Below are 461,373 nucleotides of genomic sequence, written 5' to 3'. Positions count from 1 at the left end.
AGCGGCTGCAGGCATTGTCCTTATGGTTATGATAAGAAGACTGATTCTTTCCGAAACTAAATGTCAATCCTTATAATTTCAACAATTTGAAGTTATTACCGGGTTCTGCTTTAAGCTCAAATCCGCGAGGATCCAGGGGCACCAAATAGTTCTCCCCCACTTTAAGCAAAGGCATATTGGGTTCCTGTACCAGTTCAATAGTGCTGCCCTGTTCATTCCATGTGAAATTTCCTGTACTCTCCTCTTTAGGGCCATCTTCTTCCCGGGTCGTGCGCCTTTGAATTAACCGGTAAGTTTGATCTTCCTTGATCTCAATTAGGGTCTCAATACCCCTGCAATCCTCACAGGGCAATAATCCGCTGTAAGTTCCGGCCCAGTCTAATGAGTTCCGGGAATTATGAAGTTGCAGGCTCTTATTGAGCTCTGTGATATCGTCACCCTGTATATCTCCCTGTTCCTCTATGTTGCTTTTACAGGAAATGATACCCAGGAATAATAAAAATAAAAGTAAAGTGTGTTTCATAGCAGTTCTTTTTAAAATGTCTTAGCATACAGCGGGCATTAGCTTCCTTACGGTCTTGTCCTCCTGATGCTTTGTATAGATTTAGATATAAGAATGAGTGGCAGGTTAAGTCCCAACCTTTCAAAGATAGCCGTAAAAAAAGCAGGTAAGTATTATAAAAATTATAATTTTTTTGTGCTACTTTGAGGCGTAATCGCTTAAACAAATTCCAATGAGTTTTAAAGATCTGGTTTTGCAGGGAATTCCACACGAGCTACCTGCTCCATATAAATATGACCCTAATGTTAATCACGCTCCCAGGCGCAAGGATATCCTCAATAAGAAGGAGAAAGAACTGGCGCTTAGAAATGCCCTGCGGTATTTTAGCCAGCAGCAACACGCGGCTCTCCTGCCCGAATTCAAGGAAGAGCTGGAGAAGTACGGCAGGATCTATATGTACCGTTATAAACCCACTTATAAATTGTATGGCCGCCCTGTAGAGGAGTACCCGGGAAAGAGCAGCCAGGCAAAAGCTATCATGCTTATGATACAGAACAACCTGGACCCTGCGGTTGCCCAGCACCCCGAGGAGCTTATTACCTATGGCGGGAACGGGGCCGTTTTTCAAAATTGGGCCCAATACCTGCTGGCAATGAAATACCTCGCAGAAATGGAGGATGACCAAACCCTGGTGATCTACTCGGGGCATCCTATGGGCTTGTTCCCTTCTCACAAGAATGCGCCACGGGTGGTGGTAACCAACGGGATGATGATCCCCAATTACTCGGCGCCAGATGACTGGGAAAAATTTAACGCCCTTGGGGTGACCCAATATGGTCAAATGACCGCGGGTAGCTATATGTATATAGGGCCTCAGGGAATAGTTCACGGCACCACAATTACGGTTCTTAACGCCTTGAGGAAAATTGGGAAATCGCAAGGGGAAGTAGCTTTATTCCTTACTTCCGGACTTGGGGGGATGAGCGGGGCACAACCCAAAGCGGGAAATATTGCCGGTTGTATCACAGTTTGTGCCGAGGTAAATCCTAAAGCCGTTGAAACGCGTCACTCCCAGGGATGGGTAGATGAGGTGATCAAAGATATTGTAGAACTTGGAACCCGTGTGAAGGAAGCCAGGGAAAACAAAGAAACCGTATCCATTGCTTTTCTGGGAAATATAGTAGAGGTATGGGAATATTTTGCAGATAATGAAATTTACGTAGACCTGGGCAGTGACCAAACTTCCCTACACAACCCCTGGGCAGGAGGATACTATCCTGCAGGTATAGGATTTGAAGAGGCAAAAGAAATGATGTCCCGGGAACCGGAGAAATTCAGGGAGGCGGTAAAGGAAAGCCTTCGAAGGCAAACCGAAGCTATAAACACTCATACCACCCGGGGAACCTATTTCTTTGATTATGGAAATGCCTTTCTATTGGAAGCATCCCGGGCGGGCGCGAAGATCCACCGGGACGGGCAGGGAAACTTTATCAGCTCCCAGGCAAAACAGGGAGAGGAACTAACTTTTGCCTACCCTTCCTATGTGCAGGACATTATGGGCCCTATGTGCTTTGATTACGGGTTTGGTCCGTTCCGCTGGGTTTGCGCTTCGGGGAAAGATGAAGACCTGGATAAAACCGATGCTATCGCCACCAGGGTCCTGGAGAATATTCTACAGGAGGCTCCCAGAGAGATCCACTCCCAGTTAAAGGATAATATTCACTGGATCAAAAATGCCAAAAAAAATAAACTTGTAGTGGGATCAAAAGCCCGTATCCTGTATGCCGATGCTTCCGGAAGGATTGAGATCGCCGCCGCTTTTAATAAGGCGATTGTTCAGGGTGAAATTGGTCCCGTGGTCCTGGGGAGGGACCATCATGATGTCTCAGGCACAGATTCTCCCTATCGCGAAACCTCCAATATTTATGATGGCTCAAGGTATACGGCAGATATGGCCATACAGAATGTGATAGGAGACAGCTTTAGGGGAGCAACCTGGGTAAGCATTCACAACGGCGGAGGTGTTGGATGGGGAGAGGTTATAAACGGCGGATTTGGAATGGTTCTTGATGGAACTAAAGAGTCTGATGACAGGTTACGATCCATGTTATTTTGGGATGTAAATAATGGTTTAGCCAGGCGCTCCTGGGCCCGCAATGAAGAGGCTGTATTTTCTGTAAAGAGAGCAATGCAACAGGAACCAAAGCTTAAGATCACAATCCCGAATATGGTGAAAGATTCCTTGTTCTTAGATTCTTAACCAGTAATCTAAAACGTTTTCATTATGAGATTTCTAAAAATTACTATCGTTGTGCTGCTCTTCGCAGTTACATTTGTTTCTTGTAACTCGGTAAGGGTGGCATCAGATTATGATCAACAGGTTGATTTTAATCAATATCAAACTTATGCCTTTTTTAAACCCGGTATTGACAAGGCTGAAATATCAGACCTTGACAAGAAAAGGATCCTAAGGGCTATAGAGACAGAAATGGCCGCCAAAGGCTTCACAAAATCTGAAGACCCGGATATGCTTGTGAGCATCTTCACCAAGACCAGAGAGAATATCAATGTCTACAACCATCACATGATGGGCTGGGGAGGCCTGGGCTGGGGATACGGCTGGGGCTGGAACCCGTGGTTCTGGGGTCCGCAAACATCCGTCAACACCAATAGCGAAGGTACTCTCTATATTGATTTTGTAGATGCTGAAAGAAAGGAATTAGTTTGGCAGGGTATGGGATCTGCAGTCCTGGCAAAAAAAGTTGACAGGAAGCAGGAACGAATCAACGAGATCGTGAAAAAAATGCTTGAAACCTACCCGCCCGGAACCAGAAGATAATTTCTTTTAATATTTTCGGTACAACGAGTTAGATTCAATAAATGCCTTCCCCCTACGAAGGCATTTTTTTATAGGCGGTACTCAACGTTTTTTCAACATTAATATTAATAAGGTATTTGTATATTTATACTTCAGGAAATTTTGCAATTAGTATGTTAGAAAAGATTGAATCCAACGAAATATTAGACCGGCTGCCTGCTCATCTTCAGCAATTCATAAAACCTCAGAATTACGAGGAATACAATGCTATCAACCAGGCAGTGTGGCGGTATGTAATGCGAAAGAATGTGGAATACCTAAGTAAGGTAGCCCATCACTCCTATCTCGATGGTTTAAAACAAACAGGGATCTCCATAGACAGCATTCCAAATATGTATGGAATGAATCGCATTCTTAAGGAGATAGGCTGGGCTGCGGTCGCGGTAGACGGCTTTATACCCCCGGCGGCCTTTATGGAGTTCCAGGCTTATAATGTCCTGGTCATTGCCAGCGACATACGCCAGCTTGAACATATTGAATACACTCCCGCACCAGATATAATTCATGAAGGCGCGGGCCATGCCCCTATAATAGCAAATCCTGAGTATGCCGAATATTTAAGGCGCTTTGGGGAAATTGGCTGTAAAGCTATTTCCAGCGGAAAGGATTATGAAATGTATGAGGCTATAAGGCACTTATCTATAATCAAGGAAGCAGAGGACACCCCTGAAGAGGAAATAAAAAAAGCTGAAGAACGGGTGGATTACCTTCAAAATAATATGGGTGAAGCCAGTGAAATGGCCCAAATTAGAAATTTGCACTGGTGGACGGTGGAGTATGGCCTCATAGGCACACCTGAAGATCCAAAGATCTACGGCGCCGGCCTTTTATCTTCCATAGGGGAAAGCGCATGGTGTATGACAGATAAGGTGAAGAAATTGCCATATACCATAGAAGCAGCCAGGCAGGAATTTGATATTACCAAGCCGCAGCCTCAACTATATGTAACGCCAGATTTTGCTCATTTAAGCCTGGTGCTTGAAGAATTTGCCAATACTATGGCTCTTAGAAGGGGTGGCCTTGAAGGTCTAAAGAAACTTATTAACTCAAAAAACACCGGGACCATAGAATTAAGCACGGGAATACAGATCTCGGGTGACTTCACCAGGGTGGTAGAACATAACGGCCAGCCTGTATATTTCCAAACTACCGGTAAAACTGCCCTCTCTTACAGGGAAAAAGAACTTGTAGGTCATGGAACCCATAATCATCCCGATGGGTTTGGCTCACCTGTAGGTAAATTAAAAGGAATTAACCTAGCCATTGAAGATATGAGCCCCCGGGATCTAAGAGCTTATGATATTTATGAAGGAGAACGCATCACTTTTGAATTTGAAGGAGGTGTAGTGGTAAAAGGCGAGATCATTACAGGAACCAGGAACCTGCAGGGTAAGATCATCCTAATAAGCTTAAAGAACTGCACCGTCACCTGTAACGGGGAGTCACTTTTTGGACCGGAGTGGGGTAACTATGATATGGCGGTAGGAAAAGAAGTAGTATCAGCCTTTGCAGGGCCGGCAGATCCATATTCATTTGACCTTATCACCCATAAGATCTCCAGCACTACTATTAAAAGCAGGAAAACCCCTGAAAGGGAAGAACTTGAAAGCCTGTACCAGGCAGTAAGAAATATTCGCAATGGGGAGAACACTAAATTCTCTCTAACTGCCGCTTTTGATATACTTAAAAAGCATCATAGCCGGGACTGGTTACTGGCAGTGGAAATTTATGAACTTGCAGTAGAGAGCGACCAACAGCTGGCTAAAGAAGTTCGGGAACATCTTCAAAAGGTAAAAGAAGCAAGGCCGGGGGTGGCTCATCTTATTGATGGCGGGATAGACCTGGTGGAATCGACTTTGGTTGTTTAACCGGGTTGTTACCTGCAAGCCAAAAAATAGAAATTGCGACTAGAGGAATGAAACCAAATCCACAGTTAAAAAAATTCATGGAGCCATATGACGAGCGAATTCAAGCTTTGACTATGGAATTACGAAATTTCATAACTGATTTGGTGCCGCAAGCAAACGAATTAATTTGGGATAATTATAATGCAGTCGCATTGGCCTACTCGAAATCGGAAAAATTAAAAGATGCTTTTTGCCATATTGCTGTTTATTCTGACCACGTCAATTTCGGATTTAATCGTGGAGTGGAATTGAAACAAACTGTAAAATTAAATGGTAAAGGAAAGTTGATAAGGCATATCTCCTTAAAGGATTTCCAGTCTTTTCCAAAAAAAGAAATACAAAGCATGATTTGGGAAGCAGTTGGAATTTCTGAAAATTTGAACAATGAGTTATCCGATAAGAATCTTCAACCAAAAAGTATAGTAATGTCAGTCTCGGAAAAGAAAAAAAGACCGAAGGTAAAACGAGCAGGTAACACTGTCTAAAAACAATGCTCAAAACTATCTCAACTCAAAACTCCGTGCTCGCTTGCAACACCTGACTGTCCTGCACACAAATCTAGTGAGAAGACATATCCACTTCAACCAGGGGTGATTTTGGACCTGAAATAGTTCAGGGAAATTAGTCTAAATTCTAGATTCCAGCAGCGAAGTGGTCCAGACTCTTTTACCGGACAGTAGTAATTCTTGATTCATTGGTGTTCGATTAAAATATTCAATATTTTCCTTAAGCCTTATTATATCCAGGTAGAAGACATATACACACTACAACCAGGGGTGGTTTTGGACCTGAAATAGTTCAGGAAAATTCAAGCTTTTCAGAAATTTGTATACGATTATTTGCCAAAAAACCTACATTTTAGTCTAAATTCTAGATTCCAGCAGCGCAGCGGTCCAGACTCTTTTACCAGACAGTAGTGTTCTTAAATATGGAATTTCCCTATTAAAGCTTAATTCCTTCCATGGCCTCTGTACTCGGGATGATATTACCTTTATACTCCAGGGACCAACCCATGGAGCTTGTAAGTATATATATCTTTTGAAGCTCGCTAATAAGCCTGTTCTGGGCATTTGATTTAATAGATGAGTTCTCTATCTTGGCCATAAGCGATTTCTTGATTCGTTCCTGTATTTTATTGTAATCCTTGGCTTCAAATTGATTGAGGTAGTCCTGCGTAACATCGTAATATCGAATATTAGGATTGATGGAGATCTCTTCCTCCGGGATATAAAGGATCCTCACGGTACGGGTATCGGGATCAATTTCTGTTCGAAGCTTACTAAGGTCATAAGCCACGGTAACATCTGCATTTACTATAATGAGAGCCTTCTTCCTGGCAGATAGGATATCGAGATAGAATTTTCTGGAATCATTATATGAATAGACCTGTGCAAAATTACCCTCTGTAACCACCAGCTTCCCAACATTCTTGATCTGTTTCTCGATCAAATCGGTACTTTCTACCAGTTGATCCCGTTGGTCATTGCGGCTTTCAAAATACTTCCATCCAAAGGATACAGCCAGGACAAGAAGGATAATAGGGATGATCTTCCTCATTAATTTTTTTGTTTAAAGGTACAAAATCAATTAGAGTGCCAGAAAGATCTAGAAAATGGAAAGTATATGAAATGCGAATGGACGGCCCCACCCGTCCATTTGCTTTAATTCTAAAATCTACCCCAACAAATTTTAGAAACATCATTAAAAACTTTATCCAAAAACATTAAAAATGTCCTTCAAAAAAGTTTCAATGACAGTATAAAAATACGAAAATATCTGACTCGTGCAAGAAATTGAACTATTATTATATATTTAATTTTCTGTTAACCAGATAAATAAGGAAGTTTTCTTATTCTTAATGAAATCTTAAATTTAATATGTGGCCAGTAAAAACGGGGGATGTAAAAACGTAAAAATAACATTCAAACCTGCTTATTTAGACCTGGAAAAAATTTGAAATTATAATAAATTAGAGTCAAATAAAAAAGGATGGCCCCCACCATCCTTTTTACCTTTTTCAAAATTCTACCCCAAGAATTTTAAAGTTAAGTTGACTCAAAAAACTCTTGTTTTTCATTTCAACAGTCCAAAAATATAAGATATCTTGAAAGCACTATAACGTTTTTGAAGATAAGCATGTCACTTTAAGAGAGAAATAACTTTTAGGCCGCGGAGCTTTTAAAATTACCTTAAAATTTTATTTGAGGAAATGATTTTTTAAGAATTTCGATACGCTCATTTAGTTGTTCCTTAAACTTTTTATGCGCAGTAGATTCCGGATTAAAAGGCCTGTGATCCAGCCCCTGTTGCAGGGAGGTTATTTCCTTCATAACCTCTACAGCATCTTTGGAAAGCCACACCTCAATGAATTTGTTCCATATATAATCTATTGCAATAGCATTAGGATGCAGCATATCCTTTTCATAAAACCGGTAATCCCTTAGGTCATCCATCATGATCTCATAAGAAGGGAAATAAGACGTATCCTTTTTATCATTAACAATGTTGCCTGTTGCGGCAAGAAGATGCGATTTACTTCTTTGATTCTCTATCACACCATCCTTTATATGCCTCACGGGTGATATGGTAAAAAGAATGGCAGTAGAGGGATTTACAGTTTTTAAAAGTCCAAGACAATTATGGAGCCGTTCCTGTACCTCCCCCACCGGCATAAGCTCCTTCTCAAACTGTACCTGCGGCACTTTATGACAATTGGCAACAAAATTACCGGTTTCCCTGGCTCTGTAACCAAAAGCTGTTCCCAGGGTAATGATCACATGAGTTGCATTTTCAAGAAATCTACGTGTAACCCGCAGGTTTTCATTAAGATCTTCCAGCAGTTTCTCCCTGTTAGGATTGCTTAGAACTGAATGTGCTTCAAAGCAATGCCATCTTTCATTGTGATGAAATACTTCCTCCTTGGTATATGGTTTTAGGGACACCACTCTCGAAAGGAAATTTTCAATTGCCGCGGGGTGGTAAAATATCCCAAAAGGGTTCCGGAGGCTTTTTAATTTAGCCTGCTCCAGCTTCCTGCCAATATTATCTACAAAACAGGAACCTATGAGAAAGATCGACGAGGAGTAATCGATCTTAGGTTCTTCCGGTCCTATTTTAAAATGAGTTCGAAACTCCATATGTATTCATATTAACTACCCCGGCAAGCTTTGATCCTGCTTATTCAGATAAAAAATTCCTGGCCTCTTCCAGCGCTTTTTCTATCCCCTGGGGATTCCTTCCTCCCGCAGTCGCGAAGAAAGGCTGGCCACCACCGCCTCCCTGTATATGTTTCCCGAGTTCTTTGACCACTTTCCCGGCGTGCAGGCCTTTTGACTCTGCCAGCTCTTTGGAAATATAGCAGGTAAGAAGGGCCTTGCCATCCTGCTCAGACGCCAGCAGGAGAAAAAGATTATCATTATTATCTCCCAGCTGGTAAGCCAGATCTTTTATTCCCCCGGCATCAAGGTCTACTTTTTTCGCCAGGAAATTTATTCCGTTTACTGAGGTGATCTCCTGCTGAAGCTCGATCTTGAGGTTTTTCGCTTTATCCCTAAGCAATACCTCGATCTGTTTTTTCAGGTTTGCATTTTCCTCCTGAAGGTTCTGTATAGCTTTTACCGGGTCCTTGGCATTCTTAAGCTGTGCAGAGATCTCTTTCAGGCTTTCTTCTTCCTCCTGAAAATATGCCTTAACAGCCCTGCCCGTAATAGCCTCAATACGACGTATCCCGGCTGCAACAGCTCCTTCAGAAATTATTTTGAAATACCAGATATCGGCAGTGTTTTGCACATGTGTTCCCCCGCATAATTCCATAGATTCCCCGAATCTTACTGCTCTTACAGAATCCCCGTATTTTTCCCCGAAAAGGGCTATTGCCCCCTGCTCGATCGCCTCATTGTAAGAAATGTTACGCTGCTCCTGTAACCGGTGGTGTTCGGCAATTCTTTGGTTTACATATTCCTCTACCTCCTTGAGCTCCTCTGGACTAAGTTTACTGAAATGGGAAAAATCGAACCTCAGGTTTTTATGGTTCACCATCGAGCCCTTTTGCTCCACGTGAGTTCCAAGGATCTCCCGCAGTGCCTGGTGCAATAAGTGAGTAGCGGTGTGATTTGCCTGGGTTTGTGCCCTTTTTGATTCATCTACTGTTACAATGACCTCCTGCGAAGGATCTTCAGGCAGGCTTTTGGTGAAATGAATGATAAGGTTATTCTCCTTTTTGGTATCAAGGATCTTAATTTCTTCTCCTGTTTGTGTGATCAATAGCCCCTTATCGCCTACCTGACCCCCACCTTCAGGATAAAAAGGGGTTTTATTGAAAACAAGCTGGTAAAGAGCTCCTTCTTTTTTACCCTCAACCTTTCTATACCGGGTTATTTTTACTTCGGCCTCAAGATTTTCATAACCAATAAAAGTTTCCTCTTCTTCCTGGCCCAGGATCTCCCAGTCCCCCGCCGTCATGGCAGAAGCTGCCCTGGAGCGGTCTTTTTGTTGTTTAAGTTCTGCATTGAATTCGGCCTCATCCAGCTCATAGCCGCGTTCCCTAAGGATGAGGGCGGTAAGATCTATGGGGAATCCAAAAGTATCATAAAGTTCAAATGCCTTTTTACCCGAAACTGTATTGCCGGTGGTGCCTTCTATAATATTTTCCAGGAGGATAAGCCCCTGGTCCAGGGTTCTAAGAAAGGACTGCTCCTCTTCCCTAATCACATTTTCTATAAGGGTTTTTTGCGATCTCAATTCAGGGAACGCCTCGCCCATTTGATCGCTTAATGTGGCCGCAAGTTTATAGATGAATGGTTCCTTAGTTGCTAAAAATGTGAACCCATAGCGAATTGCCCTTCTTAAGATCCTGCGTATCACATAGCCGGCGCCGGTGTTGCCCGGCAGTTGACCATCTGCAATAGAGAATGCCACGGCCCGCACATGGTCTGCAATTACCCTTATGGCTATATCGACCTTCTCGTCCTGCCCGTAGGTAGAATTTGTTATCTTTTCAATAGAAGCTATGATTGGAGTAAAAACATCTGTATCATAATTGGATTTTTTATCCTGCAATACCATACAAAGCCTTTCAAATCCCATTCCCGTATCCACGTGCTGTGCAGGTAATTTTTCAAGGGAACCGTTCGCCTTGCGGTTAAATTCCATAAATACCAGGTTCCATATCTCCACTACCTGGGGATGATCTGCATTTACAAGGCCCCTGCCCGGGATCTTTGCTTTCTCTTCAGCAGTACGAATATCCACATGGATCTCTGAACTTGGACCACATGGCCCCTGGTCACCCATTTCCCAGAAATTATCTTTTTTATTGCCAAGGATGATCCTTTCCTCGGGAACTATATCTTTCCACAGGTCATAAGCCTCCCGGTCCATTTCTAGACCGTCTTCCTCACTGCCTTCAAAGACAGATACATATAGGATATCCCTGTCTATTTTATAGACTTCAGTTAAAAGTTCCCAGGCCCAGTGGATGGCTTCTTTTTTAAAATAATCCCCAAAGCTCCAGTTTCCAAGCATCTCAAACATGGTATGGTGGTAGGTGTCCATCCCAACCTCTTCCAGGTCATTGTGCTTCCCGCTTACCCTCAGGCATTTTTGAGTATCGGTCACCCGTGTATTTTTTGGCACGGTATTTCCTAAAAAATATTCCTTAAATTGGTTCATCCCTGCATTGGTGAACATAAGGGTAGGATCATCCTTGATCACCATAGGTGCAGAAGGGACAATTATATGGGATTTGGATTTAAAATAATTGAGGTATGTGGAACGTATCTCTTTAGATTTCATAAATGGTAATTAACAGTTTATGGGAACACTTTGGATGGTTTATCCTGCCATTATTGGTGCACCAAAAAAGCTCTAATGCGTTTTAAATTATGAGGGTGAGAAAACAATTTTTATCTTTGTGCGTTTCTCTTAAGCTATTGCAAGGTTTTTGCAATACTTATACCCGCAAAAATAGTATATTTTAATTTATGGCGAAGGTTAAATATTATTACGACAGCGAGACGCTTTCTTACAAGAAGATAGAGCGTAAGAAAGGCCGTAGACTGGGTATCGCATTCCTGAGTATCCTGGGTGTATTCCTTGCCGCCTTTGTGCTGGTAGTGATCTACCTCAACCTCCCGCAAATTGAAACCCCAAAGGAAAAAGCCCTCAAAAGGGAACTTGAGAATATGCAGCTTCAATACGGGATCCTTAACCGTAAAATGGACCAGATACAGGATGTACTGGGAAATATTGAAGATCGTGATAACAACATTTACAGGTTATATTTTGAATCCAATCCTATTCCCGAAGAACAACGCCGGGCAGGTTTTGGTGGTATAAACCGCTACAGGAACCTGGAAGGCTATGATAATTCAAAAATTATAGTAGAGACCACCCAGAGGATGGATATTCTTACAAAACAGCTGGTGGTACAATCAAAATCACTTGATGAGATCACAGATCTGGCAAAGGAAAAAGAACAACTCCTGGCAGCTATCCCTGCTATACAGCCTGTGAAGAACGAGGAGTTGAAAAGAATTGCTTCCGGTTACGGCTGGAGGACAGATCCCTTTACCAAGGTTAAAAAGTATCACTACGGGATGGATTTCTCTGCTCCCCGGGGAACGCCGGTGTATGCTACCGGTGACGGGAGGATCGAGCGGGCAGATAATCGTTCTACAGGTTACGGAAACCACATTAGAATAGACCATGGTTATGGCTATGTGAGCCTCTATGCCCATCTTTATAAGTACAATGTACGGGTTGGACAGCGGGTTAAAAGAGGTGATGTCATTGGATTTGTAGGAAGTACCGGCCGTAGCGAAGCCCCTCACCTGCACTATGAGATCTATAAGGATGAAGAGAGGATCAACCCTATTAATTTCTATTACGGAAACCTTTCTCCTGCAGAATATGACCAGGTACTGGCAAAGGCACAACAGGAAAACCAATCTATGGATTAATGCAACTAAACCTACCAGAAAAGCGATATTATGCCATAGGCGAGGTTGCAGAAGCCTTTGGGGTAAACACCTCGTTAATTCGCTTTTGGGAGAAGGAGTTTGATGCTTTAAAGCCAAAAAAGAATGCTAAAGGCAACCGCCTCTTCACCCCGCAGGACATCAAGAACCTGGAGCTTATTTACCATCTTGTAAAGGAACGGGGCTTCACCCTTGAAGGGGCCAAGATCCACCTAAAGGAAGAAAAGAAGAAGATCCTGAGTAACTTTGAGATCATACGAAAATTACAAAACGTAAAAGCAGAACTAACCAATATCAAAAATCATTTATAACATGAAAAAATGGCTCATTCCCGTTGCAGTTATTGCAGTTCTTGGAATCATTATTTACAGTCTAACAATAGGATTTAATAACACTGCAGTAGCTAAACAGGAGGAGGCGCGCCTCGCCTGGTCCAATGTTGAAAGCTCCTACCAACGCCGTAATGACCTCATTACAAACCTTGTAAAAACGGTACAGGGTGCGGCCGACTTTGAAAGAGGAACGTTAACAGATGTTATTGAGGCACGCTCACGGGCAACCTCGGTAAGTATAGACCCGGCAAATATGACCCCGCAGCAAATGGAGCAGTTCCAGCAGGCACAGGGAGAAGTATCTGGTGCCTTATCCCGTTTACTGGTAACAGTGGAAAGATACCCCGAGCTCCGTGCTACACAAAACTTCCAGCAACTGCAGTCGCAGCTGGAGGGCACAGAGAACAGGATCAATGTGACCCGCGACAGGTACAATGCTGCGGTGACCGACTATAATACATACATAAGAACCTTCCCCAATAAAGTCTTTGCAGGCTGGTTTGGGTTTGACCCAATGGTGCGCTATGAAGCCGATGCAGGATCTGAAAGGGCGCCAGATGTAGATTTTAATTTCTAAAACCGTTGCGATGAGCAAACTGGAAGATTTTTTATCGGCAAAGGAAGAGGAGGAGATCATTGAAGCCATAAGAACTGCTGAAGGTTCCACCTCGGGAGAGATTCGTGTTCATATAGAAAAAACCCACGCAGAGAAGGGTATTTTCGAAAGGGCCATGGAGGTTTTCCATGCCCTTAAGATGGATAATACCAAACATGAAAACGGGGTATTGATCTATGTAGCGGTAGAGGACCGGGATTTCGTGATCTACGGCGACCGCGGTATCAATAAAGTAGTTCCTGCCGATTTTTGGGAAAGCACCAAGGATATCATAGTGGCCCATTTCAAGGCGGGTAATTTCAAGCAGGGGCTAATAGATGGGATCCTTAAAGCGGGAGAACAGCTAAAAGCTCATTTCCCGTGGAGTGCAGATGCGATAGACGAGCTGCCAAATACAATATCAAGAGGAAATGCTACAAAAGAATAAATTACCCTTCTTATTACTATTCTTAATTTTTCTTACCGTATCCCACGTGGCTTTTGCCCAAAGGGATATACCACCACGCCCATCCAGTCAAACCAGTGTCTATGATGCTGCAAATGTGCTTACTACAGAAGAAGCCCAGCGGCTGGAAAGAAAGCTTATCAATTATTCCGATACCACCTCGACCCAAATAGTCATAGCCACAATAAAATCCCTTGAGGGGGAATATGAAGGTATCTATGCTGCCAACTGGGCTCATGAATGGGGAATTGGACAGGAAAAGGAAGACAACGGGCTTCTCATCCTGCTCTCTGAAGGTGACAGGAAAATATTTATCACCACCGGCTATGGGCTGGAGGAATATCTTACAGATGCTACCTCAAAGGATATCATCGATAATATTATCCTTCCCGAATTTAGGAATAATAACTATTATGCCGGCCTGGATAAAGGTACAACGGCCATATTCCAGGTCCTTGAAGGGACTTTCCAGGGTTCCCGACCAAGGCAACAGGGACCGCAGGGCATCCCGGTTTCCTACCTTATCCTGGGGATCTTCTTTTTAATATTCCTGGTATCTCTTAGCAGTAAAAACAAAAAAGGCGGCGGGCCGGGCAGCAGGAGTGGCCGGGCACCTTCTCTTCTCGATATGATCGTTCTTAGCAGTCTTGGCCGTGGAGGCTTTGGAGGCGGCAGGGGTGGCTTTGGCGGCGGCGGTGGCTTTGGAGGCGGTGGCGGCTTTGGAGGCGGCTTCGGCGGCGGTGGCTTTGGTGGTGGCGGTGCCGGTGGGAGCTGGTAAAAAGAAAACCCCAATTCTCTGCTACAGGAATTGAGGTTTTGCAATCACAAACTAACTAACCAATTAATTATTCTCCAACATTACATTCTCATCATCCTGCGACCACTTTGGTTGGGGTCTTTACCTCCAAATTTGCTTAATTTATAGGTAAAGCTAAGCATCGCATATCTTCTTAAAATAAGGTTTTGAGTATCCTGTATAAAGTCATCACCTACAATACGCTGGGTGGAAACATTCTCATTGAGCATATCATATACTTTTATCTTGAGAGTGGCATCATCATTAAGGAACTTGTATCCTAAACTTATATTCCACAGGAATGCTGTATTATCAAACCCTGGTGATACATTCCCAAAATAAGTATAGGAAATATCGTTACCGAATACAAAGTTCTTTGGCCAAAAGGTGGTGGCCTCCAGGGAAACCGTGTGGTTGGTAAAATTCTCATTCCTGTTGGCGATTATATCATATTGAGTTTCAGTAAAGGCTAACTGATACCCGGGATTTATCGAAAAATAATCCTCTATGCCGTAAGTCAAATTGATGGATGGCCTCACCGTATAACGGTCGGCACGAAATTGCACTCCGTTGGTAAATCCTATATTCCGGTCATAATTTCCATTTAGACCAAGGCGGTAACTAAATTCCCTGCCGTCCTTTTTGTTCTGTTTGGAGTAGGAAGCCCCCGCATTGGAATTAATGGCTCCGTCTACGTTGGCATAGGTAGTGGTCCTTACAAGATCTGCCCCGGTGGTGGTCACGGGTACGATGCTATTATCTGTAAAAGTTACAGAGGCATAACTAAAGAAACCGCTTCTCTTGGAAAAATCATAGTTCCTGTATCCCCCTCGAATGGTTTGGGTAAAAGTGGGCCTAAGATCTGGATTACCTACGAAGATATTTAACGGATTGGTGCGGTTTACCACCGGCTGTAACTGGCGAATGGATGGTATCCCGGCATCGCTGTTGTAATTTAAATAGACACTTTTTGACCTTGCAATCTCATAACGCACATTGGCGCGCAGGAACAGGTTGTTGTAGGTATTATCAAAGGGTACATCCTGCAAGAAATTGGTGTTTTCAAGGGTAGTGTTCAATAAACCAATTTCAGAACCAACCCTCCACTTCTGGCCCTCATAGTTCACACCCACATTTGGTATATTCTTAAAACTTTTAGATTCAAAATCACTGCTAAGTAGATCATTGAAAATTGAATAGGAGTTGGTTTCCTGGTCCAGGTCATAAACATACCTGGTGTTATTGGAATTGGTAGAGGAGAAATTATAGGAAGCATCCAGGAACAATTTCTCTGCCATCACAAACCGCTGGGTTGCCCCTATGGAATATTCATTCTCCTTTTGATCCTCATCGATGAACTGGTCCTGGATCTCAACTGTTTCTTCTCCTGCAAAGAACCTGCTTTCAGAAAAGAAGTAGTTATCATTTTCCTGCCTCTGGTGGCTATTTGTAAAATTAAGCTGGGAATAGGCTCCTCTGCTCCCATAACGCCGTATCACATCCAGCCTGTTACTAAAGCTCTGGCTGTTTAAATATTCATCGTCAATAGTTTCAGTAGAGTTTACCAGCTCCCGGTTCTCATTTGATGAAGCTGCACTATTGCTTCGGTTCGAATAACCGGTATTGGAGCTAAATCTTGGAGCAAATGAGATGCGGGTAAGGGTATCTGGTTTATATTCAAATCTGGCATTTGCCCTGTGGCTGTCATTAACCAGGTTGCTGGAACTTGTAGAATTGTAAAAGAAGCGGGAATCTGGCAGCAGGTTTTCACGTTCTACCACGGTCATGGTTTCAGTATCATTCCTTCCGAAGAAATAATCGGCATTTAGTTCTGCTGTCTTACCCCATTCATTTACGAGGTTCAATCCGGCTGTTTCTGCCTTGGTAATACCTGCACCGCCACCAAAGTTCATCCCATTAATCCCAAAACTTCCACCTCCACCACTATTGAAGGAAAAGCTGCGGGCGTTACGACCCATCATATCAAACACCTCATCAAAACTAAAGCCGGAGCTGTTTATGTTGTTTGAACTGGCAAGGACGCTAACCCTGAATTTATCTTTGAAATAATTCCCAATCCCGCTCATTTCATAACGGTCATTGGTACCTCCTCCCACTGTAGCACGGGCAAAGTATCCTTTATTCTTATCCTTTTGAAGGGTGATGTTGATAGTCTTATCATCGGGATTTCCTGCTTTCCCGGTAAACTCCTCGGCTCTTGTCTTGGTATCTGTTACCTGGATCTTGTCAATGATCTCCTTGGGCAGGTTCCTGGTGGCGATCTTGGGGTCATTTCCAAAAAATTCTTTCCCGTCTACCAGGATCCTGGAAACCGGTTTCCCATTCACGGTGATATTTCCCTGTATATCTACCTCGACCCCGGGTAATTTTTTCATAAGTTCCTCCAGGTTCGCATCGGGCCGGGTGGCAAAAGATCCCGCATTGAATTCCAGGGTATCCCTTTTTATAGTGATAGGCGCACGGGAGCCAACCAGTTGTACCTCATCCAGGGTATTGTCTGCTTCCTGCAGTCGAATCGTCCCCAGGCTATGAACCATTTTTTCGCTTAGGTTAATAGATTGCCTGTGTAGCTGAAAGCCTGTGAAGGATATAAAAAGATTCAGATTGGGAGCTGTGGTATTGCCGGTAAGGATAAAATCCCCGTCTTTTTCTGAAATTGTATAGCTTACAAGGGTACTGTCTGCAGAGTTCTCAGCATAAACAGTTGCAGCCTCAAGTGCAAGGTTAGTTTCAGTATCAGTAATTCTTCCGGAAATTTCAAAGGTTTGGGCTGTTAGCTGTAAACCTGCTAAACAAAGAACAGCGAAGAAAATTTTTTTCATTAAAGGGGGTGCGAAAAAATGTGATTAAACAAAAATGGTCTTAAACATTAGTTGTTAAGACCATTTTATTGTTACAAGGTTTAATGCCCTGTTATTTTTTTCTGAAATAAACTGAAATTGGTACCCCGGTAAAGTCGAATTCTTCCCTAAGTTTATTTTCCAGGTATCGTTTATATGGTTCCCTAACATATTGCGGCAGGTTACAGAAGAAGGCAAACTGTGGCTGTGGTGTTGGCAACTGCATACAATATTTGATCTTCACGTACTTTCCTTTCCAGGCCGGTGGTGGATAATGCTCTATAATAGGCAGCATCCTGTCATTAAGCTCACTGGTCTTGATCTTCTTGCTGCGGTTGTTATATACCTCTACCGCTGTCTCTATGGCTTTATAGATCCTTTGCTTTTCTAACACAGAGATAAAAACGATTGGAACATCTGTAAAAGGCTCGATCTCCTTTCGTATGTTTTGCTCATAATCTTTCATGGTGTTGGTCTCCTTTTCGAGAAGGTCCCATTTATTCACCAGGATCACGATCCCTTTGCGGTTACGCTGTGCAAGCCAGAAGATGTTTTGTACCTGCCCGTCAAATCCACGGGTGGCATCAAGGACAATAAGGCACACATCGCAATTCTCGATTGCTCTTACAGATCGCATGACCGAGTAAAACTCAAGGTCTTCCTTTACCTTGGATTTTCTTCGTATCCCTGCCGTATCAACCAGGTTGAACTCAAACCCAAACCTGTTATATTTTGTATCAATAGAATCGCGGGTAGTCCCGGCAATATCTGTGACTATATATCTATCCTCACCAATAAGGGCGTTGATGAAGGACGATTTCCCGGCATTGGGGCGTCCCACCACCGCAAATCTTGGTAGTTCTGTTTCTTCATCATCTTCCTGCTCGGGCAGGGCTTCAATGATCGCATCCAGAAGTTCTCCCGTACCACTCCCGTTTGTACTGGCAATGGGAAAATAATCACCCAGCCCCAGGGAATAGAATTCCACGGCATTCTCCAGCCTCTTTGAATTATCAACTTTATTCACAGCAAGAAAAACAGGCTTCTCTACCTTTCTCAATAAATTGGCAACATCCTCATCCATCCCTGTAATCCCTGTCTCTACATCTACCATAAAGATAATGGCATCTGCCTCCTCAATGGCCAACTCTACCTGCTTATCTATCTCTTCCTCAAAAATATCATCACTTCCCTTGACGTATCCACCGGTATCAATTAAAGAAAACGACTTTCCATTCCAGTCACTTTTACCATAATGCCTGTCGCGGGTAACACCGCTCACGGCATCCACGATGGCCTCCCGGCGCTGGATGAGTCGGTTAAAAAAAGTGGATTTCCCAACATTAGGTCTTCCTACAATGGCTACAATATTGCCCATACTAACTTATTCTTTAATTAATGTGCAAAAATAGCGCTTTTTAGCTGAATATTATTGAGGTACAGCGGCGAATTTATTCAGGGATAAAATACAGGCCGATAATGGATTCATTTAAAGCTCCAATTTTGAAATTTAATTTTTGCTGAAGGAAATAATGGTAGCTCCCAATCCCCTTCACGACTTTAAGTTTTATAATAATTTTAAAACAAAAGGCTGAAAGAACCTTTATCTTGAAGTGCATTAACGTGCACAGATACAAATATTTATAAAAAATTGACTTATGGAAAATTTGAAAGTAGCAGTTATCTATTATAGTGCGACAGGAACAAATCATCAACTAGCCCGCTGGGCAGAAAAAGCGGCAAAGAATTTAGGGGCAGGGGAAGTGAGGTTCAGGAAGTTTGAGGAAACTGCGCCAAAGGAAGCGATGGCTGAAAATAAGGACTGGAAAGAACATTATGAGGCTACCAAAGATGTACAAAAAGTATCGCTGGATGACCTGGAGTGGGCAGATGCCATTATCTTCAGCATTCCGACCAGGTATGGGAATTTACCCTCACAGGTAGCCGCTTTTTTTGATACCACCGGCGGACTCTGGTTCAACGGCAAACTCGCTAATAAAGTGGTTACGGGAATGACCAGTGCCCAAAACCTCCACGGCGGGCAGGAAACTACTTTGCTATCCCTGTACAAATCCATGTTCCACTGGGGTGCTATTGTAGCCACACCTTCATATACAGATCAAACCATCTTTGAATCTGGAGGAAATCCTTACGGCTTAAGTGTAAGTGCAGGAAAAGACAATCTTACAGATAAAGTGGAAAAAGCCGTTGCCCACCAAGTGAAAAGAGCACTTACCATTGCAGGATGGGTGGTGAAGGGGAAGAGTTAGTTATGAGTTAGGAGTTAGGAGTTGGTTTGAAGGACGTTAATTTAAGAGATGGTACTTCGTGGTTCGAAGAAAGAAACAAGAACCAAGAAACAAGATACAAGAACAAGAATTAAGATATAAGAACAGAGAGAAGAGAGAAGAGAGAAGAGAGAAGAGAGAAGAGAGAAGAAAGAAGAGTTATGAGTTATGAGTTAGGTAAATTTATACACATAGAGGATAATATAAAAACATTCGTGCATTCGTGGCTATTTTTTTTGGGAAAAAGGTATTCGGAGAGAAGAGAGTAAAGAAAAAACTCCGTGAAACTCCTTTTAAAACTCCAGTAACTCTGTGGTTAATTAACATTCAGACTCGAAAAAAGTAAAGGTAATCTGAATAGACCAAACGGTAAACAGAAAACGAAAAACGGTAAACGGAAAACAGAAAACAGAAAACGGTAAACGGTAAACAGAAAACAGAAAACGGTAAACGGTAAACAGAAAACAGAGAACAACATGAAAAAGAAACCCACCCAAACCCCGAACAACAAACCCGCCCGCAGCGCCGTGGGCAGGAGGAAATTCATCAAACGCTCCGGGTTGTTCCTTGCCGCTACTACCCTGCCCTCTTACGGACTCTGGGTTTCCGGGAAAAACCGAAAATTGGGAGTGGCACTGGTGGGGCTGGGAAATTATAGTACCAATCAACTTGCGCCGGCATTGCAGGAGACCAGCCATTGTGAACTTAGGGGAATAGTGACCGGTAGTCCTGAAAAGATCCCGAGGTGGAAAGAAAAATACGGGATCAAGGATAAGAATGTTTACAATTATGAGAATATGCATACCGTGGCTAACAATGATGATATTGATGTTATTTATATAGTTCTGCCGGTAAGTATGCATGCCGAGTACTCCATAATTGCTGCCAATGCAGGAAAACATGTTTGGTGTGAAAAGCCCATGGCAAAAAACGCTGCAGAATGCCGGGAGATCATCGAAGCCTGTAACAAAAACAATGTGAAACTTTCCATTGGCTACAGGATGCAGCACGAGAAGAACACTCAAACCATTATGAAATGGGTAGAGACCAAACCTTACGGACAAATACAGGATCTTAAGGCAGAAGCCGGTTTTCACAGTAACAATATAATCCCCTGGAAGCTTAAGAAAGATATGGGTGGGGGAGCTATGTATGATATGGGAGTGTATCCACTTAATGCCGCCAGATACAGCACAGGAATGGAACCGGTGGCGGTCTCTGCAACCCACACCACTACCAGGCCGCAAATGTTTGATGAAGTGGATGAGACAACAATATTTGATCTTGAATTTCCAGAAGGCATTACAGCATCCTGCCGCACCAGTTTTGGGGAAAGTATGAACACACTGGAAATAAATTGCAGCGACGGGTGGTATCGTCTTAGCCCCTTCCAGTCATATACCGGGGTGAAAGGAAAAACCAGCGATGGAAAAGTTCTGGAACCCTTTGGAAAAAACCAGCAGGCAGTGCAAATGGATGATGATGCCCTGGCCATTATCAATAATGAGCCTGTTATGGTTCCGGGAGAAGATGGCTTAAGGGATATCGAGATCGTGGAAAAGATATTTGAATCTGCAGACAAGGATGGGGAAAGGATCTCCCTGTAAACCTTCCTGAATTCTTTTATTCAAAAACAAGCCTTGTGAGGAGTCAGCTTGTACTTTGACTATGCATAGAAATAGCTAAGGGAAGTAGAATATATTTCAACAGAGACAATACTGATTTTGAGTTCATTGTTGTCCGATTAATATAATCTGAATTTCCGTTTAGCCTTGCTATGTATAGTCTGAGGTCATTTCAACCTCAACATGGGGGTGGTTTTGAATCTAAAAAAGTTTAGAAGATATTCAAGAATTGCAGTAGAGTTTAAGTGGCTCTTTTTCAGTCATTAGAATTTTAGTCTAGGCTCTAGATTCTAGAAGCAGAGCGATCTAGACCCTTTACCCGGACAACAATGTTTTAAGTTTCAGAAATTGGCACAATGCATTCCCAAAAGTTAGGCTTTGAACAATTTTTCACCAACCTAATTGAGATGAAGAAGTATCCAATGCGCTCCTTTTTCCAGAATGATATCGTTTACCCTGAAAATTTAGCCTCCATTGGTTTTACCACTTATTGGTAAATTTTTATTAAATATTTTATGCTGTAGATCTTTGTATGTAAATTAGGTTCTCAATTTGGATATTTCCAAGCTCCCCCGCCCTTATAAGATAATATGACCTCTTTAAGAGAGGCTGTTTGGCTTTGGTTAGCACTTAAGCCCGCACATAATTTTGTGTACCCCAACTTTAGAGGGAGCCGGGGTCTTACCCCGGTATCCTTTTAAAAAACCTCAGCATTTTTTATTTCTCTTCCAGCACAGTAAATCGGGATTTTCCCTGTTGTGGTTCTTTTTATTGATTAAATTTGTCATCATTCAGAAGAAAAAATGAGTCAGCACGAATTGAGGACGGTTACTGTCACAAGATATATCACGCCGTTAAGGGAAGGCGGCTCCCTCCCTGCCCTTGCCGAGGCCGATGATGATTTCAAGTATGTATTGAAATTTCGCGGTGCCGGCCATGGGGTAAAAGCTTTAATAGCTGAATTAATTGGCGGGGAGATCGCCAGGGTACTGGGCCTTAAAGTGCCAGAGCTGGTATTTGCCAACCTGGATGAGGCCTTTGGGCGAACTGAAGGGGATGAGGAGATCCAGGACCTATTACAAGGCAGCCAGGGCCTTAACCTTGCGCTGCACTTCCTTTCAGGAGCTATTACCTTTGATCCCGTTGTAACCCTTGTTGATCCCGCACTTGCTTCCAAAATTGTGTGGCTGGATGCCTTTATCACCAATGTAGACCGCACCTTTAGGAATACCAATATGCTTATCTGGAATAAGGAGCTGTGGCTTATCGACCACGGGGCAGCCCTCTATTTTCACCATTCCTGGACCAACCACGAGAAACAGGCAAAAAGCCCCTTTGCTCTCATCAAGGACCATGTGCTGTTACCGCAGGCAACGCAGCTGGAAGAGGCAGATAAGGAAGCAAAGACCCTACTCACAGAAGATAGGATAAGGGAGATCATCAATTTGATCCCTGATACCTGGCTGGAATGGGAAGGTTATGATGAGAGTGCACAGGAATTAAGGGAAGCTTACACAAGGTTTTTACTAACCCGCCTCGCCCACACAGAAAATTTTATAAAAGAAGCACAGGATGCAGGAAAAGCACTTATATGAGTACGCCGTAATTCGTGTACTCCCCAGAGTGGAGCGCGAGGAATTCTTGAATGTGGGGATCATCATCTTCTGCAAAAAGGAAAAGTTCCTCAGGGTGAGGTATCATTTGGACCCATCACGCCTTCGATGCCTGGCAGAGGAGTTTGACCTGGACCAGATCGAGAAGAACCTGGAATCGTTTGTAAAGATATGTAAAGGAGAAAAGGACGGCGGGCCAATTGCGATGATGGATGTGCCTTCCCGTTTTCGATGGCTTACCGCAGTAAGAAGTTCTGTTATCCAAACCTCGAGGCCGCATCCCGGTTTGTGCAGCGACCTTGACGGGACCCTTGAAAGGTTGTTTGGGGAACTGGTGCTCTAATTTTTAACCTTCAAAAAATAATATGGGGATCTATTAAATTTAACACCAATGGTTTCTTAATTCTTATGATATTTAGTGATTCTTATAACTATAGTCATTTTGATGAAAAACCTATCCCCTCTTTTGATATTATGGCTATTTTTTAGTTGCAGCCAGGAAGAATCACAAATTCCTATTCCAACCCCTGCTAATAGCAGTGCAAATATTGAAACCGTTACTCCCCACCGATTAAAGATTGGGGATACCCTCTCTATCAAAGGTGAAAACCTTAAAAAAATCAATAAGGTAAAATTTGAATACGACCAGCGTATCTATGACAGCTATGACGTCGAAATTTTTTCCCGGAATTTTGTTACCTATGAGGATGAGCTCATTGAAGTCATCATCCCCACAGCTGTTCATGAGAATTTAAACCTTATGATTGGTGAGGAAGCCTATCCTATTGAGCTAGTGGGTTTCATCCCTCTTTCCAAATACTTCCCGAGTATTCAACAATTCCAGACTACAGACGAAAAAACAGGTTTTGTACTGGCAGATAAAAAGCTTTATAGATCAACAGACGGTTTTTATACCTGGACCACGGTAATTGAATATAATCAGGGCTTTCCTGATACTTTCTTCTTTTTAAATGAAGATATAGGCTGGTTGGTCTACCACGATCCCTACGGGGGACCGGGTTTGTATTTTACAAACAATGGGAGGGATTTTGAACTAATGTTCCGTATAGAGCAGGAATCCCATGGCAATGTTAGAAAAGTTTATTTTCTAAATGAAAACATGGGATACCTTATCAATGATGACGGGACTGTTCTTGTAATTGAGAACGGAATACCAGTTGACCTTTATGAGTATTATCCTCAACTTAAAAATCCCGATATCAGCCGAATTGATGTATACGATCTAACGGCTGTAAGTAAGGACCTTTTGTTCCTCGCTCCCAATGACCGTGAATTCCTGGTCAAAATTGAGAACGGAAATGTCTCCTATTCCCCCTTTAATATTTGGCCGCTGGCACCTCAATTATTTGGAAATGTGGGTTACCTGCAGGCAAACAGCGATATTTATAAAACAGAGGACCAGGGTAGCACCTGGAATAAGATTAAGACTTATGAAAATTATTATCCGCAAATCTGGTTTTATGATCAACATCACGGGATGGCTTTTGTGAATTATAATGAACCGCAAATCTTTGAAACCAGGGATGGCGGGGAAACCTGGCACAGTTATCCTGTTCCTGCCACAGTTAATCTACGAACCCCGACAAGTGGGACCAGCAATTTTTTTACAGGCTATCTGGGAAAATTTGGAAGCGGACTAACGAAGTATATTAAAGAATAAAAGGACGTTACGGTAACCGGAATCGGAAAATTTATTTCTGGTGTCCGATTAAATATAGGCGAATGTACCTTAAGCCTTGCTATATAGTCTAAGGCCATATCAATCTCAACCTGGGAGTGGTTTTGGATCCAAAACTTTAGGAAAATTCACGCTTTTGAAAATTGTGTAAAGTGCTGTTTTCCATATACCTGGATTTTAGTCCGGGATCTATATACCAGCAGCGGTAGCGGTCCAGGCTCTTTTACCGGACAGTAATGAATTTATATTTGTAATTGAATAGATTTAAAACAAAAATTCCCGGGAAAGCCGGGAATTTTTGTTTTAGGTATTTTTATAGAAATTATTGATTACAGGTTAAGGCAACCTGGTTGTCATTGCACCCATCGCCGTTATATCGAAAATCTACAGCACCACCACCCCTTATGAACCGGCAAATGGATTCTATTGAACAGGACGATAGCCGTACATTCATACCTATATTTATATAACCGGACACTTCTGAAATATTGCTAAGGGCAGAAATATTTATTAATTCAGCGTTATCTGTCAAATGTATGATCTCTATACCGGACACGACATTTTCCAGCCCTTCCAAAGTTTTCAAGCCATTTTCATTGGAAATGTATAGACTTTCCCCAATTTTAGTAAGGCTGTGAAAATTCTTTAAATCCTTTAAGCCATTTACCCCAATACTAAGCATGGTCCCAATGCTTTCAAGGGATTGAAAGGCATTCATTTGACCTAGAAAAGCATTCCCGGCTATGACCAGCTCCCTTGTGATAGATCTAAGGCCAGCGAAACTGTTAAAGGAAGTCATATTCGTGTTCTCGCTTATATACAGGTATTCAATGGATGGCAGATTGTTAAAAGCACTCATCTCCTTCAGCTTATGATTTGATCTTATAAGCATATGTTCCCCTACCGTTGTCACCCCATTAAAACCCTCAATTTTTAAGAGGGAAGGATTTTCAGAAATGACTATTTCCTTCCCTATAGAATTTAACTGCTCCCCTGCATTAATAGTTTCCAGGACACCATTATTTGTCATGCGAAATTCCCCTCCAATGCGTTCTATGGAATTTAGGACAGCAGTGGCATCCTTTAGATTTTTATTATAATAGAACTGCAGGTTTCCCTCTACAATCTTAAGATTTTTGAAAGCTGTTATATTCTTTACTCCTTCACTTGAAAATACTTCCAGCCTTCCATTCAAAGATGTCAATTTTTCAAATCCCGTAAGTTCCTCAAAAACTCCACCCTGGAAAGCTATTGTCTCTGCTGTTGCCAGTTTATCCGGGCCGTGGAAGGAAGAAAACTCATTATAGCTTACCGTGAAATACTGTCCTCCAAAGTTTTCCAGGGACCTAAAGCTGTGAAACTTCCCGGGATGTATATTGTTGATAATGTACAGCTCCTGCCCCAGTGAAACAACAGCCGGAAAGGAATTCTCAAAATTTACCCTATTACCGGAAATATTGGTTACTCCCCCTATGTTTTTAAGTTTATCAAAAGCGCTAATCCCTTCCAGCAGGGAATTGGATTCCATGTTCAGGTTTTGGGCGATAATATTTAAAGCAGAAAATTCCTCAATGCTTCGTAATTTTTTGTTTTCCAGGATACTCATTTCCTTTACTTCGGTTAAAGCCGTAAAGCCCTTTATCACTTCAAGCATTGGATTTTTGAAAACATAGAGAAAATTGAAGCGGGTTAATTTGCCAAACCCATTAATACTCTGGATCCCGGAATTGTTTATAAAGGAAATATTACCAATAGATTCCAGGGAGTTTAAACCATTAAAATCCATAGTGGTGGAATTATCCCTATATTCGAATTTCCCTCCAATACTCTTAAGAACTGGAAAATCGATATTGGCCAGGTTGGAATTTCCATATATTATAAGATCTCCACCAATCTTTTTGAGGTTTTTAAGATTTAAGGTAGTGACCTCCTCCAAATTCCCGATCGTGAGATTACCGCCAATTTCCTCCAGCTTATCAAAAGCTTCCCAATGAGTTATATTTTTACCCTTGATCTCCAGGTCTCCGGATATAGATTTCAGGTCTTTGAGATCGCGCAGGATCACTCCCTGGGAATATTCTGTGTCTATATAAATAGATCCTGTGACAGAGGAACAATTCCTTAGATCCTCTGTATCCAGGGTTTTCCTGATTATAAAATTTCCTTCACAGGCCAGAAGTTGAGGGGTAATAACTGTAGGCTCCGGATTATTGCTTTCAGGTTCACAGGAAACTAAGAGTAAAAGGAACAGGAGCAGGGGAGGAAAAAGGTGTCTTTTCATGAAGGTTTTAGGTGAATTGATAAAATTGGATCCTCTGTTAGAATCCTGTTTATTTTAGTGTTAAAAATATGATAAAAATTGACATATTTTAAGCTTCCTGTATTTATTTTAATTGCTGAATATTTTTTCCTTTTGCCCCTCCCCTTCTTCCATTTACGTCAATAAATCATATCTTTAGATTTTTCAACTATCCATTTCATGAACCTTCCTCTTATTGCAGATAAAATCTATCAAACAGAATCTTTTCCTGAAAATTTCAGGGAGGCAGAGTATGATTCCTGTTCCTTTAAAACCTGCAATTTTACTTCTATGAGCTTCGCGGGAGCCGTCTTCAGCGAATGTGAATTCATAGAATGTGACCTTAGCAATATAAACCTGAGAGGAACCACCTTCCGGGACGTCACTTTTACCAATTGTAAATTAATGGGATTGAGGTTTGAGGAGTGTGATCCCTTTCTCCTTAGCTTCAGCTATACAAATTGCAACCTTAGTTTTTCCTCTTTTTATAAGCTGAAAATTAAAAATACCAGGTTCATAAATTGTGTTCTCACGCAGGTGGATTATTCAGAAGCAAATTTGGAACAAACGGTATTTAAGGATTGTGATCTCGATGGCGCGATCTTTCAGAATACAAATTTAAAAAAGGCCGATCTTAGGCTGGCCCGCAACTTCTCTATCAACCCCCAAAAAAACAGCTTAACCCGCGCCAGGTTTTCTTCTCAAAATATTGCGGGATTGTTGGATAGCTATCAAATTATTATTGACTAAGGAGGTAAATTATTACAGGTTTTTTTCCGATCTTTCTGTGATTATAACCTGACAATTGTCATATTTTCTCCCCGGGTATTAAGATAAATTTGTAGGACATACTGTAGCAAAACAGGTGAAAAAGTCCTTTCCAAAATAGTCGATATGAAAAAATCTACACTCGATATCTATCTGTTACTCCCCATTAAGAATTTTATAGAAAGGCAAACCTCGGTAGGTTTGCTTCTTATTTTTTCTGCCCTTCTGGCTATGATCGTCGCGAATTCACCCCTGGCAGAAGGGTATCATAGTATCTGGAAGCAGTATATTCATATTGGGTTCAATGATTTTTATATAAGAAAAAACATACTACACTGGATCAATGACGGGTTGATGTCTATGTTCTTTTTCCTGGTAGGCCTGGAACTCAAAAGGGAGATCATGCACGGGCAGCTTTCCAAAGTACGGGGAGCCATCCTGCCTATTTCAGCAGCAATTGGAGGAATGGTTTTCCCTGCCCTTATTTATTATTTCTTTACCGCCGGAAGCCCTGCAGTAAGCGGCTGGGGTATTCCAATGGCTACAGATATTGCCTTTGCACTCGGGATCCTTTATTTGCTTGGGGACAAAGTACCTCTATCCCTCAAGGTCTTTTTAACTGCCCTGGCAATAGTAGATGACCTTGGGGCGGTACTGGTGATCGCATTCTTCTATACTTCTGAAGTTTCCATCGAGAGCCTTGCAATGGGCGCATTCTTCCTGTTCATACTTATAGCTGCCAACCAAATTGGTATACGCAATACCTTATTTTATGCCGTGATGGGAATTGGCGGTTTATGGCTGGCAATCCTGCTCTCTGGCGTACATGCCACTATAGCGGCAGTTCTTGCAGCTTTTGCAATTCCTACCAGCAAAAGGATAGACACCCCGGTTTTTCTGCGAAAAGTGAAATGGCTTACCAATGAAATTAAAAAAATAAAACAAAGCAGGAAAAAGAGTGAACCCGAGATAGAGCAGGAAATTTCCCATACTATTGAAAAATTCTCTTCCCTGGCAGAGGATGCAACCCCTCCCCTGCAACGTCTTGAGCACGCCTTACATCCCTTTGTAAGTTTCGTGGTTCTCCCAATTTTTGCCTTTGCAAACGCCGGGGTAACCATTACTGCAGAGTCTCTTCAATTCTTCCATAGTCCTGTAGCCCTGGGCGTGATCCTTGGCCTTATTATCGGTAAATTTCTGGGGGTTATCATATTTACCAGGCTAATGGTTTTTCTAAAACTGGGAGACCTCCCCAAAGGAGTGAACTGGCATCATATTTCGGGGATAGGATTACTGGCCGCGATTGGGTTTACCATGTCCCTTTTTATAACAGATCTTGCATTCGTTGATGAAACCTATAGGGTACAGGCCAAGATTGGGATACTAACAGCTTCCATGCTTGCCGGTATCATAGGCTATTTCTACCTGCGAATAATAAGCAGCAGGATGAGGAAGAAAAGGTTGAAAGAAAGTGAGGCCGAAACTCCTGCGGCTGTAAAGCCCAAAAGCCCCGGACTGGTAAGGTCTGACTCCTGAAAAATTCACCTAAGTCCCAATAGTTATGAGCAAATTATTCAAACCCCGAAAATTAAAGAAAGTCCATAAACAAAAGAGTATAAAATGCAACCTTGAAAAACCGGTATCAAAACGGGCCTCGGGTTCCAGTAGAATTTATTCCCCGGGATTTGGTATAGGATATTTTTCTTTTGAAGCCTGTGGCTAACTTTCAAAACCTCCTGCTAAGAAGCTGAACATTAGGCAGGTCGAAAAATGTAAACTGGCAGAGAAAAAAATCTAAAAAAAACTGCAAAAAAATTCGGCTGAAAAGAAAAAAGCTTTCTATATTTGCAGCCGCAATCAGGGAATACCTGATGAGGCACTCAAAGGAGAAATGGCAGAGTGGTCGAATGCGGCAGTCTTGAAAACTGTTGAGGGTCACACCTCCGGGGGTTCGAATCCCTCTTTCTCCGCTTGACTAAACCGTAACACGCTGATAATACAGAAGTTACGGTTTTAATTCTTTATAGTTTGTACGATTAATGTACGGTTGATTTGCTTCAGGCTATATTTCATCTTCTTTTGTTCAAAATTTATTGGGAAAATCTATAAATTGAAAACCTTTTACATGCCCTTATTCCACCTCGATAAATAATCTATCTACAGCGACATAGTTCAATTATTAAGGTTAATTATCTAATGTGAATTATTCTTTCCAATAGGAAAAGGACAACTCAGAAAGCCAAGGTATTTACTGCCCTGATCTAAAAAAAGGACAGGGGTCCGAGGCTTAGAAAACGAAAGTAAAAAGTCGCTTTAAAATATGGTGTGACAAGTTTATTGGGTATGCGTAGATGCCAGTGATTCATACATTTTTTTTATAAAATAGCCTATTATGTGGTTTTCCGTAACAGCCTAAATTTTTAAAAGAATAACTTGTAGTAAATAATTTTAATCTAAAGAAATATGAAAGGTTGTCTACAAGTTGTTGGTATATTAATCATAGGGATATTTATAATAGGTTTAATTGGCTCTTCTGTTGATGGAGAACCAGAAGATCAAAGAACTGATTCCTATGCTCTTATTTATGCGGAGAAAGCGATTAAATCGAAATTAAAAGCACCATCTACAGCCGATTTCCCAGGCATTCGGGGAGCTGAAATAAACCGGGAAGGAGATACGTTTTATGTAATATCTTATGTGGACTCACAAAATGGTTTTGGGGCTATGATTAGGAGTTATTGGGAGGTAAGAGTGGAGTTTATAGAAGATAAAGTAAGGACGAGAATTTTAAGTTTTGAGTAGATTTTAAAAATGTAAAATAAAGAAGCCATTAAGTGTATTTGCTTAATGGCTTTTCTATTAAAAAAATGAGAGGTGTTTTTTATGCACTTCTCAACCTCCTTTCAGCTTTATCAATTGTGGTTTCCCAGTCTATAAAAATATGATTCGCCAGGTCTATGGCTGTTTTCCTTTGGTCATAGGGTTTAGCTAGATCCTCTCTGAAGTATTTAAAAAAGATATCTGAAAGTTCATCCTTTAAAGCCTCCTCAACCTCATCCGGTAGTTCATAAGCTACTAAGAAGATCCAGGCGTTTGCAAAGCCATTGTAAAAATGTACCGGGTCAAAATCTTCACAGGTTGGATTTGCAGCCTTTGTTACCTCCTGCATTCCTGTATAGATCCTTTCAAAGATTATGTGATCTGTCAAAATTTGTACAATAGTTTCTTTTTGTTGGTTCACGCAAAAATCTGTTGGTATTCTCATAATTGTAAGATTTAGTTAATAGTTTATTGTTATGTGAGAGGAATTAACCTCTGTCTCTTTTGATACTCTGTTTATAAGGTCTAGGTTGTTTTCAACCCTGCTTTGAATAGCTGCCTTTACCCGTGCTTTTTCTTCAGTGGAGGATTCAGGGTCGAATAGTGTGGAAAACCCTGTAAAAAGGTGGTTTAATTGGTTCATATCTCAAAGGGTTTGTTATCTAATTCGTATAGTCTTTCTTGAAAGTCATTTAAAAGGATTCTTTTCTCTTTACAGGTGTAACTTTTCCAGCTCCTTTTAAACTCCCTGTAGTCTGCTAACCACTTTGTAAACTCCGGACTCATATCTTTACGTTTTAATAAGGAATACCTTCAATTATTATATTTCCTATTGTCCAAATTACCATTCCCACACTAATCACAAGTGCCACCGGGTGTATGTTTATTCTTTTCATTTTTGAGTTTTTTAGATGGGGGCTTTTACACCCCCGGGTTAATTAATAAGCAGCTATAAAGTTTTCCACCTTGAAGGATCTAAAACCGTTGGCCTCTGTATCAAAATAGGTAAGGGTTTTATAGTTTGGTGTTCCTGTACCTTTGATCTTATCCGCTACATTTTTAAGAGTAGCATAGGCAATTCTGAGGCTGCCATCCGCTTTCTCAAATGCGATTTTAACCGTGTCTGTTGCCATTCTTTTACGCAAACGATACAAGGCCCAGGCCTTAGCTAAACAAACTGCAAAGCTTTTACCTGTACTTCTTACAAGCTCATGTGCCCAGTTAAATACTTTTGATCTGAAGGTGGTTTTTGTAGTTTTCATATTTCTATCTTTAATTGGTTATTATTATTTTACTGTTGTAGCTAGGAAAGTAATTTCATTCCATACTCCTCTGGTTAATACGGTTTGAAACTCTGAAGGCTTATAAATACCTCTTTGAACAAACTGATTCCCTGCTTTTACGAATCCAAAACCAGCTCCTAATTTTTCCAGTGCTAAAATTGCATTCCCGAACCCTTTAAGAGTGGAGAAACTTAGTTTTTGGATCTTCCCACCATTCACAAACTTTATGATAAGGGTCTTACCTTTTAAAACTTCTTTTGCTTCAGAGATTGCGGTTTTAAATTCTTTTGATGTCATTATTAAAGTATTGCCTTAATTATTATAGCGCTAATTTATGCATAACTTTAATATTAAACAAGTTTTACTTTAATTATTTTTAATTTTATTTATGCTACACTTTAATTTATTATATTTGAATTAAACTATAACTGTAAAAAATGGATATACTGAGGATTAAAGAGCTTCTTAAAGAAAAGAATGTAACCGGGAAAGATCTTGCTGAGAAAGTAGGTGTAAGTACTGTATCAATGTCTAATATTGTTAGTGGTAATTCCTTTCCCAAACCTGAGCTTTTAAAGAATATCGCTGAGGTTCTGGATGTGGATATAAGAGAATTATTTATTCCTACTAAAGAAGATAACAAAGAGGCTATTTATATTAAAAAAGATGGAAAAATGGTTAATATTGGTAGCTTAGAGGTAAACTTGTAAATCTATGGATCCTTATAAACAAATCACCAGGGAACACGTTCCTACAGATGACTTGTTAATTATTATTTCCGAAAGGGAAAATATAGATGTAAACGAGCTTAGAACGCTTGTATCTAGCCTGAAGAAAAAAACTCAGCCTAAGAAAATGACTAAGGAGCAGGAGTTTGAATATACCATTGAACAACGCTTAAGGAAATTAATCTAAATTATCCATTCTATGAAGGTTGAAAGCTGTTATGACATAATATTAAATTTAGATGAGGACCAAAGAAAGAAACTGTTTCAGATGTTCAATCAAAAAAATAATAGTTCCCCAGCTTCATCAGTGAATTATAGAGATATAGTTAAAGCTAATCTTGAAGCATTAAGACTATACGATGCTAATAACACCTGTATGACAGTAGAAGAGGCAGCAGAATACTTTAAAGTTCACAAAAACACTATCCTTCATAAGATACACAAAGGGGAGATTAAAAGTGAATTTTTCGGCAGAACCCACAGAATACCAAAGATGCAATTTATAGAAAAGATCATTAATGAGGGCTGAAGATATATTCTGGTATAATGAATCCCATTTGGAGCGAATCGGAGAAGAGGGCAGAAAGAAGCTTGTTAAGCTAATCCAGGGATTGGATAAAGAGCCTAAGCCGAAGAGAATGACTAAAAAACAACTACAGGAAGAGGAAACGAGAAGGAAAATTATTCAACTTTTCGAAAGGAGTGCAAAACGCTACCAAGAGAAAAAGAAAGGAAATAATCCTCAATAAAGATGGCGGGGCCGATTAAGGTTACTTTTTTTATTAAATTAGTTCCTTAAATTCTCTGAGCAAAATTACCCTACCAAATTGCTTATTAAATCAAATACTATGAAGAAATTATTCATGCTATTATTAATATGTTGTTCCCTGGTAGGTTGTTCTACAGAGGACAGTATTCCTGAAAGTGTTCAAGATCCAATTATAGGAACTTGGAAAATAGTTGAAATGACAGAATATCCCTCTAATTCGAATCCCATTGTGACAACCTATGACGAGTGCTACCAAAGAAGCCGTATTACCTTTAAAGCTGACGGAAACTATGAAAGTAAATCCTATCAATTAAACTCAGATGGTAGCTGTGAAGAATTAGTATTTGAAGGACAAACAACTGTAAGTAGTACTTGGCAAAAAATAAGTGCTAATAAATATCGCTTTACTGAAGAAATCATTAATGATGGTAATACCATGTTTAATACTTCCACTCCTGAGAGTATTACTTTCCCTTTTTCAAATACAATGGAAATGCTATACATGTGGCTATTTCGGTTCGAATTGTGCCAGTGATTTCGGTCGGTTAGTGCCAGGCATTTCGGTTTGATTTGTGCCACTTTTTGGCAGCAATGAAAATCATAACGGTTCAAATTGTGCCAGTCATTTCGGTTTGATTTGTGCCACTTCCGGAATTCAAGGAACCATAACGGTTCGTTTTGTGCCAGTCGTATCGGTTCAATTTGTGCCACTTTGGAAGATCAAGTAATATCTTGTTGCAAAAAATGTAATAAGATATGGCCAACACCCTTGATCCGATGGACTTAAAACAAATTATTACCTTAAAACTGGATGGTTTTAGTAACCGTAAAATCGGTGCTACTCTGGGCATCTCCCGAAACACTGTCAACAGCTACATGAAGCTTTTTAAGGCCAGTGACTATTCTTTTAAAGAACTACTATCCTTTGATAATGTACGCCTGGATGCGCTTTTTCCTTCACTTACCACTATTGATAATGAGCGGCATGATGAACTGATGCTCTACTTTGAAGGGGTCAATAAGGCCCGGAATCATCCTGGTTTTACGTTTTTATACCATTATCAGGAATATGCACAACATGCTTCCCAGCCTTATAGCTACACGCAGTTTATGGAGCATTACCGGCGTAAATATGCTAAGGTCAAAGGTTCTATGAAACTTGAGCACGAAGCAGGTAATGAGATGTACATTGATTATACGGGCAAAAAACTGCATATCGTTGATAAAGACACTGGAGAACTTATTCCCGTAGAAGTATTTATTGCTATCCTTCCTAACAGCCAGTATACTTACGTAGAGGCTAGTCAAAGCCAGAAACGGGAGGATCTTATCACTTCTTGCGGTAATGCATTACATTTTTATGGAGGTGTGCCTAAAGCCATTGTATCAGATAACTTAAAATCTGCAGTGACCAGGGCAAGTAAATATGAGCCGGAGATCAACCGAAGCTTTAAAGACTTTGCCCGCCATTATAACTGTGTGATCAATCCCACCCGCAGCTATGCTCCACAGGATAAAGCTCTGGTGGAGAATGCAGTCCACCTGGTCTATCAACGGATTTATTATCCCTTGCGGGAGATGACCTTCTTCTCCTTAAAAGATCTAAACCGGGAGATAAAACGCCTGCTTGTTACCTATAATAATTTACTGTTCCAGCGAAAGGAAGCCAGCCGCAGGGAACTCTTTCAATCCATAGAGCGGGAATACCTAAAACCCTTGCCTACATCTGCCTATGAGATCAAGGATTATAAACGTGCAAAGGTTCAGAAGATGGGATATGTATACTTCTCTCCAGATAAAAGTTATTATAGCGTTCCTTACCGATACATCGGCAAAAAGACTCTGATCCATTATACAAAAAGTGTGGTAGAGGTTTATTATAACCACGTTCGAATTGCCCTGCATCAGCGAAATCCTGTTAAGGGAACCTACACCACAAATACAGAACACTTAAGTAGCACCCATAAAGGATATACCTCCTGGAGTCCTGAATACTTTAAAAACAAAGCCGCTGCGCATGGGGCTAACGTAGTGAGCTGTGTAGAAAAGATCCTTGCTGACAGTGACTATCCTGAAACAGGTTACAAACGGGTGATGGGGCTTATCATGCTTCACAAGTCCTACAGTTCCCAGAGGCTTGACAATGCGTGTAAAAGAGCTTTGCAGGCAGATGCGGCTTCATACAAGCGGATCAAAAAGATATTAGAAAACAACCTCGACCAAAGCTCCCTCTTTTACCAGGACCTTGAAGAAGATAAGACCCATATTCCATCCCATCAAAACATTAGGGGTGCTGCTGCTTACAAGTAAAACTCATTTAAATCAGAAATATGAATAACAATCAAACTATTGAAAAATTAAAACAAATGCGATTGGGTGCTATGGCCCAGCTACATCATCAGTACGTGAACAACAATCAACTAAACGATATTACTGCCGATGAATACCTGGCACTACTGGCAGACCACGAATGGGAGGATCGCGAGAACCGAAAGATTGACCGTCTTTTTAAACAAGCAAACTTTAGGCAGAAAGCAAGTCTTGCTGAAGTGAACTACACCTCCAGTCGTAATCTGGATAAGAATATGTTTGTACGCCTGGGATCCTTGGACTTTATAAGCAGAAGAGAAAATGTTATTCTCACCGGTGCCTCCGGTGTTGGTAAAAGCTATTTAGCCCAGGCATTAGGGCATCAGGCTTGCCTTATGGGATATAAAACTGTATACTCCAATACAGCTCGCCTCTTTAAGAAATTTAAACTTAGTAAAGTTGATGGAACCTATCTTAAAGAACTCAACAAACTACTTAAAGCAGATCTACTCATCCTTGATGACTTTGGACTTCAGGCCTTCGATAATCACGCAAGAGAGACCTTAATGGATATTATAGATGACCGCTACAATAAAACATCTACTATACTATCCTCTCAAATACCGGTATCTGCATGGTATGATATTATCGGGGAAGGAACTATTGCCGATGCGATCCTGGACAGAATTGTAAATTCCTCTCACAGGATAGATCTCAAAGGAGAATCATTAAGAAAAGGAGTTTTAAAAAACGAGTAACATTAATTTTTTATATAATTGCAGTATCTTTCAAAGTGGCACTGTTTGAACCGAAATCAGTGGCACGGTCACTCCGAAATAGCCAACTTGGGAACAAACAGACAAGATCCAGAAATTAATGTGGAATATTATGTAAATAAATTGGTGAGATTTTAACCTGATTCTTTACCCTTTTTTTTTGGTTTCACCACACCGCTAATCTTTCGACCCCCCCTAAGTTATGCACTTCTCTGAAGTGTTTTGTAGATATCATACCCCCATAGGCAAATAGGGTTTCTACCTCATCAACTACCTTGTATAATCTCAATTCTGAATACCCCAAAGGCCCTATTTCCTTTATTTTGTTATTCCAGTGCTCTATAGCTGGTGCCCAGGCTTCTTGGTTTTTTAAATTATTCCACATCGGGTTAAGTGTGTTATCTATACCCGAGTAAACAGGGCTTGTATAATTGTGTACATCTATTCCCTGATCCGTTTTTATTATAAACTTAAATTTATAGCCTGTCATAAGTTTTGAACTTTATTTATTAAGGTCTTTCTCTATCCTGTATCTCTCTAAACCTTTGCTTTATATTTTCAATGTAATTAGAATTACCATCATAGTGAACAGCAAACCATAATGTATTGTAATTAGAAAAGGAGTAATGGTTATTTGTTTCAGTCCCAATATATCTTACCATGAAACGTGCAACATACGCCGGAGAAAGTGTAACCAGTGCATTACTTTTAATAAGGGAAGCTTGTCTACATTCCTCTAAACTTGTAAAAGGATCACTAATAAACTCCAGGTTATCAATTAAGGTGTAATTGCTGCCGTCTGTTGCAATTTGATATTCTTTTCTTACTATTTTAAATACGTGTGCCATACTACAATTCCTGGTTATTTAATAGCTTCTTTTTTAATTGCTCAATTCGTTGATCTTTCTCCTCAGGGGTTAATTTATCCTGCTCTACTTTTAGCTCTTGTCGTGATAGTTTCGGTATAACAAAGTCGCTCATTTTTATGAGTACATCGAAGGCTTTTTCTGGGTTATCTTCTCCTATTTTCTGTAACCATGCACTCATATTTTCCAAGTTATTCTCTACTAGAAGTTGGTAAGCTTCTTTAATTTCCTGTGTAGTCTTGTTGGGCATTCCTTTCCTCGTGGAGCTACTACCGGCTTCTCTTGCGCTTTCTGAAGTAAATGGCATTCGTTAGATTATGTTAGTTTAACATTGGGTTTAATAAAGATACACAATTAATCTTATTTATAATCATTCTAAATGGTGATAAAGAATTTTTTTCTACAATTCGTTAGTTATACGTTTGTTTTTTTAGGCTTGTCTAAAAATTTACTCCTGGTCTTGTTTCCTTCTTCTCTCGCACATGTGTAGTGACTTTAGAAAAATCTTTATTTATAATTAGGTTCTCGCGTGTGCGCGTATTGGTTCGATTTTGATTCGTTAGCCTCCTATGACCGTTACAAAACCTTTATACAACTTAAACAAGGCCTTTACTATGTAAGAAAACACTTGAAAAACTTGATTACTTAAAAGATCCTGGCGTTATTTGATTTTGTATGAATAACCAAATGCCTCGCGTGTGCGCGTACTGGTCGGAAAAGATCTCAGGTTAACAAAGGGCCGTTTGCTCTTATCTGCATTTATGTAGGAGGTGTATGTTTTTTCTAAATACTTCTCTTATAAAATATTTAACCTTTTTCATACGCATTATTATTGAAATACATACACTTCATACATTAGACTAGTAAATACGGGGTTTTCTCCTACATTTCTCCTACATTGCTCCTACACCTCATACATAGGATTAAGTGAAAAGGAAGGTGCTACCATCTCCATTCCGGCTCTTTTGGATAGTATAGCCTTTGTGATTAGCATATCTTTCCACCCATTCGACGATCTTCTTTTTGTTTTTCTCCAGGAAGTAATATTTTTCCCCGTAAATACTCAGAAGCTTTTCTCTTATGGATATGTAAGTAAAAAGGATGTTCTTTATATTATAATCCTCTTCCATAAGCTCAAAGAAATCCGCTGAAGTTTCATTTTTAAGCATCTTTAACCGAAGTCCTTCATCTTCATAAGGTGTTAACCCTAATGCTAAGAAAGAGCGTAAACAGGCCATCATAAAGAGGTCAAATGATTGCCATTCCTTCTCATCCCAACTATGGAAAAATTCATCTCCAAAATCATCCGCAGGAGTATGCCCGGAGGAATAGGTATTATTAAGAAAAATATCAAACCTTCTCCTCTTAAAACTTGAACTATCGCCTTTTATGGTGTAGTTAGTTGTAATTACGAATTTGGGGCTTCTTTCATACGGGATAACCTTAACCGCCCTATGCTTCTTTTCTATGGGTAAATCATCTGTAAGTACACTAAATAAAGCTTCAAAATCAAAGTTTCTAGGAGCGTCATCAATTAAGATAATTGCTGAAGTATCTTCTACATTCTGAAAAGCAAATTTGTTATTACTGAAATCAGCATTTTTACCGTTGTAAGAGGCTTTCTCCACAATTTGTGCTATAGCCTTAACTATTAATCCTTTTCCGGTTCCTCCCTCTGGTTTCCCTTCATCTATTAAGTTCTCATCGTTAATAATTATAGCTATAGGTTTCCTTTGGTCTTTATAGGTGTGAATCAAATAGCCTATAGCAGTACATAAGGAATTAAAGTGATCTTCATTATTAGTTACATTCCTAATAAACCTGGCAAAAACTGCCTTTTCTATTTCCTCATCTCCCAGGATCTCAAAATTCCTTTTCTTTATAGTGTCCTCCCAAATAAAACCTTTGGCTTTTTCATAGGGAATAAGTTGAAAATCTTTTTCAGCCTCTACTACTACAATACCATTCTTATAATATTTGAAGCTCTTGGTTTTTGTGTCCTGCAGTGGTTCAACTTCGCATTCCGGTAAAGAAATTACTATTGCTTTATTCTTTAAGAGCAAGGTTTCTCCTTTCTTAATAAACATAGCCTCCAGGCCAGCCTCCTCAAAACTCTCTACATATTTCAAAGTGTGCTTAAAGATATCTTCAGACGTTACCTTTCTGGCAATATTCCCGGTTATCTTTACAGGATCGCCTTCAAAATTTCTAAAACCCTCTCTTTTCAGGTATAATCTTAGTTCCGGTTCTTTTAAGTGGTATTCTTTATACCCTTTGCTTGAGTTGTAGTTTTCATACCAAAAAACCTCAGCTTTGCCATATTTCAACTCAAATACTTTATCATTTACTTTTTCTAGTGCTGCATTCATTGGGGGAAGCTTTGAGAGTTAAAATCCGCTTTCTTATAAGCTGAATCTATAATTTGTTTTATTTCATTGTACGGGAAATCTTTATCTTCAAATGAGTAGAATAGATCCTCTGTAGTGGCTTTACTAATTCCAAAGTTTGAAAGAGCACAAGCCAGGACAAATAGACTGTTATTCCGGTTCCCTTGTGCAAAGGGAAATTTCTTTACCCACCAGCTAATTATTCTGTCAATTACTTTTCCTTCTGGAAGATTAGAGGCAGGCTCTAATACAGTTTTTTCTTTAGGCTTTACTTTTAGTTTCTCCTTAAAAACTATAGCCTCCTCCTGCACATACAAATAAGGGTCGTAACTCTCGAAACAAAGGCGATTAATATCTTTTGTTGCTATATCCGGTTGCAGGTCCTTAAAATGCTTTAAAATAGCCCGGTAATATTCCTGGTATTCCTCTTTATCTTTTACTACAGGAATTTTTACCAATGCCTTAATGCCATTTCCGGAGGGAGAAATCCAAAAGGAGTAAATGTATTCAGAAGCTTTTAAACGCTCTGAAAGTTCGTTTAGGTTCTCTACTTTATCGAAATCTAAGCAAGCTAATCCTGAAGCCTCTAGTAAGCCGCTCCTATCTTCAAATAAACCTCCAAAGGTAACGGCTGGAAGATCTTGTTTAAATAGATCTTTTGTTTGCTGGTCATTAGCTTCTCTTATTTTCTCAATTGCATCTTTGGAAGATCCTGTTTTGATCCAATGTAAAGCAGCCTCAATGGTTACTATTTCAGGAGTTTTAGCCCTGCAGTTCTTGAAATATGATATTCTTCTTTCTTCCATAGCCTAAAACATTTTAAGTTGGTTAGACTTTGGAAAGAGTGAAGGGTCCCCGGTGTACTCATTTACATAAGGATAGCCTGTAATACTACACTTTCTCTTTTTTCTTATTGCAATACGCTCCTGGTCTAAAAGCATATCTACATATCTACAGATATTTTCCCGCATTACACCGGTGTAAACGTCTGCTTCTTTCATTGTCATAGGCTTCTCTTTAAAAGCCTGGTAAACTTTCTTTAGTTGTGCCTTAAATTTATTATCTTTAGCCTCGTGAAACTTATTAAGGCTTTGGGTATTGGTAGTACTCATAGCCTTTTATTTTTGCAGTTGGGTTAAACAATTAATTAACTCGCTTCTTTTATAATATCTTCTATTACCGATACCATAAGCTGTAACTTTTTTACTGTTTGTCCAATGCCATAAGGTCGAGCTGTTTATTTTTAAAAAATTACAAGTTTCCTCCCGGGTTAACAGCTCCTCATCTGCTTCCTGGCGGTTAAATTCTTTTTTAAAATTCTGAAGTTGAATTTTTACCCGGTCATTAATTAATTCTACTAATTCTTCGGGTGAAGTTTGGATAAATTGAAGTGTGCTCATCTGACTTATATTTTTTGTTATAGGTCAAATTTGCGTCTATTGGTTTGGTACTCTTTGCCGTACCAGTACCGTTTCAGTACCGTTTATTGATAGGCTTTTATTTAGATGATAACTGAGATAAAAAATCAGAACATACTGTAATATTTCTGACTTGACAGTAGGTGTATATTTTTTCTAGTTTGTCAGGATCTGAGTATAGGTTCTTATTATCTACGGTACTGTTATGTATAGTCTGAGAAAAATATGGACGATCAGTTGATTTAAATCCTAATTTAGTAGCAACCTTAGTAAAATGGCCTCTCTTGTCTTTATATTCTTCATAGAGGCGCTGAGCTTGTCCAGTGGCAAAGGTTAACCCAATTTTAAACCAGGTCTCATCAATAAATTTCCCCTTTAGATCTATCTCCGGTTGTGGTAATGGCTTAGTGTTCCCTAACAGGATACTAAAAAGTTTTTTCTGTAAAAACTGTCTATAGAAATCTACCCTCTTTTTTCCGTCAAAGTCCAAAAGGTGCTCCGGGATCAGGTTTAATCTAGTTATCTCATAATGTATAAAATCATTTTCTGTAATCTCAATGCCGTCTTTGGTAACTCCGGAAAAATACAGCTTACCGTCTTTTAAGTGATCGTCCTTAGTGCTTTTCTCGTGACTGTAATTATACAGGTAACTTTCAAGTCTCTTTTTGTAAAACTCCTCTACATAATTAGCGTCTTTCCACAATATAAAATAAGCGTTATACATAATGCCATTAGGAATATTAAACTTAGAACTCATAGTTGTACAAATTTTTTACGGTTGCAACCGCCTGTTGCGATACTTTTGTTTTACGGTTGCGGCAGCCGTTGATTAGCCGTTGCAGTACCTTAAACTTTAGGGAATGGCAGCAGATAAAGCCCTGGTAATCAACAATGAGAATATTTCGATAGCCGTTGCGCAACTGTTGCCAGGATTTGGAGGAAAAACGATAATTATTTCATCTCATTGGGTAATCTTTTTACGAAATCAGGATCTAGAGGAATGTTGTTTTCTTTACAGTGCTTCAGAAGCAAATCAAGCTTTACCGGTTGAGCAAAGATGTTTTTAGAATCTGTACTGTAAGCGCTGAAGGATTCAGAAAAATAAGGTCTATCTGTATCTTTAAATCCAAGCTCTGAAGCTAAACGAGTATAATTTTGGTGGTTATTATAACCTTTTTGCGCTTCGCCTGTGGCAAAAGTCAATCCTACTTTAAACCAGGTAAAGGTTTTATACTCCTCACTCTTTTTTAATTCGAGTTTTTCAGGAGTAACATTACTGTCCCCGGTTGACTCTAATTCCTTTAACAATCCGATTTTTTTTGCAGAAGTGCTTTTCTTTAATTGCTTTTGGACCGTTGCAAAATCTTCGGCTAAAGTGCTTTTTCCAATTTTAATACTTATCTTTTTTTCTAATACCTTAAGACTTCGTTTGTAGCTATCATAACAGAAATGTTTCATTTTTAAGGCTAATAAATATTCCCCTTGTCTTTCGTAGTATTTAATAATACTGCCAAATTCCATAAGTGAATCTAATATCTCTTTTAATTTCAGCTTAGCAATATTAAAATTATTTTCAAGTGGTTTATTTTCCCGCCTTTGACGGTATGAGTAGTTAAAAAGAACAGTTGTTGTTTCCATCATATTGGATAACTGGCGCACAAAAATCTTGAGATCCTTTACCTCTTCTTCCAAATAATCGCTTTCTTCTAGTTCATATTTTAAATCTGAGGAGAACCGTTTTATTATTTTTCTATAATGGTAATTACTCTCTCCTCCTACTTCTGTTTTTTCCTTCATTACATACTCGAAATTTCCCAGGGAGGTTATAACAGATAAGTTCTCGTTAATTTCTTTTTCTTCCATAATCTGAGTTAAAAATATTTTGATATTTCCATTGCTAAATCTTTGTTGCTTTTACCTATGTAATTTAGAAACATCGTTTCAGTACTATGACCGGTAATATAAATCAAGTACGTTGTAGGTATTTTACCATAAAAGTTAGTAGCAAAGGATCTTCTACCAATATGAGAGGTAACTAACTGCCACTTTTTAAACGTTCCATTCTCTTTGCGATACTTACCACTTTCTGGTTCTGTTTCTGCCTGTATGCTTCCTTTAGTGAGTTTATTTAGCTTTGCCTCTTTACATACCATCTTTATGTAATCATTATACCGTTGATCAGATATAGGCCGGGGAAACTTACCCTCCCTTTTTCCTAGAATTTCCAGCACTTTATCATGAAGAGGAACAGTCATTATTTTCCCTGTCTTTTTTTGGGTAAACTCAATTAAGTATTTATAATCCTCTTTTCTTACCATTGTTTCATTAAACCGCAAAAAATCAGATATTCTTTGACCTGTATAACAAGAAATGATAAGCCAGTCTCTTGCGTTATCAAGGTGCTCAGATAAACCTTTTACATCTTCTATTTTCTGAAGTTCATCAAAGGATAAATAAACCTTCTCTACATTCTCTTTCTCAAGCTTTAGGTTGTCCAAATGGGGGTGCGTTTCTAAGTCTAAGGATCTGGCGTGTTTACAAAAGGTTTTTATAAAACCTAATTCCCTTTGAGTGGTATTTATGGAATATTGTTCAGATTTATAATATTCCACCATTTCCCTTTTAAAACTCTCATTTACTTCCTTTATTAAAACGGGCTTTTTCCTCCTCTCCTCCATCCTTTGGAGTTTATGTTTTATCACATTGTATTTTGTAATAGAGGTAGGTTTTAGTTCGTGTTTCCGGTAATCAATATAAAAATCAATATAGTCCACAAGGTTAGTGGGAATATCATTTTTCTTTTCAGGAGGGTTATAATAATTTTCAATTTGCAATTGCAGCCATTCCTTTGAGACAGATAAAGGGTCTGTATCTTTAAAAGCTTTAAGGATATGATTCTCAATTTTACTTAAAGCCTGCTTAACCTCATTTTGCTGGTTACTTACCTCAATATCTTTCGGTCTCTTTAAATTATGTTGCTTAGTCCAATAAAGCCGGGAAACTTCATATTTAATTCTGCCTCCAATAACAAAATCCTTTTCATTATACCGGAATAATAACCGTACATTTAAAGGAGCAATGTCCTTTTTGGATCTATAGAGGAAATTAACTGTGGCCATTGGAAGATTGATTGCAATACAAATATAAAATAAATGTACGGCACTTGTACGATTAAATACAAATACTTGCAAACAGGATAAAAGTACTGCAAAGAGTAAAAACAGGCTATATTATTGACAGTTTCGGGTTTAAGAGTAACTTTGCAGGGATAATAGGATATAAAGAAATATCGAGTTTTGCACGTTAGCGTTCCCTCTTTCTCCGCAACCTTTAAATGCTTCCCTGCAAGGGGAAGCATTTTTTATTTAAGGAAGGTTTAAACGAAGTTTGAGGATCCGGATTAAGAATGTTATCTGTTTTTTTTTACAAATAGTACCGGCTTAAAAAACTTTCATTCCTGTTATCTGCCGGATAATAAAAAATCCCTACCAGTAATTTACTGTTATCCGGGACTTCACCGTGTATACTGTAATGATTACCTGACCATTCGGAGTTTTTCAAAATCGAAACCAACTCCTTATCTACTTTGTTATTAAAACTGCTAATTTTCCTCACTTCCTTAATTGTTAGATCTGGCGCAAAGGTGATCTCATAGATAGCAAAAGATTTTTCCAATTCTATCCCCTTAAATTTTCTCAGCTCGTCGTAGAGTTTTCCCGTTTCCCTGTAAGAAATTGTTGAAGTCCAGGTGTTTTCATTGTCATTTTCTTTTAAGACACCTAAAATTTCATCCTCTTTTAGTTGTTTTCTTTTATTACTGTTGTCAAAATAAAGATTTCCAAAGCACATCCCGGTACCGTAATTACCATCTTTGTTCATATGTGCATAATGTACCATATAAAAAGTGCAAACTGCGGTACGTGATTGTCCGTTATCCATAGATTCACCTTAGGGAAAACTCTCCACCACAGGGAACAGCGGCAGCAAAGCCATTCGCTACAAGTGAACTCTCTCGATTGCCATCGGGGTTGGATGCAGGAACAATTTAAAAATTGTTATTATTTACTGTTGTTTTGCTTAGTTTTTTTAGATGAATAAGCTGTAACTTCAAATGGTTCCCCGGGAAAACCAAAAAGAATTGCTTTTTCTCTCGTTATTTCCTTAATTCCTATAAGAGTTTCCCTTCTACCGTCATTAAATATTGAAGCGAAATATGTCCCTTGCAGATCTTCCAATAAAATCTTTCGTCCTTCTCTGTTTAATCGTTTCTTAATTTCTTTTAAGGGCAGGCTGTCCAAATCTCTGTTAAAAATAATTGGAAATTTTTCGCGGTTCCACTCAGCTTTGAATTCCATTTTTAAAATTTCTTCTTTACTAAAAGAAGTTATTGTAGGCTTAATTTTTACATAATCAGTTGAGATTTCTACTTCTTCGGTTGTAGAATCTGTTTCACTAACCACGGTATGGATTTTCCCTAAACCAAAGATCCGGATACGATCTTCATTGAGTATTTTGAGTTTAGTCTCTGAAAGATTTTCTTTCCGAAATTGAATTTTTTCTAACATCCCGTCTTCATTTTTTGACGTGATATGAAAATGTAGAATCTGGTTATCACAAAACTCTATGAATTCAGGTTCCCCGTAATCATTTCCTGTTTTGATCATCAACCAGGTACCGTTACAATTTTCCATTGACTACCGACATATTTTAGTTTTTCACATTAAGCACAACGTCCCGTATAAAAACAGTGCGAGCTGGCAAGCGTGATTGTCCGCAGAGCAATCAGCGGAACAAACGGGCGGGGAGTTGGAAATTAAAACTCATTTAAGCATTGTTTTTTATGTTATTACCCTTTGTTTATTTCGGGGTAAGTTGATAATTATTGACCAAAACAGAAGCTGAAATCTGAAGTATTCGTTCCAATTCTCTAATCATATCAACAGTCAATCTTTTCTTACGGTTTAAGATTTCCGACACTCGGCTTTTACCCCCGATTATCCCAACCAAGTCCTTTTGTCTCATATTCAATTCTTCCATCCTGATTTTAATTGCCTCAATAGGGTCTGGTGCCTCAATAGGATAGTGCTCATTTTCGTAATTCTCAATAAGTAATGAAAGAATTTCCGCTTCGTCCCCTTCCTGTGTGTCAATTGGTGCATCGAAAATAACTTCCAACCGCTCAAGTGCGTTTCTATAATCTTTGTCAGATTTTATAGGTTTCAAATTCATAATATTATTTTTTAAATCGTGTCCGCATTTATTTTGTCATATTCAGCGTGTGTGCCAATAAAACGAATAAAGGCCCATTGCTTTTCATAATTGAACTTTACAATAAGCCGGTATGAGTTTCCTTTAATATTGAAAACTACCCGGTTATCTTTTAGAATACTCGCGTTAATGTAAGATTGTTTCACATCGTTCGGCGAATACCATTTTGCGCTTTTGGCTGTATCGTACCAGGTTTTTAGATACTGTTCGGAATCAGTGTGTTTTTCCCAATATTCCCGAAGCGTACTTTTTGCAATTATTCTTTTCATTCATTCCCTTAAAATACAAATATACAAAAAGTTCTCTATTATAGAACAAATTTAGAGTGTTCTAATAAAGGATAACGTATCGTATATGAAAAGTAGCGGGTTTTCGTAATAATTTCAAGGTTATAAATGATCTTGATTTATACTTTGCCTTTCGTTTAAGTAATATCTCCGCTATTTTTTATAGACGTTGTGCCTGTTGAACAAGTTACCCAAATTAGGTAATTTCATGTGATGCAAGGCAAAAAGGACTATCAGAATTATCTGTGCAACATCGCCGTTGATACCAGGACAAATGTGATAACAGATGTACAAGCCTACCAGGCAGATAAAAAGGACACTAAATACCTTCAGGACACCGCCAGGAGATTAAACAGACGCCTGCGTAGAGAAGGCCTGATCTGGGAAAATGTACTGGCAGATGCCGGTTACAGCAGCGGTGAAAATTATGCATATTTCGAAAACAAAGGTCTTACTACTTACATTCCCCCACACGGAACTTACAAGGGCGGGCCTGAAGGTTTCCAATACTTCAAAGAAGGTAATTACTGGCTATGTCCCCAGGGGAAAAAGGTAACTCACCGTATGCAGTCGGCTAAATACGCCGCGGTAAATAGAGTATAATTTTGTAAGTAGTTTTTGCTTATTTACCCAGCTGTAATTTTTTGTAATTCTGGGGGTAGAGATTCTTAATATCCTTGTATTTGATGGTCATGATATTTTCCAAGGTATATTTTAACCACTCATAGGGATTCACCTGGTGCTTTTTACAAATAGCAAAGAAGGAATAGATTGCCGCAGCTCTCTGAGCAGCTTTATGAGATCCTGCAAATAAGTAATTTTTTCTTCCCACAGCAACCGGACGAATTTTTCCTTCAATTTGATTATTATCTATAAATAAATTTCCGTCATACAGGTAAGCACACAGCGCATCCCACCTAGATACACTATAGGCAAGTGCTTTTCCTATCAGACTTTTGGGCAAGGTAAACTTAAGCTGCTGAGTCATCCATTTCCCCAGTTCATTAATTACTGGTAATGCTTCTTTAAGGCGCACCTCTTTAATTTGCTCTGGACTAAGATTTGCCTCTTTGATTTTTCTTTCAATAGCGTATATTTTTTGGATCTCCTTTAAGGCACGGGTTGCCCTTTCCGGGTCATTATCCAGCGATTTTTCATAATAACGACGGGCATGGGCCCAGCATCCTAAATGGGTGACCTCTTCTTTTTTAGCATAATGATCATAGACCGCATAGCCGTCTGTCTGAAGGTAGCCTTTAAAATCTTTAAGCATGGCTTCGGGTGCCTTTTGCCCACGGCCAGGCTGGTAGTCAAAGACTACATTTCCATCGATGGGACTGTGATATACCCAATAATATCCCAGATGAGTTTTTCCTTTTTTCCCCTCATCCTGCACCTTTATTGTTGTTTCATCAACCTGCAAGTAGCCTTGAGATTTTACATCGGCTATGAGTTCTTCAAAGAGCGGAACAATCCGATCGATCCCTCTGGCACACCAGCCATTCATAGTAGAGGGAGGGATGGGGACCTTTTCTCTTTTAAAACGTTCGAGCTGACGGTGAAGCGGCATATGGTCACAGTATTTATCAACTAATAGAGAAGTTACCAGTCCGGATCCTGGAATACCCTTATCGATCACCCGCTCAGGAAGTTCTCCGATGATCACCCCTTCTCCGGATTTGTGAGCGTATTTATACCGGATATATCTGCGAATAAAAAATCGTGCAGGCTCGTATTCCAATTCATCGGTCTCTTCCTGACCGATACACTTCATCTGAGAGATATCTCCCTTAGGATAGATCTTCACTTCCTCTACCGGAAGATGATCCGGAAGCGGCTGACGCCCTTTATGAGTGGCATTTTTCTTCTTACGCTGGTAGGTAATCTTTTCTGTAAAGGCTTCTTCTCGTTTTTCAAGCTCCTGGGCAGTAACCTCAAAAGGCAAAGCCAACTGTTCCTTATCTTCAAAACGCTCGCGTTTCTGACCGAACTGCATCCTTCGGAACATCTCCAGCTGGCTCTCCAGGTAGGCCACTTTTTCCTCTAGAACTCCGGACTTACTCAAATAGCTGCGAAGATGCTCATCAGCCCGGGCAAGTTCCTTGTCTTTTTGCTTTAATTCCTTAGTCTTTTGTTTTAATTCTTGCTGAGATTTTTGAAGCTCTTTTTTATGGAATGTCGCCTGCGCTGATTGCTCTTCTAAAAGGGCCAACAACTGTTGTTTTGAAAGGGTTTCCAGGGATTTTTCCATAGCATAAAAGTACAGATTTCCCTGCTTTTTTACAACAATTATTTTGTGTTTTTATCAGTAAAATCAGGGGGTTCAGGAGGATTGTACCGGTTAAGGTGACGCAGCTTTTCTGCCTTGATCCCCTCGATCATCAGCACCAGCTGACTCCAACTAACACTTCCTGACTGGAGCACTTTGGGAAGCGAGAACGTTCCTTTCTCAAGACGTTTATAATAAATCACAAAGCCCCCGAATTCCCAGTGCAGGAGTTTGATATGGGTAGCCCTGCGGTTGATGAATATAAAAACATCGCCACTGATGGGATTCTTTCCCATCTTGGCGGTGACCAGTCCCGATAGGCCCTGAAAACCCTTTCTCATATCGCAAGGCTGGCTAAAGAGGTAGTACCGATTGGAGGAACTTAAACTAAACATGGATTACAGGTTTACAAGAGCCGCTAATTGGTTTAAACCAATCCCGGAGACTTCTAGCTGTACTCCATTAGGATATTTCAGTCGATATTGAGCGTGGAAGGAATCCGTTTTACCTGGAGTGATCTCTAAAAATCCTTCCGGAGCTTCCGATTTGCTGTTCTTCCATTTTTTGATCCAGTAATAAAAATTACTCCGAATGATCCCATGCTTTTGACAAAAATCCTTTTTACTTAAACCACTAACTTCCCATTCCTGAATTAACTCAAACATATAGGCTTGCTGTATCCACCCCACAAAGTGCATATTGCTAAAAACCTAGCCTGAATATAGCTTTGCTCAAAAACAAATAAAATGAGTAAAGAACAAGAAATGTTTGCCTTGATCGATGAATTTGAAAGTGGTTCTCTAAACGGGAGAGAATTTTGTGAAACTAAAGGGTTGGTACTCTCCACATTTTATTACTGGAAAAAAAAGAAAGCCCGCAATGAATCACCCGGGAGTGGAGGATTTATAGTTATCAGTCCTAACACTGTTAAGGATGGAAACCTGGAACTTATTTATCCTAATGGGATCCGGCTAATACTTGAGGTCTCACAACTTCCACTGATCAGTAAACTTCTCAGGCTTTATTAATGTTTGCCCTAAGCTCGTTCCATAAATATCACTTTTATCCCAAAGCCTGTGATATGCGAAAATCTTTTAATGGCCTGAGCGGACTGGTAAAAAATGAACTTGGCAGGGAACCAACCAGTGGCGATGTGTTTATTTTTTTGAACCGTAACCGCACGCACCTTAAACTCCTGCACTGGGAAGCCGGGGGTTTTGTATTGTACTACAAACGCTTGGAACAGGGCAGTTTTACCCCGCCGGTTTTTAAAGGAAATAACCATGGTATGACCTGGTCAGAACTGGTGCTTATGGTGGAAGGCCTGCAGGTAAAAAAAGCCCATCAGAAACTGAGGTATCCCAGATAAAAAAGTAACAAAAACCCAGTAAAAACAAGGGTTGACAATAGGTTTAAAAGTGTGGTTTTCGTATCTTTAACCCATGCAAAAACCCATAGAAAATCTTACTAAAGATGAGCTTTTGGCACTCCTTGATAAGGAGACTGAGAGAAGGGCGAAAGCAGAAAAAGAAAATATCGATCTTAAATTCCAATTAGCTTATTATAAGCGCCTGGCTTTTGGTCAAAAAAGGGAACGCTTCGAAGGGGATAAAAACCAGATGAGTCTTCCCTTTGAGATGGAGCCGGAAAAAGCGGAAAAACAAGAAGCCGAGTTAAAAGAGAAGCTCAGCTATGAGCGTCGCAAAAGAACTTCCGTCCATAAAGGGCGAATGGCCCTGCCTGAGCATCTTCCGGTAGAAGAAATTGAAATCTATCCCCAGGAAGATATCACCGATATGATCTGTATCGGCAAGGAAGTGACCAATGAGCTGGAATACGAGCCAGCTAAATACTACATCAAACGTTACATCCGCTATAAGTATGCTCCTAAAAATAAAGAAGGAGTAATCATTGGAGAATTGCCCGAGCGGGTGATTGAAAAAGGCATTCCGGGAGCCGGACTCCTGGCTTCCATTCTGGTCGATAAGTATGAGGATCATCTCCCGCTTTACCGGCAACTGCAACGCTTTAAAAGAGCAGATATCCCCATTGCCTCTTCCACTTTAGAAGGCTGGACCAGGCAAAGTCTTAAAATATTAGATATCCTTTATCAACATCTATTGGAGGACACCAGGTCAATGGGGTACCTCCAGGCGGATGAGTCCCCGATAAAAGTAATCGACAAGAATAAAAAAGGCACCACCCACCAGGGCTACTATTGGGTGTACCATAACCCTATGGATGGAAGCGTACTCTTTGATTATCACCGGGGACGAAGCCGAGAGGCTGCCGACCATGTACTGGCTGATTTTAAAGGCTACCTCCAAAGTGATGGCTATGCTGCCTATGACAAGATTGGCAAGCGGGAGGGGGTTACCCACCTGAACTGCTGGGCCCATGCCAGAAGAGAATTTGATAAAGCAAAGGATAATGACAGGGAACGTGCCGAAATAGCCCTGAGCTTCATCCAAAAACTCTACGCGGTGGAAGCTCAAGCGCGAGAACACAACTTAAGCCCGGAACAGCGTAAATCCCTGCGCCTGGAAAATGCATTACCCATTATTAATGAATTTGCCAAATGGATGTTCCAACAGATGAAGCATCAGTTGATTCTTCCCAAGAGTCCTATCGGAAAAGCCTTCCGATATTCCATGGATCGCTGGGATCAGCTCAGCGCTTACCTCTATGATGGAATCCTGGAAATAGATAACAACCTTATTGAAAATGCCATTAGAAAACTGGCACTAGGCCGAAAAAACTACCTGTTTGCAGGTTCTGATGATGCAGCTCAACGTGGTGCAATAATGTACTCCTTCTTTGCGATCTGCAAAAAACACGAGGTAAACCCATATGAATGGCTCAAGTACACCCTGGAGAATATTATGTCCATCAACCATAAAGACATCCGGAATCTGTACCCGCAGAATTACAAGAAATTACAGCAAGGATAAATCAAATTTACCAAAAAGAGCATCCTGTAAATAAAATCATGCTAAGTTAAAAGATGCAGTTGGTGGGCCGGATACGGCTTGCTTATCCATCTCTTTTTTGGAGGCAAGCTAGAATTTATCTTAAGTTTACACCAGATGTACTTGGCCAACCGGATACAACTCACCGTAATCAGAAAATGGAAAACGGAAACCTAAAGGATAATTATTTTACTACAAGAGCAGATTGTAAAGGCTGTCCCATAAAAACGGCCTGCATTGGTAAAAGCCACGAAAAACGAATCAATATCACAGCTTATCGCGAGGAATATGACAGGAATATAGAACGAGTAAATAGCAGGCGTGGTCGTTATATGAAAGGCAAACGCCAAAGCACGGTGGAGCCTGTCTTCGGAACTCTCAAGGAATTTATGGGCCTACGGAAAATAAACAGGCAAACAAATGTATGCACCTGGCCACCATTGCATATAACCTGAAAAAATACCTAAAATTCACCACAAAACGGGTAAAATCGGGAGCAGGACAGCTTGCTTCGCTTTCGCCTTTTAAAAACCTCCTCCAGGAGCTTATAAACTTACCTGTAAGACAACTTCATTTGAGTTATTAAGATTCTGAATTGAAGCCTAAAGTTCCTGAAAATGGCTTATTTCAAATTGATTTTGCAGAATTAGAGGCTTGTGCAACGGTTACCAGTGTTGCAAACAGTGCTTTTCTACGTTGGTTGGAGTCGGTTTCCCTTAATTGTTTTGCAAGCATTCTTGTATTCTTGAAATATTTGAATAAATTTTTCTTTATCTTTTAATTGGGCAAAAATTATTGGCGATTTTTCCTGGGTAAAGTAAACAAATGCGAGCGTCGATGTTTCCATTATTTCGAGTTCACTGAATTCCAATTTGTTTTTTCTGTCACCCAAAAAATCCACTTCATACAGAAATTTATTTTTTAAAATCAGCTTTTTGGGAACAAAGAATATCGAAGCTAAAACGATTATGACTGTTAGAAAGGCAAATAAAATTAATACTCCAGTAAGCTTTGTTGCAAATTCAAAATATACAAAGATTGAAATTGCTATTAAAAGCGCAGGAAGGACGTAAAGTGCTAATTTAAAATTCTTTTTATACTCTTGTTTTACGTCTTGAAAGAAATTTTCATTAAGAAAATAATATCTTTTGCCTGTTGTCTTTTTTGATATGAAGGTAAAGGTTGTAACCTCTTTAGAATCAAATTTATTTTTTAATAGAACTTCTGTGATTAAGTCTATTGGTTCTAATTTGGTTTTATTATTTACATTTTTTAAAAGCTCTTTTTTGTGTATTAGAGAAATTTCCATTGGTTATCTTTTTATTTACTGTTTTTACTTCTCGTCGTATTTATTGAGATAATCCTGTATCAATTTGGGCTTTAATACAATTTCACCTTTATTATTTAAATAAGCTAAATATACCTCTCCTTTGTAATCTGTGAATAATCCTATTCCCTTACCTTGAGAACTGTTGATCTCACCACGCCTTTTTGCGGTTATAGGAGTAAAAGGTTTCATTTTATCTGGACACTCAAGAGTTACAATTTCTTTCTCTTTTTCTTCTTGATTTAACAACGCTAAAAGTTCTTTTAGTTTTTTGCTTATATTTTTAACTCTAAAGTTTGAGATTGATTATTTACTGACCAAGAGGAGAATTTATCGAGAAAACTTTTACCTAATAGAAGTGGTGCCTCTCCGTAACCAACAGATGCTTGTACATTTTTGACAATAAAGGAGCCTACTTTTATTTCAGGTATAATTAATCTCCTGCATTGCACAATACTCCCATCTGCAATTCGGTATAAGCCGGGTTGTATGTAATCTTCTTTGGTAATAATATTTTCTGCTATTAACTTTCTTTCTATACTTTCGTTAATCAACATATCGCTTGCTCCTGTATCTAAAATAAATTCCTCTTTTAAGATCCCAAACGAGACATCAACAAAGAATACACCGTTGGATTTTCTAAGGCTCGTATTTTTTTCATTATTCAAGTTTTTAATTTCTGAACTCGAAATATTGAAATTTCCAGGAGCGAAAGGATCATTGTCATTACGTTTATATTTTTCGCTTGCCGAGGCAATTGCAATTAGATAAGAAAAGGCATTAAACAACTTATCTTTGTTGTACTGACTCGTATGCAATAAGATCGGCATTGCATATGTAGGATCTTGTCGCGGACCGGTAGAAACTCTTAATTCTATACAATTAGCTCCATATTCCTTGCATACTATATCATAATTACCTTTTTTATAGCTTTTTCTGGTTTTGACTTCATTAATATTCATATGGTAAGACCAATGGTCCGAATCCTTATTTCCAACTCTTAATGTCCCATCCATTTTCAATGAAACCATTTTATTGGATTTGTTCTCTTCATATAAATTATTAATGTAATTAATGGTTTCATTTACCCCAAGAGTCTGTGAGTATAGATTTGTAAATAAACCATTCAATAGTAAGAAAAGTAAAAATTTTTTCATAGAATCTGTTGTTTGTTTGCATTGTTTGCAACGTCTCGTATAAAAACTGTGCGGCGATTACCAGCGATGATTTTCCGCAGGAAAATCAGACGCAGCAAGTACACACAGACTTTCGATTCAAGAACAAATTAAGCATTGTTTTTATATGTTGTGCCTGTTGCACAAGTTACTGAAATTAGGTAATTTCATGGAATGCAAGGCAAAAAAGACTATCAGGAAAAACTCTTCACTTCTTTTAGGTTGAGTGATCGAATTCCAAAAGAAAATTTTTATCGCAGATTAAAGGAAGCCCTTAACCTGGATTTCCTCTATCCTCTTACTCAAAAATTCTACGGCGGGAGCGGACAAAAAAGTATCGATCCCGTGGTGTATTTCAAGATCTGCCTGGTGGGATATCTTGAGAATATCACTACCGATCGTGGCGTGATGGACCATTGTGCGATGCGCTTGGACATCCTTTATTTTTTAGGATATGATGTAGATGAGGAACTACCTTGGCACAGCACCATAAGCCGTACCCGTAAACTTTTTCCCGATGATATTTTTAAAGAGGTCTTCACCCGGGTATTGAAATTATGCATTGAAGCAGGACTGGTTAGCGGCCACACACAGGCAATAGATTCAGCTCCCGTAAAAGCCAATGCTTCTATGGACAGCCTGGAGCTTAAAGTCCCGGCAGAAGATCTCGAGGAGCATCTCTCAAAGCTGCGTGTTCAAAGCAGCAGTGACCGAAAGGCCAAAGGAAACAAAGCTCCTAAAGAACAACAAAGTATAACGGCCAGTAAATCTGAACTACAGGAAATCAAGAGCCGAAACAAGAAATGGAGCAAGGACCAGGATATGAAACCCGGCGCAAAAAACAAAGGCAGTAAATACACCAGCAACAAAACCCATTACAGCCCAACCGATCCCGATGCGTGGATTAGTGTCAAACCCGGTAAGGCCAGAAAACTAAATTATCTGTGCAACATCGCCGTTGATACCAGGACAAATGTGATAACAGATGTACAAGCCTACCACGCAGATAAAAAAGACACTAAATACCTTCAGGACACCGCCAGGAGATTAAACAGACGTCTTCGCCGGGAAGGCCTCATCTGGGAAAATGTACTGGCAGATGCCGGTTACAGCAGTGGTGAAAATTATGCTTATTTCGAAAACAAAGGTCTCACCACTTACATTCCTCCACATGGAACTTACAAAGGTGGACCGGAGGGTTTCCAATATTTCAAAGAAGGGAATTACTGGCTATGTCCCCAGGGGAAAAAGGTAATTCACCGTAATCAGAAAATGGAAAACGGAAACCTAAAGGATAATTATTTTACTACAAGAGCCGATTGTAAAGGCTGTCCCATAAAAACGGCCTGCATTGGTAAAAGCCACGAAAAACGAATCAATATCACAGCTTATCGCGAGGAATATAACAGAAATATTGAGCGAGTAAATAGCAGGCGTGGTCGTTATATGAAAGGGAAACGCCAAAGCACGGTGGAGCCTGTCTTCGGAACTCTCAAGGAATTTATGGGCCTCCGGAAAATAAACACCATCGGAATTCGCCAGGCGAATAAATGTATGCACCTGGCCGCCATTGCATATAACCTCAAAAAATATCTGAAATTCACCACAAAACGGGTAAAATCAGGAGCAGGACAGCTTCCTTCGCTTTCGCCTTTTAAAAACCTCCTCCAGGAGCTTATAAACTTACCTGTAAGACAACTTCATTTGAGTTATTAAGATTTCTAATTGAAGCCTAAAGTTCCTGAAAAAGGTTTATTTCAATTTGATTTTGCAGAATTAGAGGGTTGTGCAACGGTTACCATTGTTAGCCAATGGCTTTTTACTCATCCACGCGGTCAGATATCTGTTCTCTTACCCACTCAACATTTCTTTCTTGTCGGAAGTCAAACCATTCCTGTCTGAAATCCGATTCGTGGATCAGATAATTAAAATTCCTGAAAGGTTTTGGTCGGCTTAAAGCAGCAAATAACTTTTTGCGAAATCCGTCCGCTTCCAATTGGTCCGCAAAAGATTCCATTACAGCAAAAGATTGGCTGGAATTCATTGGCTCGATCCGAATATAATCATCCCAATTATTTTCGAGTTTATCTATAACTTCTTGCCAGGGATTTTCCTCGTCGGGAAAAAAGTCCATTTCTGCCGGATGATATTCAAAATCACCGGTTACAGTATTTAAAAAACAAATATTACCACACAGAAGGTGTTCTGCCATTTCCCGAATATTTGCTTCCTTAACTTTCATTTTTTTTAGCTATTGGCTAACGTTCCGAATAACGCAAGTTGCGGCTTGGAGACTTGAATTTGTCCGTTAAACTCTATTTTAAAAGGTAGTCAAAAATGACCTTTTTGACAGGTATTCCGCAATTTGTGTTATTCATTGTTGTGCATAGTTTCATTTGCAGGATTAACCTTTTTTGTCCTTTATAAAAATCCGTTCTTCTAAGTACATAATTCTCTCTTTTTCAACCAACTCACCCCCAATTCTAGCAGTATCAATTTCTTTAAGAACAGCTTTAATGGTTTTTTCTCCAGAAGATAAAAACTTGACGTGATGGATCAGCATTAGGTTACTTGGAGCTCCTTTGAGTTGAGTTTTAAGTTCCTCATCTGTAGATTCTGCAACATTAAATATTGTATCGGCTTGCTCGTTCGGAAAGAGTAGCAATCTTGATGTATAGCCAAAATAGGGTCTTTCGAGGAAAACTTTTATACCAATTATTTGTATCCACCCCACAAAGTGCATATTGCTAAAAACCTAGCCTGAATATAGCTTTGCTCAAAAACAAATAAAATGAGTAAAGAACAAGAAATGTTTGCCTTGATCGATGAATTTGAAAGTGGTTCTCTAAACGGGAGAGAATTTTGTGAAACTAAAGGGTTGGTACTCTCCACATTTTATTACTGGAAAAAAAAGAAAGCCCGCAATGAATCACCCGGGAGTGGAGGATTTATAGTTATCAGTCCTAACACTGTTAAGGATGGAAACCTGGAACTTATTTATCCTAATGGGATCCGGCTAATACTTGAGGTCTCACAACTTCCACTGATCAGTAAACTTCTCAGGCTTTATTAATGTTTGCCCTAAGCTCGTTCCATAAATATCACTTTTATCCCAAAGCCTGTGATATGCGAAAATCTTTTAATGGCCTGAGCGGACTGGTAAAAAATGAACTTGGCAGGGAACCAACCAGTGGCGATGTGTTTATTTTTTTGAACCGTAACCGCACGCACCTTAAACTCCTGCACTGGGAAGCCGGGGGTTTTGTATTGTACTACAAACGCTTGGAACAGGGCAGTTTTACCCCGCCGGTTTTTAAAGGAAATAACCATGGTATGACCTGGTCAGAACTGGTGCTTATGGTGGAAGGCCTGCAGGTAAAAAAAGCCCATCAGAAACTGAGGTATCCCAGATAAAAAAGTAACAAAAACCCAGTAAAAACAAGGGTTGACAATAGGTTTAAAAGTGTGGTTTTCGTATCTTTAACCCATGCAAAAACCCATAGAAAATCTTACTAAAGATGAGCTTTTGGCACTCCTTGATAAGGAGACTGAGAGAAGGGCGAAAGCAGAAAAAGAAAATATCGATCTTAAATTCCAATTAGCTTATTATAAGCGCCTGGCTTTTGGTCAAAAAAGGGAACGCTTCGAAGGGGATAAAAACCAGATGAGTCTTCCCTTTGAGATGGAGCCGGAAAAAGCGGAAAAACAAGAAGCCGAGTTAAAAGAGAAGCTCAGCTATGAGCGTCGCAAAAGAACTTCCGTCCATAAAGGGCGAATGGCCCTGCCTGAGCATCTTCCGGTAGAAGAAATTGAAATCTATCCCCAGGAAGATATCACCGATATGATCTGTATCGGCAAGGAAGTGACCAATGAGCTGGAATACGAGCCAGCTAAATACTACATCAAACGTTACATCCGCTATAAGTATGCTCCTAAAAATAAAGAAGGAGTAATCATTGGAGAATTGCCCGAGCGGGTGATTGAAAAAGGCATTCCGGGAGCCGGACTCCTGGCTTCCATTCTGGTCGATAAGTATGAGGATCATCTCCCGCTTTACCGGCAACTGCAACGCTTTAAAAGAGCAGATATCCCCATTGCCTCTTCCACTTTAGAAGGCTGGACCAGGCAAAGTCTTAAAATATTAGATATCCTTTATCAACATCTATTGGAGGACACCAGGTCAATGGGGTACCTCCAGGCGGATGAGTCCCCGATAAAAGTAATCGACAAGAATAAAAAAGGCACCACCCACCAGGGCTACTATTGGGTGTACCATAACCCTATGGATGGAAGCGTACTCTTTGATTATCACCGGGGACGAAGCCGAGAGGCTGCCGACCATGTACTGGCTGATTTTAAAGGCTACCTCCAAAGTGATGGCTATGCTGCCTATGACAAGATTGGCAAGCGGGAGGGGGTTACCCACCTGAACTGCTGGGCCCATGCCAGAAGAGAATTTGATAAAGCAAAGGATAATGACAGGGAACGTGCCGAAATAGCCCTGAGCTTCATCCAAAAACTCTACGCGGTGGAAGCTCAAGCGCGAGAACACAACTTAAGCCCGGAACAGCGTAAATCCCTGCGCCTGGAAAATGCATTACCCATTATTAATGAATTTGCCAAATGGATGTTCCAACAGATGAAGCATCAGTTGATTCTTCCCAAGAGTCCTATCGGAAAAGCCTTCCGATATTCCATGGATCGCTGGGATCAGCTCAGCGCTTACCTCTATGATGGAATCCTGGAAATAGATAACAACCTTATTGAAAATGCCATTAGAAAACTGGCACTAGGCCGAAAAAACTACCTGTTTGCAGGTTCTGATGATGCAGCTCAACGTGGTGCAATAATGTACTCCTTCTTTGCGATCTGCAAAAAACACGAGGTAAACCCATATGAATGGCTCAAGTACACCCTGGAGAATATTATGTCCATCAACCATAAAGACATCCGGAATCTGTACCCGCAGAATTACAAGAAATTACAGCAAGGATAAATCAAATTTACCAAAAAGAGCATCCTGTAAATAAAATCATGCTAAGTTAAAAGATGCAGTTGGTGGGCCGGATACAATTATTTCATTTACTGTGGCGGTGTCGGGTAATTGGACTGTATAAAAATTTCCTTTATCATATAAAGTATCGCCCTTTTTGTCTACATACCAGATCCGGTTTACATATTCTTCTCCATTGACTACTTTGAATTCTTCATTTACTTCGTAATCATCATAAGAGGTTTTGTATAATCCACTTTTGAGAGAGTCCGTTCCGAGTTCTGGAGAAGTTGAGGCAGAAGAATCAGAATCTTTTTTGCAACTTAAAGATAGAAGAATCAGAAGTGCCGATAAGAACATTGCAACTTTAAGAATCCCGTTTTTCAGTAATTCAGTTTTTTTCATTTCATTTTCTTGAAATTATGCACAACGTGTTTGTGTATGATTTCGTTGCGTGTTTCAGCAACTAAATTAGTAAACTAAAACGAACCAGAGGAAATTCCGCAGGAATTTCCAAGTAGGCTAGAACTAGCAATGAATTATACACGTTGTTATGTGCATACTGGATTCAATAGTAATGCTTTTCAGAAAATCGTCCATGCCATAGTAATAAATATCCATTCCACAGTCCTTTGTTTCACCCCAAATTTGCATTGTAACAAAAAAACAAGAAAAAATGAAAACTACAGTTCCATTAAAATTAGTGCTCATAGTTTTTTACTAGGATTTACAACTCAAACATTTTCAAAAACTAAAAACACAAACATTATGAACAGTACAAAAAATGAAACAATCGGATTATTAGTAATTATGAAAGCAAAGCCAGGAAAAGAGCAAGACGTTAAAAACTTTTTGCTTGGTGGATTAGCACTAGTCAATCAAGAACCCCAAACAGTATCTTGGTTTGCCTTTCAGATAGACAGTAAAACTTTTGGTATCTATGATACCTTTGAAGTAGAAGAAGGTAGGCAAGCTCATTTAACAGGCGAAGTTGCAAAGGCATTATTAGCAAATGCAGGTGATTTGTTAGAAGATTTTGATCCTAGTACAGATATTCAACCAACAGATGTATTGGTATCTAATCATAAGTCCGGATTGCAAAACAATGGCTTACTTGTTATTATGAAATCTAAAGAAGCAAAGACAGCAGATGTCGAAAATTTTCTTAATGTTGGAAAACAATTAGTAAGTGATGAGCCAAAGACTTTATCTTGGTATGCTATAAAAATAGATGCAACTACTTATGCAATCTTTGATACCTTTGCAGATGATTCAGGTAGAGATGCTCATTTAACAGGTAAAGTTGCTGCAGCACTTATGGAAAATGCTCCTGTTCTTTTAGAAGGTTTCCAAGCAACTGCAATTCAAAAAATAGATATTATAGCTTCCAAATAATTTATATCTTTAGAAAGGAGTGTAAAACACTCCTTTCTTTTCATATGTAATATTAAATAAAGAAATATATTCTTATGGCTCAAATTATTATAGATAAACAAAATGGTGAATTAGCCTTTAGACTAGAAAGGTTTGAAAATCTTAATCAATTTGATCATTTACAAAGAAAAAATTATTATTCTATTATTTTACTTAACGCAAGCAACTATAAGTTAAGTGTAGACCTTTCTAATTATGAACTGCAAGGTTATCAAATGATTTGCTTGTCGCCTTATCAACCATTTATGATTTCTTCTGAAGAACGTTGTCAAGGCTGGTTATTAAATTTTCACCCTGACTTTTTTTGTACATATCGTCATCAAAATGAAATTGAAACAGAAGGCGTTCTTTTTAACAACTTTCATGGATTACCACATTTTCAAATTTCTGAAGAAGGGCTGTTTTTTAATCTCATAGACCAAATTTCTAAAGAGATGGATAGAGATTCTATTGCTCAACATGAAGTTCTTGTGGCTTTTTTAAAGGTATTTTTGATAGAAGCAGTGAGACAGAAAAAACAATTCGATAAAGAGATAGTTCCAAAATTTTCTGATGGTCAATCAGAAATCCTACAAAATTTAGTAGATTCTATTGAGAAAAATTATTGTGAATTACATTCTCCGAAAGATTATGCAGATGTTTTGTGTGTTAGTACAAAAACATTGGCAGGGATTGTAAAAAAATATTTACAGCAAACACCTAGCGATTTAATTTCTAATAGAATTGTTATAGCGGCTAAACGAGAGCTATATTTAACATCAAAACCTTTGAAACAGATTGCAGCTAGACTTGGTTATTATGATGAATTTTATTTTAGTCGATTTTTTAAGAAAAAAGTAGGTGTTTCTCCAGATAATTACAGAAAGACAGTAGGTTTCGCCAAACTAGAAAGGCTATAATTATCAGGTGGTCTTAAGTTGCACATAACGTCTCGTATAAAAACTGTGCGAGCTGGCGTGCGTGATTGTCCGCAGGACAATCCGCTAAGCAAGCGAGCGCAAAGTTTCGATTCGAGACCAAATTAAGCATTGTTTTTATATGTTGTGCCTGTTGCACAAGTTACTGAAATTAGGTAATTTCATGGAATGCAAGGCAAAAAAGACTATCAGGAAAAACTCTTCACTTCGTTTAGGTTGAGTGACCGAATTCCCAAAGAAAATTTTTATCGCAGATTAAAGGAAGCCCTTAACCTGGATTTCCTCTATCCGCTTACTCAAAAATTCTACGGCGGGAGCGGACAAAAAAGTATCGACCCCGTGGTGTATTTCAAGATCTGCCTGGTGGGATATCTTGAGAATATCACTACAGATCGTGGCGTGATGGACCACTGCGCCATGCGACTGGACATCCTTTATTTTTTGGGATATGATGTCGATGAGGAACTTCCCTGGCACAGCACCATAAGCCGTACCCGTAAACTTTTTCCCGATGATATTTTTGAAGAGGTCTTTACCCGGGTATTGAAATTATGCATTGAAGCAGGACTTGTAAGCGGCCATACACAGGCTATAGATTCAGCTCCCGTAAAAGCCAATGCTTCTATGGATAGCCTGGAGCTTAAAGTCCCGGCAGAAGATCTCGAGGAGCATCTCTCAAAGCTGCGTGTGCAAAGCAGCAGTGACCGAAAGGCCAAAGGGAACAAAGCTCCTAAAGAACAACAAAGTATAACGGCCAGTAAATCTGAACTACAGGAAATCAAGAGCCGAAACAAAAGATGGAGCGAAGACCAGGATATGAAACCCGGCGCAAAAAACAAAGGCAGTAAATACACCAGTAACAAAACCCATTACAGCCCTACAGATCCCGATGCGCGGATTAGTGTCAAACCCGGTAAGGCCAGGAAACTGAATTATCTGTGCAACATCGCCGTTGATACCAGGACAAATGTGATAACAGATGTACAAGCCTACCACGCAGATAAAAAAGACACTAAATACCTTCAGGACACCGCCGGGAGATTAAACAGACGTCTTCGCCGGGAAGGCCTCATCTGGGAAAATGTACTGGCAGATGCCGGTTACAGCAGCGGTGAAAATTATGCATATTTCGAAAACAAAGGTCTCACCACTTACATTCCTCCACACGGAACCTACAAGGGCGGGCCTGAAGGATTCCAATATTTCAAAGAAGGGAATTACTGGCTATGTCCCCATGGGAAAAAGGTAACTCACCGTAATCAGAAAATGGAAAACGGAAACCTAAAGGATAATTATTTTACTACAAGAGCAGATTGTAAAGGCTGTCCCATAAAAACCGCCTGCATCGGGAAAAGCCACGAAAAAAGGATCAACATTACCGCATATCGCGAGGAGTATGACAGGAATATTGAACGAATAAAAAGCAGGCGCGGCCGTTATATGAAAGGCAAACGCCAAAGCACGGTGGAGCCTGTCTTCGGAACTCTCAAGGAATTTATGGGCCTACGGAAAATAAACACCATCGGAATTCGCCAGGCAAATAAATGTATGCACCTGGCCGCCATTGCATATAACCTCAAAAAATATCTGAAATTCACCACAAAACGGGTAAAATCGGGAGCAGGACAGCTTGCTTCGCCTTCTCCTTTTAAAAACCTCCTCCAGGAGCTAAGAAACTTACCTACAAGGCAACTTCATTTGAGCTATTGAGATTCTGAATTGAAGCCTAAAGTTCCTGAAAAAGGCTTATTTCAAATTGATTTTGCAGAATTAGAGGGTTGTGCAACGGTTACTGTTGTTAGCAAACGTTTATTTCCAGCCAACGTTGAGTTTTGTTAATTCCGCATTTAGAACAGCAAGAGAGTCCGGATCTATTAACTGAGTATTAATGGTAAAATCAATTTTGTCCGTTTTAAGAATATAATCACCAGCGAATTTTTTAACCCCTTTAATCTCAGCTTTTTTAGATTTAGTGCTAAACGGACTGTAATAGTTTATAAATCCGTTCTCAATAATAAGATACTGGAATTGTTTTAGGTATAAATAAGAACCTAAAAACATTATTGCAAATAGAATCCAAACATAATCTGTCCAATGTAAATCTTCTTTGAAAACGAATAAAATAAGAGACCAAATGGACCATAGGAGGCCTACTATTAGATAAATTTTTAATGGAGGGTTTTTATATTTGATTTTCATTTTTTCCATTGTTTGCTAACGTCTCGTATAAAAACTGTGCGAGCGGGCGTGCGTGATTGTCCGCAGGACAATCCGCTAAGCAAGCGAGCGCGGAGTTTCGATTCAAGAACAACTTAAGCATTGTTTTTATATGTTGTTACATACTTTGCCGACACGCCCGAGTAAACACGTTTTTTGAGCCGTTTTCTTTTCCGCGAGCCAGTAAAGTCCGCTGCGTTTTAATAATCACGTCATAATCCGCAGGAGTAAGCAAGTCCGATTTTCTCCGTTCTGTTTATCAGTCCGCATTGCATTTTCCTGTTCCCTCGAATTAGTAAGTAAATCTGGAAATTATCCGTACAGATTAACGGTCCGAAAGTTTACCAGTTAAAAATAAATTTTAGGGCTAACAAACTGATAAGTATGACTGCTAAAGCCAGCCCCGTAATTCTCTTATTTTCTCTATTAAAAAATGTTCCCATATCGCAGGCATTTTAAATTATTATTCCGTTTCGGAGGCATTGTATGTAACGTCTCGTATAAAAACTGTGCGAGCTGGCGTGCGTGATTGTCCGCAGGACAATCCGCTGAGCAAGCGAACACAGACTTTCGATTCAAGAACAAATTAAGCATTGTTTTTATACGTTGTTGTAAAACGTTTTATCTACTCGTTTCGTAAAGGTTTGCAATATTGGTTAAAGGTCTATTGATGATAAGTTCAGCTTGATTTATTGCCTCTGCAATTTGTCCAGGGGTCAATTTTTCTTCTAATTCCTTTATTTCATTAATTACAGATTGTTGCTGTAAAATAGAAAAGTCTCTCTTGAACTCATTGTAAATAAGGAACCAGGAGTAGCTTTTTAATAAATCCGTTTCCACGTTTAATCCGTCTCTGTACATATAAGCCAGATTTAAACGAGCAGAAGTTATTTTCCCACTTTTCATTAAATCTTCCGGGTTTTCCAGTTTCCCAATTTTTATTGCCCATTGTAACATTTTATCAAGATTTTTCTCTGTGCCTAAACCGTCTTGATAAGCACCAACAATATTGAACATACAGGTTATGTCATTGTTCCCTGCACATTGAAGAGCATATTCGAACGCTTTCTGATTACTTTGTAATACACCAACCCCGTTAGCGTAAGCCATCATCATTTTGTAAAGAGCATCATTCCAGCCTTGTTCGGCAGCTTTTTGGTACCATCCAATAGCAGAGTCTATATCTTTTTCAATTCCATACCCAAACTCAAGTGAAACACCATAATTGTATTGTGCCTCCGCAACGCCTAAGTCCGCTGCTTCTTTTAGTAAAGGAATGGCTTTAGCAAATTGTTGAGATTCAATGAAATCTTTCGATTGTTCATTTAATTCCTTCGCATTTTGTCCGAATAGGTTAATGCTTATGAAAGTCAGAATTAGAAAGGTTATTTGTTTAGTCATTTGTTTTTTCTAATGTTTTACAACGTCTCGTATAAAAACTGTGCGAGCTGGCGAGAGTGATTGTCCGCAGGACAATCCGCTGAGCAAGCGAGCACGGAACTTCGATTCGAGACCAAATTAAGCATTGTTTTTATATAATGTGCCTGTTGCACAAGTTACTGAAATTAGGTAATTTCATGGAATGCAAGGCAAAAAAGACTATCAGGAAAAACTCTTCACTTCGTTTAGGTTGAGTGACCGAATTCCCAAAGAAAATTTTTATCGCAGATTAAAGGAAGCCCTTAACCTGGATTTCCTCTATCCGCTTACTCAAAAATTCTACGGCGGGAGCGGACAAAAAAGTATCGACCCCGTGGTGTATTTCAAGATCTGCCTGGTGGGATATCTTGAGAATATCACTACAGATCGTGGCGTGATGGACCACTGCGCCATGCGACTGGACATCCTTTATTTTTTGGGATATGATGTCGATGAGGAACTTCCCTGGCACAGCACCATAAGCCGTACCCGTAAACTTTTTCCCGATGATATTTTTGAAGAGGTCTTTACCCGGGTATTGAAATTATGCATTGAAGCAGGACTTGTAAGCGGCCATACACAGGCTATAGATTCAGCTCCCGTAAAAGCCAATGCTTCTATGGATAGCCTGGAGCTTAAAGTCCCGGCAGAAGATCTCGAGGAGCATCTCTCAAAGCTGCGTGTGCAAAGCAGCAGTGACCGAAAGGCCAAAGGGAACAAAGCTCCTAAAGAACAACAAAGTATAACGGCCAGTAAATCTGAACTACAGGAAATCAAGAGCCGAAACAAAAGATGGAGCGAAGACCAGGATATGAAACCCGGCGCAAAAAACAAAGGCAGTAAATACACCAGTAACAAAACCCATTACAGCCCTACAGATCCCGATGCGCGGATTAGTGTCAAACCCGGTAAGGCCAGGAAACTGAATTATCTGTGCAACATCGCCGTTGATACCAGGACAAATGTGATAACAGATGTACAAGCCTACCACGCAGATAAAAAAGACACTAAATACCTTCAGGACACCGCCGGGAGATTAAACAGACGTCTTCGCCGGGAAGGCCTCATCTGGGAAAATGTACTGGCAGATGCCGGTTACAGCAGCGGTGAAAATTATGCATATTTCGAAAACAAAGGTCTCACCACTTACATTCCTCCACACGGAACCTACAAGGGCGGGCCTGAAGGATTCCAATATTTCAAAGAAGGGAATTACTGGCTATGTCCCCATGGGAAAAAGGTAACTCACCGTAATCAGAAAATGGAAAACGGAAACCTAAAGGATAATTATTTTACTACAAGAGCAGATTGTAAAGGCTGTCCCATAAAAACCGCCTGCATCGGGAAAAGCCACGAAAAAAGGATCAACATTACCGCATATCGCGAGGAGTATGACAGGAATATTGAACGAATAAAAAGCAGGCGCGGCCGTTATATGAAAGGCAAACGCCAAAGCACGGTGGAGCCTGTCTTCGGAACTCTCAAGGAATTTATGGGCCTACGGAAAATAAACACCATCGGAATTCGCCAGGCAAACAAATGTATGCACCTGGCCGCCATTGCATATAACCTCAAAAAATATCTGAAATTCACAACAAAACGGGTAAAATCGGGAGCAGGACAGCTTGCTTCGCTTTCGCCTTTTAAAAACCTCCTCCAGGAGCTTATAAACTTACCTGTAAGACAACTTCATTTGAGTTATTAAGATTCTGAATTGAAGCCTAAAGTTCCTGAAAAAGGCTTATTTCAAATTGATTTTGCAGAATTAGAGGCTTGTGCAACGGTTACTAATGTTGTGAGCTGTTTTTAATTTTGAAAAATGACAGGTGGGTTAGTCAAATCAAGGATTTTTGTATTCAGGATAATTGTATTTGTAAAGGGTGCGAATAACCATCTGGTTATTACCTGGATATTCCACTATTTTTTCCATTAAACGTCCTTTTAGATCATAAATATACCGGGTCTGTTCTTTTATAATTTTATGGCCTTTGTAGTACTTGATCTCCTTTGTAATCTCTTTTTCACCGTATTGATATTCTATATCTTCAAACGTATTAGTTTCAAATACTAAGCGATTTTTCTTATCATAAATGAAAGTTTCTCCTTTTAAACCTGATTGAGTATTTGGCAATGTATCTGAATTTGTATTGTTAAATACTTTCCTTATTTTTTTCTCATCTACGTAAGATATTATACTATCCAGCTGATCTTCTTTACTATAAAAATAAGTGCTGTAGACACTATTGAGAGCTTGTATATGAAAAATTTTATTGCCTAAACTATCTTTCTCATAAAAACTATAAAATCCATATTTTGATTCTTCTTCTGGTGTTGGAAATTCTTGTTTAATAATCCCACTTTGGTATTCAGTAAGTATTTCAGTCAAGGTGCTGTCCGAGCTATTTTCGTTAATACGCCATTCTTCTCTAACATTATTCACTGACGAAGTATCTATATACTTTTGAGAATACGAATTAAAAGAGATCATTATTAAGGAAAATATTTTTATCGTATTTGCAATGAAAACCCTTTTATATAAATAAAACAATTGATCGAGCTTGGTTGTCTGCAGGATTAAAAAGAATTTCATATTGTCTTCATTTATTAAATTCCGGGAGTAATTGCTCACAACGTACGTATAAATGTAATTTTACATTTACAATGTAAAATAATAAAGTTTATTTTTCAATAAATGCAGTATTACATTTAAATATGTTATGTGATTACGAATCTAGGGGATTTTTTATGTTAAAAAAAACATTTGTGGCCACGTGAGTGTAAATTTCTGTGGTTTTTGTGCTTTTATGTCCCAGCAGAACCTGTATGTATCTTATATCTGTTCCGCTCTCAAGGAGGTGCGTGGCAAATGAATGCCGTAACATATGTGGTGTAACGTTCTTTTTGATCTTTGCTTTTTTAGCTGCGTTCTTTACGATACAGGCCACGCTCTCTGGCGAGTACCTGCTGCGTAGGGGCCCTTCAAAAAGAAAAACAGATGGCCGCCATTTTAAATAATATTCCCTGAGTTCCTTCAGTAAGGTTTCCGAAAGTAAGGTATAACGGTCCTTATTACCTTTTCCAGATTTTACACGAATCAGCATCCTTTTCCCATCAATATCCGTCGGTTTCAAATTCAGCACCTCGTTCCTTCTTAAACCTGCAGAATATAGCAGGCTTACGATACATTTATGTTTAAGATTGTTGGTATTTGCAATAATTGCATGTACCTCCTCCTTGGCCAGCACCTGGGGCAACTTCTCCTCTACCCTTGGCCGCTCAATGGCATAGAACCTGTTGGGCATCTCCAGGACCACCTCGTAATAGAATTTGATGGAATTGATAGCCTGGTTCACATGAGAATGGGACGCCTTATTCCTTATTAGCTTTTGAAGATACATGCGTATGTCATTCTCATCCAGGTCTGCCAGCTCCCTGTCCTTATAATGATTTATAAATGCCTCGAAACAGGAAATATAAGTCCTCACCGTACTGTTGGCATAACACTTTAATTCCAGCTTGGACAAATAACTTTCTGGACAGGATCTCACTCCTTCCACCGGCTTCCTGTTGCGAAACCAATGAACATCAAATTCCTCATTCTGCCTCCCAAAAGCACTTTTCGGAAAAAAATAATTGGAATTCACCCAGGCCACTCCTCTAAAATGGCTGTAGATCAACTTTAAATTCCCCGGAGTGTTGGGTATAAAGTTCATATTGAATTCCTGGCTCCATTGTACCCCCGGCAAATCCTTCACCAGCGCATCCAGGACCTTGTCTGTATAGAACTGCAGGCCTATGCATTTTTGCTTTCCTATTAATAAATGCTTTAGGGTAATATATTTTTTTTCCATGGCAAAGTTTTATGGAATAAAATTAACTGAAGATCATCCCATAAAAGTAAATTATGCGTATATTATTCGTATAAGATACTGTTATGAAAGAGAATAGGCTTTGTTTAAATTGTAATGAGGTCCTGCTAGGAAGAAAAGACCAAAAATTTTGTGATGCTCATTGTAAAAGCGCTTACCACTATGAACAACTTCAAAACAACCCTAGCAGCTTTTACAAAAAAGTAGACCGGCAGTTAAAAAAGAACAGACAATTATTAAAATCCTATAACAAACCCGGGAAAGCAACTGTAAGAGCCGCAATTCTACTGGAACAAGGTTTCAATCCAAGATACTTCACCCATTTCTGGAAAAACAAAAAGGGCCATATCTATTTTTTCGTCTACGAATTCGGGTTCCATTCAGTTATGGAAAATGGCAAAAAGAAATATTTACTGGTTACCTGGCAGCCATATATGGAAAAAATAGACACTTAAGCCAACTTTCACGGCTCCGCCCCTCTAAGCCCCACTTGTAAAATGGAAAGAGTTGCTATTCTTCTCTTCCTCCACTTCTACATCATATCCCAGTTCATTGGAGAGGATTTTGCTAAAATATTATAAATTATATTATTTACCGGGGGGATAATTTAGTTTTCTAATAAATTTTCAAAAAAATCCTTATAATTAAATTTGAAATGATCTTTTTACCGGTCTCGTTTTGCAATAAGTTCAACAATGTACTTACTCTACATCTTAACATTTAGCCTTATGTGTACTCTTTACTAATGAATTCTAAAGTAGATCTTATTATTTTTCTAAGGACTTCCTCATTAATATGAGATAACTTATTGATGTAAATACACGCCTTCCCCATTTTATATTTTCCCAGGTCCTTAAGAAGATCCTTTTGATCCTCCCCCCGCTATATACATACAGGGAAATAGCAGCTTTTCTGGGAGAGAAGCCTACCTGGAACCAATCACCTTTTTGACTACTCCTTGTAGATTCATAATGATAGGTCCCAAATCCAATCATGGTAGGGCCACACATTTTAGGCTCCCACCCTGTTTCCTCCCGCATAATTTTTATTAATTCAAAACTATCTGCGCGTTTTTGTTCAGTATTTGCAAAATCCTGAATGAAGTCATTCACATTCGCATCAGTTACTTTGGTCTTAATTTCAGCCATAACTGGGATAGGTTAATATTAATAAATAGGAATCTCTCTTAATCTCTAAAATAGGAAATTCAAGGGCTCGAATTAAATTTTTATCTGAAATTTTGTACCCATTAAACCAAGGATATTTTCTTATTTCATCAAAATCAGAAAAGGGGGAGATGCATAAAAATTAAAAATGTTTCCGGATTAAATCTTACAGATCCTGCTGTCTTTCAGTTTTTAAGTGGGGTATCATTGGTTTCCGCTTAAAATAATTAAAATTCACCTTAAGCCTTAATGTATATTGTCTGAATACTTATCAACCTTAACAAGGGGGTGGTTTTGGATCTAAAATGATTTAGGAAAAATCACGCTTTTTAAAATTGGATAAAGCGCTGTTTCTATAGACATAGATTTTAGTCCAGGTTCTATATTCTAGCAGCGGAAGCGGTCCAGACTCTTTCACCGGACAGTAGTGAGCCGGGTGTTTAAACTTTCGAGGTAAGACCTTCTATCCATCAGGGAGGAAAGTTCTGCTTCAAAAGTAACCACCCTGCCAAGGTTGGGAAAAGTGAGTTTTGCTTTGGCAAGTGAGAGAGAAAGAGTAAGGTTAAAGTAATTCCAGATGAGGATCACATATTGTAAAACATCTGTTTTTACTATAGTGAACCCGGCCTTCTCCAGTGTTCGCTCATTCAGAATATAACTGGTTCCTTTTACTCTTATTCCGGCGTCCTTCGAATGATAGGAAGATGTGAGATGCAGAAGCCCTTCTATAAACTTCTGCAGGATGAGATTTGTGCGCTGTTGCCCATTAAGATCTCTGTCAATAACAAAAAAATAATCAAACAGGGTCCCCCCATGTATAACTATTGCAGCTTTCCTTTCGGTTTCTGCCAGGAAAAGGGAAGAGAAATAGGTGAGTTTGCCATTCTTCACCATCTGGGGTGTATCAAAGAAAGGTGCTATAATAGAAAGGGATATGGCAAAAGTAAATAGCACTAAAAGATACCAGCCCGTAAAAATGGAAATTAAAAGCATGAGAAGATTAAACCCGAGAGCGCCAAGGCCTATAAGGAGCAGGATCTTATTTTGCTTCTTTCTTGATCTTTTGTAAAAAGTATGATCCGCGGGAATTTTCTGCATATAATTTTTTCTATTCCGAATTTTGATGTTTGCCGCCTGGTTTAAAAACCAGCATCCTCCTTGTTCCTTAAAAAACGCGTGATACCGGAATTTTCTTTAAAGTTAGAAAATTCCGGAACAATCAGAGTTTAAATTGAAGGCTTACCCTGTATTAAGGAATATACAAATACGAAAGGAAAAATTAAATTTATCATTCCATCTCCAGGGAAAAGGTATTCTGCGTACCATACTTCTCCTCTTTGCCAATCGAGATCATATACCTGTCATAAGCTGCCCTGGCGAGCCATTGGGCTTGGTAGTGATCTTTTAATGCAGGATCCTGTGCAGCGGCTGCAGCGAGTTGGGAAGCAATTCTATAATCCTTGCTGTTATCGCTGTGGTGATAAATAAAGGCCGCATAAAACTTATCCATCGGCTTAATGATTTGATCCTGTTGATGAAGGCTCATTACCTGCGCTAACCTTTCCTCATCCCTCTGCTCAAGCTTACCAAGGAGCCTTGAATACGATCTCAATTGTTGCCGGTCACCTTGATCTGTAGCATAAGCATATGCTAACTTTTCTTTCACTGTACCACTTTCCAATACCGCTTTTTCATAGGGCCGGAAGAGTGAAACAAAGATACCGGCCAGGGAAATGCATATAATTATCACCGGAATTTTAAAATATGCCCGGTTCATCCTCTTAAAAGCATGAATAATACCGGCAAGGATCAAAAATATTAGGGATAATAGAATAACTGCGAGCAAAACAAATTCAAAGGAGCGTATCTGGTAGGAAAGGATGGCAATGAGACCAATGATGATAAGGAAGATGATCTTTTTTTTCATTCTTTAAGTTTTGGGTTTACAATATAAGGACTGGATTGAAATTTAGTTGTTGCAGGGTAGTGTGAAGGTATTTAAATATAATATTATGATAATAAAGTGCACTTACTAAACCATAACCTGAAGCTGTTATTAAAAATTTTCTCTAAAATGCAACCGGGCAAAAAACGACACCCCTGAAATAATTATTCTAGTTAATTCTTAGACCTGCTCAATAAACTAAAAGAAATGTCCAAACATCTCCAGGTAAAATTTAAATTCTGCCGCTTTGTAAGTAAAGTGCATTTTTTCCTTCTCCACTAACTCCTCTTGCCTCCTCCTTCTATTTATTGCAGGGGATTATATAATCCTGCATTTTACACCAATAAAAAATATTTTCCCACCACCAATCAATCATCTGCTGCCATTTCATATTCTTCCAGGCAGGTGTCCAGTGGCTGGCCCTGGTTATGGACGCAATCACAAAAAGCAGCACCGGCGGCAGAGCGATTTGTGCCTTCAAATTGTTCGTTACAATAGGAGGTAGTATTCCGGGGCATCACCAAAAAACTGTTGGTAGTAAAAACCAAAGCTATCACCAGCACAAAAGAAACAGCACTTATAAAAAAGAATTTCAACGGGAACCTATTTGTATAGATAATTGGTTTGGGAAGGTTCACAGGTTGGGGGTCCCTAATGGGAAGGATAAACTTTAGCCTGTCATAATTCCAGAAAAGAAGAAAGATACAGGATAGGGTCATCAAAGGGGATGTAAGCAAGGAGCCGTCAAACCTTACAGCGTAGGACAAAATGAAAATATTCAGGATTATTGGAAAATAAAGCAAGGTGCCAAGAGTTACGGTCCTGGGGATGAGCAGCAGAATAGCAGCGACTACCTGCGCTACCCCAACAAAAGTATAGTAATACCCGGTATTCCAAAAGGCCGTTAAATAGGTCCCCATTGGATGGATCATCGATAAACCACTGGCAAAGCGCTCATCAAAGATCTTCACAAACCCGGCGGGGATAAACCCTGCAGCTAAGGCCACCCTGTTAAAATAGGAAAACCACAGGACCCACCTGTTCTGTTTTACCTCAATATAAAATCTTTCAAATTTGGATAACCAGCTCATTAATTTGGTATACACAAGAATAAACACTTATCCCTGAACTTTAAGACGATACCTCATAGGTTTTGTTACAAACCCCGGGTTGATCTTATTTCATAAATTGTGATAAAAGTCTCTTAGTATAAAAACCCGGGAACTGTGGAGAGTTTTAAAAGTTGTCGGTTGTCGGTTTAAAAAAAGTTGTAGGTTGTAGGTTGTAGGATAAAAAGTTGTCGGTTATCGGTTATCTGTTGTCGGTTGAAAAAAGTGGAGAGTGGAAAGTGGAGAGGTCCTATGTTTGTATAAAAAAGCACAAGTTTCAGAAAAGTAGAGTAATTTAAAGGTGATAACTAACTCTAAAACTGAAACTTATGCAAAAGCAAGTTACAAAATTAGACTATACGGGCAAAGATATTTTTGTGGGCATTGACACTCATAAAAAGAGCTGGAATATTACGACAATGATGGGGCTATTTTCCAAAACCTTTAATGCACCTGCAAGTCCAGAGACTCTCCGGCATTATTTGGACAAGAAATTTCCCGGAGGAAACTATTTTAGTGCCTATGAAGCTGGATTTGCTGGATTTTGGCCTCATTATCAACTTCTTAAATTAGGGATTAATTCTATTGTGGTCAATGCAGCTGATATCCCTACGACCATTAAAGAGAAGGTTCAGAAGACAGATGTAAGGGACAGTAGAAAAATTGCAAAATCCTTGCAGAATAGAGATCTTACTCCCATCTATGTTCCCTCCCAGGAGTGTTTAGATGACAGAAGTCTCTGCAGGTATAGAAATACTGTTGTAAAGGAATTATCCAGAACAAAAAACAGAATAAGATCGTTTATCAATTTAAATGGCCTCAAAGTACCAGAAGATATCCCAGAAGGGAGGTGGCCGAAAAGATTGATAAATTGGTTAAAAGAAATTGACTTGAGTTTGTCTCTACGGCTAACTTTAAATGGATTGCTGGAGGATTATGAGCGACTAGCTGAGAAAAAAAAATGCATTACAAAACAAATAACTGAACTCTCCAGAACCAGCAGATATGAACAAGATGTGAAACTGCTTCGGAGTGTACCAGGAATCGGACTGGTAATAGCTATGGCCTTTTTAACTGAATTAGAGAATATGAATCGGTTTAAAACTTTTGATCAACTTTGCAGTTTTATAGGCTTTGTTCCTTCCACAAAATCCTCTGGAGAAAAAGAAAGTGTTGGCGAAATTACCTCAAGAGCTCAGGTTATTTTAAGACCACTTTTAATAGAGGCTTCCTGGATAGCGGTTCAAAAGGATCCTGCATTAGCTTGCAGATATGCCGAATTATGTCACAAAGGTCTAATGCCAAATAAAGCAATCATTAGAATTGCAAAAAAGCTATTAAGAAGAATACGATTTGTTCTAAAGAACAAAGAACTATATAAATTAGAAGTTGTATAATCTCTATAAAATTTCAATCCAATGAGACCGTTCACTTTCCACTGCAGCGATTTTGCGACTGTTATCGGAGAGACTACGGCTCATTATTCTTTAATGCTGAACAAGACACTGCAGCGATAAATCGACTGCTCATAGAAGGCTGTTTTATAGAATTACAACATCCGGGCACCCCAGGTAAGCTATGAAGACCGTGAGTTTTCTTAGCCATACCCGACATTGAATAATTGTAAAACCCCTTAACAAGAAGGGGCTCTACTTTTTTCATCGTCATAAACCCTATTGCTGTTGAGTTGCTCTCCAGCAGAGCTCAATTTCTCTTCGGATTTATGACTTAAATTTATGAAATTTTTAGCTTCTGGAACTTGGTTTACAACATAGAAGTGGAAAGTTGGAACGGTTAAAAAGTTGTAGGTTGTAGGTTGTAGGTTGAAAAAAGTTGTCGGTTGTAGGTTGTAGGTTGTAGGTTAAAAAAAAGTGGAAAGTGGTGAGTGGAAGTCTTCGCGTGTTAAAGGTTGTTTTTTGTCAGTTTTTGGTTGTAGGTGGTAAGGTTAATCTTTTCTTCTTCGAGGTTAATTATTGCTTAAACACAGAGTTAAAGGGAGTTCTAAAAAGGAGTTGCTCGGAGTTAAGCTTAGACGATTCCCCTCCTGCGGAGGGGTGCCTGAAAGGCGGGGTGGGCACTGCGGGAGATTGAATTATGTGAAAACAAAAAGCTAACAAAGCGAGCAAAGTAGTGTAATACTTTCACCTTTTTCTGTTTTACCCTTTCTGATTGCTTTCTGGAATTTGGAATCATTGTTGTCCGATTAAAATATGTAAAATTTCAATTAACCCTTTCTATATATAGTCAAAGGATATATCAACCTCGACCAGGGGGGGTTGGATTTAAAACAGTTTAGGGAATTTCAAGTTATGTAGCAGAATGTAAGTAACTATTTTCCAGGCACTCAGATTTTAGTCTAGGTTCTATATTCTAGCAGCGGAGCGGTCCAGACTCTTTTACCGGACAACAATGATTTGAAATTTGGAATTTGGTGCTTGGTGCCTGGTGCTTGGAATTTGGTTCCTGACATTTGGTGGAATTTGAAATTTTGAACGTGTTGCCTACAGCGGTATCCTCACCACCGTCTCCACCCCTGCCCCGGCTTCGGCTTTATTTCTTATTGCAAAAAAATAGCTCGTTCCATAGAGGTTTTTTAATCGATCATTTAAGTTGGCAAGACCAAGCCCTTTCAGCATAAGATCTGAAGAACCGGCAGTGAGACTTGCGCCGTTGTTCTCTACTTTGATCACAAGTTCCTTACGTTCAGCCTTAACAGTAATTACCACCTCCAGCTCCGGGTGGTCATAATTATAGCCGTGTTTTATGGAATTCTCTATTAGCGGTTGTAAAACCAGGGCAGGAACTTTTTTATGCAGCAGGCTTTCATCTATTTCTTTTCGAATCCTGAGATCTCCTGAAAACCTCACGTTAAGAATATTTAGATAATACTCAAGGGTCCTTAGCTCCTTCTCCAGGGTGATCTCATTCTCATCACTGCTATACAGGATCTCGCGCAGGAAGTCGCTAAGGTCTGCAATGGTATCCCTGGCCTTTGCAGGATCCAGGTCTGCCAGGACAGAAATGCTGTTAAGGGTGTTGAACAAGAAATGCGGCTGCAACTGCGAGGAGAGCATTTTCATACGGGTGTTGACCAGCTTTGTTTCCAGCAAATTTCGCTGCTTCTCATTCTCCTTGACTTCCTTGAGGTAATAGTAGGTGTAAATGATAAAAACCATCGCAAAATAGATGAGGAAATTAACGTCAATAACAGACATGAACCTGTGCAGGCTTTCCTGCACCTCATATTCTGCCGGGTCAATATAGCCTGAAAGTATCCCAAAAAGGTCGAATGCTACCCTTATAAAGAAACCTATTAATATAGATAGGACGGTGTGGATGATAATGATCTTTTCCCAGGGGTAGTTCCTGTTGAGCAGGCGCTTTGTACTTATCGCGATAAGGCTCATATAAATGACCACCACCAGCCAGTCTATGAGGATAGTATATAGCAGGATATCCCTCCAGGACTCTTCATTCCCACGGGAAAAATGATGGCGAAAATAGGCGATCTTCCCAATGTATATGATCCCGAAGAGGGTATAAAACCCCGCAAGGAGCAGGATGAGCTTAAGGTCTATGTATTTTTTTATCCTGGGCATTTTCTTTACATCCCTATTTTTTCAAGGAATTGTTTTTTATTGGATTTACTTATATGCAGCAGTTTATCATCGCTCATTCTCACGTCTACTTCTGAAAATTCTGAATGCACCAGCTCCTTTATATGATTAATATTGATGATGGTAGACCTGTGGATCCTGCAAAAGCTTGCCGGGTCCAGCATATCTGCCAGGTTATTGAGAGATTCGCGCAGGACGAACTTCTTGTTTTCTGTATAAATTTCAGCATAATAGCCGGAAGCAATAATGTAATAAATTTGGGAAGCATCCAGAAGAACGGTCTTATTCCCCTGTTTTACCGGAATTCTTACCGGCGCCGTGGCAAATTTTGATTCTTCAGAATATAAGCGGAAAAGCTCCCTTACCCGCTTCTCGAAGTTTTGTTCGGCTTCAGGAGTGGTAAGGTTAAGCACTTTATTTATGGTGCGGTAAAAGCGCTCATCTTTGAACGGTTTCAGCAGGAAATCAAATGCATCAACATCAAATGCCCGGCTGGCGTAGTTATCGTGGGCAGTCACAAAAATCACGACCGGTTTGGGTGAGATGCTAATTTTTTGCAACACCTCAAAGCCATTCATATCCTTCATATTGATATCGAGAAAAATAAGGTTAGGCTTTAACTCGTTAATTTGTCTAATAGCCATTTTCCCGTTGGAACATTCGCCAAGGATCTTCATTTGAGGCACCTCCTCCAGCAGGTTCAGGATGCGTTTGCGTGCCAGTTCCTCGTCATCAATTACCAGGACCTTCATACATTTCAGGTTTTATCCCTCCAATTTAATTATTTAATCAGCCAGATCAACAAGCTGTTTAAAATAATGATTATCAAAAGGTCATATGTTTAATTTCTTCTGAAGATAATAAAAAAACGGCTGCTGCGCCTGTATGTGCTGCGAATGACTGCTTAGCTGAAATGAACGACCCTTTTTATGATATTAAGGCTTTATGCTGAAGGCTGTTTGCTGAATAAAAGATCACCCGTGGCCTCCTGCTTTCCCTGCCTGTCATGTAAGCGGAAGCATTTGGCAACTGGTGATCCCTCTCCTTTTTCATAGTATAATCAATTCCCGGCCAGGGCAAGACGGTCCAAGGCTGGTGCATCGATCTTTACCTTTTTCACCTGTCTCCCATTCTTAAGGGTTACCTTGTAGTAAGACCTGTCAATTTTCCCATTCTTCCCGTAAGCTATGTGTGAGTTCTTGACAACACTCCAGCCTTCATTATCCCTGAAAACCTGCTGTATCAAAGAGTAAGGCATAGCGACATTTTTAAACCGGTGGGAGATGGATTCCAGATTTCCATCCATGTCATATTCTGCATTGAGATTTCCTTTATTGCTTCTAAAGGTTACAATGTAGGAGTCATAATTGCTTTCATCTATAAGCGAGATAAATTGGCGGATGTTAAAATTGTTATTTAAAAAAGTTAGAGGATCCTTTTCAAACTCCCTGCTGTGGTCCTCCCTTACTTTCATAATATAAGAATTGCCATGCCGGGTCATTTCTGAGAACATTGGGTTGTAATCAACCCTTGTTTCATTAAGTTCAATAATACCCTGTGCCTGCGAGACCGCAGCTGCCAGGAACAATACCAGTGAAATTGCCAGAGTTTTCATAAGATTTGATTTTAAAGTGTTACTTTTTTTGATGTGATGAATAATTATTCTACACAGTAAAAATACCTCCTAACATCTTGATATTTAGAGCAAAAGATGCAGATATAACAATTGTAGTAACAAGAGAACAGGAATTTGATTTAAAAGGACTTTACCTTGAACAAGGTTCATATATCACAGGAAAATTTGTTTACATCAAAGTTTGGTTAGTTGGCCGGGGGTATGGGGTGTGTTGTGGGTTGAAAAGTTGTAGGTTGGAAAGTTGTAGGTTGAAAAGTTGTAGGTTGTAAGTTGTTAAAAGTTGTCGGTTGTCGGTAGTCGGTTGTCGGTTGATCAAAAAGTGGAGAGTGGAAAGTGGAGAGTGGAAAGTCAATGCGTATTATAAGATGTAGGGGTAGGGCTTGCCCCTACCCGGAGGTTGTCGGTTGAAAAAAGTGGAGAGTGGATAGTTGGAACGTGTTAAAAAGTTATAGAGAGAAAGTTGTCGGTTGTCTGTTATCTGTTGTCGGTTGAAAAGTTGTAGGTTGAGAAGTTGTAAGTTGTAGGTTGTAGGTTGTAGGTTGTAGTAAAAAGTTGTCGGTTATTGGTTGTCTGTTGTCGGTTGACAATTACCGGTTGTAGCTTGTAGGTTGACCTCCTGTGGCGAGCTTAATTTTTCTTTCTTCGAGGTTAATTGCTGCTTAACTACAGAGTAAAAGGAGTTCTAAAAAGGAGTCGCACGGAGTTAAGCTTTGACGATTCCCCTCCTGCGGAGGGGTGCCTGAAAGGCGGGGTGGGCACTTCGTGACCTTTAATAATCTGAAAACAAAAGAGAACAAAGCGAAAAAAGCATTGTAATACTTTCACCATTTTCTGTCTTTCCCTTTCTGATTGCTTTTTGGAATTTGGACTTTGGCGCCTGGAATTTGTAGTTTGGAATTTGGTGCTGGGAATTTGGAATTTCATTTATAATTCGGAATTTATTAAAAAATTCACAGTATTACGGAAACCCGTAAAAACCTTAGTCTTCTGTGTCCTACCTTTGATTTATGAGGGAAGATTTACATAAATATTACATTCCGAAATCTTTTATCAGGCAGGAGCTGCGGTACAATTTCCTGATTGGTTTTTTGATTGGTGTTACCCTCTCTCTGGTAGTAGGGGTAGTTTTATGGGTAATCTTTTTTATTTGATCAGGGTCTTAGCTGGCCCCAGGCAATTCCATCTTCTATCTCATAATACAAGTGCCCGGACTCCAGGTTCCAGATTCCAATTTCTCTTATTGTTTCGTGATTCTTATTTCGTGTATCTCTTTCTGCCACGAATACACGAATGTTTTTTTATTTTCTGCTATTCTCGCACCGTCACCCTGAACTTGTTTCAGGATCTAATGGGCTTGGGTGTTACCCCACTCACCTACCCGGAACATATATCACGTCTCTCTTCTCTCTTCTCTCTTCTCTCTTCTCTCTTCTCTTGTTTCTTGTTTCTTGTTTCTTGTTTCTTGTTTCTTGTTTCTTTTTTTGTGACGAATACAACCCAACTCCTAACTCCCAACTCCTAACTCATAACTCATAACGTGTTTCTTGTCTCCTGGTTCTTTTTTTCATTAACTTCGGAAGGTTATATCTTAAAAATGAATTTATATGCGCAAATATCTGCTTCTTCTTCTCCCGTTTATGCTCCTGTCCTGTGAAATAGCTACTAAAGCTGAAGCAAAGGTCCAGGATCCTGAAATCTCCTTTGAGGAAAACCTATGGCCGGAAATCAGGAAGAAACGTATTAAGGAACTTTTACCCGATGCTTTGAAAGAAGCGGGTGTAGATGCCTGGATGATCGTGTGTAGGGAGAACAACAACGATCCCCTTGCAGATCATATTGGAGGGGAAAACGCAGGAGGGACAGCCGCCTTCCTGTTCTATAGAGAAAATGAGGAAATGAAGTCGGTAGTTTTTTCTCCGGAAGGAGAGGCAATGGCCCTGGCAGAACTCGGGATCCACGACCGGGTAGAACCTGTGGAGCGGGGCAAATCTGCCCTTGAGGAGGCTGTAGCCTTCCTCAAAGAAAACAATTTGAATACCCTGGCAGTAAACTCTTCCGATAATAATAGCCTGGCAGACGGGCTTTCATATACCCAGCGATCTTCTCTTGAGGAATTTACAAAGGGGACAGCTATAAACCTGGTCTCTGCAGATGAGGTGGTTTACCACTGGCTTTCCCTAAAATTACCCGAAGAGGTGGAAATAATGAGAAAGGCAGCAACCCTTACCGCCGCCTGGCAGGAAGAAGCGTACAATATGGTAGTGCCCGGAGAAACTACAGATGCTGATGTGGCCCGGTTCTTAAAACAAAAAATGAAGGAGCACGGGGTAAAGGATGCCTGGCACCCCGACCAAAACCCCAATGTAAACTCGGGCGTGGACAGGGGGCATTCTCATGCCACCAATAAAGTCATTCAACAAGGGGATGTGATCCAGACAGATTTCGGAATAAAAGTACATGACCGTTGGGTAACCGATATTCAACGGTTTGCATATGTGCTCAAAGAAGGGGAAACCACCGCGCCAGAGGATATTCAGCATTACTGGGAGAGCGCCAAAAGAGGTAACCGCGTAGCCAAAGAGGCTATGAAACCCGGCGTAAAAGGAGTAGATGTAGACGGGGCGCAACGCGAGGTTATGGAGGAAGCAGGATCATCCTACGTGATGTGGAGTACAGGGCATCCCGTAGGTTATGTGGCACATGACGTGGGGCCAAATCTTGGTGGAAGTCAGTCAACCCACGTGCGACCAGACTCCAATAAAACCCTGAAGGAAGGAATGACCTTCGCCTTCGACGGATTCCACTCTTGGGAACTCCCCACCGGCGGAATGAAAACAATTTCTGTCGAGGAAATGGTGGTAATAACCAAAGACGGGGCAGAGTACCTTACTGCACCGCAGGAGGAGTTGGTGTTGATTGAGTAGGGGGGTCGGTTTTTAGTTGTCGGTTGTGGGTTGTCGGTTGTGGGTTGAAAAAAGTTGTAGGTTGTAGGTTGTAGGTTGTAGGTTGTAGGTTAAATTAAAAAAGTGGAGGGTGGAAAGTCAACGTGTGTTGTAGGGGTCGGGCTTGCCCCTACCCGGAAGAAGGCGGTTGTCAGTTATCGGTTGTCGGTTGTCGGTTGTAGGTTGTCGGTTGTAGGTTGTCGGTTGTAGGTTTAAAAAAGTTGTAGGTTGTAGGTTGTAGGTTAAAAAAAGTGGAAAGTGGAAAGTGGAAAGTGGAAGGTCAACGTGTGTTGTAGGGGTTGGGCTTGCCCCTACCCTGAAATTGGCGGTTGTCAGTTGAAAAAAAAGTTATAGGGTTTAATTTTCATTCCACGTATTCATCAAAAAACATTCGTGCATTCGTGGCTATTTAATGTTCTAAAAAATAAAAAAGGAACAGAAAACATAGATCTAAAATCTTAAAACCATTCTGTGATGAGCAGTGTACATTATACTCTATAATAATATACAGCGAAAACAATGTCAATAATCCAGTCCCCTTCCCTATTCCTCCTTTTCCAGCGCTATCTCAAAAAAGCACACCTCGGCATCTACATAATGTGCCGGTAAACCTTTGGGATCTTTCAGCTTTTTGATGCCCAGGAAATCAAAACCGGCTTTGCCATAATGAGAGATCAATTTCCTGTTATGACCACAGGTATCACACCTTATGAAATCCTTATTATGTTGCCTCGCGAATTCCCTTGCCCAGCCAACAATTATTGCCACAAAATTTTGCCCTCTAAAATGCGGATTGGTTGCAATGCGATGTAAATAGATTGCAGGATCACTGTTCTTTTCCTCCCAAATTTCAGCATCACTAAAAGTTACCGCCCACACACATGCGAGTTGATCATCGATCACTATCTTGAATTGCCTGTTCTCCTCCAGTTCTTTTACCACAAGATTTCGGCTGAATTCGGGCCACTGATTTTCAGGGAATTTTATCTTTTGATATTTTGTTGCCTCCTTGTAAAGTCGAAAGATTTCTTCCAGGTCATTACGTGTGCTACTTTCTATCTTCATAAAGGCTTCTTTCGATTTCCCCTTCAGAAAAACCAAAGAGTTTCCGCAAGTTACGTGAATTTCAAAAAAATAAGTCTGGAAAATTCCGATCTGGATAAGGACTCCGGGGATTTAGCTTGAAATGTTATACAGGTAAAATAATCTTAACAAACCCGGCTTACTCCTCCTCCTCTGCCTCTTCATAACGTTTCCAGCCGTGGAAAATAAGGCAGGCACTTCTGTGATTATATACCAGTTTCCCGGGCTTTCGTTCTGCACCGGCAGGCCTGGTCTCCATCATCTGCTTCATCTTTGTTTCTCCTTTCATACCAGGAATTTTAGGAATCCAATTTAAGCGATGTTTTAAAAATCAAATGAAAAAGCCGGCTTAAAAATTTCCTAATTGGCATATTTTAACCAAACTCAGAGAGCTTCTGCCCTGGTTTAAAAATTGCAAAAAACAATTACAAGTTATAATGTGAACCAGGGATAATTTGGTTATCTTTAAAGGTCTCCGCAGCCAATTTTAATCGTTTCACAACGATAAATAATTCAAAGAAAGCCCTTCTTTTCTTTTTATAATATTGCAAAATATCTCCATTTAAAAACGGGACACTCGAAAAAGAATCAAAATGTATGGCCTTGTCTGCTCCATTCCACTTTTAATTATATAATGAAAAGGAGTATGAAAGGTAAAACCAGCCGTAAAACCGGTTCCTCCTTTATATATCAATTTTAAAATGACAGTTATGAAAACTTTTAAATATTTTCTATTTATAGCTGCGGTAGCGATGTTAACCTCTTGCGCCTCTACCGCAAAATTTCCCGTTTCCCGGGATGTGCCTGCTGCCAATATAGTGGCAAAGAAGAAGCAGGATAAGAACAACAATTACGTGATCAAATTAACCGCTGAGAATCTGGCCGCACCAGGAAGGCTTAGCCCTCCCAAAAACAATTATAGCGTATGGATAGTAACTAAAAATGGCGATGTAAAAAATTTAGGACAGCTTTCATTTAGAAATGCGAAGAAGGTGGTCCTGGAAGCTGTAACTCCCTTTGATGCAAAAGAGATCCTTATAACTGCTGAAAACGAGGGAGATTTGGCTTACCCTGAAGGTATACGCATTTCGAGGGCAAAGTTCTAAAGATCATCACCACCTGCTTGTTTGAAGAGAATTTTCAAGAACCAATTTTTTGAAGATTTGTGAACAGTCATAGACCTGCGGAATTTCCGGGCTACACAACTTCAGAATTGTCAATAAAATTTTTTATACATTTAACATAATTTAAGAAATTAACCAATCATTACTAAATTATGAAAAAACCGGCAAAATGCGTTAGCGTGGAAGAAGCGCGTGAACAACAAAAAGAATGGGTAAACACCAGGGGGAAAGTAATAGGAAGTAAATTTAAAGATGTTCGTGATTTTTGGTACAGCCTGGATGAGCTGCAGGAATATCTTGATTACGTACGTGAAAAATCAAAAGAACAAGGTGTGGAAAATCCAGGGATAAGGTTCTTTCTTGGAGCGTATTCACCCGGGCGCAAGGATGGGAATGCAACAATGTTTCTGGCACCAACAAGAGAGAAAGATCCAAATAAGGACAGTGAGGAGGTCGAAGATCCTAATAATTATGAGATCGAACCCTATAATACTATTGGAATGGGCTGGCCCCCAAGTGATTATTAATGCAGGATCTTAGGTTTCTTGTTTTTTTGCTCGAAGGCATTGCAGCATTTGCTGGCATATATTTTTACAGGAATAATCCCGGCAATAAAGCTGCCGGGATGTTTGCCTATTTTCTATTGATCACGTATGTGGTAGAGGCAATTGGTTTTTTTCCAGCAATGATCTATTGGAATGAATCCATTCATTTTTTAAAAGATGGTTTCTTCTATAAAAACTTCTGGCTCTATAATCCCTATATTATTTTAAGTTTTGTCGTTTATCTCACTTTCTTTAGAAAGAATATACGCAATAAAAAAACTTCAGATTTTCTTAAGAAACTCATTATTATCTATGCTTTTGCCTGTATACTCTTCCTTGTGTTTACAGATGTTTTTTTTAGGACCACCTCCACCTTTACTTATTTGACGGGGAGCGTCCTCCTGCTGGCAGTTATATTTTATTATTATTTTGAAATCCTCCTAAGCAACCGTATTCTGAATATAAAAAGGGATATTAGTTTCTATATCTCTCTTGGGGCAGTGGTACATTTCTTAACGACCACCCCCATTTTTATCTATTTTAATTATTTTACCAATAAAAGTCCGGAGTTTATTCAATTAAGCAGTGCTGTAATGATTGCTATGAACATTTTCATGTACAGCACCTATTCTTTTGGATTCTTTTTTCTTTCACATAAAGCTATAGGGAAGAAAAAATTAGCTAAGGATACTAATACCGGGCAATAAAAAACCCTGCCGGTGGAGCAGGGTTTTTCATTTTCATGAAATGGTTAAGGCGTTATTGCTTCCTGCTTTTTCACCTTTTCGTTGCGGGAAACATTGATTTTCAAAGCATCGTAATTTCCGGCTTTTACTCCCACAAGCCCATAGACGGTTTTGCCTGCGGGAATTGTTTTTCCCCTCATGTCATAAACCAAAAGGTCTTCTTTAAATTTTTTATTTGCACTGGAAGCGGTAATTAGATTTGCCCCTGCCAGGCCGGGCCCTACAATAAGCCCTGCAGGAAATGCGCTGCTGGTTTGAGTGATCCCCTGCGAATTGGTAGTGGTAGTACTAAAGGTAAGGGGAGTTAATAAAAGATAGAATAAATGAGTTGCAGGTTTTTGTTTCAGGGAACTAAAGATCTTATCCCGCTCCATCAAACTTATTGCATTATCATTTGCGTAGGTAAGCCGCAGATCATCCCCAAAAATCATATCCCGGTTACTGCGATTGGTGATTTTCACTGCCACAAGCCTCACATCTTTCTTTTGTTCCTTTTTAGAATATTTCTTTCGTAAGACATCATACTTGTATTCCAGGGAGACATCTCCCTCCATATTTATGGAATTATACATAAGTTGTTCAGGTTCAATAGCCTTATAGCGGGTTGCACAGCTGGTCATTAAAATGACAATTGAAAATAGAGAAAAGAGTTTTAGAAATTTCATAAATGATTTTAGATTAATTAATTGATGAATTTATTGATTCTTGCCTGCGGAAAGAATTTGCTTTCTTCTGATTTAAGGCAAGGAAACAAATCAAAATTAAGAAAAAATTTAGATTTCTTTAACTTAATTTTAATGTTATGTTAATCCCCTTACTGCTGAAAAATTTGATTAAATCGGTCATTATTGCGAGGCATATTTAAAAATTTTACCTGAAGTGTTTCCGTAATTTGAGGAGAAATCAACTTTACCTGGATTGGCCTGGTATCTTAAAATTTTATGTTTTTCTTAATTTACCCGGAGGTAGTTTAAATGCCTAATTTCCAGGCTTGCCCATAAAGGGCCGGGTCCTGGATTCCGGCAGGGAAAGGATTCCGGGATCTTTACCCTACAAGAATGTTTACCGGTATTAAATTTAAACCCTAAATTTGGCCAAAAGTTATGACTTCATGATTTGGTTGAGATTAAACAGGCTGGAGAAAAAACTGGCAAAAAGGGAATTAAGTGAGCATCATGCATACCGGTATTTGTTATTTTATCTGGTACTGTTTATTACTGTTGCCACCCTGCCCGAGATCACTCCTTACTCTACCTGGTCGTGGGATATTAGCAGGTATATCCTCAAACTCTTTATTACCCTTGGCGCCACGTATATGGTTTTCAGGACCAATGAAAAGGGGGATAATCGTGATTTCTTAAAACGCTATATCTCCCTGGCTTTTGTGATTGGTATATGGGTCCTGCTCGGCGTTCTTTTGGTCCGGTTACTTTACAAGATCATTCTTTTTGTGATCCCGCTTGATATGTTTAATTTGATCAATAACCTGATAAGTGCCGACCTGTTCCAATGGCTTTCCTCTATGGCCGGGATTATCATATTTTATTTGCTGCTGTTGCGCTCCTTTAAACGTATTCAAAAAATTGCAGGGCAAAGAAGAGACGAGATCAAAAGCAAGTCCCGGGTAAATTGATGACCGGCAGGGTTTCCTGGCATACATTTTAAGTCACCTACCTTAGATTTTCATATCTTCACTACAGTGAATGCAAGATGGTTATTAAAGGCATCCCAGGCATTCTGCACAATTAAGCGAACCAATTATGGAGCAAACAATTGTTTTCATAACCCTGGCAGTTGCCCTGCTTTTCTTTATCTGGGATAAGTTAAGGTATGACGTGGTCGCTTTCCTGGCATTATTTGTTCTGGTAGTTACAGGGATAATTCCTTCTGAAGAAGCTTTTACCGGGCTTAGCCATCCTGCGGTGATCACAGTGGCAGCTGTCCTCATTATAAGTAAAGCCCTACAGCATTCTGGCGTTGTAGACTTGCTGGTTGAATGGATAAGTAGGGTCTCAGATAAGTTCTGGATCCAAATAATCCTGTTATGCTCTATAGTTGCATTTGCCTCTGGCTTCATAAATAATATTGGTGCCCTGGCCATCATCATGCCGGTTGCCATTCACCTTTCCAGAAAAAACCGGTTTTCCCCCTCGCTCCTTCTCATGCCACTGGCATTTGCTTCTATCCTTGGAGGGATGATGACACTTATTGGTACTCCTCCAAATATTATCATTTCCACCTTCAGGGAACAAAGCCTGGGAGAACGATATGGGATGTTCGATTTTGCTCCTGTTGGACTGGTACTTACCGTTGCAGGCCTTGCATTTATCACCCTGCTGGGCTGGAGGTTATTACCCAAAAGAGAATTAGCAGAGAGTAATGATATGTTCGAGATCGAAAATTATATTACTGAAGTCATTATTCCGCAGAGATCGGATCTTATAGGTATTGCCATTAATAAACTCAATAAATTACTGAAGACCGAAGTGCTAATCCTTGGGATCATTAGGAAAAATGTGAGAATGCATGCACCTTCTCCCTGGGAGGAATTACAGGAAGAAGATATTCTAATCCTGGAAGCCGATACCGGGGACCTGAAAAAATTTACAGAAGGTAAAAGGGCGATATTGGCAGAGGGAGAGCACTTAAGGGATAGCGCAAAAGGCAGTGAGTCCATCCAAACTGCGGAGGCAATTGTAATGGCAAATTCCCTTATCGTAGGCAGCAGTGTTACAGAGATGAGAATACGTTCCCAATACAATGTCAATGTTCTTGCTATTGCCCGGGAGAATAAAAAGATCAAAAAGCGTATAGCCCGTACCAGGATAAAACAGGGGGATGTACTCTTGTTGCAGGGAGAGACAGAGAACCTGCAGGAGGCTATAAGATCGCTTAACTTCCTTCCCCTGGCCAAACGGGAGATAAACCTGGGAAGGCCTTCCCGGGTACTGGGTGCCGTTAGTATCTTTGCGGCAGCGATCATCCTGGTGATCACCGGGCTGTTAAGGGTGGAAATAGCTTTTTCCCTGGCCGCGGTTATTTTGGTAATTACCAGGATCCTTCCCATCAAGGAAGTTTATCTAAGCGTTGACTGGCCGGTAATTATCCTGCTGGCTGCGATGATCCCGGTTGGGGAAGCATTTGAATCCAGTGGTGGGGCAGAGACCGTGACCAACCTCATCCTCGCCCTGAGCAACAATTTTCCAGTTTGGGTGCTCATAGGCCTGCTTATGGGAATAACTTTACTCTTATCCAACATAATCAATAATGCAGCAACTGTAGTCTTAATGGCGCCCATTGCCATTAAGGTAGCACAAAGCCTTGAAGTCGCCGTAGATCCATTTTTGATGACTATTGCAATAGGGGCTTCCTGTGCTTTTTTAACCCCTATAGGACATCAATCCAACACCCTGGTAATGGGGCCGGGAGGATACCAATTTACCGATTACTGGAAGATAGGCCTGCCGGTTACCCTCTTGATCCTTATCCTGGGTGTTCCTTTAATTCTCCTGGTGTGGCCGTTGTAAATTAGGTTTGAAAAATCACTACTGATCAAATATATAATTATCCAGTTTTCACTACTTTCCGGTAAAAGAGTCTGGACCGCTTCGCTGCTGGAATCTAGAATCTAGACTAAAACATAAGTTTTTGTAAAAGAGCCGTTTACTAACTTCTAAAAAGCTTATATTTTCTGAACTATTTCGAATCCAAAACCACCCCTGATGGAGGTGGGTACGTCTTCTGAATGGGTATAATAAGGCTTAAAGAAACTATTGAATATTTCATGCGGACACCAATGATCCAGTGTTAAAAATTTCACATCATCTACCTGATTTTAGGTGGAGCAGCCATAATTTTATACTTTCATATTGGTTATTGATTTAACCAATAGTGGAAATGTTTAAACCTCCGGGATCTACCTAACCTACAGGAATGCCGGAGGTTTTTTATTCTATTAATTTGAAATTAATTACCTCTTTTCTCCCTCCCCTTAAATATTATTTTAGAATTTTACTCTTCATTCCTCCAAAAAATTCAAAACCGCCTTTATCCCGCCGGTCCCTTAAAATCAACATTCGGCTACTTACAGGTGGTTCTTCTCAGTTTTCATAGAATATCCAATACCCATCATCAATTCAAGCAATAACTGCAGCCCATAACTAAACACTTTCCGCAGTATTTTTGGTTAAAATATTAGATTAGAGATGACAAAATTATTTACTCCAATAGAAATAAAAGATATAAAGCTTAGGAACAGGATCACGGTTTCTCCCATGTGCCAGTACAGCAGTGTGGATGGTTTCTCCAATAACTGGCACCTGGTGCACCTTGGGACCCGGGCTGTGGGTGGTGCAGGCCTTATCATTACCGAAGCTGCAGCAGTTTCACCTGAAGGTCGTATTACACCCGATGATCTTGGATTATGGAAAGATGAACACATTCCAGGTCTAAAAGAGATAGTTGAATTTGCTGAAGCACAGGGTGCGGTTATGGGAATACAGCTGGCCCACGCCGGGAGAAAAGCAAGTACCACCAGCCCCTGGAAAGGAGGAAACTTTCTTTCTGAGGATGACGGCGGCTGGCAAACGGTCGCCCCATCTGCAATACCCTTTTTCAATGATAATCTGGCGCCTGCAGCCCTGGATGAGCAGGGATTATTAAAAGTCGTAGAGGATTTTAAGACTGCTGCTGCAAGATCACGGCAGGCAGGGTTCAAGGTGATCGAAATACATGCGGCCCATGGCTATCTCCTGCACCAGTTCCTTTCACCTTTAAGCAATCAAAGAAATGATGGGTACGGCGGCAGTTTTGAGAACAGGACCAGGTTACTGCTTGAGGTAATAACCGCCGTCAAACAGGAATGGCCTTCAAACCTGCCTCTTTTTGTTAGAATATCGGCGACAGATTGGGCTGAGGGTGGTTGGGACCTGGAAAGTTCCATTAAGCTTGCTGCGATCCTTAAGGAGAAAGGAGTAGATCTTATAGATTGTTCCTCTGGCGGCCTTGTCCATTATGCAGAAATTCCTGTCGCAAAAGGCTATCAAACCAGGTTTGCTGCTGATATTAAAGCTGAAACAGGGATTCTCACCGGGGCTGTAGGTTTGATAACCACAGCAGCAGAAGCTGAGGAGATCCTTGAAAATGGGGCAGCAGATCTTATTTTCGTGGGAAGGGAATTATTGCGTAACCCTTATTTTCCGCTCGAGGCAGCCCGGGAGTTAGGGGTAGAAACTCAATGGCCTAACCAATATCTTAGGTCCAAAAGGAAGAAATGATCTGGGGAAAAATCAGGTTTATAATGGCCCCGATTAAAATCAATAATTATTGGTGTCCGGTTAATATGATGTGAATTTCCGCTTAGCCTTTCTATATATAGTCTGAGGTCCTATCAACCTCACCATTTGGGTGGTTTTGGATCTAAAATAGTTTAGGAAAAATCCACGCTTTCTGGAATTGGGTAAAGCACTGCTTTCCATTGAAGTAGATCTTAGTCCAGGTTCTATACTCTGGCAGCGGAAGCGGTCCAGACTCTTTCACCGGATAACAGTGAATAATTAATTGTAATTCGCAGGTTAAATGCTTCAGCAAATATAGAAGGAAGGTTTTTTCCTGTTATTTCAGGTTTTACAATAGGCTTAAATAACTTATCTTGGCAACTTAATTAAATACTGTACATATAAATTCTATGAAAAAATTAATTTTATGCGCCGTTTCCATTGCTTTTGTAAGTTGTGGCGCACAGCAAACCAAAAAGGTAGAGAATGCCAACGTTATGGATTATGCAAACACCATAACTGCCCAGGAATTAAAAGACCACCTTTACACCTTTGCAAGTGATGAATTTGAAGGCCGTGACACCGGGGAGCCGGGACAAAAACTGGCAGCGGAATATTTAGTAAATGAATACAAAAAACTCAACATACCTTCTCCTGCAGGGGTAGCCAATTATTTTCAACCCGTTCCTTCCAGCGCGTTTAGAAGAGGAAATGTAAAAGATTCTGAAAATGTGCTTGCATTCATCGAAGGAAGTGAAAAACCTGAAGAGATTTTGGTTATCTCCTCTCATTACGACCACGTAGGAATGGATAAGGATGGAAACGTATATAACGGTGCCGATGATGATGGCTCCGGAACTGTTGCAATCCTTGAGATCGCCGAAGCTTTTATGCAGGCAAAAGCAGACGGATACCACCCAAAAAGATCTATTCTTCTCCTTAACGTAACCGGGGAGGAAAAAGGTTTGATTGGATCAAAATGGTATACAGATAATCCAGTTTTTCCATTGGCTAATACTGTAGCTAACCTAAACATAGATATGATTGGTCGTATAGGTCACGGCAAGGAAGATGCAGGAGATTATGTGTATCTTATAGGAAGTGATAAACTAAGTACAGAATTACATGAATTAAGTGAAGAGGCTAACAGGAAGTACATCAATATGGAGCTGGATTACACTTATAATGATGAAAATGATCCAAACCGCTTTTATTACCGAAGTGACCACTACAACTTTGCGAAAAACAACATTCCAATCATCTTTTACTTTAACGGTGTACATGATGATTACCACAAGATAACCGATACTCCAGATAAGATAGAATATGACCTGTTGGCCAAACGTGCACAATTGGTATTCTTAACAGCATGGGAAATTGCCAACAGAGAAGGACGCCCGGTAGTAGACAAAACCCCGGAAGCCCCACAGGCAGGGAGATAATTTTAAAAGCTCATTTAGCAAAAATAGGTTGCAGGGATTCTGCAGCCTATTTTTTTTTGTCTTTGTCTGTATGGGAGTCGAGAAAAGAGAGTCGAGAAAAGAGAGTCGAAAATATAGGGTCTAAATCTGAGGGTCTAAGACATCCTTTTTAGGCACCACCAACTCCGTGAAACTCCTTATAAAACTCCTGCAACTCTGTGGTTAAATCATATCTAAGATCGAAAAAATGAGAATCCTCCAAACCAGTACAAACGAAAGACAATCGTGAGCCGTGGAACGACAGTCGAGGGATGTTAACCTCTCTAACAAAAACCGGAAAACAGAAAACAGAAAACAGAAAACTAAATCCCCATGTCCAAAGATCAAACAACGAACACCAACCACCAAACACCAAACAACAAACAACAAACAAATTCCATGCACCAAATCCCAAATCCCAAACAGAAAACGGCAAACGGTAAACAGAAAACCCTCTAACTACTAAAAACTAACAACTAACGACTAACGACTATAAACTAATCCATAGTATCCAAAATAAGATCAATATCAGCCTCCGTAGTATCGGGATTGATAAAACAGAATCTAGAGATCGTCTCATACTCCCCATTTTGTTTCCATTTGGTAGGAGTTACCAGGGCGATACCCTCACGGTGATTTCTATAGGTCCAGTCCCTGTATTGCTCCGGCGTCCAGCCTTTTCTTCTGAACAGTACTACAGATAAACTTGCGGGCCTTACCAATTCCACGTTTTCCCGCTCCTCAATTTTCCTGGCAGCAATTTGGGCCAGTTCGATGCCGCGCTCTATTGCGCTGCGATATTTTTATGTACCGTGCATGGCCAGAGAAAACCATAGGGGCATACCCCTGAGGCGTCTGGTGAGCTGTATCTGGTAATCGGCTGGGTTAAAGCCTTCAGCTCCCTCATCTTTAAAGATCTCAAGATAAGAGCCTTTTTGGGAATGTGCATTTTTCGCATATTCCATATTCTTATAGATAACCGCCCCGCAATCGTAAGGTGAGAACAGCCATTTATGAGGATCTATAGTGATACTGTCGGCCTTTTCGATCCCGTTGAAAAGGTGCCTTACACTTTTAGCCGCCAGGGCACCTCCCCCATAAGCACAATCTACGTGAAACCAAATTTTTTCCTCTGTGCACACGCTGGCAATCCCTTCAAGGTCGTCAATGATCCCGGCATTGGTGGTACCGCCTGTAGCCACAACTGCAAACAGGCGTTTGCGGTCTTTTTCCTCCAGTTCCTCTATAGCCTGCTCCAGCTCCTTTCCTGTAAGGAAATTCCCCTCACAGTCTATCATAATAAGATCCGCATCCATCACCCGGGCCATGGCCTGGACAGAGCTATGGGCGCCGCTGGAAGTAAGCAGTAATCCTTTATGGCCAATGTTTTCAATGCTCCTGCTGCGCCACTCTTCGCGTGCCGCTACCATGGCCGAGAGGTTTGCTGCCGTACCGCCACTGGTGAAGACCCCAAAGGAGCCTTCCGGCAATCCTGTTAAGGAAACCAGCCACTTCATCGCCTGGTTCTCACAGAAGATCCCTCCTGCACCTTCCATCCAGTATGCGCCGTGTATACTGGACGCCGAGGTCACAAGGTCAAACATAATCGCTGCCCTGGTGGGTGCTGCCGGCACAAATGCCAGGTGCCGTGGGTGGTCAATAGGTACAGTGGCCTTGACCAGCACATCCCGAAAAAGCTTAAAGGCATTCTCCCCTCCTATCCCGGTGGGGGTAATGGTCTCTCCTACTATTTTTAAAAGGTCTTCTTCTTTTTTCGGGGAACCCAGCTCTGGGGTCACATTGGAAATACGATCGATGGTATATTTCATGACATCCAGGGTCATCTCCACCAGGTCCATATCTATGGTATGCATTTTATTTTTCTCCAAGAGTCAAAATTTTAAATTGAAAGTCTAACGGATTTAAATGTTCTATTAATTGCGGGATAAGGTCTTCCCCGTATTGCAGGTAAACTTCAGAAAAATTTGTTTGCCGCTCCTGTAAACCCTTATTGGGAAAAAGTTCGTTCTGGAGAAGGGTAATGCGGGTAACCTCATCTGAGAGTTTTCTTTTTTGTGCTTTGAGCAATCGTTTTTCCAAATTTTCAAGGCCTTTAAGCTGCTTTACTTCCTGTGCCTTTACTGCATTGAGAAAAGATTTATCTGTCTTCTCTGCCAGCTCATACATCCCGCGGAACTGCTGCACCAAATGCTCTTTTTGCGGACTAAAATCTACATCAATATTAGAGATCTTGCGTACCTTACGATTTATAAGTTCGTGTTGTTTTAAGAATAGCTCTGCCTGGGAGATATCCAGTTTTCTTCTTTTTTCATTTTGCTTTGCAGTCTCTATTAAAGCTGAATTGCGCAGCAGCAAGATTGGAAAGGGCACCTTCACCCTCTCAAAATATTCCTTTAATTCAAACCAATACGCCAGCTCCCCGCCCCCGCCTATATAACACAGGTTAGGAAGTATGACTTCTTCATAGAGCGGCCGGGTCATCACATTGGGGCTAAACCTTTCAGGATGCTCCTGTACGTGTTCTCGTAATTCTTCTTTGCTCCAGGAGATCTGGGTTTCATTCACAAAATACCTGCCCTCCTGTTGAATGATCCTTTCCCTAAGCCCGGCGTGCAAATAAAAAAGGTTGATCTCCCTTGGGTTCACCTGTACCCCATAACCAAGCTCACTGAGTTTTTTGGCAACGGGTTCTGTTGCCTTATGAGAGACCTGCTCAAATAATTCCTGTTCCAGATAAGGAATGAATTGGGTTTTCAACTTTTTATGATCCCCGTCTATGATTACCAGCCCATATTCCCCAAAGAGTTCGTTGGCAAGATAACGGGTAGCCTCGGTAAGGTTGCTATGCTGCAAGTAGGCTTTACTAAAAAGTTCCTTTAACTTTTGAGCAGTCTTTCCCCCACCAATCTCTGCTGAAAAGAGCTCATACACTTCCTCAAGCCCGGTTGTGCCAAGATTTCCTACTGCATCTTTACCCGCTCCCGCATGGCTGCTGTTCCATTTGAATTTCTTGCCGTTAAGATTAAAGAAATTGATCTCTTCGAAATCGTGATCCTCTGTCGCCATCCAGTACACAGGAACAAAATGATGCCGGGGATATTCTTTTTTTAATGCTGAAGCAAGGTTAATGGCAGAGACTATCTTGTATAGAAAATATAATGGCCCTGTAAACAGGTTGAGCTGATGGCCGGTGGTAATGCTGAAGGTGTTTTCTTCCTTAAAAGCTTTTATGTTCCCCAAGACTGCCGGCGAAACCTCCAGCCCCTTATATTGCTCCTGCAGTACTTCCTCCAGCAGCTTTCTTTTTTCTGCTGAAAAAGAAGCTCCCTTTTCCTTCATTTGCTCTCCAAAATTCTCAATGGTGGGAAAGCGATGATAGAATTCTTTTATGTCATCTTTCTGTTCAAGATAATCTGTAATAAGACGGGAATAATAATTGGTTTCTTTATAGGAAAGACAGTCTGCAGGCATAGATTTACTTTAAAATGTAAAGATACCCAAGATAAACTTTTTACGTGGTATTTTTTAGTAATTTCCGGTGGGTATGCTATCTTTACTCACCTTAATCCATTTTTCAGAAACATACATGAGAAGATCCTCCTTAGTAATCGCATTTTTATTCCTCAATTTTCAGTTTTTACTTGGCCAGAGCCTCCAATCACCTTCAGATTTCCTGGGATATGAAATAGGAACCCGTTTCACCAGGCATGCAGATGTTGTACGCTATTTTGAACACGTGTCCCAAAACTCTCCGCTGGTTAATTACAGCACTTATGGGCATACATATGAAAAGAGGCCTTTAACCTATGCCGTGGTATCTTCAGAAGTGAACCTTCAGAATTCAGAAGCAATAAGGAACAACCACCTGCGCAACACCGGGCTGGAAAGTGGCAATTTTGAAACCAGTGATCAAAAAGCCATAGTATGGCTAAGTTATAACGTACATGGAAATGAAGCCTCAAGTACAGAGGCCTCTATGCAAACCCTTTATGAATTGGTTTCCGGCAGGAATGACCTCCTGGAAAATACCATTGTGATCATTGATCCCTGTGTAAATCCAGATGGGCGCGACCGCTATGCAAACTGGTACAACCAGGTAAAAGCCACGCCTTATAACCCGCAGCCAATGGCAATAGAGCATAATGAGCCCTGGCCGGGAGGACGCCCTAACCACTACCTGTTTGATCTTAACCGGGACTGGGCCTGGGCTACACAAATAGAAACAAGGCAACGATTAAAGGTGTATAACCAATGGTTGCCACACATTCATGTGGATTTTCACGAGCAGGGCATCAATGAACCCTATTATTTTGCCCCGGCTGCAGAGCCTTTTCACGAAATAATTACACAATTTCAAAGAGATTTCCAAACTGAAATAGGAAAGAACCATGCGAAATATTTTGATGAAGAAGGATGGTTATATTTTACAAGGGAACGTTTTGACCTGCTGTATCCCAGTTATGGTGACACTTACCCTACTTATATGGGCGCTATAGGAATGACCTACGAGCAGGCAGGCCACGGGATGGCTGGCCTTGGAATCGATACCCGCGAAGGCTATGAACTTACCCTGGTAGACAGGGTAGCCCACCACCATACCACAGGCATATCAACTATAGAGGTTGCTGCCAGGAATGTTGAAAGACTTAATAACGAATTCAGCCGGTTCTTTAATGAACAGGAACAGCAGTATAAAAGTTTTGTGGTAAACGGGGAACCAGATAAGATTAAAGCTTTGCGCGAACTATTGGACAGGCACGAGATTATCTATGGCAATGCCACCCCTGGGAATGTGCGTGGTTATAATTATAACACCAATTCCAACAGCAGGCTTACCACAACAGAGAACTCCCTGGTTATCAATACAGATCAGCCTAAAGGAAAAATGGTGAAAGTACTTTTTGAGCCAAGCGCTAAATTAAGCGATTCCCTTACTTATGACATTACCGCCTGGAGTGTTCCTCACGCTTATGGCCTGGAAGCCGTAGCCAGTTCAGCCAGGGTAAATTCCTCCTCCTCTCCGGCTATTCTACAAGCGAAAAACACAGCAACCCCCGCAGGCGCAGGATATATCGCAAAATGGAATAGCATGCAGGATGCAAAATTCCTTGCCGCATTGCTTAAGGAGGGAATAAGAGTGAGATTTAGTGAGGTCGCATTTGAGAACAATAATGAAAAATTTGAACGCGGCAGCATTATTATCACCAAAAGTGATAACAGAATTACAGAGAATTTTGATAACAGACTTATTGAGATAGCCAATGCACATAACCGGCAGTTAACCCCTGCCGCAAGCGGCTTTGCCACCACCGGGCCAGACTTTGGTTCGCCAGATGTAAAGATCATAAACATACGAAGGATTGGTGTTTTAAGAGGAGAAGGTACCTCCTCGCTTAATTACGGCGAGATATGGTATTTCTTTGAGCAGCAACTGCAGTATCCTATTACTTCCATAGGTACCGAATATTTTAACAGGGTTGACCTTAACAAACTGGATGTCCTGGTATTACCTTCCGGATCCTATTCGAGCATCCTTAATAATGGGGACCTGGAAAAGCTGAAATCATGGGTTCGCAGCGGCGGAAAGGTTATCGCTATTGGAGCAGCAGTAGAGCATTTTGCAGGAAAAGATGGTTTTGACCTGAAGGAAAACAAACCGGAAGAAGATAAAGACGCCGAGCCTAAAGGCAACCTTACCCCTTATAACCAAAGGGAGCGGGAGAGCGTAAAGAACCTCATCACCGGTAGCATTGTGAAAACAAAGATCGATAACACCCATCCCCTTGCTTTTGGATATGGAGATACCTATTACAGCCTGAAGCTTAGCAACAACAGCTTTAGCTTCCTCAATGATGGCTTCAATGTAGGCTACCTTCAGGATTCTCCAGAGATCGTATCTGGTTTTGCCGGTAGTAATGCCAGGACAGGTATAAAAAACTCGATGACCTTTGGAGTGGAACCAATGGGGAGGGGAAGTTTTATTTACCTGGTGGACAACCCCCTGTTTCGCTCTTTCTGGGAGAACGGGAAATTGTTCTTTGTAAATGCCCTTTTCTTTGTAGATAACGATGACCTCAACAGATAATATCTATTTTACTTAAAATTATAGTTTGTATTTTATCGAAAGAGGAAATAAACTCAATAAAATAACAGGGCTCCGCCCATTTATCGCAATTATATGAAAATCAAGTTTTCTTTTTTTATCATCGCCTTCGTGGTATCACTTGGCTCGCAGGCACAGGACAGAGTCCGGGATCTAAATATAGATTTTGAGACCTTTACCCTTGAAAATGGCCTTAGGGTAATTTTTCACATAGACAGGTCAGATCCTGTTGTAGCTGTGGCCCTTACAAGCCATGTGGGAAGTGCAAGGGAGATTGAAGGCCGTACCGGTTTTGCACATTTATTCGAGCATTTACTGTTCCTGGAATCGGAAAACCTTGGAAAAGGGGGCTGGATAAATTAAGTGCAAGAATAGGAGGCTCGGGCGCAAATGGCTCCACCAGCCGTGACAGGACCAATTATTTCCAAACGGTACCAAACGATGCCCTGGAAAAAATGATATGGGCAGAGGCAGATAAGCTAGGTTTCTTCATTAATACCGTTACAGAACCCGTACTGGCTAAGGAGAAACAGGTTGTGAAAAATGAAAAAAGACAGGGAGTAGACAATCGTCCCTATGGTCATACCCAGTATGTCATAGATAAAAACCTTTATCCCGAAGGTCATCCCTACAGCTGGCAGGTGATTGGCTCGTTGGAAGATCTTCAAAATGCCACCCTGGAGGATGTAAAGGATTTTTTCAACAAATGGTATGTTCCAAATAATGTGGTGCTCACCATCGCTGGAGATTTTGATAAGCAGCAGGCAAAAGACTGGGTTCATAAATATTTTGATGAAATAGAAGCAGGACCACAAATTGATCGCAGGAAAAAACAACCTGCCAATTTGAAGGAGACCAAAAAACTTTATTACGAAGATAATTTTGCAAACCTGCCTGAACTTACTATGGCCTGGCCTTCTGTATATTCTTACCACGAAGATTCCTATGCACTGGAGGTATTAGCGAGATATCTTGCCGATGGGAAGAATGCCCCTTTTTACAAAATTTTGGTGGAGGATAAGAAGCTTACAGATAATGTAAGAATGTATAATTACACCTCAGAACTTGCAGGACAACTTATGCTGCAGGTAAGAGCGTATGATCAAACCGACCTGGATGAAGTTAAGACGGCCATTGAACAAACATTTGCTCAATTTGAAAAAGAAGGGATCCCTGAAAAAGACCTGCGAAGAATAAAAGCAGGACAGGAAACCGAATTTTATAACGGTATATCCAGCGTATTGGGGAAAGGATTCCAGCTGGCGCAATACCAGATATTTGCTGGAGATCCCAATGAGATCAATAAAAATGTGGACAGGATCCTCAATGTAACGCAGGCAGATGTGAAGGGGGTGTATGAAAAATATATTAAGAATAAACCTTATGTGGCAACCAGCTTCGTGCCTAAAGGACAGGTACAACTTGCACTGGAAAACTCAAAAGAGGCCGATGTGGTAGAAGAAGAGATCGTGGAGGGTGCAGAAGAGGAAGTAGATGCATTGGGTGAGGTGGACTATGAAAGAACCCCATCCAGCTTTGACAGAAGTGTGGAACCTCCTTATTGGGGAACTCCTGAATTGAAAGTAGCAGAGGTATGGGAATCCCAAATGCCATCTGGCCTTAAGATCTATGGAATAACCTCTGATGAGGTACCCCTTGTAAGATTCAGCCTGGAAATGGAAGGTGGACTTCTATTGGAGGATAATTCCAGGGTTGGGGTTTCAAACCTTCTGGCTAGTCTTATGACCAAGGGAACCGCAAATAAGACCCCGCAGGAGCTGGAAGAAGCTATAGAATTGCTGGGATCCTCGATCAATATGTATGCAGGGGATGAAAAGATCACGCTTAGCGGCAGTAGCCTTGCCCGCAATTTTGATAAGACTATGGAACTGGTAAGGGAAATATTGCTGGAACCCCGTTGGGATGAGAATGAGTTTGAACTTGCAAAACAACAGGTACTAAGCCGCATCAAACAACAGCAAGCCAACCCTAACAGCATAGCCGATAACCAATTTAGGAAACTTATTTACGGGGAGAATAATATCCTTTCCAACAACAATCTGGGAACAGAGGAATCTATAGAGAGAATAACGATCAAAGACCTTAAGGATTACTATAATTCCAATCTTTCACCAAGGCGGGCAGCCTTTATGGCTGTAGGCGACATTGACAGGGAAAAGGCTGTAAATGCCTTAAAAGGACTCTCTGCCGGCTGGCCCGGGAAAAATGTAAGGATGCCCGAACTACCAACGCCCAGGGCACCTCAAAATGCCGGGATATATTTTTATGACGTTCCCGGTGCCAAACAATCTATTGTACGAATTGGGAATCCTGCCCTGGCTGCTACCAGTGAGTATTATTATCCGGCTGAAGTGATGAACTACAGGCTGGGCGGCGGCGGATTTGCCTCTAAACTTACCCAGGAATTAAGAGAAGGCAAAGGTTATACCTATGGTATACGCTCTGGTTTTGATGGCGGAAAGAATGTGGGTCCCTTTGCTATAACCAGTGGCGTTAGGACAAATATTACCTTTGATGCCCTCGCGCTTATCAAAGAGATCCTGGAAGAGTATCCTGAAGGCTTTGGCCCTGAAGATCTCGAAGTGACCAAAAGCTTTATGATCAAAAGCAACGCCCGCAAATTTGAGACTTTGAATGCCAAACTTGGAATTTTAAGCGACATCCATAATTATGGGCTGGAAAAAGACTTTATTAAACAACGGGAACAATATGTTTATGACCTCACAGTAGAGGATGTGCAGGAACTTGCAAGACAATACATAGATGCTAATAAAATGTTCTTCCTGGTCGTGGGAGATGCAGCTACACAGCTGGAAAAGCTTAAGGACCTTGGTTATGGAGAACCAATCCTTCTAAATGAAAGATAGAACAAAAAGTTACAGGGGGGATTTTTATCCCTCCCTTTTGTTTACTCCTATTTACTGTTGCGGGTCAGGAAACAAAAACGATTTATAACTTCCCACCTGGAAAAGGAGATCTACCCCTTCAGGATTTCAAATGACGGCAGCCTTGGTGAAAAAGAGTTTAAAAAGCTTACCGCATACTACGCCCTTGGTGTTCCGGGAGTGCTGGGGGAAGCCCTGGCAACCTTAAGAGGAACCCCACTTTCATTAAGAGAACGCCTGTGCCTTACTTACCTGGGAGGTATTTCCGGTCTTCTCGATGATCTTTTTGATGATCCGGTTAAAGAGGCTTCCCATTTACGGGATTTCGTTTTGCATCCTGAAGAGATGGAATCTCAAAACAGCCACGAGGAACTACTGCTCAATTTCTATCAAAAAGGCCTTGCATTTTCTTCATATCCTGAAAAAATAAAACAGCAGGCGGAAAAGGTATTTGAGGCCCAGGAGAAAAGCTTGTATCAACAGGAGCTTTCCATTACGCCAGGAGCAATAGATGAGATCATATGCTCCAAGGGAGGCGAGTCCTTCATTTTTTACCGGCTTTGTATGGAACATCCTCTTGAAGAAGCTGAAGCTAACCTTCTCTTTAAACTGGGGGCCCTAATGCAATTGGGCAATGATATTTTTGATATTTGGAAAGACCTACAGGAAGGATTGACAACAGCTGCGACAAGATGCCGCAAAATTGAAGAGTTAAGAACATCGTTTGACCAAAAGTTGAAGGAGATTTACAAGCTTTCAGAGAAAACCTCTTATACCCAAAAAAATATTCAAAAATTCCTGAGGATCATCACCCTTGGCCTCGCGAGAGTATATGTATGCCTGGACCAGTTCCTGGAACTTCAGGAATCTACCCCAGAAAAGTTTTTTGATGCCAATAACTACAGTCGCAAACAATTGATATGCGATATGCAGAAGCCGGGAAAACAGCTTACAGCCATTAAATATTACCTGAGGTTGCTTTAAAGAATTTTTTGTACTTTTTAATTTTAATCTCTTTTTAATCTACTTTAGCAGGTAAAATTACATATGTTAATATCATCCTTATTGTTGGTTGCCGGGCTCGCAATACTTATCGTTGGGGCAAATTTTATGGTAGAAGGGGCATCTGCCCTGGCAAAAAAATTCAATATTTCCAATCTGGCAATTGGCCTCACCGTGGTGGCTTTTGGTACCTCTGCACCTGAACTGGTTGTAAACACCTTTGCTGCGGTACAGGGCCATGAGGATATAGTCTTTGGAAATGTACTTGGAAGTAATAACTTCAACCTTTTTATAATATTAGGGATCACGGGGCTTATAACACCCCTGGCTGTGCAATCCAGTACCGCCTGGAAAGAGATCCCAATCTCCTTTCTGGCGATTATAATCCTGTTCTTTTTAGTAAATGACGTTATGTTATGGGGCTCTGAAAATTCCTCTCTTAGTTCCATAGATGGCATTATCCTCCTGGTTTTCTTTGCCCTTTTCCTATATTATGTCTATATGCAATTAAAAACAGACAGCTCCCAGGCAGAGGAAGTGGTAAAAGTACCTGCTTACAGCAACCTTAAAATGGGGATCTTTATCGCAGGGGGCCTTGGAGGCCTGGTACTGGGGGGAAACCTGGTGGTAAACAATGCCATCGAGATAGCAGAATCCCTTGGAATTAGCCAAAAGATCATAGGGCTTACAGTTGTGGCTGCAGGGACTTCCCTGCCCGAATTGGCAACAAGTGTGGTTGCAGCGCTTAAAAAGAATGCCGATATCGCGGTGGGGAATATTGTTGGCTCCAACATCTTCAATATTTTCCTTATCCTTGGGGCATCTTCAGTTCTTGCTCCTATTGGATTTTCCCCGGGTTTTAATATGGATATCTATATCCTTGCCGGCGGGACTTTATTCCTGTTCCTTGCCATGTTTACCGGCGGTCGCAAAAAGCTGGACAGGTGGGAAGCTGCACTGCTTTTAATTTTCTATCTTGCTTATACCACCTATCTTGTGATGCAGGAATTATAACCGGTATGAGAAAATTATATATTATTTGCTGTGTAGCAGCTTTTCTTGCCTGCGGAAGGTCACCTGAAGAGGACAAATATGTATCAATTATTGATTCCCTCAAAGTTGAGAATAAAGACCTGCAACAGGCCAATGATACTTTAAGCGAGCATCTATTGAAAAAAGCCTATATAGCCCGAAACTATCCCAAATATTTTGATACCATCCCAGAACCGGAGGAATTTATTCTGAAAGAAATAAGCCAAGAACCCGGTCTTATTCCAAAAGAGGCTGTTCTTGGGGGAACGATGAGATTTACAGAGGTTAGTTTTATAAATGATAAGCTTATTACCGCGTCGTACGAGGAGGGCCACGTCATGGGAGAAGCTGTTTATTCCTACTCCATGAATAAAAGAGGGCAACTGCAATTTTCACTTGTGGGGATCGTAAAGGAATAACAATACCTGTTATTATCAATCCCTAAAATTCTTCAGCCTTTTTCAATTATTGATTACCCGTTCCGGACCATAAAGGTGAAAGAACCAGGGCGCTAATAAAGTCCTGAACCTTTTGCGGATAAGATATAATTCTTCAGCATTTTAATGTAAAACCGTACCTTTTGACAATGAGGGGATTAAAATTGTTTTTTAAGCTGCTGTTGGGGATAATTTTCATTCCTCCCTTGGTCTAAATGATCCTGGTCCTTGTTGGAGCTGCTATCCCCGTAAACCATGATAGGGATAGCAAAGATCCCGATCTCAAAATATATCTTGTAAGCAACGGCATGCACACAGATATTGTTGTTCCCTTAAGGACACCAATGGAGGACTGGACCAAGACCGTCAAGCCCGAACATACGCTTTCAAATTCTTCCAAATACAAATATGTAGGTTTTGGATGGGGAGACCTGGGATTCTATGCCAATACCCCCCGATGGGAAGATCTTACGCTGGACACGGGATTTAAAGCTCTATTCTTAAAAACTCCCGCGGCCATGCACGTCACCTTTCACCATACCCTAATTGTGGATGAGGATACAAAGGTGCTATTTATTACTACTGAAGAATACAGCAAGCTATCACATTATATAAAGAACACCTTTGAACCAGATGCTGAAACCGGACAGAGCCAGCCGGTTGCAGGCCTTCATTATTCCCACGATGATGTCTTTTACAAAGCACGGGGATCCCTGCATCTCTTCAATACCTGCAACACCTGGGTAAATAACGGTCTTAAGCAAGCAGGACTTGAAGCCTGCCTATGGACTCCTTTTGTAGAAGGTATTTTTTACAGGTATCCATAGATATTTATCAATCTCTTAAAACAACAGCTATCTGTAAATCATTGAATTAATAGAAAAAGAGTTTGAGTTCAATTTTTTCCTCAAAATATCTCTCCTTCTATGCATCTGGCCTGGTAATTATCTTACTGGTGCTGGCTTATTTTGGCATTGGTGAATTCAGAAATTTCATTGATGATACCTGGAGAGTCCTTAAAAATGGAAACGATGAACTCACCCGGGAATATTTTAAACAATTTGGCATATGGGGACCTCTGGCGATCATTATTTTCATTATCCTGCAAATGTTCCTAATTATTTTCCCTTCCTGGCTGCCCATCATTATCGCGGTAATGGCCTATGGTTTTTGGCTTGGTGTTCTTATTTCGCTAATTGGAGTAACGCTTGCCTCGACTATTGGCTATTATATTGGCGTTAAATTAAAGGGGGCTTTCCTTGAAAAAGTTATTGGAAAAAAGAATCTTGAAAAGATGCATTTCTGGATCTATAATTACGCCTTTGGATCTGTAGTGCTTTTCAGGATCTCTCCTTTTCTCTCCAATGATGCCATTAGCTTTTTGGCAGGAATGTTTGAAATGAAATATAAAAGGTTTATTACGGCCACCCTTGCCGGTATGGTCCCGCTTACCCTGGCTGTAGGATATTTTTCTGAAGATACCCAAAAATTAAAAGATGGCCTCTACTGGATTGGTGGTGCAGGCCTGGTAGCTTATGCCATCTATATTTACATTGATCAAAAAAAGCGCAAAAGGAAGTGACTAGCCTTAACTGAAGAACCCCCTAAGATTTATCAATTTTTTATAATTTCAGGTTCGCCACCTCTAACTTAAAACCCTTATATTCAGTAAACAAACAACCTAATTATGTTTTCTTCAGAAAAGAGAATAAAAGATACTTTTTATAAAAGGCTGGAGACAGATAATGACCTTGACCCTTTGATGGATACTATAGGGGATGCCAGCTATGTATTGCTGGGAGAGGCGAGTCATGGAACCCATGAATACTACACCTGGAGGGCAAAGATCACAAAGCGCCTCATTTTGGAAAAAGGTTTTTCTTTCATAGCAGTTGAGGGCGACTGGCCAGATTGTTACAGGATCAATAAATGGCTCAAGGATCCTAACGATACCACTGCAGTAAAAGATGTATTATCACAATTTAACCGGTGGCCTACCTGGATGTGGGCCAATTGGGAAATAGCCGCCCTTGCCGGCTGGCTTAAAGATCATAACTCCTCGCTCCCCGAAGAGAAAAAAATAGGGTTCTATGGGCTGGATGTTTACAGCCTTTGGGATTCGATGGAGATAATGGTTAATTACCTGGAAAAGGAGGACCCTAAAACTGCCAAACTCGCGAAGAATGCCTTTAAATGTTTCGAACCTTTTAAGGAAAGGGATTCGTATGCCTCGGTATTTTCAGGGGCCCGGCCGGGATGCAGAGATGAAGTTATCAGGTTGCTGCAGGAAGTACGTGAGAACACCCATAAATATTCAGGTGAAAAGGAAGCCGACCTCAATGCAGAGATAAACAGCCTGGTAATGGCTAATGCTGAAAAATATTACCGGGCTATGGCAGGGTTTGGAGAAGATTCCTGGAACGTACGCGACCGGCACATGGTGGAAACCCTGAACAGCCTTATGAAGTATCATGGACCCCATGCAAAAGTGATCATATGGGAGCATAACACTCACGTTGGAGATGCCAGGGCAACAAATATGGCAGAGGATGGCCTGGTGAATGTTGGACAGCTTGTTAGGGAACAACATCCAGGAGAGGAAGTCTTTATTGCCGGCTTTGGTTCTTATGAAGGTAGTGTGATCGCAGGTGATTACTGGGGAAGCCCTATGAAAATAATGAAAGTACCGCCGGCCATCAAAAGTAGTGTGGAGTATAAGCTACACAAAGAATATGGGGAAAATGCCCTGATCATATTTAGGGAAAATGAGGACCTGCAGCAGCATTTTGCTGAAACAACAGGCCATCGTGCCATTGGGGTGGTCTACCACCCGGAAAGGGAACGGGGAAACTATGTTCCCAGCAGGATGCCACAGCGGTATGATGCCTTTTTATATCTTGAGGAAACCACTGCATTACATCCTTTAAAGATAGAACCCGGCGGTATTGGGATACCAGACACCTACCCCTTTGGAATATAGCAACTAACCATTTAAATATATATTATGAAGACTATAGATGAAATACGTGAAAAGCTTGGAGAAAATGCTTCTTATTACCTGGACCATGTAAGTAAAAAGATTTCAAAAGAACGCCTGGAGATCCCCGGGCCACGTACTGTGGATAATTTCATTAATAGTGACAGGAATCCGCAGGTGTTAAAAAGCTTGCAAAGTCTATACAACCACGGAAATCTTGCAGGTACCGGTTATTTGAATATTTTACCAATTGACCAGGGGATAGAACATTCTGCCGCATTTTCATTTTATAAGAACCAGGACTATTTTGATCCTGAAAATATTCTCAAACTGGCGATAGAAGCAGGATGTAATGGGGTAGCCACCACTTTTGGAGCCCTGGCCCTTCACGCCCGAAAATATGCTCATAAGATCCCATTTGTAGTAAAGATAAATCACAATGAGCTACTCACCTATCCTACCACCTATGACCAAATCCCGTTTGGTAGTGTAAGGGAGGCCTGGGATATGGGCGCTACCGCTATTGGTGCCACAATTTACTTTGGATCTGAAGAAAGCAGCAGGCAAATCCAGGAGATTGCTGCCGCCTTTGAAGAGGCCCATCAACTTGGACTGGCAACCATCCTATGGTGCTATACCAGGAACAGTGAGTTCAAGACCAAAAAAGAAGATTTCCATACCGCTGCAGATCTTACCGGGCAGGCAAATCATATTGGGGTTACCATAAAAGCCGATATCATTAAGCAGAAGTTACCCGAAACTAACTTTGGCTACAGGGAGATCAATTTTGGTAAACAGGATGAGGACATGTATGAGAGCCTTACCACAGATCATCCAATTGACCTTTGCCGTTACCAGGTGGCCAATTGCTATATGGGCAAGATTGGCCTAATAAATTCCGGTGGAGGTTCCAAGGGAGAATCTGATATCCAGGAGGCAGTACGCACAGCAGTGATAAACAAACGCGCCGGCGGTAGCGGACTCATTATGGGCCGTAAGGCTTTCCAGCGGCCATTGCAGCAGGGAATAGATATTTTAAGGAGTGTACAGGAAGTTTACCTGGAGCCTGGAATTACGGTGGCTTAGTTCAAAGACCATATTCAGGAAGATGTAAGAACAGGCCCGGCAGCGAACCGGGCCTGTAATTTTTTAATATCTTCTTCAGTAAAACCTTTAAGGTCAAGCATTATGCCCTTAGCCTTACCAGATTTCAACAAAAAATTATTAGGGGTAACAGTGATTTGGTCAACATCTTCAATATCGTAAATCTTAGGCTTTTGAAATAGTTCCTGAACAATGATCACTTCCTCATTCCAAAAGATAGACTCCTCTGCCCTGCCTTTCTTTAAATAAAAAAACTGAAGACTTATTTCCCCTATTCCTACTATAAAGTAGAGAAAACTCATCACATTCAAGGGTTTGTCATTTACCAGTATGTAAATAAGCCCAACCCCCAGCCATAGAGTGGCCATTACCCAATGTTGATATTTCCTGAAAGTATGCTGTCGCTTTATTACCTTCATGCCGGTAGTGTCTTACCTGCGCTTATAAATTGATTAAGGTCGTCCTGTAAAAATTGGATATCTTCCTCCTTATATCCCTTTAGATCGACCATAGTCCCATTGGCCGCACCAGATTTTATAGTGAGATTTTGGCCAGATACGATGATGGCATCAATGGAAGACAGCGAGTACTCTACAGGGCTTTGAAACCAGTCATTAAAGACAAGTTTTTCATCGTTCCATTCAATATAAGCCTTCTTTTGGTGACGCTTAAAGTATCCCACACCAAAGTATACCACCGCTATTATGAGATAAAGGTACCCCAGTATCATCCCGGTATCAATTAGAACTACTGCACCTCCAATAAACAACCAGACAGCACCGAATACAGTAAAATAATTCTCCCTGAAGAAATTTGGCTCCTTAATTATTGAAGGCATATTTGATCAATTACCCTCTAAAGATAAGAATTTTTGAAGAGGAAGTGCAAATGAGAAATTTAAACGGCTCTTACCTTGATCTCCTTTCGGGTTGGTTTTCCTGTATTTTTATCCACCGGCTCACCGTACAGATCAAAATCTGCAGCTTCGGTTATTTTTATAGTGTAGAATTCCCCGGTTTTCAAATAAGTAGATGTAGCATCTATTAACACCTCATTATCAACATCTGGCGAATCAAATTCAGTACGGCCCACAAAGTAATTGCCTTCCTTACGGTCTATCACAACTTTAAAGTTTTGTCCTATTTTTTGCTGATTCAGTTCCCAGGAAATTTGAGATTGGATTTCCATAATTTCATTAGCACGCTGTTGCTTTATTTCCTGTGGCACATCGTCCTCGAGATTATAGGCATGTGTGTTTTCCTCGTGAGAATAGGTAAAACAGCCAAGTCTTTCAAAACGCATCTCCTTTACCCAATCCTTGAGTTCCTGAAAATGTTCTTTGGTTTCCCCGGGATAACCAACAATAAGGGTTGTACGTATCGTCATTTCCGGTACAAATTTCCTGAAATCCTTAAGTAAATTGGTTGTCTTCTCGTGGGTGGTTCCCCTTCGCATCGATTTCAACAGATCATCGGAAATATGCTGAAGCGGGATATCTATATAATTACAAACCTTCTGCTCCCTTTTCATTACCTCCAGGACATCCAGTGGAAATCCAGTTGGGAAGGCGTAGTGTAGACGAATCCACTCAATTCCCTCTACCTTTACCAGGTTCTCCAGCAACTCTGCCAGGTTTCTCTTTTTATAAAGATCCAGCCCGTAATACGTAAGGTCCTGGGCGATAAGGATCAATTCCTTCACCCCTTGTGCGGCAAGGTTCTTAGCTTCAGTCACCAGGTCTTCTATGGGAGTAGACCGGTGCTTTCCTCTCATTAAAGGAATGGCACAAAAAGAACAGGGACGGTCACATCCTTCAGCTATTTTTAGATAAGCGTAGTTTTTAGGTGTGGTAGTAAGTCGTTCCCCTACCAGTTCGTGCTTATAATCGGCTTCAAGGGCCTTCAGCAATGCGGGAAGTTCTGTTGTGCCAAAATACTGGTCAACATCTGGGATCTCTTTTATAAGGTCCGGCTTGTATCGCTCGCTTAAGCAACCGGTCACGAATACCTGGTCCACTTCCCCATCCTGCTTCTTCTGGACAAATTCAAGAATAGTATTTACAGATTCCTCCTTGGCGTTATCAATGAACCCGCAGGTATTGATCACCACGATGTTACCTTCCTCCTCATGAACAACATCCTTGTCATTGGCGCGCAGCTGCCCCATCAACACCTCGCTGTCATACACATTCTTACTGCAGCCAAGGGTTACTACATTGATCTTGTTCTTCTTTAACGACTTTGTCCTCATACTATTAATAACTATTTGATACCTAACAGTTTTGGCAGACCCCCCAGGTTTTAAAAACCTGGGAGGCCTTTTATTCAAAAAGGTATACTTTAAAACGGGTGCAAAGATACGATCTATAAATCAAAATAAAGGTATCTAAGATTTTATGCTTCAATAAGGAGGTATAGTCGGAAGAAAAAATATAAATTTCAGCAGCTAACGAAAAATATCAATAATGATGAGAATTCCCGCCTTCCTCTTTTTACTCCTTATCCTGTGTGTTACTAACAGTTTTAGTCAGCAACGAGCACGGGACCTGGGGGTGAAAATTGGCGTCCTGCCAACGGGAGCACAAAATGCGATTACAGATGTGGAGGGAGTAAAAGTAGGGCATACGACCCTTGTAGCGGGAAATTCTGTAAGAACCGGAGTTACGGCTATCCTGCCACATCCAGGAAATATCTTTCAACAGAAAGTACCCGCAGCGGTATTTGTGGGTAACGGATTTGGAAAACTGGCCGGCAGCACCCAGGTGCAGGAGCTGGGAAATCTTGAAACTCCCGTTATTCTCACCAACACCCTAAATGTAGCCACTGCTATGGAAGCGGTTATCGAATACAGCCTGGGGCTTCCCGGGAATGAGGAGGTTTATTCGGTTAATGCGGTGGTGGGGGAAACCAACGACGGCTACCTGAATGATATTCGCGGGAGGCATGTACAAAAGAAAGATGTGATCACCGCCATTCAAAAGGCCGAAGGTGGACCTGTTGCTGAAGGAAATGTAGGCGCAGGAACAGGGACCGTAGCCTTCGGTTATAAGGGCGGAATTGGGACTTCCTCGAGGAAGTTACCTGAAAATTTAGGGGGTTACACCATTGGAGTACTGGTGCAGACTAATTTTGGCGGAGTGCTGGAAATAGCGGGGGCACCGGTGGGAAAAGAGCTGGGGAAATTCAGTTTCAGCAATGAGCTTTTTAATAATGCAGACGGCTCCTGTATGATAGTGGTCGCCACAAATGCTCCCCTGGACAGCAGGAACCTCGAGCGGCTGGCAAAACGTGCTTTCCTGGGGCTGGCCAAGACCGGCGGAATCGTTTCCAACGGCAGCGGGGATTATGTGATCGCCTTTTCTACTGCTGAAGGAGTTCGTACTCCTTATAAGGTCGATGGAAAGCTTTTAAAACAGGAGGTAGTACCCAATGACCTCATGTCCCCGCTTTTTATGGCTGCCATAGAAGCTACTGAAGAAGCTATCCTTAATTCCCTCTTTATGGCAGAATCTACTACAGGATTTAAAGGAAGGACTATAGAGGCACTGCCAATGGATAAAGTGCTTCCAATCCTAAGGGAATATGGGGTACTGGAATAATGTGTGAATTATTCGCCGCGGATTGTGAGGGTGATTCGTCGCGGATTTTGAGCGGGGTTCGTCAAGGATTTTGAGCGGGGTTCGTCGCGGATTACAAATCCGCGCCATCATTATAATGATCTCACAACTGCTCGTTGTGGCTGAAAGTTGTTTCTCGTCGCGGATTGCAAATCCGCGCCATGTTAGTTGGGATTATTAAATGATCTTTAAAAGTTCAATTGTGCAGCAGAGTATAAGTAGCTTATTTTTATCGCCACTCTAAATAAGCTTCTTTGTGGTTTCAACTGGTTCACAATTGCGACTCACTGATTTGAGCGGGGTTCGTCGCGGATTACAAATCCGCGCCATCAATAATTTTCTTCGTTGCTAATAATAAGATTTGAGGTAGTCACGGATTGCAAATCCGCGCCATCACAATTGCAGACCTCGCCATCGGTATTAAGATGTCACAATTTTTCGTTGCCGATAAAAATTGTTCTTCCTCACGGATTATAATCTGCGCCATCGCAATTATGAGTGGACTTATTTTCCCCGGGTGAGTTTTAAAAACTCCTCCTGCAACTGCCTGGTTACTGTGTCTTTCCTGGGTGTGAAAATCTCTTTTTCCAGGGAATGTACAGAAGCTACTTTGACGATTTGAGTGGTGGTGCCTGTAAGGAAGATCTCATCTACTTCAACCAGCTCATCGAGGTGTACCTTATCTTCCCTTACTTTGATCTTTAAATCCCTGCAAAGATCCAGCACTACCTGCCGGGTTACACCAGAAAGAATATGAGGCCCTTCAGGATGGGTAAAGACAGTACCGTGTTTCACAAAAAATATAGTGGAGTGGGAACCTTCAGTAAAATAACCTTTTCTCACCAGGATGTTCTCGTCATAGCCCCTTGCAATAGCTTCTTCATTTGCCATGACATTTGCCAGTAGCGCCGTGGATTTTATGTCGCAGCGATGCCAGCGTTTATCCTTTGAGGAAAGTACCTTCCATTCCTTATTTTCAAAGCCTTCCAGTTTTACAGGATAGGCATAAAGGAGAACAGTGGGCGAAATCTTTTCAGGATAATAATGAGTGCGGGGAGCTACGCCGCGGGTAATTTGTACGTATACGGCAGCATCACTTTCAGCCAGTCCTGCACGTTCAATTGCTTCAGCCATAATTTCAGCTATGGGGTAAGCATCAAAATTTATTTGCACTTCCTCCAGGCAATACTGCAACCTATCAAGATGCTCCTTCAGCTTAAAAGCCTTTCCGCTGTAATAAGGGGTAACTTCATAGATGCCATCACCCAACATAAAACCACGATCAAATACCGATATGGTTGCCTGCTGTGGCTTGATCCAACTTCCGTTAAGATAGACCTCTGCAGGATATTCTTTTACTGGCTTCATTGTGCTGGGTATTAATTCCCGGTGAAATATTGCTGGAGTTCGATTTGCCAATCCATTTCATAGTATCTAATGACACTAATTATGATCACTCCTGCTATCACATAGATCCACGAGTAGGTATTAGTCTTTAACATCCTCCACCCTACCAGGGCAAAGGCTACATAAGGCAATGCCAGGATTAGATTTGGTATTGGCCATGCCCCCTGGAAAAGAATGGCTATTAATTTCATTACTACATAGAACACACTGTAGAACAATATGATCTTGCTTATAAGCGCTTTAAGGTTACGGTCCTTCATATTAGTCGGAGTAATCCCCTGGAGAAACCCTTCTTTTTGAAGCCTGTTCATACCCATAGGCCAGGGAGTAAAGATTGGCTTCTGTATATGGTTTTGAAAAGAAGGTAAGGCCTTTTGGTGCATTGTTCTCCCCATATCCCATTGGAACGGTAATGGCGGGATAATGGGCTACCGCTGCAAAACCTGCGTGATAATTATTAATGGATAATATGGCGTCGAGATTATGTTCCTTCATAGGAACATCAAAGAATCTCCTGCCATTTCTTCTTAGGGTATCTTTGATAGCTGCAAATTCTTCGGGAGTAGCAGTATCTGCCATTATCCCTTGAAAAAGAGCCTGCCCGTAAGGGGCTCTGGCCAGAGTGTCTTCCAGGTTATAAGCCATCACATCCTCTACGCTTCGCACTTCCACTTCCCCACCATAGGTCTCTAAATAATCTGGAAGATCTTTTTTCATATCAAGATTTAGTAACCTAATGAAATTTGGCAGTTGTACCTCTTCGGGTTCATAGATGATCACCTCTGCTCCTGCCTTTCTTAGATCTTCTACAGCAGCTACGTAAAGTGAATCTTCCATTAGATTCTTCATAGCTCCCAGCCTCTTACCTTTAAGGGTGTTTCCTGATATACCGCTGTAAAAATCAATTTCGTTATTTTTATTGAGCATAGAAGCGGGATCTTTTGAATCCTTTCCTGTCATTGCAGAAAAGATGATCGCATTGTCAATAACAGATTTTGTTATTGGCCCCGGGGTATCCAGGGTACTGGAAATAGGTACTATCCCTCCCCTGCTAAGCACTCCTATAGTAGGCTTAAGGCCAACAAGGGAATTCTGGCTGGAAGGAGACAGGATGGAGCCTGAGGTTTCAGACCCTATAGCTGCGGGAGCAAAATTTGCCGCCACGGCTACCGCGCTACCACTACTGGAACCGCCGGTATCCAGGATCTTTCTTCCATAAGGGTTGAGGGTTTGACCCCCAATTGCTGAATATCCACTGGGGCAGTCGCCACAAAAGAAATAAGCCCACTCACTCAAATTAGCCTTTCCAAGGATCAAAGCACCGTTCTCTCTTAGCCGCTCAACAATGAATGCATCTTCTGTTCTATTCTCTGTAAGAGCAACTGCGCCTGCGGTAGTGGCCATGTCACTTGTATTGATATTATCCTTAAGAAGTACCGGGATCCCAAAGGCGGGATGCTTCTCCTGTCTTCCTTCCTGCAAATCCCTGTCCCTGTTCCTTGCTTCCTCAACCACGTTTGGATTTAAAGCGATAACCGAGTTAAGACTTTTTGCATTATTCCTGTCCAGCTTTTTGATCCTGTGCAGGAAGAACAAAACCATTTCCTCATAGGTGAAATCTCCCCTTTTTATAGCTTGTTGAAGTTCAGGAATTGTCTTATCAAGGATCATTGGGCTTAAAACGCCATAACGGTTTTCTGAAATTCTTTCAAGGTCTTCATTAAAGGGCTCCCAGGTCACATCTTTATCTAGGAATTGGGAATCAAGAACCTTATATTCCCTTTCTGCCACTGCAAGGGTATCTTGTGCCGTTTCTTCATTGGTATCGCTGTTGTTTTCCTTACAACCGGTCATGGCAATAAAAAGGAGGATGAAATAGAATTTTTTCATTGTAAGAGTTTTGGGTTTAGAGCCCTCTGGTTATGAAGGCTTATTTTATTTATTTTTTGAAGAAAGAGTCTACAAATTCAAACTTGTTAAATACTTGCAGGTCATTGATGCCTTCGCCAATGCCTATATATTTTACAGGGATCTGGAACTGGTCACTTATACCTATGACCACCCCGCCTTTAGCGGTACCGTCCAGCTTTGTAACTGCAAGAGAAGTTACCTCTGTCGCGGCTGTAAACTGTTTTGCCTGCTCAAAGGCATTTTGGCCGGTAGAACCATCAAGTACCAGTAATACCTCGTGTGGTGCATCATCCACAACCTTTTGCATTACCCGTTTAACCTTGGTAAGCTCATTCATTAGATTTACCTTATTATGAAGCCTTCCTGCAGTATCTATGATCACCACATCCACGTTTTGTTTAACTGCACTTTGCACAGCATCAAAAGCTACAGATGCCGGGTCACTTCCCATTTTTTGTTTTACAATAGGCACTTGTGTCCTGTCTGCCCAAATTTGAAGTTGATCAATTGCCGCTGCCCTGAAAGTATCGGCAGCTCCAAGCAATACGCTTTTCCCTTCCTGTTTGAACTGGTGGGCAAGCTTTCCAATGGTGGTGGTTTTCCCCACACCATTAACGCCAACCACCATGATCACGTATGGTTTTTTATCTTTCGGAAATGTGAAACCATCACCTGTACCGCTATCTGTTTCAGAAAGTAGTCCAGCGATCTCTTCCCTAAGGATTTCGTTAAGCTCCTCTGTTCCCAAATATTTATCCCGGGCCACCCTTTCCTCAATTCGTCTTATGATCTTAATGGTGGTTGCCACCCCCACATCGCTGCTTATAAGAACATCCTCAAGATCATCCAGGACCTCATCATCTACTTTTGCCTTCCCGGCAACAGCTTTCCCCATTTTGGAAAGGAAAGTGGTTTTTGATTTCTCTAATCCTTTATCAAGGGTCTCTTTTTTCTCCCTTGAAAACATCTTTTTAAATAAACTCATTTCCTGAAAATTTTGGTAAGCGAACCTATTTAGGTCGTCTAAAGCACCGCGTGCATAATAAAAAGGTAAATATACATAAAAAGAAAAAGCCGTCCAGAAGACCCTGGACGGCTTTTAATATATTTTGAAATAATTTACTTCTTGCTTAAAAAGTCATTAACCTGCTCAGGCGTCATAATTGCTTCAACAAAAGTATATGCACCTGTCTTTGGTGACTTTACCATCTTGATGGCTTTGGTCAATCTCTTGGAACCTGTTTGTAAACTTGCTACTGATTTCTTTGCCATGACTTATTATTTTATCTCTTTATGAACCGTCATTTTCTTTAGGATAGGGTTAAATTTCTTTAACTCCATTCTATCTGGCGTGTTCTTTTTATTTTTAGTTGTAATATATCTTGAAGTACCCGGTTTTCCGGATTCCTTATGCTCTGTACATTCTAAGATTACCTGTATTCTGTTACCTTTCTTTGCCATATCACTGTGTCTTGGTGGTTGGGATTATTTATTCAAATAACCTTTTTCTCTGGCTTCTTTCATTACAGCAGAGATCCCTTTTTTATTGATGTTTTTTAATGCAGATGCAGATACCTTTAAGGTTACCCATCTATCCTCCTCTGGAATATAAAAACGCTTCTTTAACAGGTTGATGTTAAATTTACGTTTGGTTTTATTCATAGCGTGAGAAACATTGTTCCCTACCATTGCTTTTTTACCCGTAAGCTCACAAACTCTTGACATTGTTCTATTCTTTATTTTGTTATTTCAAAACAGGCTGCAAATTAACGATTTTTTTACGTAACAGCCAACACTATTTAAAAAATAATTTCTGTGATTTGAATGTACCGCAAAAATAGGCCACGCTGCTGTTATCAATGCCCCCCGTCTTTTTTTCCGGAAGAACTATTTTTAACAAGCTCCTGCAAAATAAGCTCAAAAGCTTTATTTACAGCTTTATTAACTACCTGTTCCCGGGTTTTTCCGAAAACATATTTATGCGAGTAAACTTTTTGTGGTGTTGCCACTCCTATATAAACCGTCCCCACCTCTGCATCACTTTCTCCCTTTTTAGGTCCTGCATTACCCGTGGTAGCAAGGGCATAATCTGCCTTAAAGAGGTCCCTTGCATTTTTGGCCATACTTTTTGCTACCTCACTGCTTACCACGCTGTGCTCTTCTATTATTTCGTGTGGTACGTTAAGGATCTCTTCTTTGGAGCGGGTTGCATAGGTGACAATACCACCCTTAAAGCAGGTAGAGGCACCGGGGTTGGTGGTAAATTGAGCTGCCAGGTGCCCTCCCGTACAACTCTCCGCCGCAGCAAGAAATTGCTCTCTTTCCAGCAGGAGCTTACTAATGGTCACTGTAATGTCATCATCCTCCTGCACTTTATTGGACATTATATCCTCTATAAGGGGATACAGGGTATCGAGTTGCTCTTCAACCAATGATTTTAATTCTTCCTCGTTTTCACCCTTGCCGCTTAGGCGCAGTCTTACACTTCCAAGATCTGGTAGATAGGCTAATTTTAAATGAGTTGGCAAATTATCCTCCCACTCTTCTAACCTTTGGGCCACTGCACTTTCACCCAAACCAAAGGTCCTTACCGTTTTATGGTAGATATATGGCCGGTTGAATTTTTCTTTAAGGGCCGGGATCACCTCCCGGTTCATAAGCATTTGCATCTCAAAGGGCACACCTGGTAAGGCAACAAAGACAGTCCCCTTCTTCTCCATCCAAAGCCCCGGTGCAGTTCCATATTTGTTATGCAGGACCCTGGCCCGTGACGGCACCATTGCCTGCTCCCGGTTAAGATCTGAAATTGGAGTGTTCTTAATTTTCTTAAAAAGCTCTTCTATATGGTGCAGCACCTTCTCATTATTCACCAGGGTATCCTCAAAGAATTCGCAGAAGCTGTATTTGGTAACATCATCTTTTGTAGGGCCAAGACCGCCGGTGATGATCACCACATTTGCCCTTCCCGTGGCCTGTTCCATCGCATTAAGGATAGGCTCTTTTTCATCTTTTATTGTAAGGATCTGGTTTACGCTTATACCTATGCGGTCAAGTTTTTGGGCAATATCAGATGAGTTCGTATCGGCCACCTGCCCAATAAGGAGTTCATCTCCTATTGTAATAATCTCTGCAGTCATTACAACCCAAAATCATTTCTTAGCTCTTGTTCGGCCAGGCCTACTTTAGTAGCGATCTCCCTGCCCGCCGTCACAGCAGTTGCCTCCTTCGCTGCCCCCCTGGACCAGGCTTCTATTGTGAGGATCTGGTCCATAAGATTTAAGCCAAAGAGCTGGAGATTGGGTTTCATTTTATGAGCATACTGGTATGCCAGGGAAGGGTTTCCATTGTCTATCGCCTGGCTCATGGAAGCCACATCTGGAGGGATCTCCTCTAAAAAAGTTTGCACGATCACCTTAACGAAATCATCGTCTTCCCCTGCCATTTCCCGCACGTCCTTTAAATCGTAGTAGTTGTTCATCTATTTTACGTTTATTGAAAAAAGTTGCTGGCCTTCAATGAATCCTGTAAGGCGGTCATTAACCTCTACTTTACCTACACCCTTAGGCGTGCCGGTAAAAATTATATCTCCAATCTTAAGGGTGAAGAATTGAGATACGTACGCAATGATCTCATCGACTTTCCATAACATATCCCCGGTATTCCCCATTTGCACGGGCTCTTCATTCCTTTGCAGGCTAAAGTTAATATTATTTATATTGCTGAAGGAATTTTTATCCAACCATTTTTCACCTATCAATGCAGAGCCGTCAAAAGCCTTTGCCTTTTCCCAGGGAAGTCCCTTTTCTTTTAATTTTTGCTGAAGGTCCCTTGCTGTAAAGTCTATCCCCAGGCCAATCTCATCATAATATTTATGGGCAAATTTTTCCTGTATATATTTCCCCACTTTATTGATTCTAACCAGCACTTCCACCTCGTAATGTATATCTTCTGAAAAATCTGGGATGAAGAAAGGCTGTTTTTTAAGCAGGATTGCCGTGTCGGGTTTCATGAAGATCACCGGGTCCACTGGCTTTTCATTTTTTAGTTCAGAAATATGTTCAGAATAATTCCTACCAATGCAAATTATTTTCATAGAAGGCTCTTTGCTATTTGAGTTTGGTATTTAGTTTTCGCAGTTTGATGGAGGTAAGCACCCGTTTTGTATAAAGAGGGAAATCGGCATTCTGGATCCAGCCGAAATAGCCCGGCTCCTCCTCCAATACCTTCTCCACATTCTTCCCTTTATATTTCCCGAAAGCAAAGACCTCTGCCCCGGTCTTATCATAGGCGATAAAGCCGGCAAAATCTGCAAACTTTTTTCTTGCGCTAAACTGGGCCAGGGAGGCTACATCATTCTCAAGCTCCTCATATTTCTGGATCTGGGATTTCAGCACCTCGTAGGTCGCCAGGGTATCTGCTTCAGCAGAATGGGCATCCTCGAGATTCTTTCCGCAGTAGAATTGATAGGCGGCAGAAAGGGTACGTTGTTCCATCTTGTGAAAAATGGTTTGAACGTCTACAGAGTGGGTTGACTTCATCTCAAAATCAATTCCCGCCCGCAGTAATTCTTCCACCAAAAGCGGTATATCAAACCTGTTGGAGTTATAACCGCCCAGATCACAGCCTTTGATCATTTCGTGAACACGGGGAGCAAGTTCCTTAAAAGTAGGTTCACCGGCCACCTTTTCATTGGAGATCCCGTGAATAGCTACCACCTCTGCAGGAATATCCATTTCTGGATTCACCAGCCAGGTCTTACTCTCCTTGTTACCATTAGGATACACCTTAAGGATTGCAATTTCGACAATCCTGTCCTTTGCCAGGTTTGTTCCTGTTGTTTCAAGATCAAAAAAACAAATTGGCCTGGTAAGTTTTAACTCCATATTCTCTTCTTATTTTCCGTAAAGATAGGAAAGGTCTTTTAGATAAGAGTATTGAGAAGTGAGTATTGAGAGAGGAGTTGTCGGTTGTCGGTTGTCGGTTGTCGGTTGTCAGTTGTCGGTGTCAGTTGTCGGTTGTAGGTTGTAGGTTGTAGGTTGTAGGTTTAAAAGTTGTAGGTTGAAAGTTGTGGAGTCTGGCGTTTGGAGTTTGGAGTTTGGAGTTTGGAGTTTGGAGTTTGGAGTTTGGAGTTTGGAATCATTGGTGTCCGATTAAAATAATGTGAATTTACGTTAAGCCTTGCTACATATAGTCTGAATTCTTATCAACCTTCACATGGGGTAGTTTGGAATTTAAAATAGTTTAAGAAAATTCCGGCTTTTTACTATTGGGTAAATATCTGACTTACAAAGATGTAGATTTTAGTCTAGGTTCTATATTCTAGCAGCGGAAGCGGTCTAGACTCTTTTACCGGACACCAATGGTTTGGAATTTAGAATTTAGTGCTTTTGTGGATTGGTTGGGAGGACACAAATGCGCGAATATTTTTTCGTTTTTTCCGTTGTTCGAAAAACCTCAATGACGTCATCCTGAACTCGTTTCAGGATCTAATGGAGTCAGGTGTTCAGCGGCTAGTATCCCGCATCCTGGCTCTTCTTTTCACTCTTTTGTCTTGTTTCTTGGTTCTTGTTTTTTGGTTCTTTTCTCCTGGCATTTGGAATTTGGAATTGGGTGCTTGGAATTTAAGATCAGCCACGAATGCACAATGTTTTTTTGTTTCTTCCGTTGCTCGATATTTCTCACTAACGTCATCCTGAGACCAGCGGTAAAAAAAATTACCTAGCGTAGGATTTTGACGTAATTTTAATGGTAAATATAATGAACCACGAGTTAACCGATATAAGTATAGTGTTTTCATACCTGTTCCTGAGTATGGTTTTGGAAAATATTGTTAGCGATGCTGGTGCTCAATTTTATTGATGCCCGAATGGTAGTCTTGCAAGCTGAAAGATTTTCCAACTGTGGTTTTTAAAATTGTTCGCCATGAAAAAAATTAGAACACATGCCGCGGGTATTGATATAGGTGCCCGAAAAATTTTTGTTGGACTGGAAGGTAAAGATGTGAAAAGCTTCGACACCTTTACGGAGGATTTGGAAAATGCAGCATCTTACTTACTTGAAAACAATGTAGACACTGTTGCTATGGAAACCACTGGTGTTTATTGGATAATCCTGTATGATATCCTTCAGACACAAGGACTTGATGTGTGGCTGGTAGATGGTAGAAGTACCAAACAGGTGCCAGGCAGGAAAACTGATGTAAAGGATTGTCAGTGGATACAGCAGCTGCATAGTTATGGGTTATTAAACAGGTGTTTTGTAGCAGAAGACCTGATTCAGGAACTACGGAGTTATCAGCGCCTGCGAGAAGATCATATTCGTAGCGCCGCGATGCATGTCAACCACATGCAAAAGGCTCTCACGATGATGAATATACGCTTAAAGGAGGTTCTGAGTCAGGTGCATGGATCAAGCGGTTTGAAGATCATCAGGGCTATTTTAGCTGGAGAAAGAAATCCTGATATTTTAGTTGAAATGTGCCATAGCAGTGTTTTAAAAACAAAAAGAGAACTAATAGTAAAATCTTTAAAAGGTCATTATAACGAGGCGGGGCTTTTTGCTTTAGAACAGGCGGTTACTTGCTACGACTTCTACCAGGAACAAATAGTTCGCTGTGACAGGAAACTGGAAGGAGTGCTTCAAAAGATGAGCTCCAATGAGCCCCCGCAAAATAATCCAAAGTCTCCTAGAAAGCCTATAAGACACCACAAACCGGAAATAAAAAATATGGGTAATTACCTGTTAAGGATATTCCATAATAAAGATGCGACCGTCTTACCCGGCATCACCGACTATAACTGGTTACAATTGTTGTCTGAAGTTGGTACTGATCTGCAAAAATGGAAAACAGAAAAACATTTTACTTCGTGGCTTGGTCTGGCACCCAAACAGCATCACTCCGGCAAAATGAGGAAAAACTATAAATCTAAAGGCCAACCCAAGGCTGGACTAATATTTAAACAAGCTGCCCATAGTCTGCTTAACAGCAAGAATATTACTCTTGGAGCCTTCGGTCACAAGATTAGAGCAAGAAAAGGTCCGTCGCTCGCTATTAAAGCAGTAGCAAGAAAACTGGCTGAATTATACTGGAAATTATTTGTAAAAGGATTAACCTATGTAGAAGAGGGAATTAAAGCTTATCAGGAAAAATTATTGCTTAATAAGCAAAAAAGCCTGTTCAAAATGGCTAAAGAAATGGGAGTGGTAATCAGCTATAATACAGCAACTTAGAAAATACGTCAATGGTAACGCGTTTCAAGATCTAATAGAGTTGGGTGTTCAGCGTCTCCTATTCCACGCATCCCATCTCTTCTCTCTGCTCTCTTCTCCTTTTTCTTGTTTCTTAACTTTTGTTTCTTGGCTCTTGTTTCTTGTTTCTTGTTTCTTGTTTCTTGTTTCTTGTTTCTTGTTTCTTGTACAAAAAAACCCGGATCGCGACGCAATCCGGGTTTTTAATAGAAATATATTTTCTTCTAAACGGTCCTGTTCACATCAAAATCTTCCAGGTATTGTGCTACTCTCTGGACGAATTGTCCTCCAAGGGCACCATTTACTACGCGGTGGTCGTAGCTGTGGGAAAGGAACATCTTGTGGCGTATGCCTATAAAATCACCCTCCGGGGTTTCGATTACCGCCGGCACCTTCCTTATTGCACCCAAAGCAAGAATTGCTACCTGGGGCTGGTTGATGATTGGAGTACCCATAACACTTCCAAAAGTTCCTACATTGGTGACGGTATAGGTACCGCCCTGGATATCATCTGGTTTTAATTTATTCTGTCTTGCGCGGTTTGCAAGGTCATTTACTTCCCTGGCAAGACCTACCAGGTTAAGCCTGTCTGCATTCTTAATTACAGGCACTATAAGGTTACCATCAGGAAGGGCGGCTGCCATTCCAAGGTTGATATTCTTTCTTTTTATGATCTTATCACCACTCACAGATATATTAATAAGTGGGAAATCTTTAATAGCTTTTGCAACCGCCTCCATAAAGATTGGAGTAAAGGTGAGTTTCTCTCCTTCACGTTTTGCAAAGGAGTCTTTATGCTTATTCCTCCAGTTCCAAATATTGGTTACGTCAACTTCAATAAATGACTGTACGTGGGCAGATGTTTGTGCGCTCTCCACCATGTGGTGTGCGATCATTTTACCCATTCGGCTCATTTCAATTATCTCATCTTCCCCGTTCACACTTACAGCAGCCGGTTGCTTTTTCACCACAGGCTCAAGCTTTTCGGTATCTATGCTTTCACCTTTTGAAGCTGCCTTTTTAGGAGCATCACCACGATTCTCTACATATGAAAGGATATCATTTTTGGTCACCCTGCCGTCTTTTCCGCTTCCTTCCAGCTGCTCCAGCTCCTCTAAGGAAATACCTTCTTTCTTGGCAATGTTCTTAACCAGAGGTGAGTAAAATCTATCAGATCCTGAGAAATCCTCAGTTGAACCAGAGACGGCTTCTGTTGCAGAGGTAACGGTTTCCTCAACTTCTTTCACCATAGGTGCTGCATCTTCTGTTGCTGCTGTATCATCACCGGCTTCATCACCTTCAGTCTCAATAATGGCTATGGTTTGCCCTACCTGCACCACATCATCGGGTTCAAAAAGTTTTTCGATCAATTTTCCATCGACCTCACTGGGAACTTCACTATCTACCTTATCTGTAGCAATTTCCAGTACTGCCTCATCTGCCTCAATGGTATCGCCTACTTCTTTTAACCAGGTTGTAATAGTTGCCTCTGCAACACTTTCACCCATTTTGGGCAATTTTAGTTCAAACTTTGCCATATTATTATTTCAAAGATGTTTTCAAGAATTATATTTGCGAAATTAGTTAAAATAACGCTTCATTAGTATTAAAAATTCAATAAAAAAAGTTCCTGTTATAGAAACTACCCTCTATGGAATTGATTAGAATGTAGGTAAAATTACGATTTAAGCATCGCAAATTAAAGAAATAAGCCATATTCTAATGAATTGGTAATTATTTCCCACCCATTTCGTACAGTATGTTCTCCATCCAATCTAGCTCTTTAAAGAACTTTCAAAGGGAACACGATTGGTAATACTTCTACCCAGGGTAACCTCATCTGCATATTCAAGTTCATCGCCAACCGAAATTCCACGGGCAATGGTCGAGGTTTTTACCTTTGTTCCCTCCAGTTGCCGGAAGATATAGAAATTGGTAGTATCCCCTTCCAGGGTACTGCTTAATGCAAAGATGATCTCCTCTACTTCCCCCTGTTTTACCTTCTCAACCAGGGACCTTATATTAAGCTGTGATGGCCCAATGCCATCCATGGGACTTATTTTACCTCCAAGTACATGGTATAACCCCGGTATTGGGAAGTGTTTTCTATAGCCATTACATCACGTATATCCTCTACCACACAAATGATCTCTCTTATCCTGTTGGGATTGGAACATATATCACAAACCTCTGTATCGCTTATATTATGGCAGTTCCTGCACAGTTTTATCTCCGTACGTAATTTAGTAAGGGCTTCTGCGAGCTGGGTGGTTTGCAATTCAGGTTGTTTAAGCAGGTGTAATACAAGTCTAAGGGCAGTGCGTTTTCCCACTCCCGGTAACTGGGACATCTCTGCAACAGCCTGTTCAAGTAATTTAGAAGAAAAATCCATACCGCAAAATTACATATTTTGAGAAATGATTTGGGCTGTAGAACCATGAAGTTTATGGTTAATTTGTAATTTCGTCCCCATCTAGACATTATTTTATGCAGCCTTACCAAATACTACTGCTTATTGCAGGCTACTTCGGCGTATTGATCCTTATTTCCATTTTGACGAACAGGGGCGGTTCCAATGAGGAATTCTTTAAGGCAAACCGGCAATCTCCCTGGTACCTGGTAGCTTTTGGGATGATAGGCGCCTCCTTAAGCGGGATTACCTTTATATCTATTCCGGGAACAGTAGCCGAGCAGGGCTTTAGCTATTTCCAGGTTGTGCTTGGCTATACGGTTGGTTACGCGGTCATAGGCCAGGTATTGCTACCGCTCTATTACCGGCTTAACCTTACTTCCATCTATACTTATCTCGATACCAGGTTTGGCAACTCCTCATATAAGACAGGAGCTTCGTTTTTCCTGCTGTCCCGGGTAGTGGGATCGAGTTTCAGGCTTTTCCTGGTGGCCAATGTGCTGCAGCTTATCATCTTTGATGCCATGGGAGTGCCATTTTATATTACTGTTACACTTACCATCCTTCTTATTTGGCTTTATACCTTTAAAAGCGGAATTAACACCATTGTATGGACAGACACCCTGCAAACCCTCTTCATGCTGGTTGCCCTTGGGGCCACAACAATTTATATTTCTAATGATCTGGGGATCTCTGCCACTAATATTATGGGCTATATTGCCGATAGTGATATGTCCAAAATGTTCTTTTTCGATGACTGGAAAAGCAGGGATTATTTTTTCAAGCAGTTTATCTCCGGGGCCTTTATTGCTATTGTCATGACCGGACTGGACCAGGATATGATGCAAAAGAACCTAACCTGCAGGAACCTGGGAGACGCTCAAAAAAATATGTTCTGGTTTACCATTATCCTTACCATTGCCAATTTTATGTTCCTCGCACTTGGTTTATTGCTAACTGATTATGCTGAAGTTGCCGGCATCACAGCCCAAAAAGATGATCTCTTCCCGGCAATTGCGACAAGCGGGGACCTGGGAATGGCCGTGGCGGTATTGTTTATACTTGGCCTTATCGCCGCTGCATATTCCAGTGCAGACAGTGCCCTTACTGCTCTAACTACCTCTTTTAGTATTGATATTCTGGAAATTGAAAAGAAATATGATCAAAAGGAGCAGGTGCGAATAAGGAAACAAATTCACGTTGGCATCTCCCTCTTGCTTATCCTCGTAATGCTGGTCTTTAAATATGCAATTGAAGACAAAAGCGTGATCAATAAACTTTTTGAGTTTGCAGGCTACACCTATGGCCCTCTCCTTGCATTATATTCATTCGGCCTTTTTACTAAATGGCAAATAAAGGATAAATGGGTTCCCTGGATCGCGATGGCGTCCCCGGTGCTTTCTTACCTCATAAGCATTAATAGCCTGCAGTGGTTTGGTTTTGAATTTGGTTTCTTTATCCTTATCCTTAACGCGCTTATAACCTTTACCGGGCTAGTATTGATTCGTAGAAAGCATGACCAGCGTGCAGGCGACCTCGATCTCGATGTTGTTCTCTCTAAGGAGGGTGTATAATTCCGGATTTTCTGTACCTGGATTAAAGATCACCCTATCGGGCTGCAGGGAAAGTATATAATCATAATACTCCTGCTGTCTTTGTGGATTGAGGTAGAGAGTAACGGTATCAACGTCCTGAAAAGGCTCCATCTCATTGGTAATTGCCACTCCTGCAACCTCTCCCCTTCTTAGGCCTACAGCTGCTACAGGATGGCCATACGAAACCAGCCTTTTTATAGCGATATTCGAATATCTTGAAGGTTTTAGGGACGCCCCCAAAACCAAAGTTTTCTTTTCCATATTGCAACTTTTTATTTCACATCCCTGGCAAAACCTCAGGGAAATAAATGTTCTAATTTCAAAGTTAGGGTTTCCCGGGAAGTGTAACAATTTATTTTTATGTAGGTCTCTAAAGTGAATGCCGGCCATTCTTAGAGCAAGGGGAGAATATTTTTGATGGTGAATATTTATTCCTGAACCTCTTAAAAGGAGTCCACGCCAGAAATAGCGTGGACTTTCTTTTTCCCATATCCTCCTTTCCCCCTGCTGGTTACCATTAGCTTTTCTATTTCCCCGGAAGAAAAGAAAAAGTTTTTTCATTTTGCTGTAACATTTCTGTTTTTAAGGCGTCTTTATAATAGAAGTATTTCTGAAAGGCTTGTAAATTTTAATTAGGTATTGCATAGTAGCGGCTAATGCCATTAAAATTGATATTCAGCTAATTGTGATACTTCCGGAAGAAGAAAAAGAAAATTGAAGGTTTTTGTAACAACTCAAGTTTTCAGCAGTCTTTAATTATAAAAGGCAGGATTTTCATCAAAACGCTGTCTTTTTAGTATGCATAACCAAGTATTATTTTAAACACACTAATCGCATTTAGCAAAAAATCAATCATCAAAATGAAACAGTTATTAATCATCATCAGTTTACTTACGGCAGCAATAAGTTACGCTGCCGGCGAGCCCATTGGGAGAATTTCAGGGAATATTATTGATAAGGAATTGAAAGAACCTATCCCCTATGCTACTATTATAATCAATGATATAGATGGAAACCTGGTTTCCGGGAACACTTCCAATGATGACGGGACCTTTGTCATTGATAAAATTGAGGCGGGAGATTATATCTTCCAGGTGCAGTTCATAGGTTATAAAACCTTTAGCAGGGAAATTTCCATAAGCAGGAGCAACAGCACTGTAGATGTAGGCCAAATAGCCCTTGAACCCGAAATTGCAGCGCTGGATGACGTTATGGTGGTGGCAGAGCGTTCCACCATTGAGCAACGCATTGACCGTAAAGTTATTAATGTTGGTAAAGACCTTACTACCACCGGAGCTACGGCTGCAGAGATCATGAACAATGTCCCCTCTGTGAATGTAGACCAGGATGGTAACATTTCCTTGCGTGGGAATAGTAATGTACGCGTGCTCGTAGATGGTAAACCCACCAATATGGACCCGGCACAGCTTTTAAGACAAATCCCTTCTACTTCTATTAAAAGTATCGAACTTATCACAAACCCATCTGCCAAGTACAATCCTGAAGGAATGAGCGGTATTATCAACATTGTGCTGCATAAAAATGCGAACGAAGGTTTTAACGGGAATCTAAATACCGGGGTGACAAGAGGTGAAAATACGCGGTTTAACGGGACTTTGGATATGAATTACCGCAAAGGCAAGGTGAATTTCTTTGGAAACCTTGGAACCCAATTTGGGGAAAGTTTCAACCTGGGAAGGATCACCCTTCCCGAGGAAGATCTACTACAGGCATTTGATCTAATAAATGAAAGAAAATCCCTGTTCTATAAAGTAGGTATGGATTTCTACCTCGATGACAGGAATACCATCTCTTTCTATACCAATCAAAATCACTTTGAGGGTGGGCCAAGAGGTGCGATGAGGCTTATTTTTTCTGATCCATCCCTTAACTTAACCCAAAACCTTGATCTTAACTTTGATAATATAAATGCCAGCTATAACTTCGTTTACGACCACAAATTCAAAAAAGAGGACCATAAGATACAGCTGGAAGTAAATTACAACGATTTTGATGAAGATGAGAATTCATTTTTCAGCTACACAGGAAACACAGGTGATTTTGAATCTTATAGAGACCATTTAAAAGAAACCCGCAAGGATCTCACCTCCAACCTGGATTACACCCTGCCACTGGGAGAGACAGGGAAACTGGAAATGGGAGCTGAGGCCCGCCTACTGGAAACCGATAATAAATTCACCACCACCAGTACCTGGCTGGAGGACGCAGAGTACCAGTATCTAAGGGATATCTATTCTTTCTATACCACCTATGGGCAAACATTTGAAAAATGGTCATATCAACTAGGTGCGCGTCTGGAAAATTTCACGGTAGATGCAATTCTCAACAACATTACAGTATTCCAGGATGAATATTTCAATATTTATCCAAGCGGTTTCCTGAATTTTACTCCAAACGAGAAAAATTCCTATCAATTAAGTTACAGCCGCAGGGTAGACAGGCCGGGGTTTGGCCAGGTAAGTCCTATAAGGGAAGTTAGTACTCCCCGCCTTACTGTAATGGGTAATCCAAGCCTTGACCCACAATTTACCGACTCTATGGAATTCAACTATACAAGGAATTTCAATGGAAAGGGTAGTATTACTGCAGGAGTTTTCTACAGGAATATCAATGATTTTATTAACCAGGTGATCTTTGAAGATCCTAATGAGCCAGGCTCCCTTATCCTTATGTTTGACAATTTTGATGATAACAACTCCTACGGTCTTGAGCTCTCTGCCAATTATAAATTCACGACCTGGTGGAGTACTAATTCAAGCTTCGAGGTCTACAGCCAGAAGCAAAAAGGATTGGTGGGGACTGAATATATTGAGATTGACAACACCGCCTTTACCTTCAGGACAAATCACAGCTTTAAAGCATCTGAGAGGCTCACATTCCAATTATTCGGATTTTACAGGAGCCCGGCGCAAAATCTCCAAATGGACATGAAACCATTGTATTTCATGAATGCAGGAGCTAGATATTCCCTGCTGGACAATAAAGCAACCCTAAGTTTGAATTTCAACGACATATTCAACACCCAGGAATTTCGCTTTGATAATGGCAGGCCCATACCGCAGGAAGGAAGGTTTAATAATGAGACCCAAACTGTATACCTTGGCTTTTCCTACAGGTTTGGTGGCGGGAAGAACTCTGCCCTTAAAAGAAAGAACCGGGATTCCAATGAGGCCCAGGGCGGCGGGATCTTCTAAGATAAATTTGATTAGTTAGTTTTTGTTAATGTGGTTAGTAGCTGAAAAACCCGCGTCCTTATTTAAGGAGCGGGTTTTTTTATTGCTTTAGCGTGTATAGATATTACCAGCGAATAACTGCGCTTCCCCAGGTAAAGCCACTGCCAAAAGCGGCAAGAACTACTATGTCCCCTTCCTTAATTTTTCCCTCTTCCCAGGCTTCGGTCAAAGCGATAGGAATTGAAGCTGCAGTTGTATTTCCATATTTCTGAATGTTATTATAGACATTCTCGTTCCCCAGCTTCAGCTTTTGCTGAATGAATTGGGAGATCCTGAGATTTGCCTGGTGTGGGATCAACATATCGATATCTTCCAAATCCAGTCCGTTTTCCTTTAGCCCTTCAAGTATAACTTCTGAAAATCGCTGGATGGCGTGTTTGAATACATACTGGCCGTTCATATAGGGATAATAAGGAATATCATCCCCCTGTGGGTTCTCTTCAATGATCTCCGGAACCCAGTGCATAGTGCTTGGCCCTTTCAAGGAAAGCTCCAGTGCATGTTTTCCTTCAGAATGTAAGTGTGTGGAAAGGATACCCTGCCCATTATGGTCACTCCTTGTTAAAACAGCCGCACCCGCGCCATCTCCAAAAATAACTGAGACAGACCTTCCACGAGTGGTGAAATCCAATCCTCCACTATGGTTTTCACTTCCAATTACCAGGATGTTCTTATACATCCCTGTCTTTATAAATTGATCTCCCACAGAAAGGGCATATATGAATCCACTGCACTGGTTCCTCACATCCAGTGCCGGGCAGGTATGTATATCCAACATTTCCTGCACCTGTACCCCACAGCCGGGGAAATAATAATCTGGACTAAGGGTGGCAAATATTATAAGGTCAATATCATCTTTGTTGATCTTTGATCGCTCAAGGGCGATTTTTGCGGCTTTCACTCCCATTATTGCGGTAGAATTGCCGTCGCCCTTCTTGATATGGCGTCGTTCCTTAATACCGGTCCTTTCCTGGATCCAGGCATCATTGGTATCCATTATTTTAGAAAGATCATCGTTGGTCACAACATTTTCAGGGACATAAGATCCCAGCCCTGCAATTTTTGACTGATACATGTTCAATTAATTAGGTATGTATAAATTATTCTTATTAAATTTAAGCAATTAATAATTTTCTGCCCTGCAATATAAGAAACATTAACAATCCCTGAACTTTTCCATTGAGGCAAGAAAAATTAAACCATCTGTAATGAAATGAGTCAAAAGGGTAGAACTCAATACAGTCATAAATAATATATGCGAGCAGCATATGATCAATAATCCAATCTAAATAAATCCATATGAAAAAAATGATCTTTTTCCTGCTGGCGGGAAGTTTTCTTTCAGGCCTGCAGGCGCAGGAGAACCTTACCTACCAAAAACCACCCCAGGAGATCCTGGAACTGGTAGATGTTCCCCTGGCCCCTTCTACCTTAATTGACAGCAAAGGGGAGATGATGGTATTCCTGTATCGTGACCAATACAAGAGTATTGCAGAGCTTAGCGAGACCGAGTTAAGACTGGGAGGCTTAAGAATAAACCCTGTAACAAACATAAGCAGCAGGGCAACATATTATAATAACATAGAGGTGAAGCCTATCGACGGGGAGCAACCCCGGGCTGTAAAGGGCCTTCCTCAAAATCCGCGGCTTTCCAATTTTTCCTGGTCCCCAGATGAAAAGAAAATGGCATTCACCCATACCACAGATAAGGGTGTGGAACTATGGGTGGCAGACATGGCTTCTGCCCAGGCTAAAAAGCTCACAGATGCCAACCTTAATGCCAATATGCGTGATGTGATCAACTGGTATAAAGACAATTCGGCCATCCTGGTGAAGATGTTGCCACAGGACCGCAAGGATCTTATCAATACCCAAACTGCAGTGCCAGACGGGCCAACAGTTTCTGTAAGTGACGGGAGCAAAGCCCAGAACCGTACATACCAGGACCTGCTTCAAAATTCAAATGATGAGTATAATTTTGAGCAGCTTACAAGATCTGTTTTGATGAAGGTAGATCTCAACGGCAATGCAACACGATGGAAAGAGCCAAGGATGTACAGCAATATATCTTTTTCCCCAGATGGGAAATATGTTATGGTAAGCCATATAAAGCGTCCATTCTCATACCTGGTACCTTATTCCAGATTTCCAACGGAAACAACTATTTATGATACTGCCGGAAAAGAAATCAGTAAGGTCAACGATGTACCTCTTATAGAGGAAATGCCTAAAGGTTTTATGGCTGAACGAGAAGGCCGAAGAGACTTAAACTGGAGAAGTGATGCACCTGCTACCCTTGTTTATGCAGAAGCACTGGACGGTGGAGATCCTGAAAATGAAGTGGATTTTCGCGACGAGGTTTTTCTACTGGAAGCTCCTTTTAAAGGAGAAGGTAAATCCTTACTTAAAACAAAAGATAGATTCTCTGGTATTATTTGGGGAGACAGGAATACAGCGATCGCAATGGATTACTGGTGGAATACCAGAAATACAAGGAGCTATGTCTTTGATCCTTCCAGACCTAATGGAGATATGAAGGTATTATTTGACAGGAATTATCAGGACCAGTACAGCAACCCTGGTAATTTTGTAACCCATAAAAATCAGTATGGTTCCAATGTTCTAACCTTAAAAGGTAAGAAAGCCTTCTTGCTGGGACCAGGTTATACAGAAAAAGGACAATTTCCCTTCTTTGATGAAATTGACCTGCAAACCACTGAAACAGACAGAAAATACCAGTCCAATTATAATGATAAGAAAGAAAGTCTTGTTGAGGTACTCAATTTAGACGAGGGTAAGCTATTGGTAAGAATCGAAGCTTCTGCTGAATATCCTAATTATTACATCAGGGATATTGACAACGAGGAAAACCTGGAGCAAATCACAAACTTTGAGAACCCATTCAAGGCTCTGGAAAATGTTCATAAGGAAGTGATCACGTATGACAGGGAAGATGGCCTTGAACTTAACGGCACATTATATTTACCTTCAAATTACAATAAGGAATCTGGTGAGAAGCTGCCTTTGATAATTTGGGCATATCCAAGGGAATTTAAGGATAAGAGCTCTGCAGCCCAAAACACCTCAAACCCCAATGATTTCACCTATCCTTATTATGGCTCTCCCATTTACTGGGTGAACCGGGGATATGCTGTACTGGATGATGCCTCTTTCCCAATTATTGGAGAGGGAGAAGAAGAGCCAAATGACAGCTTTAGGGAGCAACTGGTGGCAAATGGAAAAGCTGCTATAGATGCCCTGGATGAAATGGGGTATATAGACAGGAACAGGGTTGGTGTTGGAGGCCATAGTTATGGTGCCTTTATGACAGCTAACCTTCTATCACATTCCAATTTGTTTGCTGCCGGGATCGCGAGAAGCGGGGCATATAATCGCACCCTTACTCCTTTTGGATTCCAAAGTGAGGAAAGAAGCTATTGGGAAGCACCAGATGTTTACAACGGTATGTCGCCATTTATGCACGCCGACAAAATGAAGACGCCATTATTGCTAATTCACGGGGAAGCCGATAATAATTCCGGGACCTACCCAATGCAAAGTGAGCGGTATTTCAACGCTCTTAAAGGCCTGGGCGCAACTGCCAGGCTTGTAATGCTGCCTAAGGAAAGCCACGGTTACAGCGCAAAGGAATCTGTCTTACACGTACTGTGGGAACAAGACCAATGGCTTGAGAAATATGTCAAGAATCGTGATACTGCAGAAAACCCGGTGGAGACCCCTGCCAGTGATTTTAAGAATTAACAATATATTACCTTAATTGAAAAGCCCGCGATGCGGGCTTTTTTCATGTTTAATATTAGTTTCGATTTTATTAAAATGAGGAAGGCGCAACTTAAAAAGTCACGCCCTCCAAACAACCTAACCAATAAATAAAACCTAATTATGAATTTTTATAGTTGTTGACCTTCACCTTTGCCTTGAGGTCATGTAAAAGATTATAAAGGCCAAAAAATGTCCTGTTGATATATAGAAAATGTTTACTCCCGCGATTACCATTCATCTTCCTTAGTTCTGTATCCTTACTATATTTCTCACTAAGGGCAGTAATGCCCTGCCAGAAGGACTCATCGGCAAAATCAAATTCCTCTTGATGAAATGGTCGTGTAAATAAATTCAACATTTCATAGAAAAGCTGAGAAAAGAACTTTATTTCACTTTCCTTGTCATCCTCCCTAAGGATCTCAAGCTGGAGTAATTTTTTATTAAAGAATTTAGGGTCATTTATATTCTCCGGCACTGCGAGTTCGAAATATGGGGTGTAAAAATCTTCAGGAACCTCTTTTACACAACCAAAATCAATAGCCACCAAATTATCATCCTTATCTACCAGGAAATTTCCGGGATGAGGATCGGCGTGTACTGCTTTTAGTTCATGCATTTGGTACATATAAAAATCCCATAGTGCCTGTCCTATTCTATTTGCTTTCTCCTGGTCCTTATTTTCTTTTGCAAATTCACTTAAGTGTTTTCCTTCCATCCAGTCCATGGTAATTATGCGTTCGCTGGACAGTTCCTCGTAATATTGTGGAAACCTTAAATTAGGAATGTGGGAGCAGGCTGAAGAGATCTCCTTACTCTGTTTTACTTCCAGGATATAATTTGTCTCCTCCAATAGTTTATCCTCCACTTCCCTGAAATATCTCTCTGAATCCTTCCCCCTAAGATTAAACATTCTAAGCGCAATTGGTTTAACCATTGCAAGGTCTGAACTGATACTATCTGCAACCCCCGGATATTGGATTTTCACAGCAAGTTTTTTCCCATCTTTTGTAGCGCGGTGTACCTGGCCGATACTGGCCGCGTTGACCGAGTGGGTTGCAAACGTATCAAATAGATCTTCGGGATATTTCCCGTTATATTTTTTAAAAGTCTTTCTTACAAGCGGAGCAGATAATGGCGGCACACTAAACTGCGCCAGTGAAAATTTCTCCACATAGGCTCCGGGTAATAAGCTTTTTTCCATAGAAAGCATTTGCGCAACTTTAAGAGCACTGCCTTTTAGGCTCTTTAATCCGTCATAAATGTCACTCGCATTGCTCTCATCCAGTTCATCCCGGCTAAAATCCTTATCAAATGCTTTTTTACTGTAATATTTTAAATAATTCCCGCCAACTTTCACCCCCGTTTGAACCATCTTCCCGGTTCTTCCAAGCTTTCCTGTGGGTATTTTATCTATTGTTTTCATACTTTTTTATCTGTGTGCGGGAAATTACTCTCCTTGTTTAAAAAGCCTCCCTGCAAAGTGAGTAAGGACATCTATACAGGTGAGGCTCATTGGCAGGGCTCAAACATTACCCCATTTTTTCTTTCCATAAAAACTTTCCAAAATCTACTACCCTTTCCAAAGGAGTATTATCAAAAAGATCAAAAACTGTATTCACAGATTTTTCGATCGCAACATCTGTGCTTTCAAACCTTGCAGAATTATCATCCATCCAGAATTTAAGAAGAAATAGAAATTGTATCCAGGTAGCTTCAGAAAACACCGTTTCAGACTGCTTCAGGAATTTGGCCGACTTCTCTTCATTATTCTCTCGTATCAAATCTTTGGAAAACCCAATTACCTGTCTTCTCAAACCCTTTAATTGTTCCAGGTTTTTAGTAACCTCAGGCTCCCTTGAAAGTATGAATAGCACATAACTCCTGTTGGCCGTAAGGTTTTCGAAAAAAGTATAAAAAAAGGTGAGCAGCTTTTCACGGGTGGTAAAACTTTCAAATTCGGGGCTTCTTTGTAGCAGGCCCACAGAATTGGCAAAAAACCTTTTCCATATATCCTTTTTTAAGCCTTCGAAACTACCAAAATGCTGGTAGAATTCATCCTCGGTAATTCCATTGTCTTTGCTAAACTTATATATAGTCTTAGGCTCCTTTTCATTTTCAAGCACATAATCCATATAGAGGGATATGATCCCATCTGCACTCATTTTTTCTGATGTACTTTTCACTTTCGCTGTTGTTTTTTGCTTCGCCATGTTTTCTATTTCTTTTTCAAAGATACAACTGTTTAACCTTTTACAATAATATTTAAACAAAATAATTTGTTAAAGATTTAGATCTTCTTTTATGAGAGTCAAAATGTTAGACGGGAGTTACCATCTTAACTTACACGTGTCAGTTTGTCAGCGGGAACTACTTGGTATTTTTTTTGACTATTGTAAAGCACAACAATTAATTTAAATTCATTAAAATATATGGCAACCGGTAACATTAATGTATCTGTAGAGAATATCTTTCCTTTAATAAAGAAATTCTTATACAGTGACCACGAGATCTTTCTAAGGGAATTGATCTCCAACGCAACAGATGCGACCCTTAAGATGAAGCACCTCACCACTATAGGCGAGACAGATGTGGCTTATGGAGATCCAAAGATTGAGGTAAAGATCGACAAGGAAAATAAAACACTCCACGTTATAGACCAGGGAATTGGGATGACAAAAGAGGAAGTGGAGAAATATATTAACGAGGTAGCTTTCTCTGGTGCCGAGGAATTCCTTGAGAAATATAAAGACTCTGCCAAAGACAGTGGCATTATTGGACATTTTGGTCTGGGATTCTACTCTGCTTTCATGGTGGCCAATAAAGTTGAGATCATCACCAAATCTTACAAGGATGAACCGGCAGCTCACTGGGTATGTGAGGGAACCACTCAATTCACCCTTGAAGAAGCAGATAAGAAAGAAAGAGGTACAGAGATTATTCTTCATATCAATGAAGATGACAAAGAATTCCTGGAGGAAAACAGGATAAGGGAGTTACTTGTAAAATATAACAAGTTTATGCCTATCCCAATAAAATTTGGTACAAAGGAAGAGGAGCTGGAACTACCAGAGGACGCCCCTGAAGATGCAAAGCCTGAGACAAAAACGGTTGATAATATTATTAACAACCCAAACCCGGCCTGGACAAAACAACCTACTGAATTAGAGGATAAAGATTACAAGGACTTCTACCGTGAACTTTATCCAATGCAGTTTGAAGATCCCTTGTTCCACATACACCTTAATGTTGATTATCCTTTTAACCTTACCGGGATATTATATTTCCCTAAGATGAGCCAGGATATGAATATCCAGAGGGACAAGATACAGTTGTACCAGAACCAGGTATTTGTAACAGATAATGTAGAAGGGATAGTACCCGAATTCCTTACAATGCTGCGAGGCGTTATTGATTCCCCGGACATTCCACTTAACGTTTCCAGGTCATACCTGCAGGCAGATGGCGCGGTTAAGAAGATATCCAGCTACATCACAAGAAAAGTGGCTGATAAGCTGAAGTCTCTTTTCAATAATAATCGTGAGGATTTTGAGAAGAAATGGAATGATATAAAGATCGTCATTGAATATGGAATGCTTAGCGAAGAGAAATTCTTTGAAAAGGCCGATAAATTTGCCCTCTACCCTACTGTAGATGATAAATACTTCACCTATGATGAGTTACAGGAAAAGATAAAGGAGAACCAGACAGATAAGGATGGTAACCTGGTGATCCTGTATGCTTCCAACCAGGACCAGCAGCATAGCTATATAGAATCTGCAAAGGAGAAAGGCTACGAGGTATTATTACTCGATTCTCCTATAGTTTCCCACCTGCTTCAAAAACTGGAAACTTCCAAAGAAAATATCTCCTTTGTGAGAGTTGATAGTGATCACGTTGATAATCTCATCAAAAAAGATGAAGACAAGATCTCCAAACTTAGTGATGAAGAAAAGGAAAAACTAAAAGCCGATTTCGCTAAGGTGGTGCCAGAAAAGTATACTGTGCAACTGGAAGCAATGGACAGTAACGCTGCGCCATTAATAATCACTCAACCAGAGTTTATGCGCCGTATGAAGGAAATGCAGCAAACCGGTGGTGGAGGTATGTTTGGAATGGGTAATATGCCAGAGATGTACAACCTGGTGGTGAATACCAACCACCAATTAATATCTGAAATCCTTAATACCAAAACAGAAAAGAAACAGAAACGCCTTATCAAGCAGTCCCTTGATCTTGCGCGCCTCTCACAAAACCTGCTGAAAGGTGAAGAGCTTACAGCTTTCATCAAACGTAGCTTCGAAATGGTTAAATAGAAATTATTTTATTAAACATAGAAACCGCTTTTCCCTTTCCGGAAGAGCGGTTTTTTTATTCCCGATCTCCGTTTCGCCCATAATTAAAGACCAATAAAAAGAATACCTTTATTCCCAAACACTCAACTATGAAGTACTTCTTAATGTTCCTTTGCCTATTATTGATATCCTGCAACCAGAGCTCAAAAGAAAATCCCGGAACTTCGAACCTCAATTCGTATGAACTTTCCTTGACAGAGGCTAAGGCTTTTGTTCATTCCATTGAGGAGGCACATAATAAAGAGGACTGGGATAAGGAAGAGATAGTTTCATTCGACATCCAATTACTTATGGGCGGTGAAGAAAGATTGAAAGCACGTATTTATACCTTTACCAACTCCTCAAAAATAAGGGTAGATAAAAAGGACGGCAGCAGCCTTATATTTGATGGTAAACGTGTTTTTCAATCTCCCGCTGCTGCACCGGTAAACGGCGCCCGGTTTGATATGTTTACCTGGCAGTATTTCTTTGCTTTTCCATTTAAACTAAGTGATAAGGGCACTAACTGGGAACTTAAGGAGAAGGAAACTATGAAGGATATTAGCTTTCCAAAAGCGAAGTTAACCTTTGATGCAACCACAGGTGATGCTCCAGATGACTGGTATATTTTGTACAAGGAACCAAAAAGCAATTTGCTATATGCCGCCGCTTACATTGTTACCTTAAATACAAAAAAAGAAATTGCAGAAGAGGAACCTCATGCAATAGTATACCACGATTACGAACTCTTTAAGAATATCCCAATTGCGACCCGCTGGACCTTTCATCACTGGAATGATACGGAGGGAATTGGAGAACAAATTGGAGAAGCCAAAATAGAAAACATTGAATTTCCCACGCTTAAAAGGAACTTTTTTGAGGCGCCCGATGATTCCCGTGAAATCGAGTTGAATTAAAGGGGTGAAGGCACAACCTCAGAAGAAATATTCCTGTAAATGACCTGATAGAATACCGTTGTGTCATAAGGTTTTACAATAATGTCATTCATTCCCGCCTCAAGTATTTCTTCCCTTATTTCTTCGATCTCCACTGCAGTTAATGCCACAACAGGTACCAGGGCATTGAATTTTCTTATTTGCCTCGTGGCTTCCAGACCGGAAATTCCGGGCATATTAACATCCATAAGAATAAGATCATAATGCCGGGCCCTTACCTTCTCCACAGCAAGCGCGCCATTATCGCTAATATCACAGGTAAATCCCTGTTGTTCCAGGATGCGCTGGGTAACGACCTGATTTATCCTGTTATCATCTACGATAAGGATGGTCTTACCTATGGCACCGTCCTTACCTGCATCTATTTGGTTTGCAATATCATTTGAAGAAATAGCGGGAGCAACCGCCTTATCATCCTTTGGAAAGTTAATAGTGAAACTAAAAGTGGACCCCTTACCTTCTTCACTCTCCAGGTGGATCTCTGAATCAAAAAGCAAAAGTAGTTTCTTTACAATGGGCAGTCCCAATCCAGTGCCCTGGTAATTATAGTTGGCAGATTTTAGTTGTGAAAATTCCTCAAAGATAACCTCATGTTTACTTTCAGGAATACCAAGACCGTCATCTTTCACCCGGAATAAAATACCCGCACCTGTTTCAGTTTCCTCAATAAGATGAGCACCAATATGGATGTTTCCCCGTTCGGTAAATTTCATGGCGTTCCCAACCAGGTTCATCAATACCTGCGATAATCGCACAGGATCTCCCTTTAGGTTATTCGGGATATTATCATCAATATCCAACTGAATGGAATTTTGATTCTGCAATCTTGTAAATTCGAAAGACTTGACAATGCTGCGCATAAGATCACCAACATTGAGCGGTACGGTTTCAAGCTTTACCAAATTTGACTCCATCTTGTTCATTTGAAGCACATCGTTGATAAGGGCCAGAAGATAGTCTGCAGAGAATTTCAGGGATTTTAGATCCTCCTCGTGTTTTGAGAGGGATTTATCTTCAAGAAGTATAGATGTCAATCCAATAACCCCATATAAAGGAGTACGCAGTTCATGGCTAATGGTAGAGAAGAATTTGGTCTTTAAAATCGACAATCTCTCTGCCTCTTCCTTCGCCCTTACAAGTTCCTTGTTCTTAACACTAAGTTCAGATATTAGCTTCCTTCTCGACACCGTAATCTTGAAAAGCGCCAGGAGGATTATTATTAATATGATCGAGGAAATGATCATGATCAACATAGTTTCCCTGGATCGTTCTATTATCTCATCCTTTAATACCTGCTCGTTGCGGGCGATCTCGAGGTTCTTTTGATACTCGGCCACGTCAAATTTTATATTGGCCGCCTCAATTTCCTGCATCCTCTCCTGCCTGAAAATCTGTGATTTATAATCATTATATCTTTCAAGGGCCAAAAAGGCATCCTTGAATTTTCCACTTCTATAGAGGAAATCGGCATAATTCTCATACACATATGAAGCTTGCAGGATTAGAGAGTCCTGCTCAACCATTTGCACAGCTTTCTCGAAATAAACCGCTGCGCTGTCAAGATTATTAACCCCCAGGTAATACCGGCCTGTTAAATTGCTTAGCTGGGATTCAATAAAAGGGTCTTTTCTATTACCATATAACTGCCAGGATTTTTCCAAATATGGCCAGGCTCTTTTATATTGCTTATTATCAATATAGGTCCAGGCAATGTTGACAGTTGGATTAAGAATTTGCTCCTCATTCTTCAACTTCGCAGCCAGGTTAATAACAAGGTTGTAATAATCAATTCCTATCTGGGTAGTATTCTTATCTTCAGAATATATATTGCCAAGGTTATTGTAGGCTCCTAAAAGAAGAGTGTCATTACTTGTTTTTTCAGCAGCAATGAGGGCATCTTCATAATGTTTTTTGGCCCTCAATGTATCATTAAGATCATAATAACTGGAGCCAAGGATGTTATGGCCAACGTAATGATAATAGTTATTTTTCCTTTTTTTGGATTCCTCAACAAGATCCATAGCTATTTCAATGGCATCCTTATATTGGTATTTACCCAGGCTGGTTCCCGACATACTGGAAAGAGAATCCAGAAAAACATCCTTATAAGTCTCCTGCTGCGCAAAGATTTGCGCAGGAACAGTAAGAATGAACAACAGGAATAGGTAGTTCTGTTTCAATCAGCGTTGGGGTTTTATGACCACAAGTAGGGATGGCAATTTACTCTATTTAAGTAAATTACACAAAATTTTGTTAAAATTTTCTGAAAAATAATTACATGCCAAAATTAGCTTATTGTTGTCTCAAGAAAAAACCGCCTGCACAGTAAAAAATAGATTAAATGAAAGAAACACATTTCAGAAAAATTAAATTAAGGGATGCAGATATCATTTACCTTCAGGACTTTTTATCTGGACTGGAAGCCAACGCTTATTTTACCCAGTTAATGGAAGAACTAAAATGGGAACAGCATTATATCAAGCTCTTCGGAAAGACTCACGCACAACCCAGACTCACTGCTTTATACGCTGAAAATGACAGTTCCTATACCTATTCAGGGTTAACTCTTCAACCCCATAAATTTCACCCGTTGCTCAAAAACTTAACAGAAAAGCTTAAAGAGATTACCCCTTCACCTTTCACCCACTGCCTGGCAAATCTATACAGGGATGGGAATGACAGTATGGGTTTGCACAGCGATGATGAAAAGGAACTGGGGCAAAATCCCGTTATAGCTTCCATAAGCCTTGGAGCGACAAGGAAATTCAGGTTAAAACACAAAGAGTTTAAAGATCAAAAACAAGATCTACTCCTTGAGCATGGCAGCCTGTTATTAATGCAGGGAACAACCCAACATTACTGGAAACATGAACTACCCCGCACCAAAAAAGAGGTAGGGCCCAGGATCAACCTTACCTTCAGAAATATTATTAAGTAAGTTTTAAAATTGGGAGTTTTCACAGTGGAAAAGACTGAAAATAAAACAGGCTGCCCGTGGGCAGCCTGTTTATTACTAATTCGAAACTTTATTATTTATAGATCTCATTCAAAACTTTTGCAAGGCGAACCCCACCCTTTTGAAGTTGCTCCCTTACAACAGGAAACCAATCATACATGTACCTGTACCCAAGTTTTTCACCAACCTCAGCCGATGCATATATTTCTAAAGCCAATGCTTTGGATTCATACATCCAGTCTTCAAAATTTCCCTGCGCCAGTTCTTTTCGTTTTTTAGGAGATAAATAAGCCTGATTGTCGGCCAGCTCCGTATAGCTCATTTGGTAGGAATTGATCATATCACTGTCCCATACCCGGTGAAGATTGGACCCTTCATTGAACCAGCGTACCTGTATATCATTACCGCCTTTATCCTCTCCCCTGCCTGCGTGAAGCGGCTGGTGAAGGTCTCCTACGAAATGAACCAGCATTTTAAGATAAAATTCCCGGTCTTCCCTGCTGGTGTTGTTGTCTTTAAGCATCTCTACACACTTTCTCATAGCCATAAGAAGATCTCCTCCCGCCGCCGCCGTCTCTTCATTGTATCGGGTTTCTCCTTGTGGCAGATTCACATAATGCCAGGGGCCAAATTCCCTGAAGCGGGGGTCGCTTTTTATTTCATCGGCGTAAGTAGAGACCATCGCAAGGCTTTTACCCTGCAGGATCTTGAATATCTCCTTCTTTGCCTTTGGACTTAAAAGATCCTCAGCAATTTGACCTGTTGCCCTGTGACCATTTTGGCCCCAGTCAAAATCATTTGCGAAGGAAGTCACATTAAAAGCGATCAGAAAAAAACTTAAAGCTAAAATTTTCATGTCTGGAATTTTTGCAAATATAAGAAGCTTTGACAATGTTAGGGGACAGAATTTTAAAGTTGTGTATCATGCATGTCCGGGAAAAAAGTCCAGGTGCCTTTCGCTCCATGAATCTGGAATTTATACTTTTAATAAGGTCGCCTGGATTAAAGACATTTAACCTCTACTTAATTCACTGAATACATTAAAATAATTTCACACTAAGAACCACCATCTGGAAGGGTTCGTCGGGTATTCTCACAATGCTTAGAAAAGCTTTCAGGATATTTTATAAATAATTACCGAACACCAATGAGTTGTGGATTAAATTTAATATACTATCTTTATGATATCATTTTAATATATTTAAAAATATCTCTCTCATGGTTTCCAACGAAAAAATTATTACCAGTCCCGCAAATGGTTATGTCATGTTATTTATAATTGCCCTTCTTTTCCTGGGAAGCATAGCCGGTTTTTTCCTGATCAAATCCCCCTGGCTGCTATTACTTTTCCTTTTTTCAATCTTCCTTGCAGCCGGTCTTATCCTGGTAAACCCCAATGAATCCCGAGTGCTTTTGCTATTTGGGGAGTACATTGGAACTGTAAAGAAAAACGGGCTCTTTTGGGTAAACCCATTTTACACTAAAAAGAAAATCTCCTTACGGGCCCGTAACTTTGACAGTGAGCGCCTCAAGGTGAATGATAAAATGGGTAATCCCATTATGATAAGCACCATTTTGGTATGGCGGGTACAGGATACTTACAGGGCCTCATTTGATGTAAATAATTATGAGAATTTTGTCATTGTCCAAACCGATGCGGCGGTAAGAAAGCTTGCAAGTCTATATCCATATGATAATTTTGCAGATGAAGGCCTGGATGAGGATATTACCTTAAGATCCAGTGTAAATGAAGTAAGTGAAGCCCTTGAAATGGAAATCACAGAGAGGCTGCATATTGCGGGCATAGAAGTTCTGGAAGCCAGAATAGGTTATTTGGCCTATGCAAATGAAATTGCCAGCGCAATGCTTAAGCGGCAACAGGCAACTGCTATAGTTGCTGCAAGACATAAGATCGTGGAGGGTGCGGTAAGTATGGTTGAAATGGCCCTGGAGGAACTGGGCCGTAAAGAGATCGTCATCCTGGATGATGAGCGCCGTGCGGCAATGGTAAGTAATCTTATGGTAGTGCTTTGCAGCGATAAAGATGCAACCCCCATAGTGAATGCAGGTACTTTGAACCATTAGAATGAGAGTTTTCGAGGAAAGACAGCAGTTTAATCAATGGTGGCTTTATGCGATCCTGGGAGCGGTGTTGGTAATTATCTTACTTGCCATCTATAAGAATACAGATGGGTTTATGGATTTTAACAATCCGCTTCTTATTCTCGGCCTTCTGGCGGCAACCCTGCCAATAGCACTCGTATTATGGATGCAATTGAAAACCCGAATAGACAGGGAGGGAATTAAAGTTGTATACCTCCCCTTTGGTTCTTCCAAAAAATTTTTCCCCTGGGAAGAAATCGAAGAATGTTATGTAAGAAAATATAACCCTCTCCTAGAATATGGCGGCTGGGGAATGAGAGGTATAGGTAATAAAAAAGCCTACAATGCCTCTGGTAACCTTGGCATCCAAATTGTTACCAGGGACAAAAAAAACTTTTTAATTGGCACACAGCAACCCGGCGAGGCCCGTGCAGTAATTAAGAATTATATACATAAGATAAACACACAATCTAATAAATACTAATATGAGAGTTTTCGCGCTGCTTATTTTCTTTTCTCTATTCCACCCGCTTATCGCACAGGAGAGCACTTCAAGTGAAGAAAACGGGAGTATGGACTCCTTTAACGAGATAAATTTAAGTATAGATCAATATACAGATGGTACCTTAACACTTCCACCCGATACTTTAAATGTCCCTTTAGTCATCTTTATCCAGGGGTCTGGACCCACAAATCGTGACGGGAACCAGCCTATGATGAAGAATGACGGCGTAATGAAGATATCCCGGGAGCTGGCGCAGGAAGGTATTGCATCTTTCAGGTTTGACAAAAGGATCTTTAAGATGGAGAAACTAAGAATACGGGAGCAGGATCTTAGGTTTGAACATTTTGCTGAAGATGTAAGAAATATCATTAAATATTTTCGGGAACAGGAAAATTTCAGCAAGATCATCCTTGCGGGTCATAGTGAAGGCTCTTTAATAGGTATTCTGGCTGCCGGGGAAACACAGGTGGATGGATTCATCTCCCTTGCAGGTGCAGGGAAACCTATTGATGAGATCATAGTAGCGCAAATCGCCAAGCAATCGGCATCTTTATCAGAAAACGCACAGCAAGCCTTTGATGAAATAAAATCGCAAGGCAGCACCACGAATTACAGTCCATATTTGGAAAGCATCTTCAGGCCCTCTGTACAGCCTTATATGGCTTCGTGGATGAAGTACGACCCTGCAGTGGAATTGGCTAAGCTTGATATTCCTGTACTTATTGTAAATGGGAGTTTTGACCTGCAGGTAGATGTGGAAGACGCCAAAATCCTGAAGGAAGCCAAACCCGCTGCCCAGCTGGTGATCCTGGATCAAATGAACCACATCTTCAGAAAAATTGAAGGAGAAAGCCTGGAAAACACCAAGGCTTACAATGAACCCGCACGCCCCCTCCACCCGGAACTCCTTCCCGCTATTGTAGGTTTCATACAGGCGATAGAGTAGATCAAAATTGAAAAGATGAGTAAAAAGAAAGCCTTTGCATTACGACTGAATGAAGAGCTGCTTAAAGCTATGGAAAAATGGGCTTCAGATGAATTTAGAAGCACCAATGGACAGATAGAATACGTACTTTCAAGGGCCCTAAAAGAAGCAAAGAGACATCCTCACTCTAAAAAAGAAAAGGAATAATGGATTATAAGATAGTATTTTCAGACATTGACGGCACTTTACTTAACAAGGACAGGGAACTCTCCCCTGCGACAATAGATGCGGTAAAAAGCCTGAGCAACAAAATCCCCTTTATATTAATCTCTGCCCGCATGCCTGCAGCAATGAGGCATTTACAGGAAGAACTGGAAATAGGGCATCTGCCAATTATCGCTTACAACGGGGGGCTTATTATTGTTGATGGCAAGACCACACTTTCTACCGAGATCCCGCTGGAAGTAGTTGAGGAACTTTCCCGCATGAATGAATTCAAATGCCACTTAAGTCTTTACCACCGTGATGAATGGTATGTACCTCAAAGTGATAAATGGGCATTAAGAGAGATCAATAATACGAAGGTCATTCCTGTGGTAAGATCCAATGATCAGGTGATAAAGAAATGGGACCGCGAGGAAAAAGGGGCACATAAAATAATGGCCATGGGTGAAATTGAACAAATAGATACAATCAGGGATTATCTGGAAGAAAAATATCCCGGGCAGCTGCATTTGTACCGCTCAAAGGACACCTATCTTGAAATTGCCCCAAGTTCAATTTCAAAATTTACGGCAATAGAAATGCTGCTAAAGGAACACTTCCACCTTTCCCCGAAAGAAGCTGTCGCTATTGGTGATAATTACAATGATATAGAAATGCTTCGCAAGGTGGGTTATGGAGTAGCAGTGGGAAATGCCCGGCAGGAGGCAATGGATGCGGCCAATATAGTTTGCGGTAAAAGTATAGAGGATGGGGTAGCTAAACTACTGGTTAAAATTTTTAAATGATCCCTTAATAGAAGGAGGATTATGTTAAAAAAAGTTTAAGAAAAATTGTATTTTGGCGTCCAAAGAAAAATCACCCCATGGAAGAAACCCCTATATTTACCAATGATGCTATTGTATTAGGTGTACTAATGATTGCGTTGGGATTTGTATTTTATACCTCCTCCCAAAAAGAAGGATTCTGGAAAAAGTTTTACTCGGTAGTTCCGGCACTGCTTATGTGCTACCTCATCCCGGCCATCTTCAATTCGCTGGGGATTATAGAAGATTCTACCTCACAGCTTTATTTTATTGCCAGCAGATATTTATTACCGGCATCCCTTGTTTTAATGACACTTAGCATAGATCTCAAGGCTATTTTTAATTTGGGTCCAAAAGCCCTTATTATGTTCTTTACAGGTACAGCAGGGATCATAATTGGAGGCCCCCTGGCCATTCTTCTTATCTCCACATTTTCTCCTGAAACTGTTGGCGGCGTAGGGCCCGATGCGGTTTGGAGAGGTTTATCTACCCTGGCAGGAAGCTGGATAGGTGGCGGTGCAAACCAGGCCGCTATGCTGGAGATCTATGAATACAACCCCGATCTTTACGGGGGAATGGTATTGGTAGATATCGTAGTAGCCAATTTATGGATGGCCATTATCCTCTTTGGAATAGGCCGAAATGAAAAAATAGACAGCTGGTTAAAAGCAGATGATTCAGCTATTACCGATCTAAAAAATAAGGTTGCAAATTACGCAGCTAGCGTTACCCGCAACCCTTCCCTTGCAGATCTTATGATCATGCTGGCCATTGCTTTTGGGGCAGTGGGCGTTGCACACTGGGGTGCAGACTGGATCTCGGCCGTACTGGTGGAGAATTTTGAAGTCTTCAATGATAAGAAGAGTGCCCTGGCATCTTTCGCCTCCTCTTTTTTCTGGATGATCTCTATTGCCACAATGATTGGAATAGTCCTCTCCTTTACAAAATTTAAAACCTACGAAGGTGCAGGGGCCAGTAAGATAGGTAGTGTATTCATCTATATCCTTGTGGCCACGATAGGGATGAAAATGGACCTTACAATGGTATTCGATAACCCCGGCCTAATTGGTATTGGGCTTGTTTGGATGGGGATACATGCAGGTTTATTGATCCTGGTGGCAAAGTTGATCAAAGCTCCTTATTTCTTCCTGGCGGTGGGAAGCCAGGCAAATGTGGGAGGAGCAGCCAGTGCCCCTGTTGTAGCGGCAGCCTTTCATCCCTCCCTGGCCACTGTAGGAGTTCTCCTGGCAGTATTTGGTTATGTAGTGGGCACCTATGGTGCAATCCTCACAACAATTTTAATGCAATTGGCTGCCGGGAGTTAGTAAAAAATCAAAAAATATCTCATATTTGCCAGCCAAAATTTAACTGAATCCATGAAGAAAATTTGCTTGTTATTTGTTCTTATCCTTACAGCAGCAGCCTGCTCTAAAAAGGAAAGCAACCTTATTGTTAAGGGTAATATAGAAGGTCTTAAAAAGGGTGTTCTATACCTTCAAAAGATTGAGGACACCCTGCTGGTAAATGTGGATTCTGTAGTCATTCGAGGTGATGCAAATTTCATTCTTGAAGACTACATAAGCAGTCCGCAAATGATGTACCTATACCTGGATAAGGTAGATAACCTGGATTATGAAGAGAGGATAGAATTCTTTGCTGAAGAAGGAGAAATTACCGTCATTACCTCACTTAAAAATTTTGAAACCGATGCCAAGGTTATTGGTTCAGCAAATCAGGAAAAACTGGATGAATATAAAAAAATGATGAGAAGGTTCAATGACAGGAACCTGGAACTTATTCAGCAGAATTTTGAGGCGCAACGCGATGAGAATGAAGATCTCCTTATGGCGACAAATCAGGAATACGACAGGTTGTTAAAACGAAAATATCTTTACACGGTGAATTTTGCCATAAACAATAAAGATCTTGAACTGGCACCATATCTGGCCCTTTCTGAAGTGTTTGATGCTAACATTAAATATCTTGATACCATATTTAATTCTATGACTCCTGAAGTTAAGAAATCCAGGTATGGAAAAGAATTAAAAGACTTCCTTAAGGAAAGAAGAAAGCTTGAAAAAGAAGAAGCAAATATTGAGGAACAATAGAGAGTTCCTGAACAGGATATAAAAGACCGGAAGCTTTAAAACTTCCGGTTTTTTTTTGCTATCTAATCATGCTATTTATTGATCTCCAAAGGTTTAATAATTCCTTATGTCCTATTTCCTGCAGGTTTTCTTATTTTTATTCAGGAATAACACTTTGCTTACTCCCATGTAACAGAAGCCTGAGCATAATCCAGCAGAAATCAAAAAAATGCATAGACTTGACAAAATACCGTTATTATGTCTGTTTCTTCTTTTATTTCTGCCGGCCAAAGCCTGGCAGCAACCCAATGAGAAACACAGTATTTATGTAAGCAGCATAAGCTGGCATACTGGTATTATAGTTCCCGCTGCCACATTTCCTGAAAGCATATGGCCTCCGGAAATTAATTATAAAAACGCTGCGTGGCTCGAAATAGGATGGGGAGATATGGATTTTTTCTCTGCTAAAGGTTTCAACCCCTGGCATGCCATAAAAGCAGCATTTTGGCCTACCTCCTCTGCAATGCAAATAAAACCTATTTATGGTCCCGTTGAAACCGCCTACTCCAATACCAACCTGGCAAAACTCAAGATTGATAAAGAGCAGCTTGATAAGCTGAGGAACTATTTATTAAGGGAATTGAAACTCAATGAAGATGCGAAACTTATTCCTGTGACAGCCGGCCCCTCAAACAGCTATTTCTTTAAAGGAAGCTCTTCCTATTATTTTCCAAAGAACTCAAATGTATGGGTTGCAAAGGCGCTAAAAGAGACCGGCTTTTCCCTAACTCCCATTTGGTATCAAACAACAGGCAAAGTTGTGAGAAAGGCAGGGGAATTTGGGGAGTTGGTGATGGAAAAGGACTGATCCTGCAATCCTGAAATATTTGGAACTAGAACCAGGAGCCAGGAAACAAGAAGCAAGAATCAAGAAACAAGAATCAAGAGAAGAGAGAAAAGAGAAATCAAAATCTCTGGATTACCAAACTAGAATGCAGGATAAAAGAATAAAAAATTATTCGTGCATTCGTGGCTCTAAAAGGAAACAAGAATCGAGAAACAAGAGAAGAGAGAAGAGAGAAGAGAGAAGAGATATGTATGTAAAAGATTAAATCCCTGGTTTATCAAACTAACCTGCGGGATAATAAAATAAAAATATTCGTGCATTCGTGGCAAAAAAAAAGCAGGAATCAAGAAACAAGATAAAAGAAAAAAGAGAAGAGAGGAAAATCAAAATCCCTGGAATACAAACTAGCCTGCGGGATAAAAGAATAAAAAAATATTCGTGCATTCGTGGCAGAAAAACACCACGTAACAAGAACTAAGAGGTAACGCAAAAGAATAAAGAAAAAGAAAAAATGGTATGAAAGTAATGCCTTCGCCTCTCCTCAAATCTTGAAAGATTTACTTAAATCCATTAATCCATCTTAATAAAAAAAGCCTCTCCAAATTGGAAAGGCTTTATGAAGAGCCGATGGAGGGACTCGAACCCACGACCTGCTGATTACAAATCAGCTGCTCTAGCCAGCTGAGCTACATCGGCATCGAATATTCTATAATTCGTTTATTTTTCCTACTAAGGTTTGCGCTTTAGTTTCCAGCTCTTTTTCAATCGCTCTAAAGTGTTGTTTTTTATTCTCAACCTTTCTCTGGTTGATCTTTGCCATTAACTCATCAAATCCCTTGATCGCCTCATCAACGATTTCCTCGGTTTTCTTTTGATCCTGGTTTGGGTTTGCCAATTGATGAACGTAAGCCGCCTCAATAATATCTCCCATCACATAATTCACGTCCCTCTTCAACAATCTTTTACTTGCCATTCCATTAATTTTAGGCTGCGAATTTAATCTATTTTTTAATATAAAAAACAAGTTCTATATATTTTTTTTCCGCCTGTCAATCTACACTCATTCTATAAATAAAAACCGCCTTTATAAACTCTTAAGCTTCTCGAGGGCCTTCTCTGTATGATGTGCTGCTTTAAGATTATTGTACCTCATTTGCAACTTCCCTTCCTTATCGAACAGGAAGGTTTCTCTCCCGAGCACCAGCCCAAGCAGGGATGATTGAACACCAAATGCCTTCCGGGCTTTTTTATCTGGATCTGAAAGAAAAACAAAGGGTAATTTAAATTTTTCTACAAAACGGGCGTGTGAAGCTTCAGTATCAGAACTTATCCCAATCACCTCTGCTCCCAAATCCTTAAATTCTTCATATTTATCACGAAATTCACAGGCTTGCATTGTACAACCCGGGGTGAAATTACGCGGATAAAAATAAATAACCACAGCCTTATCGCCTTTGTAGCTATCCAGGTAAAATTCCTTCCCGTCTTTATCCTTTAATGATATATGTGGCAGGTAATCTCCTTTTTTCATATGCTTCATATTTTGGGAGAAAATCTGTCTCCTGCGATTATTAGTAAAAAAATATTCCCTGTATTTCAATCTCCGCGAAGTGTTACCTTCAATTTCCCGTATAGGTCACATAATTACGGGCAGTCTCATAGAGCGTGACCGCGAGCTCCAGCTCCTCCTGTAAATGTGGCCTCAGCTTATTCCATATTACAACTGCAATATTTTCTGCCGTAGGATTAAGATCGCGAAACTCCTCAACTTCGACATTTAGATTCTTATGATCCAGAGCTGTCTCCACTTCAGCAGCTATAAGATCCTTTAGATATTTCATATCCACAACAAAGCCGGTCTCGGGATCTATCTCCCCCGTTACTGCAACTACCAGGTCGTAGTTATGGCCGTGATAATTTGGATTGCTGCATTTGCCAAAAACATTTTCATTTTTGACATCATCCCAGTCCTTTCGGTACAGCCGGTGAGCAGCATTAAAATGTGCTTTCCTGTGAACGGTTACTTTCATTGCTCAATGGTTTGATAATACTTATCAAAAATGATCTTGAACCACTCGGTATAAATATGAGGATTGCGCTTCATATCTTCCTTAACTTCTTCCAGGGGCATCCATTTATATGCAGCTGCCTCTTCCGGGTTCAATTCTGGTTCATCATTAAATTTCCCTACCAGGATGTGATCAAATTCATGTTCGGTAAGGCCATTATCAAAAGGGGCTTTATATATAAAAGAGATGGTATCCTTAAGCTCTGTACTAAAACCCATTTCTTCCTGCAACCTGCGTTTACCTGCCTCTATATTGCTTTCCCCTTCCCTTTGGTGGCTGCAACAGGTGTTTGTCCATAAACCGGGGGAATGATATTTGGAAAGCGCCCTTTGCTGCAACATGAGTTCATTCCTGTCATTAAAGACAAAGACTGAGAATGCCCTGTGCAGCAAACCTTTTTCGTGAGCTTCCATTTTAGGCATCAAGCCAATTTGCTCATCACTTTCATTCACCAATATTACTTTTTCTTCTGTCATAGCTTATAATGATCCTCAAAAATACAAAATCACATAGAGACTTTTACCCGGCTGTGATAGAAAGATTTCACTGGCAGTATAGTGCAAAGCAATGGCCGTGGTAAGATTGAAAAGATCAATTTCAGAAAAACAATTGATGGACAGGAGAATAGAAGAGAATTCAGATCTCAACATGTTAAAAACAAGCTCTTTTTTATCTCCTTACCGAACTCTTTTTTCTACTTCAATTATTTTATCTTTGCAGCCTTAAATGAGCATATGAAGTTTCACGACGAGATCAAGCGCAGAAGAACATTTGGAATTATTTCTCACCCAGATGCGGGTAAAACCACACTTACAGAAAAACTACTACTCTTTGGTGGTGCCATCCAGGAGGCAGGGGCTGTAAAATCCAATAAGATCAAGAAAGGAGCAACCAGTGACTTTATGGAAATAGAGCGGCAGCGTGGAATATCTGTTGCTACTTCTGTACTGGCGTTTGAATATGATGGTACCAAGATCAATATTCTGGATACCCCGGGGCACAAGGATTTTGCTGAAGATACTTTTAGAACGCTTACCGCGGTGGATAGCGTTATAGTGGTGATTGATGTTGCCAAAGGTGTGGAAGAGCAAACCGAAAAACTTGTAGAAGTTTGCCGGATGCGGAATATTCCCATGATCGTTTTCATCAACAAGATGGACCGGGAAGGAAAAGATGCATTTGAACTGCTTGACGAGATCGAACAAAAACTAAATCTCACCGTTACCCCCTTGAGCTTTCCCATTGGAATGGGATATGACTTTAAGGGAATTTATAACATTTGGGAAAAGAATGTAAACCTTTTCACCGGCGATCCAAGAAAGGATATTGAGGATACAGTAGAAATATCAGACCTTAACTCTGGCGAGTTGGATAAGCTTATTGGGGAAAAGGCGGCCAATACCCTGCGAGATGAACTGGAACTGGCACAGGGCGTATACCCTGAATTTGATAAAGAGGCCTACCTGGAAGGAAATTTACAGCCGGTATTCTTTGGATCTGCCCTTAATAATTTTGGGGTAAGGGAGCTCCTGGATTGCTTTGTAAGTATTGCTCCAACCCCCAGGGCAAAGGACAGCGACAGCAGGACAGTACAACCAGATGAAAAGGACTTCACAGGTTTTGTATTTAAGATCCACGCTAACATGGATCCCAAACACCGTGACAGGCTGGCTTTTATAAAGATCGTGTCAGGGAAATTTGAGCGAAACAAACCTTATCTTCATGTGCGACATGGTAAAAATTTAAAATTCTCGAGTCCCAATGCTTTTTTTGCTGAAAAGAAAGAGATCGTAGATGTTTCTTATCCCGGCGATATTGTGGGATTACACGACACAGGAAATTTTAAGATCGGGGATACTTTAACTGAAGGGGAAGAACTTAACTACAGGGGAATTCCAAGTTTTTCTCCTGAACATTTCCGTTATGTGAATAATGCAGATCCCATGAAATCCAAGCAGCTTGAAAAAGGTCTCGACCAGCTAATGGATGAAGGGGTAGCACAGTTATTCACTCTGGAACTTAACGGAAGAAAAGTAATTGGAACCGTTGGTGCCTTACAGTTTGAAGTGATACAATATAGACTTGAGCACGAATACGGTGCAAAATGCAGCTATGAAAATTTGAATGTGTTCAAAGCAACCTGGGTAGAACCGCAGGATCCAAAAAGTGAGAAGTTCAAGGATTTTAAAAGGGTAAAATCAAAGTTCCTTGCAAAAGACAAGAGAGGTCAACTTGTATTCCTGGCAGACTCACAGTTCTCCCTGCAAATGACCCAACAAAAATACCCTTCAATTAAATTTCACTTTACATCAGAATTTTAATCCTTTGAGGAATCAAAGCTCCTTTTACCCAGGAGGATTTCAAAGAACAGCTTAAAGTCTGAAATCAAACTCCAGAAGGGATATTTAAAGGTCGCCGGCTTGTTCCTTTCAAAGAATGCATGGCCAACCCAGGCAAAACCGTACCCTACCACCGGGATGAGTACCCATCTCCAGCCCCAACCCTGGATTATTGCCAGGAAGAGCAGGATAAAAACAAGGAATGTCCCTATAAAGTGAAGGATCCTGCTGGTCTGGTTTTGATGCTCTTTGAGATAGAATTGATAAAATTCAGAATATGAGGTAATCCGGTTGCTCATAGGGAAAAAATTAAATTGTTTTAAAATTCATATGATTAAATGTTTTTTCCAAAACAATGGCTGTTTTCCACCCCTTCATACTGCCCGTAATTTGGAATAAGCTCATATCCATGTTTTCTGTACAAGGCAATAGCATCCGGCTGCCTTACGCCTGTCTCAAGGATGCACCTGGAATAATGCAGCTCTTTTGCCCACTCCTCCAGTTCATTTAATACCATCCCGGCATAGCCTTTACCTCTGGAACTCCTTTTGGTAAACATTCTTTTGATCTCCATTGTACCGGGGATAAATTCTTTCAAGGCGCCGCAGGAGACCGCTTTTTCATTCTGATAGAGAATCACCACATGCTTGATCAAATCTATTTTATTGAACTGGTCATAAAAAGCATGTTCATCTCCATCTGTAACTGCAAGGTCCCTGTCCAATAAATTTATCAAGAAAGGAAGATCGGGATCCCTGGAATTAGTTCTTTTTATCTCTATCAACTTTTAAAGAGTATTTAAGTCGGTTTCTAATGTCTCCAGCTCTTTTCTTAATTCGGTAACGGGATAGGTTCCTTCGGTCATTTTAGGTTTATTCCAATAAAAGTAGGTGTTGTTTAAAAAGTGAACTATTTGAGTTATAGGCCAGTTTTCAAGCATCCCGTATTGATCTTTTCGATATTCCAGAGTAGAAAGATGGGAGTTTTGAAATCCTATGGTTCTGCGATCATTATCTGTAGGATTAAACCTAAGATCCCCAATTAAAATGTCTATTTCTTCAGGAGTTATGGATACGCTGTCATAGTTCATTTGCCTATGCAGCGCCTCCTTAAATAATCTATTTATCTGAGAAAGATCTGAAGACTTTACGTTGGCTAGGATCACAGAATACCTGGTGCGAGAATTTGTTACCAACCAGCACTTCTTACGATATACATAAAAAACGGTAGCATTCCATTTACCTAGTTTACTTATCTCCGGGAGCTTCTCATTGTAATCTTCTATTAAACTCTTTGTTATTTTCTCTAATTTTTTAGAAGTAAAAATAGTTGTTATCATGCATCCAAATTCATAAATGGAACTTTCTATATAATATATTGAATATATTAAAAAACCCGAAGATATTTCTCCGGGTATATTTTAAGCCTGTCCCGTAGGTCCAAAATTCAAAGGAATTGGCGGCTGTTCATAATCTTTTATTTCCCCATGGGCCTTTTCAAATCGTTGCACATTATCTCCCAGTGCCTTTAAAAGACGTTTCGCATGTTGCGGGGTTAGTATGATCCTGGACTTCACCTTACTTTTAGGTGTTCCCGGCATAATACTCACAAAATCCACTACAAACTCTGAAACTGAGTGGTTAATTATTGCAAGATTGGAATATGTGCCTTCTGCTACTTTTTCATCCAGTTCTATATTGATCTGTCCTTTTTTAGGTTTTTTTTCTTCGCTCATTGGTTAATTTTTAATTCAATTTAAAAATACAAAAAATCCCGGCTTCCTCAGGGAGGATTAGGGATTTAGTGAATTGCATAAAAAAAGGGCCGCAAATTGCGACCCTTTTTTCTATTTATAAGCTGTTAGTTATAATTAACTTCCTGCTTTTTCTCTAGCATTTCATCAAATTCCTCTTTGGAACCAACAATAATGTGGTCATATTCTCTCATACCTGTTCCTGCAGGGATCTTATGTCCTACAATCACATTCTCCTTAAGACCTTCAAGATCATCTATCTTACCGCTTACTGCAGCTTCGTTAAGAACCTTGGTAGTCTCCTGGAAGGATGCTGCCGATATGAATGACTTGGTTTGAAGCGAAGCCCTTGTAATACCCTGTAGGATAGGAGTTGCAGTTGCAGCAACAGCCTCCCTTGCAGTTGCAAGTTCTTTGTCTTCTCTTCTTAAGGATGAATTCTCATCTCTAAGTTGTCTTATAGTCACAATTTGGCCAGGTTTAAGATTGGTAGAATCACCTGCATTCTCAATTACCTTCATTCCAAAGATCTTGTCGTTCTCCTCAATGAAGTCGGATTTATGGATCAACTGGTTTTCAAGGAAAATTGTATCTCCCGGATCTACTATTCTCACCTTACGCATCATCTGGCGAACAACAACTTCAAAGTGCTTGTCGTTGATCTTCACCCCTTGTAGACGATATACTTCCTGTACTTCATTAACCAGGTACTGTTGTACAGCGTTTGGTCCTTTGATAGCAAGAATATCTTCCGGAGTGATGGAACCATCAGATAACGGCATACCTGCACGTACATAATCGTTTTCCTGAACAAGGATCTGGTTAGAAAGTTTTACAAGATACTTCTTAACTTCACCAAGCTTGGATTCAACAATGATCTCACGGTTACCTCTTTTTATTTTTCCGAAGGAAATAACACCGTCTATCTCACTTACAACAGCAGGGTTAGAGGGGTTACGCGCTTCGAATAATTCTGTTACCCTTGGAAGACCACCGGTAATATCCCCGGCTTTAGATGATTTACGTGGTATTTTCACGAGGATCTTACCAACTTTGATCTTTTCATCCTTGTCCACCATAATATGGGCTCCAACAGGCAGGTTGTAAGAACGTATTACCTCGTCCTTCTTTCCAAGTATCGATAATGTTGGGATAAGCTTTTTGTTCTTGGATTCAGAGATCACTTTCTCCTGGAATCCTGTTTGCTCATCTATCTCTACCTGGTAAGTGATACCCTGCTCGATGTTCTCATACTTCACCTTACCGGCAAATTCTGAAATAATTACACCGTTATAAGGATCCCACTGGCAAATCACATCGTCCTTCTTAACTTCATCCCCGTCATTTACAAAGATCTGTGAACCATAAGGAATGTTACTTGTAGTAAGTACCACGCCGGTCTTCTTATCTTTCAATTTAAGTTCAGATGTTCTTGAGATCACGATATCTGTAATTGAACCATCTGGCCCTTCACCTTTTACCACTTTAAGATCCTCAATCTCTGCGATACCATTGAATTTGGCAATAAGTTTATTTTCTTCAGAAATGTTACCTGCAATACCACCCACGTGGAAGGTACGTAGTGTAAGCTGGGTTCCCGGCTCCCCAATTGACTGGGCAGCAACAACACCTACAGCTTCACCTCTTTGTACCATCTTATCGGTCGCAAGGTTTCTTCCGTAACATTTCACACAAATACCCTTCTTGGCTTCACAGGTAAGTGCAGATCGCACTTCAACTGTTTCAATTGGGGCTTCGTTTATTTTTGCAACCGCACTCTCTGTGATCTCCTCACCTGTTCTTACGAGTACCTCTTCAGTTAACGGATTGATCACGTCATTTAAAGAAATACGTCCAAGAATTCTTTCACCAAGAGATTCTACGATCTCGTCATTTTTCTTAAGCGGTGCCACTTCAACTCCTCTTAATGTACCACAGTCCTCATCATTTACAATTACATCCTGGGAAACATCTACCAAACGACGGGTTAAGTACCCGGCATCTGCCGTTTTAAGTGCGGTATCGGCAAGACCTTTACGCGCACCGTGAGTAGAGATAAAGTATTCAAGGATCGATAGACCTTCCTTAAAGTTGGAAAGAATTGGGTTCTCGATAATTTCACCACCACCAGAGTTGGATTTCTTAGGCTTGGCCATCAAACCACGCATCCCGGTTAACTGACGGATCTGTTCTTTAGATCCCCTTGCACCGGAGTCAAGCATCATATACACAGAGTTGAACCCTTGATTGTCCTCACGAATTCTCTTCATAGCAAGCTCGGTAAGACCGGCGTTAGTAGAAGTCCATATATCAATTACCTGGTTGTAACGTTCATTGTTGGTAATAAGACCCATGTTATAGTTTCCTATAATACCTTCAACCTGCTCATTAGCCTCATCGATCATAGACTGCTTCTCTTCCGGGATAATAATATCACCTAAACTGAAGGATAGTCCACCAGTGTAAGCAAATTTATATCCAAGGTCCTTGATATTATCAAGGAAGGCAGCAGTTTCTGCAACGCTTGTAGCTTTTAATACGCGACCAATGATATCACGAAGGGACTTCTTGGTCAATACCTCATTGATAAATCCTGCAGTTTCCGGTACAGATTCGTTAAAGAGAACCCTTCCTACTGTAGTTTCAATGATCTGGTTTACCAGATGTCCATGCTCATTATAATCTTTGGCACGTATCTTAATTACGGCGTTAAGATCTACTTTCTTCTCATTGTAGGCGATAACAACCTCCTCTGATGAATAGAATGTAAGACCCTGACCTTTAATTTTTACATCGTCTGTAGATACTCTTGGCTTGGTCATATAATAAAGACCAAGAACCATATCCTGAGATGGAACCGTAATTGGAGATCCATTTGCAGGGTTAAGAATATTGTGAGAACCTAACATTAATAACTGGGCTTCCAGAATTGCCTCCGGCCCAAGTGGCAGATGAACCGCCATTTGATCCCCATCGAAATCGGCATTGAATGCAGTACACGCAAGTGGGTGTAACTGTATCGCCTTACCTTCAATAAGTTTTGGCTGGAAAGCCTGGATACCAAGTCTGTGAAGAGTTGGGGCCCGGTTAAGCAGTACAGGGTGTCCTTTAAGAACATTTTCTAAGATATCCCAAACTACAGGTTCTTTTTTATCTATAATTTTTTTGGCGGACTTTACAGTCTTTACAATTCCTCTTTCGATCAACTTACGTATTACGAACGGCTTGTAAAGCTCTGCAGCCATATCTTTTGGAAGACCACACTCAAACATTTTAAGTTCCGGTCCTACGACAATTACAGAACGTGCTGAATAATCTACACGCTTACCAAGCAGGTTTTGACGGAAACGCCCTTGCTTTCCTTTTAAGGAATCTGAAAGGGATTTCAACGGCCTGTTGGAATCTGTTTTTACTGCTGAAGATTTTCTCGTGTTATCGAACAATGAGTCTACCGCTTCCTGTAGCATACGCTTCTCGTTACGAAGGATCACTTCCGGAGCTTTGATCTCCATAAGTCTCTTCAAACGGTTGTTACGTATAATTACTCTTCGGTAAAGGTCGTTCAAATCTGAAGTTGCAAAACGTCCACCATCAAGAGGCACAAGAGGCCTAAGTTCAGGAGGAGTAATTGGAATAACTTTCATGATCATCCACTCAGGAAGGTTTTCCCTGTTCTCATTAGCATCACGGAAAGCTTCCACAACCTGAAGTCTCTTAAGAGCCTCAGTTTTACGTTGCTTGGAAGTTTCGTTGTTTGCTTTGTGTCTTAGGTCGTAAGAAAGCTCAGCAAGGTCAATTCTTCTTAAAAGCTCGATAAGACACTCTGCTCCCATCTTTGCAATGAACTTGTTTGGATCATTGTCTTCCAGGTAAAGATTTTCCTGCGGAAGGCTGTCTAAGATATCAAGATACTCTTCCTCTGTAAGGAAATCCATCTTCTTCAGTTGTTCCCCTTCAGCATTCTTTGCAATACCGGGTTGTATAACCACATATCTTTCATAATATATGATCATATCAAGTTTCTTGGATGGCAATCCAAGAAGGTAACCTATTTTATTTGGAAGGGAACGGAAATACCAGATGTGTGCCACAGGAACAACCAGGTTGATATGCCCCACACGGTCACGACGTACTTTCTTTTCTGTTACCTCTACTCCACAACGGTCACAAACAATTCCCTTGTACCGTATTCTCTTATATTTTCCACAGGCACATTCGTAATCCTTTACAGGACCAAAAATTCGCTCACAGAATAATCCGTCACGCTCCGGTTTGTGCGTACGGTAGTTAATAGTTTCAGGCTTTAGGACTTCCCCGCGAGACTCTGCCAAAATGGACTCGGGTGAAGCCAAACCTATAGAGATTTTATTAAATCTCTTTTCTGTTGTATGTTCATTATTTCTAGCCATAATAATCTGTGCTGCTATAATTATTGTGAAAATCCTGCCATTAAAGGGTAAGCGCAAGGCTTACCCCTACTGGCAGTATATTATTCTTCTAATCTAATATCCAAACCTAAACCTTTCAATTCGTGCATTAATACGTTGAAAGATTCCGGTAATCCAGGTTCTGGCATTGGCTCACCTTTTACGATAGCCTCGTAAGTCTTGGCTCTACCAATAACATCATCAGATTTTACAGTTAAGATCTCACGTAGGGTAGCCGATGCTCCATAGGCCTCAAGAGCCCATACTTCCATCTCTCCAAAACGCTGACCACCAAATTGTGCTTTACCACCAAGCGGCTGCTGAGTAATAAGTGAGTATGGTCCTATTGAACGGGCGTGCATTTTGTCGTCAATCATATGTCCTAATTTCAACATATAGATCACCCCAACAGTTGCGGCCTGGTCAAATCTGTCTCCGGTTCCACCATCATATAAATAAGTATGTCCAAAGCGCGGTACTCCGGCCTCATCTGTAAGCTCATTTATTTGATCAAGGGTAGCCCCGTCAAAGATTGGAGTAGCATACTTTCTTCCCAGCTTTTGTCCTGCCCATCCTAACACGGTCTCATAAATTTGACCAATGTTCATACGGGAAGGTACCCCAAGCGGGTTAAGTACGATATCCACAGGTGTTCCGTCTTCAAGGAAAGGCATATCCTCCTGGCGAACGATACGTGCAACAATACCTTTGTTACCGTGACGACCCGCCATTTTATCACCTACTTTTAGTTTTCTCTTCTTAGCCACATAGATCTTGGCCAATTTGATAATACCTGCCGGTAATTCATCTCCAACAGAGATGGTGAATTTTTCCCTTCTAAGATTACCCTGTAGGTCGTTTTCCTTGATCTTGTAATTATGGATAAGATCTGCAACGAGCTTATTCAGGTGCTCATCTGTAGTCCAGGTTCCCTGTGTAAGGTGGATATAGTCATCAACAGAATTCAACATCTTAAGAGTGAATTTCTTACCTTTTGGCAATACTTCCTCTCCAAGATCATTTTGAACTCCCTGCGCAGTTTTTCCACCAACAATAGCAAACAACTTGTCTACAAGCTCAGACTTAAGAATAGCGAATTTCGCATCATACTTTTTATCCAATGCAGCTACATCTTCCTTATCCTGTACGCGCTTGCGCTTATCCTTCACGGCACGTGCAAAAAGTTTCTTGTTAATTACCACACCTCTTAATGAAGGGTGAGCTTTTAACGAAGCATCTTTAACATCTCCTGCCTTATCTCCAAAGATCGCTCTAAGTAGTTTCTCTTCAGGAGTTGGGTCGCTTTCACCTTTTGGAGTGATCTTTCCTATAAGGATATCTCCAGGCTTAACTTCAGCTCCAATTCTAATCATTCCGTTCTCATCAAGGTCTTTTGTAGCCTCTTCAGAAACGTTTGGAATATCATTGGTCAATTCTTCGTTACCAAGTTTGGTATCACGAACTTCTAGTGAATATTCATCTATATGAATAGAAGTAAATACATCTTCTCTTACAACTCTTTCAGAAATTACGATCGCATCCTCAAAGTTATATCCTTTCCAGGGCATGAAGGCAACCTTCATGTTTCTTCCCAGTGCAAGTTCCCCGGCCTCGGTTGCATAACCCTGGCAAAGTACCTGTCCTGTGGTTACTCTATCTCCTACGCGCACAATTGGCTTAAGGTTTATAGAAGTTCCCTGGTTGGTTTTTCTGAATTTAATTAATTCATAAGTTTTTGAATCGCTGTCAAAACTTACCATTCTTTCTTCCTCTGTACGGTCGTATTTAATGGTAATTCTTTCAGCATCCACATATTCTACAACCCCTGCTCCTTCAGCATTAATTAACACCCTGGAATCTGTAGCTACCTGTCTTTCCAGGCCTGTACCTACAATTGGAGATTCTGCTCTTAATAAAGGAACTGCCTGGCGCATCATATTTGATCCCATCAAAGCCCTGTTGGCATCATCATGCTCGAGGAATGGAATTAAAGATGCAGAGATGGAGGCTATCTGGTTTGGAGCAACGTCTGTATAATGAACAGCACCTGGCTCAACTACCGGGAAATCTCCTTCTTCACGGGCAATTACCCTGTCTGAGTTAATTGTTCCATCATCATCAAGAGAAATGTTCGCCTGGGCGATCAATTTGTCCTCTTCTTCTTCAGCACTCAGGTAAATAGGATTTTGTGAAAAATCTATTTTTCCGTTTGTAACTGTACGGTAAGGTGTCTCAATGAAGCCCATTCCATTCACCTTCGCAAAAACTGCAAGGGAAGAGATAAGACCAATGTTTGGTCCTTCAGGTGTTTCAATAGGACAAAGCCTCCCATAGTGCGTATAGTGAACGTCACGTACCTCAAATCCTGCGCGCTCTCTTGAAAGACCACCAGGCCCAAGTGCAGAAAGTCTACGTTTGTGTGTGATCTCTGCCAGTGGATTCGTTTGATCCATGAACTGAGATAACTGGTTTGTCCCAAAGAAAGAGTTGATCACAGAAGACAAAGTCTTAGCATTGATCAAATCAATTGGAGTAAATACCTCGTTGTCACGAACATTCATTCTCTCACGAATAGTACGCGCCATACGGGCCAAACCAACACCAAACTGTTGGGAAAGTTGTTCTCCTACAGTTCTTACACGACGGTTGGACAAGTGATCGATATCATCGATCTCTGCCTTGGAGTTAATTAACTCAATTAAATATTTAACAATGGTAATGATATCCTCTTTGGTAAGCACCTGCTTATCCATTCCAATATCAAGACCAAGTTTTTTGTTCATCCTGTAACGTCCTACCTCACCAAGGCTGTATCGTTGATCACTAAAGAATAATTTATCAATGATACCACGCGCAGTTTCCTCATCTGGCGGCTCCGCGTTACGCAATTGACGGTAAATATGTTCTACTGCCTCTTTCTCAGAGTTAGTAGGATCTTTTTGAAGGGTATTGTGAATGATCGCGAAATCACCGGTAGAGTTATCCTCTTTGTGAAGAAGGATAGTCTTGGTTCCGGTCTCGAGGATCTCTTCAATATGCTCCTTCTCAAGCTCTGTATCACGATCAAGAACGATCTCGTTACGCTCAATAGAAACAACTTCACCTGTATCTTCATCTACGAAATCCTCGTACCAGGTATTTAATACCCTTGCAGCCAGTTTACGGCCAAGGATCTTTTTTAGTCCTGTTTTTGACACCTTAACTTCCTCTGCAAGGTCAAAGATCTCAAGGATGTCCTTATCCCTTTCAAATCCAATTGCACGGAAAAGTGTTGTAACAGGTAATTTTTTCTTACGATCAATATACGCGTACATCACGTTATTGATATCTGTAGCAAATTCTATCCAGGAACCTTTAAAAGGAATAATCCTGGCAGAATAAAGTTTAGTTCCATTTGCATGGAAGGATTGTCCAAAGAAAACACCGGGGGAACGATGTAGTTGAGATACCACTACCCTCTCAGCACCGTTGATGCAAAAAGTCCCACTAGGGGTCATATAAGGAATGGTACCCAGGTAAACATCTTGTACAATGGTTTCAAAATCTTCATGTTCTGGATCTGTACAATACAGTTTCAAGCGGGCTTTAAGCGGGACGCTGTAAGTCAAACCACGTTCGATACATTCCTGGATGGAGTATCTTGGCGGGTCCACAAAGTAATCAAGGAATTCTAATACGAATTGATTACGGGTGTCTGTAATAGGAAAGTTTTCCATGAAGGTATTATAGAGACCTTCATCTCCCCTTTCTTCTGATTTTGTTTCTAGTTGAAAGAAATCCTGGAATGACTTGATCTGGATGTCCAGAAAGTCGGGATAATCAGGCTTGTTCTTTACAGAAGAGAAATTCAATCTTTCAGTTTGCGTTGCTAACATCAATGGACGGAATTATAATTAAGTTATATATGTGGGTGCGTTACAAGGACAATGCCATTATATACGCAAAAGGGTTTAGACCTTCAGGATCGAATCCTGAGGTCTAAACCTAAATAATATTGCTTTGTCAAGCTTATTTAAGCTCAACCTCGGCTCCTGCTTCTTCTAACTGTGTTTTAAGTGCTTCAGCTTCGTCTTTTGCAACTCCTTCTTTAACTGGTTTTGGAGCGTTGTCTACCAATTCTTTTGCGTCTTTAAGACCAAGACCGGTAAGCTCTTTTACCAATTTAACTACTGCAAGCTTAGAAGCTCCAGCTGCTTTAAGGATTACATCAAATTCAGTTTGCTCTTCAGCGGCTTCTTCACCACCTCCAGCAGCACCACCAGCAACAGCTACAGCTGCAGCAGCAGGCTCGATACCATACTCGTCTTTCAAAATTGTAGCTAACTCATTAACTTCTTTTACTGTCAAGTTAACCAATTGCTCTGCGAAATCTTTTAAATCTGCCATTTTCTATCGTTTTAAAATGTTCTTTGTTATAAATAATTATTAATAGTGCGCGTGATTATTTCTCTTCTTTTTCAGAAAGAGTTTTAAGAATTCCGGCTAGTTTACCACCACTTGATTTAAGCGCAGAAACAACGTTCTTCGCAGGTGATTGTAGTAAACCAACAATATCTCCAATAAGTTCTTCTCTTGATTTGATGTTTACAAGGGTCTCCAGGTAATCATCTCCTACATAGATAGCTTCTTCAATAAAAGCTCCTTTAAGTAAAGGCCTATCAGATTTTTTTCTGAATTCTTTGATCACTTTGGCCGGAGCGTTTCCGGTCTCAGAGATCATAATAGATGTATTGCCTTTTAAAACTGAAGGAAGTTCACCAAATTCTTTATCTGATGCTTCCATAGCTTTTGCAAGCAATGTATTTTTAACTACTGCAAGTTTTACGTTTGCTTTGAAACAAGCTCTACGTAGGTTTGAAGTATTCAAGGCGTTAAGGCCAGAAATATCCGCAAGGTAAATAATTTGATTATTTGCTAACTGCGCAGTTAAATCTTCAATTACTAATGATTTTTCTTCTCTTGTCATAATCTATAATATTATTGCTCAGTGAACCTTTTGGTATCGATCTCAACACTTGGGCTCATTGTAGAAGAAATGTGGATACTCTTAATATACACACCTTTTGCAGCCTGAGGTTTCAATTTTACCAGCGTAGTTAATAATTCCCTTGCGTTTCCGGCAATCTTATCGGCATCAAAAGATGCTTTTCCAATCCCGGCGTGTACAATTCCTGTCTTATCTACTTTGAAGTCGATCTTACCGGCTTTAACATCAGATACTGCTTTTGCAACATCCATAGTTACTGTACCGGTCTTAGGGTTTGGCATTAAACCACGTGGTCCTAAAATTCTACCAAGAGGTCCTAACTTACCCATAACACTAGGCATTGTGATTATAACATCAACATCTGTCCAACCTCCTTTGATCTTATCGAGGTACTCGTCCAATCCTACGAAGTCTGCTCCGGCTTCTTTAGCTTCAGCTTCCTTATCTGGAGTTACCAAAGCAAGAACCTTTACATCCTTACCTGTTCCGTGAGGAAGGGTTACAACCCCTCTTACCATTTGATTAGCTTTACGAGGATCTACGTTCAAACGAACAGCAAGATCCACAGAGGCGTCAAAATTCTCGTAGGATATTTCTTTTACTAAAGCAGAAGCTTCAGCTACCGAATACATTTTTCCGTTTTCGATCTTAGCCTGTGCTTCCTTAAGCTTCTTAGTTACTTTTGCCATTTTTAATTTTCTGTTTTGGATTAAAACGGCGCCTGCCCTTTAATAGTTACACCCATAGAGCGAGCTGTTCCCGCTACCATTTTCATAGCAGATTCCACGGTAAATGCGTTTAAATCCTGCATTTTGTCTTCAGCAATCGCTCTAACCTGATCCCAGGACATGCTGGCGATCTTCTTACGGTTAGGCTCTCCTGAACCTTTTTTACTCTTTGCTGCTTCAAGAATTTGAACTGCAGCCGGAGGAGTCTTAATTACAAAATCAAAAGACTTATCTTTATATACTGTAATTTGAACCGGTAATACTTTACCTGGCTTATCCTGGGTTCTGGCGTTAAATTGCTTACAGAACTCCATTATATTAACTCCGGCAGCACCTAAAGCAGGTCCAACTGGTGGTGATGGGTTAGCAGCACCTCCACGAACTTGTAGTTTAACAACTTTACTTACTTCTTTTGCCATTTTTATAATTTTTAGGTGATAGTTTTAGAGTGGAAGCTTTAAAAACTATCAAAAATAAATGTAACAGTTATTACCTTTATACTTTTTCTACTTGCATATAGCTAAGTTCCAATGGAGTTTTTCTTCCGAAGATCTTCACCATCACCTCAAGCTTACGCTTTTCTTCATTAATTTTTTCCACCGTACCATTGAAGCCGTTGAAAGGCCCGTCTATTACTTTAATAGTTTCACCAATTGTGAATGGTATTGCAACATTATCTGCTTTTACAGAAAGTTCATCAACTTTCCCCAGCATACGGTTTACCTCAGATCTTCTAAGCGGCACAGGATCTCCTCCTTTTGTCTCACCTAAAAATCCAATTACACCATTTATACCTTTTATAACATGAGGAATTTCACCTGTAAGGTTGGCAAGGATCATTACATAACCTGGAAAGTAAACGCGCTCCTTGGAAATCTTCTTTCCATTTCTAATCTGGATCACCTTTTCTGTAGGAACCAAAACTTCACTCACAAGATCTTCCATTCCCTGGTGTGAGATCTCACGTTCTATGTATTCCTTTACTTTATTTTCCTGACCACTTACGGCACGAACTACATACCATTTTTTATCCTTAACCTCTGCCATAGTCATGATTTATGATTTGATCCACTCAAAATATTGTTCAATGATCCCACTGAAAACGGTATCTACACCCCAGATTGCCAAAGAAAATATAATTGAAAAAACAGCTACAACTATTGTAAGCCTTTGAGCCTCAGGCCAGGTTGGCCAGGTCACGTGGTTTTTCAACTCGCTGTAAGACTCTGAAATATAATTGACGATTCCTGCCATTGTTTTTACTATTTGCACGGGTTGAGAGACTCGAACTCCCGACACCTGGTTTTGGAGACCAGTGCTCTACCAACTGAGCTAAACCCGTTTATAAGAACCCGATCGTACAATAACGCACATTTATCGAGCCAAACTCCTAAATATAAGTGAAGGTATCCTGCTATACAGGATACCTCTACTCATATGTACAATACTTAGTCTAAAATCTCAGTTACCTGTCCAGCACCTACTGTTCTACCACCTTCACGGATAGCGAAACGTAGACCAACATTCATTGCGATTGGCTGTAAAAGGTCAACGTGGATAGTTAAGTTATCTCCAGGCATTACCATCTCAACACCTTCTGGAAGGTTGATAGTTCCAGTTACGTCTGTTGTACGAACGTAGAACTGTGGACGGTAGTTATTGTGGAATGGAGTGTGACGTCCACCTTCTTCTTTCTTAAGGATATAAACCTCAGCTTTGAATTTAGCGTGTGGAGTTACAGATCCTGGCTTGGTGATTACCATACCTCTTGAGATCTGAGTTTTCTCGATACCTCTTAAAAGGATACCAACGTTATCTCCAGCTTCACCTCTGTCTAATATCTTACGGAACATCTCAACTCCTGTGATAGTAGAAGTAAGTTTTCCAGCTCCCATACCAATGATCTCTACAGGATCTCCAGTGTTTGCAACACCAGTTTCGATACGACCGGTTGCAACAGTACCACGACCAGTAATAGAGAATACATCTTCAATAGGCATTAGGAATGGCTTATCAACATCACGCTCTGGCAATTCGATCCAGCTATCTACAGCTTCCATCAATTCCATTACAGTGTTTACCCACTTCTCTTCACCGTTAAGTGCACCAAGAGCAGATCCTGAAATTACAGGTCCGTTATCACCATCATACTCATAGAATGAAAGTAATTCTCTAATTTCCATCTCAACAAGCTCTAATAATTCCTCATCGTCAACAAGGTCAACTTTGTTAAGGAATACAACGATTCTTGGGATACCTACCTGGCGTCCTAGAAGGATGTGCTCACGAGTTTGTGGCATTGGACCATCTGTAGCCGCAACCACAAGAATAGCACCGTCCATTTGTGCAGCACCAGTAACCATGTTCTTAACATAATCGGCGTGACCTGGACAGTCAACGTGCGCATAGTGACGGTTTGCAGTTGAATATTCAACGTGCGAAGAGTTAATTGTAATACCTCTTTCTTTTTCTTCCGGAGCGTTGTCGATTTGATCAAAAGACCTGGCTTCTGAATAACCAGCATCAGCCATTACCTTAGTAATCGCTGCAGTTAAAGTTGTTTTTCCGTGATCTACGTGTCCTATCGTACCAACGTTTAAGTGCGGTTTGGAACGACTATAAGTTTCCTTTGCCATAATTGATAATTATTTAATCTTAGTTATATATTAGTGTTCAATTTTATACAAAATCTAGAGCCAACGACGAGAATTGAACTCGTGACCTTTTCCTTACCAAGGAAACGCTCTACCCCTGAGCTACGTCGGCAAAAAAAGTCACCTCCGTCAAAGCTTTCTTGGGGAGATAACCAGGTGGTCTTTAAAACAAATGCTAATTTTTTCCTAGCAGAAAAACACGCCGTAGCGTGAGAATCTTTCGGTTATAAAGAAGCATTCTTCTTTATTAACTCCGGTTTTCCAATGGAAAACCCAGAGCGGGAGACCGGGTTCGAACCGGCGACATTCAGCTTGGAAGGCTGACGCTCTACCAACTGAGCTACTCCCGCATTTTTAAACCCCCTGCCTTAAGCACCAAACTCCAACTTGGTATTTGGAATTTGTTATTTGGAATTTAAAGTAGTGGGGAGAACAGGATTCGAACCTGTGAAGACATAGTCAGCAGATTTACAGTCTGCCCTCGTTGGCCGCTTGAGTATCTCCCCTTTAATTTCAATATTTCACAGAACCATTTTGAAACTGGCTTGTTTTTTGAAGGTGCAAATTTAAATAAAATTTTACCTTATCACCAAGCTTTTTCTTTCAAAATTTCAGAGCCGATGGAGGGACTCGAACCCACGACCTGCTGATTACAAATCAGCTGCTCTAGCCAGCTGAGCTACATCGGCCTTTCATTACTTTTTTAGCACAAAAAAGTCCGCTATTTCTAACGGACTGCAAATGTATACAAATTATTTATTTCACAAAACAAATTTCATGAAAAATGTATTATGCATAGGCCTTCATTTTTTCTTTTCTCTTCTTAAGCTGGCGCTGTAATGTGCTAACACACTCATCCACACACTCTTCGAATTTTTTACAGGTTTTCTTCACAATTAGATCCCCACCCGGAATACTCAATAAAATTTCTGAAACTTTATTCTCTTTATCACTTGTATTTTGCACTTTCAAATAAACATCGGCAAAGATCACCTTGTCGTAATAATGTTCTAATTTGTCCAATCTTACCTGGATAAAATCAATTAACTTTTGATCTGCATTGAAATTGACGGATTGCACATTTACTTTCATCTCCTATAAAAATTTAATTAAACAATATTTTTAAGGTCATTTTTTAGCCTGGCGTGGATGCGCCTTGTTGTACACCTTACTTAACTCCCCAATGCTGTTGTGCGTATAAACCTGCGTAGCTGCCAAACTGGAATGGCCCAATAATTCTTTTACTGCATTTAAATTTGCACCCTTATTTAATAAATGAGTGGCAAAAGAGTGCCTTAATATATGCGGGCTCTTTTTTTGTTTATTGGATGCCTCACTAAAGTAATTATTTATAATCCTATAAACAAGGTTTTCATATACTTTAATTCCCTTTTCGGTAAGAAATAAATTAGGATCTTTTGAGCCGGGAAGCTCATCCCTGTACTTAAGGTAAGTCTCGAGCTTTTTACATAATTCGGGCAGCAAAGGAATAGTGCGCTCCTTATTGCGTTTTCCCAGGACCTTCACCAACCGGTTCTCCATATCCAGGTCCTGCTGCTTGATCCCAATTAATTCTGCCCGGCGTATGCCTGTCGCGTAAAGCATCATAACAATAGCAGCGTTACGGGCTGAAGCAAAATTAGTTGGTTCCTCAAAACCGAGCACCTGCTCAACTTCCTCAGGAGAAAAGGGGATTTGAATAGTTTTCTTTGTTTTCAATGCTTTGTGAGCAGCAAGAGGGTTTTTCTCCACCTCCCCTACATTCAGCAAAAACCTGTAATAGGCTTTTAAAGAGGAGATCTTCCTGTTGACGCTCCTGTTGCTCAAGCCACTGTTCACAAGTTTAACAATCCAACTCCTAACCTGGGAATAATTGACTTCCCTAAGGGATCTTTGATCGTATTCAAGTTTTATGAATTTTGAAAAGGAAGAGAGATCGGCTTTATAAGCATTCACCGTATGAATGGAATACTTCTTTTCGAGGAGAAGGTAATCAAGGAATTTACTATAGGGCATAAAAAAACTGTTGATGAACAAAGTTATAAAACTTTGGTCCACCAACAGTCATTATTATCGTAATACCCTTGAATGCAGGGCCGGTTTCTATCTTTTAAGCTTAACGCCGCTGCAAGAAAGAAGGTTGAAAACTAGATCCTAGATCTCTTCCTGGTCTCTTAAATGCTGGATGTATTGTGCTTTCTGGACTTGAGCCCTACGTTCAACAGACGGTTTTGTAAAATGCTGCCTGCTTCTCAACTGGCGCATTGTTCCGGTTCTATCAAATTTTCTTTTAAAACGCTTCAGCGCTCTGTCGATATTTTCTCCGTCTTTAACTGGTATAATTAACATAGTGTCACCTCCTTTCATTAAAATTAAAGGTGCAAAGATAATTCAAATCCGTTATCCTGCAACCTTTCTCATTATTTTATTTATATTTTTTTTCAGGAAAAGAGGAAAGATTGAATCACAGGAATTTAGAGAGGAGACGTGAAATTTGACGTCTCTACCATTTCTTACCTGGATTCTTGGATCTTGTCTCTTGATTCCTGACTCCTGCTTATCGCTGCTCGCCTCTCACCTCCTGCGCTGCAGGCTTATACTCCTTTTTATCGATGATCATCTTTGCAATGATTTCCCTAAGGATCTCAGATGTTCCACCTCCAATAGGCCCAAGACGGCTGTCCCTTAACATTCTCGCCAGGGGATAGTCCTCCATATAGCCATAACCTCCAAGGAACTGAAGGCACTTATAGATAACATCATCTGCAATTTTTGTAGACATTAATTTGGACATACTGGCTTCTTTCACCACGTATACCCCATCTATCATTCTCTTTACAATAGAGTAATTGAATTCTTTTGCCATTTCAACCTCACTTGCCATATCGGCCACAGAATGTCTAAGCGCCTGGAATTTATCTATTGTCTTTCCAAAGGCAACCCGCTCCCCCATATAGTCTATAGTATAATCCAGAGCGTACTCTGCACGCGCGTGAGCATTAACTCCCATGATCAATCTTTCAAAGGCAAAATGCTGCATGATATAAGGAAAGCCTTTTCCTTCCTCACCCATAAGATTTTTGGCAGGGATCTCTACATTGTCGAAAGCAATCTCTGCAGTGTCTGATGCTCTCCAGCCTAATTTATCAAGTTTAGTAGCAGAGATTCCAGGAGTATCCCTGTCTACAAGAAAAATACTCATTCCTTTGGCTCCTTTTTCAGGATCCGTTTTGGCAGCAACCACGAGGTAATCTGAATATACCCCATTTGTGATAAAAGTCTTGGAACCGTTTATGATATAGGAATCACCTTTCTTTACTGCCGTAGATTTCATGCCGGCTACATCACTACCGCCAAATGGCTCTGTAATACAAAGACATCCAATCTTATCCCCGGCAATACTTGGAGCTAAATAGTTCTCCTTGATGTCCTCATCACCCTCAGCATTTAAATGCGTCATCGCAAGATACGCATGTGCCCACATTGCAGCTGCAAAACCGCCACTGTTTATCTTTTGTAATTCTTCAAGGAAAATAACAGTATAAAATAGATCAAGGTCCATCCCCCCGTATTTTTCAGGATATATAAGGCCAAAGTAACCCATATCTCCAAATTTCTTCCAAATGAAACGCTCAATGGTTCCCGTCTTTTCCCACTTATCTATATGTGGCACTACCTCTTTCTGCAAAAACTCCCTGAAGCTTTTTCTGAAGAGTTCATGCTCTTCTGTAAAATACATACTACTCATAAAAAATCTTAATCTAAAATATTAATTTGTGAAATAGAGAAAACTCTAAATTTAAGGCATAAGAGTAAAACCCCTGCTAGCTTTGGCAAAATTTTCTCAAAATAAAGAAGAGACTTTCTGCCTTTTAAAGGAAAAAATTCCGAATTCTTATTCTAAGGTCAAATATAACGCAATCCTGTCAATTTTTTCTGAAGGAAAGCTGTTTATTTTTGATAATTCTTCAAAGGTGTGAATTTTTTCATGCAATAGTCGATAGTTAACAATCTCCCTCGCCAGTTCATAATCTATATAGGGAACACTACTTAATTCCATCACTGTAGCCCTATTGATATTATAGATTTCATAAGCAGGAGGTTCCTTTACGGTAAACTCTCCAAGAAGCTGCTCCCTGGCTTCAAAGGAGAGGCCGTAGATATCCTTAAGCTGCAAATCACTTACAAAACCACCAATTTTGCTTCTGTAATTGACTATTCTTCCTGCCAGTACCTCACCTATTCCCCGCACCTTAATTAAATCCTCCGGGCCTGCGGTATTAAGGTTCCTTTTTTCTGCTGAAGGTCTTGTGACAGGAACAGCGACATTTCTTCCAGAATTCCTTCTGCCGGAAGTCACCCACTCCGGGAATTGGAAATAAGGAGAGATCACCTTCAGCAATGAATCTGATACCCCGGTAATTTTCTGAAATTCTTCAGCAGAATTTATCCACTTATCCCCGGCGCGATAAACGTGCAGCCTGTCAATTTCTTCAATAGACATTCCAAGGGTATAGCCACGATAATCTGTTATAAAATTAGGATTAAAAGGATAGATGCGCACAGTATCTCCCATCGCGCCGGCCATACGGGCTGAATCTATTTTTTGCTGCAGTCTCACCAGCTCCTCATCCAGAGGCCCGGGACTTCCTCCTGAAGTTGTAAAATTATAAAAGTAGTATACCAGCTGAAGAAAAATTATGATAACTACCAATAAAAAGATCCCATTCTGCTGACTTCTATTGAAAACAAAATGGGATCTAATATTCTTCATTGGCAATAAGTAGTTACTTCACTTCTACCTGTTTTTTAAATAATTCTCCTGCCTTTAACTTCCTCATATAATCACGAAGATCTGTTCGCACTTCGCCAGACATGATGTATAAACCAATGATATTAGGAAAGGACATAGCAAGGATCATCATATCTGAGAAATCCAGAACGGCACCTAAACTTACAGAAGCTCCAACCACCACAAATACCAGGAAAAGCACTTTATAAATGATCTCACTCTTAATACTCTTTCCAAAGAGATAGGTCCAGGCTCTCATCCCGTAATATGACCAGGAGATCATGGTGGAGAAAGCGAAGAGGAATACCGCTGCTGCAAGTACATATGGGAACCAGAAGATCACGCTTCCAAAAGCATCAGATGTTAACTGTGCCCCTGCAATTCCAACTGCCTCATGTTTTCCTGTAAAAATTAATACAAGCGCGGTAAGTGTACAAACCACTACTGTATCAATAAATGGCTCAAGGAGTGCCACAAAACCTTCAGATGGAGGATGATTTGTCTTAGCTGCACTATGTGCAATAGCTGCAGATCCTACCCCGGCCTCGTTAGAGAACGCGGCACGCTGGAACCCAACGATCAATACTCCAATTATTCCCCCTTTTAGTGCAGACGGGCTAAACGCACCATCATATATCGCGGTGAAGGCGGGTCCAATATTTTCAATATTTATTCCTATTACTGCAAGACATCCAAGAATATAAACACCGGCCATAACAGGAACTATTCTTCCAGTTACTTTAGCGATACTATTAATACCTCCAATGATCACGACACCTACCAGAATAGCAGTTACTACTCCAAACCAGAAGCCGTTACCAATAAGGAAAGGCATTTGGCCCTGTAAAGCTTCAAAGGACTGGTTTGCCTGGAACATATTTCCACCTCCAAAAGAGGCACCAATCGCGAGGATAGCAAAGAGGCCTGCAAGTACTTTCCCTAAACCTTTTTTGTTTCTCTTTTCAAGTCCGTAACGCAGGTAGTTCATAGGTCCTCCAAAAACCCTTCCTTCACTGTTAATAAACCTGTATTTTACACCAAGGGTACATTCTACAAACTTAGAGGACATCCCAAGGAGACCTGCGATGATCATCCAAAAAGTTGCACCTGCACCACCTAAAGAAATAGCTACTGCCACCCCGGCAATATTACCAAGCCCCACAGTACCCGAAACCGCAGTTGCCAGCGCCTGGAAATGTGTTACCTGTCCCGGGGCATCGGGATCATCATACTTTCCACGTGCAAGTTGCAGGGAGTGACGAAAACCTCGTATGTTTATAAAGCCCATTCGAAGGGTGAAGAATAAAGCTCCAAACAGCAGCCAAACCACAATGAAGGGGATATTTTTTGTTTGAGGGTCTCCATTGGGATGGGTTAACGGCACCTTCTCATCATATACTATTCGAGCCAGGTTATGTGCTCCCTGCTCTATAACATGTTGTTTATTTTCGAAATTATAGATCACCTTACCTTCTTCTACCAGGTACTCAAGGGTACCACTGGCAGGAGCAAGAACTTCCATGTCTTCCCCGGTATCAGATTCAACTATTGCTATTGGTTCCCCTTTATTAATCTGGGAGTTCTCAGGTTTTAGCCATTGTTTCAGGACAAATCTGTCCTCAATCCCGGCCGTCCAGCCCGGGGTAGGTACGTTCTTTGCATCGGCATACACCACCGGGTCGTAAATACCAATAGCCGAGAAAAGATCCCAAAATAGTACCTTTTCCATACTTGCCACGATAGGCTTAAAACTTCCGTTAAAATGTTCAGTAATTGCATTTGCTTCTACCTTGTAGGACCGGGTGGTAGAAGTTCCCTCAGCATCTGTAATAATTACATTTACCGGCACGCCCTCAGCAAGACCCTGTGCGCGTGGAGAGTTAAGGGATGTGCCCTGGTCATCCCATTTATAAGTATAGGGAGGAACACCTCCTGTTACTTCCAGTTCAACAAACCCGTCATTAATAATATTGGAGGGATTTCCTATGTTAGCTTTAACATCCAGCTCCTGGGCAAATAATGATAAAATTGAAAATGAAAAGAACAATGAAAGTAAGTACTTTCTCATAAAAATATTTTGATTAATAATGAAGGTTATTTTAACAGCGAAGCAAGATGCTAAAAAATTGGGCTTTTTCAAATTTTTACAAGTTAAATTGTAAAGGATTTGTTAAAATAAAATCTCTACACCGGCCGGGAAAGGTCTTGCGACCTGGAAAGGTGGTATAAAATGGGAATTTCAGCATCTCCTAATAAATAAAAGTTTCCATTATATTATATTGCAAGCATAGGGGAAAAAACTCCTGTATTGGGTAATATATTTAACTTTTCATCCTCCCAGGGAAAATACAGCCAGGATCCTAAAGATCAAACACAGAGGTACGTTTTGTATAAATAAGGTCCTTGATCTTAAGCCAGAAAGCCAGGGTTAAATAAACCGCAAAGCCCATCCCCAGGGTTGCAAAGGAAAGATAAATGAAGAAGAGCCTTATGCTCCTGGCACGAATTCCTATCTTATCTCCCAGCCGGGAGGAGACATAAAACCCGTGTCTTTCAAAAAAATGGCGTATGTCGTAAATAAACTTAAGCATAACACAAAGATAAGAAGATTAGGCTTCTCCTTTTAAAAGTTTTATACCCAGGTTGCATTGAAGGCAGGCATTCTTATCGCAGTAATTATTTTTAAGCTCCAGTAAGGCCTGGGAGTCAAGCGCTGTTGTACCAATGCCAGGCCTTATAGAATTGAATTTGTTTATCACAGTATTATTCTCAACCTTTAATTGTTCCACCATATTTAATATTACTGAAGGATCCCCGGTACCGGTAATCTTTTCATAGCTAAACCGCACGGGAAGCAAACTGTTTATGATCAAAAGGTCCACAAATGCGGCTGAAAGTTTTTTGTTCCTGGCCGTATGTTCTTTAGAAAAAGTATAGTGGGTCTTCCAGAAGGCAGATGGTGCCACTGAAAAGATCCTTTTAAGGTCCTGTACAGACCCTGCCTCTACTACGGCTGAAAACAAATGCGGGACCCCATTGTAGAGAGCTGCGAGTTGCGCCAGCCTGAGCCCGGGAAAATTATCTGGCCGCAGCCTGAAGAATTTTGGCCTTTCTACATATTTATTCTCCAGCCTGTATTTCTTTTTTAGGTATAAATGTTCCTTTTTCAATTCTTTGAAATAAACATCTTCCACCTCCTCCTCCAGGAGGCCACTTTGGCCAAGGAATAATGCTTCCAGGGAAAGCAGGGAATCCCTGCATTTGCGAACGACCTTGAAATCAAAGCTTTGGGCCATACTTAAAAAAGCACTGCCGTTTACTTTTAATCCAAATGTTTTAGCGATCAATCTAAACAGTACAGCTTCCCAGTCATTTTCATATTTCTTCAAAAGTTCCAGCAGCACTTTTGACTTTGCCTCCAACCTTTCCAGGTAAAGCCTCTCCAGCCAGTTTTGAAGATCAAATTCTTCGAAAGAATGAAAGCTGCCTTCACAGTTTATCCAACTTGCATTGGGAGCCAAAAGCAGTTCCCTGTAATTTTGAAAAGTGGCAGGGGAAATTATATCTCTCAACTCCATTACCGGCAGCAGGGAGTTATCCTTTCTATATATCTCCAGGTCATCCTCCCACACTACGTGCAGGATAACATTATCATAGGCTTCATCCTTTTCGTGATGGTGTTCATACCAATGAGAGGATTTTATATGTATCTCCACATTTCCTGCCCAAAGCTGCTCTCCTATTTTAAGTTTTGCATTGAAAAAATCTGGACCAGAATTGACATTCGCCATACCTGGATCTATAAGGGTAACAGGATCCCCATGAACCGTCCGGGCCAGGCCTGGATTGAATTTCTTGAATTTCCAGATGTAGTGAAGAAAATCCTCTTTCATTATCTGAAAATACAAGATTTTTTCAAAAATAAAGCAGGGTTTTTCAGCTAAATTTTGCAGAAGTAAATATTATCCCGGAAGCTTTTCTATAACCTCCTCCACAATATCATCTACCCAAAAGCGGTACATCAAGGCACTGGGATGAAGACTATCTGCCGCGATGAGTGCTCGGTTATTAAGTGCTTCCCTGGAGGAAGGTGTAATATTATAAAAATCTACATCAAATTCCTCTGCGATCCTTCTTACCGTATCATTGAACCTGTCAATTTCTTCACTAATCACCTCTGCATTATCTTCTCCAAATGGAGTGACGCTATAATCTGGGATGCTAAGGGCAAACACCCCTCTTTCCCTGGTTTTGGAGTGACTAATCGCTTTCCTGAAGATCTCCCGCAGCTCCTCCTCGAATTCTGTCCTGGGTTTTCCCTGGTATTGATTATTGACCCCAATTAGTATGGATACCAGGTGAAAATCCCGGTGCACATCAATTTCAGCATCAATATTCCTTATTAGGTCGCGACTGGTCCATCCAGTACGGGCCACTATGCGTGGAGGGGCAACCCTGTAGCCTCTTTCCCGCAGTCGGTGAGTTAACTGGAACGGCCAGCTTTGTTCTATTTCCACTCCTTCCCCTATTGTATAGGAGTCGCCCAGGGCCAGGAAGCTGTAATCCATTTCTTCAGAAATATTCGAATTTCCAATTGTACCGCAGCCGGCAACTAAAATTGTAACCAAGATGAGTATTATTTTACGCATAGAAAGGTTTTAAGATTGAAATTAGCGTATTTTGCAGCAACAAAAAACTTTTTATAAACTATTTAGCTATCCAAAATAATGAAAAACCTCCTTCTCCCCCTGTTCCTTTTGTGTCTTACCGTGGTGACGGCCCAGGAAAAACCGGCAGCGTTGCAATTCTGGGAAAACCTTAAAACCCACTGCGGGAAAGCCTATGAGGGAAAACTGGCTCCTCACGTGACCAATGATGATTTTAGCGGGAAGACCCTTACCATGTTTGTACGCACCTGTGATGAGAATACTATCACCATCCCATTTTATGTGGGCGATGACAGGTCCCGCACCTGGGTCCTTACTTACGAGGATGACAGGATAAAACTAAAACACGATCACAGGCATGAAGATGGCAGCGAGGATAACATCACCCAGTATGGCGGTACCAGCCCCAATACGGGCCTTCCCCATGTGCAATTCTTTCCTGCAGATGTTGAAACGGCTGAACTTATAGGCTATGCCTCTACCAATGTGTGGTGGATGACGCTGAAGGATGAAACTTTTTCCTATAACCTGCAACGAATAGGTTCGGGAAACCCACCTTTTAATGTGTATTTTGATCTCTCTAAACCGGTAGAAGCTCCGGCTGCACCCTGGGGCTGGGAATGATAACAACCTGCTCTTTTTTGCTAAATCTTAGTTAAACCAACCTGCAGCACCCGGGTTTGCTTTGCCAAAGAGCAGTTTTTATTTATCTTTTGGAACGGGAGGCTTAATGGTCTCCCTGCCAATTATAAAACGAGAGAGATCAATTATGGAAGCAGATAAAAACCCAAAACCCGGGGGAGAGGACTCTCCATTGGGAAAGAAGAAACCGCCTTTAGCATCCCATAGCACCCAAAAACATGGTTCAGAAGGAGAAGCTCCAAAGAAAAGCAGCAATCTAAAGGATCATAAGAACCCCGTGATACGTGCGCTTGCCCATGTTGGGTTCTGGGTATGGATCATCGTTATGGCTGTTGGCCTTGGCCTGGCATTCCTGGTCTCGCTGGCACTTTTATGAAAATATTACATATTTTATTTTTCATTTTTGTCGCTGTCTTCCTGCTCCTTCAGCTCTTGCTGCACCTTGATGTGTATCTTCCAAATTGGGTGATATTTTATGTAAACGATTTTATTTGTATGCCCATTGTATTGACTATATGTCTTAAAGCAGTACACCTCATCATGAGAGACCGGCGCATTAGGCTCTCCCTTTTTTCTATTTTATCGCTTACTGCCATGTATGCACTTTATTTTGAAGTTTACCTTCCCAAAGTGGAACCTCGTTATACAGCAGATGTGATGGATGTGATGATGTACACTGCCGGCAGTCTTTTATTCTATTTCCTGCAACACCGCAAATAAAAAAACGCCCCGGGAAGGGCGTTTGTCTAAACTTATAATACAGAAAGGAGTTTAATCGATATAATCCATTTTTTTCATCCACTCATCATTATAGATCTTACCAACATACCTGCTCCCGTGGTCATGAAAAAGAATGACTACCACATCATCTTTAGTAAAATGTTCTTTAAGTTGTAAAAGCCCTTTTATGGCCGCACCTGCACTATTTCCTAAAAAGAAGCCTTCTTCCCTTGCAAGTCTCCTGGTATAGACCGCCGCGTCCTTATCTGTAACTTTAGTGAAACCGTCGATGATACTAAAGTCAACATTCTTTGGCAGGATGTCCTCGCCTATACCTTCAGTCACATAAGGATAGATCTCTTTTTCATCAAATTCCCCAGTTTCGTGATATTTTTTGAAAACTGAACCATAGGTATCTACTCCCCAAATCTTCACATCGGGGTTCTTTTCTTTCAGGTATTTTCCTACTCCAGAGATAGTTCCTCCTGTTCCAACCCCAACAACAAAATGAGTTACCTTCCCGTCTGTTTGTTCCCAAATTTCAGGGCCTGTAGTCTCATAATGAGCCCGGGTGTTGGCCAGGTTGTCATATTGGTTAACATACCAGGAATTAGGGGTTTCTTCAGAAAGTCTTCTGGAGGTAGAGTAATAGGAGCGTGGATCTTCCGGCGGAACATCTGTAGGACAAACCACCACTTCACTGCCCACAGCTCTAAGGATATCCATTTTCTCTTTGCTTTGCTTATCACTAAGCACACACACCATTTTATAGCCTTTAACAATAGCTGCAAGGGCTAGGCCCATTCCGGTATTTCCTGATGTACCTTCGATGATAGTACCTCCCGGTTTCAACCTGCCATCTGCTTCAGCCTCTTCTATCATCTTTACAGCCATTCTGTCCTTTACAGAATTTCCCGGGTTGAAAGTCTCGTATTTTGCCAGGACCAGGGCATCTATGTCTTTTGTGAGTTTATTCATTTTCACCATAGGAGTTTTACCAATGGTCCCAAGTATATTTTCAGCGTAATCCATACATATTTTTTGAGGCAGCAAAGGTAAACTATCTGCTTCGCTTTCCAAAGTTTTGAGCAATGTGTACTTTAATCAAATTTCATTGCCTTGACAGGGGAGATCCTTGTGATAATAATACTTGGCACAAGAAGCATAAGCAGGCATAGCAGCAGCGTTCCAATATTAACGGCGAGAATATATTCCCAACCTATATAAACCGGCACCTCTGTGACGTAGTATGTCTCAGGGTTCAATGGAAAAAGTTTAAAGTATTTTTGAATGAACAATATTCCCAGGCCAATTAAATTACCCCAGAATAACCCCAGTAATATTAAGTAACCGGCATTATAAAGGAATATTTTCCTTACGGCCCAGTCTCCGCCTCCCAGCGCTTTTAATATTCCAATCATTTGTGTGCGTTCAAGGATAAGCACCAGGAGAGCTGTGATCATATTTATTCCTGCTACCAGGATCATGATCCCTATGATTAGGGCAATATTAAAATCAAATAATGAAAGCCATTCAAATATCGAGTAATAGGTTTGCTTAATGGTGCGGGAATCCAGCAGGGAGTCTGTATTCTCATAGATCTCCTGACCTTTTTGGTCCAAGTTATCAAAATCATCAATAAAAACTTCAAATTTCCCTACCTGGTCTTTCTCCCAGCTGTTCATCCTTTGAATATGCCTGATATCTCCAAGAAAATAGAGCTCGTCAAACTCCTGGAACCCTGAATCATAAATACCTTTTACGACAAACCCCCTGCTCCAGGGTGGCCTGTTGGGGTCTTCCCTAAGAAAGAATGTAACTACCTTATCCCCTACCTCGAACCCCATCCTGTTTGCCAGGTACCTGGAAATAATGATATCTTCATTTATATTTTGTGAATAATCGGGCAACTCACCCTCTACAAGGAATTCTTCAAAATTCTCCCATTTATAATCACCCCCCACGCCTTTCATGATCACCCCTTCAAAATCGGTTTCGGTACGTATGATCCCGGCTTTAGTTGCTACTGCCTGAACGTGTGACACCCCGGAGACTGTTGTGAATTTGGGGTAGAATTCCTGGTTTTTCGAGACGGGGATAAGGGAAACCTGGGAGCTGTTATTGTCGTAATTCTCAATGCTTATATGGCCATTAAAAGCCGCTATCTTTTCACGGATCTTTACCTGCAGCCCAATCCCGGTAGCAAAGGAAACCAGCATCATGATCACACCAATGGCAATAGCTGTGATTGCTATTTTAATAATAGGTGCAGAAATACTACTTTTATATTTTTTACTGCTTATAAGCCTTTTGGCTATAAAAAACTCGAAATTCAACTGTCTCCTTATGGTTTATAGATTCCTCAAAAATACATTTTTATTCCTTCTTTTCGGCCTTATTTCCTGTGGAAGAACCACCGGGCAAAATGATACACCTGCAGTTTCAAACTCAACAACTCAAACTTCCATAAAGATTGAGGAACCTGTGACTCCCGCCATTGTCACCGGTGCAAACCGGCTTAACGAATATTTGCCGCTTCTGCGGGAAAGAAAAGTTGGCCTGGTAGGAAACCAAAGTTCAGTCATTTTCCTGAATGATGAACACACAAAATACGTTCATATTGTAGACAGCCTATTAGCGCGGGAAGTAGATCTTCGCAAGGTCTACGCTCCTGAACATGGCTTTCGCGGGACGGCCGATGCGGGCGAGGTGATTAAGGATGGAAAAGACCCCAGGACAGGTCTTCCTGTGATCTCGCTCTATGGTGATAACAAAAAGCCTACGGCCAAACAACTGGAAGGAATTGATGTGATGATCTTTGACCTGCAGGATGTGGGTACAAGGTTTTACACTTATATTTCCAGCCTGCATTATGTAATGGAAGCCTGTGCTGAAAATGGTATCCCACTCATAATTCTGGACAGGCCAAATCCCAACGGTCATTATATTGACGGTCCTATCCTGGACCCGCAGTTCACCACCTTCGTGGGGATGCACCCAATCCCTGTAGTCCATGGTTTAACAATGGGCGAATATGGCAAAATGATCAATGGCGAAAAATGGTTAAAGAATGGGGTACAATGTGAACTAACAGTGATCTCAATGGAAAATTACGATCACGACATGCTTTACGAACTGGCCATCAAACCTTCCCCAAATTTACCTAATGCCCGGGCGGTCAACCTTTACCCCAGCCTTTGCTTCTTTGAGGGTACCAATGTAAATGCAGGAAGAGGTACCACCAACCAATTTCAGGTTTTTGGATCTCCATACCTGGACAGCCGGCACTTTGATCATTCCTATACCCCCCAATCCATGGAAGGTGCCAGGAGCCCAAAACATTTAGGAAAATTATGCTATGGCCGGGACCTTACTGAAGAACCACGACAGGATAAGATCAATCTAACCTGGCTTATAGAAGCTTATAATCATACAGAGGATAAATCTGCCTTCTTTAATAATTTTTTCACGAGCCTTGCAGGAAGCAGGAAATTACAACAACAAATAGAAGCCGGCCTTAGCGAGAAAGAAATCAGAGAGACCTGGGAAACAGGCCTGGAAAATTTTTCAAAAAAGAGGGAACAGTACCTGCTATATTAAAAAATCATCCCTTCTTTAAAATACGAGGGAGTAAACCGTTTTATTTCTCCATTTTTGGATGAAGGTTTTTTCAACAATTGCTCGCAAACAAACACCATACTAAATCCCTAAAGGAGTTTTCATATTAGCTATTTATTAACTAAAGTTCTGGTTATATATTGCGAAATTATTTGTTATATTAATGAAAATAAAATAACCTATGATATTAGCTGTAAATAGCGTAGTCTGGACATCCCTCATGGTAGCACTCCTTGTGCTGCCGGTGCTGGCTCTTATTCATATGGTCCAACAAAATTTTCGTGGGCGCCATCGATTAATATGGGTATTGATCATTGTATTTCTCCCTTTCTTTGGGTCTATCCTTTATTTTATTATGGGCAAAAGGTATAGGAGGCACAATCCTCAATAGAGCTGGAATTGTCTTATTTAAGCTTCACCTTCATTTCCTCTACTATATTGTACACTGCAGGACATATAGCCGTGTTTTTTAATGTAAGATTTGCTATTTTGTGAAAGTCCCTTCGGTCTGTATGAGGATATTCCCGGCAGGCTTTAGGTCTTACCTCGTAAATAGAGCAATAATTATCTGCTCCCAAAAACGTGCAGGGTACCTCCTGCAGCACATTGTCATTATCCTCATCTACCCTTAAAAACTCCTCTATAAATTTTCCGGGTTTCATCCTGAAGTGTTTGGCAATTCGCTCAATATCCTTGTGGGTAAAAAGAGGCCCAGTAGTTTTACAACAGTTGGCACAGGTTAGGCAATTGGTCCTGCTGAACTCTTCCTCATGAATTTCCTGCATGCGAGAATCCAGGTCTTTAGGAGGTTTTTTGCGCAGTACACTAAAGAACTTCTTATTTTCCTTATGCTTATCTTTGGCCTTTTCAGGAAGGGCTCGTATGATCTCATCCATTTTGCAAAGATATGAAGAAGCACCACAGCGACCAATACAAAGATATTTTCGGCAGGGCCATAAAAGCCTATTACAATGAAAAAGATACTACAAATATCACCGTTCATTCCCCCGATTTTGATGACGACATAATTCCTGTCGAATACCTCTTCAGGAATTTTGAGCAAATGCCTGTTTTAGAACAGAAAGCCCTTGGCCTCTGTAGCGGCAAGGTCCTGGATGTGGGTTGCGGGGCAGGGAGCCATGGCCTATTTCTCCAAAATGAGAGATCCCTGCAGGTAACGGGAATAGATATCTCCCCCGGCGCAGTGGAAATAGCTTCACAACGCGGCCTAAAAGATGCCCGGCAACTGGATTACTTCAACCTTAAAACCGAAAAATTCGACACCATTCTTTTTCTAATGAATGGCACCGGCATCATTGGGCGATTAAATAAACTGGATGAATTTTTCAGCCATACAAGATCACTTCTTAACGCAGGTGGGAAAGTACTACTTGATTCTTCAGATCTAAGATTCCTTTACGATGAGGATGAAGAAGGAGGAATATGGGTCGATCTGGCAGCGGGTTATTACGGTGAATTAAAATTCAGGATAAGTTATAAGGATGAGGTCTCTGAAGAATTCGATTGGTTATACCTGGATTTTGATAGCCTTGAACTTGCAGCTGCAAAGAACCGTTTTTCCTGTACCCTTCTTCAAAAAGGTGAACATTACGATTACCTGGCAGAATTAAAACCGTTATAAACAAGTGATTAAGGCTGAAGGTTTCCAATTTAAATTTTTCTTTAATTATATTTACTTCCTTAATTTGAGACATTGGGTATGAGGTATTCCAAAATTACTGTTCTATTAATTGCATTTCTTGTATTCGCAGGCTGTACAACAGATGATCCCGGGCAGGGAGGCAACGGGGTAGACAAAAGCGCGAATCTAAAAACCCTGGGAACTTCTGCCACAGACCTTCTTAGTAGTGAAAAATTCACCTCTATGCGTATAGAGCTGGTATACGTCAATGGCCATGAACCAACTCAAAAAACAATCGATAATCTTAAAAGATTCCTGCAGGAACGCACTCATAAGCCAGATGGGTACACCATTTTTAAAAGAGCAGTGGCCTCCTCGGGAAAAGCCCCTTTCAGTATACAGGAGATTGCAGACATAGAGTCTGAAGAACGCACCGCCTTTAACGCCGGTGATGAGATCGCTGTTTACATCTATTTTGCTGATGGCAGCAACGAAAATGACACCAGTACCAAGATCGTATTAGGTTCTGCATTTCGGAATACATCAATCGTCATCTACGGCGAGACGGTGAATAATATTTCCAGCCGACTAAATGCTCCCGACAAAAGCACGGTGGAGAGCACAGTGTTGAATCATGAATTTGGCCACCTGTTTGGCCTGGTAAACCTTGGCACCCCGCTACAAACGGATCATGAAGACAGTTCAAGCAGCGGGCATTGCGAGGTGGACGGCTGCCTAATGAACGCTAACGTCCAGTTTGGAAGAGACCTTATTGATATGGTGGACAATAACACTACCCCCAAATGGATGATAAGTGCATCCTCGACCTGCAGGCTAATGGGGGAGGTGATCGAATAGTTGTAGGTTGTAGGTTGTAGGTTAAAAAAACCTCTTTCGCTATAAGAATCAAGAACCAGGACAGCTGCAAGACTAAAAAGGTTGTCTCTTATAAGGTTTGTCCGGTTTGGGGTTTAAATAAAAAATCCTCTTGTCAATTACCTGCAAGTCCAGACTTTAGAATCTGATTCCAGATATTTATCTCACAGCCAACGATCCAGTCGATTATCCGATCTAATATCTCAATTCTCATTATCTCACTACTAATTACTCTCTGCTAAAAACCCTCTCCCCGTTCACCCAGGTTTGAAGTACTTCTACATTAGGGATCTCATCTTCACCTACTGTCATAATATTACGGTCGAGTATAATGAAATCGGCAAATTTACCGGGTTCGATACTTCCTTTCTCATCTTCTTCAAAATTGCTGTAGGCCGCCCAAATGGTCATACCTTTTAGGGTTTCTTCCCTGGAAAGTGCCTGCTCCGGCATATATCCCCCTTCAGGATAGTTCTCCAGGTCCTTCCTGGCTACAGAAGAATAAAACGTATAGAAGGGGCTCACCTCTTCCACAGGAAAATCTGTACCCAGGGCAATGACCCCTGCCTGGTCAAGAAGCCTTTTAAATGCATAAGCACCTTTTATCCTTTGAGGCCCCAACCTGTCTTCTGCCCAATACATATCACTGGTAGCATGAGTGGGTTGTACTGAAGGGATAATGTTTTTACTGAAATATTTGAAATCCTCCTCATCTATGATCTGGGCGTGTTCCACTCTCCATCTCCTGTCCTCCCCATCACTTAACAGCTCCTTATATGTTTCCAGAACCACTACATTGGCCGAATCCCCAATTGCATGGGTGTTCATTTGAAATTTTGAAGCGGCCACTCTCTCTGCGATTTTTCTGAAGTCCTCAACAGGAGACAACAACGCCCCGTAATGCCCTGCATGATCTGAATAAGGTGCTTTTAAAGCCGCACCTCTTGAACCTAAAGCCCCGTCGCCATAGAACTTTACCGAACGCACATTAAGTCTTTCTGTTTTAACAGGATCCCCACCAAGATAATGATCAAGATTTTCAGGGGTGTTACTTAGCATTGCATACAACCTTATTTTCAGTTCATTTCTTTGCTGCAGGCTATCTATTAATTCTACGGTATTTTTATCTATCCCGGCATCAACAACAGTTGTGAGTCCATACTCAAAGCTAATCTTTTCAGCTTCCAGAAGTGCGTTTACCTGCTCCTCGATAGAAGGTTCCGGTTGGGCATTGGCTACCAGGCCCATTGGATTATCTATAAGTATCCCTGTGAGTTTTCCATCTTTAACTTCAATGGCACCTCCCTGGGCGGGAGTATCAACAGTGATCCCTGCCAGGTCCAGCGCGGCCTGATTTACCAGCAAGGCATGACCATCTATACGCGTTACAGCTATAGGAGTATCGGGAAACAATTTATCTAGTGTATCCTTTATTGGAAATTCCTTTACCTCCCAGTCATTCTGGTCCCAGCCACGACCGGTAATAAAATCATCATTGTGCTCTTTTTGAAAAGCCACTATTCTTTCAACCACCTCATCAAAACTCTTTGTTCCTGTGAGGTCCACTTTTTGTTGCTGCAGGCCAAGCCTGTAAAAGTGTGCATGGCCATCAATGAAACCAGGGAGTACAGTCCTTCCCTGTGCATCCAATTGTTCTCCAAATTCAAATTTTTCCCGCAAAGCTTCAGCAGTACCGGTTTCAAGGATCTTCCCTTCTTTCACCACAAAAGCCTCTACGATATCGAAATTATCGTTAACGGTATAAACTTCAGCATTAAAAACCAGAAGATCTGCCTCCTGGCGCTCAACTGCATTACAGGAGAAAAGCATTGTGCTGAGGAGTACAGCAATGAGAATATTTTTCATCATTAATTTAAAATTTTGATAAAAATAGAAAATGCACTCCAAATCGAAGTGCATTTCACTATTTTCTTATTTATATATCTAAAAAAGGTTTGTAATACTTTCTACGATCGTATTGCGAATGCTTGGATTGGCTCCCGCTGCAAGCGCAATAGAAACAAATAGTCCAATCATGGCATACGAGAAATCCTTAAAGATCATTCGGCCTGCCTTCTTGCGGTGCTTCTTACCTTTCTTCTTCCTGGCAAGGCTAATGGCAATCTCTCTTCCTCCAATAACCCCAGGAAAACCCAGGTGGTACTCATAGGTACTGTACTTATAAATAATTTATAGATGAGCAGGATCACATAAGTCAAATCAACAAGGGTTGCAGCCCTCACATCGCTTATACGAACCTTTTCACTAACTACCTCCTGTATCTTATCTCCCCGCAGGTAGAACAGGAGCCCCAGTCCTCCAAAAATAGTGGCAGAGAATATGATAAATTGGGTCAAATCCAGCTGCCTTGGAAGAAACACCGCGATGTTTGCACCATCCTGCATTACCCAAACACCCCACAGGGTACCACTTACTACCCATTGAATTGCTGTCCAGCTTTTATGGAATTTACGGCTCTTGAAATATTTTTTAATGGTCTTGTAAGAAAGATACCAAACAAGAAAGGAAAGTATAAAGGCCATTATGTATCCCGACCAGCTCTTCCATACCACCGAGGTAATACCGCTGGTATCTGCACTAAATACACTCAGGATAAGGAAAGTGGTAGACACAGGCATTTTAAGCCTTGTAAGGATAAGAAGGACCAGCGGTGCAATGATCTGGAAAAAGCTAAAACTCTCTGGATGCGGGTAGGCCGTTGATCCATCTGGTTTCAACAGTCTTTGATAGGTAACGTCCCCGTCAAAATATAACCAGCTAAAAGTTACTACTCCCAGGAAAATGGTACCTACGAAAAGCCATAAGATCCACCAGCTTCTATTTTTATTACTTTCAATAAAAGTTCCAAGGGACTGGATACTGTCATTTGCAACCGTTGCATAGGCAGCAAAAAAGAACCCAATCCACATCGCGGCCTGGGTGTTACCGGTAAATATCCCGGCCATAATAATTCCAACTATTACGATACCCAGGAAGGTTTTTTCCTGGACCATGAAATCCAGAATGTTCAAATAGGGCCTGGACCTGTCACTACGTTTAAATTTTGCCATTTATAAAGCTAAAGTTATGGAATGGTTATAATTCCTCGATTTGAGGGTACAATATTACAGTCTTAATTGTAGATAATTATATTTTCAATGTTTTTTTATTGTTAAGAATACTTGTTGAACTGCATACATAAAACACTGATATTTAATCGATTCATTCAATTTCCGGATTTATTAAAATTAAAAAAAGGGAATAGCAATATTGCCTTCCCTCTTAATCACGTCCAATATACAACAGAAATGGAAACGGCCGCCAAAAGCAGCCGTTTTCATCTTTTATTTATGGATTACCAATCGAATTTATAAGTCGCCCCTGCAAGTACCTGTATTCCCTGTACCGGGAAGTCCTGCCATCTCTCATAGTTATCTCCCAGAAGGTTGTGACCCCTTGCAAAAATAGAGAGTTGATCATTGAACCTGTAGCCAATATTAGCGTTAAGATCGATATAACTGTCAAGGGTAACAATACGCGGCACTTCATTTTCCCCCGATAATGAGGAAGTAAAATCCTTTCTTTCACCAACAAAGAATACATTTGCCCCGGCAAACCATTTATCGGTTATCTGGTAATCGGCCAGGATGTTGGCACGAAAATCTGGTAAATTCCAGGCTTCTGTCTGGTTATCTGCAGAGTAATCGAAGTAAGCGGCATTTAATCCAAGCCTGAAGTTCCTGTTCACATCAACATTGATCTCTCCATATACCGAGAGGGTGGTTAGATCGGTAAAAAATACACCGAATGAGTTTCCAAAGCTGTAGTCTTCACCATTGGAAAAGGCATAGCTGTTCTTATAATATAATGGCCTGTTGTATTCGCTTATGTAATTTGCCCGAAAGTTATATCCAATGCTGTTAGAAAGCTTTCCTTTGGCACCCAGATAAGCGTCGTAAGGCCTATCTGTAGGTTGTATGTCAAGGCTAGGAGATACATATGGATTCTCCTGGGCCAGCCTGTAATAAGAATTTTGTTGCAGGGTTCCTTCAACTCCTGCATAAGGAATGAAGTAATCACCACCAAGTCTGTAACTTGCCGTTACACTTGGATAGAGATAAATACTGTTCTTACTATTCTCAGCATTCAGGGAATAAAAAAGCGATACTCCCAGATTAAGAGTTAGGTCATCTCTTAAAATAAGTAAACTTGGTGTTAGCCCCACGTTCAGAAAGCTATAATTTACCCCGGTACCTGTAAACATAGGATCTTCCTCGAAACTCCCCGAGATAAAATCTCCTTGAAAGGTAGTGGTGATTAGTTCATCGGCAATATTCAATTCAAAAACAGCGTCTGTCTTGAAATGATGTTCAGCACTTTGATAGGCATCCCCAAAAAATCTGTACCCTGCTGTTGCGTTTTCAAAAAATGAATCATATAATTCCAATTCCCCGCCCACAAAAGCTGAGTAATAATTTTGTTGCGGATCTATAGAATTTATCATCTCCTGTGACAGCTGTATCCCCTCCGGCAGGCCATACCAGTTGAATAGCTGGTGCTGCAGGCCTACCTCTGTATTCCAGGAGCTGTTCCTGTTACGGGAGTTGTAATTAAGATTAAGCTGGGTATTATAGAATTTATCATCCAGCCTCACCCCTTCTATTCCTCCCTGTGAGGAATTATGGGTTAAAAAGACCCCAAAATTATCACTCCTGTTCACCTCGATATTGCTGTAGAATTCTGCCAGGATATTGGAATAGGTTCCGAATCCCAGGGTGGCGTAATTATTATACAATTTCACCCTTTGAGCCCTTTCCACCTTTGTGGCCTGTCCTTTTGAGGGAGTAAAAGTTGAAGCTACAGGCACAGAAAATATTCTGTACTGGAGGGATTTCTTCTCCAGCCTTACAGAATCACTGGCGCTGAGGGTTTCCCGTATTTTGAATGCATCATTTACAGAGGGGGTGTATGGTTTCACCACTATTACTGTTTCACTGCCAAGCGGGCGGTCCTGTGCAAAAAGGAAACCTGATGACAAAAAAGCAAAGAGAAACAGGCTTCTTTTGATAGAAAGAATTTGCATAGAGAAGTTCTTAATTGTTAGTTTTAAATAGATTAGTTGTTGGGTTCTACAGATGCATTTGTACGTGCCTCCATAGCTTTAATTCGCTTAAGCTCTTTTTGTGCTTCGTCCACCACGTCTGGGAATTCCTTAAAGTTCTTGATCACGTTGTCAAGAATATAAGTTGCCTGGTAAGCATCTTTAAGAGCATAGAAGTTCTTTGCCATAAGCACCAGGCCTTTGGCTCCATAGAATTTATAACCTGAATAATCCTTAGCCAGCTTTTGTACGGCTTCATTGGACTCTTTAAAGTTCCCGGCCTTGTGCTTGAAATAGGCATCGTGATATAATGCTTCTGCCGCTCGTTCGCCTGTTGCGATCTTCAGGACCTCGGCATAGGCATTTCGGGCCTTATTCTCATTTCCGCTTTGCATAGCTGCGCGGGCCACCATGATCTGGGCATCACTCTTCACATTATTCTCAATTGAGGGGTTTGCCAGCACCTTTTCAGCATACGCTTCGGCCTGATTGAAATCCTTGAGCTCATAATAGGATTTCATAAGATTGGATTGAGCGTAGACCTTATTTTGATCAAAACTGGCTTCAGCTTCCAACCTTTTAAGAAGTGGCACGGCTTCCTTGTAATTTCTCTTCTCCAGGTATATTTGTGATAATCTCGCCAATGCCTGCTCAGAAAATTCACTTCTGGGCCTTTCCACCACAAACCTGTAATGCTTGACCGCATCATCCTTCTGGTCATCCCTAAAATATAATTGCGCCAGGTAGAAGTTACTCTTTAGGGAGTGTAATCCATTTGGAAAACTTTGCAAATACCTCTGGAAGGCAGTTTTAGCTGCTGCAGTATTATTATTAAGGTATTGCTTCTCTGCAGCTTCAAAAGTGGTGTTATCAAGATCAGCATCTGTTACTTCTACGAAATCAACATTTTTCACCCAGCTCGCATATTCATCTGTACGTCCCATATCAATATAAACCAGCCTGGCAGTGGAAACAGCCTGCATAGATTCCGGGGAGTTAGGGAAATCTGACACCACTCCTTTAAATCTCTCGAGTGCTTTATCATTTTGGTTGCTGTTATAATATATAAGTCCTTGTTTTAACATTGCCTGTGGCACAAAAGGACTTTCTCTCATATCATTGATAAGCCTGGAATAAGTATCTACAGCCCTGGATGTATTTTCCATCGCCAAATAAGTATTTCCAAGCTCATATAGGGCATCATCGCTGTAAGAGGACCGCGGGTATTTGTTGATGAAGCTATTAAGGCTTTCGATCTTGCTGTCATTCCTGTTTACGAATCCATAGCTTATAGCTTTTTGGTAAGCAGCATAATCTACTCTTCCAAGGTTCATTTGGATCACCTTATCATAGGCTTCTATTGCTGGCCAGTACTGGCTGGTCACAAAATAGGTATCTCCAAGTCTTGTAAGAGCATCGTTCCTTCTCACTTTGTCCTTTGAATTATCACTTGAGAAGCGTTTGAAGAAATCAATGGCGCGATCATATTCCTTTTGCTTGAAATAGGCATAGGCAATATTGTAATCTATATTTTCCATTTCAGCAGTACCCTGCGCTCCACTCATTCCCTGAAATTCCCTGTAACCTACAAGGGCTTCCCTTATCCTGTTAAGGTTAAAATCGCTTTCAGCCTTCCAAAAAGTTGCCTTGGCAGTGATAACAGGGTCCCTTCTTTCTGTTAAGGACTTATCAAAGTTTACACTTGCTTCCCGGTAATTCTCCTCCCCGTAAAGTTCCAGCCCGTAGTAATAAGCTACTTTTTGGTAAGCAACTTTGTCACTAAAGTTCCTGTTGTTTTCAAGAAGGTTCATTGCCTCGCGGTAATTCTTTGAAGTGATAAAGGAATCTATAAGCAAACTTTCCATCTCTTCCCTCTGTGGGGAGTTGGGATATTTTTCAAGATAATTTATGAATACCTGGGATGGGTTGGTATAGCTGTTCCCTATTTCATATCCCAGTTTGGCGTAATTAAGAAAAGCATCTTCCTGGATCTTTGCTTCGAAAGCCATTTCACTGGCATTCTTAAATGCGTTAAGTGCCTGTTGTTTTTGGTCAAGCTCCAGGTAAGACTGGGCAAGGTGATAATAGGCATTCTGGGCAATTGCATTATTACCATCTATGATCTTATTGAATTCTGAAATGGCTGCCTCGTAATTTCCCTGCTGGAAATAAGCGTAACCCAGCTGGTAATAATCTGTATTGGTCCATTTTCCTCTAAGCCCTTTATATTCCTGAAGGTATGGAATAGCCTTTTCATACTCCCCAAGGTTAAAATAACTCTCCCCTATGATCTTATTCAACTGGGAGATCTCATTTCTGTTGGATTTTGGCAATTGCTCCAGCCCCTGCTCGATAGCCTTCTGAAAATTCCCCAGTTTAAAGTTCATATCGGCCTGGAAATAAGAAAGGTTTTCCTGGTAACGGTCATTATCTTTTACTTCTTCAAAAAGCTCATTGGCTTCCTCATAATCATCTCCTTCATAGGCCATATATCCAAGATAATATTTTGCCTGCGAGCCATATTCCTTTGAATCTCTTACCCTGTTAAAGTATTTTTGAGCCTCCTCATACTGGTTGGTAGTGAAATAGGCATAACCGTTATTAAAATAATAGCGCTGCTTCTCTGCCCTGCTCATTCCTTTCTCATCAACCCTGTCGTACCATCTCCTGGCAAGGGAATATTTGCCGGTCTCGAAGTAATAATCGGCCACGTCTATGAAAGCAGAGTTACGCTTGGTGCTGGTAGGATATCGTTCAACGAAATTCTCCATCAACTTATCGGCACCCGGTTGTCCAAGGCGTACTGCTGCGTTGGCGATATAATAGGCAGCATCAGATTCTATTTTCTCATCCCGGGTTTTTCCCTTTACATCATCAAACAGTTTTTGGGCCGCCAGGTACTGCTCATTATTATATAGTTCAAGGGCGCGGTTAAAAGTTACAAGTTCATTTGTATAAGCGGCGGTTTGCTGTGCCACCATTGTAGAAACCGAAAGAAAAAAACCAAAGAATACAGAGGCAAATTTTCGTGTCATTAAAGTGTTTTTAGATTGATGAATCAAAGATATATAAACGCTCATTTTATAACGCAGGATGGACGGTATAATTATGTTAATGTCTAAAAAAGTATACAGCCACCTTGTGAATAATGTATATTTACCCATAATTTTACGTTACTTAAACTATAAACCTTTTCCTTTTATGTCCCAAACCGTTCTCGAATTAAAAAACGCCGCCATTTATCAGCGTGAAAGCCTTATTCTTTCTGAAGTTGATGTAACTATCAATAAAGGGGATTTCGTTTATTTAATAGGAAAGACAGGTACCGGTAAAAGTAGTTTCATGAAAACCCTTTACGGGGACCTTCCCTTAACTGAAGGTGAAGGGACTATTGTAGATTATAACCTACGTACTTTGAAAGAAAAAGACATTCCCTTTTTAAGAAGGAAACTAGGTGTGGTATTCCAGGATTTTAAATTGCTGAATGACCGGAACGTGAGAGATAACCTTCAGTTTGTGCTTCGGGCTACAGGATGGAAAGATAAAGCTTCCATGGATCGCAGGATCGATGAAGTGCTGGACAAGGTGGGAATGAAAACCAAAGGATTTAAATTCCCCTACCAGCTCTCCGGCGGGGAACAGCAGCGTATCGCCATTGCCCGGGCATTATTAAACGACCCCGAATTGATCCTGGCCGATGAGCCTACCGGAAACCTGGATCCCCAGACCTCTGTAGAGGTGATGGAAGTACTTCAGGAAATAAGCAAGAATGGCAATACCATCCTTATGGCCACTCACGATTACGCTTTATTGCTGAAATATCCCTCTAAAACATTAAAATGTGACGGAGAGAGGGTGTTTGAGGTGGTGCAGAAAACGTTTTAGTCGTTAGTCGTTAGTCGTTAGAAAAAGTGGAGAGTGGAAAGAGGAATGTGGATAGTCCAGGCGTGTTAGAAGTAGTTGGTTGTATGTTGTAGGTTGTAGGTTGTAGGTTAAAAAAAGACCGCTGCGCTGTTAGACTAAAAAATAGGAGATTATTTATTTTGCCTATATGTCTTGCTTCTTGCCTCTTGATTCTTGCTTCTCTTAGCAAAACTCCGTGAAACTCCCATTTAACCTCCCTTTAAACTCCGTGGTTAAACCATCTACGAAAGCCACCGAAAGCCACCGAAATCCTCGAAATTTTCCCCCAATAACCAAAGCCGGTGCCAATAATCTTTTAACTTCAAACAGTGAACGCCACATTCCAAAACCCATAACTCCTAAATCCTAACTCTTAACTTCCCCCTCTCCCCATTCGGGGGTCGGGGCGCTAGGGTTTAACCTCATCTGCCGGGACAGGTTGTTTTTTGTTGATGAACAGGTAATAGACATTCACACAAACAATTGCAACATTGGTGATAATAATGGGCCAGGAAGTGGCCAGTAATATTCCATAGGCGACAAAGAAAAGACAGCCTATACTGTTTACATACCGCAGGGTGGTGATGTTTTTCATTAAGAAAGAAAGTAAAACAAACAGGGATGCAGCGTAGCCTATCCATTCCACATATGATATTCCAAGTATTTCCATATTTCGGGTTTAAGTAGCTTTATTCAATGCACTAAAATAAGAAAAGCAGCCTCTCCCGGGGAGAAAGACTGCTTTTAAAATTCTTATTTAATAGAGAATTAAGCTATTTTATTTCTCTTACGCTCATTCTCTGTTAAGTAGATCTTGCGCAGTCTCAGGAAGTTTGGAGTAACCTCAACATATTCATCCTTCTGTATATATTCCAATGCTTCTTCAAGAGAGAATTTAATAGCAGGAACGATCTTAGCCTTATCGTCGGCGCCTGATGATCGTACGTTTGAAAGCTTTTTGGTTTTAGTGATATTCACCGCCATATCATCCTGGCGGGAATTTTCCCCAATAACCTGACCTTCATAAATATCCTCACCCGGGTCAACGAAGAATTTACCCCTGTCCTGTAATTTATCGATAGAGTAAGGAATTGCTTTTCCTTTTTCCATAGATACCAAAGAACCGTTTTGACGCTCTGGGATACCACCTTTAAGTGGTTGGTATTCCTTGAACCTGTGGGCCATAATTGCCTCTCCTGCAGTGGCTGTAAGCAATTGATTTCTTAAGCCGATGATACCACGTGAAGGAATAAGGAACTGTATGTTCATACGTTCTCCTTTGGACTCCATACTCAACATCTCCCCTTTTCTCATAGTAACCATCTCAACGGCTTTTCCAGATACATTCTCAGGCAGGTCAATGGTAAGTTCCTCTATAGGCTCACATTTAACGCCATCGATCTCTTTTATAATAACCTGCGGCTGACCGATCTGCATCTCATAGCCCTCTCTTCTCATAGTCTCAATAAGAACAGATAAATGGAGAACCCCACGGCCATATACCAGGAATTTATCGGCACTGTCTGTTTCATGAACCCTTAAGGCAAGGTTCTTCTCTAATTCTTTCATCAACCTGTCCTTGATATGACGGGAAGTAACAAATTTACCGTCCTTTCCAAAGAATGGAGAGTCATTAATAGTGAAAAGCATACTCATCGTAGGTTCATCGATAGCTATAGTCTTTAATCCCTCAGGATTCTCAATATCGGCAACAGTATCTCCAATCTCAAAACCTTCAAGCCCAACGATGGCACAAATATCACCTGCATGAACTTCATCAATTTTCCTTCTTCCCACACCCTCAAAAATGTGAAGTTCCTTGATCTTGGTCTTCTTAATGCTTCCATCACGTTTTACCAGGGAAACCTGCATATTCTCTTTTAGCACACCTCTTTGCAACCTTCCAATGGCAATCCTTCCTGTGAAAGATGAAAAGTCAAGAGAGGTGATCAACATTTGAGGAGTACCTTCCTCGATCTTAGGAGAAGGGATATGCTCAATAACCATATCCAATAATGGCTCAATATTATCTGTAGGTTCCTTCCAGTCCTCGCTCATCCAGTTATTCTTGGCACTTCCATAAACTGAAGGAAAGTCAAGCTGCCACTCCTCTGCACCCAGTTCAAACATAAGATCAAATACTTTCTCATGAACCTCCTCTGGAGTACAGTTTTCCTTATCTACTTTATTGATAACCACACAAGGCTTAAGGCCAAGGTTAAGTGCTTTTTGAAGTACGAAACGGGTTTGTGGCATAGGGCCTTCAAAAGCATCTACAAGAAGCAGAACCCCATCTGCCATATTCAAAACTCGCTCTACCTCCCCACCAAAATCGGCGTGACCGGGAGTATCGATGATATTTATTTTGGTTCCTTTATAAACTACGGAAACGTTTTTAGAAGTAATTGTAATACCACGTTCTCTTTCAAGATCATTATTATCAAGAATAAGATCCCCTGTATTTTCATTTTCCCTGAAAAGTTGACAATGGTACATAATCTTATCTACCAATGTGGTCTTTCCGTGGTCAACGTGTGCGATAATCGCAATGTTTTTAATAGCTGTCATATAAACGCCTGATTTTTAAGGCTGCAAAGGTACGTTTATTTTTATCGAATAAAACAGGGGCTCCCTTAATTCTTTTAAAAAAAATAATTTATATAAAACTTTCATTTACAGTATTTTAAACTGTTTTGACGGGAAATCCAATTTTCTGAAGTGTTGTGGCGATTTTAATCTCCTGCTGCTTTCAGGGAAAATAATGGGTGCTAAAAGGTATACTAACTAAAAAAAGTATCTTTGTAGCAAATTTTCCTATATGAAGCTTGAAAATATTCCGCAGATAAAACATTCCAACTCAAATAATTTTTTCCTTCTTGCAGGCCCCTGCGCTATTGAAGGAGAAGAAATGGCCCTACGAATTGCTGAAAAAGTGGTGGAGATCACCATTAAACTGGAGATCCCATACATCTTCAAAGGATCTTTTAAGAAGGCTAACCGCAGCAGGATAGACAGTTTTACCGGGATTGGCGATGAAAAGGCCCTGAAGATCCTTAGAAAAGTTTCAGAAACCTTTGAAATTCCAACGGTAACAGACATTCATGAAGTAAGCGATGCCGCAATGGCAGCACAATACGTGGATGTACTGCAAATCCCTGCATTCCTCGTAAGGCAAACAGATCTGGTTGTTGCCGCTGCTGAAACCGGGAAGGTGGTAAACCTTAAAAAAGGACAATTCATGAGCCCTGAAAGCATGAAACACGCCGTGCGAAAAGTGGAGGAATGTAGCAATGAACAGGTAATGGTAACAGATCGCGGGACCATGTTTGGTTACCAGGATATGATCGTGGATTTTAGAGGCATTCCAACTATGAGAGAATTTGCACCTACCGTGCTGGATGTGACCCATTCCCTGCAGCAACCAAATCAAAGTAGCGGAGTAACAGGGGGAAGACCAGATATGATAGAGACCATAGCAAGAGCCGGGATCGCTACGGGTGTCGACGGGATCTTCATTGAAACCCATTTTGACCCTGCAAATGCAAAAAGCGACGGCGCCAATATGCTGAATATCCAATACCTGGAGAAGCTTCTGGGCAACCTGGTGGCTATTAGGAAAACCGTGAATAGTTTTGGATAATCTACAAGGTTAAAAACATCCCTTTTCCTATATTATTTTTTATATTTATGTTTTATAAGTATAAAATGAAAACATTCACCTCATCCCTGCCGAATGATCTTTTCGAAAAGCTTGATGCAATGGCCAAACAATATGGTATTGCAAAGAATAAGATCATTGAAAAATCCCTTGGAATCTATCTGGATCAACTCAACCGGGCAGAGTATGTAAGATCCTATAAAGTTGCCGGGAAGGACCAGGATATAATGTCCATTGCTGAAGAAGGAATGACAGATTATTTAGAAAATCTTGATGCCGGGGATAAGGAATGAAGCAGGGGGAGATTTGGGATATTCATTTGGACCCTGTCTTGCATCCGACGAGTGACATAGGAGCGAGAGGAATGCAGGAACAAGGGGGTAGAAGGCCTGCAGTTATAATAAGCGGTAATTTAGTAAACAAATACCTCGATGTGGTAATTGTTTGCCCATTGACTTCCAAAATTAAGAACTACAAAGGTAACCTCATTTTGCTACCGGATGAAAAAAATGGACTCCAGCAAAAATCTGAAGTTCTTACTTTTCACATTCGGTCAATTTCAAAAAAAATATTAGATAAAAAACTGGGAGAATTATCTTCAAGGGATATTGAATCTATCAAAGCAACGGTAGACGATATTTTAAGATATTAAAAAGATAGATTACTATATGCTATCTAAGATCATCCAGCCATTCAGAATTTTCAAGCCCCGTGTACTAAAGGGTGTATATATTTCAAAAACTTAAAATTCCTCTTCTCCTAAAGCTCTTTTCCAGTTAACCGCTACTCTCTCATTAATTTAAGAAGCAATAATTTGCTCACCTTAAGAATCTCTTGAAAAAAGACTTTATAAAAGTAGAAATCCACTCTGCATAATTCCCATTTCTTCCTTTTCACCTCATCCTGGAAATATTCCTTTTTAACCTGACTTCTTACTCTCAAGGTTTAAACTCGTGTTAATACTGCAGCAGCTTCCTCCTATATTCCTTAATTTGAGGATATTAATCACTAAACTAACCAAAACATGGAAAATCAATTTGAATCTTTTGGCCATCGAATAGCCAATTTCCTGCCAGATCTCCTGGCGGCTTTATTGATCCTCCTCATAGGCTGGCTGCTGGCCCGTGGGATCAAAGCTATTATAGTAAAGCTCCTTAGGAAGACCTCCTGGGATGAGCGGGTGTTCGGCAAGAGCAACGTAGGTGATACGAATGTCTTCCTTGCCAATATCGTGTATTATCTTGTGATGATCATAGTAATTCTCGCGGTCCTTGAAGTACTGGGAATTAATGAAGCTTTGGCACCCTTAGGAAATATGCTTAACGAATTCCTGTTATTCATTCCTAATCTTATTGGTGCTATCCTTATTGGGTTCATTGGATACCTTCTCGCAAAATTTGTTTCCAACCTCATCCATATCGGGGGTAGTTTCCTGGATAGGTTTGTAGACAGAACAGGCTTTAAGGATACAGATAAACTGGTGAGGATCCTGCGCAAGATCGTATTCATCGTTATTTTCATCCCCTTCCTTATACAGGCATTCAATGCCTTACAAATGGATGCCATATCACAGCCGGCCAATGACGTGCTGTATGCGTTTACTGAAATGATTGGGCAAATCCTGGTTGCGGGTCTTATCCTTGCAGTCTTCATTTGGGGAGGAAAATTCCTTGCAAATTTCCTGGAAGATCTCTTTAAAAGTATGGGACTGGACAATGCTGCTGAAAAGATACAGATACATAATATGATTGGAGCTAACCAATCCCTTTCAAAAATACTGGCGAACCTGGTCTACTTCTTCCTCGTCTTTTTCGGTGTCATTACCGCGGTGGAGATTCTTGGACTGGACAGGCTTACCATAACCCTTAATGAGATCCTGGAAGTAACCGGGCAAATCATTTTTGGTCTAATAATCCTGGCAGTGGGTAATTATATTTCCCTTCTTATTTACAATACCATGACCCGCTCCCGAAATAACACCTTTATTGCGGGCATCATTAGATGGGCCTCCCTGGCTTTGTTCATAGCTATAGCTCTTCGCACTATGGGAATAGCCAATGAGATCGTAGAGCTCGCTTTTGGTCTTATATTAGGTGCTATAGCTGTGGCCGTGGCGTTAAGCTATGGCCTTGGTGGCCGGGAAGCGGCAGGAGAACATTTTAAGGATATTATAAGTAAATTAAGAGCAGAGGCATCAGAGATCCCGCCGGAAAGAACGCCAGATAATCTCACCGATACTTCCCGCAGAACGACTTCGCCCGGCAGGGAACCGGAAGAGCCCGATTCTCCTAAACGAGGACCGCAGGATCCTCGCACCCCACCGGGAGGACCTGAGAATCCGCACACTCCCCTGCCGGGACCCGATGAACCTAATAAACCAGAACCCGGACCCGAGAATCCCGACAGGCCAAACCGCGGACCGGGAGATCCTAATAATCCCGATTTCCGTTAATAGAAAAAGAAAAAGCCGGATGACCTTACAGTTATCCGGCTTTACTTTTAATCCTTCCGCAGTTATTGAAACCGCAGCTTCACCACAACAGGCAGGTGATCTGATGGATATTTAAGATCCTTTGAATCACTCAGGACCCCATATTTCAATATCTTAATATTGCCTTTGGTGGTAAAGATATAATCTATCCTGCGCTCTACAGGCGCCTTAAAATCGTAACCGTTGAAAGTACCTTCAGGGCCAAAACTCACAGTTTGAGCGCTATACTTACTGTCATTCATTTGTGCAGCGATTTTCTTAATTGGTTCAGTATCCGGCTCCAGGTTAAGGTCTCCCATTAAAATTGCTGGTTTTTCTTCCTTATTAATTTCAGCCATTTTGTCCAGGATAAGTTGCGTACTCTTCTCTCTTGCTTCATCCCCCTCGTGATCAAAATGAGTATTGAATACAAAGAATTCCTTTCCTCCTTCTTTCTCCTTTAATTTAACCCAGGTACAAACCCTTGGAAAGGACGCATCCCAGCCTTTGGAAGGCACCTTTGGGGTTTCAGAAAGCCAGAAGGTACCCTCCTCGAGCATTTCAAATTTAGTGGTATTATAAAAAACCGCACTGTATTCTCCCTTAGTCTTGCCGTCATCCCGTGCCGCACCCACATATTGATAATCTGCAACATGCTCTTTGATATGTTCCAGCTGCCCGTGCAAGGCCTCCTGCACCCCCATAATATCGGGGTGATAAAACTTCAATTGATTGGTGAGATGATCCTTACGTTTGGACCAGCTGTTCTCGCCATCATTCTCTGTGGCATATTTTATATTATAGGTCATTACATTCACCTGTGCAGGTGCTGCAAAACTTATAAGCAAGACAAAACCTGTTATTAAAAAAAGCTTATTCATTTTCTACTGTATTTAGTTTACCGTCCACATATTCCTGTAAATATTTAAACCTGGGAGTTAAATGCCCGTTTTGGGTCATTCTTGCCCGCTCCAGGACCCCATCTTTATCACCGTTAAAAAATGCCGGGATCACGTGCTCCAGGAACATCTCTCCAAAACCTTCGCTGGCATCTTTTGGCAACTCGCAAGGCAGGTTGTCTACAGCCATTACTGTTATAGCACCTTTTTCACGGAAATCCACCTCCCGTTCTGTAACGGGATCAAAACCATAAAAAGGATCGGCAATGGTTGAAGGCCTAATAGTACTTGGAATTGGCACCTTGATATCACAGGAAATATCTGCAATTAATTTTATTCTGAAATTGGGCATAGAAGCCTCCTCATTGGTAAAGAACACGGGAGCCCCGTCCCCATAAAAATGGCCGGCGATAAAAATGTCGCTGCTACGGGCAAATCTCAGGAAATTAGATTCATACTCTTCGGGATGTTTATAGAAATCCTGATTATTCTTTATTTCCCCATCCTTTCGCTTGTTGTAATCCAGAACATCTATATGGCAGTATACAGACTGATCGAAATCCTTTTCCAGGTACTCTCCTACCTCAACCTGCTTTATTCTAAGATAGTCCAGGATCTCTTTAGCCCCGTGGGCCACTTTCCCGCTTCCAGTTAAAACGATCTTGCGATTGGGAATTTCAATCTTATCCAATTCTGCCAAAAGTGCCTGTAAGTCTGGCAGGTTTTCAGCCTTAGGAAGTTCAAAAAGGTTTTCTTTAAGCCCCAGGCCTCTGAAGCAATTATAAGCGCCCACCAACCCGGCATACCTTCCGAAGCCAATAAGCCGGTGGCCATTTTCCTTTACGATCACCTCGTGGTCATATAACTCTATATTCTTCTGAAGGATCTCCCGCAAGAGATCACGGTTGTAGGGCTGTTTCTTTATGGTATGTGAGAAGAAAAAATATTTTTTATTTGGGATGAGAGCCGGCAATGGCACCTCCTTCACCCCCAGCATCACATCACAATCTGATACATCTTCAGCAACCTCAAAACCGGCCTGTCTATACGCATCATCGGGAAAGATCCTGATATCTGAGGTTTCCACTTTAAAACTCGCTTCGGGGAATTGCTTCACCACTTCCTTTAGCTTTTGGGGAGAAAAAACAACACGCCTGTCGGGCGGGGTTTTCCTTTCCTTGATGAGGGCAAATTTTATCATTTTGGTATGGGTTTTGCTTTAATGAAGGTGTTGTTCAAAGATATAAATTTTAAACTGTATCTTTGCATCTTCGGCTTAGGAACCGCTCGTTATGAGCAGATGTTTTTACACCGAAAATGTTCTTAAAATTATGGGGTCGACTTGGATTTGACAGCGAGTCGAATTGAGTTGTAAGCACGTCGAGCGCTGGGATACTAGCTCGTAAATCTCATATTTCACACTTTTTAAACGGCGAGAATAACTACGCCTTGGCTGCATAACCGAATCATAGTAGGTTATACTTAATCCCTGCAAGGCAGGGAGCTGAGATGTCTCGTGGAAGCCTTGATTTACGGCGGCCACACCAGAGACACCGAAAAAGTAAATATAGGAAGGACAGGGCCTTGATGTTCTTCTGAAATCTAATTGAGGATAAGTGTAAGATTGGTGGTTTTCGGCCGGTCTTGCAACGAAAACCAAACGAAGACTAAACGTGTAGAAAGCAGCTGAATTGCTTGTTTGGACGAGGGTTCGAAACCCTCCGACTCCACAATCAAGCGCAGCTATGCTGCGTATTAAAACATAAAAAATCTGCCAGGCCTTTTCGCTTGAGCAGATTTTTTTGTTTTAAGACGCCTGGCCCGGCAGGGACAGCAGGCATAGCGGCATTTGCAGAATGTGCGTCTCAGGGTTCTATAAACCCTCCCCGGTAAGCACTATGATTACTGTTTTTGTAAGTTTAAAGTCGTGATTTTTAAAAATGGAGCCTTAAAAGATAGCACCTCCTTTTTAATTTAATTTCTCCGAAATATTTTATATGCTTTTACATACAATCTAACACGTATAAGGCATTATATATGCGGAAGCATATAAGTTAATGTGAACGCAATGCTCATTATCCGCTGGACATAAATACGGAGCATCATTAAATAATCTAGGTGGTTGCCTTTCTCCTCCCTTTGAGTAAATACCACCCTCAAATACACACTCTACCCCCACCTCAAATTCCGACTCCATTTCCACTCCATTTAAAAAACCATTAAAAGTGATTTCAATCATATTGTTTTAGCTTTATGGCGGGGTATCTTTGTGGGAAATTTAGATTAGTTGAAAGCCATTTTTAAATACGGTCTACTCTTTATCTTTCTAATAGCAACCTTATTCCATAATATCAGGTTCACCTACCTGGTTTCTTTCTATACGCTAAACAACGAGAGCTTTACAGAACTTTTTTGCCAGAACAAGGATAAACCAGAACTGGAATGCAACGGCCAGTGCACAATTATTAAAGCCGGAGAAGATCTAAATAAGGAGAAAAATGAGCTGGCGCTACTTTCATTTCAACAGGAAATAACTTATTACATAAGTGTTTTCTATCCCCTGGACGAAACAACTTTGATTGTTCCCCTCCCGCAGCATTTTTATTATCAGAATAAATACAATTTTCTTTTCTCACAAAAGATCGTGCATCCTCCAATAGCACTTTCATAAATATCCAGATTATCCTTTCAAACATGTCATTCAGCCATAAACCTGAATGAAGAAAAGTATTGCCTTAATTCAAAATAAAAAACAATGAAATTTTTCAATTATATCTGCCTGCTATTACTAGCTGCTGTTTCCTCCTGTTCAACAACTTCTGAAGAGACTGCACCATTAAATGAAACCGAAAATCTATTCTTAATCCAAACCCTGGAAAATGACCATCACTTCCTGGAACTATATTCTGAAAGTGGAGAACTGAAAGAGGGGTATAACAAAATTCTACTCCGCTTACAGGACAAAATTGATAAGGAATACATCCCAAATGCTGAAGTTGAATGGATCCCGGTTATGGACATGGGTACTATAAAGCATTCTGCTCCAAATTCTGAAGTAGTCAAAGCTCCCGGGAAAAATACTTCCTACGAAGGATACATTATTTTTCAAATGGCAGGTGGGGACTCCGGAACATGGAGCCTTCAAATTAACTATACGGTAGACGGGGAAAATTTCTCTATGGAAGATCGTCTCCAGGTCCTGGCCTCTCCAAGGAAGAAAGTAACAGTTTTTAAGGGTAAGGATGAAGTCAATTATGTCCTGGCAATCATAGAACCCCGGCAACCAAAAGTAGCTACTAATGATATTAGTGCTGCACTCTATAAAATGGAAAATATGCACAAATTTTCCATTGTGGATAATTACAGGATCTTAATAGATCCCCGGATGCCGGCCATGGGACACGGCTCCCCAAACAATGTACATCTCACCCAGGGCAATAAGGGTGTCTACCACGGAAAGCTCAATCTCACCATGAGCGGATATTGGAAGATCAACCTGCAACTGGAAGACGAAACGGGAGAAATTATCATAGGAGAAGCAATTACAGATACCAACCAGGACAGTAATATATTCTTCGAATTAGAATTCTAATAAAAAGCTGCCCGGGACCAGGATCTAAATGCCATTCCCGGGCAGCTAAAAAAATTTGACAAATGAAAACAAAAATTCTCACCCTCTGCATTTCCCTGTTCCTGGTGAATTGGACCCGGGCACAGGAAACAGAAATAGACACGTTAAATATCATCCCTATGAAAGAGGTCATAGTGATAGGAAATAAGAAAGATGTCTCCAGAAAAGAAAATAAATCCCTCGCAACTTTAGATGAATATTTGGAGAAGTCGGCAAAAATATCGATGATCAAAAGAGGGGCATACGCCTGGGAACCTATGATCAACGGGATGGCGACAGAGCGTACTGTGATAACCATTGACGGGATGCGTATATTTAGTGCCTGTACAGATAAAATGGACCCTGTAACTTCCTATGTTGAGATCTCCAATTTACAGGAAGCCTCGATCTCCAGTGGCCAGGAAGGGGCAGAACATGGAGCTACCATTGGAGGCGCAGTGGATATGAAAATACACAAAACAGGATTTTCACCTTCAGGATGGAAGGTAGAAGTAAACTCCGGGCTGGAGACAAATGGCGAGCAAAAGATAGCAGGTGCCAAAGTAGACTACAGTCAGGAAGATTTCTTCTTCAATGCAGATTTCATGCACCGCGATGCAGAGAATTACCACGCAGGCGGGGGAAAAGAAGTTTTGTATTCCCGGTTCACCAAATACAATTTTTCAGCAGTTAGCGGGTACAGGTTATCCAGGCATCAAAGCATAGAAGCTGCCGTGATCCTTGATAAGGCTACAGATATTGGTTACCCAGCCCTTCCAATGGATGTTTCCCTTGCAAAGGCTGCCATAGGTTCCTTAAAATACGAGTTCCATAAACCCCATCCCCTACTGGACCATTGGGAAACCAAGGTCTACTTTAATACCATTACGCATATTATGGATGATGCCCAACGCGAGGATGTTGCTATGCGAATGAATATGCCTGGCTGGAGTGACACGTATGGATTTTATTCTAAGGGTAATTCAACCGTGGGAAAGCATAGAATTAAGATCAACCTCAACAGTTTCTACAATAAGTCGCTGGCAGAGATGACTATGTTCCCAAATGACCCTACAGAGATGGAGATGTTTATGCTCACCTGGCCGGATGTGCGCACCTTTTATAACGGATTTTTTCTGGAGGACCAGATCCTTTTATCAGAGCATCTGAATTTAAAGATTACCGGAAGCCTGGGATCGCACAACAACTCTGTACAAAGCGAACAGGGACTTCAAAGCCTGAAGATCTTTTATCCTGAAATGAAGGAAAGTAAACACAGGATCCTTGCTGGAGCATCTACCAGGCTACAGCTACATAAAGGAAAAATGAATTATAGCCTGGGTACCGGATATGGGGAAAGGGCTCCCTCGGTTTCTGAAGCTTATGGATTCTATCTCTTTAACAGCTTTAACGGATACGATTTTATTGGAAACCCGGGAATGGACACTGAAAGATCTATGGAGCTCAATTCCTCCGTGGCATTTAAAAACAAATTCTGGAGTGCAAAGCTCAGCGGATCTTATTTTCATATCCAGGACTACATCATAGGTATCCCGGATCCAGACCTTACCGCTATGACAATTGGCGCCAACGGGGTTATGGTTTACAGCCAGCTGCCGTACGCCACATTTTTCAACACAGATCTTTCGCTGGAAGTTTTTCCTTACAAGAATTGGCATATTAACACTAAACTTATTTACAACCACGGCAGGGATCACAAAAACAGAAACCTTCCCCTGGTGCAACCGCTTAGTTATTTTGCAGCCCTGGGATATAGCAAAGGTTTGTTTTCTATTGAAGGATCTATAGAAGGCGCGATGGAACAAAGTAATTTTAGTACAGGTTTTGGCGAGAACCGCACCCCTGCATATACTGTAGTAAACCTTTCTGCTTCCCGAAGCCTGTACCTTAATAACCAGAGAGTGACCGTAAAAGCCGGTGCAGAAAATTTATTTGACACTTATTATTCAACGTTTTCAGACTGGAATAACATCCCCCGCAGAGGACGTAATATTTTTGTAAATCTTAATTATGCAGTTTTTTAGAACAACATCCAGGCTATGATCTTTTCAACTCCAGTTCTGCCCGAAATTGTGAAGGGGTAAGGCTTTTTACTTTTTTGAATTGCCGGTTGAAATTTGATATATTTTGGAAACCATTGTCATATGAGATCTTCTCAATAGACTCCCTTGTGTTCAGCAGCTGGGTGCAGGCATTTTCAATTCGCACCTCGTTGAGGAAGGAGATGAAGGTTTTCCCGGTGCGCTCTTTAAAGAACCTGCTAAACTGGGATTTGCTAAGGCTGGCCTGGGCCGCTATTTCATCTACGGTTATATTTTCTGAAGCACGGGAGAAGGTGTAGTTAAGCACCCGGTTAAGGCGTTTAAAACCCGATTCCTTTAACTCGTATTCAAAGATCTCTGAACTTAAATAATCCTTTTCCACTCCCAGAAAATCCTCCAGGATCTTCAGCAAATTAATGATCCTGGAAACGGGGGATTCATCAGCGGTCTTCAGAATTAGATCGGCAAGTGGTAAATTATTGGTTTTTATAACCCGGCGGGAGGAAGACAATAGATCTTTGATAGTATGCATCTCCGGGATCTCAAAAAATGCCTCCCCAAAAGAATTGTAGCTGAAGAATATGGTAATTGCCGAAACTCCCGTAGAATCCGGTTCGTAATATTCTTTTGAACTCTTTAGAAGGTGAGGAATATTAGGGCCAATGAAAAATACATCCCCGGGTTGAAATTTTATCATTCCGGAACCTCCAAATAAAAATCCCTCCCCCTTATTGATCCTGGTAATTTGAAACTCCGGGTGATAATGCAGCTTGTCATAAAAATGCCTCTCCTCATCCCATTGTATCCTAATAGAAGAATTTTCGGTTTTCGGTATTTTGAAAAATACAGGTTTCATCGCTTGAAGCAAATATAACCCAAAGAAAATTTAGATCTCCACACCAAATGGATCTTCCATTGTATGTGCTGGTTGTGTAAACCATTTGGGACCTTCAGCAGTCAGGAAAATATGATCTTCAAGCCTTATACCAAATTCCCCCGGCACCACTATCATGGGCTCTATACTAAAAGTAAAGCCCTGCTTTATTTCAATGTCATTGCCTTGAAGGATATATGGGTGCTCGTGAATGTCCAGGCCTATGCCGTGCCCTGTCCTGTGCGGCAAGCCGGGAAGGTCATAATTAGATCCCAGGTTATTTTTCCTCAAATGCTCCCTCACCATCTCGTCAATCTTTCCACAAGTTGCACCTAAGCGGGCTGCCTTAAAGGCTTCCATTTGAGCCGACTTCTCTATCTCCCATATCTCTTTTTGATATGCTGAAGGGGTGCCGTAGATGTAGGTGCGGGTAATATCTGAAAGATATCCATTATACCGGCAGCCGGTATCCACAAGCACGATATCCCCTTCTTCCAATGCCTTTGGGGATTTAACCCCGTGTGGAAAACTCGAATCCTTCCCGAAGAGCACAATGCAGAAATAAGAACCTGATTGTATCCCCAATTTTTTATGAGCCTCATGGATGAATCCCTCCACCTCAGCCGTAGTAATTCCCGGGCGCAGGATGGCAGCGGCGGCTTTCTGCACCTGTATTGTAAGGTCCATTGCATATTGCAACTGGGTAATTTCAGTATTGCTTTTGACCATTCTCAGCTCCTTAATGAGATCTTCAGCACTGCTTATCTTGAGGATCGTTTCCTGAAGCCTGGACACTATAGCAAAAGAGGTGGAATCATCCACCGCGAGGCTGCTGTTATCTTTAAGAAGTGCAGCGATCTTTTCAGTAGGAGATTCGTGTTCCTGCCAGGATACAATTTCTCCCTCCACCTCGATATAGTCCTGTATGGTTCCTATTTCAAATTCCGGGACTATGTAGTGTAATTCCCCTGTGGCAAAGAGCACGGCTCCCACTAATCTTTCAGAAGGGTTCCACCTGGTACCGGTAAAATAATAAAGATTTGTCCCGGCGTTGATGTATAAAGCATCAAGATGAGCAGCTTGCAGGGCCCGGGATGCCTTTTGAAGTCGTTGCCTGAATTCCTCCCCAGGTACAGGTGCAGGTCCATCCTTTGGAGCGATTAATTTTTCCAATTCTGCTGCAGCGGTACTGCCGCCAATTCCATATTCTCTATTGCTATTCATATTAAAATTTTCTGTCGGGACTAAAGGGCTGCAGGTCCAGGGATGGTTTCTTCTCCCCAATTACCTCTGCCAGTATTTTGCCCGTTGCCGGGCCCAGGCTCCAGCCCATCATCGCGTGCCCGGTCCCAATGCTTAAATTCTTTATTTTCTGTGAGCGTCCTATGTATGGAAGTCCGTCTGGGGAGCAGGGACGAAGTCCGGCCCGTGCGGTCCCTTTTTCCTCCTCACTAACCTTTAATCCGTCAAAATAATTTCCGGCTGCAGCGGCAATGGTATCCACCCTTAGCTTGTTGATATCATGGTTGATACCACCAAGCTCCATAGTGCCGGCAAATCTGGTAAAGCCATTCATAGGGGTCACGGCTACTTTTGCTTCCACCAGGATGGAAGGAACTTTGATCCCGGTTTCCCGCTGTAAATTAAAACTGTAGCCTTTCCCGGCTTCCAGTAACATTCGAAGGCCAAGTCGTGCTGCAATTTTTGAGGACCAGGTGCCGGCGGTAAGAGTGACCTCATCTGCAGCGATCCTGCCCTGAGAAGTCTCGATGGCCTCTATCCTGTTTCCCGAAACGACAAAATCCTTCACAGCAGTGTACGGCCTGAACTCCACTCCCTTTTGCACCAGGTATTCCCGCATTTGCTGCATAAACTCATCTGGGGTCATATGCGCATCTGTATCATAAAAATAAGCTCCTTTCACATTATAAGAAGCATCCGGGTACTTGTTGTTGAGCTCTTCTTTGGAAAAATGGCTGACTTTCATACCACCCTTAGCTGCAATTGCGGCAATTTGAGCTTCCTCCTCCCCGGCGTGATCTGTTTTATAGCACATTAGAAGACCGTGGTGATCATAATTAAAATCAAATTCCCTCGCATCCTTAAGTTCCTGATAAAGCTCCCTGCTTAAGAGATTTATTTCTCGGAGGACGGGAATGGCTTTTTCAACCTTTGCAGCGGTAGCCGATTTTTTAAAACACCAGGCCCAGTTAAGGAAATCAAGGTCCAGTCTGGGTTTTACATAGAAGGGGCTGCGACTATTAAGCATCCATTTAAACCCTTTAGTGATCATACCGGGAGAACTTAAAGGTATAAAATGGCTGGGGGTAATATATCCCGCATTCACAAAGGAAGCGCCGTTGTCAAGATTTCCTTTGTCGAGAATTGTCACTTTATGCCCATCTTTAACCAAATAATAAGCCGTACAAAAGCCTATAATTCCTCCCCCAATGATTACACAATCCTTCTGCATCCTATTCAAAATTATAGTCCCAGCCCGGCTCTTTGTCCAGCAGGTGCTGTATGAAATAATTCCAGCGTTTCTTATTGAAAAAATTTGAAGCCTCGCCGCTGTAACCGTGTGGCTGACTCGGCAGGATCACCAGTTCAAAATCCTTTCCGGCTTTTATCAATGCCTCTGCGAGCTTAAAAGTGGCTGAAGGGTTCACATTTTCATCCATCCCCCCGTGCACCAGCATCAATTTACCCTGCAGGTTCCTTGCATTGGTGATATTGGATACTTCTTCATATTTTTCATCTACCGGCCAGCCCATATACATCTCCGGCCACCAGGCTTTTTCCATTCTAAAATCGTGATCTCCGGAGCTGGCTACCCCTACTTTGTAGAATTCGGGGAAGGCCAGTAGCGCACGGCCGGTATCATATCCTCCTGCAGAATGTCCAAATATCCCCACCCGGGTAGTGTCCACCCAGGAATATTGCTCCCCAAGATGCCGAATTGCCAGCACATGGTCCCTGAGGTTATCACCCATATCCTTATAGGATACTTCCCTGAAGGATTTTGAACGGCCTGCAGTACCGAGTCCGTCTACCGCAATAACGAGAAAACCAAGTTCTGCCATTGCCTGGTGGGAAAAAGCTCTGTCAAAAGACTTTGGAAAAACCTGGGTATGCGGCCCGGTATAGGTGGCATCTATTACCGGATATTTTTTGTTGGGGTCAAAATTGGTTGGTTTCCAAACCGCACCATAAATCGGGGTTTTTCCGTCTTTACCTGTGATGCTGAAAGTTTGAGGCGCTTCCCAGCCTTCAGCAACCGCCTTGCTAACATCAGGACTTATAATATCAGTTAGAATCTTTCCTGAATCCAAATCTCTCAGCACCACTCTTGTTGGTGTTTCTACGGAAGATATCTCATCAACAAAATATTTCAAATCCCCAGAAAGATCTACCTGGTGATGCTGCTTTTCAGGGGTTAATAATTTCATCTTTTCACCTTCCTTCACAGTGTAAAGTTTCTGGTGATAAGGATTCAGGTCAGGATATATACCAGATGCCATAAAATAGATTCGCCCGGTTTTATCATCTACCTTCACAATGGAATTCACCACGAATTCCCCGTTGGTGAGAGGAGTACTCTTCCCTGTTTTTTCCTCCACCAGATACAGCTGTTTCCAGCCGCTTTTTTCTGAAAGGATCAAAATTTTCCCAGTTTTCTTTAGTGGCCGGAATTCAAAATTGTCGATACTTGTATTGGAGGTTTCCTCCCATATCTCCTCCTCCACCTGCTTTTCTAAATCCAACTTTTGTACCACCTGCTTTTGGAATCCCCTTTCAGCCCATTGAGCATAAGCGGTATTCGGCTCCTCCCCAAAACGGATCGTAACTGTGTTGATATGGGTGTTAGTGGGCAGCTTTGTTTTTACCTCGTTTTTTTGGTCCACATTAAAGATCACAGGTTTTACCATGACCATATTGGTATCTCCCGGAGAGCCGCGGTAATAACCTGCCAGCTGCGGGCGGTAAAGCGAATCTATCGCATTGTTGAGCAAATACATTTTTTGCGCCTTTCGAACATCTGAAACCTGAGTGGCCAGGAACCTCGAGTCTGCGGACCATTGTACATAAAAATTTTCCGGATGTGGTCCCCCTTCACCGTATATAAGATCTGACCAGCCGTAAGAACCGGCATAATCATAGTTCTTCTCCCCGTCCTTGCTTAGCTGAAATTCTTCTCCCGTAGCCTTCTCCCGCAGGTAAAGGTTATGTTGTTTTCTAAAAGCCACCCACTTCCCGTCCGGAGATTCAGATTCCAACCTGTTCTCGTTTTTCCTCTCATTTTCCTTTTCTGAAAGAGCTTCAGCCTTGCGATCCCATATGTATGTTTTCTTATCAAACCTGAATTCCAGGTTGTCCTTACTCACTTTCAGGTTTTCCAGCTTAAGATCTTCAGCCTTTATTTCTTCCGAAGAATTTTCAGCTAAAGCAGCTGCCATTTTTTGATGGTCAAACAGTGGATTCTGAGTAATATCCTTAACCTCCATTTCCCGATACTGTCTCCCAACATCTGATGAATGAACGAACCAGATCCCTGAATCATCTGTATTCCACTTCACTTCAGGATTCAGGTTGTACACCTTCTTCCCAAGTTTGGACCAGGTGTAGGATAATGCCTGTTCATAAACTTCCGGGGCCATCTTTTCCTTTTGAGCAAAGGTTTTTCCGTAGAAAATGAAAAGTAAAGAGAAGCAAAGAAAGAGCGTTTTTTTCATAGGATTCTAAATTACCTGGAACCCAAAAGCGTATGGATCCTTTTCGTTGATTGTAATAGTGTTACGGCCAAAAACCTGTGCCCATCCCTGTATACTGGGGACAATGGCCAGATGTTCACCAAGGGTTGTTTCCTGTTCAATGCGGCCAACAAACCTGGACCCAATATAGCTTTCGTGAATGAATTCTTTTCCGGGTTTTAGTCTCCCTTTTGTATAAAGCTGGGCCATTCTTGCAGAGGTGCCTGTGCCGCAGGGAGAGCGATCAATGGCCTTATCCCCGTAAAAGACCGCATTACGGCCGGAGGAACCGGAATCAAGGGGTTTGCCAGTCCAAAGCATATGGCTTACGTCCCTAATGGTAGGATCTTCCGGGTGAATAAATTGATCGGGGTACTGCTCATTGATGCTTTTCCGCAGGTACTGGCTCATCCTAACAATTTCAGCAGCGGTGAGATTTTCCAGGCCATTGTAGTTCTTCTGGGGATCTACAATTGCATAGAAATTCCCTCCATAGGCAACATCAAAGTTGAGTAGCCCAAGTCCGGGATACTCAATAGTTAGATCCCTGGCAGCGAGGTAACTCTTTACATTGGTAATTTTTACCCAATCCACCTTTTTCCCGGTTTGTTGATATTCTATCTCCACCAGCCCGGCAGGAGCTTCCATCCTTATTTTTCCGGGGATTTTGGGAGTGACGAGGCCTTCTTCTATAGCGATGGTGATGGTGCCAATTGTACCATGCCCGCACATAGGGAGGCAGCCGCTGGTCTCAATGAACAGAATAGAAAAATCATTTTGAGGATCGTGAGGCGGATATAAAATACTGCCACTCATCATATCATGGCCCCGCGGCTCAAACATAAGCCCTTTGCGTACCCAATCATACTCCCGCATGAAATGCTGGCGTTTCTCACTCATATTGGCACCTTCAAGATCCGGGCCTCCGGACTTGATTAAGCGCACAGGATTCCCACAGGTGTGGGCATCTATACATTCAAATGTTTGTTCGATCATTGGCTATTCTTGCACTAACTTTTAATAATTATCTTAAGGCAATAATTCTGCAGGAAAATCCTGGAAACTTACCGGCCGGAGCCAGCGTTTTATTGCCGGGATGCCAACGGAGGTGAATCTGCTGTCTGTCGAAGCCGGATAAGGCCCCCGTGTGTCATTGCAGGAGATACCTCAACCCCAGTAGGCATTTGGTTAAAGATAATTCTTCCGGCTTTATGTTGTGCCAGCTGAACTGTTTTTTTAAGGCCTTTAAAATCTTCAGACTCTGCCAAAAGGCTAATGGTAAGCTGGCCGTGCAAATTTTCTACAACCTGGTTCACTTGATCAATATCGTTGCAATTTACCAGCATTGTAAAAGGACCAAAAACTTCGGTTTGCAGTTTGTCGTTCTTTAGAAAATGAGCGGCATCCACCTTAACAATAGTTCCTCCGGCAGTGTTGTCATCACTGTCTTTATAATTACTAAGCACCTCAACCCCGGCTTCTGCCAATAATTGCTCTTTATTTTCTTTAAAAGCTTTTTTAATTCCTGAATGCAGCATACACTGTGCATCAATACCTGCTGCTGCCTTAACCAATGCCTGTTCAAAACCTTTATTATTTCCGGTCGTAATTATGATCCCGGGATTGGTACAAAATTGCCCCGCACCAAGGGTGAAGGAACCTGCAAGTTGCTGCGCAATTTCTTCCCCGCGTTTCTCCAGTGCAGTGGAGCCAATGATTACAGGATTCACGCTCCCCATTTCAGCAAATACAGGAATAGGCTCATCGCGTTGTGCGGCCAGGTCATAGAGGGCGCGACCACCTTTCAGGCTTCCGGTAAAACCAACTCCTTTGATCTTTGGATGTTTTACCAGGAGCGTTCCCACCTCGATCCCGGAACTGTTCATATTTGAAAAGACGCCGTCTGGCATTCCGGTCCTTTCAGCAGCTTTAATAACTGCTGAAGCTACCAGCTCCCCGGTACCCGGGTGTGCGGGATGGCCTTTTACAACCACCGGGCATCCTGCTGCCAGAGCACTGGCTGTGTCCCCACCTGCAGTGGAAAATGCAAATGGAAAATTACTGGCCCCAAAAACTGCCACGGGCCCAATTGCAACGCTGGTCTTCAAAAGCCCGGGTTTTGGAAGCGGCTCTCTATCAGGATTCGCTTCATCCTTAAATTCGTCTTTCCAGTTCTCTGTACGTATATAGTTCGCAAAGGCTTTTAATTGATTCACGGTCCTGCCGCGCTCCCCGTTGGCTCTACCATCCGGGAGTCCGCTCTCTGCACAATAGGTTTTGACAAGTTCCTCCCCAATATTCAGGATCTCCTCTCCAATGGCTTCCAGAAATTCAGCTCGTTTCTCAGCTGAAGTAGCTGAAAATTCAGGGAATGCAGCCGCAGCCTTTTCTACTGCAGCGTCCACTTCCTTTTCGGTTGCATTGTGGAACTTATTCAATTTCTTATTTGTCGCGGGATTGGTAGCTTCAAAAACCGAAGATCCTTCGGCTGAAAGTTCCTTCCCTATATAATTCTTTCCTGTTATCATATCCTCTTTTTATTGTAAAACTGTTTCTTCGATCACAGGCCGGTTAGCCACTGCATCGTCAATTATCTTTTGCACCTGTTGCCTCTCTTCCCCTTCAAGCTGAAGTCTTGGTGCCCGCACATTCTCCGTTCCAATTCCGGTTGCCACCTCTGCCAGTTTAATATTTTGTACCAGCTTGGGAACTATATCAAGTTCCAGCACAGGAAGGAACCAGCGGAAGATCTTTCGGGCTTCTTCAATCCTGCCGGCCTTTACAAGTCTATAAATCGCGACAGATTCCCTTGGGAAGGCACACACCAGTCCTGCCACCCAACCATCTGCGCCCATCACCAGGCTTTCCATTGCAATGGTATCCACCCCGGTTAATACCTTCAGCCTGTCTCCAAATCTATTAATAAGCCTGGTGACATTGGTTATATCCCGGGTTGATTCTTTTACCGCCTGTATGTTGTCCTCCTTCAGCAGTTGTTCAAACATGTCAAGGGTGACCTCGATCTTGTAATCAATTGGATTGTTATATATCATTAACGGCAGGGAGGTACTCTTTGCGGTTTGCCTGAAAAATTCCACCGTTTCCCTTTCATCTGCCCTATAGCGCATTGGTGGCAATATCATAATTCCTGAGGCACCATCTTCTTCTGCTATCTCCACTGCCCTGATAGCTCCTTTGGTGGTTTGCTCTGCCACATTCATAATTACCGGCACCCGGTCACCCACGGCTTCTTTCGCAAACCTGGTAAGTTCCCGCTTCTCTTCCGGGGTGAGGGTACTTGCTTCGCCCAAAGTACCTCCCAGGATGATCCCGTTTACCCCTGCCTTCAGCTGGGTGTCCAGGTTGGTTTTGAACATTTGAAGGTCCAGCGTATCTTCTTTGGTAAATTTAGTTGTCAATGCCGGCATCACGCCATTCCAATTCACTTTCATAATTAATTTTATTAAGATTATACGCAAATATGACAATCATTTTATGGATTATATTTTTAAAAAAGACTAATATATGATACTATTGTGCTGTTAACAATAGTATCTAGCAACTTTACTCCATGCCAGTCATTTCCAAACTCGGTACTCTTGGATAATGTGATTTAAACTTATTAAAAAGCTACCCCCCTTCCCTTCTGTAAAAGATTTTCTATCTTAGAAAAGGCAATTTTTCAATTGACTTTTATTTTAAAATACGCCCGGGGAAAAGAATAATAGCTATCTCATCACATTTAAAACTACATCATTATGGACACATTTTGCATTACTTACAATAACTGGAACCCCAAAAAGCAAAAACTTCGGGAAGCTTTATGCACATTGGGCAACGGTTACTTTGGAACCCGGGGGGCTGCAGAAGAAAGTTCAAATGACTCCATCAATTACCCGGGAACCTATCTGGCTGGTGGATTCAACCGGGCAAAAACTAAGGTGGGAGGCCGGGATATTGAGAACGAAGACCTGGTCAATTTTCCTAACTGGCTGTGCTTGAGTTTTAGGCCCGGGGGTGGTAAGTGGCTAAACCTGGAGGAAGTAGAGATCCTGGAATATCAACAAGTCCTGCAAATGAGAAAGGGTATCTTGGAGAGGAAATTCAGTATAAAAGACCAGGATGGCAGGATCACCAGGATTCATAGTCGCCGGCTGGTGAGTATGCAAAATATGCACCTGGCCGGGATCCAATGGCACCTCACCCCGGTTAACTGGAGTGGGGAGCTGGAGATAAGAACAGCACTGGATGGCACAGTTATCAATGATAACGTAGCAAGGTACAGGGAACTGGAAAGCACCCATCTCAAACCCCTTGGAACACAGGTGGAGAAAAACAATATTCTCGTACTGCAGGTACAAACAACCCAGTCCAGATTAACTATGGCGCAGGCTGCAAGAACAAGGTTATTCCACAAGGGAAAGGAGATAAGAAGTGAATTTGAAGCCAACCAAAAGGAGGGGTATATAGAACAACTTATAAGCTTTAAAGCAGAGGAAGGAGAAAAGTACAACATAGAAAAAATTGTAGCCATCCATACCAGCAGAGACCGTGCAGTTAGTGAGCCAAGCCAGGACGCCTGCCAAAATATAAGCAGGGCAGGTAACTTCCAGCAAATGTTGAAGGACCACATAGATGCCTATAAATTCCTGTGGCACAGAGGGGATATTGGGGTGATTGGCAATAAAAAAATTCAGCAATTAACCCGGTTACATATCTTCCACAATTTCCAGACAATTTCCCTCAATACAATTGGCCTGGATGTAGGGGTGCCTTCCCGGGGGCTGCATGGGGAAGCTTACCGGGGTCACATATTTTGGGATGAACTTTATATATTCCCATTTTTGAACCTGCGCCTTCCGGAGGTTACCAGGAGCTTATTAATGTATAGATATTACCGTCTCGAGGAAGCCAGACATGCAGCCAAAAAAGAAGGCTACAGGGGCGCAATGTTCCCCTGGCAAAGCGGGAGTAACGGGAGGGAAGAAAGCCAGATCCTGCACCTTAATCCCGAGAGTGGCAACTGGATCCCGGATAACACCCACCTGCAACGGCATGTGAATTCTGCCATAGCATATAATATTTGGAATTATTTTATAGCTACAGATGATAAGTTGTTCCTATCCCACTTTGGGGCAGAGATGTTCCTGAATATTGCAAAATTCTGGGCGAGTAAGACCACCTTTAATAAAAAAGAAAACCGGTATGAGATACATAAAGTTGTAGGCCCGGATGAATATCATACCACCCTCCCCGGTTCTTCAGAACAAGGCTTAAATAATAATGCCTACACCAATGTAATGGCTGCCTGGGTACTGCAAAAAGCCCTGGAGATCCTTGAACTTATAAAAAAAAGCAGGAAAAGGGAGTTACTGGGGAATCTTACCATAGGTAATGATGAACTCACTTTATGGAAGGAAATAAGTGAAAAAATGTATGTACCATTCCTGGAGGAGGGGATAATTAGCCAGTTTGATGGTTATGAAGGTCTACAGGAATTCCCATGGGAAGAATACCGTAATAAGTATAATGATATACAACGCCTGGACAGGATCCTCGAAAAAGAAGGTGACACCGTAAATAAGTATAAAGCAAGCAAGCAGGCAGATGTACTAATGCTATTTTACCTCTTTTCCAGGGATGAGCTGCAGGCCATCTTTAAAAAGCTGGGAATAAAATTTACAGAAGAGCAAATAAAAAATAATGTGCAGTATTATAAGGAGCGTACTTCCCATGGGTCAACTCTAAGCAGGCTGGTTTTTTCCTGGATACTTTCAAAATTTGATGAGGAGATGTCCTGGGAAAATTTTGAGAAGTTAATAGTTAGTGATTTTGAGGACATCCAGGGTGGTACCACGCCGGAAGGTATTCATCTTGGTGCCATGGCAGGTTCCCTGGATCTTATACAGCGTAATTTTGCAGGCCTGGAGGTAGGGGACCATGCATTATGGATTAACCCGAGAATACCTCCAAATATAAAAGCCATTTCCATGCGGGTTAATTACCGGAACCACTGGATATATATCTCTGTTGACAAAAAGAAACTAAAGATCTCCTTTGAAGAAGGCTGGAGCAATGAAGTGAAGATTGGGGTCATTGATACCCTGCACACTTTCCAGGTGGGAGAGGCGCGTGAATTTAAGCTTTCTCCCTCCCGTGCTAAAGGGAAATAAAAAGTTCATTTTTCCGTGGGGATCCTATTTATAACTACCTTCTTTTAATGTATCGTAATTGTTTTATATAATTTTATGCTGAAATGATCCTTAAGACACTTTTTTCTGATGTCTTTACTCAGGGACCAATTTCCCGCATCTCCCACGCAACCATTTAAAACTTATAGGTCATATAGGTATAAAAGAGAATTAATTCCATTCTGAAAAAAATAAAATGATACAAAGATATTTCCCCCGGGATAATTTCATTTGCCTCTTCCTCATCACCACCCTGCTTTTCTCCTGTGAAGCAACTGGCAATGTAGATTGTATTGATGAGACAAAGATAAGTGAGGGCCCCTGCACCATGGAATATGCCCCGGTTTGTGGTTGCGATGGCAAGACTTACAGCAATCCCTGCATGGCCTCCCGTAATGGGGTGCTAACCTGGAAAGCGGGAGAATGCAATTAATTTTAAGAATAAATCCCATTCCCACTTTTCCCCGGGATTTCCACCGGTCTCATGATGCTTTATTAAAAACAGGAGGGGCAGGTACTTCCCCCAAATTTTAAAGTTATTTTAAAATCCTGCAAAAATTAAAGCTTTATCTTAGCTTATATGCGCGGTACTTGTCAAGCTTCACAAATATTCTTATTGTACCTGGTCCTTTCCATCATGCTGCTATCCGGAAATGGGATCCAGGTTACTGCACAGGTCTTACCTGCACAGGAAACAGAAGAGAATGTAGACCCTCTGGCAGAATTTCCTGAAGATACCCTTGGAAGACGAACCCCCAGGGGAACTGTTAACGGTTACATAAGGGCTGTAGCCGGAGGGGAGGTTTTAAGGGCGAGCAGGTATTTTAATCTACGGGCAGGGATAAGCTCTCAAGAAGAAGCTGAAAATCTGGTTGAAAATCTACAGCGGCTCCTGGATCGCGGGGGAAATATCATGCCCTATACCTGGATAAGCAATGAACCGGACGGTAATACCGGAGATGATCTTCCTCCCGGGGTAGACAGAGTGGGAACAGTAAATATAGAAGAGGAAAGTGTGGATCTTCTGGTGGAGCAAACCACAGGTCCGGATGGGGGCCCTATTTGGTTATTTTCTTCAGAAACTATGGAGATGATCGCTACGGTAAGTCCGGAGGAGGTCCTACCTGTGGAACGTGTGATCCCAGATTTTCTTGAAGAAAGGACCTGGGGTGGAGTATCCATTGCCCAATGGGTGGTCATGCTCCTGCTGGTAGTAGTTGCTTACCTCCTGGCCTGGGGGATCATATGGTTAATTAAATTCCTTATCCCTAAATTCTGGGTTAAAGCCCGTACAGAACCAACCGCAGGAATAATAAAGGCCTTTGCACTTCCAATAAGGATCTATCTTGCTGTATGGCTGTTTGTGATCCTGTCACAGGAGATTGGGCTTTCCATCCTGGTACGGCAGCGATTGAGCTGGATCACCCTCATCATAGGGTTGGTAGCATTACTATTGTTACTTTGGCGACTTACAGATTTCATTGGCAGCTTTAGCAAAAGACGTATGACTATGCGAGGCAATGCGTCGGGAATATCTGTTGTGCTGTTTTTACGTAGAACAGCCAAAGCTGCCATAGTTATTTTCGGGGTTATTGCAATCCTGGGAGCAATTGGAGTAGATGTCACCACAGGACTGGCAGCCCTGGGTATTGGAGGTATTGCCCTGGCACTGGGTGCTCAAAAAACAGTAGAGAATTTTGTGGGAAGCGTCACCCTTATTACAGATCAACCCGTGAGGGTTGGGGATTTTTGCAAAGTTGGGGACACCGTTGGGACGGTAGAGTCCATTGGAATACGCTCCACCAGGATAAGGACCAATGAAAGAACCATAGTCACCATCCCAAATGGGGAATTCTCCTCTACCAGGATAGAGAACTATGCCCACAGGGACAGGTTCCTGTTCCATACCGTCCTGGGAGTAAGGTATGAAACCACCCCAAATCAAATAAGATATTTATTGGTGAAATTAAGGAGGGTGCTTTATGCCCACCCAAAGGTAAGTCCTGATCCTGCAAGAGTAAGATTCATTGGGCTGGGTTCCACCTCTATTAACCTGGAGGTATGGTCCTATATAACTGCTGCCGGGTTTGATGATTTTTTAGAAGTTAGGGAAGACCTCCTTCTTCGGCTTATGGATGTAGTGGAAAAAAGCGGGACAGACTTCGCTTTCCCTTCCCAGACTCTATATTTTGCTAAGGACCAGGGGGTATCATCTGAAAAAAGACAGGAAGCAGAGGAGGAAGTGCAAAAATGGCAGGAGCAAAATGAAATGCAACTCCCCGGCTTTGATCCCAATGAAATAGAGCGGCTTAAAAATTCAATAGAGTACCCTCCCCCGGGATCTGCCAGGGGAAAAAATAAATAGGAAGTAATTAAAGCTCGAGAGTTTAATGGGAAAAATTTATAAAGCCCAAAATATTAGTAATAAAGGAAGCATGATTCTAAATGTCCCATCCTCTATTTTTATCTTTTTTGCGGAAAGATTTGGGCGGGAGAAAAATTCAGAATTTCTGAATAATTATTTTTATTAATCTGAAACATTTAACGCGCTGCTGAAAATAAGTAACTAACCACAGAATACCGGAACTATACCCAATACTCCGGGCCTTCTGAAAAATTATATAAACTATGGAATTTTTTGAATTAATACGTACAGGGAATGCAGGGCAGGTAAAACAGAGACTGGAGGAAGATCCTTCCCTGGCAGAAAAAAGGGATGAAAAAGGCTTCCCGCCGCTCGTCCTTGCCGGCTATAACGGAAATTATGAAGTAACCAAAACTATATTGAATTCCGGAGCCAGTGTGGATGCCAGGGATGTTGCAGATAATACCGCACTCATTGGAGTGAGCTTTAAGGGATATAAAGATATAGCAGAACTTTTAATAGTTAATGGGGCCAATATAAATGCAAAAAATTCCCAGGGAGCAACCGCTCTAATCTATGCAACCATGTTTGAGCAGGAGGAAATCGTGAAGTTGCTCCTGGACCGGGGTGCAGACAGAACCCTGGAGGACATGAAGGGCAGCACTGCCTATCATCATGCCCGTATGAAGGGGAATGAGAAGCTCGCGGAAATGGTGAAGATTTGAATTTTAATCATTATTGTCCTAAAGATCTCGAAACCGCTAGAATTTTTTTTTTAAACGAATCCTCAGTTCGAGGGAATTCTTTCGACCGGGAGGGAGAAGAAATTTGTATCGAGAACTCTTTGGAGTTCGTAATAAACAAGAGGTCTCGATACATTTTTACCTTCCGCTGTCGCTGCAGGTAAAAACACTCGACCTGACGGTTGAATCTCTGAGGAAGTTTTATTTCTTATAACAAACGAATCGTCAGTTCGAGATCCTGATAAAAAATTCTATTAGCGTGAGGTGATGCCGTTTTTCTCCGGCCTACAAAAGTTTATCGTAAAATTTGAAATGAGAGGGGACTGTTTGAGCGCAACGGATTAATCTTACCAGAAAGTATTTGCACGCGAGTTCCTAAAATTTAGCCACCGAATGATAAATTTAGAGAAGCTTTCGTAAGCCTCGACTTTTTTGGATCTTTTCTTGCAACCGACGACCAGAGGGAGAGGATTGCAGCAAAAAAGAACAAGCGGTCTTATGAAATGGGGATAAACTCGATACCTTTTTTTCAAATTTACCGTAAAAAAGTAAGCTCTCATGAAATACGTCAATGGTAGTGAATTTTTTCGACCGGGAGGGAGAAGGAATTTGTATCGGGAACTCTTGGGAGTACGAGAGGTCTCGATACATTTTCACCTTCCGCTGTCGCTAAAGTAAAACAGGTGATGTCTTAATTTTAAACTCCCCTTCTACACTAGAGAATCCCAGATTTAAGTAAATAAAAAAAGCGATGGAAAAATCCACCGCTTTTTTTATTCGATTTTGCAGAAAAATTATTTCTTCTCTGCTACTGCTTTTTTCTCTGCAACCGGCTCGTTAAGCTTTTTACTCATTTCCATTGATATGGAAGACCTGTCAAAAGTGATCTTACCTGCTCCGGTTTCGATAATTACCGCATTATTCTTTTCGCTAAAGTCAATGATCTTGCCATGCATCCCGCTTTTGGTAACGATACGGTCACCTCGTTTAAGCTCGGCTGCAAAATTCTTTTCTTGTTTAGCTCTTTTCATTTGCGGGCGTATCATAAAAAAATACACCACTACAAACATTAGAATAATTGGGGCAAACTGTGATAATTGTTCCATTAAACTGGTTTAAAAACTTTTCTAGCTGGCCGGTGTGGCATCAGTCTCAACAAAAGCTTTGATTCTTATTTTTTCTGAACCACTCTCTGTATTGGCGGTAATATTTACAGTCTTTGTGGTTTGTCCCTGTCCTGAACCATCAAATTTAACAGTCATTTCGCGGGTTTCTCCAGGTGCGATAGACTCATTTCTTGGATAGGTTGGAACTGTACATCCACAAGAGCTGGTAGCATTGGTGATCACCAAAGGAGCTTTTCCAGTGTTGGTGAACTTGAACGTATGCTCTACGTTTGTTCCTCTCTTGATGTTTCCAAAGTCATGCTCCTCTTCTTCAAAGGTCATTTCTGGATAATAAACTGCCTGTGCGTCACGCTCTGCCGCAGTTTCTACATTTTCTGCCTTTACTTTGCTGGAAGCATCGTCCTTACAGGAAGTAAAGAACATAGCACCAATGGCTGCTATTAATAAGATCCCTTTTTTCATAATAATTGAGTTTAAATTTTAAAGGTTAAAAATACTAAATTTTTAGAATTACATAAGACCGCGGCCAATTTTATTTAATCGCTTCTCCTCCTGGTATTCTTTAGAAAGTTTATCCAGGACCCCGTTAATAAAAATACTGCTTTTAGGGGTGCTGTATTCCTTTGCGATCTCAAGGTATTCATTGATAGTAACCTTCACAGGTATGGAGGAAAAATGCAGGAATTCACAAATTGCCATCTTGATGAGAATGGTATCTATTTCTGCAATTCTTTCCTTATCCCAGTTTGGGGTCTTGCCCAGCATCTCCCCTGCCAGTTCCTCATCGTTCACATAAACCTTCCTAAAAAGATTTATAGCAAATTCCTCGTCCTCTTCGCTTTTGAACAGGCCGGGAAGTTTGGCTTCCTGTTTTGAACTTTCCTTAAGTTTATTAAGGAATTTTAGAATAGCGGTGTTTACAAGAGGAAGGTCGTCCAGCCAGGTTAGCTTTGTATCCTCAAGATAATCGTATAATTTTTCGTTAGGGGCAATGATCTCCTTAAGCAACAGGATCACAAAATCTTTATCTTCTTTAAAAGTTGAGGTCCTGGTAGACATATAACTTTCAAAGGCTTCGCTCTTCATGATCTCCTCCCATAGGATAGCAACATATTCCCCATCCCGGTTCCAGTGGGTGATCTTTCTTTCTTCCAGAAGGTCATTAAGGTGATTGTTGTTCTCAAGAATTGCTATGACCCTGTTATCCAGGAATTTCCTGTTCGGGTCTTTATCTTCACTAGTTGCCAGAAATTTTTTCTGTGATTTCTCGAGGTATCTTTCAGAATAGTTCCTTATCTCGATTATCAGTTTCAGCTGTAGCAGAAACAGGTCATACATTTCCTGCATGCTTTTTTGCAGGAATTTCTCTTCCGTCTGGAAATTCGTATTCTGGCTTTGGTGGAATGCATATAGGGACTGCATTACTTTAACTCGAATATGTCTTCTGGTCAACATAGGTGTAAAAGAACTTTTTAAAAATTAGCAGGGCGAAAGAATTCTCTTTCGCCCTGCAAAAATAGCATTTATTTGAAACTACCTAGCATTGTTTTCCGTAAAAAGAGTCTTGACCGCTTCGCTACTGGAATTTAGAGTCTGGACTAAAACCAATTAACTAATAATGAGTAACTTTAATCTCCTTCACTACTTAAAAAGTCTTTACATAGAATCATAAAAACTCGTTGCGCTTTTTGAAGATATCCTCAGGTCAATTGTCCTATGCGGACTACTTACCTAAAATTCTCCTTTTTTCTATCATCAATACGCTGCTGTGCAATTTGCAATGCGGCATAATGGGTAGGGATGTTCTTATCTTCAGCAGTCTTAAGAATTTCAAGGGTGGTATGGTAGATATTTTCAGTCTTTCGCATGATCTCTTTCCTGTCATACCCCTCAAGTTCAGCATACACATTGATGATCCCCCCGGCGTTGATAAGGAAATCTGGAGCATATAGGATCCCTCTTTCCTGTAAAAGTTTACCGTGCACCTTCTCATCTGCCAGCTGGTTGTTTGCTGCACCTGCAATAATAGAGGCCTTAAGCTTATTAATAGTGTCATCATTTATAGTTGCACCAAGGGCGCAGGGAGCGTAGATATCTACAGGCGCAGCATATACATCATCATTATAGATACTGGCGCTGTATTTTTTACTGATCTCCTCCAGGCGCGCAGGGTTGATATCTGCAATAAAAACCTGTGCCCCTTCATTGCTAAGGTGTTCCACAAGAGATTCGCCCACGTGGCCAATACCCTGTACCAGCACCTTTTTCCCGTCAAGATCGTCACTTCCAAATTTATATTTTGCCGCTGCCTTCATTCCCATGAACACCCCGTAGGCGGTAATAGGTGAAGGATTCCCGGCGCCTCCTTTAGATTCAGAGATACCGGTAACATAAGGAGTAACTTCCCTTACAATATCCATATCCTCTGTATCCATTCCCACATCTTCTGCAGTGATGTACTTTCCGCTAAGGGAATGAACAAACTCCCCGAACCTGCGCATAAGTTGCGGAGTTTTTTCGGTTTTGGCATCACCTATAAGGACAGCCTTACCACCACCCAGGTTTAATCCTGTAATGGCGCTCTTGTAGGTCATCCCGCGGGACAGCCTTAGTACGTCGTTCAAAGCTTCCCATTCGCTGTTGTATTTCCACATCCTGGTACCTCCCAGGGCAGGTCCTAAAACAGTATTGTGAATACCTATTATTGCCTTTAATCCTGTATCTTTGTCGTTGCAAAAAACCACTTGCTCGTGATCGTCAAAGGATAGCTGGCCAAATACCGGCCCGCTGGATTTAAGTTCTTTTGCACTTAGCACATCAACTTGCATAGAAATTGTTTTTAACTTTGGATTTTTTCTTTATTGTAAAAATCAGGTTGCAAAAATAATGAATATTTTATTTTCCCCGCTTAATTACTCTCTTAAAATGAGAATTCGGCAATAATGACATATGAAGGAATTAAGACACTTAAATAAATATTTTTATAAATATAAATGGAAATTGATCCTTGGCTTTATTATAACCATAGTGGCCAGGATCTTTGCGTTATACCCGGTCCAATTTATAGGAGATTCCACCAACCTTATTAAGAATTACGTCAATGAGGGAATGTATAGTGCAGATGAGTTCCAGTCCCAGCTCTCCTATTACATCATGCTTATAATTGGCGCCAACCTAATTGCTGCATTCTTCACCTTCCTTATGAGACAGACCTTTATTGTGGTTTCCCGGCATATGGAATATGACCTCAAAAATGAAGTGTATGAGCAATACCAGCGGCTGTCACTTAACTTCTATAAAAAGAACCGTACAGGAGACCTTATGAACCGTATAAGCGAGGATGTCTCAAAGGTCAGGATGTACCTTGGGCCTGCCATTATGTATAGTGTTACCACCCTCACCCTTTTTGTAGTGGTGATTTGGTATATGGTAAGTACGGCGCCCATGTTGACCCTTTATACGGTAGCACCTTTACCCATCTTATCCTTTGCGATATACAAGCTTAGTGTGGCCATACACCAGCGAAGCACTATCGTGCAGCAGTACCTCTCAAAACTTAACACCTTCACACAGGAGAGTTTTAGTGGTATCTCGGTGATCAAAAGTTATGGCCTTGAGCCAATGACCAACAACAATTTTGAAGAACTTTCCAACGGCAGCAGGGATAAGAACCTGGACCTGGTGAAGGTACAGGCTTTCTTTTTTCCGCTTATGGTATTGTTGATTGGCGTTAGTAATACTCTTGTGATCTTTATTGGGGGCCGGCAGGTGATCTCAGGGGAAATCGAAAATATTGGGATCATCGTGGAGTTCCTTTTGTATGTAAATATGCTTACCTGGCCCGTGGCTACCGTGGGCTGGGTGACAAGTATTATTCAACAGGCAGAAGCTTCCCAGGCCCGGATCAATGAATTCTTAAAGGAAGAGCCGCAAATAAAAAATCTGCAGCCGGAGAATACACCTATAGAAGGTGAAATAGAATTCAGGAATGTGAGCTTTACCTATGAGGACACAAATATTACAGCCCTGCGGAATGTTTCCTTCAAAGTTAAAAAAGGAGAGACCCTGGCGATTATAGGAAAAACAGGTTCAGGAAAATCTACCATTCTGGAATTAATTGGAAGATTATATGATGTTGAAGAAGGGGAAATTTTAATTGACGGAAAGGATGTGCAGGATCTCAACCTCGATGATTTACGTAACGGTATTGGCTATGTGCCGCAGGATGCCTTCCTCTTCAGCGATTCCATAAAAAATAATATTCGTTTTGGGAAGACCAATGCATCAGATGAAGAAGTGATCGAAGCTGCCAAAAATGCTTCAGTCCACCGGAATATTGTTGGCTTCAGCAAAGGCTATGATACTGTCCTGGGGGAACGGGGAATCACGCTTTCGGGCGGACAAAAACAAAGGGTATCTATAGCCCGAGCCATCATTCATGATCCGCAAATCCTCTTGCTGGACGATTCACTCTCAGCAGTAGATACAGAGACAGAAGAAGAGATCCTGGGGAACCTGTTTAAAATTTCTCAATACAAAACCACTATTTTGGTAAGCAGCAGGATATCTTCAGCCAAAAATGCCGATAAAATTATTATCCTTGAAAACGGCCAAATCGTTCAGGAAGGCTCCCACCAGCAACTCATTCAGGCGACAGGGTACTACAAAGAACTTTATGCTAAGCAACTAAGCGAAAAAGAAATGTGAAAATTTGTTGCGAAATGTTAAAAATTTTTAGATTTTTGAATATTACTAGAAACAACTATTTAAGAATTATTTTATGAGTGAAAATGGAATGATGGAGAAAGATGAAATTTTCTCTAAAGTATTACGAGCAGGACGACGCACTTATTTCTTTGATGTAAGAGCCACCAAAGCCGATGACTACTACCTCACTATTACTGAGAGTAAAAAATTTACAAATGCAGATGGATCTTTTCATTACAAAAAACATAAAATCTATTTGTATAAGGAGGACTTCGAAGGCTTTACAGAGATCCTTAGCGAAATGACCAACTATATTGTTGAGGAAAAAGGCGAGGAAGTAATTAGCGAAAGACACCAAAAAGATTTCAAAAAGGAATATGAAGAAGCAGAGGTGGAAACCGCCGGCGAAACTTCACCCAAAAAATTTACCGATATTAGTTTTGACGACATATAATCTGGTAAACAAAATTACTTTTAAACCGCTCCATTAATTTGGGGCGGTTTTTTTATCTTGTGGCACCAAAGTAAATTACCCTATGAAATATTTCTTTTACCCCCTCCTGCTGCTTCTTTCGCTGCAGGCCTATTCCCAGGATGACCTGGACCTTAGTTATTACCTCCCGCAGGACATTTCGTATGATGAGAACATTACAAAACCCCAGGAAGTGCTGGGATATATACCCGGCGAGTGGCATGTGACCCACGACCTGCTGCTTTCCTATATGCGGACTTTAGCTGAAGAATCTCCGCGAATCACTCTGGAAACCCGGGGAAAGACCTATGAAGGAAGGCCGCTAATCCTTCTTACCATCACTTCGCCTGAAAATCATAGCAACCTGGAGCAAATACGCCAGGACCACCTGAAACTTACCCGGGAAAACAGCGGCAGCCTGAACACAGCCAATATGCCCATCGTGGTGAACCAGGGGTTCTCCATTCACGGGAATGAGGCCAGTGGTTCCAACGCCGCTCTTCTTGCAGCCTACTATCTTGCAGCAGGACAGGGCCCAAAAATTGATGAACTTCTTGAGAATACCATTATCCTCTTTGATCCTTCTTTTAATCCGGACGGGTTACAGCGTTTTGCATATTGGGCCAACACCAACAGGAGCCACAACCTAAATCCGGACCCGCAGGACAGGGAATTCAGCGAAGTATGGCCGGGTGGCAGGACCAACCACTACTGGTTTGATATGAACCGGGACTGGCTGCCGGCACAATTACCTGAATCCCGTGCGCGAATAGAGACTTTTCATAAATGGCATCCAAATATCCTGACAGATCATCACGAGATGGGCTCCAACTCCTCGTTCTTTTTCCAGCCGGGGATACCTTCAAGGACTCACCCGCTTACGCCGCAAATGAACCAGGATCTTACCAAAGAGATTGGCACCTACCACGCCGCTGCACTGGATAAAATTGGTTCCCTTTATTATACTGAAGAGGATTACGATGATTTTTACTACGGAAAAGGTTCCACCTTCCCTGATATTAACGGAAGCATAGGAATTCTCTTTGAACAGGGAAGTTCCCGCGGGCATGTGCAGGAAACCAATAACGGGCTCCTCACCTTCCCATTCACTATAAGAAATCAATTTACTACCGCACTTTCCACCCTGGAAGCTGCAGTGGGTATGAGGGAAAAGATCCTTAATTTCCAGCGCGATTTTTATGAAAATGCACGCAAGTCGACAGGAAAAGGCGCCTATGTCTTTGGAAATTCCAAAGATCCCGCCACCGCCTGGCACCTGGCAGATATATTAAGACGCCAGCAAATTGAAGTTCATGAGGTTGCCGGGGATTTTGAATCCAATGGCAAGAACTATAAAAAAGGGGCGGCCTATATCGTTCCTAAAAATCAGAGGCAACACCGACTTGTAGAGGCTATGTTCGAAAAAAGGACCAGTTTCCAGGACAGCCTTTTCTATGACATCTCTGCCTGGACCTTCCCCCTTGCCTTCAACCTGGATTTCCAGGAGGAGGTCAACATACGCAATGCAGGCGAAAGGATAGAAGAGCCGGCAAAACCAACGGTCACTGCCCCTGCCCGCAGCGAATACGCTTACCTTATGGAGTGGCATAACTATTATGCACCAAAAGCCCTTAATATGATCCTGGAAAAGGACCTGCGGGCAACTGTGGCTATGCAACCCTTTGCCAGCGGAAACAAATCTTATGACTATGGCACCATACTTATTCCAGTTCAAAATCAGGAACTGGATGCAAACGAGATCTTTGAGTTACTCAAAACAGTGGCTGAAGAAACCGGAGTGGAGATCAATGCAGTAACTACCGGCCTCACTAGCGGGATAACCCTGGGAAGCAATAAATTCAGGCCATTGGAACCTCAAAAGGTTGCAATGATCGTGGGAGACGGGATCACCCCTTATGATGCCGGAGAGATCTGGCACCTGTTTGATCAACGTTACGACATGAAGATCACTAAACTGGACACACGTAATTTCAATCGTGCCGACCTTAGTTCCTATACGGCTATCATCCTTCCCAACAGCTGGGGTGGTGCTCTTGGTAAAAGTGAGGCAGACAAACTTAAAACCTGGGTTCGCAATGGAGGAACCTTAATAGGATATAAAAATACCGCCAACTGGTTCAGGAGCAACGAGTTCATGAAGATGGAGCTTAAGAAGAATGAAGTCAAAGCAGAAAATGTCACTTTTGAGCAGGCGAGAGACTTTAGAGGGGCACAGGGCATTGGAGGAGCGATCTTCCAGGCAAAACAGGACAGATCACACCCTGTGAATTTTGGTTATAAGGATGATAAAATAGCCCTGTTCAGGGATACAACCATTTTCATAGAAGCCGATTCCACCAGCTACAACAACCCGTTACAGTACACAGAGAATCCATTATTAAGCGGATACATAAGCAAGCCTAACCTGGAGTTGATCGCCAACACCGTTCCCTTCAAAAAGACCAATCTAGGCAGTGGTCAGGTTATCCTGTTTACAGATAATACAAACTTCCGGGCATTTTGGTTTGGAACTAATAAGTTGCTTATGAATGCGATCTTCTTTGGGGAGCATATGTAGGTGAAAAAAAGACCGCTGCCGCTGCTAGATGTTAGATGTTAGACCGCTACGCTGTTAGACTAAAGTGTTGTAGGTTGTAGGTTGAAAAAAGTGGAGAGTGGAAAGTGGAAAGTGGATAGTCGGCACGTGTTATATGTCTTTTTAATTCGTGGAATTATAAAGTTTAAATGTAAAATTTATAAGGTCCGGGCAAGCCCGGACCTTCTTTTATGGTATTTTTCAAACTCCGTGGAACCCCCTTTAAAACTCCTCAAAACTCCGTGGTTAAATTACAATTAGCCTCGCAAATACCCTTAATTGTACAATTCAGCAAAATCCAACACCAAACACCAAACACCAAACACCAATCAACAAACACGAAACACCAAACGAAACGGTAAACGGAAAACGGCAAACAGAAAACAGTAAACCTTTCTAACGACTAACGACTAAAGACTAACGACTAATCTCAAAGCTTGATCTTCACCCCTCCATTCACCACAAACCCATCTACAGGAGCATAGATATCCCTGAACTGCGGATTGGATCTTGAGCCGGAATAGATACTGTCGAAGCGGGTTTGACGCGTATCGGTGAAGTTTTCGAAATTGAGGAAAAGAGAGAAATTTTCCCATAACCTTTCCATCATCAACCCAAAGATCCAGTATTCCTGCCCGGTTGTGCCGTCGCTTAGCTTTTGCGGACTGAAGTAATATCCTTCCAAGCCTATCTTCCACTTCTCCTCTACCTCATACATCAGGACATTATTCAGCCGGTGAGTTGCGACCAGGGGCATTTCTGTTTTGATGCCGTTATAGTGCCTGTTGACATCTGCCAGCGTATAGCCGGTGAATAATTTGAAATCGGCATAACCAAATGTGAAATTTGCCTCGATCCCCCTGGTATCAATAAACCCATCCGGCTGCAGGTATTCAAATGTATAAGGGAAAGTATTTACCAGGATAACGGGGTCATCAACCTTTGTATAAAAGAAGAGCAGGTTCCCTGTAAAATCGATAGTTCCCAGTATGCTGTTGCGATAATTTACATCCAGGTTCCCTCCAATGGATCTTTCAGCCTCTGTATTTTCCACATCCAGCGGCAGCACATTCCTGAACTGTCTGCGCTCTGCATCCTCGGTAAATACAGTGGGGGTTTTGTAACCAAACCCTCCTCCCACTCTCGCGGTCCAGTTGGAGTTAAAATTGGCCATGGCAGAGAATCTTGGAAGTACAAACAATCCAAATTCATTGTGATAATCTGTCCTTAAACCCGATTCCAGACTAAGGATCTCTGTGATCTTCCAGGTGTTTTGAAGAAATGCGCCGGTGGTAATGTAATTGTAATCCACTACCCTGGAATTCACATTCTCCTCCTGGTCAAAGCTATCCACCCACAGGTTGGCGCCTATTATCCATTCCAGGTCGGGATTGCCAAAATGATAAGTAGCTTCGTTGAAGGACGCAAACTGTTTCCCGCTAAAAACATAATCAGCAATTTCGATCCTTCGATCAAAAAAGCTAAAACTGTTTTTTATATTTAGATAAGAACCATTTTCAAAATTGGTGCTCAGGGAGGCTCGGGTGGTGATCCTTTCGGTATTATTCTTTTCAAAATACGGGTCCTGCACCTGCCTGCCTTCAATAAAATCAATATCCCCACCAATGCGCTCCTCAATTACGGTGTTAACCCCAATGTCAAGGCTGGTGCGCTCATTGAAATCATAGAACAGGCGAGGGTTGATGGTGTATCTCCTGAATTCAGGGATTGCGGTAAAGCCAACATCTGAAGGGTCATAGGGGGATCCTAGATTATAGGACGCAAAAACATTAGCTCCCAGTTTGCCGTATTTTTCTGAATAAAATCCACTCACATCCAGCCCCAGGGCAGAAGTTCCGTTAAGCAGGAGGTTGAGTTTTCTCTCCTCTCCCGGGGTACGGGAAACCAGGTTCACCAATCCCGCAATAGCCCCCTCTCCATATAGAGTAGATGAAGAGCCCTTGATCACCTCCACCTGTTGCAGGTCCAGCGGCACGATTTGAAGAAGGCTCAATCCACCTGAAAATCCGGAGTATAATGGGAATCCATCCTTAAGCAGTTGAGTGTATTTCCCCTCCAGTCCGTGGATCCTGATACTCGAATTATAGGAGGTGGCAGATGTTTGCTGGGTTTGTATCCCTGTAGTCTCATTAAGCAACATCCGGATATCGCCGGGTTTCATATTACCTTTCTCCTCCAGCTCCTCCCCGCTTATAACCTCCACCCGCGTGGGAAGATCAACAATGGTGCGGCGGGAACGGGTAGCGGCAATGATCACCTCCTCCATCTCCTCCCCTCCCGGCTGCAGGGATATTTGAAATAACCTGTTATGATCTTCAGGAAATTCTACTACCAGCTCTTCATCTTCATAACCAAGGAAACTTATTTGGATAGTATAGGTACCATCAGGCAAATTCTCAATTACCACTACGCCATCTTCATTGGCAGTAGCTCCCATAGTTGTTGCACTTACTGCTACATTGGCCCCAAGTAATGGAGTATTATTTTCTGCATCCCTGATCTCTGCCCGAAAGGTATTTTGGCTATATACCAGCGTTGAAGTGAAAGCAAGGAACAGGAAAAGGAAATTTTTCAGCATCTGAGAATAAGATTTAATTTTCCCAAAATTAAGAACCTCCTGCCACTCTACCTAAGAATTATGAGATTGTGTGTCACTATTGCTGTTGCCGGTTGTCGGTTATCGGTTGTCGGTTGTCGGTTGTCGGTTATCGGTTGTCAGTTGTCGGTTGTCGGTTATCGGTTGTCAGTTAGGTTGTAGGTTGTAGGTTGTAGGTTGTAGGTTGTAGGTTGGAGGTTGGAGGTTGTAGGTTTAGGTTGTGTAGGTTGTAAATTCAAAAAAAAGTGGAGAGTGGAAAGTCGGGACGGGTTATAAAAACGGAATGCACCAAGAAACCTTACTAACGAAAAACAACTCCAGGAAACTCCTTTTTAAACTCCTTAAAACTTCGTGGTTAAATTACAATTAGCCTCGAAAAAATCAGAATTGTAAAGTTTAGCACAATCCCATCACCAAGCAAATTCCAATTCCCAAATTCCAAACCCCAAATACGATTAGCTCAAAAGTATGGAATAAAAAACTCCGTGAAACTCCTTTTTAAACTCCTTAAAACTACGTGGTTAAAGAGACGATTAGTCTCGAAAAAAGAAAAGTCGTTCAAATAAGCAGGAACTAATCTCACTTCTCAATACTAAATACTCAATACTAACTACTACCCTACCCTTAACCCGTTCTCCACCGGAAAGTCAGGATTAAGCAGTACGATGTCATTATCAGGCCCAACAGCTCCAAGCACCAGGCATTCACTCATGAAAGTTGCGATTTGTTTCTTCGGAAAGTTTACAACCGCTACGACCTGCCGGTTTAGAAGGTCCTCCTTTTTATACCGGGTGGTGATCTGTGCTGAAGATTTCCTGATGCCCAGTTCGGCTCCAAAATCAATATGCAGCTTGTAAGCGGGATTCCGGGCTTCGGGAAAATCCTCTACCTTGATGATGGTTCCTATTCGCATTTCTACTTTTTCAAATTCGTTCCAGGAGAGCATGGTTCTAGTTATGAGTTAGGAGTCACTGGCGTCCGGTAAACCAAATTAAATCCTACCTTAATACCATGGAAAAAGGGAGTCCTCGTTTTCGACCCCAGACTCCCTTTAAAGGTTCCACTTAAAGCGGACATTATGGACAAAATTACAAGAAATTCTGGAATGCCAGTTCTCGGACAGCTGTTATCTTTTATTCCCCGACGCAATTTTAACCGTTTAGTTGGCCAATTAGGTACAGATCGCTATACCAAACGATTTACATCCTGGGATCACCTGGTCTGTATGTTGTTTGCGGTTATTGAGAATGTTGGCGGACTACGTGAGTTATGCTCTGGTTTAGCAGCACATAATCAAAGTTTAAAACATTTAGGAATGAGTTCTATGCCATGCAGAAGCACCGTGAGTGATGCTAATATGCGCCGGTGTTCTGAGTTGTTTGAAAAAACCTTTATAAGCATATATAAGCAGCACTATCGTTTTTTCTCGGACAGCAATATACCTAAAAATGAAAAATGGCTCTCTAGGCTGTTTTTGGTTGACTCTACCACTGTTACGTTATTCAAGAATATAATGAAGGCCTGTGGTAACGCTATGGCCAATGGGAGGCGTAAAGGAGGTGTCAAAATACATACAGGAATGTGGCTAAAAGAACAGGTTCCTTCCTTAATAATGATTACTAAGGCAGCGGAAAATGATAAAAATTTTATGCCCCGATTTAAAAAACTTCCTGCACAGACTATTGTAGTTTTTGATAAGGCATACTTAAATTTTGGTTTATTTATTCATTGGAGTAAAAACGATGTCAGTTTTGTAAGCCGACTGCACAAAAGATGCAAAGTAACTTGGGGGAATTATAACCTCTTAACTAAGGAGGATGAGCAATATGGCATATTGGGAGACTGTAGAGCAGAATTAGGGCATAGCCAACAAAAACAAAAAGTAAAATGCCGCATTATAAAGTTTTATGATAACAAAGAGCAACGGGAAATTGAATTTATTACCAATGATATGCAGCTGGCTGCCTGCACTATTGCAGAAATATACAAGCAGCGATGGCAAATTGAACTTTTATTTAAAAGACTCAAGCAAAACCTCAAGATCACCAGCTTTATTGGCGATAATGAGAATGCAATACGTATTCAAATCTGGTGTGCACTTATAGCAGATTTACTGGTCCAAATAGCTCGAAAAGGGTCGCGACGTTGTAGATTATCTTATTCGGTGATTTGCGGGCTATTTAGACTTCATTTAATGAATTATGTGAGAGTTACAGACTTACTTTTAAAATCAGCAGATCCTAACATTTATCCTAAAAATATACAGCTTGCACCTAATCTTTTTGATCTAGGGCCCCCATAGATTGAAAATAAAAATCGAAGTGAGGTAGAATCAAGGTTTATTAAGATTAAATCAGGAAATACTATTTTTACCGGACGCCAGTGAGTTAGGAGTTAGAAGTTAGGAGTTAGGAGTTAAAGATTGGTGGAATTTTGGAGATTATTAAATTTCCAGCAAATCCAAATGATTTCTCGGTATCTATAATTAAATCTAGCCTCTAGACTCTAGATTCCAGACTCTTTTTTTTACTGAACAGATTATCAATCACCCAGGCGGGACCAATTAGCAGGAATTGCAGGTCTTTTAAAAAAGAAGGTTTTTTGCCTTCTACTTTATGCCCATAGAACTGACCTACCCAGGCAACCGCAAAAATGATAATCGAAACCAGCCACAAAGGCGCGACCAGTGATATATAATAATTCCCCACTATACAAAGCACAGCAAAAATTAACACCTTAAGAGCCATTTGCACCTGCAGCCTGAAGTAAAATATCATCACCGGAATGAGCACAACTACAGCCCAATTCTCCAGCATTGGCACGGAACCCGGAAAAATATTTGCCAGAAATCCCGGCGGGATGCTCATTAGCAATCCTACAATAGAAAAGAAAATGGCAGGCACACAAATGTAATGTATAGCCTTGTTAGTCTCGTTCTGGTGGCTTACAGCATATTCTGCGAACCATTGGTTTAGTGGTTTCATATTCGGTTGGCGGTTATCGGTTGTCAGTTGTCGGTTGTCGGTTATAAGTTGTAGGTTGTAGGTTGTAGGTTGAAAGTGGAAAGTGGAGAGTGGAGAGTGGAAAGAGGAGAGTCAGGACCTTTAAAAGTATAAATCCTTTCCTTTACATTGTTCTCTTCACTTAACCTAAAAGCCTGTCCTATTATACATGGCACTTTCTGCAATTCAATTTTCCTGTTCACTTTAAATTCCAAAATGTTGCAACGCAATCAAAAATTCAGCTTCCATACTCTAAATTTCAGATTCTTTTTTCTATTCTCTCTTCTCTTCTCTTGTTTCTTGTTTCTTGTTTCTTGATTCTTATCAGTTGTAGGTTAAAAAAGTGGAAAAGTGGAGAGTGGAAAGAGGATAGTCAGGACCTTTTAAAGGTATGAATTCTCTCCTTTACTTTACCTATTCTCTTCACTTAACATATAAGTTTATCCTGCCATAAATGATACTATATACAATACCGTTTTTTCTTTTCCCTTAAAATCTCAAAGATTTTCTCGCTATACAACACCAGGTCCAGATTCCAGACTCTAGATTCCAGATTCTCTTCTCTCTTCTCTCTTCTCTTGTTTCTTGTTTCTTGTTTCTCAGAAACACATCCAATATACAAAATTGCCGCTATTCCGGTGTAAATTTGTAAATTCAGGATTCAGAAAATTGAATAAAAATGGCAAGAACACCTTCTAATATGCTTCCGCTGGGAACTAAGGCTCCTGATTTTGAATTGATAGATGCAATTACCAACCAGAGGTGCAGCCTTGAAGACCTAAGAGGTGAAAAAGGCACCGTGATCATGTTCATTTGTAACCACTGCCCCTTTGTGAAGCACGTAAATGAGGAAATAGTAAGGGTGGCAAATGATTATCGGGTCCTGGGATTTGGCTTTGTAGCTATTATGAGCAATGACGTTGAAAATTATCCCGATGATCACCCCGACCTTATGTGGAAAGTGGCGCGGAAACACCACTTCCCATTTCCTTACCTGTACGACAGCACCCAGGAAGTGGCCAAAGCCTATGACGCGGCCTGCACTCCCGACTTTTACCTTTTCGATTCCGACCTGAAACTCATCTACCGCGGCCAACTCGACGACTCCCGCCCCGGCAACGGCATTCCCGTTAACGGCAGAGACCTTCGTGAAGCCCTGGATTCCGTTCTAAATAATCGAAAGGTCCAGGCACATCAAAAACCGAGTATTGGGTGTAATATTAAGTGGCAGAGCCCCCGGCCCCCAAAGGGGGAGAGAAAACTTAGGAGTTATGAGGTAGGAGTTATGAAGTCAAATAAAATTCCATGCACCAAATTCCAAAACAGACAAACGGTAAACCGAAAACAGTAAACGGAGAACAGTAAACGGCGATCATTAAACGGAGAATTCTGAAATTTTCTAAAGACTAGCAGCTTAAAAAACTCCGTTAAACTCCCATTTTACCTCCATGAACTCCGTGGTTAAATAACAATTAGCCTCGAAAATAAGAGGATCATTCAACTCAGCAAAAATCCAACTCCATACAACAACAAACCCCAAACTATAAACTCCAGTTCTTAGGAGGCTAATCCATTCCCATTCAAATCTCAATACTCAATACTCATATCTCAATACTAATTTCTAACTTTCTGAAACAATTAACGTCATAAAACCCTGTATTCCTTAATTTTAAGTTCATTTAAAATCATAGCTATGAGCACATTAAGATTAGGAGACAAGGCGCCGAATTTCGATGCGGAAACTTCAGAAGGAAAGATCAATTTCTACGATTACCTGGGAGACAGCTGGGGAATCCTCTTTTCCCACCCGGCAGATTACACCCCGGTGTGCACCACCGAGCTTGGCGCGGCTGCCAAATACAAGGACGAGTTTGAAAAGCGGGATGTGAAGATGATGGCCCTGAGTGTAGATGGTGTGGAATCCCATAAAGACTGGATCAAGGACATCAACGAAACGCAGAATACCACGGTGAATTTCCCGATTATAGCCGATGAAGACAGGAAAGTATCAGATCTTTATGATATGATCCACCCGAACGCCGATGATACCCTTACAGTAAGATCGGTTTATGTGATAGGGCCGGATAAGACCATCAAACTTATGATCACCTACCCTGCCAGTACGGGACGGAATTTTGAGGAATTACTTCGGGTAATAGACTCCCTGCAACTAACCCTAAATCACAAAGTAGCAACTCCCGCGAACTGGAAACATGGGGAAGATGTGGTAATAAGCCCATCGATCTCCAATGAGGATGCAAAGAATATGTTTCCGAAAGGCTTTAAGGAAATCAAACCTTACCTGCGAATGACTCCGCAACCCGAGGGGCGCAATGGACAGCCGCAAGCTTCAGGCAAATCTGGTGATGAAGCAAGTAAGATATTTCCGAAAGGGTTTAGGGAATAGCCCCCTGGCAATCCCCTAACCCCCGAAGGGGGAACCACACGCCCTATTGTCATCCTGCGGAGCGCCTTTTCGGCGTGACTAAGGATCTCTGGCGGAGGATGAATGGAGTAGTTAGAGTTGAGAAGCTGCGGGAGGAGAAGCGCTTTAGAACTCTATTTATACTTACTTAGACGAGCTAAACCTCACAGGTTTTTTGAAACCTGTGAGGTTTTCTTCAAGAGTTCAATTGTCATTCTTTAGATAAATTTCCCAAAGAAACCGCACAAAAAAACCTGCCAAACAGCAGGTTTTTATATTCATATTATAACTCCCCATTCTTTACTCCCCCTTCGGGGGCTGGGGGGATTATTTTACCGCTACCAGCTCCACATCAAAGATAAGTGTAGCGTTTGGAGGGATCACTCCTCCTGCACCGCGTTCTCCGTATGCCAAATGTGACGGGATCACAAATCTGGCCTGGTCTCCTACATTCAATAACTGGATACCTTCATCCCAACCTGAGATCACGTGCCCTTTCCCTAATGGAAAATCTATTGGCTGATTCCTCTTATACGAAGAGTCAAAAACCGACCCGTCAGGAAGCATTCCTTTATAGTGAACAGAAACGGTTTGCCCTTTTTCTGCTTTGGGTCCGTCGCCTTTTTGTTCTATTTTGTATCTAAGACCACTGGAAGTCTTTTCGAAGCCCTGTGAAAGTTCTCCCATAAGTTCTTCCTGCTGCTTTTTCGCTGCTGCTTCCCTTTCGGACTTTGCACCATTGAACTTGCGGAATTCCTCAACCGCATTGAAGTTCTCTGCAGCTTCTCCTTCTCTTATGATCTCTAATTTCTCGATCTTATCACCCTGCTTAATGGCATCTACCACGTCCTGACCTTCTACCACACTTCCAAAAACCGTGTGCTTCCCGTCAAGCCATGGAGTAGCCGTATGGGTAATAAAAAACTGACTCCCATTGGTGCCCGGCCCGGCATTGGCCATGGAAAGTTTTCCGGGTGTATCATGCTTAAGCTCAGGATGCATCTCATCTTCAAAGTTGTACCCTGGTCCGCCGGTACCGTTTCCTTTAGGATCTCCTCCCTGTATCATGAAATCGGGGATCACACGGTGAAATTTAAGTCCGTCGTAATATGGTTTCCCCTGTGGGATGGCTTTGTTCTCCAGGTTCCCTTCAGCTAAACCTACAAAGTTCCCAACTGTTCCCGGGGTTTTTTCGTATTCCAGTGCTACAAGTATTTCACCTTTTGAGGTGTGAAATTTAGCATATAATCCTTCTTGCATAATGCTTGTTTTTGGTTTGAGGGTGCAAAGATAGTTTTTTTTTAGTCGTTAGTCTTTAGTCGTTAGGCGTTAGTGGAACGTTGGGGTTTGTTGTTTGGGGTTTTCTGTTTTCCGTTTACTGTTTTCTGTTTTCCGTTTACCGTTTACCGTTTACCGTTTGCTGTTTGACCTATGAAAAGTTGACCAATTCTACTTTTTTCGAGGTTAATCGTATTTAACCACAGAGTTTAAAATGAGTTTAAAAAAAGGAGTTTCACGGAGTTTGTTTGAACCGTTAGCCTGTAGTCGTTAGAAAGGTTTTCCGTTTACCGTTTACCGTTTGCAGTTTTCCGTTTTCTTTTTGGAATTTGGAATTTGGTGCCTGGAATTTGTTTGGGGTTTGGTGTTTGGTGTTTGGTGTTGGACCTTGCAAAGTTGACCAATTCTACTTTTTTCGAGTTTAATCGTATTTAACCACAGAGTTTAAAATGAGTTTAAAAAAAGGAGTTTCACGGAGTTTGTTTGAATCGTTAGCCTGTAGTCGTTAGAAGGGTTTTCCGTTTACCGTTTACCGTTTGCTGTTTGACCTAGGGAAAGTTGACCAATTCTACTTTTTTCGAGGTTAATCGTATTTAACCACAGAGTTTAAAATGAGTTTAAAAAAAGGAGTTTCACGGAGTTTGTTTAGTCGTTAGTCTTTAGTCGTTAGAAGGGTTTTCAGTTTTCCGTTTACCGTTTTCTGTTTGGGGTTAGATCTTGCTGAGTTGAATGATTCTTATTTTTTCGAGGCTATTTTTATGTTTAACCACGGAGTGGGGAGAGGTTAAAAAGGAGTTTCACGGAGTTTTTGCACATAACGCATAACTCATAACTTTTACCACGTCCTGACTATCCTCCCTCCACTCTCCACTTCTCCACTTTTTTTAACCGACAACCGACAACTTTTTCAACCTACAACCTACAACCTACAACCTACAACTTTTAATTCGCCACCTCACTAATAAACTTTATCCTGTACAGCCTTAGCTCCTCGTCGTCGTAATCGCCGTCGAATTCTTCCAGGGCTTCTTCGATTTTATCGGTTTGTGCTTCCAGGAAATAATCGTGGATCTCTTCCTGCTGGTCCTCGTCCAGGATCTCATCCAGCCAGTAATCGATGTTCAGCTTTGTACCACTGTAAACGATGGCTTCCATTTCCTTGATGAACTCGGGCATTTCCATTCCTTTGGCAGATGCGATGTCATCCAGCGGAAGTTTGCGGTCTATATTCTGGATAATATATAATTTCAGGGCACTGTTGGCACCTGTGGATTTAACCACAAGGTCATCTGGCCTTACAATGTCATTATCCTCAACATATCGGCTTATAAGCTCTACGAATTCCTTTCCAAATTTTTTGGCTTTTCCCTCTCCCACACCAAAGATATTCCCCAGCTCGGGGATGGTCATAGGATATTTGAGGGCCATATCCTGAATACTGGGATCCTGGAAAACCACAAATGGCGGCACCCCCTGTTTTTTGGCTACTTTTTTACGAAGCTCCTTCAGCATTTTTACCAGCTCCTCATCCACACCGCCTCCGGCCGATTTTGCCTGGGTCACTACTCCTTCAGTCGTACTGTCAAAGATATGGTCTTCAGTCATCATGAACGACTGCGGATCCTTCAGGTACTCCTCTCCTTTTTCAGTAAGACGAACAACTCCGTAGGTTTCTATATCCTTCCGCAGCATTCCCGCTACCAGCACCTGGCGAATTAACGCCATCCAGTATTTGTTATCTTTATCTTTCCCTTTCCCGAAGAGTGGGTGCTCATCTGTCTTATGAGAAAGTATGATCGCCGTGGCTTTCCCGGTAAGGGTATGGACCACGTCCTTGGATTTATAGATCTGATTGGTTTCTTTAATAGTCTTAAGCAATAGCTCCACATCTTGCCTGGCTTCATGCTTTTTCTTTGGGTTGCGAACGTTATCATCCATAGAAGCACCTTCCCCGGTCTCCTCATCAAATTCTTCCCCAAAATAATGCAGAAGGAATTTACGGCGGGAAATAGAAGTCTCTGCATACGCCACAACTTCCTGCAGCAGGGCATGGCCTATTTCCTGCTCTGCCACGGGCTTGCCGCTCATGAACTTCTCAAGCTTCTCTATGTCTTTATAGGAATAGAACGCAAGACAATGCCCTTCACCCCCATCTCTTCCTGCACGACCGGTTTCCTGGTAATAGCTTTCCAGGCTCTTTGGAATGTCATGGTGAATTACAAAGCGAACATCTGGCTTGTCAATCCCCATGCCAAAGGCGATGGTAGCCACCACCACATCCACATCTTCCATAATGAACATATCCTGGTGCTTCACCCGGGTCTTGGCATCCAGCCCCGCGTGATACGGCACGGCAGAAATCCCATTGACCTGCAGCGTCTGCGCAAGTTCCTCCACCCGCTTACGGCTAAGGCAGTAAATAATTCCGGACTTACCTGAATTCTGCTTCACAAACCGAATAATATCTGCATCAACATTCTTGGTCTTAGGCCTTATTTCATAATACAGGTTAGGCCTGTTGAAACTGGCCTTGAAGGTATTGGCATCTGTGATCCCCAGGTTCTTCAGGATATCTTCCTGCACCTTGGGGGTGGCAGTAGCCGTTAAGCCAATGATTGGAATATCATCACCTATTCGTTTAATAATATGTCTAAGATTCCTGTATTCCGGCCTGAAGTCGTGTCCCCATTCACTTATACAGTGGGCCTCATCTACAGCCATAAAAGATACTTTTACACTGCGCAGGAATTCTACATTCTCCTCCTTGGTAAGACTTTCAGGAGCTACATAAAGCAATTTGGTGATCCCGTTGGTAATATCTTCCTTTACCTGCTTCACTTCAGATTTGTTCAAACTGGAATTAAGCACATGGGCCACCCCATGTTCCGAAGAAATACCACGTATGGCATCAACCTGGTTCTTCATAAGGGCAATAAGTGGAGAGACAACAATGGCAGTGCCATCCTGTATAAGTGCAGGAAGCTGGTAACACAGGGATTTCCCTCCCCCTGTTGGCATTACAACAAAAGTGTTATTCCCTTTGACTATACTGGTAATTACCTGCTCCTGAAGCCCTTTAAACTGGCTGAATCCAAAGTATTTTTTAAGCTGCTGGTGTAAATCGATTTCGGTAGGACCCATTCAATTGTGTTACAATTTTACATACATTTGCACTAATAAAGATACATATTTCTTTAGTATTCACCATTCATAATTTTACAAATTTGAAACTGGAAGAAAAAATCCTCGCAGTAGCAAAAGATACTATTTCCATTGAAGCAAAAGCCATTGCAAATCTTACAAATTTACTAACACCTGAGTTTGCACAGGCGGTTCAATATATATATAACTCAAAAGGAAGGGTAATTATTACCGGGATTGGGAAAAGTGCCATAATTGCCAATAAAATCGTGGCCACGCTAAACTCCACCGGCACCCCTGCAGTCTTTATGCATGCGGCCGATGCTATTCATGGGGACCTTGGAAGTATCCTGGAGGATGATGTGGTGATATGTATCTCCAAAAGCGGTAACACTCCCGAGATAAAAGTCCTGGTGCCCCTCATCAAAAATTTTAAGAACAGGATCATCGCCATCACCGGGAATAAAGATTCTTTCCTCGGCCAGCAATCTGATTTTGTATTAAATACGTATGTAGAGAAAGAGGCCTGCCCAAATAACCTGGCACCAACCACCAGCACGACGGCACAACTGGTAATGGGAGATGCTCTTGCAATTTGTTTACTGGACCTCAAAGGTTTCTCCAGCAGGGATTTTGCAAAATACCATCCCGGCGGGGCCCTTGGAAAAAAACTTTATTTAAGAGTGAGCGACATCACATCCCAAAATATGAAACCACAGGTGAGCCCCACGACTAATGTGAGGGATGTGATCGTGGAAATTTCAGAAAAAATGCTTGGGGTAACTGCGGTGCTCGAAAATGATAAAATAATAGGTATAGTGACAGATGGGGATATACGCAGGATGTTGCGCAACAATGATGAATTCATTCATCTCACTGCTGCCGATATTATGAGCAAGAACCCAAAGACCATTGAGCAGGATTCCCTGGCTATCGATGCCCTCGAGATGCTGGAAAAGAACAAGATCTCCCAGCTTATTGCTGAAGAGGACGGGAAATATGCGGGAGTGGTACATATACATAATCTTATAAGAGAAGGAATTCTATAATGGCAAAAGCTAAGACCCCACATGATGAAATGTCCTTTCTGGACCACCTGGAAGACCTGCGATGGCACCTTATAAGAGCAACCCTGGCAATTGTGATTGCCGGCTTCATAGCTTTCCTGGCCAAGGGTTTTATCTTTGATGTGCTACTCTTTGGTCCCCGTTATGCCGATTTCTGGACCTATGATATCCTTTGCAGGATCTCTACCGCTATGGGTATTGATGGCGGCTTCTGTTTTGACGAAATGCCCTTCAGGATACAATCCAGGACCATGGGCGGCCAGTTCTCTGCCCACGTATGGGTGGCCATTACGGCCGGTTTTATCATCTCCTTTCCATATGTGATCTATGAATTCTGGAAGTTCGTGGCCCCCGCGATGAAGGATAATGAGAAGAAAAATGCCCGCGGATTTATCCTAATCTCTTCGGTATTATTCTTTTTAGGAGTTCTTTTTGGATACTACGTGGTAACACCTCTTTCCATTAATTTCCTCGGAAAGTACCAGGTGAGCGACGACGTTTTCAACGATTTTGATCTCGCCAGTTACATTAGCCTGGTGCGGGCATCTGTCATCGCCAGCGGAATTATTTTCGAATTGCCCATCATTATGTATTTCCTCACAAAAGTGGGCATCGTTACCCCCGATTTCCTTATTAAATACCGAAAATATGCCCTGGTGATCGTCCTGATCCTGAGTGCGATCATTACGCCTCCCGACATCGTAAGCCAGATCATCGTGGCAATCCCGGTGTTGATACTCTATGAAGTAAGTATCATCATCTCCAAAATAGTTTTTAAAAGAGAAGAAAAAAAATTGCGAAGAACCGAAATAAGAAAAAAATAATATGAACCAAGTAGAAGAATTCAATTCATACCGCGCGCGTATGAACGATAAGATCCTTAAGGATAATAACAAGATCATCAAACGCATCTTTAACCTGGACACCAACGCCTTTGCACCCGGTGCCCTTGACGTAAAAACAAAAGAACTTTTAGGCCTGGTAGCCTCTACAGTTTTACGTTGTGACGATTGCATTAAATATCACCTGGAAACCTCCTACAAGGAAGGATTGACAAAGGAAGAAGTTACTGAGGCGTTAGGAATAGCGACGTTGGTTGGGGGACGATTGTGATCCCGCACCTTCGTAGAGCGTATGAATTTTGGGAGGAGTTGGAAGAGCAGGATGTGAAAGAGTAATGGGAGTTTCAAATTATAATTGGAATTCAAACGGTTGTAGGTTGTAGGTTGTAGGTTGTAGGTTGTAGGTTGTAGGTTGTAGGTTGTAGGTTGTAGGTTGTAGGTTGTAGGTTGTAGGTTGTAGGTTGTAGGTTGTAGGTTGTAGGTTGTAGGTTGTAGGTTGTAGGTTGGGTGAAATTCGCTACGCGAATTATTTAATTACAATTCAAAATTCTTAAAAAAGATAGTAATGAAAAGTTACAAAGACCTGGACATTTATAATTTGGCATTTGAATATGCAATTGAGGTTCATAAGCTATCACTAAAACTACCGAAATTTGAACTTTATGAACAGGGCAGCCAGGTGCGAAGATCTTCCAAGGGAGTTAAGGACGCCATCGTGGAAGGTTATGGCAGAAGAGTTTATAAACAGGATTTTCTAAAATTTCTTACTTACTCCCAGGCATCCTTGCTTGAATGCACCTCTCAACTCGAAATGATAAGTGAACTGTATCAGCTGGAAGGAATAGACGAATTAAAAACTAAATATGAAAGGCTGGGAGCTAAAATACATTCCTTTAGCCAATACGTGGAAAAGAACTGGAAGTCTTAATGTATAAATAATCTGAGGCTGGAGAAGGAAGAGTTAAAAAATTTCCAATTGAAAGAAAATTTTCCTTTTTAACTGATAGAGCGAATCAAATTGATTAACACCCCTACAACATACAACCTACAACCTCAAAAACGAAAAATCATCTCATTACCCAAAATATGATAAACAAGAAATACAACCGGTAATAGAGAAACCTACAACATTTGATCTGGCACACAAATTGTCCTAAAAACCTTAAATTAGCCTCACAACTATATTCATGAAACTATACGCCGAAAACTTAGTAAAATCATACAAAGGAAGAGAAGTAGTAAAAGGGATCTCTGTGGAAGTTAACCAGGGGGAGATCGTGGGATTGCTGGGGCCTAATGGTGCCGGGAAGACCACTTCTTTCTATATGATCGTGGGGCTTATAAAGCCTAACGGTGGAAAGATCTACCTTGACAAAGAAAACATCACCAAATTCCCGATGTATAAACGTGCACAATACGGGATTGGATACCTGGCGCAGGAGGCTTCGGTCTTCCGGAAGCTGAGTATCGAGGATAATATTATGAGCGTGCTCGAACTTACCAAGCTTTCCAAAAAAGAGCGGGTGGATAAAATGGAGTCGTTGATTGATGAATTCGGATTAGGACATATTAGGAAAAATCGCGGAGACCTTTTGAGTGGAGGGGAGCGGCGACGAACGGAGATCGCCCGTGCCCTGGCTACCGATCCGCATTTTATCCTGTTGGATGAGCCCTTTGCCGGGGTGGATCCCGTGGCGGTGGAGGACATTCAGCGTATCGTTGCCCAGCTGAAAAATAAGAACATCGGTATTCTCATTACCGATCATAACGTACAGGAAACCCTCGCGATTACCGACAGAACCTATCTTATGTTCGAAGGAGCCATCCTGAAACACGGAGTCCCCGAAGAACTCGCCGCAGATCAAATGGTGCGGAAGGTTTATTTAGGGCAGAATTTTGAGCTGAGGAAGAAGAAGATTTTTGAATAATAGTCGTTAGTCTTTAGTCGTTAGAAGGGTTTACTGTTTTCGGTTTACTGTTTACCGTTTGGTGTTTCGTGTTTGGTGTTTGGTGTTGGATTTTGCTGAATTGTCCAATTAAGGGTATTTTCGAGGCTAATTGTAATTTAACCACGGAGTTTTGAGGAGTTTGAAAAGGAGTTCCACGGAGTATGATTGGAGAGTCAAGAAACAAGAGTCAAGAGACAAGACAAAATTTTTGACCTTCTTTTTACCAGTCACGACTATCCTCTCCCAACTCTCTTCTCTCCACTATTGAAAACCCCGTGAAACTCTGGGCCGTACTCCGTTAACTCTGTGGTTAAGCCAGGGTAGGCCTGGTACTTCAGAAAATTTTCAATTGCTATTCCTTATTTACATTTTTTCAACCTACAACATACAACCTACAACCTACAACTTTTTTCAACTGACAACCGACAACCGACAACTCACAACTGCCTAACCTCTTCCTTCCTTTCCGGAAATACCAAAGACACCACCACATAGCTCAAAATAATAAGCGGGATCGCGATGAACTGGAAGATGATGATCATCAACAGGCAATAGGCGATAAAGAAATATCGGAGTTTGTTTTTCTTAAAGGACCAGTCGGATAATTTAAGGGCGAAAAGTGGGATCTCGGCGTTGAGCATATAGCAGCTTATGAAGGTGAGGATGATAAGGAACCACTCATTCAGAATGATTTCTACCGCCCACGGATGTGGCTGGAAGGCAAGAATAAGTGGTAAGCTCAATATAAGTAAAGCGTTGGCCGGGGTTGGGAGGCCTATAAAAGAATCTGTTTGGCGGTCGTCAATGTTGAATTTTGCAAGTCGGTAGCCGGAAGCTGCGGCGATAAAGAGTCCGATGAGTGCCAGGGTCGGGAAATTCCATTCGAACCACACCCCGCTGGCCTGCCACTCAGATATGGTGGCTCCACCCCCGGGAAGAGCACGCTGCAGCAGCTGGAACATTACGATCCCGGGTACGAGTCCGCTGGTGACCATATCGGCCAGGGAATCCAGTTGCAATCCCAGTTCGCTTTTAACATCCAGCGCCCTGGCTGCGAGTCCGTCGAAAAAATCGAAGAAGATCCCCAGTCCCACGAACAGGGCAGCCATAATAAGATTTCCCTGTACCGCAAAAATAGCAGCAATGGCTCCGCAGAGCAGGTTGAGCATGGTAATGATATTCGGGATCTGTCTTTTTATGGCCATTGGTTAAGTTTTTTTGTAAAAATAGGGATTAGATATGAGAATTGAGATATGAGAATTGAGATGATGGTTGTGGGGCTGGAGATGAGGGAGTTGGAAAGGAATCTGGAGGCTGAAGTCTAGCATCTGGCGTCTAGAGTCTGGACCGGGAGTTTCCAAGGCACCATATTTTGACAAGAATCAAGAGACAAGAATCAAGATCCAAGAGAAGAAGAGAGAAAATTCTAATTTCAGGCCGAATAATCGTAACTCCCAGTCATACCTACTCTCGTAACGTCATGCTGAAACCCGGATAAAATATTTTATTAGCGTGAGGTAATGACGAAGGAGAATTATCACTTCGAGTCAGCTTTTTGTTAGAAGGTCTTTCCCGGCCTACGAAAGTTTATCGTAAAATTTGAAATGAGTGGGGCGTTAAAAATTTTAGGCTGTTTGAGCGAAAAGGATTAAACTCGCTAGAATGGATTTGCTCGCGAGTTCCTAAAATTTAGCCACCGAATGATAAATTTAGATAAGCTTTCGTAAGCCTAGACTTTTTTGGTTCTTTTTTGGGCGATGCAAAAAAGAACAAGCGGTCCTATGAATTGCCGATAAACTCGCCTAGATAATGGAAGAAATATAGATTACGTAACTCGTTTCAGCATCTAACATTTTATACTGATGATCACCCTCACACTCCACCCATTCTCACCTGCCGTTGAGGACCGGCAACGGCCATCGCCTGTCCCTCTGTTCTAACCCATTAGACCCTGAAATAAATTCAGGGTGACGGCGGAGGGGGACGCTTTATCATATATTATTAAATTAGATTCTAAATTCCAGTCAGCCCGCTTTTAACTACTTGTCATATTTACTCTCGTCACGTCATGCTGAACTCGTTTCAGCATCTAACATCTTATACTGATGATCACCCTCACACTCCACCCATTCTCACCTGCAGTTCATTACCAGCACCGGCCTTTGACTGCCCCCCTGTTCTAACCATCAGACCCTGAAATAAATTCAGGGTGACGGTGGAGAGGGCGCTTTATACTATTTCAGAAATTATGAGATAAGATGAAATCCTAAATTCCGGGCAGGACGCCTGTAACTCCATAGACTTCTCGATACATTTTTTCCTTCCGCTTTCGCTACAGAAAAAAACACTCGAAGTGACGGCGTAGTATTAAAAGTAACGAACTACCTATAAAACAACGAATCGTCAGTTCGAGTGAATTTTTTGGACCGGCAGGGAGAAAAAATTTGTATCGAGAACCCTCGTGAGGAAGATTATTCCCGATAGGAAAAGAGAGGCTCGAGTTTGGAAAGGTTGTTACAAGAAAAGATTTCAGATTAAAATAAAATTCTGAACTCCTTAGCACCTCTCGATACATTTTTTCCTTCCGCTTTCGCTGTAGGAAAAAACACTCGAAGTGAAGAGATTTAACTCCGTGGTCCTCCGTGCAGAACTCCGTGGTTAAATACAACTAACCTCGAAAAAAGAGAATTAGACTCCCACTCTCCAATGGAAAACAGAAAACATACAACAAAAACAAGAAACTCTAATTATTTCATTCCGCGAAATCCTGTCGACCAATAATCCGAATAATTTCAACAGATCCATCTTTGACAAGAAAATATATACTATCCACTCCCAGAACGCACCTTCTGTATCCAGGACGAATAAAGTCTACTGTCGGGTATAAAAAAGGCTGTTTGGCTATCTTTTCAAATTGCTCAAAAAATGCATTATAATATTTATCGGCCTGATCTTCGCCGAAATGGATGACGCCGTATTGATGAATTCTTATTAAATCAATTTTCGCAGCTTCACTAATTTTATAATTTGCCATTCCTTCGCAAATCGGCTTTTGACTGGGCTAGAATCTCTTCCTGAGTCAATTTTGTAAAACCACTCTGTTCTCCTTTTATCAGTTCAGCTCGTAAAAAATCCAGTTCTTCTTGCTTTTCCCGTGCACGCCTTATTAAATCATTAATAAGCTCACTTTTACTGGTATATTCTTCAGTGCTAAGCTGCTCTTTTAACCATTTATCATTAGGTTTTGTGAGGGTGATGCTTTGTCGTGCCATAATTTTAAAATTTTATAGATGTAAATATACACCAATATTGCACCAGTCGCAAAGAGAATCTAGAGGCTAGAGTCTAGAGACTGGACAAGATTTTCGAAATAATATAATCTTGGTAAGAGGAGAGACAAAACTCCATATTACATGCAGACCTCTTTCAACTCACATTTATACTTACTCTCGTCACGTCAGGCTGAACTCGTTTCAGCATCTAACATCTTATACTGATGATCAACCTCACACTTCACCCATTCTCACCTGCAGTTCATTACCAGCACCGGCCTTTGACTGCCCCCCTGTTCTAACCATCAGACCCTGAAATAAATTCAGGGTGACGGTGGAGAGGGCGCTTTATACTATTTCGGAAATTATGAGATAAGATGAAATCCTAAATTCCGGGCAGGACGCCTGTAACTCCATAGACTTCTCGATACATTTTTTCCTTCCGCTTTCGCTGCAGGAAAAAACATTCGAAGTGACGGGGTGGTATTAAAAGTAACGAACTAACTTTAAAACAACGAATCGTCAGTTCGAGTGAATTTTTAGGACCGGCAGGGAGAAAAAATTTGTATCGAGAACCCTCGTGAGGAAGATTATTCTCGATAGGAAAAGAGAGGCTCGAGTCTGGAAAGGTTGTTACAAGAAAAGATTTCAGATTACTATAAAATTCGGAACTCCATAGACTTCTCGATACATTTTTTCCTTCCGCTTTCGCTGCAGGAAAAAACACTACCATTGACGTATTTTTTAACTAGCTGTATTATAGCTAATTACCATCCCAAGCTCTTTCGCCATTTTTCTTACACTTCTTTCTTTGTTGAGGTTAATTTTCTCTTCATAATCTTTTATTCCTTTTTCTATATAATCTAAACCTCTAACAAATAACTTCCAGTAAAGTTCTGCCAGTTTTCTGGCCATTGCTTTTATAGCGTGGCTCGGTCCCTTTCTGGCTCTTAGTTTTCTGCCGAAGGCACCTAGTGCAATTTTTTTGCTGTTGAGAAGGCTTGTGGCCACTTGTTTGAAGATTAATCCTGCTTTGGGCTGACCTTTTGATTTATGGTTTTTCCTCATTTTGCCGGAGTGGTGCTGTTTTGGAGCAAGGCCAAGCCAGGAAGTAAAATGTTTTTCTGTTGCCCATTTCTTCATATCTGAACCTACCTCGGCAAGGAGTTGCATCCAGGTATAATCTGTTATTCCAGGCAGAACAGTGGCATCCCTATAGTTAAATACACTTAGTAGATAGCGGTCGAGGTTTTTAATCTTGGGTTTGTGATGCCTTATAGGCTTCCTTGTTTTTTTCTTGCCGGGTTTTAGGGATGCATCACCATTCTCTCCGCTCATCTTCTTAAGAACTTCATCCAATTTTTCATCACACCGCACTATTTGTACCTGATAAAAATCATAGCAAGCAACTGCCTGCTCCAGTGCGAATAAACCTGCCTGAGTGTAGTGCCCTTTTAGAGATTTTATTACCAGTTCCCTTTTTGTTTTTAAAATGCTTTTTTCGCATAACTCCACCAGGACTTTCGGGTTTCTTTCTCCTTTGAGAATAGCTCTGATTACCCTCAATCCACTGGCTCCATGTACTTGACTTAAAACTTCTTTTAAGCGGATGTTCATCATGGTGAGGGCTTTTTGCATATGATTTATATGCATTGCCGCACTGCGAATGTGATCTTCCCGAAGGCGTTGATATTCCCGAAGTTCCTGGACAAGATCTTCTGCTACAAAACATCTGCTAAGAAGACCATGGCTATGTAACTGTTGTATCCACTGGCAATCCTTTACATCTGTTTTTCTGCCGGGAACTTGTTTAGTACTTCTCCCATCTACCAACCAGACATCGATTCCTCTGGCCTGTAGAATATCAAAGAGAATAACCCAATAAACTCCAGTGGCTTCCAAAGCAACAGTTTCGATATTATTATCGATCAAATAATCCGCTGCCATTTCCAAATCCTCAGTAAAAGTCTCGAAGCTTTTTACTTCTCTCCCTTCAAGACCTACAAAAATTTTGCGGGCTCCAATATCAATGCCCGCAGCATGGTTGTGAATTTTCTTCATAATAGAAAAAGTTTAAAAACCACATCGGAGAATTCTAAAGCAGTAAGACTACCATGCGGGCATCAATACGAAGTTGAGCACCAAAATCGCTACCATTATTTTCCGAAAACCATACTCGAACACAGGTATAAAACACTATGTGTATATCGGCCAAATTGTGGTTTAAATTCCCTTATAAAAATACAATCCCCTACGTCAATATTCTTCGCTAGATAAAATTTTTTTTATCTCAAATCTCGAAGTGACGGCGAGGTGGTTGGAAGTAGAATTTGAAATCTAGAGGCTGGACTTACCTGTTGCGCGAAGTTTTAACTCCGTGGTCCTCCGTGCAGTACTCCTATAACTCAGTGGTTAAATACAATTAACCTCGGAAAAATTAGAATTAAACTCTTCAGAAAAACCCAACAACAAACAACAAACCCCAAACCCTGAACGGCAACCACTAAACCCGCTAAAGACTAAAGACTAACGACTAACGACTTTTTCCTACGAAAACTCCCAACTCTTTCCTATTTTTGAAGGGAATTGACAAAAATGAAAAACCTCCTATACGCATTACTCAGCGGATTCCTCCTGGCGCTTGCCTGGCCTACTTACGGATTTCCCTTATTGATATTTTTAGCCTTCGTGCCATTACTGTACGCCGAGTTCCGCGTGCGGAACTCTGAGAGCAGGAATATTAAGCTGCAGGTACTGGGGCTGGCTTATGTGAGCTTTTTTATCTGGAACCTCATCACCACCTACTGGCTCTACTACTCTACGTTCTTTGGAGCGGCCTTTGCGATCCTGGTGAATTCGCTGCTAATGGCGCTTGTGTTCCTGCTGTATCACGTGGTGGCGAAACGCAGTAATTTCAGGGCTTCGACGGCTTTTTTAATCAGCATCTGGATCGTGTTTGAGAAGCTGCATCTTGGCTGGGAATTTTCGTGGCCCTGGCTCAACCTTGGTAACGTATTTGCGGTAACCCATAATTGGGTGCAATGGTATGAATATACCGGGGCCTTCGGCGGGACGCTGTGGATCCTGCTGGTGAATGTGGCTATTTTCAAGGCAGTACTGGCCTACAGGGAATTCAGGCAGCGCGAGATCATTTGGCGCGGGGTTATCAAAGCCGCACTATTCGTGGCTGTGCCTATCGCCCTCTCCTATATCATCGTCCACAATTATTCTGAAAGTGAGGAAACTCTGGAGGCTGTTATTCTTCAGCCTAATATAGATCCTTACAAGGAAAAATATAATGTAACCGATACCCGCATCGGTGAACTCCTGCTGGACCTCAGCAAAGAGAACGTAACCGATTCCACCGCGATCCTGGTAGCTCCGGAAACTGTTTTTGCAGATGGTACTCCCCTGCCCAGGTTTCAGCAAAGTCAGGCGGCCAATTACAGCAGGCAATTGCTGGACCAGTACCCTAATCTCAATTTCCTTAGCGGAATTCAGATGTATGACAGGTTTCAGGATCCGGCGAGGGTAGCCAAGCAAACTAATCAGATAGGGCCTAATGACTGGTACAACGACTACAATTCGGCGTTTATGATGAACAGGCAAAGCCTTCCGCAGCTGTATCATAAGTCGAAACTCGTTGTTGGCGTGGAGAACTTTCCTTATCAAAGCGTCCTGAGGCCAATTCTGGGGGATATAATGATAGATCTAGGTGGGACAGTAGCGATGAAGACCACCCAGGAAGAGCGTTCAATTTTCGAGCTGAATAACGGTTATTCCACCGCGCCTATTATTTGTTACGAATCGGTTTACGGGGAATATGTGACCGGCTATGTGCGCAATGGCGCCAATTTTCTAACCATCATCACCAACGATGCCTGGTGGAGCGACACCCAGGGCCACAAGCAGCACCTCAACTACGCCAAACTCCGCGCTATCGAAACCCGCAGGTCCATCGTTCGTAGTGCCAATACAGGAATTTCGGCTTTTATCAATGAAAAGGGAGATTTGCTGCAAACATTGGGCTACACAGAACTCGGCAGCATCAAAGGCAACGTCACCCTCAACACAGGGGAAACCTTTTATGTGAAATACGGTGATTACATCGCGAGGGTAGCGCAGTTCCTGGCCCTGTTCCTGTTCCTGTTCGCGGTGGTGCCGTTTAAGAAGAAGGTGAAGAGGTAAAGCCCCCCGGCCACCAAAGGGGGAGAGGGGAAGGGTTAGCGGTTGTAGGTTATCAGTTGTAGGTTGTAGGTTGTAGGTTGTAGGTTGAAAAGTTGTCGGTTGTAGGTTGTAGGTTGTAGGTTGTAGGTTGAAAAAAGTGGAGAGTGCCCCCTTTTTTTGTCATCCTGCGGAGCGCTTTTTTGCGCGACTAAGGATCCCGGGCGGGGGTGAGAGGTGGGGATATACCAGAATTTTCTGCGGAAACGTGCTGCAAAATCAAGTTGTAGGCCGTAAGTTGTAAGTTGAAAAAGTTGTCAGTTATCGGTTGTCGGTTGTCGGTTTGAAAAAAGTGGAGAGTGCCCCCCTTTTTTTGTCATCCTGCGGAGCGCTTTTTTGCGCGAGTAAGGATCCCGGGCGGGGGTGAAGCTTGGAGGTCCACTAAAATTTTCTGCGGAAACGGGCTGCAAAATCAAGTTGTAGGCCGTAAGTTGTAAGTTGAAAAAGTTGTCAGTTATCGGTTGTCGACTGTTAGTTGAAAAAAATGGAGAGTGGATAGTCAGGGCGTGTTATAAGTAACTGTTGGCTCGCTTCACTCTCCGTGGCAGGGTGCTAAATTGTTGATTACTTTATTTTCTTGAATTACCCTCCTTTTTTGTCATCCTGCGGTGCGCTTTTTTGCGCGAGTAAGGATCCCGGGCGGGGGTGAAGCTTGGAGGTCCACTAAAATTTTCTGCGGAAACGTGCTGCAAGATTAAACCGGAGAACAAACTTTTACCCCGACACCAGACCTGCCAGGTTTCTCTTTTTGTAGATTAAACTTAAAAAGGATAAATAGAGTTCGCAGGAAATTCAACCTGGTAGGTCTACCTCGCTGGCAGGACCTTTCTTAGAAACCTTTTCCCAATGGAGCGCGCTCAAACCTCACAGGTCTTGGAGACCTGTGAGGTTTCCTTAGCAAGACAATTTTTCTTGGTTTTTCGGATACTCAGTAAAAGAATCCTTAAACGAAAATTCTTATTAAATATCAGATTTCAATTTTTCAGGATCTTGTCGGTTGTCAAAAATTGTTAGAATTTTAATTTCTTGATCATCAAACCTAAAATATAAAGTCGTTTGCCTGGTAACGACACATTTCTCAATCTGGGGTCTTTCTCAGATCGCGGAAAACTTTCTGGTTGTGATATTATGAGCGCAATGTCTCTATCCAATTTTCTAATAAAATTAGATTTCACCTTTTCCGACAAATTTTCCAGTAAATATTGAAAAAGTTTCTCTAGTTTACGTTCAGCGATTTTTGAGATAACAACCTTTCTCACCATCACCTATGTTGAGACATGAAGGTTTCGTAGTCAGTTGTTTTTCCTTGCTCTATTTCGGCAGAGGCTTCAAGGATTTCTTTTTGATGGTCGGGAGAAAGTTCGTCCCAAAAATCGGTGGATTTTTCTTTTATAAAAATCTGCCTTATAGAATGAATAATCTGCGGATTGTCTGTGTCCAGCAGCAATTTAATCAGTTTAATTTTTTCCGCCTTAATATCCATTTCCGAATAATTTATAACAAAAATAATGATTTCTTATCTAACTTATTAAACAGGGTATGCCGATGGGCTTAGCATTTTATTTTCCTCTGCTCCATTCTTCAAACGAGCGATTTACTTCTTCCTGATCCATTAGTTCAGAATTTTCATATTGAGAATACCCTTCCATTACAGAATTTATTTCCTCCCTGCTGAAAGTTTCATCAACAGCAGAAATAGCATCCAGCCATCTTTCAAGCTGAAGCAAAGACTCTTCATCCCGAAGGTTTTCTATTTTCTGAATTATGCGGTCTTTCAATTTCATAATCTTATTTCCTGATTTATTAAAGATAGGAAAAAAGTGCCTACGGAATGATGCGCCAATTGATTAGAAATCTCCGGGACTTTCCTTCAAATCATAATTCCGATCATTTTAATTCCATGCCCCGGTCCTATAGGGTGGGAATTAAAAATGAGAAGCTTTTTAGTTACAATGCTTTTTCCGCCACCCTTTAGGGCGGGGCAAAGTGGAAAAAGAATTATACCCTCATCGTGGTTTTACACCCAGGTGCTCATAAGATATACAGGAAGGAAACCCCGAACCAGACCTGCCAGGTTTCTCACTTGCATTATTAAACTTTAATTAGGATAGATAGACTTTGCAGGAAATTCAACCTGGTAGGTCTTTCTCGCTGGCTGGATCTTCCTTAGAAGCTATTTATTTATCGAGAACGATCAAACCTCACAGGTTTTTGAAACCTGTGAGGTTTCTTCCTAAGACGATTTTTCTGTTTTCTTCACACTACTATTAAAACTAAGGAGCCGAGACTATTTATGATCCGCCAGCGACTATCCTACCAACCCTACTCCCGGTACGACACCTTTCCCAATTCCCCTAGGCCCACCCCGGCCCATGGGGCCACCCCTCCAGAGGCGGGGAAGAGTACGGGTATCGATGACCTTTTTCGTGAATTTCACCTGGTAGGTTTTACTCGCTGGGCTGGATTTTCCTTAGGAACTCTTTCCCAATGGAGCACGTTCAAACCTTCCTAAGACGATTTTTCTTTTTTCTTCACACTACTATTAAAACTAGGGAGGCGAGACTATTTATGATCTGCCAGCGACTCTCCTACCAATTTTAATCTCAATACGACCTTATCTCAAATTCCCCCAGCCCACCCCGGCCCACGGGGCCACCCCTCCGGAGGAGGGGAACTCTCATCCCCCTATTTTGTCATCCTGCGGAGCGCTTTTTCGCGCGACTAAGGATCTCTGGCGAGGATGATAATGATACCTTCTCTTTGAATGTCTGCGGGAGGAGAAGCGAGTCCTTGCAGTTTTGGGTCAATGGATAATCTGTTTGTTTTAGCTGCGGCCCCTTCCCTCTGCACCGGGGGTAGGGATCCTTCACTTCGTTATCATTGACGTATTTCATTGGAGTATATTTTCCTTTCTATTATGGAAGAAACGGTGTCGAGTTTATCCCCCTTTCATAAGACCGCTCCTTCTTTTTTGCTGCAATCCTCTCCCTCTGGTCGTCGGTTGCAAAAAAAAGAAGGAAAAAAGTCTAGGCTTACGAAACCTTATCTAAATATATCATTCGGTGGCTAAATTTTAGGAACTCGCGGGAATGTGTATTCTGACGAGAATACTACGTTTCGCTCAAACAGCCTAAAATTCTTACGCCACCTCATTTCAAATTTTACGATAAACTTTCGTAGGCCGGGAGAAATTCTGCAAAGAAGAATATTATATTCATTGATGATATTCATACGTCATCACCTCACGCTAGGTAAATTTTTTACCGCAGGTCTCAGGATGACAGGAAAGAGGAGAAAACATCCAGCTCGTCACAAGCAAATCCAGCCTCCAGACTATAGACTCTCTGAAACCCACATTATACAGTATACAGCCTACAGTATACAAAAAAGAACCCCTACACATGAACCCAGTCACAATCAAGTCCAGTCTTTAGCCTCTAGATTCTAGACGCTCTCTGTTAAAATTCACCTTACACATTCAGCACATATTCTTATCTTTATAAAAAAAGAACATGAATACACTGCATATTAAAATCAAGAATGAGGAAACCTATCAACATCTATTGTGGTTTCTAAAAAAACTCGATCAGGAAGAGATACAGTTTGTGGAAGGAAAAAATACTTTTTCCTCTGTGCAGGAACAGCTGGAAAATGAAATTTATGCAATTGATTCTGGAGAATCGACTTTAATGGAACTGGATGAGTTTGATAAAAATTTAGATCATCTAATTGCAGATCTTAGTAATTAAGAATTTCCCTTTAATTTCTCCACCAATTCCCGATAGGTGAGTATATGGGTTTTATCAATCTTTTTCAGTACCAATAAATCTTTATCTCCTGTTACTAAATAATCTGCTTTTCCATCTATAGCAAGGTTGAGCAAAAAATTATCTTTCTTGTCCCGGCATACATCGATCTGTGATTCAATGGCTATTAATTCGGCAAATTCATTAAAAGTGGTTAATAAGCTTTCTACATCTTTCGTTGCAAAAAATTTTCTGAGTTTAGGCCTTTTTGCCACTTCTATAAACTCATCCAATAGCTCCTCTGAAAAAACTAAAATAATTATTCCATCTTGAATGAATTCATCTATTTCCGTGAAGCTGTTTGTAATAAGGTAGCTTATCCAGAGATTGGTATCCAGGATTACCCTCTTATTTTTCATAGCGGGATTTCCTCACCTTCTCTACTTCTTTAGAAATTTCCTCAGGACTAATTCCCTCTGTAGACTTTGACCTTAATTTGGTAAGAAGCGCTGTAAAATCAGGTTGATCTGACTTTCTGATCTTTATCAAATTCAGGTCAGCCAGGTCTTGGAGCAATTTTTTGGCTTTCGGATTCAATATGTCAATCTTAATTGATTCCATCACTTTTTTTATAAAGCTAAGAATAAATTTTCAATAAAACTTTCTGCTTCTTTTTTAAAAAAGAATGGTATTTATCAAATCTGGGCGTCCTCTTCTCTACCATTCCAGAGTAACCTTCTTCAAATCAAGATCCCGGAAATTTTACTTCCATGCCCCGGCCCTAAAGGTGGGAATTAAAATGAGAAGCTTTTTAGTTACAATGCTTTTTCCGCCACCCTTTAGGATGGCGGAAAAAGAATTATACCCTCATCGTAGTTTTACAACCAGGTGCTCATAAGACAAACAGGAAGGAAAACCCGAACCAGACCTGCCAGGTTTCTCACTTGCATTATTAAACTTTAATTAGGATAGATAGACTTTGCAGGAAATTCAACCTGGTAGGTCTTTCTCGCTGGCTGGATCTTCCTTAGAAGCTATTTATTCATCGAGAACGATCAAACCTCACAGGTTTTTGAAACCTGTGAGGTTTCTTCATAAGACGATTTTTCTGTTTTCTTCACACTACTATTAAAACTAAGGAGCCGAGACTATTTATGATCCGCCAGCGACCGTCGTACAACCTTACTCCCGCTAGGACCCTATCTCCAACTCCCCCAGGCCCACCCCGGCCCATGGGGCCACCCCTCCGGAGGAGGGGAAGATTACCGGTGTCATTGGCAATTACAACAATTATATAAGTGTTTAAAAATAGATATCACTCACTTTTGCATCAACTGTATATAAACCCCGAACCAGACCTGCCAGGTTTCTCGTTAACTGAATTAGACTTCAACAAGAAGAGATGACCTTTGTAGAGAATATAACCTGGTAGGTCTCCCTCGCCGGGCTGGATCTTCGTTAGGAACTCTTTCCCAATGGAGCACGCTCAAACCTCACAGGTTTTTGAAACCTGTGAGGTTTCTTTATAAGACGATTTTTCTCTTTTGTTCACACTACTATTAAAACTAAGGAGGCGAGACTATGTATGATCCCCGAGCGACTCTCCTACCAACCTAACACCCACTACGAACCTACCTCCAACTCCCCCAGCACCACCCCGTCCGCCGAAGGCGTCCACCCCTCCTTGAAAAAAGGAGGGGAGCCCGGTTTTCTTTTCGACAGCTAGCTGTTCTGCCTATTATCTAAACTGAATTAAAATCATGAACCCATTCACAATCAAGTCCAGACTCTAGACTCTAGACTCCAGACTCTCTCGCCACCCCACGTTCCATTATACACTATACAATCTACACTATACAAAAAAGAAACCTCTACACATAAAACCATCCCCCACCCAATCTCAATACTCATATCTAAAATCTCAATACTAACCTAGTGCCCACGGAAAAACAAAACCGTACTAAACGTCTTGAGCAAAATATTAAGATCCAAAAACAACCCCCTGTGCTTGATGTAATACAGGTCATATTGGAGCTTCTCCAGACTATCATCATGCGACGAGCCGTAGTTGGCTTTTACCTGGGCCCAGCCGGTGAGGCCGGGTTTTATGATGTGGCGGGTTTTGTAAAAGGGGATCATTTCGCTTAGCTCCTTTACAAAGACAGGACGCTCGGGGCGGGGGCCAATGACACTCATCTCTCCTTTCAGGATATTGTAGAACTGCGGGAATTCATCGATACGGGTTCGACGAAGGAGTCGTCCGAACCAGCTTATTCGTTGGTCGTTCTTTGGGGACCACTGCGGGCCGTTTGGTTCTGAATTCTCGGGCATGGTGCGGAATTTCAGAATATTAAAAGGGATCGCGTTCTTCCCTATACGCTCCTGGGTATAGAACAGGCAGCCTTTGTTTCCGAAGAGATTGCCCAGCCATACGAAGGGAATGATAAGGGCACACAGCAGCAGGCCGATTATCGCGGTGAAAATGTCAAACATCCTGTGGAAGAAGCGGTAGAGCTTGTTCTGGTTGCTTCGGCTAAAGAGGAAGAACTTATAGAAGTCATTGCCTATATGCTGCACCGGCACGCGGTAGGTAATATCCTCGTACACCTGTGTGTAATCCTTTATAGAGACGCCCTCGATAAGCAAATTGTTCAGCTCCTCCAAAAGCGAAATGCTCACGCCCTTGTTCTTCACGGCAGATCCTGCCACCACCACCTCGTTGATGTGTTGATCCTTCAGCACAAAGGATAATTCTTCCGCAGTAAATTGCAAGAGGTCCGGCGAATGCGGCAGCTTATTGGAATGGGAGGTATTTATATAGCCAATCACCGCGTAATTGGGATCGCTCTTTTGCAGGGCCTCCACCATCACATCCAGCTCCCCCGCGTCGCCAATGAGCAGCACGCGTTTGTAGAATCGCGCAGAGGAGATAAGGGTGATATAGGCATAACGCCACAGCAGCAGCGCCCCGGTCATCGTAAGGAAAAAGAAGAGGATCTGTATCCGGTAGTCGGGAAGGCTGGGGGTTAAACGCGGCGTGAGTATAAAGAACAGCAGCGTAAGGGAGGAAGTGAGGATCACGTTCTTGAGGACGGCCTCAAACCTGCCCGCCTGCTGCAGGTCATAGAGTTCAAAAATTGTGGAAAAGATATTTAGGTAGAGCAGCAGCATAAAGACCCACTCCCACTGGTAATCTGTAACTTTAAAATACGCGTAGTCAAAGATGATGCCCACCAGGCTAAGGCAAAACAGCACCGCCACATTATCTATAAGGCGCAGCAGCACCTTACGTTCAGAGATCTCGAAGTGGACCAGTGACTTTTGCGGCATAGGGGAATCTTTCGCCCTAAGATAAAAATTTTCAGGAAAGAACCTCATGCCATTGACCTTTTATAAGTTCCCAGTCAAATTGTGTACTTTTCTTTCTTCCGGCGGCAGCCATGGTCTTTGCAGCAGCGGGATCTTCCAGCAGGGCGCTCACTTTGGCTTCCATTGCCGTGGGATCATTGGGAGGCACCAGCAGGCCGTCCACGCCGTTTTCAATAAGGTACGGGAGCCCGCCAATGTTGGTAGAGACCACCGGCAGCCCCAGCGCCATCGCCTCGATCACACTCACCGGGGTATTGTCAATATTGCTGGTATTCAGGAAAATATCATAGCTCGCAGCCAGGCGCGTCCATTTCTTTTTCTTCAGCTTCCCATGGAAATCCACTTGCAGATCTTTTTCTGAAGCATATTTACGGCACTTCCCCATGCTCCCATCCTTATCCGGCCCCACCATACAAAGTTCTGCTGAAGGATGTTGATGTCTGAGGATCTCCAGCGTTTTCAATGCCAGCAGCGGATTGTAGATCTCATCAAATGCCCGCACCCATAATAATTTCGGCTGGAAGGAGGTTCTTTGCTGAAAGTCATACTTCGCGAGGAACAGCGGATTCGGAATATATTTTACTGAAGTATATCCCAGCGCTTCCACTTCTGCTTTTAGATATTCTGAAGGGGATACGATGCAGTAAGCCCTCTTCAGAAGTTTTGCTGAAGGTTTGGGCGATTGCTGAAACCTCTTCTTCAGGTCTCCCCCGTGCAAAATTGGGATATATTTTTTTGAGAATGCTGCTGAAAGTCTTGCCAGCAGCACCGCGTACCAGAAATTCTGCGTACTGTACACATCGATGAGGACGTAATTTGCTTTTCGGAAATTTCTGAAGAACACCAGCAGCATATGCGACAGCCTTAGCAGCTTGTTCTTTAAGGGGGAGGCAGAGATCACCTCAAAACCTTCAGCCTTTAACCCCTCTTCCAGGGTGGTATGGGTGGTGGGGTTGGTATTGGATGAAGAAAGCCTGTTGCCAATATATAGAACAGTTTTTCCCATTATTCCAGGAGTTTATTCCAGTCGTGTTTCACAACTTCCCAGTCAAAAGCCGTCACCTTCTCCCTTGCCTTTCTCACCATTGCTCTTGTATCATCGGGGTTCTCAATAAGCTGCTTTACCCCATTGGTCATCGCTACCTCATCTTTGGCAGGTACCAGCAGCCCATCTTTCCCATCGGTTACCAGGTAATGCATCCCGCCCACATCTGTAGAGAGCATTCCAAGGCCCAGGGCCATGGCTTCTATCACGCTTATGGGGGTGTTGTCAATGTTGGTGGTATTCAGGAAAATATCATAATCTTTGGCGATCGCCGCCCATTCCTTCTTTTTCAGCTTTCCGGTGAAAGTGACCGGCAGCTTATATTTTTCGGCATAGGCCTCACATTTCTTCATACTCCCATCCTTCTCCGGCCCCACCATACATAGTTGGGCTTCAGGGTAAGTGAGCAGTAGATTCTCCAGCACCTTCACTGCCAGCATGGGATTGTATCTGCCCTGGAAGCGGCGTACCCATAACAACCGGGGCTTGAAAGCGCTTCGTTCTTTAAACGGATATTTCCGAAGTTCAATAGAGTTGGGAATGATCTGTAAATTGTCAAATCCTGCCTCTTTGAAGATATTATAAAGGAACAGTGAGGGCGCCACATTCATCTTTGCCTTTCCAAAAAGGCTTTTGCTAAGGAAGCGGTTATCGCTAAGCCTGTCCGGAAGATTCCCGCCGTGCAGGATAGGGATATAATCCAGGTTGTAGATCTGGCAGGCCTTGGCCACCAGGTAGGCGTAATAGAAATTCATGGCCCCGTAGGTATCGATGATCACCACATCTGTAGCCTTATGGTGTTTGGCAATAAGGCGCAGCATCTCCACCAGGCGCAGGGCCTTGTTATTCTTGTTGGAAGCCTTGCGCACCTCGTATCCCTCCTTTTTAAGCACCTTGCTGAAAAAGGAGATATAGGTAGCCGTAAAGCTGTTAATTGCTAAGTCGTTTCCTATATACAGGATCCTTTTTTTCATCTACGATATATAATAATGCCAGCCCATATACAAAAGCCGGCAATGCAATCCTCATGGCAGAGTGGTTTATGGTAAGGAACCAAAAGGCCACAAATGCCAGGAAATAATAGTTGTTTTTAAATTTCGTCCAGAAAACTATGGGGACAAATATAAGGATTAGGATGGCAACAATTCCTAATAACCCGTGCTCGGAAAGAAGTCTGCTAATTTCGTTGTGAGAGGCAATACCAAAGCCAAAATTTTCTTCCCTATATTCTTTTCCCTTTCCAACTCCAATGCCAGTGACGGGATGTTTGTAAAAAGCAAGAAGTTCATTTTCAACAATTTCTACCCTACCCGTTGTGATGTCATCCTTTAACTCACCTCCAGCTGTCCTGTTTGCATAACGATTTTCAATTAATCCAAAGGTATTAATTGATGAATAAGTCCAAATAAGTATAACTGAAATTCCTATAAGAATGATTTTGAAAGCGGTATTTGTTTGTTCTTTTTTTTCTTGCTTTAAGTAAAAGAAGGCGAGAAAGGCTATAATACAAATAATAGCCGTAAAAATTCCTCCTCTCGAAAAAGTAATAACTCCTCTATATCCCATCAACACAAGAAGAACAATATCAATAATATTAATAAATCTATTCTTAACGGTAAAGATTCGTGTAACCAAAAGAAAAGCACCTAACCCAAAAACTGTTGAGATTTGATTAGGACCATAGCCCCCTGTTGCAGCGTAATTACCGGATAAACTAATTATACCTTCATGTAAAGTCGGTGTATACAAGAAAAGGTAAATCATTTGAGTGATAAGGGGAAGTAACAGCATAAGTAAAACTTTCTGAAAATCCTCTTTTTTTATTTTCTTGTAATAGCAATACAAGGCCGACACCCCTAAAGCAATGGGGCCACTTAAATTGAAAATAACAAGCTTTCGAAATTCAGCCTCATAACTCATTGTTATTGATGCCACAATTATCCCTGGTAATAATATTATTAAATAGATCCAATAAGGTACAGTTCGAGAAGAAGTTCCTTTAAAAAACATACCTATGATTAAGAAAATGATTACGGAATATTTGCCGGTTTCATAAAAAACCATTCCCCCGGTCATCCTAAAAAAAACTTCTGCACCGGCGATGTATGCCGCGGCCATAAGGGCCTCATTATTTCTGTTTTGATTTTGAATTGTAATAAATAGAAAATATCCGATTACTGAAATCAATAAGGCAGTGGATAAAGACCTAAAAGAATATATCAGGAAAGCCAAACCCACGTGAAGCAGGAGAAGTTTTATATATAGGATGTTCGTATATTTTTCCTGTTTTATCATTTAATAGAAGTCTAAAATTCTATTTATAATTATTAATTCTGAATATTTTTCTTTAATCCTTTGCTGGAATTGAGTAGAATCAATATTCATTTTATCTGGGTGGTTAATATAGAAATTGATTTTTTCTATTAAGGCCTTAGAATTTTCTTTAGGAACTGTTTCTCCATATTCTCCTATTACCTCGGGACACTTACCTACTCTCGTACAAATCACAGGTAAACCTGCCATACCATATTCCAGTAAAGCTAAGGGCAAACCTTCAGAACGTGATGATAAAATTCCTAAATCTGCCTTTTTAAGGAAAGGTATTATTCCAACCTGAGTTCCGTAAAAAAAGATTTTATGTTTAACAGATGAATTTTCTATTGCTTTCAGAATTGAAGCGGAATACATAGTTCCCGGATCTTCTCCAATAAGATGCAAGCTCACATTTATATCCGGTTTCAACATCTCAAAAGCTCTCAATAGAGTAAGATGGTCTTTCTGAGGCCTGAGATTCGCTACGCAAATAATTTTAAAATCATCCTGATTCCCTCTCAATTTAATTTTCGATTCTTCCGTAAGCTCCAGCTCGGGTATAAAATTTTTAATCTCAATCACTTTATTACAATCCAGTTTCTGAATTGCCCAATTCCTAAGAACCGTATTCACCGAAATGATTCCGGAAAATAATTTTGAAAACCTTTTTAAAATTCTATACTCCCTTTTTTCCAAATTTTCACTTTCTCCATAATGATCATGCCATATGAGTTTAAATTTGCTCCCCGATAATTTTAAAATTCCTGGCAGAAAAAATGATGTACTGTGGGCGTGTACGAGCTCAATTTTATTCTCTCGAATAAACTTTTTCAGCTTCAAAATCGCGAGAGGATCAAGACTGGATTTTTTAGACAAAAATAAATAACCTACTTCATTCTTGATCTCCTTTTTTAATAAGCCCTCCTGTCTTGTGCAGCAAAGAAAGGATTTATCGACAAAAGGCAGCAAAGCATTGGCAATATTCACCGCCATCTTCTCCGCTCCTCCTGGTCGTAAAGAATCAATTATTTGAAGTACTCTCATACTATTTTTGGCTCACTTTTTTCCATTTAGAAAGTTTCTGAAGGAATTATCTATTTATTTGGGACTAATTCCTTAAAAAACTTTTTTAGATCATAAAAATTATATTTTAAGGATGCCTTCCAGTTTACGTCTTTTTTATTCTTTAAATTTTTAATATCGCCATCAAAAGCAACCTCAAACTTATCATTTACAGGAAAAACTGAAATATGATGCATTCCTCTATTAAACCACTCAATACTGTCAATTTTATCCAGATAAGTATCCAAATGTTTTTCCAACTTTAATTCATTTTTCTCAAATTTTAATCTAAAGATAGAAATACCTGAACCATAGCCCCTGTTATTTTTTTGTAAGGGCAAAAACCATTCACCATTGATCTGAAAAAAATTGCCCCCGGCTCTGGTTTCATCGCCAAATCTGTGTTTAAACCTAATTTCCGGTTTCCACTCTCCCCTTAAACTATCTGCCCTATAAAACGATTGTTTTAACTTATCATCACTCACGCTAATTATCTTCAAAGTATCTGATAGTAAAATTGCGGGATCTTTATAGCTTACATTTTTAATTAAAGTATCTAATATTTTCCAGTCAAAAGGAAAGTTATCAGTTCTATATAATAAAACATGTCCAGTTTCTTTAGTTTCCGGAAGCATATAATATTCTTCATTAACTTTAAAAACCTGAGGAAAAGAAAGATGAAATTTTTCATTTAAAACATTCCCCTCAAATGAATAATTCTTACCGTCTAATGATTTAATTAAACCAATATTTGCATTTCCTTCTGCCTGATGTTCAAAAAAAATATAGTAAACGTTATTCTCAACAAAAAGAAACGGATCAGCTAGAAATATTGAATTTTCTTCAGTCTGTTGATTTAGCCATTTTATTGAGAAAATTTTGCTGTTTTTTACAGGATTTTCTATAAAAAATTCGCTGAGCGTATTGGTACCAATAGACCAGCCTCCCCCCTTCACGCTCCAAAAGGCATATCTGTAATTAGCCCATAACAATGCACTTATAAGAATAAAAAAAGCTATGATGGATAATTTCAATATTTTCCTCATTAATCTTAATTTAAGCAACTGTAAAACATGTTATAGGATAACTTTTTACTTTTTCCTATTGTAAAATTTTAATAATTTCAACCTCAAATTTTTCTAATGTATACTCCTGACTCCACTGCTGTGCTTCCTTTGACATCCGTCTCATCTCCTGCGCATCCTTTAATAGGCATATAACCCTTTCCAAAGTTTTCTCTAATACGACCGGACTATTTTCAGTTTTAAGTCCACTTTCCTTCTTTTTAAACATGCTCTGACTTTCCACATTCCAATCTTTACTTTCCTCTTCTCTCTCATCGATTCTTTGAGTAATAATCCCACGACTCCCTCCTCCAAGGATAAAAGGGACACAACTAACTGCTGTGGCGATGGGGATACACCCAAAGAACATCCCCTCTGCCACTGCTTTTGGCCACCCTTCACTTTTTGAAGCAAGAATAAGAAAATGGGCTTCTTTATATGCCTGCTTTAGTAAACTAAGAGGCTGACTTCCGTACAGGTGAATATAATCTTTATTTTGAGCTTCCTTTTCTAAATTATTAAATAAGGGACCATCCCCATAAATATGAATTTCTGCCTTGATATTTCTTTCTTCATTAAAGGCTACAACAAATTGCAGGGCGAATAATGGCTGCTTTCCCTCTACTAAATTCCCGACAAAAAGAAATCTGTATGGTTGAGTAAACTCCTTTTCCACTACTTCCTTTTCCGTTTCACAAAAAGAAGCTGTAAAAAAGGGAAAAATATTCTTTGTTTGATTTGGCCATTCACCGTAGACAAGTACTTTCATGTTTCGGGTCAAAAATGTATTGGTTAGTATCCATTTTTGAAGATTATAAGTCCACGGTTGTTTAGCCTCCGGATCCCAGTTGCCGGCATATTTGGCCGTCTTTGGTTTGTTTGGAAAGAATATTTGACATATACAGGCTAGCAACCCAATATTTCCCGGGCAACGGAGATGAAGGTGATCTGCCTTCCGCATGCTTCTGATAATTCGGAAAAAAATGATGGGAATAATTAAAACAGCCCTAATTATTGAAGCTATTTTTAGAAAATTAAAAGAGGGAATTGATGTAAAGCTAAGATTTGAATGATGGTAGGGTAATCCTGAATTTTCCATCTCCCCTTTCTTGGATCCGGGGGCTAGTACTTCCACCTCACTCACATGTTTTAACCACAGATTCATTTCTCTTACGTAAGGAGAGTAGGCGTAAAACTTACCTCTCCGCTCACAATGCTGCACATGGGTGAAGATGGCGAACCTCATTTTATTTATTTTTCATAAGCATGCTAAGGTGCATGCATTTGAACATATGCGCATCGGAATCCCGGGAGTTTTCCCAGTCTTCCTGGTGCCACTTTTTCGCCCGATCTATTTTGTTTTCTTCAGAAATGGGTAAAATTCCAAACATCGCACTCCATTTGGCTTTTCCCAAAACCGCCCTGCGCTCTTTTATATTAAAAGCTTGCTCAAATTTATAATATGTCTTTTTGGAAAACGGCCACTCCCAATGCCTGTCGCTTTGAAAAGGTCTGTATATAGTTCTGACGACCTTGATTGGGAAACTGGTTTGCAGCGGATCGTGACTTACAATCTCGCCATCCTTGCTTAGCTTTTCCTTTAACCGCGAAATCAATTCATCTACATTTTCAAAATGATGCAGCACCCCATAAGCATATATGAGATCGAAATCCTTTTCCTTAAAATCGCTTGAAAGAAAATCAACAGCTCTTGCTTCTGCATGGTCTAATTTTATCAATCTGCCATTTAAAGATTTTATAGCTTTTTCACTCAGGTCAATACCCAGATATGATAGAGATTTTTCGGCTAAATAATATGTCAACGAATTTCCTTCATAACACCCCAGATCAAGTACTTTCTTTTTTGAAAGATCCCCAAACCAACTTACATGCAAATTATAGATATCCTGTTCTACTCCTATTTCTTTTTTAATTTTATTTAAAGTTCCATTTCGAAAAAAAGACCATATCCTTGTGGCAAAATTTTTCTTTTTATTCTCATAAAACTCCTGCTGCTTTTTATTTATATCTAATCCTTTTTTAGAACTCATAAACAATTTTTATTTAATTCCAGGGTGATCAATTAATCTTTTAACTACAACCTGAGGTGCCAGATTTTTTGAAAAATATTCCATAGAATTTTGCTCAAGGTTTTTGCGATATTCCGGATTTTCTAAAACTTTTAATATACCCACTTTTATTTCCTCTTTTGAATCGCCAACATAATGCAAATGAACACCATGTTCAAGTGGGGTTGCTAAATCATTTACATGAGTTGTACTAATTACCGCCTTCCCCAGTAGTAAAAATTCCGGCAACTTCCATCCATGACAATCCTGTACAGCCGGAGTATTAAAGACTAAGATCGACTTTTTTATTTTATCTAAATATTTATTCAACGGTATTCTTTTATAAATCAATTCTTTATATCCCAAATCCATATTATCTGACCTGGGTGCAAATCCTCCTTCGAAATTTACCCGATTTAACTCTTTGCAGGCAATTATAAAATTTGCTCTTCTTTCATTCGTTTTACTTTCATTTTTCCACAGTGAACTTAAAAAAAATATAAACGCCTTTTGAGGAATAGATTTTTTATAATCCGAAAGAGGTAATCTTTTATATTGTCTCCAGTAACTTGTAAAGAAATATTTTTTTAAATAAATTCTATTTCTGGATTTGATGTAATTTGTTAATGCCAATTGTAAAGTTTGAGGAAATGACCATAATTTAATACCAAAGCCTGGCCCTAAGGCGATAATTTGATTCTGGAATTGATTAGGAATTTTTTTTTCATTGTAATTTACTTTACCGTAGACATCACTCCATTCCATAGGATTCCCAAAAATAGCGGAGGTGTCAAGAGCATCGATAATAATTCTCTTTTCTGTAGCGCCTTCCTTAATTATGGCTGCCAGAACTCTTTCGGGAAAAGCAGGGAATTCAGAAGTTGAAAACTTAATGTTTTTCTTTCCGTACAATCTATAGAAGCCTTCTATATAATATGAATAATAAAAAACATCAACAGGCGCGTAAATTATTACCTTCATTGGTTGATTTTCGGTTTGTGAAATAATAAATCTACCAAACCACTTAAGCGTCCCAGGCTTTCAAATAAAGCAGCACTTCTATTTTTTGTGGTTAAAACATTCCCAAAACGGATACCACCTAAAAGAATTGCTGTCGCATACCATTTTAATTTGTTGGTAAGACAAGGTTGAGGATGTTTCAAGCGCCACACATACCAACCATTCCTGATCACCATTTTGCCATATTTCAAATGATCAGGCCTTCCGGATTCAGCATGATTATGAATTACCCTTGCAGAAGTATTGACATACAACTGGCCTAAACGGGAGGCACGTATGCAAAAATCCATATCTTCATACAAACCATATCCTTCAAAATAGTTAGAGAAACTAAGACTCTTAAATAATTTTTTTCGATACGAAGCGACTCCACCCATAAAAAATTCTACCGGATAAGTTTTCCCAGATGGAGGCAGGAAACCTATTGATAATCCATTTGAGTATTCCGGCATAAAACCTGGAGGTTTATCGCTTAAAAGACCAAGTTTTTTTCGAAGTAAATTTCTGCTTCCCAGGTTCCTGGTGTAGCCATCCTTTGTGAATTCATTAAATGTTGACAACTTCACCGCTTTTCTCCAGTCGACCTCGTTAATTATATACCCCCCTACTCCTATTGCATCAGGTTTTTCGGAATAGGTAGCTATTAGATTCTCAAAATAATCAGGTTCAAGAATAATATCGTCGTCAAGGAATGTGATTACTTCTATATCTTCATTGGTCTCTCTTATTCCAAAATTTCGCTGCCGGGTAAGTCCCTGATCTTCCTTGCCTACCTTATAATATTTGAGTCCCCTATACTTATCTCCTTTCAATAAATCCTTAGTATGGACATCAGGTGAAGAATCCACTACTATTATTTCATTTGGAACTAAATTCTGCAAGAAAACAGATTCCAGTAGTTTAGTTATAACCTGAGGCCTTTTATAGGTGCAAATAATCAAGCTAAAATTCATTACTTAATTCAGTCTTAAGTGATTTCGATTCCTTGTCGGCCATTAATTTTTCAGCCCATTCTTCACTGATTTTCCACCGCTGGCTCATCATTTTAAAATATTTTATAGGGTTTATTATTTCTTGTTTCCAATAATATCGCAAGAACAATTCAGTCTTATATCCTCTTATTTGAGGTAGTGAATAATATTTTTTTGCAAGTACCATCAATGTTGGCGAAGGTTTAGGCTTATCCTTTTCCCAGGGAGTGGCGACAACAGTGCGAAAACCACCGCGAGGTGCTTTCAGATGCAGGATTTCTAAATGGGGATGATATATAATGTCACAACCAATATTTCTCAATTGCATACCATAATCCTGGTCTTCGCCAAAGCCATATTCAAAAACATCATCAAAATTGAGCTTTGTGCAAAAAGACTTATTCACTATACAGGTACCTGCACCAAAACTTCCCCACTGCTTGATTTTATGGAAAACTCTCTCCTCATCCTTTTGCTTACAATTAATATTAAGGCAATCTGTTTCCAAACGGTTTAATTCTAAAATACTCTGTTTTAGAAGTTCCGAGGACAATCTTATATCATCATCTGCAAAGAAAACCCAATCTGCAGTTACTTCTTTAAGGGCCAAATTCCTGGCATTGCAGGCTCCTGTTTGATGGGTGAAAAGATGAACGATCTCAAAAGGCCAAGTTTTAGTTTTAAGCTCAGGTAGTTCAGTTTGGGAATCCAGTTCTGGATTCTGTTCTACAACAATTACTTTCTGAGGGACCTGGGTTTGTTTTTTAAAGTCCTCTAACACTTGCAAAAGGTAACTTTTACGTCCCAGGGTAGGAATTATAACATCAATGTTATCATGGTTTAACCCTAATTTTCTTGAATTCATGGAAATACCTGAAAGATCCACATTCTTCTTAAAATATTTTCTTTGAAAAAGCACATACAAAAAAGCCTGCAGCGGAAATGACTTTTCATATCTCATAAAACACAAAAAGAGCAACCAGAGTCTTATCATCTTGTAATGTGCATATACAAAAGCAAACAATTCTTTTTTTGATGCTGTATTAAAAATTGGTTCAAGTAAGGCAATTTCCTTATCTTTTATTAAATGGGGACTACTATAACAGAACAAACCATTTTGTTGGCCCAATTTGGCAATTGAGGTCAATAGCAGCCCGAAATCTTTTATGTGTGCAAAAAATTTTTGAAACTCGAGTAATACTCTCCCTTTAATCCCCCCAATATCTGTGCTCATCCTCCAGGTGGGATACGGCACTTCTCTGTTAAAATTTACAAAAGGAAGTTGATCGATATATCCAATGGTGTCAGGTATATAAGCTGACTTGATCGCATAGGAAGCCATAATAAGATCGTGGTGGAAGACGTCTTTCCACGCAATTGATTTTATATCGTTCTCAAAATCTTCTTCACACCAGGCGATGATCTCATTGGGATATTTTTCTGCCATTTCCCAGAAACCGGAGCAAAGATCAACTTCTGACATTTGAATCGTCTTATCCTCATATCTGATGCTGAGAAGCTTTTCAGCCTTATGATGGATTATGAGAATCATTGAATTATTCGGTGTTGAGGTTTAAACAAATGTAAATAAATTCAATTCCAACCACCTAACTTCACCATCTTTAAAATACTTGAAAAAGTATTTTTTAAATATTTAAAAAAGGATCAGGTTTGGAAATAATTTATTTCACCCGTAATATCACTCAGTCCTTAAAAAAGTATCAAAGTCTTTCTAGTAAGAGCGGTCTTCTGCATTTTCTCTCGAGAACCGATCTTATAACGCTTTCATTAACATTTCAAAGAAGATCCACTGCCAAATTAGATAATGCAATGCCAAAATTCCAGCCCTAATTCAGCTAATGTAATCATCAATATTAATTTTTTGGTTTTTTTACTTTTAAATCCTCTACACCAAAATGCCTTCCGGGAAATTGATATTTAAGCATTGTCAGGATCTTTTCTTTCAACCACCAGGCATTTTGACTGCGGGAGGGATTAATAAAAATGATCTTCAAACCTCCCTGCCACTCTTCTTCAGGAAAGGGACTATAGCTTTTGTTTTTCCTGAGACTTATGGAATGTACTATTTTGTGGCGGGGAAATAAATCCTGTAATTCTTTTTGCTGATTCAACCGATCACCTTCCAGAACAATCATACCTCTCTTGGACAACATTTTCTTTAGGGATTTTAGGTTTACGTCATTTCCATCAACGATTGCAAGATCGAAATTTTTATTAGCCGGCACAGTTCTCAAATCGGGATGTATCCTGAGCCGTTCATAATTACTCCCTATATTTGTGCTAAGAGATTTTAAACAAAAAGGGTTGATTTCAGTTCCTGTATAATTTAGGTTCTCATTCACTCGTATAAGTGTTCCGGCTATACTCCCAATTCCCAGCCCCACTTCCAACACATTTTTTATGTCAAACTTCCTGATGACGTGCTGTAACTTTAAAATTGCATATTCACTGGCAATATGCTGATTGCCTTCTGCCGAACAGAATCTTTCATATACCTGTAACATTTTAATTTTATGCTCCATTCTATCTTATAGAAGTAATTTCTCCTATCGGAAAATCATGTACCCAATTTGTCATCTGCACTTGGATTTTTTTACAATCACCTCAGAATCTGTATAAAAAATTTATGAATATGAGTTATTTCGGCTTTTGTTATCATTGAGTGCAAAATTGACTGCATTTTTATAAGACTCTGCGATTTCTTTGTGAGAATATTTTTTAAGGTAAACATTCCTGTTATTCGCTGCAATTTCAGATATTTCCTCAGAATTTAATTCCTTTATTCGTTTAAACTGTTTTACAAATGATGCCTTGCTGTCTGCTTCAAACCAAAAGTCATTTCCTGTACCGCGAAGCCTTTCTTCCATAGCTCCAACTCTGGTACTTAATAGCAGGCGTCCTGAAGCCATTGCCTCGACTCCCACAAGTGGCCCTGCCTCTGAGTAAGATGCCAGGATTAAACAATCAATTTCTCTAAAAATTTCCGGGATTTCTGTTGAAGCGATTGATCCTAATATCCTAACGTTCGGAATTCCCGCACAAATGTTTTCAAGCTTCAAGCGTAACTCTCCCTCTCCAATCAAAAACAAGGTATCGCTAAGGTCGCTACTTTCTTTAAAATAGAGTATCAGATTTTCCAGGTTTTTTTCCGGGCTTAATCTTCCAATCACCCCAAAATTGGTTACCCTTTTGCTAGCCAGAGGTATCTTAAGGAGTTCATTTTCCAAAAAAGATGTCTGGTCGATAATGTGATATTTAGGCTCATTTATTTTTTCATGTAAACTCCGGGCATTGTGATAAGAATGATGTATGAAATGCGTGACTTTCTGAAGATATGACGGAAATTTCTGTTTTAAAATTTTCCCTGTAGTTCTAAATATTAAAGGCTTTCCAAGCTTCTCTGAAAGTTCAATTATCTCTTTCGTGCGCAAAGTTTGAAGATGGGCGATTACGAAGATCAGATCATTCTTTTCAATGGTTTCTTTTAAAATATTCTTCTCACGGGATTTAATGAGTCTTAAATTAAATTTATTATTCACGTAAAAATATAATGGCTCTTTTCTCCTGTTCCTTAAATAACTTAGAATCGTAGCCGGTCTCAATAACTTGTACTTTTTAAACAACCTTTGCTTCAAAGATTTCATTCTAATCCCATCACTAATCTCATAAAACTGAGATTTAGGGGACATATTTCCGGTAGATAGCACACTTACATCAAAATCATCTTTTAATACAGATACAATAAAACCCGCTTCAAGCTCCCTACCTCCATGATCCTCAATAGGGCCTATTATTAAAACTTTTGTTTTCATCCCGGATACCGAAGTTTAAACAATGTCTTTAATAAATGCTTTTTCAAAATATAGACTTTATGTGAAGGGGTTTTTCTTTTTTTCTTTTCTGAAGGAGAAATATCTTGACTTTGGATATTTAACTTTTGACCTGATGGGATGTTATGCATCCAGTCTTCCACCTGGTTTCCCATGTGATACGCAAAATTTTGATAGGTACTCAACCTCATCAATCCGGCTTTATCTATGGGCTCATCTATATATTTGTTCTCAGAATCCCCGCCTACAAGAGTCAGGGATGGAATTTTGGGTACAGTAGAAAAAAGAACTTCTCTCTTAATTGTGATTACCTGATGTCCACTGCCGACTATTGCCCGGACGCCATTCCTGGAAACAATGGGCCACTTAACCTGATCATTTTTTTCATTGTTCCAGTTAATGCTTGAGAGATATTTGTTCTGGTCGTCAAAATTCTCAGGAACCGGCAGGTAAGAAAATTTTATCCGGCCAAATAGAATTTGCTTAAAAACTGAGCTTGTGCCATAGAACAATCCATGCCTGAATGAAATGGGAGAGACGGAACCGGCTTTTTTAAACGCATTAAAAATTTCGTAGATTGCCGAATCCCAGTTTGGTTTATAAAGAATATCTGCATCACTTAAAGTGATCAATTCTTCCCGTGCCCCTCTTGCAGCACCCACTAATGCATCAATTTTCCCGATATTTTGCCTGTGATGAATTATACAATCTATTTCTTCTGAAGAATAGCTTTCTATCAGGTCTTCGACCTCACTACAAGAACCATTATTGACCAAAGTAATAGAATAGTGCCCATTATTAGCAAGAATAAGTGATTTTATGCAAAGCTCAAATACCTCCAGAGAATTCTGGTAATAACCGGTGAGCGCCGGAATGAATACCACAACCACTACTCTGTGATTGGTTTTCAAAGCAATCTTCTTCTGCGTTTTTTGAGGATTGGAACCGGTTCTCATTGGGGGCTTTTTTTCTGCTTCAGGGAATATAACAATTGTTTTCTCCATTGCCCCGTGCCAATTATTTCATAATTATATTTTCTAAAAATACTTTCCAGTTCAGTTTGGGAATAATCACTTAACCAGCCTCTTTCCAATCGGTTCGCATCAGACAAATCCCTGCAGGAATAGGACAACACTACATTTTTCACAAAAGGCTTTAATTGATTAAAAACTTTATCTATATCATAAACATATTCAAGAACCCCACTAAAAACTGCGGTATCATACAGCGAAAGATCGATCAAAACAGGCTGGTTAAGGTCACATACTATTACATCGTCCGATCTTTTATAAATATCTGATGGAGTATAAGAACAGCCGGATGGAAGACTATTTTTTAAGGCCATATTACCGGCTCCAAACTCTATAATTCTGGATCCGGGTTCAATATAACCTGCCAGAATCGTTGTGCGCTCATCCCAATCGGGAAACAATTCTGTAGTTCTTTCCCAGCGCCTGTAATCTGTGGATTTATTTATTCGAAGTTTCCTGGTTTCTCCTGCCTGGACTCGGGCCCTATGACTCCGGATCAAATCCCTAACAAAATTGCGGGTAACATTCAGGACAGTATCTATAATTTTGATTTTCAATCTACATCTGAATTTTAAAAATGATACGTTTCAAATCGTCCTGGATTCGAAAGGAATAATTATAGTCCCGATAGTTAAAAAGAATCTCTTGAAGTATCCTGTCGTTTACCTCTTTGAGAGAACAGTAAGGCTGACTTTGTTTTCCCAGAAGGTTTTTGGTTTTATGCTTAAAAGTAGAAAAATATGGATCTTCATAAAATTCGGCATGGATAATTTCTCCGGCGTAAGTAGGAATTTCTTCTCTCAGGAAGTGTTCTACCTGCGCCAGAATATTGGGAATTGAGAAAGTGAAGTTTGGTTTCTCAAGCTGCTGTGCCTTTTCGGAATTGTTGATCTTCCCCATTCCTTCCTGTCTTAAAGGCTTGGTCACCCTTCTGTCCCTGTTCCTATGAAAATGTTGTTGATTGATCCGCATTATATTCTTTAATCTGGGATTAGTGGTAAGAAGCTCATTCTCTGATCCTGAAAAACTTCTGTGCCAGTTATGATAAAAGAAAAGATCTTCATTTTTATCTCTCTTATATCCTGCATTCTCAAGGCGTGCGAAAAGGTCTTCATCTTCAGCTCCGTAAAAATGGAAGAACTCGTCAAAGCCATTAATCTGGATAAAAGCATGTTTAGGAGCGAGTATCATTCCATTAACATCTCCAATGCGGGAGGGTTTGAGATCTTTAAAATTATATTCAGATTTAAGTTTTTGTGATTCTTCTTTATCAAGATATCCCATTTTGAAGAGTTGGAAAACATCTGGCCTTTTAAGACTATCCAGGAGAGCTGTCGCCTCGGGATGAAAAATCAAATCTACATCTGCTATAAATATGAAGTCCCCTTTGCTCTGAAGGATACCGTAATTAAGTGCCTTACTTTTATTCCAAAGTAAATTTTCAACAGGAAGATAAATATATTTTACAAAACTATAACTCTTCAAAAGTTTCTCAAGATCAATGGCTGTTTCTCTATTACTCCCGTAATCAACAAAGATCACTTCAAAATTTTGAGAACTTTGCAGCTTTAGTGACTCCATACTGAACCTGATCCTCTGTATTTCGCGATTTCGGTAAGCGTAGATTATACTTATACTGCTTTTCATGGGTTTAGGAGTTCTGCTTCAATTGAAGCATATTTTCGTAAAACATTCCTGGTAACAGTGTCTCTATCCAATTGAGGTTTTATTCTTTCAAAATTATATTGCACCGCTTTTTCCAGCAAATCCAGATCCTTTAAAGCCTCCAAAATTAGTTCCCGAATTTCCTTAACATTCTGTGGATCCTGAATTAGTAAACCATTTACTCCCGGTGTGATCCATTCCTCTGTTACTCCCCCGGGATTGGACTGAATTGGGAAGGCACCCATTATCATGGCTTCGAGCATGGTGTTAGGTGTCCCATCAGAAATACTGTTTCCAATGTAAATAAGGGATTTCCCCATTAATTTCATCAGCTCTGCACGACCTATATTATTTTGAATACTATAGTTTTCCTTTTCACCGAGATTATGTTTATTTATATAATCCATTGCAACTTCATCTGCACCAAAAACTATAACCTGAAAACCCGCCAGCTCTTTTTCAATTCCTTCCAAAGCCTGCAGTACTTTAACGCATTCCCCAAAAAGCTTCTGATATCCTTTGATCAAAATAATTTTTCGATCTCTTAGAGGGATTATATCCTCCTCAAGATCAAAATTATAACCACCACCACCGGGAAAAACTCCTAGAAACTTTCCTTTAAAACCGTATTCTCTAGCAATTTCATAATCACGATGGCAATCAGCAAACATGTAGTTAATTCGGGGTAAAACTGCTTTTATATCTTTTAAATAATCAGGTTCATTTTGAAAATAGAAAAGATCATTTCCCCATGCCGAATATATCCATTTTATATTTGGATATTTTCTCATCACTTCTAAAATAGGTGCGCAGGCAGAAAAAAGCACAAAACTTTGAACCACATCAGGTTTAATTTCCCGTATTTTCTTATCAACAATATCTGCAAGCTCCCTTTCATTTAGATTCTCCATCATCTTGTACAGAAAAGGAACACTTCTTTTTAGTGTCTGTCTTCCCGGAAAATTAAATCGTCTCTTCCAGCCCACCGTTTGATGAACCCAGTCAATATTTTGCACTGAAGAACCGTTATCAAAAACATCTATCCAATAGACCTCATGACCCGAATTTTTCAACTGATTGGTCCAGTTAAAAAAATGATTGGCAAACATGGAAACCATCAGGATCTTCATTACTTGATCTTTAATGTATCAATTACCAATTTCAAATGGCCTTCAGAAAGATATTGTTCCAAATCGGGCCTGTTTAGCTCAAGATTTCCTGCATTGAATTTCCAGTCCTTGTAAAGATCGGATATCATCTCACTAATTTTCTCAGTTTCATCTATTTCAGCCCAATAAGGGTAAGCCTCTCCCAGCAATCTTCTTGTTTCACTCAGTTGAGGGCCAAGGAGCAGAATTGGTTTATTTGCTTTAACACAATGGGGAAATTTACCGGGTAAAAAAGGGCTAATTTCAGACTTGGCTTCCAGTATAATATTTACAGAGGCTTGCTCCTGCATTCCCAGTACTATTTTGGAATCTAATGATGACTGGACCACAAAATTCGCTTTAGAAATAAGCTTTTCATACTTCTGTAGTTGTTTTTGGTGTTCATTCGTATTTCCAATAAAAATTAGCTTCGCATCAATGGAAGCTTCAGGATGGAGTTCTAAAAAGCTTTTAAAAGCTTGGATCAGAAATTCAGGTTTTCTTGGGCCTAATAAGGTACCGGCATGCAGAAGGTTGAATCCTTTGACATTGAAAAATTCAGGCAAAGCATCCGGGGTTGAAGGGGCAGAATCTATTTGATGTGGTATCACCACTCCTTTTTGAAGAAAGCCTGGAAAATAACTTCCCATCCACTCCATAAGCAGTTTACTGGGAAAAGCATTAAAAGCTGCTTTTTCTGAAATATCATTCATGAATTCCCATTTTTTGGAATATCCGGGTTCCACCCAGGCAAAGGGTCTTGGATAGAGATGCATGGGATAAGGATCATGGATATAGGCCATCCATATCTTATGCCATTCCGGCATTTTCAAAAGAGCGTGATGAGGCCTGAAACTTCCACCTTTACTTAAGGTCAGTACCAGATCCGGCTTAAAATTTGTATCTTTTTTTAGAGCTGAAATTATACTTTTCCTGTCATTGAATAAAGTAAAAGAGAACCCAAATAAGTGTTCCAGTGGCTTGTTTAGTTGAATTTTAAAGAGATAACGAATATATCTTTCAATTCGACTGAGAAAAAAAAGACTACTCCGCCTCTTTTCGGGGATGGCATAACAGGGTACTCCATTAATTTTAAGGTCATTTCGGGTATAGTGGTAAACCTTCAGGTCAAAACCGGCTTTATGCAAATTTTTTATCATAGCCACATTTGCCTTGGAACCACTACTGTCCTCAACATTGATCGATTCTACAACTACTAGTATTTTCTTCAAGTTAAAAATGTTCTTTTTATCAACCTAAATTGTCTTTTCTAACCACAAACTACTTCCGGTAGCCTTTGCCATAAGGGGCATAGAAACTAAAGCTTCAGGGTTTACTTTACTCAGGTAGTCATTAAACATTATAATTTTAAATCCCTCGTTGTACATTAGAAATGCCTGAATATAATAAACTTCGTTCCAACCGAAACCATCGAGAACCCAATCTTTAGGGTATTCAAAAGGAAAATGGATATCGTGAATGTGAATTAAAACTCCTTTCTTTAAAATGGGAAGTATTTTATTCAGAATAAATTGGACATCACTACCCGTTTTGATAATATGGGAACTATCCACAAATAAAATATCCCCCGGTTCGAAAGTTTTAAAAATGTGCAGGGGAATTCCCTGAATTTCTTCTGCAATTAATTGAACTTTTTCTTCCTTCTTATTCATTAGTTGGAGCAGTCGTGTCTCCGGATATGGCTCAACAAAAATCAATTCTATTTCACCGCCGAAAAAACATTCATTCGTGTCTAACATCAAGGCCGAAGAAAAACCTGATCCAATTTCTATAATTTTTTTAGGTTCATAATGCCTTATCATAAAATATAAGATAAGGCCGTCACCATAGGAAAAATAGGGATTATTCAAAAAGTAACGAAACTCCTTATTCTTGTTTTCGGGAAAAGGAAGATCAATATAGAATTTACTTAATTCACTTAGAAGTTCTAACTGTTCCTTTCTTCTTAAGTCAATCCCCGGTATAATTTGTGGTAAATCTGAAGGCCAGATTTGATCTTGCCTTTTTCGAATATCATCTAAAGAGACTACGCTGGAGTAAAAATGGCCGGCAGGAAATCTGGAATTTAAACTTAAACGGTGCAAAGTTTTCACATAAGGAAGTCTGTTCAATCCGGACTTGAGAATGTTCTTAATTTTCTTTTTCAACATAAGCACGCGGATTTTTATACCTTTTGGAATGATCTTAAGAGTACATCAGTAATTCTAGCAGCAGCATTACCGCCGCCATAAGGATTTGGCCCGGATGGATCCGGAATAGAACCATTAAGAATTTGCTCACTTTCCTCAATTATACGTGATGCTGAAGTTCCCACTAAAATACTAAACCCTTTTTCCAAACCTTCAATTCGTTCCGTTACCTCCCGCGTCACAATGACGATCTTATTAAAGGAGGGAGCTTCTTCCTGAACTCCGCCGGAATCGGAAATTATGAATTTCGACTTTTCCATTAACCACATGAGTGCTGGAAAATTGAGAGGTTTTAGCAACACAATATTTGCCCTGGAATCAATATTTTCAAAAATTATTTTTTGGACTTTTGGATTTGGGTGAACAGGAAAGAGGATTTGAACATCTTTTCTGTTTCCTAAATAATTTAAGCTTTTGCACAACTCTAATAATCCATGTTGAAAATTTTCTCTTCGATGTGCGGTCACCAGGATTAAATTTAAACCAGGATCAACCCTTTTTTCAAGATCATTAATTTCAGAATTCCTATATCCAGATTTCAAGATGCTTTTTGCATATTCCAAAGCATCTATAGATGTATTACCTGTCACATAAACATCCTCTTTAGTCACACCTTCTTTTAACAGGTTTTGTTGCGCATGAGCAGTGGGAGCAAAATGAAAATTTGCTATTCTGCTTAAGAGCTGCCGGTTCCCCTCTTCAGGATAGGGTGAAGTTAAATTGTATGTTCTTAAGCCGGCTTCAATATGCGCTACCTTAACGCCTGCATTAAATGCTGCCATCGCCACACAAAAAGCTGTCGTGGTATCTCCCTGGACTATCACCAGGTCCGGCTTTTCCATATTCAGAACAGGTGCGAATTCTTTAAAGATTTGTGCACTAAGAGAATTAAGGTTTTGATCAGGTACCATAAGGTTCAGGTCAAAATCAGGCTGAATCGAAAAGAAATCCAGTACCTGGTCTAGCATTTCGCGGTGCTGAGCAGTAACGCAAACTTTAAAGTTAATTTTCCTCCTAATCAATTCCCTAATAACGGGGGCCATTTTTATAGCTTCAGGTCGTGTTCCAAAGGTTAACAGTACTTTCAATTTCTCAGAATTTTTCCTTTAATATAAAAAATTGGTCGCAGCCAGGAATAATATTTCAGACCCATAAGGTATTGCATCTTTTCAAACTTTCCTGCACCTGTCGCGAAAAGAGTTTCTTCGATGATTTCTTTGTTGCGCAGGTTAAATCCTAACCTTAGGAAAAAGTTTTTCAAGCCGGGAGTAAATAAATTCTTTTTCTTCAGCACGCTAATGATTTCTATAGCGGCCTGAACGTACGAACTTACTCTTGCCTGATCATTTTCCCAAAATTCGGCTGTGTTTGAATTAGAATGTTTCCTATTGAAATATAAAACCTGCTCTATAGAAACCCCTTCATAACCTTCAGAAAGAATTCGGGTATAGCACTCCCATTCCTCGGCATACATCAACTCTTCATTGAACCTTAGGTTTTGAAAGCATCTTCGACTCCATAACACGGTACAGGATGCAAAAGGAATTTTTCCGGTGATCATTTTTTCAAGATCATTTATGCGGAATAGTTCTTCCTTGAATTTATCGATCTTGTTCAGGTTATTTTCTGTCCAATTTCCCGTGAAAGGTTTTTTATCAAATCTGCAAAAAGATGTCTCATACTTTTCAAGAACATTTACACTCACCTGGAGATTTTCAGGATGTAGAATGTCATCATCATCAACGAACATGATATATCTCCCCTTTGCTAGATCCAATCCATTATTCCTTGAGCCGGGAAGACCCTGTGAATATTTCTTTGCTCTTTTAAAATAATGAAACCTTTTATCTCCTTTAATATTTTTCTCGACGACTACGGCGGTATTATCCGTGCTCCCATCATCAATTATCAGGCATTCCCAGTCTTCGAAACTTTGCCTTCTTAGCGAATTCAAAGTTTCCTCAATTAAATGGCGGCGATTAAAAGTAGCCATGATGACTGAGACCTGAGGAATCTGGAGCTCTTCCTTCACTGTAGTTTTCTTTTTAAGTATTTCAAAGGTGCAAGAATTTTATTTCCTAAACTAAATTCTGCTCCCCTTGACATCTTAAGCTTTTCATTTTCTTCCTTCTTAATTTTCGCAAATAGCTCAGTTATAAGAATATCAAAATGTTGAACATACAAATCCCTATGTTTTAGTACAATTTGTTGGTATTTGTCATGCTTCATATCCTTAATTCTAGCTGTCGTGGAATTTTCCCTGACCTGGTAATGAAAGAGAACTTCGTTCAAGACCGCAGCACGGCCTCCTTCCTTAAGAATATTCAGGTACAATTCCCAGTCTTCGAAACCCAAAACAGGAAGAGTTTCCTCGTAACCTGCACACCTCATCCAGTCCTCCCTTCTAAACATCGAACTTCCCAGTGCTGAGTTTGAGGTGAGAAAATTGATATAATCTCCACCGGCCGGAGTATATATATCAATTGATCCTTTCTTATTAAATCTCTCTGCCTTACAGGTGACGATCTTCACCTCAGGATCTTTATCCATTAATTCTATCGCTTTTTCACAAAAAGTAGGCTCAAAGAAATCATCGGAATCCAGATTTAAAATATATTCTCCGGTACCTTTTTTAATACCCCGGTTGCGCGCAATGCTTTGTCCAAGATTTTTCTGAAGGATAACATGATCCACCCGGCCACTCAATTCTTCAATCATACCGGCCACGGGCAGATTTGAGCCATCATCCACAACAATAATTTCTTTATTACAATATGTCTGTGCCCTTGCAGATTCGACAGCTGTAACCACATCCGGATCATTAAAGCAGGCAATAACTATGGACAATTTCGCTTTCAAACCTGGTTCTTTTTTCTAAGGTGTTCTAAGCTAACAGATTCAGCCTGAATAAATATTATTTCCGGGGTTTTTGTTTCAATAGAATTTACAACTCCTTCAGGAGTCAAATGTTCCTTGTAATATTTGAGAACTTCTTCTCGCATTTCCTTTATTTGAATTAGATTATAATGAAAAAGTTCTTTAATTAACTCGTCTAATTCTTCAAGTGTATCGTATGTGAAACAATTATGATGATCCTCCAGCTTTGGCCGCATAAGTTCAGAATAACTTTTATGGATGACAGGGATGCAGCCTGCTGCCATTGCTTCTATAATATTATGACTTATTGGTATAACAACCCCGGGTAAAGCGAGATAAAAATAGAATTCGGGTAAGGTTGCTTTCAATTTTAATCCTTTTATTTGGAAGTCTTTAGAAGTATCTATCAAAATGACTCTGGAATCTTCCCTGCCCGATAAAAATTCGTTTAATTCTTCTACAGATCTTAAGCCCTTATAATATTCCTTCCCTGTCAGATATTTAGCTGTTTCAAATCTACTCGGCAGGTTAAAGTACTTTTCTTTTGAAATTTCCTGATAGTACCTGCTGTCACAATTCCCTATCATGAAAATACTCCTTTTTCTTTCCTCATTCTGAGCTAAACTATTCTCCCAACAATCCTTATGATAAAAATAGGGATATTCTCCACTATGTACGTGATAGTGGGAGGGCAAAAAATTGTTATTGAAGAAATCACTGAAGTAATCATTACTTAATTGCTCTGCCTCTAACCACAGTGTAGCTTTCTTTCTTGACGGTACTCCAAATTTAACAAAACCTTCTTCCAAAAGCCAGGAAGCGTATTGAAATTCTCCGGTCTTTTTGCTTAGAATATTTATTGTGTTTATATCCTTAGGAAGGTAGACTGTATAACCATTTATATTGAAGAATTTAAGAAAACTATATAAATAACGGTTCAAAGAAATATTTGAAATATCTGCATAAAGAATTTTTTCTGTATCCTTAATTTGACTTGCCTTTAACAATACTCTGCGGTAATTATAATTCTGCTCAAGTTTTCTTTGAAAACGTTTCCTTAATGAATAAAATAACATATTCCTATTTTTTTAAAATAAAGAAAATTTCATCCATTGTCTTTGCAATGTTTTGAGGTTTAAACTCTTCTAACTGTTCCTCTGGATATTGAAATCCATTTTCATGTAGAATTACAGCTTGGTTCAAAGCCGTAATTACTGATTTTATTGAAGAAGGATTAAATATTGGCATCTTGAATTTTTGAAGAGCCTCTTTAATATTCCCAGTTGCAGGACCGCAAACGACTTTCCTAAAGGTAAATGCCAAAAACACGTTCCCGGAATTTAGAATATCTATTCTCGGGACCAAAATGACATCTGCAGCCGAAATTCTAAGTGAAAATTCCTCAGAGCCAAGTTTTTCATATGTGAAAATATAAGTAGGAGGTTTATACTTTGCCTTAAATCTATTCACCAAATATTTTTTCACATCAACAAATTTCTTTAGAGCAATCCTACCTCTAAAATCTCTTTTAATCTCTGTCCTCATATTGGAACTTATCAAAACCTTATGAGGAACTTTAAGCGCTTTAAAAGTATTTAAAACAAGTCTTCTTTCCTTGAAGTTCCTTATAGCTCCGGGAACTGTAATAATAAAAGAATTGGGAGCAATTCCTAGTTTTTCACGGGCTACTTTTTTAGAAAAAACTTCATAAGATTTTTGATATAAAGGGTGACGTACTATCTCGTGCCGGGCATTGGGATAAATAACTTCATATTTTGCTTTGCTATACTCACCCAGGTGGATGAAAACATCGGTATATTTTTCTATTAACTCGAACAGCTGTGTGAAAAGCGGGGTAGAACCCTTAGTTCGTCGATCATCATGCTTAGTGTAGACTACTACCGAGTTTTTTTTCCAAAATCGTATATCCTTTTCAAGATCCAACAGTTGTTGTTCTGTTGGCTCCCACCAGTCAAAAAGAGCTTCTGGCCAATGAATATTTACTATATCATATTCAGAGGAATAATTTTTATAATGATCATAAACAAAAGAACATTCTGAATAGGTAATAATTTCTTTAAGATAAGGGTTTAAATCTTCTTTAAATGGAAGTAATACTTTCAAGTGCGTTTATGTGTATATAATATACCCGAAAATAACCCTTTTAACCGACTTATAAAAAATGGTTGCAAATAAGTTCCCTTAATTCTTCCAACTATTTCCTGAACCAAAATTTTTAAATAATGTTTTTGGACTTTTCTGTAGAAAGAAAAAAATTTTTTACTTAAGATCATCCTATTCCTCATCATATAATAATGAAATAAGGCAGTTTTTTGACTTGTTAAATTATAAGACTTGGCAGTAGAATTTACGGCCAATCTCCAGCCTTTCTCTTTTGCTCTTAAGCACCAGTCAGTTTCTTCGAAATAAAGAAAATAATCCTCACAAAATAAACCAATATCCTCAAGCGCCTCTTTTCTAAATAAAAGACAACTCCCGTCAATATAATCTATGTCATAATCTATTGATCCCTGAATTTCATCTACCAAATAATTATGATTTTTATGGTAGGTACGTAAGCTTTCATCCCTGACAATTTTCTCGCCATCTGAAAATATTAAATCCGGATCTTCCCTTTTTAATATTCTTGGCCCTACTGCTGCAAGTTTATCATCCTTCTCCATAAGGTTAAGAAGATGGTTTAACGTTTCTGCGTTAATTCTTATATCAGGATTTAAGACCCATATAAAATCTGCTTCCTCATCTAAGGCTTTTTGAATTGCAATGTTATTGCCGCCAGCATATCCTAAATTCTCAGGATTAAATAATAAGTTTTTTGAAGGAATATTTTTCTTTAGATTTTCAATGTCATTAATTCGTGAAGCATTATCTATAATTAAAATTTCTGAAATGTCTTGGCCGTACTGAGTGAGATTTTTAAAAAGCCCGATACATTCATCAGAAGAATTATAATTTAAAACAATGGCATAAACTTTTAACATCCTCAATAATTTAAAAATCCTTTAAGGCGGACTTAGTAGCCTCCAAATATTGAGTTCCATATTGTTGGCAAGGCTCCAGGTGGTTTCCTTCTGCCCATTCATTCATCGCATTAATAAATATAAAATTCTCTTCTTCAGAATAAGGCCCAAATTTTTCTGATAATTTTTGCAACCAATATTGGTACTTTTCAGGAGTACTCCCAATGGCTATTATTCCATTTTCGCCTCTACGTGGCGTGTTATCCCAGGAAGGTGTTACAGATCGAAATAATTTATATTCAGGCACCTCTCTATCAATACTTTCTTCCACAGCCTGTTTATAATCCCGGAAACTGTGACTCTTCTTCTTTTCTCTTTTTAAAATATTTAAAATTGAATTACTTTTCGACTCTTTTTTATATTTTAAAATGTGATGTGGGGAAAATTCTATTGCTGCATCAAATCCGGATTCCTGAGGCTTCTGAATTTTATAAAAGCTTTCCATTACACAGAGGTATAAATCTTTATAACCAAACTCTTCCTTAGCTATTTTTCTCCAAAGTTTAAGAGTCTCCTGAATGTTAGGGAACAAATCTGCCCTGTAAATAACAAATACGGGTTTCCCATCTACTCTAATATATCTTTTATCACTAAAAACATTATTGCATAGCCAACGAATATGGGCTGTATCATCCTTCGTATCATATTCCTGTTTGATCAACACTTCATTTTCAAGCCCGTCCCATCGTCTGGTCCAGTTCTCATTAGCCCAACACAACATAAATGGCATATTGGGTTTTTTAAGCCTAAGCATTTCATCTATTGGATAATCAAGTAATCTTTTACCATTAAACCAGTAATGATAATGGCAGAAACCATGAATCCCATGTTCTGCTGCGATCTTTGCCTGAGCATCTCTGGCTTGTTCGAGCCTTAGATCATAAAAACCTAAGTCGGCCGGTAAATGTGGTTGATAATGATCTTTGTATAAGGGCTTTGCCTTTGCGACATTTGTCCATTCTGTAAAACCTTTACCCCACCACTCATCATTTTCGGGAATAGGATGAAATTGCGGTAAGACTATAGCTATTGCTCGTAACCTTTTCAAAATTCTTTCTTTTATTTAATTACTTCCTTTAATGAACCTTTATTACGGAGCAATATTATATTATTTAATCTTATTCAAAATCCACAAATTGAATTTTTTCCAGCTAAATCTTTTCTTCTGTAACGATTGAATCCTACTTTCCATTTGTACGGGATAGAACTCCCGGACAATAGAATAAAAATCAGCTTTATCAATATAATTTCTATTCCCTTTTTCTGTAGTGGCTTTAGGGACATCTTTCGAAATCCCTATCTGTTGCCCCTGGTGAATCCTGTATTTTATAAGATTTTTATCAAAAAAATATAATCCCTTTTGAGCTGAAGCATGTAACCCAAGCCACGCATCATGCCAATATCCTAAGGGTACCTCAATAGGAAGTACATATTTTTTTAAACTTTTATGAAAACAGATTGTAGCACCCGTAATCTTATTGTCATTATTCAAAAGATCATTAAAGGCATTGTTATTATTTTTCCAGGATTGCCGTTTTGGTTTTTGAAATCCCCATTTATCCCACAACGTGGTGTTTAAAGAATTTGATTTTTCGTCAATCAACAGGCCATTCGTAAAAAGCAGTTTGCAATCCTCATGTTTATTAAAAAAAGAGCTCATTACCGAGACTTTATTTTTACTCCAAATATCATCCTGATCGCTCAAAAAAATGAGTTGTCCATTGGTTAAAGAAATTGCCTTTTCAAAATTTTTTATAGTCCCCAGCGACCTCTCATTAAAATGTAATTTTATAATATAAGGATATTTTTGCTGATAACTCGCTAAAAGCCCCTGCGTATTATCAGAGGAAGCATCATCGCATATAACAATTTCATCAACGGGCAGAGTTTGATCCAATATGCTATTCAATTGTTCCCGAAGAAACATTTCTCCGTTACAGGTACACAAAGCTACTGATAGGATCATGAATTTTTATGGTTTAAAAGGTCTAAAATAGGGTTTAAACTTTGAGTATACCAGAAAGAATTCAGATCAATTGACTTCTTTAAACTTGAAAATATTCTTAGAAAACAAAAAATTGACCGCTTGAGCAATAGAATGTTTGTCTACCCCCATTCCGAAAATATAATATAACCTGTTCTTCCAGCTAATATCTTCTTTTATTAATCTATTGTACCAAAAATTTCTAACTATCCCAATCTCACTATGAGTAGCGAAATCATAATTATAGGATTTTTGATGAAATTCAAGAGAAGTCTGAATCCATTTATTGTCAAAATTCCCTGTGGAAAAGTGGAGAATGGGAATTTTTGAGGTTACATAGTTGGTGAATTTATTAGAAACTCTCAAAGAAATATCAAGGTCGTAAAAATGAAAATCTTTCAATTCTTCATCAAATTTAAATTCCTTCCATCTATCTTTTCTCATTGCAAGAAAAACTCCATCTAACGTTTTAACTTTGAATAGACTACCTTTCTCATCCTGTGAAAGCTTTTCATTTAAAGAATGTTTTACATAAACATGTCTGCATTTTTTTAATCCCAAATCATGACCAGTAGGTAATTTAAATTTTTTACAACCGCCAGCAATACCAACTATTCCTAAATCTTTATCTTTTAAAATTTCAATTAATACAATCCCCCAATTTTCAGAAAGGAATTGAATGTCTTCATGGATGAAAAGCAACTTTTCATATTTAGCCCTGGTAGCTCCAATATTATAAGCTTTACCAATGCTCATTAGGCGGGGGTTTGAAACCTTCACAATTTCAAAAGGAATATTCCCAATGCTTTTATAAATATAACTTTTCAATTCCTCGAAAAGGTTTTCGCGATAAGAAGAAACAATTATTGAAATCATCCTACTGTTTTTATTTCTCTCTTGTTTTATAGATATAAGCAAATTTGAAAATTTTATGCAAAGAATTTAAGCATATAATAGAGCCATTTCTTATTTCTATAGTAATTTAAATAGGAATTAACAGAATCTTCAATATTTAAATTATTTACCGCAAATTTTCTGAGTTTATCTCCATCACTTGCACAATATTTTGATAATTCCGCAGTAAAAACTTTTTTATCAAACTTTTTATTAAAATATCTACCTGAACAATTTTTTTTTATACTAAGTTCTACCTTATCCGTAATATACCCATCCCCGCAGGAATCAAAATATCCTCTATCATCATAGATAATTACTGGCCTACCACACGCCATCCCCTCGTACGCACTTCTTCCTAAACCAACAACCAGATCAGAAGTGTTAATTAAACTTTCCATATCCCAAGTTGGATTTTGATATTTATTTGCTGCAATAAATTTTAAGCCCATTTCATCACAACTATTTTTAATTAAATCATTTGCTGCTTCGGACTGACACATACTTAGTACGGTCTCTAATTTTTTACTAACTTTTTGGTTAGGTTTAAACCTATTGAGATTAATACCGTTTAAGATAATTTTACTTGTTATTCCTTTTTGCCTTAAATAATTATGAACCTCCAGCGAAATTGAAACATACGCGTTAGCACGTTTATGGGGTTGCTCCAATTCCGGGAAAATGCCATGACAAGTTTGGATTAAAAAACCTTTCCCATAAAATTTCTCAACAATTGAGGTATGATTTGCAAGAATTAGATCATACCTGTCATGAGTTGAAAATTTCACATCAAGATTTTTTTCTATTTTCTCAGAAACTAAGCCTCGAATGTTGGTATAATATTCTACTTGGAAATTCCTTCTTCTTATCAATTCTTCAATAATTGAATATGTAAAAGTTTCTGAGCCTCCTAAAGTGTGTAAGTGATTGGTGGCCACTAAGATTCTCATTGGGGATTTTTTAATTAGACTAAATTTTAAAATTCTTGCATTTGAATTTTACAATCCAACAAAAAAGGTGGATATGATTGGGTGGGATGTTCTATTTGCAAGGATAAAATATTATTTATTCTGAGCATAGGGTTTTTTAATTCAGATGAACTATATATAATAAGGTTCACAGTATAAATTCCTTTAGATAATTGCAAATTTGGATGGATAAATAACAGCTTGAACTTTCCCGTATCTAAAGCCCTTACTTTTTGATCATAATTAAAAATTGCCACCTCCCTTTGTTCCTTATCATAAAAACTAACAGTAATAAACGGCAAATGATAAAGAGTTAAATTCTCCAGTTCTAACTCCAAATGAAGTTGAGTATTCCAGTTTACTAAAAACTTTTCTTCTTCTTTTTTAGCATTAATAATTCGTGAATTTAAAAATCGTATTGAATTATCTGTAAATATTATACTTTCCGGATTATTTGAAAACTTATTATAATATGATGCAATGCCCTTAGCCACATCCTTTCCTTGATAATATGATTCTCCCTTATTCAAAAGTAAAATTTGATTACATAACCGGGAAATCATTGGCATGTTATGTGAAACAAAAATTAGCGCTGTATTAGGTAATAATCGATCAATAGATTTAAAACACTTTAATACAAAGCCCATATCTCCAACAGCCAGAACTTCATCTATGAGAAGAACATCTGGCTCAATCTGAACTGCAATTGCGAAACCTAAACGCACCGTCATCCCACTACTATAGTTTTGTACAGGCATATCTATAAATTCCCGTAATTCTGCAAAATCTATTATCTCTTCAATTTTATCGTTTATTTCCCTTCGGGTAAAGCCGAGAATTGCTCCATTATTAAAAATATTTTCCCTGCCGCTTAAAATAGGGTTAAATCCGGCTCCCAATTCAATAAGCGCCCCCACCCTACCTTTTATAGTTACTTTACCAGTATCTGGTTTTATAAGCCCGTTGAGTATTTTTAAAAGAGTAGATTTTCCTGCGCCATTATGGCCAATTAAACCCAGGCATTCCCCGCGACGAAGTTCAAAACTTATATCCTTGACTGCCCAGAATTCCTTATCCCGTAAGCTGTTATTTTTGTTCCCTCCAATATTGGAATACAAATCTTTAACACCATACCAAAGACTGGTTTTAAGATCCTTGCAAAACTTTTTTGAAAGGCCTTCAACTTTCACCAATAACTCATTCTCTTTCATAATATATATCAGTTGGATCTTTCTACAATAATAGGGATTGAAATTCTATAAAATACCAGCCCTGTAAAAAACAAAGGAATACAAAAAGCTATTACGGCTAAATAATATATTAAAAAATTAGGATAAGAACCTGTTAGAAGATCTCTGGTTGTGACAATTAAAGGGGTCAATGGGTTAATTTGCATCACTTCTCGCATTATACCTTCCTTTGGAATTGCATAAACCACAGGAGTGATATACATTATAAAATTGAGCCCCATAGATATAATCTTTCCTACATCATTATAAAGCATCCCGATAGGAGTAATAAACAAACCTATTGTGGTTCCAAATAAAAGAAGACCGAAAATGGCAAAAGGCAGCAACAGCAGACTCCAGTGAAATCCAATTCCAAACAGAAATATAAATGCCATTAGCAATAAAATTTTTATCGAAGAATTAAACAGCAGTTTATATAATCCTGAAAGAATTAATGCTTCTTTGGGAAAATTAATTTTATTCATTATGCCCCGAGCTCCATTTGTATTTTGCGCTGGCGAATTAATTGCCGCAATTATAATGGACCACACCAAAGTGCCGGAAAAAACAAATAAAGGATAAGGTATTCCTGTTTCGGTGACCTGTATGGTGCCTGACAGGGTCAAAAAGATCCATACCGCAGAGGTTACAAGGGGAGTAATGAAAGCCCAAATTATCCCAAGATAAGATTGCCGGTATTGCGCTTTAATATCCCGCTCTGCTAACTGTCTTGCCAAAAATCTTGAAGAATATATATCACTAATACTCTCTTTAAGATGCTTACCAAAACTTAATTTATTTTCTCTTTGATAAATTCTAGTTTCTAATTCCAATCAATTAAATTTTGTACCATGTTTGTGCAAAAATGCTAATTTTCTTAAACCTGCCTCCTTCCCTCTCTATCAATGGGTAGACATTTTTGATCTATTTTTTGTTCATTTTAAAAGTTGCTTAAAAAAGGCCTTGATCATCTTTTTATATTTGTAGGTGAAGAATCTTTTTCTGTTCTCTTCCTTTTTATAAGCTTCTTTAAAACTCTCACCAGATAAAACTACCTCCCCTCTCATTTCATTAACAGGTTGCTCTTGTTTTCCTTTTTTAATGACCAGAATGCTGTCATAATAGTGTATTGAATGTGTACTTCTGGTAAATTCATCAACTTTCAAATTCTCTTCTCTTGAATGCCATGCATTTAATCTATCTATGAGATTTTTACTGTATTCAATAAAACTTCCCTGCTTTTTAAAACCTCCCCCATAATTCTTCCAATAGGAGGTGTGAAGATCTTCACAAAGATAAACACCATCCTCTTTAATATGTCCATATAATTCTTCAAAGGAAACTATTTGTTGATTCATATAGTGCCCACCATCATCTATCAAAATATCAATTTTTGGTATCTGTTTCTTTATTGTTTTTAAAAAATTCCGGTCTTCCTGAGAACCGATAAAGATTTTTGTTTTTTCTGTTTCAAATTGCTTACACTCAGGATTGATGTCAATTCCAAATATTTGAGCATTTTCTCCAAAATAACTGCGCCACATATTCAAAGACCCACCCTGAAATACTCCTATTTCTAAAATTATAACAGGTTTATTCTTATATTTTTTAAACCAGAATTCATAAATATCAAAATAATGTATCCATTTATTAATACTGTTATCCTCATTTTCCTGAAAAAAGGTTCTTAGCTCTGACATTTCATTTTTTAGGATTCATTAATTTTCTCTTTAATATATACAAGTATAATTTCACAACTCTAATTGGACTTGTCAAAATTAATTTACTACTTATAGGCAATAATTGCGCAAATCTTTTTTCACGTAAAAGACAACCCAGGTACGAAAACCGGTGTATTTTTAAACTTTTTGATATAACGCGATCATGAGCAGCAAAATGTATATCTTTTTTTAAATATTTCAGAATTTCCATGTTTTCTTTGGCAACCTTACATGGCACCGTCTTCATTTTTTCAGAAACTCCAATTTCCCTTCTGTATACGGCTGTTACATCACTTAAATATTTGATTTTTTCTCCTTTCCTGGTGGTCCATAAATATAGTGGCCAGTCTCCATATGGACATTGATCGATCCAGACCGGGAAGTCATCCGGGGCCAATTTATTTTTAAAGAGAGCCGTGGCCGAGCAAATATAGTTTTGAAAAATCAGATTTTCAAAACCGGTGATGGCTCTTTGATCTTCGTAACCTTTAATGACAAACCGTCCATCGGTAAATAGAAATTTAAAAGAGGTAAAAACTAGGCTGTAGTCAAAATTTTTCTCTAAAAAATCTACTTGATTTTGCAACTTAAAAGGATCCGTCCAATAATCATCCCCATCACAAATCGCTACGTATTTTCCATCACACTCTTTATAGGTCCTGATAAAATTGTTTATTAAACCAAGGTTCTTGTTTGACGGGAGCAATTTTATTTTTTCAAGATTCACCGCTGCATATTCCTCGCAAATTGCCCTTGTCCTATCAGTACTGAAATCCTCTCCTATAACTAATTCATACTTAAAATTGGTTTCCTGCATCAGCACTCCATCAATGGCCTGCGCAATGAAATCTTCCTGATTATAGGTGAGCATAAAAACACTTACGCAATTGTCAGTCATAACAGAGATCAATAATCAAAATCATTGGAAACAAAAAACACACTGGCCAGATCTTTTCTTATAAGATTTTTAGCCACTATTTTATACTCCTTTTTGTAAAGAAAAAGACTTATTTCATGTTTCATTACATCATGAATATCAGAACAGTTCATTTCTACAACGATTACCTTTGGTCTGTACTTTGACCAATTGTTTGATTCCAGAACCACCTGGTCAAATCCCTCAACATCTATACTAAAAAGATCAATTTCCGTAAATTCTTCGGAGTATTCATCCAGAACACTCTCAAGAGTTCTTGTCTCAATTTTCTTTTTTTTCTCTACGGCTTGTAACATATTATGCTCCTGAAGGTTTGCTGCTGAAAAAGTATTCATTGTAGAATCCTCATGTAGAACATAAAATGTTGAATATCCATTTTTATCACTTATACCCAATTCCAGATTTATATCCCTTGGCCTTTTCTTTTTAAATTCCTTCATACTTCCAGGATTAGCATCAATATTAATTCCTCTCCACCCTTTGAGATAGAACAGGTAAGTATTTGAGTGTATGAAGGGATGATAGGCACCAACATCTACAAAGAACCCTGTTGTTCCTTTTTTTATTTTCTTGTAAAAGATCCCATACAGAATGGCATCTTCTCCTCCCTGAGAAAAAAGATGTGAGTATGGTTGAAGGCGAAATAAAAATTTCTTGATTCTTTTTTTAATCGATTTCCCTAAGTTTCCGGAAGTAAAGGTCATGGTCTTATATATATTTTAAACCCCGGGAACTTCGTGAAATTCACAAAGGTTTATCAACGATTGAGGGTTCTTTTGCAAATCTACATAGCTCATTGCATTAATTTTTGAAAACAGCCCCCTATCCAGATCTTTATCAATCTTATTCTGATTATTGTTTAAACGCACTATACCCAAGCCCATGTCAGCATTTACAACATTTATATTAAGAGCTTCCCCGTATCTCTTTTTTAAATACGCAATTGTTTTCCAAACGTCACCACACCAGGTCCCGCTCCAATCGGGAATATTCATTCCTGCTGCCTCCTTCAAAGATGTGGCAGGCGTAGCAGCAGCCTCTGAAGGCGGAAAACAATCATGTAACACAATTGCACCTTTGGGATCTAACCAGTAAAGCGAATTTAAAACATCGTTAAGACTGGCTTCAAAAGTGTGTAATCCATCGATAAAGATCAAGTGCATATTTCCTTTTTTCTTCAAATAGGATTTTTTTTGATCAAAGAATTGATCACTGGTCATCATGAAATATCGATTTCTCAAATTATCGGGATTTTGATACAAGTGTTTCAAAAAAAAAGAAGGAGAAATTCTGAAAGCCGGATCAACTGCAGTTTTAAATTTACATCTTAAAGGCAGAAGCGTCTTTCCCTTGTGAGACCCTATTTCAAGGAAATTCTCATATTTATTCTGATCCACCAGATCCTGTAATAGCTTAAGTCTGTTCATTTATAAAATCGAAAAATCTGCAATATGATTAGCTTATTTTGGGGCTGTTCCAAATATAAAATAATTCAGCCATTAAAAGGCACTTAAGGAGAATCCTTAACGCGCTTCTTCAGCAGTAAAGCCATATTTCGCTTCATTAGGCGGGTAGTTAATTTTACATGGGCTCAGTAAATTTAAAATTAGTTAATTATATTGGCGCTTTTGTCCACTATAATCTAAAAGTCAGTGAAATTAGCCGCGCATATTACTTTTTTCCATTCTCCTGAGAGGTTGCCCTATCTTCTAAAGGTTATAGAAGAACTATTGAAAATTGACGAAAATATTGATATTTATATTTACACTAATAAACGCTTTACAATTTCTTCCAAGGAGAATATGCATTATAAAATTTTCAACTACAGAAAATTTAAGTTTGCAAGATTTTTAAAAAACAGCCTGGTAGACAAACTGGGAATCAAATGGTTAGTACATCCTTTCTATCTCGCATGGGAAAACAGAAGATTTATTGAAGAGTTGGTTGACGAATATGATGTCCAGCTCTATTTAGAGGATGATATTGAATTTAAAAAGGAAAATTTTGATTATTGGTTAAAATATAAAGAATTAGCCCTAAAGAATGACTTCAATCTCGGTTTTCTTAGAATTGAAAAAGACAAAAATAACAGAAGCTTATTGACCGACGTTAACTGGCCACTTAAAGATCTAATTGAACTTGAAGAACAAAAATTTCTAATAAACGACTTAAATCCCTATTGCGGTTTTTGGATATATGACAGGAAAGAACTAAAAGACTTTACTAAAAGCCCCGAGTGGCAATTTAATTTTACTGGATATGGGGTTAGAGCAAAAGCTGCCGTAGGGTGGCATGGAGTAAATATGAATAGATACAAGAGCACTATTATCCCATTAGTCCAATCAAATGGAACCCTATCCACTCATCCAGGTTCATCTGTTCATCATTTGCCCAATAATTATATTGGTAAAGGTCGATACTGCACTCTTGAATTTCCTTTGAAACTCCCTGCTGTGTAGAGAAAAAATAAAAATCTTTAGATCGTATCAATAACTTCTTTTTGACTTTTACCCGCTTTAAATTATACCTTGTGGAAGAAAAACTATATGTTTAAACAATTTCCATCCTTATAAAAAACTGATGTCGACCAGGAGTAATAATTAAGGGGACCAATGCCCCAAAAATCAATTCTCTTAAATCCCTGGGAAAGTAAGAAATTATAGCCTTCCTCATATTCGCTTCTATCACTGTTATCCCAAATTATAACTCCGTCTTCCTTTAAAGCTCCTAAAGTATTAAGACTACACTGAACTCTTTGTAACCCATCAATTACTACAATATGGAATGCATTGTTATAATTCAGAATTTCATTCTGATATTCTCCGGAACCCAAATTTTTAAAAATATAATCTACATTGGATGAATTACTCACCCTGGATTTGATTTTGTTAAACCATTCTACATTGTGTTCAACGGAAACAACTTGCTTAACCCTTTTCGAATACCATATAGTCGAATTTCCACTACCATATTCAAATACTACCAAATCTTTATTCAGCCTTTGCTTTAAAAAATGAATAAACGGATAGGTATACCATGGCAATTCGTCTCCATTACTATCTAAGGCGCTATTCTTCTTCAAGCTTAAATGCCATCCTTCACTTTGAAGATTTTTCGAAATTTTTAAAAGGCCAATTAAATTTTTGACCCCTAAACGAATCAGGATTTTTTTAATCAAAACACAGATTTAAAGATTGTAAAGCTATCAAAAAATAAAGCATTTAAACAACCTTATCTATTTGCTCCTTTTTATTTTATGATCTATCTTTTTTGATTTTTATCTTTGAATCGAACTGCAACAAAAAATGCCTACTAAAAAAGTTTTAATTCTTCTCCCTGATGGTTTGGGCCTTCGCAATTTTGCATTCACCTCCTTTGTGGAAATGGGCGAACAAAGAGGCTGGGATGTGGTATTCTGGAACCACACTGCATTTGATTTAACCGCCCTTGGCTTAAAAGAAATAAAACTGAGCGGAAAAGCCAGGGCAAAAACAGATCTGCTTAAAAGAGCTAAGATTGAAGTCGAGCTTGACCATTTCACCACAAAGTTTGGAGATACCGTTTATCAGGATTACAAATTCCCTGCATACAATAAAGGGCTAAAAGCTAAATTAAAAAATCAAATAGTCAATTCCTTAGTGCGAAGTCACCAGGGGGAAAAAGGTTTGCAACAGCTGAGAAAAGCTTTACAGGCTTCAGAAAGAAGGGGAAGTTTTTACCGCAACTGTAAACAGGTCCTGGAAGAGGAAAAACCTGATTTCGTATTCTGCACAAATCAAAGGCCCGTGAATGCGATTGCTCCCTTGACAGCGGCTCAGGATCTTGGAATACCAACCGCAAGCTTTATCTTTTCCTGGGACAACCTTCCAAAAGCAACTATGGTGGTACAGCCTGATCATTATTTTGTGTGGAGTGAATATATGAAGAAGGAGCTCCTGTCCTATTATCCTCAAATTGGGAATGAGCAGATCCATATAACCGGAAGCCCCCAATTCGAACCTCATTTTGACCTCAGCCTGAGACAAAGTAGAGAAGAATTCTTTTACGTAAATGGCCTGGATTCTGCCAGGAAGTATATCTGTTTCAGCGGTGATGATGTTACCACCTCTCCCTATGATCACCAATATTTAGACTATCTTGCCGGAGTTGTAAAGCTGTTAAACAACAAGGGCTATAACTTGGGAATTATCTTTAGACGTTGCCCGGTGGATTTTACAGATCGTTATCAACAAGTACTTGGTCAATACAAAGATCTGATAGTTCCTGTAGCTCCAAAATGGGAAAAGACCGGAAAAAACTGGAGTACTGTATTTCCTACAAAAGAAGACCTTAGCATACAGATAAACACCATCCTGCATTCTGAAATGGTAGTCAATTTAGGTTCATCTATGGTTTTCGATTTTGCTATTTTTAAAAAACCATGTCTCTATGTAAATTATGAACCGAAAAATAAAGACAGGGTTGATTGGTCTGTTAAAAAGATCTATAATTTCGTTCATTTTCGCTCAATGCCAACCGGTGAAGAAGTATTTTGGTTAGATTCAAAAAGAGAGATGGCTCTGAAAATTGAAATGGCGTTAACAAATCCTGCACCAACTGTAGAAAAGGCAATGAGATGGTTTGAAAAAATTAATCAACCTCCCGCCGGTGAAAGTTCAGGAAGAATATGGGATGCTATAAACGGTATTACTAAAAATGAATAATCAGTAGATGATGCACCTAGCCTTCCTAACACCGGAATATCCACATCCGTTTTCCACTCCATCAGGGGGATTGGGTACGAGTATTAGAAATCTGGCTGAGAAATTGTCGAAAAAAGGCGAAAGGATAACCATCTTCGTCTATGGTCAAATGCATTACAAAATTTTTGAAGAAAGAGGGATAAACTTTCACTATATTAAACAACGCAATTATCCTTTCCTGGGGTGGTGGTTTCACCGTAAATTTCTTGAGAAATATATCAACAGGGTGATCAAAGAGCAGAAAATTGATGTTCTGGAAGGACCTGACTGGACAGGCATTACCGCTTTTATGGATATAAAATGCCCTGTGATTATTCGCCTTCACGGGAGTGATAGTTATTTTTGCAGGCTGGAAAACAGGCCACAGAAAAAAAAGAATTTCTGGTTTGAGAAATTTGCACTAGCGGGAGCAGATGAACTCCTGTCTGTTAGTCAATTTACTGCCCAAAAAACAGCTGAGATCTTTAATATAAAAAGGGAAATTAAAGTCATTCCTAATTCCATTGATGTAAACATTTTTAAACCCACAGGGGAAAATGTGATTCCGGGGAGGATTTTGTACTTCGGGAGTATAATCAGAAAAAAGGGGGTGCTTGAACTTGTCGAAATATTTAGTTATATCAGTAAAAAAAATCCTGAAGCGAGGCTTCTAATGGCGGGAAGAGATGTGATAGACGTAGAAACACAGAAATCAACACGTGAATTGTTTCTTGAAAAATTACCAAAGGAATTAGTGGTAAATGTGCAATGGTTGGGAACATTGGCACCTATGCAAGTACGGGAAGAAATTTCAAGAGCTACTGTGATCGTTCTTCCAAGTTTTGCTGAAGCATTACCTATGGCATGGCTTGAAGCCATGGCTATGGAGAAAGCAATGGTAACTTCAAACGTAGGTTGGGCAGAGGAGATCATGATTGACGGGAAGACCGGATTTACCGTTCATCCGACGAACCATGAGCTTTATGCAAAAAAAGTTCTTAAATTATTAAATGATCCCGAACTCGCCTCCGGGATGGGGAAGGCTGCAAGAAACCAGGTGATATTGCAATTTTCTTCAGAGGTGGTGGTTGAGAAAAACCTCCGTTTTTACCGTTCCATCATAGGCAAATAATCATAAAGGCTTTCTGTAGATTATTAATTGACTGCGGGTAAAGGCTTTATTTAAAGAGGAGGGTAGAAAGGTTTCTGCATTTAGTGCCCACCTCTTAAATTTATTTTGTTTGTTACCCCATTTTAAGATCCGGCTAAACCTTTCCAGAGTTCCTATGGGGTGGATTTCTACCTCCTGAAAGAATTTCTTTCCCGCATTTTCGAAATGACTACTACTAAAAGTCCGGTCCGGGTGAGGATCGTTCAACTTCCATTCCCTAAATTTTCGTTTATTTAATTTTGAAGGCCGGTTCCCGACAGGAATGTGCCAGCGAATTGCATCAATAAACCTGGAATTTACAGCTGGCTCAAAAAAACGCGCTTCTCCCTCAATTTTTAGCAGCCGTCCTGTTTCCCTGAGAAATTTTTCCTCCAGTGGAAGTTCAAGATGATGAAGAAAAGCTTTCCCGATGACAAAATCAAATTGATCGGCTTCCAGGTTATTTTCAATAAAATCACCTGCAATAAATTTTATAGGATGTTTAAATTCAAAATTTTGATTTAATAGTTCTATTATTTCTCCGCTGGAATCGGCAATATCGTTTGCATAGACTTCTGCGCCCAAAGCTGCCATCACTGCAGCATTCGTACAATCGCCACATCCCATTTCCAAAATCTTCTTCCCCGGTAATTTGTCTTTAAAATTGTTCTTGTAGATGGCAAACCAACTCGGTTCTGTTGTAGAAGCGGATTTGAGAAATGCATCCACATTGTTGATCCAATGCAGTATATTTTTAACCTGCCCCGAATTATAAAGACGATCATAATGATCTTTGTTCTTCTGCTGATTGTCTGAATTCATTAAAACGGTTTTACTTCCAAAAGCCCGGCTTTTAAATTTTTAAGTTTTGTATCAGATACCAATACAGGATGATTTTTAAATATTCCGGAAATACCCTCTTCAGAAATTCTCTCCTTTACAAAAATAGGACTGTAAGTTTCTATGCCTACCGATTCCAGATAATCGGCATATTTGATATCATTTCCGAATATTTTATCAGACATCTTTACCCATACCGCAGGAATTTTATAGGTATGCGCTACTATTAATCCGTGAAGTGAGGTGGAGAGTATTTTTTTACATTCCAAAATTTCTCGTGTGGTGGCTTCGACATCCATTGTTAATAGATCAATCACTTTGACTCCTTCCCATCCGGAAAATATTTTTTGTGCATTCTCATAATCATGATAATGTGGCACAATCCCTAATTTAAACTTCTTCTCTACTTCGGGACTATAATAATCTGGTAAAAGAATGGCGGGATCTCCGTATACTTCGGGACATTCATAGCCAAGGCTCTGAAGATATTGCCGGGTTCTTGGGCCGCGTACTGCTGTAAATTTAGCTTCAGCTATTGGCTGTTGGTGATCTATTATCCCACTCCCCCACACTATGCTGTTCTTATCTGCATGATGAATAATACTACCTATGGCCACGTAATTCTTTTTGTCCCGCCTGTACCATGGCTGTTTTTTGGGTTGAACAAATTTAACTTCCCTCCCACTAATACGTTCCACCAGATATTTAGAAAGAAGATCCCCATAATTCTCCTTCTCCCTGAAAATAAATTTCACTTCGCTCCAGTAAAATAAGGGAATCTTTTTAGGTGTTGAGGAAGGGGAGTTTTTAATCTTATTCAATGGACAGAAATTAGGTTCTTTAGTGGGTTATTCGAAAGGAACATTATTTCTCAAATATATTGAAAATTATCAGTTATCAGTTGTGGGTTGATTGTTGTCGGTTGAAAAAAAGTTGTAGGTTGAAAAAAGTTGTAGGTTGTAGGTTTTGGTTTTCGGTGGGTTGGGTGGTTGGTGGTCTAAATGAGGGAGAGGGACTGGGAGGTTGTCGGTTGTCGGTTGTCGGTTGTCGGTTGGAAAAAGTTGTAGGTTGTAGGTTGTAGGTTCTGGTTTTCGGTGGGCTGGGTGGTTGGTGGTCTAAATGGGTGAGAGGGATTGGGAGGTTATCAGTTGTCGGTTGTCGGTTGTCGGTTGAAAAAAAGTTGTAAGTTTTAGGTTGTAGGTTGTAGGTTCCGGCTTTCGGTGGGTTGGGTGGTTTGGGGTTTAAATGGGTGAGAGGGATTGGGAGGTTGTAAGTTGTCGGTTGTCGGTTGTCGGTTAAAAAAAGTGGTAAGTTATAGGTTTCCAAAAGTTGAATGAGCAGTGGTTAAAATCAATGATGGGAAGTTGAGGTTATCGGTTGTCAGTTGTCGTTTGCAGCTGTGTTTTTAAAAACTTATATAATTTAAACCTTTATTCCCCCGCCAAATCAATTATTTCCTCATATAATCGATCGCTAAATCTAAAGTCGGTTAATTTCATTTTATCAATTACCGGTTTGACAGATTTTATTAATCCTGTTTGCTTTGCCTTTAAGATCACTCCAAACGTTCCTGAATATTTGAGATTTAGCCGGTCTGCAATTTTTCTCCCCTTTAATTCGTCAAGAATTAAAACTGAATCCTGTATCTCTATAGAAAGTGCAATTGCACTTGCCTCTCCTTTGTCCAGGTCTAATTCCAGGATTTTTTGATAATGGCTGTTTTCCGGTTTTACAATTAGTATCCATTCAGGAATTGGTTGACCATATTCTGTATGGATTGACGGAGTCACATATACCCTATTACTAATACCTCTTAACAATTCAAGTTCTTTTATTTTGCTAAGAATTATTAAACAGCTGGTATCCAGGATAAGGTTAGATTTGTGCTGCATCCCTGCTTATATCAGAAGGAGAATAATTGACCAGGGAAACATTGTAATCTTTAAGTATTTCAGAAAAAGCTATTTTAGACAATCCTGCAAGATCCGCTGCCTGCCCAAGAGAAAGCTTCCCAACTTCATATAATTTAGCCGCCAAAAATCTCTTAGCGTCTTGTTCATCAAGATCTATATTCTCTGGGATTTCTAATGTCATCTTTTTCATAATCTAAATTTAAGCTTTTTTTTCTACAGTTATGAAACCTAACATCAAAATATCCTTAAATTGTTTGTCGGTTGAAAACAGTGGAGAGTGGAAAGTGGAGAGAGGATAGTCTGGGCGTGAGAAAAGGTTGTAGGTTGTAGGTTGTAGGTTGTAGGTTACGGCTTTGTCGGTTGAAAAAGTTGTCGGTTGAAAAAGTTGTAGGTTCTAAGTTGTAGGTTGTAGGTTTCGGTTTGGGATAGGGAGTTGAGAAAGGATAGTCTGGACGGGTTAAAGTTGGGAGTTGTCGGTTGTTCTTTGGCTTTCAGAAGGTTGAATGGTTTGTTACTTTTTAAATCATAGAAAGCCTTCAAATGTGGTACAGAATTCGCTATATTTTAGGATACGCTATTGGCTTTTCATTTTTTTCTACATATATTTAGTTGAATGAAGGCTTTTGTTTACTTATTGCTTGTTACATTAAGATAAACTACATTTGCACTTATTTAAAATGGAAGAAAAAAAACAAATTACTATACACAATATAAAAAGCAGTCAGTATCGCCAAATACATTCTGATGGTGCCAGTGCTGCTATAACTCCTTCGGGACTTATTAATATAAATTTCTATAGTCATAGAAACGTTATACCTAAGGGAACTATTTTTGAACTAGAAAGTGATGGTCGTCTAGGTAAATTAGTTGGTATTACTGATAATTCAAAAAGTGGAATAGTTAGAGAGTACGATTTTGGAGTTCATATGGATATCAATACCTGTAAAAGTATAAGAGATTTAATGAATGATAAAATTAAAGAATTTGAAAAGTTAACTAAATAAAACATTATGTATAATATCAATACAAATTTAGCTTATTCAGAAGACAGAAGAGGTTTATATCTTGCTGTTGGATTTGCTAGTCTGTCTTTAATTAGTTATTCTGAAACAAACAGTCCAATTACGGATACAATTGAACCAGAAGTCACAATTCAAATTGATCAAACAAGTGAAGAGCAAACTTCATCAGAATTAACCCGACATGCCATGAACCTGGCCCAGGCTAGCTTAGAAGAAGATTGGAATGACGAAAGTGATGAACATTGGGGTTCTTTTCTTTAAATGAATTATGATCAAGGAGATATCGTTTTAGTTCCTTTTCCCTTTACAATGGGAACTAGTGCAAAACCCCGTCCAGCAATAGTAGTCTCTAATTCTATTGTTAATAAAACTCAGGATGTCATTTTAGCTCAAATTACATCTAAGCCTAGAAAAGATTTGTTCTCCTATGTTCTAGATTCGGATAAATTAAGTGATTCGTTAAATCTCGCAAGTCAAGTAAGATGTCATAAAATATTTATTATAGAGAAATCTACAATTTATAAGAAGATTTCTAAATTGAATGATGAAGGCATTACTGAATTGAAGAGCAAAATTTTTAGTTTATTTTAATTCCAACTCACGTCCCGTAGATAAACAAGGCGAGCTGGCGGGGGTGATTGTGCGTAGGACAATCCGCTAAGCAACCGAACGCGGACTATGGTTTTTAGACAGGTTGTAGTATTGTTTTTAGGATAGAGTGTAATAAACCATTTTAACCTGAATCTTTGTTGGATATTTGATTCAACAATTATTTTAATCCAACCCCACTTCTTTTCTAATTTTTTCCCAGCGGTCAGATTTTGATTTGTTGGTCAATGCCTCTATATCCTTTTCCGTTGCTTCCGATTTTGAAGTGAGTTCTTCATATCTTAGATAGTCTAAAATAGATTGAATTTTTGAAGCTTTTGTGCCCGCAGAAAAGCGAACCAGGATTTCATTATCTTTTCGTTCTACTATCATTTCTCAAGTTTTCTCAAATTTAAATATAAATTTCGGGTTTTGAATTGCCGCTTCTAAATTTTGATGGCATTTGGCGAAAAGCTGGAAGTTCATAGGGTGGAGGTTTCAATCTTCAGAAGAATGGGTGGTTTGTGGACCATATGAGGAAGAGGAACTGGGAGGTTGCCAGTTGTCGGTTTAAAAAGTTGTAGGTTCTAGGTTGTAAGTTGTAGGTTCCGGTTTTCGGTGGGTTGGATGGTTTGTGGTTTAAATGGGTGAGAGGAACTGGGAGGTTGTCAGTTGTGGGTTGTCTGTTGTCGGTTAAAAAAAGTTCTAGGTTGTAGGTTGTAGGTTACGGCTTTCGGTGGGTTGGATGGTTTATGGTTTAAATGTGGAAGAGGGATTGGGAGGTTGTCAGTTGTGGGTTGTCTGTTGTCGGTTGAAAAAATTGTGAGGAGATAATTTAGTTAAAATTGCTACTTTAGCTCAGATAGTGGAGAGTGGAAAGTGGAGAGAGGAAAGTCTGGGACGCGTTAAAAGTTATGAGTTCGGAGTTAGGAGTTATGGGAGAAAACTCCGTGGAACTCCTTAAAAAACTCCAGCGACTCCGTGGTTAAATAACAATTATCCTCGGGAAAACGAAAATCGTCCAACTCAGCAAGATCAATCAAACTCCAAACACCAAACACCAAACGGTGAACGGTAAACAGAAAACGGTAAACGGTAAACAGTAAACAGAAAACAGAAAACAATGATCATAGCTGAAATAGCCCAGGCCCACGATGGTAGCCTGGGAATTGCCCGACCCCCCGGCCCCCTGAAGGGGGAGATGTACTCTTTACTCACTAAATCTTTAAGGGAATGTTTATAATTGCCGAGATTGCACAAGCACATGAGGGAAGCCTTGGCATCGCTCATTCTTATATCGATGCATTAGCTAAGACCGGAGTGGATGCCGTGAAATTCCAGGTGCATATCGCGGAGGCGGAGAGTAGCGAGTTTGAGCCGTTTCGGGTGACGTTCTCTACCCAGGATAAAACCCGATTTGACTACTGGAAGCGAATGGAATTCAGCTTTGAGCAGTGGCAGGAGTTGAAGGCGCATTGTGAGGAAGTTGGGGTGGAGTTTATGGCTTCGCCATTCAGCAATGCAGCTGTGGATCTTTTGGAGAAGCTGGAGGTGAAACGCTACAAAATAGGATCGGGGGAAGTCGGCAACTTTCTGATGCTGGAAAAGATCGCGGCGACCGGGAAACCTGTGATCCTGTCTTCGGGGATGAGTTCATTTGAGGAGTTGGATTGCACAGTGGAATTTCTTCAGAAGAAAAATGTCGAATATTCTATTCTGCAATGCACGACCGCCTACCCTACCCGTCCGGAAAATTACGGACTCAATATCATTCAGGAATTAAAGAAAAGATATAAAGTCCCGGTGGGATATTCAGATCATTCCGCAAAAATCGAAACCTGCATAGCCGCTACTGCTTTGGGAGCAGAGATCCTGGAGTTCCATGCCATCTTCAGCAGGGAAATGTTCGGCCCCGATGCTTCTTCCTCTCTTGAAATAGCCGAGATCACACAGCTGGTTTCCGCAGTGAAAAACATCCAGATTGCACTGCAGCATCCAATTGATAAAAATGATAATTCCGCTTACGGCGAACTTAAAAGCATTTTTGAGAAATCTTTGGCGGTGAATAAAGCGCTGCAGGCAGGGCACGTGCTTAGGTTTGAGGATCTGGAGTCTAAGAAGCCAAAAGGATTCGGAATTAGCGCTACCCACTTTCAGAAAGTAATTGGGAAAAAGCTGAAGAAAGGTTTGAAGAAATGGGATTTTCTCAATGAGGAGGATGTTGAGTAGAGATTCTTCTTAAAAGTATTACCGTCACTTCGAGTGTTTTTTGCCGCAGCGATAGCGGAGGAAAAAAATGTATCGAGAAGTGCTATGGAGTTCCAACTTCCAAAGGATCTCGATACATTTTTCCTGGTCGCTACCGCTCCCTGGAAAAACACTCGATCTGACGACGGTGGTAGAATTGCAATAGAATCCTCCTTGACAGCACTACCGTCACTTCGAGATTTGAGATAAAAAAAATTTTATCTAGCGAAGAATATTGACGTAGGGGATTGTATTTTTATAAGGGAATTTAAACCACAATTTGGCCGATATACACATAGTGTTTTTTACCTGTGTTCGAGTATGGTTTTCGGAAAATAATGGTAGCGATTTTGGTGCTCAACTTCGTATTGATGCCCGCATGGTAGTCTTACTGCTTTAGAATTCTCCGATGTGGTTTTTAAACTTTTTCTATTATGAAGAAAATTCACAACCATGCTGCGGGCATTGATATTGGAGCCCGCAAAATTTTTGTAGGTCTTGAAGGGAGAGAAGTAAAAAGCTTCGAGACTTTTACTGAGGATTTGGAAATGGCAGCGGATTATTTGATCGATAATAATATCGAAACTGTTGCTTTGGAAGCCACTGGAGTTTATTGGGTTATTCTCTTTGATATTCTACAGGCCAGAGGAATCGATGTCTGGTTGGTAGATGGGAGAAGTACTAAACAAGTTCCCGGCAGAAAAACAGATGTAAAGGATTGCCAGTGGATACAACAGTTACATAGCCATGGTCTTCTTAGCAGATGTTTTGTAGCAGAAGATCTTGTCCAGGAACTTCGGGAATATCAACGCCTTCGGGAAGATCACATTCGCAGTGCGGCAATGCATATAAATCATATGCAAAAAGCCCTCACCATGATGAACATCCGCTTAAAAGAAGTTTTAAGTCAAGTACATGGAGCCAGTGGATTGAGGGTAATCAGAGCTATTCTCAAAGGAGAAAGAAACCCGAAAGTCCTGGTGGAGTTATGCGAAAAAAGCATTTTAAAAACAAAAAGGGAACTGGTAATAAAATCTCTAAAAGGGCACTACACTCAGGCAGGTCTATTCGCACTGGAGCAGGCAGTTGCTTGCTATGATTTTTATCAGGTACAAATAGTGCGGTGTGATGAAAAATTGGATGAAGTTCTTAAGAAGATGAGCGGAGAGAATGGTGATGCATCCCTAAAACCCGGCAAGAAAAAAACAAGGAAGCCTATAAGGCATCACAAACCCAAGATTAAAAACCTCGACCGCTATCTACTAAGTGTATTTAACCATAGGGATGCCACTGTTCTGCCTGGAATAACAGATTATACCTGGATGCAACTCCTTGCCGAGGTAGGTACAGATATGAAGAAATGGGCAACAGAAAAACATTTTACTTCCTGGCTTGGCCTTGCTCCAAAACAGCACCACTCCGGCAAAATGAGGAAAAACCATAAATCAAAAGGTCAGCCCAAAGCAGGATTAATCTTCAAACAAGTGGCCACAAGCCTTCTCAACAGCAAAAAAATTGCACTAGGTGCCTTCGGCAGAAAACTAAGAGCCAGAAAGGGACCGAGCCACGCTATAAAAGCAATGGCCAGAAAACTGGCAGAACTTTACTGGAAGTTATTTGTTAGAGGTTTAGATTATATAGAAAAAGGAATAAAAGATTATGAAGAGAAAATTAACCTCAACAAAGAAAGAAGTGTAAGAAAAATGGCGAAAGAGCTTGGGATGGTAATTAGCTATAATACAGCTAGTTAAAAAATACGTCAATGGTAGTGTTTTTTGCCGCAGCGATAGCGGAGGTAAAAAATGTATCGAGAAGTTCCAGGGAGTTCCAACTTCTAAGGGATCTCGATACATTTTTCCCGATCGCTCCCGCTCCCTGGAAAAACACTCGATCTGACGACGGTGGATGAATTAAAAATCTTCTTGAGAGCACTATCGTCACTTCGAGACTTGAGATAAAAAAATTTATCTAGCGTGAGGTGATGACGTATGAATATCACAATGAATATAATATTCTTCTTTGCAGAATTTCTCCCGGCCTACGAAAGTTTATCTTAAAATTTGAAATGAGGGGGCGTACGAATTTTAGGCTGTTTGAGCGAAACGTAGTATTCTCGTCAAAATACACATTCCCGCGAGTTCCTAAAATTTAGCCACCGAATGATAAATTTAGATAAGGTTTCGTAAGCCTAGACTTTTTTGCTTCTTTTTTGGGCGATGCAAAAAAGAAGGAGCGGTCTTATGAAAGGGGGATAAACTCGACACCGTTTCTTCCATAATAGAAAGGAAAATATACTCCAATGAAATACGTCAATGGTAGTGTTTTTTTGCCGCAGCGATAGCGGAGAAAAAAAATGTATCGAGAAGTGCTATGGAGTTCCAACTTCTAAGGGGTCTCCATTCTCTTTAGTAAGCTACGAATGCACGAAAATTTTTATTTGTTTTCTGCTCCTCCGGCCATCGTCATCCTGAACTTGTTTCAGGATCTAATGGGCTTGGGTGGGGCTCACCTCACCTTCCCAGAACCCCGAATCCCGGACCCAGCTCTGTATCTTTAGACTATTGCGAATTATAAAACTGAACTTCTAAGATTCTTTCAAAATTCATATCTTAGTATAAATCTGTCGCTATGAAAACTATCGAGATAAAAAAGAAATTGATAAATGAAATTAACTCGTCCACCAATAAGGATTTGCTGGAAGAATTATATAATTATTTAAATCAGGAGAATGCTGTTCAGGAAACTTACAAATTAAATACAGAGCAAAATTCTGCTATCCGGGAAGCGCGGGAACAAATTAAAAACGGAGATTATTTGACCAATGAGCAGGCTAATCTGGAGATAGATGAATGGCTAAAAAAATAATTTGGTCTCGAAGAGCCCAGAATGACAGAAAAGAAATTTTAAGCTATTGGCTAAAAAGAAATAAAACGAACACGTACAGTAAAAAGCTAAATGGTTTATTTATAGAAGCAGTAAAAATAATTTCTGACTATCCTGACATTGGAAAGATAACAGACGAAGGAAGGGCTAGAATTAAAATTGTTGGTGATTATATTATCATTTATGAAATTGAAAAGGAAACGATTTTACTTTTGACAATTTGGGACAGCAGGCAAAATCCTGAAAAACTTAAAGGAATTTTAAAGGAATAGGTTATTCTCTTGAATGTGAAACAGTAACCTGATCAGCTTCCCAACGCTTTTCTTACTTCCTCCTGAGAAATTACCCTTCCCTCTTTAATATCATTTAAACCCTTTTCAATTCCATCTTTCTGAACATCAGACAACTCATCCCACCAGTCTGCTCCTGCCCCCTGGGATTCTTTAACCACCTGTAAGAATTCAATGGTATCCTGATCTTCAAGTTTTGAAAGCCAGGCAATCAAGTCTAATTTTATAGCTTCCAATTTCATAGTGTAAATTTGTTTTCAGTTGTACTTGACGATCTTATTATTGATTGATAATCCATCTGTACCCATTAAGCCGCATAATCAAGACATGCCAAAAAATCTTCCCGCTCCAAATCTGGATAATCTTCCAATAAATCTTCTATAGTCATTCCGGATGCCAATAATTCCAGCATATTCTCCACAGGATATCTCAAACCCCTAATGGTTGGTTTTCCGTGGCAAATATCGGGGTTAATAGTAATTCTGTTTGTTTCTTCCTTCATGATATTATCTTTCAATCAAATTTAATCAATTTTTGATTATAACGAATTTCGTCCATCTGTTTTCCATGATCCCTAATCCCCTGACGGGACTTTTAATTTTACTATTCAGAAGGATTTGAATTTAGCCTTATTTCTGGAAAAGCACTTTTTCAGAATAAGACAGTAGCCCCCTTCAGGGGGTTGGGGGTTTCCGGAGCAGAATCTTCCTTGACCGAACTCTCGGATCTCTTATAGCAATTTCTTCTCTATTTTGCCAGGTCCTTCACTCAACACTTTAAAATTGATGGTTGAATTTACTGCTAAAAATTTGTTGCCTCATTTTTAGTTCCCATTTTTGAGTGTCTAACCGGGAAACCGTAACAGAAAACGGTAAACGTAAAACAGAAAACAGAAAATTTACCAACAGATTTCCTACTTTAGCGATATCAGCCTCCAAGTACGTAAGAGGCTCAAGCAAATAACTGATAACCCACAACTGATAACTGACAACTGAAATGCCCAAACGTAAAATCTGCGTTGTTGTAACTGCACGCCCCTCCTACAGCCGGATAAAATCTGCCTTAACAGCCATACAAAATCACCCTGACCTGGAACTACAGCTGGTCATTGCAGGATCTGCTTTACTGGATCGCTACGGAAATGCGGTGGATTTCATTGAAAAGGACGGATTTTCTATCGCGGCTAAGGTGTTTATGGTGCTCGAGGGAGAGAATCCCACTACTATGGCCAAAACAACCGGCCTGGGGGTGATGGAGCTTACGAATGTGTTTTACAATCTGAAACCCGATGCAGTGATCACCATTGCCGACAGGTTTGAGACCATCGCCACCTCCATTGCCGCGGCTTATCAGAACATTCCGCTGGTGCATATTCAAGGTGGGGAAGTGACGGGGAGCATTGATGAAAAAGTTCGCCACGCCAACACCAAGCTGGCCGACCTGCACCTGGTATGCAGCGATGATGCCCGGGAGCGGGTGATCAAACTTGGAGAAGAACCGGAAAGCGTGATTAATACCGGCTGCCCCTCGATAGACCTGGCAAAAGAGATCGCCGATTATCCCTATATGGATTTCGATCCGCTGGAGAAATATGGCGGCGTTGGTGCTGAGCTAGACTGGAAAAATGGCTACATCGTCGTGATGCAGCACCCGGTTACAACTGAATATAAAGAGTCAAAAAAACACATCACTGAAACCCTCAAGGCAGTGAAAGCCCTTGATTACCCCACCTTTTGGTTCTGGCCAAACGTGGATGCAGGATCTGACGGGACTTCAAACGGAATAAGGACCTTTAGAGAACTTGAAAAACCCACGAACATCCATTTCTTTAAGAATATGGATCCGCTGGATTTTCTAAAATTGCTTAACAGCTCAAAAGCCCTCATAGGAAATTCCAGTGCAGGCCTGCGTGAATGCGCCTATTTAGGCGTGCCCGTCGTCAACATAGGAAACCGCCAGCACAGAAGAAGCCGCGCCGGGAATGTGATGGATGTGAACTACGAACAGGCAGCTATTGAAGAAGCTATTTCTAATGCCATTGAACAGGAGAAATATGAGTCTTCCACTTTGTATGGAAATGGAGATGCGGGGGTTAGGATTGCGGAGATTTTGGCGAAGGTGGAGTTGAGGTATAGTAAGACGATCTCGTATTAGTCCCGACCCCTAAATCCCCTGAAGGGGACTTTTAAATTGAACTTAAAAGTATAGGTGGTTTTAGAATAGAAAATCTTAGCATTTTTAAGGGGGTTGAGTGTCAAAAGAGGAGTAATTGAGGTATAATGGAAGAAAACTTACACGACATGTTTTATGGGGCCTCGTGGATCATCCATAAGCAAGCCAGGGATTTGCGCAAAAGAGAAACGAAAGCAGAAAAAATAGTTTGGGATCTCCTTTCTAATAAAAAATTAGGAGTCAAATTCAGACGACAGCATCCTATAAATCAATTCATTACAGACTTCTATTGCCACGAAATAAAACTGGTAATTGAAATTGATGGTGAAATTCATCTTCAAAAGGAAGCACTGGAATATGATGAAATGAGAACAACCATATTTAATTATTATGGCATCACTGTAGTAAGATTTACAAACAAAGAAATTTTCACAAATGCCACTAATGCTCGATCGAAAATAGAACAAAAGATAAAAGATCTTGAAAGCAAACCATAATCTCCTCACCCCCAAATCCCTAGAAGGGAACTTTTTAATTAAACTCCTCTGTAGAAGTGGTCTTAGAAAGAATATTTATAGCCCCCTTCAGGGGGTTGGGGGTAATAACCAAGAGAATCGTTATTTTAAAACCACCATCTATGAATGAGGATTTGAGGCTGTCTGGTATTTACTATATTTGAACTAAACACCTAAACCACCAATGAAAATACTAGGTTTAATCCCCGCTCGCGGCGGCAGCAAAGGAATCCCAGGCAAGAATATTAAGTTGCTGGGTGGAAAACCATTGCTGGCATATACTGTGGAGGCAGCTAAGGCCTCTACCTTGCTGGATCGGGTGATCCTGAGCAGTGATGATGCGAAGATCATTGACGTGGCAAAAGATCTCGGGTTGGAGGTGCCATTTGTACGTCCGGCAGAACTGGCGGGAGATGCCACCTCCAGCCTGGAGGTGATCCGGCATGCGCTGGAGGAACTAAGATCTCAGGGAGAGGAATATGATGCGGTTTGTTTGCTGCAGCCTACTACTCCATTCAGACAAGAAGGATTAATAGATGACGTGATAAGGAAATTCACAGAAGGAAATTTCGACTCCCTCATCTCTGTGCGGGAAGTACCTGCGGAATTTAATCCGCACTGGATCTTCGAGGAGAAGGAAGGAAAACTGCAAATAGCTACAGGCGAACAAAAGATCATCACCCGCAGGCAAGAACTGCCGAAAGCCTACCACAGGGATGGTGCTGTTTATATTACCAAAACCTCTGTGCTCCTGGAGCAGAATTCGCTGTACGGTGGCAATATTGGATTTATTGATACTACCGGGAGTCCATATGTGAATATTGATACGAGGGAGGATTGGGAGGAAGCTGAAAGGCACCTCTCCCGATTGCTCCTAAAATCCGTAAGTCTTATAATAAAAAAGCTGCAAAACCTTATTTAATGGGGCTTTGCAGCTACGTAATATTCACTTAAATTAGTGTTGCACAATACTACAGCCGTGAAGATAATAAAATCCAATCCGATCTCCGCTTTCGGAGGAGCAAATTTTGTTTTTGACTATTTGAACAAGATGAACATCGATCAAATTTGTAATGACAGGCTTCCTCCAATGGTCAATCAAAGTAAATATTCCTGGAAAGACATTTTCTATTCTTTGAAATCAGTCTACCTCTGTGGAGGAGATTATATCGAAGATTTACAAGCACATTTGAAACCCCATTTCACTAATAATCCTTTTGTAAAACTAGCAAGTCCTGACACTGTTTTAAGAAGACTATCTCAACTTTCCGAGCAAACTCAATCTTGTAAAACCAAGCGAGGTGTTGTAACTCATCAATATTGTACAAACTCAAAATTAGAAAGTCTGAATATAGATATTCTTAAAAAGCTTGGAGTTTTTAAGTCTGACAAGCTTACTATTGATTACGACAACACGATTATTTTCAATGAAAAGGAAGATAGTAAGATGACGTATAAAAGGAATTATGGATATCAGCCCGGAGTATGTACCATAAATGAAGAGAACATCCTATATATTGAAAACCGGAACGGAAACTCGGATGCAAAATCTTTTCAGCTAGACACCCTTAAAAGAGTATTTGATTTATTGGATTCCCAAAAGATCAAAAAAGTCCATAATTTCAGAGCCGATGCGGCATCATACCAATATGATGTCATTTCCTTCTTACAAAGTAAGGTTGATAATTTTTACATAGGATGCAGGAACAGCTATGTTGAAAAATATTTTTCCCAAGTTGGCCAGTGGGAAGAAATGAAGTGTGAAGATGGGACCATGGAAGTAGGATCTATTGAGATAACCCCCTTTAAACGACAGTCCCCATCAAATAAGGCACAAACATATAGACTCGTTGTAAAAAGAAAACCAAAAAAAGATAGGCAGATAGACTTGATTACTCAAGATATTTATGATTATAGAGCCATAATAACAAATGATTTTGATCTGGATACCAAAGGTGTTGCAGCGTTTTACAACCAAAGAGGAAATATGGAGCGCCAGTTTGATATACTTAAAAATGATTTTGGTTGGAACAATATGCCTTTCTCATCCTTGAACAAAAATCTTGTCTTCTTATACTTTACGGCAATATGCCGGAATCTCTACAATAAGATAATCCAGCATTTTTCTAAAACGAACAGGTATCTAAAACCCACTTACAGGATGAAAAAATTCATTTTCAGATTTATCATATTACCTGCTAAATGGATCAAACAAAGCCGCCAACTCAAATTAAGGATTTATTCATACAACCATTATCAAACATAGTAACAACAACAGAAAGAGTAGAAAGGAAATCTAATATCTGCAAAAATAATCCTACACCAGGGATGAGCTATTATTGTCTTAATTCAAAAAAATTAGCTTTTCAAACCTCAAATAGTAAACATCTCAATAATAAAAAATAAAATGTGCCTGGATAATTCCTCGGAAACAAAATAATGGAAAACATTTTTATTATGAACCTATAAAAAAGATCAATTTTAAAGAGAGATGCGGATTTTAGGTGCTATCGGGGCCGAAAGGGGAGTGGGAAAAGTTATGAGTTAGGAGTTAATCCTACGAAAACTTATTGTAAAATTTGAAATGAGAGTGGCGTTAAAAATTTTAGGCTGTTTGAGCGAGCTGGATTAATCTCGCCAGAATATATTTGCCCGCGAGTTCCTAAAATTTAGCCACCGAATGAAAAATTTAGATAAGCTTTCGTAAGCCTAGACTTTTTTGTTTCTTTTTCTTGCAACCGACGACCAAAGGGAGAGGATTGCAAGAAAAAGAAAAGGCGGTCTTATGAAAGGAGAGTACACTCGACACCGATATATTAATAACATCAAACGTTTATGCTATGAATCAAAAGTAGTGTTTGTACTGCAGCACCAGCGGAAGGGAAATTGTATTTTGTTATTAACTCCCTAGAATTCTCGATACGGTTTTGGTTCTATTATTAATGTTTGAAAAATCTTTCTAAGAATTGGAATTTGCGGCTTCAGGCCGACTATTTGGTAGAATTCAGAAATTTATCAATATCAGTTATTGGTTTTAAATCTTTATTGTTTAAAGCTTCATCCAAAGCTTCTACTGTATCATCATTTGGCTGCTTTTCAACCACCTTGGATAGAATCAATTCCACATAATTATTCAGGCTTCTTTTATTCCTTTTAGCCTGTTTTTTTAATTCTTCCAGGAGTTCCTTGTCTAATTTAAAAGTGACTGTAACTTTCATAGCAAAAAATTTTACATTAAATATAGGTGTTAATGTTTTGATGTACAGGTAATATTTTACAAGTTAAAAGGAGCTGACTAAAAAGCAAAAACTATTACCATTTTGGTAATTTAGTATTATATTTACGACAAAAGCATCAATTTGAGAGTTATTGCGAAGCGAACCTTAAGAGAGTACTGGGAGCAAAACCCGGATTGTGAACAGCAACTATCTGCATGGTATCGTGAAACATCTAAAGCTAGCTGGAAAAGTCCAAATGAAATAAAAGAAAAATATGCGACCTCCAGTATTCTCAAAAACAACAGAGCAGTATTTAATATTTGCGGAAATAAATACCGCCTAATTGTCGAAATTAACTACAAAAGAAAATGGGTTTTTATATTATTCATAGGTACGCACAGTGAATATGATAGAATCGATGCAAATAATATTTGATATGGAAATTAAAGCAATAAAATCTGAACAGGATTATGATAAAGCATTGGCGAGATTAAGATCCATATTTCACGCAGATATGGATACTCCTGAGGGCGATGAAGCAGAAGTGCTTTCCATTTTAATTGAAAAATATGAAGATGAGCATCATCCAATAGGAATGCCTGACCCCATTGAGGCTATTAAATTCCGAATGGAACAGATGGGAATGAACCAAAAGGACCTGGCAGAACTTGTAGGTTATACCAGCAGGGTAAGTGAAATTTTAAATAGAAAACGTAAACTTACATTGAATATGATCAGAAAATTAAGTTCTGCTTTGCAAATTCCTACTGAGGTTTTGGTGCAGGAATACTGAAACTAAAACCCAGGGAAAATACGCAAATGGAAGCAGAGAGGAGCTGTCGTTTTGTTAGTTGCGAACCTGTAAAATCTACTATTATAAATTTACTTTCTACATAATACAATTACACTATACAAAAATAAATGTGCGGAATAGCAGGGATCATAGGTGAAAATGCCACTGAAGCAGAGCTTCAAATAATGCTGAAGAAACAGGCTCACCGGGGACCGGATCATACGGGTTCTTATTTTGACAAAGGCTTTGCCGCTATAGGACATAATCGTTTATCAATTATCGATCTTTCTGCCGCTGCCAATGAGCCTTTTCAAGATAATTCCGGGAGGTATTATCTTACTTTTAATGGCGAGATCTACAATTACAAGGAGCTGAAGGAGGAGTTAAAGGATTTCTACGACTTCCGCACCGCATCTGATACCGAAGTGCTGCTGGCTTCTTTTCTGAAATGGGGAAAGGAATGCCTGCATAAATTCCGCGGAATGTTCGCTTTCGGGATCTGGGATTCAGAAAAGAAAGAACTTTTCGCTGCCCGGGACAGGTTTGGGGTAAAACCTTTTTACTACACCAGGGAGGAGAAATCCTTTTACTTCAGCAGTGAGATCAAGGCTTTGCAGCATTTAAGAGGAAGGGATCAGCCTAATGAGAAGGTGTGGGCCAACTATTTTAGCTATGGTTCCTACGGAATGCCGGATGAGACATTTTTTCAGCAGATAAATCAGTTACCCGGCGGGCATTTGCTGCATTTTTCTGCAGGGGAATTACAGATAGAGAAATGGTATGATTTTGAAGCTGAAGTCGGCAGAATTCCTGCCGACTATTCCTTCGAGGAGGCAAAGGAGGTCTATTTCGATTTGCTGAAAGAGAGCATTTCCCTGCGTTTCCGGGCAGATGTTCCTGTAGGCTTCAATATTAGTGGCGGGGTTGACAGTTCCCTGCTCCTGGCGCTTGTGAATCAGTTTGAGGACAAAAAGAATATCAATGCATACACCTTCTACACCGGAGATGAGCGGTACGACGAACTGCCCTGGGTAGAACAAATGATCGCTAATACCGGAAATCCGCTGACCAAAGTAAAATTTTCCGCAGAAGAAGCGAAAAGTAAAGCTTCGGTTTTAAGCAAATCCCAGGATGAACCATTTGGCGGGATCCCTACCCTCGCCTACTCAAAGATCTTTGAACAGGCACAAAAGGATGGAATTAAAGTATTGCTGGATGGGCAGGGAATGGATGAACAGTGGGCAGGCTATGATTATTACTTTCAGCAGCAATCAATAGAGCAGAATATACAGGGAGTGGGAAATAATTCTCCTTTTCGAAGAAACGCTTTATCCCCCTCTTTCGCTGCCCAGGCGGAAAAACCTGAATATCCGCAACCTTTCGACAATCCTCTTAAGAACATGCAGTACCGGGACCTTTTTTACACCAAGATCCCGAGGGCCCTTCGTTTTAATGACCGTATCTCTATGGCCTATGGCGTGGAACTTCGGGAACCTTTCCTGGACCATAAACTGGTGGAATTCGCCTTCGCAATGCCGGCCGATTTCAAGATCAATAATGGAATAGGAAAATATATGCTTCGAGAGCTTCTGAAACCGCTGGTCCCAGCCGAGATCTCCTACGCCCCCAAACGCCGCCTGCAAACTCCACAACGGGAATGGCTGGCCAATGAACTTTCCGGGTTTACAGAGGAGCAATTACATAACCTGAAAAATTCTCCTGTAGCTAACTGGTTTGATTTCGAGGAAATTGAGAAGGAGTGGGAAAGGTATAAGGAGGGGGACAATGAGTCCAGTTTTCATATTTGGCAGTGGGTGAATGCTTCGCTAGTCGTTAGTCATTAGAGCCTTCGGCGTTTGTTGTTTGGTATTTGGTGGTTGATGTTATTTCCGTTTTCGGTTTGCTGTTTTTAAATAAAAGTTGTAGGTGGAATTTGGTGCTTGGAATTTGGAATTTGGTGCCTGGAATTTGTCTGTGGTTTGTTGTTTGGTGTATTTTAATTAAAAAGAACAGATTTTTTACTCCGTGGAACTCCGTGCCGTACTCCGTTTCCTCTGTGGTTAAATCAGGATAACCGTTTGCGTTTCCCGTTTGGAATTTGGAATTTGGCGCCTGGAATTTGTTCAGTGTGTGCTTACCGTTTTTCTTTTTTTGAAATTGGGAATTTAGTGCTTGGAATTTGTTTTTGGTTTTGGAATTTGGAATTTGGTGCTTGGAATTTAACCTTTAGAATTGAAAGCAAAAGTATAAAGCAATGAGAAATAAAGTCGACAAGATTTGGTACGCCAGCTACGGATCAAATTTACTGAAGAAACGTTTTTCCTGCTACATCGCCGGAGGCACTCCGGCAGGAGCACAAAGGGAATATGCCGGTTGTACCGACAAATCTTTGCCCGAAGCGAATAAACCAATTACCATCAATGCTGAACTCTACTTCGCCCGGAAATCAAAAACCTGGCATGGCGGCGGAGTAGCCTTTATAAAACCGAAGTTCAATTCTGATGCGAAAACCCTGGGAAAAATGCACCTCATTACCTCTGACCAATTCGCAGAAGTAGTGAAGCAGGAAATAAGGCTGGAAGAAGACCTGGTGATCGATCTCGAGACTCTCGAAAAAAGAGGTTCCCTCCTACTGAACGAGAGTTCCTGGTATAACCAGCTTTTATTCCTGGGACGGGAAGACGGTTATCCTATTTTCACTTTCACCAACAAAGATTATCTCAAAGAGGAACTGAATCCTCCACACGAAACATACCTCAACACCATCTCTGCGGGGCTTAAAGAGACATATGGGATGAAGGATGTTGAGATTGAAAATTATTGGAAGAGTAAGAACGGGATTAAAAAAGATGCTGAAGGATAGGTTTTAGAGTTAGTTGCTAATGGACAGGTTTCAGGGTATGGGTTGCAAATTCTGGAAAGCCGGTGAGAAAGACCTACCAGGTTGGATTTTCATGGCCGGTCTGATCTTTCTTAAAAAGAAAATTAACACAAAATAGAAACCTGGCAGGTCTGGCGCGGGAGGTGAGGAAAAAGACCCCTGTGCTGCTAGAATCAAGAGTCAAGACCGCTGCGCTGCAAGACTTTTTAAATTGGAACGCTTAAGCTGATCGGGTAAGGGTCAACCGCATTCGCCTCTGTGGTAGTAGAAAAATTCTAACTCCGCACGAGACCCTTCCGTCACATTAGAAAGTGTCACCCCCCAATCCCTATCGCGGGCTTGACAAGGGAAGTGGCCTTTGATTGGGTGTCGCAGAAAAATTTAATCAACGAAGCGTTTCTTCCCCGCAAGAGATCCTTAGTCACCTGAAAAGGGCTCCGCAGGATGACAAAAAGTGGGAAAAAGGTGGAAGAGGTGTAATAATAATAGACACAGTATACAATACTCCTAGCGTCCTCCCCCTTTAGGGGATACAAGGGGTGCAGGAAAAATGGTCAATATCACCCAACTCCTCTAACGACTAAAGACTAACGACTAAAACCCTCACCAAGCGTCCTCCTCCTTTAGGGGATACAAGGGGTGCAGGAAAAATGGTCAATCTCACCCCACTTCTCTAACGACTAACGACTAAATACTATTTCTTGGCCTCTGTCCTCTGTCCACTAAAAACTCCTAATGGGTCTCGATACATTTTTACTTCCGCTAACGCTTCAGTAAAAACACTCGACCTGACGTAGGTACAAAAAAGAATTTCTGGAAAAATGGTCAATCTCACCCAACTCCTCTAACGACTAACGACTAATGACTAACGACTGTCCTCAAGCTGCCGTATTATCCAATGGCTTTATGTTGTCAAATTCCTTTTCCTTGGAATTTCTTTCTTCTTCAAGATCATAATCATCCTGCAATCCTAACCAGAATTTAGCCGATGTTCCAAAATATTTGGCCAATCGGAGAGCAGTATCTGCTGTTATTCTTCTTTTCCTTTTAATTATTTCACTAATTCGGGTCTGAGGAATAAATGTTTCTTTCGAAAGTCTATAAGCGCTAATCCCCAGTGGATCCAGAAATTCTTCTTTTAATATTTCGCCTGGATGTATGTTATTTAATTTGGTCATAATCTTTTCTTTCAGTGATAATCTACAATTTGAACTTCAAAAGCATTATCATTATTCCATTTAAATATTATTCTCCATTGTTTATTTATCCTGATGCTATGAAAACCTTCCAAATTCCCACTAAGTTTTTCCAGGTGGTTCGCAGGAGGAATCCTTAGATCATTAATATTTTGAGCATTATTTATCATTCGTAATTTTCTCCGGGCTACATTTTGAATATTAGCAGGAAGCTTCCGTGACTGAATTCCAAACCAAATTTTATTAACTTCTTTATCTGCAAACGATCTTATCACAAATGATCATTAATTAAAATACTAACGTCAAAGGTAAGTAAAATTTGTTTTAGGAAAAAGGTGAATTTTGAGGAGTCATTTATGTTGTAAAGAATAATTTCAGGTGTGGGTTATTGATCCCCGGTAGTTTTTTTGCTCAGAGACCGCTGCGCCTGCCAGACGGGTCATACGAGTACAAGACTTTAAAAATTGGAAACGCTTGCGCTGATTGCTTAAGTCTCTACCGCATTAGCCCCTGTGGTAGTAGAATAATTTTAACTCCGCACGGGACCCTTCCGTCACATCGAAGATGTGCCACCTTCCCTTGAAAAAAGGGAAGGAGCCGTTAACTTGGGTGCCGCAGAAGATTATATTTACTTACACGCTTCTTCTCCGCAAGAGATCCTTAGTCGCCCGAAAAGGGCTCCGCAGGATGACAAAATTGGGGGAAGGATAAAGTGCCTTAAGGAGGGACAATATACATTCTACAGTATACGGTATACAACCTTCAATCCATTGCCTATAATTTTTAACGACTAAAGACTAAAAGACTAAAGATTACGACCAGCGTCTTCCCCCTTTAGGGGATACAAGGGGTCGTGCAAAAATGGCCAATCTCATCCCACTCCTCTAACGACTAAAGACTAACGACTAACGACTATTTCCTGCCCTCTGTCCTCTGCCCTCTGTCCACTAAAAACTCCTAATGGGTCTCGATACATTTTTACTTCCGCTATCGCTTCAGTAAAAACACTCGACCTGACGTAGGTACAAAAGAGAAATTCTGGAAAAATGAACAATCTCTCCCCACTCCTCTAACGACTAAAAACTAACGACTAACGACTAACGCAGCTTCCCCACCGGCAACTTCCCCTGCTCTATCATCCCAAGCGTATGCTTATACCCCACCTCAATGATCTCCTCGATCTTGCTGAAATCAAAAAGGGAATAATTTTGCATCTCCGGCGGATCTATAAGGTAATCGCAGAGTTCCATTTCGGGTTTGGAGTTTTGGTTGATGCCAAGGTTCACTACCCTCTCCAGAATGGCCTTGGTGCCGGAGAAACTTTCTCTTTTACCTGAATAGTTTACGTGGGAGCCAATTAAAACACTGCACCTGGAACTTATCACCGAGGCGGGGAGATTGCAAATCAATCCGCCGTCAACGTAGCTTATGCCATCGATGACCCTGGGTGCAAAAGCCCCGGGTGCCGATGCGCTGGCGATGAGATAGTCGTATAATGGTCCGCTGGTCCTTGCCTCCTTATCACCCGTATTGAGGTTGCTCACCATCAAATAAAATGGCTTTTGCAGGGAGGCGAAATCATCTTCCGGGATATATCTTTTGATCACCCCGCCCAGTTTCTCCATCTTCAGCAGGCCGGTGCGCTGCCATGAGAATCCGGTGACCTTTGATACGGGCTCCTTGATAAGGATCTCCTTTATCTCCTCGGGCGAATATCCCGCAGCATACAACACCCCCACCAAGGCTCCCATACTCGTCCCCGAAATAACCTCCGGCTCCACCCCGTGCTCCACCAGTGCCTGCAACACCCCTATATGGGCATACCCCCGGGCACTACCGCCGCTAAGGGCGATGCCTACCTTAAATGGTGGTTTGGACTTAAATAAGTTAGATATGAAGCTTGGTGGTGGGATAGTCGTTAGTCTTTAGTCGTTAGTCGTTAGAAACGTTTTATTGATCCAATGGCTAGCAGAAGTTTACTTGAAAAATTCCCCAGTCATTCTTTCTAAAAACGAAGAGAGCAATTCTATTTTCAATTTCCTCCTTATTTAACTTTTTTATTTAAATATCGTTGGAGGCTACCGGTCATTTTTGATAGTTCGGTTAGTTTAGCTCGATTTATATTATCCTGTTCTACATCAATAAAATTTTGCCTTCTCGCAATCGTAGAACAAACTACACATTCTTTAATTGAATCCATGGCGATTTGCAAGAATCTGTTGAATTGTGCATCTGTATCCCCGGCACCTTCAGCTATATTTAGTGAAATTGAAACAGAAGCCCTCTTGAATTGGGAAGTCAAATTATACAACTCAGATTTTGGAAATTGTCGTGAAACCTCATAAGCCAGATCTACAAAATCCAATGATTTCTGGTAAACCTGAAGATTCTCAAAATTAAAAACAGGATCCTGCATAGAATTTACTTTTAAAAATTAAAATTGTAATTCTCACCTAAAATAGGAAATCATCATAATAATTCTGAGATATTAGAAGGAGAAAAATGAAATCCTGATGAAAATAGGAATGCCAATGACAATCAGCTGCAACAATCTTCCTCCCCCTTTAGGGGATACAAGGGGTCCTGCAAAAATGGCCATTCTTACCCAACTCCTCTAACGACTACCTCAAGCTTCCTCCCCCTTTAGGGGATACAAGGGGTCGTGCAAAAATGGACAATCTCACCACTTTCTTTTAAGACTACCTAAAAACACTCCCGAGCGCCAGCGAGCCCTCAATTCACTAAAGACTAAAGACTAACTAAAACGAGCGCCAGCGATCCCTCATTCCACTAACGACTAAAGACTAAAGACTAACGACTAACCAAAACGAGCGCCAGCGAGCCCTCTTTCCACTAACGACTAAAGACTAACGACTAACGACTATTCAAAATTCCTCATCGCCTTCTTCCACCACTTCCTCAACTTATAGACCGGCGATGGATTATCGTTGTACCCCTTCGTATACCGGTTACCGTAGGAGTAGCCGTAGCCGTAACCGTAACCATAGCCGTAGCCATAGCCGTAACCATATTTGGCGCGGTGAACGAAGTAGTTGAGGACGAAACTGATGTTCTTGATCTCGCCTTTGCTATATTTCTCGTTGATGCTTTCCAGCATGCCGCGCTTGGTGTAATCCTGGCGGATTAGGTAGAGGGTGGCATCGGCGAATTTTACGAGGTTCATCGCATCTGCCACGATGCCTATTGGCGGGGTATCGAGGACTATATAGTCATATTTTTGTTTCAGCTCCTCCATCATCACCTCCATTTGATCTGTCATCAATAATTCTGAAGGATTTGGAGGGATAGGCCCTGCGGTGATCACGTCGAGGTGTGGGATCTTACTGGGCTGTATGATCTCCTCCATGGTATTGTTACCTATGAGATAGTTCACTACCCCCAGGTCATTGTTTAGCTGGAAATCGTCAAAGATCTTCGGTTTACGTAGATCGAGACCTACCAGCACGGTTTTCTTTTCACTCAGTGCGAAAACTGTGGCGAGGTTCATTGCGCAGAAGGTCTTTCCCTCTCCCGAAACCGAGGAGGTGATAAGTACGGTCTTGGAGCCGGTTACGCCCTGCTTGCGGTACATGAACTGCAAACTACTTCGCAGCCCCCGGAAACTTTCAGCAATAGCCGACTTCTGTTTATCAAACACCACCAGGTTACTGGGGGATTTGTTTTTACCTATTAATCCCAGAATCGGAATTGGTGACAGTCTGGAGATCTCATTGGCATTGTGCACATTCGTGTTAAGGAATACCAGCAGGAATACGAAGGTAAGCGGGATCACCCCTCCTACCATCAGGGCCATCACGTAATTAAGCTGGGTGTTGGGGCCAATTTGCCCCCCGCCGGTGTCCTTGGCGCTGTCAATGACCATCACGTCACTCACATTGGCAGCTTTAATAAGCCCCGCCTCACTGCGTTTCTCCAGGAAGAGGTTATAGGTCTTCTCGCTTATGCTGTACTGCCGCTGGATCTTAAGCAGGTCCTGCTCCTCCTGCGGGAGTTTTCTTATCTCAGCTTCGGCGTTGGCGATCTTTCGGTTAATGTCGTTGAGTTCTGACTGCTGAAGGCTTTTGGTGGATGCGATATTTTCCAGCAGGACAGTCTTAACCGAATTTATCTGCCGGTCGATATCGGCAAACACGGGGGAATTATCCTTCAGGGAGTACTGGTATTTGTTGCGTTCTTCAGCCAGGGCGAGGATTCGTCCCACCCCGCTTACGATGCTACCTTCAGCTATTCCTGCTACTGAAGGGGCGGGAACACTGGAGTAATCATTCCGCGTAACAAGGTAATCCTCCAGGGTATTGTAGTACTGGATCTGTCGCCTGATGTCCTCCTTCCGAAGGTCGAGGGTAGAAAGCTTTGAAGAGAGTTCACTACTTTCCGCAGAAATATCCAGGGTGGCATTCCTGTTTCTGAAAACATTCAGCTCATCTTCCACCAGCTTCAATTCCTGCGATTTCACCGCGAGGCTGCTGTCAATAAATCGGATGGTATTAGTAGCAAACAGGTTCTTACGCCTAAGCATATTGTGGCTTAAAACCGCCACCGTTCCGTTAAGATAATCTACCAGCTGCGCCTTGTTGTCGCCTGTGAGGCTGAGTCTTAATACTGAAGAATTCTGGTTCTCCGGACTAACATTCACCCCTTTCCAGCGGCCAACCACCCCATCGAAATTCTGAAAAGTAACGTAAAAGGGTTTTCCCGGCTGCAAGGCTTCATTGGTCCTGGCTATCATCCCGCTAAAGAATGGCAAGGTAATATTTTGACCCACCTTAAAATCCCGGCTAAACTCCTGCGGCTCCACGCTTACACTGCCTTTTTCCTTGGTGGTGTAATTTATCGTGTGTATGGTTGCGGGAACATTGGCCTTTAGATTGAAAGTCTCCTCATCCTTAAAAGTGATGGTCATGGGGAGGTTCATCGCCTGGGCAGAGCTGGTATCGGCAAACACCTTAAAAGGCGTGAACCCATAGGCATTCACCCGCTGGTATTCCCCTTCCTGCTGATAGTTGATGTAATACTGAAGCCGCTCCACCACCTCCTCATTATGGGAGCGGGAGCGAAGAATGGTAATGGCAGTGTTCACCTTATCTGATGTTCCACCCCAGTTAAAGGTCAAACTGGTGTTGGAGGTGAAGAAAGGGTTCTGGTCGTCCTTGATGGAAATGGAATTCCCCATTTGGTACACCGGCAGTTTCCTTATGTTATTGTAGTGCGCCACCGCAAGACTTATCCCCACCGAAATGAGAATGAGCTGCCAGTAACTTATCACCTTAAGTACAAATCCCTTAAAGTCAAAAGTGGAGCCTACGTCACTTATATGATCATCTTCATGTGCCATCTACAATCTTGTACTTATTAAAATAATTGATGTCAACGCTGTAAAGACTGTAAGTACAGTCCTAAATGTTTCAATACCTGTAGTTCCCAAACCAAGCGCTTTTTGCGGCAGGGCATTCACCAGGATAAGGTCATTGGGCTGTATGTAATAATACGGGCTTTTGGTCGCTTCTATACTGGTAAGGTCAATACTGTGAATTCTCTCTGCCCCACCGGGATATTGCCTTATGATCCTCACATCTCTCATATCTCCATATTCTGTGATCCCGCCCGCGTTTGCCACGGCTTCCATGATGGTCACCTGTTCCTTGTAGATCACCTGGCTGCCGGATCCAATCTCCCCAAGGGTAGTATATCTAATACCTGCCAGTTTCACCGTCACAAAAATATTTGCCTGTTCCTTAAAATACCTGTCCAGCAACTCCTGTTCTACTTTTTCCTGCACCTCTTCCACGGTATATCCCAGCACACTTATCTTTCCAAGTGTAGGCACACGTATGTTCCCTTGCTGGTCTACTGCAAAGCCATCGTAATACATACTTTCCTCCCCTGTAGCGCCTATAGTTCCTTCCCCAATGGGATTGAACATTCCCACCAGCTCCTGGTCCAGCGCCTTTACCCTAATGCTTAAAAGATCGTTCACCTGTATCCTGTAAGGCTTTTGCAGCCTTTGAATAGTCAGGACACTGTCTGCAGCAGTTTCTGTGGCCTGCAGGTAGGTGGTTTTTTTGGTGGAGATACAGGAAGTAAAGCTCAACAGCACTACCACCAGGTACAACAAAAAGTTTTTATTCATATGGGGGCCTCATCTTAAATGCACCACGAATCCCGCGGCACACAGCTCTGTTTTCCTCTTCCGGTTTTAACTGCTGAAGGACCTTTTTATTGCCCCGCAGCTCCGGTATCTTGGAAGTATTTCTTCTGAAGGTTCTCAGCGTAAATTCCCTCTTCTTAATGCTTTGTTAAGAAACAAATATAAGTGTTACGGGTTAATAATAAAATAATTCGTTGAAAAGTTAGGAGTTAGGAGTTATCGGTTATCGGTTGTAGGTTGTAGGTTGTAGGTTGAAAAAGTTGTCGGTTGTCGGTTGTCAGTTGAAAAAGTGGAAAGTGGAAAGTGAAAAGTGGATAGTCAATGCGTGTTATGCTGTAGGGGTTGGGCTCGCCCCCACCCGGAAGTTGTAGGTTGTCGGTTGTCGGTTGTCGGTTGTCGGTTGTCGGTTAAAAATGAGTTAGGGGATATGATGGATTTCAAATTCCAGGCATCAAATTCCAAGCAGCAAATTCCAAATTCCAAACTAAAAAAGGAAAACCTACTAACGACCATATAAAAACTCCGTGAAACTCTTTTTTTTGAACTCCTCTTAAACTCCGTGGTTAAATAAAAAATAACCTCGAAAAAATGAGAATTCATCTCGCAACTAAATCCAACAACAAACAACAAACAACAAACAACAAACAAATTCCAGGCACCAAATTCCAAATTCCAAACTGACCAACGGTAAACAGCAAACGGAAAACAGAAAACCCTCTAACAACTCGAACAACCTCCGTGAAACTCCTTTTTAACTCCCCCTAACTCCGTGGTTAAATAAGAAATTAGCCTCGAAAAAAGGAGAATCATTCAACTTCGTAAAATCCCAACACCAAACACCAAACAACAAACAACAAACAAATTCCAAGCACCAAATTCCAAATTCAAAAAACAAACGGTAAACCGCAAACGGTAAACAGCAAACAGCAAACACTTAACCCACTAAAGACTAACGACTAACGACTAACGACTCCCCCATCTTGATTCTTACTAAGAAATACCTACTTTTGCAAAAAAATATCCTGTGAATTATCTATCGGTAGAAAATATACGCAAATCATTCGGCGAGAACGAGCTGTTTTCCAATATCTCCTTCGGAATCAATGAAGGTCAGAAGGTGGGCTTCGTTGCCAAGAACGGCACCGGGAAGACCACTTTGCTCCATATCCTGGCGGGAACAGATGCGCCCGATGATGGCCGCGTGGTCTACCGCAAGGATATCACTACCGCATTTTTAGCACAGGAACCAGACCTGGATCCCAACCTAACGGTTGAGCAAACAATTTTCGCCGGGGACAACGAGATCCTGAAAGTGATCGAGCGTTATGAAAAGGCTTTGGAGAATCCGGAGGATGCAGATGCCTACCAGAAGGCTTTCGAGGAGATGGAGCGCCACCAGGCCTGGGATTTTGAGACACAGTATAAGCAGATCCTTTTTATGCTGAAGCTGGACCAGCTGGACAAGAGCGTGGGGGAACTAAGTGGCGGACAAAAGAAACGTCTTGCCCTGGCCAATATGTTGTTGCATAAACCCGATTTCATCATCATGGATGAGCCTACCAACCACCTGGACCTGGATATGATCGAGTGGCTGGAGGGATATTTCAAAAAAGAGAATTTCACCATTTTTATGGTTACTCACGACAGGTATTTCCTGGAGCGGGTTTGTAACGAGATCGTGGAACTGGAAGACGGGGTACTGTATACCTACAAAGGAAACTACTCCTACTACCTAGATAAGAAAGATGCGCGAATAGCGCAGGAGCAAACCAATACCGATAAGGCAAAACAGCTTTTCAAAAAGGAACTGGACTGGATGCGCCGGCAGCCAAAAGCCCGTACCACCAAATCAAAATCCCGGATTGACGACTTTCACGAGATCAAGGACCGCGCCTCCAAACGTCGCAATGACCATAAGGTGCAGCTGGAGATCAATATGGAACGCCTCGGAACCAAGATCGTGGAGCTGGTAAAGGTTTCCAAGAGTTTTGAGGAAAAACAACTTCTGAAGGGCTTCGAATACAACTTCCAGAAAGGAGAACGTATTGGGATCATAGGAAAGAACGGAACCGGAAAATCCACTTTCCTAAATATCCTCACCGGAAAAATACAACCCGATGCCGGAAAGGTCATCATCGGGGAAACTATAAAATTTGGTTATTACACCCAGGGCGGGATCGTTGCAAAACCAGGGCAGAAAGTGATCGATGTGATCCGTGACTATGGGGATTTCATTCCGTTGGCCAAGGGAAGGCAGATCTCTGCGCAACAACTGCTGGAAAAATTCTTATTCGACCGTAAAAAGCAATACGATTTCGTTGAGAAACTTAGTGGAGGTGAAAGAAAAAGGCTTTACCTGTGTACAGTCCTAATCCAGAATCCAAATTTCCTTATTCTGGATGAACCTACAAACGACCTGGATATCGTTACCCTAAACGTTCTCGAAGATTTCCTTCTGGATTTCCCCGGCTGCCTGGTTGTGGTTTCCCACGACAGGTATTTTATGGATAAGATCGTAGACCACCTCTTCGTCTTCAAAGGCAACGCCGAAGTAGAAGACTTCCCCGGCAACTATACCGATTACAGGGAATACGAGGCGAGTCAGCCTGCAGAAGAGCCTGCAAAGCCAAAGCAGGTGGCAGAGCCACAAAAACAAAAACAGAACGAAAACACATCGGGACTCACCTACAACGAGAAAAAAGAGTTCAATAAGCTGGAACGAGAGATCGCCAATCTGGAAAAGGAAAAAGAAAAGATCCAGCAAAAATTCCTGCAGGACCTAAGTGGGGATGAGATAGACAAGACTTCTTTGGAGTTGCAGAAGGTGATCGATCAGATTGAGGCTAAGGAAGAGCGATGGTTTGAGCTGGGGGCGAAGGAGGGGGCATAGTCGTTAGTCTTTAGTCGTTAGTCGTTAGAAAAAGTGGACAGAGGACAGAGGGCAGAAAATAGGCGTTATTCTTTAGTGGGTAGTGGCTTTTAAGTCTTGTCTTTTTTAGCTGGATGGTTTTGTTTCATTTGCGACAGTTGGATTACACGGATTTTAGCGGATTACGCGGAGATTAAGTCGTCTAGTCGTTAGTCGATGGTCGTTAGAAGAGTAAGATGAGATTGGCCAATTTTCCATAATTTCTTTTTTGTACCTACGTCAGGTCGAGTGTTTTTACTGAAGCGATAGCGGAAGAAAAAATGTATCGAGACCCATTAGGAATTGTTGGCCTCTATAAGTGGAGAGAGGACAGAAAATAGTCGTTAGTCGTTAATTTTTAGTGGTTGTCTCGGGTATCTTTAATAGCTGGGTGGTCTGGTTTCATTTGCGACTGTTGGATTACACAGATTTTAGCGGATTACGCGGAGATAGAACGGATACTTAATACAAGAATAAAAAGCGGCTCCTTCCCTTTTTTCAAGTCCCGATATGGATCGGGAGGTGGCACATCTTTGATGTGACGGAAGGGTCCCGTGCGGAGTTAGGATTATTTTATTACCACTGAAGCTAATGCGTTTGATACCTCAACAATACTTACGCTCAATCCACTTTAATCCACCTTAATTCTCCTTCCAATCTTGTCATCCTGCGGAGCGCTTTTTTTGCGCGACTAAGGATCTCGTGCGGGGTATGATTGTGCTCGCTTACTTTGAGCGTCTGCGAAAGTAGGAACCCTTTAGGAACTCCAAACATTCTTACTTAAACGCATAACTCCCAGATCCTTTGAGAGGTTTCTTAGTGAGTTTGATTTTCCTTCTAAAGAACCTGATCGAATTGAGATACTTTCAGCGGACTTTCACTTATATAAAATAGATCATATCTCTACAGATAATTTTTCCGGGGTACCTGGATCAAAAGCTCCTTCCCCTGGCAAGCCCTCGATAGTGATCGGGGGGTGGCACATTTTAATGTGACGGAAGGGTCCCGTGCGGAGTTAGAATTATTCTATCACCATCAAATCTAATGCGGTATAAAAATTCGGTACAGAAAAACTCCTGCTATTCATATGCCCAGCGAAAATTAAAACACAAACTGTTTATGGAAAATTTTGTATTTTGTACTGAATAATCTTTACAGAAAATGAACACTGATCCAACAATTGAAGAATTAGCTGAAAACCTGAAAAAGCTTTCCCCTTCTGAAAAATCACAATTGCGTTCTTTATTGGGTGAGAAGTGGTTTATTGACCTGTCTGAAGACGAAAGAACAATCATTCAGTCACTTTTAGAAAAGAGCAAAAAACAGCTTGAGCAAGGAAAAGGAATTCCAGCTGAAAATATTTTGGAGGAGTCCAGAAAAAAATACGGTCTGTGATAATTATCTGGTCCCCTTTAGCTGAAGAAACCTACTATGAAAATCTCGAATATCTGCACGAAAATTGGTCGATATCCGTAGTGAGGAAGTTTATAAAGGATGTGGATATAACACTGGATTTATTAAAAACAAACCCGGAAATATTTCATTGGTGGGATGCAGGAAAAAATATTAGAATAGGATATATAAATAAGCATATTTCCTTTTTCTACAGTCTGGAAGAAAAAACGATATTTATTCATTTGTTTTGGAACAATCACCGGGAACCCTCTGTATTAAAAAAATTCCTTTGAAAAATTTAAAATACCTTACCCCCTTTGGAAACATTCCTATATAAATTCAACGAACCAAAATCTTCTAAATGAGAGTGATAATCTTCTCTCCCACGCTCAAACCTCACAAGTTTTTGAAACCTGTGAGGTTTTCTTAGATAGACTAATTTTTCTACTTTAGAGAAAATGCTAAACAAGCTGATCCTTTAAATTGTAATTCCCCATAATATCACTCAGAGAAAATCTATTAAGGCAGATAACCAACAGCCACATCAGCCCATTATCCCAGCCCCGCATCACTCCTTCACTCCATCACCTGCGCCAGATTTAACACCACAGCAATCTTTTTTCCCTATTTTTACCCCATAGAAATTGAACTATTCAAGTGCACCAAATCCTGGCCTACATAAAATTCCTCTGGCATTCCAAAAACGAACACGGGGTGCATTCGCCTTTTGTATACAGATTACTCACAGAATGTCTTTACAAAAAGGAAAAAAAACCGGCACATCAAAAAGTCCTGGAATACCGACAGGTTTTGCTGCAGGATGACAGGGAAATAAAGGTGACCGACTTCGGTGCGGGGAGCAGGGTGTTTAAAAGCGATAAAAGAAAAATTTCAGCTATTGCCAAAAATGCCGGGATCTCGAAAAAGAGGGCGGTGCTGCTAAATAAGCTGATTTCCTACCTGGAAATAAAATCCGCCCTGGAACTGGGAACTTCCGTAGGAATCTCTTCCGCAGCCATCGCAACGGGAAATGATGTTAAACTCACCACCATCGAAGGCTGCCCGGAAACGGCAAAGGTGGCGGGGGAGTATTTTGAGAGGTTTGGGTTGGAGAATATTAGGCTGGAAGTTGGGAGTTTTGAGGAGATCTTGAGTGGAAAAGCCCCTCAGCCCCCAAAGGGGGAGCAGAAAAAATTCCAAATTCAAAATTCCAAATTCCAAGACCCCAGCCGGAGCGAAGCGAGCAACCCAGGACCAAACAAAAAACAACAAACATCTAACACGAGCGAAGCGAGCATTCCAACACTAAACACCAAACAACAAACACCAAACCACAAACGCGAGTCCAGCGAGCAAACACCAAACTCCAAACACGAAACAATAAACACGAGCGAAGCGAGTCACAACTTACAACCTACAACCTACAACCTACAACCTACAACTGACAACCGACAACCGACAACCGACAACCGACAACCCACAACTGACCTCATCTACTTCGACGGCAACCACTCCAAAGAAGCAACCTTAAAGTACTTTGAACAACTCCTGCCGCTGGCTCACAATGATTCGGTTTTTATATTTGATGATATTCACTGGTCGAAAGGAATGGAAGAGGCCTGGGCGGAGATAAAGGGGCATCCACGGGTGCGGGTGAGCATTGACAGCTTTTTCTGGGGGATTGTTTTCTTCAGAAAAGAACAGGAAAAAGAGCATTTTATCATTAGATTGTAACATCCACAGCAAAACAGCGTCCTATTCGTGACACCTATTTTGAAAAGCAGCATATGAGCAAGGTTATAGAATTACAGAATATCACCCGGGACTTCCCCCTGGGACATGAAATAATCAAAGTCCTTAAGGGTATTAATCTTGAAATAGAACGCGGCGAATATGTAGCGTTCATGGGCCCTTCGGGCTCGGGGAAGTCCACTCTCATGAACTTGCTCGGCTGCCTGGACACGCCAACCTCGGGCTCCTACATCCTTAACGGAAAGGATGTGAGCAAGATGACAGATGATGACCTGGCTGAAATTCGCAATACCGAGATTGGCTTTGTTTTCCAGACCTTCAACTTGTTACCAAGAACCACAGCTCTCGAGAATGTTGCCCTGCCAATGGTATACGCCGGGGCTTCCAAAGCTGCCCGTACAGAACGTGCAAAACAGGTACTTACAGATGTTGGCCTTGCCGACAGGATGGACCACAAGCCCAATCAGCTATCCGGAGGTCAACGGCAGCGGGTTGCGGTGGGAAGAGCGCTGGTTAACAATCCGTCTATCATTCTGGCCGATGAGCCCACGGGAAACCTGGACTCCAAAACATCTGTAGAGATAATGCACCTCTTCGATGATATTCACGCTGCTGGAAACACCGTGATCCTCGTAACTCACGAAGAAGATATCGCCCTCCACGCACACAGGATCATTCGGCTTAGAGATGGAGTTATTGAGAGTGATGAGAGACGGAAAGTGGAGATGGGGGTTAGGAACTAACCTTCATAATCCAGGTTTGGAATCAAGAAACAAGATTCTTCAGAAGAGAAAAAAGAATAGAGAGAAGAGAATAGAGACTTCTGTTTTCACGATTTATTTTAAATCACGTTTTTTTAACCACGGAGTTGGGGGGAGTGAATAAAAGAGTTGCACGGAGTTTTGCTGTCTACCACTAACACTCTATCCCAAGGCGAGCACCACTGAATCCTTTACTACCATTCCTCAATAAAGCGTCCTCCCCCTTTAGGGGATACAAGGGGTTTTGAAAAAAATGGACAGTTTCACTTCTGCTCCTTTAAAGTTTAATTACTAACGACTACCTCCGTCTTCTACCCGCTTTCTCCATCACCAAACGTAAGCCTAAATGATTTAAAAAAACCCAAACGGAAAACCGAAAACCGAAAACGCTAAAAACCGCAGGCCACTATACAAGTTAACACTTTTTTCCTCTGCCCTCTGCCCTCTCTCCTCTGTCCACTTTTTCTAACGACTAAAGACTAACGACTCACTGGCGTCCGGTAAAAATAGTATTTCTTGTTTTAATCTTAATAAACCTTGATTCTACCTCACTTCGATTTTTATTTTCAATCTATGGGGGTCCTATGTCAAAAAGGTTAGGTGCAAGCTGTATATTTTTAGGATAAATGTTAGGATCTGCTGATTTTAAAAGTAAGTCTGTAACTCTCACATAATTCATTAAATGAAGTCTAAATAGCCCGCAAATCACCGAATAAGATAATCTGCAACGTCGAGACCCTTTTCGAGCTATTTGGACCAGTAAATCCGCTATAAGTGCACACCAGATTTGAATTCGTATTGCATTCTCATTATCGCCAATAAAGCTGGTGATCTTAAGGTTTTGCTTGAGCCTTTTAAATAAAAGCTCAATTTGCCATCGCTGCTTGTATATTTCTGCAATTGTGCAAGCAGGCAGCTGCATATCATTGGTAATAAATTCAATTTCCCGTTGATCTTTGTGATCATAAAACTTTATAATGCGGCATTTTACTTTTTGTTTTTGCTGGCTATGCCCTAATTCTGCTCTACAGTCTTCCAATATGCCATATTGCTCATCCTCCTTAGTTAAGAGGTTATAATTCCCCCAAGTTACTTTGCATCTTTTGTGCAGTCGGCTTACAAAACTGACATCGTTTTTACTCCAATGAATAAATAAACCAAAATTTAAGTATGCCTTATCAAAAACTACAATGGTCTGTGCAGGAAGTTTTTTAAATCGGGGCATAAAATTTTTATCATTTTCCGCTGCTTTAGTAATCATTATTAAAGAAGGAACTTGTTCTTTTAGCCACATTCCAGTATGTATTTTAACTCCTCCCTTACGCCTCCCGTTAGCCATAGCATTACCACAGGCCTTCATTATATTCTTGAATAACGTAACAGTGGTAGAGTCAACCAAAAACAGCCTGGAGAGCCATTTTTCATTTTTAGGTATACTGCTGTCCGAGAAAAAACGATAGTGCTGCTTATATATGCTTATAAAGGTTTTTTCAAACAACTCAGAACACCGGCGCATATTAGCATCACTCACGGTGCTTCTGCATGGCATAGAACTCATTCCTAAATGTTTTAAACTTTGATTATGTGCTGCTAAACCAGAGCATAACTCACGTAATCCGCCAACATTCTCAATAACCGCAAACAACATACAGACCAGGTGATCCCAGGATGTAAATCGTTTGGTATAGCGATCTGTACCTAATTGGCCAACTAAACGGTTAAAATTGCTTCGGGGAATAAAAGATAACAGCTGTCCGAGAACCGGCATTCCAGAATTTCTTGTAATTTTGTCCATAATGTCCGCTTTAAGTGGAACCTTTAAAGGGAGTCTGCGGTCGAAAACGAGGACTCCCTTTTTCCATGGTATTAAGGTAGGATTTAATTTGGTTTACCGGACGCCAGTGACTAACGACTAACGACTATTTTTTCCCTATCTTGTAAAAAATTCAGTTCAAAATGACCAATTTTGATAGTGAGACCTGGATCTACATTGCGCTTATTGCGATAGCCCTGCTTTATTTCTTCTGGAATTCGTCGAAAGCCCGAAAAAACCGGAAGGAACGCAAAAACCGGAATTTTCGCAGGAGGTACATAGAGCGGAAGAGGGAAAAGGAAAAAGGGGTTTCAGATTTTTAGATTTCTCCACCAATGGGAGAAATTAAATGAACCGGCCGCGGGATCCTCCCGGCGGAATTGGCTGCTCCGGCTCAAAACCTTCCTGAAGCATTTAAAAATTACAACTTCATTATAGTATAATCCCAATAAAGCTTGTTATTTTTGTTCACCTATGAAGAATAACATCAACATAAAGAACCGAAAGGCGAAATTTGAATATGAGATCCTGGATAAGTATATCGCGGGGATCATGCTTGCAGGAACAGAGATTAAGGCGATACGGGAAGGAAAGGCTTCCATTGCTGAAAGTTTTTGTGAATTTCAAAACAACGAACTTTTCGTGATCAATATGCATGTTGAGGAGTACTCTCACGCCACCCATTTTAACCATAATCCTAAAAGTGAGCGCAAACTGTTGCTTAACAGACAAGAATTGAGAAAGCTGGAGAAGGAAGTGAAGAATAGCGGACTCACCATCATTCCGCTACGATTGTTCATCAATGACAGAGGGCTTGCTAAGATGCAAATCGCGCTTGCCAAGGGTAAAAAGCTTTATGACAAGCGGGAAACCATCAAGGACCGTGAGAGCAAAAGAAGGCTGGACCGTATCAAAAAAGATTATAATTAAAGCCTGCGTCTGGAAAGGCAGTAAAATCCTCCTCTCAATGACAGGTAAATTCCCATTATTCTACATTTTTTTGTTATTCTCTCCTGCCCTGTTCGCGCAAATTACAGGCACCGTGACAGATGAGGAAAATCTGCCGCTCCCCTATGTAAATATTTACACTGCCGATGGGACCAGGGGCACAACTACCAATGAGGAGGGGGATTACGAACTAAAGATAAGCACTCCCGGTACTTATGACCTGGTATTCCAGTTCCTGGGGTTTGAAACACTTCGGAAAAAGGTAGATGTTCAAAACTTTCCTTTCCGGCTGGACATTAGTTTAAAAGCAGAAACTACCAGCCTGGACGAGGTAACGGTTAATTCCGGAGAGAATCCTGCCAATAAGATCATGCGCAATGCCATTGCGGCGAGACAGGCGAACCTGGCAAGGATCAAGGAATACACTGCCGACTATTATTCCCGTGGCCTATGGCGAATGGAAAATGTGCCAGAGAGGATCCTGGGGCAGGAAATAGGCGACCTGGGAGGAAACCTGGATTCCACCCGAAGCGGGATCATCTATCTCAGCGAGACCATTTCAGAAATCGCATACCGCGCTCCGGACAGTTTTAAGGAGAAGATCATCGCCTCCAAAGTGAGCGGTAATGACAATGGTTTCAGCTTAAATTCTGCACAGGAATCAAATTTCAGTTTTTACAACAACACCATAGACCTCAACGCAAAGATCGTATCCCCGGTGGCCGACTATGCCTTCAATTATTACAATTACAAGCTCGAAGGTGCCTTTTATGATGACACCGGGAACCTCATCAATAAGATCGAAGTAACCCCAAAGCGGCCAAAAGACAAGGTTTTTTACGGATCTATTTATATTATCGAGGACAGCTGGGAGATCTATGGGGTGGAGTTAAACACCACCGGGGAAGCCATACAGTTTCCGCCAATAGAAGTACTCACTTTTAGACAAAATTTTAAATATTCTGAAGATTACGGCTTTTGGGTCAAGATCTCTCAAACAGTAGACTTTAGTTTTGATATGTTCGGCATTTCCGGCGACGGAAGGTTTACCGCGGTTTACAGCAATTACGATTTTAGTCCGCAACTAAAAAATACCTTCTCCCGTGAGGTATTGTCCTTTGCTGAAGCTGCCAACAAAAAAGATTCCCTCTACTGGCAAACCGTTCGCCCCGTGCCGCTAACTGCAGAGGAGATCACAGATTACGTACGCAAAGATAGCATTCAGGAAAAGCGAAATTCTAAAGTCTATCTGGATTCGGTGGATGCGGTGAGGAATAAGTTGGGATTGGGCGATTTGCTGTTTGGCTATAGTCACAGCAACTCCTATGAAAAGGAATATTTCAATATAAGCTCTCCCCTCTTCGGCACACATTTCAATACGGTGCAGGGCTGGAATTCTGAAGTGGATATAAGCTTCAGAAAAAACCAGGATGACAGCTTCGGAAAATACTGGAGGGCCTTCAGCAACATCAACTACGGTTTCAGCGATGAAAGGCTGCGGATAACAGGTGGTTTTCAGAAGAAATTCAATAATATTTCGAAGCCTATTCTCACGGCTTCCGGCGGAGTTGAAGCAGCGCAGATCAACAATACTATTCCTATTTCTGAAAGGCTGAACGACATTACTAGTCTGCTGTTTCAGCGAAATTATTTGAAACTCTACGAGCGCAGATTTGCTGAAGTTGCCTGGCAGCAGGAGCTTTTTAACGGGTTCAGGGTGTTCACAGATCTTAGCTACCAGCAGCGCTTGCCGCTTTTTAATACTACCAATCAGGCCTGGCGCAACCGGGAGAATGTGGAATACACCTCCAACAACCCATTGCAGCCGGATAATTATGGGTCGGCAGCCTTCGTTGACCACGATATCTTCAAATTTAATTTCACCGGACAGATCAATTTTGGGCAGAAATACATGAGTTACCCCGATGGGAAATTCAACATCCCTTCCAATAAATATCCCACGCTGTACCTGGCTTATGAAAAAGGATTTGGGGCGAGTGTGGATAACTACAATTTTGACCAGGTGCGGGCGGCATTGCGGCAGGATGTGAGCCTTGGCAACAAAGGGACCTTTAAATATAATTTGAAGGGAGGCACATTTTTAAGCGGAAATGACATAGCTTATTTAGACTATCAGCACTTCAACGGCAACCAAACCCGGGTGGGGAATGGCAGCTACATCAATGAATTCCACCTGCTCCCCTACTATGCCCTGAGCACCAACGGCAATTACTTTGAGGCACATGCCGAGCAGGATTTCAAGGGTTGGATCCTGGGCAAGATCCCCGGGATAAACAGGCTTAACTACAACCTCATCCTTGGCGCCCACTTTCTCGCCACAGAAACCAACAAACCCTACGCAGAGTATTCTGTAGGCATCGACAATCTGGGCTTCGGCAAATACCGCCTCCTGCGCCTGGATTATGTAGTTTCTGAATTTGAGGGGAACCGGGAAGGAGCGTTTATTTTTGGGTTGAAGTTTCTTGGGATCCTTGAGTAGTGGGTAGGAAGTGTCTGCAACGTTTAGGGCCAGATATGTACTGTTTGGGGTTGGTTTTGGGAGTTTTGGATAACGCGGATCTTAGCGGATTACGCGGAGAAATAGTCCTTGGTCGTTAGTCGTTAGTCGTTAGAAGTTTAAGGTGAGATTGGCCATTTTTCCACGACCCCTGTATCCCCTAAAGGGGAGGGCGCTGGGCAGATATTCCTTCCATTTTTGTCATCCTGCGGAGCGCTTTTTGGCGCGACTAAGGATCTCTGGCGGGGAAGAAGCGTACTTAGTTTTCTATAACGCCTGCGAGAGGGGAAGCGAATTTGCGATTTGAGTGAGGAGCGGGAATTGCTTTATGTGCTAACAGCTGTCCTTTCCCACTGCACCGGGAGTTGAGATCCTTCACTGCGCTCAGGATGACAAAAGTATTGTTGGTGACACACCCTCCATTCTTGTCATCCTGCGGAGCGCCTTTTCGCGCGACTAAGGATCCCGGGCGGTGGATGATTATACACGCTTTATTTTGAGCGTCTGCGGAAGTAGAAGACCAAACATTCTTACTTAGATGCAACCTCATAGGGATTTAAGGTGAGATTGGCCATTTTTCCAGGACCCCTGTATCCCCTAAAGGGGGAGGGCGATGGGCAAATATTCCCACCATTTTTGTCATCCTTCGGAGCGCTTTTTCGCGCGACTAAGGATCTCTGGCGGGGTAGAAGCGTTCCTAGTTTTCTATAAGGTCTGCGGAAGGAGAAGCGAATTTGCGGTTTGAGTGAGAAGCGGGAATTGCTTTATTTGCTAGTAGCTGTCTTTTCTCACTGCACCGGGAGTTGAGATCCTTCACTGCGCTCAGGATGACAAGGAAAGTATTATCCCATTTTTTGTCATCCTGCGGAGCGCTTTTCGCGCGACTCAGGATCCCGCGCGGGGTATGATTGTACTCGCTTACTTTGAGCATCTGCGAAAGTAGAAGCCCTTTAAGAACTCCAAACATTCTTACTTAGACGCTTTAAACCTTAGTAAGTTGCTCCTTGTAATCCGCTTAAATCCGTGTAATCAAACAGTGGCAGATACCGCTACACATCCCTACTATACTAGTGCAAAAGCCAACAATCCTCTCTAACGACTAACGACTAATTCTTATCCTCCAGCAACGGCACGAACCTAAAATCCCCATACTCGCGCTTTTCAAATTCCTTTTCAGATTTTCTTATGAACAGGGTCATTACCTGCGTGTCTTCACCAACGGGAATTACCAGCCTGCCGCCAACTTTAAGCTGACTAAGCAATGGGTTAGGAACAAAGGGTGCACCGGCGGTGACGATGATCTTGTCGTAAGGAGCATATTCGGGAAGGCCTTTGTAACCATCACCAAAGCTAAGATGTTTTGGCCTGTAACCAATTTTTGAAAGAAAGGCTTTTGTTTTCTTATAGAGTTCCTGCTGCCGCTCAATACTGTATACTTTGGCCCCAAGTTCACATAATACTGCAGTTTGATAGCCGCTGCCTGTTCCAATCTCAAGGACTTTATCGCCCTTTTTGATCTCCAGCAGTTCTGTTTGAAAGGCTACGGTATAGGGCTGCGAGATAGTTTGGTCTGCCGCGATGGGAAAAGCCTTATCCTGGTACGCGTGGTCCTCAAAACTGCTATCCATAAAAAGATGACGCGGGATGGTTTTTATGGCCTCCAGGACCTTTTTATCCCTTACGCCCTTTGCTTCCACCAGGGCTGCAAGTTGCTGTCTTTTTCCTTTATGTTTGAACGTATCCTTAAGCACCTTTGATTTTTCTTTGAGAACACAAAATTACTCAAAGAAATCCAAGGCTTCAAGGGAACTTTTAGTTTTTATTTAACGATTGACCTAAACCATTTAGAATTAAAATGATATTGGCTTTAGCTTAAGAAATGCTATTTTTGTTGAAAACGATACAGAATGCTCAAAGCCGGTGTAATTGGCGCAGGTCATCTTGGAAAAATTCATCTAAGGCTGCTCCAACAATCTTCGAAATACGACCTTATTGGATTTTATGATGGCAACGAAGAGGTTGCCTCTCAAATTGAAAAGGAATTTGGCTATAAACGCTTCCATACTTCAGAAGAATTGATCAAAGCAGTGGACATGGTAGATGTGGTAACCCCTACCGTTTCTCACTATGAAGTCGCAAAGAAGGTCCTTTCCGCAGGGAAACATTTATTTATAGAGAAACCGGTGACCTCCACTTTTTTGGAAGCCGAGGAACTCATAAGCCTGGCAAAAACCCATAAGGTTAAAGGCCAGGTTGGGCATGTGGAAAGGTTCAACCCGGCATTTATAGCTGTAAAGGATAAAATTGAGTTCCCCATGTTTATCGAAACCCACCGTTTGGCAGAGTTCAACCCCCGCGGGACAGATGTTCCTGTGGTGCTGGACCTTATGATCCACGACATCGATGTGATCCTGAGCGTGGTAGATTCCAAGGTAAAAAGCATCAATGCGAGCGGAGTTTCGGTCATAAGTGACACGCCAGATATTGCCAATGCCAGGATCGAGTTTGAGAACGGCTGTGTGGCCAATCTTACTGCCAGCAGGATCTCACTGAAAAATATGCGGAAATCAAGGTTCTTTCAGAAGGACGCGTATATTTCAGTTGATTTTCTTGAGAAAAAATGTGAAGTGGTGAAGATGAAGGATGCCCCTGAGGAGCCTGATGATTTCGCGATGATCCTTCAGAATGCTGAAGGGGTAAAGAAACAGATCTATTTTGACAATCCAAAGGTGGAAGAACACAATGCCATCCTCGATGAGCTGGAAACTTTTGCCTATGCTATCGAGAATAACACTTCGCCGGTGGTAACCCTGGAGCAGGGAGCTGAGGCACTTAGGGTTGCCAACAAGGTCATAGAGAGTTTTGGCAAATAATCATATTAATTTTAATATTCACACGCTGCCCGGCTGTCCCGGGCCATAAAAATTTAGTTTATAATGAAGAAAATAGCAGTTATAGGAGCCGGAACAATGGGAAACGGGATTGCCCACACCTTTGCACAGTTTGGCTATAAAGTGAACCTAATAGATATTTCCAAGGAAAGCCTTCAAAAAGGGCTGGACACCATTTCCAAAAACCTGGACAGGATGGTGGCAAAGGAAAAGATAAGTGAAGATGATAAAAAGGCTACTCTTGACAATATTACCACTCATATAGATATCCCATCTGGTGTAAAGAATGTGCAGCTGGTAGTTGAGGCCGCCACAGAAAATGTGAAGCTAAAACTCCAGATCTTCAAGCAGCTGGATTCCAACTGTTCTGAGGACACCATCCTGGCGACCAATACCTCTTCTATTTCCATTACGCAAATCGCTGCTGAAGTTTCCAACCCGGAGCGAGTGATTGGAATGCATTTCATGAACCCTGTGCCGGTGATGAAACTGGTAGAGATCATAAGAGGTTACAATACTTCAGATAAAGTGACAAAAACCATCATGGAACTTTCTGAAAAATTGAACAAAGTACCGGTTGAAGTAAACGATTATCCGGGATTTGTTGCCAACAGGATCCTTATGCCTATGATCAATGAAGCTATCGAGACCCTTTACAACGGGGTTGCAGGAGTATATGAGATCGACACAGTGATGAAACTGGGGATGGCGCATCCTATGGGACCACTACAGCTGGCAGATTTCATTGGCCTTGATGTTTGTCACTCCATACTGGAAGTGATGTACAACGGCTTTAAAAACCCAAAATACGCTCCCTCTCCCCTGCTTACCAATATGGTAATGGCCGGGAAGCTAGGTGTGAAATCGGGTGAAGGTTTCTATGATTATTCTGAAAGCAGGAAAGCGGAGAAGATTTCCTCGCAGTTCGGGAAGTAGAGTTAGGAGTTTGGTGTTTGGTGTTTAGTGTTTGGTGTTGGAATCTTGCGAAGTTGTAAGATTATTGATCTTTCGAGGCTAAATTTTATTTAACCACGGAGTTAGGAGGAGTTTAAATGGAGTTTTCGTTAGTCGTTAGTCGTTAGTCGTTAGAAAGGTTCAGTGTTTGCCGTTTACCGCTTTAAATATAACACATCCCGAATTTCCACTCTCCACTACATAGTATTGAGATATGAGATATGAGAAAACAGATCATTTAATAGTAAAATAAGGAATTGAGAAAAAAGGAAGAGACCAGAGAAAAGAGAATTATTAACACCTCCAGACTTTCCACTTTCCTCTCTCCTCTCTCCACTTTTCAACCTACAACCTACAACCTACAACCTACAACCTACAACTTACAACTTTTCTCAACTGACAACAGACAACCGACAACCGACAACAGACAACTGACAACCGATAACTGACAACCGACACCCCTTGACAAAGATCCTTCCATTCAAAGCAGTACGGCCCACCCGCGATAAAGCGGGGCTGGTGGCTTCAAGGCCTTATGAAGATTACTCTAACGGCGAGCTTACTGCCCAGCTGGAGTATAATCCGTTTTCATTTTTGCATATTATAAATCCGGGTTATAAATTTCAGCACAGCATAAAAGGAGACAAGAGGTTTCAGCTGGTGAAGAACCGTTACCTGGAGTTTAAGGAAGATAATATCTTCTTTAAAGATGAGGAGCCGGCTTACTACATTTATAAGATCATTACCCGCGCCAATACCTACATGGGCATAATAGCCGCTGCGAGCGTTGAGGATTATGAGAATAATTGCATAAGAAAACACGAGGATACGATCGAGTTAAGAGAGAATCTTTTTAAAGAATATCTCAAGGTGGTTGGTTTTAATACAGAGCCTGTTCTCCTCACCTATCCAGATTCCCCGGTGATTGGGGAGATCCTTGAAACCGCCACGGCAAACCGTCCTGAATATGAATTTTCAACATATAATAAAGAAACCCATTATTTGTGGAGGATCGATGACAAAGATACCATTGCCACAATACAGGGGGAATTTGAGCAAATGTCCTGTCTTTATATTGCCGATGGGCATCACCGCTGCGCCTCCTCCTATTTGCTCGCAAAGGAATCTAAAGATAATAATCCCGGGCATACAGGAACTGAACCTTATAATTCCTTCATGAGCTTTCTTATTCCCGAAAGCGAATTGAAGATCTACGAATTCAGCCGACTTATTACAGACCTTAACGGCTGGAGCAAGGAAGAATTTTTGGTGCAGCTTGATGAATGGTTCAGGATCGAGAACCGGGGGCAGGAAGTATATTATCCGTCAAAAAAGCACCATTTTAACATGTACCTTGAAGGAGAATTCTACTCGTTATATTTACGTAAGACCAACTATGAGTTTACAGATTCCCTGAGTACCCTGGATACTTATATACTTTATGATAAGATCCTGAAACCTGTCCTGGGAATTGAGGATCTGCGTAATGACAGCAGGATCGCTTACATCCATGGGAAAAATGATCTTGTAGAGATAAAGACCCAGGTGGACAGCGGGAAGTATAAAGTGGGATTTGGGATGTTGCCCATAACTATAGATGAAATAAAACAGGTGGCAGATGAGGGACTAACCATGCCCCCAAAAAGCACCTATATCGAACCAAAGTTGCGAAGCGGCCTCACGATATATGAATTTTAATACATAGATAATCTATTGAAAAGCACAAAATTGCCTGCTCATTTAAAGGCTTTTTTCTAAATTTACATGATGGACATTGCCTCAAATATTAAAAATTTCAAAGAAGAACTTGGCGAAGGGGTTACCCTGGTAGCTATTTCCAAAACAAAACCAAACGAAGATATCATCGCAGCCTACAATGCGGGTCAACGCATCTTTGGGGAGAATAAGATCCAGGAGATGACAGAGAAGCAGGAGGCTTTGCCGCAGGATATCGAGTGGCATATGGTGGGCCATGTACAGCGCAACAAGGTGAAATACATGGCGCCTTATGTAAGCCTGGTTCACGCTGTGGACAGTTTAAAGCTGCTGAAGGAGCTTAACAAGGAAGCCAAAAAGAATAACCGAAGCATCAATTGCCTGCTACAAATTAAAATAGCCGAGGAAGAATCAAAATTTGGCATAAATGCTGCAGAAGCAAAGGAGATCCTGGAATCTGATGCTTTTTCCAATTTTAAAAATGTAAAAGTAATCGGCCTGATGGGAATGGCTACTTTTACTGATGATATGGAACAGGTAAGAAGGGAGTTCAGTCATTTAAGAAACGTCTTTGAGGACCTTAAGCAGGACCACCCGCAATTAGAGAAACTTTCTATGGGAATGAGTGGGGATTATAAGATAGGCATTGAATGCGGAAGCAATATGGTGCGAATTGGAAGTTCCATATTTGGGGAAAGATAGCCTCCCCAGGCCTTGGATGTTCGAAAAATGATGAGTAAGTTGAAGAAAAAAATGATGAGTTTTACAATTAATTATAATTACCCAATAAAGGGATAGGAGGTTTTTAATGTACGCTATACTGGACATAGAAACCACCGGAGGAAAATATAATGAAGAAGGGGTTACAGAGATTGCCATCTACAGGTTTGACGGGCATAAGGTAACAGACCAGTTTATTAGCCTTGTAAATCCTGAACAGCCTATACAACCTTTTGTCGTAGGGCTCACAGGTATTAATAATGAAATGCTGCGAAATGCACCCAAATTCTACGAGGTTGCAAAACGCATTGTAGAGATTACCAGCGATTGTATCATAGTTGCACATAATGCCAAATTTGACCACAGGATCCTGCGGCTCGAATTTCGCCGACTGGGTTTTGACTACGAACGTAAAACCCTTTGTACGGTAGAACTTTCTAAGAAGCTTATTCCAGACCAGCCTTCCTACAGCCTTGGAAAACTTGTGCGTGCCCTCGGGATCCCGCTAAGTGATCGCCACCGGGCCAACGGCGATGCCCAGGCTACCGTGAAACTTTTTAAAATGTTACTTGCCAAGGACACTACCAAAGAAATCCTGAAGGAGTCTGTACGTACAGAGCCGGTTTCTACAATGAACAATAAACTGGTACGCATTCTCGACGATCTACCTTCTATAACCGGTGTATATTATCTTCATAATGAGGAAGGGGAGATCATCTTTATAGGAAAGAGCAAGAACATAAGAAAAAGGGTAAATCAACACTTTACCAATGATCACCGTAAAGCAAAGGAAGTACAAAAGGAGGTGGCATCTGTAAGTTATGAAGCTACAGGAAATGAACTTATAGCCCTGCTTAAAGAAAATGAAGAGGTAAAACAGAACAAACCAAAGTTCAATAAAAAGTATAACGGGTCCCTTTTTAGCTATGCACTTTATCATTTTACAGATGAGAATGGCTATATTAATTTGAAGATTGGAAAGGCAGACAAGCGGAAGAAGAACATCACAACCTTTACCAATTTGCAGCAGGCAAAGCAAACGCTTGAACAAATTGTAGAATCCTATAACTTATGCCACAGGTTGACAGATTTGCATACGGGAGAAGGGCAATGTTACAGCTACACCACCAAAACCTGTAAAGGGGCCTGCCTGGGAGTGGAATCTACTTTGGAATATAACGAGCGGATAGGTGAAATGATCGAAAAACACAGTTATCGTGATCAAAATATGCTGGTAATAGACCGCGGGAGGGATGTAGATGAGAAAAGCGCCCTCCTGGTAGAAGAAGGAGAGTTTAAGGGAATTGGTTATTTTAATTTGAATTATCAATTAAATAATTTGGATATCGTGCGCTCAATCATCACTCCAATGAAGAATGACAGCGATGCACGGCATATTATCCAGAATTATTTAAGAAGAAATAAAAGATTAAAAATAATCCAGCTCTCAACCCATGAATAAATTTTTACTGCTCTTAGTTTTTACACTTTCAACTTCATTACTAGCCGCACAGGAAAATTACAACAATGAAAACCTTATGGTCACTGCCGGTGACCTGCAAACCAATACTTACAGCAGGGACTCTACCGCCGGTGCCTGTACCTTTATGAACACGGGTTTAGCAGGTTTCAGGATTATGGGAAATACCATTTGCTTACAGACTATGAGGCTAAGATCAAGATCCTCAATCCAGAGGGTTATAAACAATCTGAGATTGAAATAAGGCTTTTTAAAGGCAGCTCTGCCAACGAGAAGGTCCATAACCTGGAGGCTACCACTTATTATATGGAAAACGGGGTGCGGCGATCCATAAAGCTGGATCCGGAAAATATTTACACAGAGAAAAACTTAAATTACGACCTTGTAAAATTCACCTTCCCACGGGTAGCCCCGGGGGCTGTTTTGGTATACTCCTATCAAAAGGAATCGCCTTTCAGGTTTAATTTTGAGAGCTGGTACTTTCAGGAAGGTATCCCTAAACTCTATAGTGAGTTTGAAACCAAGATCCCGGGAAACTTTAGATACAATATTAAAAAAGTTGGGGAACTCCAATTGGAAACGCATCTAAGCGAGATCGAAAAGGATTGTTTTCGACCCGAATCCTCCAACCAAATAGCAGAGTGTGTGGTATCGAAATATGCTATGCGGGATATTCCGGCTTTTATTGCAGAGGATTATCTTACCTCAAGCCACAACTTCATCTCCCGCATTGATTATGAACTTACTGAGGTCACACATTTTGACGGGAGTATAAAAAAATACACCAAAAGCTGGAAGGATGTGGACAGGGAACTTAGGACTGAGCAGTCCATAGGAAAACAGCTAAGAAGAACTTCCCTTGTAAAAAACCTGTTACCCGAAGCAATTCAGCAAAGACCTAACGACCTCGGGAAGGCAAAATCTATCTTTGAATTCGTTAGGGAAAATTATACCTGGAATGGGAATTACCGGCTCTTCAGCAAAATGGACCTGAAGGATATTATTAAGGAAAATACCGGGAATATTTCAGCCATCAATATCCTTTTACATAATATTTACGAGGAGCAGGGCTTTACGGTCTTACCCATTCTGGGATCCACGAGGGGAAATGGGGTTCTTACCAAACTTTACCCGGTGCTTAGTGAATTCAATTATCTAATGGTACAACTGGAATTGGATGGGGAGAAATACTTCCTGGATGCTACAGAGAAGAATATTGATTTTGGGCACCTCCCCTTCCGCAGCCTTAATCAATATGCCCGGTTAATGGATTTTAAGAACGGAAGTTCGTGGATTGATATTGAACCTGAAGGTTATTCCACTATAATGTTCCGCGACTCAGTAAGTGTGAATCCTGATGGTACCGCCATTGGCCACTCTGAGCAAATATTCACCGGGTACCACGCCCTGGAACTTAGAAATAAACTGGAACGCCTGCAGGACGATGAGATCTTTGGAAGGGCATCCACCCCTGCAAAATTTACCCGGGTTGCCGGCACCTCGCATAGAAATAAGGAACAAATAGCAGAAGCGCTACATATTGAGCATGAGCTTCTTAACAGCTCACAAATGATCAATGATGCTATTTACCTTAACCCTTTCAGCTTTGCCTTTTTTGATGAGAATCCGTTTAAATTAAAGGAACGTCACTATCCCATTGACTTTGGATACAAGGATGCCTATACGTACAGCGTGCATATACAAATTCCTGAAGGCCATATCGTGGCTGAATTGCCACAGCAAAAACTCCTGCGTTTGCCGGAAAATGGAGGGACCCTCAATTTTAATGTGCAGCAGGAAGATGAGAAAAGTGTCTATGTGAATTACCGTATAAGTTTCCCAAAAACAACCTATGCATCGGGCTATTATCCCTATCTAAAAGAATTTTTTGATGCTATTGTGGAAGTGCAAACACAATCATTGATCGTTATCAGGGAAAATAAGTAACTTTGAGCAACAGCTAAGCAATTACTTTGAGCAAAAATTCAACTCCCCGCTGGAAAAACAAACTTCATGAGGTCATTTATGAGGCCGATACCCCTATGGGTAAGTTCTTTGACGTTGCCCTGCTGTTTATCATTGTTTTAAGTATCATCCTTGTGATGCTTGAAAGCGTTGCCGACCTCAATGCCAAATACTTTTGGGAATTTTATATTGCTGAATGGCTTATCACTTTCTTCTTTACGGTGGAATATATTTTAAGGATAATCGCGATAAATAAACCGAAGAAGTACATTTTCAGTTTTTACGGGATCGTCGATCTCCTCTCTACAATACCAACATACATCGCCGTGATCTTTGGAGGTCACAATTTGCTATTTGCCATAAGGGCACTTCGCTTGTTAAGGGTTTTTCGCGTGTTGAAGATCACCCGGTACGTTGGGGAATCCAATAGATTGCTGGTAGCCCTACGCAACAGCAGGGCCAAAATAATTGTTTTTCTCTTCACCGTTTTTATAATATGTATTATAATGGGCACCCTTATGCACCTGGTAGAAGGAGAAGCCGGGGGCTTTAATAATATCCCTATAAGCGTTTACTGGTGTATCGTTACCCTTACAACCGTTGGTTATGGTGATATTGCTCCCATTACCCCCCTGGGCCAGGCTATTGCTTCTTTTATAATGATAACAGGTTACGGGATCATTGCAGTTCCTACCGGGATTGTAAGTGCAGAATATACCAGGTACTTCAACAGGCCTGCTCCCACCAATACCCAGGTGTGCCCAAATTGCAATGAAAGCAGGCACCTTGATGATGCTGAATTTTGCCATAACTGCGGAAACAAAATGAACCTTGACTAATTACCTCGTAAGCATTGTAGGACCAACAGCCATTGGAAAGACCTCGCTAAGCATAGAACTTGCCCGGGCTTTCAATACTGAGATCCTTAGTGCCGACTCCAGGCAATTCTACAGGGAAATGAAAATAGGCACGGCAGTACCTGCGGCCGAAGAACTGGCGGCGGCACCTCATCATTTCATACAGCATATTTCAATTGAGGAAGATTATTCTGTAGGTGATTTTGAACGGGAAGCCCTTGCCCTTACCGAAGAACTTTTTCAAAAAAACAATATTCTCGTGCTGGTAGGCGGCAGCGGATTGTACGTAAAAAGCCTGCTCGAAGGCCTTAATAATTTCCCCGATGTTAATCCTGAAATACGCGAGGAGCTTAACGAACAGTTGACAGAAACCGGCCTGCAACCTCTGCAGAGACAATTACAGCTCCTGGATCCAGATCATTATGAGGTAATAGATATTGAAAATCCGCACCGGGTGATAAGGGCCTTAGAGATTTCCCTTGGCACCGGGCAGCCTTATTCTTCATTCTTAAAACGTCCCAAAGCTCCGCGTGATTTTATGCCTATAAAGATTGGCCTAACCGCTCCCAGGGAGATCATCTATGAGCGCATAAATATGAGAGTAGATGCTATGATGGATGAAGGGCTGGCAGAAGAGGCTCAGGCCTTATACAATAAACGCAAGCTCAATGCCCTCAATACTGTAGGATACAAGGAACTCTTTGCTTTCTTTGAAGGAAGGATGAGCCTGGAACAGGCCGTGGAGGAGATAAAAAAGAACACCCGCCGTTTTGCAAAAAGACAACTTACCTGGTTTAGAAAGGAAGAAGATATTACATGGTTTGATCACACAACTCCCCCGCAGGAAATAATTTCCTTTATAAAGGAGCGAACAGGCTCTGCTTCAGAATAGGAGGTATTTAACTTCTGCTGAAAAATTAGACAATCCCGAAACTAATTTAGATCTAAAACCAGCTCAGGGACGAGTTCAATTGTCATCTGCCCATTCATAGACAGGCTTCAGGAAATGTTATGTCGCGAGGTAAGGACGCTCCTTAATAAACAATTACCCTTCTTATAATATTTCTTTCAGAAGTAATTATGTTCAGCACATATACCGCGTGTTGTAAGCCTGTAAGGTCCATAGTGTAACTTTCGGAATTTTCAGGAAAGTCCCTGGCCATTATAAATCTACCTCTAAAATCAAATACCTCGATGCGCGTAATGATCACTCCTTCGGGTTTTGCGATAGTGAAAGGGCCTGTAGTTGGGTTTGGATAAATAATGATATGATCTGTCTCTTCTCCCGGCACCCCGTCGCAATTCCCGGTTACGTTGATGGTCACCGTTTGGGAGCTGCTGTTCCCACTGGCATCTGTAGCTGTAAACCTCACCTCATTACGGCCAAGATCCTTACAGGTGAATTCGGTTTTGCTAAGGCTAAACCCGGTAATACCACAGTTATCGTGGCTGCCATTGTTGATCAAAGCCGGGGTAACAGAGATCCTTCCGTTTTCATTAAGGGCGACGGTAAGATTATTAGTGTTCACAACCGGCCGGATATTATCCCGCACCTCCACTATTACCGCGCAGTTACCTTCATCCTCCCCGGTCCAGAAAAGCCCAACGGTATTTTCACCGAGGTGCTCACAGGTAAATGTATCCCTGCCAAGGCTAAATACACGTTGCCCGGCATCGCCATTGTAAAGTTGATTTGGAGTAATTACCACCTCCCCGTTTTCATCAAGGTATACTATTATCTTGGCGCGGCAGGTAAAATCGCCGCCGGGATCACTATCATCAAAAACGGTAATTGTCACTGTGGTAGAGCCGGAAGTTGTTCCCGCATCCCTTGCTTCATACACAAACTCATCAACCCCAAGGAATCCCTGGTCCGGCACGTAAGTAAATGAACCATCTGCATTAAAAGTCAGTTCACCGTCACTAACGTCTGCAAGTAATACTGCCGTGAGTTCATCTCCATCCACATCTGTATCATTGCTTAAAACCCCCTGCGCGGCAGATATATTCAAAGTTGTATTTACAGGAGTTTCGTAAGCATCTGCTTGAGCAGTGGGTGGGGTGTTGGTACCCGATGCAGTTGTAACTGTTATGCGCACGCTTACCGTGTTAGAATTATCCCGACCATCATTGGCGACATAAGTAAAAAACGCTACGCCTGTAAATCCGTTATCGGGGACATAGGAAAAGGAACCATCTGGATTAAGATTTAATGTCCCACTGGAAACATCATCCACCAGGACTGCGGTCAAAGGGTCCCCATCGGCATCTGTATCATTATTGAGAACTCCCTGGGATGCAGAAACGTTCAAAGCGGTATTCTGCGGCGTTTGGTAATTGTTCGGCTGGGCAACGGGCGGTGTGTTTTCCTGTAGGCTTACATTAAATGAACAGGATACAGATTCGCCATCCAAGGTGGCAGTCAGCGTGATTTCGCTAATGGAATTTATGGTAGTACCTGCCGGCGGGGATTGTGTAATCACTGCTCCTGGAGTGGCAGATGCCATTGTAGAATAATTTGGGAGAATAAAATTACCGGCAGCATCTGGTTCTTCAAATTGATTTTGGGGACAGGTAATTTCAAGAGCATCGGGCTCGTCCTGCAGGTAAATATATACGAAACAATCCCGGGTGTTTCCAAAATTATCTGTCGCAGTGATCGTCACCATTGAATCCTCTCTTACAATCGTTCCCGGAGAAATATCCTGAATAACACTCACCACCTCACAATTATCTGTCGCGACAATCTCATCTACATAATTTGGGATTTCAAACCCCTGAGAAGGAGTAAAGGGGACATTTTGAGATGGCAGACAACTTATCTCGGGCCATATATAATCTACAAGTTTGATATTTATTCGACAGGTCTTCTCCTCCCCGTCATAAGTAGCGGTGATAACCACCTCTGTATCTTCAGTTAATAGTTCCCCGGTTGGGATAGACTGAGAAATTACCGCACTCGAGGGGAAGAAATTGTATTCCTCTGAAAGGTCTGGAAGTATAAACTCACAATCATCATTTGCAGGGAGTCGAATCTCCCGGGAGCATATTAGATCGAAGGAATCCATTGAAATTATGCTCATTTCAAATGAGCAGGAGGAGGAATTCCCGGCATTATCTGTCACAGTCAAGGTTGTAGGATAAGTACCCGACTGCGTAAGGACAGTACCGGGCCGTGGATCCTGAACGATCGTAATATTATTATCACAATTATCATATGGCCTGAAAAGTTGGGCAAAATTCGGAACTTCGAAACCTTCAGATATTTCAAATCCGGCTGTATAAACCAGGCCTTCACACTCATCTGTAAATACCGGGGCTTCGTTATCAGTAACAATTACATCAACTCTACAGGTAGCTCTGGCACCGTTTGCTCCAACAGCTTCAAAGATTACTGTCGTTGTTCCCAGGGGGAAGAAAAATCCGGGACCATAGGAAGATATCACATTTACCTGGACAGCTCCACTATTTCCTGATGCCGTGGGGGTTGGAAAATTCACAATAGCGCCACAATAATTGGGATCATTGACTGCAGTTACAGGAGAGGGGCAGTCATCAAAACTAATTTGTTCCTCTGCCTCTTCAAGAATTAGCATAAAAGAGCAGGAGCTGGTATTTCCCGCTGCATCTGTGGCGGTAAGGGTGATCTCGGTATCCACGGTAACCTCAGTTCCACTTGTGGGATTTTGGTTGATCACAGGATCATCATCACAATTATCTGATACCCTGGAAGAGAAATCTGGTATAATATATTTTCCCTGACTATTTGCAGCAAGTTCAGGAGGCACCGAGCAATCTATAACGGGTGCAGTAATATCCCTAAGTGCAACCGTGAAAGTACAGCTATCAACAAAAGGTCCGTTCTCCCCATCGTATACATTAAGAGTAATATTTAAACTATTTCCATCTTCTTCTTCCTCCTGAACAATATATGGGGAGTTGGAAAAGTCGGAGGGATTTGTAATATATGACCTGTAATTTGGAACATTGTATCCACAATTTGAATTTAGCTCCAAGATTAAATTGGAAGGCGCACTGCAGGAAAATGATGGGTCAGGTCCAGCATCTGCCGGTTCAACAATAATCGTGAAAGAGCAGGTAACATTGTTTCCTGATAAATCTGTGGCGGTAAATTCAATGGTATGGGTACCAACCGGGAACTGACTTCCTGAAGGAAGCCCAGAGGTTTGAGTAACTGTTACAGAACAGTTATCTTTCGCTGTGGGAGTGTTGAAATTTACAACAGCGTAAGTATTTCCCGGATTAGCCTTTTCTGTTATGTTTGAAGGGCAGTTGTCAAATACTGGAGCTTCAGAGTCAAAAGAGGGTGTTCTTTTATAGATTTCAAGAGTAAATTTAAAATCACTAGGTACAAATCCTAAAAATGGTATAGTTGTTCCTCTTATTTCACCATTATTCACGATCATTTTATCACAACTATTAAATGCAATATCTAACGGAAAATCTATTTCATTTTTTATCTCCCTTACCTTATTATCAATCTGGTCATATATTTTGATAAAAAACTCATTATTTTGCTGTCCTGTATATACTTTCCCACTTAAGCTTAAAATAGAACCTAAATCAAGAGTTTCGAAATCTAAAAATTCTTGAAACTTGATTCTACTTCCATATTCTATTACATGTACAAAATCAAAATGATCAACCACAACACTTCCAGGAGAAACAATGTTAGGTAATGAAGCCTGATAAACTAAATTTTCATTAAATATTCTAACACTGGCGTTATTATTTCCTGCCTGACTTACATAGATTCTCTTTTGGGAATTCACTGCAATCCGAAGAGGTACAGTTACATTATTTGTTGACCTAATTCGCGTTCTAGTATTTGTATCATATATACTAATCCGGCTCATTTCATCTCCTTCACAACCACTTCCTTCAGCATTGTATTCAGCTACATATATATTCTGATCATTATCAACATCAATACCGAGAGGTCTGTAAAACGACGTGAATATGGTACGATTAGGAAGGTATGTACCATTTTGATCAAACACTTTTATTTTTCCGTTTTCATTACAATTAGTCTCAGAATAATCAGCTATATAAATAAGACCGGCAGAATCGATTGCTATATCCAGAGGACTATTAAGATTACCAGCGCTTATAAAATTTGTATTTAATACAGTTCCGTCTGGCGATCTTTTGACCACTCGATTTCCAAAAGAGAGAGTATAGATATTTCCCTGCCTATCAGTTGTGACAGCTATCGTTATATCTTCGGTATTTAAGGCTGTAAGTGTAACGGTAGGCAATGGGATCTCATCGACATGCACGTAAGATGGAATTATACCTCCAGGTGATTGCCCCACCACATCGAAAAACGAAAAGAACACCACAAACACCAAAACCCACAACCTGCCCTTTCCCAAAGAGCCGGGAGGTGATAAATAGCGGGATGATGTGCAGGTAGTGTTACCGCTCATTTAACTGGGTTTAAGCGGTAAATATAGTGTAGATTCTATAAAATAGAGTTTGAGTTTTGTTAACATTTAAACACAAAAGAACTGTATAAAGATTGTTAATGAGGGGGTTGCGAGCTGTTATTGCCACGCATTTATCCCTTACCCGGTTTTACCGGCCTCTTAAAAATCTTTATACAGCCTCCTGAGAAACTGAAAATATTAACTGCAGGCCTAAGCCTCTGTTGTCTCTTTATTCTTAACTACCAAACGGAAGCCTTCCCCGTGAATGTTCAGGATCTCCACGTTCTCGTCTTTTTTAAGATACTTACGCAGCTTGGCAATATAAACATCCATACTTCTGGAAGTGAAATAGTTATCATCCCTCCATATTTTGGTAAGCGCAAGCTCTCTTGGCATAAGGTCATTCTCATGTAACGCCAGTAAGCGCAACAGCTCGTTCTCCTTTGGTGAAAGCTTGGTTGGCTCCTCATCTCTAAAAGTTAAGAACCTTAGTTTTGAATTCAGGTGGAAATCCCCTATCTGGAATTCAAATTGCTTACTGTCTGCAACACTATCTGTTGCCTTACGTTGCATGATGGCCTTGATCTTCATTAACAGTACTTCACTGTCAAATGGCTTGTTCAGGTAATCATCGGCCCCCACTTTGTAGCCTTTTAATACATCCTCTTTCATAGCCTTGGCTGTAAGGAAGATGATAGGAATTTCCTCATTCTTGTCACGAATTTCCTTGGCGAGTGTGAACCCGTCCTTGTAAGGCATCATAACATCCAGGATGCAAAGGTCAAAATCGTCCTTTTTGAACTTTTCAAAACCTTCCATTCCATTCTTGGCGTGGGTGACCTCATAGTCATTCATCGCCAGATAATCTTTTAATACCGTTCCAAAGTTTGGATCGTCTTCAACAAGTAAAATCTTTTTGTTTTCAGTTTCCATATTTCTAAGTTATTAATGGTAATTTAATTATAAACGTACTCCCCTTGCCTTTTTCACTCTCCACAGAAATGGTCCCGTGGTGATCGTCAAGGATTCTTTTTGCATATGCGAGGCCAAGACCATGACCTTTTACATTATGTATATCACCCGTATGTTCACGGTAAAATTTTTCGAATATTTTCTTTTGTACGGTCCTTGTCATCCCGGGCCCCTGGTCCCGCACCTTCATCACGATGTAATTGCGTACATTCTCTGTATAGATATCTACCCTGGGCTCCTCTTCAGAATACTTGATCGCGTTGTCAAGTATGTTTACCACCACATTGGTGATATGGTTTTCATTTGCCAGTACAGAGGATTTTAATGCCCCAAAATGTGTTTTTATATAACCATTTCTGTCTTCTACAATAAGCTCCACGTGAGTGATCGCCTCTTCTATCACTTCATGCAGGTGTAACCGCTCTTTCTTAAGGTCCAGCTCGTTCTTTTCCAGTTTTGATATTTGCAATACGTTCTCCACCTGTGCATTCATCCTCTTGTTCTCATCCCTTATCATTTGTAGGTACCGGTTCACTTTACTGGTATCATTTATGATCTTGGGGTTCTTTATAGCATCAAGCGCCAGGTTTATAGTTGCAATTGGGGTCTTGAACTCATGCGTCATATTATTGATAAAATCTGTCTTGATCTGCGAGATCTGTCTCTGTTTGATCAATTGTGACAGGGCACTGGAATAAGCAATTACAATAATAAGGGTGAACATAATGGATAGGGCTGCCATTAATGTTACACTGGATAATACCACCTTCTTCTTCCCGGTAAAATTTACCAGCAACTGGTAATTACTACTTCCTACGGCATCCACATACAACGGGACAGAATAGGTCGCAGGATAATCCAGCGAAAAATCATCTGTATGAATTTTGGTTGCCAGCGAATTGCTGTACACCCCAAATTCAAACTCGGTATCCAGGTTATAATTTCGCAGTTCCCTCTTGAGCAAAGATGAAATTTGCTCTTTGGAAACTCTCTTATGTATAGGAATGCGGGAGGTAAACTCAGAAATATATGTACGCAACAAATTTCTTTGTATCTCGTTCATCCCCATTAATTGCTCTATTTTCTCCTCTGTGGTTAATGAGTTGCCATTATTTCTATTGCCGTTGAGTATACCACCCATATTCTGGCTTAAGACATTTGCTAACTCGACACTATCTCTTTGTGATATTAGAAAATCTGAAGAAATTTTGTTATCACCTTCTACAATCCCCTCTGCTCCTATATCATTATTATTTCTTAACCTGTCACGATCCAGCTGAAAGTATTCCATCAACGCCACTTCATCCAATGCGATATCTGTATTGTCTCCCTGGTTGAATTCAAACCAGAAATTCTCAAGTTCCTGATTTTGTAATTCTTTGGAAACATTTATCAAAACCTGCCGGGCGTTATATGAAAACTGCTCTTCCTTGTCATCTACCGTGCTCTTAATCCAATATCCCTGTACGAAAATTATCCCAATAAGTGACAAACTCATTAGCACCACGAGAAGTAGGAATAACTTTTTATTCATGCTTCAAAAGTAAGATTTTAACATTTAGAGCTTAATCTGTTTAACCAAATGTTAACATAACAAACCCCAATTTTTACTAGGCTTTAAGAGAATTTCATGAAGATTTCGCACCTGTGCACGGGTTGAAGCGAGGTCGTTATTTTTTATTTCAAAATTCGCCAGTTCGAGTTTCTTAGGATCACTCCACTGGTGTTTCATTCTTGCCTCAATTTCCTCCACCGTACTGCTGTCTCTTTTTTGGAGCCGGGCGAGCCTTTCCTCCATTGTCGCGGTAACGAGAATTACCGCATCACATTTTTTGTGTCCCCCGGTTTCGAATAGGATCGCTGCCTCATATATTACATAGGGAGCATCCTGCTCCTGTTTCCATTTCTCAAAATGGGCAGCAACCGCAGGGTGGATAATATTATTAAGTTTTTCAAGATCTTCAGGAGAACTAAAAACCCGGGAAGCTATATATTTTCTATTGGGGATATTTCCCGTGTATGCACCCGGACCAAGCAATTTTATAACAGAGGACCTTACCGCCTCATTGGTTTCAAGTAGGGTTTTCCCGGCTTCGTCTGCAATATAGACCGGTATCCCCAGCTCCTTAAAAAAACCGGCCACGGTGGTTTTTCCACTTCCAATCCCCCCTGTGAGCCCTATTACTTTCATCGTCTTATCACAAATTGGATCCTTCTCTCGTTCAATCGTACATTATTGACAAAGGAGGGTTTTTCCAAAACCTGTGCAAGAAGGAACCCTTCACTGGCAAGTGCCTGTTCAAAATCTACCACTACTTTAAAGGAAGATGGTTTAACCTTTTCAAAATCCTTAAGGCTTACCTGGTAAAACAAGGCAACCTCTTTTGGGAATATAACAACATTTTGATCCCCTGGAACGTTGATCACTTCGATGGGGATCTCCACTTTACCTTCAGTGAACTTATCTGTACGAAGGCTGTAGGTTACCTCATCCTCAAAAAAAGTAATATTCTCCAGCCCCCTGGTTTCGAGATTAACCGTGCCGGTAATATCACGGTTAATATTATTGATCTTTATTGCCCTTGTACCAACCTGTTGCAGAGTGTCTAATATACTTGCAGGACCACTCACCCGAACAGTATCCGGCTCGAGGTTTATCTCTTCCAGGGCAGAATATCCCACGGCGAATCCAAGTTCTATATTTGAAACCACATTTACAGTCTTCACAGCTTTTTGTTCAAAAGTGATCCTTATTTCCTGCTGCAAAAATGCGGTATTTTCATAGGAGAGATTTAGTTGGGAGACTATCGCCTGCTTTTGTTGCTCCAGCTCATATACAAGGGAATTCTCCTCCACCCTGGCCTCACTTAGATCAATGTTAAGTTCTGGTGGAAAAAGCCTGTAGCGTGCAATGTTGAACCCGTTGTCCCGCATTCTAAGTTCCAGAGCCCCTGGCCTGGTTTCCTCCAGGATCTTGTCTTTGGGCACATTCACATAATTGACCGGGACCTCCACCGGCACGGTATACTGTTTAGAAAATTGCACAAATACCCAGATTACTGCTGAAAACCCGAGAAAAAAAAGGAAGGTTTTCAAAGGCCCCTTTTTGATCCATTGTTTAGAAGGTTTACTCTTCTTCTTTACCATTGAAAAATAAATTTGGAAATGCCGCTTGCGGACTCATTTTCATAAAATACAATTTCCATATTGATTGTAAAAATCCTGTGCCGTAGCCGTAAAACTGTATAAAGGTAGCCACTACAGCAGCAAAACCAATATATAAACTTTTATTTTTTATAGTTGCATCTATAGCAATAACAAGAAAATACACAAAGAATAACCATATCAATAACGGCCAACCCAGCAAAAGCAGTGCCAGCGCCATAGCCAAGCCGGCGATAAAGACTGTGGGAAACCAATAAGTGATCTTCCCAGATCCCGGATGCCACAAATTAAGTATTGGCCTTACTTTTCCAAATTTCCTCACCTGTGTATAAAACTTTTCCCAGTCTATTCGCCTTTTATGGTATACTGCCGCATCGGGAATAAGGGCTGTTTTAAAACCCAGCTTCTCCAGCCTTAGTGAAAGGTCCGGGTCCTCCCCGGGATGAATGGACCCATAACCTCCCGAGGCCTGAAAGGCTTTTCTGGAAATTCCCATATTAAAGCTTCGTGGCTGGAATTTTCCAACTGCCTTCTTCTTACCCCTAATCCCCCCGTGGTAAGGGTGGAGGTCATCGCATAATTAATGGCTTTTTGGATCACTGAAAAGGAATCATGAGCAGCATCTGGCCCACCATAGCAGTCGACATAGGAGCTACTTAAAAAAGTATCTACCTCCTGTAGGTAATGCGGTGGCAGTAATACATCTGAATCAAGGATAATAAAATAATTCCCGGCTGCCTTTCTCATACCGAAATTGCGGGAACGGCCGGGTCCCGAATTGGGTTTAAAATAATAAGAGATATTAATTAGGCTTTCGAAATCCCGAAGCACCTCCCGGCAGGGAAGGCTGGAACCGTCTTCCACTATAACAACCTCATAATCCCTCCCGAATTTAAGGGCGGCCATACTTTGCAGCAAATCCCGTATCTCGCCGGGCCGATTATAAACCGGTACCACAAATGAATATTTTAATTGCATAGCTGCAAGTTCTAAAAAAATATGATCTTATGATAAAAAACTTAGCCCCGAAAGATCGGGGCTAAGCAAAACAATATTTTATAATTCAATTACTCCTGTTCATCAACAAATTTTTGCATAACCTGCTGGCTAACACCCATATTGGAGAAGCCACCGTCATTGTAGAGATTTTGTAGAGTTACTTTTTTTGTAAGGTCAGAGAATAGGGTCACGGTATAATCTGCACACTCAAGAGCTGTAGCATTTCCAAGAGGCGACATTTTATCAGCATAAGCAATGAATCCGTCAAAACCTTTTACTCCCTGTCCTGCAGTGGTAGGGGTTGGGGATTGGGATATAGTATTTACCCTTACCTTTTTCTCAGTCCCAAAGAAATATCCAAAACTACGGGCTATAGACTCAAGGTAGGCCTTATTATCTGCCATGTCATTATAATCCGGGAACACGCGTTGGGCGGCCATATAGGTCAAAGCGACAATACTTCCCCACTCATTCATGGCATCCTTCTTATAAAGTACCTGCATGGTCTTGTGGAAGGAAACGGCAGAGATATCCCAGCCTTTTGTGGTGAAATCGTAGTTCATATTGGTGTAATGATTTCCTTTACGTACGTTGACAGACATTCCTATGGAGTGCAGCACGAAATCCAGCTTTCCTCCAAGTATTTCTGTTGCTTTCTCTACAAGGTTTTCAAGATCCTCCACACTGGTAGCATCTGCAGGAATGATCTGGGAGTTGGTCTTTTCGGCAAGGCTTTTTAAAGTTCCCATTCTTAACGCTATAGGAGCATTTGTTAGCACAAAGGTCCCTCCTTCTTCATGAACTCTTTCTGCAGTTTTCCAGGCAATGGAATTCTCATCCAGCGCACCAAAGATAATTCCCCGCTTCCCTTTAAGTAGATTGTATGACATGTATTTTGGTTTTTATGGTTGTTTTAAGCCTGTAAATATAACAAACTATAATTTAATTGAGTAGCGCCCTTGCGTGTGCCATTGCACTCTCGCTCCTGGTATCCCCGCCAAGCATCATAGCCAGTTCCTCTATACGTTCACCAGTGCTTAATTCCCTTATTTTAGTTACAGTGGTATTGGCTTCATCCTGTTTGAATATCTTAAAATGGCTACTGCCTTTGCCGGCGATTTGCGGGAGATGGGTAATAGAGATCACCTGCATACTGCTTCCCATCTTTTGAAGAATATCCCCCATTTTTTGAGCTATATCCCCGGAAACCCCGGTGTCAATTTCGTCAAAAATTATGGTGGGTAGTTTGCTTTGGGTTGCCAGGATGCTCTTCACCGCCAGCATGATCCTTGAAAGTTCTCCACCCGAGGCCGCTTTTTTAATATCGGTAAAGTTTCCTCCCTTATTGGCAGAAAGATACCAGCTTAATTGATCCTGCCCATTGGCAAAGAACTCTTTTTGAAGTTCCAACTCTATCTTCAACCTCGCATTTGGCATTCCAAGGTCTCCTATAATCTTTTCTACATCCTTTGTAAAGCCAGGAATAACCCCGGCACGTTGCTTATGGATCTCACCGGCTATTTTCGAAAGCTCTTCCTTTTTATGCTGAATGTCCTTCTGAAGTTTTTCCAGGTTTGCCTCAGCATTTTCAGTCATATCTACTTTTTCCCGCAATGCCGAAGTGATCTCCAGCAGCTCCTCTACAGTTGAGGCCGCATGCTTCTTTTGCAAATTATAGAGAAGCTGAAGTTTAGCATTTACTTCTTCCAGCTCTTCGGGATTGGCTTCGATCCTATCCAGCGAATTTTCCAGTTCCTGTTCAATATCATCCAGTTCAATTATAACACTCTGTACCCTTTCATAGAGATTTTCATAGCCCGCAGAGAGGCCTGAAATTTTAGAAAGGGCCATCCTCGCATTTTTCAGAGTGGCTACACTACCTATCTCTTCCTGCCTTACCTGCTCAAGGGCGCTGCCAAGATGCTCTGTAAGCACCTCTACATTGTTGAGTTCCTCAAACCGCTCTTCCAGCTCCTCCAGCATTCCTGCTTTGAGTTTTGCCTCCTCCAGCTCTGTCACCAAAAAGAGGTTATAATCATGTTCCTTTATCGCCCTGGCCTGCTCCTCCTTTAGTTCTGTGAGCTGTTGTTCCAGTTTTCGAAGGGATCTAAGTTCTGCTTTGTATGGGGTTAGTAATTCCCTGTTTTGGGCCAGCACATCCAAAACCTGGAATTGGTAAATATTTTCTCCAAGGCTAAGGGTTTGGTGCTGCCCGTGGATATCAATGAGTAGATCGCCCAGCTTTACCAGCACAGGGAGCGTAACCGGAGTATCATTTATAAAGGCACGGGACTTCCCTGAAGCCAGGATCTCCCGCCTTACGATGGTGGTCTCTTCATAATCCAGGTCTTCCCGTTCAAAAAAACCTTTAAGGTTATAATTGGCTACTTTGAAGGTGCCTTCTATCACACATTTATTCTGGTCCTTTTTAATGACGCTGTAATCTGCCCTCTTGCCAAGGAGTAGACCCAGGGCTCCTAACATGATAGATTTTCCTGCACCGGTTTCCCCGGTAATTATAGTCAACCCCTGCTGAAGATCGATCTTAATATCTTCAATAAGAGCGTAATTCTTTATAGAAAGTGCTGTGAGCAAAGTGTATCAAATTTGAAGTTAAAGATACATGAGAAATTCTTCTCAATCAAAGCCAAAAAAGCAGATTTAAGGTTGTATCCTGCGCCAGTTTTCTGAATAGTTGGGCGCGATCCTGTTGAGGGCAGTTACAACACCGGTTACAGGCACCTGTGGCCCACCGGAAAATATCTGCTCAATTTCCCTGGCCTTGGCATCAAAGAATACTCTCATAAGAAGCGAGTTTGGCCGGCTTTGATTTAAATCCTGCAGCCCAACAATGGCATTTGCCACCGCCTGTTTTCCCGCACCGGTATCCTTATGCATAATATCCAGCCCCACCCGGTGATATTCATAAAGAGCCGCCCGGTAACCAGCAAAGGCATTCGATAATAGATCTGTATTTAACCTGTACCTGGAGCGGTTCCCGTCTGATCCTCGCCAGCCGCGCATATTTCCCTGCTGCGCTGTTGTGACCACCCGGTTCGCCTCTTCATAAAAGCGTGTGCCGCCATTAAGCTCAAATGTATCTGCATCCAGTCCCAGGATGGTGTAGACATAAAAAGATATGACAGATACGAGATTGGAGGAATAGCTATTCTGGCTGTAAACCAGGGGTTCAAATTCCCTGTAGTTAAAATCCAGCTGTTCGTCATTAAAATTAAAAACAGAGGTCACCATGGAGGAACCAAATACCGGCCTTGAGGACTGTACCTGTATGGTCCCGGTAAAGGATTCATTGTCAAAACTGGTAATATTGATGAAGACACTGCAGTTAATACGTTCACTTGCTTCAAAGTCCCGGTTGGTCCAGGTAGTTTGATTTATGAATTCTGAAAGGCTGCGCTGCATAGTGCGAAAGACCGCCAAATTGGCCTGCCCTGTTTGATCTGCATTTACCACCACTTCACAGTTAAGCTCCTGTGCCTGCACCAGGAACGGGAGAAAAATAAGCCCTAAGAAAAGCAGGATTCTATTCATTGAAAAGCAAGATTACTTCATTCAAAATATCTTTGGCAACCTCAGATTTTGGTTTTAGTTCAAAATCCTTTACTCCCGTGGGGGATACTATACTTATTTTATTGGTATCTTTTTTAAAGCCTGCACCTGCCTCATTCATTGAATTAAGAACTATAAAATCCAGGTTCTTGCGCTTGAGTTTAGCCTTGGCATTCTTTAATTCATCATTGGTCTCCAGGGCAAAACCTATAAGCTTTTGATTCTTTTTTGCTTCTCCCAGGGATGCCAGGATATCCTGTGTTGGTTCCAGTTCTATATTAAGTACCGCATCTTTTTTCTTCATCTTCTGTGCAGCTACCACCCGCGGCTTATAGTCGGCCACTGCTGCTGCAGCTATCACCACATCTGCCTCTTCAAAGTGCTCATGAACGGCTTCATACATTTCCCTTGCGCTGGTAACCCTTATTAACCTGACTCCTGCATTTTTGGTATCCAAATGTGTAGGTCCAGAGACAAGCACCACCCCGGCTCCCAATGCGGCGGCTTCTTCAGCCAGCGCAAATCCCATTTTCCCGCTGGAATGGTTCCCTATAAAACGTACTGGGTCTATAGCTTCGTATGTGGGCCCGGCAGTAATTAAAATAGTCTTTCCTCGCAAAGGCAATTTTTCAGCAAGGTCACGGGAAATAAACGAAATGATATTCTCTGGTTCGGCCATTCGACCTTCTCCCTCCAGGCCGCTGGCAAGTTCTCCAGCTTCAGCAGGGATCATGATGTTCCCATATGACTGCAGGGTCTCAAAGCTTTTGGCCGTTGCGGGGTGCCTGTACATATCCAGGTCCATTGCCGGTGCAAAGTACACCGGGCATTTAGCCGATAAATAGGTAGCCAGTAAAAAATTATCACTTGCCCCTGCCGCCATCTTGGAAAGAGTGTTGGCAGTTGCCGGGGCTATTAACATAAAATCGGCCCAAAGGCCGAGTTCTACGTGGTTATTCCATGTGGTTTCTGCTTCTTCCTCTCTGGTAAATGAAGATATAACCTCATTCTTTGATAACGTGGAAAGGGTGAGCGGAGTTACAAAATCTTTGGCCGCCGGGGTCATAATAACCTTTACCCGGGCACCGGCCTTAATGAAAAGTCTTACCAGAGGAGCCGTTTTATAGGCTGCGATCCCGGCTGTTACACCCAAAAGCACCTTTTTCCCCTCCAGTACACTCATCTATTGTTGATCCTGTGATTCCTTTGTATTCCTGTAATATATCTTATCTTCCAACCACTCCTGTACAGCCAGTGAGTGCGGCTTTGGAAGTTTTTCATAGAACTTGGAAACTTCAATTTGCTCCTTGTTCTCAAAGATCTCATCAAGGCTGTCGTTGTAAGTAGCGAACTCATCCAGCTTCTCCAAAAGCTCCTTTTTGATCTCTGAATTGATCTGGGTTGCCCTTTTTGAAATTACTGAAATTGCCTCATAAATATTATTTGTAGGGGCATCTACCTGATTCTTGTCGATCGTGGTAGTATTGATTGGCGCATTGATCTTTTTTAAATCCATCATCATTCTTTAATTATAAATTTTGTAATCTAGATTCCAGGTCGTTAAAGGAAGCTTGTATAGCATCGAAATGCTCATCCCCTTCAGAATAAAATCTCTTGTAATTATTGTAATATTCCCGGGCCGTATTTAGCCTCTCTTTCATTAAATACTCATAACTGTTTATAGCGTACTGGTAGGCAGCGTCAAAACGATAATAAAAAGCAGCTTCCCTAAACGGGGAGCCGGGGTATTCATTTATGAAATTGGTAAAAGCGACTATAGCTGCCTTGTAATTTTCTCCTCGCACCCCAAAATCACCAATTTTATGATATTGTTTGGCAATCTCAAATGCCTTTTTCTCTAGCTTTACACGAAGGTCTGCCGCCAGGTTATTGGCTTCCTCCAGATATTCCCCATTTGGGTAGGCATCTATATATTTTTGAAGCTCTGCAACTGCCTTAACAGTCTCAGTTTGGTCCAGGTCATATCTTGGTGAAAGGTAGTAATAACTTTTAGCACTTTTAAATTGCGCCTCTTCAACCCTGTCACTGTTAGGATATGCCTGTACGAACCGCTCAAATTGATATCCTGCAAGGTAGTTGTCCCCTACATGATAATAAGAATCGGCAAAAAGGAAGGTTACCTTTTCTCCCTGCGGCTTGCCCCTATACTGTGGCACAATTTGTTCAAAAAGCCTTATGGCCTTTCGAAATTTAGAATTGCTGTCCTCTTCTAGAGCCTCGGTATAAAGCTTTTCTGCCATCGCATATTTCTCACCCGGCTCTGCTTCTTTCAATACCTTTTGGTATTCACTGCAGGAAGCCAGGATCAAGAACACTCCCGACAACAATAAAACTTTTTTAATTTTTGGTAAAAACATCTGGCAAAAGTACTCTTTTCTATGTTATTATAAAAACTTTCATTCAGGGCAAAAATTGCCCTGACTTCAAATGTTTCAGAAATTATTCACAAAACCTTCAATTTCGGCATATAATTTATCAGATGCCTTTACAAGTGGGAGTCTAAGCTCATTTTCACAAATACCTTTTTTGTGCAATAGGGATTTTATTCCGCCGGGATTACCTTCAGCAAAGATCATATCTATAGAAGGTGCCACTTTATAGTGTAACTTATAAGCTTCTTTAACCTTCCCATCCAGACCCAGGCGTACCATATCTGAAAATTCCTTCGGGAAACCCTGTGCTATTACTGAGATCACCCCGTGGCCTCCGGCAAGCACCATTGGTAAGGTGATCATATCATCTCCCGAGATCACAAGAAAACGTTCAGGCACCTGGTCGATCAATTTCATAGCCTGCACGATATCTCCTGCGGCTTCTTTAATACCTATTATATTTGGAAAATCCTGCGCCAGTCTCTTTACAGTGGCCGGCAATACATTGGAAGCTGTTCTTCCCGGGACGTTATATAAAACAATTGGTTTTGGAGCAACCTGCGCCAAAGCTTTGTAATGCTGGTATATACCTTCCTGGGTTGGCTTGTTGTAATATGGGGACACAGAGAGGATTGCGGCAAAATCCTTTAGGTCTGTAGATTTTAATTCTTCCACAAGAGCTGCGGTATTGTTACCACCCATTCCAAGTACCAGGGGCAAACGTCCATTATTGGCTTTTACAACAGTATCAATGACCAGTTGTTTCTCCTCATTGGTAAGGGTAGCACTCTCTGCAGTAGTACCAAGCACCACAAGGTAATCTATTCCATTTTGTGCCTGGTAATTCACAAGTTTTTCCAGTGCAGCAGTATCTACTTTAAGATCTTGTGTAAAAGGGGTGATAAGGGCAACCCCTGTCCCTATTAATTCTTTCATTCTAAGTTCTTTTAATACGTTTTAAATATTTAAGCAATTCTTCTTTAAAAATAGAAGGCTCTTCAGTCCCTATAACAAGATCATAAAGAGGTATATTTTGCCTGTATCTTCCAACCTTGAACCCTGCGTGGCAGTATGCTGTCAACAAATGCACAGGAGTATTGGATTCAGCGGCAAAAGTAATAAGTAAATCAACGCCTCCAACAGCAAATTTTTCCAATTCAGGTTTTTTAATTCCTGCTTTGAGATCTATGTCGTTGAGGCAATAATCCAGCATATCAAAATCCTTACCTGTTTTTCTTTTTGCTGAAAAAATTACTACAGTAAATTTATCATCCGGGATTCCAAGGCTTTTTTTCAATGTTCTTAATTCTTCCAGGGCATTTAGATTTTTATCATCTATAATAACCCCAATAGAATTTACATCACCTTTAAAATTTCCTTCCTCCCTGCTGTCCAGAAGTTGGAGTATTCTCTTTTTGGCAGCAGCACGCTTAAGAGGATTTATAAACATAGATAGATTTTAATTAGATCATTTTTCTTGCTGGAAGAGGGAGACCTTCTATGAGATCATTTGAGAAAACCTCAAGGGTTTCTCCTTTGTAGTAAAGAAATGCACTGCAAAAACAGCACAACCAAGACGTATGATCGTCTCTATGATCTCCACGCTTATATCCCTGAGGTAAAACACCCCATATCCCGTAGCACATCGGCAAAAATAAGGCCAAGCGCCAGGGAAACAAAAAACATGGATCTTTTGGAATAAGAATTCAAATAATAAATAAAAGAGACGATCCCCAGAAGCAACAAGATGAAGTAATAAAGAATATAGACAGAATAAGCAATATACCCGGAAATATATTCCTGGAGCTCCACAAGATGATACCCCAGCAGGCAACCGTTAAGTCCCACGATCCCAAAGAAATAGAGCAGCATTAAATAACTTCCATTCTTGATAACTATATATTTAAGCCCTTCTATTATTAAAACGGTATAGGCCATTGACAATAGAACCATGGAGAATTCGCGGGAGAAAAATTGTGTATCTACATATTTCAACACGTAAGAAGCAACCGTAAATCCTGTGAAAAGATAAAAAGCAATATTGAAGAATCTTCTTCCGGAAAATTTTAACAGGATTGCGAAGATAAAGAAAAGGATATACGAAGTGTTCTCCAGCCAGAAGGCACCGGTTAGAAGAGACCATATATTAACTAACAGGGCCAGGCACAAGCCTGCAATTCCCAAACTTCTTACGCTCATTAGGGGGCAAATTCGGGTAAATATATAAAAATCCTTTATTGAGTTAGTAATAAAAGCGAACTTTTATTAACAAATCATTAAGAAAAATAAGGAGGTTTTACTACGCCTTCAATTCTTATTAATCTGCCTTATCTTTACATCTTATTTTTTGAAACGATGAATTACAATTCCTTAAAGCTTTTGATCTTATTGCTTTTGTTTACCTCCTGCAAACAGGAGCGCCGGGTTGCGGTAGAGATAAGGGGCGAAAGAATACCCGTCACAAATGAGATAGCAGAGGACACCTCCATTGCAAATTATATAAAACCCTTTGCCCACCATATTAATAGCACACTGGATAGTGTAGTTGCTTATAACCCAAACTACCTCAACAAGAGCGATGGAGAACTCAATACAGCTATCGGTAATTTTATGGCAGATGTTGTGATGGAACAGGCAAATCCCGTTTTTAAATCCCGAACAGGAAAAGACATTGATCTTGTGATCCTAAATCATGGAGGCATAAGATCTACCATAGAAGAAGGGCCGCTTACTGCACGTACCGCATATACCATAATGCCTTTCGAAAATGAGATAGTGGTAGCAGAACTTACCGGCACAAAAGTAAAGGAGATGCTATCTTATCTTGAAAGCAACCGTACAGCCCATCCCGTAAGCGGGATTAAAATTGAAATGGACAGGGATTACAATATAACCAATGCGACGATCAACGGGCAGCCGATAGAGGAAAACCGCACCTATTTTGTAGCAACATCAGACTATTTACAGCAGGGTGGGGACAATATGCAATTCCTAAAAGAGCCTGTAAACCTTTACATTGTAGATTATAAGCTGCGCAACGCTTATATCGATTATTTCAATAAAATAGACACCTTAAAGACTGCCAGGGATGACAGGTATATAAGAAGCAATTAATATGAAGAGAAGACAATTTTTACAATCCACAGCAGCAACAGGTGCCCTTTTGAGCCTTGGAGGTCTTTCACTTTCTTTTGCTGAAAGAAAGACCAAACAAATCACCATCCTGCATACCAATGATGTGCACAGCCATATCGAGGCTTTTGGCCCGGACCATAACCGAAACCCGGGAATGGGCGGGGTAGCACGACGGGCAACTCTCATTGAGCAAATACGCCGGGAAAATCCTAACACCTTATTACTTGATGCAGGCGACATATTCCAGGGCACCCCTTTTTTTAATTTCTATGGTGGGGAACTGGAATTCAAATTAATGAGCAGGCTTAAATATGATGCAGCCACTATTGGGAACCACGATTTTGACAACGGGATCGAGGGGCTGTATGCACAACTTCCTCATGCCGATTTCGAATTTATTTCTTCCAATTATGATTTCACCAATACTATTATGGATGGCCATGTGCTCCCACATAAGGTATTCACCAAAGACGGAATCAAAATAGGCGTATTTGGGTTGGGCATAGAATTGCAGGGACTGGTCAATGCGCATTTATATAAGGAAACAAAATACCTGGACCCCATTGAGATCGCAACAGATATGGCCCGTATCCTTAAAGAAGAGAAGAAATGCGACCTGGTAATATGTCTTTCCCACCTTGGATATGACTATAGGTCCAACAAAATATCTGATGTTAAGCTGGCACAGGCTACCAAGGATATCGACCTCATCATTGGAGGCCATACGCATACGTTCTTGGAAAAGCCGGAGATTCAAACCAATGCCGCCGGCAAGCAGGTACTAATTAATCAGGTAGGATGCTATGGGCTGTACCTTGGAAGGATAGATTTCTTTATGGATTCTGAAAAAAATGTTTCTGCCAACGGGGTTAGTATTACTGTGTAGGTTTCTGAAGAATCAAGCTGTAACCTTTTCGATACCTGATAGAAAACTCAAAGCGACGGAGTTCGTGTTTACTGTTTTCCGTTTTCTGTTTTCGGTTTTCCGTTTTCTGTTTTCGGTTTTCCGTTTTCCGTTTTCCGTTTTCTGTTTTCGGTTTTCCGTTTTCTGTTTTCTGTTTTCCGTTCTCCGTTTTCCGTTTTCGGTTCTCTGTTTTTCGGTTCTCTGTTCAATTGTTACCGATACCTGCTGATATTCAAGTTATTCATCAAAATCTACGCTTTCTAGAATTGGGTAAAGCGCTGTTTTCTATTGACGTAGATTTTAGTCCAGGTTCTATATTCTAGCAGCGGAAGCGGTCTAGACTCTTTAACCGGACAACAATGATTTGGTGCCTGGAATTTGGAATTTGTTGATTGGAATTGGGTGCCTGGAATTTAAATATAGCTGCTACTCCAGCATCTTCAAAAACTCCTCTTCGCTTAGGATCTTAGTTCCCAGCTGTTCTGCTTTGGCAAGTTTACTGGGACCCATATTTTCACCTGCCACGAGATAATTCGTTTTGGAAGATATAGAACCCGAAACCTTTCCGCCGTTATCTTCAATGAGTTTCTTTAATTCATTTCTTGAAACCTGGTGAAATACCCCTGAGATCACAAAGGTGTTACCCTCCAGGATGTTTGTATGATGCGCAAACTCCTCAGCAGCCAGTTCCATTTGCACCCCGGCCTCTTTCAATTTTTGGACCAGGATCCTGTTCTCCTCTACTTCAAAGAATGCGGTCACACTTTGGGCTATACGTTCTCCTATTTCATCTATATTGACCAGTTCTTCCTCTGTAGCCTGTGCAAGGGCAGCTATACTCTTGAAATGCCGTGCAAGTTTCTTGGCCACCGTCTCCCCCACATATCTTATACCTAGGGCAAAAAGCACACGCTCAAAAGGAATTTCCCTTGATTTCGCAATTCCCTGTATAAGATTATCTGCAGATTTCTCTGCCATGCGTTCCAATGGCAGCACCTGTTCTTTTTGTAGCTGGTATAGATCTGCATAATTTATAATAAGACCTTCCTTAACCAGCAAAGCCACAGTTTCTCCTCCAAGACCTTCAATATCCATTGCCTTTCGGGAAATATAATGCTGGATACGACCTATTATCTGGGGTGGGCAACCACTTAGGTTTGGGCAGTAATGCTGGGCCTCTCCCTCATTACGCACAAGCAGGGTTTCACACTCGGGACAGTGCGTAATGTATTGTGTAGGTTGAGAATCTGGGTCACGTTTTCCAAAATCAACTCCCACGATCTTAGGAATGATCTCTCCTCCCTTTTCCACAAAAAGGGTATCTCCTTCCCGAATATCCAGCTTCTCAATTTGATCGGCATTATGCAGGGAAGCCCTTTTCACCACGGTACCTGCCAGCTGCACGGGTTTTAGGTTTGCAACCGGGGTTATGGCACCGGTTCGTCCTACCTGGTAGGTTATCTTTTTCAGAATAGTGGCCTCCTGCTCTGCCTTGAATTTATAGGCAATGGCCCAGCGAGGGGATTTGGCGGTAAATCCAAGCTCCTCCTGCTGCCTGAAGTCATTAACCTTAACCACCACCCCATCTATTTCATAAGGCAGCTCATGACGATGCTGCTCCCAGTAATTCACGTAATTAAGCACCTCATCTACAGAGGCAGTAAGTTTAGCTTCTTTTGGTACTTTAAAGCCCCAGCTTCTCGCCTTTTCAAGGCTATCAAACTGGGACACGAGATCCAGTCTCTCCCCTACAATATTGTATAGCAGGCAATCCAGTGGGCGTTTTGCCACCTCTGTACTGTCCTGTAATTTCAAACTTCCCGATGCGGTATTCCTGGGATTGGCATAAGGTTCCTCCCCGGCCTCCACCCGTTCTGCATTAAGCTTTGCAAAACCTTCATATGGCAACACGATCTCCCCTCTAATATCAAATCGTTTGGGAAATTCCCCTTTCAAACGCAGTGGTACAGAAAGAATGGTTTTGACATTATTGGTAACATCATCCCCCTGCACGCCATCACCACGAGTGACAGCCCTTACTAATTCCCCGTTTTCATAAGTAAGACTAATGGAAGCCCCGTCATATTTTAATTCGCATACAAACTCTACCTTCCCGTCTACCAGTTTTTTCACCCGTTTCTCCCAGTCTTCCAGCTCCTCCTTTGAATAAGAATTTGAAAGGGAGTACATAGGATGGTCGTGGAAAACAGTTTGGAAATTTTTGGTAATCGCACCACCCACCCTTTGAGTGGGAGAATTGGGATCAAAGAATTCCGGGTTCTGGTCCTCCAGCTTCTGCAGTTCCTTTAATTTAAGATCAAAATCAAAATCACTTATGACCGGCTTGTCAAGTACATAATAGTTGTAGTTATGTTGGTCAAGTTCGCGGCGAAGGCTAAGAATCTTATCTTTAATATCCATTGAAGGTATAAGTATTTAGAGCGGTTTTATTTATTTAATTCAATGATTTGGTCTGCTTCAAATTTAAACCGGCAGCTTTTGCCCTTGTGTGAAAACCAAATGGAAAAGGCAGACGCAAATGCCTCATCATTTGTGGGAAACCAATCCTTTAAACTTTTATTGATCGTGATAAGGAGGCCCTGGTCATCTCCCACAGCACAAAACTTTTCAAAGTTGCCGTCAAACACATCAAGATGACATTCTTTTTGAAGGTATTCAAATATTGAGCGAATATCGGCTGTTGCAAGTCCTACTTCAGCAACTCCCAGCAGGCTTTCTTCAGAAAATATTGGGGTATCGGGTTCATTAAAATTCCTGCGGGAGATAAACTCAATTATATTTTTATCCTCATCATAGAAGTAAACAGATTTGGCACTCCAGCCACTAAAATCTATGATCTCCTCATTATTGTTCTTTAATACAGGGACCCGTTCCTTTACCCATCGCAAAGCTTCTCCTTCCTGCCTGTCGGGAATATGAAAAGCTATATGATAAGGAGTAGCCGTGGGATCTTTTATAAATTTTATTCTCGAATATCCTGCTATCACCTCAAAGGATTCCTCATCATAGTGGCCGGTCCTTAATTCCAGCAGGTCTCTGTAAAACTTAAGCTGCGCCGCCAGGTTTGCACTTCTTATCTCCAGTCTCTCAATCTTCATATCTCAAAGGCTCAGGTTTGATTTTTATTCATCCATTTTGGAACAGGCATGGGTTCAAAAGTCTGCATTTTTTGCAAGAGATCCGCTATGTTACCAGCCACCAGTACCAGGTTCATATTTTCCTTTCGTAAAAGGCCTGCATTGACCATTTTCTCCATTAACTGCAGGAGATCATCATAATATCCAGTGCTGTTAAGGATACCCACAGGTTTCCTGTGAAGACCCAGTTGCCCCCAGGTGAGGATCTCAAAAAGTTCTTCCAGCGTACCAAATCCACCCGGCAAGGCTATAAAGCCATCGCTAAGGTCATGCATCTTCAGCTTTCGGCCGTGCATATCTTTGGTAGTTATGAGGTTAGTAAGATCTGTATGCACAACTTCTTTGGTCTTTAAAAAATCGGGGATCACCCCTGTTACCTCCCCGCCTTGTTCCAGGGCACCTTTTGCCACCTGTCCCATCAATCCCAGCCTGCTCCCTCCAAAGACTACTTCAATTTGCTCCCCGGCCAGAAAGGCGCCCACATTATAGGCCTCCTCATAGATCCCGGGATCATTGCCGTCACTGCTTGCACAAAATACCGCTAAACTCTTAAATCTATATTTCTTCAATGTTGTTTCTTATTTCCAGATTCCTTTGAGCATCCTGTGATTTCCAAAGATGTCCTTTTTTAATGTAGTGGTAAAACCAAAACCTTCCACCAGCTCCCGGGTATCTTCTGCGAGGTATTGGTTTATCTCGAAATACAAACAGCCTCCAGGATTAAGGGTACCTGTTGCTAATTTCGTGATTTTATTATAAAAAATTAAAGGATCCAGGTCTTTTACATATAAGGCCGTAGCCGGTTCGTGTTCCAGCACATTTCGCTGCATTTCCTTCTTTTCAATTTCCCGCACATAGGGTGGGTTGGAAACAATGATATCGTATTTCTCCTCCAATTTTTCCTGCTGAAGGATATCGGCCTCTATGAAATTGACCTCAGCCGCATTTAAAGTTGCATTTTCCTTAGCTACTTCAAGAGCTTTTGCTGAAATATCCATTGCTGAAACAGTTGCCTGCGGAAGCAATTTCGCCAGGCTTACTGCAATACAACCACTTCCTGTACCAATATCCAGGATCTTCAGTTTTGCTGAAGCATCATTCCTCCTTACATCTTCCAGGATCCATTGTACCAGTTCCTCTGTCTCTGGACGTGGAATAAGAACGTTCTCATTAACCCTGAACTTGAGTCCGAAAAATTCAGTTTCACCGATGATATATTGAATAGGTTCGTGGTTCATTAACCTTTCAACAGCAGCATCAAAAAGGCTAAGTTTTTTATCGTTCACAGGAGCATTTGGCTCCAGCGCAATCTCCAGCCGGGTCTTCTTCAGGTAAGCCTCTGCAAGCAAATTAAAAAAGGAACCCGCTTCCTCTGGAGGATACTCCCCCTCCAGGGCTTTCAAAAATTTTATTTTTAAATGGGATATTTTCAATTACTCTATTATTTAGACAAATTCCATGACGCCTTTTAATGTTACTCCCTCTGTGGGGGCCTGAGGCTTTACTCCCCCTTCGGGGCCGGGGGATTTCGGGGGCCGGGGGCTAGCTCTTTTATCATCCACACGGTGCAGTTATAATGCCCTGTTTCCCCCATGGGGCCATCAAGAGGTTTAAAGCCGGTACGGGCGTATAATTTTTGAGCATGTTGCATGTAGGGCATGGTCTCCAGATAACATTTTTTGTAGCCAGATTTTCTTGCAAAATCCAGGCAGGTTTCCATCATCACCGCTCCAATACCCCTTCCTCTTGCCTGCGGGAGAAAGTACATCTTTTGCAATTCGCAAACCCCTGCTTCTCCCGGTAAGGGACCTATCCCGGCGCAGCCAATGATCCGCCCATCTTCCTCCACAACAAAATATTGCATCCCGGGATTGTTGTAATACCCATACATATTATCCAGGGATTTATCTTCATAGGCGGTACCTACTTTTGGCACCCCCATTTCCACTAACACCTCCCTAACCACTTTTGCAACCTGCTGGTTGTCATCGGGCTGAATTTCCCGTATCTTAAAATTGCTCATTCTTACTAATAAATCCTATTTTTGAGGCGTGAATATACACGAAAAATATATAAAGCGCTGCATTCAACTTGCCTTTAACGGGCTTGGAAAAACCTATCCGAATCCAATGGTAGGCAGCGTTATCGTGCAAAACAACAGAATTATTGGGGAAGGCTGGCATCGTAAGGCAGGAGAAGCCCATGCCGAGGTAAATGCCATAAATGCCGTGGAGGATAAAAGCCTGCTTAAAACATCCACCATTTACGTTAGCCTGGAACCCTGCAGCCATTTTGGAAAAACCCCTCCCTGCAGCGATCTTATCATAGCCAGCGGAATTAAAAAAGTGGTCATTGGTACTGTAGATCCCTTCGAGGAAGTAGCAGGGAGAGGGATCAAGAAATTACTGGAAGCTGGATGCAAAGTTAAAGTTGGGGTACTGGAGAAAGAATGCAGGGAGCTTAATAAAAGGTTCTTTACCTACCACCAGTTAAAAAGGCCTTATATCATTTTAAAATGGGCCCAATCTACCGATGGTTTTCTCGCACCGGCACCCACCCCGGGCCTAAAGAGAGAACCTGTGTGGATCACAAATAAATACACCAACCAGCTTGTGCATAAATGGCGTAGTGAAGAGCAGGCTATCCTGGTAGGCACCAACACCGCAGTGGCAGATGACCCTAAACTCAATGCCCGGCTATGGAAAGGTAACGACCCTGTGCGTCTTTTGATCGACCGGAACCTGCGCACCCCTTCATCTTCAGCATTATTTAACGGCAGTATAAGAACGATCGTCTTTTGCGATAAACCTTCAGCAGATAAAAACGAACTCACCGCGGACAGACTGAGTTTTGAAGTTTTAAATTTTGACAGGGAGATCATTCAACAAATATGTGATGTAGTCTATAAACACAAACTACAAGCGCTCATCGTTGAAGGCGGCACAAGAACACTGCAAAGCTTTATTGATGCCGGTCTATGGGATGAGGCCAGGATCCTTACAGGAAGAAAAACTTTTGGCAAAGGGCTTCCTGCCCCAAAGATCCAGGGAAAACCTTACCTGGAAAAATTTATTGACGGCGATGAACTTAAGATCCTGAAGGCATATACATAATCACAGATCGGCATTAAAGGCCCCTGAATTATAAACAGAATATAGAAATGATAAAAGCGATAATTTTTGACTTTGGAGATATCTTCGTGAACCTGGATAAACCGGCCACCTTACGTGAACTTAAAAATCACAAAGTTGAAAACTTTAGCGATGCCGTGGTCAAAAATAATTTGGAGTATGAGAAGGGTTTAAAATCTTCAGATGAATTCATAACTTCTTATATAAAGGAATATTCCCACCTGGACAGGGAAAAAATAACCAATTCCTGGAATGCCATTCTAAGGGATTTTCCAGAGTACAGGTTCAGGTTTATCCAAAAACTTTCAGAAGAAAAAAAATACAAACTTATCCTGCTAAGTAATACCAACGAGATACATATTGACCGGATAAAAGAGAATGTCCCCTTCTTTGAGGATTTTAAGAAATGCTTTGACGCCTTCTACCTGTCTCACGAGATAAATTATCGCAAACCCGATAGGGAGATCTATGAATTTGTGCTTAACCGGCACGATCTTAAGCCGGGGGAATGCCTTTTTATTGATGACACTAAAGAAAATACAGATGCCGCGGCGGCACTGGGAATTCACACCTGGAACCTGGAACCTACCCGGGAAGACATTATAGATCTTTTCACCACTAAAAAAGAACTATTTTGATCTACCTGCTGCTAAGTGTGCTGGCCTCCAGTGTGATCTTTGTGATCTTTAAACTATTCCAGAGATACGGGGTGAATACCCTGCAGGCCATAATTGTAAATTACTTCATGGCCTGTACGGTGGGATTCTTTGGGTACATAAAAGATCTCGATGTAAGCGAAATCCCTTCCAAACCCTGGTTTACGGGTACCTTGTTTTTGGGAATTATGTTTATTTTGGTTTTTAACCTGGCGGCTATTACCACCCAACGAAGTGGCCTCTCTGTTGTTTCTGTAGCCACAAAAATGTCGGTAGCCATTCCTGTGGTGTTTGGGATCACTTATTTTAATGAAAGCACCGGCGCGATAAAGATCACAGGGATCGTCCTGGCCCTGGCCGCTGTTTACCTTAGTTCCATTAAAACCAGGGACGGGATAGCGATCAAAAAAAGAAACCTCATTTTTCCAATATTAGTTTTCCTGGGAAGCGGGGTAATAGATACCAGCATAAAATATCTGGAAGCAAGTTATGTACAGGAGGCAGACGTCGCACTTTTCTCTTCGACCATATTTGCTGTAGCCGGATTGGTGGGGACTGCGGTTTTGATCTACCAGGGTTTTACAGGCAGCTTAAGGATTACCGGGAAGAATATTCTCGGAGGCTTCGCGTTGGGGATCCCCAATTATTTTTCTATTTATTTCCTTGTCATGGCGTTGAGAAGCGAGGGTTATGAAAGCTCCACCATTTTCACAATAAACAATGTGGCTATTGTACTGCTATCTACATTACTTGGGATCATATTATTTAGAGAAAGGCTACTTCCCAAAAACTGGATAGGAATTGCACTTGCAGTAATAAGTATTATTTTAGTTGCCAACAGCGGAATTTAGATCATCTTGAAGGACACCTACAAAAGCATAAGTAAACCGGGAAAAGAAGCTTTGTTCAAAGACAGGAATTCAAAATTCTTTGGATACACCTTTCCAATTACCAATGAAGAGAAAGCCAAAGAACATTTGGAGGACCTAAGGAAGAAACATCACCAGGCGCGCCACTGGTGTTACGCCTGGCAAATAGGTAAGGAAGATCCTCAATATCGCGCCAATGATGACGGGGAGCCATCAAATTCAGCAGGAATGCCTATTTATGGGCAAATACAGTCTTTTGAAGTGACAAACATCCTGGTGGTGGTCGTGCGATATTTCGGCGGGGTAAAGCTGGGGGTTGGAGGCCTAATAAATGCCTATAGAACCGCTGCTCAAATGGCTTTGGAAAACAGCAGGATCACTACCCGCACCATCGATGAGACTTTCAGGTTAAAATTTGATTATCCAGAAATGAATATTGTAATGAGGCTTATAAAAGAACATAACCTCAATATTAAGGAACAGGACCTGGGACTGGATTGCAAGATCTATATTTCTGTAAGGAAAAAAGAGGCTGAAGAGATCTATGAAAAATTCAGCAGCATTTATAAGGTAGAGATTGGCAGAGAGGAAAATTAATCCTCCTTGATCTTATCCAGAATGTATTGCGGGCACCTCATTGGCCTTTTTGATTTTGCATCCATGAAAACAAGCGTGGTTGATGCTCTTGTTATCAATTCTTCTTGTGGATTGTAGATGGAATATCCGAACTCGATCTTAGCTGTAGGAAAATCCTTCAACCTTGTTTCTATTTTTAAAATATCATCAAAACCGGCAGGCTTTATAAAAGTGAATTCCATGGAGTAAACAGGCAGCATGATCCCATCCTTCTCCATTTGACGATAAGAGACATCAAATTGGGCAAGCCAGTCAATACGGGCCATTTCAAGATATTGCGCGTAATTCCCATGATGGACCACCCCCATTTGGTCTGTCTCTGCATATCTTACTTTAACAAAGGTTTGATGAGTTTTCATAAGAATTTGGGTGTTTATTTGTTGAGGTTTTGTACTTTCATAGCTGGAAGGAAGTATGCATAAAATTTTCTTAAAATTCAATAGCGAATAGGTTTTTTTTTAAGGTATTTTGTTCACATATTTGTTTTACCAAAAATTCGGAAGAAAGATTCTTTCACTGTAATTTTTGTCCATCTACTAACCTATAAATAATCTAATTTAAAGCATGTCAAAAACTGCGCAATCAGTTTGGAATAGCTGTCTGGCTTTTATCAAAGATAACATTACTCCTCAAGCCTACAAAACGTGGTTTGAGCCGATACAAGCGGTAAAACTTACAGATTGTGCTTTAAGCATCCAGGTTCCTTCTAAATTCTTCTACGAATGGCTGGAGGAGCATTATGTTAAATTATTGAAGGTTTCTTTAACAAAAGAACTGGGAGAAAAGGCCAAACTGGTTTATGTCATCAAGATGGAAAATACTTACGGCAACAAACTCCCGTTTACAGAAAAGATCCCCAGTACACAACGAAGCCATATGGCATCCCAGGAAGTGGATGTTCCGGTTAAGAACAGGAACCCCGAACTCAGGAATCCTTTTATAATACCGGGGATAAGAAATGTGAAAATTGAATCCCAGCTTAATCCTAATTATAACTTTGAGAATTTTCTTGAAGGGGATTCCAACAGGCTGGCGAGAAGTGCGGGACTGGCTGTTTCAAATAAACCGGGAGGCACATCTTTTAACCCATTGCTGATATTTGGTGGGGTAGGACTTGGAAAAACTCACCTTGCCCATGCGATTGGGGTAGATATTAAGGATAAATATCCTGAAAAAACGGTTCTTTATATCTCTGCTGAAAAATTTACCCAGCAATATATTGAATCGGTAAAAAAGAATAATCGTAATGATTTCATTCACTTTTACCAGATAATTGATGTTTTGATCGTGGATGACATCCAGTTGCTTTCAGGAAAAGCAGGAACACAGGACGTATTTTTCCACATTTTTAACCACCTGCACCAAAACGGAAAACAGGTTATACTTACCAGTGATAAAGCACCGGTAGATATGCAGGATATCGAGCAACGATTGCTTTCCAGGTTCAAATGGGGACTGTCTGCAGAGTTACAGCACCCCGATTTTGAGACAAGGGTTTCCATCATCAAGAATAAATTATACAGGGACGGGGTTGAAATGCCGGAAGATATTATCGAGTTCCTGGCAAATAATATAAAGACGAATATAAGGGAACTTGAAGGGGCAATTATTTCGCTTATAGCCCATTCATCCTTCAATAAAAAGGATATCACCCTAGAACTTGCAAAAAAGATCGTAGACAATTACGTTAAGAATACCAAGCGCGAAGTATCTATAGATTACATACAAAAGATTGTAAGCGATTACTTCCAGATGGATGTGGAAACATTGCAATCCAAGACCAGGAAACGTCATATTGTCCAGGCGAGACAGCTGGCCATGTTCTTTGCCAAGAAATTCACAAAGGCTTCCCTTGCCAGTATTGGCAGCCAAATAGGAAAGCGCGATCACGCGACTGTTCTTCACGCCTGTAAAACAGTGGACAACCTTGCTGCGACAGACAAACAATTCAAAAAGTTCGTTGAGGACCTCAACAAGAAGCTTACATTATAAAAATTTAAATTATGAAAACCAGGGTTTTAATGGTGTGTCTGGGAAATATCTGCAGATCACCCCTGGCCGAAGGAATCCTTAAGTCTAAAGTAGATCCAAATAAAGTCTACATTGAATCTGCAGGTACAGGTGATTATCATATAGATGACTCCCCAGATCCACGTTCCATTGCTGTTGGTAAACGCCATGGACTTGATATTACCGACCAGCGCGGAAGGCAATTCTCTCCCGAAGATTTTGACCGGTTTGACCACATCTATGTAATGGATACCTTCAATTATGCCGATGTAATTTCACTAGCCAGGAATGAAGAGGATAAAAGAAAGGTGAAACTTATCCTGGATGAGGTTTTCCCAGGAGAAAAGGTAGATGTACCAGATCCTTACCACGGTGGGGAACATGGCTTTGAAAATGTTTACGAAATGCTGAATGAAGCCTGTGAGATGATCGCTTCAAAACTGGAAAAAGAAAAATAATCCTTCCGGGAAACATCCAATCTACTATGGCAAGCGCTGCTTACAAATATTCGGGGAAATTATATTTAATCCCTACTACCCTGGGCCCATCTAATCCTATTGATGTACTTCCTTACTCAATAAAGAAGATCATTGAAAAGATAGATCATTATATAGTAGAGAATGATAAAACGGCCAGAAGATCGATCAAGGAGGTGCTGCCCTCAAAGAAACAACCAGCCTTAAAATTAAGCTTACTAAATAAATTCACAGAACCCGCCAGTTTACCTTCCTTCTTAGACCCTTGTAAGGAAGGAGTTGATGTAGGGTTGCTTAGTGAAGCGGGTTGTCCCGGGGTGGCAGACCCGGGTGCAGAGGTTGTAAAACTGGCGCACGAAATGGGAATACAGGTAGTGCCGCTTGTAGGACCCTCTTCTATACTTCTAGCTATGATGGGCAGTGGAATGAACGGGCAAAGCTTTACCTTTCATGGATATCTTCCCATAGACAAAAAGGAAAGAAAGCAGGAATTAAAGAACCTGGAAAGAATTTCCTTAGAAAGGAACCAGGCCCAGATCTTTATTGAAACCCCATACAGGAACAATCAGCTACTGGAGGATATGACCTCAATATTACATCCAAATACGAGTGTTTGCGTAGCATGTGATCTCACCCTCCCCTCTGAATATATTTTGACACAAACAGTCGGTTCATGGCGTAAAACAAAAATAGACCTCCATAAGAGGCCTACTATTTTTGTACTTCAAAAGGAAGCCTAAGCTCTATAAGCTAGTGCGCTGGCCTTTTTATTGGGCTCAATAAAAGAGGTGTCGTAGCCACCAAATTTCTTAAGATAATATTCTATAGTAGTACCAAACGCATCACTAAAGGCATTCGCGCCCCAGCTTCTAAGATATTTCTTAACACTGCCCGGACCTGCAAGATGGGCTGCAGCAAGAATCCCGGACTCTGTTATTTCGATACCATTTATCACTTTTCCCTCAAAACGGGCAATATCTCTTATGAGGATCCACTTATTTCGCGAGGCATTTGCATAAAATGCCGCTTCCTGCAGCTCGGGTGAATTGAGGAATAACTCGGTATCCTTAATTCCTATAAGACTTAAGGTTCCTTTACCAAACTGGTATTTTCCCATATATCCAAACTCGTTTAAAGCTTTATAATTTCCCCTGGACTCTTTGAAGGCAAGCGCCTCTTTAAAACCGGTATAGGATTTTCCAAGAACAGGAACAATCTTTGGCGCAGAGGCCTCTAAAGCCATAGTATCCTCTGGGGAACCTACTGTATATTCCAGTTCAAGATCTGGAGATATTGCATAGTTATCCAAATTTGCTGTTTCCTTTGGTGTGAAACTAAAAAATATAGATCCTGCAATTATTGGTAGGATTGAAAATTTAAAAATCTTCTTTCTCATAAAATTTGCTTTCTGAAAGGTTACTGGCAAAAACAATGCCCCTCTCAATTTCGCCGGGCAAAGATACGAATTTAATTAAAAATGTGATTACCAGGATGTTAACCAATTCCCAAGAGATGTGAAAAGAAAAATAAATTTTAATGAAGAAGTTAAAATCTTTGGCCTTTACCTCCTTAATCTTCGGTGCAAGTGTCCAGTTCGTTTTGGCTACCGGAAAATATAATTCAGTCTAAATCCTTGTGCGTGGAAATAGTTCGTATACCCTCTTTTAAAAAGCTCAAATTTTTTAATCTATTATAGATCCGAAACCGCCCTATGCTTGGGGTTGATATGTTCTTTGAGGAGATATAAAGGTTTATGAAAAATTCTAAATACTTTGGTTTGTACCAATGACCTTTACCTGTTAATTCCCTGCTTATTGATCCACCTTATGTAAGCCTGCTTATTGCGGTTGTGTTGGGCGAGAGTTTCAGCAAACTTATGGTAGCCAAAGTTCTCCACATCGGCCACAAAATAAAAATATTTGTGGTCCTCATAATTAAGAACAGCATCGATGGAAGAAATATCGGGCATAGCGATAGGACCCGGAGGTAGTTCTTTATAGAGGTAAGTATTATACGGAGAATCCAGGGTGAGGTCTTTGTAAAGCACTCTTTTGATTATAGTATCAAAATTATCGTTCTCCAGCTTTATAGCATAGATCACGGTAGGGTCTGCATCCAGTTTCCACCCATTCTTATACCTGTTCATATAGACGCCCGCAACCTTTGCCCTCTCATCTACTTTGGCTGTTTCTTTCTGAACGATAGATGCAATGACGGTTACCTGCTGGGGAGTAAGGCCAATCTCCTCTGCTTTTTGCAATCTTTCTGGGGTCCAGAAGTTATTATATTCCCGTTGCATTCGTTTCCTGAAACCTTCAGCCGAGGTATTCCAGAAGAATTCATATTGATTGGGAATATACATTCCAAGCGCATTCTCGTTTGTAAAGCCATTCCCGTAAAGGAATGATGTATCTCTCATTACCTCCAGAAGAGAAATACTATCTGCCTCAATTTGAGTCGAGATCCTGCCGGCAAGATTCTCCAGCCGCTCCTGGTTATTGAAAACCACTTTCACAGGAAGCCCTCTGAGGCGTAGTGTGTTTATAATTGAATTATTGTTCATCCCTTTCGTGATAACAAACTTCCCCGCCTTGGGGCTATAGCCTTTCTTCTCTGCAACTGCTTCAAAAGAAGCAATGTCCTTTAAATGTGGCCGCAAGGAGTCTTTTACAGTCGCATAATTTGCTCCCGTGGGTATATAGATAGTAACGCTTTCAGCCTCAAAAGCTGTATTGGGAGTAAAAATATTATCGTAGATCCTGTAACTGAAATAACCTAAAACTACCAGGCCCAAAAGGGCAATGATCAAAAGTATTCTTTTAATGTACATTTATTAATTGATATAAAACCTCATCCTTAAATTTTCCATTGACAAGCACCCAGTCTTTTTTAACTCCTGCCTTTATAAATCCATTCTTAAAAAAAAGGCGGTTGCTGGGCTCATTATCTGCAGTGACATTGGCATAGACCTGATGCAATCCCAAATGCGCAAAACAATAGGCGCATACAAGGGAAAGGGCCTCTGCCCCAAAACCTTTCCTGCGATCATCTTCTTTTGCAATAAGAATGCCCAAAGCTGCTTTACGATCTTTTGGGTCAAGATCGAAGATATCTATCATCCCTGTAGGATTATTTTCAAGATCACAAATCATAAGGCGCAACTGCTTCACCTCATAGATATCCCGGTGAGAATTCTGGATATATTTTTTTATAAGATACCTGGAATATGGCACCCGTGTTGCGCTTATCTCCCAGAACTCCTCTGTATTCTCCACTTCAAGGACAAAGTCCAGGTCCTCTGGCTCCAGGGCCCGTAGGATTACATTATTACCCTTTAGTGTTGGCATCTATCTCTCCTTTAAATACAAATTGGGCAGGGCCTCGAAGCCATATATTCCTGTAATGATCACCCTGCTTTTCAAAACTCACCTTTAATAACCCTCCCGGGGTCTTAAGGTCTATTTCATTATTAGAAGATTTCCCCGTGGCATGTGCCGCCAGTGCTACTGCAGTGACTCCCGTCCCGCAGGAATAGGTTTCATCCTCCACACCTCTCTCATAAGTTCGCACAAGAAAAGTATTGTTTTCCTCCTGTTGCACGAAATTAACATTAGTGCCACCCTGTTTTTCATATACAGCTGAATATCTAATTTTGGCTCCAAGCTCCCTTACCTTCATGTCCCCTACTTCTTCTGTAAAAATAATATGGTGGGGAGAGCCCGTGTCCAGGAATAGAGCGTCCTCATTGAGGCCCTTCACCTCCACATCCTGCATCTTAAGGCTTACAATGTCATTTTCGACTGTGGCGAGATGAAAACCATCTATTGCGGTGAAACCTGCCTTATCCTCAATAATTCCAAGGTATTTTGCAAATGCCACCAGGCAACGGCCCCCATTGCCGCACATGCTACTCTGGTTACCATCTGCATTAAAATATACCATCCTGAAATCTTCCTTTTCATTTTCAGGATTTTCCAGCAGTATCAAACCATCTGCTCCTATGCCAAATCTTCTGTGGCATAACCTGTTAATGAGAATGGTATCATTTTTGGAGAATGCATTATCACGGTTATCAACCATAATAAAGTCATTTCCCGTCCCGTGGAATTTGTAAAAATTTATTGTCATTATTTGCAATTTCAACCCTGCAAAGGTACAACAAAGTAAAAGAATTCCACGTTGACTAAAGAGGCAGGGGAACGACTAAAAAAGTATAATAATTCAATTTTATAATAAAAAATAAGGACTTAAAGATGAAAAAATTAACCACACTTGTTTTTGTTTCTATGTTGGGAGGCATCCTTACTTTAGGCTCCTATAAATTGTTCCTGGAGGAAGATTTTGTTGCTATGGGTAATACCGAAATGATGACAACCGGCACCCCTGGTATCCTACCGGTTTCCTTTGAACCCCCGGTCTATGGCACAAATGCAGATTTTACTGAAGCTGCTGAAAAAACTGTTCACGGGGTTGTGCACGTAAAGAATGTAGCGATCTATGACCAGCCAAGAACAATTTGGGAACTGCAGGCCCGTGGCGGCGCGGGGGGCAAAGCCTTAAGGGGAGCAGGATCTGGGGTCATTATTACTCCAGATGGGTATATTGTGACCAATAATCACGTGATAGCCGGCGCTAGCGAAATTCAAGTTACCCTTAATAACAACAAAACCTATAAGGCAGAGCTTATAGGAACAGAACCCAGCGCAGATATTGCTTTGATAAAGATAGACGCACGGGACCTGGACTATCTACCATTTGGAAATTCCAACAACATAAAGCTTGGAGAATGGGTGCTGGCAGTAGGTAATCCTTTTAACCTTACCTCTACAGTAACTGCCGGGATCGTAAGTGCAAGGGCACGTGACCTTAACACCAATGACGGGACCCCGCAGTCCTTCATTCAAACAGATGCTGCCATTAACCCGGGAAACAGCGGAGGTGCCCTTGTGAATATCAATGGGGAGCTTATAGGCATCAATACAGCCATCACCTCTCAAACCGGTAGTTATATTGGGTATGGATTTGCAGTACCATCCAATAACGCCCGTAAGATCGTGGAGGACATCCTTGAATATGGGAATGTACAAAAAGGTATTCTGGGAATTCGGGGAAGGGACCTTAACCAAAACATTTCCAGGGAATATAACCTGGAAGTTGCACAGGGTGTCATTGTTGCCGATGTAGATTCTGAAAGTGGCGCTGCCATGGCAGGGATAAAGGATGGCGATGTGATTCGTCAAATTGATAATGTGACCGTTCGCAAGATGTCTGACCTTACCGGATATATAGGATCGAAGAGACCCGGAGATATTGTAAAAGTCAATATTTTGAGAAATGGCCGGGAAAGAGAGCTCGATGTGAAATTGACGAAGTATGAAACATATGCCATTACTCCAATTGGACTTGAAGTAACCAATGCTTCCAAAGATGATCTAAAAAGATCAAAAGTTTCTAATGGTGTAAAAATAAGCGCTGCATTAAAAGGTGATAAGAGATCCCAGGCCCTTATTGGAATAATCATTACGAAAATTGACAACGAGGATGTTACCAGCGTTGCCGATGTAAGAAAGATATTAAACTCAAAAGATCCACAGGAGCCATTAAGCGTAACTTTTGTAAACCGCGAAGGCAAGGAACAAACATATATATGGCAATAATTTGTCCTAAATTCATAATGACCCGCTGGATATAAACCAGCGGGTTATTTTTTTGCTAAAACTTTTTACGAAAACGTTTGAAATCTATACTTTTGCAGCGTTTTTAAAACACACAACTTAACTCAATAAAAAATGGGATTTAACGAAGTTTACGAAAAGGAACTTTCTTTTCAGGCCGACCGCAGAAGAGCCTCGGTTGAATTTATTAAGATTATAAGTGACCTATGGTATGATAAATCCATAGAATTGGTTTTATTCCGAAACCAGCTAATAAACCGGAATGTTAGTGATATCTTGAATCTTCACGAATATGCCGGTGAATTTGTGCAAAAACCAATCTCAATTTTCGATTCTGTTGAGATCGCACAAGCCATAAAGGACCTGGACCTTCCTCCTGCAAAATTGGATATTGGAAAGTTGACATATGAATATCATCTTGAGGATGTAGACTATCATAATGCAAAATCCTTTATTACCGGAAAACTTAAGGATGCCAAAGACTATAAGGAGGTTACTCCTAAAGATGTGGTGCTTTACGGGTTTGGACGAATTGGAAGATTACTTGCCAGGGAATTGATGACCCGAACCGGGAAAGGAAGTCAGTTAAGATTACGGGCTATTGTGACCCGGGGAAAAGTAGACGCTACTGTTTTGGAGAAGAGAGCCTCTCTTTTAAAAAATGATTCGGTTCACGGGGATTTTTCAGGTACAGTGACTATTGATGAAAAAAATTCAGCCCTTATCATAAACGGCACTACCGTTCATATCATTTCAGCCAACAATCCTGAAGATATAGATTATACTCAATATGGTATTGAAGATGCACTTATAATCGATAACACAGGAGCCTTCCGCGATAAGGAAGAATTATCAAGGCACCTATCAAGTAAAGGTGCATCTAAAGTCCTGCTGACTGCCCCGGGGAAAGGAGTTCCAAATATAGTTCATGGGGTGAACCATCAAGAATATAATCCCGATGAATCTGACATTTTTTCAGCAGCTTCCTGCACCACCAATGCTATTGTACCTGTACTAAAAGCCATTGAGGACACACTTGGAGTTGTACACGGGCATCTTGAAACCATCCACGCCTATACAAACGACCAGAACCTGGTAGATAATATGCACAGTAAATACAGGAGGGGTCGCGCAGCAGGACTAAACATGGTGATAACAGAGACCGGGGCAGGAAAGGCGGTAGCCAAGGCATTACCGGTTTTTGAAGGAAAACTTACCTCCAATGCCATACGCGTTCCTGTTCCTAATGGTTCCCTTGCAATCCTGAATCTCGAAGTTCAAAAAGAAACCACTATAGATGAGGTGAACGAGATCATGAAAAAGTATGCCCTGGAAGGAGACCTGGTTGAGCAAATTAAATATTCCCTTGACAATGAACTGGTTTCTACAGATATAGTAGGATCTGCCCAGCCATCTATTTTTGACAGCAAGGCGACGATAGTTTCAGAAGATGGCAAGAACACCGTCCTATATGTATGGTATGACAATGAATTTGGGTATAGCCAGCAAGTTATACGCCTGGCTAAATACATCGCCAAGGTAAGACGCTATACTTATTATTAGGAATTTTTTGTTTTATATGAAAAAGGGCTGTCGTAATTGACAGCTTTTTTTTGGCTAATTTTTAACTGCCTGAAACAGCCGTAATAACCAAATTTGTAAAAACGGTTTCTATGGCTAATTCCAAAAAGAAGCACGCGGTACGCAAAAAGCGGTATATCATTCCCCTAACAATTTTGGCACTTGTCATTATAGGCCGTTTGATGCTACCGTATTTCCTTAAGAATTATGTAAATAAAACCCTCAATGAGATCCCAGGTTATATGGGCCACGTTGAAGATATTGATGTCGCGCTGTATCGTGGGGCATATGTAATCAAAGGACTTAAACTAAGAAAACGCAGTGCCAGGACAGATACTCCTATGCTGGATTTCCCCAAGAACGATATCTCAATAGAATGGAAATCCCTGTTTAAAGGTAAGATTGTGAGTGAGGTGATCCTACATGGGCCAAAGTTCAACTATATTTTTGAAGACCAGGAAACCGAACCCGTGGAAGGTGAGGCAGATGTTGATGACTGGACAAAGGCACTTACAGATCTTGTTCCCATAGATATAAACCACTTTAACGTACATAACGGCACTGCCAATTTTGTGCGCCTGGCAAAAGATCCTCAAATTGATATGTTCCTTGAGAATATAGATCTTGATGCCACAAATTTGAGCAATGTAGTGAATGAGGAAAAAACCCTTCCTTCCAACCTGTACGCCAGGGCAAATTCCATGGGGGGAGGGAATGTGACCCTGCAGGGGAACCTGAACCTTTTAAAAAAGATCCCCGATATGGATATAGAATTTTCCCTTAAGAAAGCAAATGTAACCGCACTTAATGACCTATCTGAAAATTATATAGGAGTAGATTTTGAGAGCGGCACTTTTGAATTATACAGTGAATTTGCGATTGCCGATGGATATTTGAAAGGCTATCTCAAACCTATGTTCATTGACACAAAGATCCTTGGCAAGGAAGAGGATCGCAGCTTCCTTGGAAAAATCTGGGAAGGTTTTGTAGGTGCCGTTAAGTGGTTATTTGAGAACAAGGGGACCGGTACTCTGGCAACCCGGGCACCCATTGAGGGAGACCTTAATAACGTGGATACAAGTACCTGGGCCACGGTCCTTAATATTTTTAAAAATGCCTGGATCAAGGCATTCACCGGGGATATAGATGAAGATATTAACTACGAAGATGCTGCACAAGAAGCACAAAATGAGTAACTTAACAACAGGTTTTTCGAAAAGTTCATGACTTATCCTTTTTTTGGCAATAAGTTAATTTTCGACACGTTGTGTAGGTTATTGAACCAAAAAGCATAAAATGAATAAAGTATTATTTTTAAGTTTAGCCTGCCTGGCACTAAGTGGAAAGATGCAAGCCCAGGAGACAGCTGCAACTCAAAACCCTGTTGAGGATGAGTTTACCAATCTTATTGAAAGTTCAAACGATTACCAGGGATATAAGGTGGTTGATTACAATGAACTTGTAAAACTAAGAAACAATGCCTCACAACACTACACCAGGCTCAATGAAGAGCTAATCACCCAAAAGAACACAATAGACCAGCAACAGGATCAAATAAATTCCCTGGAAGAAGAATTACAAAATACCCAACAGGACCTGGAACGCGTTAATGCTGAAAAGGATGCTATAACCTTCCTTGGAATGCCTTTTAGCAAAGGCAGTTATATGGCACTTATGTGGGGTATTGTTGGAGCCCTTTTACTGGCATTGTTATTTTTTATATACCGCTTCAAGCAAAGCCACTCCCATACCAGGGAAGCGCGAAGCAAATTGGATGAAACAGAAAAGGAATTTGACATTTATCGTGAAAAGGCCCTGGAGAAAGAACAGCGCCTGGGTCGGCTGCTACAGGATGAAAGGAATAAACACAATGAAAGATAGGCAGGTGCTGCATACTTCCTGTTAAAGATATTTCTCATCTTTGCACTCTAATTATTATAAGATGCGCATTGATATAATTACAGTTGTACCAGATATTTTAACCAGTCCCTTTGATGTTTCAATACTTAAAAGAGCCATTGAAAAGGGGCTCGTTGAGATCCACCTGCATAACTTAAGGGATTACGTTACAGATAATTACAAGCAAATTGATGACTACCAGTTTGGCGGTGGCGCGGGCATGGTCATGATGATCGAGCCCATAGACAAGTGCATAACAGCTTTAAAAGCTGAGAGAGATTATGATGAAGTGATCTATATGACGCCAGATGGTAAGAGATTTACACAGAAAGATGCAAATACTCTCTCTCTAAAGGAAAATATAATAATACTATGTGGTCATTATAAGGGAGTAGACCAACGGGTGAGGGATCATTTTATCACTAAGGAGATCTCTATAGGGGACTATGTATTATCTGGCGGAGAACTGGCAGCAGCGGTGGTATGTGACGCGGTTATAAGATTGATCCCCGGGGTCCTTGGCAATGAGACCTCGGCTCTCACAGATTCCTTTCAGGATGACCTGCTGGCTCCACCGGTGTACACCCGCCCTGCCGACTATAAGGGCTGGAAAGTCCCCGAAATCCTTACTTCAGGTAATTTCCCTAAGATCGAATCCTGGAGGGAGGAACAGTCTTACCTGAGAACCAAAGAATTACGACCCGATCTTTTGAAGGAGGAATAGGAGATATTTACTTGTTTATAAAGATTTATTTATTAATTTTGCACTCGTTTCTAAACCAACCTCTGGCGAAATCCGTGAATGTTGCTTTAGACTATCTTTTAAATCAATATCTATGGAATCCTTAATTAAATTCGTTCAGGACGAATTCGTAACCAAGAAAGATTTTCCGGAATTCTCAGCAGGTGATACTATCACTGTGTATTATGAAATTAAGGAAGGCGCAAAAACACGTACTCAGTTTTTTAGAGGTGTTGTGATCCAGGTAAAAGGAAGTGGCCTTTCAAAGACTTTCACTATTCGTAAGATGAGCGGTACAGTAGGTGTGGAACGTATTTTCCCTATCAATATGCCGGCCCTTCAAAAAGTTGAAGTAAACAAACGTGGTGCTGTAAGAAGAGCACGTATTTACTACTTTAGAGGTCTTACTGGTAAGAAAGCCCGTATTAAGGAAGAGAGAAGATAGTATTCTCTTTTTTCAAAATTTCCAAAGCCCCGATAAGGGGCTTTTTTATTGATATACTGATGGTCATTAAAAATATCCGTTTTTTCTATTCCGAGAAAAGGCAAAATTTGAAGGCTAAATCACAACTGGGACCAAATGCATTATATGAATAAAGATAAATTCTTATTATACCTGTTAATAACCTTAAAAATTCCCTGTGCTTCCGGAACGATCCAATTTATAAAGCCAGAATTAGCCAGCATTTAAAATTTTATATAAAAACCTAAAGAGCCAGGTTAATTACGTAAACTGTTGATAACTAAACCCTTATTTTCTTTGATAAATTGAACTTTGATTGTATATTGTAATGTATTTAAATCCAAAGCTAAGGATGACACAAGGATTCCCGCAGGTTTAAATACTGTAAAGCATTGATCTTTACATAAGTTTTTATCTTCTATAGAACGTTATTTTGCACTGCAAAAATAGTTTGAAAGATAAAAACTCCTTTAATAGTTTTTGAAAGCGTTTGTGGACAAAAATTATTAAGTGAAATAACGCACGCGGTAAGTTGTGGTAATTGACTTAGATAGATTTTTAAGATCCGGCGGTAAAGCGTTATTTCGTAAGAAGCCATTTCAATATACAAGGTATGTTGAAATGGCTTTTCTATTTGAGCCCCCTGCACTTTAACCCCCTGTTAACTATGATAAAACCTACAAAAACCTTATCTTCGCAGGAGTGGGTAACTGTTAGGACAGCTGCTCATTTACTTTTATTATATCACTAGAATTTCTTGATTATAAATGAGAATTCTCATTTTGACCCCTATGAAATTCCTAAAACCATAATTTGAACATGACACAAAAATCCAGGATCTTTTATACGAAGACAGATGAAGCCCCAATGCTTGCAACTTTTTCATTTTTACCAATTGTAAGAAGTTTCACTGCCACCTCAAACATTGAAATAGAACCTACAGATATTTCCCTTGCAGCCAGGATACTTGCTGCTTTTAATGATCGCCTGCCACAAGAGCAACAGGTTCCAGATGCACTTAAAGAACTTGGAGAGCTGGTTAATAAACCTGAAGCAAATATTATCAAACTTCCTAATATTAGCGCCTCTGAGCCTCAACTTGAAGCTGCCGTAAAAGAACTACAGGAAAAAGGATATAAGTTACCAGATTACCCATCAGAGCCTAAGAACGAGGAAGAAAAGGAGATCAAAAGAAAATACGACCAGGTTAAAGGTAGTGCTGTTAATCCCGTTTTAAGAGAAGGAAATTCAGACAGGAGAGCACCTCGCGCAGTGAAGAACTACGCAAAGGAAAATCCGCACCGTATGGGAGCGTGGAGCAAGGATTCTAAAACCCACGTAGCCACCATGCAGGATGGAGACTTCTATTCCAATGAACGATCTACTACCATAGAAACTGCAGGAGCACTTAAAATACAACTTGAAGAAGCAGGAGGAAAAACTACAGTTCTAAAAGATAACCTGAAGGTAAAGCAAGGGGAGATCATTGATGCTACGGTGATGAGCAAAAAAGCCCTGCTTGGCTTTTTAGAGGAGCAGGTGAAAGATGCCAAAGAAAAAGGCGTACTCTTCTCCCTGCATATGAAGGCGACAATGATGAAGGTGTCAGACCCTATTATCTTTGGCCACGCGGTGAGGGTTTATTTCAAAGACCTTTTCGCCAAACATAGCCAGGCACTGGAGAAAGCAGGAATAAATGTAAATAGTGGGTTGGGTGACCTTTTAAATTCCCTTGACAAACTGGATGCAGACACACGAAATAAGGTTGAGCAGGATCTTAAGAAGGGGTTCGAGACCGGGCCAGACCTTGCGATGGTAGATTCAGATAAGGGAATTACAAATCTCCACGTACCAAGTGACGTTATCATTGATGCCTCTATGCCTGCAATGATAAGAACTTCCGGACAAATGTGGAATAAAGAGGGAAAACAGCAGGACACCAAAGCAGTTATTCCAGATAGCAGTTATGCCGGACTTTACCAGGCGACCATAGATTTTTGTAAAAAGAATGGAGCTTTTGACCCTACCACTATGGGTACTGTGCCCAATGTGGGACTAATGGCTCAAAAAGCCGAGGAATATGGTTCCCATGATAAAACCTTCGAGATCCCTGCTGCAGGAACTGTTAAGGTTTTGGACAGTGAAGGAAAAACGATTTTTGAACATTCTGTAGAGCAGGGTGATATCTGGAGAATGTGCCAAACAAAAGATGCGCCTGTACAGGACTGGGTAAAACTTGCAGTGACAAGGGCAACAGCCTCTGGCATGCCAGCAGTTTTCTGGCTGGACAAAAACCGAAGCCACGATGCAGAGATCATTAAAAAGGTTGAAAAATATTTGAAGGACCATGACACTTCGAGCATTGATATACGCATACTTGCCCCGGCAGAAGCAACAGAATTCACCCTTCAAAGAGTAAAAGAAGGAAAGGATACAATCTCTGTAACAGGAAATGTATTGAGGGATTATTTAACCGACCTTTTTCCTATCCTGGAGCTGGGAACCAGTGCCAAGATGCTTTCCATTGTTCCTTTAATGAACGGTGGTGGATTATTTGAAACCGGTGCGGGAGGATCTGCTCCAAAACATATTCAGCAGTTTTTAAAAGAAGGCCATTTACGCTGGGATTCGCTGGGAGAATTTCTAGCCCTGGCGGTGTCTCTTGAGCACCTGGGAGAGAAGTATGATAATTCAAAAGCGCTGGTTTTATCTGAAACCCTGGACCAGGCAACAGAGCAATTTTTGAAAAATGACAAATCCCCTTCCAGAAAAGTGAATGAAATGGATAACAGGGGGAGCCATTTTTATTTAGCTTTGTACTGGGCCCAGGCACTTGCAGACCAGGATAAAGACAAAGAACTTAAAGAGCATTTCACGCCTGTAGCTCAAAAACTTCAGGATAATGAAAAGGAAATACTTCAGGACCTTATAGATGCCCAGGGAAGCCCTGTGGATATTGAGGGGTATTACTATCCTTCAGAAGAGCTTACCAGCAAGGCAATGCGCCCAAGCCAAACTTTAAATACCATCCTGGGTTACTAGGAGTTGAGAATATTTATTTGATGAGAGGGCTGGAATGATTCCGGCCCTTTTTTTTGAATAAAATAACAATTGTAGAAGCAGTAATTTCCCCGGAAACAGTGCCAAACATTATCTTTGCTTAAAAATTTTCCTTTGAATAAAATCTTTTTTGTTTTTGTTATATTCCTCCCCTCTCTCCTGCAGGCACAGGAAAAATTTACACTTAATGGAGTTGTAAAAGATATTTCGAGCAATGAAACCCTGTATGGAGCCAACGTCCTGGTGCCAGAGCTTAATACCGGGACAACTACAAATGAATATGGTTTTTATTCCCTGCGCCTTCCGGAAGGAACTAATAGGGTGATCTATACATATATAGGATTCCAGGAAGTCGAAAGACAAATCACAATTACCGGTAACCAAACCGAAAATGTAGAATTGACAGAAACGTCCCAGGCTTTACAGGAAGTGGTTATCACAGATAATATAGAAAGGCTCAACATCAAGAAACCTGAGATGAGTTTAAATAAATTGGACATCTCCACTATACAGAAGTTACCGGTTGTCTTTGGGGAAGTTGATGTGATCAAATCCCTGTTATTGCTTCCGGGAGTTTCCAATGCGGGAGAAGGGTCTTCAGGTTTTAACGTGCGGGGTGGCGCTGCAGATCAAAATCTTATTCTACTGGATGAAGCAACTATATATAACGGCTCCCACCTTTTCGGTTTATTTTCAGTCTTCAATCCCGATGCCATTAAGAATTTGAAATTATATAAAGGTGGGATCCCCGCGAAATATGGCGGGAGGGTTTCCTCTGTCCTGGAGATCTATCAAAAAGATGGAAACAGCCGCAAATTCGAAGGAAATGGGGGAATTGGTCTAATTTCCAGCAGGCTATTATTACAGGGGCCACTTGAGAAAGAAAAAGGTTCTTTTCTTATAGGAGGGCGCAGTTCTTATGCGCATCTTTTCCTCAAGCTTACAGATAATCCAAACTCCGCTTATTTTTACGACCTTAATACAAAATTAAGTTACAGACTCAATGACAGTAATACTTTATTGTTTTCGGGTTACTTTGGACGGGATGTCTTCAATATCAATGAGAGCTTTAGAAATACCTACGGGAACGCCGTCTTCAATCTTAGGTGGAATCACGTACTCACCAATAATATTTTTACCAACCTATCTGTTATCTACAGTGATTACTATTATGGCCTCACTCTTGATTTTGTAGGATTCAACTGGAATAGTGGGATTAAGAATCTCAATGTGAAATATGATTTCGACCATTACCTTAATGAGAATATGAGCATGGATTACGGGATCCAAAGCACTTATTATGAATTTAACCCGGGGGAAATTGAACCAAGTTCAGAAGAGTCCGGAATAAATTATTTTGAACTCACAAAGAAATATGCATTTGAGACTTCTGCTTATTTTTCAATAGAACAGACTTTTTCTAAAAAGTTCTCTGCGGAATATGGTTTGCGTTTAAACAGCTTTCTTAGACTTGGACAGGAGGAATTGAACCTTTATGAAAATGAGCAGGGTGTCGTCTTCAATCAGGATTTCGGCATTTATGAGGAGGCAGATCCTATTGGGACCCGCCGCCTGGACAAGGGACAGGTAGAGCGTTCTTTCTATAACCTGGAGCCAAGACTTGCCGTAGCCTACAGTTTTAATGACTACCAGTCAATAAAATTTAGTTATAACAGGATGAGCCAGTACCTTCACCTCATTACCAATACCAGCTCCCCTACTCCACTGGATGTATGGGCACCCAGCGGCAGATACATCGAGCCACAGTTGCTGGACCAGGTAGCCGCAGGTTTTTTTCAGAACTTTAAAAGGGAAACCTACTCCCTGGAAGTCGAAGCCTTTTATAAATTCATTCAGAACAGGCTGGATTATATAGACGGGGCCAACCTCATTGCCAATAATGCTATAGAACAGGCGATCCTACCCGGGGAAGCAAGGGCGTATGGTTTGGAAATATTACTGAAGAAAAATAAGGGAAGATTCACAGGCTGGCTTGCCTATACCCTTTCCCGGAGTGAACAGCAGACCCCCGGAAGGACCCCGGTAGAAACAGGGATTAATAATGGGGACTGGTATAATACCAATTTTGACAAACCACATGATCTAAGTATCACGGCAGGGTATGAATTAAATGACAGATGGCAATTAAATACAAATTTCACATATCAAACAGGTTTGCCTGTTACTTTCCCCACCGGGCAATACAGGTTTGAAAACCTTAATATCCCTGTATATTCCCCAAGGAATAGCAACCGGCTGCCAGATTATCACCGCCTGGATATTTCTGCTACCTATAATCCGGCGAAAAATGCAAGGCGTAACTGGCAATCATCCTGGAATTTTGGAATTTATAATGTTTATAACCGTATGAATGCAGTATCCCTTACCTTCAGAAGGAACCAGGATGTAGGATCAAATGAAGCGGTTCGCCTCTCGCTTTTTGGCATTATACCTTCTGTCACCTATAATTTTAAGTTTTAGTCCATGAGAAGAATAGTAATTTTTTGTATTGCACTTTTTAGTCTTTATGGCTGTGAGGAGGTTGTTGATGTGGATCTGGAACAAAGTGACCCGCGACTGGTTATTGAAGCTTCTATTCTCACCGTAAAAGATATTCCTACCAGTCCGCAGTATATAAGGTTATCACTAACTACTGCATATTTTGATGATGAGATCCCCGCAGCAACAGGTGCCAATGTGGTTATTGAAGAGGAAAACTCCATTCTATATAGCTTTGAAGAAATAGATCCAGGAATTTATGTTAACGATAATTTTATTCCTGAAACCGGAAAGAGCTACACGCTGCAAGTAGTTTATGAGGATGAAGTTTATCGCGCAACAGAGACCTTTATTCCCGTGGTTGATATTGACTTTGTGGAACAGGACAATACCGGCGGATTTGGGGGAGAGGATATTGAGCTGAAGGCTTTTTACACAGATCCGCCAGAACCGGGTAACTACTACCTATTCCGCTTTATGCACGAAGAAATATCCCTGCAGATCTATGATGATGAATTCACAAATGGGAATCAAACCTTCGCTTTTTTTTCAAATGAAGATCTAAGTCCGGGAGATATTGTTAATTTTGAAATTCAGGGAATTTCAAGGAGATTCTATGAATATATGTTTATTTTGCGTTCCCAGGCCGGCGTTGGGGGAGGTCCTTTTGAGACCCAGCCTACAACTGTTCGGGGGAATGTTGTTAACACCACCAACCCTGAAAATTTTCCGTTTGGATATTTCAGGCTTTCTGAAACTGCCAGGCTAAGATATACTGTAGAATAGAATATATTTTGGTATGAAACATACAAACAAGACATTATTAGGAAAAGGTTTAAAATACCTTGCCATCGCCCTGCCTCTCTCTGCTATTGGACCTGTTGTACTTTACAGCGCCTTTAACAATCAACATCAACCACTTTATATTCCGGTATTGATCCTGGGCTTAGCAGCCTGCATTGCCGCTGTTTTTTTTATGTTCAAAGGAATTGGAACGCTGGTGAAGTCGTTGTTTGATTAATGATGTCGTCTAAAAGAGATAAGAGCCAAGAAACAAGAAACAAGAGCCAAGAAACAAGAAACAAGAGCCAAGAAACAAGAAACAAGAGCCAAGAAACAAGAGAAGAGGGTCTAGAATCTAGAGTCTAGAGCCTGGACTTTCCTTATTCTCTCTTTTCCCCCGTGCTTTCCTTACCTTCCCGGTTTGTCATCCTGTAAAGATCCCATCCTTGTTCCCTCCCATTTGTCACCCTATAAAGATCTCACGCCTGTACCTGCACCGTTTGTCATCCTGTAAGGATCCCACGCCCGAGTGAGTGAACAAGAGCGGCCTGTTGTGGAGAGTCAGGAGACAAGGGCAAGTCCTGATTTTTTTTGTCCAGTAGGGACTATATATGGGTAGAAAAAAGGGGGCATTTATTCCTGTGCCTTTAGGTACAGCATATAGCTACGTCTGGCATTTTATATTTCGTACCTAACGGCACGATAATACCTTTTTGATTGTAATTTCTACCCATATGAGTTCCCTAACGGGACAAAGTATTGGCAATGAAGAAACAAGAAAAGAGAGAAGAGAAAAAGAGTCTGGAATCTAAACCTCTGTGCTCCCCACTACCCGATGGCGCGGATTTGTAATCCGTGACGAGTACTCCACACCCGACGACTTGTACTTTCCAGTCTCACCAATCCAATACACCCCCTGCGTTTGTCATCCTGTAAGGATCCCACGCCTGTATTTTCTCGGTTTGTCATCCTGTAAGGATCCCACGCCCGAGTGAGCGAGTAGACGTAGAGAACAGGACTCCAACCAGGCACTATTTAACCACGGAGTAAACGGAGTACGGTACGGAGTATCACAGAGTTCTACTCCGTGTAACTCCTTTTTAAACTCCGCGTCACTCTGTGGTTAAACCTTACCAGCAGGATTATAAATGCAATAGAAATTGCGATACCACCCCCAGACTTTATTCCATAAAAAAACCCTCCATCGCTATGATGAAGGGTTTTGAAGTCAGCATTTGCTGATGTTATAAACAAAAAAAGCACCTATCTTTCGATAAGTGCTTTTCAAAAACAAGGCGGCGACATACTCTCCCACAATACAGCAGTACCATCTGCGCTAACGGGCTTAACTTCTCTGTTCGGAATGGGAAGAGGTGAGCCCCGATGCTATAGCCACCTTAAATCTTAAAGGAGATATTAGATCTTAGATGTTAGACTTGAGATTTAAAAAGTTTCCCTTTTATCTCACGTCTCATATCTGATATCTCACTTCTAATAAGATTAACATATAAGGAAATAAACAATAGAAGATATCATTGATATTTTAATAAAATAAAATGAGTACTAGGTTATCCTGCCCTCCTTCGCCCGAAGGCTCCGGAGGACGGGTGCACTAAGCTTTACGGATTATTAGTACCACTCGGCTATGACATTACTGCCTTTACACCTATGGCCTATCAACGTGGTAGTCTTCCACGATCCTTTAAAGAAATCTCATCTTGTGGTGGGTTTCGCGCTTATATGCTTTCAGCGCTTATCCCTTCCAAACGTAGCTACCCAGCAATGCTCCTGGCGGAACAACTGGTGCACCAGAGGTTTGTCCAACTCGGTCCTCTCGTACTAGAGTCAGATCCACTCAAATTTCTAACGCCCACTGTAGATAGAGACCGAACTGTCTCACGACGTTCTGAACCCAGCTCGCGTGCCACTTTAATGGGCGAACAGCCCAACCCTTGGGACCTTCTCCAGCCCCAGGATGTGACGAGCCGACATCGAGGTGCCAAACCCCCCCGTCGATGTGAGCTCTTGGGGGAGATCAGCCTGTTATCCCCGGCGTACCTTTTATCCTTTGAGCGATGGCCCTTCCATGCGGAACCACCGGATCACTATGCTCTACTTTCGTACCTGATCGACCTGTATGTCTCTCAGTCAAGCTCCCTTTTGCCATTGCACTCTACGCACGGTTACCAAGCGTGCTGAGGGAACCTTTAGAAGCCTCCGTTACTCTTTTGGAGGCGACCACCCCAGTCAAACTACCCACCAAGCATTGTCCTTCATTTTCAGAAGTTAGGCTTCAAACAAGTAAAGGGTGGTATTTCAACAATGACTCCACCACACCTGGCGATGCAGCTTCAAAGTCTCCCACCTATCCTACACATCACTTGTCCAAAGTCAATACTAAGCTATAGTAAAGGTGCACGGGGTCTTTTCGTCCCACAGCGGGTAATCGGCATCTTCACCGATACTACAATTTCACCGAGCTCATGGCTGAGACAGTGTCCAGATCGTTGCACCATTCGTGCAGGTCGGAACTTACCCGACAAGGAATTTCGCTACCTTAGGACCGTTATAGTTACGGCCGCCGTTTACTGGGGCTTCAATTCAATGCTTCGCTAAAAGCTAACATCTCCTCTTAACCTTCCAGCACCGGGCAGGTGTCAGACCCTATACGTCATCTTTCGATTTAGCAGAGTCCTGTGTTTTTGATAAACAGTCGCCTGGACCTCTTCACTGCGGCCCATCCGAAGATGGGCGACCCTTCTCCCGAAGTTACGGGTCTATTTTGCCTAGTTCCTTAGCCATGAATCTCTCGAGCACCTTAGAATTCTCATCCCAACTACCTGTGTCGGTTTGCGGTACGGGCTGCCACCACTCGCTTTTCTTGGAAGTCGATTCGCTAGATTATCACGCCAGCCGAAGCCTTTGTGTACTATCGGGGTGTTACCACTCCCTTCAACGCACTATTCCGTCAGTGCGCACTAACTTTTCGCCTCCGTCACTTTTATCGTGGGGCAGGTACAGAAATATTAATCTGTTGTCCATCGACTAACCCATTCGGGGTCGCCTTAGGTCCCGACTAACCCTCAGCTGATTAGCATAGCTGAGGAAACCTTAGTCTTTCGGTGTGCGGGTTTCTCGCCCGCATTATCGTTACTTATGCCTACATTTTCTTTTGTAATTAGTCCAGCAAGCCTTACAGCTCACCTTCAACCCTATTACAATGCTCCCCTACCACTTACAGTAAACTGTAAATCCATAGCTTCGGTAGTATATTTATGCCCGATTATTATCCATGCCGAACCGCTCGACTAGTGAGCTGTTACGCACTCTTTAAATGAATGGCTGCTTCCAAGCCAACATCCTAGCTGTCTGGGCAGTTCAACCGCGTTTCTTCAACTTAATATACATTTGGGGACCTTAGCTGATGGTCTGGGTTCTTTCCCTCTCGGACATGGACCTTAGCACCCATGCCCTCACTGATATACATCATTTTATAGCATTCGGAGTTTGTCAGGAATTGGTAGGCGGTGAAGCCCCCGCATCCAATCAGTAGCTCTACCTCTATAAAACTAATATATCGCTGCACCTAAATGCATTTCGGGGAGTACGAGCTATTTCCGAGTTTGATTGGCCTTTCACCCCTACCCTCAGGTCATCCCAAGACTTTTCAACGTCAACGGGTTCGGTCCTCCACTATGTGTTACCACAGCTTCAACCTGCCCAAGGGTAGATCACACGGTTTCGCGTCTAACACTACCAACTATAGCGCCCTATTAAGACTCGCTTTCGCTACGGCTCCACATCTTAAATGCTTAACCTTGCTGGCAACGTTAACTCGTAGGCTCATTATGCAAAAGGCACGCCGTCACCCCAAAGGGGCTCCGACCGCTTGTAAGCGTATGGTTTCAGGATCTATTTCACTCCGTTATTCACGGTTCTTTTCACCTTTCCCTCACGGTACTGGTTCACTATCGGTCTCTCAGGAGTATTTAGCCTTAGCGGATGGTCCCGCCAAATTCATACAGGGTTTCACGTGCCCCGCACTACTCAGGATACCACTATGGTTTATGATCTTTACTTATACGGGACTATCACCCTCTATGGTCACTCTTTCCAAAGTGTTCTAATTCATAACACAACCAATCTCGTGGTCCTACAACCCCAACTAATCCGTAAACTAGCTGGTTTGGGCTAATGCGCGTTCGCTCGCCACTACTTGCGCAATCACTGTTGTTTTCTTCTCCTCCGGGTACTTAGATGTTTCAGTTCCCCGGGTTCGCCTACCTTACGGTATACTATATCTTCAATATAGTGGGTTGCCCCATTCGGATATCTGCGGATCAACCTGTATGTGCCAGTCCCCGCAGCTTTTCGCAGCTTATCACGTCCTTCATCGCCTCTGAGAGCCTAGGCATTCCCCATACGCCCTTATTTAGCTTATGTGCTTTTTACCTAATATGCTCTTGTCTCTATAAACAGCCGTGCAGCATGTTTATAGAAACGATTTTATTCTATTATTCTATCTACTTGTATTTCTACAAATTCGATTTTTCTCGTATTCTTTATTTCCCAATATGTCAATGAACGTTTTGTAGATTTGAGATCTTAGACGTGAGATATTAGACAAATAAATGTCTCAAATCTCATATCTCAGGTCTCTTATCTAACCTGGTGGAGAATATCGGAGTCGAACCGATGACCTCCTGCGTGCAAGGCAGGCGCTCTAGCCAGCTGAGCTAATCCCCCATTTTTTAAATTGAAATTCCAAAAATTTAAAATTCCAAATTCCAAAAAGGATAGGTATCCCAACTTCTAAAATTTCCTTTCAATACTTGTAATGAACTTAATCCCCTTTTTTTACTCCCCCTTCAGGGGTTGGGGGGCCTGTAGTCTCAGGCAGACTCGAACTGCCGACCTCTACATTATCAGTGTAGCGCTCTAACCAGCTGAGCTATGAGACTGCAAATAGATACTAGATTTTAGATCTGAGACTTGAGATTTCTTTTCATCCCTCTCTTTATCTCACATCTCATATCTGATATCTCACATCTAATATTAGATCTTAGACTTTAGATTTTAGACGTGAGACTTATTCTCTCACTCATCTCATATCTCAAATCTAATATCTCATATCTTTTATAATATAATATATCGAAATTGACAGCTAAATTAAGACCAAAGAGTTCCTTTTGAGAACCTTGAGTGGTAATTGCGATTGCTCTTTAATAAGCAATGCTCTAGAAAGGAGGTGTTCCAGCCGCACCTTCCGGTACGGCTACCTTGTTACGACTTAGCCCCAGTTACCAGTTTTACCCTAGGCGGCTCCTTGCGGTGACCGACTTCAGGTACCCCCAGCTTCCATGGCTTGACGGGCGGTGTGTACAAGGCCCGGGAACGTATTCACCGCATCATGGCTGATATGCGATTACTAGCGATTCCAGCTTCACGGAGTCGAGTTGCAGACTCCGATCCGAACTGAGATAGGGTTTATAGATTCGCTCCTGCTTGCGCAGTGGCTGCTCTCTGTCCCTACCATTGTAGCACGTGTGTGGCCCAGGACGTAAGGGCCGTGATGATTTGACGTCATCCCCACCTTCCTCACGGTTTGCACCGGCAGTCTTGTTAGAGTTCCCGACATTACTCGCTGGCAACTAACAACAGGGGTTGCGCTCGTTATAGGACTTAACCTGACACCTCACGGCACGAGCTGACGACAACCATGCAGCACCTTGTAATCTGTCCGAAGAAAAAGCTGTTTCCAGCCCTGTCAGACTACATTTAAGCCCTGGTAAGGTTCCTCGCGTATCATCGAATTAAACCACATGCTCCACCGCTTGTGCGGGCCCCCGTCAATTCCTTTGAGTTTCATTCTTGCGAACGTACTCCCCAGGTGGGTTACTTATCACTTTCGCTTAGCCACTCAGTCCGAAGACCAAACAGCTAGTAACCATCGTTTACGGCGTAGACTACCAGGGTATCTAATCCTGTTCGCTACCTACGCTTTCGTCCATCAGCGTCAGTATCTTATTAGTGATCTGCCTTCGCAATCGGTATTCTATGTAATATCTATGCATTTCACCGCTACACTACATATTCTAACCACTTCATAAGCACTCAAGAACAACAGTATCAATGGCAATTCTATGGTTGAGCCACAGACTTTCACCGCTGACTTATTATCCCGCCTACGGACCCTTTAAACCCAATGATTCCGGATAACGCTTGGATCCTCCGTATTACCGCGGCTGCTGGCACGGAGTTAGCCGATCCTTATTCTTACGGTACCGTCAAGCCTCTTCACGAAGAGGTGTTTCTTCCCGTATAAAAGCAGTTTACAACCCATAGGGCCGTCTTCCTGCACGCGGCATGGCTGGATCAGGCTCTCGCCCATTGTCCAATATTCCTCACTGCTGCCTCCCGTAGGAGTCTGGTCCGTGTCTCAGTACCAGTGTGGGGGATCTCCCTCTCAGGACCCCTACCTATCGCGGTCTTGGTAAGCCGTTACCTTACCAACTAACTAATAGGACGCATACTCATCTTATAGCCATAAATGTTTAATCAGAAAATAATGCTATTCTCTAATACTATGGGGTATTAATCCAAATTTCTCTGGGCTATCCCCCTCTATAAGGTAGATTGTATACGCGTTACGCACCCGTGCGCCGGTCGCCACCATCCGAAGACGTGCTGCCCCTCGACTTGCATGTGTTAAGCCTGCCGCTAGCGTTCATCCTGAGCCAGGATCAAACTCTTCATCGTTAATCTTTAAATAAATTTACAATTACCAAGGTTCGTATCTGTCTCCTATATATAAATACATAAAAGACACTCAAAATGACTTCTCTAGTCTTAATTTAATTTCTTTGCTTTACTACCTAAGTAGTAAAACGCGCTGTCAATTCAATATATCAAAGAACGTATGTCGCATCGCGACTTTGTTCAAATAAAAGGAGTCGAACCTCTTCTCACCCACCCGGGATTTTATTTCTTTATTTCAATAACTCTTAAAGAACACTCGCTCGTTTTTAAAGCGGCTGCAAATGTACAACCAATTTTAATTACCGGCAAAACTTTTTTTGAAGTTTTTTTCGAGGGAATTTCTTTTGAAGAACAACCGCCTTTTTCTCATTTAGCGGGGTGCAAATATACACCCTATTTTGTTCCTGCCAAAAACTTTTTTAAAGTTTTTTTAAGAAGCTGCTCCAACAGGGAAATAACCTCCCCCTCTCTTCGCAATCCCAGTCTCTGCTCAATGAACTCCGCTACTCTTAAGATGTTACTCCCTCGCTAAGCGGCTGCAAATATACACCGCTTTTTTCCTTTCCCACAAATATTATTTGAGGTTTTTTTATTTTTATTTTCACCTTAAACTTAATAGCCTGAAAACACCTGTTTTAAAAATAAAAATTAACATACGGTCTCTTCAGCTTCTGTCTCAAAATAAGAGAAAGATTCGCCTCTACTGTATCCTACACTTTTTTCTGCATACATATTATATAGACAACTTAGAACCTTCAGCAAAAAACACCCCTCTAATAACTACTATATATAAAGAGAAAGAAATCTTTTAATATCCCGCTGCGTATTGTGCAACCACATTTATCCTATTATCTTTGCCCCATAATATTTACCAGATGATAAAGATAAGTTTGCCAGATGGCTCTATAAAAGAATTTGAAAGCGGTGCTACTCCTATGGATGTAGCCAGGAGCATTAGCGAAGGCCTTGCAAGGAATGTAATTACAGCAAAATTCAATGACACTGTTGTAGAAACCTCTACTCCACTTACTACAGACGGCAGTCTAACTCTTTTTACCTGGACCGACAAGGAAGGCAAAAAGGCCTTCTGGCATTCTACTTCCCACGTTATGGCACAGGCCATCGAGCAACTATACCCCGGGGTGAAACTTACAATTGGTCCCGCAATAGAAAATGGGTTTTATTATGACATCGATTTTGGAGAACATAAGATCTCTGAAAATGATTTCAAAAAAATAGAAGACCGGATGCTGGAGATCGCAAGAGGAAAACATGATTTCCAAATGAGGTCCTCTACCAAAGCGGAAGCTCTCGACTTTTATAAAAAACAAAATAATCCTTTTAAGGTAGAACTAATAGAGAACCTGGAGGACGGCACAATTACTTTTTGTGATCATGATACCTTTACAGACCTTTGTCGCGGGGGACATATTCCAAATACCGGGATCATAAAAGCAGTAAAACTTACGACTGCAGCAGGGGCATACTGGAGAGGGGATGAGAAAAACAAACAACTCACCAGGGTATATGGGATCTCATTTCCTAAACAAAAAGAGCTTAAGGAATACTTGGAACTACTTGAAGAAGCAAAAAAACGTGACCACAGGAAGCTTGGGAAGGAACTGGAGCTTTTCACTTTTTCACAAAAAGTAGGACAGGGACTGCCACTTTGGCTGCCTAAAGGCGCAGCATTAAGGGAGCGTCTTGAAAATTTCCTGAAGAAAGCCCAAAAAACAGCCGGATATGAAATGGTAATGACTCCACATATTGGCCAAAAGGAGCTGTATGTAACTTCCGGCCATTATGCCAAATACGGGGAGGATAGTTTCCAGCCTATACACACGCCCAATGAAGGAGAGGAATTTCTTCTAAAACCAATGAACTGTCCGCACCACTGCGAGATATATAATGCCTCTCCCTGGAGTTACCGTGATCTTCCAAAAAGATTTGCAGAATTTGGTACTGTATACAGGTATGAGCAAAGTGGGGAACTACATGGGTTAACACGGGTAAGGGGCTTCACCCAGGATGATGCACATATATTTTGCACACCAGATCAACTGGACGAGGAGTTTAAAAAAGTAATTGATTTAACTTTATATGTGTTCGAATCCCTGGGGTTTGATGATTTTACCGCCCAGGTTTCCTTACGGGATCCTGAGAACAAAGAGAAATACATTGGCAGTGATGAAGTTTGGGACAAGGCTGAAAGCGCCATAATTTCTGCAGCAGACGATAAGGGACTTAACTATATAGTCGAAACCGGGGAAGCTGCTTTTTACGGGCCAAAGCTGGATTTCATGGTTAAGGATGCCCTTGGAAGAAGCTGGCAACTTGGCACCATACAGGTGGATTATAACCTGCCGGAGCGTTTTGACCTGACATATAAGGGAAGTGACAATGAAATGCACCGTCCGGTAATGATACACCGTGCACCTTTTGGCAGTATGGAACGTTTTGTGGCAGTACTGCTGGAAAATACGGGAGGAAATTTCCCGTTATGGTTGATGCCTGAGCAGGCTACTATTCTCTCTCTCAGCGAGAAATATGAAAAATACTCACAAAAAGTTTTAAGTTTGTTGGAAAATCACGAAATTCGCGCCCTAACCAATCACCGTAATGATACGATTGGAAAGAAAATAAGGGATGCCGAAATGGCAAAGATCCCTTATATGCTTATTGTAGGTGAACAGGAAGAGAAAGATGGTACAGTTTCTGTACGTAAACATGGTGAAGGCGATATAGGTACAATGCCTGTGGAGGACTTCATTGAATTAATAAATAAAGAAATTAAAAGAACGCTTAAAACGTTTAAAGTTTAACTAAAAATAGAGAGCCATAGCAATACGTAGAAAAAGATCGAAGCGACCGCTAAGAGAGATTAAAGAAGACCAACACCGTATTAACGGTAAAATACGCAGTGATGAAGTTCGGCTGGTAGGTGATAACGTTGAAATGGGGGTATATCCTACCAAGAAGGCGTTGGAAATTGCAGATGAACAGGGACTGGATCTTGTTGAGATTTCTCCAAACGCCAAACCACCAGTAGCCAAAGTAATGGACTACAAGAAGTTTCTCTATGAGCAAAAAAAGAGAGACAAGGCCTTAAAAGCCAAAGCCACGAAAGTTGTGGTAAAGGAAATTAGGTTTGGACCGCAAACAGATGATCATGATTATGAATTCAAAAAGAAGAATGCAGAGAAATTCCTTAAGGACGGTGCTAAATTAAAAGCATTTGTTTTCTTTAAAGGAAGGTCAATCGTATTTAAGGATCAGGGTCAAATCTTATTACTTCGTCTTGCGCAGGATCTTGAAGAAATTGGCAAAGTAGAACAAATGCCAAAACTGGAGGGAAAACGTATGACGATGTTTATGTCTCCCAAAAAGACCAAATAAGGATTTAAGAACGTTAATTATAAAATCAAAAGAGCATGCCGAAAATGAAAACAAAATCCAGTGCCAAGAAGCGTTTCAAGCTTACAGGTACCGGTAAAATAAAAAGAAAGCACGCGTTTAAAAGCCACATCTTAACAAAGAAGTCTAAAAAACGTAAGCTTGCTTTGACGCACAGTACTTTGGTACATGAGGCCGATGAAGCAAATATCAAATCTCAATTACGATTAAAGTAATTTGAGCCTTTGATGGTTTAAACAATTTAAAAACCCTGGAGTAGTGCATTCAAGAGCCATAAACCCGGCCGCCTGCTACAAAAAAATTTAAAAATATGCCAAGATCAGTAAATTCAGTTGCTAAGAGAGCCAGAAGAAAAAAGGTACTTAAGCAAGCAAAAGGTTACTTTGGACGTCGTAAAAACGTTTGGACAGTAGCAAAAAATGCGGTTGACAAAGCAATGTTATATGCTTACAGAGACCGTAAAACCAAGAAAAGAAATTTCCGTTCCCTTTGGATCATGCGTATCAACGCAGGAGCAAGACAGTACGGGATGTCTTATTCTCAGTTTATGGGAGGTTTAAAAGCCGCAAATATCGACCTGAACCGTAAGGTTCTTGCAGATCTTGCGATGAACCACCCGGAAGCATTCAAAGCTATAGTTGACAAAGTAAAATAAATTAAATAAGGTTAACGTTCTTATTAAGGATCCCGCTCAATGAGCGGGATTTTTTTGTTTACTTCCCAAATGCACTAAGGACCAGTTTTCTTCTTCCTCCCTGTTCCCTATGCTCACAAAGATAGATCCCCTGCCAGGTGCCCATATTAAGTCGACCAGCCGTGATAGGAATTTGTATAGAGAATCCCATTAGCGACCCTTTAATATGTGCCGGCATATCATCTGGCCCCTCCGTTGTATGTTTGTAATAAGGTTGCCCCTCCGGCACCATTCTTTTCATATGCTCCTCGAAATCATGTCGCACTGTAGGATCTGCATTCTCGTTAATACTTAGACTTGCTGAAGTATGTTTTATAAAGACTGAAAACATCCCGGTCTCTATTTCTGAAATTTCCGGAAATTGCTCCATGACTTCTGAAGTTACGAGGTGGAACCCCCGGCTTTTTGCTTCTAGTGTTATTTCCTTCTGAAAGATCTTCATTGTATTCTCGTTTAGTGTTTAGTGCTTATCCAGGACAAAATATAACCGCCGAGTAGGCAAAGGGGAGTTTCACCCCTAAGCCTCTCACAGAACCGTACGTGACAGTCTCCCGTCATACGGCTCGTGTTATTCTTTATAAATCAACAGTAACCAGTTTGCCAATGATAAAACAGGTTGGGTTTTAACTGTTTTATCTGTTTGAGCTTAATGATAGATTTTCCGGTGTTGATCTTGTATTTGTTTTTCATCCACTTGATCAGTCGTGAATCTACCTTTATTAGTGAGCGTCTTAGTTTATTTTTGCTGTATTTACTGTAATAGTTTATCCAACCTATAAGTTTCATATTGAGACTTTTGGCTATGTCCATTATATCCAACGTTGTGTTGTTCCATAACTTATTATCTCTAATAATCTCTCTAATCCGCTTTTGATTGGATTGACTGATTTCTGCTGTGAAGGCAGTATAAATTTGACCATCAAATTTTCCTATTCTCGCTCCTGGCTGATAGCTAAAGCCCAGAAATTCAAATTTGACCGTCTCGTGTTTTTCCTTCCGCTTGTAATCCTTACAGTAAGCGATGCGTGTTTTGGATTCGTTGACCTGTAGCTTTACTTCAGTCAGTCTTTGTTTGACTGCCTCAAGTACCATTTCCGCTTCTTCCTTGCTGTTGCAATGGATGACGATGTCATCTGCATACCTAACAAAGTTTACCTGAGGGTAGTGTTTGCTCAGCCACATATCAAGGGAGAAGTGTAGATACAGATTGGCAAGCAAAGGACTTATCACACCTCCCTGAGGTGTTCCTTTTCCTTCTTTTTGTTGCAGGGTGCCATCCTTCTTCTGGACAGGCATCTTTAACCATCTCTCTACATACAGTTTCACCCATTTTTCGTCCATAACGTGTTGGGTCGCTTTTAGCACCAACTCGTGATCCATTTCATCAAAGAACTTACTGATGTCCATATCTATCACCCAGTCCTGCTTGAAGCAGTTCTGCCTGACCTGTTCAACGGCATCGTGTGCACTCTTTAGTGGCCTGTAACCATACGAGTTGTCATGAAAGAGCCGGTCTATCCGCTTTTCCATATAATCCTTCAACACCTGTTGGGCTATTCTATCCTTAAGGGTTGGGATTCCTAATTTGCGCACCTTGCCGTCCTTTTTAGGTATCTCTACTTCTCGGACAGCCTGAGGGTGGTAACTGCCAGAGGCTAATCGGTTCCAGATAACGTAGAGATTGCGCTCAGTTTGTTTATCAAACTCAACCCAGCTCTGGTTGTCTATCCCAACGGCTTTACCCCCTTTTTTCACCTTGCGGTAAGCTTTCACCACCTGTGAAAACTCAATTGGTACTGTTTTCTTTACGTGTACATTCATTTGTTAATCATCCCTTTTTATCGGTTGTAGTAGTGAACATTCAACTGAATAACCCGAACCCTTCGCTCCTTCCTGCTTTCACAGGACATCATCACTACTATGGTTCGGTCCGACTTCCGTTTCCCTGCTCTTCACAGTTCCCTGAAACGGAGATCCCGAGTTCCGTAATAAAGCCCGGATATAAGTCATGTCGCCTGTATAACGGTGGGCACACGGCCAGTAAATCAGGTTTCCGCCGTGCTTATCTCTGCATCCTCAGCATAATGCGATTTTGCCACACAACTATGCGATTTCGTTACTTCATCAGCGATTTATTTTCATTCATCTCTTATATCCATACCTGATGGATTTGTTCCACCTTTTCCCTGAACGTTCACCACAGCGGCCTTACGGCTTTTGCAGCACAGGGTGGTTTGGCAACCCCGCCTGCACAGCGTTGCCGATACTTCGTTCTTATTGCTAAGAGTTGTATCATCTTTATTACAGCATGTTAAAGAACTTCAGCCATCCTTAACTTCACGGCACAAGCAAAGAACGCAAAGTATATTCTTTGTGCTCTTTGCGTAAACCTTAGCGTTCTTTGCGGTTAAGACTTAAATCATCTATTGTATCTAATACATCGGGTTTGAGCCTGGTCTCTACTCGCTTCTCGCTCTTCTGAAGTCTTGTTTCTTGTTTCTTGTTTCTTGTTTCTTGTTTCTTGTTTCTTGTTTCTTGTCTCTTGGCTCTTGGCTCTTGGCTCTTGGCTCTTGTTTCTAACCAATTAACTATTTCCAATCACGTCTTCTGCTTCTTTTTCTTTGCGGCAGGGAAGAGTACGTTATTGAGAATTAACCTATAGCCGGGGGAGTTGGGATGAAGCTCCAGTTCGGTCTTGGGATCACCTACCCGGTGTTGATAATCTTCAGGATCGTGCCCACCGTAAAAGGTAAAGAATCCCCGACCTTTTATGCCGTGGATGTACCGTGCTTCCCCGTTAAGCTTATTTTCAGCTAAAACTAAAACTGTGGGTTTTAAAGTTGTAGGATCAAAAGCGGTTGTTTGTCCCATAAAGCCTTTTACCAGTACTGTATGATTCTGATTAAGCATTGTAGGTACAGGATCCCATTTGGCGGAAAATTCCATAAGCGTAAAGTAATCACTTTCCATAAGGATCTGCCGCTTTGGGGTCATATCTATAGATGAAAATTCATATACCATAGGGCTACGCTCCAGGATAAAATTTGTAAATGCAAAGGTATTTTCGAAATCGATCTTGGACTGGTAGCCGGGTTCACTAGGATCGCCATCAAACATAGGCTCGGCAATATCCACACCTTCAGCAGCCAGAGCAATATCAAAACTATCTGTCGCGCTGCACATTGCAAACATAAAGCCGCCACCAACGACATAATCCCTTATTTTAAGGGCTACTGCAAGTTTAGCTTCAGATACTTTGTCGAAGCCGAGTTTTGCAGCAAGAGCTTCTGCCTCTTCTTTTTCCTGGATATACCAGGGGGTGGTCCTGTAATTCCGGTAAAATTTCCCGTACTGCCCTGTGAAATCCTCGTGATGAAGATGAAGCCAGTCAAATAATAGTAAGGCATCACCCAAAACCTCCTCATCATAGATAGTTTCATAAGGGATCTCGGCATAGGTAAGAGCCATCGTGACCGCATCATCCCAGGGTTTGTTTCCCTGTGGGGCGTAAACGGCTATTTTTGGCGCTTTTTCCAGGACCATTGCCTCCATATTTTTTGACGGGCTCTGGATCTCCTCAAGGATCGCCGCAGTTTTGGCATCGCTAATAACTTCAAAAGAAACCCCTCGAATCCGGCATTCCTTTCGCAGGGCTTCTGTATCTGATATTAAGAAGGAGCCACCCTGATAGTTGAGCAGCCATTGAATTTGTAGTCCGTTTTCCAGGGCATAGTAAGTGATCCCATATGCCTTTAAGTGATTAGCCTGGCTTTTGGCATCCATTGGAATGAGAATGGAGGAACCTTGAATTGCAAAAGAGTACAAAAGCAAAAAGAGCATAAGAACGGTTGTCCTTATGCTCCTATTATTAAATAACTTTCCTGAAGCTCTGCATGGAGCTATCATATTCTTCAATGGGTTAGAACGGCACGTCGTTATCTTCATCATCATTAAAATCATTCATTGAGCTGCCAAAGGCCTCATCGGCACTTGGATTGGGAAGTGGAGTTCCTCTAAAGGGATCATCCCCTCCTGCTTCGTTCATTTTTGAATGGAATTCAAAAGGAGAATCAAAGTCATCCAAGTTATCAAATTTACCTAAATGTCCAAGGAATTTCAACCTAATATTTTCCAATCCCCCGTTCCTGTGTTTAGCTACAATAAACTCTCCCTGGTTGGCGGTTGGAGATCTTTCCTCATCATCCCATTCCTCGATCTTATAATATTCAGGACGATAGATAAATGAAACAATATCTGCATCCTGCTCAATCGCACCAGATTCCCTAAGGTCACTTAAAAGTGGCCTCTTACTTCCTCCACGGGTTTCAACTGCACGGGACAGCTGGGACAGGGCAATTACCGGAATATTCAATTCCTTGGCCAATGCCTTGAGGTTCCTGGAAATCGTAGAGATCTCCTGCTCCCTGTTCCCTCCACCCTTCACAGCACTACCGGCGGTCATTAATTGCAGGTAATCTATCATTACCATTTTGATACCGTGCTGTGATGCCAATCGGCGGCATTTCGCCCTAAGGTCAAAAATTGAAAGAGAAGGGGTGTCATCAATGAAAAGTGGTGCCTTTTCCAGGTCCTTCACTTTCACGTTTAATTGCTCCCACTCATGGGTTTCCAGGTTTCCTGTTCTTAATTTTTCTGAAGACAATCCTGTTTCAGATGATATAAGCCTGGTAATAAGCTGTACTGCACTCATCTCCAGGGAGAAGAAGGCTACGGGGATATTACTCCCAACAGCAATATTACGCGCCATCGAAAGGGTAAGGGCTGTCTTACCCATACCTGGACGGGCTGCAATAATAATAAGGTCACTGGGCTGCCATCCTGAAGTGAGTTTGTCCAGCTTATCAAAACCAGATGGCACTCCACTTAAGCCTTCCCTGTTGGAAATTTCCTGTATCCTGTTCTTTGCCTGGATTACAAGGCTATGTGCAGTCTCTGTGGAACGCTTTATATTTCCCTGGGTTACTTCATAGAGCTTCGACTCTGCAGCATCCAGCAGGTCAAAAACATCTGTAGATTCATCGTAAGAATCTTCAATGATCTCATTGGATATTTTGATAAGGCTACGCTGGATATACTTTTGCAAAATAATCCTTGCGTGAAACTCAATATGTGCAGAAGATGATACCTTTTGAGTGAGTTGTATAAGATAATATTCCCCTCCAATCTTATCAAGACGTCCATCTTTTCTCAGTTGGTTGGAAACGGTTAATAAGTCAATTGCTTCGGTATTTTCAAAGAGCTTATAGATGGCTTCAAAAATGAATTGATGGGCGATCTTATAGAACACATCGGGATGGAGGATGTCAATAATCTCATCTACCCCTTTTTTATCAATCATCATGGCACCTAGCACAACCTCCTCTAAATCAACAGCTTGAGGCGGTATTTTTCCTTTTTCGAGGGTAACAACGTTACCAGATCCGTATTTTACGCTTTGGGGGGCGGTGAGTTTTTCCATACTACGAATGTAAAAAAAATGTTAAGACAATCTTAAGGAATTACCGTCAACTTAATGAACCGGTAATGAACAATTGCCTGTTGACAAGTCTTATTTTTTGTTAACAAGGCCAAAAAAATCCGAAGTAGGTACCTCGGATTGTTTTGAAAGGGTGATGCCTAAAGAACTAAGTTTTAAAAACGCCCATATTGGAATATTTATCCATTCGTTGTTTCACCAAATCTTTTGGTGATAAGTTTTTAACTTCTTCTAAAGCTGAGAGTATGGATTTTTTTACAGTTTCGAAAGTCTCTTCCCTATTGCTATGAGCACCACCCAACGGTTCTTTCACAATCTCATCAATGAGTTTTTGCTTTTTCATATCCGTAGCAGTAAGTTTAAGAGCCTCAGCCGCAACTTCTTTGTATTCCCAGCTTCTCCATAGGATGGATGAGCAGGACTCTGGGGAGATCACGCTGTACCAGGTATTTTCCAGCATAAGCACTCTGTCTCCTACTCCAATTCCCAAAGCTCCTCCACTGGCTCCTTCGCCAATGATCACTACAATAATTGGAACTTTAAGCCTGGTCATTTCAAGAATATTACGGGCAATTGCTTCTCCCTGGCCCCTTTCCTCGGCTTCCAAACCGGGATACGCACCGGGAGTGTCAATAAAAGTAACTACAGGGACTCCAAATTTTTCGGCAGATTTCATAAGTCTTAAAGCCTTACGATATCCTTCAGGATTGGCCATACCAAAGTTTCTGTATTGCCTGGTCTTGGTGTTATAACCTTTTTGTTGACCGATAAGCATGAAACTCTCATCTCCAATTTTTCCCAATCCACCAATCATGGCTTTGTCATCCTTGACATTTCTGTCTCCATGGAGTTCAAGAAATGTTTTCCCACAAATTGCGTTAAAATAATCCAGAGTATAGGGCCTGTTGGGGTGACGTGATAATTGTACACGTTGCCAGGCGGTAAGATTTTTATAGATGTCTTTTTTGGTCTCCACAAGCTTTTTTTCAATTTGCTTACAGGTGGCCGTGACATCTACATTACTTTCTGAACCTATATTACAGGCTTTTTGATATTGTTCTTCTAACTCCTTAATGGGTAATTCAAAATCCAAATATTCCATACGAGGTTATGGTGTTTTATTAGCTTACAAATATAACAAACTTTAAAAGGAAGACTTCTTATGATATCTTATAAATTTTCCTTTTTGTTTTAAGGTAGCCATTAAGTACCACAGTTGCAAGGATTATAGCTGCACCGTAATAAAATTGAGGATGCATTTGCTCTTTGCTTCCAAAAATGAGAAAAGCGAGAAGGATCCCATACACCGGTTCCAGATTAATAGTTAGCATAACCGTATAAGGACTTAAATGCTTCATCACAGCCACAGCAGCAATAAAAGCATAAGCCGTACATACCGATGCCAGGAGAAGAATATAGAACCAGTCCATTTGAGATAAACGAAAGAATTCTAAGTTGAAGCCTCTTTCGCCCGAAGTGGTCCAGGTAAGATATAGGAGATAAAGGCTTATAGCAGCCACTCCAGTAAGCAATTCATAAAACGAAATAACAGAGGGCGCTGCATGTTTTATAAGCTTGCCGTTCATAAGAGTAAATACAGCAGAAAGAAAGGCAGATATTAGTCCCAACAGGATCCCCAGGTAATAATCTGTTTCTACCCTAAAAATGATGTATAAACCCAGCATTACAATTACACCAAATACCACCTCGTACCCTACTAATTTCCGTTTATAAAAAACAGGTTCGAGAATGGAGGTAAAAAAAGCCCCTGTAGATAGCAGCGCCAGGGTAATGGAAACATTTGAAACTTTTATGGCACCAAAGAAAGTTAGCCAATGTAAAGCTATAACCATCCCTGCAATTATGAGAAGAAACAGTTTACTGCGCTGAACTTTTAAATTTTTCTTTTTCCAAAGGAGATATAAAAAAATAAAACCCGTTGCCAGCAACATCCTGTACCAAACCAGTGGGATTGCATCCAGGGTAATAAGAGCACCAAGCACAGCGGTGAACCCCCAGATAAAAACGATCACATGGAGGTGCAGGTAACTTTTAAGTTTATCGCTTAGCATTGAAAAGGAGATATACTGCCAATATACCAAAGACAAAATTAGGGAACCATACGGCGATCAATGGTGAAAAAGTAGATTGTTCTGCAATGGTACCAAACACCTTATCAAAAAAGATAAAAATGAATGCGAGCGTAATTCCCAATGCAAGGTTTACCCCCATCCCTCCTCTTCTTTTCATCGAGGATACGGCTACTGCAATGACCGTGAGAATAAAGGCTGAAACCGGTAAACTCCACCTCTTATAAGCAACTACAAGGTACCGGTTCATATTACCCGACCCCCTCCTGCTCTCCTGCTCAATAAATTTATTAAGCTCAAAGTAATTAAGGGTCTCTGCTATATAAGAAACGGGGGTAAGTTCATCAAACTCAAATGGAAGGATCGTGTCGAGGGTCCTTTGATGATAGATCTCATCACCCTCTGCCCCGATTATCCTTTTGTTTACATTTACCAGTTTATATGTATTGGAGGTGTCCTGGTATTGTAGTCTGGATGCGCTTATTTTAAATTTAAGTTCATTCCCGTCAAAGTGCTCTATCGTAAAATTTCTGGCACTCTGGTCTACGGGCTGGAAGTTACTGGCGTAGATATATTCGTTATCATTAATTTGCCTGTAGACATCATTGGTTTCCTGCACCTCTGCCCCTCTTTTAAGGTATTTGAATTTAAATTCATTAAAGCCTTTACTGGCTTGCGGCGCCAGGTACATACTCAAAACAAGTGCACCCATAGTAACAATTGCAGCTCCTATAAGATAAGGTCTCAAAAATCGCCAGAATGAAACCCCGCTGCTTAAAAATGCAATGATCTCTGTATTATTGGCAAGTTTGGAGGTGAACCAAATCACACTTAAGAATAAGAACAGGGGAAATAGAAGGTTTGTGAAATAGATCGTAAAATTGATATAATAGATCACCACCTCAATTAAAGGCACCTCGTTCTCCAGGATCTTTCCTATTTTTTCTGCAAGGTTAATAGTTATACCAATTGGTATAAACAGGAATAACATCAGGAGAAAAGTACCCAGATATCGCTTTAATATGTACCAGTCAAGAATTTTCAATTGTTAGAGGCGCTTGTCCATTTGTTTTACCATCATATTCTTCCAGGTTGTAAAATCACCGGCTAAGATATGTTTTCTGGCTTCACGAACCAACCACAGGTAGAAACCGAGATTATGTATGGTAGCAATTTGCTTGCCAAGCATTTCATTTACAGAGAACAAATGTTTTAGATAGGCTTTGGAATATTCCTTATCTACCCAGGTAATGTCCATCTCGTCGATTGGGGAGAAATCATCTTCCCATTTTTTATTCTTGATATTAATGGTGCCGTGAGCTGTAAATAACATTCCGTTCCTGGCATTTCTTGTTGGCATCACGCAATCAAACATATCAATACCCAGTGCTATATTTTCCAGGATATTAATTGGTGTTCCAACACCCATAAGGTACCGGGGTTTATCTTCCGGTAGGATAGCAGTTACCACCTCTGTCATAGCATACATCTCCTCTGCCGGCTCTCCTACTGAGAGGCCTCCAATGGCATTTCCTTCAGCTCCCACCGAGGCAATATACTCTGCAGATTGTTGTCTTAGGTCCTTATAGGTACTTCCCTGGACAATTGGGAAGAAAGCCTGGGAATAGTCATATTCAAAAGGAGTTTTCTCCAGGTGTGCGATACAGCGGTCCAGCCAGCGATGGGTCATATGCATGGATCGTTTGGCATACCTGTAGTCACAGGGATAAGGCGTACATTCATCAAAGGCCATAATAATATCTGCACCAATGGTGCGCTGGATTTCCATGACATTTTCCGGAGTAAAAGTGTGGTATGACCCGTCGATATGCGATTTGAATTTCACCCCTTCTTCTTTTATCTTTCTTCTTTCAGATAAAGAATAGACCTGGTACCCGCCACTATCAGTTAAAATATTACGATCCCAATTGATAAATTTATGAAGTCCTCCTGCTTTTTGAAGAATTTCAGTTTGCGGGCGCAAATAAAGGTGATAGGTATTTCCCAGGATAATGTCCGGGTTTATTTCTTCTTTAAGTTCTCTTTGGTGTACCCCTTTTACAGATCCCACGGTTCCAACAGGCATAAAGATGGGAGTTTCAATAGTCCCGTGATCTGTGGTTAGTTTTCCCGCTCTTGCCTGGCTTCCGGGATCTGTAGTCAATAAATCAAACGTCATAGTAATATTTAAGTGCGGCAAAGATACTTAACTCTGCTTCAAAAAAGGGATGGCTGTTTTTAAAAATTGTTAGCTAAAAAGCTCAATTGGTTGATAACTGGTCAATTCTGGCTTTGAGGTAAGATTTTAAAAACTTATTTTTGCCACATTCAAAAAATAACAACACAACAATGCCAGACATTCAACAATTAGAAGATTTTGTAAGCCAGGTTCGCCGGGACATCGTAAGACAGGTACACAAGGTAAATTCCGGTCACCCGGGTGGTTCCCTTGGATGTGCAGAATTCTTCACTGCCCTTTATCAGGAAGTAATGGACCACAACAGCGATTTTAATATGGACGGGAATGGAGAAGACCTCTTCTTTCTTTCAAACGGCCATATTTCACCTGTTTTTTACAGCGTCCTTGCTCGCAGCGGCTATTTTCCCGTTGAGGAGCTTAACACATTTAGGCTTATAGATTCCCGCCTGCAGGGACATCCAACTACTCACGAAGGTTTACCGGGGGTTAGGATCGCCTCTGGTTCCCTGGGCCAGGGTATGAGTGTAGCCATTGGGGCAGCACTTTCTAAAAAGCTTAACAAGGATAATCATCTTGTTTATTCCCTGCACGGTGATGGGGAATTACAGGAGGGCCAAAACTGGGAAGCCATTATGTATGCGGCAGGAAATAAGGTAGACAACCTAATCTCTACCATAGACCTTAACGGCCAGCAAATTGACGGCTCTACAGAGAATGTATTGCCTCTTGGAAATTTAAAGGCAAAATTTGAAGCCTTTGGATGGGATGTGCTGGAAATAGAAGAAGGAAACAACATGAGCGCAGTACTTGAAGGTTTGGCTGAAGCAAAAAGCCGCACAGGTAAAGGAAAACCTGTATGTATATTAATGACAACTGTTATGGGTCACGGGGTAGATTTTATGATGCACACTCATAAGTGGCATGGAGTTGCACCAAACGATGAACAACTTGAAAATGCCTTATCTCAAAACAAAGAAACCTTAGGGGACTATTAGACTTGAGATCTTAGACTTGAGATTTGAGATAGGTCATCAAATTTTTACCCACAACAATAATAGAAAGCAGAAATGAAGAAATATACAAATACAGGAAATAAAGATACACGCTCCGGTTTTGGAGCAGGATTAACCGAGCTGGGACAGAAGAATGAAAATGTAGTGGCACTATGTGCAGATCTTACCGGTTCCTTAAAAATGGATGATTTTAAAGCCAATCATCCAGAAAGGTTTTTCCAAATAGGGATTGCTGAAGCCAATATGATTGGGATTGCAGCAGGAATGACCATTGGCGGGAAAATACCATTTACGGGGACTTTTGCCAACTTTTCTACCGGAAGGGTTTACGACCAGATACGGCAGAGTGTTGCTTATTCAGGAAAGAACGTAAAAATTTGTGCATCTCACGCCGGGGTTACTTTAGGTGAAGATGGTGCAACCCACCAGATCCTGGAGGACATTGGACTTATGAAGATGTTACCGGGAATGACGGTTATAAACACTTGTGATTATAATCAAACAAAAGCTGCCACCCTTGCAATAGCAGAACATGAAGGGCCTGTTTATTTACGCTTCGGAAGGCCAAAAGTTGCCAATTTCACACCTGAGGATCAAAAGTTTGAGATTGGAAAAGCTGTACTCCTTAATGAAGGAAGCGATGTTACTATCATAGCAACAGGACACCTGGTATGGGAAGCATTACAGGCTGCTGAAGAACTGGAAGGAAAAGGAATAAGTGCAGAGGTGATCAATATTCACACTATAAAACCTCTGGATGAGGAAGCTATATTAAAGTCGGTTAAAAAAACCGGCTGTGTAGTAACTGCTGAAGAGCACAACTTCCTTGGGGGGCTTGGTGAAAGTGTTGCACGTACCTTAAGCTTAAACCATCCTGCACCACAGGAGTTCGTAGCCACTAAGGATACCTTTGGCGAAAGCGGAACCCCGGAGCAGCTTATGGATAAATATGAACTTAATGCGGCTGCAATCGTAAAGGCTGCTACTAAGGTAAAGGACAGAAAATAAGCATTTAAAAATGACGTTGAAAACCCTTCCGGTAATTGCTGCGAAGGGTTTTTTATTTTCTTCAGAAATAATTAAGAACTAAAACACGTTATACCACCTAAACTTTAAAACGAAAACTATGAAAAAATTGATATTGGCTGCATTTCTTATTGTAGGTACCGGTGTTATGGCCCAGACATCCTATGGGATAAAAGGTGGATTGAACTACGGTGCAACCGGCGATTATGAAAATTTTTCTGATATAGCGGGCGATGCCACTACCATTGAAGGAAAAAGCAAGACCGGGTACCACCTTGGAGGTTTTGCAAGATTTGGCTTCCTGGGCATTTTCCTCCAGCCGGAGCTTATGTATACCAGACTGAATACAGAATATGGATCTATTGATTATAAACTGGATAAAATAGATGCTCCTATTCTTTTAGGGGTTAATATTCTTGGCCCACTAAATATTAAAGCCGGGCCCTCATTTCAATATATACTGAAAAATGAGCTGGAAAATTCCAATTTAAAGGTATCTGATGTTGAAAATGATATTACCCTGGGCTATCAACTGGGTGCCGGGGTAAGTTTGGGAAGGCTTGGTTTTGATGTGCGCTATGAAGGAGCTTTTACAGAGAATACTGCTTTTAGTGATACAGCCAGTGAGAATTTCAGCATTGATTCCCGTCCTTCACAATGGATCTTTAGTTTAGCCTATAGTTTTAATTAAAATCCATAAGGATTTAAAAAACAAAGAGCCGCGAAATTCGCGGCTCTTTGTTTTTTAAGCTTTTGTCAAATTTAAAACGTATCCGGATCCAGATAGTCCGGAGTTCCATTTCCATTAGTATCCGGGAATTCAATTGTACCATCCCCGTTAATTATGATCTCCTCGCGGGTAGGGGTACCATCCCCATCATCATCCCTGTCCAGGTAATTTGGGTTGTTATTTCCGTTTGTATTGTCATTCCACAGGATCCCATCTCCATCAAGGTCCTCCATCCAGGAAGGAACACCATCCCTGTCATGGTCTGCCTCGTTCACTCCATATAGTTGAAAGCTAAAGATAAGCGGACTGTAAGAAGGTATAGATCCTGATGGATTATTGAAGTACCCAAGTCCCGAAGGTAGAAAAACAGCTCCTATTCCATAATCCTCTGTCCAGGTTACAGTATTGTCTTCATTCACAGTAAAACCTGAAGCTTCTCCAAACTCTGTCATTGCCTGCGTTAATGCAACAACTGCAATTCCAGGGTTGCCTTCTGAAAGGGTTCCGGGATGGTCAAACCATACAGGATTTGTAGTTTGATCAAAAGTCTTACGGTTCAACAGCTGTCCATGATAATTTTGGAAGGTAGAATCGGCAAAGGTGGGCTTTGCACCTACTCCTTCTCTTACCTTTAAAACATAGAAAGTATGTTCTACTTCATTCTTGGTATAAGTATGAATTGAAAGAAGATTGGATTCTATAATTGGCGTTTTATCTGAATTTGCCCCGGCTATTGTATCCAGTTTTATACGATAATCAAATCCCGCAGGCGGATTTTCAAATTCCTCATAGTTATAAAAATGGGATTCAAGATAGGCATTAAGTGCAGCATCATCCTCTATTGCCTGCTCCCCTACATCTCTAATTGGAATTTCATCTGGCCCGTTATCATCATCATTACTACAGGAAACAGATATAGCACCTAATAGTATGCCTATAAAAAACAATTTTTGTAATCTCATCAATAATTAAATTTAAGGCCGCAAGATACAATAATCTTGTATTTTTGCTTAGGTTTTGATAGGTTTTAAGAAGTAGATTTATGAGAATTGACAAGTTTTTATGGTGTGTTAGGTATTTCAAAACAAGAAGTCTTGCAACCCAGGCATGCCGGCAGGGAAAAGTGAAAATTGGAGGCGATAATGTAAAACCTTCCAGGGAGGTCTATACCAATGATAAAATTACCGTAAGAAAGAATCAGATCAATTATCAAATAGAAGTTCTGGACCTCCCTCCCAGCAGAGTGGGTGCCAAGATCGTAGGATTATATGTTAACGATATAACGCCACAGGAAGAGTTTGACAAACAGGAACTGCTTAAGTACTCAAAAGACTATTATCGCAAAAAAGGAACAGGAAGGCCAACCAAGAAAGACAGGAGAGATATTGACGACTGGTTTGACGAACCTGGTGAGGAGGAAAAGGAATGAGACCAGATAAGGATTATTGGGAAGAACGATACAATTCAGGAAATACGGGTTGGGATATTGGTAATATCTCACCTCCACTAAAAATTATATCGATCACCTGGAGGATAAGGAGCAAACAATTCTAATTCCGGGTGCAGGTAATTCTTATGAAACTGAATACTTGTTCCGGTTAGGCTTTAAAAATACTTTTATCCTGGATTTCGCCTCCCTCCCACTTCAGAATTTAAAGAAGCGTGTTCCTGAATTTCCTGCAGAAAATTTGATTCAGCAAGATTTTTTTGAGCATACCGGTAACTACGATCTCATCCTGGAGCAAACCTTTTTTTGTTCCCTTCCTGTACGTTACCGAAAAGAGTACGCCCAAAAAGTTTATAGCCTTTTAAAAAAGGATGGGAAAGTTGCAGGCGTGCTTTTTGACAGGGAATTTCCCTTTGAAGGGCCTCCTTTTGGAGGCAGCAGGAAGGAATATCTGGAATATTTTGAACCTTTATTCTCGATAAAAATCATGGAAACCTGTTATAATTCGATTCCTGCCCGGCAGGGGAATGAATTGTTTTTTATCTTTAAAAAAAATTAGATACCAATGCCCGCAAATATTATTCTTAACAACGAACAAATTCAACATAAAATAAGAAGGATCGCTTACCAGATCTTTGAGAGCAATGTGAATGAAGAGCATTTAATTATTGCCGGAATTTCCAAAAGCGGATTTGTTTTTGCCCAGAGGCTGAAGGTGGAACTGGAAGAAATTTCGGGTATACAGGTAGAACTATGTGAAGTTCACGTGGACAAGAAAAATCCGCACAATGAGGTGAAAACTTCTTTGCCCGCCAGTGCTTATACGGGTAAATCTATTGTACTTACAGATGATGTACTAAACTCTGGAGCCACTTTGATCTATGGAGTAAAACATTTCCTGGAAGTACCATTAAAACAATTTAAAACAGCCGTATTAGTAGACAGGAGCCATAAAAAATATCCCGTTAAGGCAGATTTTAAAGGTATCTCCCTTTCCACCTCATTAAATGAGACAGTGCAGGTACAATTTAAAAAAGGCAGGGACAAAGTGGAGCTCTTATAGCTTCTCCATTAATTCCTTAACTATCTCTTGAGGAGTTTTGTTCTCCACATCTATAATAACATTGGCCTGGTTGTAATAGAAAGAGCGTTCAAAGAGATGTTTTCTTATAAAATCTTCAAGGAGTTCCCGGGTACTTAAGTGGCTTATTACAGGACGGGTTTCTTTTTCCTCAAAGAGCCTTTTTGTAAGAAACCCTACAGAAGCTTTTAGATAAACAGTCTTTGCATCTTCCGCTTGTTTTATTAATTCAAGATTATTGCCATAACAGGGAGTTCCCCCACCCAATGAGATCACCAGGGCCGCAGGGTCTTCTATAACATCCTTCAACACTTCTGTTTCCAGCCTTCGAAAAAATAATTCACCCCGGGTATTAAAGATTTCTGGAACAGGCTTTTCCTCAATAAGAGCAATTTGGTCATCAAGGTCAATAAATGTAAAGTCAAGTTCCCCGGCAAGGACTTTACCTACCACACTTTTACCGGAACCCATATAACCAGTGAGAAAAATTTTCATAAGCCGTCAATAAATGAGAAGGATCAAAAGTAACCAAAATCCCGACATTGGATTCAGGTTTTTGAAATGGATGAAAATAAAATAAAAATGTTCCGGGTTTTTATACTGAAAAAGAGTGGTTTATATTTTAATTTGAAACATTTACAAATTTATCCCAAATTCCTCTTGAAAAATAAATTAATGATAGTATATTTGCACCCGCATTTGAGAAATAATGCAGGCCAGATTTGGTAGCTCAGTTGGTAGAGCATCTCCCTTTTAAGGAGAGGGTCCTGGGTTCGAGCCCCAGCCAGATCACAAAAAAAGTTCAGATCCTAATGGGCGAGAAGTTTATCCCGAGTGAAGCGATAGCGGAATCGAGGGAAGCCCCAGCCAGATCACAAAAAAAAGTTCAGATCCTAATGGGCGAGAAGTTTATCCCGAGTGAAGCGATAGCGGAATCGAGGGAAGCCCCAGCCAGATCACAAAAAAAGTTCAGATCTTAATGGGCGAGATCCTGATAGCTATCGGGAATCCTGAGCGAAGCTTTTTAGCGGAGTCGAAGGAAGCCCCAGCCAGATCAGAAAAAAAGTTCATTTAAAAATTATAACGATTTGGTAGCTCAGTTGGTAGAGCATCTCCCTTTTAAGGAGAGGGTCCTGGGTTCGAGCCCCAGCCAGATCACAAATTATATGTCTGATTTTCTGGGCGAGAAGCCTGTCCCGAGTGAAGCAATAGCGGAATCGAGGGAAGCCCCAGCCAGATCACAAAAAAAGTTCAGATCTTAATGGGCGAGAAGTTTATCCCGAGCGAGGCTTTTTAGCGGAGTCGAAGGAAGTCCCAGCCAGATCACAAATTTAAGTTCAGATCTTAATGGGCGAGAAGTTTATCCTGAGCGAAGCTTTTTAGCGGAGTCGAGGGAAGCCCCAGCCAGATCACTATCCTAATAAGTTGATTTTTGTTATTGTAAAAAGTAATTTTGAATTAAGATCTTCAATTACCAATACCTTTGTTAATTGAAAAGTTCTATCGGCATAAAGCTGATTTTTTTATTACAGCCCTTTAGAATTCTTTCTAAATTATTTTGCCCGGGTGCTGGAATTGGTAGACAGGCATGGTTGAGGGCCATGTGTCCATTAGGGCGTGCGGGTTCAAGTCCCGCTCCGGGCACTTTTTTTTCTTCTATATCCCTATAAATACTCACTCATTTACTTTACTGTGCAAATATTTGTGCAAACGTTGTTTGTCCTTTCTTTTCATACAAGATGTAGATTATACTCCTTTCAGCAAAACCTTTCCTGCAACGCCTCTTTCATTTTCCAACACCTCATTTTATAAAAATTGAGGATTCTCACTTAACCGTTAATGGATCTTTAGGAGTAAAAAGAGTGACTACCTGGTCTACAGGCTTAAGGGTTTGTAAATAATCATAAATTGCTGAAAGATCATCCTCTGTCATTTGTGCATAAAATGTCCAGGGCATTGGCGTCTGGAATTCTCCCGGATTCACTTTATGAGGAACGTAAGAAGAATCTGCATACATCCTGAACCGGGAAACAAAATCCTCTTTGGTCCAGGAACCAATCCCGCTGGGGTGCGGGGTAATATTGGCAGACTGCAGCAGGGAGCCATCTGGGAAGAGAAATTCAAATCCGCCGGCAAAAGGCTCTCCAACAAATTGGCCCTTTACCTGCTTTGTATGACAATCATAACAAGAAGCTGCAGTAACAAGATATTTCCCGTATTTCACCCGATCTTCCTTAGGGGGACGTTTTGAAAATGTGGCTTTTTTTGGTATTGTATTAAGAATGAAATTCATTGGAAAGTCTGGTCTTGAATCCTCAATCTCACTTTCTATTGGCTGCAGGGTGCGTATATAGGCTACTATATCCTTAATGTCCTCCAGTTCCATCCTCCCGTAATTGGGATGAGGCATTATTGAAAACAAGGCCTTTCCATCTTTATTTACCCCGGTAGTAATAGCTCTTATCAGTTCTCCATCTGTCCAATTGCCCAGGTTATAAGGAGTGATATTTCGAGCTATAAACCTGCCAGGAAATCCCATGCTTTGATCAAAAACCTCTCCTCCCTGCCCTTCAGTACCCGCAATTATAGGACCGCTGAACGAACTCCAGTCCCTCCCGGAATGACAGTCTATACATACCGCAACATGATTCGCAAGATATTCCCCCCTTATGATCCTATCCTTTGAAATCTCAACAGTAATTTCTTCTGCATCCCCAACATTGGGGAGCATAAATCTTATATATAAAAGGGCAAGCAAAATTATTATGAGGAAGCTGCCCAGGATAGATAAGCCAATTTTCCTGATCGTAGTTTTCATACCATGCGTGAATTAGGTTAACCACGGCATAAGGATTAATTATTTAGATGACTGAGGCTCAATGAATTTAATAATTTTTTGTAATATACAGGAGAAAACAAAAATTTATTATTGTTTAACTTTATCTGCAATTTATTAAACATTTAACACTAACTTACCTTGAACCAACCTTAATAATGTTTAGATTTGTTTATTCTTTTTAAAAGGCTATGGAACATATAAAGCAAAATTTTAGTATTAAAGACCTTGAACATCTTAGTGGTATCAAGGCGCATACAATTCGCATCTGGGAAAAGCGATACAACATCCTTACCCCAGACAGGACCGATACTAATATACGTACATATGATATTAGGAATCTTCAAAAGATACTTAATGTCACTTTTCTTAATGAACATGGCTATAAGATATCACGAATTGCAAAACTTTCAGATGAAGAGATAACCAACATGGTAAAGAGCGTGGCAGCAACAGCCAGTAGGGAAAACCGCGCTATCAATTCGTTTAAAATTGCGATGATCAATTTTGATCAACAGTTATTTAACAAAACCTATTCAGGATTAAAAGATAGTAGATCCTTCAGGCAAATCTTTCACGAGATCTTTCTTCCCCTTCTCGATGAGATAGGTCTTTTATGGCAAACAGATACAATTAACCCGGTACATGAACATTTCCTAGTAGGACTTATAAAGCAAAAGTTGTATCTTAATATTGCCCAACTGGAAGATGAAGCGAATTATAAGGAAGATGAGGCCCTCTATGTTTTGTTTCTCCCCGAAAACGAGATCCATGACCTTGGACTATTGTTCCTTAATTATGAACTCAACTACAGCGGAAGAAAAACAATATACCTGGGGCCAAGCATGCCCATTAAGGATATGAAATATTTGTTGGAAATTCATCCCAACCCTAAGTTTATAAGCTACCTCACAATTGCCCCAAAGGACCTTCAGGAATTCATAACAGAATTTGAAACAGAATTATGCCAGAAAGAAAAGATAGAACTTAAGCTTTTTGGTGCCAGGATACAGACTCTTGACCCCATGAAGCAGCCACAAAATGTTACCATTTATAAATCTATTACTGAATTTACTACAGGTCTGGAATGAAATACAGGGTGAGTATTATAGGATCGGGGTTTGCTTCTCTTGCTGCTGCCTGTTATCTCTCAAAGGATGGCTATAAGGTAACCGTCTTTGAGAAGAATGATACTATTGGCGGGAGAGCAAGACAGCTCAAAAAGGATGGGTTCACTTTTGACATGGGTCCTTCCTGGTACTGGATGCCAGATGTTTTTGAGCGGTTTTTTAATGATTTTGGCCATTCCACAAAAGATTATTACAGGCTTGACAAATTGAAACCTGCGTATAAAGTCCTGTTTGGTCCTAATGAAAGCATCACCATTGAAGATACCCTGGAAAAAATAAAAAAGGCTTTTGAGCAGGAAGAACCGGGTAGTGCAGTGAAGCTTCAAAAATTTATAGACAATGCCCAGAGTAATTATGATATAGCTATCAAGGACCTGGTCTACAGGCCCGGAATCTCTCCACTGGAACTTGTAACTCCCGCCACCATTAAAAAAATAGGACAATTCTTTAGTACCATTTCACGGGATGTACGTAAAGAATTCAGCAATAAAAAGCTTATCCAAATTCTGGAATTCCCGGTCTTATTCCTTGGAGCAAAGCCCAGTGACACTCCTTCCTTCTACAGTTTTATGAATTATGCCGATTTTGGACTTGGAACCTGGCATCCTATAGGTGGAATGTATAAGGTCATTGAAGGAATGGAAGCCCTCGCCCTTTCGCTGGGCGTGGAATTCAAGACCAAAGCAACAGTCTCCGGGATCAATGTCACCGGTCAAGCGGTTACTTCTATTAATGTGAATGACCGGGAGATTGAAACAGACATTGTATTAAGCGGCGCAGATTATCATCACAGTGAGACCTTGTTGGAACCCAGGCTGCGTCAATACTCTCCTGAATATTGGGAAAAGAAAACCTTTGCCCCCTCCTCTTTATTGTTCTACGTGGGTTTCAATAAAAAACTCGCCAATATAGAACATCACAATCTCTTTTTTGACGTGGATTTTGAAGCTCATGCAAAAGAGATCTACGATGAGCCGGCCTGGCCAAAGGAGCCACTGTTCTATGCCAATTTCACTTCTGTGACTGATGAGGGAACAGCACCTGAGAATTGTGAGAACGGATTTTTCCTTATACCTATTGCTCCCGGCCTTAAGGATACGGAGGAACTAAGGGAAGCATATTTTGAGAAGATCATGACACGTTTTGAAAAGCTAACAGGTCAGGAAGTGCGCAGCAGCATTCTTTTCAAGGAGTCCTTTTGTGTAAAAGATTTTATCAAAGATTATAACAGTTATAAAGGCAATGCCTATGGCATGGCCAACACTTTACTTCAAACTGCATTTTTAAGGCCAAAATTAAGGAGCAGCAAAGTAAAGGGTTTGTTTTTCACAGGACAGCTCACGGTTCCGGGACCGGGCGTACCCCCCTCTTTAATTTCCGGAAAATTAGTAGCTGGTTTAATCCAAAAAGAATATTCAATATGAAATCCCTCTTTGACAAGGTTTCGGGGAACTGCAGCAAAGCAGTAACAAATGCTTACAGCACATCATTTTCCCTGGCAACCAAAATGCTTGCTCCCTCTATAAGACAGGACATTTACAACATCTATGGTTTTGTACGTCTTGCAGATGAGATCGTTGATTCCTTTCACGATTATGACAAAGAAACCCTGCTTGATGAATTTTCATTAAATTTGCATAAGGCCATTGATGTTAAAATAAGCCTTAACCCTATATTGAATGCATTCCAGGAAACAGTTCACAGGTATGGAATTGAAGCTGAACTTTACAATGCTTTTTTGAAAAGTATGAGACAGGACCTTCATAAATCTACATACCTAACCGCAAAGGAATACGAGGAGTACATTTATGGAAGTGCAGATGTGGTTGGGCTTATGTGCTTAAAGGTTTTTGTAAAGGGAGACCGCCAGCAATATGAAGACCTAAAAGAAAGTGCTATGAGGCTTGGATCTGCATTTCAAAAGGTAAACTTTCTTAGGGATCTAAAAGCCGACCTGGAGGACCTGAGCCGAAGTTATTTCCCAGATACCAATTTGCATTCGCTGGACGAGCTAAGTAAAGAAAAAATTATCCATGAGATTGAAGAGGATTTTGCAGCAGGATTAATGGGAATAACAAAATTGCCCGTAGAAGCAAAATTCGGGGTTTATACAGCCTATGTATACTATAGTAAATTGCTTAAGAAATTAAAAAAGGTTCCTTCTTTGGAAATAAAGAACAGGCGTATAAGTGTTCCCAATTATGAAAAAGCCGGGTTGCTTGCAAAATCATATATCTCATATAGATTAAACATATTATAATGGACGTACTACTTTGGATTGGAGTATTCATACTCACTTTTTTGATGATGGAAGGAATGGCGTGGTTCACCCATAAATATATAATGCATGGTTTCCTATGGAAGCTACATAAGGATCACCACAGGAAGGACCACGATAGCTGGTGGGAAAGAAATGATCTTTTCTTTGTTTTTTATGCCCTGGTGAGTATAGGGTTTTTCCTATTATGGCGCTATGAGGATATATGGTATGCCTTGCCTATTGGCGCGGGAATACTCGCTTATGGGATTGCATATTTCACTGTTCATGATATTTTTATCCACCAGCGGTTCAAGATCTTTAGAAATGCAAATAATAGATATGCCAAAGGCGTACGTCGTGCTCATAAAATGCACCACAAACATTTGGGGAAGGAAGACGGGGAATGTTTCGGGATGCTTTGGGTACCTATGAAATACTTCAAAAAATAAATTTGCCTATCTTGGCTTTCTATGCCAAAACACTTTGATTACATAATTATAGGAGGAGGTTTGGCCGGACTTCAGCTTGCCCTGGAAATGGGCAGGGATAGGTTCTTTGAGCAGCGCTCCATTGCGATAATAGATCCAGAACCCAAGAATACCAATGATAAGACGTGGTGTTTTTGGGAACAGGGAGAAACGCAGTGGGATGATTTGATCACAAAGAAATGGGACGCAGGCCTGTTTTATTCAGCTAATGAAAAACTCCAGCTGGACCTTGAGCCTTACAGCTACAAGATGCTGCGATCCCTGGACTTTTACGAACACGTACGTTCTAAGCTTAGCCACTCCCCTTATATACACTTCATTCAGGACGAAATAAAGGAAATCGATAAAGCATCCACAGTTGCCTACGGAGCTACTGAGGCATACAGCACGCTGCATATCTTCGATAGCCGTTTACCTTCTGATTATTTAGAAGACCCCGGTTCAAATACAATCTTTCAGCATTTCAAAGGATGGATGGTTGAGACGACTACTCCTGTTTTCGACCCTTCAGTATTTACGATGATGGATTTCAGGATCAAATTTAAAGATAGCACGAGCTTCACATATGTACTTCCACTTTCCCCAACTAAGGCCCTGGTGGAATTTACTTTCTTCACACCTTTTTTAACTGAAGATGCTATTTATGATGAACATCTCTCAAAGTATATGAAAGAAATACTTAAAACAGATGATTACAGCATAACAGAAACTGAAAAAGGGATTATCCCTATGACAGATTACGATTTCCATAAGCACAGCAGCCCAAAAATAACCAAAATTGGCACTGCCGGCTCCTGGGTGAAAGGATCAACAGGATATTCCTTCAAGCATACCGAAAAAAAAGTTGCTCAAATAATCGAAAATATTAAACAGGGGAAAAATCCTGATGAGGGATTGATAATTCCCAGGTTTCGTAAATATGACGCGATCTTCCTCGATGTGCTCAAAAGGAATAATGAGATGGGAGAAAAGATCTTTACAAAATTTTACAGGAACAACTCCCCGCAGGAAATCTTTAAATACCTTGATGAAGAGACAACATTTAAGGAAGAATTAAAGATCATGTTCTCCCTGTTCCATCCCCAATTCCTCGTTTCGTTCTTCAGGAAAATATTTTAGATAATAGGTAGTATTCTCTTTTACTATTGCAGCAAGGCATCCAGGGTATTGCGCACGCTTTCACTATTCCAGTCTGCCGCTCCAACTTTTTGGATCACTATATTTCCGTTTTTATCCAAAAGAAAGGTTGTAGGGAGGGTTTTTCCATTAAGAGGTTGTGGTGGCTCACTTAGTGGGCGGTATGCAGGTAAGGTATAATTCTTCCGGTTAAGGAAACCTCTTACGGTCTCATGGTCTTCACTGGACACAAAGAGAAAGGTTACCTTGTCCTGGTAATCTTCATAAAGTTCCTGGAAACTGGGCATTTCGGCGATACAGGGAGGACACCAGGTAGCCCAAAAATTAATAAGGACTACTTCTCCTTCAAAACTCGAGAACTCTGTCCTGTCACGGTTATTCTTCTCCAGTACCCATTCATAACTTGCTATAGTTTTCCTATCTTCTTCAGAAGTTATTGAGGGACTAAAAGAAAGAAGTTTATTGGCGAAAATCTGGATTGGTTTTCGAATCCCGGGAATGATCATGGCTAGGATTATCACTGCAATAAGAATGTTTGACCATTGGTTTTTAAAGAGTTTCATACTCTAAAAATTTTCCGGTAAAGGAAAGAAATTAATGCAAATTCTCCTAGAAGAACTGCCTTATTTCCTGATGTTGTTTAATTTTTTATTAATAGTGTATAGTTCTTTTTTAAGATACTCAATTGATTCCTCGAGGGTCTGTATTTTACCTTTTGAAGTCATTTGGTGATGTGGAATAAGGACATTACTAATTTTCCCGCGCACCATGTAAATTTCCTTGATCTCCTTGTAATTACATTTAATAACCTCATTATCTTCGGGGTTATCATTTTCGAAGGCGAAAAGATTCTCTGCATCCTGCTTAATGAGACGCTTTACCAGCACCGATTCATTTGTGACCAATACCACTACAGAGCCACTGAGGATCAAATCCCAATTATTGTGTTTTTGACAAATAAGAACATCTCCCGGCAAAACTGTTGGCACCATACTTTCTCCTTCGGCTTCAAAGAGAAGATGGCCTTGGGTAGGATTATATCCTGGAATCCTGTACCATTCATAATCTTCGTAATCTAAATCTTTTGAAGAATTCTTTACAAAGCCAGCATGGGCCTTTACTTTTATATATGGAACAAATCCCTGGGAAGGGGAAATCCTAATAAGATGTTTATCACCTTTGAGGATAAAATCTGTAGTAACTTCATAAAGATTACTTAACCCAACTATATGCTCTGCTACGATTCCATTTTGAGAATTTTCGATAAGGGAATAAGCTGCCTGGGAAATGAAAAGATTTTCAGCTACGAATTGCTGAGAAAATTTATTTTTTTTCCGCAGATCTTTTAATCTGGCTCCTATTTCGACTCTTCTACTCATTTGTTAATAAAAGATTAAAGGTTTCATAAAGATTTGTTGTTGCCTCTACAGCAAAGGTCGCGCATTAAATTAATTCGATGCGTCTTTATAATTACTAATAGTAAAACCACTGGTACCACTGATGTGAAAAGTTAATATATTGTTAATGAATTTTGAAATTTTAATTTATTTGTAACAGACATTAAATTTATTTCCAATTTATCTGTGAATTATGTTTTCAATTAGATCCTATTACCAAATCCTCGACCTGCAGACATCGAATGTAAATCTATTAGATTTATACACTCAACTTATTGATAAACAATTACTCAAAGAAAAAGAAACCATTAAAATCATTTCTAAAAAAATAGAAATTCGCGAGAAAATTAAGCACGAATTAGACACCTGCCTGGAAGATAATTTTATTTCGAAAAGGGCCAGGTTAATTTCAACAATTTGCAGTTATACATTTCCTTTCCTGATGGAAACTAAATACACGGTCCTGAGATTTTCCAGGATAAATAAATGGGAATTAACCCTGGATCTTGAGGTGAAAAATATTAGAAATTATTATAAAATCTTGTTTGATCAAACGCACTCGCGAGGTGTAACAAATCTATTATTGGACCAAAAGAGAAGGGTAGAAACTGCTTTAATTGAAACCAGAAGTTGAATTCATACCCAATAGGAAAATATACAGATAAAAAAACTCCCGCAATCGGCGGGAGTTTTTATTTATTAATTATAACTTATACTACGCAGCAGCATTTTCCTTTTTAATTAGGTTTAATGCAGACCCGTGCTTGTACCATTCGATTTGCGGCAGGTTATAGGTGTGATTTGCCTTGATTACATCCTTGCTACCATCGGCATGCACAACCTCAATTGTAAGTGGCCTGTCTGGAGCAAAATCCTCAAGATCAATAAAGTTAAAGGTGTCATCTTCCTGGATTAGGTCATAATCATCCTCATTTTGGAAGGTGATCCCTAACATTCCCTGTTTTTTAAGGTTGGTCTCGTGAATACGTGCAAAGGATTTTACCAGCACCACTTTGACACCCAGGTGACGCGGCTCCATAGCTGCATGCTCCCTGGAAGAACCCTCACCATAATTATGATCTCCCACTACCACAGTTGGGATTCCTGCAGCCTTATAAGACCGCTGCACTACCGGTACCCCATCATATTCACCCGTGATCTGGTTCTTTACATAATTGGTTTTTTTATTGAAAGCATTAATTGCCCCAATAAGCATATTATTGGATATATTGTCCAGATGCCCGCGGAACCTTAACCAGGGCCCTGCCATAGAGATATGGTCTGTTGTACATTTTCCAAAAGCCTTGATCAATAGTTTCGCTCCTGTAAGATTTTTACCATCCCATGGTTCGAAAGGCTCCAGCAATTGAAGACGTTCACTATCTGTAGCCACTTTGACTTCTACGTGGCTTCCATCCTCAGACGGTGCTACATAGCCCGGGTCTTCCACATCAAACCCTTTTGGAGGCAATTCAATTCCTGTTGGTTCATCCAGCATTACTTCCTCTCCATCTTCATTGAGAAGCTTATCGCGTGTAGGATCAAAATCAAGCCTTCCGGAAATTGCGATTGCAGCAACCATCTCTGGTGAACCTACAAATGCGTGGGTGTTTGGATTCCCATCAGCTCTTTTAGAGAAGTTCCTGTTAAAGGAATGAACAATGGTATTCTTCTCATCTCCCTTGCGGTCACTCCTGTCCCATTGGCCAATACAGGGCCCACAGGCATTCGTAAATATCGTAGCATCCAGGTCCTCAAAAATTTGAAGAAGCCCGTCGCGCTCTGCAGTAAAACGAATTGTTTCAGATCCCGGATTAATCCCGAAGTCAGATTTTGCTTTTACTCTCTTGTCTACTGCCTGCTTGGCAATAGAAGCAGCCCTTGTAAGATCTTCATAGGAAGAGTTTGTACAGGAACCTATCAAGCCCCAGTCAACATTTATTGGCCAGTCATTTTCCTTTGCCTTGGCTCCCATTTCTGAAATAGGAGTGGCAAGATCTGGAGTGAAAGGTCCGTTGAGGTGAGGCTTAAGCTCAGAAAGGTTTATTTCAATTAATTCATCAAAATACTGCTCTGGATTGGCATATACTTCATCATCACCAGTAAGGTGCTCCCTTACTTCATTTGCTGCCTCGGCAACATCGGCTCTGTTGGTAGCACGAAGATAACGCTCCATGGAATCATCATAACCAAAAGTAGATGTGGTCGCACCAACCTCTGCTCCCATGTTACATATGGTACCTTTTCCTGTAGCCGACATGGATCTTGCACCTTCACCAAAATATTCTATAATTGCCCCTGTTCCTCCTTTTACGGTAAGGATACCGGCAACCTTTAAAATTACATCCTTAGGAGCAGTCCATCCCGATAATTTACCTGTCAATTTTACTCCAATAAGCTTTGGGAATTTTAGTTCCCATGGCATCCCGGCCATAACGTCTACAGCATCTGCCCCACCTACACCAATAGCAACCATTCCAAGACCACCTGCATTTACGGTATGAGAATCTGTACCAATCATCATTCCTCCAGGGAATGCGTAATTTTCCAATACCACCTGGTGAATAATCCCCGCACCCGGCCTCCAGAATCCAATTCCATATTTATTGGACACAGATTCCAGAAAGTCAAAAACTTCACTACTTGATTTATTGGCGGCCTGTAGATCTATGGCAGCACCCATTTTTGCCTGTATAAGGTGATCACAATGAACAGTGGTTGGAACAGCAACAGTTTTTTTCCCTGCCTGCATGAATTGCAAAAGAGCCATTTGTGCAGTTGCATCCTGGCAGGCAATCCTGTCTGGTGCAAATTCCACATAATCTTTCCCACGGGTGAAGCCCTTTGTGGCATTCCCATCCCACAAATGAGAATAAAGAATTTTTTCTGAAAGCGTTAAAGGCTTACCAACAACTTCACGTGCTTTATTCACACGCTCTGCCATAGTACTGTAAACCTTCCTGATCATATCAATATCGTATGCCATTGTCTAATTTTTTAATGTTCTAAAAAAGTCTTGCAAAATTACGAATTTTCACCCGATTTTAAAAATTACAACCTAATCTGGTCATTTAATGAATAAAATTTAATAATTAGCAAAAATGCAGGCTATAAATTAAATAAACAGCAAAATAATATCCTGAAAATAAGAATTTAGCAGTACCTGCCAGAGAGAAGGGAAATTTCCTGGGTGCCATAAGAGCCGGTTAACAGGTATTTTTAAAATTGCCAGGAATATCTTTCAATCAAAAGAATTATTGTATTGTGAAAGAGTCTGGACCGCATCCGCTGCCAGAATATAGAAACTGGAATAAAATCGACGTCAATGGAAAACAGCACCTTTTCCAATTCTAAAAAATGCGTATTCTTCTAAACTATCCAGGATTCAAAACAAACCCCTGGTTGAAATTGAAATGGTCTCTACCTATATATAGCGAGGCTACCGAACATCCACATATCTTTAGTCGAACACCAATGAATCAAAAAAGAGAAGTTCCCGAAAAATTACATACCCTCTGAAAAGAAATCTCACGAAAAGATATATACAAGCTTAAAAAAGGGAAGTGATTATCTTTTCTTCTGAAACACCTTCAGCCTCAGCTTTATAATTCTTGATCACCCTATGTCGCAGGATCCCAATCGCGACTGCCTGTATATCTTCAATATCTGGAGAGAATTTACCATTGACCACAGCATGTGCCTTGGCGGCAAGGACGAGATTTTGAGAAGCCCGGGGTCCTGCCCCCCAGTCTACATAATTTTTAACAAGATTTGGAGCCGTTTTGCCTTGCGGCCGGGTCTTTCCCACCAGGGTAACAGCATATTCCACCACGTTATCGGCCACCGGCACCCGTCGTATCAATTGCTGGATTTCTATGATCTCTTCAGCAGTAAAAAGGGGAGAAATATCAACTTTAATATTAGAGGTGGTATTCTTTACAACATTTACTTCCTCATTAAAAGAGGGATATTCGAGATGTATTGCAAACATAAACCTGTCCAGCTGCGCTTCAGGCAATGGATAAGTTCCTTCCTGCTCTATGGGGTTTTGGGTAGCAAGCACAAAATAAGGTAAACTTAGCTTATAATGATTTCCTGCTACGGTTACCGCCCTTTCCTGCATGGCTTCCAGTAAGGCAGCTTGTGTTTTGGGAGGGGTTCTATTGATCTCATCTGCCAGGATGATATTCGAAAAGACGGGGCCTTTTATAAATTTAAAGTGCCTGTTCTCGTCAAGGATCTCAGATCCTAAAATATCACTCGGCATAAGATCTGGTGTAAACTGGATCCTTTTAAAGTCCAGTCCCAGAGCTTTGGCGATAGTATTGACCATTAAGGTCTTGGCCAGGCCAGGTACTCCTATTAGCAATGCATGGCCACCTGCAAAAACAGAGAGGAGGATCTGGTTTACCACGTCCTCCTGCCCTACTATTACTTTGGAGATCTCCTGCCGAAGCTTTTTATGCTTATCTACCAGGTTTTCTACTGCGGCAACATCACTCATATCATTTAATTATTTTTTCAACCAGTTATGTGCATACTCACAATTACGGAACTTTCCATTAACTTTTATATATGTATCTGCAATTTTTTCTTTGCGCCATTTAGTTATCTCATTTAACTGCTTTTGCTGTAAGGCCAGTTCCTGGATCTTCATATAGTCCTGTGCAAACTCTGCCCTGTGTTCCGGAAAACGTTTGTTTACTGTTATTACCTTGAAGAACACCCTGCCTGTACGATCCTGGTCTGTTAAGATAAGAGAAACTTCGCCTTCTTTCAAGTTTACCACCTGGTCATATATTTCAGGATCAATTTTGGTTAATTCAAACCTTGTATCCCCGGTAGTGGGATTTATAAGCCTTCCACTATTTGCTGCCGTTTCTTCTTCTTCAGAATATTTTTTTGCTGCCTGGGCAAAGGTTAACTCTTTATCCACTATCTGGTTTCTTATGCTATCCAGTTTTTTTCTTGCCCGTTCTGTTGTTGCCTGTGTAACATCTGGAATTAAAAGAATATGTCTTATCTCCAGGTTTTGACCCACAACCTTATCTAACATAATAATATGAAAGCCAAATTGTGATTCAAAAGGTTCACTTATTTCCCCTTCCTGGAGGCTAAAGGCAGTATCCTTAAAATCCTTGTCAAGTGGATCTTTCCTGCTTATAAGCATTTTACCACCATTCCTGCTGGAACCGGGATCCTGGGAATACATGATCGCCTTTGTATTAAAACTGGCACCATTGTCCAGCACATCTTCACGCATTTCATAAAGACGGGCCATGATCTTTTGTTTCTCACTTTGCGGGATCTCGGGTTTGATCACGATTTGAGCAACCTCCACCTCATCTCCAAAAATAGGACGTTCATCTTCAGGAATAGAGTTGAAATATTCTCTCACCTCGTCTGGAGTGACCTCTACATCACCAATGATCTTTTCCTGCATCCTGTTGGAAAGCTCTCGCTGCCGGTTAATTTCCAGAAGTTCCTGCCTGAATTCTGTCTCAGATTCCCTTTTATAGAAATCCAGTACTTTTTCTATAGAACCTACCTGGCCAACCATCTGGCTTATTTGCTGGTCTACATAATTACTCAATTCAGCTTCAGAAACCACGATACTATCCTGGATAGCATGGTGAGCATACAATTTGTTCTCCAATAGGTTCCCTGCCAGCTGACAATCTGTAACATCTGCAGTTGATACCCCCTGGCTTTTTAGGTCCTGGTAAAGCATATCAATATCACTGTCAAGGATCACGTATTGCCCTACCACGGCCGCGATCCCGTCAACCTTGTATCTTCCTGGATTATCCTGTGCAGTCCTAAGTTCTGCAATGGCTTCCTGTGGTTGGATCGCAGTACTGTCTGTAACAATGACCTCCTGCGCTATTGCCCGGTTTCCTATCGCTACAAATAAAAATGCGGCGAAACCGTTAATTATAAATTTCAAATTTGTTCTTTTCAATTGCATCTCGTGTTATATCTTTTTCAAGTTCCTTAACCAAACCTGCCTTTCTTTTATTCAGCAGGATCTGTTTTATTGTTGATGTTGCATATTCCAGGGGTGCCTGGTCATTCCTTAGCAAAACATCGTTTACATATACCAAATATACTTCTAATGAATCTTCAAGCTGAAGAAAGTTAGCCTTTTTTAATAATTGAGCTTTGTTTGAATCATTCAACGGGCCTATTTTATTGTAGACAGATTTGGAACTTACCCAAACCGAATCATTAAAGGAATACCCTTTGAATTGAAGTGAGATCTTATCAAGTTCTTCTTTGTCCTTTTCATTATAGCGTACAAACATGCGCTTTATATCCTGAAAATCGAGTGTATTTTTATCAACACTTATATACCTCAACTTTACCAAATCCTCGTTCAACCTAAAGCTTTCCTGGTGATCCTCATAATAGGTCTCGATCTCTCCCTGGCTTAAAGAAGTATCAAGCTGCTTGGCTACAAGAGCATCTGCATAGGCCTTGGTATATAATTCATTCTTATAATTCCTTACCAGTTCTTCAAATTCGTCCTGCTGTCTCTGGCTTAAATTATATTTTGCCCTGTCGATCAATAACTGCTGGGTGGCCCAGCGGGTAATGAAATTGGTCACTATAAGTATACTGTCTTCTTTGGAAATACTCTCATCCACCAAAGCCTGAATGTCATCCTTGTACAGGTAAGAATCATTAACCCTGGCCAGCACTTCCCTTTCTTCACTCTTCTCGAAATAGCTACATGAAGTGGTACCAAAACCAAAGACAAGGGCAACTAAAATTCCAACTGTTAATTTCTTCATTAATTACCACAAGATTTAAGCCTGTTCTCCACGCCTTTCCTGAAATAAGACGGAATTGCCGCAAAAATAAGAATTCTACCGGCGTAAACAAGACTATACGTCAAACGATTTCAAATTCAATAAATTATAATAAAATTATAAAATCTTGAATTACTTTAGTGGTAAACAAAAATGGCACCAAGATGAAGTTTTCCAAACAAATAATTATCGACCTCCCAAGAGAGGAGGTCTTTAAAAAGGTGGAAGACCCTACCAATTTTAAACATTGGCAAAAGGGATTTATTTCTTACAGGCATTTAAGTGGGAAACCAGGCCAGGAAGGCTCGAGGGCAAAGCTTAAATATAAAATGGGAAAAAGGGAAATAAGCATGATCGAAACCATTATTAAAAGAGCAGTCCCGGGAAAACTGCATGTGAGTTATGAAGCTACGGGGGTTTTCAATATTCAGAAAAATTATTTTCAGGAGGAAGAGAAAACAAGAACCTTGTGGATTGCCGATTATGAATTTAAATTCTCGGGTTTCATGAAATTAATGGGGTTCTTCATGCCGGGAGCTTTTAAAAAACAGAGTTTAACTTATATGAAAGATTTTAAAAATTTTGCTGAAAATGGCAACAGAGTAAATGAATATGGAAAGACAAATTAAGCTTATATGGGACTTTAGAGGGCCCACTTCACAGAAGACCGCAGCACATCACGAAATTCACCTGCGGGAATTTATTAAGAACAATGACATTAAGGAATATACAATAACAGGGATGGAAGAACTTCACGAAATGCATTCGCTAGCCTATTGGGTAATCCCCGAGTCCAGAATCCCAGTTTATCGCGATGTTCTTAAACCCCACAGGGCTAGTGTGTATACAGCAGAATAATTTTAATTTTTTAAGGATTTATTTAAATGGCTCTTATATATTTGCTCAAAATCAAATTTTATCATGAAAAAATATTTGTTATTACTAGCCGTACTTTTAACCGGCTTTTTTGCACAGGCACAAACCAAGGTAGGAACCATTGATGCAGAGTTCATACTGGGACAATTGCCTGAAATATCTACCGTAGAGGAAGGACTTAAAGTTTATAATACAGATTTGCAGGGAGAATTACAGAGTACCATAAAGAAGTACGAGGACCTGGTAGCCGATTACCAGGCCACTACAGAATCTATGACAGAAGAGGACCGCAATAAAAAGGAGAATGAAATCATAAGTCTTGAAAATGATATAAAGAACTTCAGGCAAAAAGCTTCTGTTCTCTTACAAATGAGAAGGAATGAACTTACCAAACCCTTATATGAAAAAATAGACGGTGCAATGAAAGAGGTGATCAGGGAACAGAAATATACGCAGATCATCAATGCCAGCGCCAATGCACTAGCATATGCAGACCCTGCACATGATATTACAGATGCGGTATTGGAAAAATTGGGAATTACGGCAGAATAAGGATTAATTCTTCCTTATGAAAAAAGGCTGCCTTCCGGCAGCCTTTTTTATTATAACTTCTTTTGTATTACCTGCTATAATTAGGAGATTCTTTTGTGATAGTAACATCGTGGGGATGACTTTCGTGAATCCCGCTTGAGGTAATCTTTATGAATTTACCTGTTTCTTTTAAAGTGGCAATATCCTTTGCCCCACAGTAACCCATTCCTGCACGCAGGCCACCAACGAATTGATGGATACTTTCCTCCAGGTCACCTTTATAAGGCACCCTTCCTACAATACCTTCTGGAACCAGTTTCTTGATATCATCCTCCACATCCTGGAAATACCTGTCCTTCGAGCCTTTGTTCATAGCTTCAACAGATCCCATTCCACGGTAGGATTTAAATTTTCTTCCCTCGTATATAATAGTTTCTCCAGGAGATTCCTTTGTTCCTGCCAGCAAAGAGCCAAGCATAACACAATCTGCCCCGGCAGCTATAGCCTTAGGAATATCACCTGTGTAGCGAATACCACCATCGGCAATTACAGGAACCCCACTACCTTTAATAGCAGCAGCTACTTCAAGTACGGCTGAGAATTGCGGGAAACCTACTCCTGCTACAACTCTGGTAGTACAAATAGACCCGGGGCCAATTCCAACCTTAACAGCATCTGCCCCGGCTTCAACCAGGTATTTGGCAGCTTCAGCCGTGGCAATATTTCCAACCACTACTTCAAGATCGGGAAATTTCTTTTTTACTTCTTTTAATATAGTTACCACACCCCTGGTATGGCCATGAGCAGTGTCAATAATAACAGCATCTACTCCAGCATTTACCAATGCTTCGGTTCGTTGAACTGCATCTGGGGTAACCCCAATGGCAGCTGCCACCCTTAACCTTCCGAAGCTATCCTTATTGGCATTTGGCTTTTGAGTGAGTTTGGTTATATCACGAAAAGTGATCAATCCCACTAATTTTTTCTCATTATTAACTACCGGTAATTTCTCGATCTTGTTTTCCTGAAGAATAACCTCTGCCTGTTCCATCGAAGTCCCTTCTGCCACTGTTACAAGATTTTCAGAAGTCATCACCTCAGCAATAGGCCGGTTGTTATTTTTTTCAAATCTAAGATCCCTATTAGTAACTATTCCCAGCAATTTTCCCTCTTCATCAATTATAGGAATACCTCCAATGCTGTGCTCCCTCATATTTTCCTTTGCATCGCTCACTTTGGCGGTAATAGGTAAGGTGACGGGGTCTATGATCATACCACTCTCTGCCCGTTTAACTTTGCGCACTTTTAAGGCCTGCTGTTCGGTGGTCATATTCTTGTGAAGTACCCCGATACCTCCCTCGCGGGCGATAGCTATAGCCATACGGGACTCTGTCACCGTATCCATTGCAGCAGAGACAATAGGCACGTTGATCCTGATGTTTCGGGTAAATTGTGTCTGGATATTAACTTCCCTTGGTAGAACTTCAGAAAAAGCGGGAATTAAAAGTACATCATCATAGGTTAATCCTTCACCCACGATCTTGGATTCATGTGCAGTCATAGCAATTAAGATTTAATTGCGTGCAAATGTAATGATTTTTAATGCAAAAGCCGAATTTACTTTAAACCAAATATTTATGTGGGTGCTAATTCATTATTGTCCGGTTAAAGAGTCTGGACCGCTTGCGCTGCTAGAATATAGAACCTGGACTAAAATCTACGTCAATGGAAAACAGCGCTTTACCAAATTCTAAAAAGCATGAATTTTCCTAACTATTTTAGATTCAAAAACCACCCCCATGTGGAGTTTGACAAGACCTCAGCTTATATATAGCAAGCCTAAACGTAATTCACATTATGTTAATGGGACACCAATGGGTGCTAATTATTGAACTCAAGAACATCGCTGGAATTGAAACCAATCTTTATACGATCGGCCACATTACGGTCCTTGGTAAGTACCGCCAGTTGTTGACCGCTGTCCAACTTTAACAGCAGCTGGGTATCATTTCCAAGGAAAGTCCTTTTTAAAACCCTGGCATGAGTCACGTGCTCACACTCTTCATTAATAGCAAAATTCTCATTCCTGATGGCATGAGAACAGGCAGGGTTAAGCGGGCATTTAAATGCGGATTGCAACTCATGACTTAATTGGATCGTATTGCCAAACAAGGAAGCTACATAAATCGAATTGGGTTTGGTGTAAAGGTTGGCAGCTTCATCTTTCTGGATCAATTCCCCACCCTGGAGGATAAGGATCTCATCTGCCACTGCAAGGGCATCCTGGGTATCGTGGGTTACAAAAATTGCAGTTACTCCTGTTGTTTTTACGATCTCAAAGATCTCGTTGCGCAACTGCATCCTTAACATTGCATCCAGGTTGCTAAAGGGTTCATCAAGAATAAGAAGAGATGGGTTTGGGGCAAGTGCCCTGGCAAGAGCAACCCTTTGCTGCTGCCCTCCTGAAAGCTGATGGGGATAACGTTCTTTCATCCCTCCAAGGCCTACAAGCTCAAGAACCTCCTCTGCCCTTTGTTTTTTATTCTTTAGTTTGGAAATACCATACAGCACGTTCTTGAAAAGGGTCATATGTGGAAATAATGCATATTCCTGGAATACAAGCCCAACCTTTCTCTTCTCCGGGGTGACAAAATTCTTTAAAGAGGACACTTCCTCTCCATTTAATCGTATCACTCCCGCATCTGGGGTTTCCAGGCCGGCGATTAGTCTTACCAAAGTGGTCTTACCACTCCCGCTCTCCCCCACAAGGGCGCAAACATCACCCTTATTAAGGTGAAAAGATACATCCTTCAATGCATAACTTTTGCCTTTGTCAAAGCTTTTGGTAAGGGATTCGATCTCCAACATATACATTTTACCTATCTATTTAATAAGCTGCCTGTTCAAAAAAATTACCGGAATCATAACCGTGATTATTATGAATAATGACGGGATTGCAGATTCCATTACCATTTCGTCGCTGGCATATTCATATGCTTTCACCGCGAGGGTATTCACATGAAAAGGTTTAAGAATAAGGGTTAAAGGTAATTCTTTTAGAACATCAATGAAAACCAAAATAAAAGCACTGGCTATACCTGTTCTAATGAGTGGAAATTCTACCTTAAAAAAGGTCCTTAGATTCCCAACTCCCAACATCTTGGAAGAATCTGGAATTGCGTTGCTTACTTTTAGTGCAGTAGATTCTATTGGATTGTAAGCTACTGCAAGAAACCTCACCACATAAGCATATATAAGGGCAACCAGGGTACCGGTTAATATGAGCCCTATATTAAGGTTAAAAAGAAAATCCATCACTCCTATTAACCATTTATCTATTGAAATAGTGGGGATCATAATCCCTATTGCAATTACAGCACCCGGGATAGCATAACCCAATACTCCCAGTTTTGAAACATTTCGTACAAAAGATAACCTGCTCCATTTTGAGAAATATATAAGAGTGACCGCAAAAATTACCGTAATAAATGCAGTTAGAAAGGCAATCCCAAAACTTTGAAGAGATAGGGCAAGAAAGGAAATATCAAAAACCTTCCCGTAAGTAAGAGTTGCCCAATAGATTAATTGGGCCACCGGAATAAGGAATCCCAGTAATACGGGAATGAATACAACCAGGAATATAACAAGTTGTTTCCTGCTACTCACCTTTCTTCTGAATATACGGTCGTTGTTATTGCGGCTGCTGTTAAAACGAACGTGCCGGCGCTGAAATTTTTCCAGCAGGATAAGGCTAAAAACTATAACAATTAATAAGGCTGAAAGATACACTGCAGTTTCAGGCTCTTCCAGAGAAAACCACGACCTGAAGATCCCTGTTGTAAAGGTATTGACCCCGTAGTATTTGGCTGCCCCGTAATCATTCAACACCTCCATAAGTACCAGGATCAACCCGGCCACTATAGCCGGCCTTGCCATAGGAAGCATTAACCTGAAAAAAGTTTTCACCTGCCCCACTCCAAGCATTTCTGAAGCTTCCAGGAGACTATTCGCCTGGTTGAGAAAAAAGGCTCTGGAGCTTACATAAACATAAGGAAATAAAGAAACTCCCAGGACAAACGCCAGGCCCCACCTGTTCATTATATCCAGCCGAATAAATTCAAAACCCAGGCTTTGGAGTATCAACTGGAAGCTACCTCCATAATCAAAGACACCCGCATAGGCATAGGCTACAATATATCCTGGTATGGCCAGGGGCAGAATAAGCAGCCATTCCATTTGCTGCCTTAACGGAAATTCAAAACGGGCCACCAGCCAGGCTGAAGTTACCCCCAGAAGAAGGACCAGAGCGCCGCAAGCAAAAATGAGAAAGAAGGAATTCCCAATATAATCCAGGAGCAAGTTATCTACAATATGACCCCAGGTTTCCCCGGGGCCTGAAAACAGCTTTACCCCAATAGAAATAACAGGTAAAGCAATAAGGAAAAGAATGAATAATGTGAGAACCGCCCACTTATTGCTATCCCTTTTTAATCTCTTTAACCTGTATTTATAAGAAAATATGCTTTTACTTCCAGCCTGTTTCATCAAATATTAGAACGGCTTTTTTATTAAATTCTCCCAGTTTGGAAAGGTTGAGACTATCTTCCTTAAACTCTCCCCAGCTCTGTAATAGTTGAGCAGGCTGCACTTCTGTGTTTACAGGATACTCATAGTTGGAATTGGCAAAAACCTCCTGGGCTTCTTTGGAAACCAGGAATTCAATAAATCTTACCGCATTTTCTTTATTCGGTGCATAACGTGCAACTCCTGCTCCACTAACGTTTATATGAGTTCCTCTTCCTTCCTGATTTGGAAAGAAAACTTTTACAGCCTCACCTGCCTTTACTTCTTCAGGATCCTCAGAATTCAGTAAATTACCTATGTAATAGGTATTCACTATTGCAATATCTCCTTCTCCGGCAACAACAGCCTTTACCTGGTCACGATCATTTCCCTTAGGAGTTCTGGCCATATTCTCCACCAGACCTTTTGCCCATTCTCGCGCAGCTTCCTCTCCATTATTAACGATAATGGATGCAAAAAGGGATTGGTTATAAATATTTTCTGAAGAACGCACCAGGATCCTGTCGTTCCATTTGCTGGTAGCGAGATCTTCATAAGTAGAAAGCTCGGTGCTATCCACCCTTTCCGGAGCATAAACAATAATTCTTGCTCTTTTGGTAAGACCAAACCACTGGTTGTCCGGATCTTTAAGGTGAGAAGCTACTGTATTATTTAAAACCTCTGACTCCACTGCCTGCAACAATCCCTGGTCTTTTGCACGGGTAAGCCGTCCGGCATCAACAGTGATAAGAACATCGGCAGGAGACTGCTCTCCCTCGATATTCATTTTTTGGATAAGCTCATCGGCATTGGCATTGATAACATTGACTTTTATACCGGTAGTTTCCTCAAATTGACTAAACAATTCTTGATCGGCTGCATAATGCCTGTGGGTATAGACATTTACCTCCCCGGGAGAATCGCTCGAAGCTTCTGTTTTCTTTTCGTTTTTACAACTTGTGAACACCGCGATGGCTGCTAAGGCCAGTAAAAATTTTCTCATTTTTATTTATTTTTCGAGTTAGCAAATATAATTATTTAGACTTGGTTTAAATTAAAATTCTGGGAAGATTTACTTCCTTTCATATCCTGGCATCCCAGGTAACATCCCACTCTGTCTTACGTGTTTCGAAATAAATTTATAGTTTAATCTGCAGGGTGGCGTACCATGTAATTGGTTGGGCCGGGATGATCCCTGGGCCGGGATAACCCGTTGCCCTTCTTGTGAAATATGTTTCATTTAAAAGATTGTTCACTCCACTTTCAAGCTTATAGCGTCCCAATGAATAGGACAGGGAAAGATCAAGGATTCCATAAGCCGGGATGGCACCTTCGATTCCTCGCTGGGAATCATTTATATCCTGTAGCGCATTGGTGGCATCTGAAAATTGCCTTGAAAGATAAGTGTACTGCAGCCTTCCAAGAAAATTCCTGTACCCAAAATTGGTTCCGGTCTTTAAATTCCAGGTGGGAATAAACTCTACTTTATTACCTTCTACATTGGTTTGCTCAGAGCGAATATATTCTGAATCTGTGAGAGCGGAGTTGATGAAAATACCCGCAATAAAATCATTGGCCGCCGGGAAAAAGGTTGTTTGCAAGTTCCAGTCGGCAAACGTTTCGATTCCATAGATAAAAGCATCTCCAATATTCCCGCGAAACCTTACCAGCCTCCCCGTTTCAACCTCTTCCCCCTGTGCATTTGTCCTAACCTCTGTCTTTAATATTTCTCCAATGCGATCATTGTATTTAAGGGCGAACAATCCTGCATCAAAATTGATATAATTTCCCAACCTACCCCGAACCCCAATATCTGCAGTATACCCGGTTTCGTCAGAGATATTTGGGTCAACCTGAAAAACAGGATTCACCACCCGAATATCATTAAATGTAACTGAGCGGTAGTTTTCTGAGAAATTGGCATAAATTTCAGAATTATTGGAAATTTTATAAGCAGTGCCAACTCCCAATAAAATAAAGCTCCGTTCCAAATCCCGGTTATCTGTGAGAGTTTCATTCTGCAGCACATTCCCGGCGAGATCAAGAAATATATTTTTATAGGTACCTTCACTTTGAGTATCGATATATTCAATCCTTACACCTGGAGTAACAGAAAATTTATCGGTGAAATTGAAGATATTTTCACCAAAAAAGGCGAGATTCCTGTTAGGAAATTGAAAATCTGACTGGCGGGAATAATTCGGGAATTCGTTGGTAGCAAACGAAAAATCTGGACCTGCACCTGCACTTCCGGGCCCCTGGCGCTGGAAATTCTTTGCCTGGTAATATTTTGACCCAACTAATAACACAGACTCCTTGAAAAATTTATACCTGGTAAGAATCCGGGCTTCAGCACCCCAATAATTAAAATCATCTGATAGTAGTTCCCTCGGCGACTCAAGATCATCAGGCTGCGAAACCCTGTTTTCTCTGTAACCTACAGCCTTACGTGAAGCATCCAGCCCAAAAAGGTTTAAACTTACTTCGGTTTTTGATGATAAATTATGCTCCAGCTTGAGGGCATATAGATTCCAGTTTACATCAAACCAATTCCTTTCCCGGTTACTATAGGAAGGATCTCTGTAGAATTGCGCATCTGTTAACCCACCCGGCTGTTGAGCGAGATAATCCAATAGGGTGTATTCAAAGGATATCTTAGTATTCTCTGCAAGCTGGTAGCCAAGATGGGCAAAGGCGTTATAAGATTTATATTCAGAATTTGGACGGAAGCCCTCACCTTTCTTATAATTAAAGTAAGTGTAGTAACTGAATTTGCCAACCGTACCGCTTAGACTGTTAAAACTGGTAAAAAGGTTGTAAGAACCCGTAGATTGACGGGAAACAAGTTCAATCTTTTTATAAGAAGGTTTTTTGAACTTAAAGTTAATGAGGCCCCCAAATTGTGTTCCGTATTGAAGGGAAGCCGCCCCTCTTACCACTTGTATTTCACTCAATGCCTCAGCCGGAGGGGTGTAATAACTTTCGGGGTAGCCCAGGACATCTGCTGAGATATCGTAGTCATTTTGCCGGGTATTGAAGTTTTGAGTACGATTTGGATCCAATCCTCTTCCACCAATATTGAGCTGTAAACCAGCATCGCCATTATCATAAATATTAAGCCCAACAATCTGGCTATATATTTGCCTGGCATTATTTGTTGCAAGATTGGCCGTGAGTTCATCTATAAGCACTACTTCACTTTTTTTTCCCGCATATATGGCTGTTCCTTCCACCTGCCGTAAACTTCTAAGGGCGAACAGCTTCTTTCTGCGTTGGGTAAGAACCACTTCTGAAAGAATTTCAGAAAGTGGCATTAATTCAAATAACATAACTCCTTTCCCGGGAACATCTACGGTACTTTCTATTATCTCATGTTGAAAACTAAAAATAGTTAACTCATATTTTCCTGCCTCTAGTTCAACGAATTGAAAGTCCCCATTATTATCTGTAACGACCAGTTTTCCTGTAGTGCGATTATAAACCTCAGCTTCTGCCACCGGAAGCCCATTTTCAGCAGACACTACTTTTCCTCTTAGAGTCTCCTGGGCATTAATAGTTCCAAGAGTAAATAAAAACAGTAAACTAAATGCCTTTGATAGTGTCATGGAAGGGGAGTATAAAGGTTTTTGGTCTAAATGAGTCTTTGTGTTCAAGAAGGTTTATTTGAGGATCAATGTACGGCACACTTCTCCTGCCGTTAAGGGCAACGTAATTTTCCACGTATATCTCAATATTTTCATGACCGTCCTTTGCAAAATGCCTGGCCAGGAAGTGGGCATATTCCAGCATAAAATCTGGTTGTGTAGCCATTTGTTTTTCCTGAAACGGACTTAGAAAATCTGAATTATCAACATAGAACCAGGAACCGGTTTTTCCATCAAGGACCTTAAATTGCGCGTAACCGGACTTTTCCATAAGCATCACCCTCCAGGAAAAGCGAAAACCTTCTTCTGTCCAGAACAACTCTCCCGGGTACAGTAAGTATCTCCAGGGAAAAAGAAGCTGAATTAAGAAGAACAGGCTAAGAACACCCAGTAATAATTTCCTATTTATTGGTTCAAAGTACTTTTCCAGGCCATTATCAAAGTGAGATTTAGATATTCTACATAGAGCAGATATTTTTTTAAGGATCTTATGGTGAAGGCCGGCATCAAAGAATATAAGAGCACTTACTATCATAATGTATGGGAACATTCCAATAGGAAACAGGATCCTTGTTACAAGGTGAAACACTACTACAAGTATAAATCCAAACCACCTGGTTTTCCTGGACAATAAAAGAAAAGGTATTGCCAGGTCATACAGCATCCCGGACCAGCTAAAGAAATAATGGGTCCACTCCTGTTGCAGTAAATCGCCCAAAAGTGGAAGATCATATTTTGAAGGTAACCATATCTTTAAAGGCATAGCCTTTAACAACCAGTCTGAATTTATTTTGGCAAGGCCGGCATAAAAATATACAATCCCAATCAACAATTTAATACTGTCAATACACCAGGCAGGGATCCTTTGGAAGGCACTGGATGGTTTTTTCCAGGCATCAATAGAATAATAAGCATTGGCCGGTAAAAAGATGAGGAGAAAACTAAGGATACTTATAAAGTAATAATGATTAAGATACGTAGTCTTATCCATTAATTCTATGTAAGTAAAGCTCAGAAAAAAAACTATGACCGCCAGACGGTATTTATAACCTACAGCTACAAGTAAAGCTGAGATCCCAGAAATTATAAAAATGAGATAAGTCCATTCTCCCAGGGGCCTCACCCATTCAAAACCATAATAGGAAAAAAAGAAGGAAGGGGCGATATAAAGCTTTTCAATCCATCCAAGCATCGCAAACCGTAAAATGCTTATGAACATCATAACACCAAAAAAAATACGAAAAACCGCCAAGGGGGCGGCTTCCGTATTTTTATTTAGATATGCTGATAATTTTTGCATTTCTATTTTTGGGATCTAGTCTCCATCCGTATCAACATAGTCTACGCTTATGGACAATGCCTGTAACATATCCACTTTCAACAATACCACATTTTTTTGAAGGGCATCAAAAGCCTCCAACATAACGGTGTTATTTGATTGAACCTGTTCAAGGAAATTATTGTTGAGATCATTTGCCTGCTCTTCAATAGCATCGAACTGGGTATTGATAAGGCTGCTAAGATCTGTGGAATTCTTGACGGTATTAAGGTGATCCAGGTATTGTTTATAGCTAGGACCTGTTACATTACTGCCAAAATGCTTTCCATTGAAGAAATTCTTTACTGTTTCCACCGCCTTGAGATAAAGATCTTTTGACAGATCCTGTGAATACAGCGCTTCTACATTTTGAGGCACAGGATTCCCAGTAAAAGCTCCTGCAGGGATACCAATTTTTCCGGTCCTAAGATGTTTCTCGTAGTACATAACGTAATTGTTAGTAAAACGATCGACAGAACCTGTAGTAGATGATCCCGTATTACTTACGAAATCATCCCTGTAAGATCCCTGCCAGTGTACTAAAACATCCTGAGTGAGTTTATTGATCCTGGAAGAAACGGCCTGCAGATACTCGCCATAGTTTGAAGCATCTGTATGAATGCTATAGTATTCTATGATATCAGCATCCTGCTCAGCTACACCGTTCAGCAAAAAATCTAAAGCGGGAAACCCCTGTTCATCGTAAGAAGATGGCAATTCAAGGTTGTAGCTTCCACTTTCAATTTTGCTCTTAACTGTTGCCACATCCACCGGATAAGTGTTAAGAAACATCCTGTAATTAACAGTTTCTGCCATTCCCACGCCAAAAGGCGCAACAGTCTGGAACTGTATATAAGCCTCCTCAAAGGAATTTCTTAATTGTGCCAGGGAAGCTTCTGAAGGATCCTGAACAAATGCCTCCGTTTCGGCTTCCAAATCTTCAGTATATAAAGCGAAATTTTGGAAGGAAGGCACAATGATATTATCTGCCCAGTTTTCCAGGAGTGCACCGCGGTCAAAGTTATTTCCGTTTTCTTCCCTCTCCCCGTCATCTGAGGTACAGGAAACCAGCATTAAAGCTACAAGGACTAAGCTGAAAAATTGGTTATAATTTGTCATAATTTTTAATTTAAATGAAGCTGTTTAAATTGTGACTTTCTTAATCTCATTAGGAACTACAGAAAGAATTTAAACAGCTTCTTATAAGCATATTCTTACTCAGCTGCCTCTGCAACTGTAAAATTAAATGGTGCAGCTATTGCTTCTGAAAGAGCATCCAGCGTCAAAGGAGTTACATCCCAAAACCCGTCGCCTGCCATTAAAGTCTCAAGTATATCATCTACTTCAGATTTCGATAGGTATGGTGAGTTGGTATCTGGATTATGGGTAAATCTTAAGCTGTAAATAAAACCATATCCTTCTGAAAGGTCATGAAAAGCAGTTCCCATTTTTCCTTCTTCAAGAGCTCTTTTTCCAGCTTGTAAATAATACACTGCACGAATCCCTATCACTTTTGAAATGTTCTCCCGTATAATATCGATTTGCTCGTCTCTCACATCATATTCCCCTGCAACTATTGCGGCACGACCTAACTTAAAAGCATCGAAGGTTTCTTCAGCAATACCAGCAAAATCGGGATCTGAATTTACGCGTCCAAGGTACTTAAATAGCAATGGATCACTGTTACTTGTAAGGGCAGAATTAGGATTCGTTGAAGGTACAGATGGATGCCCGTACACATACCCGTAAGCCTCATCCCATTTGTGCTCCATGGTTGTATAACTCTTGCCGTCCTCAGTCAACCCATCATTATTTTTTTGAACATTATCTCCCGCATCAAGAACAGAGGAAGCCAGATAGTGGTTTAATACCTGATCTGCCACCAAAGCACCAATAAGTCCTTTGGCGAAAGCCTGATCCCATTCTAAACCTTGGGGATTAACGTACCGTACGCTGGAGCCATCTGCGATTTGTCCTGCAACACCACGGGCAGCAACTTCATTTTCATTTGGAAAAACTTCATTGATCTGGGCGGTGATATAACCTTCAAAGTCATTTTTACTCGCCACACTTTCTACAGTGTTTGTAGAAAAATAAAGATCTGAAGCCGCCACTTTACTCTTAATACTTTTATCTGAAGTGTTTAGATCCTCTGAAGAAAAGGGATTATTGGTATTTGAGAACATATTGGAAAGACTTTCCTCTGTAGCGTTGTTAAAGTCTTTAAAGGAAGATGCAAGTACAGAGGTCATTTCAAGCCTTGTGGTTTGTCCATCAAAATGAACAGATGAATTACCATCCCTTTCAAAGGTATAGTTTGCAGGTACATCTATGATTTTTTCGTTTTCAATAATGGTGTCATCATTTGATGAACAAGAGGCTAAAGTCAATCCTCCCAATACTGCTGCGAACAGAACTCTTTTCATTTTCTTATTTAGATTAGTTTAAAATAACGTTTGAAATTCGGGAGCAAATATAAGCAGCTTAGTTTGTTCTCAAAAGTTTATTTAGATTAATTTTAAATAAAAAGAAATGATAAAAAGTTCGGGATGCATTGGTTTTCCTAATGGTTAGTAGTAAAGATCTTAGTAGCCTCATTGTAAGAAGCTTCAAAACTGGTCATTTTCACATTCGTATCTGCTTTCTTCGAATTGAAATAAGAAAGGACCTTCTCTGTAGGCATATTGCCGGTTAGTTCATCCTTTGCCATTGGGCAGCCACCAAATCCCTGGATAGCTCCATCAAACCTTTTGCAGCCAGCCTTATAAGCTGCGTCGATCTTTTCGTGCCAGGAGGTAGGAGTGGTGTGCAAGTGAGCCCCAAATTCAATTTCAGGATAACGGGGAATAAGATTGGAGAAAAGATATTCAATAACATCTGGAGTAGAAGTTCCAACGGTATCAGACAGGGACAAGATCTTTACCCCCATTCCTGATAATTTTTCTGTCCACTCTCCCACGATATCGACATTCCATGGATCCCCGTAAGGATTCCCGAAGCCCATAGAAAGGTAGGCCACCACCTCCTTATTGGTGCTCTCTGCGATCTCAAGGATCTCCTGCAGGGTCTGTACAGACTCGGCAATTGTCTTGTGGGTATTCCGCATCTGGAAGTTTTCTGAAATTGAAAAGGGATAACCCAGATATTGGATTTCCTCATGTTGTGAAGCATCCTGTGCACCCCGGGTGTTGGCAATTATCGCAAGAAGTTTGCTGGTTGTTTTTGATAGATCAAGTCCTTCAAGAACCTTCGCCGTATCTGCCATTTGAGGGATGGCTTTGGGTGATACAAAACTTCCAAAATCTATGGTGTCAAACCCACATCTTAGAAGGGACTGTAAATACTGTATTTTTTTTTCTGTAGGAATGAAAGTTCTAATGCCCTGCATGGCGTCTCTCGGGCATTCAATGAGTTTGATCTTATCCATAGATCAAAGATACTATTTTACCTTTCATATTAAAAAGAAGGATTTTTTAAATAATTCTAAAAAACAGCGATGTTTTTCTTCAAAAAAGAATAAATAAGCCAATGCCAAGAAAAACAAAGATCTGCAGCCACTTCAATATTCTTCCTGAAGCAGAGTGACTGTTAAGGTAACCGGAGATCCTTCCAGCCAGCATAGCTACCATTCCAAAAATGAGCAGGGCCTGCAGCATAAAAAGCCCTCCCAGTGTATAGAACTGCAGGACAGTATCTTCGCCTGTATCCCATAAGAAACCAGGAAAAAAAGCAAGGAAAAATATAGTTACCTTGGGGTTAAGGACATTCATTATAAAGCCTGTTTTGAAGAGGGAAAGATTTGATTTTTCCGGCAAGGCCCTATTGGATAAAGATATCCTACTTTCTGCTGAATAAACTTTGAAAGCGAGATAGAAAAGGTAAACGGCCCCAAAAATCCTGATAGCCAGAAAAAAACTTTCCGATTCTTTTATAATTGCTGAAACTCCAAAGGCTACCAGGCTGGTATGTATCAATATTCCTGAGACCAGCCCAATGGTAGTCATAATTCCCGCTTTCCTGCCATTGGCTATACTTTGCACCAGCACATATATAATATCTGGCCCCGGGGAAATAGTGAGGATAATGGAAGCTGTAAGAAACGGGACAAGCTGTGCTATCACTTTTGATCTTCCTTATCCAGAATGGCTTCATTAATAGCTTTAATCAATCCCGGGCCTTCGTATATGAAACCTGTATAAAGTTGAACAAGGCTTGCTCCTGCTTCCAATTTTTCAAGAGCATCTTCAGGAGAATGTATACCTCCCACTCCAATGATTGGAAAGGCCCTGTTACTTTTTTCAGATAAAAACCGAATTACCTCGGTTGCACGTTTTCTAAGGGGTTTGCCACTTAATCCGCCCACTTCTTTCTTGTCAGGACTTTTCAACCCTTCCCTGGAGATAGTAGTGTTTGTGGCAATAACGCCGGCAATTTTACTTTCAGCCACGATATCTATGATATCCATCAACTGGGAATCTGTAAGATCTGGTGCTATTTTTAGCAGAATAGGCTTTGGTTTAGGTCGGGTATTATTCCTGCCCTGCAATTGCAAAAGAAGCCTGGTAAGCGGTTCTTTATCCTGTAGCTCCCGGAGATTTGGCGTATTGGGAGAACTCACATTCACTACAAAATAGTCTACAAAATTAAACAAGGCCTCAAAACAAAATAGATAATCACCCGCAGCCACATCATTTGCTGTGACCTTATTTTTGCCAATATTACCTCCAATGAGAACTTCCCCGTTATTTTTGCGCAATCTTCGCACAGCAGCTTCCACTCCTTCATTATTAAAGCCCATCCTGTTAATTATTGCTGAATCTTCCTTTAAGCGGAACAACCTTTTTTTCTCATTCCCTGGCTGGGGCTTAGGAGTCACTGTACCAATTTCTACGAATCCAAAGCCAAGCTGTCCCAGTTCCCTGTACAATTTGGCATCCTTGTCAAAGCCGGCTGCCAAACCCACAGGATTTTTAAATTTAAGTCCGAAGACCTCCCGTTCCAACCGGGCATCCTCGACGACAAACCTGGCCTGAAACATAGAGGCCATACCCGGTATCTTAAAAAGTGTTTTCAGAAAATCAAAGGTGAAGTAATGAACTTTTTCCGGATCAAATTTGAAAAGCAGAGGTCGTACAAAAGATCTATACATGAATTTTGAGTTTGTACAAAAGTAGATTATTTTAAAACCTAAGAGAAATATTAAATGTCTTTGTACCTGTAGGGTGATTGACTAATTTTGAAAAAACCATTTTTCATGATTGGCAAAAAGCAACTTATAGACAGGTTCACTCAATACGTAAAAATCGACACTCAAAGTGATCCCGACTCCCGGGACACCCCAAGCACTAAAAAACAATGGGATCTCGCTAATAAACTGGCAGAAGAGTTGCGGGAGATTGGAATGCAGGAGGTAGAAATAGATGAAAATGCTTACATCATGGCCACCTTACCCGCCAATATAGCTCATAATGTACCGGTTATAGGATTTATAAGCCACTTTGATACCTCCCCGGATTTTTCAGGAGAAAATGTAAATCCGCAGATCATTGAAGATTATGATGGAAAGGATATAATTCTTAACCGGGAACAAAATATTATTCTCTCCCCAAATTATTTTGAGGACCTTCATCAATATAAAGGACAAACCCTTATCACCACAGATGGCACCACTTTACTGGGAGCCGATGATAAGGCCGGCATAACCGAGATCGTATCGGCTATGGAATATTTGATCAACAATCCTCATATACCTCATGGAGAAATACGGGTAGGTTTTACCCCAGATGAGGAAATAGGCAGAGGGGCCCATAAATTCAATGTTGACAAATTTGGAGCACAATGGGCATATACTATGGATGGCAGCCAGGTGGGAGAACTTGAATTTGAAAATTTTAATGCAGCAGGCGCTACCATCACCATAAAAGGCAAGAGCGTACATCCGGGATACGCCAAAGGAAAAATGGTGAACAGCATGTATATCGCCCAGGATTTCATAACATCCCTTCCAAGGCTGGAAACCCCGGAACACACCGAGAACAGACAGGGGTTTTTCCATCTTACGGATATTAAGGGGAATGTGGAAAGGACAACCCTCAAATATATAATTAGAGACCATGACAAAGATCACTTTGAAGCAAGAAAGGAGGTCCTTCAAAAACTTGCGTTAGAGATCAATTCACAATTTGAGGATGAAATAATAAATATAGAGATTAAGAATCAATACTTTAATATGAGGGAGAAGGTAGAACCTTTAATGCATATTGTGGATATTGCTGAGGAGGCTATGAAGCAGGTAGATGTTGAACCTATCATCAAACCTATAAGAGGCGGCACAGATGGCTCCCAGCTTAGTTACATGGGCTTACCCTGTCCCAATATTTTTGCAGGAGGCCATAACTTTCACGGCAGGTATGAATATATACCTGTTGAAAGTATGCAAAAGGCTGTAGCGGTTATTGTGAAAATTGCAGAACTCACAGCAGAGAAATATAAAGACCTGGACTATGGCGAAAATAACAAGCGTTGAGGAATATTTGGAAGCTCATCCAGAGTGGAGCAGCCAACTTGAAAAGCTAAGGAACCTATTAAACACTTTCCCTTTAAAGGAAACCATCAAATGGGGTGCCCCGGTGTATACCTACAAAGGAAAAAATCTTATTGGGCTGGCGGGATTTAAGAATCATTATGCCCTCTGGTTTTTCCAGGGATCTTTATTGCAGGAGAACACTCAGCTTTTGCACAATGCCCAGGAGGGAAAAACCCAAACTCTCAGACAAATAAGGTTTAATTCTCAAAGTGAGCCAGATTTAAAACTTTTAGGTCCCTATATCCAGGAAATGGTTGAAATTCTTGATAGGGGCATTATACCACCTAAGGCAACTATTAAAAAGCTAATTATTATCCCGGAATTTCTGGAAATTTTTAGGAGCCAACAAGATTTGGAAGGTCTCTTTACCTCCCTTCCTGTGGGGAAGCAGAGAGAATATATATCTTATATATCTGAAGCAAAAAGGGCAGAGACAAAAAAGTCAAGATTGGAGAAAATAATCCCATTGATAAGGGAAGGGAAAGGCTTAAACGATAAATACCGTAAAGATTAAATTTTCACAACAAGACTTATCGTTGTGGGATGAAAGAGCTAGACCGCTACTAGAATATAGAACCTGGACTAAAACATAAGTGTTTGGAAAATAGCTATTTACCCTCTTTTGAAGAGCTCAATTTTTCCTAAACTATTTAGATCCAAAACCACCCCCATGTTGAGGTTGAAATATCCCCTGACTATAAAAATAAAGGTTTTAGGAAAATTTCACATATTTTAATGGAACGATAGTGTAAGAAAAATTTTAGCAGTACAGATGCCACAGGGTGCAATAAAAAAGAGCCGGAATTGCCGGCTCTTTATGAGATATAATTTTTCTTTAGAAGTAACAGCCACGGCCGCCTCTTCTTCTTTTATCTTTATTCGCGCTGTCCCACAATTTGATCGTAAGGCTTACTATGACCTGGTGAAGCCTTGCATCTTCAAAATTAGCAAGATTAACCCCGTAAACACTATTCACAATGTCTACCTGTTGATTTTCAGCAGTAGCAAGGGAATGATCGTACCTCACATCAAGGCCAAAGCTGCCAAATTCCACTTTAACCCCTGCCTGGGCAGAGAGAGGGAAATTTTGAACAACAATACTTTGATCTGGCGGCTCGGTGCCTTCAAGACTGGATTCAATTACCTTTTTATAAGCGGGCCCGGCATAGACATCCAAAGGACCCCAAATGTTGAAACCGACAAGGAAAGGAACACTTAATTCATCGACAGCATAGATCGCAGGCCTGCGTGGGAAGTCAAACCTGGATTCCAGTTTTGAGTATACCACCTCTGGCCTAATAAAGAATCTTCCAAATGACAGTTGGGTCCAGAGCCCTCCGTGAAAACCTATTTCCCCTTCAGCATTGAAGGTATCGCCAGTGTATTGTGCCGTAGATGCAATTCCTGTAAGCTGGCCTCCAAATGTTTTATTAACTCCTCCTTTTACTCCGAATTTAAATTCCTGCGCCTGGGATGTATATGGGAAACTACCAAGACATAGGAGTACAATTATAAAAAGTCTATTCATAAAGTGGGGTTGTTTCAGTTCTTATGTTGGGGGGTAAATATATTATTTTAAAAAATAATTCCCACCCGTTTTCTTAGCATTTAACGCAGAGATAAGAAAAAAAGTATAATCTGCCACAGCTTTCAGGATAAAAGAAAAGGCCGCCCGTGGGCAGCCTTTAAAAAATTCATCTGCATTATATACTTTTAATGTACGATAATTGGATCTGCATTTCCATCTGGGTCATTATTCACTGTACCATCTGTGCTGGCAGCTCCAAGAAGAAGAACACCGGCAGCGTGAGGTGAGGCCATTGACGTCCCGCTTATTGTGTTATAACCACCATCTTTCCAGGTTGATTTAACAGCTACTCCAGGTGCAGCATAATCTACAGGTGGGTTACCATAATTAGAGAAAGAAGCCCAGTTATCATTAACATCCATTGCTGAAATAGTTACGATATAAGCTCCGTTTGCTCGTGCAGGAGAACTGTTATTGGCGTCATTGCTCTCATTTCCGGCTGCAAGTGCAAACCATATACCTTTATTAGAAGCGGCTACAACTGCGTCATCAAGGGCCTGGGAAACTGGACCACCAAGACTCATATTGGCAACGTCTCCTGCTTTCCCGTTAGCTCCTACCCAGTCTACTCCTGCAATAACACCGGAGTAAGACCCGCTTCCACGGCTGTCAAGAACCTTTACAGGAATAACTGTAGCTCCAGGTGCAACACCTATCACTCCTATGTCATTGTTTAAAGCAGCCACTGTACCTGCCACGTGTGTACCATGTCCATTACCATCATCGGCAGATTTTCCATCCCTTCCGGAAGTAAAAGCATTAAAAGCACGGGATGCATCAACGTTAAGGTCTGGATGATCAAGATCAATACCACTGTCCACGATCCAGGCAACACCGTTACCGGCGTAACCGGAAACTCCATTCACACGGGTGATACCATATGGAGTATCCTGGTTGGAAGTTCCACCATCACCGGGATCTGTAGGGTCTGTAGGATCTGGCTCATCACAAGGGCCACCATTTGGAGTACCACAAGGTGGAGCGAAGGTTACGATCCTGTCCTGCTCAACATAAGCAACTTCTTTTTTCTTCCTAAGAACCTCTACTTGTTCTTTTGTTAACTTCAAAGTAGCACCATTTAAAGTTCTACTGTAAACATTCACGATCTCTGCATCACTAATCTTAGCATCGGCAAGGATCATCTTTGTTTGAGTGGCCATAGCTTCCTGTGCTTTGGAATAATTGTCGGGATATTTTGCCCCAAAATCTTCAACAGCACCGCTGCGGTAAACAACGATGTACTGGTTTTCGATCAATTTGGAATCAAAATTGGAATCCAGTTCTGTAAAGACGGCTTCTTCGACAGGGGCCTGTTCTTCCTGAGAACAGGAGAATAAAAAGGCAGATGCAACAACTGCAGTTGCAAATAAACGTAAGTTTAATTTTAACTTCATAAAATAATTAAGTTTTGGTTAATAATTGATTAATGGTTATCCCAAAACTAAACTTAATGTTCAGTAAATCAAATTAAACTTCTTAATCATCGCAATGTTGATTGGCAAAAAAAGTAGGAAATAGCTTTCAAACTCACGGCTGCTGCGCACTGTCATCGAATGTTAAACTTTTTAAAAAAAAATTAACTCTTTCAGAAAAAAAGGAAGGGAAATGTTAAAAATGAGATGAGTGACCTGTTAATTGCAAAAAAAACCCGCAAACAACGTTGCGGGTTAATTAATTTTAACACTTCGAATAGGCTTGCTTCTGCTTTATTGCACAGATTCAACCTTGTCTATTTCTTCTTTCCATTTTGAAATCCCACCATCCAGAACGTAGATATGTTCAAAGCCGGCTTCTTTAAGAATTTTTGCCGCTTCGGGGCTTACTTTGCCTGAGGTGCAATAGATGGCAACGGGCTTTTTCTTATCCAGATTTTCAAGGTTATGGCGAAAATCCTTGTTATAAATTATATTATGGGCGTTCAAAAGGTGAGATTTTTTATAATCTTCTTCCGGCTGCAAGTCCACTACCTGTAAATTATCATATTTCATATGAGTTTGCATTTCTGCCGCAGTGATTATTTCAATTTCTTTGGCAGAAGCGTCTTTACAGGAGTATACCAGGGTAGCCAATATAGCCAGTAGTAATAGTTTGTACCCCATATTATTGATGATTTACTTCCCCTTCCCACTCTGTAATTCCACCCATTAAATTATAGGCGTTCTCAATACCCTGCTGGTTCATAAGAGCACATGCCTGCGCACTCCTCGCTCCAGACCTGCAATAAACATAATAATTCTTAGACTTATCAAGTTGATTTATCTCATCGATAAATCCCTGGCCTTTATATATATCAATATTTTTTGAATTGGGAATATATCCTTCAATATATTCTTCCTCTGTCCTCACATCAAGGATTTGTGCATTATCATCTTTTTCCAGACTTTCCTTCCATTGTTCCTGCGTAAGATTTTTCATGATATTTTATTTTGTTTGGTGATAAAAAATAAAACGTAAATATAAGAGAAAGCTTACAAACCTTCATCCTGGTTGATTATATTTTTATTGTTGATGGATCCAGCACCCTACTCCTTATTTTCATATCCAAATACATAGACCTTTTGTCAAATTTTTCTTTATATCACCTTAAAGGGGAAAATATACCCCCTCAAATGGAGGGATCCAAAACATATTTAATTATTTACTGCTACAGATCAAGAAAAACTTTTGCCAGTTCAAATAACCTGTTTATATTTGGCCTAATGAAAATTCAGAATGTACATACCTGGTGGTGGAATAATTTACGTCAACACGTCGTGAAGTAACACTGCTATAGTATGATCTCATATACAAAAGGCTTGTCTCACGACAAGCCTTTTTTGTTTTAACTATTTGGAAGCTATGTATAAATTAAAGACAACTTATAAAAAATTGCTGGCAGATACTATTACCCCTGTAAGTATCTATTTAAAAATTAGGGATAAATATCCTAACAGCCTCTTACTGGAAAGTAGTGATTATCATGCAAGCGACAATAGTTT

General features: G+C 40.9%; 420 protein-coding genes, 12 tRNA genes, 3 rRNA genes, 1 other RNA gene and 7 pseudogenes (2 of these 443 cut by a window edge). 187 read left to right on the top strand and 256 right to left on the bottom strand.

Features of this window, described 5'->3' with window-relative positions; all coding sequences use genetic code 11:
* On the top strand, positions 1-60 hold the final stretch of the coding sequence (locus FHG64_RS19250) for a DUF5522 domain-containing protein (protein ID WP_168191378.1). The gene continues 114 nt to the left of window position 1, outside the view; 60 of the gene's 174 nt are visible here — the last part of the coding sequence; its start codon lies off the left edge, out of view; its stop codon occupies positions 58-60.
* A gap of 10 nt (positions 61-70) precedes the next feature.
* Here FHG64_RS19250 and FHG64_RS16215 read toward each other — a convergent pair whose 3' ends face one another.
* Complete coding sequence (locus FHG64_RS16215) at positions 71-523, bottom strand: copper resistance protein NlpE (protein ID WP_139067371.1); 453 nt, start codon at positions 521-523, stop codon at positions 71-73.
* Between the two features lie 211 nt (positions 524-734).
* Between FHG64_RS16215 and FHG64_RS16210 the strand changes: the two genes are divergently transcribed.
* From FHG64_RS16210 to FHG64_RS16195, 4 genes are all read left to right on the top strand, one after another.
* A complete protein-coding gene (locus FHG64_RS16210) occupies positions 735-2,762 on the top strand; it encodes a urocanate hydratase (protein WP_139067370.1) in 2,028 nt (675 codons plus the stop codon).
* A 24-nt stretch (positions 2,763-2,786) separates the two neighbouring features.
* Positions 2,787-3,341 (top strand): DUF4136 domain-containing protein, encoded by a 555-nt coding sequence (locus FHG64_RS16205; protein ID WP_139067369.1) that lies wholly within the window; start codon positions 2,787-2,789, stop codon positions 3,339-3,341.
* Between the two features lie 152 nt (positions 3,342-3,493).
* Positions 3,494-5,248 (top strand): aromatic amino acid hydroxylase, encoded by a 1,755-nt coding sequence (locus tag FHG64_RS16200; RefSeq protein ID WP_139067368.1) that lies wholly within the window; start codon positions 3,494-3,496, stop codon positions 5,246-5,248.
* A gap of 47 nt (positions 5,249-5,295) precedes the next feature.
* On the top strand, positions 5,296-5,772 hold the full coding sequence (locus tag FHG64_RS16195) for a DUF1801 domain-containing protein (protein ID WP_139067367.1): 477 nt from the start codon (positions 5,296-5,298) through the stop codon (positions 5,770-5,772).
* A 457-nt stretch (positions 5,773-6,229) separates the two neighbouring features.
* Here the strand turns inward: FHG64_RS16195 and FHG64_RS16190 are convergent, their stop codons facing one another.
* From FHG64_RS16190 to alaS, 3 genes are all read right to left on the bottom strand, one after another.
* Positions 6,230-6,844, bottom strand: a complete 615-nt coding sequence (locus FHG64_RS16190) for a DUF4230 domain-containing protein (RefSeq protein ID WP_139067366.1) — start codon at positions 6,842-6,844, stop codon at positions 6,230-6,232.
* A 632-nt stretch (positions 6,845-7,476) separates the two neighbouring features.
* Positions 7,477-8,424 (bottom strand): GSCFA domain-containing protein, encoded by a 948-nt coding sequence (locus tag FHG64_RS16185; protein WP_139067365.1) that lies wholly within the window; start codon positions 8,422-8,424, stop codon positions 7,477-7,479.
* A 40-nt stretch (positions 8,425-8,464) separates the two neighbouring features.
* Entirely contained in the window at positions 8,465-11,080 is a 2,616-nt protein-coding gene (gene alaS / locus FHG64_RS16180; protein ID WP_139067364.1) for an alanine--tRNA ligase, read from the bottom strand.
* A 188-nt stretch (positions 11,081-11,268) separates the two neighbouring features.
* On the opposite strand from alaS, the gene FHG64_RS16175 reads away from it, so the two are divergent.
* The 5 genes from FHG64_RS16175 to FHG64_RS16155 are packed head-to-tail and all read left to right on the top strand — an operon-like array spanning position 11,269 to position 14,435.
* Positions 11,269-12,246 (top strand): M23 family metallopeptidase, encoded by a 978-nt coding sequence (locus FHG64_RS16175; protein WP_139067363.1) that lies wholly within the window; start codon positions 11,269-11,271, stop codon positions 12,244-12,246.
* The gene (locus FHG64_RS16170) at positions 12,246-12,575 is read left to right on the top strand and encodes a MerR family transcriptional regulator (protein ID WP_139067362.1); all 330 of its coding nucleotides are present in this window, start codon (positions 12,246-12,248) and stop codon (positions 12,573-12,575) included. The genes FHG64_RS16175 and FHG64_RS16170 overlap by 1 nt, the downstream gene beginning before the upstream one ends.
* A 1-nt stretch (position 12,576) precedes the next feature.
* Positions 12,577-13,173 (top strand): LemA family protein, encoded by a 597-nt coding sequence (locus tag FHG64_RS16165; protein WP_139067361.1) that lies wholly within the window; start codon positions 12,577-12,579, stop codon positions 13,171-13,173.
* Between the two features lie 10 nt (positions 13,174-13,183).
* Positions 13,184-13,639, top strand: coding sequence for a TPM domain-containing protein (locus tag FHG64_RS16160; protein ID WP_139067360.1), 456 nt, complete (start codon positions 13,184-13,186; stop codon positions 13,637-13,639).
* Positions 13,623-14,435, top strand: coding sequence for a TPM domain-containing protein (locus FHG64_RS16155; protein WP_139067359.1), 813 nt, complete (start codon positions 13,623-13,625; stop codon positions 14,433-14,435). Before FHG64_RS16160 ends, FHG64_RS16155 begins: the two co-directional genes overlap by 17 nt.
* A gap of 80 nt (positions 14,436-14,515) precedes the next feature.
* Here FHG64_RS16155 and FHG64_RS16150 read toward each other — a convergent pair whose 3' ends face one another.
* On the bottom strand, positions 14,516-17,296 hold the full coding sequence (locus FHG64_RS16150; RefSeq protein WP_139067358.1) for an outer membrane beta-barrel protein: 2,781 nt from the start codon (positions 17,294-17,296) through the stop codon (positions 14,516-14,518).
* A 91-nt stretch (positions 17,297-17,387) separates the two neighbouring features.
* On the bottom strand, positions 17,388-18,692 hold the full coding sequence (der, locus tag FHG64_RS16145) for a ribosome biogenesis GTPase Der (RefSeq protein WP_139067357.1): 1,305 nt from the start codon (positions 18,690-18,692) through the stop codon (positions 17,388-17,390).
* Between the two features lie 280 nt (positions 18,693-18,972).
* Here der and FHG64_RS16140 point away from each other — a divergent pair, with 280 nt between their 5' ends.
* The 5 genes from FHG64_RS16140 to FHG64_RS16120 all read left to right on the top strand — a co-directional run bounded on the left by FHG64_RS16140 (position 18,973) and on the right by FHG64_RS16120 (position 24,521).
* Positions 18,973-19,584: an NAD(P)H-dependent oxidoreductase gene (locus FHG64_RS16140; RefSeq protein ID WP_139067356.1), complete on the top strand. Its 612-nt coding sequence runs from the start codon at positions 18,973-18,975 to the stop codon at positions 19,582-19,584.
* Positions 19,585-20,078: 494 nt separating this feature from the next.
* Positions 20,079-21,209, top strand: a complete 1,131-nt coding sequence (locus tag FHG64_RS16135) for a Gfo/Idh/MocA family protein (RefSeq protein WP_139067355.1) — start codon at positions 20,079-20,081, stop codon at positions 21,207-21,209.
* An 821-nt stretch (positions 21,210-22,030) separates the two neighbouring features.
* Positions 22,031-22,822: a HipA family kinase gene (locus FHG64_RS16130; protein WP_139067354.1), complete on the top strand. Its 792-nt coding sequence runs from the start codon at positions 22,031-22,033 to the stop codon at positions 22,820-22,822.
* A complete protein-coding gene (locus tag FHG64_RS16125) occupies positions 22,800-23,183 on the top strand; it encodes a DUF3037 domain-containing protein (protein ID WP_139067353.1) in 384 nt (127 codons plus the stop codon). Before FHG64_RS16130 ends, FHG64_RS16125 begins: the two co-directional genes overlap by 23 nt.
* 102 nt (positions 23,184-23,285) lie before the next feature.
* Positions 23,286-24,521, top strand: a complete 1,236-nt coding sequence (locus FHG64_RS16120; protein WP_139067352.1) for a WD40/YVTN/BNR-like repeat-containing protein — start codon at positions 23,286-23,288, stop codon at positions 24,519-24,521.
* Between the two features lie 340 nt (positions 24,522-24,861).
* On the opposite strand, the gene FHG64_RS16115 is transcribed toward FHG64_RS16120, so the two are convergent.
* Positions 24,862-26,820: a receptor L domain-containing protein gene (locus FHG64_RS16115; protein WP_139067351.1), complete on the bottom strand. Its 1,959-nt coding sequence runs from the start codon at positions 26,818-26,820 to the stop codon at positions 24,862-24,864.
* A gap of 198 nt (positions 26,821-27,018) precedes the next feature.
* Between FHG64_RS16115 and FHG64_RS16110 the strand changes: the two genes are divergently transcribed.
* From FHG64_RS16110 to FHG64_RS16095, 4 genes are all read left to right on the top strand, one after another.
* Positions 27,019-27,588, top strand: a complete 570-nt coding sequence (locus FHG64_RS16110) for a pentapeptide repeat-containing protein (protein WP_139067350.1) — start codon at positions 27,019-27,021, stop codon at positions 27,586-27,588.
* A gap of 144 nt (positions 27,589-27,732) precedes the next feature.
* Complete coding sequence (gene nhaA / locus FHG64_RS16105; RefSeq protein WP_218937524.1) at positions 27,733-29,142, top strand: Na+/H+ antiporter NhaA; 1,410 nt, start codon at positions 27,733-27,735, stop codon at positions 29,140-29,142.
* A 349-nt stretch (positions 29,143-29,491) separates the two neighbouring features.
* A tRNA-Ser gene (locus FHG64_RS16100) sits at positions 29,492-29,576 on the top strand.
* 493 nt (positions 29,577-30,069) lie between these two features.
* Positions 30,070-30,408, top strand: a complete 339-nt coding sequence (locus FHG64_RS16095; RefSeq protein WP_139067348.1) for a hypothetical protein — start codon at positions 30,070-30,072, stop codon at positions 30,406-30,408.
* Positions 30,409-30,487: 79 nt separating this feature from the next.
* Here the strand turns inward: FHG64_RS16095 and FHG64_RS16090 are convergent, their stop codons facing one another.
* From FHG64_RS16090 to FHG64_RS16075, 4 genes are all read right to left on the bottom strand, one after another.
* Complete coding sequence (locus FHG64_RS16090; RefSeq protein ID WP_139067347.1) at positions 30,488-30,871, bottom strand: hypothetical protein; 384 nt, start codon at positions 30,869-30,871, stop codon at positions 30,488-30,490.
* A 15-nt stretch (positions 30,872-30,886) separates the two neighbouring features.
* A complete protein-coding gene (locus FHG64_RS16085; RefSeq protein ID WP_139067346.1) occupies positions 30,887-31,069 on the bottom strand; it encodes a hypothetical protein in 183 nt (60 codons plus the stop codon).
* A gap of 295 nt (positions 31,070-31,364) precedes the next feature.
* Positions 31,365-31,688, bottom strand: coding sequence for an SH3 beta-barrel fold-containing protein (locus tag FHG64_RS16080; protein ID WP_139067345.1), 324 nt, complete (start codon positions 31,686-31,688; stop codon positions 31,365-31,367).
* 24 nt (positions 31,689-31,712) lie between these two features.
* Complete coding sequence (locus FHG64_RS16075) at positions 31,713-32,006, bottom strand: hypothetical protein (RefSeq protein WP_139067344.1); 294 nt, start codon at positions 32,004-32,006, stop codon at positions 31,713-31,715.
* 140 nt (positions 32,007-32,146) lie between these two features.
* Here FHG64_RS16075 and FHG64_RS16070 point away from each other — a divergent pair, with 140 nt between their 5' ends.
* The 7 genes from FHG64_RS16070 (at position 32,147) to istB (ending at position 36,274) form a co-directional block, all read left to right on the top strand.
* A complete protein-coding gene (locus tag FHG64_RS16070; protein WP_139067343.1) occupies positions 32,147-32,419 on the top strand; it encodes a helix-turn-helix domain-containing protein in 273 nt (90 codons plus the stop codon).
* 4 nt (positions 32,420-32,423) lie between these two features.
* On the top strand, positions 32,424-32,624 hold the full coding sequence (locus tag FHG64_RS16065; protein ID WP_139067342.1) for a hypothetical protein: 201 nt from the start codon (positions 32,424-32,426) through the stop codon (positions 32,622-32,624).
* Positions 32,625-32,636: 12 nt separating this feature from the next.
* Positions 32,637-32,966, top strand: a complete 330-nt coding sequence (locus FHG64_RS16060) for an excisionase family DNA-binding protein (protein ID WP_139067341.1) — start codon at positions 32,637-32,639, stop codon at positions 32,964-32,966.
* Positions 32,956-33,186, top strand: a complete 231-nt coding sequence (locus FHG64_RS16055) for a hypothetical protein (protein ID WP_139067340.1) — start codon at positions 32,956-32,958, stop codon at positions 33,184-33,186. Before FHG64_RS16060 ends, FHG64_RS16055 begins: the two co-directional genes overlap by 11 nt.
* Before the next feature lie 99 nt (positions 33,187-33,285).
* Complete coding sequence (locus FHG64_RS16050; protein ID WP_139067339.1) at positions 33,286-33,741, top strand: lipocalin-like domain-containing protein; 456 nt, start codon at positions 33,286-33,288, stop codon at positions 33,739-33,741.
* 221 nt (positions 33,742-33,962) lie between these two features.
* On the top strand, positions 33,963-35,516 hold the full coding sequence (gene istA / locus FHG64_RS16045) for an IS21 family transposase (protein ID WP_139065968.1): 1,554 nt from the start codon (positions 33,963-33,965) through the stop codon (positions 35,514-35,516).
* A 20-nt stretch (positions 35,517-35,536) separates the two neighbouring features.
* The gene (istB, locus tag FHG64_RS16040; protein ID WP_139067338.1) at positions 35,537-36,274 is read left to right on the top strand and encodes an IS21-like element helper ATPase IstB; all 738 of its coding nucleotides are present in this window, start codon (positions 35,537-35,539) and stop codon (positions 36,272-36,274) included.
* Between the two features lie 184 nt (positions 36,275-36,458).
* On the opposite strand, the gene FHG64_RS16035 is transcribed toward istB, so the two are convergent.
* The 14 genes from FHG64_RS16035 to FHG64_RS15970 form a co-directional block, all read right to left on the bottom strand.
* Positions 36,459-36,782 (bottom strand): hypothetical protein, encoded by a 324-nt coding sequence (locus FHG64_RS16035; RefSeq protein WP_139067337.1) that lies wholly within the window; start codon positions 36,780-36,782, stop codon positions 36,459-36,461.
* 19 nt (positions 36,783-36,801) lie between these two features.
* Positions 36,802-37,140, bottom strand: coding sequence for a hypothetical protein (locus tag FHG64_RS16030; protein ID WP_139067336.1), 339 nt, complete (start codon positions 37,138-37,140; stop codon positions 36,802-36,804).
* A 1-nt stretch (position 37,141) separates the two neighbouring features.
* Positions 37,142-37,465: a hypothetical protein gene (locus FHG64_RS16025; protein ID WP_139067335.1), complete on the bottom strand. Its 324-nt coding sequence runs from the start codon at positions 37,463-37,465 to the stop codon at positions 37,142-37,144.
* A gap of 616 nt (positions 37,466-38,081) precedes the next feature.
* Complete coding sequence (locus FHG64_RS16020; protein ID WP_139067334.1) at positions 38,082-39,527, bottom strand: DUF5906 domain-containing protein; 1,446 nt, start codon at positions 39,525-39,527, stop codon at positions 38,082-38,084.
* Positions 39,524-40,351 carry a BT4734/BF3469 family protein gene (locus FHG64_RS16015; protein ID WP_139067333.1) on the bottom strand — a complete coding sequence of 276 codons (828 nt, stop codon included), beginning with the start codon at positions 40,349-40,351 and terminating at the stop codon, positions 39,524-39,526. Before FHG64_RS16015 ends, FHG64_RS16020 begins: the two co-directional genes overlap by 4 nt.
* A 3-nt stretch (positions 40,352-40,354) precedes the next feature.
* A complete protein-coding gene (locus FHG64_RS16010) occupies positions 40,355-40,657 on the bottom strand; it encodes a hypothetical protein (RefSeq protein WP_139067332.1) in 303 nt (100 codons plus the stop codon).
* A 6-nt stretch (positions 40,658-40,663) separates the two neighbouring features.
* Positions 40,664-40,945 carry a helix-turn-helix domain-containing protein gene (locus FHG64_RS16005; protein WP_139067331.1) on the bottom strand — a complete coding sequence of 94 codons (282 nt, stop codon included), beginning with the start codon at positions 40,943-40,945 and terminating at the stop codon, positions 40,664-40,666.
* A 97-nt stretch (positions 40,946-41,042) separates the two neighbouring features.
* The gene (locus FHG64_RS16000) at positions 41,043-41,720 is read right to left on the bottom strand and encodes a hypothetical protein (RefSeq protein WP_139067330.1); all 678 of its coding nucleotides are present in this window, start codon (positions 41,718-41,720) and stop codon (positions 41,043-41,045) included.
* A 194-nt stretch (positions 41,721-41,914) separates the two neighbouring features.
* Positions 41,915-42,826 (bottom strand): hypothetical protein, encoded by a 912-nt coding sequence (locus FHG64_RS15995; RefSeq protein ID WP_139067329.1) that lies wholly within the window; start codon positions 42,824-42,826, stop codon positions 41,915-41,917.
* An 8-nt stretch (positions 42,827-42,834) separates the two neighbouring features.
* Positions 42,835-43,797, bottom strand: a complete 963-nt coding sequence (locus tag FHG64_RS15990) for a tyrosine-type recombinase/integrase (protein ID WP_168191377.1) — start codon at positions 43,795-43,797, stop codon at positions 42,835-42,837.
* Between the two features lie 589 nt (positions 43,798-44,386).
* Entirely contained in the window at positions 44,387-44,902 is a 516-nt protein-coding gene (locus FHG64_RS15985; protein WP_139067327.1) for a hypothetical protein, read from the bottom strand.
* A 119-nt stretch (positions 44,903-45,021) separates the two neighbouring features.
* Complete coding sequence (locus tag FHG64_RS15980; RefSeq protein WP_139067326.1) at positions 45,022-45,627, bottom strand: hypothetical protein; 606 nt, start codon at positions 45,625-45,627, stop codon at positions 45,022-45,024.
* 193 nt (positions 45,628-45,820) lie between these two features.
* Positions 45,821-46,192 carry a helix-turn-helix domain-containing protein gene (locus tag FHG64_RS15975; RefSeq protein ID WP_139067325.1) on the bottom strand — a complete coding sequence of 124 codons (372 nt, stop codon included), beginning with the start codon at positions 46,190-46,192 and terminating at the stop codon, positions 45,821-45,823.
* An 11-nt stretch (positions 46,193-46,203) separates the two neighbouring features.
* Positions 46,204-46,500, bottom strand: coding sequence for a type II toxin-antitoxin system HigB family toxin (locus FHG64_RS15970; protein WP_139067324.1), 297 nt, complete (start codon positions 46,498-46,500; stop codon positions 46,204-46,206).
* A 231-nt stretch (positions 46,501-46,731) separates the two neighbouring features.
* Here FHG64_RS15970 and FHG64_RS15965 point away from each other — a divergent pair, with 231 nt between their 5' ends.
* Positions 46,732-47,121, top strand: coding sequence for a transposase (locus FHG64_RS15965; RefSeq protein ID WP_139067323.1), 390 nt, complete (start codon positions 46,732-46,734; stop codon positions 47,119-47,121).
* Positions 47,122-47,140: 19 nt separating this feature from the next.
* On the opposite strand, the gene tnpC (FHG64_RS15960) is transcribed toward FHG64_RS15965, so the two are convergent.
* From tnpC (FHG64_RS15960) to tnpA (FHG64_RS15950), 3 genes are read right to left on the bottom strand one after another with little or no spacing between them, the layout of a single operon-like run.
* Positions 47,141-48,769: an IS66 family transposase gene (gene tnpC / locus FHG64_RS15960; RefSeq protein ID WP_139064654.1), complete on the bottom strand. Its 1,629-nt coding sequence runs from the start codon at positions 48,767-48,769 to the stop codon at positions 47,141-47,143.
* Between the two features lie 38 nt (positions 48,770-48,807).
* Positions 48,808-49,182 carry an IS66 family insertion sequence element accessory protein TnpB gene (gene tnpB / locus FHG64_RS15955; RefSeq protein WP_139064653.1) on the bottom strand — a complete coding sequence of 125 codons (375 nt, stop codon included), beginning with the start codon at positions 49,180-49,182 and terminating at the stop codon, positions 48,808-48,810.
* A gap of 3 nt (positions 49,183-49,185) precedes the next feature.
* Complete coding sequence (gene tnpA, locus FHG64_RS15950) at positions 49,186-49,452, bottom strand: IS66 family insertion sequence element accessory protein TnpA (RefSeq protein ID WP_139065632.1); 267 nt, start codon at positions 49,450-49,452, stop codon at positions 49,186-49,188.
* An 81-nt stretch (positions 49,453-49,533) separates the two neighbouring features.
* Between tnpA (FHG64_RS15950) and tnpA (FHG64_RS15945) the strand changes: the two genes are divergently transcribed.
* The 4 genes from tnpA (FHG64_RS15945) (at position 49,534) to FHG64_RS15930 (ending at position 52,211) form a co-directional block, all read left to right on the top strand.
* Positions 49,534-49,815, top strand: coding sequence for an IS66 family insertion sequence element accessory protein TnpA (tnpA, locus tag FHG64_RS15945; RefSeq protein ID WP_139065972.1), 282 nt, complete (start codon positions 49,534-49,536; stop codon positions 49,813-49,815).
* On the top strand, positions 49,815-50,156 hold the full coding sequence (gene tnpB, locus FHG64_RS15940) for an IS66 family insertion sequence element accessory protein TnpB (protein WP_139065971.1): 342 nt from the start codon (positions 49,815-49,817) through the stop codon (positions 50,154-50,156). Before tnpA (FHG64_RS15945) ends, tnpB (FHG64_RS15940) begins: the two co-directional genes overlap by 1 nt.
* Positions 50,157-50,229: 73 nt before the next feature.
* Positions 50,230-51,738 carry an IS66 family transposase gene (tnpC, locus tag FHG64_RS15935; protein WP_139065970.1) on the top strand — a complete coding sequence of 503 codons (1,509 nt, stop codon included), beginning with the start codon at positions 50,230-50,232 and terminating at the stop codon, positions 51,736-51,738.
* Positions 51,739-51,914: 176 nt separating this feature from the next.
* Positions 51,915-52,211, top strand: coding sequence for a transposase (locus FHG64_RS15930; RefSeq protein ID WP_246054153.1), 297 nt, complete (start codon positions 51,915-51,917; stop codon positions 52,209-52,211).
* A 236-nt stretch (positions 52,212-52,447) separates the two neighbouring features.
* Here FHG64_RS15930 and FHG64_RS15925 read toward each other — a convergent pair whose 3' ends face one another.
* From FHG64_RS15925 to FHG64_RS15915, 3 genes are read right to left on the bottom strand one after another with little or no spacing between them, the layout of a single operon-like run.
* Entirely contained in the window at positions 52,448-53,065 is a 618-nt protein-coding gene (locus FHG64_RS15925; protein WP_139067322.1) for a hypothetical protein, read from the bottom strand.
* Between the two features lie 24 nt (positions 53,066-53,089).
* A complete protein-coding gene (locus FHG64_RS15920; protein WP_139067321.1) occupies positions 53,090-53,332 on the bottom strand; it encodes a hypothetical protein in 243 nt (80 codons plus the stop codon).
* 26 nt (positions 53,333-53,358) lie between these two features.
* Positions 53,359-54,240 (bottom strand): retropepsin-like aspartic protease family protein, encoded by an 882-nt coding sequence (locus tag FHG64_RS15915; RefSeq protein WP_139067320.1) that lies wholly within the window; start codon positions 54,238-54,240, stop codon positions 53,359-53,361.
* A 192-nt stretch (positions 54,241-54,432) separates the two neighbouring features.
* On the opposite strand from FHG64_RS15915, the gene FHG64_RS15910 reads away from it, so the two are divergent.
* On the top strand, positions 54,433-55,974 hold the full coding sequence (locus FHG64_RS15910; RefSeq protein ID WP_218937523.1) for an IS1182 family transposase: 1,542 nt from the start codon (positions 54,433-54,435) through the stop codon (positions 55,972-55,974).
* A gap of 103 nt (positions 55,975-56,077) precedes the next feature.
* Here the strand turns inward: FHG64_RS15910 and FHG64_RS15905 are convergent, their stop codons facing one another.
* Positions 56,078-56,500 carry a UPF0158 family protein gene (locus FHG64_RS15905; protein WP_139067319.1) on the bottom strand — a complete coding sequence of 141 codons (423 nt, stop codon included), beginning with the start codon at positions 56,498-56,500 and terminating at the stop codon, positions 56,078-56,080.
* Between the two features lie 162 nt (positions 56,501-56,662).
* Entirely contained in the window at positions 56,663-56,992 is a 330-nt protein-coding gene (locus tag FHG64_RS15900; RefSeq protein ID WP_139067318.1) for a hypothetical protein, read from the bottom strand.
* Positions 56,993-57,049: 57 nt separating this feature from the next.
* Here FHG64_RS15900 and tnpA (FHG64_RS15895) point away from each other — a divergent pair, with 57 nt between their 5' ends.
* The 3 genes from tnpA (FHG64_RS15895) to tnpC (FHG64_RS15885) all read left to right on the top strand — a co-directional run bounded on the left by tnpA (FHG64_RS15895) (position 57,050) and on the right by tnpC (FHG64_RS15885) (position 59,254).
* Positions 57,050-57,331, top strand: coding sequence for an IS66 family insertion sequence element accessory protein TnpA (gene tnpA, locus FHG64_RS15895; RefSeq protein ID WP_139065972.1), 282 nt, complete (start codon positions 57,050-57,052; stop codon positions 57,329-57,331).
* Positions 57,331-57,672 (top strand): IS66 family insertion sequence element accessory protein TnpB, encoded by a 342-nt coding sequence (gene tnpB / locus FHG64_RS15890; protein ID WP_139065971.1) that lies wholly within the window; start codon positions 57,331-57,333, stop codon positions 57,670-57,672. Before tnpA (FHG64_RS15895) ends, tnpB (FHG64_RS15890) begins: the two co-directional genes overlap by 1 nt.
* A 73-nt stretch (positions 57,673-57,745) precedes the next feature.
* Positions 57,746-59,254, top strand: a complete 1,509-nt coding sequence (gene tnpC, locus FHG64_RS15885) for an IS66 family transposase (RefSeq protein ID WP_139065970.1) — start codon at positions 57,746-57,748, stop codon at positions 59,252-59,254.
* Between the two features lie 36 nt (positions 59,255-59,290).
* Here the strand turns inward: tnpC (FHG64_RS15885) and FHG64_RS15880 are convergent, their stop codons facing one another.
* The gene (locus FHG64_RS15880; RefSeq protein ID WP_139067317.1) at positions 59,291-59,656 is read right to left on the bottom strand and encodes a hypothetical protein; all 366 of its coding nucleotides are present in this window, start codon (positions 59,654-59,656) and stop codon (positions 59,291-59,293) included.
* A 363-nt stretch (positions 59,657-60,019) separates the two neighbouring features.
* Here FHG64_RS15880 and FHG64_RS19315 point away from each other — a divergent pair, with 363 nt between their 5' ends.
* The 3 genes from FHG64_RS19315 (at position 60,020) to FHG64_RS15865 (ending at position 63,312) form a co-directional block, all read left to right on the top strand.
* The gene (locus tag FHG64_RS19315; protein ID WP_174760406.1) at positions 60,020-60,646 is read left to right on the top strand and encodes a putative quinol monooxygenase; all 627 of its coding nucleotides are present in this window, start codon (positions 60,020-60,022) and stop codon (positions 60,644-60,646) included.
* 74 nt (positions 60,647-60,720) lie between these two features.
* On the top strand, positions 60,721-61,584 hold the full coding sequence (locus FHG64_RS15870) for a helix-turn-helix domain-containing protein (RefSeq protein WP_139067316.1): 864 nt from the start codon (positions 60,721-60,723) through the stop codon (positions 61,582-61,584).
* A gap of 186 nt (positions 61,585-61,770) precedes the next feature.
* Positions 61,771-63,312 (top strand): IS1182 family transposase, encoded by a 1,542-nt coding sequence (locus FHG64_RS15865; protein ID WP_218937522.1) that lies wholly within the window; start codon positions 61,771-61,773, stop codon positions 63,310-63,312.
* A 99-nt stretch (positions 63,313-63,411) separates the two neighbouring features.
* Here FHG64_RS15865 and FHG64_RS15860 read toward each other — a convergent pair whose 3' ends face one another.
* Both FHG64_RS15860 and FHG64_RS15855 read right to left on the bottom strand, forming a co-directional pair.
* Entirely contained in the window at positions 63,412-63,801 is a 390-nt protein-coding gene (locus tag FHG64_RS15860) for a hypothetical protein (RefSeq protein ID WP_139067315.1), read from the bottom strand.
* 639 nt (positions 63,802-64,440) lie between these two features.
* On the bottom strand, positions 64,441-65,220 hold the full coding sequence (locus FHG64_RS15855; RefSeq protein WP_139067314.1) for a tetratricopeptide repeat protein: 780 nt from the start codon (positions 65,218-65,220) through the stop codon (positions 64,441-64,443).
* 181 nt (positions 65,221-65,401) lie between these two features.
* Between FHG64_RS15855 and FHG64_RS15850 the strand changes: the two genes are divergently transcribed.
* The gene (locus FHG64_RS15850; RefSeq protein ID WP_218937521.1) at positions 65,402-66,943 is read left to right on the top strand and encodes an IS1182 family transposase; all 1,542 of its coding nucleotides are present in this window, start codon (positions 65,402-65,404) and stop codon (positions 66,941-66,943) included.
* 135 nt (positions 66,944-67,078) lie between these two features.
* Here the strand turns inward: FHG64_RS15850 and FHG64_RS15845 are convergent, their stop codons facing one another.
* Complete coding sequence (locus tag FHG64_RS15845) at positions 67,079-67,726, bottom strand: hypothetical protein (RefSeq protein ID WP_139067313.1); 648 nt, start codon at positions 67,724-67,726, stop codon at positions 67,079-67,081.
* A gap of 235 nt (positions 67,727-67,961) precedes the next feature.
* Entirely contained in the window at positions 67,962-69,089 is a 1,128-nt protein-coding gene (gene xerA, locus FHG64_RS15840; protein ID WP_139067312.1) for a site-specific tyrosine recombinase/integron integrase, read from the bottom strand.
* 83 nt (positions 69,090-69,172) lie between these two features.
* Between xerA and FHG64_RS15835 the strand changes: the two genes are divergently transcribed.
* On the top strand, positions 69,173-69,562 hold the full coding sequence (locus FHG64_RS15835) for a hypothetical protein (RefSeq protein ID WP_139067311.1): 390 nt from the start codon (positions 69,173-69,175) through the stop codon (positions 69,560-69,562).
* Between the two features lie 271 nt (positions 69,563-69,833).
* On the opposite strand, the gene FHG64_RS19645 is transcribed toward FHG64_RS15835, so the two are convergent.
* The 4 genes from FHG64_RS19645 to FHG64_RS15815 all read right to left on the bottom strand — a co-directional run bounded on the left by FHG64_RS19645 (position 69,834) and on the right by FHG64_RS15815 (position 73,309).
* Complete coding sequence (locus FHG64_RS19645; RefSeq protein WP_246054151.1) at positions 69,834-69,941, bottom strand: DUF1801 domain-containing protein; 108 nt, start codon at positions 69,939-69,941, stop codon at positions 69,834-69,836.
* 746 nt (positions 69,942-70,687) lie between these two features.
* On the bottom strand, positions 70,688-71,371 hold the full coding sequence (locus tag FHG64_RS15825; protein ID WP_139067310.1) for a hypothetical protein: 684 nt from the start codon (positions 71,369-71,371) through the stop codon (positions 70,688-70,690).
* Positions 71,372-71,561: 190 nt separating this feature from the next.
* Positions 71,562-72,200: a hypothetical protein gene (locus FHG64_RS15820; RefSeq protein ID WP_139067309.1), complete on the bottom strand. Its 639-nt coding sequence runs from the start codon at positions 72,198-72,200 to the stop codon at positions 71,562-71,564.
* A gap of 386 nt (positions 72,201-72,586) precedes the next feature.
* Positions 72,587-73,309: a DoxX family protein gene (locus FHG64_RS15815; protein ID WP_139067308.1), complete on the bottom strand. Its 723-nt coding sequence runs from the start codon at positions 73,307-73,309 to the stop codon at positions 72,587-72,589.
* Between the two features lie 347 nt (positions 73,310-73,656).
* On the opposite strand from FHG64_RS15815, the gene FHG64_RS15810 reads away from it, so the two are divergent.
* Positions 73,657-74,724 carry an IS110 family RNA-guided transposase gene (locus FHG64_RS15810; RefSeq protein ID WP_139065601.1) on the top strand — a complete coding sequence of 356 codons (1,068 nt, stop codon included), beginning with the start codon at positions 73,657-73,659 and terminating at the stop codon, positions 74,722-74,724.
* A 1,104-nt stretch (positions 74,725-75,828) separates the two neighbouring features.
* On the opposite strand, the gene FHG64_RS15805 is transcribed toward FHG64_RS15810, so the two are convergent.
* From FHG64_RS15805 to FHG64_RS15795, 4 genes are all read right to left on the bottom strand, one after another.
* Positions 75,829-76,926, bottom strand: coding sequence for a sensor histidine kinase (locus FHG64_RS15805; RefSeq protein ID WP_139067307.1), 1,098 nt, complete (start codon positions 76,924-76,926; stop codon positions 75,829-75,831).
* A gap of 5 nt (positions 76,927-76,931) precedes the next feature.
* Positions 76,932-77,696, bottom strand: a complete 765-nt coding sequence (locus tag FHG64_RS15800) for a LytR/AlgR family response regulator transcription factor (protein ID WP_139067306.1) — start codon at positions 77,694-77,696, stop codon at positions 76,932-76,934.
* Positions 77,697-77,871: 175 nt separating this feature from the next.
* The gene (locus FHG64_RS19835) at positions 77,872-77,997 is read right to left on the bottom strand and encodes a hypothetical protein (RefSeq protein ID WP_262710269.1); all 126 of its coding nucleotides are present in this window, start codon (positions 77,995-77,997) and stop codon (positions 77,872-77,874) included.
* Positions 77,998-78,004: 7 nt separating this feature from the next.
* A complete protein-coding gene (locus FHG64_RS15795) occupies positions 78,005-78,559 on the bottom strand; it encodes a hypothetical protein (protein WP_139067305.1) in 555 nt (184 codons plus the stop codon).
* A 1,625-nt stretch (positions 78,560-80,184) separates the two neighbouring features.
* Between FHG64_RS15795 and FHG64_RS15790 the strand changes: the two genes are divergently transcribed.
* Positions 80,185-81,504 carry a M24 family metallopeptidase gene (locus tag FHG64_RS15790; protein WP_139067304.1) on the top strand — a complete coding sequence of 440 codons (1,320 nt, stop codon included), beginning with the start codon at positions 80,185-80,187 and terminating at the stop codon, positions 81,502-81,504.
* Between the two features lie 561 nt (positions 81,505-82,065).
* On the opposite strand, the gene FHG64_RS15785 is transcribed toward FHG64_RS15790, so the two are convergent.
* Positions 82,066-82,587: a GNAT family N-acetyltransferase gene (locus FHG64_RS15785; protein ID WP_139067303.1), complete on the bottom strand. Its 522-nt coding sequence runs from the start codon at positions 82,585-82,587 to the stop codon at positions 82,066-82,068.
* A 157-nt stretch (positions 82,588-82,744) separates the two neighbouring features.
* A complete protein-coding gene (locus tag FHG64_RS19245) occupies positions 82,745-82,894 on the bottom strand; it encodes a hypothetical protein (RefSeq protein ID WP_168191376.1) in 150 nt (49 codons plus the stop codon).
* Positions 82,895-83,315: 421 nt separating this feature from the next.
* Here FHG64_RS19245 and FHG64_RS15780 point away from each other — a divergent pair, with 421 nt between their 5' ends.
* From FHG64_RS15780 to FHG64_RS15770, 3 genes are all read left to right on the top strand, one after another.
* Positions 83,316-83,711 (top strand): hypothetical protein, encoded by a 396-nt coding sequence (locus tag FHG64_RS15780; RefSeq protein WP_139067302.1) that lies wholly within the window; start codon positions 83,316-83,318, stop codon positions 83,709-83,711.
* Positions 83,712-83,881: 170 nt separating this feature from the next.
* The gene (locus tag FHG64_RS15775) at positions 83,882-84,256 is read left to right on the top strand and encodes a hypothetical protein (protein ID WP_139067301.1); all 375 of its coding nucleotides are present in this window, start codon (positions 83,882-83,884) and stop codon (positions 84,254-84,256) included.
* Complete coding sequence (locus tag FHG64_RS15770) at positions 84,256-84,981, top strand: hypothetical protein (protein WP_139067300.1); 726 nt, start codon at positions 84,256-84,258, stop codon at positions 84,979-84,981. The genes FHG64_RS15775 and FHG64_RS15770 overlap by 1 nt, the downstream gene beginning before the upstream one ends.
* Before the next feature lie 44 nt (positions 84,982-85,025).
* On the opposite strand, the gene FHG64_RS15765 is transcribed toward FHG64_RS15770, so the two are convergent.
* Positions 85,026-85,685 carry a hypothetical protein gene (locus tag FHG64_RS15765; RefSeq protein WP_139067299.1) on the bottom strand — a complete coding sequence of 220 codons (660 nt, stop codon included), beginning with the start codon at positions 85,683-85,685 and terminating at the stop codon, positions 85,026-85,028.
* Between the two features lie 446 nt (positions 85,686-86,131).
* Here FHG64_RS15765 and FHG64_RS15760 point away from each other — a divergent pair, with 446 nt between their 5' ends.
* From FHG64_RS15760 to FHG64_RS15745, 4 genes are all read left to right on the top strand, one after another.
* Positions 86,132-86,653: a hypothetical protein gene (locus FHG64_RS15760; RefSeq protein ID WP_139067298.1), complete on the top strand. Its 522-nt coding sequence runs from the start codon at positions 86,132-86,134 to the stop codon at positions 86,651-86,653.
* 127 nt (positions 86,654-86,780) lie between these two features.
* Positions 86,781-88,547, top strand: a complete 1,767-nt coding sequence (locus tag FHG64_RS15755; RefSeq protein WP_139067297.1) for an SLC13 family permease — start codon at positions 86,781-86,783, stop codon at positions 88,545-88,547.
* A 678-nt stretch (positions 88,548-89,225) separates the two neighbouring features.
* The gene (gene namA / locus FHG64_RS15750; protein WP_139067296.1) at positions 89,226-90,296 is read left to right on the top strand and encodes an NADPH dehydrogenase NamA; all 1,071 of its coding nucleotides are present in this window, start codon (positions 89,226-89,228) and stop codon (positions 90,294-90,296) included.
* Between the two features lie 410 nt (positions 90,297-90,706).
* Positions 90,707-91,738, top strand: coding sequence for a M28 family metallopeptidase (locus FHG64_RS15745; RefSeq protein ID WP_139067295.1), 1,032 nt, complete (start codon positions 90,707-90,709; stop codon positions 91,736-91,738).
* Between the two features lie 515 nt (positions 91,739-92,253).
* On the opposite strand, the pseudogene FHG64_RS15740 reads toward FHG64_RS15745, so the two are convergent.
* Positions 92,254-93,630 (bottom strand): annotated as a pseudogene (locus FHG64_RS15740) (pyridoxal phosphate-dependent decarboxylase family protein).
* A gap of 1 nt (position 93,631) precedes the next feature.
* Entirely contained in the window at positions 93,632-95,248 is a 1,617-nt protein-coding gene (bshC, locus tag FHG64_RS15735) for a bacillithiol biosynthesis cysteine-adding enzyme BshC (protein ID WP_139067294.1), read from the bottom strand.
* Positions 95,249-95,363: 115 nt separating this feature from the next.
* Here bshC and FHG64_RS15730 point away from each other — a divergent pair, with 115 nt between their 5' ends.
* The 9 genes and pseudogenes from FHG64_RS15730 (at position 95,364) to FHG64_RS15690 (ending at position 107,320) form a co-directional block, all read left to right on the top strand.
* Entirely contained in the window at positions 95,364-97,862 is a 2,499-nt protein-coding gene (locus tag FHG64_RS15730) for a M14 metallopeptidase family protein (RefSeq protein ID WP_139067293.1), read from the top strand.
* 93 nt (positions 97,863-97,955) lie between these two features.
* Positions 97,956-100,768: pseudogene (locus tag FHG64_RS15725) on the top strand (M16 family metallopeptidase).
* 57 nt (positions 100,769-100,825) lie between these two features.
* Complete coding sequence (locus tag FHG64_RS15720; RefSeq protein WP_139067292.1) at positions 100,826-101,770, top strand: hypothetical protein; 945 nt, start codon at positions 100,826-100,828, stop codon at positions 101,768-101,770.
* Positions 101,771-101,833: 63 nt separating this feature from the next.
* Complete coding sequence (locus FHG64_RS15715) at positions 101,834-102,802, top strand: calcium/sodium antiporter (protein ID WP_139067291.1); 969 nt, start codon at positions 101,834-101,836, stop codon at positions 102,800-102,802.
* Between the two features lie 5 nt (positions 102,803-102,807).
* Positions 102,808-103,239, top strand: coding sequence for a hypothetical protein (locus FHG64_RS15710; protein ID WP_139067290.1), 432 nt, complete (start codon positions 102,808-102,810; stop codon positions 103,237-103,239).
* 233 nt (positions 103,240-103,472) lie between these two features.
* Complete coding sequence (locus tag FHG64_RS15705) at positions 103,473-104,084, top strand: TIGR02117 family protein (protein WP_139067289.1); 612 nt, start codon at positions 103,473-103,475, stop codon at positions 104,082-104,084.
* A gap of 62 nt (positions 104,085-104,146) precedes the next feature.
* A complete protein-coding gene (locus FHG64_RS15700; RefSeq protein ID WP_139067288.1) occupies positions 104,147-104,839 on the top strand; it encodes a TVP38/TMEM64 family protein in 693 nt (230 codons plus the stop codon).
* Positions 104,840-104,944: 105 nt separating this feature from the next.
* Positions 104,945-106,237 carry an erythromycin esterase family protein gene (locus FHG64_RS15695; RefSeq protein ID WP_139067287.1) on the top strand — a complete coding sequence of 431 codons (1,293 nt, stop codon included), beginning with the start codon at positions 104,945-104,947 and terminating at the stop codon, positions 106,235-106,237.
* A gap of 24 nt (positions 106,238-106,261) precedes the next feature.
* Positions 106,262-107,320, top strand: coding sequence for a class I fructose-bisphosphate aldolase (locus tag FHG64_RS15690; RefSeq protein WP_139067286.1), 1,059 nt, complete (start codon positions 106,262-106,264; stop codon positions 107,318-107,320).
* Positions 107,321-107,334: 14 nt separating this feature from the next.
* Here the strand turns inward: FHG64_RS15690 and FHG64_RS15685 are convergent, their stop codons facing one another.
* Genes FHG64_RS15685 through rimO form a run of 3 tightly spaced genes read right to left on the bottom strand, consistent with a single transcriptional unit; the run spans position 107,335 to position 109,588 of the window.
* The gene (locus tag FHG64_RS15685) at positions 107,335-107,757 is read right to left on the bottom strand and encodes a hypothetical protein (RefSeq protein ID WP_139067285.1); all 423 of its coding nucleotides are present in this window, start codon (positions 107,755-107,757) and stop codon (positions 107,335-107,337) included.
* Entirely contained in the window at positions 107,754-108,176 is a 423-nt protein-coding gene (locus tag FHG64_RS15680) for a hypothetical protein (RefSeq protein ID WP_139067284.1), read from the bottom strand. The genes FHG64_RS15685 and FHG64_RS15680 overlap by 4 nt, the downstream gene beginning before the upstream one ends.
* Before the next feature lie 59 nt (positions 108,177-108,235).
* A complete protein-coding gene (gene rimO / locus FHG64_RS15675) occupies positions 108,236-109,588 on the bottom strand; it encodes a 30S ribosomal protein S12 methylthiotransferase RimO (RefSeq protein WP_139067283.1) in 1,353 nt (450 codons plus the stop codon).
* A gap of 214 nt (positions 109,589-109,802) precedes the next feature.
* Here rimO and FHG64_RS15670 point away from each other — a divergent pair, with 214 nt between their 5' ends.
* Positions 109,803-110,936: a DmpA family aminopeptidase gene (locus FHG64_RS15670; protein WP_139067282.1), complete on the top strand. Its 1,134-nt coding sequence runs from the start codon at positions 109,803-109,805 to the stop codon at positions 110,934-110,936.
* Between the two features lie 522 nt (positions 110,937-111,458).
* Here FHG64_RS15670 and FHG64_RS15665 read toward each other — a convergent pair.
* The 11 genes from FHG64_RS15665 to FHG64_RS15615 all read right to left on the bottom strand — a co-directional run bounded on the left by FHG64_RS15665 (position 111,459) and on the right by FHG64_RS15615 (position 119,155).
* Complete coding sequence (locus FHG64_RS15665; protein WP_139067281.1) at positions 111,459-112,322, bottom strand: aminotransferase class IV; 864 nt, start codon at positions 112,320-112,322, stop codon at positions 111,459-111,461.
* Between the two features lie 11 nt (positions 112,323-112,333).
* Entirely contained in the window at positions 112,334-112,621 is a 288-nt protein-coding gene (locus FHG64_RS15660; RefSeq protein ID WP_139067280.1) for a hypothetical protein, read from the bottom strand.
* A gap of 1 nt (position 112,622) precedes the next feature.
* Complete coding sequence (locus FHG64_RS15655) at positions 112,623-114,251, bottom strand: amidase family protein (RefSeq protein ID WP_139067279.1); 1,629 nt, start codon at positions 114,249-114,251, stop codon at positions 112,623-112,625.
* A 49-nt stretch (positions 114,252-114,300) separates the two neighbouring features.
* A complete protein-coding gene (ftsY, locus tag FHG64_RS15650; RefSeq protein ID WP_139067278.1) occupies positions 114,301-115,257 on the bottom strand; it encodes a signal recognition particle-docking protein FtsY in 957 nt (318 codons plus the stop codon).
* 134 nt (positions 115,258-115,391) lie between these two features.
* On the bottom strand, positions 115,392-115,544 hold the full coding sequence (locus FHG64_RS15645; protein WP_139067277.1) for a DUF4295 domain-containing protein: 153 nt from the start codon (positions 115,542-115,544) through the stop codon (positions 115,392-115,394).
* Between the two features lie 6 nt (positions 115,545-115,550).
* Positions 115,551-115,733, bottom strand: coding sequence for a 50S ribosomal protein L33 (gene rpmG, locus FHG64_RS15640; RefSeq protein ID WP_139067276.1), 183 nt, complete (start codon positions 115,731-115,733; stop codon positions 115,551-115,553).
* 24 nt (positions 115,734-115,757) lie between these two features.
* The gene (rpmB, locus tag FHG64_RS15635; protein ID WP_139067275.1) at positions 115,758-115,997 is read right to left on the bottom strand and encodes a 50S ribosomal protein L28; all 240 of its coding nucleotides are present in this window, start codon (positions 115,995-115,997) and stop codon (positions 115,758-115,760) included.
* A 131-nt stretch (positions 115,998-116,128) separates the two neighbouring features.
* Entirely contained in the window at positions 116,129-117,409 is a 1,281-nt protein-coding gene (locus FHG64_RS15630) for a competence/damage-inducible protein A (RefSeq protein ID WP_139067274.1), read from the bottom strand.
* Positions 117,409-117,750 carry an Hpt domain-containing protein gene (locus tag FHG64_RS15625; protein WP_139067273.1) on the bottom strand — a complete coding sequence of 114 codons (342 nt, stop codon included), beginning with the start codon at positions 117,748-117,750 and terminating at the stop codon, positions 117,409-117,411. Before FHG64_RS15625 ends, FHG64_RS15630 begins: the two co-directional genes overlap by 1 nt.
* Positions 117,751-118,365 carry a fumarylacetoacetate hydrolase family protein gene (locus tag FHG64_RS15620; RefSeq protein WP_139067272.1) on the bottom strand — a complete coding sequence of 205 codons (615 nt, stop codon included), beginning with the start codon at positions 118,363-118,365 and terminating at the stop codon, positions 117,751-117,753.
* Between the two features lie 13 nt (positions 118,366-118,378).
* On the bottom strand, positions 118,379-119,155 hold the full coding sequence (locus FHG64_RS15615) for a 3'-5' exonuclease (RefSeq protein WP_139067271.1): 777 nt from the start codon (positions 119,153-119,155) through the stop codon (positions 118,379-118,381).
* A gap of 1,039 nt (positions 119,156-120,194) precedes the next feature.
* Between FHG64_RS15615 and FHG64_RS15605 the strand changes: the two genes are divergently transcribed.
* Positions 120,195-121,502 (top strand): IS110 family RNA-guided transposase, encoded by a 1,308-nt coding sequence (locus FHG64_RS15605; RefSeq protein WP_139067270.1) that lies wholly within the window; start codon positions 120,195-120,197, stop codon positions 121,500-121,502.
* A 242-nt stretch (positions 121,503-121,744) separates the two neighbouring features.
* On the opposite strand, the gene FHG64_RS15600 is transcribed toward FHG64_RS15605, so the two are convergent.
* Entirely contained in the window at positions 121,745-123,058 is a 1,314-nt protein-coding gene (locus tag FHG64_RS15600; RefSeq protein ID WP_139067269.1) for a dihydrolipoamide acetyltransferase family protein, read from the bottom strand.
* A 237-nt stretch (positions 123,059-123,295) separates the two neighbouring features.
* Positions 123,296-123,912: pseudogene (gene recR, locus FHG64_RS15595) on the bottom strand (recombination mediator RecR).
* 95 nt (positions 123,913-124,007) lie between these two features.
* On the opposite strand from recR, the gene FHG64_RS15590 reads away from it, so the two are divergent.
* Positions 124,008-125,504 carry a sodium:solute symporter gene (locus tag FHG64_RS15590; protein ID WP_139067268.1) on the top strand — a complete coding sequence of 499 codons (1,497 nt, stop codon included), beginning with the start codon at positions 124,008-124,010 and terminating at the stop codon, positions 125,502-125,504.
* Here the strand turns inward: FHG64_RS15590 and FHG64_RS15585 are convergent.
* The gene (locus tag FHG64_RS15585) at positions 125,424-125,786 is read right to left on the bottom strand and encodes a CoA-binding protein (RefSeq protein ID WP_139067267.1); all 363 of its coding nucleotides are present in this window, start codon (positions 125,784-125,786) and stop codon (positions 125,424-125,426) included. The two genes, FHG64_RS15590 and FHG64_RS15585, sit on opposite strands and share 81 nt — an antisense overlap.
* A 599-nt stretch (positions 125,787-126,385) precedes the next feature.
* On the opposite strand from FHG64_RS15585, the gene FHG64_RS15580 reads away from it, so the two are divergent.
* Positions 126,386-128,740 carry an outer membrane beta-barrel family protein gene (locus FHG64_RS15580; RefSeq protein ID WP_139067266.1) on the top strand — a complete coding sequence of 785 codons (2,355 nt, stop codon included), beginning with the start codon at positions 126,386-126,388 and terminating at the stop codon, positions 128,738-128,740.
* A 103-nt stretch (positions 128,741-128,843) separates the two neighbouring features.
* Here FHG64_RS15580 and FHG64_RS15575 read toward each other — a convergent pair whose 3' ends face one another.
* Positions 128,844-129,854, bottom strand: a complete 1,011-nt coding sequence (locus tag FHG64_RS15575) for a 3-oxoacyl-ACP synthase III family protein (protein WP_139067265.1) — start codon at positions 129,852-129,854, stop codon at positions 128,844-128,846.
* Positions 129,855-130,078: 224 nt separating this feature from the next.
* Between FHG64_RS15575 and FHG64_RS15570 the strand changes: the two genes are divergently transcribed.
* Complete coding sequence (locus tag FHG64_RS15570; protein WP_139067264.1) at positions 130,079-132,541, top strand: alpha/beta hydrolase family protein; 2,463 nt, start codon at positions 130,079-130,081, stop codon at positions 132,539-132,541.
* A 139-nt stretch (positions 132,542-132,680) separates the two neighbouring features.
* Here FHG64_RS15570 and FHG64_RS15565 read toward each other — a convergent pair whose 3' ends face one another.
* Together FHG64_RS15565 and FHG64_RS15560 are read right to left on the bottom strand one after the other, a co-directional pair.
* A complete protein-coding gene (locus FHG64_RS15565) occupies positions 132,681-133,985 on the bottom strand; it encodes an ABC1 kinase family protein (RefSeq protein WP_139067263.1) in 1,305 nt (434 codons plus the stop codon).
* Positions 133,986-134,091: 106 nt separating this feature from the next.
* On the bottom strand, positions 134,092-134,772 hold the full coding sequence (locus FHG64_RS15560; protein ID WP_139067262.1) for a TetR family transcriptional regulator C-terminal domain-containing protein: 681 nt from the start codon (positions 134,770-134,772) through the stop codon (positions 134,092-134,094).
* Between the two features lie 219 nt (positions 134,773-134,991).
* On the opposite strand from FHG64_RS15560, the gene htpG reads away from it, so the two are divergent.
* Together htpG and FHG64_RS15550 are read left to right on the top strand one after the other, a co-directional pair.
* Positions 134,992-136,875, top strand: coding sequence for a molecular chaperone HtpG (gene htpG / locus FHG64_RS15555; RefSeq protein WP_139067261.1), 1,884 nt, complete (start codon positions 134,992-134,994; stop codon positions 136,873-136,875).
* A gap of 128 nt (positions 136,876-137,003) precedes the next feature.
* Positions 137,004-137,810: a DUF6503 family protein gene (locus FHG64_RS15550; protein ID WP_139067260.1), complete on the top strand. Its 807-nt coding sequence runs from the start codon at positions 137,004-137,006 to the stop codon at positions 137,808-137,810.
* On the opposite strand, the gene FHG64_RS15545 is transcribed toward FHG64_RS15550, so the two are convergent.
* On the bottom strand, positions 137,807-140,029 hold the full coding sequence (locus FHG64_RS15545) for a tetratricopeptide repeat-containing hybrid sensor histidine kinase/response regulator (protein WP_246054149.1): 2,223 nt from the start codon (positions 140,027-140,029) through the stop codon (positions 137,807-137,809). The two genes, FHG64_RS15550 and FHG64_RS15545, sit on opposite strands and share 4 nt — an antisense overlap.
* Before the next feature lie 161 nt (positions 140,030-140,190).
* Between FHG64_RS15545 and FHG64_RS15540 the strand changes: the two genes are divergently transcribed.
* Complete coding sequence (locus FHG64_RS15540) at positions 140,191-140,787, top strand: alpha-ketoglutarate-dependent dioxygenase AlkB family protein (protein WP_139067259.1); 597 nt, start codon at positions 140,191-140,193, stop codon at positions 140,785-140,787.
* A gap of 91 nt (positions 140,788-140,878) precedes the next feature.
* On the opposite strand, the gene FHG64_RS15535 is transcribed toward FHG64_RS15540, so the two are convergent.
* Positions 140,879-141,661, bottom strand: a complete 783-nt coding sequence (locus FHG64_RS15535) for a S1/P1 nuclease (RefSeq protein ID WP_139067258.1) — start codon at positions 141,659-141,661, stop codon at positions 140,879-140,881.
* Between the two features lie 362 nt (positions 141,662-142,023).
* On the opposite strand from FHG64_RS15535, the gene FHG64_RS15530 reads away from it, so the two are divergent.
* The 9 genes from FHG64_RS15530 (at position 142,024) to FHG64_RS15490 (ending at position 148,565) form a co-directional block, all read left to right on the top strand.
* Positions 142,024-142,890, top strand: coding sequence for an SPFH domain-containing protein (locus FHG64_RS15530; protein WP_139067257.1), 867 nt, complete (start codon positions 142,024-142,026; stop codon positions 142,888-142,890).
* A gap of 1 nt (position 142,891) precedes the next feature.
* Positions 142,892-143,392, top strand: a complete 501-nt coding sequence (locus FHG64_RS19640; protein WP_139067256.1) for a PH domain-containing protein — start codon at positions 142,892-142,894, stop codon at positions 143,390-143,392.
* A 1-nt stretch (position 143,393) separates the two neighbouring features.
* Positions 143,394-144,359, top strand: a complete 966-nt coding sequence (locus tag FHG64_RS15520) for an alpha/beta hydrolase (RefSeq protein WP_246054147.1) — start codon at positions 143,394-143,396, stop codon at positions 144,357-144,359.
* 15 nt (positions 144,360-144,374) lie between these two features.
* On the top strand, positions 144,375-144,545 hold the full coding sequence (locus FHG64_RS15515) for an Arc family DNA binding domain-containing protein (protein WP_139067255.1): 171 nt from the start codon (positions 144,375-144,377) through the stop codon (positions 144,543-144,545).
* The gene (locus tag FHG64_RS15510) at positions 144,545-145,348 is read left to right on the top strand and encodes an HAD family hydrolase (RefSeq protein ID WP_139067254.1); all 804 of its coding nucleotides are present in this window, start codon (positions 144,545-144,547) and stop codon (positions 145,346-145,348) included. The genes FHG64_RS15515 and FHG64_RS15510 overlap by 1 nt, the downstream gene beginning before the upstream one ends.
* 77 nt (positions 145,349-145,425) lie before the next feature.
* Positions 145,426-146,691: a DUF819 family protein gene (locus FHG64_RS15505; protein WP_139067253.1), complete on the top strand. Its 1,266-nt coding sequence runs from the start codon at positions 145,426-145,428 to the stop codon at positions 146,689-146,691.
* 51 nt (positions 146,692-146,742) lie between these two features.
* Positions 146,743-147,474: a DUF4369 domain-containing protein gene (locus FHG64_RS15500; protein ID WP_139067252.1), complete on the top strand. Its 732-nt coding sequence runs from the start codon at positions 146,743-146,745 to the stop codon at positions 147,472-147,474.
* 208 nt (positions 147,475-147,682) lie between these two features.
* Positions 147,683-148,321: a DUF2459 domain-containing protein gene (locus tag FHG64_RS15495; RefSeq protein ID WP_139067251.1), complete on the top strand. Its 639-nt coding sequence runs from the start codon at positions 147,683-147,685 to the stop codon at positions 148,319-148,321.
* A 19-nt stretch (positions 148,322-148,340) separates the two neighbouring features.
* Entirely contained in the window at positions 148,341-148,565 is a 225-nt protein-coding gene (locus FHG64_RS15490) for a hypothetical protein (RefSeq protein WP_139067250.1), read from the top strand.
* A 357-nt stretch (positions 148,566-148,922) separates the two neighbouring features.
* Here the strand turns inward: FHG64_RS15490 and FHG64_RS15485 are convergent.
* The 5 genes from FHG64_RS15485 to idi all read right to left on the bottom strand — a co-directional run bounded on the left by FHG64_RS15485 (position 148,923) and on the right by idi (position 150,845).
* A tRNA-Thr gene (locus FHG64_RS15485) sits at positions 148,923-148,996 on the bottom strand.
* 10 nt (positions 148,997-149,006) lie between these two features.
* Positions 149,007-149,273 (bottom strand): hypothetical protein, encoded by a 267-nt coding sequence (locus FHG64_RS15480; protein ID WP_139067249.1) that lies wholly within the window; start codon positions 149,271-149,273, stop codon positions 149,007-149,009.
* Positions 149,274-149,384: 111 nt separating this feature from the next.
* Positions 149,385-149,831: a peroxiredoxin gene (locus FHG64_RS15475; protein WP_168191375.1), complete on the bottom strand. Its 447-nt coding sequence runs from the start codon at positions 149,829-149,831 to the stop codon at positions 149,385-149,387.
* A gap of 88 nt (positions 149,832-149,919) precedes the next feature.
* Positions 149,920-150,330, bottom strand: a complete 411-nt coding sequence (locus FHG64_RS15470) for a 6-pyruvoyl trahydropterin synthase family protein (protein ID WP_139067247.1) — start codon at positions 150,328-150,330, stop codon at positions 149,920-149,922.
* Complete coding sequence (gene idi, locus FHG64_RS15465; protein WP_139067246.1) at positions 150,327-150,845, bottom strand: isopentenyl-diphosphate Delta-isomerase; 519 nt, start codon at positions 150,843-150,845, stop codon at positions 150,327-150,329. Before idi ends, FHG64_RS15470 begins: the two co-directional genes overlap by 4 nt.
* A gap of 258 nt (positions 150,846-151,103) precedes the next feature.
* On the opposite strand from idi, the gene FHG64_RS15460 reads away from it, so the two are divergent.
* The gene (locus tag FHG64_RS15460; protein WP_139067245.1) at positions 151,104-152,690 is read left to right on the top strand and encodes a peptide chain release factor 3; all 1,587 of its coding nucleotides are present in this window, start codon (positions 151,104-151,106) and stop codon (positions 152,688-152,690) included.
* Here the strand turns inward: FHG64_RS15460 and FHG64_RS15455 are convergent.
* The 27 genes from FHG64_RS15455 to FHG64_RS15325 form a co-directional block, all read right to left on the bottom strand.
* Positions 152,687-153,007, bottom strand: a complete 321-nt coding sequence (locus FHG64_RS15455; protein ID WP_139067244.1) for a DUF962 domain-containing protein — start codon at positions 153,005-153,007, stop codon at positions 152,687-152,689. The two genes, FHG64_RS15460 and FHG64_RS15455, sit on opposite strands and share 4 nt — an antisense overlap.
* Positions 153,008-153,042: 35 nt before the next feature.
* Positions 153,043-153,492, bottom strand: coding sequence for a GNAT family N-acetyltransferase (locus FHG64_RS15450; protein ID WP_139067243.1), 450 nt, complete (start codon positions 153,490-153,492; stop codon positions 153,043-153,045).
* A gap of 3 nt (positions 153,493-153,495) precedes the next feature.
* A complete protein-coding gene (locus FHG64_RS15445; RefSeq protein ID WP_139067242.1) occupies positions 153,496-154,047 on the bottom strand; it encodes a DUF6933 domain-containing protein in 552 nt (183 codons plus the stop codon).
* Between the two features lie 81 nt (positions 154,048-154,128).
* Entirely contained in the window at positions 154,129-154,443 is a 315-nt protein-coding gene (locus FHG64_RS15440; protein ID WP_139067241.1) for a DUF3467 domain-containing protein, read from the bottom strand.
* A 125-nt stretch (positions 154,444-154,568) separates the two neighbouring features.
* Entirely contained in the window at positions 154,569-158,870 is a 4,302-nt protein-coding gene (rpoC, locus tag FHG64_RS15435) for a DNA-directed RNA polymerase subunit beta' (protein ID WP_139067240.1), read from the bottom strand.
* Positions 158,871-158,950: 80 nt separating this feature from the next.
* Positions 158,951-162,763 (bottom strand): DNA-directed RNA polymerase subunit beta, encoded by a 3,813-nt coding sequence (gene rpoB / locus FHG64_RS15430; RefSeq protein ID WP_139067239.1) that lies wholly within the window; start codon positions 162,761-162,763, stop codon positions 158,951-158,953.
* Between the two features lie 133 nt (positions 162,764-162,896).
* Positions 162,897-163,274, bottom strand: coding sequence for a 50S ribosomal protein L7/L12 (gene rplL / locus FHG64_RS15425; protein WP_139067238.1), 378 nt, complete (start codon positions 163,272-163,274; stop codon positions 162,897-162,899).
* 55 nt (positions 163,275-163,329) lie between these two features.
* Positions 163,330-163,854 (bottom strand): 50S ribosomal protein L10, encoded by a 525-nt coding sequence (gene rplJ / locus FHG64_RS15420; RefSeq protein ID WP_139067237.1) that lies wholly within the window; start codon positions 163,852-163,854, stop codon positions 163,330-163,332.
* 11 nt (positions 163,855-163,865) lie between these two features.
* Positions 163,866-164,564 (bottom strand): 50S ribosomal protein L1, encoded by a 699-nt coding sequence (gene rplA, locus FHG64_RS15415; RefSeq protein ID WP_139067236.1) that lies wholly within the window; start codon positions 164,562-164,564, stop codon positions 163,866-163,868.
* 20 nt (positions 164,565-164,584) lie between these two features.
* Positions 164,585-165,022, bottom strand: a complete 438-nt coding sequence (rplK, locus tag FHG64_RS15410; RefSeq protein ID WP_139067235.1) for a 50S ribosomal protein L11 — start codon at positions 165,020-165,022, stop codon at positions 164,585-164,587.
* 76 nt (positions 165,023-165,098) lie between these two features.
* Positions 165,099-165,650: a transcription termination/antitermination protein NusG gene (nusG, locus tag FHG64_RS15405; protein WP_139067234.1), complete on the bottom strand. Its 552-nt coding sequence runs from the start codon at positions 165,648-165,650 to the stop codon at positions 165,099-165,101.
* A 9-nt stretch (positions 165,651-165,659) separates the two neighbouring features.
* On the bottom strand, positions 165,660-165,857 hold the full coding sequence (gene secE / locus FHG64_RS15400; protein WP_139067233.1) for a preprotein translocase subunit SecE: 198 nt from the start codon (positions 165,855-165,857) through the stop codon (positions 165,660-165,662).
* A gap of 15 nt (positions 165,858-165,872) precedes the next feature.
* Positions 165,873-165,945: transfer RNA gene (locus tag FHG64_RS15395), tRNA-Trp, on the bottom strand.
* A gap of 106 nt (positions 165,946-166,051) precedes the next feature.
* A complete protein-coding gene (gene tuf, locus FHG64_RS15390) occupies positions 166,052-167,239 on the bottom strand; it encodes an elongation factor Tu (protein WP_139067232.1) in 1,188 nt (395 codons plus the stop codon).
* A gap of 58 nt (positions 167,240-167,297) precedes the next feature.
* Positions 167,298-167,369: transfer RNA gene (locus FHG64_RS15385), tRNA-Thr, on the bottom strand.
* Positions 167,370-167,534: 165 nt separating this feature from the next.
* Positions 167,535-167,607, bottom strand: a tRNA-Gly gene (locus tag FHG64_RS15380).
* 74 nt (positions 167,608-167,681) lie between these two features.
* A tRNA-Tyr gene (locus tag FHG64_RS15375) sits at positions 167,682-167,763 on the bottom strand.
* Positions 167,764-167,872: 109 nt separating this feature from the next.
* Positions 167,873-167,946: transfer RNA gene (locus tag FHG64_RS15370), tRNA-Thr, on the bottom strand.
* A 100-nt stretch (positions 167,947-168,046) separates the two neighbouring features.
* Entirely contained in the window at positions 168,047-168,349 is a 303-nt protein-coding gene (hpf, locus tag FHG64_RS15365) for a ribosome hibernation-promoting factor, HPF/YfiA family (RefSeq protein WP_139067231.1), read from the bottom strand.
* 36 nt (positions 168,350-168,385) lie between these two features.
* Complete coding sequence (locus FHG64_RS15360) at positions 168,386-169,273, bottom strand: tyrosine-type recombinase/integrase (protein ID WP_139067230.1); 888 nt, start codon at positions 169,271-169,273, stop codon at positions 168,386-168,388.
* 138 nt (positions 169,274-169,411) lie between these two features.
* Positions 169,412-169,606 carry a 30S ribosomal protein S21 gene (gene rpsU / locus FHG64_RS15355; RefSeq protein ID WP_093113677.1) on the bottom strand — a complete coding sequence of 65 codons (195 nt, stop codon included), beginning with the start codon at positions 169,604-169,606 and terminating at the stop codon, positions 169,412-169,414.
* Between the two features lie 208 nt (positions 169,607-169,814).
* Positions 169,815-171,005, bottom strand: a complete 1,191-nt coding sequence (locus FHG64_RS15350) for an acyl-CoA dehydrogenase family protein (protein ID WP_139067229.1) — start codon at positions 171,003-171,005, stop codon at positions 169,815-169,817.
* Between the two features lie 147 nt (positions 171,006-171,152).
* A complete protein-coding gene (locus tag FHG64_RS15345; protein WP_139067228.1) occupies positions 171,153-172,031 on the bottom strand; it encodes a ComEA family DNA-binding protein in 879 nt (292 codons plus the stop codon).
* 13 nt (positions 172,032-172,044) lie between these two features.
* Entirely contained in the window at positions 172,045-174,117 is a 2,073-nt protein-coding gene (locus tag FHG64_RS15340) for an amino acid carrier protein (RefSeq protein WP_139067227.1), read from the bottom strand.
* A gap of 292 nt (positions 174,118-174,409) precedes the next feature.
* Entirely contained in the window at positions 174,410-174,640 is a 231-nt protein-coding gene (locus FHG64_RS15335) for a PspC domain-containing protein (protein ID WP_139067226.1), read from the bottom strand.
* Between the two features lie 18 nt (positions 174,641-174,658).
* Positions 174,659-175,942, bottom strand: coding sequence for a DUF2851 family protein (locus FHG64_RS15330; RefSeq protein ID WP_139067225.1), 1,284 nt, complete (start codon positions 175,940-175,942; stop codon positions 174,659-174,661).
* 69 nt (positions 175,943-176,011) lie between these two features.
* Complete coding sequence (locus tag FHG64_RS15325) at positions 176,012-176,698, bottom strand: SGNH/GDSL hydrolase family protein (protein WP_139067224.1); 687 nt, start codon at positions 176,696-176,698, stop codon at positions 176,012-176,014.
* A 78-nt stretch (positions 176,699-176,776) separates the two neighbouring features.
* Between FHG64_RS15325 and FHG64_RS15320 the strand changes: the two genes are divergently transcribed.
* The 3 genes from FHG64_RS15320 (at position 176,777) to FHG64_RS15310 (ending at position 178,078) form a co-directional block, all read left to right on the top strand.
* Positions 176,777-177,340 (top strand): hypothetical protein, encoded by a 564-nt coding sequence (locus FHG64_RS15320; protein ID WP_139067223.1) that lies wholly within the window; start codon positions 176,777-176,779, stop codon positions 177,338-177,340.
* Positions 177,341-177,485: 145 nt separating this feature from the next.
* Positions 177,486-177,734, top strand: a complete 249-nt coding sequence (locus tag FHG64_RS15315) for a hypothetical protein (RefSeq protein ID WP_139067222.1) — start codon at positions 177,486-177,488, stop codon at positions 177,732-177,734.
* Positions 177,731-178,078, top strand: a complete 348-nt coding sequence (locus tag FHG64_RS15310) for a hypothetical protein (RefSeq protein ID WP_139067221.1) — start codon at positions 177,731-177,733, stop codon at positions 178,076-178,078. Before FHG64_RS15315 ends, FHG64_RS15310 begins: the two co-directional genes overlap by 4 nt.
* Positions 178,079-178,129: 51 nt before the next feature.
* On the opposite strand, the gene FHG64_RS15305 is transcribed toward FHG64_RS15310, so the two are convergent.
* A complete protein-coding gene (locus FHG64_RS15305; protein WP_139067220.1) occupies positions 178,130-179,110 on the bottom strand; it encodes a PLP-dependent cysteine synthase family protein in 981 nt (326 codons plus the stop codon).
* A gap of 68 nt (positions 179,111-179,178) precedes the next feature.
* Positions 179,179-180,414 (bottom strand): ABC transporter permease, encoded by a 1,236-nt coding sequence (locus FHG64_RS15300; RefSeq protein ID WP_139067219.1) that lies wholly within the window; start codon positions 180,412-180,414, stop codon positions 179,179-179,181.
* 10 nt (positions 180,415-180,424) lie between these two features.
* Here FHG64_RS15300 and FHG64_RS15295 point away from each other — a divergent pair, with 10 nt between their 5' ends.
* The gene (locus FHG64_RS15295; protein ID WP_174760405.1) at positions 180,425-181,678 is read left to right on the top strand and encodes an exo-beta-N-acetylmuramidase NamZ family protein; all 1,254 of its coding nucleotides are present in this window, start codon (positions 180,425-180,427) and stop codon (positions 181,676-181,678) included.
* A 199-nt stretch (positions 181,679-181,877) separates the two neighbouring features.
* On the top strand, positions 181,878-182,087 hold the full coding sequence (locus FHG64_RS20025) for a PLDc N-terminal domain-containing protein (protein ID WP_139067217.1): 210 nt from the start codon (positions 181,878-181,880) through the stop codon (positions 182,085-182,087).
* Between the two features lie 13 nt (positions 182,088-182,100).
* Here the strand turns inward: FHG64_RS20025 and FHG64_RS15285 are convergent, their stop codons facing one another.
* Positions 182,101-182,592 (bottom strand): YkgJ family cysteine cluster protein, encoded by a 492-nt coding sequence (locus FHG64_RS15285; RefSeq protein WP_139067216.1) that lies wholly within the window; start codon positions 182,590-182,592, stop codon positions 182,101-182,103.
* Between the two features lie 11 nt (positions 182,593-182,603).
* Between FHG64_RS15285 and FHG64_RS15280 the strand changes: the two genes are divergently transcribed.
* Both FHG64_RS15280 and FHG64_RS15275 read left to right on the top strand, forming a co-directional pair.
* The gene (locus FHG64_RS15280) at positions 182,604-183,338 is read left to right on the top strand and encodes a class I SAM-dependent methyltransferase (RefSeq protein WP_139067215.1); all 735 of its coding nucleotides are present in this window, start codon (positions 182,604-182,606) and stop codon (positions 183,336-183,338) included.
* Between the two features lie 78 nt (positions 183,339-183,416).
* Positions 183,417-184,196: a hypothetical protein gene (locus FHG64_RS15275; protein WP_246054145.1), complete on the top strand. Its 780-nt coding sequence runs from the start codon at positions 183,417-183,419 to the stop codon at positions 184,194-184,196.
* Positions 184,197-184,442: 246 nt separating this feature from the next.
* On the opposite strand, the gene FHG64_RS15270 is transcribed toward FHG64_RS15275, so the two are convergent.
* From FHG64_RS15270 to FHG64_RS15255, 4 genes are all read right to left on the bottom strand, one after another.
* A complete protein-coding gene (locus FHG64_RS15270) occupies positions 184,443-186,080 on the bottom strand; it encodes an amidohydrolase (protein WP_168191396.1) in 1,638 nt (545 codons plus the stop codon).
* 194 nt (positions 186,081-186,274) lie between these two features.
* Positions 186,275-187,285: a hypothetical protein gene (locus FHG64_RS15265; protein WP_246054143.1), complete on the bottom strand. Its 1,011-nt coding sequence runs from the start codon at positions 187,283-187,285 to the stop codon at positions 186,275-186,277.
* 284 nt (positions 187,286-187,569) lie between these two features.
* Positions 187,570-189,297, bottom strand: a complete 1,728-nt coding sequence (locus FHG64_RS15260) for a TonB-dependent receptor (RefSeq protein WP_139067213.1) — start codon at positions 189,295-189,297, stop codon at positions 187,570-187,572.
* Between the two features lie 32 nt (positions 189,298-189,329).
* Positions 189,330-192,350, bottom strand: a complete 3,021-nt coding sequence (locus FHG64_RS15255; RefSeq protein ID WP_139067212.1) for a tetratricopeptide repeat protein — start codon at positions 192,348-192,350, stop codon at positions 189,330-189,332.
* Positions 192,351-192,516: 166 nt separating this feature from the next.
* Here FHG64_RS15255 and FHG64_RS15250 point away from each other — a divergent pair, with 166 nt between their 5' ends.
* Complete coding sequence (locus FHG64_RS15250; RefSeq protein WP_139067997.1) at positions 192,517-193,200, top strand: cell division ATP-binding protein FtsE; 684 nt, start codon at positions 192,517-192,519, stop codon at positions 193,198-193,200.
* Positions 193,201-193,627: 427 nt separating this feature from the next.
* Here FHG64_RS15250 and FHG64_RS15245 read toward each other — a convergent pair whose 3' ends face one another.
* Together FHG64_RS15245 and typA are read right to left on the bottom strand one after the other, a co-directional pair.
* Positions 193,628-193,888, bottom strand: a complete 261-nt coding sequence (locus tag FHG64_RS15245) for a uroporphyrinogen decarboxylase (protein ID WP_139067211.1) — start codon at positions 193,886-193,888, stop codon at positions 193,628-193,630.
* A 98-nt stretch (positions 193,889-193,986) separates the two neighbouring features.
* Positions 193,987-195,786 carry a translational GTPase TypA gene (typA, locus tag FHG64_RS15240; protein ID WP_139067210.1) on the bottom strand — a complete coding sequence of 600 codons (1,800 nt, stop codon included), beginning with the start codon at positions 195,784-195,786 and terminating at the stop codon, positions 193,987-193,989.
* Positions 195,787-196,036: 250 nt separating this feature from the next.
* Here typA and kdsA point away from each other — a divergent pair, with 250 nt between their 5' ends.
* From kdsA to FHG64_RS15220, 4 genes are all read left to right on the top strand, one after another.
* Positions 196,037-196,858 (top strand): 3-deoxy-8-phosphooctulonate synthase, encoded by an 822-nt coding sequence (kdsA, locus tag FHG64_RS15235; RefSeq protein ID WP_139067209.1) that lies wholly within the window; start codon positions 196,037-196,039, stop codon positions 196,856-196,858.
* A 65-nt stretch (positions 196,859-196,923) separates the two neighbouring features.
* Entirely contained in the window at positions 196,924-197,169 is a 246-nt protein-coding gene (locus FHG64_RS15230; protein ID WP_139067208.1) for a ribbon-helix-helix domain-containing protein, read from the top strand.
* Positions 197,166-197,528 carry a type II toxin-antitoxin system PemK/MazF family toxin gene (locus tag FHG64_RS15225; RefSeq protein ID WP_139067207.1) on the top strand — a complete coding sequence of 121 codons (363 nt, stop codon included), beginning with the start codon at positions 197,166-197,168 and terminating at the stop codon, positions 197,526-197,528. The genes FHG64_RS15230 and FHG64_RS15225 overlap by 4 nt, the downstream gene beginning before the upstream one ends.
* Positions 197,529-197,900: 372 nt before the next feature.
* On the top strand, positions 197,901-199,328 hold the full coding sequence (locus FHG64_RS15220) for a mechanosensitive ion channel (protein WP_246054141.1): 1,428 nt from the start codon (positions 197,901-197,903) through the stop codon (positions 199,326-199,328).
* Positions 199,329-199,390: 62 nt separating this feature from the next.
* On the opposite strand, the gene FHG64_RS15215 is transcribed toward FHG64_RS15220, so the two are convergent.
* Together FHG64_RS15215 and FHG64_RS15210 are read right to left on the bottom strand one after the other, a co-directional pair.
* Positions 199,391-200,227 (bottom strand): endonuclease/exonuclease/phosphatase family protein, encoded by an 837-nt coding sequence (locus FHG64_RS15215; RefSeq protein ID WP_139067206.1) that lies wholly within the window; start codon positions 200,225-200,227, stop codon positions 199,391-199,393.
* Positions 200,220-201,446, bottom strand: coding sequence for an NAD(P)-dependent oxidoreductase (locus FHG64_RS15210; RefSeq protein ID WP_174760404.1), 1,227 nt, complete (start codon positions 201,444-201,446; stop codon positions 200,220-200,222). Before FHG64_RS15210 ends, FHG64_RS15215 begins: the two co-directional genes overlap by 8 nt.
* Positions 201,447-201,578: 132 nt before the next feature.
* Between FHG64_RS15210 and ssrA the strand changes: the two genes are divergently transcribed.
* The 4 genes from ssrA (at position 201,579) to FHG64_RS15190 (ending at position 205,900) form a co-directional block, all read left to right on the top strand.
* Positions 201,579-201,978, top strand: a transfer-messenger RNA (tmRNA) gene (gene ssrA / locus FHG64_RS15205).
* Positions 201,979-202,532: 554 nt separating this feature from the next.
* Complete coding sequence (locus FHG64_RS15200) at positions 202,533-202,916, top strand: hypothetical protein (protein ID WP_139067205.1); 384 nt, start codon at positions 202,533-202,535, stop codon at positions 202,914-202,916.
* Positions 202,917-203,000: 84 nt separating this feature from the next.
* Positions 203,001-203,837 carry a FixH family protein gene (locus tag FHG64_RS15195; protein ID WP_139067204.1) on the top strand — a complete coding sequence of 279 codons (837 nt, stop codon included), beginning with the start codon at positions 203,001-203,003 and terminating at the stop codon, positions 203,835-203,837.
* Between the two features lie 62 nt (positions 203,838-203,899).
* Positions 203,900-205,900 carry a TonB-dependent receptor plug domain-containing protein gene (locus tag FHG64_RS15190; protein ID WP_139067203.1) on the top strand — a complete coding sequence of 667 codons (2,001 nt, stop codon included), beginning with the start codon at positions 203,900-203,902 and terminating at the stop codon, positions 205,898-205,900.
* 13 nt (positions 205,901-205,913) lie between these two features.
* On the opposite strand, the gene FHG64_RS15185 is transcribed toward FHG64_RS15190, so the two are convergent.
* The 7 genes from FHG64_RS15185 to FHG64_RS15155 all read right to left on the bottom strand — a co-directional run bounded on the left by FHG64_RS15185 (position 205,914) and on the right by FHG64_RS15155 (position 214,995).
* Positions 205,914-206,774: an AraC family transcriptional regulator gene (locus FHG64_RS15185; RefSeq protein WP_139067202.1), complete on the bottom strand. Its 861-nt coding sequence runs from the start codon at positions 206,772-206,774 to the stop codon at positions 205,914-205,916.
* A gap of 30 nt (positions 206,775-206,804) precedes the next feature.
* Positions 206,805-208,016, bottom strand: coding sequence for a M24 family metallopeptidase (locus FHG64_RS15180; RefSeq protein WP_139067201.1), 1,212 nt, complete (start codon positions 208,014-208,016; stop codon positions 206,805-206,807).
* Between the two features lies 1 nt (position 208,017).
* Positions 208,018-209,265 (bottom strand): NAD(P)/FAD-dependent oxidoreductase, encoded by a 1,248-nt coding sequence (locus tag FHG64_RS15175; RefSeq protein WP_139067200.1) that lies wholly within the window; start codon positions 209,263-209,265, stop codon positions 208,018-208,020.
* A gap of 1 nt (position 209,266) precedes the next feature.
* Positions 209,267-211,525, bottom strand: coding sequence for a S9 family peptidase (locus FHG64_RS15170; protein ID WP_139067199.1), 2,259 nt, complete (start codon positions 211,523-211,525; stop codon positions 209,267-209,269).
* Between the two features lie 6 nt (positions 211,526-211,531).
* Positions 211,532-212,539 (bottom strand): 4-hydroxyproline epimerase, encoded by a 1,008-nt coding sequence (locus tag FHG64_RS15165; RefSeq protein WP_139067198.1) that lies wholly within the window; start codon positions 212,537-212,539, stop codon positions 211,532-211,534.
* Between the two features lie 89 nt (positions 212,540-212,628).
* Complete coding sequence (locus FHG64_RS15160) at positions 212,629-214,071, bottom strand: aldehyde dehydrogenase (NADP(+)) (protein WP_246054139.1); 1,443 nt, start codon at positions 214,069-214,071, stop codon at positions 212,629-212,631.
* Between the two features lie 9 nt (positions 214,072-214,080).
* On the bottom strand, positions 214,081-214,995 hold the full coding sequence (locus FHG64_RS15155; RefSeq protein ID WP_139067197.1) for a dihydrodipicolinate synthase family protein: 915 nt from the start codon (positions 214,993-214,995) through the stop codon (positions 214,081-214,083).
* Between the two features lie 306 nt (positions 214,996-215,301).
* Here FHG64_RS15155 and FHG64_RS15150 point away from each other — a divergent pair, with 306 nt between their 5' ends.
* The 4 genes from FHG64_RS15150 (at position 215,302) to FHG64_RS15135 (ending at position 220,824) form a co-directional block, all read left to right on the top strand.
* The gene (locus FHG64_RS15150) at positions 215,302-217,716 is read left to right on the top strand and encodes a glycoside hydrolase family 65 protein (RefSeq protein WP_139067196.1); all 2,415 of its coding nucleotides are present in this window, start codon (positions 215,302-215,304) and stop codon (positions 217,714-217,716) included.
* Positions 217,717-217,930: 214 nt separating this feature from the next.
* On the top strand, positions 217,931-218,167 hold the full coding sequence (locus tag FHG64_RS15145; protein ID WP_139067195.1) for a Kazal-type serine protease inhibitor domain-containing protein: 237 nt from the start codon (positions 217,931-217,933) through the stop codon (positions 218,165-218,167).
* A 147-nt stretch (positions 218,168-218,314) separates the two neighbouring features.
* Complete coding sequence (locus tag FHG64_RS15140) at positions 218,315-220,099, top strand: mechanosensitive ion channel family protein (RefSeq protein WP_139067194.1); 1,785 nt, start codon at positions 218,315-218,317, stop codon at positions 220,097-220,099.
* Positions 220,100-220,362: 263 nt separating this feature from the next.
* The gene (locus FHG64_RS15135) at positions 220,363-220,824 is read left to right on the top strand and encodes an ankyrin repeat domain-containing protein (RefSeq protein ID WP_139067193.1); all 462 of its coding nucleotides are present in this window, start codon (positions 220,363-220,365) and stop codon (positions 220,822-220,824) included.
* A gap of 812 nt (positions 220,825-221,636) precedes the next feature.
* Here the strand turns inward: FHG64_RS15135 and yajC are convergent.
* From yajC to FHG64_RS15115, 4 genes are all read right to left on the bottom strand, one after another.
* Complete coding sequence (gene yajC / locus FHG64_RS15130; protein ID WP_139067192.1) at positions 221,637-221,948, bottom strand: preprotein translocase subunit YajC; 312 nt, start codon at positions 221,946-221,948, stop codon at positions 221,637-221,639.
* A gap of 21 nt (positions 221,949-221,969) precedes the next feature.
* Positions 221,970-222,431, bottom strand: coding sequence for a DUF1573 domain-containing protein (locus tag FHG64_RS15125; RefSeq protein WP_139067191.1), 462 nt, complete (start codon positions 222,429-222,431; stop codon positions 221,970-221,972).
* 48 nt (positions 222,432-222,479) lie between these two features.
* On the bottom strand, positions 222,480-223,424 hold the full coding sequence (gene nusB, locus FHG64_RS15120) for a transcription antitermination factor NusB (RefSeq protein WP_139067190.1): 945 nt from the start codon (positions 223,422-223,424) through the stop codon (positions 222,480-222,482).
* Positions 223,425-223,696: 272 nt separating this feature from the next.
* Entirely contained in the window at positions 223,697-224,797 is a 1,101-nt protein-coding gene (locus FHG64_RS15115) for a Glu/Leu/Phe/Val family dehydrogenase (RefSeq protein ID WP_139067189.1), read from the bottom strand.
* Between the two features lie 121 nt (positions 224,798-224,918).
* On the opposite strand from FHG64_RS15115, the gene FHG64_RS15110 reads away from it, so the two are divergent.
* The 3 genes from FHG64_RS15110 (at position 224,919) to FHG64_RS15100 (ending at position 229,726) form a co-directional block, all read left to right on the top strand.
* Entirely contained in the window at positions 224,919-226,676 is a 1,758-nt protein-coding gene (locus FHG64_RS15110) for an ABC transporter ATP-binding protein (RefSeq protein WP_139067188.1), read from the top strand.
* A gap of 73 nt (positions 226,677-226,749) precedes the next feature.
* Positions 226,750-227,130, top strand: a complete 381-nt coding sequence (locus FHG64_RS15105; RefSeq protein ID WP_139067187.1) for a PUR family DNA/RNA-binding protein — start codon at positions 226,750-226,752, stop codon at positions 227,128-227,130.
* 82 nt (positions 227,131-227,212) lie between these two features.
* Positions 227,213-229,726, top strand: coding sequence for a M14 family metallopeptidase (locus FHG64_RS15100; protein ID WP_139067186.1), 2,514 nt, complete (start codon positions 227,213-227,215; stop codon positions 229,724-229,726).
* Positions 229,727-230,174: 448 nt separating this feature from the next.
* Here FHG64_RS15100 and FHG64_RS15095 read toward each other — a convergent pair whose 3' ends face one another.
* The gene (locus tag FHG64_RS15095) at positions 230,175-232,343 is read right to left on the bottom strand and encodes a TonB-dependent receptor (RefSeq protein WP_139067185.1); all 2,169 of its coding nucleotides are present in this window, start codon (positions 232,341-232,343) and stop codon (positions 230,175-230,177) included.
* Between the two features lie 631 nt (positions 232,344-232,974).
* Positions 232,975-233,307 (bottom strand): tRNA-binding protein, encoded by a 333-nt coding sequence (locus FHG64_RS15090; RefSeq protein WP_139067184.1) that lies wholly within the window; start codon positions 233,305-233,307, stop codon positions 232,975-232,977.
* 132 nt (positions 233,308-233,439) lie between these two features.
* On the opposite strand from FHG64_RS15090, the gene FHG64_RS15085 reads away from it, so the two are divergent.
* Positions 233,440-234,663, top strand: coding sequence for an IS4 family transposase (locus FHG64_RS15085; RefSeq protein WP_139067183.1), 1,224 nt, complete (start codon positions 233,440-233,442; stop codon positions 234,661-234,663).
* Between the two features lie 196 nt (positions 234,664-234,859).
* Here FHG64_RS15085 and FHG64_RS15080 read toward each other — a convergent pair whose 3' ends face one another.
* Entirely contained in the window at positions 234,860-235,345 is a 486-nt protein-coding gene (locus FHG64_RS15080) for an Mpo1 family 2-hydroxy fatty acid dioxygenase (protein ID WP_139067182.1), read from the bottom strand.
* A gap of 697 nt (positions 235,346-236,042) precedes the next feature.
* Here FHG64_RS15080 and FHG64_RS15075 point away from each other — a divergent pair.
* Positions 236,043-236,597, top strand: a pseudogene (locus FHG64_RS15075) (thioredoxin family protein); the annotation flags it as partial.
* A 459-nt stretch (positions 236,598-237,056) separates the two neighbouring features.
* Entirely contained in the window at positions 237,057-237,770 is a 714-nt protein-coding gene (locus FHG64_RS15070) for a peroxiredoxin (RefSeq protein WP_246054138.1), read from the top strand.
* Positions 237,771-238,115: 345 nt separating this feature from the next.
* Here the strand turns inward: FHG64_RS15070 and FHG64_RS15065 are convergent, their stop codons facing one another.
* Both FHG64_RS15065 and recQ read right to left on the bottom strand, forming a co-directional pair.
* Positions 238,116-239,048 (bottom strand): peptidylprolyl isomerase, encoded by a 933-nt coding sequence (locus tag FHG64_RS15065; protein ID WP_139067180.1) that lies wholly within the window; start codon positions 239,046-239,048, stop codon positions 238,116-238,118.
* A 960-nt stretch (positions 239,049-240,008) separates the two neighbouring features.
* Positions 240,009-242,207 (bottom strand): DNA helicase RecQ, encoded by a 2,199-nt coding sequence (gene recQ / locus FHG64_RS15060; protein WP_139067179.1) that lies wholly within the window; start codon positions 242,205-242,207, stop codon positions 240,009-240,011.
* 83 nt (positions 242,208-242,290) lie between these two features.
* On the opposite strand from recQ, the gene FHG64_RS15055 reads away from it, so the two are divergent.
* The 5 genes and pseudogenes from FHG64_RS15055 (at position 242,291) to lptB (ending at position 246,044) form a co-directional block, all read left to right on the top strand.
* On the top strand, positions 242,291-243,256 hold the full coding sequence (locus tag FHG64_RS15055; protein WP_139067178.1) for a KpsF/GutQ family sugar-phosphate isomerase: 966 nt from the start codon (positions 242,291-242,293) through the stop codon (positions 243,254-243,256).
* Positions 243,256-244,098 (top strand): twin-arginine translocase subunit TatC, encoded by an 843-nt coding sequence (gene tatC, locus FHG64_RS15050; RefSeq protein WP_139067177.1) that lies wholly within the window; start codon positions 243,256-243,258, stop codon positions 244,096-244,098. The genes FHG64_RS15055 and tatC overlap by 1 nt, the downstream gene beginning before the upstream one ends.
* A 1-nt stretch (position 244,099) precedes the next feature.
* Positions 244,100-244,452 (top strand): annotated as a pseudogene (locus FHG64_RS15045) (carboxymuconolactone decarboxylase family protein).
* Between the two features lie 229 nt (positions 244,453-244,681).
* On the top strand, positions 244,682-245,044 hold the full coding sequence (locus FHG64_RS15035; protein ID WP_139067176.1) for a four helix bundle protein: 363 nt from the start codon (positions 244,682-244,684) through the stop codon (positions 245,042-245,044).
* 259 nt (positions 245,045-245,303) lie between these two features.
* Positions 245,304-246,044 (top strand): LPS export ABC transporter ATP-binding protein, encoded by a 741-nt coding sequence (gene lptB / locus FHG64_RS15030; RefSeq protein ID WP_139067175.1) that lies wholly within the window; start codon positions 245,304-245,306, stop codon positions 246,042-246,044.
* A 458-nt stretch (positions 246,045-246,502) separates the two neighbouring features.
* Here the strand turns inward: lptB and FHG64_RS15025 are convergent, their stop codons facing one another.
* The 4 genes from FHG64_RS15025 to FHG64_RS15010 all read right to left on the bottom strand — a co-directional run bounded on the left by FHG64_RS15025 (position 246,503) and on the right by FHG64_RS15010 (position 251,398).
* Entirely contained in the window at positions 246,503-247,270 is a 768-nt protein-coding gene (locus tag FHG64_RS15025; RefSeq protein WP_139067174.1) for a CDP-alcohol phosphatidyltransferase family protein, read from the bottom strand.
* Between the two features lie 1,547 nt (positions 247,271-248,817).
* Positions 248,818-249,099, bottom strand: a complete 282-nt coding sequence (locus FHG64_RS15020) for a type II toxin-antitoxin system RelE/ParE family toxin (RefSeq protein ID WP_139067173.1) — start codon at positions 249,097-249,099, stop codon at positions 248,818-248,820.
* A complete protein-coding gene (locus FHG64_RS15015) occupies positions 249,086-249,337 on the bottom strand; it encodes a ribbon-helix-helix domain-containing protein (RefSeq protein WP_139067172.1) in 252 nt (83 codons plus the stop codon). Before FHG64_RS15015 ends, FHG64_RS15020 begins: the two co-directional genes overlap by 14 nt.
* A gap of 744 nt (positions 249,338-250,081) precedes the next feature.
* The gene (locus tag FHG64_RS15010) at positions 250,082-251,398 is read right to left on the bottom strand and encodes an IS110 family RNA-guided transposase (RefSeq protein ID WP_139067171.1); all 1,317 of its coding nucleotides are present in this window, start codon (positions 251,396-251,398) and stop codon (positions 250,082-250,084) included.
* A 534-nt stretch (positions 251,399-251,932) separates the two neighbouring features.
* Between FHG64_RS15010 and lnt the strand changes: the two genes are divergently transcribed.
* Positions 251,933-253,525, top strand: a complete 1,593-nt coding sequence (gene lnt / locus FHG64_RS15005; RefSeq protein WP_139067170.1) for an apolipoprotein N-acyltransferase — start codon at positions 251,933-251,935, stop codon at positions 253,523-253,525.
* 1,297 nt (positions 253,526-254,822) lie between these two features.
* On the opposite strand, the gene FHG64_RS14990 is transcribed toward lnt, so the two are convergent.
* Both FHG64_RS14990 and FHG64_RS14985 read right to left on the bottom strand, forming a co-directional pair.
* Entirely contained in the window at positions 254,823-255,044 is a 222-nt protein-coding gene (locus tag FHG64_RS14990; RefSeq protein WP_139067169.1) for a hypothetical protein, read from the bottom strand.
* A 76-nt stretch (positions 255,045-255,120) separates the two neighbouring features.
* Positions 255,121-255,345 carry a hypothetical protein gene (locus tag FHG64_RS14985; RefSeq protein ID WP_139067168.1) on the bottom strand — a complete coding sequence of 75 codons (225 nt, stop codon included), beginning with the start codon at positions 255,343-255,345 and terminating at the stop codon, positions 255,121-255,123.
* 1,728 nt (positions 255,346-257,073) lie between these two features.
* Between FHG64_RS14985 and FHG64_RS14980 the strand changes: the two genes are divergently transcribed.
* A complete protein-coding gene (locus tag FHG64_RS14980; RefSeq protein WP_139067167.1) occupies positions 257,074-257,310 on the top strand; it encodes a hypothetical protein in 237 nt (78 codons plus the stop codon).
* Here FHG64_RS14980 and FHG64_RS14975 read toward each other — a convergent pair.
* From FHG64_RS14975 to FHG64_RS14795, 37 genes are all read right to left on the bottom strand, one after another.
* On the bottom strand, positions 257,307-257,726 hold the full coding sequence (locus FHG64_RS14975) for a putative toxin-antitoxin system toxin component, PIN family (protein ID WP_139067166.1): 420 nt from the start codon (positions 257,724-257,726) through the stop codon (positions 257,307-257,309). The genes FHG64_RS14980 and FHG64_RS14975 overlap by 4 nt on opposite strands.
* Positions 257,716-257,928, bottom strand: coding sequence for a hypothetical protein (locus FHG64_RS14970; RefSeq protein ID WP_139067165.1), 213 nt, complete (start codon positions 257,926-257,928; stop codon positions 257,716-257,718). The genes FHG64_RS14975 and FHG64_RS14970 overlap by 11 nt, the downstream gene beginning before the upstream one ends.
* Positions 257,929-259,239: 1,311 nt before the next feature.
* The gene (locus FHG64_RS14965) at positions 259,240-260,685 is read right to left on the bottom strand and encodes an exopolysaccharide biosynthesis polyprenyl glycosylphosphotransferase (RefSeq protein ID WP_317133571.1); all 1,446 of its coding nucleotides are present in this window, start codon (positions 260,683-260,685) and stop codon (positions 259,240-259,242) included.
* The gene (locus FHG64_RS14960; RefSeq protein ID WP_139067164.1) at positions 260,669-261,682 is read right to left on the bottom strand and encodes a glycosyltransferase family 4 protein; all 1,014 of its coding nucleotides are present in this window, start codon (positions 261,680-261,682) and stop codon (positions 260,669-260,671) included. The genes FHG64_RS14965 and FHG64_RS14960 overlap by 17 nt, the downstream gene beginning before the upstream one ends.
* Positions 261,682-262,695 (bottom strand): glycosyltransferase family 4 protein, encoded by a 1,014-nt coding sequence (locus FHG64_RS14955; RefSeq protein WP_139067163.1) that lies wholly within the window; start codon positions 262,693-262,695, stop codon positions 261,682-261,684. Before FHG64_RS14955 ends, FHG64_RS14960 begins: the two co-directional genes overlap by 1 nt.
* Positions 262,652-263,785 carry an O-antigen ligase family protein gene (locus FHG64_RS14950; protein ID WP_246054137.1) on the bottom strand — a complete coding sequence of 378 codons (1,134 nt, stop codon included), beginning with the start codon at positions 263,783-263,785 and terminating at the stop codon, positions 262,652-262,654. The genes FHG64_RS14955 and FHG64_RS14950 overlap by 44 nt, the downstream gene beginning before the upstream one ends.
* A 231-nt stretch (positions 263,786-264,016) precedes the next feature.
* Positions 264,017-265,078 (bottom strand): glycosyltransferase, encoded by a 1,062-nt coding sequence (locus tag FHG64_RS14945; RefSeq protein ID WP_139067161.1) that lies wholly within the window; start codon positions 265,076-265,078, stop codon positions 264,017-264,019.
* A gap of 50 nt (positions 265,079-265,128) precedes the next feature.
* A complete protein-coding gene (locus FHG64_RS14940; protein WP_139067160.1) occupies positions 265,129-266,142 on the bottom strand; it encodes a glycoside hydrolase family 32 protein in 1,014 nt (337 codons plus the stop codon).
* A gap of 55 nt (positions 266,143-266,197) precedes the next feature.
* Positions 266,198-267,406 (bottom strand): glycosyltransferase, encoded by a 1,209-nt coding sequence (locus FHG64_RS14935; RefSeq protein WP_139067159.1) that lies wholly within the window; start codon positions 267,404-267,406, stop codon positions 266,198-266,200.
* 1 nt (position 267,407) lies between these two features.
* Positions 267,408-268,211, bottom strand: coding sequence for a class I SAM-dependent methyltransferase (locus FHG64_RS14930; RefSeq protein ID WP_139067158.1), 804 nt, complete (start codon positions 268,209-268,211; stop codon positions 267,408-267,410).
* Positions 268,212-268,220: 9 nt separating this feature from the next.
* On the bottom strand, positions 268,221-269,210 hold the full coding sequence (locus FHG64_RS14925; protein WP_139067157.1) for a hypothetical protein: 990 nt from the start codon (positions 269,208-269,210) through the stop codon (positions 268,221-268,223).
* Positions 269,207-270,202 carry a glycosyltransferase family 2 protein gene (locus FHG64_RS14920; RefSeq protein ID WP_139067156.1) on the bottom strand — a complete coding sequence of 332 codons (996 nt, stop codon included), beginning with the start codon at positions 270,200-270,202 and terminating at the stop codon, positions 269,207-269,209. The genes FHG64_RS14925 and FHG64_RS14920 overlap by 4 nt, the downstream gene beginning before the upstream one ends.
* A complete protein-coding gene (locus tag FHG64_RS14915) occupies positions 270,192-271,703 on the bottom strand; it encodes a glycosyltransferase family 2 protein (RefSeq protein WP_246054135.1) in 1,512 nt (503 codons plus the stop codon). Before FHG64_RS14915 ends, FHG64_RS14920 begins: the two co-directional genes overlap by 11 nt.
* 391 nt (positions 271,704-272,094) lie before the next feature.
* Entirely contained in the window at positions 272,095-272,763 is a 669-nt protein-coding gene (locus FHG64_RS14910) for a class I SAM-dependent methyltransferase (RefSeq protein WP_139067154.1), read from the bottom strand.
* 102 nt (positions 272,764-272,865) lie between these two features.
* Positions 272,866-274,053: a glycosyltransferase family 4 protein gene (locus FHG64_RS14905; RefSeq protein ID WP_139067153.1), complete on the bottom strand. Its 1,188-nt coding sequence runs from the start codon at positions 274,051-274,053 to the stop codon at positions 272,866-272,868.
* On the bottom strand, positions 274,050-275,027 hold the full coding sequence (locus FHG64_RS14900; protein ID WP_168191373.1) for a glycosyltransferase family A protein: 978 nt from the start codon (positions 275,025-275,027) through the stop codon (positions 274,050-274,052). Before FHG64_RS14900 ends, FHG64_RS14905 begins: the two co-directional genes overlap by 4 nt.
* On the bottom strand, positions 275,024-275,659 hold the full coding sequence (locus FHG64_RS14895) for a class I SAM-dependent methyltransferase (RefSeq protein WP_139067151.1): 636 nt from the start codon (positions 275,657-275,659) through the stop codon (positions 275,024-275,026). The genes FHG64_RS14900 and FHG64_RS14895 overlap by 4 nt, the downstream gene beginning before the upstream one ends.
* 1 nt (position 275,660) lies before the next feature.
* Entirely contained in the window at positions 275,661-276,749 is a 1,089-nt protein-coding gene (locus FHG64_RS14890) for a glycosyltransferase family 2 protein (protein WP_139067150.1), read from the bottom strand.
* Positions 276,746-277,897 carry a glycosyltransferase family 4 protein gene (locus FHG64_RS14885; RefSeq protein ID WP_246054134.1) on the bottom strand — a complete coding sequence of 384 codons (1,152 nt, stop codon included), beginning with the start codon at positions 277,895-277,897 and terminating at the stop codon, positions 276,746-276,748. The genes FHG64_RS14890 and FHG64_RS14885 overlap by 4 nt, the downstream gene beginning before the upstream one ends.
* The gene (locus tag FHG64_RS14880; protein ID WP_246054132.1) at positions 277,897-279,147 is read right to left on the bottom strand and encodes a glycosyltransferase family protein; all 1,251 of its coding nucleotides are present in this window, start codon (positions 279,145-279,147) and stop codon (positions 277,897-277,899) included. Before FHG64_RS14880 ends, FHG64_RS14885 begins: the two co-directional genes overlap by 1 nt.
* Positions 279,148-279,171: 24 nt before the next feature.
* Complete coding sequence (locus FHG64_RS14875) at positions 279,172-280,029, bottom strand: class I SAM-dependent methyltransferase (RefSeq protein ID WP_168191372.1); 858 nt, start codon at positions 280,027-280,029, stop codon at positions 279,172-279,174.
* 71 nt (positions 280,030-280,100) lie between these two features.
* Positions 280,101-281,213, bottom strand: a complete 1,113-nt coding sequence (wecB, locus tag FHG64_RS14870; protein ID WP_139067147.1) for a non-hydrolyzing UDP-N-acetylglucosamine 2-epimerase — start codon at positions 281,211-281,213, stop codon at positions 280,101-280,103.
* Positions 281,210-282,157, bottom strand: a complete 948-nt coding sequence (locus tag FHG64_RS14865; RefSeq protein ID WP_139067146.1) for a glycosyltransferase family 2 protein — start codon at positions 282,155-282,157, stop codon at positions 281,210-281,212. The genes wecB and FHG64_RS14865 overlap by 4 nt, the downstream gene beginning before the upstream one ends.
* On the bottom strand, positions 282,154-282,984 hold the full coding sequence (locus FHG64_RS14860; protein ID WP_139067145.1) for a glycosyltransferase family 2 protein: 831 nt from the start codon (positions 282,982-282,984) through the stop codon (positions 282,154-282,156). The genes FHG64_RS14865 and FHG64_RS14860 overlap by 4 nt, the downstream gene beginning before the upstream one ends.
* Entirely contained in the window at positions 282,981-283,811 is an 831-nt protein-coding gene (locus FHG64_RS14855; RefSeq protein WP_139067144.1) for a hypothetical protein, read from the bottom strand. Before FHG64_RS14855 ends, FHG64_RS14860 begins: the two co-directional genes overlap by 4 nt.
* Positions 283,812-284,082: 271 nt before the next feature.
* Positions 284,083-284,946, bottom strand: a complete 864-nt coding sequence (locus FHG64_RS14850) for a hypothetical protein (RefSeq protein WP_139067143.1) — start codon at positions 284,944-284,946, stop codon at positions 284,083-284,085.
* Positions 284,947-285,122: 176 nt separating this feature from the next.
* The gene (locus FHG64_RS14845; protein WP_139067142.1) at positions 285,123-286,004 is read right to left on the bottom strand and encodes a glycosyltransferase family 2 protein; all 882 of its coding nucleotides are present in this window, start codon (positions 286,002-286,004) and stop codon (positions 285,123-285,125) included.
* Positions 286,005-286,014: 10 nt separating this feature from the next.
* Complete coding sequence (locus tag FHG64_RS14840; RefSeq protein ID WP_246054130.1) at positions 286,015-287,091, bottom strand: glycosyltransferase WbsX family protein; 1,077 nt, start codon at positions 287,089-287,091, stop codon at positions 286,015-286,017.
* 60 nt (positions 287,092-287,151) lie between these two features.
* Entirely contained in the window at positions 287,152-288,009 is an 858-nt protein-coding gene (locus tag FHG64_RS14835; RefSeq protein WP_139067140.1) for a glycosyltransferase family 2 protein, read from the bottom strand.
* A 66-nt stretch (positions 288,010-288,075) separates the two neighbouring features.
* Positions 288,076-288,903, bottom strand: a complete 828-nt coding sequence (locus tag FHG64_RS14830; protein ID WP_139067139.1) for a glycosyltransferase — start codon at positions 288,901-288,903, stop codon at positions 288,076-288,078.
* A gap of 53 nt (positions 288,904-288,956) precedes the next feature.
* Positions 288,957-289,871 carry a glycosyltransferase gene (locus tag FHG64_RS14825; protein ID WP_139067138.1) on the bottom strand — a complete coding sequence of 305 codons (915 nt, stop codon included), beginning with the start codon at positions 289,869-289,871 and terminating at the stop codon, positions 288,957-288,959.
* 26 nt (positions 289,872-289,897) lie between these two features.
* A complete protein-coding gene (locus FHG64_RS14820; RefSeq protein ID WP_139067137.1) occupies positions 289,898-291,100 on the bottom strand; it encodes an ABC transporter ATP-binding protein in 1,203 nt (400 codons plus the stop codon).
* Between the two features lie 8 nt (positions 291,101-291,108).
* Positions 291,109-291,951 carry an ABC transporter permease gene (locus FHG64_RS14815; protein ID WP_246054128.1) on the bottom strand — a complete coding sequence of 281 codons (843 nt, stop codon included), beginning with the start codon at positions 291,949-291,951 and terminating at the stop codon, positions 291,109-291,111.
* 102 nt (positions 291,952-292,053) lie between these two features.
* Positions 292,054-292,818, bottom strand: a complete 765-nt coding sequence (locus FHG64_RS14810; RefSeq protein WP_139067136.1) for a class I SAM-dependent methyltransferase — start codon at positions 292,816-292,818, stop codon at positions 292,054-292,056.
* Between the two features lies 1 nt (position 292,819).
* Positions 292,820-293,737, bottom strand: coding sequence for a glycosyltransferase (locus FHG64_RS14805; RefSeq protein ID WP_139067135.1), 918 nt, complete (start codon positions 293,735-293,737; stop codon positions 292,820-292,822).
* A gap of 8 nt (positions 293,738-293,745) precedes the next feature.
* On the bottom strand, positions 293,746-294,480 hold the full coding sequence (locus FHG64_RS14800; protein WP_139067134.1) for an FkbM family methyltransferase: 735 nt from the start codon (positions 294,478-294,480) through the stop codon (positions 293,746-293,748).
* A gap of 15 nt (positions 294,481-294,495) precedes the next feature.
* Positions 294,496-295,203, bottom strand: coding sequence for a class I SAM-dependent methyltransferase (locus tag FHG64_RS14795; RefSeq protein ID WP_139067133.1), 708 nt, complete (start codon positions 295,201-295,203; stop codon positions 294,496-294,498).
* A gap of 225 nt (positions 295,204-295,428) precedes the next feature.
* Between FHG64_RS14795 and FHG64_RS14790 the strand changes: the two genes are divergently transcribed.
* Complete coding sequence (locus tag FHG64_RS14790) at positions 295,429-296,235, top strand: hypothetical protein (protein WP_139067132.1); 807 nt, start codon at positions 295,429-295,431, stop codon at positions 296,233-296,235.
* Positions 296,236-296,318: 83 nt separating this feature from the next.
* Here the strand turns inward: FHG64_RS14790 and FHG64_RS14785 are convergent, their stop codons facing one another.
* The gene (locus tag FHG64_RS14785) at positions 296,319-296,954 is read right to left on the bottom strand and encodes an FkbM family methyltransferase (RefSeq protein WP_139067131.1); all 636 of its coding nucleotides are present in this window, start codon (positions 296,952-296,954) and stop codon (positions 296,319-296,321) included.
* Between the two features lie 127 nt (positions 296,955-297,081).
* Here FHG64_RS14785 and FHG64_RS14780 point away from each other — a divergent pair, with 127 nt between their 5' ends.
* Both FHG64_RS14780 and FHG64_RS14775 read left to right on the top strand, forming a co-directional pair.
* Complete coding sequence (locus FHG64_RS14780) at positions 297,082-298,479, top strand: glycosyltransferase family 28 protein (RefSeq protein ID WP_139067130.1); 1,398 nt, start codon at positions 297,082-297,084, stop codon at positions 298,477-298,479.
* A 7-nt stretch (positions 298,480-298,486) separates the two neighbouring features.
* Positions 298,487-299,629 carry a glycosyltransferase family 4 protein gene (locus tag FHG64_RS14775; RefSeq protein ID WP_246054126.1) on the top strand — a complete coding sequence of 381 codons (1,143 nt, stop codon included), beginning with the start codon at positions 298,487-298,489 and terminating at the stop codon, positions 299,627-299,629.
* Here FHG64_RS14775 and FHG64_RS14770 read toward each other — a convergent pair whose 3' ends face one another.
* The 4 genes from FHG64_RS14770 to FHG64_RS14755 form a co-directional block, all read right to left on the bottom strand.
* Complete coding sequence (locus tag FHG64_RS14770) at positions 299,630-300,469, bottom strand: class I SAM-dependent methyltransferase (protein WP_139067129.1); 840 nt, start codon at positions 300,467-300,469, stop codon at positions 299,630-299,632.
* Positions 300,469-301,308 carry a polysaccharide pyruvyl transferase family protein gene (locus FHG64_RS14765; RefSeq protein WP_246054124.1) on the bottom strand — a complete coding sequence of 280 codons (840 nt, stop codon included), beginning with the start codon at positions 301,306-301,308 and terminating at the stop codon, positions 300,469-300,471. Before FHG64_RS14765 ends, FHG64_RS14770 begins: the two co-directional genes overlap by 1 nt.
* Positions 301,309-301,917: 609 nt before the next feature.
* On the bottom strand, positions 301,918-302,379 hold the full coding sequence (locus FHG64_RS14760) for a DUF3368 domain-containing protein (protein WP_139067128.1): 462 nt from the start codon (positions 302,377-302,379) through the stop codon (positions 301,918-301,920).
* On the bottom strand, positions 302,363-302,590 hold the full coding sequence (locus tag FHG64_RS14755; protein WP_139067127.1) for a UPF0175 family protein: 228 nt from the start codon (positions 302,588-302,590) through the stop codon (positions 302,363-302,365). Before FHG64_RS14755 ends, FHG64_RS14760 begins: the two co-directional genes overlap by 17 nt.
* A gap of 487 nt (positions 302,591-303,077) precedes the next feature.
* On the opposite strand from FHG64_RS14755, the gene FHG64_RS14750 reads away from it, so the two are divergent.
* Genes FHG64_RS14750 through FHG64_RS20020 form a run of 3 tightly spaced genes read left to right on the top strand, consistent with a single transcriptional unit; the run spans position 303,078 to position 304,013 of the window.
* Positions 303,078-303,404, top strand: a complete 327-nt coding sequence (locus FHG64_RS14750) for a hypothetical protein (RefSeq protein ID WP_139067126.1) — start codon at positions 303,078-303,080, stop codon at positions 303,402-303,404.
* A 6-nt stretch (positions 303,405-303,410) separates the two neighbouring features.
* On the top strand, positions 303,411-303,683 hold the full coding sequence (locus tag FHG64_RS14745; protein ID WP_139067125.1) for a hypothetical protein: 273 nt from the start codon (positions 303,411-303,413) through the stop codon (positions 303,681-303,683).
* A complete protein-coding gene (locus tag FHG64_RS20020) occupies positions 303,684-304,013 on the top strand; it encodes a type II toxin-antitoxin system PemK/MazF family toxin (RefSeq protein ID WP_139067124.1) in 330 nt (109 codons plus the stop codon). It abuts the gene before it with no gap.
* Positions 304,014-304,196: 183 nt separating this feature from the next.
* On the opposite strand, the gene FHG64_RS14735 is transcribed toward FHG64_RS20020, so the two are convergent.
* Positions 304,197-304,403, bottom strand: coding sequence for a hypothetical protein (locus FHG64_RS14735; RefSeq protein ID WP_139067123.1), 207 nt, complete (start codon positions 304,401-304,403; stop codon positions 304,197-304,199).
* Positions 304,404-305,243: 840 nt separating this feature from the next.
* Here FHG64_RS14735 and FHG64_RS14730 point away from each other — a divergent pair.
* From FHG64_RS14730 to FHG64_RS14715, 4 genes are all read left to right on the top strand, one after another.
* Positions 305,244-306,239 carry an N-acetylneuraminate synthase family protein gene (locus FHG64_RS14730; RefSeq protein WP_139067122.1) on the top strand — a complete coding sequence of 332 codons (996 nt, stop codon included), beginning with the start codon at positions 305,244-305,246 and terminating at the stop codon, positions 306,237-306,239.
* A gap of 452 nt (positions 306,240-306,691) precedes the next feature.
* The gene (locus FHG64_RS14725) at positions 306,692-308,008 is read left to right on the top strand and encodes an IS110 family RNA-guided transposase (protein ID WP_139066584.1); all 1,317 of its coding nucleotides are present in this window, start codon (positions 306,692-306,694) and stop codon (positions 308,006-308,008) included.
* Between the two features lie 877 nt (positions 308,009-308,885).
* On the top strand, positions 308,886-309,122 hold the full coding sequence (locus tag FHG64_RS14720; protein WP_139067121.1) for a hypothetical protein: 237 nt from the start codon (positions 308,886-308,888) through the stop codon (positions 309,120-309,122).
* Positions 309,107-309,412, top strand: coding sequence for a type II toxin-antitoxin system RelE/ParE family toxin (locus tag FHG64_RS14715; RefSeq protein ID WP_139067120.1), 306 nt, complete (start codon positions 309,107-309,109; stop codon positions 309,410-309,412). The genes FHG64_RS14720 and FHG64_RS14715 overlap by 16 nt, the downstream gene beginning before the upstream one ends.
* 32 nt (positions 309,413-309,444) lie before the next feature.
* On the opposite strand, the gene FHG64_RS14710 is transcribed toward FHG64_RS14715, so the two are convergent.
* Positions 309,445-309,672: a hypothetical protein gene (locus FHG64_RS14710; RefSeq protein WP_139067119.1), complete on the bottom strand. Its 228-nt coding sequence runs from the start codon at positions 309,670-309,672 to the stop codon at positions 309,445-309,447.
* A gap of 65 nt (positions 309,673-309,737) precedes the next feature.
* Positions 309,738-309,932, bottom strand: a complete 195-nt coding sequence (locus FHG64_RS14705; RefSeq protein ID WP_139067990.1) for a DUF433 domain-containing protein — start codon at positions 309,930-309,932, stop codon at positions 309,738-309,740.
* Positions 309,933-310,426: 494 nt separating this feature from the next.
* On the opposite strand from FHG64_RS14705, the gene neuC reads away from it, so the two are divergent.
* The 4 genes from neuC (at position 310,427) to FHG64_RS14685 (ending at position 314,383) form a co-directional block, all read left to right on the top strand.
* Entirely contained in the window at positions 310,427-311,584 is a 1,158-nt protein-coding gene (neuC, locus tag FHG64_RS14700; RefSeq protein WP_139067118.1) for a UDP-N-acetylglucosamine 2-epimerase, read from the top strand.
* A 125-nt stretch (positions 311,585-311,709) separates the two neighbouring features.
* Positions 311,710-312,099, top strand: coding sequence for an endonuclease domain-containing protein (locus tag FHG64_RS14695; protein ID WP_139067117.1), 390 nt, complete (start codon positions 311,710-311,712; stop codon positions 312,097-312,099).
* A 202-nt stretch (positions 312,100-312,301) separates the two neighbouring features.
* Positions 312,302-313,039: an acylneuraminate cytidylyltransferase family protein gene (locus FHG64_RS14690; RefSeq protein ID WP_139067116.1), complete on the top strand. Its 738-nt coding sequence runs from the start codon at positions 312,302-312,304 to the stop codon at positions 313,037-313,039.
* A gap of 36 nt (positions 313,040-313,075) precedes the next feature.
* Positions 313,076-314,383, top strand: coding sequence for an IS1380 family transposase (locus FHG64_RS14685; protein ID WP_139066296.1), 1,308 nt, complete (start codon positions 313,076-313,078; stop codon positions 314,381-314,383).
* Positions 314,384-315,107: 724 nt separating this feature from the next.
* On the opposite strand, the gene FHG64_RS14680 is transcribed toward FHG64_RS14685, so the two are convergent.
* Positions 315,108-315,335 carry a DUF6364 family protein gene (locus FHG64_RS14680; protein WP_139067115.1) on the bottom strand — a complete coding sequence of 76 codons (228 nt, stop codon included), beginning with the start codon at positions 315,333-315,335 and terminating at the stop codon, positions 315,108-315,110.
* 141 nt (positions 315,336-315,476) lie between these two features.
* Here FHG64_RS14680 and FHG64_RS14675 point away from each other — a divergent pair, with 141 nt between their 5' ends.
* From FHG64_RS14675 to FHG64_RS14660, 4 genes are all read left to right on the top strand, one after another.
* A complete protein-coding gene (locus FHG64_RS14675) occupies positions 315,477-315,770 on the top strand; it encodes a type II toxin-antitoxin system HigB family toxin (RefSeq protein ID WP_139067114.1) in 294 nt (97 codons plus the stop codon).
* 1 nt (position 315,771) lies between these two features.
* Positions 315,772-316,128, top strand: a complete 357-nt coding sequence (locus FHG64_RS14670; RefSeq protein ID WP_139067113.1) for a helix-turn-helix domain-containing protein — start codon at positions 315,772-315,774, stop codon at positions 316,126-316,128.
* Between the two features lie 128 nt (positions 316,129-316,256).
* Positions 316,257-317,972 (top strand): asparagine synthase (glutamine-hydrolyzing), encoded by a 1,716-nt coding sequence (gene asnB, locus FHG64_RS14665; RefSeq protein WP_139067112.1) that lies wholly within the window; start codon positions 316,257-316,259, stop codon positions 317,970-317,972.
* Between the two features lie 410 nt (positions 317,973-318,382).
* Complete coding sequence (locus FHG64_RS14660) at positions 318,383-318,991, top strand: hypothetical protein (protein WP_139067111.1); 609 nt, start codon at positions 318,383-318,385, stop codon at positions 318,989-318,991.
* 896 nt (positions 318,992-319,887) lie between these two features.
* Here FHG64_RS14660 and FHG64_RS14655 read toward each other — a convergent pair.
* From FHG64_RS14655 to FHG64_RS14630, 6 genes are all read right to left on the bottom strand, one after another.
* Positions 319,888-320,187 carry a HigA family addiction module antitoxin gene (locus tag FHG64_RS14655; protein WP_139067110.1) on the bottom strand — a complete coding sequence of 100 codons (300 nt, stop codon included), beginning with the start codon at positions 320,185-320,187 and terminating at the stop codon, positions 319,888-319,890.
* Positions 320,188-320,198: 11 nt separating this feature from the next.
* Positions 320,199-320,480, bottom strand: coding sequence for a type II toxin-antitoxin system RelE/ParE family toxin (locus FHG64_RS14650; RefSeq protein ID WP_139067109.1), 282 nt, complete (start codon positions 320,478-320,480; stop codon positions 320,199-320,201).
* An 822-nt stretch (positions 320,481-321,302) separates the two neighbouring features.
* The gene (locus FHG64_RS14645) at positions 321,303-322,058 is read right to left on the bottom strand and encodes a patatin-like phospholipase family protein (RefSeq protein WP_353057354.1); all 756 of its coding nucleotides are present in this window, start codon (positions 322,056-322,058) and stop codon (positions 321,303-321,305) included.
* Positions 322,059-322,249: 191 nt separating this feature from the next.
* On the bottom strand, positions 322,250-322,621 hold the full coding sequence (locus FHG64_RS14640; protein WP_139067107.1) for a four helix bundle protein: 372 nt from the start codon (positions 322,619-322,621) through the stop codon (positions 322,250-322,252).
* A 465-nt stretch (positions 322,622-323,086) separates the two neighbouring features.
* Positions 323,087-325,561, bottom strand: coding sequence for a polysaccharide biosynthesis tyrosine autokinase (locus tag FHG64_RS14635; RefSeq protein ID WP_139067106.1), 2,475 nt, complete (start codon positions 325,559-325,561; stop codon positions 323,087-323,089).
* A complete protein-coding gene (locus tag FHG64_RS14630) occupies positions 325,562-326,356 on the bottom strand; it encodes a polysaccharide biosynthesis/export family protein (RefSeq protein ID WP_139067105.1) in 795 nt (264 codons plus the stop codon). It lies immediately after the preceding gene.
* 1,042 nt (positions 326,357-327,398) lie between these two features.
* On the opposite strand from FHG64_RS14630, the gene FHG64_RS14625 reads away from it, so the two are divergent.
* From FHG64_RS14625 to FHG64_RS14605, 4 genes are all read left to right on the top strand, one after another.
* The gene (locus FHG64_RS14625; RefSeq protein ID WP_139067104.1) at positions 327,399-329,264 is read left to right on the top strand and encodes an ABC-F family ATP-binding cassette domain-containing protein; all 1,866 of its coding nucleotides are present in this window, start codon (positions 327,399-327,401) and stop codon (positions 329,262-329,264) included.
* Positions 329,265-330,443: 1,179 nt separating this feature from the next.
* Positions 330,444-330,677 (top strand): hypothetical protein, encoded by a 234-nt coding sequence (locus tag FHG64_RS14620; protein ID WP_139067103.1) that lies wholly within the window; start codon positions 330,444-330,446, stop codon positions 330,675-330,677.
* A gap of 810 nt (positions 330,678-331,487) precedes the next feature.
* Positions 331,488-332,411: an O-methyltransferase gene (locus tag FHG64_RS19635; protein ID WP_246054121.1), complete on the top strand. Its 924-nt coding sequence runs from the start codon at positions 331,488-331,490 to the stop codon at positions 332,409-332,411.
* Between the two features lie 53 nt (positions 332,412-332,464).
* The gene (locus FHG64_RS14605; RefSeq protein ID WP_139067102.1) at positions 332,465-333,172 is read left to right on the top strand and encodes an ABC transporter ATP-binding protein; all 708 of its coding nucleotides are present in this window, start codon (positions 332,465-332,467) and stop codon (positions 333,170-333,172) included.
* 589 nt (positions 333,173-333,761) lie between these two features.
* On the opposite strand, the gene FHG64_RS14600 is transcribed toward FHG64_RS14605, so the two are convergent.
* Positions 333,762-334,985: an IS4 family transposase gene (locus tag FHG64_RS14600; RefSeq protein WP_139065037.1), complete on the bottom strand. Its 1,224-nt coding sequence runs from the start codon at positions 334,983-334,985 to the stop codon at positions 333,762-333,764.
* Positions 334,986-335,146: 161 nt separating this feature from the next.
* Between FHG64_RS14600 and FHG64_RS14595 the strand changes: the two genes are divergently transcribed.
* From FHG64_RS14595 to FHG64_RS14585, 3 genes are all read left to right on the top strand, one after another.
* Positions 335,147-335,326 (top strand): hypothetical protein, encoded by a 180-nt coding sequence (locus tag FHG64_RS14595; protein ID WP_139067101.1) that lies wholly within the window; start codon positions 335,147-335,149, stop codon positions 335,324-335,326.
* 151 nt (positions 335,327-335,477) lie between these two features.
* Positions 335,478-335,933, top strand: coding sequence for an SsrA-binding protein SmpB (gene smpB / locus FHG64_RS14590; RefSeq protein ID WP_139067100.1), 456 nt, complete (start codon positions 335,478-335,480; stop codon positions 335,931-335,933).
* Between the two features lie 37 nt (positions 335,934-335,970).
* Positions 335,971-338,451 carry a DUF5686 and carboxypeptidase regulatory-like domain-containing protein gene (locus FHG64_RS14585; protein ID WP_139067099.1) on the top strand — a complete coding sequence of 827 codons (2,481 nt, stop codon included), beginning with the start codon at positions 335,971-335,973 and terminating at the stop codon, positions 338,449-338,451.
* A gap of 715 nt (positions 338,452-339,166) precedes the next feature.
* Here the strand turns inward: FHG64_RS14585 and FHG64_RS14580 are convergent.
* Together FHG64_RS14580 and FHG64_RS14575 are read right to left on the bottom strand one after the other, a co-directional pair.
* Positions 339,167-339,400 (bottom strand): hypothetical protein, encoded by a 234-nt coding sequence (locus FHG64_RS14580; protein ID WP_168191371.1) that lies wholly within the window; start codon positions 339,398-339,400, stop codon positions 339,167-339,169.
* 175 nt (positions 339,401-339,575) lie between these two features.
* Positions 339,576-340,220 (bottom strand): protein-L-isoaspartate(D-aspartate) O-methyltransferase, encoded by a 645-nt coding sequence (locus FHG64_RS14575; RefSeq protein WP_139067097.1) that lies wholly within the window; start codon positions 340,218-340,220, stop codon positions 339,576-339,578.
* Positions 340,221-340,376: 156 nt separating this feature from the next.
* Here FHG64_RS14575 and FHG64_RS14570 point away from each other — a divergent pair, with 156 nt between their 5' ends.
* The 9 genes from FHG64_RS14570 (at position 340,377) to miaA (ending at position 349,944) form a co-directional block, all read left to right on the top strand.
* Positions 340,377-341,342: a Gfo/Idh/MocA family protein gene (locus tag FHG64_RS14570; protein ID WP_139067096.1), complete on the top strand. Its 966-nt coding sequence runs from the start codon at positions 340,377-340,379 to the stop codon at positions 341,340-341,342.
* Between the two features lie 63 nt (positions 341,343-341,405).
* Positions 341,406-342,296, top strand: a complete 891-nt coding sequence (locus FHG64_RS14565; protein WP_139067095.1) for a 3-hydroxyacyl-CoA dehydrogenase family protein — start codon at positions 341,406-341,408, stop codon at positions 342,294-342,296.
* Positions 342,297-342,776: 480 nt separating this feature from the next.
* Complete coding sequence (locus FHG64_RS14555) at positions 342,777-344,012, top strand: DUF1015 domain-containing protein (protein WP_139067094.1); 1,236 nt, start codon at positions 342,777-342,779, stop codon at positions 344,010-344,012.
* Between the two features lie 69 nt (positions 344,013-344,081).
* Complete coding sequence (locus FHG64_RS14550; RefSeq protein ID WP_139067988.1) at positions 344,082-344,732, top strand: YggS family pyridoxal phosphate-dependent enzyme; 651 nt, start codon at positions 344,082-344,084, stop codon at positions 344,730-344,732.
* Between the two features lie 106 nt (positions 344,733-344,838).
* The gene (locus FHG64_RS14545) at positions 344,839-346,212 is read left to right on the top strand and encodes an exonuclease domain-containing protein (RefSeq protein WP_139067093.1); all 1,374 of its coding nucleotides are present in this window, start codon (positions 344,839-344,841) and stop codon (positions 346,210-346,212) included.
* Entirely contained in the window at positions 346,205-346,474 is a 270-nt protein-coding gene (locus tag FHG64_RS19240) for a hypothetical protein (RefSeq protein ID WP_168191370.1), read from the top strand. The genes FHG64_RS14545 and FHG64_RS19240 overlap by 8 nt, the downstream gene beginning before the upstream one ends.
* Complete coding sequence (locus FHG64_RS14540; RefSeq protein WP_168191369.1) at positions 346,402-348,177, top strand: DUF3857 domain-containing protein; 1,776 nt, start codon at positions 346,402-346,404, stop codon at positions 348,175-348,177. The genes FHG64_RS19240 and FHG64_RS14540 overlap by 73 nt, the downstream gene beginning before the upstream one ends.
* A 26-nt stretch (positions 348,178-348,203) precedes the next feature.
* Entirely contained in the window at positions 348,204-349,034 is an 831-nt protein-coding gene (locus FHG64_RS14535) for an ion transporter (RefSeq protein ID WP_394344187.1), read from the top strand.
* Positions 349,027-349,944: a tRNA (adenosine(37)-N6)-dimethylallyltransferase MiaA gene (miaA, locus tag FHG64_RS14530; protein WP_139067091.1), complete on the top strand. Its 918-nt coding sequence runs from the start codon at positions 349,027-349,029 to the stop codon at positions 349,942-349,944. Before FHG64_RS14535 ends, miaA begins: the two co-directional genes overlap by 8 nt.
* A gap of 142 nt (positions 349,945-350,086) precedes the next feature.
* Here miaA and FHG64_RS14525 read toward each other — a convergent pair whose 3' ends face one another.
* The 15 genes and pseudogenes from FHG64_RS14525 to FHG64_RS14455 form a co-directional block, all read right to left on the bottom strand.
* Positions 350,087-354,502 (bottom strand): HYR domain-containing protein, encoded by a 4,416-nt coding sequence (locus FHG64_RS14525; RefSeq protein ID WP_139067090.1) that lies wholly within the window; start codon positions 354,500-354,502, stop codon positions 350,087-350,089.
* A 210-nt stretch (positions 354,503-354,712) separates the two neighbouring features.
* A complete protein-coding gene (locus FHG64_RS14520) occupies positions 354,713-355,435 on the bottom strand; it encodes a response regulator transcription factor (protein ID WP_139067089.1) in 723 nt (240 codons plus the stop codon).
* Positions 355,436-355,439: 4 nt separating this feature from the next.
* Positions 355,440-357,008: a sensor histidine kinase gene (locus tag FHG64_RS14515; protein WP_139067088.1), complete on the bottom strand. Its 1,569-nt coding sequence runs from the start codon at positions 357,006-357,008 to the stop codon at positions 355,440-355,442.
* Positions 357,009-357,059: 51 nt separating this feature from the next.
* The gene (coaE, locus tag FHG64_RS14510; RefSeq protein WP_139067087.1) at positions 357,060-357,665 is read right to left on the bottom strand and encodes a dephospho-CoA kinase; all 606 of its coding nucleotides are present in this window, start codon (positions 357,663-357,665) and stop codon (positions 357,060-357,062) included.
* Entirely contained in the window at positions 357,662-358,621 is a 960-nt protein-coding gene (locus tag FHG64_RS14505) for a CdaR family protein (protein WP_139067086.1), read from the bottom strand. Before FHG64_RS14505 ends, coaE begins: the two co-directional genes overlap by 4 nt.
* Positions 358,602-359,617, bottom strand: a pseudogene (locus tag FHG64_RS14500) (glycosyltransferase). Before FHG64_RS14500 ends, FHG64_RS14505 begins: the two are co-directional and overlap by 20 nt.
* A gap of 89 nt (positions 359,618-359,706) precedes the next feature.
* On the bottom strand, positions 359,707-360,528 hold the full coding sequence (locus tag FHG64_RS14495; RefSeq protein ID WP_139067085.1) for an enoyl-ACP reductase FabI: 822 nt from the start codon (positions 360,526-360,528) through the stop codon (positions 359,707-359,709).
* Positions 360,529-360,580: 52 nt separating this feature from the next.
* Positions 360,581-362,233, bottom strand: a complete 1,653-nt coding sequence (gene recN / locus FHG64_RS14490; protein WP_139067084.1) for a DNA repair protein RecN — start codon at positions 362,231-362,233, stop codon at positions 360,581-360,583.
* 66 nt (positions 362,234-362,299) lie between these two features.
* Positions 362,300-363,190, bottom strand: coding sequence for a type IX secretion system protein PorD (gene porD / locus FHG64_RS14485; RefSeq protein ID WP_139067083.1), 891 nt, complete (start codon positions 363,188-363,190; stop codon positions 362,300-362,302).
* Positions 363,183-364,391: a bifunctional phosphopantothenoylcysteine decarboxylase/phosphopantothenate--cysteine ligase CoaBC gene (gene coaBC, locus FHG64_RS14480; protein ID WP_139067082.1), complete on the bottom strand. Its 1,209-nt coding sequence runs from the start codon at positions 364,389-364,391 to the stop codon at positions 363,183-363,185. Before coaBC ends, porD begins: the two co-directional genes overlap by 8 nt.
* Positions 364,392-364,724: a DNA-directed RNA polymerase subunit omega gene (locus FHG64_RS14475; protein WP_139067986.1), complete on the bottom strand. Its 333-nt coding sequence runs from the start codon at positions 364,722-364,724 to the stop codon at positions 364,392-364,394. It abuts the gene before it with no gap.
* A gap of 13 nt (positions 364,725-364,737) precedes the next feature.
* Complete coding sequence (locus FHG64_RS14470) at positions 364,738-365,586, bottom strand: outer membrane protein assembly factor BamD (RefSeq protein WP_139067080.1); 849 nt, start codon at positions 365,584-365,586, stop codon at positions 364,738-364,740.
* 75 nt (positions 365,587-365,661) lie between these two features.
* Positions 365,662-366,537, bottom strand: coding sequence for a 4-hydroxy-tetrahydrodipicolinate synthase (gene dapA, locus FHG64_RS14465; protein WP_139067078.1), 876 nt, complete (start codon positions 366,535-366,537; stop codon positions 365,662-365,664).
* 1 nt (position 366,538) lies between these two features.
* The gene (locus FHG64_RS14460; RefSeq protein WP_139067077.1) at positions 366,539-367,051 is read right to left on the bottom strand and encodes a DUF6913 domain-containing protein; all 513 of its coding nucleotides are present in this window, start codon (positions 367,049-367,051) and stop codon (positions 366,539-366,541) included.
* Positions 367,052-367,206: 155 nt separating this feature from the next.
* Positions 367,207-367,800 (bottom strand): hypothetical protein, encoded by a 594-nt coding sequence (locus FHG64_RS14455; RefSeq protein WP_139067075.1) that lies wholly within the window; start codon positions 367,798-367,800, stop codon positions 367,207-367,209.
* A 156-nt stretch (positions 367,801-367,956) separates the two neighbouring features.
* Between FHG64_RS14455 and FHG64_RS14450 the strand changes: the two genes are divergently transcribed.
* Together FHG64_RS14450 and FHG64_RS14445 are read left to right on the top strand one after the other, a co-directional pair.
* Entirely contained in the window at positions 367,957-368,715 is a 759-nt protein-coding gene (locus FHG64_RS14450; protein WP_139067073.1) for a 5'-nucleotidase C-terminal domain-containing protein, read from the top strand.
* 1 nt (position 368,716) lies between these two features.
* Entirely contained in the window at positions 368,717-369,622 is a 906-nt protein-coding gene (locus FHG64_RS14445) for a bifunctional metallophosphatase/5'-nucleotidase (RefSeq protein WP_139067071.1), read from the top strand.
* A gap of 444 nt (positions 369,623-370,066) precedes the next feature.
* Here FHG64_RS14445 and ligA read toward each other — a convergent pair whose 3' ends face one another.
* From ligA to FHG64_RS14415, 5 genes are all read right to left on the bottom strand, one after another.
* Positions 370,067-372,061 carry an NAD-dependent DNA ligase LigA gene (gene ligA, locus FHG64_RS14435; protein ID WP_139067070.1) on the bottom strand — a complete coding sequence of 665 codons (1,995 nt, stop codon included), beginning with the start codon at positions 372,059-372,061 and terminating at the stop codon, positions 370,067-370,069.
* 26 nt (positions 372,062-372,087) lie between these two features.
* Positions 372,088-372,759 carry a VOC family protein gene (locus FHG64_RS14430; protein WP_139067068.1) on the bottom strand — a complete coding sequence of 224 codons (672 nt, stop codon included), beginning with the start codon at positions 372,757-372,759 and terminating at the stop codon, positions 372,088-372,090.
* A gap of 11 nt (positions 372,760-372,770) precedes the next feature.
* Complete coding sequence (locus FHG64_RS14425; protein ID WP_139067066.1) at positions 372,771-373,367, bottom strand: LOG family protein; 597 nt, start codon at positions 373,365-373,367, stop codon at positions 372,771-372,773.
* 9 nt (positions 373,368-373,376) lie between these two features.
* On the bottom strand, positions 373,377-374,201 hold the full coding sequence (gene prmC, locus FHG64_RS14420) for a peptide chain release factor N(5)-glutamine methyltransferase (RefSeq protein ID WP_246054119.1): 825 nt from the start codon (positions 374,199-374,201) through the stop codon (positions 373,377-373,379).
* A 98-nt stretch (positions 374,202-374,299) separates the two neighbouring features.
* Positions 374,300-374,821 (bottom strand): GNAT family N-acetyltransferase, encoded by a 522-nt coding sequence (locus FHG64_RS14415; protein WP_139067063.1) that lies wholly within the window; start codon positions 374,819-374,821, stop codon positions 374,300-374,302.
* A 28-nt stretch (positions 374,822-374,849) separates the two neighbouring features.
* On the opposite strand from FHG64_RS14415, the gene ribD reads away from it, so the two are divergent.
* Genes ribD through FHG64_RS14395 form a run of 4 tightly spaced genes read left to right on the top strand, consistent with a single transcriptional unit; the run spans position 374,850 to position 378,051 of the window.
* The gene (ribD, locus tag FHG64_RS14410) at positions 374,850-375,911 is read left to right on the top strand and encodes a bifunctional diaminohydroxyphosphoribosylaminopyrimidine deaminase/5-amino-6-(5-phosphoribosylamino)uracil reductase RibD (RefSeq protein ID WP_139067061.1); all 1,062 of its coding nucleotides are present in this window, start codon (positions 374,850-374,852) and stop codon (positions 375,909-375,911) included.
* 47 nt (positions 375,912-375,958) lie between these two features.
* Positions 375,959-376,567: an HAD family hydrolase gene (locus FHG64_RS14405; protein WP_139067060.1), complete on the top strand. Its 609-nt coding sequence runs from the start codon at positions 375,959-375,961 to the stop codon at positions 376,565-376,567.
* The gene (locus FHG64_RS14400; RefSeq protein ID WP_139067059.1) at positions 376,564-377,436 is read left to right on the top strand and encodes an EamA family transporter; all 873 of its coding nucleotides are present in this window, start codon (positions 376,564-376,566) and stop codon (positions 377,434-377,436) included. The genes FHG64_RS14405 and FHG64_RS14400 overlap by 4 nt, the downstream gene beginning before the upstream one ends.
* Before the next feature lie 6 nt (positions 377,437-377,442).
* Positions 377,443-378,051: an IMPACT family protein gene (locus tag FHG64_RS14395; RefSeq protein ID WP_139067058.1), complete on the top strand. Its 609-nt coding sequence runs from the start codon at positions 377,443-377,445 to the stop codon at positions 378,049-378,051.
* On the opposite strand, the gene FHG64_RS14390 is transcribed toward FHG64_RS14395, so the two are convergent.
* Entirely contained in the window at positions 378,048-378,449 is a 402-nt protein-coding gene (locus tag FHG64_RS14390; RefSeq protein WP_139067057.1) for an acyl-CoA thioesterase, read from the bottom strand. The genes FHG64_RS14395 and FHG64_RS14390 overlap by 4 nt on opposite strands.
* A 205-nt stretch (positions 378,450-378,654) precedes the next feature.
* On the opposite strand from FHG64_RS14390, the gene dnaA reads away from it, so the two are divergent.
* The 3 genes from dnaA to FHG64_RS14375 are packed head-to-tail and all read left to right on the top strand — an operon-like array spanning position 378,655 to position 381,316.
* Positions 378,655-380,082 carry a chromosomal replication initiator protein DnaA gene (gene dnaA, locus FHG64_RS14385; protein ID WP_139067056.1) on the top strand — a complete coding sequence of 476 codons (1,428 nt, stop codon included), beginning with the start codon at positions 378,655-378,657 and terminating at the stop codon, positions 380,080-380,082.
* An 11-nt stretch (positions 380,083-380,093) separates the two neighbouring features.
* Complete coding sequence (locus FHG64_RS14380; RefSeq protein ID WP_139067055.1) at positions 380,094-380,558, top strand: low molecular weight protein-tyrosine-phosphatase; 465 nt, start codon at positions 380,094-380,096, stop codon at positions 380,556-380,558.
* Positions 380,559-380,584: 26 nt separating this feature from the next.
* Complete coding sequence (locus tag FHG64_RS14375) at positions 380,585-381,316, top strand: SAM-dependent methyltransferase (RefSeq protein ID WP_139067054.1); 732 nt, start codon at positions 380,585-380,587, stop codon at positions 381,314-381,316.
* Here the strand turns inward: FHG64_RS14375 and FHG64_RS14370 are convergent.
* From FHG64_RS14370 to dapF, 4 genes are all read right to left on the bottom strand, one after another.
* Positions 381,313-381,972, bottom strand: coding sequence for a peptidoglycan-binding protein LysM (locus FHG64_RS14370; protein ID WP_139067053.1), 660 nt, complete (start codon positions 381,970-381,972; stop codon positions 381,313-381,315). The genes FHG64_RS14375 and FHG64_RS14370 overlap by 4 nt on opposite strands.
* A 396-nt stretch (positions 381,973-382,368) precedes the next feature.
* Positions 382,369-383,406 (bottom strand): endolytic transglycosylase MltG, encoded by a 1,038-nt coding sequence (gene mltG, locus FHG64_RS14365; protein WP_139067052.1) that lies wholly within the window; start codon positions 383,404-383,406, stop codon positions 382,369-382,371.
* Positions 383,396-383,923 carry a GNAT family N-acetyltransferase gene (locus FHG64_RS14360; protein ID WP_139067051.1) on the bottom strand — a complete coding sequence of 176 codons (528 nt, stop codon included), beginning with the start codon at positions 383,921-383,923 and terminating at the stop codon, positions 383,396-383,398. The genes mltG and FHG64_RS14360 overlap by 11 nt, the downstream gene beginning before the upstream one ends.
* A complete protein-coding gene (gene dapF / locus FHG64_RS14355; protein ID WP_139067049.1) occupies positions 383,904-384,704 on the bottom strand; it encodes a diaminopimelate epimerase in 801 nt (266 codons plus the stop codon). Before dapF ends, FHG64_RS14360 begins: the two co-directional genes overlap by 20 nt.
* 125 nt (positions 384,705-384,829) lie before the next feature.
* Here dapF and FHG64_RS14350 point away from each other — a divergent pair, with 125 nt between their 5' ends.
* The 10 genes from FHG64_RS14350 to FHG64_RS14305 all read left to right on the top strand — a co-directional run bounded on the left by FHG64_RS14350 (position 384,830) and on the right by FHG64_RS14305 (position 397,516).
* Positions 384,830-386,233: a trypsin-like peptidase domain-containing protein gene (locus FHG64_RS14350; RefSeq protein ID WP_139067048.1), complete on the top strand. Its 1,404-nt coding sequence runs from the start codon at positions 384,830-384,832 to the stop codon at positions 386,231-386,233.
* A 132-nt stretch (positions 386,234-386,365) separates the two neighbouring features.
* Positions 386,366-387,814: a glyceraldehyde-3-phosphate dehydrogenase gene (locus tag FHG64_RS14345; RefSeq protein ID WP_139067046.1), complete on the top strand. Its 1,449-nt coding sequence runs from the start codon at positions 386,366-386,368 to the stop codon at positions 387,812-387,814.
* Between the two features lie 110 nt (positions 387,815-387,924).
* The gene (locus tag FHG64_RS14340; RefSeq protein ID WP_139067044.1) at positions 387,925-389,028 is read left to right on the top strand and encodes a DUF748 domain-containing protein; all 1,104 of its coding nucleotides are present in this window, start codon (positions 387,925-387,927) and stop codon (positions 389,026-389,028) included.
* Positions 389,029-389,128: 100 nt separating this feature from the next.
* Positions 389,129-389,713, top strand: a complete 585-nt coding sequence (locus FHG64_RS14335) for a hypothetical protein (protein ID WP_139067043.1) — start codon at positions 389,129-389,131, stop codon at positions 389,711-389,713.
* Between the two features lie 61 nt (positions 389,714-389,774).
* Positions 389,775-390,455: a tRNA (guanosine(37)-N1)-methyltransferase TrmD gene (trmD, locus tag FHG64_RS14330; protein ID WP_139067042.1), complete on the top strand. Its 681-nt coding sequence runs from the start codon at positions 389,775-389,777 to the stop codon at positions 390,453-390,455.
* A 112-nt stretch (positions 390,456-390,567) separates the two neighbouring features.
* Positions 390,568-390,918 (top strand): 50S ribosomal protein L19, encoded by a 351-nt coding sequence (gene rplS, locus FHG64_RS14325; RefSeq protein WP_139067040.1) that lies wholly within the window; start codon positions 390,568-390,570, stop codon positions 390,916-390,918.
* An 837-nt stretch (positions 390,919-391,755) separates the two neighbouring features.
* On the top strand, positions 391,756-393,978 hold the full coding sequence (locus FHG64_RS14320; RefSeq protein WP_139067038.1) for an NADP-dependent isocitrate dehydrogenase: 2,223 nt from the start codon (positions 391,756-391,758) through the stop codon (positions 393,976-393,978).
* Between the two features lie 132 nt (positions 393,979-394,110).
* Positions 394,111-396,477 carry a TonB-dependent receptor gene (locus tag FHG64_RS14315; protein ID WP_139067037.1) on the top strand — a complete coding sequence of 789 codons (2,367 nt, stop codon included), beginning with the start codon at positions 394,111-394,113 and terminating at the stop codon, positions 396,475-396,477.
* A 3-nt stretch (positions 396,478-396,480) separates the two neighbouring features.
* Positions 396,481-397,281 (top strand): DUF4249 domain-containing protein, encoded by an 801-nt coding sequence (locus FHG64_RS14310; protein WP_139067036.1) that lies wholly within the window; start codon positions 396,481-396,483, stop codon positions 397,279-397,281.
* A gap of 13 nt (positions 397,282-397,294) precedes the next feature.
* Positions 397,295-397,516, top strand: coding sequence for a DUF6095 family protein (locus tag FHG64_RS14305; RefSeq protein WP_139067035.1), 222 nt, complete (start codon positions 397,295-397,297; stop codon positions 397,514-397,516).
* Positions 397,517-398,568: 1,052 nt separating this feature from the next.
* Here FHG64_RS14305 and rrf read toward each other — a convergent pair.
* From rrf to FHG64_RS14280, 5 genes are all read right to left on the bottom strand, one after another.
* Positions 398,569-398,678, bottom strand: a 5S ribosomal RNA gene (gene rrf, locus FHG64_RS14300).
* A gap of 208 nt (positions 398,679-398,886) precedes the next feature.
* Positions 398,887-401,722 (bottom strand): 23S ribosomal RNA (locus FHG64_RS14295).
* A 225-nt stretch (positions 401,723-401,947) separates the two neighbouring features.
* A tRNA-Ala gene (locus FHG64_RS14290) sits at positions 401,948-402,024 on the bottom strand.
* A 141-nt stretch (positions 402,025-402,165) separates the two neighbouring features.
* Positions 402,166-402,239: transfer RNA gene (locus FHG64_RS14285), tRNA-Ile, on the bottom strand.
* Positions 402,240-402,519: 280 nt separating this feature from the next.
* Positions 402,520-404,037, bottom strand: a 16S ribosomal RNA gene (locus FHG64_RS14280).
* Together the 16S, 23S and 5S rRNA genes with 2 tRNA genes alongside form the textbook arrangement of a ribosomal RNA operon.
* Before the next feature lie 875 nt (positions 404,038-404,912).
* Here FHG64_RS14280 and thrS point away from each other — a divergent pair.
* The 4 genes from thrS (at position 404,913) to rplT (ending at position 408,106) form a co-directional block, all read left to right on the top strand.
* Positions 404,913-406,859 (top strand): threonine--tRNA ligase, encoded by a 1,947-nt coding sequence (gene thrS, locus FHG64_RS14275; protein ID WP_139067034.1) that lies wholly within the window; start codon positions 404,913-404,915, stop codon positions 406,857-406,859.
* A gap of 58 nt (positions 406,860-406,917) precedes the next feature.
* On the top strand, positions 406,918-407,433 hold the full coding sequence (infC, locus tag FHG64_RS14270) for a translation initiation factor IF-3 (protein ID WP_353057355.1): 516 nt from the start codon (positions 406,918-406,920) through the stop codon (positions 407,431-407,433).
* Between the two features lie 35 nt (positions 407,434-407,468).
* The gene (rpmI, locus tag FHG64_RS14265) at positions 407,469-407,666 is read left to right on the top strand and encodes a 50S ribosomal protein L35 (RefSeq protein WP_139067032.1); all 198 of its coding nucleotides are present in this window, start codon (positions 407,469-407,471) and stop codon (positions 407,664-407,666) included.
* Between the two features lie 95 nt (positions 407,667-407,761).
* The gene (rplT, locus tag FHG64_RS14260; protein ID WP_139067031.1) at positions 407,762-408,106 is read left to right on the top strand and encodes a 50S ribosomal protein L20; all 345 of its coding nucleotides are present in this window, start codon (positions 407,762-407,764) and stop codon (positions 408,104-408,106) included.
* A 58-nt stretch (positions 408,107-408,164) separates the two neighbouring features.
* Here rplT and FHG64_RS14255 read toward each other — a convergent pair whose 3' ends face one another.
* The 8 genes from FHG64_RS14255 to tgt form a co-directional block, all read right to left on the bottom strand.
* Positions 408,165-408,587, bottom strand: a complete 423-nt coding sequence (locus tag FHG64_RS14255; RefSeq protein WP_139067030.1) for a secondary thiamine-phosphate synthase enzyme YjbQ — start codon at positions 408,585-408,587, stop codon at positions 408,165-408,167.
* Positions 408,588-408,727: 140 nt separating this feature from the next.
* Positions 408,728-409,966: a group II intron reverse transcriptase/maturase gene (ltrA, locus tag FHG64_RS14250; RefSeq protein ID WP_139064915.1), complete on the bottom strand. Its 1,239-nt coding sequence runs from the start codon at positions 409,964-409,966 to the stop codon at positions 408,728-408,730.
* A gap of 777 nt (positions 409,967-410,743) precedes the next feature.
* Complete coding sequence (locus FHG64_RS14245; protein WP_139067984.1) at positions 410,744-411,985, bottom strand: asparagine synthetase B; 1,242 nt, start codon at positions 411,983-411,985, stop codon at positions 410,744-410,746.
* A 79-nt stretch (positions 411,986-412,064) separates the two neighbouring features.
* On the bottom strand, positions 412,065-413,624 hold the full coding sequence (dnaB, locus tag FHG64_RS14240; RefSeq protein ID WP_139067029.1) for a replicative DNA helicase: 1,560 nt from the start codon (positions 413,622-413,624) through the stop codon (positions 412,065-412,067).
* 166 nt (positions 413,625-413,790) lie between these two features.
* Complete coding sequence (locus FHG64_RS14235) at positions 413,791-414,744, bottom strand: acetyl-CoA carboxylase carboxyltransferase subunit alpha (protein ID WP_139067028.1); 954 nt, start codon at positions 414,742-414,744, stop codon at positions 413,791-413,793.
* A gap of 58 nt (positions 414,745-414,802) precedes the next feature.
* Complete coding sequence (locus tag FHG64_RS14230; protein WP_139067027.1) at positions 414,803-415,714, bottom strand: DMT family transporter; 912 nt, start codon at positions 415,712-415,714, stop codon at positions 414,803-414,805.
* Entirely contained in the window at positions 415,701-416,777 is a 1,077-nt protein-coding gene (locus FHG64_RS14225) for an LptF/LptG family permease (protein WP_139067026.1), read from the bottom strand. The genes FHG64_RS14230 and FHG64_RS14225 overlap by 14 nt, the downstream gene beginning before the upstream one ends.
* A gap of 3 nt (positions 416,778-416,780) precedes the next feature.
* A complete protein-coding gene (tgt, locus tag FHG64_RS14220; protein WP_139067025.1) occupies positions 416,781-417,911 on the bottom strand; it encodes a tRNA guanosine(34) transglycosylase Tgt in 1,131 nt (376 codons plus the stop codon).
* A gap of 170 nt (positions 417,912-418,081) precedes the next feature.
* On the opposite strand from tgt, the gene FHG64_RS14215 reads away from it, so the two are divergent.
* The 3 genes from FHG64_RS14215 (at position 418,082) to FHG64_RS14205 (ending at position 420,662) form a co-directional block, all read left to right on the top strand.
* Positions 418,082-418,927 carry a transketolase gene (locus tag FHG64_RS14215; RefSeq protein ID WP_139067024.1) on the top strand — a complete coding sequence of 282 codons (846 nt, stop codon included), beginning with the start codon at positions 418,082-418,084 and terminating at the stop codon, positions 418,925-418,927.
* A 72-nt stretch (positions 418,928-418,999) separates the two neighbouring features.
* Positions 419,000-419,953 carry a transketolase family protein gene (locus FHG64_RS14210; protein WP_139067023.1) on the top strand — a complete coding sequence of 318 codons (954 nt, stop codon included), beginning with the start codon at positions 419,000-419,002 and terminating at the stop codon, positions 419,951-419,953.
* A gap of 118 nt (positions 419,954-420,071) precedes the next feature.
* Positions 420,072-420,662 carry a porin family protein gene (locus tag FHG64_RS14205; RefSeq protein ID WP_139067022.1) on the top strand — a complete coding sequence of 197 codons (591 nt, stop codon included), beginning with the start codon at positions 420,072-420,074 and terminating at the stop codon, positions 420,660-420,662.
* Between the two features lie 71 nt (positions 420,663-420,733).
* Here the strand turns inward: FHG64_RS14205 and FHG64_RS14200 are convergent, their stop codons facing one another.
* Complete coding sequence (locus FHG64_RS14200; RefSeq protein ID WP_139067021.1) at positions 420,734-421,663, bottom strand: FKBP-type peptidyl-prolyl cis-trans isomerase; 930 nt, start codon at positions 421,661-421,663, stop codon at positions 420,734-420,736.
* Positions 421,664-421,743: 80 nt separating this feature from the next.
* On the opposite strand from FHG64_RS14200, the gene FHG64_RS14195 reads away from it, so the two are divergent.
* The 3 genes from FHG64_RS14195 to FHG64_RS14185 all read left to right on the top strand — a co-directional run bounded on the left by FHG64_RS14195 (position 421,744) and on the right by FHG64_RS14185 (position 423,211).
* Entirely contained in the window at positions 421,744-422,130 is a 387-nt protein-coding gene (locus tag FHG64_RS14195) for an RNA-binding S4 domain-containing protein (RefSeq protein ID WP_139067020.1), read from the top strand.
* 160 nt (positions 422,131-422,290) lie between these two features.
* A complete protein-coding gene (locus tag FHG64_RS14190; RefSeq protein WP_317133570.1) occupies positions 422,291-422,707 on the top strand; it encodes a class I SAM-dependent methyltransferase in 417 nt (138 codons plus the stop codon).
* A gap of 6 nt (positions 422,708-422,713) precedes the next feature.
* Positions 422,714-423,211, top strand: a complete 498-nt coding sequence (locus FHG64_RS14185; protein WP_139067019.1) for a phosphoribosyltransferase family protein — start codon at positions 422,714-422,716, stop codon at positions 423,209-423,211.
* Here FHG64_RS14185 and FHG64_RS14180 read toward each other — a convergent pair.
* Positions 423,206-423,724, bottom strand: coding sequence for a shikimate kinase (locus tag FHG64_RS14180; protein ID WP_139067018.1), 519 nt, complete (start codon positions 423,722-423,724; stop codon positions 423,206-423,208). The two genes, FHG64_RS14185 and FHG64_RS14180, sit on opposite strands and share 6 nt — an antisense overlap.
* Positions 423,725-423,948: 224 nt before the next feature.
* On the opposite strand from FHG64_RS14180, the gene FHG64_RS14175 reads away from it, so the two are divergent.
* The 3 genes from FHG64_RS14175 (at position 423,949) to FHG64_RS14165 (ending at position 424,873) form a co-directional block, all read left to right on the top strand.
* Positions 423,949-424,021: transfer RNA gene (locus FHG64_RS14175), tRNA-Lys, on the top strand.
* A 293-nt stretch (positions 424,022-424,314) separates the two neighbouring features.
* Positions 424,315-424,387: transfer RNA gene (locus FHG64_RS14170), tRNA-Lys, on the top strand.
* A gap of 402 nt (positions 424,388-424,789) precedes the next feature.
* Positions 424,790-424,873: transfer RNA gene (locus FHG64_RS14165), tRNA-Leu, on the top strand.
* Between the two features lie 181 nt (positions 424,874-425,054).
* Here the strand turns inward: FHG64_RS14165 and FHG64_RS14160 are convergent.
* Positions 425,055-426,047 (bottom strand): c-type cytochrome, encoded by a 993-nt coding sequence (locus tag FHG64_RS14160; protein ID WP_139067017.1) that lies wholly within the window; start codon positions 426,045-426,047, stop codon positions 425,055-425,057.
* Between the two features lie 209 nt (positions 426,048-426,256).
* Between FHG64_RS14160 and FHG64_RS14155 the strand changes: the two genes are divergently transcribed.
* From FHG64_RS14155 to FHG64_RS14135, 5 genes are read left to right on the top strand one after another with little or no spacing between them, the layout of a single operon-like run.
* Positions 426,257-427,156, top strand: a complete 900-nt coding sequence (locus FHG64_RS14155) for a MerR family transcriptional regulator (RefSeq protein ID WP_139067016.1) — start codon at positions 426,257-426,259, stop codon at positions 427,154-427,156.
* Positions 427,153-428,619, top strand: a complete 1,467-nt coding sequence (locus FHG64_RS14150) for a phytoene desaturase family protein (protein ID WP_139067015.1) — start codon at positions 427,153-427,155, stop codon at positions 428,617-428,619. Before FHG64_RS14155 ends, FHG64_RS14150 begins: the two co-directional genes overlap by 4 nt.
* Complete coding sequence (locus tag FHG64_RS14145) at positions 428,616-429,455, top strand: phytoene/squalene synthase family protein (protein ID WP_139067014.1); 840 nt, start codon at positions 428,616-428,618, stop codon at positions 429,453-429,455. The genes FHG64_RS14150 and FHG64_RS14145 overlap by 4 nt, the downstream gene beginning before the upstream one ends.
* Positions 429,455-429,904 carry a sterol desaturase family protein gene (locus tag FHG64_RS14140; protein WP_139067013.1) on the top strand — a complete coding sequence of 150 codons (450 nt, stop codon included), beginning with the start codon at positions 429,455-429,457 and terminating at the stop codon, positions 429,902-429,904. The genes FHG64_RS14145 and FHG64_RS14140 overlap by 1 nt, the downstream gene beginning before the upstream one ends.
* A gap of 21 nt (positions 429,905-429,925) precedes the next feature.
* Positions 429,926-431,062 (top strand): lycopene cyclase family protein, encoded by a 1,137-nt coding sequence (locus FHG64_RS14135; RefSeq protein WP_139067012.1) that lies wholly within the window; start codon positions 429,926-429,928, stop codon positions 431,060-431,062.
* A 23-nt stretch (positions 431,063-431,085) separates the two neighbouring features.
* Here FHG64_RS14135 and FHG64_RS14130 read toward each other — a convergent pair whose 3' ends face one another.
* On the bottom strand, positions 431,086-431,643 hold the full coding sequence (locus FHG64_RS14130; protein ID WP_139067011.1) for a TlpA family protein disulfide reductase: 558 nt from the start codon (positions 431,641-431,643) through the stop codon (positions 431,086-431,088).
* Between the two features lie 60 nt (positions 431,644-431,703).
* Complete coding sequence (locus FHG64_RS14125) at positions 431,704-432,459, bottom strand: XRE family transcriptional regulator (RefSeq protein ID WP_139067010.1); 756 nt, start codon at positions 432,457-432,459, stop codon at positions 431,704-431,706.
* Positions 432,460-432,670: 211 nt separating this feature from the next.
* Between FHG64_RS14125 and FHG64_RS14120 the strand changes: the two genes are divergently transcribed.
* A complete protein-coding gene (locus FHG64_RS14120) occupies positions 432,671-433,111 on the top strand; it encodes a hypothetical protein (RefSeq protein ID WP_139067009.1) in 441 nt (146 codons plus the stop codon).
* A gap of 81 nt (positions 433,112-433,192) precedes the next feature.
* On the opposite strand, the gene FHG64_RS14115 is transcribed toward FHG64_RS14120, so the two are convergent.
* The 4 genes from FHG64_RS14115 to FHG64_RS14100 form a co-directional block, all read right to left on the bottom strand.
* Positions 433,193-435,463 (bottom strand): aconitate hydratase, encoded by a 2,271-nt coding sequence (locus FHG64_RS14115; RefSeq protein WP_139067008.1) that lies wholly within the window; start codon positions 435,461-435,463, stop codon positions 433,193-433,195.
* A gap of 564 nt (positions 435,464-436,027) precedes the next feature.
* The gene (locus tag FHG64_RS14110; RefSeq protein ID WP_139067007.1) at positions 436,028-436,981 is read right to left on the bottom strand and encodes an AAA family ATPase; all 954 of its coding nucleotides are present in this window, start codon (positions 436,979-436,981) and stop codon (positions 436,028-436,030) included.
* A gap of 9 nt (positions 436,982-436,990) precedes the next feature.
* A complete protein-coding gene (locus FHG64_RS14105) occupies positions 436,991-438,424 on the bottom strand; it encodes a peptidylprolyl isomerase (RefSeq protein WP_317133569.1) in 1,434 nt (477 codons plus the stop codon).
* Entirely contained in the window at positions 438,408-439,271 is an 864-nt protein-coding gene (locus tag FHG64_RS14100; protein WP_139067005.1) for a peptidyl-prolyl cis-trans isomerase, read from the bottom strand. The genes FHG64_RS14105 and FHG64_RS14100 overlap by 17 nt, the downstream gene beginning before the upstream one ends.
* A gap of 182 nt (positions 439,272-439,453) precedes the next feature.
* Between FHG64_RS14100 and FHG64_RS14095 the strand changes: the two genes are divergently transcribed.
* The 3 genes from FHG64_RS14095 (at position 439,454) to FHG64_RS14085 (ending at position 440,717) form a co-directional block, all read left to right on the top strand.
* On the top strand, positions 439,454-439,918 hold the full coding sequence (locus FHG64_RS14095) for an SRPBCC family protein (protein WP_139067004.1): 465 nt from the start codon (positions 439,454-439,456) through the stop codon (positions 439,916-439,918).
* Positions 439,902-440,147 (top strand): hypothetical protein, encoded by a 246-nt coding sequence (locus tag FHG64_RS14090; protein ID WP_139067983.1) that lies wholly within the window; start codon positions 439,902-439,904, stop codon positions 440,145-440,147. The genes FHG64_RS14095 and FHG64_RS14090 overlap by 17 nt, the downstream gene beginning before the upstream one ends.
* Before the next feature lie 63 nt (positions 440,148-440,210).
* Entirely contained in the window at positions 440,211-440,717 is a 507-nt protein-coding gene (locus FHG64_RS14085) for an OmpH family outer membrane protein (RefSeq protein ID WP_139067003.1), read from the top strand.
* A gap of 67 nt (positions 440,718-440,784) precedes the next feature.
* On the opposite strand, the gene guaB is transcribed toward FHG64_RS14085, so the two are convergent.
* The 12 genes and pseudogenes from guaB to FHG64_RS14030 all read right to left on the bottom strand — a co-directional run bounded on the left by guaB (position 440,785) and on the right by FHG64_RS14030 (position 455,370).
* Positions 440,785-442,257: an IMP dehydrogenase gene (gene guaB / locus FHG64_RS14080; protein WP_139067002.1), complete on the bottom strand. Its 1,473-nt coding sequence runs from the start codon at positions 442,255-442,257 to the stop codon at positions 440,785-440,787.
* 320 nt (positions 442,258-442,577) lie between these two features.
* Positions 442,578-442,967 (bottom strand): TOBE domain-containing protein, encoded by a 390-nt coding sequence (locus tag FHG64_RS20060; protein ID WP_407921027.1) that lies wholly within the window; start codon positions 442,965-442,967, stop codon positions 442,578-442,580.
* Between the two features lie 27 nt (positions 442,968-442,994).
* Positions 442,995-443,474: pseudogene (locus FHG64_RS20055) on the bottom strand (ABC transporter ATP-binding protein); the annotation flags it as partial.
* 105 nt (positions 443,475-443,579) lie between these two features.
* A complete protein-coding gene (locus FHG64_RS14070) occupies positions 443,580-445,241 on the bottom strand; it encodes an ABC transporter permease (protein ID WP_139067982.1) in 1,662 nt (553 codons plus the stop codon).
* A complete protein-coding gene (locus FHG64_RS14065) occupies positions 445,222-446,262 on the bottom strand; it encodes a Fe(3+) ABC transporter substrate-binding protein (RefSeq protein ID WP_139067000.1) in 1,041 nt (346 codons plus the stop codon). Before FHG64_RS14065 ends, FHG64_RS14070 begins: the two co-directional genes overlap by 20 nt.
* A 136-nt stretch (positions 446,263-446,398) precedes the next feature.
* Positions 446,399-448,864: a TonB-dependent receptor domain-containing protein gene (locus FHG64_RS14060; RefSeq protein WP_139066999.1), complete on the bottom strand. Its 2,466-nt coding sequence runs from the start codon at positions 448,862-448,864 to the stop codon at positions 446,399-446,401.
* Positions 448,842-450,203, bottom strand: coding sequence for an HTTM domain-containing protein (locus FHG64_RS14055; RefSeq protein ID WP_139066998.1), 1,362 nt, complete (start codon positions 450,201-450,203; stop codon positions 448,842-448,844). The genes FHG64_RS14060 and FHG64_RS14055 overlap by 23 nt, the downstream gene beginning before the upstream one ends.
* A 15-nt stretch (positions 450,204-450,218) precedes the next feature.
* Complete coding sequence (locus tag FHG64_RS14050) at positions 450,219-451,340, bottom strand: imelysin family protein (protein ID WP_139066997.1); 1,122 nt, start codon at positions 451,338-451,340, stop codon at positions 450,219-450,221.
* Positions 451,341-451,435: 95 nt separating this feature from the next.
* Positions 451,436-452,647 (bottom strand): DUF4856 domain-containing protein, encoded by a 1,212-nt coding sequence (locus FHG64_RS14045; protein ID WP_139066996.1) that lies wholly within the window; start codon positions 452,645-452,647, stop codon positions 451,436-451,438.
* Positions 452,648-452,784: 137 nt separating this feature from the next.
* Positions 452,785-453,648, bottom strand: coding sequence for a hydroxymethylglutaryl-CoA lyase (locus FHG64_RS14040; RefSeq protein ID WP_139066995.1), 864 nt, complete (start codon positions 453,646-453,648; stop codon positions 452,785-452,787).
* Between the two features lie 79 nt (positions 453,649-453,727).
* Positions 453,728-454,342: a LysE family translocator gene (locus FHG64_RS14035; RefSeq protein WP_139066994.1), complete on the bottom strand. Its 615-nt coding sequence runs from the start codon at positions 454,340-454,342 to the stop codon at positions 453,728-453,730.
* Positions 454,339-455,370 carry a quinone-dependent dihydroorotate dehydrogenase gene (locus FHG64_RS14030; protein WP_139066993.1) on the bottom strand — a complete coding sequence of 344 codons (1,032 nt, stop codon included), beginning with the start codon at positions 455,368-455,370 and terminating at the stop codon, positions 454,339-454,341. The genes FHG64_RS14035 and FHG64_RS14030 overlap by 4 nt, the downstream gene beginning before the upstream one ends.
* A gap of 105 nt (positions 455,371-455,475) precedes the next feature.
* On the opposite strand from FHG64_RS14030, the gene pepT reads away from it, so the two are divergent.
* Positions 455,476-456,747, top strand: a complete 1,272-nt coding sequence (gene pepT / locus FHG64_RS14025) for a peptidase T (protein ID WP_139066992.1) — start codon at positions 455,476-455,478, stop codon at positions 456,745-456,747.
* The gene (locus tag FHG64_RS14020) at positions 456,725-457,321 is read left to right on the top strand and encodes a YdeI/OmpD-associated family protein (protein WP_139066991.1); all 597 of its coding nucleotides are present in this window, start codon (positions 456,725-456,727) and stop codon (positions 457,319-457,321) included. The genes pepT and FHG64_RS14020 overlap by 23 nt, the downstream gene beginning before the upstream one ends.
* 321 nt (positions 457,322-457,642) lie before the next feature.
* Here FHG64_RS14020 and FHG64_RS14015 read toward each other — a convergent pair whose 3' ends face one another.
* The 4 genes from FHG64_RS14015 to FHG64_RS14000 form a co-directional block, all read right to left on the bottom strand.
* Positions 457,643-458,335: a PorT family protein gene (locus FHG64_RS14015; RefSeq protein ID WP_139066990.1), complete on the bottom strand. Its 693-nt coding sequence runs from the start codon at positions 458,333-458,335 to the stop codon at positions 457,643-457,645.
* Between the two features lie 185 nt (positions 458,336-458,520).
* Positions 458,521-459,789: a S8 family peptidase gene (locus FHG64_RS14010; protein WP_139066989.1), complete on the bottom strand. Its 1,269-nt coding sequence runs from the start codon at positions 459,787-459,789 to the stop codon at positions 458,521-458,523.
* A gap of 312 nt (positions 459,790-460,101) precedes the next feature.
* Complete coding sequence (locus FHG64_RS14005) at positions 460,102-460,494, bottom strand: rhodanese-like domain-containing protein (RefSeq protein ID WP_139066988.1); 393 nt, start codon at positions 460,492-460,494, stop codon at positions 460,102-460,104.
* Between the two features lies 1 nt (position 460,495).
* Positions 460,496-460,810, bottom strand: coding sequence for a rhodanese-like domain-containing protein (locus tag FHG64_RS14000; RefSeq protein ID WP_139066987.1), 315 nt, complete (start codon positions 460,808-460,810; stop codon positions 460,496-460,498).
* A 423-nt stretch (positions 460,811-461,233) separates the two neighbouring features.
* On the opposite strand from FHG64_RS14000, the gene FHG64_RS13995 reads away from it, so the two are divergent.
* Positions 461,234-461,373 carry the start of an anthranilate synthase component I family protein gene (locus FHG64_RS13995; protein ID WP_139066986.1) on the top strand. The gene runs 1,255 nt beyond the window's last position, so 140 of the gene's 1,395 nt are visible here — the first part of the coding sequence; its start codon is at positions 461,234-461,236; its stop codon lies off the right edge, out of view.

The organism is Antarcticibacterium flavum (assembly GCF_006159205.1).
Taxonomy (GTDB): Bacteria; Bacteroidota; Bacteroidia; order Flavobacteriales; family Flavobacteriaceae; genus Gillisia; species Gillisia flava.
This window is presented reverse-complemented; position numbering and strand designations above follow the sequence as displayed.

Bases quoted from the DNA above. Each gene is read 5' to 3' on its own strand.
- FHG64_RS14795 (WP_139067133.1), bottom strand. From the start codon at position 295,203: ATGAACAGACTTAAGCTATTACAGGATCTGGTGGATCAGAATAAATAT.
- bshC (WP_139067294.1), bottom strand. From the start codon at position 95,248: ATGCCTGCAGACTGTCTTTCCTATAAAGAAACCAATTATTATTCCCGT.
- FHG64_RS19315 (WP_174760406.1), top strand. From the start codon at position 60,020: ATGAACAGTACAAAAAATGAAACAATCGGATTATTAGTAATTATGAAA.
- FHG64_RS16000 (WP_139067330.1), bottom strand. From the start codon at position 41,720: ATGAGTTCTAAGTTTAATATTCCTAATGGCATTATGTATAACGCTTAT.
- FHG64_RS14725 (WP_139066584.1), top strand. From the start codon at position 306,692: ATGAAGAAAATTCACAACCATGCTGCGGGCATTGATATTGGAGCCCGC.
- htpG (WP_139067261.1), top strand. From the start codon at position 134,992: ATGGCAACCGGTAACATTAATGTATCTGTAGAGAATATCTTTCCTTTA.
- FHG64_RS15505 (WP_139067253.1), top strand. From the start codon at position 145,426: ATGGAAGAAACCCCTATATTTACCAATGATGCTATTGTATTAGGTGTA.
- FHG64_RS14940 (WP_139067160.1), bottom strand. From the start codon at position 266,142: ATGAGGAAAATATTGAAATTATCCATCATAGCTTTTTTTATTCTTATA.
- FHG64_RS15855 (WP_139067314.1), bottom strand. From the start codon at position 65,220: ATGACTAAACAAATAACCTTTCTAATTCTGACTTTCATAAGCATTAAC.
- tnpC (WP_139065970.1), top strand. From the start codon at position 50,230: ATGCAAAAACCCATAGAAAATCTTACTAAAGATGAGCTTTTGGCACTC.
- FHG64_RS15215 (WP_139067206.1), bottom strand. From the start codon at position 200,227: ATGAATAAGCTTTTTTTAATAACAGGTTTTGTCTTGCTTATAAGTTTT.
- FHG64_RS15495 (WP_139067251.1), top strand. From the start codon at position 147,683: ATGCATAGACTTGACAAAATACCGTTATTATGTCTGTTTCTTCTTTTA.
- FHG64_RS15860 (WP_139067315.1), bottom strand. From the start codon at position 63,801: ATGAAAATCAAATATAAAAACCCTCCATTAAAAATTTATCTAATAGTA.
- FHG64_RS14130 (WP_139067011.1), bottom strand. From the start codon at position 431,643: ATGAAACTCTTTAAAAACCAATGGTCAAACATTCTTATTGCAGTGATA.
- hpf (WP_139067231.1), bottom strand. From the start codon at position 168,349: ATGAAAGTAAATGTGCAATCCGTCAATTTCAATGCAGATCAAAAGTTA.
- FHG64_RS16160 (WP_139067360.1), top strand. From the start codon at position 13,184: ATGAGCAAACTGGAAGATTTTTTATCGGCAAAGGAAGAGGAGGAGATC.
- FHG64_RS14350 (WP_139067048.1), top strand. From the start codon at position 384,830: ATGAAAAAATTAACCACACTTGTTTTTGTTTCTATGTTGGGAGGCATC.
- FHG64_RS14820 (WP_139067137.1), bottom strand. From the start codon at position 291,100: ATGAAAGAGAATGAGTTATTGGTGAAAGTTGAAGGCCTTTCAAAAAAG.
- FHG64_RS15535 (WP_139067258.1), bottom strand. From the start codon at position 141,661: ATGAAAATTTTAGCTTTAAGTTTTTTTCTGATCGCTTTTAATGTGACT.
- FHG64_RS16155 (WP_139067359.1), top strand. From the start codon at position 13,623: ATGCTACAAAAGAATAAATTACCCTTCTTATTACTATTCTTAATTTTT.
- FHG64_RS15265 (WP_246054143.1), bottom strand. From the start codon at position 187,285: ATGGCAAAATTTAAACGTAGTGACAGGTCCAGGCCCTATTTGAACATT.
- FHG64_RS15510 (WP_139067254.1), top strand. From the start codon at position 144,545: ATGGATTATAAGATAGTATTTTCAGACATTGACGGCACTTTACTTAAC.
- FHG64_RS15330 (WP_139067225.1), bottom strand. From the start codon at position 175,942: ATGAAAGAGGATTTTCTTCACTACATCTGGAAATTCAAGAAATTCAAT.
- FHG64_RS15625 (WP_139067273.1), bottom strand. From the start codon at position 117,750: ATGAACAACTACTACGATTTAAAGGACGTGCGGGAAATGGCAGGGGAA.
- FHG64_RS15230 (WP_139067208.1), top strand. From the start codon at position 196,924: ATGAAAACATTCACCTCATCCCTGCCGAATGATCTTTTCGAAAAGCTT.
- FHG64_RS15100 (WP_139067186.1), top strand. From the start codon at position 227,213: ATGAAATATTTCTTTTACCCCCTCCTGCTGCTTCTTTCGCTGCAGGCC.
- FHG64_RS14070 (WP_139067982.1), bottom strand. From the start codon at position 445,241: ATGAAACAGGCTGGAAGTAAAAGCATATTTTCTTATAAATACAGGTTA.
- FHG64_RS15190 (WP_139067203.1), top strand. From the start codon at position 203,900: ATGAAAACAAAAATTCTCACCCTCTGCATTTCCCTGTTCCTGGTGAAT.
- FHG64_RS14905 (WP_139067153.1), bottom strand. From the start codon at position 274,053: ATGAAAACAAAAGTTTTAATAATAGGCCCTATTGAGGATCATGGAGGT.
- FHG64_RS15540 (WP_139067259.1), top strand. From the start codon at position 140,191: ATGAAAGAAACACATTTCAGAAAAATTAAATTAAGGGATGCAGATATC.
- FHG64_RS14900 (WP_168191373.1), bottom strand. From the start codon at position 275,027: ATGAGAACCGGTTCCAATCCTCAAAAAACGCAGAAGAAGATTGCTTTG.
- FHG64_RS15105 (WP_139067187.1), top strand. From the start codon at position 226,750: ATGAGTGAAAATGGAATGATGGAGAAAGATGAAATTTTCTCTAAAGTA.
- FHG64_RS14715 (WP_139067120.1), top strand. From the start codon at position 309,107: ATGGCTAAAAAAATAATTTGGTCTCGAAGAGCCCAGAATGACAGAAAA.
- tnpB (WP_139064653.1), bottom strand. From the start codon at position 49,182: ATGTTTAGTTTAAGTTCCTCCAATCGGTACTACCTCTTTAGCCAGCCT.
- FHG64_RS15320 (WP_139067223.1), top strand. From the start codon at position 176,777: ATGAAAAACCTCCTTCTCCCCCTGTTCCTTTTGTGTCTTACCGTGGTG.
- FHG64_RS14630 (WP_139067105.1), bottom strand. From the start codon at position 326,356: ATGAATAAAAACTTTTTGTTGTACCTGGTGGTAGTGCTGTTGAGCTTT.
- FHG64_RS15250 (WP_139067997.1), top strand. From the start codon at position 192,517: ATGTCCCAAACCGTTCTCGAATTAAAAAACGCCGCCATTTATCAGCGT.
- FHG64_RS14890 (WP_139067150.1), bottom strand. From the start codon at position 276,749: ATGAAAAGCAGTATAAGTATAATCTACGCTTACCGAAATCGCGAAATA.
- asnB (WP_139067112.1), top strand. From the start codon at position 316,257: ATGTGCGGAATAGCAGGGATCATAGGTGAAAATGCCACTGAAGCAGAG.
- FHG64_RS15275 (WP_246054145.1), top strand. From the start codon at position 183,417: ATGAGGTATTCCAAAATTACTGTTCTATTAATTGCATTTCTTGTATTC.
- FHG64_RS15615 (WP_139067271.1), bottom strand. From the start codon at position 119,155: ATGGAGTTAAAACTTACCAGGCCAATTTGTTTTTTTGATCTTGAAACA.
- FHG64_RS14620 (WP_139067103.1), top strand. From the start codon at position 330,444: ATGAACACTGATCCAACAATTGAAGAATTAGCTGAAAACCTGAAAAAG.
- FHG64_RS14825 (WP_139067138.1), bottom strand. From the start codon at position 289,871: ATGAGAATCTTAGTGGCCACCAATCACTTACACACTTTAGGAGGCTCA.
- FHG64_RS16030 (WP_139067336.1), bottom strand. From the start codon at position 37,140: ATGGCACACGTATTTAAAATAGTAAGAAAAGAATATCAAATTGCAACA.
- FHG64_RS15310 (WP_139067221.1), top strand. From the start codon at position 177,731: ATGAAAATATTACATATTTTATTTTTCATTTTTGTCGCTGTCTTCCTG.
- FHG64_RS16130 (WP_139067354.1), top strand. From the start codon at position 22,031: ATGAGTCAGCACGAATTGAGGACGGTTACTGTCACAAGATATATCACG.
- FHG64_RS14545 (WP_139067093.1), top strand. From the start codon at position 344,839: ATGTACGCTATACTGGACATAGAAACCACCGGAGGAAAATATAATGAA.
- FHG64_RS15755 (WP_139067297.1), top strand. From the start codon at position 86,781: ATGGAGCAAACAATTGTTTTCATAACCCTGGCAGTTGCCCTGCTTTTC.
- ltrA (WP_139064915.1), bottom strand. From the start codon at position 409,966: ATGAATGTACACGTAAAGAAAACAGTACCAATTGAGTTTTCACAGGTG.
- FHG64_RS15605 (WP_139067270.1), top strand. From the start codon at position 120,195: ATGAAAAAAATTAGAACACATGCCGCGGGTATTGATATAGGTGCCCGA.
- FHG64_RS14185 (WP_139067019.1), top strand. From the start codon at position 422,714: ATGCCCGCAAATATTATTCTTAACAACGAACAAATTCAACATAAAATA.
- FHG64_RS14085 (WP_139067003.1), top strand. From the start codon at position 440,211: ATGAAAAAATATTTGTTATTACTAGCCGTACTTTTAACCGGCTTTTTT.
- FHG64_RS15500 (WP_139067252.1), top strand. From the start codon at position 146,743: ATGAAGAAAATTTGCTTGTTATTTGTTCTTATCCTTACAGCAGCAGCC.
- FHG64_RS15620 (WP_139067272.1), bottom strand. From the start codon at position 118,365: ATGAAAATAATTTGCATTGGTAGGAATTATTCTGAACATATTTCTGAA.
- FHG64_RS14090 (WP_139067983.1), top strand. From the start codon at position 439,902: ATGGAAAGACAAATTAAGCTTATATGGGACTTTAGAGGGCCCACTTCA.
- rpoC (WP_139067240.1), bottom strand. From the start codon at position 158,870: ATGGCTAGAAATAATGAACATACAACAGAAAAGAGATTTAATAAAATC.
- FHG64_RS14125 (WP_139067010.1), bottom strand. From the start codon at position 432,459: ATGAGTAGAAGAGTCGAAATAGGAGCCAGATTAAAAGATCTGCGGAAA.
- FHG64_RS15020 (WP_139067173.1), bottom strand. From the start codon at position 249,099: ATGGCAAATTATAAAATTAGTGAAGCTGCGAAAATTGATTTAATAAGA.
- dnaB (WP_139067029.1), bottom strand. From the start codon at position 413,624: ATGGAAAAACTCACCGCCCCCCAAAGCGTAAAATACGGATCTGGTAAC.
- FHG64_RS15560 (WP_139067262.1), bottom strand. From the start codon at position 134,772: ATGGCGAAGCAAAAAACAACAGCGAAAGTGAAAAGTACATCAGAAAAA.
- FHG64_RS15015 (WP_139067172.1), bottom strand. From the start codon at position 249,337: ATGGCACGACAAAGCATCACCCTCACAAAACCTAATGATAAATGGTTA.
- FHG64_RS15665 (WP_139067281.1), bottom strand. From the start codon at position 112,322: ATGAAGCCAGTAAAAGAATATCCTGCAGAGGTCTATCTTAACGGAAGT.
- istB (WP_139067338.1), top strand. From the start codon at position 35,537: ATGAATAACAATCAAACTATTGAAAAATTAAAACAAATGCGATTGGGT.
- FHG64_RS14580 (WP_168191371.1), bottom strand. From the start codon at position 339,400: ATGCTCAAAGTAAGCGAGTACAATCATACCCCGCGCGGGATCCTGAGT.
- trmD (WP_139067042.1), top strand. From the start codon at position 389,775: ATGCGCATTGATATAATTACAGTTGTACCAGATATTTTAACCAGTCCC.
- rplA (WP_139067236.1), bottom strand. From the start codon at position 164,564: ATGGCAAAAGTAACTAAGAAGCTTAAGGAAGCACAGGCTAAGATCGAA.
- FHG64_RS15115 (WP_139067189.1), bottom strand. From the start codon at position 224,797: ATGCAAGTTGATGTGCTAAGTGCAAAAGAACTTAAATCCAGCGGGCCG.
- ligA (WP_139067070.1), bottom strand. From the start codon at position 372,061: ATGGATATTAAAGATAAGATTCTTAGCCTTCGCCGCGAACTTGACCAA.
- FHG64_RS14680 (WP_139067115.1), bottom strand. From the start codon at position 315,335: ATGAAAGTTACAGTCACTTTTAAATTAGACAAGGAACTCCTGGAAGAA.
- tatC (WP_139067177.1), top strand. From the start codon at position 243,256: ATGGCAAAAGCTAAGACCCCACATGATGAAATGTCCTTTCTGGACCAC.
- FHG64_RS14100 (WP_139067005.1), bottom strand. From the start codon at position 439,271: ATGAAGAAATTAACAGTTGGAATTTTAGTTGCCCTTGTCTTTGGTTTT.
- FHG64_RS14970 (WP_139067165.1), bottom strand. From the start codon at position 257,928: ATGGAATCAATTAAGATTGACATATTGAATCCGAAAGCCAAAAAATTG.
- FHG64_RS15515 (WP_139067255.1), top strand. From the start codon at position 144,375: ATGAGTAAAAAGAAAGCCTTTGCATTACGACTGAATGAAGAGCTGCTT.
- FHG64_RS14210 (WP_139067023.1), top strand. From the start codon at position 419,000: ATGAAGAAATATACAAATACAGGAAATAAAGATACACGCTCCGGTTTT.
- FHG64_RS15670 (WP_139067282.1), top strand. From the start codon at position 109,803: ATGATGAGAATTCCCGCCTTCCTCTTTTTACTCCTTATCCTGTGTGTT.
- FHG64_RS16165 (WP_139067361.1), top strand. From the start codon at position 12,577: ATGAAAAAATGGCTCATTCCCGTTGCAGTTATTGCAGTTCTTGGAATC.
- FHG64_RS14230 (WP_139067027.1), bottom strand. From the start codon at position 415,714: ATGCTAAGCGATAAACTTAAAAGTTACCTGCACCTCCATGTGATCGTT.
- FHG64_RS15630 (WP_139067274.1), bottom strand. From the start codon at position 117,409: ATGACTGCAGAGATTATTACAATAGGAGATGAACTCCTTATTGGGCAG.
- FHG64_RS14415 (WP_139067063.1), bottom strand. From the start codon at position 374,821: ATGAGCAATTTTAAGATACGGGAAATTCAGCCCGATGACAACCAGCAG.
- FHG64_RS16065 (WP_139067342.1), top strand. From the start codon at position 32,424: ATGGATCCTTATAAACAAATCACCAGGGAACACGTTCCTACAGATGAC.
- FHG64_RS14770 (WP_139067129.1), bottom strand. From the start codon at position 300,469: ATGAATTCAGACAATCAGCAGAAGAACAAAGATCATTATGATCGTCTT.
- FHG64_RS15685 (WP_139067285.1), bottom strand. From the start codon at position 107,757: ATGAAGGTAATAAAGCGACAGCATACTTTCAGGAAATATCAACATTGG.
- rplK (WP_139067235.1), bottom strand. From the start codon at position 165,022: ATGGCAAAAGAAGTAAGTAAAGTTGTTAAACTACAAGTTCGTGGAGGT.
- FHG64_RS16085 (WP_139067346.1), bottom strand. From the start codon at position 31,069: ATGAACCAATTAAACCACCTTTTTACAGGGTTTTCCACACTATTCGAC.
- FHG64_RS14340 (WP_139067044.1), top strand. From the start codon at position 387,925: ATGGCTAATTCCAAAAAGAAGCACGCGGTACGCAAAAAGCGGTATATC.
- nhaA (WP_218937524.1), top strand. From the start codon at position 27,733: ATGAAAAAATCTACACTCGATATCTATCTGTTACTCCCCATTAAGAAT.
- FHG64_RS14115 (WP_139067008.1), bottom strand. From the start codon at position 435,463: ATGGCATACGATATTGATATGATCAGGAAGGTTTACAGTACTATGGCA.
- FHG64_RS14800 (WP_139067134.1), bottom strand. From the start codon at position 294,480: ATGACCTTTACTTCCGGAAACTTAGGGAAATCGATTAAAAAAAGAATC.
- FHG64_RS14960 (WP_139067164.1), bottom strand. From the start codon at position 261,682: ATGGGAAAAACTGTTCTATATATTGGCAACAGGCTTTCTTCATCCAAT.
- FHG64_RS15325 (WP_139067224.1), bottom strand. From the start codon at position 176,698: ATGCGTAAAATAATACTCATCTTGGTTACAATTTTAGTTGCCGGCTGC.
- FHG64_RS15815 (WP_139067308.1), bottom strand. From the start codon at position 73,309: ATGAGCTGGTTATCCAAATTTGAAAGATTTTATATTGAGGTAAAACAG.
- FHG64_RS15680 (WP_139067284.1), bottom strand. From the start codon at position 108,176: ATGCCTTCAATAATTAAGGAGCCAAATTTCTTCAGGGAGAATTATTTT.
- FHG64_RS15710 (WP_139067290.1), top strand. From the start codon at position 102,808: ATGAGAAAATTATATATTATTTGCTGTGTAGCAGCTTTTCTTGCCTGC.
- FHG64_RS15985 (WP_139067327.1), bottom strand. From the start codon at position 44,902: ATGGATAACGGACAATCACGTACCGCAGTTTGCACTTTTTATATGGTA.
- FHG64_RS15975 (WP_139067325.1), bottom strand. From the start codon at position 46,192: ATGAATTTGAAACCTATAAAATCTGACAAAGATTATAGAAACGCACTT.
- rplT (WP_139067031.1), top strand. From the start codon at position 407,762: ATGCCAAGATCAGTAAATTCAGTTGCTAAGAGAGCCAGAAGAAAAAAG.
- FHG64_RS14585 (WP_139067099.1), top strand. From the start codon at position 335,971: ATGACAGGTAAATTCCCATTATTCTACATTTTTTTGTTATTCTCTCCT.
- FHG64_RS15865 (WP_218937522.1), top strand. From the start codon at position 61,771: ATGCAAGGCAAAAAAGACTATCAGGAAAAACTCTTCACTTCGTTTAGG.
- FHG64_RS14005 (WP_139066988.1), bottom strand. From the start codon at position 460,494: ATGGGGTACAAACTATTACTACTGGCTATATTGGCTACCCTGGTATAC.
- FHG64_RS15095 (WP_139067185.1), bottom strand. From the start codon at position 232,343: ATGCTGAAAAATTTCCTTTTCCTGTTCCTTGCTTTCACTTCAACGCTG.
- neuC (WP_139067118.1), top strand. From the start codon at position 310,427: ATGCCCAAACGTAAAATCTGCGTTGTTGTAACTGCACGCCCCTCCTAC.
- FHG64_RS15760 (WP_139067298.1), top strand. From the start codon at position 86,132: ATGATTTGGTTGAGATTAAACAGGCTGGAGAAAAAACTGGCAAAAAGG.
- FHG64_RS15225 (WP_139067207.1), top strand. From the start codon at position 197,166: ATGAAGCAGGGGGAGATTTGGGATATTCATTTGGACCCTGTCTTGCAT.
- FHG64_RS14755 (WP_139067127.1), bottom strand. From the start codon at position 302,590: ATGAAAAAGATGACATTAGAAATCCCAGAGAATATAGATCTTGATGAA.
- FHG64_RS14985 (WP_139067168.1), bottom strand. From the start codon at position 255,345: ATGAAATTGAAAGACCGCATAATTCAGAAAATAGAAAACCTTCGGGAT.
- FHG64_RS19245 (WP_168191376.1), bottom strand. From the start codon at position 82,894: ATGAAAGGAGAAACAAAGATGAAGCAGATGATGGAGACCAGGCCTGCC.
- FHG64_RS15125 (WP_139067191.1), bottom strand. From the start codon at position 222,431: ATGAAAAAAGGGATCTTATTAATAGCAGCCATTGGTGCTATGTTCTTT.
- FHG64_RS14830 (WP_139067139.1), bottom strand. From the start codon at position 288,903: ATGATTTCAATAATTGTTTCTTCTTATCGCGAAAACCTTTTCGAGGAA.
- FHG64_RS15175 (WP_139067200.1), bottom strand. From the start codon at position 209,265: ATGCAGAAGGATTGTGTAATCATTGGGGGAGGAATTATAGGCTTTTGT.
- FHG64_RS16025 (WP_139067335.1), bottom strand. From the start codon at position 37,465: ATGCCATTTACTTCAGAAAGCGCAAGAGAAGCCGGTAGTAGCTCCACG.
- FHG64_RS14600 (WP_139065037.1), bottom strand. From the start codon at position 334,985: ATGGACAAAATTACAAGAAATTCTGGAATGCCGGTTCTCGGACAGCTG.
- FHG64_RS15340 (WP_139067227.1), bottom strand. From the start codon at position 174,117: ATGAGAAAGTACTTACTTTCATTGTTCTTTTCATTTTCAATTTTATCA.
- FHG64_RS14670 (WP_139067113.1), top strand. From the start codon at position 315,772: ATGGAAATTAAAGCAATAAAATCTGAACAGGATTATGATAAAGCATTG.
- FHG64_RS14745 (WP_139067125.1), top strand. From the start codon at position 303,411: ATGTATAATATCAATACAAATTTAGCTTATTCAGAAGACAGAAGAGGT.
- FHG64_RS14110 (WP_139067007.1), bottom strand. From the start codon at position 436,981: ATGAGTGATGTTGCCGCAGTAGAAAACCTGGTAGATAAGCATAAAAAG.
- FHG64_RS14930 (WP_139067158.1), bottom strand. From the start codon at position 268,211: ATGAGTTCTAAAAAAGGATTAGATATAAATAAAAAGCAGCAGGAGTTT.
- FHG64_RS14915 (WP_246054135.1), bottom strand. From the start codon at position 271,703: ATGTCAGAAGTTGATCTTTGCTCCGGTTTCTGGGAAATGGCAGAAAAA.
- FHG64_RS16200 (WP_139067368.1), top strand. From the start codon at position 3,494: ATGTTAGAAAAGATTGAATCCAACGAAATATTAGACCGGCTGCCTGCT.
- FHG64_RS14455 (WP_139067075.1), bottom strand. From the start codon at position 367,800: ATGAGCGTAAGAAGTTTGGGAATTGCAGGCTTGTGCCTGGCCCTGTTA.
- der (WP_139067357.1), bottom strand. From the start codon at position 18,692: ATGGGCAATATTGTAGCCATTGTAGGAAGACCTAATGTTGGGAAATCC.
- FHG64_RS15470 (WP_139067247.1), bottom strand. From the start codon at position 150,330: ATGAAAGTAACCGTTCACAGGAAAGCACATTTTAATGCTGCTCACCGG.
- FHG64_RS15695 (WP_139067287.1), top strand. From the start codon at position 104,945: ATGTTTTCTTCAGAAAAGAGAATAAAAGATACTTTTTATAAAAGGCTG.
- FHG64_RS15965 (WP_139067323.1), top strand. From the start codon at position 46,732: ATGCAAGGCAAAAAGGACTATCAGAATTATCTGTGCAACATCGCCGTT.
- FHG64_RS15350 (WP_139067229.1), bottom strand. From the start codon at position 171,005: ATGAGTAGTATGTATTTTACAGAAGAGCATGAACTCTTCAGAAAAAGC.
- rpoB (WP_139067239.1), bottom strand. From the start codon at position 162,763: ATGTTAGCAACGCAAACTGAAAGATTGAATTTCTCTTCTGTAAAGAAC.
- FHG64_RS15305 (WP_139067220.1), bottom strand. From the start codon at position 179,110: ATGGATTACGCTGAAAATATACTTGGGACCATTGGTAAAACTCCTATG.
- alaS (WP_139067364.1), bottom strand. From the start codon at position 11,080: ATGAAATCTAAAGAGATACGTTCCACATACCTCAATTATTTTAAATCC.
- FHG64_RS14405 (WP_139067060.1), top strand. From the start codon at position 375,959: ATGATAAAAGCGATAATTTTTGACTTTGGAGATATCTTCGTGAACCTG.
- FHG64_RS14195 (WP_139067020.1), top strand. From the start codon at position 421,744: ATGAGAATTGACAAGTTTTTATGGTGTGTTAGGTATTTCAAAACAAGA.
- FHG64_RS14050 (WP_139066997.1), bottom strand. From the start codon at position 451,340: ATGACAAATTATAACCAATTTTTCAGCTTAGTCCTTGTAGCTTTAATG.
- FHG64_RS15795 (WP_139067305.1), bottom strand. From the start codon at position 78,559: ATGAAAACTCTGGCAATTTCACTGGTATTGTTCCTGGCAGCTGCGGTC.
- FHG64_RS15530 (WP_139067257.1), top strand. From the start codon at position 142,024: ATGGTTTCCAACGAAAAAATTATTACCAGTCCCGCAAATGGTTATGTC.
- FHG64_RS15925 (WP_139067322.1), bottom strand. From the start codon at position 53,065: ATGGAAATTTCTCTAATACACAAAAAAGAGCTTTTAAAAAATGTAAAT.
- FHG64_RS14910 (WP_139067154.1), bottom strand. From the start codon at position 272,763: ATGGAGCATAAAATTAAAATGTTACAGGTATATGAAAGATTCTGTTCG.
- FHG64_RS15775 (WP_139067301.1), top strand. From the start codon at position 83,882: ATGAAAAAACCGGCAAAATGCGTTAGCGTGGAAGAAGCGCGTGAACAA.
- FHG64_RS14640 (WP_139067107.1), bottom strand. From the start codon at position 322,621: ATGCAGGATCCTGTTTTTAATTTTGAGAATCTTCAGGTTTACCAGAAA.
- FHG64_RS15315 (WP_139067222.1), top strand. From the start codon at position 177,486: ATGGAAGCAGATAAAAACCCAAAACCCGGGGGAGAGGACTCTCCATTG.
- FHG64_RS15295 (WP_174760405.1), top strand. From the start codon at position 180,425: ATGGTTTATAGATTCCTCAAAAATACATTTTTATTCCTTCTTTTCGGC.
- FHG64_RS15845 (WP_139067313.1), bottom strand. From the start codon at position 67,726: ATGATCTCTTTTAATTCGTATTCTCAAAAGTATATAGATACTTCGTCA.
- FHG64_RS16005 (WP_139067331.1), bottom strand. From the start codon at position 40,945: ATGAGCACACTTCAATTTATCCAAACTTCACCCGAAGAATTAGTAGAA.
- FHG64_RS15970 (WP_139067324.1), bottom strand. From the start codon at position 46,500: ATGAAAAGAATAATTGCAAAAAGTACGCTTCGGGAATATTGGGAAAAA.
- FHG64_RS16075 (WP_139067344.1), bottom strand. From the start codon at position 32,006: ATGACATCAAAAGAATTTAAAACCGCAATCTCTGAAGCAAAAGAAGTT.
- FHG64_RS14445 (WP_139067071.1), top strand. From the start codon at position 368,717: ATGAAGAGAAGACAATTTTTACAATCCACAGCAGCAACAGGTGCCCTT.
- FHG64_RS16020 (WP_139067334.1), bottom strand. From the start codon at position 39,527: ATGAATGCAGCACTAGAAAAAGTAAATGATAAAGTATTTGAGTTGAAA.
- FHG64_RS14990 (WP_139067169.1), bottom strand. From the start codon at position 255,044: ATGGATATTAAGGCGGAAAAAATTAAACTGATTAAATTGCTGCTGGAC.
- FHG64_RS15335 (WP_139067226.1), bottom strand. From the start codon at position 174,640: ATGCTTAAGTTTATTTACGACATACGCCATTTTTTTGAAAGACACGGG.
- FHG64_RS15810 (WP_139065601.1), top strand. From the start codon at position 73,657: ATGCAAAAGCAAGTTACAAAATTAGACTATACGGGCAAAGATATTTTT.
- FHG64_RS14150 (WP_139067015.1), top strand. From the start codon at position 427,153: ATGAAATACAGGGTGAGTATTATAGGATCGGGGTTTGCTTCTCTTGCT.
- FHG64_RS16055 (WP_139067340.1), top strand. From the start codon at position 32,956: ATGAGGGCTGAAGATATATTCTGGTATAATGAATCCCATTTGGAGCGA.
- FHG64_RS14805 (WP_139067135.1), bottom strand. From the start codon at position 293,737: ATGACTGACAATTGCGTAAGTGTTTTTATGCTCACCTATAATCAGGAA.
- FHG64_RS15580 (WP_139067266.1), top strand. From the start codon at position 126,386: ATGAAACAGTTATTAATCATCATCAGTTTACTTACGGCAGCAATAAGT.
- FHG64_RS14980 (WP_139067167.1), top strand. From the start codon at position 257,074: ATGAATACACTGCATATTAAAATCAAGAATGAGGAAACCTATCAACAT.
- FHG64_RS16170 (WP_139067362.1), top strand. From the start codon at position 12,246: ATGCAACTAAACCTACCAGAAAAGCGATATTATGCCATAGGCGAGGTT.
- FHG64_RS15270 (WP_168191396.1), bottom strand. From the start codon at position 186,080: ATGAAAAATATTCTCATTGCTGTACTCCTCAGCACAATGCTTTTCTCC.
- FHG64_RS14775 (WP_246054126.1), top strand. From the start codon at position 298,487: ATGATGCACCTAGCCTTCCTAACACCGGAATATCCACATCCGTTTTCC.
- FHG64_RS14065 (WP_139067000.1), bottom strand. From the start codon at position 446,262: ATGAGAAAATTTTTACTGGCCTTAGCAGCCATCGCGGTGTTCACAAGT.
- FHG64_RS14205 (WP_139067022.1), top strand. From the start codon at position 420,072: ATGAAAAAATTGATATTGGCTGCATTTCTTATTGTAGGTACCGGTGTT.
- FHG64_RS15150 (WP_139067196.1), top strand. From the start codon at position 215,302: ATGGACACATTTTGCATTACTTACAATAACTGGAACCCCAAAAAGCAA.
- FHG64_RS15850 (WP_218937521.1), top strand. From the start codon at position 65,402: ATGCAAGGCAAAAAAGACTATCAGGAAAAACTCTTCACTTCGTTTAGG.
- FHG64_RS15360 (WP_139067230.1), bottom strand. From the start codon at position 169,273: ATGCCCTATAGTAAATTCCTTGATTACCTTCTCCTCGAAAAGAAGTAT.
- FHG64_RS14690 (WP_139067116.1), top strand. From the start codon at position 312,302: ATGAAAATACTAGGTTTAATCCCCGCTCGCGGCGGCAGCAAAGGAATC.
- FHG64_RS14660 (WP_139067111.1), top strand. From the start codon at position 318,383: ATGAGAAATAAAGTCGACAAGATTTGGTACGCCAGCTACGGATCAAAT.
- pepT (WP_139066992.1), top strand. From the start codon at position 455,476: ATGATTGGCAAAAAGCAACTTATAGACAGGTTCACTCAATACGTAAAA.
- FHG64_RS16095 (WP_139067348.1), top strand. From the start codon at position 30,070: ATGAAAGGTTGTCTACAAGTTGTTGGTATATTAATCATAGGGATATTT.
- FHG64_RS14015 (WP_139066990.1), bottom strand. From the start codon at position 458,335: ATGAATAGACTTTTTATAATTGTACTCCTATGTCTTGGTAGTTTCCCA.
- FHG64_RS16175 (WP_139067363.1), top strand. From the start codon at position 11,269: ATGGCGAAGGTTAAATATTATTACGACAGCGAGACGCTTTCTTACAAG.
- FHG64_RS15165 (WP_139067198.1), bottom strand. From the start codon at position 212,539: ATGATCGAACAAACATTTGAATGTATAGATGCCCACACCTGTGGGAAT.
- FHG64_RS15800 (WP_139067306.1), bottom strand. From the start codon at position 77,696: ATGAAGGTCCTGGTAATTGATGACGAGGAACTGGCACGCAAACGCATC.
- FHG64_RS14140 (WP_139067013.1), top strand. From the start codon at position 429,455: ATGGACGTACTACTTTGGATTGGAGTATTCATACTCACTTTTTTGATG.
- FHG64_RS15585 (WP_139067267.1), bottom strand. From the start codon at position 125,786: ATGGAAAAGAAAACTTTGGTTTTGGGGGCGTCCCTAAAACCTTCAAGA.
- rimO (WP_139067283.1), bottom strand. From the start codon at position 109,588: ATGAGGACAAAGTCGTTAAAGAAGAACAAGATCAATGTAGTAACCCTT.
- FHG64_RS16010 (WP_139067332.1), bottom strand. From the start codon at position 40,657: ATGAGTACTACCAATACCCAAAGCCTTAATAAGTTTCACGAGGCTAAA.
- tnpB (WP_139065971.1), top strand. From the start codon at position 49,815: ATGTTTGCCCTAAGCTCGTTCCATAAATATCACTTTTATCCCAAAGCC.
- FHG64_RS16190 (WP_139067366.1), bottom strand. From the start codon at position 6,844: ATGAGGAAGATCATCCCTATTATCCTTCTTGTCCTGGCTGTATCCTTT.
- FHG64_RS16080 (WP_139067345.1), bottom strand. From the start codon at position 31,688: ATGAAAACTACAAAAACCACCTTCAGATCAAAAGTATTTAACTGGGCA.
- FHG64_RS14730 (WP_139067122.1), top strand. From the start codon at position 305,244: ATGTTTATAATTGCCGAGATTGCACAAGCACATGAGGGAAGCCTTGGC.
- FHG64_RS14380 (WP_139067055.1), top strand. From the start codon at position 380,094: ATGAAAACCAGGGTTTTAATGGTGTGTCTGGGAAATATCTGCAGATCA.
- FHG64_RS14045 (WP_139066996.1), bottom strand. From the start codon at position 452,647: ATGAAAAGAGTTCTGTTCGCAGCAGTATTGGGAGGATTGACTTTAGCC.
- FHG64_RS15520 (WP_246054147.1), top strand. From the start codon at position 143,394: ATGAGAGTTTTCGCGCTGCTTATTTTCTTTTCTCTATTCCACCCGCTT.
- FHG64_RS15995 (WP_139067329.1), bottom strand. From the start codon at position 42,826: ATGGAAGAAAAAGAAATTAACGAGAACTTATCTGTTATAACCTCCCTG.
- FHG64_RS15705 (WP_139067289.1), top strand. From the start codon at position 103,473: ATGATCCTGGTCCTTGTTGGAGCTGCTATCCCCGTAAACCATGATAGG.
- FHG64_RS14760 (WP_139067128.1), bottom strand. From the start codon at position 302,379: ATGCAGCACAAATCTAACCTTATCCTGGATACCAGCTGTTTAATAATT.
- FHG64_RS14525 (WP_139067090.1), bottom strand. From the start codon at position 354,502: ATGAGCGGTAACACTACCTGCACATCATCCCGCTATTTATCACCTCCC.
- FHG64_RS15280 (WP_139067215.1), top strand. From the start codon at position 182,604: ATGAAGAAGCACCACAGCGACCAATACAAAGATATTTTCGGCAGGGCC.
- FHG64_RS15805 (WP_139067307.1), bottom strand. From the start codon at position 76,926: ATGCCCAGGATAAAAAAATACATAGACCTTAAGCTCATCCTGCTCCTT.
- FHG64_RS15220 (WP_246054141.1), top strand. From the start codon at position 197,901: ATGGAAAATCAATTTGAATCTTTTGGCCATCGAATAGCCAATTTCCTG.
- FHG64_RS15090 (WP_139067184.1), bottom strand. From the start codon at position 233,307: ATGCTCTCCTGGAACGAATTTGAAAAAGTAGAAATGCGAATAGGAACC.
- FHG64_RS16060 (WP_139067341.1), top strand. From the start codon at position 32,637: ATGAAGGTTGAAAGCTGTTATGACATAATATTAAATTTAGATGAGGAC.
- FHG64_RS14305 (WP_139067035.1), top strand. From the start codon at position 397,295: ATGAAACATACAAACAAGACATTATTAGGAAAAGGTTTAAAATACCTT.
- FHG64_RS16050 (WP_139067339.1), top strand. From the start codon at position 33,286: ATGAAGAAATTATTCATGCTATTATTAATATGTTGTTCCCTGGTAGGT.
- secE (WP_139067233.1), bottom strand. From the start codon at position 165,857: ATGGCAGGAATCGTCAATTATATTTCAGAGTCTTACAGCGAGTTGAAA.
- porD (WP_139067083.1), bottom strand. From the start codon at position 363,190: ATGAATAGAATCCTGCTTTTCTTAGGGCTTATTTTTCTCCCGTTCCTG.
- FHG64_RS14780 (WP_139067130.1), top strand. From the start codon at position 297,082: ATGCCTACTAAAAAAGTTTTAATTCTTCTCCCTGATGGTTTGGGCCTT.
- FHG64_RS15195 (WP_139067204.1), top strand. From the start codon at position 203,001: ATGAAATTTTTCAATTATATCTGCCTGCTATTACTAGCTGCTGTTTCC.
- recQ (WP_139067179.1), bottom strand. From the start codon at position 242,207: ATGGGTCCTACCGAAATCGATTTACACCAGCAGCTTAAAAAATACTTT.
- FHG64_RS20020 (WP_139067124.1), top strand. From the start codon at position 303,684: ATGAATTATGATCAAGGAGATATCGTTTTAGTTCCTTTTCCCTTTACA.
- FHG64_RS15690 (WP_139067286.1), top strand. From the start codon at position 106,262: ATGAAGACTATAGATGAAATACGTGAAAAGCTTGGAGAAAATGCTTCT.
- FHG64_RS19640 (WP_139067256.1), top strand. From the start codon at position 142,892: ATGAGAGTTTTCGAGGAAAGACAGCAGTTTAATCAATGGTGGCTTTAT.
- dapA (WP_139067078.1), bottom strand. From the start codon at position 366,537: ATGAAAGAATTAATAGGGACAGGGGTTGCCCTTATCACCCCTTTTACA.
- FHG64_RS14255 (WP_139067030.1), bottom strand. From the start codon at position 408,587: ATGAAGATCTTTCAGAAGGAAATAACACTAGAAGCAAAAAGCCGGGGG.
- FHG64_RS14200 (WP_139067021.1), bottom strand. From the start codon at position 421,663: ATGAGATTACAAAAATTGTTTTTTATAGGCATACTATTAGGTGCTATA.
- FHG64_RS14845 (WP_139067142.1), bottom strand. From the start codon at position 286,004: ATGTTAAAAGTTTATGCCATTGTTTTAAATTATAATTCTTCTGATGAA.
- FHG64_RS14975 (WP_139067166.1), bottom strand. From the start codon at position 257,726: ATGAAAAATAAGAGGGTAATCCTGGATACCAATCTCTGGATAAGCTAC.
- FHG64_RS15135 (WP_139067193.1), top strand. From the start codon at position 220,363: ATGGAATTTTTTGAATTAATACGTACAGGGAATGCAGGGCAGGTAAAA.
- rplJ (WP_139067237.1), bottom strand. From the start codon at position 163,854: ATGACAAGAGAAGAAAAATCATTAGTAATTGAAGATTTAACTGCGCAG.
- FHG64_RS16125 (WP_139067353.1), top strand. From the start codon at position 22,800: ATGCAGGAAAAGCACTTATATGAGTACGCCGTAATTCGTGTACTCCCC.
- FHG64_RS14040 (WP_139066995.1), bottom strand. From the start codon at position 453,648: ATGGATAAGATCAAACTCATTGAATGCCCGAGAGACGCCATGCAGGGC.
- FHG64_RS15180 (WP_139067201.1), bottom strand. From the start codon at position 208,016: ATGAATAGCAATAGAGAATATGGAATTGGCGGCAGTACCGCTGCAGCA.
- FHG64_RS15245 (WP_139067211.1), bottom strand. From the start codon at position 193,888: ATGGAAATACTTGGAATATCATATGTGGAATGGATAGGCTACGCTGCA.
- FHG64_RS14565 (WP_139067095.1), top strand. From the start codon at position 341,406: ATGAAGAAAATAGCAGTTATAGGAGCCGGAACAATGGGAAACGGGATT.
- FHG64_RS15660 (WP_139067280.1), bottom strand. From the start codon at position 112,621: ATGAAGGACCGTAACCTTAAAGCGCTTATAAGCAAGATCATATTGTTC.
- FHG64_RS15910 (WP_218937523.1), top strand. From the start codon at position 54,433: ATGCAAGGCAAAAAAGACTATCAGGAAAAACTCTTCACTTCTTTTAGG.
- FHG64_RS15155 (WP_139067197.1), bottom strand. From the start codon at position 214,995: ATGAAAGTGAATTGGAATGGCGTGATGCCGGCATTGACAACTAAATTT.
- FHG64_RS15905 (WP_139067319.1), bottom strand. From the start codon at position 56,500: ATGAAAGTTAAGGAAGCAAATATTCGGGAAATGGCAGAACACCTTCTG.
- FHG64_RS14390 (WP_139067057.1), bottom strand. From the start codon at position 378,449: ATGAAAACTCATCAAACCTTTGTTAAAGTAAGATATGCAGAGACAGAC.
- FHG64_RS14345 (WP_139067046.1), top strand. From the start codon at position 386,366: ATGGGATTTAACGAAGTTTACGAAAAGGAACTTTCTTTTCAGGCCGAC.
- FHG64_RS15065 (WP_139067180.1), bottom strand. From the start codon at position 239,048: ATGCAAGAAGGATTATATGCTAAATTTCACACCTCAAAAGGTGAAATA.
- FHG64_RS15765 (WP_139067299.1), bottom strand. From the start codon at position 85,685: ATGAAATTTCTAAAACTCTTTTCTCTATTTTCAATTGTCATTTTAATG.
- FHG64_RS14735 (WP_139067123.1), bottom strand. From the start codon at position 304,403: ATGATAGTAGAACGAAAAGATAATGAAATCCTGGTTCGCTTTTCTGCG.
- FHG64_RS15870 (WP_139067316.1), top strand. From the start codon at position 60,721: ATGGCTCAAATTATTATAGATAAACAAAATGGTGAATTAGCCTTTAGA.
- FHG64_RS15445 (WP_139067242.1), bottom strand. From the start codon at position 154,047: ATGATAACAACTATTTTTACTTCTAAAAAATTAGAGAAAATAACAAAG.
- FHG64_RS15160 (WP_246054139.1), bottom strand. From the start codon at position 214,071: ATGATAACAGGAAAGAATTATATAGGGAAGGAACTTTCAGCCGAAGGA.
- FHG64_RS14520 (WP_139067089.1), bottom strand. From the start codon at position 355,435: ATGGAAACTGAAAACAAAAAGATTTTACTTGTTGAAGACGATCCAAAC.
- FHG64_RS14515 (WP_139067088.1), bottom strand. From the start codon at position 357,008: ATGAATAAAAAGTTATTCCTACTTCTCGTGGTGCTAATGAGTTTGTCA.
- FHG64_RS14010 (WP_139066989.1), bottom strand. From the start codon at position 459,789: ATGAAGTTAAAATTAAACTTACGTTTATTTGCAACTGCAGTTGTTGCA.
- FHG64_RS15260 (WP_139067213.1), bottom strand. From the start codon at position 189,297: ATGCAAATTCTTTCTATCAAAAGAAGCCTGTTTCTCTTTGCTTTTTTG.
- FHG64_RS15285 (WP_139067216.1), bottom strand. From the start codon at position 182,592: ATGGATGAGATCATACGAGCCCTTCCTGAAAAGGCCAAAGATAAGCAT.
- FHG64_RS15255 (WP_139067212.1), bottom strand. From the start codon at position 192,350: ATGACACGAAAATTTGCCTCTGTATTCTTTGGTTTTTTTCTTTCGGTT.
- FHG64_RS14505 (WP_139067086.1), bottom strand. From the start codon at position 358,621: ATGGTAAAGAAGAAGAGTAAACCTTCTAAACAATGGATCAAAAAGGGG.
- FHG64_RS14180 (WP_139067018.1), bottom strand. From the start codon at position 423,724: ATGAAAATTTTTCTCACTGGTTATATGGGTTCCGGTAAAAGTGTGGTA.
- FHG64_RS14320 (WP_139067038.1), top strand. From the start codon at position 391,756: ATGACACAAAAATCCAGGATCTTTTATACGAAGACAGATGAAGCCCCA.
- FHG64_RS14965 (WP_317133571.1), bottom strand. From the start codon at position 260,685: ATGAGGTTCTTTCCTGAAAATTTTTATCTTAGGGCGAAAGATTCCCCT.
- FHG64_RS15475 (WP_168191375.1), bottom strand. From the start codon at position 149,831: ATGAAAAAAGGAGATTACCTGCCACATATATCATTAAAGGATAAAGAC.
- FHG64_RS14155 (WP_139067016.1), top strand. From the start codon at position 426,257: ATGGAACATATAAAGCAAAATTTTAGTATTAAAGACCTTGAACATCTT.
- FHG64_RS15790 (WP_139067304.1), top strand. From the start codon at position 80,185: ATGCGCAAATATCTGCTTCTTCTTCTCCCGTTTATGCTCCTGTCCTGT.
- FHG64_RS14935 (WP_139067159.1), bottom strand. From the start codon at position 267,406: ATGAGGTTCGCCATCTTCACCCATGTGCAGCATTGTGAGCGGAGAGGT.
- FHG64_RS15930 (WP_246054153.1), top strand. From the start codon at position 51,915: ATGGAAAACGGAAACCTAAAGGATAATTATTTTACTACAAGAGCAGAT.
- coaE (WP_139067087.1), bottom strand. From the start codon at position 357,665: ATGAAAGTAATAGGGCTCACAGGGGGGATTGGAAGTGGAAAAACCACC.
- FHG64_RS14310 (WP_139067036.1), top strand. From the start codon at position 396,481: ATGAGAAGAATAGTAATTTTTTGTATTGCACTTTTTAGTCTTTATGGC.
- FHG64_RS14635 (WP_139067106.1), bottom strand. From the start codon at position 325,561: ATGGCACATGAAGATGATCATATAAGTGACGTAGGCTCCACTTTTGAC.
- FHG64_RS15785 (WP_139067303.1), bottom strand. From the start codon at position 82,587: ATGAAGATAGAAAGTAGCACACGTAATGACCTGGAAGAAATCTTTCGA.
- FHG64_RS15035 (WP_139067176.1), top strand. From the start codon at position 244,682: ATGAAAAGTTACAAAGACCTGGACATTTATAATTTGGCATTTGAATAT.
- FHG64_RS14955 (WP_139067163.1), bottom strand. From the start codon at position 262,695: ATGAAAAAAAGGATCCTGTATATAGGAAACGACTTAGCAATTAACAGC.
- FHG64_RS15575 (WP_139067265.1), bottom strand. From the start codon at position 129,854: ATGTATCAGTCAAAAATTGCAGGGCTGGGATCTTATGTCCCTGAAAAT.
- lnt (WP_139067170.1), top strand. From the start codon at position 251,933: ATGAAAAACCTCCTATACGCATTACTCAGCGGATTCCTCCTGGCGCTT.
- FHG64_RS15645 (WP_139067277.1), bottom strand. From the start codon at position 115,544: ATGGCAAAGAAATCAGTAGCAAGTTTACAAACAGGTTCCAAGAGATTG.
- FHG64_RS15745 (WP_139067295.1), top strand. From the start codon at position 90,707: ATGAAAAAATTAATTTTATGCGCCGTTTCCATTGCTTTTGTAAGTTGT.
- FHG64_RS14020 (WP_139066991.1), top strand. From the start codon at position 456,725: ATGGCGAAAATAACAAGCGTTGAGGAATATTTGGAAGCTCATCCAGAG.
- guaB (WP_139067002.1), bottom strand. From the start codon at position 442,257: ATGACTGCACATGAATCCAAGATCGTGGGTGAAGGATTAACCTATGAT.
- rplL (WP_139067238.1), bottom strand. From the start codon at position 163,274: ATGGCAGATTTAAAAGATTTCGCAGAGCAATTGGTTAACTTGACAGTA.
- FHG64_RS14925 (WP_139067157.1), bottom strand. From the start codon at position 269,210: ATGAAGGTAATAATTTACGCGCCTGTTGATGTTTTTTATTATTCATAT.
- FHG64_RS14430 (WP_139067068.1), bottom strand. From the start codon at position 372,759: ATGAAGATTGAGAGACTGGAGATAAGAAGTGCAAACCTGGCGGCGCAG.
- FHG64_RS15730 (WP_139067293.1), top strand. From the start codon at position 95,364: ATGAGAAGATCCTCCTTAGTAATCGCATTTTTATTCCTCAATTTTCAG.
- FHG64_RS14055 (WP_139066998.1), bottom strand. From the start codon at position 450,203: ATGCAAAAATTATCAGCATATCTAAATAAAAATACGGAAGCCGCCCCC.
- tnpA (WP_139065972.1), top strand. From the start codon at position 57,050: ATGAGTAAAGAACAAGAAATGTTTGCCTTGATCGATGAATTTGAAAGT.
- FHG64_RS14160 (WP_139067017.1), bottom strand. From the start codon at position 426,047: ATGAAAACTACGATCAGGAAAATTGGCTTATCTATCCTGGGCAGCTTC.
- FHG64_RS14235 (WP_139067028.1), bottom strand. From the start codon at position 414,744: ATGGAATATTTGGATTTTGAATTACCCATTAAGGAGTTAGAAGAACAA.
- FHG64_RS16090 (WP_139067347.1), bottom strand. From the start codon at position 30,871: ATGAGAATACCAACAGATTTTTGCGTGAACCAACAAAAAGAAACTATT.
- kdsA (WP_139067209.1), top strand. From the start codon at position 196,037: ATGAAGCTTGAAAATATTCCGCAGATAAAACATTCCAACTCAAATAAT.
- FHG64_RS15550 (WP_139067260.1), top strand. From the start codon at position 137,004: ATGAAGTACTTCTTAATGTTCCTTTGCCTATTATTGATATCCTGCAAC.
- tgt (WP_139067025.1), bottom strand. From the start codon at position 417,911: ATGACGTTTGATTTATTGACTACAGATCCCGGAAGCCAGGCAAGAGCG.
- FHG64_RS14835 (WP_139067140.1), bottom strand. From the start codon at position 288,009: ATGATCCTATCAGTAGCTTTGTGTACCTGTAACGGAGAAATGTTTCTT.
- FHG64_RS14720 (WP_139067121.1), top strand. From the start codon at position 308,886: ATGAAAACTATCGAGATAAAAAAGAAATTGATAAATGAAATTAACTCG.
- FHG64_RS15070 (WP_246054138.1), top strand. From the start codon at position 237,057: ATGAGCACATTAAGATTAGGAGACAAGGCGCCGAATTTCGATGCGGAA.
- FHG64_RS15820 (WP_139067309.1), bottom strand. From the start codon at position 72,200: ATGAAAAAAAAGATCATCTTCCTTATCATCATTGGTCTCATTGCCATC.
- FHG64_RS15440 (WP_139067241.1), bottom strand. From the start codon at position 154,443: ATGAGCGAAGAAAAAAAACCTAAAAAAGGACAGATCAATATAGAACTG.
- rplS (WP_139067040.1), top strand. From the start codon at position 390,568: ATGGAATCCTTAATTAAATTCGTTCAGGACGAATTCGTAACCAAGAAA.
- thrS (WP_139067034.1), top strand. From the start codon at position 404,913: ATGATAAAGATAAGTTTGCCAGATGGCTCTATAAAAGAATTTGAAAGC.
- FHG64_RS14920 (WP_139067156.1), bottom strand. From the start codon at position 270,202: ATGAATTTTAGCTTGATTATTTGCACCTATAAAAGGCCTCAGGTTATA.
- rpmG (WP_139067276.1), bottom strand. From the start codon at position 115,733: ATGGCAAAGAAAGGTAACAGAATACAGGTAATCTTAGAATGTACAGAG.
- FHG64_RS15600 (WP_139067269.1), bottom strand. From the start codon at position 123,058: ATGGCAAAGTTTGAACTAAAATTGCCCAAAATGGGTGAAAGTGTTGCA.
- FHG64_RS16205 (WP_139067369.1), top strand. From the start codon at position 2,787: ATGAGATTTCTAAAAATTACTATCGTTGTGCTGCTCTTCGCAGTTACA.
- FHG64_RS14885 (WP_246054134.1), bottom strand. From the start codon at position 277,897: ATGAAGATCCTGATGGTTTCCATGTTTGCCAATCATTTTTTTAACTGG.
- coaBC (WP_139067082.1), bottom strand. From the start codon at position 364,391: ATGAGTGTACTGGAGGGGAAAAAGGTGCTTTTGGGTGTAACAGCCGGG.
- FHG64_RS14605 (WP_139067102.1), top strand. From the start codon at position 332,465: ATGAGCAAGGTTATAGAATTACAGAATATCACCCGGGACTTCCCCCTG.
- FHG64_RS14245 (WP_139067984.1), bottom strand. From the start codon at position 411,985: ATGCTCTTTTTGCTTTTGTACTCTTTTGCAATTCAAGGTTCCTCCATT.
- FHG64_RS14375 (WP_139067054.1), top strand. From the start codon at position 380,585: ATGGCAAGCGCTGCTTACAAATATTCGGGGAAATTATATTTAATCCCT.
- FHG64_RS14450 (WP_139067073.1), top strand. From the start codon at position 367,957: ATGAATTACAATTCCTTAAAGCTTTTGATCTTATTGCTTTTGTTTACC.
- FHG64_RS15170 (WP_139067199.1), bottom strand. From the start codon at position 211,525: ATGAAAAAAACGCTCTTTCTTTGCTTCTCTTTACTTTTCATTTTCTAC.
- FHG64_RS16070 (WP_139067343.1), top strand. From the start codon at position 32,147: ATGGATATACTGAGGATTAAAGAGCTTCTTAAAGAAAAGAATGTAACC.
- FHG64_RS14360 (WP_139067051.1), bottom strand. From the start codon at position 383,923: ATGCCAACACTAAAGGGTAATAATGTAATCCTACGGGCCCTGGAGCCA.
- FHG64_RS16135 (WP_139067355.1), top strand. From the start codon at position 20,079: ATGAAAAAGAAACCCACCCAAACCCCGAACAACAAACCCGCCCGCAGC.
- FHG64_RS14475 (WP_139067986.1), bottom strand. From the start codon at position 364,724: ATGGATTTAAAAAAGATCAATGCGCCAATCAATACTACCACGATCGAC.
- istA (WP_139065968.1), top strand. From the start codon at position 33,963: ATGGCCAACACCCTTGATCCGATGGACTTAAAACAAATTATTACCTTA.
- FHG64_RS15915 (WP_139067320.1), bottom strand. From the start codon at position 54,240: ATGAAAAAATTTTTACTTTTCTTACTATTGAATGGTTTATTTACAAAT.
- mltG (WP_139067052.1), bottom strand. From the start codon at position 383,406: ATGTACATTAAAAGAATACTTTTGATCATTGCCCTTTTGGGCCTGGTA.
- FHG64_RS15655 (WP_139067279.1), bottom strand. From the start codon at position 114,251: ATGAAAAAATTCTATTTCATCCTCCTTTTTATTGCCATGACCGGTTGT.
- FHG64_RS15110 (WP_139067188.1), top strand. From the start codon at position 224,919: ATGAAGGAATTAAGACACTTAAATAAATATTTTTATAAATATAAATGG.
- FHG64_RS15185 (WP_139067202.1), bottom strand. From the start codon at position 206,774: ATGAAACCTGTATTTTTCAAAATACCGAAAACCGAAAATTCTTCTATT.
- FHG64_RS19835 (WP_262710269.1), bottom strand. From the start codon at position 77,997: ATGAAAAAGGAGAGGGATCACCAGTTGCCAAATGCTTCCGCTTACATG.
- tnpC (WP_139064654.1), bottom strand. From the start codon at position 48,769: ATGGAAAAATCCCTGGAAACCCTTTCAAAACAACAGTTGTTGGCCCTT.
- FHG64_RS14810 (WP_139067136.1), bottom strand. From the start codon at position 292,818: ATGTCAGAGCTAAGAACCTTTTTTCAGGAAAATGAGGATAACAGTATT.
- FHG64_RS15565 (WP_139067263.1), bottom strand. From the start codon at position 133,985: ATGAAAACAATAGATAAAATACCCACAGGAAAGCTTGGAAGAACCGGG.
- FHG64_RS15025 (WP_139067174.1), bottom strand. From the start codon at position 247,270: ATGGCCATAAAAAGACAGATCCCGAATATCATTACCATGCTCAACCTG.
- FHG64_RS15825 (WP_139067310.1), bottom strand. From the start codon at position 71,371: ATGCAGAAAATTCCCGCGGATCATACTTTTTACAAAAGATCAAGAAAG.
- FHG64_RS14950 (WP_246054137.1), bottom strand. From the start codon at position 263,785: ATGGTTTTTTATGAAACCGGCAAATATTCCGTAATCATTTTCTTAATC.
- FHG64_RS16140 (WP_139067356.1), top strand. From the start codon at position 18,973: ATGGAAAATTTGAAAGTAGCAGTTATCTATTATAGTGCGACAGGAACA.
- FHG64_RS14550 (WP_139067988.1), top strand. From the start codon at position 344,082: ATGGACATTGCCTCAAATATTAAAAATTTCAAAGAAGAACTTGGCGAA.
- tnpC (WP_139065970.1), top strand. From the start codon at position 57,746: ATGCAAAAACCCATAGAAAATCTTACTAAAGATGAGCTTTTGGCACTC.
- FHG64_RS14145 (WP_139067014.1), top strand. From the start codon at position 428,616: ATGAAATCCCTCTTTGACAAGGTTTCGGGGAACTGCAGCAAAGCAGTA.
- FHG64_RS14655 (WP_139067110.1), bottom strand. From the start codon at position 320,187: ATGACCAAATTAAATAACATACATCCAGGCGAAATATTAAAAGAAGAA.
- FHG64_RS14495 (WP_139067085.1), bottom strand. From the start codon at position 360,528: ATGTCATACAATCTACTTAAAGGGAAGCGGGGAATTATCTTTGGTGCG.
- FHG64_RS15345 (WP_139067228.1), bottom strand. From the start codon at position 172,031: ATGAAGAATATTAGATCCCATTTTGTTTTCAATAGAAGTCAGCAGAAT.
- FHG64_RS16215 (WP_139067371.1), bottom strand. From the start codon at position 523: ATGAAACACACTTTACTTTTATTTTTATTATTCCTGGGTATCATTTCC.
- FHG64_RS15780 (WP_139067302.1), top strand. From the start codon at position 83,316: ATGAAAACTTTTAAATATTTTCTATTTATAGCTGCGGTAGCGATGTTA.
- FHG64_RS14695 (WP_139067117.1), top strand. From the start codon at position 311,710: ATGGAAGAAAACTTACACGACATGTTTTATGGGGCCTCGTGGATCATC.
- rpmB (WP_139067275.1), bottom strand. From the start codon at position 115,997: ATGTCAAGAGTTTGTGAGCTTACGGGTAAAAAAGCAATGGTAGGGAAC.
- FHG64_RS14945 (WP_139067161.1), bottom strand. From the start codon at position 265,078: ATGAGAGTACTTCAAATAATTGATTCTTTACGACCAGGAGGAGCGGAG.
- xerA (WP_139067312.1), bottom strand. From the start codon at position 69,089: ATGGAAAAAAAATATATTACCCTAAAGCATTTATTAATAGGAAAGCAA.
- FHG64_RS14095 (WP_139067004.1), top strand. From the start codon at position 439,454: ATGAAGTTTTCCAAACAAATAATTATCGACCTCCCAAGAGAGGAGGTC.
- FHG64_RS15590 (WP_139067268.1), top strand. From the start codon at position 124,008: ATGCAGCCTTACCAAATACTACTGCTTATTGCAGGCTACTTCGGCGTA.
- FHG64_RS15770 (WP_139067300.1), top strand. From the start codon at position 84,256: ATGCAGGATCTTAGGTTTCTTGTTTTTTTGCTCGAAGGCATTGCAGCA.
- smpB (WP_139067100.1), top strand. From the start codon at position 335,478: ATGAAGAATAACATCAACATAAAGAACCGAAAGGCGAAATTTGAATAT.
- rpsU (WP_093113677.1), bottom strand. From the start codon at position 169,606: ATGTTAATTATACCAGTTAAAGACGGAGAAAATATCGACAGAGCGCTG.
- FHG64_RS15085 (WP_139067183.1), top strand. From the start codon at position 233,440: ATGGACAAAATTACAAGAAATTCTGGAATGCCAGTTCTCGGACAGCTG.
- FHG64_RS19240 (WP_168191370.1), top strand. From the start codon at position 346,205: ATGAATAAATTTTTACTGCTCTTAGTTTTTACACTTTCAACTTCATTA.
- FHG64_RS15570 (WP_139067264.1), top strand. From the start codon at position 130,079: ATGAAAAAAATGATCTTTTTCCTGCTGGCGGGAAGTTTTCTTTCAGGC.
- FHG64_RS14135 (WP_139067012.1), top strand. From the start codon at position 429,926: ATGCCAAAACACTTTGATTACATAATTATAGGAGGAGGTTTGGCCGGA.
- FHG64_RS20025 (WP_139067217.1), top strand. From the start codon at position 181,878: ATGATATTAGCTGTAAATAGCGTAGTCTGGACATCCCTCATGGTAGCA.
- tnpA (WP_139065632.1), bottom strand. From the start codon at position 49,452: ATGTTTGAGTTAATTCAGGAATGGGAAGTTAGTGGTTTAAGTAAAAAG.
- FHG64_RS16210 (WP_139067370.1), top strand. From the start codon at position 735: ATGAGTTTTAAAGATCTGGTTTTGCAGGGAATTCCACACGAGCTACCT.
- FHG64_RS14030 (WP_139066993.1), bottom strand. From the start codon at position 455,370: ATGTATAGATCTTTTGTACGACCTCTGCTTTTCAAATTTGATCCGGAA.
- FHG64_RS16035 (WP_139067337.1), bottom strand. From the start codon at position 36,782: ATGACAGGCTATAAATTTAAGTTTATAATAAAAACGGATCAGGGAATA.
- FHG64_RS15010 (WP_139067171.1), bottom strand. From the start codon at position 251,398: ATGAAGAAAATTCACAACCATGCTGCGGGCATTGATATTGGAGCCCGC.
- FHG64_RS16110 (WP_139067350.1), top strand. From the start codon at position 27,019: ATGAACCTTCCTCTTATTGCAGATAAAATCTATCAAACAGAATCTTTT.
- FHG64_RS14570 (WP_139067096.1), top strand. From the start codon at position 340,377: ATGCTCAAAGCCGGTGTAATTGGCGCAGGTCATCTTGGAAAAATTCAT.
- FHG64_RS15480 (WP_139067249.1), bottom strand. From the start codon at position 149,273: ATGGCAAGTAAAAGATTGTTGAAGAGGGACGTGAATTATGTGATGGGA.
- FHG64_RS19645 (WP_246054151.1), bottom strand. From the start codon at position 69,941: ATGGGGAAGGCGTGTATTTACATCAATAAGTTATCTCATATTAATGAG.
- FHG64_RS15460 (WP_139067245.1), top strand. From the start codon at position 151,104: ATGAAGTTTCACGACGAGATCAAGCGCAGAAGAACATTTGGAATTATT.
- typA (WP_139067210.1), bottom strand. From the start codon at position 195,786: ATGACAGCTATTAAAAACATTGCGATTATCGCACACGTTGACCACGGA.
- idi (WP_139067246.1), bottom strand. From the start codon at position 150,845: ATGACAGAAGAAAAAGTAATATTGGTGAATGAAAGTGATGAGCAAATT.
- lptB (WP_139067175.1), top strand. From the start codon at position 245,304: ATGAAACTATACGCCGAAAACTTAGTAAAATCATACAAAGGAAGAGAA.
- dnaA (WP_139067056.1), top strand. From the start codon at position 378,655: ATGTCAAAAACTGCGCAATCAGTTTGGAATAGCTGTCTGGCTTTTATC.
- FHG64_RS16120 (WP_139067352.1), top strand. From the start codon at position 23,286: ATGAAAAACCTATCCCCTCTTTTGATATTATGGCTATTTTTTAGTTGC.
- FHG64_RS14710 (WP_139067119.1), bottom strand. From the start codon at position 309,672: ATGAAATTGGAAGCTATAAAATTAGACTTGATTGCCTGGCTTTCAAAA.
- FHG64_RS14120 (WP_139067009.1), top strand. From the start codon at position 432,671: ATGTTTTCAATTAGATCCTATTACCAAATCCTCGACCTGCAGACATCG.
- FHG64_RS14470 (WP_139067080.1), bottom strand. From the start codon at position 365,586: ATGTTTTTACCAAAAATTAAAAAAGTTTTATTGTTGTCGGGAGTGTTC.
- FHG64_RS15880 (WP_139067317.1), bottom strand. From the start codon at position 59,656: ATGAAAAAAACTGAATTACTGAAAAACGGGATTCTTAAAGTTGCAATG.
- FHG64_RS15835 (WP_139067311.1), top strand. From the start codon at position 69,173: ATGAAAGAGAATAGGCTTTGTTTAAATTGTAATGAGGTCCTGCTAGGA.
- FHG64_RS16185 (WP_139067365.1), bottom strand. From the start codon at position 8,424: ATGGAGTTTCGAACTCATTTTAAAATAGGACCGGAAGAACCTAAGATC.
- FHG64_RS16115 (WP_139067351.1), bottom strand. From the start codon at position 26,820: ATGAAAAGACACCTTTTTCCTCCCCTGCTCCTGTTCCTTTTACTCTTA.
- FHG64_RS15080 (WP_139067182.1), bottom strand. From the start codon at position 235,345: ATGAAACCACTAAACCAATGGTTCGCAGAATATGCTGTAAGCCACCAG.
- namA (WP_139067296.1), top strand. From the start codon at position 89,226: ATGACAAAATTATTTACTCCAATAGAAATAAAAGATATAAAGCTTAGG.
- FHG64_RS14750 (WP_139067126.1), top strand. From the start codon at position 303,078: ATGGAAGAAAAAAAACAAATTACTATACACAATATAAAAAGCAGTCAG.
- FHG64_RS16195 (WP_139067367.1), top strand. From the start codon at position 5,296: ATGAAACCAAATCCACAGTTAAAAAAATTCATGGAGCCATATGACGAG.
- FHG64_RS14460 (WP_139067077.1), bottom strand. From the start codon at position 367,051: ATGTTTATAAATCCTCTTAAGCGTGCTGCTGCCAAAAAGAGAATACTC.
- FHG64_RS16150 (WP_139067358.1), bottom strand. From the start codon at position 17,296: ATGAAAAAAATTTTCTTCGCTGTTCTTTGTTTAGCAGGTTTACAGCTA.
- FHG64_RS15140 (WP_139067194.1), top strand. From the start codon at position 218,315: ATGCGCGGTACTTGTCAAGCTTCACAAATATTCTTATTGTACCTGGTC.
- FHG64_RS14705 (WP_139067990.1), bottom strand. From the start codon at position 309,932: ATGAAGGAAGAAACAAACAGAATTACTATTAACCCCGATATTTGCCAC.
- dapF (WP_139067049.1), bottom strand. From the start codon at position 384,704: ATGACAATAAATTTTTACAAATTCCACGGGACGGGAAATGACTTTATT.
- FHG64_RS15980 (WP_139067326.1), bottom strand. From the start codon at position 45,627: ATGATCAAAACAGGAAATGATTACGGGGAACCTGAATTCATAGAGTTT.
- rpmI (WP_139067032.1), top strand. From the start codon at position 407,469: ATGCCGAAAATGAAAACAAAATCCAGTGCCAAGAAGCGTTTCAAGCTT.
- FHG64_RS15715 (WP_139067291.1), top strand. From the start codon at position 101,834: ATGTTAATATCATCCTTATTGTTGGTTGCCGGGCTCGCAATACTTATC.
- yajC (WP_139067192.1), bottom strand. From the start codon at position 221,948: ATGGAACAATTATCACAGTTTGCCCCAATTATTCTAATGTTTGTAGTG.
- tnpA (WP_139065972.1), top strand. From the start codon at position 49,534: ATGAGTAAAGAACAAGAAATGTTTGCCTTGATCGATGAATTTGAAAGT.
- nusG (WP_139067234.1), bottom strand. From the start codon at position 165,650: ATGGCAGAGGTTAAGGATAAAAAATGGTATGTAGTTCGTGCCGTAAGT.
- FHG64_RS15455 (WP_139067244.1), bottom strand. From the start codon at position 153,007: ATGAGCAACCGGATTACCTCATATTCTGAATTTTATCAATTCTATCTC.
- FHG64_RS15145 (WP_139067195.1), top strand. From the start codon at position 217,931: ATGATACAAAGATATTTCCCCCGGGATAATTTCATTTGCCTCTTCCTC.
- FHG64_RS14060 (WP_139066999.1), bottom strand. From the start codon at position 448,864: ATGACACTATCAAAGGCATTTAGTTTACTGTTTTTATTTACTCTTGGA.
- tuf (WP_139067232.1), bottom strand. From the start codon at position 167,239: ATGGCAAAGGAAACTTATAGTCGTTCCAAACCGCACTTAAACGTTGGT.
- FHG64_RS14595 (WP_139067101.1), top strand. From the start codon at position 335,147: ATGACCAATTTTGATAGTGAGACCTGGATCTACATTGCGCTTATTGCG.
- FHG64_RS14370 (WP_139067053.1), bottom strand. From the start codon at position 381,972: ATGAGAAAGAAGATTTTTAAATTTTCAATCCTACCAATAATTGCAGGA.
- FHG64_RS14000 (WP_139066987.1), bottom strand. From the start codon at position 460,810: ATGAAAAATCTTACGCAGGAACAATGGAAGGAAAGTCTGGAAAAAGAT.
- ftsY (WP_139067278.1), bottom strand. From the start codon at position 115,257: ATGAGTTTATTTAAAAAGATGTTTTCAAGGGAGAAAAAAGAGACCCTT.
- FHG64_RS14335 (WP_139067043.1), top strand. From the start codon at position 389,129: ATGAATAAAGTATTATTTTTAAGTTTAGCCTGCCTGGCACTAAGTGGA.
- nusB (WP_139067190.1), bottom strand. From the start codon at position 223,424: ATGTTGACCAGAAGACATATTCGAGTTAAAGTAATGCAGTCCCTATAT.
- tnpB (WP_139065971.1), top strand. From the start codon at position 57,331: ATGTTTGCCCTAAGCTCGTTCCATAAATATCACTTTTATCCCAAAGCC.
- FHG64_RS16015 (WP_139067333.1), bottom strand. From the start codon at position 40,351: ATGGAAGAAAGAAGAATATCATATTTCAAGAACTGCAGGGCTAAAACT.
- FHG64_RS15210 (WP_174760404.1), bottom strand. From the start codon at position 201,446: ATGATAAAATTTGCCCTCATCAAGGAAAGGAAAACCCCGCCCGACAGG.
- FHG64_RS14215 (WP_139067024.1), top strand. From the start codon at position 418,082: ATGCCAGACATTCAACAATTAGAAGATTTTGTAAGCCAGGTTCGCCGG.